The organism is Streptomyces sp. NPDC018029 (assembly GCF_044327655.1).
Lineage (GTDB): Bacteria > Actinomycetota > Actinomycetes > Streptomycetales > Streptomycetaceae > Streptomyces.
Window position 1 is genome coordinate 225,629 of the sequence record NZ_JBIRFV010000004.1, and the last position, 452,950, is coordinate 678,578.

Genomic DNA, 452,950 nt, shown 5'->3' on the forward strand with positions numbered 1-452,950 from the left:
CCCGCCCTTGGCCATGTTGACCAGGGCACGCGCGATGCCCATCGGGTCGACACCCTTGTCCTTCTCGAACGTCTTGTTCTCCGCCGACATGACGGCGAAGCGCATCTCCGCCGGGATGTCGTCGTAGTCGATGATCTGGCGGTTGCGCTCACCACCGGTCGCGACCATCTGCTTGCCGTCGGCCCAGTAGTACACGTTGTTCTGGGCCTTGGCCGCCTTGTCGACCTCCGGCACCTCCACCAGGGCGTACGCGATGCCTGCGACGGCCATCAAGCTGCCGAGGAAGCCGATGAACATGCCGGTGACCAGGCGCCACGACGGGACCCAGCGGCGGGCACCGCTCTTGCCCGCGCGCGGGTAGTCGATGAACCGCTTCTTGCGCGGAGGCTCGGCGCCACGGCCCCTGCCGCGGCCTGCCCCGCCCGGGCCACCGGCCCCGCCACCGCCACCGCCGCGACGGCCACCACCGGCACCGCGCCCACCCCCGTCGGGCGCCCTGCGACGGCTGCCACCCGTACCGACAGATCCGCTGCGCTGCGCGGCGCGCCGGGCCTCGGCACGGCCGCCGTACGGTCGGCCCCCCTCGTCAGGAGCCCCGGAACCGGACGCCCCATAAGAAGGACCGGACGCCCCATAAGAAGAAGAGGGCGATCCTGTATAGCCCCGCGGGGCCGCGCGGCGGCCCGACGGCGCTCCTGGGGCGCCTCGCCTGGCCGCGGCGCGTCCGCCGCCCTGCGGCTGCGGCGGTTTGCGACGGTGCTCGCTCATCGAACGATTACTCCTCGGGCAGGCGCAGCTGTCCACGCCTGGAAACGGCGGCTGGTTTCCGGTCCCCCCGAAATGCGGATGCGTCCGTTCCGGAACCCACCCGCACTACACCGGGGACGACGACGCTCTCATGCGTCACTTGGTTCCCGGCGGCATGCATGGCGCACAGACTACGCACCGTCAAAACCCTCGTAGAGCCGAAGTTCACCCCAAAACAGGCAAGTTACTTCCTACGAATCGGTGATGTGACGCCGTTCACCGTGCCCCCTCTTGTCTCAACCGGATCGCCGTTCTATCGTCTCGATGTATCGAGTCGATACATCAGCTCGGCATAAAGGCCGTACTGAGGGACCGTGGCAGACGGGAGGCGACGATGAGCAGGCGCTCCGGCATCCTGGAATTCGCCGTGCTCGGGCTGCTCAGAGAGTCCCCGATGCACGGCTATGAGCTGCGTAAACGCCTCAATACATCGCTGGGAGTGTTCCGCGCCTTCAGCTACGGGACGCTCTACCCCTGCCTCAAGACGCTGGTCGCCAACGGCTGGTTGATCGAGGAGTCGGGCGGCAGCTCCGAAGACGCCCTGGCGGCTCCGCTCGCGGGGCGTCGCGCCAAGATCGTCTATCGGTTGACGGCGGAAGGTAAGGAGCACTTCGAGGACCTGCTCTCGCAGACCGGCCCCGACGCGTACGAGGACGAGCACTTCGCCGCCCGCTTCGCCTTCTTCGGGCAGACCTCGCGAGATGTGCGGATGCGGGTGCTCGAGGGCCGCCGCAGCCGCCTCGAAGAGCGCTTGGAGAAGATGCGCGCCTCCCTGGCCCGTACCCGGGAGCGCCTGGACGACTACACGCTCGAACTTCAGCGGCACGGCATGGAGTCCGTGGAGCGCGAAGTGCGCTGGCTGAACGAGCTCATCGAGAGCGAGCGGGCGGGGCGGGACCAGCAACGGTCCGCCCCCGGAAGCTCCGCTCAGCAGAACAGCACATCTGGGGAGTCGACGGGCCTGCCCCGGCGGCGGGAGACCAACCCGCCGCCGGATCCGTCCGATGACCCCAATAAGTGAGACCCAGCGTTCCGCGGGGTTTCATCCCGAATACCGAGATCACACAGGGAGCAACCGGAATGGGTTCGGTTCGCGTAGCCATCGTCGGCGTGGGCAACTGCGCCGCCTCGCTGGTCCAGGGCGTCGAGTACTACAAGGACGCCGACCCGGACACGAAGGTCCCGGGCCTGATGCACGTCCAGTTCGGCGAGTATCACGTCGGTGACGTCGAGTTCGTCGCCGCCTTCGACGTCGACGCGAAGAAGGTCGGCCTCGACCTCTCGGACGCCATCGGTGCCAGCGAGAACAACACCATCAAGATCTGCGACGTGCCGAACAAGGGCGTCACGGTTCAGCGCGGCCACACCCTCGACGGCCTGGGCAAGTACTACCGCCAGACCATCGAGGAGTCCGACGAGGCCCCGGTCGACGTCGTCCAGATCCTCAAGGACCGCAAGGTCGACGTCCTCGTCTGCTACCTGCCCGTCGGTTCCGAGGACGCCGCGAAGTTCTACGCGCAGTGCGCCATCGACGCCAAGGTCGCGTTCGTCAACGCCCTGCCGGTCTTCATCGCCGGCACCAAGGAGTGGGCGGACAAGTTCACCGAGGCCGGCGTCCCGATCGTCGGCGACGACATCAAGTCGCAGGTCGGCGCCACCATCACGCACCGTGTGATGGCGAAGCTGTTCGAGGACCGCGGTGTCCGTCTCGAGCGCACCATGCAGCTGAACGTCGGCGGCAACATGGACTTCAAGAACATGTTGGAGCGCGACCGCCTCGAGTCGAAGAAGATCTCGAAGACGCAGGCCGTCACCTCGCAGATCCCCGACCGCGAGATGGGCGAGAAGAACGTCCACATCGGCCCGTCGGACTACGTCGCGTGGCTCGACGACCGCAAGTGGGCGTACGTCCGCCTCGAGGGCCGCGCCTTCGGTGACGTCCCGCTGAACCTGGAGTACAAGCTCGAGGTCTGGGACTCCCCGAACTCCGCGGGTGTCATCATCGACGCTCTGCGCGCCGCGAAGATCGCCAAGGACCGTGGTGTCGGCGGCCCGATCCTCTCCGCGTCGTCGTACTTCATGAAGTCCCCGCCGGTCCAGTACTTCGACGACGAGGCCTACGACAACGTCGAGAAGTTCATCAAGGGCGAGGTCGAGCGCTAAACAGCTCTCTCCTTGTCGCTCGTCGAGGGTCCCCGGGCATTCCGCCCGGGGACCCTCCTCGTATGTGAGGCTTGGCCCCATGGCTGTCGTCGGTGACCTGCGGATACTGCTGCGACTGCGGGACTTCCGACGGCTCCTCGCCGTACGGCTGATCTCCCAGGGGGCGGACGGCGTCTATCAGGTCGCGCTCGCCACCTACGTCGTCTTCTCCCCGGAGAAGCAGGCCTCGCCCGGAGCGATCGCTTCCGCCATGGCGGTGCTGCTCCTTCCCTACTCGCTGATCGGCCCGTTCGCAGGCGTCCTCCTCGACCGCTGGCAGCGCCGCCAGGTCTTCCTGTACGGCAATCTCCTGCGGGCCGCCCTGGCGTCCGTGACCGCCGTGCTGATGCTGAGCGATGTCGCCGACTGGCTCTTCTACGTCTCCGCCCTCTGCGTCACCGCCGTCAACCGCTTCGTCCTGGCCGGGCTCTCGGCCGCGCTGCCCCGGGTGGTCGACGCCGACCGCCTGGTCATCGCGAACTCCCTCTCCCCGACCGCGGGGACGCTCGCCGCGACCCTGGGCGGCGGGCTCGCCTTCGTCGTACGCCTGGTGGGGCCGGACTCGGACGCGGCGGTGGTGCTCCTCGGAGCCGTCCTGTACCTCTGCGCGGCCCTCGCCTCGCTGCGCATGGCCCGTGCGCTGCTCGGCCCGGACCCCGACCTGGTGCAGCCCCGGCTCGCGGCGGCTCTCGCGGGCACGGCGCGCGGGTTGCAGGCAGGAGTACGGCACTTGCTGCAGCGTCCCGCGGCCGCCCGCGCGCTGGCCGCGATGACGGTGATGCGGTTCTGCTACGGCGCGCTGACGGTCATGGTCCTGATGCTCTGCCGGTACGCCTGGTCGTCGACGGAGTCCGACGGGCTGGCGCTGCTCGGCCTGGCCGTGGGGTTCTCCGGCGCGGGGTTCTTCGTGGCGGCCCTGGTGACGCCCGCGGCGGTGGGGCGGCTGGGGGCGGGCGGCTGGATCGTGGCCTGTGCGGGAGCGGCAGCGGTCCTCGAACCGGCGCTCGGCCTCTCCTTCGCGCCCGTCCCGCTCCTCATCGCCGCCTTCGTCCTCGGCCTGACGAGCCAGGGTGCGAAGATCGCCACGGACACGGTGGTGCAGTCCGCCGTGGCCGACGGCTTCCGAGGCCGGATCTTCTCCCTCTACGACGTCCTCTTCAACGTCGCCTTTGTCGGCGCGGCGGGAGTGGCCGCGCTGGTGCTGCCGCCTGACGGACGGTCGGTCCCACTGGTCATCGGTGTGGCCCTGCTCTACGCAGCAATTGCTGGGGCTATGGCCCGTTTTGGCGCGCAATAAGTGTCACATCAATGCCACAGAGTCCCTCTGGGCTTCAGAGTTGCCACCTCACCCGGATAACTTACGGGCGTCGTATTCGCGCCATCGCGCTCTCGTTCGAGGGGGACCCCCAAAAGTGACCACTCCGCCGCCCCAGGGCCAGATTCCGTACCCGCCGCAGGGCCAGAACCCCTATGGCCAGCAGGCCCCGGCGGCGCCCTACCCGCCGCAGCAGGGTCAGCCCGGCGCGACGCAGCCGTACCCGCCGTACAACCAGGGTGGGCCCGTCCCCCCGGCGCCGGCTGCTCCCCGGGGGCGCGGCAAGAAGCTGCTCCTGCGCATCGGTGGCTTCATCCTGGTCGCGATCCTCATAGCCGTCGGTAAGTGGTACCTCGGCAAGAGCGACGCCGAGTCCACCTCGGTCGGCAGCTGCATGCACAACGAGGGCACTCAGATCTCGCCGGACCTCAAGGAAGTCGACTGCTCTTCGAGCGACGCCGAGTTCGAGGTCGTCGAGAAGTTCGACGGCACGAGCGACAGCAACAAGTGCAAGGCCGTCAAGACCTCCGAGATCGCCTACTACCAGCAGGGCAAGGGGCACAACGTCGTGCTCTGCCTGAAGGAGACCAAGTAGGAGAACGCCGAGGGGCGTTGTTTCACGGTTTCACGTGAAACAACGCCCCTCGGCGTATGCGAGGACGTGGGGGCGCGGATGTTTCACGTGAAACCGTGAGGCACCCGCGTGAGGCACCCGCCGCCCCGTCTCAGTCCTGCGCGGCCCACCACTCCTTGAGCGCCGCAGCCGCCGCTTCCCGCTCCATCGGCCCGTTCTCCAGGCGCAGCTCCAGCAGGAACTTGTAGGCCTTGCCGATCACCGGGCCCGGGCCCACGTCCAAGATCTCCATGATGGCGTTGCCGTCGAGGTCGGGGCGGATCGAGTCCAGCTCCTCCTGCTCCTGGAGGCGGGCGATGCGCTCCTCCAGGCCGTCGTACGCGCGCGACAGGGCGTTCGCCTTGCGCTTGTTGCGTGTCGTGCAGTCCGAGCGGGTCAGCTTGTGGAGGCGATCCAGGAGCGGGCCCGCGTCGCGTACGTAGCGGCGTACGGCCGAATCCGTCCACTCTCCTGTGCCGTAGCCGTGGAAGCGCAGGTGGAGCTCGACCAGGCGCGAGACGTCCTTCACGAGCTCGTTGGAGTACTTGAGCGCCGTCATCCGCTTCTTGACCATCTTGGCGCCGACCACCTCGTGGTGGTGGAAGGAGACGCGGCCGTCGCTCTCGAAGCGCCGTGTCCGCGGCTTGCCGATGTCGTGCAGCAGCGCCGCGAGCCGCAGCGTCAGGTCGGGGCCGTCCGTCTCCAGGGCCATCGCCTGCTCCAGGACGATCAGCGAGTGGTCGTACACGTCCTTGTGGCGGTGGTGCTCGTCCCGCTCCAGGCGCAGGGCCGGCAGCTCGGGCAGGATCCGCTCTGCGAGGCCCGTCTCCACGAGGAGGGCGAGGCCCTTGCGCGGGTGTGCGGAGAGGAGCAGTTTGTTCAATTCGTCCCGGACCCGCTCCGCCGAGACGATGTCGATGCGCTCGGCCATCGCCTTCATCGCGGCGACGACGTCCGGGGCCACCTCGAAGTCCAGCTGAGCGGCGAAGCGCGCGGCCCGCAGCATGCGCAGCGGGTCGTCGGAGAAGGACTCCTCGGGGGTGCCGGGGGTGCGCAGGACACGCTCCGCCAGGTCCTCGAGACCACCGTGCGGGTCGACGAACTCCTTCTCGGGGAGCGCCACGGCCATCGCGTTCACCGTGAAGTCACGGCGTACGAGGTCTTCCTCGATGGAGTCGCCGTAGGACACCTCGGGCTTGCGCGAGGTCCTGTCGTACGCCTCCGAGCGGTACGTCGTGACCTCGACCTGGAAGCTCAGGTCGGCGTCTCCGACGCGGGCGTCCTTCTGGCTGCCGACCGTGCCGAAGGCGATCCCGACCTCCCACACCGCGTCGGCCCACGGCCGGACGATCTTCAGTACGTCCTCGGGGCGGGCGTCGGTCGTGAAGTCCAGGTCGTTGCCGAGCCGGCCCAGAAGGGCGTCCCTGACCGAGCCGCCGACCAGGGCGAGGGAGAACCCGGCCTCCTGGAAACGGCGGGCGAGATCGTCCGCGACAGGGGACACACGGAGCAGTTCGCTGACCGCGCGGCGCTGCACCTGGCTCAGGGCGCTGGGGTTGTCTTCATTGGCGTTCGGCACAACAGAAAAGGGTACGTGCCCCGGGCGCCCGCGGCCGACCCGATTCCCGCCCGGGCTCGCAGGGCTCGCGCCGCCGCTTCCGTCCGTCTTCTGATCACGTGGAGCGATCCGCTTCCGATCCCGTGGAGCGAGCCGCTTGTGATCACGTGGAGCAGTCCGCGGCACTTCGCCACAGCGCGCATCGTTACCATGCGTGGACGCACAACCGACGACCACTGACGACGAGGGACGGGCGAACGCGTGGCCGAGGCGGCAGACTTCCCGGGGACGAGCCCCTCACCTGCCCGCCGGTGGCTGCGGCGCACCGCAGCACTGCTGGTGGGTACCCCCTTGCTGGCCGGCCTCCTGCAGGCCCCTGCAGGGCCCGTGGCGCAGGCCGCTGCGCCGAGCACTCAGGCCGGCACGGCCGTGGCGAGCGCGAAGGCCGACGCCACCGGCTCTCGCACCGTCGACGTGTCCCTGGACTCGCTCACCCCCACCGCTCCCGGCGAGGGTGACACCCTCACCGTTTCGGGCACGGTCACCAACAACGGCAAGCAGACGGTGACCGGGGCCCAGGTCGGACTGCGCGTCGGCACGCCTCTCAACAGCCGCAGCGCCATCGACAGCGCGGCGAAGCGCACGGGCTTCCAGCCGGGGGCCGAGGGCCGGGAGATCGGCGGGAAGTACGTCGAGAAGATCTCCAGGCTCGCACCGGGAGTGCGGCAGGACTTCAGCATCTCCGTACCGGTGAAGGCACTGTCCCTCGGCACCCACGGCGTGTACCAGCTGGGTGTCGCCCTCACCGGGCAGAGCGCCGCCCAGCCCTACCCCCAGGTGCTCGGCATCGAGCGCACCTTCCTGCCGTGGCAGCCCGACGCCGCCGGCACGAAGACGAAGACCACGTATCTGTGGCCGCTCACCACCTCCACCCACCTCACGGCGAAGACCGGGTCCGACGACCAGCAGACGCCCGTCTTCAAGAACGACGACCTGGCCGACGAGCTCGCCCCGGGCGGTCGCCTGGAGCAGCTCCTGTCCCTCGGCAGCCGCCATGACGTCACGTGGGTCATCGATCCGGACCTGCTCGCCTCGGTCGAGGCGATGACGAAGAGCTACCGGATCGAGAATCCCGACGGGAAGACGAGCAGGGCGGGCAAGCACCAGTCCGTCGCCAATCAGTGGCTCAACGACCTCCAGGCCGCCGTCAAGGGCAAGAAGGTCGTCGCGCTGCCCTTCGCCGACCCCGACCTCGCGTCCCTCGCCCACACCGGCAAGGCGGTCGGTGGCTCTCTCGGGCATCTCAAGGAAGCCACCGAGGTCGGCGCCAGCACGGTGAAGACGATCCTTCAGGTGAAGCCCACCACGGACTTCGCGTGGCCCGCCGACGGGGCGGTCGATCCGTCGATCGTCGACGTCGCCACCTCCGCGGGCGCCCATACGGTGATCGCCCGCAGCGACAGCCTCCGTGAGACCGGCGGCCTGTCGTACTCGCCGACCGCGGCCCGGCCCATCGGCGGCGGTACGACCGCAGTGGTGGCCGACTCCCGCCTCTCCACGGCTTTCCAGGGCGACATGTCGGAGGCGGGGAACTCCACGCTCGCCGTCCAGGAGTTCCTCGCCCAGAGCCTCATGATCAACCTGCAGGACCCGGACAACCAGCGGAGCATCGTCGTCGCGCCGCAGCGCATGCCCTCCGTCAGCCAGGCGCAGGCCATGGAGAAGGCACTGAGCGCCCTCTCCGACGGGAAGTGGTCGCAGCCCGAGAGCCTGACCGCCGCCGCAAAGGCCAAGCCGGACCCGCAGGCGACCACCCAGGTGCCGTCGGCCGGGTCGTACCCCGCCTCGCTGCGCAAGCAGGAGCTGCCGCGGAAGTCCTTCGTGACCATCCAGGCCACCCAGGACCAGCTCGAGAGCTTCCAGGTGATCCTCACCGAGAAGGACCGCGTGGTCACCCCCTTCGGGCGAGCCATAGACCGGGGGATGTCGACGTCCTGGCGCGGTCGCGCGGCGGAGGCGACGGCCTACCAGGACAGCGTCAAGAACTACCTGCGGAATCTCACCAAGCAGGTGGCCCTGATCCAGAGGTCGGACGCGAAGCTGTCCGGCCGCAGCGCCACCATCCCCGTGTCGGTGCAGAACAACCTCGTGCAGGGCGTCGACCATCTCGTCCTGCGGCTGTACTCGCAGAACCCCACGCGTCTGAAGATCGGCGACGGACAGTTCGAAGAGAAGCAGATCAAGATCGCGGGCGGCCACTCCCAGTCCGTGAAGTTCACGACCACCGCCAACGCCAACGGTCCCGTTCCGGTGTACGCGCGGCTCTACACGGAGGACGGCAAGCCCTACGGAGACGTCGTGCGCTTCGACGTCAACGTCACCGAGGTCACCCTCACCGTGATGCTCGTCATCGCGGGCGGCCTCCTGCTGCTCGTGCTCGCCGGATTCCGGATGTACACCCAGCGCAAGCGGGCGGCCCGCAAGCAGGCCCAGGAAGGCCCGGGCCAAGATCCCGGGCAGGACTCGGACGAGGGCCCGGCGGCGGGCTCCGACGGCGAGTCCGGCAGCGGGCCCGGGACGGACGACCCCGAGCAGCCGAGTGACCCGACACCGGACACCGCTCCCGAAAGCACCGACCCGTCGGACACGGGTGAGAGAGTGGACCGTTGAGCGATGTCGTGGCCGGTGGGCCCGGGGACGATGAGGTGGGGTAACCATGAACGCGCCGTACGACGGTGACCGTGGCCAGGGCGCGGGCGGCTCCGCCTCGCCCGGGGGCCCGCCGCCCGGCTCCCCCGAGCACGGGCAGGTGCCGCCGCAGCCGGCGCCGGACGTGTATCTCCAGGACGCCTACGACCAGGACCCCTACCGGGCGCAGGACCTCTCGGCCCAGGACCCGGTGACCGAGGCGCTCTACGACCGAGCGGCACATCCCCCGCCACCGCCCGGCACCTATCAGCAGCAGCCTCTCTACGCCCAGCCGCCCGCCCCGGAGCACGCCCCCGACCCGCGCGTGTGGGCCCAGCCCCCGGCCCCCGAGCCGGAGGGTCCGACCCGGCATCTCCCCTACGGAGACGATGCCCGCACGACGCAGTTCGTGGGCGTCGACGACCTGGTCACCCAGGCCGGCGAGGAGTACCACGAGCCGGACGCCTTCGCTCACCTCTTCCGCGACCAGCAGGCCGGTGGCTACCACGGCCAGCAGGGCGCCTACCAGCAGGGCAACGGCTACCAGCAGGACGAGTACCAGCAGGGCGGCTACCAACAAGGCCAGTACCCGCAGGGCCGGCACCCGCAGGGCGAGTACCAGCAGGGCAGCTACCCCCAGGGCACCGGCTACCCCCAGGGAAACGCCTACCAGCAGGGCCATGGCTATCAGCAGGGGGACGACTACCAGCAGGGCAACGGCTACCAGCAGCCCCCCGACGGCGGCTACCCGCCCGCCGCCGAGCAGCCGCTCGTACCGGGCCCTGCAGCCGCCCCGGCCCCCTCGCCCGCCCAAGCGGCCGCACCTGCGCCCGCACCCGCCGCCAAGTCCGGCGGCCGCGCGGCGAGCCTGCTGAAGTCGAGCGCGGTCATGGCGGCCGGCACGCTGGTCTCGCGTCTCACCGGCTTCATCCGCTCCGCCCTGATCGTCTCGGCGCTCGGCGTCGGTCTGCTCGGCGACACGTTCCAGGTCGTCTACCAGATCCCCACGATGATCTACATCCTCACCGTGGGCGGCGGTCTGAACTCGGTGTTCGTGCCGCAGCTGGTGCGCTCCATGAAGGAGGACGAGGACGGCGGCGAGGCGTACGCCAACCGCCTGCTGACCCTCGTCACGGTGGCGCTCGCCGCGCTCACCGTCCTCGGCATCGTGCTGGCCCCGCAACTCGTGCGGGTGATGTCGGTGCCCGTCGCCAACGACGCGGCGGCGACCGACGTCGGCACCACCCTGCTGCGTTACTTCCTGCCCTCGATCTTCTTCATGGGCATCCACGTGGTGATGGGCCAGATCCTCAACGTCCGCGGCAAATTCGGCGCGATGATGTGGACGCCGGTCCTCAACAACATCGTCATCATCGCCACGCTCGGCATGTTCATCTGGGTCTACGGGACGGCGGAGACGTCCGGCATGACCGTGAAGAGCATCCCGCCGGAGGCCGAGCGCCTCCTCGGCGTCGGTGTCCTGCTCGGTCTCGTCGTGCAGGCCCTGGCGATGATCCCGTACCTGCGCGAGACCGGTTTCAAGCTGCGTCCGCGCTTCGACTGGAAGGGCCACGGCCTGGGCAAGGCCGCCAAGCTCGCCAAGTGGACGATCCTGTTCGTGCTGGCGAACCAGGCGGGCGCCCTCGTCGTCACCCAGCTGGCCACCGCCGCCACGGTCGACCTGCCCTCGACGAGCGGCATCGGTTTCTCCGCCTACGCCAACGCCCAGCTCATCTGGGGGCTCCCCCAGGCCATCATCACGGTCTCCCTGATGGCAGCCCTGCTGCCGAGGCTGTCCCGCTCCGCGAACGACGGCGACACCGGCTCCGTCCGTGACGACATCTCCCAGGGACTGCGCACGACGGCCGTCGCGATCGTGCCGATCGCCTTCGGCTTCGTCGCGCTCGGCGTCCCGATGTGCACCCTGATCTTCGGTTCCTCGGGCAGCCCGCAGGCCACGAACATGGGCTTCATGCTGATGGCCTTCGGCCTCGGCCTGATCCCCTACTCCGTGCAGTACGTCGTGCTGCGTGCCTTCTACGCCTACGAGGACACGCGGACGCCGTTCTACAACACGGTCATCGTCGCCGCCGTGAACGCCGCCGCCTCCGCGGCCTGCTACTTCGTTCTGCCGACCCGCTGGGCCGTCACCGGCATGGCGGCCGTCTACGGCCTCGCGTACGCCATCGGCGTGGGCGTCGCCTGGCGGCGGCTGCGGAAGCGGCTCGGCGGCGACCTGGACGGCTCTCACGTCCTGCGTACGTACGCCAGGCTCGGTATCGCCTCGCTGCCCGCGGCACTCCTCGGCGGCGGCGCCGCTTACGCGGTCACGCAAGGGCTCGGACAGGGCGTGGTCGGTTCGCTGGCCGCACTGATCGCGGGCGGTGTCGTACTGCTCGGTGTCTACTTCATCGCCGCGAAGCGCATGCGTATCGAGGAGCTCAACTCCATGGTCGGCATGGTCCGCGGCCGTCTCGGTCGGTGAGATCAGCAGGCTCGCACAACCATCGTCGGCCACCGTGTGTCGTGCATAGCGCCGGACTGTGGGCACAATTGGCTTTGGCGTCTGACGAAGCGCAATGGATGGGGAGGCAGGAACGACGGTGGCAGAACGGAGCACGGCTGCCGTCGACGTGGCAGACAACAGCGGTGACGAGCCGCTGACCGCCAAGGCGGAGCAGCCCACGGCCGACGGGGAGGCCCAGACCCGGGAGCGGGACACGGCAGCAGACGAAGAGGCGGCGAAGACAGACAGGTCCACGAGCCCCAGGGCGTCCTCACCCCCAGAACTGCACAGCGGCCACAAGCTCGCCAGACGCTATCGGCTCGAAGAGTGCGTCACCCGTCTGGACGGTTTCAGCAGTTGGCGTGCGGTCGACGAGAAGCTGCGCCGGGCCGTCGGCGTGCACCTCCTGCCCGCCGACCATCCACGCGCCCGCTCGGTCCTCGCGGCGGCCCGCTCATCGGCGCTGCTCGGCGACCCGCGCTTCGTACAGGTACTGGACGCCGTCGAGGAGAACGAACTCGTCTACGTCGTCCACGAGTGGCTCCCGGACGCCACGGAGCTCACCACGGTCCTCGCCGCGAGCCCCCTCGAGGCACACGACGCCTACCAGCTCGTCAGCCAGGTCTCCCAGGCCATGGCCGCCGCGCACCGCGAGGGCCTCGCGCACCTGCGGCTCACCCCGAGCGCCGTGCTGCGCACCTCCACGGGCCAGTACCGCATCCGCGGCCTCGCCGTGAACGCCGCGCTGCGCGGCATCAGCTCCGAGACCCCGCAGCGCACGGACACGGAGGCGATCGGCGCTCTCCTGTACGCCGCCCTGACCCAGCGCTGGCCGTACGAGAACGACGCGTACGGCCTCTCCGGGCTGCCCAAGGGAGTCGGGCTCATCGCACCCGACCAGGTGCGCGCCGGCGTCCACCGGGGCCTGTCGGAGCTCGCCATGCGGGCGCTTGTCAACGACGGCGCCACCGCTTCCCGCCAGGACCCTCCGTGCACGACGCCGGAGGAGCTGGTGAAGGCCATCGGGGAGATGCCCCGCATCCGCCCGCCGGAGCCCGCGTTCACCGCGCCGCCCGAGTACCAGCGCACCACGTATCAGCAGGGCACGTACGGCCGCCCCGCGGCCCACCCCGGGGTCACTCAGCCCGTGCCCACCCCGCCGCCCCCGTTGCAGAGCCGTACCGGCAGGGTCCTCAAGTGGGGCGTCTCCGCGCTGCTTATCGCCGCGCTCGGCCTCGGCAGCTGGCAGTTGGCGGACGCCTTGGTGGAACGCGAGAACGCCAGTGACCCGGGCAAGACGAACACCAGGACGGGTGGCGACAAGGGGCAGCCCAAGCCCAAGAAGCCGATCACCATCAAGAACGGCCAAGAGCTCGTCCTTGAGGGCTATGCCCAAGACCCGGAGAACGTCCCCCACACCTTCGACAAGGACCGTGCCTCTCTCTGGCGCACGAAGACCTTCAAGGAGGGGCCGCCGCTCGCCCCGTACAAGCCAGGTGTCGGTATCGTCTACGACCTCGGCTCGGAGCAAGAGGTCTCCGAGGCGTCCGTATCCCTCCTGTACGGCGGCGACCGCACCACGGTCTCGCTGTACGCCACGGATTCGCTGTCGCCCTCCACGGACATCGCGTCCATGAAGAAGATCGGCAACGCCACCACGTCGAGCACCACCGCGAAGATCAAGGCCAAGAAGGCCGTGAAGTCGCAGTACGTGCTCCTCTGGGTGACCGAGGTCCCGAACTCCGGCGTCGACGGGTACATCGGGGCGGGGTACAAGCAAGCCATCAAGGACGTGCAGCTCAAGGGCTGAGGGATCGGCCCGCCACGGCTCACTGGGGGAGGGGGTTCGACGGTGGACAGCACCGCGCACGGTGACCTGAACGATCAGGACCTCCTCGCCGCTCATGTCGCCGGCGACAAGGACGCCTTCGGCGAGCTGGTGCGGCGCCACCGCGACCGCCTGTGGGCCGTCGCGCTGCGCACCCTCGGGGACCGCGAGGAGGCCGCTGACGCGGTGCAGGACGCCTTGGTCTCCGCCTACCGCGCGGCACACACGTTCCGGGGTCAGTCCGCCGTGACGACGTGGCTGCACCGCATCACCGTGAACGCCTGCCTCGACAGAGCGCGCAAGTCAGCCTCCCGCAAGACCTCGCCGATCGACGACACCGAACGCCTCGAGCAGCTCCTGGAGCCGGAGGAGTCGGCCGCGGCTCCCGTCGAGCGGGGCGACCTCCACCGGGAGCTCCTGGAGGCCCTCGGCACCCTTCCTCACGACCAGCGCGCCGCTCTCGTGCTGGTCGACATGCAGGGCTACCCCGTGGCCGAGGCCGCCCGCGTCCTCGACGTCCCCACGGGCACGGTCAAGAGCCGCTGCGCGCGCGGCAGAGCCAGACTGTTGCCGCTGCTCACTCATCTGCGTACGGGGCCGCCTCCGCGCGACGAGGACCGTGGTGCCGCAGACGGAAGCAAGAAGCCCGGCTCGGCGAGGAACCGGACGCAGGGGACATCCGTCCCACCGGCAGCAGGGCCACGGGACACAGGACCAAGCGATTCAGCTGCCGTGAAGGGCGGAGGTGGGCGAGCGTGACAACCGCGACCGACTCGGCGGGCGGGCACCCGGACGTCGCCGAGATCTCCGAGCTGACCGAAGGCCTGCTTCCCCCCTCACGCACGAGCGACGTGCGACGGCACTTGGACAGCTGCGAGCTCTGTGCCGATGTCTACGCCTCTCTGGAGGAGATCCGGAGCATGCTCGGCACGCTGCCGGGCCCTCCCCGCATGCCGGACGACATCGCTGGACGCATCGACGCGGCACTGGCCGCCGAAGCGCTGCTGGACTCCACCAGCCCCGAAGGCCTTCCTTCTGAGAACACGGCGTCCGAGCCGGTGGCTGTCGCTGCGCCTTCTGCTTCCGAGCCGGCGCCCGCCGCCGCGCGTGTTTCACGTGAAACAACGCCCGCCTCCACCCCGTCCGGCGCCGGAGACCGCCCCGCAGGACATTCCCGTGCGTCCACCGGTCCAGGACGTGGGAGCCGCCTACGTCCCACACGTCGACGCACCGCGGTGCTCGGCGCCGTCTTCACCGCGGCCGCCATCGGCCTCGGCACGCTGCTGATCCAGACCATGGGCGGCGACTCCGGAGGGACGGCCGGAACGCCTCCGGACCGGCGGGACACGGCGAACTCCTTCTCCGGAGAAAAGCTCGAGGGCCGCGTCGCGGATCTCCTCAAGAAGAACTCCGTCAAGGAGCCCGGGAAGATCGACACCCGCTCCAGCCCGCAGTCCCCCAAGAAGACCTCCCCGCTGCGAACGGTCCAGGTGCCGGACTGCATCCAGCGCGGTATCGGGACCAAAACGCCACTCGCCGCCGAAGAGGGCTCGTACGAGGGCAAGCGCGCCTACCTCGTCGTGGTGCCCCATGACTCGGACAGCACCAAGGTGTCCGCGTACATCGTCGACGCCGCCTGTGTGGGCAAGTCCTCGCCCACCGCGGGCAAGGTCCTCGCGACGCACGCCTACCCGCAGAGCTGACGGCCACGACCGTCCGTCTCGTGGCCCATGACACCCTCGTCCTGACACACGTCCGTGCGCTCGGACACGTCCGGGAATGCAAGCCCCGTAGGATCCGTTGGGTGGGGTGAGAGTCCTGAGACAGGCACCCGCCAGCAGTACGCAGCAGTCCCCAGAGACGAGGAATCAAGCCGTGACCGACGTCCGTAACGTGATCATCATCGGCTCCGGGCCCGCCGGCTACACGGCGGCGCTCTACACCGCGCGCGCGTCGCTGAAGCCGCTGGTGTTCGAGGGCGCCGTCACCGCCGGCGGTGCGCTGATGAACACCACCGAGGTGGAGAACTTCCCCGGCTTCCAGGACGGCGTCATGGGCCCCGAGCTCATGGACAACATGCGGGCCCAGGCCGAGCGCTTCGGTGCCGAGCTCGTTCCCGACGACATCGTCGCCGTTGACCTCACCGGTGAGATCAAGACCGTGACGGACACCGCCGGCACCGTGCACCACGCGAAGACCGTCATCGTCACCACCGGCTCCCAGCACCGCAAGCTCGGCCTGCCGAACGAGGACGCCCTCTCCGGACGCGGCGTCTCCTGGTGCGCGACCTGCGACGGGTTCTTCTTCAAGGACCAGGACATCGCCGTGATCGGCGGCGGTGACACCGCGATGGAGGAGGCCACCTTCCTCTCGCGCTTCGGCAAGTCTGTGACGATCGTGCACCGCCGCGACACCCTGCGCGCCTCCAAGGCGATGCAGGAGCGGGCCTTCGCCGACCCGAAGATCAAGTTCATCTGGGACAGCGAGATCGCCGAGATCAAGGGCGAGCAGAAGCTCTCCGGCCTGACGCTGCGCAACCTGAAGACGGGCGAGACGTCCGAGCTCCCGGTGACGGGCCTGTTCATCGCGATCGGCCACGACCCGCGCACCGAGCTCTTCAAGGGGCAGCTGGAGCTGGACGACGAGGGTTACCTGAAGGTCGACGCGCCCTCGACCCGGACGAACCTGACCGGTGTCTTCGGCGCCGGCGACGTCGTCGACCACACCTACCGTCAGGCGATCACGGCGGCCGGTACCGGCTGCTCCGCCGCTCTCGACGCGGAGCGTTTCCTCGCGGCGCTGTCCGACGCCGAGGCCCCCGAGCCCGAGAAGACGCCGACCGCCAGCGTCTGATCTTCACTCCACCCCGCACCACCCCGAGAAAAGAGGAGCCCGCAGTGGCCGGCAACCTGAAGAACGTGACGGACGCCTCCTTCGAGGAAGACGTCCTCAAGAGCGACAAGCCCGTGCTGGTGGACTTCTGGGCCGCCTGGTGCGGCCCGTGCCGTCAGATCGCCCCCTCGCTGGAAGCGATCGCGGCTGAGCACGGCGACAAGATCGAGGTCGTCAAGCTCAACATCGACGAGAACCCCGGCACGGCCGCCAAGTACGGCGTCATGTCGATCCCGACCCTGAACGTCTACCAGGGCGGCGAGGTCGCCAAGACCATCGTCGGCGCCAAGCCGAAGGCGGCCATCGAGAAGGACCTGGCGGACTTCATCGCCGAGTAGTCGGTGGCGATGTTTCACGTGAAACACGAATGGACCAGTCCCTGCGGGGGCTGGTCCATTCGCCTTTCAGCGGCCGGATCCTCGGCGATGGCACATCACGAGACGGCTGTTCCCTCCAGCTCGACCAGCTGGCCCGGGATCGCCAGCCGCGTCACCCCGAGCATCGTGGTGGTCGGTGCCACCGCGGCGGCTCCCAGTCGCGCCGCGAGCACGCCGTAGTGCTGGAAGAGCAGATCGACGTCGGTCGTGTAGACGTTGAGCCGGACGACGTTCGCGAGAGACATGCCGGCCTCCTCGAGCACCGCCTCCAAGTTGTCGACGCTCAGCGCCAACTGCGCCGCCATGTCGCCCTCATGCTGGGGCTTGCCTTCGCCGCTCATCGCGGTCTGCCCCGAGATGAACAGCGTCCGGGTGTGCCCGGAGACGACCTCCCCCTGGTTGAACCCCATCTCGACCGACCACGACACCGGGTTGATCGCCGTTCGTTCCATTGCCACGTCAGCTCCATCCGCATCACGGGAGTACGTACGGCCGTCGGCTCGTCAGCCATCGGCTTCGACGTCGTGCCACAGAGCCTCGCAACAATTCACGACATCCTTGGTCACGTATTTCGATAACGTTCCCGCATGCGCGCCGACCGGTTGGTCTCGCTGGTGTTGCTGCTGCGTCAGCGAGGACGGCTGACCGCGGACACGCTCGCCCGCGAGCTGGAGGTATCCACCCGCACCGTGCTGCGCGACATCGAGGCGTTGTCCACAGCTGGCGTACCGGTCTACGCCGAGCGCGGTCGGCACGGCGGTTTCGCGTTGGCGCCCGGCTTCCGGACCGAGCTCACCGGTCTCAACCACGACGAGGCCCTTGCCTTGCTGACGGCCGGTTCAGGGCGCGGCGAGCAGGTATTCGGCCTCGGCTCGGCGCTCGCCTCGGCCATGCGGAAGGTGGTCGACGCACTGCCCGAAAACCACCGGACCGCTGCGAGTGACGCGGCCCAGCGCTTCCTCGTGGACCCCGAGGTCGATCTGCTCTCCCGTCGGCTGGCCTCCGAGGATGTGGCCGACAGCACGATGATCGAGGTTCGGCGGGCCGTGCTCGCCGGGCGCAAGTTGCGTATCCAGTACACGGCCACCGGCCAGACGCCACAGTGGCGCACAGTGGACCCGATCGGCCTGGTCACCGTTCGCGACCGGGCCTACCTGCTGGCCACGAGATCCGGCGCGGACCGCACCTACCGGCTGTCGCGGATCTCGGCCGCCGAGGAGCTCTCCGAGCCCGCGCAGCGACCGGCGCGGGTCGACCTGGACCGGATCTGGCGGGACCGTTCCGCGCAGTTCCTCTCCGACAGCGACCACGTCACCGTGCTGCTACGGGTGAATCCTGCGCGGCACGACGAGCTGGTGGACACCGCACTGGCCGTCCGCGCGGAAGAACCCGAAGCGGACGGCTGGCTGCGGCTGAAGGTGACCTATCAGGACGCACGTCATGCCGAATGGGCGCTGTGGCAGGCCGGCACGGACGCGGAAGCCCTGTCCCCTGAGTCGTTGCGTACGACCTTGCGCGACCGGGCCGCCGCGATGGCCAAGCGCTACGGGACGCCTGCCTGACGTCCTCGGTTCACAGTGGCCGGAGCACGGGCTCCTTCTGCACCGCTCCCAGCAGCCGATCGAGCGCCAGCTCGACGTCTTCCTTCCAGGAGAGCGTCGTACGCAGTTCGAGCCTCAGCCGGGGATAGGAGGGGTGTGGGCGGACCGTCTTGAAGCCCACGGCCAGGAGGTGCTCCGCGGGCAGCACGCACGCCGGCTTCTCCCACCGCGCGTCCCCGAAGGCCTCGATGGCCTTGAACCCTCTGCGCAGCAGATCCTTGGCGACGGTCTGCACGATCACCCGGCCGAGTCCCTGCCCCTGGTAGCCGGGCATGATCCACGCTGTCATCAGCTGAACGGCATCCGGGGACACGGGGCTCGTGGGGAACGCCGTGGAGCGCGGGACGTAGGCCGGGGGTGCGTAGAGCACGAAGCCCACCGGTACGTCGTCCACGTAGACGACCCGGCCGCAGGAGCCCCACTCCAGGAGGACGGCGGAGATCCACGCCTCCTTCTCCAGGTCCGGAGTTCCTGCCTTTACCGCCGCTTCGCCACTGACCGGGTCCAGCTCCCAAAAGACGCAGGTCCTGCAACGCTTGGGAAGGTCCGGGAGGTTGTCCAGTGTGAGCGGTACGAGCCGACGCCCCATGAAGGCGGTTCCTCACTTCCATCGGCCGCCGCACTGCGGGCGGCTGTCAGCGCGCTGCGTTCCTTGAGCAGGCTGCCGACGAAGCCGCCGACCGCTCCCAGCCCGAGGCCCGCTGTCATCAGTCCGGTGCGGCTCATCGATCGCATGGCCCCCGCCTCCCCAATGAGGTGCCGTCAGGTGGATGCGCCATACCTGAACGCATCGTATCCACGATGAGATTGCATCGAAACCGCCAGAAAGCAAAGAGCGGGCCGTGTTCCGGTACAGACCGGACACGGCCCGCTTTCGCGGCGCTGCTGCCTCTGTGGGTCAGGCCTTGTCGCCCTCGGCGGCCTCGTCCGAATCGTCTTCGGCCAGCCCGTTCTTCAGGACCGGGCCCTCGCCCGGAGCCAGCGTGCTGAGGATGCGCTCCAGGTCCTCGAGAGAGGCGAAGTCAACGACGATCTTCCCCTTCTTCTGGCCCAGGTCCACCCTCACCCGGGTCTCGAACCGGTCGGAGAGCCGGGTGGCGAGGGTGCTCAGCGCCGGCGACAGTCGGGCACCGGCACGCGGTCCCTTCGCCTTCGGAGCGCGCTGCGGCCGCGACCCCATGAGGGTCACGATCTCCTCGACGGCACGCACCGAGAGCCCCTCGGCCACGATGCGGTGGGCGAGCCTGTCCTGCTCCTCCGAGTCCTCGACGGAGAGCAGCGCTCGGGCGTGCCCCGCGGAGAGGATCCCGGCCGCGACCCGGTTCTGCACCGTCGGCGAGAGCTTCAGCAGACGCAGGGTGTTGGAGACCTGCGGGCGGGACCGGCCGATGCGGTCCGCCAGCTGGTCGTGCGTGCAGTTGAAGTCCTTGAGCAGCTGGTCGTAGGCGGCGGCCTCTTCCAGCGGGTTCAGCTGGGCGCGGTGCAGGTTCTCCAGCAGCGCGTCCAGGAGGAGCTTCTCGTCATCGGTGGCCCGCACGATGGCGGGGATGCGCTCCAGGCCCGCCTCCCGGCAGGCCCGCCAGCGCCGCTCGCCCATGATGAGCTCGTAGCGTGCGGGGCCCAGCTGCCGTACAACGACCGGCTGGAGAAGGCCGACCTCCTTGATGGAGGTCACCAGCTCGGCGAGAGCGTCCTCGTCGAAGACCACTCGCGGCTGCTGCGGGTTGGGGGAGATGGAATCGAGCGGCAGCTCGGCGAAGTACGCGCCGGCCACTGACTGGCTCTCCGGCGTCTCCGCGGCTTGCTGCGGCGGCTCCACCGTTTCACGTGAAACAGGGCTCTGCGGGAGTGCCGTCACCTTCGCGGCCGCCACACCTCGCTCGGCGGTCAGCACCGGCACCGCCGAGGGAGACGTGGAGGCTCCGCTCGCACTCTGCGGGACCTGCTTCTCCGTCGGGGCTGCAGGGATCAAGGCACCGAGGCCTCGCCCCAGTCCTCTGCGTCGCTCACTCACTGCATCCCCTCCGTCATGCTGTGCTGGTCGTTCTGAGCGCCCGTGTGGGCGTGCTGGACGTCGTAGCGCACTCCGACTCCGCGCAGCGCGATCTCGCGTGCTGCTTCGAAGTACGAGAGGGCGCCGCTCGATCCTGGATCGTAGGTGAGCACCGTCTGGCCGTAGCTCGGGGCCTCGGAGATACGGACCGACCGCGGGATGCTCGTCCGCAGGACCTCGTCGCCGAAGTGGTTGCGCACCTCGTCCGCCACCTGGGAGGCCAGCCGGGTCCTGCCGTCGTACATGGTGAGCAGGATCGTCGACACATGCAGGTTCGGGTTGAGGTGACCCCGCACCAGGTCGACGTTGCGCAGGAGCTGGCCGAGCCCCTCCAGTGCGTAGTACTCGCACTGAATGGGGATCAGCACCTCCGCGCCCGCCACCATGGCGTTGACCGTCAGCAGGCCCAGCGACGGCGGGCAGTCGATGAGGATGTAGTCCAGCGGCTGCTCGTACGCCTGGATGGCCCGCTGCAGCCGGCTCTCCCGCGCCACCAGTGACACGAGCTCGATCTCCGCACCGGCGAGATCGATGGTGGCCGGGGCGCAGAAGAGACCCTCGACATCCGGCACCGGCTGAACGACCCCGGCGAGCGGCTTGCTCTCGACCAGCACGTCGTAGATGGACGGGACCTCGGCGTGGTGGTCGATACCGAGAGCTGTAGAGGCGTTGCCCTGCGGGTCGAGGTCGATCACCAGGACGCGTGCGCCGTGCAGGGCGAGCGAGGCGGCGAGATTGACGGTGGTCGTCGTCTTGCCCACCCCGCCCTTCTGGTTGGCGACCACCATGACGCGGGTCTGCTCGGGGCGGGGCAGGCCCTCGCCTGCGCGGCCGAGTGCTTCCACCGCCAGTTGGGCAGCACGACCGATGGGTGTGTCGTCCATCGGGGTCGGTGTTTCACGTGAAACATCCTCCCCCGCCGATTCGGTTCGGGGACCGGGGACCGGATCGGTCATCGGTCCCGCGATGTTGGCGTCGGACCGCAACGATTCACTCTCCTCGACATCAGGCTCGCAATGAACAGAGCCTCCCATGCTTTGAGGGTCGTGAACCAGCGAGGCCCGGTCTTCTGTGGATGAATCCACCTCTGTGGACAACTCCGTGCCCTTATCGAGGGAACCGAGTGGCCGACGGTCGCGAGGTTCCGCAGCGCGGCCGCGATTGATGATGCCATGCAGCAGTGAGCGACGTTTCACGTGAAACACGATGCACGGAAGCCGGGGTGCCGCTGGTGCGACACCCCGGTATGCGTACGTTTGACAGCTTTTGTGGAGTACGGCTCGTCGTCAGGACGGATCAATGACGGTTGACCGCAGAGGCTCAGCGGCGACGGCGCGTGCGTCCGGTGCGAGCGGCCTTGGCCCGCTTCGCCGCGAAGCGCACACCACCGGGGCTCTCGCCGACCTCGACCCGTACGACGGTGGACAGCGGGTCCACCACTCCCTCGCCGACATGCAGCACGGAGGTGTCCACGGCGCCGAGCTTGCTCAGGGCGGCGCCTGCCGCCTTGACCTCTTCCTCGGCGGTATCTCCCTTGAGGAGCAGCATCTCCCCGTACGGGCGCAGCAGCGGGACGCCCCAGGCCGCCAGGCGGTCCAGCGGAGCCACGGCCCGCGCGGTCACCACATGGACGGGAGGGAGCTTGCCGAGCACTTCCTCGGCCCGGCCCCGCACGACGGTCACATGGTCGAGACCGAGCAGTTCGACGACTTCGGTGAGGAAGTTCGTGCGCCGCAGCAACGGCTCAAGGAGCGTGATCTTCAAGTCCGGCCGGACGAGGGCCAGCGGGATGCCCGGCAGTCCGGCACCGGAGCCGACGTCGCACACCGTGACGCCCTCGGGCACGACCTCGGACAGCACGGCGCAGTTCAGCAGGTGTCGCTCCCACAGCCGCGGTACTTCGCGAGGACCGATCAGACCGCGCTGGACCCCCGCGTCGGCCAGCAGTTCCGCGTAGCGGACCGCGTCCGAGAAGCGATCACCGAATACCGTCCGGGCTTCTTCCGGCGCCGGGGGGAGCTCCGCTGCCTCCGTCACGGGGACCGTCCTTCCGTACCGCACTGGGGTTGCTGTCTGTCGGTGGCTGTCTATCAGGCTGACAAAGACCGGCCCCGCCTGCGAACAGACGGGGCCGGAAAACGCTGGGGCGCGATCAGGCGGGGAGTACGACGACGAAGCGCTGCGGCTCCTCGCCCTCGGACTCGCTGCGCAGGCCGGCGGCCTTGACCGCGTCGTGCACGACCTTGCGCTCGAACGGCGTCATCGGCTCGAGCCTGGCCGGTTCACCGCTGCTCTTCACCTCGGCCGCGGCCTTGGCACCCAGCTCCGAGAGTTCCTCGCGCTTCTTGGCGCGGTAGCCCCCGATGTCCAGCATCAGGCGGCTGCGGTCACCGGTCTCACGGTGCACGGCGAGACGCGTGAGCTCCTGGAGGGCCTCCAGAACCTCACCGTCACGGCCGACCAGCTTCTGCAGGTCACGGCTGTCGCTGTCGCTGATGATCGACACAGCGGCACGGTCGGCCTCGACATCCATGTCGATGTCACCGTCGAGGTCGGCGATGTCCAGCAGACCTTCGAGGTAGTCCGCCGCGATCTCCCCCTCCTGCTCAAGGCGGGTGAGGGTGTCGCCGGCCTCAGCTGCGGCGGAGGTGGTGGTGCCTTCCGTCACGGGATGGGCTCCTTCTACTTCTTGGAGGACGGGTGCTTGGGCCGCTGCTGGCCCTTGCGCTGCTGTCCCGACTTGGCACGGCTGCGCTGACCGGAGCCGGGCTTGTTGCCCTGCTTGTTGTTGCCACCGGCCTGCTTGGTCTGGGGGGAGGCGTCGGAGTCGCCCGCGGGCTCGGCCGTGGTCTTCTCCAGCGACGTCTTCGCGTCGGCGGATTCCTCCGCCTTGGTGGCGCCGCCCGCGGCCTGCGTGGGAGCGGCCTGACGCTTGGACTTGCTCTGGCGCTTGGGCTGCTGGCGCTTCGGGGCGCCGCCGACGGGAGTGCCGTCCTCGGTCTCGGTGACGACGGAGTTGTCGCTCTCCACCACGGTGCCGTCGGCCTGGGCCGCGAGACCCGCCTTGGTCAGACCGTTGATGAACTTCCGCTCGAACTCGTTGCGGTCCCGGCCCTTGGCGACGATCGCCTTGATCACGTTCGTGTTGCCGCGCCCGCGCACCTTCTTGTTGTGCGTGACCTGCTTCTGCAGGCGCTCCAGGAAGGCGGCCTGGGCCTTGGAGCCCGGGGTGGGGTTCCTGCGGATCACGAACATCTGTTGGCCCATGGTCCACACGTTGGTGGTCAGCCAGTAGACGAGGACACCGACGGGGAAGTTGATGCCGAAGATGGCGAACATGATCGGGAAGACGTACATCAGCATCTTCTGCTGCTGCATGAACGGCGTCTTGACCGTGGTGTCGACGTTCTTCGTCATCAGCTGGCGCTGGGTGAAGAACTGCGAGGCCGACATCAGGACGATCATGAGGGCGGTGATCACGCGGACGTCGGTCAGCGTGGCACCGAGCGAGGCGACCTTGTCGGCGCTGTCCATGAACTTCGCGGCCAGCGGGGCACCGAAGATGTGCGCCTTACGCGCGCTCTCCAGGAGATCGCCGTCGATGACGCCGATCTCCTTGCCCGTCGCGATGCCGTTGAGCACGTGGTACAGGGCGAAGAAGAACGGCGACTGCGCCAGGATGGGAAGGCACGAGGAGAGCGGGTTGGTGCCCGACTCCTTGTACAGCTTCATCATCTCTTCGGACTGGCGCTGCTTGTCGCTCTTGTAGCGCTCCTGGATCTTCTTCATCTCGGGCTGCAGCGTCTGCATCGCCCGAGTGGCCTTGATCTGCTTCACGAAGAGCGGGATCAGGCAGATCCGGATCAGGATCACCAGGGACACGATGGACAGGCCCCAGGCCCAGCCCGTGTCGGGGCCGAAGAGCTTCCCGTACACCGAGTGGAACTGGACGATGACCCACGAAACTGGTGTCGTGATAAAGCTGAAGAGACTGGCAATCGTGTCCACTAATCAGGCTCCTTGAGCATGGGACGGGGTCTCGGTCTCGGCGGCCGTCCCCGGGGAGATCTCCCCGGTCGGCGCGCCTGCGGCGGAGGGCCCGCCCTTGCGTTCGCGCCAGGCGGCGCGCAGCATCTCGTGCCACCGCGGACGCTTGCGCGGCGGAACATGGTCGACACCACCGAGCGACCACGGATTGCACCGCAGGATGCGCCAGCCGGTGAGCGCCGTGCCCTTGATCGCACCGTGCCGGTCGATGGCCAGGTAGCCGTAACGGGAACACGATGGGTAGTACTTGCACACCGGGCCCAGAAGCGGACTGATCGTCCACTGGTACAGCTTGATCAGAGCCAGCAGCGGGTACTTCATCGCGCGCCCCCTCCCAGCAGCCGCTGCAAGGCGGCGTCCAGGTCTCGGGCCAGCTGTGCATGGTCGGCGTCACCCGCTCCGGGCAGCGCTCGTACTACTACCAGGCTACCGGGGGGCACCAGGGCCAACCGGTCGCGCATGAGGTGACGGAGTCTGCGCTTCACGGTGTTGCGCACGACCGCTCCACCCACGGCCTTGCTCACGACGAAACCCGCACGTGTCGGGGGAAGGTTCTCCCCTGGCACGTGCGGGTCCGTTGCACCGCTACGTAGATGGACGACGAGAAGCGGGCGTCCGGCCCGGCGTCCTCGGCGTACCGCGGTCGCGAAGTCTTCGCGCCGCCTCAGCCGATGCTCGGTAGGCAGCACGACGTCATGACCTGATCGGGATCAGGCGGACAGGCGGGCGCGACCCTTGCCACGGCGGGACGCGAGAATCGCGCGGCCGGCACGGGTGCGCATGCGCAGCCGGAAGCCGTGGGTCTTGGCGCGACGACGGTTGTTCGGCTGGAAGGTGCGCTTGCTCACTCGGGGGCTCCAGAAATGATTCGTTGGTGGCGGGACATCGCCTGGCTGTCACCGTGCGCCCACGAGAAGCTCGCGAATACGCACCGAGTGCACCGCTTCACAATCACAGATCGTGATCTTTGCCCATCGGAGGCAGGCGGCAGCAGCCATCGACAACTCGACCTGGTCACGGTACGCGGGGCTACGCCATCCGGTCAAACCGGCCGTCGAGGGGAGACACTGTGCACAGCCTGTGGACAACAACTTGAACCGCAGCCGTCGCCCTGACTACCGTGACGGAACTCCGATTCGTTCCCTTCCCCCTCCCCATCCCGATTTCCGTCCCGCGAACCACACGTTCGTGGGACCCCGTGAGAGAGCGTGCCCTGTGGCTGACGTACCTGCCGATCTTGCCGCAGTGTGGCCACGAGTTCTGGAACATCTGCTGGGTGAGGGCCGCGGGCAGGGAGTCGAGGCGAAGGACGAGCGGTGGCTCCGGAGCTGCCAGCCCCTGGCCCTCGTCGCCGACACCGCCCTGCTCGCCGTCCCGAACGAATTCGCCAAAGGCGTACTGGAAGGCCGGCTGGCCCCGGTGGTCAGCGAGACGCTGAGCCGCGAATGTGGGCGTCCGATCCGCATCGCCATCACCGTCGACGACTCCGTCGGTGAACCCGCGGGCCCGCCGGCGCCGCCCATGCAGCACCAGCGCACACAGCAGCAACAGCAGCACAATCACCAGCAGCAGCGCTACGAAGAGCAGGAGCTGCCCCCTGCCTCCGGGCAGGGGCGTGAGACGTACGAGAACTACGGACGGCGCCCCGGGGACGAGCACCAGGGCGACTCCCGGTCGGACCAGCTGCCGACCGCGCGCCCGGCCTACCCGGAGTACCAGCGCCCGAGCCCCGGCGCCTGGCCGCAGCAGCAGCCGCAGGACGACTACGGCTGGCAGCAGCCGCGGCTCGGCTTCCCCGACCGTGATCCGTACGCGAACCCGGTCCAGCAGCCGCAGCACGACTACCGCTCGCAGCCCCCGCAGGACCGTTCGCCGTACGAGCAGCGACGTCCCGAGCCGCAGGACCGGCGCGAGCGTCACGACATGTCCGAGCCGCACGGCGGGCCGCGTGGCGGCGGCGTCCACCGGGGCGGGCCGGTCGGCCCCACCTCGTCGAGCGGCGCCCCCGGGCCGCTGGCCGCGCAGCCGGCGCCCGCGACGGGCCCCGGTGAGCCCACCGCGCGCCTCAACCCGAAGTACCTCTTCGACACCTTCGTCATCGGTGCGTCGAACCGTTTCGCGCACGCGGCCGCGGTGGCCGTCGCCGAGGCACCCGCGAAGGCGTACAACCCCCTCTTCATCTACGGAGAGTCGGGGCTCGGCAAAACGCATCTGCTGCACGCGATCGGGCACTACGCCCGCAGCCTGTATCCCGGCACGCGCGTGCGCTACGTGAGCTCGGAGGAGTTCACCAACGAGTTCATCAACTCCATCCGCGACGGCAAGGGCGACAGCTTCCGCAAGCGCTACCGCGAGATGGACATCCTGCTCGTCGACGACATCCAGTTCCTCGCGGACAAGGAGTCGACGCAGGAGGAGTTCTTCCACACCTTCAACACGCTCCACAACGCGAACAAGCAGATCGTGCTCTCCAGTGACCGGCCGCCCAAGCAACTGGTCACCCTCGAGGACCGGCTGCGCAACCGCTTCGAGTGGGGACTGATCACCGACGTCCAGCCACCGGAGCTGGAGACGCGTATCGCGATCCTCCGTAAGAAGGCGGTGCAGGAGCAGCTCAACGCCCCGCCGGAGGTCCTGGAGTTCATCGCGTCGCGCATCTCACGGAACATCCGTGAGCTGGAAGGCGCGCTGATCCGGGTCACCGCGTTCGCGTCGCTCAACCGGCAGCCCGTGGACCTGGGCCTCACCGAGATCGTCCTCAAGGACCTCATCCCGGGCGGTGAGGACGCGGCTCCGGAGATCACCGCGCCGGCCATCATGGCGGCGACGGCCGACTACTTCGGGCTGACGGTGGACGACCTGTGCGGATCCTCGCGCAGCCGCGTGCTGGTGACGGCGCGCCAGATCGCCATGTATCTGTGCCGGGAGCTGACCGACCTCTCGCTGCCGAAGATCGGCGCGCAGTTCGGCGGCCGCGACCACACGACGGTCATGCACGCGGACCGCAAGATCCGGGCACTGATGGCTGAGCGGCGCTCCATCTACAACCAGGTCACCGAGCTCACCAACCGCATCAAGAACGGCTGACAGCCTCCGTAGAACGCCACTGAAGGCGCTCCAGGACTTCTCCTGGGGCGCCTTTTTGATGTCGGCACGCGCGTGTGCGGGTCTTCGTACGGCCGCGTTCGGGGTTTCGCACGCGCACGTTCGGGTCTTCGCTGTTCGATTTCCCCTGCTCAGACGGCTGTTCTCCACAGATCTGCCGACTTTTTCCCTTCCACACCCTGGGGAGGGGGAAGTTGTCCAGACGCTGTCCACAGGGGACGCTGCTGAGAGATCATCAGGCCAGGTCAGGTGTCTGTGGATTCGTGGACGGAGACTCTCCACAGGCTGTGGAGAAAAATCTCGTCCACAGGCTGTGCATGAAGTTGTCCACCGGCGGCCCACAGGCTCGGGCTCGTTGTCCCCAGCTTTCCCCAGCTTCTCCACACGCCTGTCCACTGTTCGGCAACGCGACGCGCCTTCTCACCGGAGCGAGTGAAAGGCGTCACACCAAGGTGGTCGGTTGGCCTGTGGGGAAGCTGGGTAAAGCTGGGGACAGCGCTGGGGAGAAGTGGCCCCTGCCTGTGCACCGGGTGTGCAGAACTTTCGCCCGTCCACAGAAACACCTGGTTGTCCACCGGCACCGCCCACAGGCTCAGTGGATAAAAAACCGGGCCTGACCAGCGCTTTCACGGTTATCCACGGTTTCCACAGCCCCTACTACTACTCCCGACTAGAGAGACCGGGGAAATGGTTTCGAAGCTGGGGCTGTGCACAACTCTCGCTCCGGAGCTCCGACACCGCTCGGCACGACTTGACCCCGACAGGCACCGACTGTCAGTGCAGTGCGTCAGACTGGTCCCCGGTGTCCTTCCCACGGCATGGCTGAGAGACACCGAGTCAGACGACGAGGGCCACAGGCCCAGCGGGCGAGAGCAGCCAGCAACAGCAGGAGGGCGGCTTAGGTGAAGATCCGGGTTGAACGCGACGTACTCGCGGAGGCGGTGGCCTGGGCGGCGCGCAGCCTCCCGGCCCGGCCGCCTGCGCCCGTCCTCGCAGGCCTGCTGCTGAAGGCCGAGGAAGGCGCACTGAGCCTGTCGAGCTTCGACTACGAGGTCTCGGCACGCGTCTCGGTGGACGCCGAGATCGACGAGGAAGGCACCGTCCTCGTGTCGGGCCGCCTGCTCGCGGACATCTGCCGCGCCCTCCCCAACCGCCCGGTGGAGATCTCCACAGACGGTGTACGGGCGACGGTCGTCTGCGGCTCCTCGCGATTCACACTCCACACGCTTCCTGTGGAGGAGTACCCCGCGCTGCCGCAGATGCCGACCGCCACGGGCACCGTCCCCGGTGAGGTCTTCGCCTCCGCCGCCTCCCAGGTGGCCATCGCCGCCGGCCGCGACGACACGCTGCCGGTGCTGACCGGTGTGCGCATCGAGATCGAGGGCGACACGGTCACCCTGGCCTCCACCGACCGCTACCGCTTCGCGGTCCGTGAGTTCCTGTGGAAGCCGGAGAACCCCGAGGCGTCCGCGGTGGCCCTGGTGCCCGCCAAGACGCTCCTGGACACCGCCAAGGCCCTCACGAGCGGCGACACGGTCACCCTGGCCCTGTCGGGCTCCGGTGCCGGCGAGGGCCTCATCGGCTTCGAGGGCGCCGGTCGGCGTACGACCACGCGTCTCCTCGAGGGCGACCTGCCGAAGTACCGCACGCTGTTCCCCACCGAGTTCAACTCGGTCGCGGTCATCGAAACCGCCCCCTTCGTAGAGGCCGTCAAGCGTGTGGCCCTGGTGGCCGAGCGCAACACTCCGGTGCGGCTCAGCTTCGAGCAGGGCGTGCTGATCCTGGAGGCGGGCTCCAGCGACGACGCACAGGCTGTGGAAAGGGTCGACGCCCAGCTGGACGGCGACGACATCTCCATCGCCTTCAACCCGACGTTCCTGCTCGACGGCCTCAGCGCCATCGACTCGCCGGTCGCCCAGCTCTCCTTCACCACGTCGACGAAGCCCGCGCTGCTGAGCGGCAAGCCGGCCGTGGACGCCGAGGCGGACGAGGCCTACAAGTACCTGATCATGCCTGTACGTCTGAGCGGCTGAGCCCACAGGTGTGTGCGTGCGTCCGGGCGTAGGCTCGGACGCAGGTACGAAAGTGCCGTAACGCCACCTCGCTAGTGAAGGAACCTCTGATGGAGCTCGGTCTCGTCGGCCTCGGCAAGATGGGCGGCAACATGCGCGAGCGCATCCGCCGCGCAGGTCACACCGTCATCGGATACGACCGCAACCCGGACCTCGCGGATGTCCCCAGCCTCGAAGAGCTTGTGGGCAAACTCAAGGGCCCGCGGGTGGTGTGGGTGATGGTCCCGGCAGGGGCCGCGACCCAGTCCACCATCGACGAACTTTCCGAGCTGCTGCAGCCCGGCGACGTCGTCGTGGACGGCGGAAACTCCCGCTGGACCGACGACGAGAAGCACGCCGAGGAGCTGAAGGCCAAGGGCATCGGCTTCGTCGACTGCGGCGTCTCCGGCGGCGTCTGGGGCCTCAAGAACGGCTACGCCCTGATGTACGGCGGCGACGCGGACGACGTCGCCAAGGTGCAGCCCATCTTCGACGCCCTGAAGCCGGAGGGCGACTTCGGCTCCGTGCACGCGGGCAAGGTCGGCGCCGGCCACTTCGCGAAGATGGTCCACAACGGCATCGAGTACGCCATGATGCAGGCCTACGCCGAGGGCTGGGAGCTCCTGGAGAAGGTCGACTCGGTCACGGACGTCCGTGAGGTCTTCCGCTCCTGGCAGGAGGGCACCGTCATCCGTTCCTGGCTGCTCGACCTCGCGGTCAACGCCCTGGACGACGACGAGCACCTGGAGAAGCTGCGCGGCTTCGCGCAGGACTCCGGAGAGGGCCGGTGGACGGTGGAGGCCGCCATCGACAACGCCGTGCCGCTGCCCGCGATCACGGCCTCGCTCTTCGCCCGGTTCGCCTCGCGCCAGGACGACTCCCCGCAGATGAAGATGATCGCCGCGCTGCGCAACCAGTTCGGTGGCCACGCGGTGGAGTCCAAGAGCGAGCACTGATCCACAGCCTGTGCGCAACCGCAGCCGTTGTGCACAGGCCTCTCAGCAAGTGAAGTAGGCCGGGGGAGGTCGGCGCACACCATGCACGTCACGCATCTCTCGCTGGCCGACTTCCGCTCGTACGCCCGGGTCGAGGTCCCTCTCGACCCGGGCGTCACCGCGTTCGTGGGCCCGAACGGACAGGGCAAGACCAACCTCGTCGAGGCCGTCGGCTATCTCGCCACACTCGGCAGCCACCGGGTCTCCTCGGACGCCCCCCTCGTCCGCATGGGCGCGGAGCGGGCCGTCATCCGGGCCGCCGTCACCCAGGGCGAGCGGTCCCAGCTGATCGAACTCGAACTCAATCCCGGCCGCGCCAACCGCGCCCGTATCAACCGATCCTCGCAGGTCAGACCGCGCGACGTGCTGGGCATCGTCCGCACGGTGCTGTTCGCGCCCGAGGACCTCGCGCTGATCAAGGGCGACCCCGGTGAGCGCCGGCGCTTCCTCGACGAGCTGATCACCGCGCGCTCCCCGCGCATGGCCGGGGTCCGCTCCGACTACGACCGGGTCCTGAAGCAGCGCAACACCCTCCTGAAGTCCGCCGCGCTCGCCCGCCGGCACGGCGGCCGCTCCATGGACCTGTCCACGCTCGACGTCTGGGACCAGCACCTCGCGCGCGCGGGAGCCGAGCTGCTCGCCCAGCGGCTCGACCTGATCTCCGCGCTGCAACCGCTGGCCGACAAGGCGTACGAACAGCTGGCACCCGGCGGCGGCCCCGTCTCTCTGGAGTACAAGCCGTCGGCACCCGGCGACGGGCACACCCGTGAGGCGCTCTACGAGCAGCTGATCGCCGCCCTGGAAGAGGCCCGCAAGCAGGAGATCGAGCGGGGCGTCACGCTGATCGGCCCGCACCGCGACGACCTGCTGCTCAAGCTGGGCCAGCTTCCCGCGAAGGGGTACGCGAGCCACGGCGAGTCCTGGTCGTACGCCCTGTCGCTGCGCCTGGCCTCGTACGACCTGCTCAGGGCCGAGGGCAACGAGCCGGTGCTTGTTCTCGACGACGTCTTCGCGGAGCTGGACGCGCGTCGCAGGGAGCGGCTCGCGGAGCTGGTGGCCCCCGGCGAGCAGGTGCTGGTCACGGCCGCGGTCGACGACGACGTCCCGGGAGTGCTCACCGGCACGCGGTACACGGTGGCGGACGGCGCGGTGGACCGCGTATGAGCTCCGAAGAGCCTGCCGAGGGCGCCCCCAAGGACACCGCCGCGGGGACCCCGAAGAAACCCGAGCCCTCCGGCGTCGACCTCGCCAGGGTCGCCCTGCGTGCCGCCAAGGAGCAGGCACGCGCGCGTGGGGACGCCGCCCAGCAGAAGAAGCAGGCCCGGCGCGGCGGACTGCGGTCCGGCGCCCGCGCGGACGGGCGCGATCCGCTGCCGCTCGGTTCCGCGATCAACCGTCTGATCACCGAGCGCGGCTGGGAGACGCCGGCCGCGGTGGGCGGCGTGATGGGCCGCTGGCCGCAGATCGTCGGCGACGACCTGGCCAACCACTGCGTACCGCAGCGGTACGACGAGGACGAGCGTGTCCTGACCGTGCAGTGCGACTCCACGGCGTGGGCCACCCAGCTGCGTCTCATGGCCCCCCAGCTGGTCGCACGCCTCAACGAGGACCTGGGCCACGGCACCGTGCGCCTCATCAAGGTCCTCGGACCCGGAGGCCCCCCGCGCCGCTTCGGACCCTTGCGCGCACCCGGTAGCACGGGCCCCGGCGACACCTACGGCTGAGCCCGTCGGTGACGGTTGCTGGCGGTTGACGGCTCGAAGCGCTGAGTGCCGCTGTGAGCGTTCTGGAGCCCTGGGCCGCATATGGGGAGTCGGCCGAGCCCGGTTCAGGGCGGCACGTGAGGACTCAGGTACCGGCAAACCCCCATCACTGTCAGCGCTACCGGTAGACTGGAAGCTAATCCCGCCCCACTTGTGGGACGCACCGAGCAACGCTGACTATCGCTGAACGACGCAGCCGCTCCGGCCACCGCCGGGAGCTTGGCTTGTGCTGTGCCAGAAAGGGCGCTTCGTGGCCGATTCCGGCAACCCCAACGAGAACATCCCGTCCACCGCCGCCGGCGAGAACGTCGAGGCACCGCCCTCGTACGACGCCAGCGCGATCACCGTCCTCGAGGGTCTGGACGCGGTCCGCAAGCGACCCGGCATGTACATCGGTTCGACCGGTGAGCGCGGCCTGCACCACCTGGTGCAGGAAGTCGTGGACAACTCCGTGGACGAGGCCCTCGCCGGCCACGCGGACACGATCGACGTCACGATCCTCGCGGACGGCGGCGTGCGCGTGGTCGACAACGGCCGAGGCATCCCGGTCGACATGCACCCCGTGGAGAAGAAGCCCGCCGTCGAGGTCGTCCTGACCGTGCTGCACGCGGGCGGCAAGTTCGGCGGCGGTGGCTACGCCGTCTCCGGTGGTCTGCACGGCGTCGGCGTCTCCGTGGTGAACGCCCTCTCGACCAAGCTCGCCGTCGACATCAAGCGCGACGGCTACCGCTGGACCCAGGACTACAAGCTGGGTGTGCCGACGGCCCCGCTCGCCAAGCACGAGCGGGTCGAGGAGTCGGGCACCACGGTCACCTTCTGGGCCGACCCGGACGTCTTCGAGACGACCGAGTACTCCTTCGAGACGCTGGCACGGCGTTTCCAGGAGATGGCGTTCCTCAACAAGGGTTTGACGATCAAACTCACTGATGAGCGCGACTCGGCGAAGGCCACGGCGGGTGCCGACTCGGCCGAGGCGACCGACGACGAGGCCGCCGAGGCCCGCACGGTCACGTACCACTACGAAGGCGGCATCGTCGACTTCGTGAAGTACCTCAACTCCCGCAAGGGCGAGGTCGTCCACCCGACCGTCATCGACGTCGAGGCCGAGGACAAGGAGCGCTTGCTCTCGGTCGAGATCGCGATGCAGTGGAACTCGCAGTACACCGAGGGCGTGTACTCCTTCGCGAACACGATCCACACGCACGAGGGCGGTACGCACGAAGAGGGCTTCAGGGCTGCCCTGACGGGCCTGGTGAACCGCTACGCGCGCGAGAAGAAGCTCCTCCGTGAGAAGGACGACAACCTCACCGGTGAGGACATTCGCGAGGGTCTGACCGCGATCATCTCGGTCAAGCTCGGCGAGCCGCAGTTCGAGGGCCAGACGAAGACCAAGCTGGGCAACACGGAGGCGAAGACCTTCGTCCAGAAGGTCGTGCACGAGCACCTCACGGACTGGTTCGACCGGAACCCCAACGAGGCCGCGGACATCATCCGCAAGGGCATCCAGGCCGCCACCGCGCGCGTGGCCGCCCGCAAGGCGCGCGACCTGACCCGCCGCAAGGGCCTGCTGGAGACGGCGTCGCTGCCCGGCAAGCTCAGCGACTGCCAGTCGAACGACCCCACCAAGTGCGAGATCTTCATCGTCGAGGGTGACTCCGCCGGTGGCTCGGCCAAGTCCGGCCGCGACCCGATGTACCAGGCGATCCTGCCCATCCGGGGCAAGATCCTGAACGTCGAGAAGGCGCGCGTCGACAAGATCCTGCACAACCAGGAAGTCCAGGCCCTCATCTCGGCCTTCGGCACCGGTGTGCACGAGGACTTCGACATCGAGAAGCTCCGCTATCACAAGATCATCTTGATGGCGGACGCTGATGTCGACGGCCAGCACATCAACACGCTGCTCCTGACGTTCCTCTTCCGCTTCATGCGGCCGCTGGTCGAGCACGGGCACATCTACCTGTCGCGCCCGCCGCTCTACAAGATCAAGTGGTCGCGGGACGACTTCCAGTACGCGTACTCCGACCGAGAGCGCGATGCCCTGGTGGAGCTCGGCCGCCAGGCCGGCAAGCGCATCAGGGACGACTCGGTCCAGCGCTTCAAGGGTCTCGGCGAGATGAACGCCGAGGAGCTCCGCATCACCACGATGGACCAGGAGCACCGCGTGCTCGGCCAGGTGACCCTGGACGACGCGGCACAGGCCGACGACCTCTTCTCGGTGCTGATGGGAGAGGACGTCGAGGCACGGCGCTCGTTCATCCAGCGCAACGCCAAGGACGTCCGTTTCCTCGACATCTGAGTCGGCCCGTACAAGCCGCACCTCGAAAGGACTTTGACCAGCAATGGCCGACGAGAACACCCCTGTGACGCCCGAAGAGGAACCCGCCGTTCCTGGTGTGGGCATGCGTGTCGAGCCCGTCGGGCTCGAGACGGAGATGCAGCGCTCGTACCTCGATTACGCGATGTCCGTCATCGTGTCCCGCGCGCTGCCCGACGTACGCGACGGTCTGAAGCCCGTCCACCGCCGCGTCCTGTACGCGATGTACGACGGCGGCTACCGCCCCGAGAAGGGCTTCTACAAGTGCGCCCGCGTCGTCGGCGACGTCATGGGCACGTACCACCCGCACGGTGACTCCTCCATCTACGACGCCCTGGTGCGCCTCGCCCAGCCGTGGTCGATGCGGATGCCGCTGGTGGACTCCAACGGCAACTTCGGCTCCCCGGGCAACGACCCGGCGGCCGCCATGCGGTACACCGAGTGCAAGATGGCGCCGCTGGCCATGGAGATGGTCCGTGACATCGACGAGGAGACCGTCGACTTCACGGACAACTACGACGGCCGCAACCAGGAGCCGACGGTCCTGCCCGCGCGCTTCCCGAACCTGCTGATCAACGGTTCGGCGGGCATCGCGGTCGGCATGGCGACCAACATCCCGCCGCACAACCTCCGCGAGGTCGCGGCGGGCGCGCAGTGGGCCCTGGAGCACCCCGACGCCTCGCACGAGGAGCTGCTCGACGCCCTCATCGAGCGCATCAAGGGCCCCGACTTCCCGACCGGTGCCCTGGTAGTGGGCCGCAAGGGCATCGAGGAGGCGTACCGCACGGGCCGTGGCTCCATCACGATGCGCGCGGTCGTCGCGGTCGAGGAGATCCAGAACCGCCAGTGCCTGGTCGTCACCGAGCTGCCGTACCAGACCAACCCCGACAACCTCGCGCAGAAGATCGCCGACCTGGTCAAGGACGGCAAGGTCGGCGGCATCGCCGACGTCCGCGACGAGTCGTCCTCGCGCACCGGCCAGCGCCTCGTCATCGTCCTGAAGCGTGACGCGGTCGCCAAGGTCGTCCTGAACAACCTCTACAAGCACACCGACCTGCAGTCGAACTTCAGCGCCAACATGCTGGCCCTGGTCGACGGTGTGCCGCGCACCCTCTCGCTGGACGCGTTCATCCGCCACTGGGTGACGCACCAGGTCGAGGTCATCGTCCGGCGCACGAAGTTCCGGCTGCGCAAGGCCGAGGAGCGGGCGCACATCCTGCGCGGCCTCCTCAAGGCCCTGGACGCCATCGACGAGGTCATCGCGCTCATCCGCGGCAGCCAGACCGTCGACATCGCGCGCGAGGGCCTCATGGGCCTCCTCTCGATCGACGAGATCCAGGCCAACGCCATCCTCGAGATGCAGCTGCGCCGGCTCGCCGCCCTGGAGCGCCAGAAGATCGTCGCCGAGCACGACGAGCTCCAGGCGAAGATCAACGAGTACAACTCGATCCTGGCCTCCCCCCAGAAGCAGCGCCAGATCATCAGCGACGAGCTCGCGGCGATCGTCGACAAGTTCGGCGAGGACCGTCGCTCCGCCCTGGTGCCCTTCGACGGCGACATGTCCATGGAGGACCTGATCGCCGAAGAAGACATCGTCGTCACCATCACGCGCGGCGGCTACATCAAGCGCACCAAGACGGAGGACTACCGCTCGCAGAAGCGCGGCGGCAAGGGCGTGCGCGGCACGAAGCTGAAGCAGGACGACATCGTCGACCACTTCTTCGTCTCGACGACGCACCACTGGCTGCTGTTCTTCACGAACAAGGGCCGCGTCTACCGTGCGAAGGCGTACGAGCTGCCCGACGCCGGCCGCGAGGCCCGCGGCCAGCACGTCGCCAACCTCCTCGCCTTCCAGCCGGACGAGCAGATCGCCGAGATCCTCGCGATCCGTGACTACGAAGCGGTGCCCTACCTGGTGCTCGCCACCAAGGGCGGCCTGGTCAAGAAGACCTCTCTGAAGGACTACGACTCGCCGCGGTCGGGTGGCGTCATCGCCATCAACCTCCGTGAGACGGAGGACGGTTCGGACGACGAACTGATCGGTGCCGAGCTCGTATCGGCCGAGGACGACCTGCTGCTCATCAGCAAGAAGGCCCAGTCGATCCGGTTCACCGCAACGGACGACGCGCTGCGCCCGATGGGCCGCGCCACTTCGGGCGTCAAGGGAATGAGTTTCCGCGACGGCGACGAGCTGCTCTCGATGAATGTCGTTCGTCCAGGTACGTTCGTGTTCACCGCCACCGACGGTGGGTACGCGAAGCGGACCAACGTCGACGAGTACCGCGTCCAGGGTCGCGGTGGCCTCGGCATCAAGGCCGCCAAGATCGTGGAGGACCGCGGCTCGCTCGTCGGCGCCCTGGTGGTCGAGGAGACCGACGAGATCCTCGCCATCACGCTGTCCGGCGGTGTGATTCGTACGCGAGTCAACGAGATCAGGGAGACGGGCCGTGACACCATGGGCGTCCAACTGATCAACCTGGGCAAGCGCGATGCCGTGGTCGGTATCGCTCGTAACGCCGAGGCCGGGCGCGAGGCCGAAGAAGTCGACGGGGACATCGTCGTCGACGAATCGGACGGTGCCGAGCCGGCCGCCGGTACGGACGAGGGCATGGACTCCTCGGCCGAGTAGCGCGAGGAGTGAGTCATCGTGAGTGGAGCCACGGGCGCCGGGGCGAATCGGACCGGCACTACCGGCACGGAAGGTGCCCGTGGCTCCGCCACTGATGCACACGACTCAGACGAGTCTCATGGATCCCAGGGGGGGACTGTGACGGACACCCGAGGGCCAGAGACCGCTGGTCAGGCCGCTGACCAGTACGACGCCTCGTACACGGCGGGCAAGGGCAAGAACAAGAAGAAGGCGGGCGGGGCGCTGCCGGGGGAGCGACAGCCCCAGCAGCAGTCGTCCCAGCCGTACCATCCGCCGCAGGCGTATCAGCAGGGCGCTCAGGCCGGTGGTGCACGCCTGCCGCGCACCGGGGCGCGCACCACGCCGCGCACGCGCAAGGCGCGGCTCCGGGTGGCCAAGGCCGACCCCTGGTCGGTGATGAAGGTCAGCTTCCTGCTCTCCATCGCGCTCGGCATCTGCACGATCGTCGCGGCGGCCGTCCTGTGGATGGTCATGGACGCGATGGGCGTCTTCTCCACGGTCGGCGGCACGATCTCCGAGGCGACAGGATCGAACGAGTCCAACGGCTTCGACCTGCAGTCCTTCCTGTCGCTGCCGCGCGTCCTGATGTTCACGACGATCATCGCGGTCATCGACGTCGTCCTGGCGACGGCTCTGGCGACGCTGGGTGCCTTCATCTACAACCTCTCCGCGGGCTTCGTGGGCGGCGTCGAGCTGACCCTGGCCGAGGACGAGTAGCTCTCTCGTAGCTGTGCCTTCGTGGCCGCCCTCCCCGCGCGCGGGTATCGATTTTGGGACTGGCGCCCAGGTGCGCTAATCTTCAGAGGTCAGCGCGCGGGACATACACCGCAGCGCGGCGGGGCTATAGCTCAGTTGGTTAGAGCGCATCCCTGATAAGGATGAGGCCACAGGTTCAAATCCTGTTAGCCCCACCAGCACGGAACCCCCAACCGGTCACGGTTGGGGGTTCTGGCGTTTCCGGGGGGGGCTTCTGAGCTCCTCCTGTGCTCCTTCTGTCTGGGCTCTTCCTGTGCCTGCCCTCCCTCTGCTCTTCAGGGGAGCTGGCCGGGCTCCCCTTGTGGCTCTCGTCGGGGACAGGCGAGGCGGTAGCCAATGAAGCGATAGCCAATGAAGCGATAGCCAATGAAGCGGCAGCCAGTGAAGCGGCAGCTAATGAAGAAGACCCCCGGCCTGTGGCGGCCGGGGGTCTTCTGAGGTTTACGAGGGCGTGTGCCCTGGGCGCGGGGCCGGGGTTACGGCTCCGAGGCGAGGACCGGCTCATGCGCGGGGGACTCGGTCTCGGTGTCCGCGTCCATGTCCGTGGGCGGCAGGTGCCGGCAACTCGGGGACGAGCCGTGGGCCTCGGCGCGGATGCGCTGCTTCATCGTCGGGGGCAAGGACCGTTCGTACGCTGCCGCCCAGAGGGCCGTCATCGGCGCGGTCACGCACGCCGTGGCGTTGCGTGCGTTCGTGGTCTCCTGTACCGCCGTGGCCGCGGTGGCCGTCGTGGTGAGTCCCAGCGCGGCGAAGAGCGCGAGGAAGGCGGTGACGATCGTGGTCCACAGCTTCATGGCCTTGTTGCCGGTCATGGCCCCTCAATTCGGGTTGGGCGATTTGCGTACTTTCCTCATGATGTGTATGTGGGGCTGAGAGTGGTGGACCGACGCTCGTGGCGCGTGGATGTTCAGATGAACACCACCCGGATGGCCGCAAGAGCGCCGAGAAAGCCGAGAAAGGGGCAAAGCGGCGAAAGTCACAGTCGGGGCGGGGGCCCGGGCGGAGCGCCGAGGTCCGTTTCGACTGCGCCGCGCAGGGCGGGAGTTGGGGCGGATCCAGGTCACCGATCGATATCGCTCGGTGTGTATAGTCGGGCGCCAGAAGTCCCCTACGTCAAGGAAAGACGAGGTCGCGCGGTGAAGAAGCTTCTCCTGGTCGCACTGGCCGCCATCGGCGGGCTCCTCGTGTACCGCCAGATCCAGGCGGATCGCGCCGAGCAGGATCTGTGGACGGAGGCGACTGACTCCGTGCCCACGGGTTCGTGAGTACCGACAACAGTCACTTACAGGCCCCGGTCGCTTTTGCGGCCGGGGCTTTGTGCTGTTCGCGTTTGTTAATCGAGCGCTTGCCTATGCAAACGCTGGGGTGGCGCAGTTGCGTCGGTGGTGGGCTCGTGGTGGTGTCCGCGCGGCGGTCGGCGGGCAGGACGGTCGGGATGGGTGGGACGGCTGGGTTCGCGGCGAGGGGTGACGCGTGATGGGGCGGCGGAGGTGGAGGCTGCGCGGGGGCTCGGCTGCGGCTGTGGTCGCGGCGTTGTGCGTGGTGGCGGTGGGTTCCGGGCAGGCCGGGGCCATGCGGCAGGCCGGGGCCATCGGCCAGGCTGGGGACACGGGTCAGGGCGTGACTGCGGGGCCGTCACCCGGCCCGTACGCCTTTGCCGAGGGCGTCGAGACAGTCGAGGGCGCGACGAGCAATGTCGAAGGGCCTCGGCTCAGCCCCGGTAAGACGTACAAAAGCTCCCTCCCGCGCGTGGGGCAGCGTTTTTACCGCCTGCAGCTCAGGGCGGAGGACAGCGTGTACGTCTCGGTCACATCTGTCCCGAAGCTCGGTACGAGGGTCTCCTACGCCGACGGGGTCAAGGTGTCCGTACAGGATCCCGACGGCAACAACTGCAGCCCTCTGGAGGCGGAAGAGGCGCGGTTCGGCTCTTCGGAGAGCCCGCGCCCGATCACGGCCACGGCAGTGCGCAGGGTCGGCCCCGAGGAGAAGAGCTGTAGAGGCGCGGGTACGTATTACGTGCTTGTCGAGCGGGCCAGAGCCTCCAGTGCCGCTCTGGAGACCTGGGATCTGGAACTGCACGTGGCGTCAGAGCCCGCGCTGCGGACGGGAAGCGCGACCGCTCCGCCGGAGTCGTGGAACTCCGCGGCTCCTGTACTCCCGTCGGGAGAGCGGAAGCATCGCGGGGGCGGCACGGGCTTCAACACGGCCCGGGGGCTGGAGAAGGGGGTGTGGGGGGCCGACATCGCACCCGGGGAGACCCTCTTCTACCGCGTCCCGGTCGACTGGGGGCAGCAACTGTCGGTCGCAGCGGAGCTCGGCAGTTCGGGTGGAGTTGGTCGCGGGGCGGCTCGGGACGCGGGGTACGTCTCATCCGCGTTGGTCGTGTCACTGTCCAACCCGGTGCGTGCGCAGGTCGACGACGCTGACACGGCGTACGACGGCAGGCAGAAGTCGACGGTCCTGGACCCGCTGCCGCCGGTCGCGTACGAGAACCGCTTCGCCCTCACCGACGAAGTCGCCGCCATGCGCTTCGCCGGCTGGTACTACCTGGCGGTCCACCTCAGCCCGGACGTCGCGGAGAAGTTCGGCGCCGCCCCGCTGGAACTGACGCTACGGGTGGACATCGACGGGTCGCCGCGGCCCGGGCCCTCGTACGCGGGAACGCCCGAGCCCGCCGAGAATTTCGGCGTCACGGAGCGGGACACGGCGGCGGCGGAGCGCGGGGAGACGGCGACCGGGCCCGGTGCGAGTTCTGGTGGGGACGACGACGGGCTGATGGTGGTCATCGCCGCCGGGGGCATCGGGACCGGCGTGGTCCTGCTCGCGGCCCTCGGCTTGTGGACGCTGATCGCGCGGCGCAGGGCGTCGAGTGCATCCGAAGCGGAATCGGCATCGGCGGCAGCGTCGGCTCCCGTGGTCGCGCAGTCCGGGCAGTTCGGGCAGTTCGGGCCGCCGCGGGGCTGGTGAGGGTGGGGCGCCGGGCCTCGCCTCGCTCGTCAAAGCTGCGTGAGTGCCCAGACGCCGATCGTGAGGCAGGTCAGCGCTATGAGCAGCATCGGCACCGCTACCTTCGCGGGCGGCCCAGGGCGCCTCGGCAGAGTGGAGGAAGCCGCGGATTGGGGCTGGGGAATTGGGTGGTTCGGGGGCGGAACCTGGGCGGCGTGAGCGGTGTATGGATAAGTAGAGGCGTGAGCGTGAGCGCGCGGCGCCGAGGACGTGACGGTGAGATCGGGTGCAGGTGTCGGTGCCTGTAGGGGCATCGGAGTGGGGGGAGTGGACGGCAAGGGAGGTTGCAGCCGACCTGACGTTGGCTCGGGGGCCGAGGCGGGAGGCGGACCCGGAGCCGGAGTGGGGGTCGGAGTCGGAGTGGAGGTCGGAATCGGTGGCGGGGTCCGCGTCGGAGGCGCTGGTGCAGGTGCAGGCGGAGGCGGCGACGGCGGTGTCGAGGCCATGCCGGGTGACCGGTGCCCGGGCGTGGGGCGCGCATGGCGAGGTGCGGAGCCCGGGCGCGGTGTGGCAGCGAGAGGACCCTCGGGGCCGAAACCCGTGGGCAGAGGGGGGAGTTGATCGAAGACCTCGATGAGTTCGTCGTCCGGGCCCGGCTCGGGCAGCATCTCCGCGGCCGATGCCAGCGCCTTGCGCGCCCCCGTGGCGGTCCGGAAGCGCGCCTGGGGGTTCGGTTGGAGAAGGGTGGCGATGACCTGCCAGAGGGGCTCGGGCACGCCCTGCGGGGCCTGCGGCGTGCCGTGTTCGGCGAAGTACTCGATCAGTGCTTTGGCGTCCGGCTTGGCGCCTTCCAGGAGGTACAGGGCGACCAGGCCGACGGCGAAGAGGTCGGCGGTGAAGTCCGGTTCGGCGCCCAGCATCTGCTCGGGGGCGAAGTAGCCGGGCGTCCCCACCACGTAGTCGGTCTCGGTCAGCCGTGGCTCGCCCTTGCGCATCGAGATGCCGAAGTCGGACAGGCGCAGATGCGGGCGCCCGGCGCCGGTGGCTTCCAGCAGGATGTTGGCGGGCTTGATGTCGCGGTGGACGACGCCTTCGGCGTGGACGGCCGCGAGGCCGGAGAGGAGTTGGTCGAGGAGGGCGCAGACGAAGCGGGGCGGCAGTGGGCCGTAGTCCCCGATCACGTGCGCCAGTGAGCCGCCGCCGATCAGGTCCATGGTGAACAGGACCTTGTCGTCGTCGGCGGCCCAGCTGGCGGGCGCGAGCACATGCGGGTGGTCGATCCGCAAGGACTGCTCCCGTACGAATCTCAACAGGGAGTGTGCGTCGCTCTGTTGCAGGACCTTGGCGGCCACGTACCGGTGTCGCCGGTGGTCCCAGGCGCGCCAGACCGCTCCGACTCCCCCGCGTCCGATCGGGTCGACCAGTTCGTACCGGCCGGCGAAGACCTCACCCATGGTCGCGCTCCGCTCCCCTTCCGGGCCGCGCGCGGCGGCCCGGTCGACGGCTCAGCTCTGGTGCGCCTCGTAGTGGGCGACCGCGTCCGCGGTGCGCCCGGCGCCGTACACCCGGAGGAACTCTGCCAGCTCCGGGTGGGTCGGGGCGAGGGAGTCGGCGGCATCGATGATGTCGCCGGCCGCGGCGACGGAGCGCAGCAGTGACTGGATCTCGCGCACCACGCGCTTCACCGTGGGGGCACCCGAACTGGTCGCCGTCTGCGCGGTGTTGGTGAGGACGGAGCCGCCCTGGGACTTCTTGATCTCGTCCATGCGGTCGGTGGCCTCGGCGGCGCTGACGCTGCCGTCCGCGACCTGGCCCGCCAGTTCCTGGAGGAGCTGGACGCGCTGGACGACGGCGGGGTTGCCGATCTTGGCGCGCTGGCCGCTCATCAGCTGGGACAGCATGGGCGCGGACAGGCCGAGGACTCCGGCGAGGCGTGCCTGGTTCAGTCCCAGATCGTCGATGAGGCGGCGGAAGAGCGCTCCCAGCGGCTCCCCGTACCAGTTCCGCTGGAGCTCTCGTGCTCTCGCGGTGGTGTCCTGCTGTGCGGCGTCCATGTGCGTCTCCCCATCGCTTCCCCTAAGACCGCGGTTCGCTGCCGCGAACCACGTCGTGCATCTTACGGAGCGTGGTCGTGGACCGGGAGTCCCAATCCTTTTGCGAGATCGGGGGGGTGACCCGGTACTCTGGTCTGCGATGCACGCCGGGACGTGGTTCCTCCGGTTCGATGTATCTCTCGCGGGGCCTTAGCTCAGTTGGTAGAGCGCTGTCTTTGCATGGCAGATGTCAGGGGTTCGACTCCCCTAGGCTCCACAACCGTAAAGCCCCTCTGACCTGTGGAAACACAGGTCAGAGGGGCTTTTTGCGTACGGGGTGTGGGGCGGGGCCGGGGGCGTCAGGCCGGGTGGCCGGCGGTGATGTCGCTCGCGTCGTTCAGGGCGAACGGGGGCGGCAGCTGTTCGTCGGTGCCGGTCGTGGTGTGGGCGGCGATGGGGTCGAGCACGAAAGCTACGTGGTCGCCGCCGTCGAACCGGTCGTGGACGCGTCCGACGAACCAGGCGAGAGCATCGGAGAGGATCACGGTTCCGTCCGGCCCCTCGTGCCAGTCCAGGTCGGAGAACTTGTCCGTCCGGTCGCTGCAGAGGGACCCGAACCGCTCCGCGAGGTCGTGCCGGTGCCGGGGCAGCAGGTGGACCGCGAGGGTGCGTGCCGACCGGGCGAGACGGTAGGTGTGGTTGGCCTTGGAGAGCCACACGGCGAAACGGGCGGGCTGAAGGGAGCACTGGCTCGCGAAGCCGACCAGGCAGCCCGCGCGCTGCCCGTCCGCCACCGCGGTGACCACGTACATGGCAGGGTTCGTGAGCCCGGTGAACGCCGAGATGTCCTGGTCCGTGCCCATGGTCAGGCGGTGACGCGGACGGTGGTCAGCGAGCTGTCGGCGGCGTCCGGGAGGTTCATGCCCGCTCGTACGCCCGAGCGCAGGTAGTTCAGGACCGGTTCCGTCAGGCGCTCGCCGGGCAGGACCACGGGAATCCCGGGCGGGTACGGCGTGATCATCTCTGCGGCGATGCGTCCCGTCGCCTCCTCCACGGGCACGTCCTCGAGGTCGGCGAAGTATGCGTCGCGCGGCAGCGAGGCCTGCTTCATGCGCAGCTCGTCGGGGTCGGGGACTTCGACCCCCGGTGCGTCGGTCAGGTCGGGGGCGTGCCGGGAGAGGTCGCGCAGCGCGTCCAGGAGGCGCGCGACGGAGGACGCGTCATCGGCGTAGGTCAGCTGGGCGCTGATCCTGCGGTGGTCGAAGAGGTGCATGTCGATGTGGTGCCGGGTGCGCAGCCAGTCGGCGGCGCGGTAACCGGTGGTCCCCAGCGCGGAGAGGTCGATCACGATGGGCAGGGGGTCGAGATCGGCCGCCCGACCGGGACCGCAGTAGTCCTGGGCTCCGTCGACGTGCAGACCGTCGATGTCACTGATCGCTGCACGGGTGTCGGCAGCCAGGCGCAGGGCGTCGTCGAGAAGCTGCTTGCCCTGCTGGACCATCTGGCGGCGCCAGCCGTCGAGCCCCGCGTAGAGCAGGACGGAGGGGCTGGTGGTGCCCAGCAGGTCGGCCCGGGAGGCGAGGACTGCGGGGTCGATGAGGTCGCCCTGGAGGTGGAAGACCGAGCCCTGTTCCAGGCCGCTGCCCATCTTGTGGACGCTGGTGACGCAGATGTCCGCGCCCGCGTCCATCGCCCAGGTCGGCAGCTCGTCGTGGAAGGGCAGGTGGGCGCCCCAGGCCTCGTCGACGATGAGGGGCTTGCCGCGCCGGTGGCACACCTCGGCGATGCCGTTCAGGTCGGCGGTCGAGCCGTAGGGCGTGGGGCTGGTGACCAGTGCGCCGTCGGCGTCGGGATGGGCCTCGAAGGCTTCCTCGAACGACTCGGCTGTCGGCGGGTGGGCGAGGTGCCGCTCCGGGTCCCAGGCGGGGCTCACCCAGACGGGCTCGACGCCCGACAGGATCAGGCCCGCGATGACGGACTTGTGGGCGTCACGGCCGACCAGGAGACGGCGGTGCGGGGCAGTCACCGTCAGCATGGCCGCCTTGACCGACAAGGAGCTGCCGCACGTGGAGAAGTAGGTGTGCTCGGCGTGCACGGCGTCGGCCATCAACCGCTGGGCGCGTTCCAGGATCTGCTGGCGGCTCAGTCGGTCGTCGAGCCCGCCACTGGCGAGCACGTCGCCGAGGAACACCGCTTCTCCGAGCACCTTGGTGACCCGTGGGTCCGCGCCGCGGGCCTGCTTGTGGCCGGGCGGCGTGAAGGCGAGCTCGTCGGCTTCGTGGTACCGCTCCAGGGCCTCCAGTACGGGGGCCTCGTCGTGGTTCAAGCTTTCGTTCGCAGCCATGCCAGGTGCAGTTCCCGTTTCGGCGGGCACCAACCCGCGACTGCGCGGGTGGCGCGGGGCGGAGTGGGCCAGAGTGGGGCCCCGGGGCGTTGTTTCACGTGAAACACCGGTGGGGCGGGAGGCCTGACGGCCCCGCCCCACGGCGTCCTACCGCGTACGGGACCGCGGCGTCAGCTCCGCTTGTCGCCGTCCGTGCTGTCGGCCTCCGCCTCGGCCTGCTTGGCCTGCACCTCCGGGTCCAGGGCCGCCTGACCGCTGCCGTCGACGGAGGTCAGCGGCGTGCTGTCAGGGACCTCGGTGGCCGCGGGCGGCTCGACCAGCCAGTCCGGGTTGGCCTGCTTGTCCCACCACTTCCATGCGGCCACCGCGCCGCCCGCGAGGATGCCGACCACGGCGAGCCTCTTGGCGAGACGGCCCGCCTTGGCGCGGCGCTGGTGCTTGCGGGCCAGGCGCTGGATCTCCTTCGCCGAGACCTGCCCGCGCAGCGCGGCGAGTGCCGCCGTGCCACGGGACGCGGCCTCTTCGCGCACGGGCTGTGCGACGGCGACCGCCTGCTCGATACGGGGCCTGGAGTAGTCGGCGGCCTGACGGGCGGCCTTGCGGGTGCGGACGGCGGCTTCGTGCGCTGCGTGGTCGACCTTCGGCGGCACATGCGTACGGGCCTGCTCGACACGGGGTGCGACGTGGGCGCTGTACTGGACACGGGCTTGCTCGGCGGCCACACGGGCTTGCTCAGCGGCCTGCTGGGCGGCAAGCGACACCTTGGGTGCGAGCCGTACGCGCGCTTCGTGGGCGTAGTGGGTGGCCCGGTCCTTGGCCGTGTCGGCGTAAGGCGCCACCGCGTCCGCGGCGTGACGCACGCTGTCCTTGGCAGAGCCGGTGGCGGCGCGCACGCTGTCGATGCGGGTCACGGGATCCTCCTCCTCGGTGGCGTATAGGTATGTCACCTTTCCACCCTTTCAGCGATCATGCCTTCCGGATCGTTCCAAGGCATGCGAGGGCGGGCATCCGGGTCACGGGAGCTGACGCCGGCCAATCTCTGAAGCGGTTCCCATCCGGCTCCGATCCAGTCTCTGCACAGGGAAAGGATCTCTGTTCAGGTGATCAGTCGGCCCGTTCCGTTCAATTCGATCCAATTGGTGCAAGAAGAGCTCCCGGCCGACAATGCCATGGATCGCTTCGGCGCGCGCCCAGTCGGTGGCTACTCGTCCCAATCCGGTCCGTGCGAGGATCGGGGTGTCACAGAAGACAACGGAAGGCAGATCGTGGCTGAGCAGCTTTACGCCACCCTGAAGACCAACCAGGGCGACATCGAGGTCCGGCTTCTGCCGAATCACGCGCCCAAGACGGTCAAGAACTTTGTTGAGCTCGCTCAGGGCGAGCGCGAGTGGGTTCACCCGCAGACCGGCAAGAAGACGAAGGACCGTCTGTACGACGGCACGGTCTTCCACCGCGTGATCAGCGGCTTCATGATCCAGGGCGGTGACCCGCTGGGCAACGGCACGGGCGGTCCGGGCTACGAGTTCGAGGACGAGTTCCACCCCGACCTCGCCTTCGACAAGCCCTACCTGCTGGCGATGGCCAACGCCGGTCCCGGCACCAACGGCTCGCAGTTCTTCGTGACTGTCGCGCCGACGGCGTGGCTGACCCGCAAGCACACCATCTTCGGCGAGGTCGCCAACGACGCCGGCAAGAAGGTCGTGGACGCCATCGCGGCCACCCAGACCAACCCGCGCACCGACCGCCCGGTCAACGACGTGGTCATCGAGTCCGTGGTCATCGAGACCCGCGACGCCTGACCCACGACGCCTGACCCGCGCGTACGCGTATGCGCGAGGGAACCAAACCGCCCCGCCCATCCGTAAGGAAGGGCGGGGCGGCGCGTTGCCACGTGTGCCGTCACAGTGCCTTCGTACGGAGATTGAGGGGACCCCATGGACCAGGCGCCAGGCAGCCCGCAGGAGCCACAGGGCGCGTCGGGCCTCCCCGGCTGCTACCGGCATCCGGACCGTGAGACCGGTATCACCTGCACGCGCTGCGAGCGCCCCATCTGCCCCGAGTGCATGATCAGTGCCTCGGTCGGCTTCCAGTGCCCCGAGTGCGTCCGCACCGGCTCCGGCACCGGTCACGCGCCGACGGCCACCCAGCCGCGTACGGTCGCGGGCGGCGCCGTCACCGCCGACCCGCGCCTGGTCACCAAGGTTCTGGTCGGGCTGAATCTCGCCCTGTTCCTGGTGCAGTTCGTGGTCGGGGATCGCTTCACCGACCGGTTCGATCTGCTGGGACGGGCCTTCGTGCCGGAGTTCGGCACGGTCGAGGGTGTCGCCGAGGGGCAGTGGTACCGCCTGGTGACCGCGATGTTCCTGCACAGCAGCGTCATGCACATCGCCTTCAACATGCTCAGCCTGTGGTGGATCGGCGGCCCGCTCGAAGCCGCCCTCGGCCGCGTTCGCTACCTCGCGCTCTACGTGGTCTCGGGCCTCGCGGGCAGCGCGCTGACGTATCTCCTGGAAGAGCCGTTCCGCCCCTCGGTGGGGGCCTCCGGAGCGATCTTCGGCCTGTTCGGCGCGACCGCCATCCTGATGCGGCGCCTGAACTACGACATGCGGCCGGTCCTCGCCCTCCTTGCGATCAACATGGTGATCACCTTCTGGTGGCCCAACATCGCCTGGCAGGCCCACGTCGGCGGGCTCGTCGGCGGCGTCATCGTCGGGTACGCGATGGTCCACGCGCCCCGCGAGCGGCGGAACCTCATCCAGTACGGCAGCTGTGCGCTGGTGCTCGTCGCGACGGTGGTCATGGTCCTCGTTCGGACCGCGGAGCTCACCTGACGTACCGGGTTGTCCACAGCGTGTGCCGGATCTTGTGCATGCTGTGGGGAACAACCGTGCCCCTTGTCGCTGACCTGGGTTTTCCCAGGAAGGACAAGGGGCGGGCGAGGAGGGAGACCCGGTGGGTCAGTCACACCGGCGTCAACCGGCTGAGGGTTATCCACAGATCTTCAGCCTTTTTCCACTCATGTGGATAGCGCTGTGGATAACTCAGGGCAGGGCTTGCTTCTGGCGGGCTGCTTCCGCCGTCCGGCGGGCTGCTTTCACCGTCCGGCGAGCTACTTCCACTGAGTGGAGACGCCGAATCCGGCCGCGATGAAGCCGAAGCCGACCACGATGTTCCAGTTGCCCAGCGGGTCGATCGGCAGCTTGCCGTCCGTGACGTAGAAGACGACGATCCAGGCGAGCCCGATGAGGAACATCGCCAGCATCACCGGAGCCACCCAGCTGCGATTCGTCAGCTTGATGTTCGTCGCCTTCTTGGCCGGCGGCGGAGTGTAGTCGTCTGCCTTCTTGCGGATACGTGACTTCGGCACGAGGGTCTCTCCTGTCGATGCGCTGCGTGGCCGCGCAGGTAACTGTGGTCTGGCGCCTGGCGGGGCACTACTAAGGAGCTGAAGCCTCCCCCGGGCGTCCGTTAGCGTAGTGCTTCCAAGGCGCTGAAGGAGATAAGGGTACGTTGAGCAATTCTGCCGACCCTCACAAAGGTGCCGGTCGTCGCCCCCGATGGCGTCCGGTTCGGGTGCTTACGGGTGCTGTTTTCGCACTCGCCGGGCTGATCTTCTTCACCAGTTTCAACACGGCCAAGGGCACCAACATCCGTACCGACGCGTCCCTGCTGAAACTCTCCGACCTCATTCAGGAGCGCAGCCACAAGAACGGCAAGCTCGACGAGTCCAACGGCGCCCTCCGCGACGACGTCGAATCGCTCGCCGAGCGCGACGGCGGCGGCACCAAGGCGGACAGTGCCCGGCTCAAAGCGCTCGAGAAGAACGCCGGCACCAAGAAGCTCAGCGGCAAGGCGATCACCGTCACCCTCGCCGACGCCCCGCCCGACGCCACCGCGAAGCTCCCCGGTTACCCCGAGCCCCAGCCCAACGACCTGGTCATCCACCAGCAGGACCTCCAGGCCGTGGTCAACGCGCTCTGGCAGGGCGGCGCCGAGGGCATCAAGGTCATGGACCAGCGCCTGATCTCCACGAGCGCCGTGCGCTGCGTCGGCAACACCCTGATCCTCCAGGGCCGCGTCTACTCCCCGCCGTACAAGGTGACGGCTGTCGGAGACCCCGACAAGCTCAGGACCGCCCTCTCGGCGTCCCCCGAGATCCAGAACTACATGCTGTACGTCAACGCGTACGGACTCGGCTGGAAAGTGGACGACGACGGGGCGGTGACTCTTCCCGGCTACTCGGGCACAGTGGATCTCCACCACGCGAAGCCGGTGGAATGACCGCGGGATGACTGCGGATCGACCGTGGAGTAGCCGCCTCTGGGGGGTCCTGTGTCCGTGCGTGTGCTGGTCAGGACGTTCAGCGAACTGTGCATCACCGTCGGCACGTTGATCGTGCTCTTCGTCGCGTACGTCCTGTTCTGGACCGGCGTGAAGGCCGACAACGCCATGGACAGCCAGATCGACGAGCTGCAGGACCGATGGGCCCAGGGCGCGGTCTCCGCGGGGACGGACGAGAAGCCGACCGAGACCTCGCCGCAGCCGCCCGGCCCGTACAAGAACGGCAAGGCCTTCGCCGTCATGTACATCCCGCGCTTCGGTTTCACGTGGAACAAGCCCGTGCTCCACGGCACCGGCACCGACGTCCTCAAGAAGGGCCTCGGCCACTACGCCTCCACCGCCCGGCTCGGCCAGAAGGGCAACTTCGCCGTCGCGGGCCACCGCCGCACCTACGGCGACCCCTTCAAGGACTTCCCGAAGCTGCGCCCCGGTGACGCCGTCGTCCTGACCGACGGCGCGACCTGGTTCACGTACCGCATCGACAAGAAGCCCTACAAGACCCTCCCCGGCGACATCGACGTGATCGACCCCGTGCCGCGCAAGTCCGGCTACGACGGCCCGGGCCGTTACCTCACGCTTACGACCTGTGAACCAGAGTGGGGCCACAGCCACCGGCTGATCGCCTGGGCGCATCTGGACGCGACCCAGCCCGTGGAGGCAGGGAAACCGGAGGCACTGCGCCGTTAGTCTGGTGCGGTACGACGCGGGAGGCCGGGTCGTACGCGACGGAAGGGACGGCATGTACGGCTGGATCTGGCGGCATCTGCCGGGAAACGCATGGGTGAGAGCACTGATTTCCCTGGTGCTCGTCCTCGCGGTGGTCTATGTCCTGTTCCAGTACGTCTTCCCGTGGGCGGAGCCGCTGCTGCCCTTCAACGACGTCACCGTGGACGGCCAGTGAGCACCGCCGGCGGCGCCCGCAGCCGCAGCCGCATCCTCGTCGTCGACAACTACGACAGCTTCGTCTTCAACCTCGTCCAGTACCTCTACCAGCTGGGTGCCGAGTGCGAGGTGCTGCGCAACGACGAGGTCGAGCTGCGGCACGCGCAGGACGGCTTCGACGGCGTACTGCTGTCGCCGGGCCCCGGCACCCCGGAACAGGCGGGCGTCTGCGTCGAGATGGTGCGGCACTGCGCCGCCACCGGCGTGCCCGTCTTCGGGGTCTGCCTCGGCATGCAGTCCATGGCGGTGGCGTACGGCGGCGTGGTGGACCGTGCCCCGGAGCTCCTGCACGGCAAGACCTCGTCCGTCCGTCACGAGGGCAAGGGAGTCTTCGCGGGCCTGCCGTCCCCGTTCACGGCGACCCGCTACCACTCGCTGGCCGCCGAGCCCGCCACCGTACCGGCGGAGCTCGAGGTCACCGCGCGTACGGAGGACGGCATCATCATGGGGCTGCGCCACCGTGAACACGCCGTCGAGGGCGTGCAGTTCCACCCCGAGTCGGTCCTCACCGAGCACGGCCACCTCATGCTCGCCAACTGGCTGGCGGAGTGCGGCGACACCGGCGCCGTCGCCCGATCGAGCGGGCTCGCCCCGGTGGTGGGCAGGGCCACGGCGTGACGGCGCCGGGCCCCGAGCGCGGCTCCTCCGGAGGCTCGTATCAGCCCCCGGGGGAGCACCCCTCTCCGTGGTTCCGCAGCGCGCCGGCGGATCCCACGCCGCCCCCGTACGAGCCGGTCCGGGACGACGAGACGATCGGGCTGCGGACCGCCGACACGCGGCGAATAGTGGAACCACCGGGCCCCGGCCTCCCCGCAGAGGGCAGGGCCGCGCGCCGCAAGGCCGCCAAGAAGGGGGCCACGCGCCCCGTGGAGCCCCGCCCGGGCGTACCCCTCACGCGGGTCGAGGCCCGCCGTGCGGAGCGTGCCCGCAGGCCGTCGCCGGGAGCGGTGATCAGCCGGGGGCTCGGCGAGGTCTTCATCACCGTCGGCGTCCTGATGCTCCTGTTCGTCACGTACCAGCTGTGGTGGACGAACATCCGTGCCCAACAGCAGGCGGACGGCGCCAAGCACGACCTCCAGGAGAGCTGGGCCAAGGGCGAGGGCAAGCCCGGGGCCTTCGAGCCGGGGCAGGGTTTCGCGCTGCTGCACATTCCGCGTCTCGACGTCGTCGTGCCGGTCGCCGAGGGCATCGACAAGCAGAAGGTCCTCGACCGCGGCATGGTCGGGCACTACAACGAGGGCGCGACCAAGACCGCGATGCCGGACGCCAAGACCGGCAACTTCGCGGTCGCGGGTCACCGCAACACGCACGGTGAGCCGTTCCGCTACATCAACCGGCTGGAGCCGGGCGACCCCATCGTCGTGGAGACGCAGGACAAGTACTTCGTCTACAAGATGGCGAGCATCCTGCCGCAGACCATGCCCAGCAACACGAGCGTGATCGGGCCCGTCCCGCCGGGTTCGGGCTTCACCAAACCCGGCCGGTACATCACACTGACCACCTGTACCCCGGAATTCACGAGTAAGTATCGAATGATCGTCTGGGGCAAGATGGTCGAGGAACGACCGCGCGACAAGGGAAAACCGAGCGCGCTCGTGAACTAGAACGGTGAGAACGGGGCAGATCCAGTGGCAGCCACGACCGACGACGAGAAGCAGGCCGAGGCGCCGGCCTCCTCTCCCGCTCCCGCACCCCGGCGGCGCGGCCGCGGCCCGATCGCCACGGCGGTCAGCGTCTTCGGCGAACTCCTCATCACCGCGGGCCTCGTACTCGGCCTGTTCGTCGCCTACTCGCTCTGGTGGACGAACGTCATAGCGGACCGCGAGGCGCACCGGCAGGGCGACCAGGTACGCGACCACTGGGCGGAGGGTCGCGGCCCTGGCGGCCTCGACACCAAGGACGGCATCGGCTTCCTCCACGTACCCGCGATGGGCGACGGTGAGATCCTCGTCAAGGCGGGCACCAGCAGCGAGCTCCTCAACGACGGCATCGCGGGCTACTACAAGAAGCCGGTCAAGTCGGCCCTTCCCCAGGACAAGAAGGGCAACTTCTCGCTGGCCGCGCACCGCGACGGCCACGGCGCGAAGTTCCACAAGATCGACAAGATCAAGAAGGGCGACGCGATCGTCTTCGAGTCCAGGGACAAGTGGTACGTCTACAAGGTGTACGCGACGCTGCCCGAGACCTCGAAGTACAACGTGAAGGTCCTCGACCCGATCCCGAAGGAGTCGGGCGCGAAGAAGGCGGGCCGCTACATCACGCTGACGACCTGTACGCCCGTCTACACGTCGCGCCACCGGTACGTCGTGTGGGGCGAGTTGGAGCGGGTCGAGAAGGTCGACAGCAAGCGGACGCCGCCGGCGGAGTTGGACTGAAGTGATGGGCCTCGTGACCGGGGTCACATACTCACATCCTCGGCATGCCTGTCGTCCCCATGTTCAACGCTCTGATCGAGGCAGTAGGAGAACACCGGCGGCGTGTGATCGCCTTAAGCAGTGACAGTGTTTTGACGCTGTCGAGCGTCTCCGCTGCAGTTGAGGACACTGCCACGCAGTGTCCTCAACTGCAGCGGTGCTGTCTCGTTGATCACTTATCTGGCCCCTCTGATGGGTCGGTTCGGCTGCAGGCGTCGTGGAGACCTGACTCTGCAGCAGCTGACTTTCTGCGCCACCCGAACAACGCATCGGAACGTATGAAGATGCGTTGGTAGCTCACAAGTCATGCGTGACCAGCTGACATGTACGGGATCTCTGTCTGGTACCAGGCGGCCGCTCGTGCCGAGGGCGGCGTATTCCTTGTGGATCGGCAGGCCACGCTCGCGCAGGAGCTCGGTGAGCACGTGCCTAAACAAGACTGGATTCGGCGTCGACGAGGGTGCCGCGGCTGACCAGGCGTTCCTCCATCTGTGCTTCCGCTGGGTAGAGGTGGAAGGTGCCCTGTGGGTGGGTCGCGGTGGTAGGGCGGGTAAGGCTGCGGAGCACGACGTTGGTCATGGACCAGTGGTTCCAGGCCGTCGCGCTGGCCCCTAGTTTCGTAGTCAGGCACGAGGCATCTGTGCAGCATGAAGGTGCCGAGAGTCTGCTCGACCACCCACCCCTTTCGGCTGAGCCGATGCCGAGGCGAGCGCCATGCTTCACGACGGCCTCCTTGAACCTGGCGTCCGCGCACGTCTACGTCACTGTCGGCGCGGTCGCGGTGACCTTGTTGAGCAGGGCGATGCTGATGATGTTGTCGTGCAGGCTCGCCACGAGCACGTTACGGCGATGACCAGGCCGATTACATAGGTGGCGATACCTCTTCTCTGCCCAGGGCTCTTCTTGCCCGGATCCAGCTCGGTCGTCTCCTTCGGCGCTTCGTGGAGGCCCGCACGCCCTGCGAGTCCAGCACGACGACGGTAGGGTCCCTCACGCCATTTGCGTATCTCCCCGGGCCTACCAGCGCGGCAGACCGTGGTGGATGGTCTCGGCGGCACCGTCGTCGCGCCACACACCACGTATTACGCCGCGCTCTTGGGTGGTAGATAGCGTCACCGGCAGCTGGTCCGAGCCTGGTAAGCAGCGCATCCACGACCTCCCGCAACGCGTACTGGCCCCATGCCCCCTGCCCAAGAGATGCTTCGCTTTCCACGCGGTGGTCACCGGAGAGCCATGAGGGCAGCCGGCCGCACAGAAGACCCAGTCAGTTGGGAGATCCCCACCCAGTAACAGAGCTGGGAACGAAGCTGCCAGTACCCCCGGCGGCTTCGTTCCCACTCTATGCGGGGGCGTACGGCTTAGAGTTATGACCCCCGAGATTTTAGGGTCAGGCCTCTGCCTTTGCCCATTCCCCGCACGATCCCGCAAGTTCATGCCCGTTGTCGATTAGGCAAGCACGCACCAGTACCTCCGTGCCCTCAACTATACTTGCATATTGGGAACTCCAAGTTAGTTGTGATCCTCCAGTATTGTCAAAGTGATCGAGTGGCCTTGACGCGCCGACAATTTTAATGTATCCGCGCACGCCATATCCATCCTTAGAGTTATCTGTAACTCTGAGCCAATCGCCATCGTCGTCGAACCCTGCGAATCCGCTGCACCTTTCTCCCTTATATGTTGCAGTGCATTTGCCGTTTCCGTAACCGGCCCAAGCGGTTCCCGTGACGGGGATCGTCGCTAGAGTCGCCGCTACTCCCATTACTGCGATTCTTGCCCAGTTCTTGCGCAACGCCCTCTTCCTTTCCTTGGTTATGTTTCTGGCGCTGGGAATTTAATCGAACGTGTGCGCATAAGGCAACTGTTCCAATATGCTCACATGCACCTTATTGTGTGGTATGTCGTAGCCGCCTTCAGGGCGCAAGTGGCGGGGATCACACGAAGGCTTCTGGGGGAATGATCTATGCGCGCCCCGATCGCTACTGCCCGATTGGTGGCGCGCCTCGCCAGGGGGCATTGGGTTTTCTGTGGGTGGAACTATTGTAATTCTTGGGTGGAGTATTCGAGATATTCGTGAATCAGGTAAAGGATTGTTTGTGAGGTGCACGCGATGCTGCCCTGAGACCGCAAGGCGAAGTCTTGGGGCCCGTTCCGAAGGAATCGGGCGTGAAGAGGCCGGGCCGCCATGTCACGTCAATTACCCGTACGCCTATTTATGCCTCGAACTACCGCTACATTGTGTGGGGCGAGCCGAAGCGTATTGAAAAGGTCGACGACAATCGGGCGCCGCTGACGGAGTTGAACTAGCAGCCCGTGCCGCTCACACCTACGCGCACTAGGAAGCCCCGGTACCAGTCACCGGTACCGGGGCTCCCTCGTAGACTACTTTCTACGCCGTGGCTCAGTTCTCGTTGCGGTTGTCGCGGTGGGACAGGCCGCCGATGAAGCCGCCTCCTCCGTCTCCTCCGTCTCCTCCGCCGTTGTCGCTGTTGCCGCCGCCCGTCGTGGTCAGATTGACTGCGGTGTCGGGCTTCGCCTTCTCTCCGGCGCCCGGGGTGGACAGGACTACGAGGGCGCCGTCGTCCTGCGGGCCCGTGATGGTTCCGACCGTCAGGCCGGCGTCCTCGATGGCCTTGCGGGCGTCCTTGAGCTTCTGACCCGTGAGGGGCGGAACGGTGGACTCTTCGGCCTTCTTGGCGACCTGGACGGTGACGGTGGAGCCAGGGTCGGCCGAAGTGCCTGCCATAGGCGTGGTCTGAAGGACCTTGCCTTCCTCGATGTCCTCACTGGCCACGTCTTCACGCTTGGGGACCAGGTCGTTGGCCTCAATCTGCTGCTTGGCCTCTTCCCAGGTCTTGCCGACCACGCTGGGGACGACTGACTGCTCCTTCTTCTTGGCGACCTCAAGGGTGATCTTGCTGCCCTTTTGGACCTCGGTTCCGCTGGGCGGGTCCTGGTCAAGGACCTGGCCCGGAGCCTGGGTGGATTCCACGGGCTTAGTGTCGACGACGAACTGGTATTTGTCGTCCTCGAGCTTCGCCCTGGCGTCCTCGATGTCCGAACCGATGACATTCGGAACTCCGATCTTCGGCGTGCCCGTCGAGACGGTCACCGTGATGGTGTCGCCCTTCTTGACATCGGCGTTCACCCCCGGGTCCTGCGAGCAGACCTCACCCTTCGGGTACTTCGCGCACGCCTTGCGGTCGCCGACCTCCAGCTCGAGGCCGACGTTCTTCGCGGACCGCTTCGCCTCGGCCTCGGTCTCGCCGATGAGCTTCGGGGCCTTGATGGTCCCGTCGCCCCCGCCGTCCCCGCCGAACGTGTACTTGCCGATGAGGATCGCGCCGACCAGGACCAGGATGCCGGCGATGACGAGCAGCCACGTCGACGTGTTGCTCTTCTTCTGGCGGCGGCCGCGGCCCTCGTCGTAGCCGTAGCCCCCGTCGTCCGGGTTGACCGGCGGCATCATCGACGTCTGGCCGCCGCCGTTCTGCGGGCGGAGCATCGCGGTCTGCTGGTCGGCCCCATAGCCGTCGGCCCCGCCGTAGCCGACCGCGCCCATGGCGGCGGTGGCCGCGACGGGCTGGCCGTCGAGGCAGGCCTCGATGTCGGCGCGCATCTCGTCGGCCGACTGGTAGCGGTAGTCCGGGTCCTTCGTGAGCGCCTTGAGGACGATCGCGTCCATCTCGGGCGTGATCTCGTTGTCGAAGACGCTCGGGGCCTGCGGCTCTTCCCGCACGTGCTGATAGGCCACGGCGACCGGGGAGTCGCCCACGAAGGGCGGCCGGACCGTGAGCAGCTCGTAGAGGAGACAGCCGGTGGAGTAGAGGTCCGAGCGGGCGTCGACCTGCTCGCCCTTGGCCTGCTCCGGAGAGAGGTACTGCGCCGTGCCGATGACCGCGGCGGTCTGCGTCATCGTCATGCCGGACTCGCCCATGGCGCGGGCGATGCCGAAGTCCATGACCTTGACCTGGCCGTTGCGCGTCAGCATGACGTTCGCCGGCTTGATGTCGCGGTGCACGATGCCGTTGCGGTGCGAGTACTCCAGGGCCTGGAGGATGCCGATCGTCATCTCCATGGCACGCTCGGGCAGCAGCTTGCGGCCGGAGTGCAGGAGCTCGCGCAGGGTGGAACCGTCGACGTACTCCATCACGATGTACGGGATGGAGACCCCGTCCACGTAGTCCTCGCCGGTGTCGTAGACCGCGACGATCGCCGGGTGGTTGAGCGAGGCGGCAGACTGGGCCTCACGGCGGAACCGGGCCTGGAACGACGGGTCGCGGGCGAGGTCGACTCGCAGCGTCTTCACCGCCACGGTGCGACCGAGGCGGGTGTCGTGCGCGAGGTAGACCTCCGCCATCCCACCACGGCCGAGCACCTGGCCCAGCTCGTACCGGCCGCCGAGGCGACGCGGCTCTTCCATAGCTATTCCAGCCCTCTCCGTCGGTCCCGACCGCACCGTTGTGTGGTCCGGCGGTGTGCTGTCCGGGCATACGGTACCCGGCTCCACTTGCGTGACCCGGCCGCGACCGTCACCCGATACCGGACCGGTACCGCAACGTGCACCGATGTGGAGGGGCCGTGACGGGGGTCACTTCTTGCTTTCGATGACTGCCTTCATCACGTCCTTGGCGATGGGCGCCGCGAGGCCACCACCGGAGATGTCTCCGCGGTCGGCGTCGCTGTCCTCGACCACCACGGCGACGGCGACCGGCGAACCGGAGTCCGTCTTCGCGTACGAGATGAACCAGGCGTACGGGTTCTCGCTGTTCGCGACGCCGTGCTGCGCCGTACCCGTCTTGCCTCCGACGGTGACGCCGGGGATCTGCGCCTTGGTTCCGGTGCCCGTCTTGACGACCGTCTCCATCATTTCCTGGAGCTTCTGGGCGTTCTCCTTCGAGAGCGGCTCGCTCATCTCCTTGGGCGAGTGCTTCTCGATGACGTCGAGGTTGCGCGCCTGCAGCTCGCTGACCATGTACGGCTCCATGAGCGTGCCGTCGTTGGCGATCGCAGCGGTGACCATGGCCATCTGCAGGGGCGTCGTGGCGGTCTCGAACTGGCCGATGGAGGACAGCGCGGTCTGCGGCTTGTCCATCTCCTCGGGGAAGTTGGAGGCGTTCGAGCGGACGGGGACGAACTGCTGGGAGTTGAAGCCGAACTTCTTGGCCGTCTCCAGCATCTTGTCCTTGCCGAGATCGGAACCGATCTTGCCGAAGACGGTGTTGCAGGAGATGCGCAGCGCCTCACGCAGCGAGACGTTCTTGCAGGGGATGTTGTTCTCGTTCTTCAGCGGGGTCGTGGTGTTCGGCATGGTCCACGGCAGCGGCGAGTCCGTCTTCTCGTCGATGCTGTTGTACAGGCCGTGCTCCAGGGCGGCCGCCGCCGTGACCACCTTGAAGGTGGAGCCGGGCGGGTAGGTCTCGCGCAGCGCGCGGTTGACCAGCGGCTTGTCCTTGTCCTTGTCGAGGTCGATGAACTTCTGGGCCTCTTCGTTGGTGTTGCCCGCGAAGTCACCCGGGTCGTACGACGGCGTGGAGGCGAGGGCCAGGATCGCGCCCGTCGACGGGTCGATCGCGGCGACGGCGCCCTTGCCGCGGCCCTTCAGGCCGTCGTACGCGGCCTTCTGCGCGGCGGAGTTGAGGGTCGTGACGACATTGCCGCCCTCCTTCTTCTCGCCGGTCAGCATGTCGAGCGTGCGGCGGAAGAAGAGCCGGTCGTCGTTGCCGGTGAGGATGCCGTCGTCGATGCTCTCCAGCTGGCTGGCGCCGATGCGCTGCGAGGAGTAACCGGTGACGGGCGCCCACATGGGCCCGTCCTTCCAGGTGCGCTTGTACTTCAGGTCACTGTCGGGAGTGGCCTTGGAGCCGGTGATGGGCTTGCCGTCGACGATGATGTCGCCGCGCGGCTGGGAGTAGCGCTCGATGGTGACGCGGCGGTTCTTCTCGTGCTTGGCCAGCGAATCGGCCTGGACGTACTGGAGCCAGTTGTCCCGGGCGAGCAGGGCGAGGATGAGCAGCCCGCAGAAGATCGCGATCCGGCGCAGGGGCTTGTTCACGGTCGGACCACCTGGGTCATCTCGGCGTCGGGGTTCGGGGCGGGGGACGGGGCCGGGCGGCGCGCGGTGTCGCTGATCCGGATGAGGATGCCGATCAGGGCCCAGTTGGCGATCACGGACGAACCGCCGTTCGCGAGGAAGGGCATGGTCATACCGGTCAGCGGGATGAGACCCATGACACCGCCGGAGACGACGAAGACCTGGATGGCGAAGGCTCCGGAGAGGCCGATCGCGAGGAGCTTGCCGAACGGGTCGCGGGCGGCGAGCGCCGTGCGGACGCCGCGCTCCACGATCAGGCCGTAGACCAGCAGGATGGCCATGACGCCGGCCAGACCCAGCTCCTCGCCGAAGGTGGCGAGGATGAAGTCGGAGTTGGCGGCGAAGCCGATGAGGTCGGAGTTGCCCTGGCCGAGGCCGGTGCCGAGGACCCCACCGGAGCCGAACGCCATCAGGGACTGGGCGATCTGATCGGTCTGCGCCAGGGTCTCGGGGGCGAACGGGTTCAGCCAGGCGTCCACACGCTGCTGCACGTGCGGCTCGAAGGTGGCCACGCCGACCGCGCCGACCGCGGACATCAGCAGACCGAACACGATCCAGCTGGTGCGCTCCGTGGCGACGTAGAGCATCACGACGAACATGCCGAAGAACAGCAGCGACGTACCGAGGTCGGTCTCGAAGACCAGGATCAGGATGGACATCGCCCAGACGACGACGATCGGGCCGAGGTCGCGTCCGCGCGGCAGGTACAGGCCCATGAAGCGGCGGCTGGCCAGGGCGAGCGCGTCGCGCTTCACCATGAGATAGCCGGCGAAGAAGATGGCGATGACGATCTTCGCGAACTCACCGGGCTGAATGGAGAAGCCGGCGACGCTGATCCAGATCTTGGCGCCGAACACGTTCCGGCCGAGGCCGGGCACGAGCGGCAGGAGCAGCAGGAAGAGCGCGGCGACCATGGAGATGTACGTGTACCGCTGCAGGACGCGGTGGTCCTTGAGCAGCATCAGCACGCCCACGAAGAGCGCGATGCCGATGGCCGAGAACATCAGCTGCTTCGGCGCCGACGGGTTGAACGTGCCCGTGGCGAGCTTGGCCAGGCGCTGCAGCTTCTCGGACTGGTCCAGGCGCCAGATGACGACCAGGCCGAGGCCGTTGAGCAGCGTGCCGAGCGGCAGCAGCAGCGGGTCGGCGTAGGCCGCGAAACGGCGGACCACGATGTGGCCCACCGCGGCGAGGAGCCCGAGCCCGAGGCCGTAGCCGAGCATGCCGGACGGCAGCTTGCCGTCGAGCGCCAGGCCTACGTTGATGTAGGCGAACAGCGGGATGACGACCGCGAACGCGAGCAGCGCGAGCTCGGTGTTGCGCCTGCTCGGCGCTCCGATCGCGCCGATCGTCGACGTATGTGTAGTACTGCTCATGGCGTGCAGAGGCCCCCAACGGCTGCTTACTGCTTACCGCACAGCGGGACCAGCTTCTGCTCATCCTCGGAGAGGCTGGGGCCGGGTGTGGGAGTCGGTGCGGTCTTGGACTTGTTCTTTTCGGTGGTGCTGTTCTGGTCGTTCCGGTCGGTCTCGGTGGGCTGGCCGGGCGTGGTCGGGTCCGGGGTCGGCGCCTTGCGCAGCCCGGTCGTGCCACCGGCTTCACCTTCGCCGGTCTTGGCGTTGTTCTCGCGCTCGACCTCGCGGCGCTCGGCGTCCTTCTTGCAGGCGGAGGCCTGCACGCCGAGCTCCTCGATCTTGCTCTTGGCGGCGTCGAGGTTGTCCTCGGGGATCGTCCCCTCGACCTGCTTGCGCTGGTACGGCGGCAGGTACTTGAGTTCGATCTCGGGGTGGTCCTTCTCGACCTTCGACAGGCTGACCCAGGCCAGGTCCTGGTCGATGCCGCGGTACAGGGCGATGTGCTCGTCCTTCGTGCCCACGTAGTACTGGGTCTGCGTCCAGCGGTAGCCGCCGTACAGACCGCCGCCGATGACGGCGAGCGCAAGCACTCCGTAGAGGGATCTCTTGAGCCACTTGCGGCCGCCGCCGGGCTTCACGAAGTCATCGTCGTCGTACGCCCCGAAGCTGCCCTCGGGGACGTACCCCGTGGTGTCGCCGCTGCCGGGCGGGCCGAAGCCGCCGCCCTGCCCGTGGGGGGCCTGCGGCGGGACCGGGCGGCCGAGCCCGGAGGCCCGGCCCGCGGGGGTCTGCATGGCGCCGTCGTCCTGCGCCTGGAGCTGGTTCTCGGCGACCGCGCCGACGACCACGGGGGTGTCGGACAGCTGGCCCGCGAGGGTGTCACCGCTGTCGATGTCCAGGACGTCGGCGATGATCACGGTGATGTTGTCGGGGCCGCCGCCGCGCAGCGCGAGCTGGATGAGCTCCTGCACGGTCTCCTGCGGGCCCTGGTAGGACGCGAGGGTGTCCTCCATGGTCTGGTGCGAGACGACTCCGGAGAGACCGTCCGAGCAGATCAGATACCGGTCACCGGCGCGGACTTCCCGGATCGACAGGTCGGGCTCGACGTGGTCTCCGCTGCCCAGCGCGCGCATGAGGAGGGACCTCTGCGGGTGGGTGGTGGCCTCTTCCTCGGTGATGCGGCCCTCGTCGACGAGGCGCTGCACCCAGGTGTGGTCCTGGGTGATCTGCGTGAGGACGCCGTCCCGGAGGAGGTACGCGCGCGAGTCGCCGACGTGGACGAGGCCGAGGCGCTGGCCCGTCCACAGGAGGGCGGTCAGGGTGGTCCCCATGCCCTCGAGCTGGGGGTCCTCCTCGACCATCAGGCGCAGCTGGTCGTTGGCCCGCTGCACGGCGGTGCCCAGGGACGTCAGGATGTCCGAGCCCGGCACGTCGTCGTCGAGGGTGACGAGCGTCGAGATGACCTCGGAGCTCGCCACCTCGCCCGCGGCCTGGCCCCCCATGCCGTCGGCGATCGCGAGGAGACGCGGGCCGGCGTAACCGGAGTCCTCGTTCCCCTCCCGGATCATGCCCTTGTGCGATCCGGCGGCGAAGCGCAAAGACAGACTCATGCGCACCTCGCCCGTCGGCTCCGGGTACATCCGCACGGTGCCCACCCTCCGGTCGGGAGCGCGCCGGCGTCCAGTGCCTGGACAGCCGTTCCGGCTCGCTCGCTCCGCTCGCGCTCTGTCATGACGTAGTACTACTTCCGCAGCTCGATGACGGTCTTGCCGATGCGGATCGGCGCGCCCAGCGGAACGGGCGTCGGGGTGGTGAGTCGGGTCCGGTCGAGATACGTGCCGTTGGTGGACCCGAGATCCTCGACGATCCACTGGCCGTCACGGTCCGGGTAGATCCTGGCATGCCTGCTGGAGGCGTAGTCGTCGTCCAGGACGATGGTGGAGTCGTGCGCCCGGCCGAGCGTGATGGTCTGCCCCTGCAGCGCGACCGTCGTCCCGGCGAGGATGCCCTCGGAGACGACGAGCTTGCTGGGGGCGCCGCGCCGCTGGCGGCCTCCACCGCTCTGCTGCTGGCGCTGCTGAGGAGGTGCGGCCTGTTGCTGGCGGGCGGCCTGCTGGGGCCGCTCCCGCCGCGAACCGCGCTGTGTGACGCGCGTTCCGAACAGGTCGCTGCGGATGACCTGGACGGCCACGATCACGAACAGCCACAGAACAGCTAGAAAACCTAGCCGCATGACCGTCAGGGTCAGCTCTGACATTGCCCCCGCTTCACCCTTCGGCTTGCCGGTAAACGATGGTGGTTTGACCCACGACGATCCGCGAGCCGTCGCGGAGCGTAGCGCGGGTGGTGTGCTGCCCGTCTACCACGATGCCGTTGGTAGACCCGAGATCCTGGATCGTCGAGGGCGTTCCGGTCCGGATCTCACAGTGCCGACGGGATACGCCGGGGTCGTCGATCCGCACATCGGCGTCGGTGCTGCGTCCCAGCACCAGCGTCGGGCGGGAGATCTGATGGCGATTGCCGTTGATCTCGATCCAGCGCCGCACCTGGGCGCCCGGAAGTGGTCCGGCACCGGGGCCCGGGGGCCTGCTCGGAGCCGGGGACTGCCCACCGGGGCGGCCCGCGCCCGGCGGTGGGGCGGCAGGCATGGGAGGTGCGCCGCCGGGAGCTCCGGAGGGGGGCTGCGGGTAGCCGTAACCGCCGGCGCCGCCCGCGCCCACACCGCTGCCCGCGCCGCGGCCGGGAGCCGTCGGGCCACCGGGGCCCGCCGAGGCGGGCTCGGGCGCCTGGGAGCTGCTGGAGGCGAGGGTGCGGCTGCGCACGCGGTAGAGGCCGGTGTCGAGGTCCTCGGCCTTCTCCAGGTGGACCTTGATGGGGCCCATGAAGCTGTAGCGCTGCTGCTTCGCGTAGTCGCGGACCATGCCGGAGAGCTCGTCGCCGAGCTGGCCCGAGTACGGACTCAGCCGCTCGAAGTCGGGGGCGCTGAGCTCCACGATGAAGTCATTGGGGACGACGGTCCGCTCGCGGTTCCAGATCGTCGCGTTGTTGTCGCACTCCCGCTGGAGTGCGCCGGCGATCTCGACAGGCTGGACCTCGGACTTGAACACCTTGGCGAAGGTGCCGTTGACCAGACCTTCGAGTCGCTGCTCGAACTTCTTCAGGACTCCCATGGGGCACCTCCTCCGTCGTAGTCATCCTGGTACTGCTTACTGATCGTATCCACGCGCCGGGAAATCGGCTGGTTCCCCCTGTCCGCCCAGTCGACGAGTGTCGCCTCTCACAAGACATGCCCGCGCCGGCGTCCAAGGATCCTCGCAGGACCCCTGACGGGACCCTGATCTGTGGCCCCGGGAACCCCGTACGGGCGGCTGCTCGGGACGTCTGCTCGAGCCTCCTTTTACAACGGATCGTAGAGGGGGCCCAAAGCCAGTGTCCCGCACCTGGCTGTGGACCTCGGCGAGCGCGGCCGGGGCGGGTGAAGACGTGGCCTGGGTGCGGGGCGCGACTGATGCGGCCCGAGGGACGGGTGGGACCCGGCCGGGGCCGGGGGCGAAGCTTCTGAGGCCAGGTGCCCGCCCCGAACGGATGTGAATCCACCCGCTGCAGCGTGCTAATCTTCTGGATGTCGGCAGGCGCTCGCACCACACAGTGAGAGACCCAAAGACAACACCCATGCGCGGGTGGCGGAATAGGCAGACGCGCTGGATTCAGGTTCCAGTGCCCGCAAGGGCGTGGGGGTTCAACTCCCCCCTCGCGCACCACGAGGAAGCGGTCCTGCTCCGGACGAAAGTCCGGAGGAGGACCGCTTCTTTTTTGTGCTTTTGAGGCGTGTGTCGTCGGCGGGGCATGGTGCGGTGATGTATGTCACCGAAGTTATCCACAGGCCCTCACGGCGTTCGGCGAGCGGCGGTACGGTCGAGGCCGGATCTGGGACGGGCCGACAGCCGGCGGGGGCGATGGGCATGGTGGAGCTCGACGGGAAGGTTCCCGGGCAGCGGGAGCGACAGGGGCAGGGGCCTTCGGGGAAGCGCGGGCGGTCGGGGCAGGGGAGCGAGCGGCTGCCGCGGGTGGCGGGGTTCGCCGAGTGGCCCGCGCAGGGGTCGCCGAAGAGGGAAGGCAAGGCGCTCCGCCGGCAGGTGCCGCGCTCCGTGCACGCGGAGTTCGTGGTGGACAGCGGGCGGCCGGATCCCGTGGCGGCCGTGGAGGAGTCCAGCCGCAGCAGGCTCCCCGAGCTCATGCCGATCCGGGTCGGCAGGATGGCCGCCTCACCCTTCGCGTTCCTGCGGGGCTCCGCGGGACTCATGGCGTACGACCTCGCGCGCACCCCGCTGTCCGGTATCGGCGCGCAGATATGCGGCGACGCGCACGCGGCGAACTTCGGGCTCTACGGGGACGCGCGGGGCGGCCTCGTCATCGACCTGAACGACTTCGACGAGACGGTGCACGGCCCCTGGGAGTGGGACCTCAAGCGGCTGGCCGCCTCCCTGGTGCTCGCGGGGCGCGAAGCCGGCGCGGGCGAGGACGTCTGTGAGGAGGCGGCGCTGGACGCCGTCGGGGCCTACCGCCGCACGATGCGGCTCCTCGCCAAGCTCCCCGTCCTCGACGCGTGGAACGCCATCGCGGACGAGGAGCTGGTCTCGCACACGGACGCGCGTGATCTTCTCGGCACCTTGGACCGGGTCTCCGAGAAGGCACGGCAGAACACGAGCGCCCGCTTCGCGGCGAAGGCGACGGAGCCCGTCGAGGGCAGTGACGGTTCCGAGGGGCGGCGCTTCGTCGACGCTCCGCCCGTACTGCGGCGCGTGCCGGACACGGAGGCCGCCTCGGTGGCCGCCTCACTCGAGGAGTATCTGGGCACGCTGACCGAGGACAGGCTGCCGCTGCTCGCGCGGTATGCGATCCAGGACGTGGCGTTCCGCGTCGTCGGCACGGGCAGCGTCGGGCTCCGCTCGTACGTGGTGCTGCTGCTCGACCACCGGGGCGAGCCGCTGGTGCTGCAGGTCAAGGAGGCGAGGCCCTCCGCGCTGCTGCCGCATCTGCCGGTGGCCGGTTTCAAGACCCCGGAGACCCTGCACGAAGGGCACCGGGTGGTGCTCGGACAGAAGCGGATGCAAGTCGTCAGCGACTTCCTGCTCGGGTGGACGACGATCGGCGGACGGCCTTTCCAGGTACGGCAGTTCAGGAACCGCAAGGGCAGCGTGGACCCGGCCGCGCTGGCCGCCGACCAGCTGGACGACTACGGCCGCATGACCGGCGCCCTGCTGGCCCGCGCGCACGCGCACAGTGCGGACCCGCGCCTCATAGCGGGGTACTGCGGCAAGAACGACGAGCTGGACGAGGCGATGGCGCGGTTCGCGACGGCGTACGCGGACCGCACGGAGGCGGATCACGCGCTGCTGGTGCAGGCGGTCAAGGAGGGGCGGCTGGCGGCGGAGGCGGGGGTGTGAGGCGGGCGCGCTCAGGGCTGGGCGGTGCGGGCTTCATGGGCGGGGCGCGCCGTGGCCTACGCTGGACGAGTGACGATCCCGGAAGCCGAGCCGACGCAGCCCGAGACTCCTGATGCTCCCCGAGAGGGAGTGCGGCAGGCGGGCCCTGAAGGGCGGCTCAAGGACCAGCTGAAGGCGCGGCTCAAGGAGCGGGCCGACGCGGGTTCCCGGGAGGGGGCCGCCGGGGAGCAGTCCGCCGCCGGGGAGGGGGCTGCCGCTGAGGAGCGTCCTTCTGTGGAGCGTCCCGAGGAGCGGCTCGAGAGGGCCGTGCGCGCTGCCGAGCAGGCGTTGATCGAGTACGAGATCGCGCTGGAGACCTTCCGCGTGGAGGTGGAGAACTTCTCCCGCCTGCACCATCAGAAGCTCGGCCCCATGTACGCCCGCCTCGACGAGCTCGACGCGCAGATCGCCGAGGCCACCGCCGCCCGCACCGGCGACCCCGAGGACCGGCGCAAGGCGGAGGAGGCGCGGGCCCGGGTGATGCCGATGCCCGGCGTCGAGGAGCTGTTCCACGGCTGGATGGACGGCGAGGGGCTCTACCCCGAGGCCGCCGCGATGCTCACCGATCAGTCGGTGCGGCCGCCGCAGCGGGTGCGTCCCGGCGAGGAGGCCCGCAAGCTCTACCGCGAGCTGGCCCGCAAGGCGCATCCGGACCTGGCGCAGGAGGAGGGCGAGCGGCAGCGGCGCGAGGAGTTCATCACGCGCGTCAACGCCGCCTATGCCCGCGGTGACGAGGCGATGCTGCGGGAGCTGTCCGAGGAGTGGGCCGCGGGCCCGGTGCCCGAGGAGCAGCGGCTCACCCGCAGCGAGGAGCTGTACGCCAGGCTCGAATGGCTGGCCCAGCGCAAGGAACTCCTCTCGGTCCTCGCCAAGGAGCTGGAGGAGAGCGCGATCGGTGGGATGCTGCGGCTCGCTCCCGACGACCCGGACACCCTGCTCGACGAGATCGCCGAGCAGCTGCTCGCCCAGGTCGCCGAGCGTGAGGCGGAGCTGGCACGACTGCGCGACTGACGGCGCTGCCCGTCGGGTAGCGTCGGGGCATGGTTTTCGGATCTCAGGTGCCCACGGTCGGCATCGACGACCTCGCGAGTGATGACTTTCTGCTGGACGTCCGGGAGGACGAGGAATGGCAGGCAGGTCACGCCGCGGGCGCGCTGCACATTCCGATGAGTGAATTCGTGTCCCGATACGGCGAGTTGACCGAGGCGGCCCCGCAGGACGGCAGGGTCAACGTCATCTGCCGGTCGGGCGGGCGCTCCGCCCAGGTCACCATGTACCTCGGGCAGCAGGGCATCGACGCGGTGAACGTCGCGGGCGGCATGGAGGCGTGGGAGGCCGCCGGGCGGCCCGTCGTCGACGACAAGGGCCAGCCGGGCACCGTGATCTGAGGGGCTTCGAGGTACTCCGAAGTACTTCGAGGTACTTCGGAGGTACTTCGGCGAGCTGAGCCGAGTGGCACTAGATCGGCCCGAGTGGCAGCTCAACCGAGTGGTAGGCGGTCAGCCCAGTGCGTGGGTGGCCAGTAGGTCGCCGAGTGCCTCCTCGTGTGCCGCTGCCGGGCCGAGGGAGAGCTCCAGCTGCTTGGCCCAGGCGTGATAGCGGTGCAGGGGGTAGTCCGTGTCGGCGCCGAAGCCGCCGTGCAGGTGCTGGGCCGTCTGCACGACCCTTCGTACGCCTTCCGACGCCCAGACCTTGGCGACGGCCACGTCTCCCGCCGCGGGTAGTGCGCTGTCCGCGCCTGTGCTGACGCGCCAGGCGGCCTGCCAGAGGGTGACCTCCATCGCGCGCAGGTCGATGTAGCGGTCGGCGGCCTGCACGGCCACCGCCTGGAACGTGGCCACGGGATGGCCGAACTGCTCACGCTTGCTGGTGTACTCGCTGGTCATACGGAGGACGCCCTCACCGAGGCCGACGGCGAGCGCGCAGGTCCCGGTGGCGAGCAGATCACGCAGCCGGTCCCAGGCGCCGTCGGCTTCGATGACGTCGGAGGCGGCGACGCGGACGGCTTCCAGGTGGAGTTCGCCGAGGCGCTCGCCGCTGGTGGAGATCTGCTCCGCGACAGTCAGACCCTCGTGGCCGCGGGGGACGAGCGCGAGGACGGTGTGTCCCTCGGCTGTGCGGGCGGGGACGACGACGAGGTCGGCGTTCTGCATCCAGGGCACGCCTGTCTGGAGTCCCTCCAGGACCCAGCTGTCGCCGTCGCGCTGTGCGGTGACGGCCGACTCGGCCGGGTCGTGCCCGGTGCGGCCGTTGGCGGCGACCGTCAGGACGAGGTCACCACGGGCGGCCGCCGGAAGGACCTTTTTCCTCAACTCCGCCCCGCCATGGGCCTGTACGGCGGACGCGGCGGCGCTGCTCTCCAGGAGCGGGACGCGCGCGAGTACCTTCGCGGACTCGCGCAGGACCAGGCACAGGGCGATGGGGTCCAAGCCCACGCCGCCGTGCTCGGAGTCGATGAGCACGCCCAGGAGGTCGGCCTCGGCGAGCCGGGACCACAGGGCGCGGTCGAAGTCCTCCGCGACGGCGCCGGGCGTGAGGGCGGGGCTCGGCACTCCGTCCGGCACGACGTCGGCGAAGAGGGCCTTCGCCACTTCGACCACGGCCTGCTGTTCCTCGGTGAAGGTGAAGTCCACTGTCCGTCCTCCCGTGCCCGGCCGACCATGATGTAGCTGACGGGCCGTCAAGATAGAACAGGTTCTAGTGGAAGGGAACAGGCGCGGCATGGTGCTGCGCGGTACGGCACGGCGGTGTGCGGCACCGGGGGGCGGGCCGGGGCGGGTCGGCCCGGGCAGGGCGGGGCGGGTGCGGGGTCAGGTCAGCGGTCGAAGTCCAGCTCCACGGTGTCCGTCGCCGGACGGGACTGGCAGGCCAGTACATATCCGGCCTCCGTCTCTTCCGGCTCCAACGCGAAGTTGCGGTCCATCCGCACCTCGCCGGAGACACAGAACGCCCGGCACGTGCCGCAGACCCCGCCCTTGCAGGCATAGGGCGCGTCGGCGCGATTGCGCAGCACCGTTTCGAGGAGCGTCTCGCCCTCCAGAACGGGCCAGGTGCCCGAGCGGCCGTCGAGGGTCGCCGTCACTGTGCTGTGCGCGGGCGCCGGGGCCGAGGGCGTGGTGGGCACGCCCGTGTCGTCCACGTGGAAGATCTCTTCGTGTATGCGGCTGCGGGGGACGCCGAGGCCGCGTAGTGTCCGCCCCGCCCCCTGCACCAGCCCGAACGGCCCGCACAGGAACCATCCCTCGATGTCCGCCACCGGCAACAGTGCGGGAAGGAGCGCCGAGAGCCGCTCCTCGTCGAGCCGTCCGGAACCGAGACCTGCCTGCTGCTCCTCCCGGGAGAGCACGGTCACCAGCTGGAACCGGTCGGGCCAGCGGTCCTTCAGGTCGGCGACCTCTTCGAGGAACATCGTCGAGGCGGCGGTGCGGTCGCTGCGTATGAGGCAGAAGTCGGCCTTCGGCTCGCGCTCCAGGAGCGTCGTGACGATCGAGAGCACCGGGGTGATCCCGCTGCCGCCGACGACCGCCGCATAGCGTCCGGGGGCGGGGTCCAGCGTGAAGCGGCCGGCCGGAGTCATGACCTCCAACTCGTCACCTATGGCGACTTCTTTGAAGGCATACGTGGAGAAGGCGCCGTCCTCGACGAGACGCACTCCGACGCGCAGGGCAGCGGGGCCCTCCGGGGACTCGGGGGGCGGGGCGGCGGAGCAGATCGAGTACGTGCGCCGGATCTCCGTGCCGTCGACGAAGCGGCGGATGGCGAGGTGCTGGCCCGGGGCGAAGCGGTACTCCTCGCGGAGCGGCGGCGGCACGTCGAACGTCAGCGTCACGGAGTCGTCGGTGAGCCGGTCGACCGCCGCAACCCGGAGCGGGTGGAAGCGGGCCATCACAACTCCTTGAAGTGGTCGAAGGGTTCGCGGCAGGAGGCGCAGCGGCGCAGTGCCTTGCAGGCCGTGGAGGAGAAGCGGCTGAGCAGCTCGGTGTCGGTCGAGCCGCAGTGCGGGCAGCGGATCGACAGGCTCAGGGGGACGGGGCCGTCCGCCGCGTGGGAGCGCGGTGGCGCTATGCCGAACTCGGCGAGCTTGCGGCGGCCTTCTGCGCTGATGTCGTCCGTCGACCAGGCGGGGGAGAGCACCGTCCGTACCGCGACCTCGACCATGCCCCGGTCGCGCAACACCTGCTCGATGTCGGCGGACATGGCCTCTATCGCCGGGCAGCCCGTGTACGTCGGGGTCAGCTCGACGTCGACCTTGCCGGGGGCGAGGATCCGGACGCCGCGCACCACGCCGAGCTCGCCCAGCGTCAGCACGGGCAGCTCGGGGTCGGGCACCGAGCCCGCGAGGGCCAGGAGCTCCGCCTCCAGCGCGGTGGGCGCGGTCGTCACCATGACGCCCCCGGGTGGCTGCGGTGCAGGTGCTGCATCTCGGCGAGCATCCGGCCGAACGGCTCGGTGTGCAGACCCTGCCGGCCGGCGCCCGCCGTCCACGCGCCGGACTGGGGCCCCTCGGGCACGGTCAGGGTCGCCCGCTCGATGACCGCTGTCACCGAGGAGGTCCAGCGCTCCCGCATGTCCTGCCAGTCGGCGTCCAGGCCGGGGACCGGCTGGAACATCTCGCCGGTGAACCGCCACAGCGCGTCGAGACCACGCTGCATGCGCTCGTGGCTCTCCTGCGTGCCGTCGCCGAGCCGCAGGGTCCACTGCTCGGCGTGGTCCTGGTGGTAGGCCACCTCCTTGACGGCCTTCGCGGCCAAGGGGGCGAACTCGCCGTCCCCCACCGCCAACTGGCCGTACAGAAGGGTTTGGTAGGTGGAGAAGTAGAGCTGACGGGCGATGGTGTGCGCGAAGTCGCCGTTCGGCTGCTCGACCAGCTGGAGGTTGCGGAAGGCGCGCTCCTCGCGGAGGTACGCCAACTCGTCCTCGTCGCCGACCGTGGAGAGCAGGATGCGGGCCTGGCCGAGCAGGTCGAGGGCGATGTTCGCCAGGGCGACCTCCTCTTCGAGGACCGGGGCGTGGCCCGCCCACTCCCCCAGACGGTGGGAGAGCACCAGCGCGTCGTCGCCGAGGGCCAGGGCGGGAAGGGCCGCGGCGTCGGCTGCGGTGGGGGCGGGGGCCGGGGTGGCGGTCACAGGTGCTTCACCCCTTCCGGGATCTCGTAGAACGTCGGGTGGCGGTAGGGCTTGTCGCCGGCCGGCTCGAAGAAGGAGTCCTTCTCGTCCGGCGAGGAGGCGGTGATCTCGGTGGACGGCACGACCCAGATGGAGACGCCTTCGCTCCTGCGCGTGTAGAGGTCGCGGGCGTTGCGCAGGGCCATCTCGGCGTCCGGCGCGTGCAGGCTGCCCGCGTGGGTGTGGGAGAGACCGCGACGGGAGCGGACGAACACCTCCCAGAGCGGCCAGTCGGTCGAGCTGCTCATGCTGTCGCCTCTCCGTGCTGTGCGCGGTCGCCGGGGGTGCCGGGGGTGGGGTGGGGGCCCTGTGCGCCGGTCGCGGTGTGCGGCCGGGGCTTTCCGGCCGCTTGCTTGCCGGCCGTCTGCTTTCCGGCTGCCTGCTTTTCGGCGTACGCCGCGGCGGCTTCCCTGACCCAGGCGCCTTCTTCATGCGCGCAGCGGCGCTGGGTGATGCGCTGGTCGTTGCAGGGGCCGTTGCCCTTGAGGACGTCCCAGAACTCGGTCCAGTCGATGGGGCCGAAGTCGTAGTGCCCCCGGGATTCGTTCCACACGAGGTCCGGGTCGGGGAGTGTCAGGCCGAGCGATGCGGCCTGGGGGACGCAGATGTCCACGAAGCGCTGGCGCAGCTCGTCGTTCGAGTGGCGCTTGATCTTCCACGTCATGGACTGCTCGGAGTGCGAGGACTCGTCGTCGGGCGGGCCGAACATCATCAGGGAGGGCCACCACCAGCGGTTCACCGCGTCCTGCGCCATGTCGTGCTGGGCCTGGGTGCCGCGGCTGAGGGCGAGCAACGACTCGTAACCCTGGCGCTGGTGGAAGGACTCCTCCTTGCAGACGCGGACCATCGCGCGTGCATACGGGCCGTACGAACAGCGGCACAGGGGGACCTGGTTGGTGATCGCGGCGCCGTCCACGAGCCAGCCGATCGCGCCCACGTCCGCCCAGGTCAGCGTGGGGTAGTTGAAGATCGACGAGTACTTCTGGCGGCCGGAGTGCAGTTTGTCGAGCAGCTCGTCGCGGCTGGTGCCGAGGGTCTCGGCCGCGCTGTACAGATACAGGCCGTGGCCGGCCTCGTCCTGCACCTTGGCCATGAGGATCGCCTTGCGCCGCAGGGAGGGGGCGCGCGTGATCCAGTTGGCCTCCGGCTGCATGCCGATGATCTCGGAGTGCGCGTGCTGGGCGATCTGGCGGACCAGGGACGCGCGATAGGCGTCCGGCATCCAGTCGCGTGGCTCGATGCGCTCGTCGGCGGCGACCGCCGCGTCGAAGACGGCCTGGTGCTCTGCCGTGCGCGCGGCGTCCGCGGCGGGCGCGGCCTCGTGCGGCTCCGTCCCCGCCGCCTGGTGTGCGGCTGCTGTCACCATCTCTCGGCCCCCTCGACCCTGAGCGAACCGCCCGACCGATCGTTCGGTTCGTTGGATTCAATGGTGCGGTCCTCCGCCATAAGGTGTCAACCCTGTGGATAACTTCACGGACGCTGTGCGTGACGGTCGGGCCTGAGTACCGTTCCGGCGGCAGGGTTCGGTGCGGGAACGGGGAACGGGGCGGAATGGACGGGTACGACAAGGGTCCGGGCGGCAGGGCCGCCGGGCCTGGCGAGCCCGGGCCGATGGAACCGACGGAGCCGGTGGGGCCGGTGGGGCTGGTGGGGCCGGAGGAAGTAGCGGGGCCGGAGAAAGCGGCGGGGCCAGCGGGGGCGGTGGAGTCGGCCGGGGCCGGGGCAGCGCCGGAAACGGCCGAACCCGGGATCGCCGGACTCCGGCTCGGGTATCAGATCGCCGCCGCGTGTGCTCTGGTGATCGTCGCGGTGGCCGCCTGCGTCCACATAGGGATGCTCTTCCTCCACGTCGCACCGTCGAACACGCTGACCAAGCAGCACGGGGACGTGATCGACGAGTGGATCTACCCCGAGTTCGAGCAGAACTGGAAGCTGTTCGCGCCCAACCCGTTGCAGCAGAACGTCGCGGTGCAGGCCCGCGCGGAGCTCCGTACGGCCGAAGGGGGCGTACGGACCACGGACTGGTACGGACTCTCCGCCGAGGACGGCGCCGGCATCGACGGAAGCCTGCTGCCCAGTCACACGCAGCAGAACGAACTCCGCCGCGCCTGGGACTTCTACGTGGGCTCGCACGACTCGCAGAATCGTCCCGTCGGCCTGCGCGGCCAGCTCTCCGAGCGCTACATCCGCCGCATCGCGTACATGCGGCTCGACCGGGAAGAGCCGGGCGGCAAGGGTGACGAGATAGCGCGCGTGCAACTGCGCTCGAAGACCACCAACGTGCGACCGCCGAAGTGGAGCGACGAGAAGGTCTCCCTCAAACCGGCCTACCGGGTGCTTCCCTGGTGGTCGGTGAAGCCCGACGATCTGCCGCTCGCCGACGACCCGCCGCTCGCCGGTGAGCCGGACCGCGCGCGTGCGCATGCGGAGGGGATGAACCGGTGATCCGCTTCGAACGCCCGCCGACGCTGGGCCGCGGCAGGACGCAGGGCCACGTCAAGACGCTGGGCATCGACAAGGTGACAAGCTTCGCCCTCGGCCCGTACCAGACCGCGGTGATCCGCATCGGGTTCGCCGCCACCTGGCTGTTCTTCCTGCTGCGCGAACTCCCCCACCGTCACGAGCTGTATGGGCCCGACGGCCCATGGAACTGGGACATGGCGCAGCAGCTCATCGCGAGCAACGGCGCCTTCACCGCTCTGATGTGGTCGGACGGGCAGATCTGGTTCGAGATCGTCTACGCGCTGGCGATCGTCAGCAGCGCCCTGCTGCTGCTCGGCTGGCACACGCGCGCGATGTCCGTGCTCTTCATGGTCGGTGTCCTGTCGCTGCAGAACCGCAGCATCTTCATGGGGGACGGCGGCGACAACGTCATCCACCTGATGGCGACCTACTTGGTCTTCACCCGATGTGGCCAGGTCTGGTCGCTGGACGCGCGGCGTGCGGCACGCGTACGTGCACGCGCGCGCGTGGCGGCTACGGAGGATGCGACCGACGCGGAAGCCGAGGAGGCCGGGGAGGGCGTGCAGGCCGGGGAGGGCGTGGAAGCCTGGGAGGCCGTGGAAGCGACCGTGCCGGTCGACCGGGTGGGGGCCGCTCTGTGGTGGGTCCTCGGGCTCGGTCTGTCGACCGTGACGTTCATGGGGGAGCTCAGCGGCGGGTGGCTGCTGTTCTTCTGGGGACTGTGGCTGGTGCACGGCCTGTGGTGGGCCGTGGGGCGGCGGGCTCCGCGGAGCGAGCTGCACAAGCTCCTCGACGTCGTGGCGAATCTGGCCCACAACGCGGGGCTGCTGGTGATCATGGTCGAGGCCTGTCTGATCTACGCGACGGCCGGCTGGTACAAGATCCAGGGCAGCCGCTGGCAGGACGGCACGGCCGTCTACTACCCGCTCAACCTCGACTACTTCTCCCCGTGGCCCGCCCTCTCCGAACTGCTCTCCTCCAGCGGCACCATGGTGCTGCTGGTGACGTACGGAACGGTCGCCGTGCAGGTCGCCTTCCCCTTCACCCTCTTCAACCGCCGGGTCAAGAATGTCCTGCTGGCGGTCATGATCGTCGAGCACGCCGTGATCGCGGTCGTCCTGGGGCTGCCGTTCTTCTCGCTCGCGATGATCGCGGCCGACGCGGTGTTCCTGCCGACGTCGTTCCTGCGGCGGCTGGGCGGTTGGGCGGCACGCGCGCGTGGAGGGGTGGTTTCCCGTCTGCGGTCTGTCAGGTCAGTCGGATCTGCCAGCTCAGTCGGATCTGCAAGATCTGCAAAATCTGGCATGGGTGCCGTGCCGGATCCGCGTCTCCAGGGTGGGAAGCGGGGCGAGGAGCCCACCGAGCACGCGCGCGTAGGCTTCACTCCATGAACAGGACGGATGAGGCGGACCCCGACGGCGCCGTACGCGCCTGGCGCGGGCTCGCCGACACCTCCGTGCTGCTCGACGGTTTCCACGCGATCAAGCATGCGCTGCGCTTCGGTGCGCGAGTACCGGTCGCGCTGACCAGTGACCGGGCCGCTGTCCTGGCGCTCGCCGACGAGCTGGCGCCGGACGTGAAGGACGCGCTCGACGCGCTGCTCGCGCGGGTCCCGGACGAGCGGCTGCGCGCCCTCGTGCCGCGGCTGCATCCCACGGCGGTGGCCGCCCTGGCGGTGCGCCCCTCCCGGGCCGACAACCTCGAAGCACTGGGGCGCATGCCCAGGCCGGCGCCGGTCGTCGTGCTCGACGACCCTCGCAATCTGGGCAACGCGGGCGCCGTGATCCGGCTCGCCGCGGGGTTCGGGGCGACCGGTGTCGTCACGACCGGCACGCTCGACCCCTGGCACCCCACGGTCGTGCGGGGCGGTGCGGGGCTGCACTTCGCGACCGCCGTGGAGCGCGTGGACGTGGCCGAGCTGCCGCCGGGCCCGGTGTTCGCGCTCGACGCGGAGGGCGAGGACATCAGGGGGCTGAAGCTCCCGGACGACGCCGTGCTCGCCTTCGGGTCCGAGCGCAGCGGCCTGTCGTCCGCGCTGCGGGGGCGAGCGGATCACCTGGTGTCCCTGCCGATGCGCCCCCAGGTCTCCAGCTACAACCTGGCGACGAGCGTCGGCATGGCGCTCTTCCACTGGTCGGCGGGCAGGTCTCCTGGGCCGGAGGCCTGAACCCGCCGCGCGTCAGAGCTCACGCGTCACACAGCACGCGTCACACACAGCACGCGTCGCACGCGTCACGCGTCCTTGCGGATCTCCACCACCCGGAAGCGGTTGGCCACGAACGCGCCGTCGCACAGCGCGGCGTTCGCAGCGGGGTTGCCGCCCGAGCCGTGGAAGTCCGAGAACGCCGCTGTCTGGTTCACATAGACGCCGCCCGTGAGGTTCAGGGACAGCTGGGCGCACTCTTCGAGGCAGGTCTCTTCCACTGCGGCGGAGAACTCCTCCGACGTCGTGTACGCCCCGACGGTCATCGCTCCCTTGTCGCGCACCGTGCGGCGCAGCAGCTCCACCGCGTCCGTCGCGGAGTCGACGGCGACGGCGAAGGTGACCGGTCCGAAGCACTCGCTCAGGTAGGCCGCCTCGGCGTCCGGCTTGGCGCCGTCCAGCTTGACGATCACCGGGGTGCGGACGACGGCGTCCGGGAATTCGGGGTTGGCGATCTCCCGTGACGGGAGGGCGACCTCGCCGAGACCTGCGGCTGCTTCCAGGCGCGCCTTCACGTCAGGGTTGACCAGCGCGCCAAGGATGCCGTTCGCCCGGGCGTCGTCGCCGAGGAGGCCGCTCACCGAGGAGGCGAGGTCCGCCACCACGTCGTCGTACGACTTGGGGCCGGCGTCCGTCTCGATGCCGTCGCGCGGGATGAGCAGGTTCTGCGGGGTGGTGCACATCTGGCCGCTGTACAGAGACAGGGAGAAGGCGAGGTTGGCCAGCATTCCCTTGTAGTTGTCGGTCGACTCGACGACGACCGTGTTGACCCCGGCCTTTTCCGTGTAGACCTGCGCCTGGCGGGCGTTGGTCTCCAGCCAGTCGCCGAACGACGTCGATCCCGTGTAGTCGATGATCTTGATTTCGGGGCGCACGGCGAGCGTCTTGGCGATGCCCTCGTCGGGCCGCTCGGCGGCCAGGCAGACGAGGTTCGGGTCGAAGCCCGTCTCGGCGAGGACCTCGCGGGCGATCCGCACGGTGAGCGCCAGGGGCAGCACCGCGCGCGGGTGCGGCTTGACCAGGACGGGGTTGCCGGTGGCGAGCGAGGCGAAGAGGCCCGGATAGCCGTTCCACGTCGGGAAGGTGTTGCAGCCGATCATGAGCGAGATGCCGCGGGCGACGGGCGTGAACCGCTTGTTCAGCGCGATCGGGTCGCGCTTGCCCTGGGGCTTGGTCCACTCGGCGGCGTCGGGGGTGCGGGCCTGCTCCACGTACGCATAAGCGACTGCTTCCAGGCCGCGGTCCTGGGCGTGGGGGCCGCCCGCCTGGAAGGCCATCATGAAGGCCTGGCCGCTGGTGTGCATGACCGCGTGCGCGAACTCGTGCGTACGGGCGCTGATCCGCGACAGGATCTCCAGGCAGACCATCGCGCGCACTTCCGCGCCCGCGTCGCGCCAGGCGCGCATTCCGGCGCGCATGGCGGGGAGCAGGGTGTCGATGTCCGGGTGGGGATACGTGATCCCCAACTCGGGGCCGTACGGCGAGACTTCGCCGCCCACCCAATCGTCCGTGCCGGGCTGGTCGAGGTCGAAGCGGGTGCCCTGGAGGGCGTCGAAGGCGGCCTTTCCTTCGGGGAGGCTCAGGCTTCCGTCCCCGTACGCCTTCGGGTGCTCGGGGTGGGGGGACCAGTACGCGCGCGTGCGGATGGTCTCCAGCGCCTGGTCGAGGGTGGGCCGGTGCTTGGCGATCAGCTGGTGCGCGGTGAGTTCGGCGGCCATGACGGGACCAACTCCTCCTCGGGCAGCTCTTCATCGAGCTGGCGAGCTGGGCAGGGACGGTGGGCAGGAACGCTCTGACAGAGCTAGAGTAACCGAACGATCGGTCGGGACAAGGGGGTCCGCCGAACCTGTGGACAACTTCTTCGCGGCCACCCCCGAACCCTGCGGCCGACGGGCCGTGCGGGAGGATCGCGAGCATGACAGCACTCGAGCTCAGCAGCGCCGTTGCCGTGGTCGGTACCGGAACCATGGGGCAGGGCATCGCCCAGGTCGCCCTGGTCGCGGGCCACCCCGTGCGGCTGTACGACGCCGTGCCCGACCGCGCGCAGGCGGCCGCCGACGCGATCGGGGCGCGCCTGGACCGGCTCGTCGAGAAGGGCCGGCTCACGGCCGAGAGCCGCGCCGCGGCCGGTGCCAGGCTCGCCCCCGCCGAGAGCCTCGCGGAGCTCGCCGACTGCGGCCTCGTCGTCGAGGCGGTCCTGGAACAACTGGACGTCAAGCAGCGACTGTTCCAGGACCTCGAGGATGTCGTCGCCGAGGACTGTCTGCTGGCCACCAACACCTCGTCCCTCTCCGTGACCGCCATCGCGGGCGCCCTGCGCGCACCGGGCCGCTTCGTCGGCCTGCACTTCTTCAACCCGGCGCCCCTGCTCCCCCTCGTCGAGGTCGTCAGCGGCTTCGCGACGGACGAGTCGGCGGCCACGCGCGCGTACGAGACCGCGAAGGCCTGGGGCAAGACCCCGGTGCGCTGCGCGGACACCCCCGGCTTCATCGTCAACCGCATCGCGCGGCCCTTCTACGCCGAGGCGTTGCGCCTGTACGAGGAGCGGGTCGCCGACCCGGCCACGATCGACGCCGTCCTGCGCGAGTGCGGCGGCTTCAAGATGGGGCCCTTCGAGCTCACCGACCTCATCGGCCAGGACGTCAACGAAGCCGTCACGCGCTCCGTGTGGGAGGCCTTCTACCAGGACCCCAAGTTCACGCCCTCGCTGGCGCAGCGCCGCCTCGTCGAGTCGGGCCGTCTCGGGCGGAAGTCGGGACAGGGCTGGTACGCGTACGGAGACGACGCCCCGCGCGCGGAACCGCACACCGCGCCACCCGAGAAGGCCCCGGTGTCCGTCACCGTGCACGGTGATCTGTTTCCGGCGGACGCGCTGATCGACCTGATGGGGACGGCAGGCGTACGGGTCGACCGCGGGAAGGGGGTGCCGAGCTACCCAGGCTCCATTGAGCTCCCCGGTGGCGCGCGGCTCGCCCTCGCCGATGGTACGGCCGCCGACACCGCGGCGGAGCCCACGATCCACTTCGACCTCGCACTGGACTACCGCACCGCGACGAGGATCGCCCTCGCCCCGTCGAGCAGGGTGAGCGAGCGGTCCCTGAAGGAGGCGATCGGGCTCTTCCAGGCGCTCGGCAAGAAGGTCAGCGTCATCGGGCACACCCCGGGGATGATCGTGGCCCGCACAGTGTGGATGCTCGTCGACTTCGCCCTCGACGCCGTCGGGCGCGAGGTGGCGGACGCCGAGGACATCGACACCGCCATGCGCCTCGGCGTCAACTACCCGCTCGGGCCCGTCGAATGGGGCCGCCGTCTCACCACGTACCGCGTGGCCGAAGCGCTCGACGTCCTGCACGACGAGTACCCCACCGGGCGTTACGCGCCCTCCCAGGCACTGCGGCGCCAGGCCGTGCGAGAGGAGTACTCATGACCACCGTCCGGCGGGACACGTACACCCCGGAGACGCTGCTGAGCGTGGCCGTCCGGGTCTTCAACGAACGCGGCTACGACGGCACGTCCATGGAGCACCTCTCAAAGGCGGCCGGCATCTCCAAGTCGTCGATCTACCACCACGTGGCGGGCAAGGAGGAGCTGCTGCGCCGTGCGGTGAGCCGAGCCCTCGACGGGCTCTTCGGCATCCTCGCCGAGGAGCACGCGCGCGTGGGCAGTGCGGTGGAGCGCCTGGAGTACGTCACGCGCCGCACCGTGGAGGTGCTGGTCGCCGAGCTGCCCTATGTGACGCTGCTGCTGCGGGTGCGCGGCAACACGGACACCGAGCGGTGGGCCATGGAGCGGCGCAGGGAGTTCGACCAGCAGGTGGCCGAGCTGCTCAAGGAGGCCGCCGCGGACGGTGACCTGCGCTCCGACGGCGACCTGCGGCTGGCCACCAGGCTGCTCTTCGGAATGATCAACTCCATTGTGGAGTGGTACCGGCCGGAGAGCCGGGGCGCCGCCAACGGCGAGCAGATCGCCGACGCGGTGGTGCAGTTGGCGTTTGCGGGGCTGCGCACCGACCGCTGAGCCCCGACCGCTCCCGGGGTCAGCTGTCCGGCTCCATGTCGTCCTCCTCGAAGACCAGCAACGTACGGGTGCTGAGTACTTCGGGGATGGACTGCAGCCGGGTGAGCACCAGCTCCCGCAGCGCGCGGTTGTCCGGCGTGTGCACCAGGAGCAGAACGTCGAAGTCGCCGCTGACGAGCGCGATGTGGGAGGCGCCGGGGAGCGCGCGCAGATGTTCGCGCACCGTGCGCCAGGTGTTCTGCACGATCTTGAGCGTGATGTACGCGGACGCGCCCTGCCCGGCGCGCTCGTGGTTGATCCGCGCGCCGAAGCCCCGGATGACGCCGTCGTCGATGAGGCGGTTGATGCGCGCGTAGGCGTTGGCCCGGGACACGTGGACGCGCTCGGCCACGGAACGTATCGACGCGCGACCGTCCGTGTGCAGGATCTGCAAAATGTCGCGGTCTATGGCGTCCAGGGGGCGGGGGTCCGGGACCGCGGGCTCGGGGACGCGGGGCTCGGGGGCGCGCGTCCCGGAGGGGCGCTCGGAGGGGCGCGGTTCAGGAATCCGGGGCTCCGGGAGGTCGCCGTCGTGCCCGTCGGCCATTCGTTCAGATGCCATGTCCCCCCGCCTCCCTACCATGGACGTACTGCGTCCATCCCAGGCTGTGGAGAACCGTTTGTCCACAGCCTGGAGGTGCCTGTAGCCAAAATGTGCCGTCGACCGAACAATCGGTAGGTGAGGCGCATCACGTCGGCGCGCCTCGTTTACCCACTCCCACGAGGAGACCGCTTCCCCAGGAGGTGCCGTCATGACGGTCATGGAGCAGCGGGGTGCCTACCGGCCCGCCCCGCCCCCCGCTTGGCAGCCCAGGACCGACCCCGCGCCGCTGCTGCCGGACGCGGAGCCGTACCGAGTCCTCGGCACCCAGGCCGCCGAGAAGGCCGACCCGGGGCTGCTGCGCCGTCTCTACGCGGAACTGGTGCGCGGTCGTCGCTACAACACCCAGGCGACCGCCCTGACGAAGCAGGGCAGGCTGGCGGTCTATCCCTCAAGCACCGGTCAGGAGGCGTGCGAGGTCGCCGCGGCGCTCGTCCTGGAGGAGCGGGACTGGCTCTTCCCCAGTTACCGGGACACGCTCGCCGTCGTCGCCCGCGGCCTCGACCCCGCGGACGCGCTGACGCTGCTGCGCGGCGACTGGCACACCGGGTACGACCCGCGCGAGCACCGCATAGCGCCCCTGAGCACGCCTCTCGCGACGCAGCTCCCGCACGCCGTGGGTCTCGCGCACGCCGCCCGGCTCAAGGGCGACGACGTGGTGGCGCTCGCCATGGTCGGCGACGGCGGCACCAGCGAGGGCGACTTCCACGAGGCGCTGAACTTCGCGGCGGTGTGGCAGGCCCCCGTGGTCTTCCTCGTGCAGAACAACGGCTTCGCGATCTCCGTGCCGCTCGCCAAGCAGACCGCCGCCCCCTCCCTCGCCCACAAAGCGGTGGGGTACGGCATGCCGGGACGCCTGGTGGACGGCAACGACGCGGCGGCGATGCACGAAGTCCTGAGCGAAGCGGTCTCCCGCGCGCGGCGGGGCGGTGGTCCGACGCTCGTCGAGGCCGTCACGTACCGCATGGAAGCCCATACGAACGCCGACGACGCCACGCGATACCGCCAGGACACCGACGTCGACGCCTGGCGCGACCACGACCCGATCCTGCTCCTGGAGCGGGAGTTGACGGAGCGCGGACTCCTGGACGACGAGACGAAGCGGCAGACGCGCGACGAGGCCGAGGCCATGGCGGCCGACCTGCGCGACCGCATGAACCAGGACCCCACGCTCGACCCGATGGACCTCTTCACGCACGTGTACGCCGAGCAGACCACCCAACTGCGGGAGCAGGCGGCACAGTTGCGGGCTGAGCTGGAAGTGGCCTCGGAAGACGCCGAGGAGGAGACGCGATGACCACGGTCGCGGCGAAGCCCGCCGCCAAACCGGCCACCATGGCGCAGGCGCTCGGGCGCGCGCTGCGGGACTCCATGGCCGAGGACCCGTCCGTGCACGTCCTCGGAGAGGACGTGGGAGCGCTCGGCGGTGTCTTCAGGGTCACCGACGGGCTCGCCAAGGAGTTCGGCGAGGACCGCTGCACGGACACGCCGCTGGCCGAGGCGGGCATTCTCGGCACGGCGGTCGGCATGGCGATGTACGGCCTGCGGCCCGTCGTCGAAATGCAGTTCGACGCCTTCGCCTATCCCGCCTTCGAGCAGTTGATCTCGCACGTGGCGCGGATGCGGAACCGCACGCGCGGCGCGATGCCGCTGCCCATCACCGTCCGCGTGCCCTACGGAGGCGGCATCGGCGGCGTCGAGCACCACAGCGACTCCTCCGAGGCGTACTACATCGCGACGCCGGGCCTTCATGTCGTCACGCCGGCCACGGTCTCCGACGCCTACGGCCTGCTGCGCGCCTCCATCGCCTCCGACGACCCCGTCGTCTTCCTGGAGCCGAAGCGCCTGTACTGGTCCAAGGCCGACTGGAACCCGGAGGCACCGCAGAGCGTTGAACCGATAGGCCGCGCGGTCGTGCGGCGCACCGGGCGCAGCGCCACGCTCATCACGTACGGCCCGTCCGTGCCCGTCTGCCTGGAGGCGGCCGAGGCCGCCCGCGCCGAGGGCTGGGACCTCGAAGTGGTCGACCTGCGCTCCCTCGTGCCCTTCGACGACGAGACGGTCGCCGCGTCCGTGCGGCGCACGGGTCGGGCGGTCGTCGTGCACGAGTCGGGGGGCTTCGGCGGCCCCGGCGGTGAGATCGCGGCGCGGGTCACCGAGCGGTGCTTCCACCACCTGGAGGCGCCGGTCCTGCGGGTCGCGGGCTTCGACATCCCGTATCCGCCGCCCATGCTGGAGAAGCACCATCTGCCCGGTGTCGACCGGATCCTGGACGCGGTCGCGCGGCTCCAGTGGGAGGCGGAGAGCTGATGGCCCCTGCTCTTGATGTGAACAGTATGGAATTCAAACTGCCCGACCTCGGGGAGGGGCTGACGGAGGCGGAGATCGTCCGTTGGCTCGTCGAGGTCGGTGACGTCGTCGCCGTGGACCAGCCGGTCGTCGAGGTCGAGACGGCCAAGGCGATGGTCGAGGTGCCGTGTCCCTACGGAGGTGTGGTCACGGCCCGCTTCGGCGAGGAGGGCGCGGAACTGCCGGTGGGAGCACCTCTGTTGACGGTGGCGGTGGGTGCCCCGGCGGAGACGGCCGGTTCCCGGGCCCCTGAGGAGCCCGCCGAGCGGGCACTGCAGACGGCCGCCGAGGAGTCCTCGGGGAACGTGCTGGTCGGGTACGGCACGGGGGCGGCGCCGGCGCGCCGCAGGAGGGTGCGGCCCGTGCAGCCGGTGCAGTCGGTGCAGCCGATGCAGTCCGCTTCGCCGGAGCCGTCCCCGGTTTCCTCGGACGGGCCCGTTCCGGTGATCTCCCCTCTCGTACGGAAGTTGGCGCGGGAGAACGGGGTCGAGCTGCGGAGCCTGGTGGGTTCGGGGCCGGACGGGCTGATCACGCGGGCCGATGTCGAGTCGGCCATCGCCGCCGGCAGGCGCCCGATGATCAAGGCGGCGGTCCGCGCGGACGACGAGCAGATCCGCGCGGGGCGGGCCGAGGCGCGCCACCAGGTGGAGGCGGGCGAGGAGCCGCGGAAGGCGGGCCTCGAATCCCGGCACCCGCTGACCGGCATCCGGGGCCTGGTCGCGGACAAGATGGCCCGCAGCCGACGCGAGATACCGGAGGCGACCTGCTGGGTCGACGCCGACGCGACGGAGCTGCTGGCGGCCCGCAAGGCGATGAACGCGGCGATGACGGAGCGCGACGGCAGCCAGAAGGTGTCGCTGCTCGCGCTGCTCGCCCGTATCAGCGTCGCCGCTCTGACCCGGTTCCCCCAGCTCAACTCCTCCGTCGACATGGAGGCGCGGGAGGTGCGGCAGTTCGCCGACATCCACCTCGGCTTCGCCGCGCAGACCCAGCGGGGGCTGGTCGTCCCCGTGGTGCGGCACTCACAGTCACGGTCGACGGAATCGATCAACGCGGAGCTGATCCGGCTCACGGAGTGCGCGCGGGCGGGCACGCTGACCCCGGGCGAGCTCACCGGAGGGACCTTCACGCTCAACAACTACGGCGTGTTCGGGGTCGACGGTTCCACGCCGATCATCAACCACCCCGAGGCGGCCATGCTCGGTGTCGGCCGCATCGTGCCCAAGCCGTGGGTGCACCAAGGGGAGTTGGCGGTGCGGCACGTGGTGCAGCTGTCGCTCACCTTCGACCACCGGGTGTGCGACGGCGGTACGGCGGGCGGGTTCCTGCGCTATGTGGCGGACTGCGTCGAGCAGCCGGCGGTGTTGTTGCGGTCGGTGTGAGCAGGCCGCGCGCCTGAGTGACGCAAGAGCCTTTCCCCTAGGGCATTTTTCAGGGGTGTCAATGATCCTTCGGGCGCCCATACTCGGAGGGTGACCAGAAACGAGGCCGGACCGTACGCCGAGTCTGGGCCGTACGCCCAGGCCCGGCCGTACGACGCCGTCGTGCTCGCCGGGGGCGGCGCCGCGCGGCTCGGCGGTGCGGACAAGCCGGGGGTGCGGGTCGGGGGCCGGACGTTGATCGACCGTGTCCTGGCAGCCTGTTCCGGTGCCGGGACCACCGTCGTCGTCGCCGCGCCGAGGCCGACCGCGCGCCCCGTGGTGTGGGCGCGCGAGGAGCCCGCGGGTGGTGGCCCCTTGGCCGCGCTCGACGCGGGGCTCCGGCACGCCGTGGCGGAGCGCGTGGTGGTGCTCTCCGCCGACCTGCCGTTCCTGGGCGCGGAGACCGTACGAAGCCTCCTCGCCGCCCTCGACGAGAGTGGCGCGGACGGGGCGGTCCTCACCGACCCCGACGGCCGTGACCAGCCGCTCGTCGCGGCCTATCGGCGGGACGCCCTGCGGCGGGAGATCGCGGCGATCGCTCATGATGCCGCTGACGCCCGGGACGTCGCTGACCCTCGCGGGGTGGACGCTGACCCTCACAGGGAGAGCGCTGGCCCTCGCAGGGCGAGCACCGACCCTCACAGGGTGAGCACTGACCCTCACAGGGAAAGCGGGGCGCTCGCCGGGATGCCGTTGCGGCGGCTCACCGTGCGGCTCGACCTCACGCGGGTCGCCGACCCCGTCGCCGCTTTCGACTGCGACACCTGGGACGACATTGCCACCGCCCGGGCGCGTATCAGGGAGCATGGCAACGTGTTGGATGAATGGATTTCCGCAGTCAAGGACGAGCTGGGCATCGAACTGGACGTCGACACCGGCGCCCTCCTCGACCTCGCTCGCGACGCCGCGCACGGCGTGGCCAGGCCGGCGGCACCGCTGACCACGTTCCTCGTCGGGTACGCGGCGGCGCAGGCGGCCGCGCGGGCCTCCGCCACGGGTGGCACGGCCGGCGGTGCGGAGGCGGTGGCCGAGGCGACGCGCAAGGCCGCGGCGCTCGCGGCCCGCTGGGCGGACGAGGACCGGCAGGACGCGGAGCCCGACGCCTCCCGTACGCCTCCGGACGCCGGATGACCGGGCAGCCCGCGCCGGACGCCGAGCTCGAAGAGGCGCTTGCCCTCGTGAACGGGGCTCGCGCCGGCCACGCCGACGCCGCTTCCCGACCGTCCTACGCTTCCCGGCCGACCTCCGCATCGGCATCGGCATCCGCCTCCACATCGGCATCGGCCTCCGCATCGGCATCAGCAGCCTCGCCCTCGGGCCCGGGCCCGGGCTCCGAGCCCGCGTCAGGGCCACGGGCTGCGGCACCCACCCCCGCCACCACCCGGCCCGCCCCCGCCACCCGGTCCGGCGCCCCCGCCACCCCCGGCGACGACAAACACCGCGACATCACGCCGTGGCCCGCCGCACGCGCTCGTGCCGAGCGGGCCGCACCGCGCCCCGGGAGCGATCCCGTCACGGCCCCCCTGCACCGGGCCCTCGGCCTGATCCTCGCCGCGCCGCTCACCGCCCTGACGGACCTGCCGTCCTTCGACACCTCCGCCATGGACGGCTGGGTCGTCGCGGGCCCTGGCCCCTGGCACGTACGGGCCGACGGGCGCGCCGACGGCATCCTCGCCGGACATGGCCGCCCCGAGGCGCTCACCGACGGAGAGGCCGTACGCATCGCCACGGGCGCCCGCATCCCGCAGGACGCCACCGCGGTGCTGCGCAGCGAGCACGGCCGGATCGACGACAAGGGCAGGCTCCACGCCCTGCGCGAGGTCGTCCCCGGCCAGGACATCCGTCCGCGCGGCCAGGAGTGCCGCTCCGGAGACCGCCTTCTGCCGGTCGGCGCCCTGGTGACGCCCGCCGTGCTCGGCCTGGCCGCCGCCGCCGGGTACGACACGCTGCCGGTGGTCCGCAGGCCCCGCGCCGAAGTCCTCATCCTCGGCGACGAGTTGCTGACGGAGGGCCTCCCGCACGGCGGCCTCATCCGTGACGCGCTCGGCCCCATGCTGCCGCCCTGGCTGCACTCTCTCGGTGCCGAAGTGACCGCTGTCCGGCGCCTCGGGGACGACGCCGAGGCGCTCCACCGGGCGATCACCGAGTCCACCGCCGACCTGATCGTCACGACGGGCGGCACCGCGTCGGGACCCGTCGACCACGTGCACCCGACCCTGCGCCGGATCGGCGCCGACCTGCTCGTGGACGGGGTCGCGGTGCGGCCCGGGCACCCCATGCTGCTGGCCCGCACCCGGCAGGGACAGCACCTCGTCGGTCTGCCCGGCAACCCGCTCGCCGCCGTGTCCGGGCTGCTGACCCTCGCCGAGCCCCTGCTCCGCACGCTCTCCGGACGCCCGGCCGGCTGCGGCGGCCCCTCGACGTACACCGCGCCCGTGCGCGACGACGTCCAAGGGCACCCGTACGACACCCGCCTCGTCCCCGTCGCCCTGCGCGGTGACCTGGCCGTGCCGCTGCACTTCAACGGCCCGGCGATGCTGCGCGGCATCGCGGCGGCCGACGGGCTCGCGGTCGTGCCGCCCGGCGGGGCGCGCAGGGGACAGGAGTTGGAAGTCCTGGACCTGCCGTGGGCAGTGCCGGACGTGGGCGCGGGCGGGGACACCGATTTGTACGGTGGGCTGTTCGAAGTGGGCGGGCCCGGCACCCCAACAGGCACCACCACCGGACCCGAAGAAGCCGTAGACGACGGCAAGGAGCGTTTCACGTGAAACTGCCCGGGCATGACGCCATCGCGCGTCACCCCGACGAGCACCACGCGACATACCGGATCAAGCTGCCCCAGCGCGCGGTCGTGCGGCCGCTGCGGCAGGTCACCCGGCGTCTCGCGATGGCGCTGTTGGTGCTCGCCCTGACGACGTGCCTCGTCTGGATGGACCGCAGCGGGTACCACGACAACTCGGACCAGCACGTCGACTTCCTCGACTCCGCGTACTACGCGACGGTCACGCTCTCCACCACCGGTTACGGCGACATCGTCCCGTACAGCGACAGCGCCCGGCTCACCAACATCCTCCTGGTCACGCCGCTGCGCGTGCTCTTCCTGATCATCCTGGTCGGCACCACCCTCGAAGTGCTCACGGAACGGACGCGCGAGGAATGGCGTCTGTCCCGCTGGAGGTCCAACTTGCGTGAACACACTGTTGTCGTCGGCTTCGGTACGAAGGGTCGCTCCGCGATCCAGACCGTCTGCGCCACCGGCCTGAAGCCGGACCAGATCGTGGTCGTCGACCCCAGCGCGAAGGTCGTCGACGCGGCCACGGCGGAGGGGTACGCGGGCGTCATCGGCGACGCGACGCGCAGCGACGTGCTCCTCCGCGCCGAGGTGCAGCGGGCCCGCCAGATCATCATCGCGACACAGCGCGACGACACGGCGGTGCTGGTCGCCCTCACCGCCCGCCAGCTGAACCGCGGGGCGAAGATCGTGGCGGCGGTCCGCGAGGAGGAGAACGCGCCGCTGCTCCGCCAGTCCGGCGCGGACGCCGTGATCACCAGCGCCAGTGCGGCGGGCCGGCTGCTCGGGCTCTCCGTGCTCAGCCCGAGCGCGGGCATGGTCATGGAGGACCTGATCCAGCAGGGCAGCGGGCTCGATCTCGTCGAGCGGCCGGTGATAAAGGCCGAGGTGGGGCGCAGCGTGCGGGAGACGGACGACCTGGTGGTGAGCGTCGTACGTGGGCATCGTGTCCTTGGGTACGACGATCCGGCGGTCGGCAAGCTGCAGTTGACGGACCGTCTGATCACCATCGTCCGTGCCTCCCCCGGCACGACGGTCGCCCCGGACCTCAAGCCCCTGCCACCGAACTGACACGGCCTGACCCGGCCTGACCCGGCGTGACCCGGCGTGACACGTGCCTGACGCGACCACGCCGGTCGCCCCGAACCTGAAGCGCCTGCCAGGACCTGCCAGAACCCGCCACGACCTGCCGCCGCCTGCGCGCACCGGCGCAGGCGGGTGCGTGCCGGATGCGGGGTGGGACGACGCGAGTAGCCTCGGCCGTATGTATGCGATCACGATTCCCGAACCCGGTGGTCCTGAAGCGCTCGTGTGGGCCGACGTGTCCGACCCAGTGCCCGGTGAGGGCGAGGTGCTCGTCGACGTCGTGGCGAGCGCCGTGAACCGCGCCGATCTGCTGCAGCGGCAGGGGTTCTACAACCCGCCGCCCGGCGCCTCCCCGTATCCCGGCCTGGAGTGCTCGGGCCGGATCGCCGCGCTCGGCCCCGGTGTCTCCGGCTGGGCGGTCGGCGACGAGGTGTGCGCGCTGCTCTCGGGCGGCGGATACGCGGAGCGGGTCGTCGTGCCGGCCGGTCAGCTGATGCCCGTGCCCGACGGCGTCGACCTCGTCACGGCGGCCGCGCTGCCCGAGGTGACCTCGACGGTCTGGTCCAACGTCTTCATGATCGCCCACCTGCGGCCGGGCGAGACGCTGCTCGCGCACGGCGGTTCCAGCGGCATCGGCACCATGGCGATCCAGCTGGCCAAGGCCGTCGGAGCGAAGGTCGCCGTGACGGCGGGCAGCAAGGAGAAGCTCGCGTTCTGCGGTGACCTCGGGGCGGACGTCCTGATCAACTACCGTGAGCAGGACTTCGTCGAGGAGATCGAGCGGGCCACGGGCGGCGCGGGCGTGGACGTCATCCTCGACAACATGGGCGCGAAGTACCTGGACCGGAACGTCAAGGCCCTCGCCGTCAACGGCAGGCTCGCCATCATCGGCATGCAGGGCGGCGCCAAGGGTGAGCTGAACATCGGCGCGCTCCTCAACAAGCGGGGCGCCGTCACCGCGACCTCCCTGCGCGGTCGTCCGGCCGCAGAGAAGGCCTCCATCGTCGCGGCGGTGCGGGAGCACGTGTGGCCGCTGATCGGCGGGGGACACGTGCGGCCCATTGTCGACCGGACGGTGCCGATGAGCGACGCGGCGGCGGCACACCGGGTCCTGGAGGAGAGCAGCCACATCGGCAAGGTGCTCCTCACCCGGTAGCCCCTCGGCCGCAAGGTCGAGTGCCCCAGGCCGCCGGGCCGAGATGCCGGGTCGCCGGGCCGAGATGCCGGATTCGTAGCGCCCAGTTACCGGACTCGTAGCGCCGAGATGCCGGATCCGTAGCGCCATGTGACGCTTGATGCTGGTGCAGTGATCCTTCTTGATCTCGGCGGCCCGGCCTTGATCTCGGCGACCCGGCAGCGGGAGGGGGTCAGCTCGGTGCAGGCTTCCTGGGCGATCCGTCGCCCCGTCCTCCTCGTCGTGGCGCTGTGCGCGGTCCTGGCGGCGGCGTTTCCCGGCCTCGTCTCGTACGCGGCCGACGCCCCGCCCAGGCATCCCGTCACCAGCGTCGACGAGACGTCCCGCGCCGGGAGCCGTCCCGGCGAGGGCCGCGAGCGGCCCGGGCGGGCCCAGCCGCTGCCCCCCGACCTGCCGCCCCGGCCCTACAGCCCGCCCCGGATCCCCCCGCCCCCGCAGCAGCCGATGCCGACTCCGGCGGCGCACCGGGACTCCGCGTTCGAGCCCGCGGGGCAGCCGCCCGTCGGGCCCGTCCTGCCGAACCTCCGCGTCCTGCCCCTCGGCGCGGGCCTGGTCCTCATCGGCCTCGGCCTCGGCTTCCTCGGTCTGCGGCTGCGCCGCGGCTGAGGGTGGATCAGTCCCGTACGGGGGCACCACCGATGTGTGATGTACGCGTGCGAGAGAATGGCGGCATGGAGATGCCGAGGAACGAACGGTCGCCGGAGAGCCCCCAGGTCCTGGTCGTGGGCCAGGACGGAATGGCTCTCGGTGGTGGCGGAGACGACGAATCCCGCGAGGTCCCGGTGACGGAGATGGTCGAACAGCCGGCCAAGGTGATGCGCATCGGCAGCATGATCAAGCAGCTGCTCGAGGAGGTGCGGGCGGCTCCTCTCGACGAGGCGAGCCGGGTCCGCCTCAAGGAGATCCACGCGAGCTCGGTCAAGGAGCTCGAGGACGGCCTCGCCCCCGAGCTGGTCGAGGAGCTGGAGCGGCTTTCCCTGCCCTTCACCGAGGAGGCGACGCCGAGCGACGCGGAGCTGCGGATCGCGCAGGCGCAGCTGGTCGGCTGGCTGGAAGGCCTCTTCCACGGGATCCAGACGACGCTGTTCGCGCAGCAGATGGCGGCGCGGGCGCAGCTGGAGTCGATGCGCAGGGCGCTGCCGCCCGGCATGGGCGGCGGCGACGAGGAGGACGAGAGCGGCGGCATCGCGGGTCGTACGGGAGGCCCGTACCTGTAGTCGGCCCACACGGCCCACGCCACACGCCCACGCCCGCACCACGCCTGCCCGCACGCACGAACAGCTACGCCGAGGGGCTCGGTACGCATCCCGCGTACCGAGCCCCTCGGCGTAGAAGAGTGAGCGGAACCCGTTACGCGGGGTTGCCCGTCGAGACGTCGAACTGGATCTCCAGGCCCTTCGGGTCGACCTCCGTGCCTTCCTTCGGGGTCTGCCGCATGACCGTGTCCTCGCCGTAGGCGTTCTCATTGACCTTGCGCTTGTCGAAGCTCCAGCCGGCCGCCTGGAGGCACGAGAGGACGGACCTCCAGTCCTTGAACGTGAAGTCCGGGACCTTGATCTTTTCCTCGTCGTTGTAGCCCACGTCGGGCTCGGTGCACTCGTCGGTTTCCATCGTCATGTTCCGGTTGGGGCCCTTGTGTCCCGCAACCGGCTGCTTCGACTTGTCGTCGGAGGCTTCCTTGCCGCCGTCGTCACCGCCGCTGAGCGAGACGGCGGTGATCAGGCCGCCGATGGCGAGGAGCGCGACGACGATCGAGCCGACGATCACCGGCATGTTCTTGCGCTTGCCGCCGCCCCGGCCGCCCGAGGACGGTGACGTCGCCGTGGCCGGCTGCGGCGAGAGGTTGTACGGGGGCGGGGTGTGCGCGCCCTGCTGCGGGGCGTACGCGTTGGCGGGAGCCGGCGTCTGGTAGCCGCCCTGCTGCGGGTAGCCGTAACCGGGCGTCGGGGTGGGCGCGGGCGTCGACGGACCGTACTGCCCCGACTGCCCCTGCTGTCCCAGCTGACCCGGCTGGTACGGCGTCTGGACGCCACCGCTCTGCTGCGGCATCGAGGTGTCGACCGGCGGGAAGACCGCGGAACCGACGCCCGCGCCGCTCGACGTCTGCACACCCGGCACGATGCTGGGGGCCGCCGCCTGGAGGGACTGGGCGACGCGCAGGCACTCGTCGCGCATGGCCTCGGCGGTCGGGAAACGCTCATTCGGGTTCTTCTTGAGCGCGCGGGCGACGATCGCGTCCACCGCGGGCGGCAGGGCACGGTTGATCGAGGAGGGGGCGACCGGCTCCTCCTGGACGTGCGCGTACGCGATGGCCAGCGGCGAGTCCGCCTCGAACGGCAGCCGGCCGGTGGTCAGCTGGAACAGCATGATGCCGACGGAGTACAGGTCGGAGCGCGCGTCGACGCCGCGGCCGAGGGCCTGCTCCGGGGAGAGGTACTGCGGGGTGCCGACGACCATGCCGGTCTGCGTCATGGAGGTGACGCCGGACTGCATGGCGCGGGCGATGCCGAAGTCCATGACCTTCACGACGTTGCGCTTGGTCATCATGACGTTGCCCGGCTTGATGTCGCGGTGGACCAGGCCCATCTCGTGGCTGATCTCCAGCGCGGCGAGCACATCGGCGGTGATCTTCAGCGCCTGGTCGGTGGGCATCGCGCCGAACTGCGTGACGGACGCGTCGAGCACGGAGCCGAGCGGCTTGCCCTCGACGTACTCCATGACGATGTACGGCATGGTCGTGCCGTCGAGGTCGTCCTCGCCGGTGTCGAAGACCGACACGATGTTCGTGTGAGTGAGCTTCGCCACCGACTGGGCCTCGCGGCGGAAGCGCTCGCGGAAGGACTGTTCACGGCCGAGCTCGGTGTGCAGCGTCTTGATCGCGACCTGGCGGTCGAGCACGGTGTCGTAGGCGAGGTGCACCGACGCCATGCCGCCCTCGCCGAGCAGATCGCGCAGTTGGTAGCGGCCACCGGCCAGCGAACGCCCCGCGTACCGCCCCTGTGCGCCGTCCTGGCTGCTCATCTCGTGCGTCCCCCATTGGCGCGGCCGCCGGACGGCTCCGCGGCTGGTGATCGATAACCGCTATTCCAGGCCAAGTCTGCCCGAGGACGATGACGCGTCAAGCTCGGTGCCCGTTCCGTGACCGTACGCGCAAGAAGCGTCTCGGAAGCGTTACAAGTTTGCGCGCGGGACCCCCGGACGGCTTTGATGTCCGGTCCACCTCGAACCGGCGGGTGGCGCGAAGGCTGTAGCGTGGCCCGTCGGAGTACCCCGTACCGCGACGTACTCAGTACCAAGTACCACGACCAGAAACGACGGCGAGGACTGATGGCACAGACGCAGCGCGCTCAGGGCCCGTCCGACCCCGAGGCGACTGGCGGCGGTATGTCAGACGCGCCTGAATTGTGGGGCAACGGCGGGCTTGTGGGTGACGGCCGGTACCGGCTGACGCACAGACTCGGCCGGGGCGGCATGGCCGAGGTCTTCGCTGCCGAGGACGTACGTCTCGGGCGTACGGTCGCGGTCAAGCTGCTCCGCTCCGACCTCGCCGAGGACCCGGTCTCCAAGGCCCGTTTCACGCGTGAGGCGCAGTCCGTCGCCGGTCTGAACCACCACGCCGTGGTCGCGGTGTACGACTCCGGTGAAGACGTCGTCGGGCCGAGCGTCGTCCCGTACATCGTCATGGAGATCGTCGAGGGCCGGACGATCCGCGATCTGCTGCTGAATGCGGAGGCGCCGGGTCCGGAACAGGCCCTGATCATCGTGTCGGGCGTGCTCGAAGCGCTGGCGTATTCGCACCAGCACGGCATCGTGCACCGCGACATCAAGCCCGCGAACGTGATCATCACCAACACCGGCGCGGTGAAGGTGATGGACTTCGGCATCGCGCGCGCCCTGCACGGCGCGCAGTCGACGATGACGCAGACCGGCATGGTCATGGGCACGCCCCAGTACCTGTCGCCCGAGCAGGCGCTCGGCAAGGCCGTCGACCACCGGTCCGACCTGTACGCGACCGGCTGTCTCCTCTACGAGCTGCTCGCGCTGCGGCCCCCGTTCACCGGTGAGACGCCGCTCTCCGTGGTCTACCAGCACGTCCAGGACCAGGCCGTGCCGCCGTCCCAGGTCTCGGACGCGGCGCCTCCGGAGCTGGACGGGCTCGTCATGCGCTCCCTCGCGAAGGACCCGGACGACCGGTTCCAGACCGCCGAGGAGATGCGCGGCCTCGTCCAGTACGGGCTGCAGATGCTGAACGAGCAGGGCAGCCACACGGGCACCTGGAACACGGGACCCGTCGAGATGCACGAGGGCGGCCACACCTCCGCCATGGGCGTCGCGGGCACCACCGCGATGGCGCACCCGGACTCCGGGACCGCGCAGATCCCGAGCCCCATGCTGCGTCCGCCGGGCGACGACGGCGGCTTCGACGGCGGGCCGCGCGGCGGCAAGGGCGGCCGCGGCAAGATGTTGCTCTTCGCCGTGCTCGCGATCATCGCGATCGCGGTGGGTGTCGCCTTCGCGCTGAACGCGAGCGACAACAAGGAGAAGAAGGACCCGCCGAAGACTCCCGCGACGAAGCAGTCGCAGTCGAAGGAGCCGAGCAAGAGCGCGGACGAGAAGACGTCGGACGAGACGGAGGACCCGGGCACCGGCACCGGCGGCGAGACGGACTACGACCCGCCGACGAACCAGCCGACCAATCCGACAGGACCGACGGGCAACCCGTCCCGGCCGACCGACGACCCGACGACGCCCACTCAGGACCCGACGCAGCCCACCGAGGACCCGACGACGCCCACCCAGGACCCGACGCAGCCCTCCCAGGACCCGACGCCGCCGGAGGGCGACGACGAGGGTGCTGAGAACGGCGGGGGCGACAACGGGGGCGGCGGTCTCTGACCCCCTGAGGGGCAGACGATCCTGCGGCGGCCCGGGGTCTACAGCACGTGCTGAAGGTGCCGGTCCTCGCCCGCCCGCAGGGTGTGGACCGTGCAGAACTGCGGCTCGATGCGCAGGTACACCGGGTCGAAGAGTTCGCCGTCCACGAAGCGCGGCCCGGGGCCGAAGAGGTCCAGTTCCGCCGTGGTCGGCTCGACCGCCTCGCAGAGGCCGACGAGCTGCACGGTCCAGCGGAGGTCGCGCACGCTGGTCACGTTGAGGTTGTCCGCGCCGTACGCGACGACGCTGCCGGCGCAGGCCTGGTGGTAGCCGTATCCCCGGTGCATACGGAGCAGTACCTTCCGGTCCGCCACGATGTGCCGGGCGACCGCGAGGAAGGGCAGCGCGCGCATGCTGGTCGCCACTCGGCCGTAGTCGGTGCGGCCGAGCAGTTCGAGGGCCAGCTCGTCATCGGTGGGCATTTCCCCACCATGGTTCATGGGCGGGGCGCAGGAAAAGAGGACCCCGCCCTCATGAAGCGGGGACGTAAGTCCCTGGTCAAGCCGCCCGGCCCGGCGGATCACCTGCTCAGTGCTGCTTCTCCGCCTGCATGCGCGCCACATAGGCGGCCGCCTGGGAGCGTCGCTCCATGCCCAGCTTGGACAGCAGGCTGGAGACGTAATTCTTGATCGTCTTCTCGGCCAGGTGCAGCCGCTCGCCGATCACGCGGTTGGTCAGGCCCTCGCCGATCAGGTCGAGGATCTTCCGCTCCTGGTCGGTGAGGTTGGCGAGCCGGTCGTCGCCCTTGGCGTTGTTGCCGTCGCGCAGCCGCTCCAGGACCCGGGCCGTGGCGACGGGGTCGAGCAGGGACTTGCCCGCGGCGACGTCCCGCACGGCGGTGAGCAGTTCATTGCCGCGGATGGCCTTGAGGACATAGCCGGAGGCGCCGGCCATGATCGCGTCGAAGAGGGCCTCGTCGTCGGCGAACGAGGTGAGCATCAGGCACTTGATGTCCTCGTTCTGCGAACGGATCTCGCGGCACACCTCCACGCCGCTGCCGTCCGGCAGGCGCACGTCGAGCACGGCCACGTCGGGCCGGGTCGCGGGGATCCTGACCAGGGCGTCTGCCGCGGTGCCGGCCTCGCCGACGACCTCGATGTCGGACTCCACGGAGAGCAGCTCATGGACTCCACGCCGGACCACTTCATGGTCGTCGAGGAGAAAAACCGTAATTTTTCCGTCTTCGCGCACGGAGCCAGTCTCACACACGATCTCTTCGGGTGCCCGGGCGGAACCCTTCCAATGGCCGGGGTGGCCGGGATAACGTGCCGGTGTTCCGGCCCCCTGCCAGGCTGTGATCAGTGCTGTGACCAGTAAGTGTTACCCCTTTTCTCGATGTACTGGGAAATCCAAGCATTCAGATACTTGGATTTCCGAGTAAATTCGCAGGTCAGATGGGGTTTCACAGAAATGGGAAGCACTGGGTAACGTGCTTCGTGCAGGGCGTTCGCCGGGACACCTGTCACGCCTGTTTCCCGGCTGAGTCGCACCCACCCCGTGCGCGGGCACGGACCAGGCGAGCCGTACTGGCTTTCCCGGTAACCCCGGGGGCCGGACCGACGGAGGAGCACACGTGACCGTGGAGAGCACCGCCGCGCGCAAACCGCGCCGCAGCAGTACCAGCGGCGGCAAGCGCGCAAGCGCCAAGAAGCCCGCGCCGCAGAAAAGCACGGAGCCCGAGCTCGTACAACTGCTGACGCCCGAGGGCAAGCGGGTCCAGAACGCGAAGAACGCGGTGTACGACGCGTACGTCGCGGACATCACCGCCGAGGAGCTGCGCGGCCTCTACCGCGACATGGTCCTCACCCGCCGCTTCGACGCCGAGGCCACGGCCCTGCAGCGCCAGGGCGAGCTGGGCCTGTGGGCCTCGCTGCTCGGCCAGGAGGCCGCCCAGATCGGCTCGGGACGCGCCACCCGTGACGACGACTACGTGTTCCCCACGTACCGCGAGCACGGGGTCGCCTGGTGCCGCGGCGTCGACCCGACGAACCTGCTCGGCATGTTCCGCGGCGTGAACAACGGCGGCTGGGACCCGAACAGCAACAATTTCCACCTGTACACGATCGTCATCGGCTCGCAGACCCTGCACGCCACCGGCTACGCGATGGGCGTGGCCAAGGACGGCGCGGACTCGGCCGTGATCGCGTACTTCGGAGACGGCGCTTCCAGCCAGGGCGACGTGGCCGAATCGTTCACCTTCTCCGCGGTCTACAACGCCCCGGTCGTGTTCTTCTGCCAGAACAACCAGTGGGCGATCTCCGAGCCCACCGAGAAGCAGACCCGGGTGCCGCTCTACCAGCGCGCGCAGGGCTACGGCTTCCCCGGTGTGCGGGTCGACGGCAACGACGTGCTGGCCTGTCTCGCGGTCACCAAGTGGGCGCTGGAGCGGGCGCGCACGGGCGAGGGCCCGGCGCTGATCGAGGCGTTCACGTACCGCATGGGCGCGCACACCACGTCCGACGACCCGAGCAAGTACCGCAGCGACGACGAGCGGGTGGCCTGGGAGGCCAAGGACCCGATCCTGCGGCTGCGGGCCTACCTGGAGTCCGAAGGTCACGCGGATGAGGGATTTTTCGCGGAACTCGACGACGAGAGCGAAGCGTTGGGCAAGCGAGTGCGAGAGGTGGTGCGGGCGATGCCGGATCCGGATCTGATGGCGATCTTCGAGAATGTCTACGCGGACGGGCACGCGCTCGTCGACGAGGAGCGCGCCCAGTTCGCCGCCTATCAGGCGTCGTTCGCGGACGCCCCCGCGGGCGGGGAGGGCAAGTGACCATGGCTGTCCAGAAGCTTCCCATCGCCAAGGCGATCAACGAATCCCTGCGCACCGCGCTGGAGAACGACCCCAAGGTCCTCATCATGGGCGAGGACGTCGGCAAGCTCGGCGGCGTCTTCCGCGTCACCGACGGGCTGCAGAAGGACTTCGGCGAGGAGCGGGTCATCGACACCCCGCTCGCCGAGTCCGGCATCGTCGGCACGGCCATCGGCCTCGCCCTGCGCGGGTATCGCCCGGTGGTGGAGATCCAGTTCGACGGCTTCGTCTTCCCGGCGTACGACCAGATCGTCACGCAGCTCGCGAAGATGCACGCCCGCGCGCTCGGCAAGATCAAGATGCCGGTCGTCATCCGCATTCCGTACGGCGGCGGGATCGGCGCGGTCGAGCACCACAGCGAGTCCCCCGAGGCGCTCTTCGCGCACGTGGCGGGCTTGAAGGTGGTCTCTCCGTCGAACTCGGCGGATGCCTACTGGATGATGCAGCAGGCCATCCAGAGCGACGACCCGGTGATCTTCTTCGAGCCGAAGCGGCGGTATTGGGACAAGGGCGAGGTCGACAAGGACGCCTTCCCCGGGCCCCTGCACAAGGCCGTCGTCGCCCGCGAGGGCAGCGACCTCACGCTCGCCGCGTACGGCCCGATGGTCAAGGTCTGCCTGGAGGCGGCCGCGGCCGCCGAGGAGGAGGGCAAGTCCCTGGAGGTCCTGGACCTGCGCTCCATGTCGCCGATCGACTTCGACGCCGTGCAGGCCTCGGTCGAGAAGACGCGGCGGCTCGTCGTCGTGCACGAGGCCCCGGTCTTCCTGGGCACGGGCGCGGAGATCGCGGCGCGCATCACCGAGCGGTGCTTCTATCACCTGGAGGCGCCCGTGCTGAGGGTCGGCGGCTATCACGCGCCGTATCCGCCGGCGCGGCTCGAGGAGGAGTACCTGCCGGGCCTCGACCGGGTGCTCGACGCCGTCGACCGCTCGCTGGCGTACTGAGGGGGAGAGGGTCGTGACGACGATGACAGACACAGCTCTTGCCGAGTTCAAGATGCCCGACGTGGGCGAGGGACTCACCGAGGCGGAGATCCTCAAGTGGTACGTGGCGGTGGGCGACACCGTCACCGACGGCCAGGTGGTGTGCGAGGTCGAGACGGCCAAGGCCGCGGTCGAGCTCCCCATTCCGTTCAACGGTGTCGTACGCGAGCTCCGGTTCCCGGAGGGCACCACGGTCGACGTCGGCCAGGTGATCATCGCAGTCGACGTGTCGGGCGGAGCGGATGCCTCGGCGGCGCCCGAGCAGGTGGCGGTGCCCGAGCCGGTGCAGGAGACGGTGCAGGCCGCCGAGCCCGAGGCCGCCGCTCCGGAGGGCCGCAAGCCCGTCCTGGTCGGTTACGGGGTCGCCGAGGCCTCCACCAAGCGACGCGCCCGCAAGCCCGCCGCGACGGAGGCGCCCGCCGCGACGGAGGCGCCCGCCGCACCTGCGGCCGATCCGGCACCGGCCGTCCCGGCACCGCAGTCCCCGTCCTTGAACGGGCACGACGGCGACCGGCCGCTCGCCAAGCCCCCCGTCCGCAAGCTCGCCAAGGACCTCGGCGTGGACCTCGCGACGGTCACGCCGTCCGGGCCCGACGGGGTCATCACCCGCGAGGACGTGCACGCGGCGGTGGCACCGGCCCCGCAGCCGGTGGTGACGGAGGCTCCTGCGCCGACGTCCGCGCCGACGCCGGTGGCCGCTCCCGCTCCCGTGGTGAGCGGCGACGCCGCCCGCGAGACCCGTATCCCGGTCAAGGGCGTCCGCAAGGTCACCGCGCAGGCGATGGTCGAATCGGCGTTCACGGCGCCGCACGTCACGGAGTTCGTGACGGTCGACGTGACGCGGACCATGAAGCTGGTCGAGGAGTTGAAGCAGGACAAGGCCTTCGAGGGCCTGCGGGTCAATCCGCTGCTGCTCATCTCCAAGGCCCTGCTGGTCGCGATCAGGCGGAACCCGGACATCAACGCCGCCTGGGACGAGGCCAACCAGGAGATCGTCCAGAAGCACTATGTGAACCTCGGCATCGCCGCGGCCACCCCGCGCGGTCTGATCGTGCCGAACATCAAGGACGCGCACGCCAAGACCCTGCCCGAACTGGCCGAGGCCCTAGGCGAGTTGGTCGGCACGGCGCGGACGGGCAAGACCTCGCCCGCGGCCATGCAGGGCGGCACGGTGACGATCACGAACGTCGGCGTCTTCGGCGTCGACACGGGCACCCCGATCCTGAACCCGGGCGAGTCCGCGATCCTCGCGGTCGGCGCGATCAAGCTCCAGCCGTGGGTCCACAAGGGCAAGGTCAAGCCCCGCCAGGTGACGACGCTCGCGTTGTCCTTCGACCACCGTCTGGTGGACGGGGAGTTGGGCTCCAAGGTGCTCGCCGACGTGGCGGCGATCCTGGAGCAGCCGAAGCGGCTCATGACCTGGGCGTAAGGACGGATGTCGTAAGGACGGACGTCGTAAGGACGCATGAAAAGGGGCCTGCCGCGCGATCGCGGCAGGCCCCTTCACGTTCTTCGTGGTGTCACGCCACCTTGAAGCCGTAGTCCAGGAGCTTCTTCGCGTCCGCGGTGCGGTTGTTCAGCGAGGAAGAGGTCAGGACCGTGCCGACGACCGTCTTGCCGTTGCGGGTCGCCGCGAAGACGAGGCAGTACTTCGCCTCCGGGCCGGAGCCCGTCTTCACGCCGATGGTGCCGCGGTAGGAGCCGAGGAGGTTGTTCGTGTTCGACCACGACATGTTGCGGTAGCCACCGGACTTCGTGGTGACCTTCTGCGTGGTCGACTTCGTCTTCACGACCGTGCGGAACGTGGAGTACTTCATCGCGTTGCTCGCGAGCTTCGTCAGGTCGCGCGGCGTCGAGTAGTTCGCGCCGTGCCCGATGCCGTCGAACGAGTCGAAGTGCGTGTTGGACAGGCCGAGGGACCTGGCCGTCGAGTTCATCTGGCCGATGAAGTTCTTCACGCGCTTGGCACGGGTGGTGCCCTTGCCGAACTTGTCCGCCAGTGCGTACGCGGCGTCGCAGCCGGACGGCAGCATCAGCCCGTACAGGAGCTGGCGGACGGTGACCTTGTCGCCGACGATCAGGCGGGCCGACGAGGCGTAGTTGTTGCGGACGATGTAGTCGCTGTATTCCTTCTGGACCTTGACCTTGGAATCCAGGTTGAGGTTCCGCTGGCCGAGCACCACACGCGCCGTCATGATCTTCGTCGTCGATCCGGTGGAACGACGGGTGTCGGCGGCCTTGGTGTAGAGGGTCTTTCCGTTGCCGTTGTTCATCACATAGCCGCCCTTGGCGACGATGGACGGCTTCGGGGGTGCGGCCGCGTGGGCCGCCGGGGTGGTGAGGGCGCCGCCGGCCAGTACCGCGCTCGCGGTGACGAGGACGGCTGATGCGCGACGTACGCCCGTAATGCCGGTATTCAAGTTAAATACTCCAAATGCCCCTGGGCTGCGGCTGCATGAGGGTGCCGCTCACTCAGTAGACGAGTGAGAGGGCCGGATGGATGTGCCGAAACGCCCGCGAATTCCGTGACGGGTGCCCGCCATATGGACGGGGGATTCCGGCGTATACCTGTTGTATCTATGCTGTGCGCATGCCGGCCGCCGCGATCACCCCTCTGACCTCCGTCACCTCCATCAAGCCGCCGCCCGCCGCCGAGCGGGTCTACACGCACGTCAAGCAGGCCGTCCTCGAACGCCGTTACGAGGGCGGCACGCTCCTCACCGAGGGCGAGCTCGCCGAGGCCGTCGGGGTCTCCCGCACCCCGGTGCGCGAGGCGCTCCTGAAGCTGGAGGTGGAGGGACTGCTGCGGCTCTACCCGAAGAAGGGCGCACTCGTCCTGCCCGTCTCCGCCCAGGAGATCGCGGACGTCGTCGAGACGCGGCTGCTTGTCGAGACGCACTCGGTGCGCAAGGCGGTGCCTGCGCCCGCCGGACTGATCGACCGTCTTGAGGCACTTCTGGCCAAGCAGCGGAAGCAGGCCGCCGCCGGAGAGCTCGCAGAGGCCGCCGTCACCGACCGCTGCTTCCACGCGGAGATCGTCCGCAGCGGCGGCAATGACATCCTGTCGCGCCTCTACGACCAGCTGCGGGACCGGCAGCTGCGGATGGGCGTCGCCGTGATGCACTCGCACCCCGACCGGATCGCCAAGACCCTCGCCGAGCACGAGGAGATCCTCGACGCGCTGCGCCGCGGCGACGCGGACGCGGCGGTCGCCGTGGTCACCCGGCACGTCGGCTGGTTCCAGAACCTGGCGCGGGGTGAGGTCCGATGAGCTCCGCCGCCCACCCCGAGCGCCTTCCCGGCGACCCTCCCCCCAGCTCTGAAGGAGCCGGGGGAGACCCCGTCGGCGGCCGGAAAGCCGTCCTCGTCTGGTCCATCGGCGTCGCCGTCTACTTCGTCGCCGTCATCTTCCGGACCTCGCTCGGCGTCGCCGGGCTGGATGCCGCCGACCGGTTCCACGTCAACGCGTCGGCGCTGTCGACCTTCTCCATACTCCAGCTGCTGGTCTACGCGGGCATGCAGATACCCGTCGGCCTCATGGTCGACCGGCTCGGCACCAAGAAGGTGCTGACCATCGGCGTGGTCCTCTTCACGATCGGCCAGCTCGGCTTCGCGTTCTCCCCCTCGTACGCGATGGCGCTCGCGTCCCGCGCCCTGCTCGGCTGCGGCGATGCGCTGACCTTCATCAGCGTCCTGCGGCTCGGCACGCGCTGGTTCCCGGCCCGGCGCGGCCCGATGGTCGCCCAGCTCGCGGGCCTCGTCGGCATGGCGGGCAACCTCGTGTCGACCCTCGTCCTGGCCCGGCTGCTGCACTCCGTCGGCTGGACCGCGGCCTTCGCGGGCAGCGCGCTCTGCGGTGTCGTCGTCCTCGTCCTGCTCACGCTGTTCCTGAAGGACCACCCGGAGGGGCACGAACCGGAGCCGGCGCGGCACAGCGGCGCGGCCTTCGTGCGCAAGCAGATCGCCCTGTCCTGGCGGGAGCCCGGCACCCGGCTCGGCCTGTGGGTGCACTTCACCACGCAGTTCCCCGCGATGGTCTTCCTGCTGCTGTGGGGGCTGCCCTTCCTCGTCGAGGCACAGGGCCTGTCCCGGGCGGCGGCCGGTGAACTGCTCACGCTCGTCGTGCTGTCCAACATGGTCATCGGCCTGGTCTACGGCCAGATCGTGGCCCGGCACCACGCCGCGCGCCTCCCGCTGGCGCTCGGCACCATCGGCACGACGGCCACGGCCTGGGCGGCCACCCTCGCCTACCCCGGGGGCCACGCCCCGATGTGGCTGCTGATCGTGCTGTGCGCGGTTCTCGGCGCCTGCGGCCCCGCCTCCATGATCGGCTTCGACTTCGCGCGGCCCGCCAACCCGCCGGAGCGGCAGGGCACGGCGTCGGGCATCACCAACATGGGCGGCTTCGTCGCCTCGATGACGACGCTGCTCGCGATCGGCGTTCTGCTCGACGCGACCGGTGACAACTACCGGATCGCGTTCTCCGCGGTGTTCGTCCTTGAGGCGTTCGGGCTCTGTCAGATCCTGCGGCTCAAGTCGCGGGCGGTGCGCAGGGAGCGGGAGCAGCTCGTCGCCAGCAGGGTCGAGGCCGTGCACGTACCCGTGTGAGCCGCCTCGGGGGCTCTGCCCCCGGACCCCCGGTCCTCAAACGCCGGACGGGCTGAAAATCACGGCGTCACGGCGTCACCGCGAAGTTCCGCAGGACCGCCTCCGCCAGTTCGTGGTCGCCCTCGATCTTCACCCGGTCCGCGACCGCCGCGTACGTCACGCGGCCGCACGCGAGTCTGAAGTACGTCTCCCAGTCGAGGCCGAAGGTGGCGAGCGGGCCCAGCGAGGGGGCGCCGTCGACGGTGCCCTTGCCGTCGGCGTCCAGCCGGACCGTGCGCAGGAACTCGACGGGGCCGCTCACGTCGAAGACGACCGCCGAGTTCGCGGGCGCGCCCGCCTTCTCGGCGACGACCTTCGGGAGGCCCTGGAGGAGCAGGTCCCGGGTGACGTACGCCCCCGGGGAGTCGAGGTTGCCGGGCTTGCGCAGCGTCGTACGGAGGTCCTGCTCGTGCACCCACACGTCGAACGCCCGCAGCCGCATGGCCAGTTCGAGGGTCTGCTCGGTGCCGAGCGGGCCGCGGATCTTGGTGCTCGGGTCCCGCGACTCGTTCCGCAGCTGCCGCGTACGGCGGATGATCGTGTACTCCAGCTCGGAGGTCATCTCCGGCGCGGTGTGGTGGCGCCGCACGTCGACCTGCATCTCCATGTACCGCTGGCCCTCGGTCTTCACGTGGAACAGGTCCCGGGGCAGGGTGTGGATCGGGCGGGGGTCGCCCAGCATCTCGCAGTCGAGGCCGATGACATGGGAGACGATGTCGCGCACCGACCAGCCGGGGCAGGGGGTGGCCCAGTTCCACTCTCCCTCGGCGAGGGGCGACACCAGCTCGGATATCGCTTCCACGGAATGCGTCCAGGCATCGGCGTAGTTCTGCAGGCTGGGATGGAGACTCACGGGACCCCTTGCGGTTGTACGCGGGCGGTGGGTGTCTGAGACGCTAAGTTACGCTGCCCACAGGCACCCCGGCAGTGCTTTCGTGTGACGATCGTAGGCCCGTGTTGACGGCTCGAATGCCAGGACGGTGGTAGTGTGCGCGCCTCCCTCATCCAGATCGCCGTAGACGAGGACGAACCGGTCAATTCCCGTCGGTCGCGGGTCGCTTCGCTGGTACGTGAGGTGAGCGCCCGGGACGGCTCGGATCTGGTCGTTCTCCCGGAACTGTGGACCACGGGCGCCTTCGCCTACGAGTCCTTCGCGCGCGAGGCGGAGCCGCTGGAAGGCCCGACGTACGAAGCCATGTCGAAGGCCGCGAGCGACGCGGGCGTCTGGCTGCACGCGGGCTCGATCCCGGAGCGGGACCCTGACGGGCCGCTCTACAACACCTCGCTCGTCTTCTCCCCGGCCGGTGAGCTCGCCGCCGCCTACCGGAAGATCCACCGCTTCGGCTTCGACAAGGGGGAGGCCGTCATGATGGCGGCCGGCTCCGAGCTGGCGACCGTTCGCACGCCGGACACCACGCTGGGCCTCGCGACCTGCTACGACCTGCGCTTTCCCGAGCTCTTCCGGGGGCTGGTCGACGCGGGCGCCGAGATGTTCGTGGTGCCGGCGGGGTGGCCGGAGCGGCGGCGGGAGCACTGGCTGCTGTTCGCGCGGGCGCGGGCGGTCGAGGACCAGGTGTATGTCCTGGCGTGCGGTACGGGTGGGACGCATGCGGGGGTGCCGCAGGCCGGGCACAGTGTCGTCGTCGATCCGTGGGGTGAGGTGCTTGCGGAGGCGGGGGACGGTGAGGAGGTCCTTACCGTCGACCTCGACCCCGGGAGGGTCTTGGCGACGCGTGAGCAGTTCCCGGCGCTGAAGGATCGGCTTCTGGGGCAGGCGCCGCCGCCGCGTCCCTGAGTCGCGGATGCCCACGCGCCGCGGGGGCTGCCGTCTTCTTCGCGGCTGCGGGTGCGTGGTGGTTGCTCGCGCAGTTCCCCGCGCCCCTAGGACGCGGCTTCGCCGCGGTCCTGGGGTCACTCGTGGCCGCCCCGCTCCTTCTCCGCCAGGCGGATCACGCAGACCGCTACGGCCAGGAGCAGTGCGGGGTCGGCGTCGTCGCGGGTGATGTGGAGGCCATACGTGTCGCGGACGCGGAACCAGCGGCGTGAGATGTCGGCGAGGAGTTCACCGTCGTACTCGATGGCGAACTCGCGGTCGAGGATCTTGCCGCTGACGTCCAGCGCGGTGCCGTCGACCAGCTCGACGCGGTAGTGGTTGCGCAGCAGCGACAGGCGCTTGCGCTTCACCGTGGCGAGTGGCTCGCCCGCCCGCTCGATCACCATCGTGTCGCGCAGGGCGAGCATCTTGGCGTGGATGTCGATGAGGACTCTGCCCTGCGTGTCCTTCAGCTCGAAGGTGTCACGCAGGCGCATCGCCTTGCCGTCGACGAGGAAGACCTTGCGGCCCCGGTCGTCCTCGATCCAGTAGTCGTCGCCGATGCCGAACACACGGTCGCGCACGAGAAGTCTCATGGCGCCATGACTACCCCGAATCGCCGCAGAGCGGACATGTCAGTAGCCGCGGGACTGCTGGTCCGGGTCGACCACGGTGGTGGTGGGTGCGACCGGCGGGACGACCGCCCGCCTGCGTCGGGCGATGCTGGTGAAGACGGCGACGCCGATGAGCCCCACAGCCATCATGATGACTCCGGCGACGGTGAGGTTGACCCCCTCCATCTCCCAGTCGGTCGCGAACGTGAGGATGGCACCCGCGGCGATCAGAATGATGCATCCGCCCAGGCCCATGAGGACCGCCTCCCTGCTGTAGTGGCTACGAAGTCACCGTGTACCCGGGTGCGTTGCAGCCACACAGCCATTCGGAAGGTCAGCCTTCCAGGAACGCCACCAGCGCGTTGGCCAGCATGTGCGGGTCGTCCGCGCCGCACAGCTCGCGCACGCTGTGCATGGACAGGATCGCGACGCCGATGTCGACGGTCTTGATGCCGTGCCGGGCGGCCGTGATCGGGCCGATGGTGGTGCCGCACGGCATCGCGTTGTTGGAGACGAACGACTGGAAGGGGACGCCCGCCTTCTCGCACGCGGCGGCGAACACGGCGCGGCCCGAACCGTCCGTGGCGTAGCGGTTGTTGACGTTCACCTTGAGGATCGGGCCGCCGTTGGCGCGGGGGTGGTGCGTCGGGTCGTGCCGCTCCGCGTAGTTGGGGTGGACGGCGTGACCGGTGTCGGAGGAGAGGCAGACGGTCCCGGCGAAGGCCCGCGCCCGGTCCTCGTACGAACCGCCGCGCGCGAACACGGACCGCTCCAGGACGCTGCCGAGCAGCGGGCCGTCGGCGCCGGTGTCGGACTGCGAGCCGTTCTCCTCGTGGTCGAAGGCGGCGAGGACGGGGATGTACGGCAGCTCGTCCTGGCCGGCGACGGCGGTGAGGGCGGCCGTCGCGGAGTGCACGGACAGGAGGTTGTCCATGCGGGGGCCCGCGAGCAGTTCGCGGTCGCGGCCGAGGAAGGCGGGCGCCTCGACGGCGTACGTCATGAGGTCCCAGCCGGTGACGTCGCCCTCGCCGAGCCCGGTCTCGTCCTCCAGGAAGCGGATCAGGTCGCCCTCGTGGACGTCGTCGCCGAGCCCCCAGATGGGCTGCATGTGCTTCTGCTTGTCGAGCTTGAGCCCCTCGGTGTGCACGGACCGGTCCATGTGGATGGCCAGTTGGGGCACGCGGAGCAGCGGCCGGTCGATGTTCACGAGCCGCGTGGTGCCGTCGCGCAGCGAGAGGCGTCCGGCGAGGCCGAGGTCCCGGTCGAGCCAGGAGTTGAGGAGCGGGCCGCCGTAGATCTCCACGGCGACCTGGCGCCAGCCGTGGGCGCCGGCGTCGGGCTGCGGCTTCACGCGCAGGTTCGGGGAGTCGGTGTGGGCGCCGACGATCCGGAAGGGGGTGTGCGCGGCGGCGCTCTCCGGGACGTACCAGGCGATGATGGCGCCGCCTCGCAGCACGTACTTTCCGCCGGTCGTACCGTCCCAGGCTTCGGTCTCCTCGACCTGCCGGAAACCGGCCTTCTCCAGCCGCTCGGCGGCGCTCGCCACGGCGTGGTACGGCGTGGGGCTCGCCGCGAGGAAGGTCATGAGGTCTTCGGTGTGGCCACGGTCGAAGGGCCGGGAGGGTGTGCGCATGCCAGCCAGCCTAATGGCGTCGCCACTCGGGTGGCGGGGCGATCAGAGGCGGTCGATCTCGGTGAGGTCGATGTCGATGTCGTACGGGACGGACAGCTTGAGGCGGTCGTGATGAACGCCGGTGGAGAGGTACGCCCCGGTCACGGTGTCGTGCTGGTATGTGTAGACGGCGGGCAGATCGTCTTCGCCCTCCATCTCCACGCGCCAGAAGTGAGGAATGCCTGCTGCGGCGTATTTGTGCGGTTTGGTGTCGCGGTCGCGGTCTTCGGAGTCGGGGGAGACGACCTCAACGGCAAGGACCACGTCCGCTGCTGCGAAACGGGTCGACCGACGGCTCTTGACGGCCTCCGCCTTGACCAGGACGAGGTCAGGTTCAGGAGCGTTGCGTTTTCCCAGCACCACGGCCATCTCGCGGCGCGCCCGCAGATGTTCCGGGAGGCTGCGACGCAGGCCGTGCTCCAGCAGGTACATCACCAGCGTGTGGAAATCGCGCTGCGGACTCACGAAGACCAGGCTCCCGTCGATCAGCTCGGTGTGCGGCGGGAGGTCGTCAAGTGCGAAGAAGTCGTCCACGGTGTAGCCGTCCGGGGGCGGGACCGGCCATTTGGAACGGCTCGGCTGCCGACGGCTGGAACCTTCCGGCTGCCGGTGCTGCGAGTCGGGCAATGCCTCGGCGGTCATGGTTCCTCCCATGGACGGGATCCTCGGCCACTTACTCAGCGTACCCAGCCCATACGGCGATGCCGCCACCCGAAAGAAGCAGGTGGCGGCATCGCGCTGACGTGCGAAGGAAACCCGTGCTCGGGCGGAGTCCTTTAGAACGCCGCCTCGTCCAGCTCCATCAGGTCGAGCTCCACGCCCTCGGCGAGCTTCCGCTCGGTGGCGACGGTCGGCAGGACGTTCGCGGCGAAGAACTTCGCGGCCGCGATCTTGCCCTCGTAGAAGGCCTTGTCCTTCGCGGAGGCCGTGGCCAGCTTCTCGGCGGCCACTGCGGCGCCCCGGAGCAGCAGGTAGCCGACGACGACGTCGCCCGAGACCATCAGGAGACGGGTCGTGTTCAGGCCCACCTTGTAGATGGACTTCACGTCCTTCTCCGTGGCCGCGAGGTCGGTCAGCATGACGCCGACGATGGCCTCCAGCTCGACGGCGGCCTTGGCCAGCTCCTCGCGGGCGCCGGCCAGCGCCTCGCCGCCCGTGCCGACCGCGAGGAACTTCTTGATCTCCTCGGCGAGGCCGTTCAGCGCGGCGCCCTGGTTGCGGACGATCTTCCGGAAGAAGTAGTCCTGGCCCTGGATCGCCGTGGTGCCCTCGTAGAGGGTGTCGATCTTGGCGTCCCGGATGTACTGCTCGATCGGGTACTCCTGGAGGTACCCCGAGCCGCCGAACGTCTGGAGCGACTGGGCGAGCAGCTCGTACGACTTCTCGGAGCCGTAGCCCTTCACTATGGGCAGGAGCAGGTCGTTCAGGGCGATCAGCGAAGACGCGTCCTCGCCCGCCGCCTCCTTGACCTGGATCTCGTCCTGGACGGCCGCGGTGTGCAGGACCAGGGCGCGCATGCCTTCCGCGTACGCCTTCTGCGTCATCAGCGAGCGGCGGACGTCCGGGTGGTGCGTGATGGTGACCTTGGGGGCCGTCTTGTCCATGAACTGGGCCAGGTCGGGGCCCTGCACGCGCTCCTTGGCGTACTCCAGCGCGTTCAGGTAGCCCGTCGAGAGCGTCGCGATGGCCTTCGTGCCGACCATCATGCGGGCGAACTCGATGATCATGAACATCTGGCGGATGCCGTCGTGCTTGTCGCCGATCAGCCAGCCCTTGGCGGGGTGCTGGTCGCCGAACGTCATCTCGCAGGTGTTGGACGCCTTGAGGCCCATCTTGTGCTCGACGTTCGTGGCGTAGACGCCGTTGCGCTCGCCCAGCTCGCCGGTCTCCCAGTCGAACTCGTACTTCGGCACGAGGAAGAGGGAGAGGCCCTTGGTGCCGGGGCCGGCGCCCTCGGGGCGGGCGAGGACGTAGTGGAGGATGTTCTCCGACATGTCGTGCTCGCCGGACGTGATGAAGCGCTTCACGCCCTCGATGTGCCAGGAGCCGTCCTCCTGCTGCACGGCCTTGGTGCGGCCCGCGCCCACGTCCGAACCGGCGTCCGGCTCGGTCAGGACCATCGTCGAGCCCCACTGCTTCTCGACGGCGATCTGCGCGATCTTCTTCTGCGCCTCGTTGCCCTCGGCGTGCAGGATGCCGGCGAACGCGGGACCGGACGAATACATCCAGACCGCCGGGTTCGAGCCGAGCAGCAGCTCCGCGTACGCCCAGATCAGGGAGCGCGGGGAGGTCGTGCCGCCGATCTCCTCGGGCAGGCCGAGGCGCCAGTACTCGGAGTCCATGAAGGCCTGGTAGCTCTTCTTGAAGGACGCCGGGACGGGCGCGGTGTTGGTCGCGGGGTCGAAGACCGGCGGGTTGCGGTCGGCGTCCTCGAAGGACTCGGCCAGCTCGTTCTCCGCGAGGCGGCGGAGCTCGTCGAGGATGCTCTTGGCGGTGTCGACGTCCATCTCCGCGAACGGGCCGGTGCCGTACAGCTTGTCGCGGCCGAGCACCTCGAAGAGGTTGAACTCGATGTCGCGGAGATTCGACTTGTAGTGGCCCATGGCGAAGGCTCCGTAAGCAGGAAAGTGGATGAATACCAGCAAGTAGCTACGATGATGCTACCCGTCGGTAATAAGGCGCAACCCCTGAGCGGCCATCTGTGATGTCCGTGACTCAGTACGCTTACGCGCATGTACGGCTACGACCAGAATCCCGGCGCCCAGCAGCAGTACGCCCCGCCGGGCGCGCAGCCGCCGCCGCAGCAGATGCAGGGCATGCCCGGCGGTGGCTACGGCCAGCAGCCTCCGCTCTACCCCGAGCCCTCGCCGCCGTCCCTCGCGGACGCCGTGCGGGCCTTCACGACGGGGTCGATGTCCGCCGAGGACTTCCAGCAGATCTTCGCCACGTCGAAGGTCTACTGCCCGCGCGGTGACAACCCCGGCTTCCTCGCCCTGCACAACACCCAGCAGCCCGTGATCCCGATGTTCACCTCCCTCAAGGAGCTGCGCAGGTACGCGGGCAAGGACTCCAAGTACTTCGTCATCACCGGCGCGGAGGTCATCGACCTGCTCCCGACCGGATACGGCTTCGTCCTCGACATGGAGGGCGAGCACCGCATGGTCTTCGACGCGAAGGCCGTGGAGCAGATGGTCGACTTCGCGATGCGCCGTATGTACGGGTAGTCCGTAGATCGTTTCTTGCCAGCACCGGAGCCCGGAGGGAATGCCCTCCGGGCTCCGTTCGTTGTGAGTGGCAGAAAGTTCTACGTTCAACTAAAGTCAGTGAACGAGGAGGTACCGACCATGCCTGCAGTGACTGTCGAGAACCCGCTGACCCTGCCCCGAGTGGTGGCGCCGGCCGACGCGACGCCGCGCCCCGTGCTCGCCGTGACCACGGCGCCGAGCGGCTTCGAGGGCGAGGGGTTCCCGGTGCGCCGGGCCTTCGCGGGGATCAACTACAAGTACCTCGACCCGTTCATCATGATGGACCAGATGGGCGAGGTGGAGTACGAGGCGGGCGAGCCGAAGGGCACTCCCTGGCACCCGCACCGCGGCTTCGAGACGGTCACGTACCTGATCGACGGAACGTTTGTGCACCAGGACTCCAACGGTGGCGGCGGCACCATCCGCAACGGCGACACCCAGTGGATGACGGCCGGCAGCGGCCTCCTGCACATCGAGGCGCCGCCGGAGGAGCTCGTCATGTCCGGCGGTCTCTTCCACGGCCTCCAGCTGTGGGTGAACCTGCCCGCCAAGGACAAGATGATGGACCCCCGGTACCAGGACATCCGCGGCGGCCAGGTCCAGCTGCTCTCCACGCCCGACGGCGGCGCGCTGCTCCGCGTCATCGCCGGTGAGCTCGACGGGCACGAGGGCCCCGGCATCACGCACACGCCGATCACGATGATCCACGCGACCGTGCGGCCCGGCGCCGAGGTGACGCTGCCCTGGCGCGAGGGCTTCAACGGACTCGCGTACGTCCTCGCCGGTCGCGGGACGGTCGGTGCCGAGCGGCGCCCCGTCCACATGGGGCAGACCGCGGTCTTCGGCGCCGGGTCCTCGCTGACCGTCCGCGCGGACGAGAAGCAGGACGCGCACGCCCCCGACCTGGAGATCGTGCTGCTCGGCGGGCAGCCGATCCGGGAGCCGATGGCCCACTACGGCCCGTTCGTGATGAACAGTCAGGCCGAGCTGCAGCAGGCCTTCGAGGACTTCCAGAAGGGCCGGCTGGGCTCGGTCCCCGCGGTGCACGGCATGTAGGTCCGGTCTCGTAGGTCCGGTCCTGTAGGTCCGGTCCTGTAGGTCCCGTCCCTGGCCGTACATAACTCGCGCGGCCGGTGACGCCGTGTTCGGGTAGGAGGGGTGAGTACCCTCCTACCCGAGCCCGCGCGCCGCACCGCCGCCTGGTGCGTCGTCGTCCTCCTCGTCACCGGCGTGGCCGCCGTGGGGATCTGGCTCTGCGTCACGTTCAAGACAGCCGTGACACCCGTCCTCCTCGCGCTCCTCGGCACCGCGCTCCTCGGACCGCTCTACCGGCGCCTGCTCAGGATGAAGGTCCAGCGCTCCCTGGCCGCCGGGCTGACCTGCGCGGCCGTCGTCGCCGTCGTCGGCGGGGCCACCTACATCGTGGTCAAGGCGCTGATCGACAGCGGCGACCAGATCATCGCCTCGCTCAAGCAGGCCGCGACGGATCTGTCCAAGTACTTCGGGGCGGCGGGCACCTCGCTCGACGACATGGCGTCCAACGCCAAGGAACTCTTCGGGAAGTTCGGCGGGACCGCCGCGTCCGGGGTGATCAGCGGCATCAGCACGGTCGGCGAGATGATGGCGATGGCCGTCCTCGCCCTGCTGCTCGTCTTCTTCTTCCTGCGGGACTCCGACCGCGCGATGACCACGCTGCGCTCCCTCGCGCCCGGCAACACCGCAGGCATCATCGAAGCCATGGCCCGGCGTGCCTTCGAGGCCATCGAGGGCTTCATGCGCGGCACGACGATCATCGCGTTCATCGACGCCATCTGCATCACCGTCGGCCTGCTGATCCTCGGCGTCCCCGGCGCGTGGGGCCTCGGCGCGCTCGTCTTCGTCGGCGCCTACATCCCCTACCTCGGGGCGTTCCTCTCCGGCGCCGTCGCCATCCTGGTCGCCCTCGCCGACCGGGGCTTCGTGATCGCCCTGTGGGCCCTCGGCGTGGTCCTGGCCGTCCAGGTCCTCGAAGGCCACATCCTCCAGCCCATGATCCAGAGCCGCACGGTGCAGATGCACCCGGCGGTGGTAATGCTGACGATCACAGCCGGAGCCTCGGTGGCCGGCATCCTCGGCATGCTCCTGGCGGTCCCCCTGACGGCAGCAGCCTTCGGAATCCTTTCAGAGCTACGAGGCACCTACACGCCCACGCCATAGCACCCCGAGAGCGCCCCGCCAGGGTCGCGGGGAACGGCGCGAGCACCCGCAGCCGACGACGGCGCTATTAGGGGGCGCGGGGAACTGCGCGAGCACCCACAGCGACGCCGCAGTCAACAACGGTGCTGTTCAGGGGCGCGGGGAACTGCGCGAGCACCCACAGCGGCGCCGCAGCCGAGGACGGCGCTGTCTCTAAGGGGCGCGGGGAACTGCGCGAACAACCACAGCGCCGCCGCAGTCAACAACGGCGCTGTTCAGGGGCGCGGGGAACTGCGCGAACAACCACAACGGCGCCGCAGCCGACAACGGCGCCGTTCAGGGGCGCGGGGAACTGCGCGACCAACCACAACCGAACCCGCAGGCAACAACGACGCCGCTACCCCACCCCGCCCTCCCCATCCCCGTCCCCCTCATAAAGCTCGAACCAAATACTCTTCCCGTCCCCCCGCGGATCCACGCCCCACGCCCCCGCGAGCAGCTCCATCAGAACGAGCCCACGCCCAGAAGAGGCAAGCTCCCCCGGCCGCCGCTTGTGCGGCAGATCATCGCTGCCGTCCGCCACCTCGGCCCGCAACCGCCGAGCCCCCGGCTCCCCGGTGACCTCGGCGACCATCAGGGCATCCCCGTCCGTGTGCACGAGCACATTCGTGAGCATCTCCGAGACCATCAGGACCGCCGAGTCGACCTGGTCGTCGTCGGCCCAGTCGTGCAGCAGGTCCCGCAGATGCCTGCGGGCCCCGGCGATGCGCTCGGGCTCGGCCTGGGCGATGGTCAGGACCGTACGACGGGCATCCGTGCGCTGCTCGGGCCGGCTCGTACGGCTCAGCAGCAATATCGCTATGTCGTCCTCGCGGCGATCGGCGAGCGGCCCCGTCGTGTGGTGCGACGAAGGCCCGTGCACGGCCTGCACGAGCGAGTCGGCGAGCTGCTCGAGCCCGCCGGACTCGCCCTCGCCCGCGTCCTCGCCCGGGTACTCCTCCAGGATCGCCCTGATCCGCGACCAGCCGCTGTCCAGGTCATGGCCCCCGGTCTCGATGAGGCCGTCGGTGCAGATCAGCATGGTCTCGCCGGGCTCCAGGACGAGCCGGGTCGTCGGATAGTCGGCGTCCGGGTCGATGCCGAGCGGCAGCCCACCCGCGGTAGGCCGCTGCAGAACCGTTCCGTCACCCATGCGTATCGCGGGCTCGGGATGCCCGGCGCGGGCCATCTCCAGGACGCCGGTCGCCGGGTCGGCCTCCACGTACAGGCAGGTCGCGAAGCGCGGGTCGTACGCCGTGCCCCCATCAGCGCCCGTGCCGCTCGACCCGAAGGTGATGGACTCGGTGATCCCGGAGAGGAAGCGCGTCGCGCGCGAGAGGACGGCGTCCGGACGGTGCCCCTCCGACGCGTACGCGCGCAGGGCGATCCGCAACTGCCCCATCAGCCCCGCCGCGCGCACGTCGTGCCCCTGCACGTCTCCGATGACGAAGGCGATACGGCCGCTGGGCAGCGGAATCATGTCGTACCAGTCGCCGCCCACCTGAAGGCCGCCGCCGGTCGGCACATAGCGGGCCGCCACGCTCATCCCCGGGATCTGCGGGCCGAGCATCGGCAGCATCGAACGCTGGAGGCCCTCCGTGAGCTCCCGCTCGGACTCCGCGACACCGGCCCGCGACAGGGCCTGCGCCAGCATCCGCACCACCGTCGTCAGGACGGAGCGCTCGTCGGGCGTGAACGACACCGGATACGTGAACGCCGCCATCCACGCGCCCATCGTGCGGCCCGCGACGGTGAGCGGCAGGAACGCCCACGACTGCCGCTCGAAGCGGCTGGCCAGCGGCCAGGAGGCGGGGTAGCGCCTGCGGTAGTCCTCCGGCGTGGAGAGGTATACGGCCCGGCCGGTGCGCACCACCTCCGCGGCCGGATAGTCGGTGTCCAGCGGCATCGCCGAGAAGGGCCCGTCGTCGCCGGGCTGGTGCCCGTGGTGCCCGATGATCGTCAGCCGCTCGCCCTCCACCCCGAAGACCGCGAGCCCGTCCGGCGAGAACCCCGGCATGGAGAGCCCGGCGGCGACCCGCAGCACCTCTTCCGTGGAGCGCGCCTCGGCGAGCGCCCGCCCCGCGTCCAGCAGGAACGCCTCGCGGGAGCGGCGCCAGTCGCCGGTGACCGGGGTGCGGGCGGCGGTGCCCGGCGCGGGCTCCGTCACCTCTTGCAGGGTGCCGACCAGTTCGTACGCCTCGGTCGCCCCGTGCATGACGGGCTTGGAGCGGCTGCGCACGGTGCGCAGGACCCGGCGCCCCGTCTCGTCCATGATCCGCAGCCGGGCCTCGGCGAGGGTGCCCTCGGCGACGGCGAGCTGGACGGTTCCGTAGATCTCGTTCCAGTCGACGGGGTGGAAGCGGGAGCGTACGCCCGCCTCCGACAGGGTCTGGGCGCGTGCGGGCAGCCCGAGGAGCCGGGCCGCCTCGGCGTCGAGCGTGACGGTCCCGGATGCGTTGTCCCAGCGCCAAAGGCCGGTCGCGATGGCGGCCAGGACGTCCCGTACGGGTGGCAGGGAATCATCCCCCACCTGCAGAAGGGGATCGTCGGTGCGCATTGACCCACTTTAGGAAGATGTACAGGCAAGGCGCCACCGATCCCGGCGGCAACCTGCCCCCGGGCGGGTGGCCCCCGGAGATATCCGGAAACCGATCCTCGGCCGGACGGTAGCCTTGTGAGCGTCTGCTCTCTCCCCTATTCGCGAAGACTGGATGAACGACGATGCATCGGTACAGGTCCCACACCTGCGGCGAGCTCCGCGCCTCTGACGTCGGCACCGACGTCCGGCTGAGCGGCTGGCTGCACAATCGCCGAGACCTGGGCGGCATTCTCTTCATCGATCTCCGCGATCACTACGGCATCACGCAGCTGGTGGCCCGCCCGGGCACGCCCGCAGCCGAGACGCTCGACAAGCTCTCCAAGGAGACGGTCGTCCGCGTCGACGGCAAGGTCGTCTCGCGCGGCGCCGACAACGTGAACCCGGAGCTGCCCACCGGCGAGATCGAGATCGAGGCCGCCGAGGTCGAGGTGCTCGGCGCCGCGGGCCCGCTGCCCTTCACGATCAACGCCGAGGACGGCGTGAACGAGGAGCGGCGCCTGGAGTACCGCTTCCTGGACCTGCGCCGCGAGCGCATGCACCGCAACATCATGCTGCGGTCGGCCGTGATCGCCTCCATCCGCTCCAAGATGGTGGCCCTCGGCTTCAACGAGATGGCGACGCCGATCCTCACCGCGACCTCCCCCGAGGGCGCGCGCGACTTCGTCGTCCCCTCCCGCCTGAACCCGGGCAAGTTCTACGCGCTCCCCCAGGCCCCGCAGCAGTTCAAGCAGCTCCTGATGATCTCGGGCTTCGACCGCTACTTCCAGATCGCGCCCTGCTTCCGCGACGAGGACGCGCGCGCGGACCGCTCGCCCGGCGAGTTCTACCAGCTCGACGTCGAGATGAGCTTCGTGGAGCAGGAAGACGTCTTCCAGCCCATCGAGAAGCTGATGACGGAGCTGTTCACGGAGTTCGGCGGCGGCCGCGAGGTGACGTCCCCGTTCCCGCGCATCCCGTTCCGCGAGTCGATGCTGAAGTACGGCAACGACAAGCCGGACCTGCGCGCCAAGCTCGAACTGCACGACATCACGGACATCTTCGAGGGCTCGGACTTCAAGGCGTTCGCCGGCAAGCACGTGCGCGCCCTTCCGGTGCCGGACACGGCGTCGCAGTCCCGCAAGTTCTTCGACGGCCTCGGTGACTACGCCGTGGAGCAGGGCGCCAAGGGCCTGGCCTGGGTGCGCGTCGCCGAGGACGGCTCGCTGTCGGGCCCGATCGCCAAGTTCCTCACCGAGGAGAACGTGGCGGAGCTGACCAAGCGCCTCGGCCTGGAAGCCGGTCACGCGGTCTTCTTCGGCGCGGGCGAGTTCGACGAGGTCTCGAAGATCATGAGCGCGGTCCGCGTCGAGGCGGCCAAGCGCGCGGGTCACTTCGAAGAGGGCGTCTTCCGCTTCTGCTGGATCGTCGACTTCCCGATGTACGAGAAGGACGAGGAGACCGGCAAGATCGACTTCTCCCACAACCCCTTCTCGATGCCGCAGGGCGGCATGAAGGACCTGGAGGAGAAGGACCCGCTCGACATCCTCGCCTGGCAGTACGACATCGTCTGCAACGGCATCGAGCTCTCCTCCGGCGCCATCCGGAACCACGAGCCCGAGGTCATGCTCAAGGCCTTCGAGATCGCGGGCTACGACGCGGAGACCGTCGAGCACGAGTTCGCGGGCATGCTGCGCGCGTTCCGCCTCGGCGCGCCGCCGCACGGTGGCATCGCCCCGGGCGTCGACCGCATCGTGATGCTGCTCGCCGACGAGCCGAACATCCGCGAGACGATCGCCTTCCCGCTGAACGGCAACGCGCAGGATCTGATGATGGGGGCGCCGACAGAGCTGGATGAGTCCCGGCTGCGGGAGCTCAACATTTCTCTGCGGAAGCCTGCGGTGCCGAAGCCTGCGGCGCAGTAGCGGTTACGTAATTGGCCCCGGAACCTTTGGTTCCGGGGCCTTTTGCTTGCCGTTCGCGTGCGGGTGCGTTGTGGCTGGGCGCGCAGTTCCCCGCGCCCCTGGGGCTGCGCCCCTACGGGCGCGCCCCTACGGGGCTCGGCTCAAGCCGCGTGGGTCGGGGAGGAGTTGGCTTCTGCTTCTGCCCACTCCGTTACGAGCTGTTCGTACAGCGCGCGTTCGTCGGGACGGAGGCGTCCGCCCGCGCGCAGCCACAGCGCACGGATGTCCTCATTGACCTCGTCGGCGCTGCGCCGGCGGTCGGGGGAGGGAGTCGTGGCCATGTCGTGAAGCTTACGTAGGCGGGTGTGAAGGCGGCGTCAATTTAAGCCTCCTCTCCGCATGACTTAGCTCACCGTGAGACATACCCCTCGTTTCAGTGGGCAGTCGTACCGGGCCTGAACCGCGCCCCGTTGAGCGCGACGGCGCCTGTCACCCCTCTTTCGCCGTCTTCTTCGCCATCAGCTCCACGGCCCGCGAGAAGCTGTCCGCCCCGTGCCCGGCCTCCACGACACGGCGGAACACGTCGTGCACGGCGGCCGGGAACGCGGTGTCGACGCCCGCGTCGGCGGCGGTGTGGACGACGTGTTCCATGCTGGCCAGGCCCATGGAGGTGCGGTCCACGTCACCGGCGTGGTTGTCCGCGTCGATGCGGGGCGCGTAGAAGTCGATGAAGTGGCCCATGCCTGCGAAGTTCTCGGTGGCGTAGGGGGCGATGTCCGCGGCGGTGAGGCCGTGCGCTTTGGCCATGGCGACGGCCTGCCAGTAGGCGATCATTGATGGCCAGAAAATGACCATGTTCAGCTGGTACATGAGCGCGGCGAGCCCCTGATCCTCGCCCCGGTAGTCGGTTTTGCCGGTGATGACTTCGAGGGCGGCGCGGTGCTTGTCGTACGCCTCGCGGGGACCGCTGTAGAACGTCGACGCGTCGGCGGTGCCGATGAGGGGCGGCGGGACCAGGACGCCGCCGGTCAGGTGCGTCCCGCCGAGCTCGGTCACCCAGCGGGCGCCGGCCCGCGCCTTCTCCGGGGTGTCGGAGCTGAGATTCACGAGGGTGCGGCCCGCGATGGCCGTCTTGGCGGGCTCCAGGATCGCGTACATGGCGTCGAAGTCGGTGAGGCTGAGGATCACCAACTCGTTGGCGAGCAGGGCTTTCTCGGTGCTGTCGGCGAAGACCGCCCCGCGCTCCACCAAGGCGTCGGCGCGAGACCGGGTGCGGTTCCAGAGGGTGACGTCGTAACCCCGGTCGAGGTAGGCGGCGGCCATGGCCTGGCCCATGGGGCCGAGGCCGATGACAGTGACGGACTGCGATGCGGAGGGCATGCGTGACTCCAGTCGGTAACTAGAACGATCGCTCTATCTAGCGCGTGAGGAGAACGTAGCACGCCTCTAGAACGAACGCTCTAACTAATTGGAGATAGGGTGGGGGGCATGCCCGAGAAGAGCGCTCCCACCACCCGCGACCGGATCGTCGTCGTCGCCGCCCGCCTGATTCAGCGGCAGGGCTATGTGGGCACCGGTATCAAGCAGATCGCCAAGGAGGCGGAGGCCACGCTCGGCTCCGTCTACCACTTCTTCCCCGGCGGGAAGGAGGCCGTCGCGGTGGCCGCGATCGCCTACAGCGCCGAGGAGTTCGCGGAGCTGCTGCGGGCGGGGCTGGCCGGCGACGACGCCCCGGGCGCCGCGATCGAACGCTGCGCGGGTGAACTCGCCGTCGGGCTGCGGGAGTCGGGCTGGGTCGACGGTTGCCCGGTCACGGCGGCGGCACTGGAGACGCTGGGCACGGACTCGGAGATCCAGCGGGTGTGCGCGGAGGCGCTGCGCGGCTGGGAGCGGATCGTGGAGGAGCGGCTGCTCGGCGCGGGGTTCGCGGCACAGGACGCGCGCGAGGTGGCGACGACCGTGATCGGTGCGCTGGAGGGCGCCGAGGTGACGGCCCAGGTCTCGCGCAGCGAGGAGCCGTTGCGGGTGGTGGGGCGGCAGTTGGCGCGTCTGGTGGGGTCGTACGGCGGCTGACGCGACGCCACGCGGCGTGGCGGGGCGGGCTCTTGGGCGACGTGCATTGGTATGCACCAATGACGTAGGGTCCTCGGCGCCATGCGGTGCATAGCCACCGCATGGCGCTTTTTCATGTCAAGACCCTTAATCCATGCTCCAAAGCGGAAGAACCACGTGAAAAAACGAATACGTGCCACCGTGCGCACCGCCGCACTCGGTGCCGCGGCGACCGCCGTACTGCTCAGCTCTACCGGCCTCGCGGCAGCGGCACCGGTGACACCGGCGGCTCCCACCCCCACGGTGACCGCGTCCCCGGGAACCACCGTGCCTCCGGAGGCGACGAAGGCGCCTGAACCCACCCGGACCCCGCAAGCCCCCAAGTCCTCCGCCGGGGCGGCCGAGAAGGGCAGCGGGAGCGAAGACGGCAAGGACGGCAAGGACGGCGAAGAGGGCAGGGGCAGCGGGCAGAGCAAGGGCGACGAGGAGGGGGAGCGGCTCAAGGCCACCCCCGAGGAGATCGCCGAGGCTCGCGCCGCCGAGGCCTACTGGACGCCCGAGCGCATCGCGGACGCCGTGCCCGCCAACCCCGACAAGGGAGTTGCGGACGGCCCGCCGACCACAGCGGGCGACATGCTGCGTGCCCCCTCCAGCATCAACAACAACGGCGTCGCCACAGCCGGTGTCTTCCTCATCAGCCAGGATGACGACCCGCAGTCGGACCCGGGCAAGCGCGACCAGTTCTGCTCCGCCTCCTCCGTCGCCTCGCCGAACAAGTCGCTGGTGATCACGGCCGCTCACTGTCTCAATGACAACGACCGGTTCCGCAACCTCGCCTTCGCGCCCGGCTGGAAGGCCGATCCGCAGCACAAGGGCCGGGGCGTCGCCCCGTACGGCGTCTTCCCGATCAAGAAGGGGAAGATCTGGATCGACGGCCGCTATCTGTCCCTCGGCACGCAGAAGGCCGATGACCTCGACTTCGCCTTCCTGCGGACCGGCCCGAACTCCAAGGGCCAGTTCCTGGAGAACGCGACGGGTATGGGCAACGAGCTGACCACGCTCCCCGCCGCCGGCAACCTGAACCAGAAGAACGTCACCCTGATCGGCTTCCCCGGCAGCTCCAAGTCGCCGCGTGTGTGCCCCAAGACGTCGACGAAGGGATACGCGGGGCGCTTCCTGGAGATCGCGTGCGACGGGTTCGCGCCCGGTGTCTCCGGTGGGCCGTTCCTGCGCAACTTCGACGGCAAGCGGGGCGACGTCATCGGGGTCATCGGCGGTTACAAGACCGGTGGCAAGTACGACAACGTCTCCTACTCCTCGCAGTTCGACGCCGACGTCGTACGCCTCTACAACCAGGCGGTGAACGACTACACGCCGGACAAGCCGTCCCGGATCGAAGGCATGGGCGACGCGGGCCTGTGGCGGCACGCCACCGCCGCGGCCACCGGCCAGTTCCACACCTCGTCGCAGCGGACGAAGGACGGCGACCTCGTCGTGAAGTGGTCCGACGGGGAGGTGACGCTCTACCCCGGCGACCAGTCACAGGGCTTCTACACCGGCTGCGCCAAGGACCAGCCGTGCGAGACGCGCCTGGCGAAGCCGAACAAGATGTGGGCCGACTACGCCGAGGTCGTCACCGCCGGCGACTACACCGGTTCCAACGCGTACGACCTGATGGTGAAGTGGATCGACGGCGAGGTCACGATCTACAAGGACATCGACGAGCACACGCAGCTGCCCACCTCCACCTCCGAGCACCCGGCGAACGAGATCACGATCGCCAAGGCGGGCTCGACGTGGAAGTACGCGAAGGGCATCGCGACGGGCAAGTACGGCGGCAACAAGTGGGCCGACGACCTGGTGGTCCGCTGGGTGGACGGGGAGGTCACCAAGTACACGAACGTCGACGGCGGCGGCTTCCACGCCGAGCAGCAGCTCCTGGCCCCCAACGCCCTGTGGAAGGAGCACGCCTCCGTCATCGCGGGCGGCGACTTCGACGGGTCGACCAACTCCGACTTCGACCTGTTCGTACGCTGGTCGGACGGTGAACTCACCATCTACGAGGACATCGGCGCGCACGGCCTCGGCAAGGAGAACCAGCTCAAGGCCGCGAACGGCACGTGGAAGCACGCGCGCGTGATCGTGCCGGGCGAGTTCGGAGGCAACCTCTGGGAGGACGACGTCTTCGTGCGCTGGTCCGACGGCGAGGTGTCGGTGTACGGCAACACCCAGGCGGACGCGCTGGGCCGCGAGTACCAGCTCGTTCCTCCCGGATAGGTTCGTTTCATGCGCATACGTCACGCACGCCGTCACGTCCTCTCCGCGTCCGCCACGGCTCTGGCCGTTCTGATGCTCACGTCGGGCTGTGCGGGTGGGGGGAGCGGGGGTGGCGCCGACTCGAGCGCGCCGCCGAAGCCGAAGAAGACGTCCTCCGGCGAGCCTTCCCCCTCGTCCGGCGGTGCCAGGCCCTGGGAGCCGGACGACGCGCTGCAGCGCGCGGAACGGGCTCTGGACGCGGCCGCCGACGACGGCACGGAGGCGGAGTTCGTCGACTCCGGTACGGCGTACGTCGGCTCGGGCCTGGACAGGTCCTTCCCGGCGGGCGGCGCGGACCCCTACCGTTTCGAGATCACCTGCGACGCCGACGAGGCCGAGGAGCTCACCCTGACCCTGTCCCGGGCCGGGGAGGAGCAGGCCTACGGAGTGGAGTGCGGGGACAGTGAGGCGGACCAGTTCAACCTTCCGCCGGGCAAGCCGTTCAAGGCCCGGGTTGACCCCGAGAAGGCCGGCGCGGGAGTCATCGCCTGGCGTCTGAACACGATCGCCGAGGGCGATGTGAGCGGTTGCGACGACGACATCGACGGCTGCGAGGGCTGAGGGCGCCCGCCCGCGAGGGCTCTACGGGGCTGCCTCGCCAAACGTCCCCCTCGCCTTGACTACTCGGAGGAGCTGGGCGAGGGGGGCGGGGGTGGTGAGCAGCTCGGTGGCGGGGTCGTCGCTTTCGCGGAGGTGGATGACTCTGCTGGTGACGGCCAGTTCTACGCAGGTGTCGCCATCACTGCCGTCGGAGAAGGTGGACTTCTGCCAGCACAATTTCTGGGTCATTGAGTTCTCACAGTTCCTTCGACAGGCGGTGGATGAAGTCACGCGATTGCGTAGGGCTGAGCGCCGCCTTCTCTACCTTGACGAGAAGGGCCCGCAGCCTTTGCAGCTGTGCTTCGGCATCGATGGGGCCCTTGTTGATCGGTGCGTCGCGTAGCCCGGTGTCCAGCTTGGGCACCGGGCCACCGACGTACATCATCGAGACTCCGGCACCAGCGAAGTGATCCTGGTCGACGGGGATGATGCGCACGCCGACGCGGTTGTGTTCTGTCAGGTCCAGGATCTGCCGCAACTGAGCGTGTGCAACACGGCGGTCGGATACACGGATGCGCAGAGCGAATTCATGGACGATGGCTTCGTACGGAGTGGGGCTGTCACCTTCGATGACCGTGCGCCTCTGCATGCGATGCTCTACGCGGGGCTCCAGCTCGCTGGCTGGCATCCCGGGGTTCACGTAGGAGTACACCGCGCGGGCGTAGTCCGCAGTTTGGAACAGGCCAGGCACGTGGGTGACGACAACTTCGCGCAGGAACGTCGCGTGGTGCTCCAGCTCGGCCAGGTCCTGGAACACTTGCGGCAGGACCCCTCGGTAGGCATCCCACCAGCCGCGAGTCCGGCTTGTGGCCATAGCCACCAAGGCGTCAACCAACGCCTCGTCCGTGCACGCGTAATGAGACGCGAGGCGACGCAGCCGTACGGCGCTCACGCCTGACAGCCCGGACTCGATGTGTGTCATTTGTGCCGCGTTCACGCCGAGCAGCGCAGCAGTGTCCCGCGCGGTCATGCCTGCGGCCTCGCGCAGTCTGCGCAGTTCGGTACCCAGGCGCACTTGCCGAGCGGTGGGGTGAGACCGCAACGCCATGCACTAGCTCCTTTGGACAACTTGCCTGCCGGAGTGCCTCGTTCGGGTGCCAGAGTACGACAACGACTTGCAGCACCTAAATATTGAGGTCTACCTTCGGTGACGCGTGGCACACGCTGCGAGACCGGGAGCCCGGAAGCGCACCACCCCGTCATGCCATGACGGACGTGACACTGCCACCGCCCAGAGCCCGCTGCGTCCGGTAACTCCCCTCACGTAACAGGAGTTCTCGCATGCCCTCAAGCGAACCCTGGGAGTACACCCTGTACATCCCCCACGACCCCCGCGCCGTCACCATCTGCCGCCGCACTCTGCGCCTCATCCTCAGCCTGCACTGCTTGCCGCAACTCAGTGACATGGCCGAGCTGTTGGCCACCGAGCTGGTCAGTAACGCTGTCCGTCACACCAAGGGCCCCGCCGCCCTTCGCGTCCGTTACCGCGACGGTGTTCTCCGCGTGGGGGCCTGGGACGCCGACCCCACGCCGCCCGCCACGCCTCCGCGCGCCGCCGACGCGGGTGAAGAGCAGGGGCGCGGCCTCGATCTCGTGCGGGCCTGTGCGGACGGGTGGGGCTGGTATCCGGGGGACCCGAGGGCCACGGAACCCGGCAAGCACGTCTGGTGCGAACTAAGTGCGGCGTAGCTAGCCCACCCAGTTCGGGTTGCCGGGCTGGTCGACGCTGACGGTGCGGCCGCTCGTGCTGGGTCCGGACAGCGTGCCGGTCATCGCGGACGAGAAGGAGGTCGCGAGAGACGTCCCGCTCGCCGTGTTCTCGGCGATTACGCATGGAAAGGGCCCGGATACCGCCGCCATACTGGTGGCACTGGCCGCCGGCCTGAAAACCATCGACCCCGACAGCGCGGCGGTTTTCGCCCAGCTCACCGAGTCAGGCCTGGTCGACCCCCAGGCACAGAAGATCTGGAGGGACCTGATGACGACGACCAACTATTTCTTCCGTCACGAGGTCGCCGAGAAGGTGCGGGAAGAAGGTCGCGATGAGGCGCGAGCCGAGGAACGGGGGCAGGCCATTCTGCGCACGCTCGACTGGCGCGGTGTCGAGTTGTCGGAGGCGGATCGGGAGCGGGTGCGGTCCTGTGGTGACCTGGACCGCCTCGCGGTGTGGCTCGACCGTTCCTACGAGGTGACCGACGCGGCCGGCCTGTTCGACGGCGACGAAGTCTGACGCCCTCCGACGCGGGAAGTCCCGGCGCCGCCACCCGGATCAGGGGGGGGCGACGCCGGGACTTCCCGGCGAAACATCACGTATCGCTACGCGGCGGGCTTTTCCTCCAGGCGGGGGAACAGGACCGCGCCCTTCGTGACCGTCGCGCCCGCGGGGAGCGTGCCCCACGTGCCGGCGGCGCGGACGTCCTGGTCGGCGAGGGCGCCGAGGAGGGGCTCCGCGCCGAGGGAGTCCCAGAGCTTCTGGGAGGTCTCCGGCATGATCGGGTTGAGGAGGACCGCCACCGCGCGGAGGGACTCCGCCGCCGTGTAGAGGATCGTCGCCAGGCGGGCCTTGCCCTCCGGGCTGTCGTCCTTGGCGACCTTCCACGGCTCCTGCTCCGTGATGTAGCCGTTGACCTGCTTCACGAAGTCGAAGATCGCCAGGATGCCGCCCTGGAAGTCCAGCTCCTCGCCGATCGCGCGGTCCGCGGTCGCGACGGCCTTGGCGAGGCCGTCCTGGACCGCCTGCTCGGCCTCGCCGGCAGCCGTCGCCTCGGGCAGGGTGCCGCCGAAGTACTTGCCGACCATCGCCGCGACGCGCGAGGCGAGGTTGCCGTAGTCGTTCGCCAGCTCGCTGGTGTAGCGGGCCGTGAAGTCCTCCCACGAGAACGAGCCGTCGCTGCCGAACGCGATGGCGCGCAGGAAGTACCAGCGGTACGCGTCCACGCCGAAGTGGGACGTCAGGTCCTGGGGCTTGATGCCGGTCAGGTTCGACTTCGACATCTTCTCGCCGCCGACCATCAGCCAGCCGTTCGCGGCGACCTTGCCGGGCACGGGCAGGCCCTGCGCGAGCAGCATCGCGGGCCAGATCACCGCGTGGAAGCGGAGGATGTCCTTGCCGACGAGGTGGACGTTCGCGGGGAAGGTCGAGGCGAACTTCTGCTCGTCCGCGCCGTAGCCGACGGCCGTCGCGTAGTTCAGGAGGGCGTCGACCCAGACGTAGATGACGTGCTTGTCGTCCCAGGGAACCTTGACGCCCCAGTCGAACGTCGAGCGCGAGATGGAGAGGTCCTGGAGGCCCTGCTTGACGAAGTTCACGACTTCGTTGCGCGCGGACTCCGGCTGGATGAAGCCCGGGTTCGCCTCGTACAGGGCGAGGAGCCTGTCGCCGTACTCGCTCAGCTTGAAGAAGTAGTTCTCCTCCTTGAGGAGCTCCACCGGCTTCTTGTGGATCGGGCAGAGCTTCGTGCCGTCCTCGGCCTCGATGAGGTCGCCGGGGAGCTTGTACTCCTCGCAGCCCACGCAGTACGGGCCCTCATAGCCGCCCTTGTAGATCTCGCCCTTGTCGTAGAGATCCTGGACGAACTCCTGCACGCGGTCCGTGTGACGCTTCTCCGTCGTACGGATGAAGTCGTCGTTCGCGATGTTCAGGTGCTCCCAGAGGGGCTTCCAGGCCTCGGTGACGAGCTTGTCGCACCACTCCTGGGGGGTGACGTCGTTCGCCTCGGCCGTGCGCATGATCTTCTGACCGTGCTCGTCCGTGCCGGTGAGGTACCACACCTTCTCGCCGCGCTGACGGTGCCAGCGCGTGAGCACGTCCCCTGCAACGGTCGTGTAGGCGTGGCCCAGGTGAGGAGCGTCGTTGACGTAGTAAATGGGGGTCGTCACGTAGAACGCCTTCGCGTCTTCGCTCGTCCCCTGCTTCTCGGATCCAGTGGCCGCCATGGTCGAAATCCTAACGGCCCTGCGAAGATCCACTCACCTCGATTCCAGGGGGTGGACCGGTGGCTTCCGGTCCAGCCCCTGGGGTGGCGTACGACCGGTTACGGGCGCCAGGACGCCAGCAGGCCCTCGTACAGCTCCTTGTCCGTGAGCTCGCGCGGGGCCGGGCCCGCGTGGAAGAAGGCCGCGTTGTCGGCCTTCAGCTTGCGGAGGTAGTCGAAGCCCTTCGCGTCGTGCTCGCCGAACGCCACGAACTGGAAGAAGAGGGGGTGCTCGGCGGCGTCCTTCAGGGCCTGGGTCGCCGGGCCCTTCGCGTCGGGGGCGCCGTCCGTCTGGAAGATCACCAGGGCGGGGGTGCCGTTCTCCTTGTGCTCCGACTTCTCGTAGTGCGCCACGACCTCTTCGATCGCGCGGTGGTAGCTGGTGCGGCCCATGTGGCCCGCGGCGGCGTGCAGCTCGTCGATGCGGCCCTCGTGCTCGGGGAGCGTGAGGGTGCCGGTGCCGTCGATCTCCGTGGAGAAGAAGACGACGTGCACGGTGGCTTCGGGGTCCGTGTGGGCGGAGAGGGCGAGGACCTGTTCGCCGAGGCTCTGGGCCGAGCCGTCCTTGTAGTACGGGCGCATGGAGCCGGAGCGGTCGAGGACCAGGTAGACCTGGGCTCGGGTTCCTGTGAGGTTGTTCTTCTTCAGGGCGGCGGCTGCGGCTTTGTATGCGTTGGCTAGCCCCGGGGCTTTGGACCTCACCTTTGCCGCGGAGACGGCGGGCTTTCCCTTGGCCGGGGTGGGGTTGCCGCCCGCGTCCGGGGTTGCCTGAGCCTTCGGCTCGGGGTTGGCCTCGGGGGTGGCCTGAGCCTTCGGCTCGGGGTCGGCCTCAGGGGCGCCTTCGTTGTCGGTGCTCGGCACCGGGGGCTGTGCCCACCCGTCCCGCCCAGCGGGACGATTGCCCACAGCGGTAGCGGCTTCCGCCTCGGGCTCGTCCGCAGCGGGGGCAGGAGCGGGCTCGGCCTTGGCCTGGGGCTCGTCCGCAGAGGGAGCGGGCTCGGTCTCGGTCTTCGGCTCGTCCGCCGTGGGGGCGGTGGCGGCATCCGGCTCGGGGTCCGCCTGAGCCTTCGGCTCGGGGGCAGTGTCAGGAGCTACCTCGGCCTTCGGCTCGGGAGCCGCCTCAGCCTTCGGCTCGGGGGCAGCGTCAGGAGTTGCCTCGGCCTCCGGCTCGGGGGCCGTGTTCGGCGGCGCCGGCTGCTGGGGGACCGTTACGTTGTCGAATGCTGCTGCCACCAGGTCGTCCACCGTGGAGGGGGACGGTTCCGGGCTCGGGGAGGGGACCGAGGCCTTGGGGGGCGGGGTCGGCTCGGGGGACGGGGACGGGAGGGTCACCGGCTCCGAGGCTGCCGCATCCTGCTCCGGCGCAGTCGCACGCTCAGGCTCCCGTGCCTCCGGAACGCTCTCCTTGCGTGATCGTCCGAACGCGTTCCGCAGGCGGTTCAGAATGCCCATGTGCGCAACCCTTCGCGTGAGTTGATTCCCGAAAATCCCTGGCCAGGGCGGACACGTAAGGTTAGCCGCCGCTGTGGGCGATCTTGGGCAGGGTCATCGACCGGCACGGGACTCCTCCTCCGCCCACATCAGCCCACTGCCGGCCTGGCCTCAACTTCTTCCCGTGCGTCGCGGATTCACTCTCCGTTCACCCTCCGGCCGTCGTTATGCCGAATACCGCCCATAGCGTCACGGCGAAAACAGGCCATGCCAGACGACGGAGGACACGTGCGCAAGCTGCTGCCGATCATCACCTCGCATCAGGGGAGCGGCGGCCGTTCCGCCCTGACCTGCCGCTTCCGCTGCGGCGACGCCTGCTTCGGCGAGGTCCCGAACACCAGTGAGAACGAGTACGTCGGGGACGTCATCGCCGGTGCGCTCAGCCGCCGTTCGATGATGCGCGCCGCCGCCGTGGTGACCGTCGCCGCCGCCGCGGGCGGTGCGGTCATAGCGGACCCGGGCGCCCCGCAGGCAGCAGCCGCCGCGCCCACCGGCCGGCCCGGTGACAGGAAGAGCAAGGGGGCGCGCGGGCTGCGGTTCGCGCCCGTCGCGCCGAACACCGCCGACACCGTCACCATCCCCGCCGGCTACCAGCAGAGCGTCGTCATCCGCTGGGGCGAGCCCATCCTGCGCGGTGCCCCCGCCTTCGATGCGGCGAAGCAGACCGCCAAGGCGCAGGCCGGGCAGTTCGGGTACAACAATGACTTTCTGAGTCTGCTGCCCTTGCGGGGTGAGCACGGGCGCCAGGTTCTCGTCGCCAATCACGAGTACACGGACGAGCTGTTGATGTTCAAGGGGTACGACCCCGAGAACCCCACCCGTGAGCAGGTCGAGATCGCCTGGGCCGCCCACGGTCTGTCCGTCGTCGTGGTCGAGGGGGAGCGGAAGAGCGGGAAGCTGCGCGCCGTCAGCCGGCACCACCTCAACCGGCGCCTCACCGCCACCAGCCCCTTCCGGATCTCCGGCCCGGTGCGCGGCAGCGAGCTCGTCCGCACCAAGGCCGACCCGCGCGGCACCACCGTGCTCGGCACCCTCAACAACTGCTCGGGCGGCACCACCCCGTGGGGCACGACGCTGCACGGCGAGGAGAACTTCAACCAGTACTTCGCCAACGCGGAGAAGGTGACCGACCCGACGACCACCGCCCGCCTCAAGCGGTACGGCGTGACGGGCGCCGCCTCCGAGCGGAAGTGGGAGCGGTTCGACCGCCGCTTCGACCTCGCCCAGGAGCCCAACGAGGCCCACCGCTTCGGCTGGGTCGTCGAACTCGACCCGTACGACCCCGACTCGACCCCGCGCAAGCGCACCGCGCTCGGCCGCTTCAAGCACGAGGCCGCGCAGCCGCGCCTCACGGACGACGGCCGCCCGGTCGTCTACATGGGCGACGACGAGAAGTTCGACTACTTCTACAAGTTCGTCAGCAGCAAGCGCATGGCCAAGGGCACGTCCCGGGCCGCCCACGAGCACAACCTGACGCTCCTCGACGAGGGGACCCTGTACGTCGCCAAGCTGACCGGCGACTCGCCCGCGGCCGAGATCGACGGCAAGGGGACGCTCCCGGCGGACGGGGAGTTCGACGGCAGCGGCAAGTGGATCCCGCTCGCCACCGCGGGGCCCGGCGGCAAGGCCGTCTCGCACGTCGACGGCATGACCGCCGAGGAGGTGTACGTCTTCACGCGCCTCGCCGGTGACAAGGTGGGCGCCACGAAGATGGACCGCCCCGAGGACATCGAGCCGTCCCCGCACACCGGCAAGGTGTACGTGGCGCTCACCAACAACTCCGACCGCGGCAAGGCGGGCAAGGCCGGTGCCGACGAGGCCAACCCGCGCAACCTCAACAAGCACGGGCAGATCCTGGAGCTGACCGAGCGCCGCAACCGCGCGGACGCCACCACCTTCGGCTGGTCGCTCTTCCTCGTCGCCGGCGACCCGAACGACCCCTCGACGTACTTCGCGGGCTTCCCCAAGGAGCGGGTCTCCCCGATCTCCTGCCCCGACAACGTCGCCTTCGACCCGCACGGCAACCTGTGGATCTCCACCGACGGCAACCAGCTCGGCTCGCACGACGGCCTCTTCGGCGTCGCCACGCGCGGTGACCGGCGCGGCGAGCTCAAGCAGTTCCTGACCATGCCGACCGGCGCGGAGACCTGCGGCCCGATCGTGCAGGAGCGGCGCGTGCTCGTCTCCGTGCAGCACCCGGGCGAGGTCGACGGCGCGTCGGTGGAGAAGCCGGCGAGCGCCTGGCCCGACGGGCCCGGGAAGATCGTCCGCCCGTCGGTCGTCGCGGTGTGGCGCGAGGACGGCCGCGACATCGGCGTCTGATACGCCGGAGAGCGGGTGTGGGGGCGGGGGGCGTCAGCGGGTGGCCGGGATCAGTGTTCCGCCGGTCGTCCCGCGGGCGTCGCCGGCCCGCAGCAGCCACTCCGCGTAGGCGGGCGCCTGCCGGGCCGCCTCCCAGTAGGCGGCCTCCAGCTCGCCGTACACCGCGTCGAGCTCCTCCTCGGTGCGCGCCGTCAGGATGAGGCGTACGCCGAGGGGGTCGCCGTACAGGGGGCGTACGGCCATGTCGGTCCTGCCTCGTGAGGTCGGCTGGCAGAGGGTGACGACCTCGCCGGTGGCGACGAGGGAGGACGCGGTGAGGTAGTCGCCGTGCAGGACACGGGGGTTGAGGCCGGCCGCGGTCAGGACGCGGCGCAGGCCGTCCCACTCGCCGTCGACCGTCGGGTCCACCATCCAGCGGTCGTCCGCGAGGTCGGAGAGGCGTACGACGGGACGGTCCGCCGCCGGATGGTCGGCGGCGAGGGAGACGAACTGCGGCTCCCGGTCGAGGAGTATCCGTCTTCGCAGGCTCTCCGGCATCCGCAGCGGGCAGCCCTCCACCTCGTGCACGAAGGCGATGTCGAGCTGGCCGGTCTCCACCATGCGCAGCAGGGCATTCGCGGACACGTCCATCTGGAGGGACATCTCGGTCCCGGGCAGCCGTGCGCGCAGTCTGCGCAGCCAGCCCGGTATGGCACGGCTCGCCGTGGAGCCGATGCGCAGCTGCGGGCCCTCGGCGGTGCGGGTGGCGGCCGCCCTGGTCTCGGCGACCAGCGCCCGCATCTCCGTGACGAGGGGGCGGGCGCGGCTGAGGACGACCCGGCCGAGCTGGGTGGGGCGGCAGCCGGTGCGCTCGCGGGCGAAGAGCTGGCCGCCGAGCGCGTGCTCGATGCGCCGCAGCTGCGTCGTCAGCGACGGCTGGCTCATGCCGAGCTGCCGCGCGGCCTTGTGCAGGCTGCCGGTGTCGGCGATGGCGCACAGCGCGCGGAGGTGCCTGACCTCGAGCTCCATGGCCGTTGAGCGTAGAGGCGGTACGGCCGCCGCACCAGACGCTCAAACCCCATGAGAACCGGCCGATCTGGGCAGGCCGGGTCCCGGCGATAGCTCCGTGCTATCGCGAGTTGCCATCATCCCCACGCGTCACACGCTCCCCGACACTCACCGGTACCGAACCGTTCACCTTTCATCGACTGCCCCACGCGGTCGTGGAACGAGTAGGGAGCCCCCCACACATGAACAAGCGTTACCTGTCTGTCGCGGCCGTCCTCGGCCTCACCGTGGCCGGACTCGGCGCGACCTCGGTCTCGGCCTCCGCCGCGCCGGCCGGCCCTGTCGGCTCCGGCCAGTCCTCGTACGCCCGGTACGAGGGATCGGCCGCGGAGGCCAAGGCCAACAAGGCGTTCTTCGAAGCCGTCGTGAAGGCGGTCGCCGAGAAGCGCGCGGCCAACCCCGGAGCGAAGTCCGTGACCGTCACGTACGACGCGTCCGGCGCCCCGTCCTTCGCCCGGCAGATAGCCAGTTCCACGTCCATATGGAACAGCGCCGTCTCCAACGTCAAGCTCCAGGAGGGCAGTTCCGGCGCGAGCTTCGAGTACCGCGAGGGCAATGACCCGCGCGGCTCGTACGCGAGCACGGACGGCCACGGGAAGGGCTACATCTTCCTGGACCACGCGCAGAACCAGGAGTACGACTCGACGCGCGTCACCGCGCACGAGACCGGGCACGTGCTCGGGCTGCCCGACACGTACGACGGGCCGTGCAGCCAGCTCATGTCGGGCGGTGGGCCCGGGCCCTCCTGCACGAATGCGCAGCCCGATGCGGCGGAGCGCTCGAAGGTCGAGCAGCTTTGGGCGAATGGGTTCGCCAAGGCGCTGCACAAGGTTGGCGCCCGCTGAGCGCGGTGCTGTAAGGGATTTTCGGTTGTTGGGGAGCTGCGGGCCGGTTTGTGGCTGGTCGCGCAGTTCCCCGCGCCCCTTTTACCTACCCTTCGGTGAGGCCACCGCCCGTGCCGCGCCCACCTCCTGGCGTAGGGGCTCCAAGACGCTCTCCTTGGAGTTGTCCGTGAAGTTCGCGTGGCCCTTCTCCAGGATGACCGACTTGCGCAGGCGGTCCGCCAAGCCCTCCAGTTCGCGAGCGACTTCGGCCACCTCCTCCGGAGTCGGGGGTTTCGCGCCGTGCCGGATGCGGACCCTTGCCGCCGTCGTGGCGTCGAGGATGCGTTCCACGGCGACGACCAGCGGCCACCAGGCGGCTGCCCGCGTGCCGGTGGGCGGCGGCTCGGTCAGGGCGCGCTGGAACTCGGAGCGGATGACGGACAGGTCGCGGTAGAGGCCGCGGCGCATGCGGGCGCGCTCGGCGGGTTCCCCGTCGGTGCCGAACGCGCACTCCACGTACCGCGCGGTGTCCGCCACCGCGTCCGCGAGCCGGTCGCCGATCCGGGTGCCCCAGCTCTCCGGCCAGAGCAGATATCCGGCGACGAGCGTGATGCCGCAGCCGATCAGGCTGTCGACGAGGCGCGGCACGACGAGGCCGAGGCCCTGGTGGTTGAGGATGTCGGAGAGCAGCAGGATGACCGGGGTGATCGCCGCGGTCTGGTAGCCGTAGCCGCGGGTGGTGAGGGCCGGGATGAGCGGGGCCAGGAGCATCATCACGGGCACGTCCCACCAGCCGTGGGGGACCTCCGCGAGGACCGCCGCCGCGACCACCAGGCCGGCCGCCGTGCCGAGCGCGCGCAGGACGGCGCGCGAGAAGACCGAGCCGAAGTCGGGCTTGAGGACGAAGGTGACGGTGAGCGCCACCCAGTACGACCTGGGGACTTCGACGAGGGAGACCAGGGCCTGGGCGACGCCGATGCAGAGGGCCAGCCGCAGGCCGTAGCGCCATGAGGTGCTGGACAGGATGACGTTGCGGGCGGCGCGGCGGGCGCGGACGCGCAGGGCGGCGGGGCGGCCGAGGCGGTCGTCGGCCGCGATGACGCCGAGCGGGTCGGGGTCGGCGAGGGTCTCCGCCGCGTGCAGCACGGCGTGGTCGAGGGCGCGGGCGGCGTGGTCCTGGGGTTCCGGGATGCGGGCCGCGGCGCGGGTCGCAGGTGCGCTGACGGTGGCGTGCGCGGTCGCGCCTCGCTCCACCGCGTCCGCGAGCGCGCGGACGGCGTCCGGGACCTCGGGCGGCAGGCGTACGCAGGCGTGGCGGGCGGCCTGGTCGGCGGCGGGGGCGGCCTCGACGATCGGGATGAGGGCGTTCAACTGGGCGACGAGCCGGACCAGTTCGGGGTTGCGGCCGTGGTCGCGGGTGCGCCGGGCGAGGACGAGGTCGTAGCTCTGGTTCAGGGAGGCCGTCACGGCGGTGCGCGCATCGCCGTACGCGTCCGTGCCCGCCGCATCCAGCAGCGCCGCCACCAAGCGGTAGGAAGCGGCGACGGCGGAGCGTTCGGGGACGCCGGAGCGCAGCGGCCAGGCGAGCAGGGCGAGCGCGAGGACGAGGAGCCCGCCGCCGGTCATCAGGGCCGGGGCGAGCCACCACTCCCCCGGCATCGGCAGCCCGGCGCCGACCACGCAGTTGAGCAGCAGGAGCAGGCCCGACACGGAGGCGACGGCGCCGATCGTCGACATCATCCCGGAGACCAGCGCGACGAACGTGACCGCGCCGACCGCCACCCAGCCGTGCCCGAAGACGAGCGAGCCGAGGGTGACGCCGATGGCGCCGAAGAGCTGCGGCACGGCGATGTTGAAGATCCGCATGCGGTAGGCGTCGGCGGTGTCGCCGATGACCCCGGAGAGGGCACCCATGGAGGCGAGCGCGCCATAGGTGGGCTTGCCCGCGAGGATGCCGACGGCGAGGGGGAGCGCCATCGCCACGGAGGCGCGGGCCACGGCCGCCCAGGGGATGGGCGCGGACTGCGGCTTGAGGGACCTGACCAGCCAGTCGGGTGGGGTGAGCGGGCTCAGTGAGACCGGACGGGCGGTACGGGACTCTCGGGGCATGCGCCCATTATCGGTGCTTTACGTTACTTTCCCGGGCCGGGCGATCAAGGCCCGGCAGGGCACCCCGGTCAACGCTCCCTTTCGGCTTCGTACAGGGTCAGGGTGACGGCCAGGGCCCGGTGGTCGGTGTCGCCGATGTCCAGGAAGCGGGCGTCGCGGGCGGCGAAGTCCGGGGTGGCGAGGACGTGGTCGATCTGCGCGCCGAGCGGCGCGGGCGCGGCGGCGGGCCAGCTCGGGGTGCGCGAGGACCCGGCGAGGCGGGCCGCGTCGCGCAGCCCCTCGTCCAGGAGCGCACGGAACGCGGCGTGGTCCTGGGTGGCGTTGAAGTCCCCGGCGACGATGGTGGGCCGCCCGCCTCCCGCGGCCGCGTACTCCTGGAGCTTCCGCAGCTCGGAGCGCCACAGGCCGACCTCGCGGGGCAGCGGCGGCATGGGGTGCGCAAGCTGTACGCGTACGGGATGTCCGTCGACGTCGGCGACGGCGCCGGGCATGCCGAGGGTGGCCTTGACGCCGGCCGCGCTCTTGAGCGGGAACTTGGAGAGGATGACGGAGCCTTCGGCGCCGTACGCCTCGACGGCCTCGCGGTGCGGGTAGTCGGCGCGGGGCAGCTCCTTGCGGAGCAGGGCCGAGCAGGCCGGGTCGCACTCCTCCACGAACAGCAGATCGGGCCGCTCCTTGCGGACAGCCCGGACCAGGCCCGGGGTGCCCTGCCCGAACTCGACGTTCGACGTCAGCACGCGCAGCTCGGCGACGGCGGAGCCGCGGGGCGTGTCGGTGTTCCCGTACGGCTCCATGTACCAGGCGACGAGGCCGAGCGCGACGACGCCCCACAGCATGCCGGTCCGCCACCGCACGAGCACGGCCATCAGCAGCCCTGCCCCTGCGGGCGCGAGCAGCCAGGGCAGGAACGCGAGCAGCTGCGGCACGGGCGTGAAACCGTCCGAGTCGGCGACCCGGAAGCCGATGACGGCGCTCACCCCGGCTAGCAGCAGCCCGGCACCCCACGCGGCGGCGCGCCCCGCACGCCGTCGCGGCGCCGGTTCGTCCCGGCCCTCGTCGGCGGCCGTGCTGTTGACGTCGTTCACGCTGTCCACGCTGTTCACGCTGTCCAAGGGGACGGGCCTCTCGTCGTCGGTGGCTGTGGTGCCTGTCGCTCCCGCCGGGCGCATCCTCCCTCAGAGACGGGGTGGGACCTACGACGGTTGCCCATCGGGCGGGAACCGCAGGAAGGGGCGGTCGGCGGGGGCGACGGCGTCGGGCGGTCCCGTGGCCGCGAGGACGACGTCGAGGACGCGGTCCGGGTCGGCGGCGTAAATCGCGAACCAGGCCATGTTGGCCTCGACCACGGCCCACCGGCCGTCGGCCAGCACGCCGACGTCGAGGACGACGGCACGGGGAAGCCGCGGTCCCGCCCCCGCACAGTGCGCGAGGACCCGCCCGGCGAAGGCGCGGGCGCCGTCGCTGAGCGGCCCGGGGCCGAGCAGCCCGCGGACCGCGTACCGGCTGCCGGTGACGACCCGCCCGTCGAGCACGAAGCACCGGTACTCGGCGGCGAAGTCGACGACGTCACAGACGAGTACGGCGGCGTCGTCCGTGACGCGGGCCGCGGCGTCCGGAGGCGGCAGTCGCGAGCCGTCCGGGTACACGGCCGCCGGAAACGACTTCTCCGACGGCGGCTTCACAAAGGCGGCCCGCCGCAGCCGCCGCGCCTCACCGAGCGTCGTCGACTCCACGCGGCGGCACGTGAGGTCGTACGGCAGGGCAGCGAGCCAGCCGTCGGCCGGTTCGAGCAGCGCGATACCGGCGCGGCCGGCGACCCGGTCGGCGGCGAGGGGCCCGCCGTACCAGTGCACGGCCGGCCCCGGGCCCGGGGGCGCGACGGGCAGCCGCGCCGACACGCGCAGACCACGCCGGACGGCCGCCTCGGTGAGCAGCACGGCGGTAGAGCTGCGCGGGTGCGGGGCCAGCAGAACGGCAGGTCCGGGCGTACACATGCTCGGTGACGGTAATCGAACCGACCGGTCACCACCCGCGAGTTTCCGTGTACGCGGACCTACGCAGACCTATGACGGCGGTCGCTCAGGCGCGGTAGGAGCCACATCGCCAGAGCCACGACGAGTCCCGTCGCGATGATCACCCAGGCCGTCACCCGCAGCGTCTCCGTCAGCGCGTCGTACACCGCGCCCGCGGCGTCGCGTGAGATGTCCGGGGGGAGGTCGTCGAGGGTCAGGGCGCGGCCGGTCGCGACGGCGGCGGCCAGGACCGCGGCGGTGAGGGCCATGCCGAGCGCCGTGGCGGTGACGGCCCTGCGGCGGCGGGCGGCGAGCAGGACGCCCGCGACGGCGAGGACGGCCGCCGCCACCGCGGGCCAGACCCCCGCCACCTGCAACGTGTGGAAGCTCTTCCACAGCCGGCCGAGGTCCTCGGACTCCAGGACCGTGATCTCCGTGTGCTTCACCGGGATCTTCGACGCGAACGGCACGCCGTCGTCCTCCAGTTGCCGCTTGATCTGCTCGGTGATGGGCGCGAGGTCGATGGTGACCTCGCCGTTCGAGTCGTCGTTGAGGGCGGACTGCACGGCGTCGTGCGCCCCCCGGTTCGCCGCCTTCCAGGCTGTCCGGTACGCCCCGGTCTCGGTGAACGACCGCACCGCGTCCCGTACGAACGACTCGACCGCGCCCCGCAGCGGTCCCACGTCGATCTCCTTCATCACCGAGTCGGTGACGGCGTCCGCCACCGCCGCGCGCACCGCGGGGTCGGAGGCGAGCGGCGCCATCGTGGCGACGTAGCTGTCCCGGTCCCCGATCTCGTACTTCGCCCAGGCGGAGAGCGCCCCGAACGGCACCAGGAGGCAGGCGAGGACGAGGAGGACGGCGGACAGGGCGGGGCGGACGCTTTTCGGCACGCGTCCAAGGCAAGGCCCCGATCACGCGGGGCGCGACCGGGGCGACTGCATATGGGGCAACGAAGTCAGCCGCACAAGCGGCCAACACCCGCTACTTGCGGTTGTACAGACGCATCGTCACCGGCCCGAACACCGCCACCAGGAGCAGCGCCCAGCCGAACGTCCACGCCAGCTCCGTCGTCGGCGACGTGCCGTCCATCAGGGCGCGGACCGCCGAGGAGACGTGGGTGATGGGGTTGTTGTTGACGAAGGCCTGCAGCCAGCCCGGCATCGTCTCGGGCTTCACGAAGATGTCGCTGAGGAACGTCAGCGGGAAGATCACCATCATGCTGACGCCCATCACCGACTTCTCGGTGCGCAGCAGCAGCCCGAACATCGTCCAGATCCACGAGAAGGCGAAGGAGAAGACGAGCAGGACCGCGATGCCCGCCACGACGCCGACGAAGCCGCCGTCCGGGCGGTAGCCCATGATGAGGCCGACGGTCAGGATCACCACGGAGGCGATGGCGTAGCGCAGGGCGTCGCCGAGGAGGTAGCCGACCATCACCGAGGGCCGCCAGATCGGCAGCGTACGGAACCGGTCGAAGACGCCCTTCTCGATGTCGGTGTTGACCGAGACGCCCGTGTACATCGTGATCATGACGACGGACATCACGAGGATGCCGGGCAGCAGGTACTGGATGTACTCGCGCGGCGACCCGGCCAGCGCCCCTCCGAAGAGGTAGGTGTACATCAGCACCATCATGATCGGGAACGCCGTGACGTCGAAGAGCTGCTCCGGCACGTGCTTGATCTTGAGGATGGCGCGCCAGCCGAAGGTGAGGCAGGCGGAGAGCGCGGTCGGCCTTGCCGGGCGCTCGGTGGCGATGAGGAGCTCGGCGAGGGACTCGGCCCTGACGGGTGCGAGTTCCTGGGTCTCGGTGGGGGCGGGGGCGCTCATGCCGTGGCCTCTTCCTTCAGGTCCTGCACGTCTTCCGTCACGGGTGCCCGGTGGCCGGCGTCCGCGCCGGTCAGGGCGAGGAACACCTCGTCGAGGCTGGGCTGGCCGAGCGAGAAGTTGTCGACGGTGATGCCGGCGAGGGCCAGCTCGGCGAGCGCCCGGGACGCCTGCTCGGCCGCGCCGCCGCCGTTCCGCTCGCCGTGGGTGCCGACGCGGGCCGTCAGGGCCACCGGGTCGGGCTCCAGCTGCACCGGCGCGTCGAGCACCGCGCCGAGCAGCCGGGCCGCCTCCTCGCGCCGCGCGGCATCCCGCAGCCGTACATGCACCGAGCCCGCGCCGACCGACGCCTTGAGCTCGCCCTTGGTGCCCTCCGCGATGACCTTGCCCTTGTCGATGACGGCGATGCGGGCCGCCAACTGGTCGGCCTCGTCGAGATACTGGGTGGTGAGCAGGACCGTCGTGCCGTGGCCGACGACCGCGCGCACGATGTCCCAGACCTGGTTGCGGCTGCGGGGGTCGAGGCCCGTCGTCGGCTCGTCGAGGAAGAGCAGGTCCGGGGTGTTCAGGATGGACGCGGCGATGTCGATGCGGCGCCGCATGCCGCCCGAGTAGTTCTTCACCTGCCGGGCGGCCGCGTCCGTCAGGCCGAACGCTTCGAGGAGCTGCCCTGCCCGGTCCCGCGCCGCCTTCCTGGCGTGCCCGGTGAGGCGGCCGAGCAGGACGAGGTTCTCCATGCCGGTCAGGTCCTCGTCGACCGACGCGTACTGCCCGGTGAGGCTGACCCGGCTGCGTACGGCGTCCGCCTCGCGCACCACGTCGTGGCCGAAGACGTGCGCCTCGCCCCCGTCCGGGCGCAGCAGGGTGGCGAGCATCTTGACCGCCGTGGTCTTGCCCGCGCCGTTGGGCCCGAGCACGCCGTAGACCGTGCCGGCCGGGACGGTGAGGTCGATTCCGTCGACCGCGCGGTTGTCGCCGAAGGTCTTCACCAGACCCGCGGTCTCGATGGCCGTGCCGCTCATGTCCGCCCGCCTTCTCGCAAGGGGTTCCGCGAAGGAGTGTCGTAGGGGCAGACCGGGTCCGCCCCGGAAACTCATCGGTCTCCAGGCTAGAACCGTCTCCGGTGGAGCGCTGGGCCGAACGGGTGTTTCCTGGATGAGGGGATCAGGAGGCTGATCATGCGAATCGCTCTGGGCCTGGGGGCGGCCTGCGCGGCGGCCGTACTGACGGCAGGAACCGCCGCCACCGCCACAGCCACTACATCCGTAAGTCCCGCATCCGTAAGTCCCGCCCACAACGACGACGTCATCTGGGGCACCGTCGTGTCCGGCCCCGACCTGAAGGTCAGGGACGAACCGAGCACCCGCGGCACGGTCCTCGCGAAGCTGCCGTACGGCAGCGAGGACCGCGTCAAATGCGCCGTCAAGGGCACCACTGTGCACGGTGACCCGCACTGGTACTGGCTGGAGGGCGTCCGCGGCTGGGTGAGCGCGGCGTACATCGACACCGGCGGCCGGCACGTGCCGAGCTGCCCGTCGTCCCAGGACCCGTGCCCGCAGTGGCGCGACAAGGACCACCGGGACCACAGGGACTGCGACCACGACCACGACCCGTGTGCGTACCGCGATCACTGACGTACGCCCTGTGCGCGCACCGCGATCACTGACGTACGCGTACGCCCCGTGCAGAGAAGGGAACCGTCATGGCACATGCCGCGCCCACTCACGCTCACTACACGCCCCGCACCACGCCCGGCGCACGCGCCACCCCGACCTCCGCGGCCCGCTGGGCCGGTCTCGCCCTGCTCGCGGGGGTCGTCTACGGCCTCTGGGCCTGTGCGATCCGGCGCGACGGCGGGCCGATCACCACCGGGAACGTCCTGTTCGGTGTGGTGACCGGCCTGGTCTTCGCCGCCCTCATGTTCGCCCTGCACCGGGTGGCGCCCGCGCTCCCGCGGGAACTGCGCGCGCTGTCCTGGACGGCGTTCGCGGGGATCGCGTTCGGCTTCCTCTACAGTCTCGGCGGGGCGAGCGTGCTGCGGTCCACCGTGATGGCGCTGGTGGTCGCGGCGGGCGTCTTCGCGGTGACGTTCTACCGCTACTACACCACCGAGTGAGCTCGGTCCCGGTCTCGGTCCCGGTCCCGCTCCCGGCCCGCCCCGCGCCCCAGCCGGTGCGCGACGAGCAGTGAAGCGGCCAGCACCAGACCCGAGTTGACGGCCACCGCCACGCTCACCCCGGACAGGACGGCCTGCGGATCAGCGCCCGCACCCGTCCCTGTCCGGGCCGCCACGATCGCGCTCATCACCGGGATGCCGAGGGTGATGCCGACCTGCTGGGTCATGGTCGCCAGACCGGTCGCAAGGCCCTGCTCGGAGTCGGCGACGCCCGAGGTGGCGGTCACCATGAAGCCGACGATGAGCACCATGTTGCCGACGCCGCCGACGAACGTGGCGGCCAGCAGCAGATACAGCCAGCCCCCGGACGTCCCGAGGGCCACCAGGGACAGCGTGGCGGCGGCCTGCACCGCGCCTCCGCCGAGGATCGCCGCCCGGCCGCCGAACCGGCTCACCACCCGCCCGCCGAGCAGCCCCCCTGCCACCGTGCCGAGACCGAGGACGCCGAAGGCCAGACCGGTGGCGAGCGCCGAGTAGCCGAGGACCTCCTGGAGGTAGAGCGTCAGGAGGAAGACCAGTGAGGTCTCCGTGGCGAAGGCGATCAGCCCCGCCGTGTTGCCCCAGACGACCGTGCGGCGCCGCAGGATGCGGACGGGCACGAGCGGCGCGGGCGAGCGCCGCTCCACGAAGTGGAAGGCGACGAGCAGGGCGACGCCCGCGAGCAGCGCGGCGAGCGCGACGGGGTCGCCCCACCCGCTCTCGCCCGCCCGAGTGAGCCCGTGGACGAGCGCGAGAAGGCCGCCGGTGACGGTGACCGCGCCGGGCAGGTCGAGGCGGTGTCTGCAGACGATGCGCGACTCGGTGAGGAGGGCCGGGGCGAGGGCGACGACGGCCGCGGCGACCGGCACGTTGATGAGGAACGCCCAGCGCCAGGAGAGCAGTTCGGTGAGGAGCCCGCCGAGGACGGCGCCGGTGGTGAAGCCCGCCGACATCAGCGCTCCGTTGAGGCCGAGCGCCCGGTCCCGCAGCGGCCCCTCGCGAAAGGCCGTGGTGAGCAGGGCGAGCCCCGCCGGGGTGACCGCCGCGGTCGCCAGGCCTTGCAGCACCCGGGCGGTGAGCAGGACCTCCGGCGTGGTGGCGAGGCCGCCCAGGGCCGAGGAGAGCCCGAGGAGCGCCATGCCCCCGACGAACAGCCGCTTCCGCCCGAACAGGTCGGCGATCCGCCCGAGGAGGAGCGTGAAACCGGCCGCGGCGAGCGCGAAGGCCGTGGAGATCCACTGGAGGTGGGCGAGGGAGAAGCCGAGCCCCTCCCCGACGACGGGGAGGGTGACGTTCAGGATCGAGAAGTCCACGGCGACCATGAACTGCGAGCCGAGGAGGAGGGTCAGGACCAGCTTCTGGCGGCCGGTCATGCGCACGCGCACGCTGCCCGGGCCGGTGCCCGCCGAGATCTCGACGGCGCTCACAGCGCGTCCAGCTCGACCGCGCGGGCCATGGCCCGGTAGCCGGCGTCGTTCGGGTGCAGGTGGTCCCCGCTGTCGTACGCGGGCGCGATCCGCTCCGGGTCCTTCGGGTCGGCGAGGGCCTTGTCGAAGTCGACGTACGCGTCGTACTCGCCGGACGTCCGCACCCACCGGTTGAACTCGTCGCTCACGGCGGCCGCGTGCTCGCCGTAGTGGTCGGAGCCGCCGAGCGGGAGCAGGGTGGCGCCGACGATCCGGACCCCCTTGGCGCGGGCCTGGCGTATCAACTCCCGGTGGCCGTTGATGAGGTCGCGGGCGGAGACGACCGGCGCCGGCTTGTAGGTGGGCTTGTCGGTCTCGCTGAAACCGATGTCGTTGAGCCCTTCGAGGACGACGACCGTGCTGACGCCGGGCAGGTCGAGGGCGTCCCGCGCGAAGCGGTTGGTGCTCTTCTCGCCGTACCAGGCCGAATCGTTGAGGACCATGTTGCCGCCGATGCCGGCGTTGAGGACGGGCCTCGGCCGCCCCGCCTCGTCGAGGCGCTCGGCGAGGGCGTCGGACCAGCGGCGGTCGCGGTCGGTGGAGGAGGCGAAGCCGTCGGTGATGGAGTCGCCGAAGAGGACGACACCGTCGCGCCGCTGCCGGGCCTCGCCGTCCACGTCCACGCCCGCGAGGTAGTACCAGGACTCGGTCGACTCGCCGAAGGCGCGGCCCGCGGTGTCGGCGGAGTGGTCGCCGTCCGCGCGGTAGCTGGTCGCGAAGGACTGCGCGTGGAAGGTGGCGGGTCCCGTGGTCTGGGCGAGGTGCAGGGTGACGGTGACGGACTCGAACGGGTCGAGCTCCAACCCGACGGCATCGCTGGACAGTTGACCGTGGGCAGGGACGGTGACGAACCGCTTCCCGCCGAACGTGAGGTGTCTGACCGAGCCCTTCTCGACCGACGCCCCCTTCTTCGTACGGGCGATGGTGGCACCCGCGACCTTCAGCGGCGAGGTGCCGTACGCGTTGGAGAGCCGGATGCGGGCCCTGTCGCCGCCCTCCGTGACGCGGACGACCTGGCGCAGGGTCTGGCCGTCGAAGCCCGCCTCCGACCAGTTGGGCTTGAAGCCGGTGCTGGGGCGCTGGGGGGCGGCGGCCCAGGCGGCGGTCCAGGACGGGCCGGTGGCGGTGCGCTCGGGGGACGCCTCGGCACCGGTCACGGCGAGGGTCGTGGTCAGGGCGAGAGCGACGGCGCCGGCGGTGACGGCGAGGGACGTGCGGGCACGCGAAATCATCGGGATCTCCTGGCGGTTGAAGAGAGAGGGTGTCCGTCCGGCGGGTCGCCGTCCTGACTCCTCAAAGATCCGCCGGACGCGATCCCCCATCAACGGCGATCCGTGAAACGATCGACGCGCTCAGGCTTATCGATGCAGGTCACAGTGGGTATGACGGTGGGTACCGGGGGGTACGTGGTGGAGCGGCAAGAGCTGGAGACCTTCTTGACCCTGGCCGAGGAGCTGCATTTCGGCCGCACGGCCGAGCGGCTGCTGCTCTCCCAGGCCCGGGTCAGCCAGACGCTGAAGAAGCTGGAGCGCAGGATCGGCGCCCCGCTCTTCGAGCGCACCAGCCGCGTGGTGCGGATGTCCCCGCTGGGCCGTCAGCTGTACGAGGATCTGGCGCCCCTGCACGCCCGGATGGAGGCGGCCGTGGCCCGCGCCAAGGACACGGCGCGCGGCGTCGACGGCGAGCTGAACGTCGGCTTCCTCGGCTCGGGCGCGGGCACGCTGACCGCCCCGATCCTGGCGATGTTCCGGGAGCGCTGCCCGCACGTCGAGGTGCGCATGCGGGAGACCCAGTTCCAGGACCCGCTGGGCGCGCTGCGCGGCGGCGACGTCGACCTGCTCTTCACGTGCCTGCCGGTCGAGGAGCCGGACCTGACGGTCGGCCCGGTCGTCATCAACGAACCGCGCATGCTGGCGATGCCGCTCGGCCACCCGCTCGCCGGCCGCACGTCGGTCTCCCTGGAGGAGCTGGCGGGCGAGACGTTCTTCGGCGTCGTGAACGGCGCGCCCGCGTACTGGTGGGACTTCCACGTGCCGCCGCGCACGCCGAGCGGACGCGAGATCCACCGCGGCCGCGCCGTCGCGTCCTTCCAGGAGCTGATGACCCTCGTCGCGACGGGCCAGGGCATCTCACCGGTCGTCGCGTCAGTGGAGAAGTACTACGCGCGGCCCGACGTCACGTTCGTACCCCTGCGGGACGTGCCGTCCGCCGATGTGGCGCTGATCCACCGGACGGCGGGCGTCGGCGCCCGGGCGGAGGCGTTCATCCGTGCGGTGGAGGACGCGATCGCGGCGAACGGCGGTCCGGCGCCGTACTGAGCGCGAGCCACGTGGGGGCTTCTCAGGGGCCGGCGACGTCCGAGCGGTCGTTGCACAGCGCCCAGATGACGAAGACGCCGATCGCGATCGAGATGAGCGCCCAGATGGGGGTGTACGGCAGCCACAGGAACTGCGCCACGATGGCCAGCGCGGCCAGCGCGACGCCGCTGGCCTTCGCCCAGCTCGCACCCTTGAGGATGCCCCAGCCGACGACGGCCACGAGGATGCCGAGGACCAGGTGGATCCAGCCCCACGTGGTGAGGTTGAACTTGTAGACGTAGTCGCCGATCCGCTCGTAGACGTCGTCCTTGGCGATGCCCGCGACGCCCTCGAAGATGCCGAGGATGCCGTTCACCATCATCAGGACACCGGCGAACATGGTGCCGCCCGCGGCCCACCCGCTCTCCCGGGTCGGGTGCGGCTCGTGTGTTCCGTGGCCGGGCCGGTGCGGCGCGCTCGCGCTGCTCATGGCCACCACCCCCTCATCTCTCTGCTCGGGTCTCAGGTGGACTCACAGCCTGTGACGTCACGAGGGGCGGGGCGAGCGGTGCTGGGCCGAACGGGTGGGGCGGTGTTTCCGTTTCCCGCGAACGCTCAGGAGGCGGCGGCCACGACGCGGGTGATCTCCGCCGTCATCCGCCGGATGCCCGGCGACCGCACCGGGCACGGCCGTGACCTGGCCGTGGTCGGCGCCAGGCAGAAGTGCAGGAAGTCGTCGCCGCGGTGCATGGCCGTACGGCCGCTGCCCGGCTCCGTGCAGTACGCCGGGTGCCGCGTCTCGTACGCCGTGCACGGCAGCTTCTCGACCCACGTGTAACGGCCCGATGCCGGGCTGACCGTCCGCCCCGCGTCGGCGACGAGCCCGCCCGACGCCTTCGCCTGCGCCCGGTAGACGGCGTTGACGCGCCGCACGCGGTCGGGTGTCATCGCGTCGGGCCCCTGTAGGACCCACACGACACGGGTCCGGCCCGAACCGGCGGCGGCGTCGATCTGCGCGGCGAGCCGCCGCGCGTCGGCGGCGTACCGGTCGAAGTACTTCGCACGCTGTTTGTCGTACGTGATGCCGTCCATGCACGGCGTGTAGCCCCACGCGTTCCCCCAGAACTGGAGGACGACATAGTCCGGCCGCTCGGCCCGCACCAGCGCGGCCGCCTTGTCCTTGTCGGGTACGAGGGAGTCCTTGCCGGTCCCTTCGAGGTAGTCGCAGAGGGTGGTGCCGGAGTACGGGGCACTGCGGTAGCGGGCGCGGAGGCCGTCGCGGAGCTGCGCGCCGAGGACGTCCTGGTTCTCCATGGCGAGGGAGTCCCCGAGGTAGAGGACCTTCGGGGCATTCGGAGCCTCTGGGGCCTTCGGTGCCTCTGGGGCCTTCGACCGCGGCTTTTCCGCGGCACGCTGCCGCGTGGTGGAGGACGGCGAGGGCTCCCGGGGCGCCGCGGCCCCGGGTGGTGCCTCGGGCGCGTCGGCCGGTGCCGCGCCCCCGGAACCCGATCCGGGGTCGCCGCAGGCACCCAACAGCAGCACGCCGGCCAGCAACCCCGGCAGCACCCCCGCGCTCCACAGCTTCCGCATGCGGCAACTCCCGCCCCAGTCAGCCGAAACGGGCACCAGGCAAGCACACGCGGGAGGGGGAGGGAAGGCATCCGCATGCCAACTGCGCTCCTGAGGGCGGACGGTGGCGCTTCAGTAGCGGAGAGCCGTGGTGACGTCGGCCTTCACGTCGTCGCCGTCGAGTTTGTGCGTGCTGCGAGCCGTGGCGTCCTTGGACGTGCCTGCGGGGACGCCGGAAACCTTGGTCACGACCGTGTCCAGAAGCTTGCCGTCGGCATCCTTGAAGGTGACCTGGACGGCGAAGGACTTCGACGAGTCGGCGCGGTTCTCGGCCGTGACCTTCACGGTGGTGCGGCCGTCCTTGTCGGTCGACGGCTCGCCGAGCCGTACGTCGTCCTTGGCGTCGACGCCGCCCCTTGACCTCGTGGATCTTCCCGCCCGCCCGCGCGGTCGCGGAGGCCACCGCCGAAGCCGCCCGGCTGGCCGCGTCCGAGGCGGTGCCGCCGGCCATGCCGCCTCCGTGACTCGCTCCAACTGGTCCCCCCCCAGTGAAGATCAGCGAGGCGGAGGCCGCATGCCGGAAGGGTCCGAACCGCTCAGCGCGCGACGTACTGCGTCAGGATCGCCTGCACCTCGTAGATGTCGACGCCCTTCGTGAACGTCTTCTGCATCGGCGCCGGGTTGCCGGAGATCCAGATCTTCAGCTCCGCGTCGAGGTCGAAGTGCCCCGCCGTCTCCACCGCGAAGTGCGTGATGCTGCGGTACGGCACCGAGTGGTACTCGACCTTCTTGCCGGTGATCCCCTGCTTGTCGACCATGATCAGCCGACGGTCGGTGAACAGCATCGTGTCGCGTATCAGCGTGTACGCGGCGTGCACCTGCTCGCCGTGACCGAGCAGCCGCGCGTAATCACTCTGCGCCTTCGCCGGGTCGACGGTGTGCGCGTTTCCGAACAGTGCCATGTCAGGCCCCCCACTCACTCAACTTCGATGAACCGTCACTGTATAGGTGACGCGTTTCTGCCCAGGTGGTTCAGGTAGCTCGGGTGGTTCAGGCGTCCGTCAGTCAGGGGGCGGTGAAGCCCGTGCAGTCGATGCTGGAGTAGTCGTCGGGCGCCCGGACCACGTGGAACTCGACCGCCCAGTCGCCCGGGTCGTTGGCCGTCGGAATCGCCTTCTTCGTGCCCACCTGAGGAATCCGGGTCGCGAAGTCGTCCGGGTAGGTGGCGGTCTTCCAGTCGTCGGGTTCCTTGCCGCCGTACAGGTCGACGGGCTTGCTCGCGTATCCCATGGCCCGGTTCTCGGTGGGAAGACCGGCGACGGGGCGGCCGGTGTCGGGATCGATGTCGTGCGGGGGTTTGACGGTCACGGCGACGTAATACTTCTTGGCTTTTCCGGCCTTGTCGCGGGAGGAGCTGAAGGCGTACTTGTCGCGGAAAGCGATCTTCACGGTGCCGTCCCGTCCGGGCACGACGGAACGCTGGAAGCCGGACGGCCCGCGCACTTCGGAGGGCACGTTGCAGGCGTCGTCTTCGGAGTTCCAGAAGACGCGGCTTATGCGGTCGGCGTTGATGTGGGAGGGGCCGCCGCCCCTGGACGCCTGATCGCCCGCTCCGGATCCGGTCCCGGACCCGGATCCCGACTCCGGTTCCTTGTTCCCACGCTCGGTCCGGCCCCCGTCGTCCGGCAGCAGCTGGATGGCGACGAGTGTGAGTGCGACGGCCGAGGCCGCGGCGGCCGTCGTGATCGCGGCGAGCTTGAACCAGTACGGCTTCCGGCGCGGGGGCGGGGGCGGGCCCGCAGGCTGCGTAGGGAAGTGGGCGAACGCTTCGGGAGCGGGAGTGGGGGAGGGGGAGGGTGCGGCGGTGATCCCCGCGAGGGACGCATACGCCGGGTCGTCCACGAGTGCGGACCGCACGGCGCACCGCTCGATCACCTCGGCCGAAGTCGGCCGGTCACCGGGCGCCTTGGCGACGCACGCCTCGATCAGGGCCGCAAGACCCGGTTCGACGCCGGCCAGGTCGACCGGCTCGTGCACGGCCCGGTAGCTCACCCCGGCCGCCGCGCCCGCACCGAACGGCGGACGTCCCGTGGCCGTGTACGCCAGCGTCGCGCCCAGCGCGAACACATCGGCGGCCGGCCCGACTTCATTACGTATCAGCACTTCCGGCGCGGTGAACCCGGGCGTACCCGGAGCCAGACCGGTGTCGGTCAGCGCCGTGTGTCCGTCCCCGCGCGCGATGCCGAAGTCGATGAGCTGCGGGCCCTGGCCGCCGAGGATGACGTTCTGCGGTTTCAGGTCGCGGTGTGTGATGCCGTACGCGTGCACGGCGGCGAGCCCCTCGGCCAGCGCGGCGAACAGCTTGCGGCAGGTGTCGGCGGGGAACGGCCCGCGCTCGGCGACGGCGGAGCCGAGCGTCGGCCCCTTCACGTACTCGGTGGCGAGCCAGTAAGGGGCCGCGTCGAGCGACGCGTCGATCAACTGGGCGGTGTACGCGCTGCGGACGACCCGCACGGTCTCCACCTCGCGCCGGAACCGCGCGAGGGCCTCCGGATGATCGGTGATCTCATCCTTGATCACTTTGATGGCCACGAGCCGCCCACCGGGCGACCGCCCGAGATAGACCTGCCCCATGCCTCCCGCGCCGAGGCGCGCGACAAGGGTGTACCGACCGATCGACTGCGGGTCCTGAGGCCTGAGCGCATCCACGGCACAAGGGTGCCGCACGCGCCGGATGATCTCTACGGGGAGGCGGCCGGGCCCGAGTTGCCCGGGTCGACCGGCAACCGTGCCGGGCCGACCGGCAGCCGCGCCGGGTCGAGCTGGGCGCCGCGCGTGAAGGCGAGACCGAAGGCGTCCTCTCCCAGGGCAGCCCTCGCCGCGGCTGTGATCCGGTCGACGTCACCGCGTTCTGCGGGCGGGAGGGGCGCCCCCACGCTCCTGCGGGCCGCGTCCGCCGCGCCAAGGAGCAGGGCGGCGCGCTCCGGCGCACCGGAGACGGCCGCCGCACCCGCCAGGCCCTCCAGGGAGAGGGCGACGGCGCGTGGCTCGGCGAGCAGGCGGGCGGTGCGGAGGCCGCGGAGGTGGTGGGCCTCGGCGCCGGCCGTGTCACCGCGCAGCTCGGCGATGAAGCCGAGCTCGGCGTGGTGCAGGTGATCGCCGGCCAGGGAGGACACGTCGGCGTGGCGGTCGCGGATGCGCTGCAGGTACGTCTCGGCCGCGGCGAGGTCGCCGACGCGGCGCGCCCCGAGCGCGAGCCCCATCTCGGCGTGGATCTCCCCGTACCGGTAGCCGTACTCGGCGGCCAACCGCCGCGCCTCCTCATGGAGTTCGCGCGCCCGCTCCCAGTCGCGGGTGAGCAGGGCCAGCCGGCCGAGCCCGGAGAGCCGCGCGGCGACCTCGGCCTGAAGCCCGAGCTCACGGGCGATGGCCAGGCCTTCCTGCTGGCGGCGGGCGGCTTCGTCGTAGTCGCCCCGGATCTCGGCGAGGGTGGCGAGGGGCGTGGCGGCCTGCAACTCGCCCCACCGGTCGCCCAGTTCGGCGAACAGCCCGGCCGCGCGCCGCCCGTCGTCCCCGACGGTGTCGAGTTCCCCCCGAAGCAGGGCGTGCATCGCACGCAGGCCGAGCGCGGCGGCGGTGACCCACCGTTCGCCGACCGCTTCGGCGAGGGCAAGCACCCGAGCGTTGACCTCCTCGCTCGCGAGGGGCTCACCCGCACTGAAGAGGCCGTAGGCGTAGAGCCAGAGGATGCGGAGGTCGGTGTCGCGGAGGTCAACGGCAGAGGGAAGGTGAGCGGCGCGCCCCGCTGCTGCTCCGAGCCCGTGGCTGCCCCCTCTCTCGCCGGTCAGCAGGGCGAACGCATCCCTGAGAAGCCGGAGTTCACCCGCATCGGGCGCGACGTCGAGCACCGTGGAAAGCGAACGGCGGGCCTCGGCCAGCCGCCCGCGCAACAGCCACCACCAGCCGAGCGCGCCACCGAGTCGCAGGGCTTCTTCGGCGCGCCGGTCGGAACTCCGCCGCACCACTTCTCGGGCACCCTGGCCGGAGGCCCCCCGCACCGCTTCCTCCAGCGCCGCGCGCAGGTTCGCCGCCTCGGCGTCGAGGAGTTCGAGCCACACGCGCTGCTCACCCCCGCGAAGGTGCGGCTCGGCACGTTCGGCGAGGTCCAAGTAATAGCGAAGGTGGCGTTCGCGTACGCCACCGAGATCTTCCATCTCGCGCAGCCGCTCCATGGCGTACGCGGAGACGGACTCCAGGAGCCGGTAGCGCGGGCCCGTCCCGGCGGGCCCCGGCGCCATGACGACCAGGGAACGGTCGACGAGGCGGGTCACCAGGTCCAGAACCTCGTCCCGGGTCACACCGTCACCCGCGCACACCGCCTCCGCCGCGTCCAGCGTGCAGCCGTCGCGGTGCACGGCCAGGCGGCGCAACACGATGCGTTCGGGGGCGCTGAGCAGCTCCCAGCTCCAGTCGATCACCGCCCGCAGGGTCTGCTGGCGGGCCGGCGCACCGCGCTGCCCCGAGGTAAGCAGCCGGAAGCGGTCACCGAGCCGTTCGGACAACTCCCTTACCCCCAGGGCGCGTACACGCGTGGCCGCGAGTTCGAGGGCGAGCGGGATGCCGTCGAGACGACGGCAGATCTCCGCGACGGCCGCCTCCTCGGCGCCACCGGGGGTGACCGTGAAACCGGGCGCCGCGGCACGGGCACGGGCCACGAACAGGTTGACCGCGTCGGCGGCCGGCAGCGGCTCCACCAGGAACACGGCCTCACCGGTGAGGCCCAACGGCTCCTGACTGGTGACCAGCACGCGCAGCCCCGGCGCGGCTCGCAGCAGCGTGTCCGTGAGCTCGGCGGCCTCTTCGACGACCTGCTCGCAGTTGTCGAGAACGAGCAGCATCCGGCGGCCGCGCAGGGCGGCGGCGAGGCGTTCGGTGGGGGTGGGAGGCCTGACTGTGCCACCCCCGGCCGAGCCGGAGCCCGTCGGCCCGGGTGGACCGGAGTCCATCGGCCCGGGTGGGTCGGAGTCCATCGGCTCGGACCATCCGGAGCCGGAGCGGGAGCCCGAGCCCGAGCCGGAGCCCGGTGGCCCCGACGGTATGTCGTCCCGGAGGCCGAGGACACCGGCCACGGTCTGAGCGAGATCGGCGACGCCGCTCCCGCCCCGCAGCCCGGCGAACTCGACGAGCCAGACGCCGTCAGGGAAGGCGGCGCGCCCTTCGCTCCCACCCGCCTGCCGGCCCGCGACCTCCACAGCGAGCCGCGTCTTACCGACACCCCCGGACCCGGTGAGCGTCACAAGCCGCCCGGCGCCGAGAAGCTCTCCCGTCTCCGCCACGGCCCGCTCCCGCCCGACGAGCGCGGTGAGGGAAGCGGGGAGATTGGTGCGAACGCCGACGGACCCGACGGGAGGCTCGACTACGGGTGAGGGGGCCGGAGCGTTACCCAGGCTCGAACCGAGACCGGAAGCCGGGCCGGAACCGGGCCCGGGTTCGGGGCCGGAGCCCGATCCCGAACCGCGCCCGGAGCCGAGGTCCGAACCCAGCGCCTCACCGGCCCCCGCCCTCAACCACCCAGCACCGCCGTCGCCTCCAGCACCACCGCCACCGCCAACACCCCCACCCGCCCCCAACCCCGGCTCCTGGCGCAGTATCGCCTCATGCAGCGACACCAACTCCGGGCCGGGATCGAGGCCAAGTTCCTCCGACAGCTGCTGTCGTAGCGCCGCGTACGAGGCGAGGGCCTCACTCTGGCGGCCCGCCAGGTAGAGCGCGCGCATATGCACGCCCCGCAACCGTTCACGGAGCGGGTGCCGGGCAACCAGTTCTGCCAACTCACCCGTGAGCAACGCATGTTCGCCCGCCTCGAGGCGTGCCTCAGCCTGTTCCTCCACCACGGCGAGGCGCTGCTCGGCGAGCCGGTCGGCTGCCGCCCGTACGAACGACTCGTCGGCGAGATCGGCGTAAGCGGGCCCGCGCCACAACGCAAGCGCCCGCGTGAGCACATCAGCCCGCCCACGCGCATCCGCCACGCCACGCGCCTCCTCGACGAGAGAACGGAAACGATCCGCGTCCACCTCGTCACCGGCCGCCACATCAACACGCAACTGATAACCGGGCGCCTGGTACACCACGCGGTCACGGCCGAGGGCGCGGCGCAGCTGCGAGACCTTGGCCTGGAGGGCGTTGGCCGGATTGCGCGGCGGCGCGTCGCCCCACAGGTCGTCGATGAGCCGGTCGGCGGAGACCGGCCGCCCCTCGTGCACGAGCAGGTCGGCCAGGAGCGCCCTGACCTTCGCCTCGGGAACCTTGACCGGCTCCCCCTCGCCGTCCCACACCGCCAGTGGACCCAGCACCCCGAACCGCATGTGGATCACCGTACACACCGGTGACCGGCCCACAACGCCCCGTCAGCGGATCATCAGCGCCCCCGAAGCACCCGCGAGCACAGTCGTCACATGAGCGGCGCAGCGCCGCTGCAAGGCAGGAGAGGAAGGGGGCCACATGCCCAAGTACGCAGGCAGGAAAGCCGTGGTCATCGGCGGCGCCACAGGCCTCGGCCTGGCCATCGCGAAGCGGCTGGTCGAGGGCGGAGCCGAGGTCCTGGTGACCGGCGGCGGCCCCCACGCGGACCTCGCCGACACCGCCGCAGAGGTGGGCTCCTGCGCCCACGTCATCAGCGCCGCGCCGACATCCCCCTCGTCCTCGGTGTTCTCGGCGTTCTCCACCGCCCTCGCTTCCGCCATCCAGGAACGGCTGGGCGGCATCGACCTCCTCTTCATCCACGCCGACGACGGCCTCGCCGCACCGCCCGCGCCCGAACTGCTCGATCTCCTACGGGAAGGAGGCTCGGTCGTCCTCACCGGCGGCTCGACCGACGACCCGGCGGCCAACTCCCTGGCACCCCTGACCCGTTGTCGCGCCCCGGCCGACGAGACAGCAGGCATAGCACTCCACCTGGCAACGAAACCTCCGCCCCACACCCCCGGACCCCCACACCCACACGGCTGAGCCCGCCCCCGAACTCATCCGCGTACGCGCACCGAACCCCTACACGTACTGAAAGGCCCCACACCCACCATGCGCACAACAGAAGTAACTCCCACCCCCACCGCACCCACCCCAGCGCACCCCCAAGAGACGAATGAGCAAAGAGGTCTCCCCCTCCTGGCCCTCCTCGCCCTGGCCACCGCCGTCTTCATCACCAGCCTCACCGAGACGCTGCCCGCGGGCCTGCTGCCCGCGATGAGCACCGACCTCGGCGTCAGTGAATCGGCGACCGGCCAGACCGTCACCATCTACGCGATCGGCACCGCGCTCACCGCGATACCCCTGACCGCCGCCACCGCGGGCTGGCGCCGCAAGCGGCTGCTGCTGACCGCGATGGCGGGCTTCGCCGCCGCCAACACCGTCACCGCGCTCTCGACGAACTACCCCCTCACGATGACGGCCCGTTTCGTCGCCGGTGTCGCCGCGGGGCTCGCCTGGGCGCTGCTCGCCGGTTACGCCCGCCGCATGGCGCCGCCCCATCTCCAGGGCAAGGCGATCGCCATCGCCATGGCGGGCATCCCGGTCGCGTTGTCGCTGGGCGTGCCGGCCGGGACGTTCCTCGGCAAGGCGGTCAGCTGGCAGATCGCGTTCCTCGCCATGACCGCCCTGACCGTGGTCCTGCTGGCCTGGATAGCAGCACTCGTACCCGACTACCCGGGGCAGGGGCAGAAGGCGCAACTGAAGCAGCAGCGGGACGATCGCGACAGCACCAAGCCCTCAATGCTGCACACCCTGCGCGTCCCCGGTGTGACGCCGGTCCTCTTCGTCACCCTGGTCTTCGTCCTGGCGCACACGGTCCTCTACACGTACATCGCCGCGTTCCTCGACGAACTCGGCATGGCAGGTTCGACCGACGTCGTCCTTCTCGTCTTCGGCGCCGCGTCTCTGCTGAGCATCTGGATCGTGGGGTCCCTGATCCACCGCAGGCTGCGCGCGCTGACGCTCGCGAGCGTGCTCCTGGTCGGCGTGGCGGCGGCCGTACTGGCCGCCTTCTCCGACACCCCGGCACTCGTCTACGTCGCCGTGACGCTGTGGGGCCTGGGCTGGGGCGGCGCCCCCACTCTCCTGCAGACCGCCGCGGGCGACGCGGCCGGCGACGCGGCGGACGCGGCCCAGGCCATGCTCGTCACCCTCTGGAACATCGCCATGGCGGCCGGTGGCGTCTTCGGCGGCGTCCTGCTCGGCCTGGTCGGCACCTCGTCCTTCCCCTGGACGATCCTGCTGCTCCTGGCCCCGGTGCTCCTTGTGGTGGCGGCGGCCCGTAGGCACGGGTTCCCCGGAAGGGCCTGATTCCGGATCTGAGAAGATCACCCTCCGTACGGGGGTACGAGGGAGGGGAAAACCGATGATGATCGTGCTGCTCGGCATCGGTGTGCTGGTCGCTGCGGCGGGCCTGGGAGCGGTCGTCTGGGCGGCACGCGGTGGCCCGCGCTGGGTCCACGGCGTGGCGAAGGCGACGACGGTCTCCGCGGAACTGGTCACCTCAGCGGTACGGAAGAGCGGCCGGAGCAACAACAACTCGGCCGGTTCGTCCGACTAGAAGTACCCGGCGAGACGGGCTCGGTGGTGCACCTCTTCGGTGCGGGGGAAGGCACCGAAGAGGCGACGGTCCGCGCCCGCCTCGCCGGGAGATCGTAGGCCGCACGGGGGGCCGGACGACTCCCTCAGAAGTCGTCGGCGCCGTTGCGGAGTTCGTACGTCCAGAAGCCGGTCAGCGCCTTCGCCGGGTCGACGGCGATGCCACCGCTGCCCGGTGCCGTGACGGCGGCCATGCCGCCACCGCCCTGCAACGTCACGGAGAAGCCGGAGACGGGCTCGTTGCTCTCGTCGACACCGCCGTCCGACACCTTGACCAGCGCGTACGCGGGGGCGCCGGCCTTGAGGACCACGGGGGTGGCGGGCTTGCTCTTGGCGACGGCGGGCACGTTCTGCTTGTGGCTCTCCAGGAACTGGATCTCGGGGAAGCCGGTCATCTTGCAGCTGTGGCCCGAGGTGTTCTTCGCGGTCAGCACGATGTGGGTGTAGGGCGGACCACCGTGGCGCGCGGCGCTGATGCTGAGGTCCTTGGTGGTGCAACCGGGGACACCACCGGAACCCCCAGTACCACCACCGCTGACGCCGGCGGCCTGGGCACCGGCGCCACCCTTCGCGGACTGCCCCTCCGATCCGACGGAGTCGGCCTTCGCCCCACTCGACTTGGAGCCGCCGACGGAGACGGTGCTTTCGCTGCCCGTAGCCCCGGCGGACTTCGTGTCGGAGTCACCCCCGCCACAGGCGGTGAGGGAGAGAGCGAAGACGGCCGCACCGGCGGCGGCGAGAACGGTAGTGCTACGGAACGTACGCATGGGATGTCCCCCGAGATGAAACGCGAATGCTGGCACGACAACTGCCCGGCCGAGGAAACCCACCGCCTGACCTGCTGACATCCCCAACTCTGCCCGCCCCCGCTAACGTCCCACTGCCGCCCCACTGACGCCCGGCTGCCGCACACCCTCCCACCCCGGCCAGCCAGCCCCCGCCCTAACGGACGTACGCCAACCACGCCATCCCACCGGCCCACCGGAACCCTGCCCGGACCACCGGGCCAGCCCGAACCACCCGCCCCACGCCTGCCCGTTCAAGAGGCACCGTTCAAGAGGCACCGTTCAAGAACCCACCGTTCAAGAACCCACCGGCCCACGACCAGCACCCTCAGCGCCCCCACCCAGCAGGCCTCTACCCGGCAGGCCCCCACCGACTGCGGGCTTGACCACTTCGGGCCCGACCAACGCAGGATCGGCACGCCCCTCGACCACCTCGCGGGCCACCTCGCTCAGCACCCGCCGACGCGAACGGGCATGCGCACGCAACGCGTCAAAGGCGTCGTCCACGGAAAGCCCCCTGCGCACCGCGAGCACACCCTTCGCCTGCTCGATGACGACGCGGCTGGACAGAGCCCGCTCCAACTGGTCGACGAGCACCAGGCTGAGCTCGGCCTCGCGCGCACGGTGCAGAGTGACGGCGGTGAAGTCCGCCAGCGACTGCGCGAGCGAGACCGAACCAGGGGAGAAGGCATCCCCGTGCTCGGCGAACAGAACGAACACACCAAGGGCGCCGTCGGACACGCGAAGCGGCAGGGCGACCAGGTGGGTGTGACCGAGGGAGAGGGCCCGCGAGGCGTAACGCGGCCACGCCCGCACCGCAGGACCACGGTCGAGGGGAACCGGCCCCACGGTCAGCGCGGCGTCGCCATAGGGAACATGCCCCGGCCCCTCACGCCACCCCACGGCTTCCCGCTCCAAGCAAGTCACCCCGGGCTCGGAGCCACTGACCCGAGCCTCATCGCGCCCACCGGGGGCGTACACCACGGACGCGGCCCGCACACCGAGCAGAGACGGACTGCGCTCCGCCAGGACCGCGAGGGTACGAAAAACGTCCAGCGAGCCCTCCCCCGAGCCGCCGGCCAAGGCCACGAAGACATCGGCCAGCCGCTGCTGGGGCGTCATGCCACGCTCCTCAGAGAAGGGGACCTCGGCTCAAGCCCCACCGAACGACGACCGCGGCGACCAAACCCTGTGTATACGCCCACCCCACGCCACGAGCCCCCAAGCCGCCCACACCACACCGAGGACGTCATCTCCGCACCCCTGCGGCACTGCGGCTCCATACCGAAACCCTACGCCGCACCCCTCACCCAGAGGCGAAGCTTCCGCTTTCTCGCCCCCATGGGGTGAGGCACCCGCCACCCACCCGTTGAGAAAGAAGTTCCACCCGGAAACAGCAGGATCAAGTCGTCGCTCCGGTCCTGGTCCGGAGCAGGGATACCCGGAAAATATGTCTCGAGTGACCGCCGCCAGGAAGCGTCGAGCACTCATGTGCCTGTACGGGGAGCGTGCCGTGCATCACACCGGTTTAGATCTGGCCGAGGTCGATCTCCGCTGCGAAGGGAGCGGTGATCTTCAGGGCGCCGGCGAACACGTCCCCCTCGCGGTATGTCCTCGTCGCGGGATCGAGCAGGTACGTATACACCAGCGGTGTACCCGTCGCGGCCTGCTCGATCCGCCAGTAGAAGCCGATCCCGGCCTTGGCGTACTGGTCCACCTTCACGACCCGATCGGTGGTCTCCGAGCCCGGCGACACCACCTCGACCACGAGCAGTACGTGCTCCGGGCGGGTGGGTGTGATGTCGATCGTGTCCGCACGGTAGACGATGACGTCGGGGCGGCGATTGGTCAGCGGGACGTCCTGAAGCCGGACGTCGAAGTCCGTGTCGGCGTTCCAATCGGGGCCGGCTGCGGCGTCCAGGGCGTTCGCCAGGAGCCTGGCCAGCCGATTGTGCCGCTTGGAGGCGCTAGGGCTCACGACGACCATTCCGTCCACGATCTCGATGCCGGCGCACTGCTCCTCGGACCACGACTCGTACTCCTCCGCCGTGATCTGCTGGTGCATCCACGCCGGGGCCACCATCTCGGCAGTCATGACACGCCTCCCGGACACTGTGCGGCGGGCCCGATCCCGCTGCACTCAGCGTACTGACTTCCACGCGCCGGGGCGGTACGGAGAGCTCGGTCGTCTCGACGCTTTCCCCTTGCCGATTGGAAGAGCGGCGTGTTGTGCTCATGAGCATTGGGCTTGACCCAACACGCTATCGCTGCGGCGCCGGCTTGCGATTCGTTCAACGACTCTGCGTCGAGCGGTTCGCTGCAGCTTCCGTTCCGTGAGCTTGCTCATCGGAATCTCCTCATCTCGTCGCTGCTGCGAGCCGGCAGTCCGAGTTTCGTGTGGTGACGTGAAGAGACCTGCCGGTCGGGAGGGGAGGACGTTTCTCGTTCTACGCTGCTGGCCGACGAAGCGCCCGCTGCACCCGCTGCGGACGGTCCCGGGCACGGCGCGGCCAGGAGGGAGAGCGCGGGCGACGACACGGTCTCGGGAGGCACGGCTACCCTACGAGCAACTGCGCGCATTGGAGCAAGAAGCGCGGGAGGGCCCCGTCAACGAGCCGTCCGACGGCACTCACGCCGAGAGGTGCTCCAGGCACTCGCCAAGCCCTCATACGGGAGGAGAGCCGGCGACGAGCGGATCAACGGCTGGGTACCGACAAGGGACAAGGAACCGAAGGTCCCGAGCGACGGGATCAACGACGAAGTCCTGGTGCGGCCGTGGCGTTCCTGAGTGGGTGAAAGTGTCAACGAGCGCAATCGGCGCGACCTGCTTGAGCAGGCGCAGCCGGTGCGGGTCCTGCGCACGGTGCCTGCCCATCCCCGGCGGCCGGTCCGTGAGTTCATAGATCTGTTCACGCTGGAATGCACAAGGCGATCGGCGGCGGGGCGTGTCGCGATTGCCGTTGCTTCCCCTCAACGTCGAACGGCAGCACGACCGGTGGCTGGCTGAGGCGGTGAACGGCCTCGTCGCGCGGTCCGCCGGGCAGTCGGCCGCCGTATTCGCTGGCCTCATCGGTGAATTGTGGACCGGCAAGACGAGGGGCTGTGCTGGGAAGCGCTCAACCTGCTCCCTGCCTCGGGCACGAGATGCCCCTCCTGGGTGTTCTTATGGAAGCGTCGATCCGCCGCTACCTCTCCGCCGACCATGCAGAAAGGGTCCTTGCGATAGGCGATGTGCCCTGACGTGGAGTTCCTATATGCGCTCCACACATGCTGTGATCGGTTCATCCCGGGCCAGGCAATGGGGCAGGCGGCCTCGAACACTGCGGGTGCCGACCGTCAGGTGCGGCCCTGGCGAAGTTGCCCTCAGCTGAGCATCCCACGGTGGCCAACCAGCGACAATATGCCAGAACCTGGAGAGGAATTGCCAGACTCGAGCATTCCTGCTCTTCGCACGGATGTTCCGGATCATGCAGTGCGTAGATAACAAGGCGCGCATGATGCGTTTCGCTAATCGTTCCCGGGGGAGCTTAGGTGGACGTGGCAGTCACCTGAAGCCGACTGTAGCTCAGGCTTCCTTGGCTTTTCGGTATATTTGGTTTTCTGCTGCCGCGCTAACAGTATTTCGCACGAAATCCATGATGCCTAGCACTTCTAGATGGAGTTCTTCATAGGAGTCGGCATCGACGCTTAGGTACTGCCCGTGAGCTATCTCATTCCGAACCCTCAGGAGCTCGTAATCAATCAGTCTCGTTTTGGTTTGGATGGGAGAAGCGTCGAGCCCAAGAGATTCGAATAGATCGAAGCATCTGGCGCTATTCAAGTTGGACTGAGTATCCACACCTCTGCGCCAAGGAATTTGCGCCCGTGTAGCATCTCCCGATAGCAGTGCCTGAGCCCTTCGCACAATTCTGCGAGTTGCGGACAATCCCTCCTGAGAATCCAGTGCCGATTCGTGTCCAAGCGCGACAAATGCAGGATGGAGTTCACCGTAGGTCAGACGGCGACGTCCGACGTACTGGAGATACATAGACAGGCAGTGCTTCGCGTAGCCCTCCCAGTGCGCATAAAGAAGAGGCACGCCGGCCCGACAAAGGGCGCGTTGAGCTGGGCTTTCAGTTTTTGCCCTTCGAATTGAGCTTAGGTAGCTGTGAAGCTCGCTGCGACGCCAAGCGAAATCATCGTCCAGTGCATCTTGAAGCTCAGTCAGCGTCCGCACTCAATCTCCCAGAGAGAAAACCTTTTGACCAACCTCGAACATATATGGAATACGGAGGTCTGCGGACTTTCCGGCACCTGTTCGACTTTGGAATGTTGCGTCCTTCCAGACGGCCTGCACCCTCTGGCGAAGAATCTTTGGACGGACTCCGTCTTCTAGCTGTTTCCATTGCTCGTAGTTGAGACCCAAACCGGTTGTTACCGCCTCGAACGCGGAAACCGTGAACCGTCCGCTGTGCTTGGCCTTCACCAAGTCGTAGCGCTTAAAAGAGGATTCCCCGAGGGCTTTATTGAGCCAGGTGAAGATATCCGTGAAGCGCTCATATTCGAAATCTCGATCGAAATCCGAAGAGTCGATGAAGTCGCGCATGCGGGAAGTCAAGAATTCGCCCACGTCGGCAAGTCCGGAAAGGTCAGATCGCTGAGCAGTGACAATGGAGAGATAGCGGAGTGCGAGTTCCACGCCGTAAGCCTCCTCCTCCTGCCGCTCGCTGAGACTAACGGTTTGTGTAAACGCCGGAGCTTTCGCCAGTTGCTGGAGCCACCTAAAAAACGTTGGATCCAACATCACGGCAAGGCAGTTGCGCGCCTCTTGTTCGGAAAGGTGCGCCCCGCTATTCAACCGCTGAAACAAGTCGAACTTCGCCTGTTCATCGCTTGTATGTTCAACGATTTGAAAGTCAAGTCGAGCCCGCTTGAAAAAGCGTTGTTGGGCTTCTGAGAGGGCAGTGAAAGACTCTCCTTCGGAGGGGGCAACTGATTCACTCCATACCACACCCTCAAGACTCTTCAGGTAGTCTCCAGCTGTCAATGGTTCAGGGGTGTCAATATTGCCGTCATCTTCGCGCAATGCGCCCATGAATCGGAAAAGAGTCGACAATCGCTGAACGCCATCTACAACGTCCCATACCCCATCTTTTCGTGCCGCTACAAAGATAGGGGGAATCGGAATTCCGAGAAATACGCTCTCGATGAGTCGGGACTGCTGTTGGAGTCCCCATCGGAAGATTCGCTGGAATTCCGGGTGGATTTCGAGATCGGAGTTCTCGTACATTGATAGCGCTTCATTAATTGCCATGCTGTAACGGTCGGTGTGGATCTCCCGAGAGCGTTGGACGATTTCTTCCTGCAGTCCCACCTGTTCCTCCTTGAATGCTAGTTGCTTCGACACGTGGGTCCCCTCCCTTATCACCCTGTACTGCATCAGTATGGACTGCGTTGAAGCTGTTTGAGCCCCTGCTGGCTGAAGTCCTGCATCGAACTTCCAGGTTGGAGAAGCGTGGGGCCGACTGCCTAAGCCACGGCATACCTGATACGAGGCATGCGACTGGGCGCGCGGTACGCGGTGACACTCCGCCTCCCGCCCTGGACCACCGCTGAGCTGTTGACCGACGCCATCCGAGCAGGCGTGACCGCTGTCCGTGTGGACGACTCGGTCATCGAGGGACGCGCCCACGGCTTCACCTTCGGCCGTCAGCTTGACGTCCGCCCCATCCGGTCCGCCGACTTCGACGGCGGCTAGGAGCTGACCGAGTGAACTGTCGCCGCCTACATCGCCAAGTACGCCGACCAAGGGCGCCGAAACCGCCACGGGACCGCTGGATGCCCCCCTCAAGTTCCTCGCCGAACTCGTCCAGCTCGACATCAGCGAGCACGCCCGCCGCATGATCCGTACCGCGTGGGCCCTAGGTGCACGCGAGAAACTGGAAGAACTGCGGCTTCGGGCCTGGGCCCACCTGCTCGGCTTCCGCGGCCACTTCTCCACCAAGTCCCGCCGCTATTCCGTGACTCTTGGCGCACTCCGCGACGCCCGAGCCGAATGGCGCCGAGCCCAAGCCGTCACCGACGACCAGACCGCCTCGGAATCGACCCTCGTCCTCGCCCACTGGGTCTACGCCGGAACCGGCCTCACCGACACCGAAGCCTGGCTTGCCGAAACCCTCGAACCCGCCCCCGGAACCGAAGGGGAGCCCACCTTCGAGACGGCGGCGGACGCTGATGACTGGCTGGCCGAGAAACAGACGGAGATCCGGAGGGGCGATTGGCGGGATCCGGAGGCCGAGGCCGTCAACCTTCGCGCGTACGCCGACAAGCGGGTCGAGGAGCGCGAACTCGGCGTGCTCACGCGCGGCCTGTACTGGTATCTCCTGGACCGGCACATCCTTCCGACCTTCGGTGATGACGACCTCGACGAGATCACCGCGCCCCGCGTCCGCACCTGGCGCACCGAACGTCTTCGCACTGGCGCGAAGACGGCGACAGCTAAGGCGTACCGCCTCCTCAAGGCCATCATGGAGACCGCCGTCGATGACGACCTGATCCGCCGCAACCCGTGCCGGATCAAGGGCGCGGGAGCCGAGAAGGCACAGGAACGGCCTACGGCTACCGTCGCGCAGGTCGATGCCCTCGCCGAAGCGGTCGGTATGCGGTGGCGTCTCATGGTCTACCTCGGCGCCTACGGCCCGACTCGTCCCGAGGAACTGGCCGGGCTACGTCGCCGGGACGTCGACCTCGACGCGCTACGCATCACGGTGCGGACCGCCGAGCCGGAGAGGACGAACGGGCGACGCGCGCCCGGCGACACCAAGTCGGACGCCGGTACCCGCACGATCTACCTGCCCGCGTTCCTGGAGCGTGAGGTTCGCTGGCACATGGAGTCGTTCGCCGAGGAAGGACCGAACGGGCTCGTCTTCGTCGGTGATCGGGGAGCGCCCTTCCGCCGGAGCACCTTCGGCAAGTACTGGCGTAGGGTGCGCACGGTCGCCGGTCTGCCGGACAACTTCCGGTTCTACGATCTCCGCCACACCGGGCACACCCTGTCGACCCGATCCGGCGCGACCCTGAAGGACACGATGGTCCGCGCCGGCCAGTCGTCCGAGAAGGCGGCGATGATCTACCAGCACTCCGAGGAGGAGCGTCAGCAAGAGGTTGCGGGGATGCTCGATCGGAGTGTTCGGAAGGCCCGCCGGGCTGTGGCACGGAACCCGGATGATCAGGCATCTGGCACGGATGTGGCACGCGACGGCTGAGCGGAAGCGGACAGCAGAAAGGCCCGGGTCGATGACCTGGGCCTTCTTCGTGGAGCGGGTGACGAGAATCGAACTCGCACTCTCAGCTTGGGAAGCTGATGTTCTACCACTAAACTACACCCGCGAAAGACGCCGTCCCGAAGTTGCTTCGAAGCGGTGTCGTACCGTCGCACACTGTACCTCATCCCGGGCCCCCGGCGCTCTCGCCGTGGGGCCCGAGTGGTGTTCGGGAGGGGGGATGCGCCGTGCGGCGGGAGGGAGTTGGGGCGTACCGTGGAATGTGGTCGTGCCGCCTGGAGGGCCGTCCCTTTCATACCGTAATGTGGGCATTCGTCGTCGGCTCGGAGGCGAGCGAGAGACGAGTGAGTACGGGTACGTACGAGCTCACCTACGACTGGGGAAGGGACTCGAAGACTTGATGGAGCGCACCGTCGTCCGATGTGCCGAAGGGCACGTGTTCAGCACCGCTTCGTTCCCGATGCAGCAGGCGGACCGGCTCGGTCCCGGCCGGCTCATCCGGTGCCCGCGCTGCGCCCGGCTCCGGCACGCTGTGCCGGTCACCCTGCAGAAGCAGTAGTGGGGAGCAGGTAGCGGCCAGTGGGCGCTATGTCTGAAGTGGGTTAGTGGAGCGCGTGGGTCCCGTCCGATTGGGGAGGGCCCGCGCGCTCTGCGTATCCTCGGTGCGTGCTTCTCTCAGACAAGGACATCCGGGCCGAGATCGACTCCGGACGGGTACGGATCGACCCGTACGACGAATCCATGGTGCAGCCCTCGAGCATCGACGTGCGGCTGGACCGCTACTTCCGGGTGTTCGAGAATCACCGCTACCCCCACATCGACCCCTCCGTCGAGCAGGCCGACCTGACGCGGCTCGTGGAGCCCGAGGGCGACGAGCCGTTCATCCTGCACCCGGGTGAGTTCGTGCTCGCGTCGACGTACGAGGTCGTCAGCCTCCCTGATGATCTCGCCAGTCGTCTCGAGGGCAAGTCCAGCCTCGGGCGGCTCGGGCTGGTCACGCACTCCACCGCCGGGTTCATCGACCCGGGGTTCAGCGGGCATGTGACCCTGGAGCTGTCGAATCTGGCGACCTTGCCGATCAAGCTCTGGCCGGGGATGAAGATCGGGCAGCTCTGTCTTTTCCGGCTGACCTCGTCCGCCGAGGAGCCCTACGGCTCGGCGCGGTACGGGTCGCGTTACCAGGGGCAGCGCGGGCCCACCGCCTCCCGTTCCTTCCTCAACTTCCATCGGACCCAGGTGTGAGCAGCGGTATGAGTGACGTGCGCGAGAACCTTACGTACGACAAGTTCGGCGGCGCTGTGCGGGAGCTCGCGCAGACCATCGCCGACGACGGGTACCAGCCCGACATCATCATCTCCATCGCCCGCGGTGGCGTCTTCGTCGCGGGCGGGCTCGCGTACGCGCTCGACTGCAAGAACATCCACCTCGTGAACGTGGAGTTCTATACGGGCGTCGGGACGACCCTTGAGATGCCCGTCATGCTCGCGCCCGTCCCCAACGCCATCGACTTCACCGACAAGAAGGTGCTCATCGCCGATGACGTCGCCGACACCGGGAAGACGCTGAAGCTCGTCCACGACTTCTGCCTCGACCACGTCGCCGAGGTGCGGTCCGCCGTCATCTATGAGAAGTCGCACTCCCTCGTGAAGTGCGAGTACGTGTGGAAGCGGACCGACGAGTGGATCAACTTCCCCTGGAGCGTCGAGCCGCCCGTCGTGCAGCGGGCCGGGCAGGTTCTTGACGCCTGACCCGTCTGGCGTTACGGAGTTAGAAGGGCCCGGGGACTTGTCGTCCCCGGGCCCTTCTCGCATGCCTACGTCACGTACGTACTAGAACGTGCCCAGCTTGATGATCGACAGGATCGCCAGCAGCTGGATCGTGGACGCGCCCAGTGCCTTCGGCCACGGCAGGTCGTGGGACTTGCTGACCATCGTCGTGAGCAGTGCGCCCGCCGCGAGCCAGGTCGCCCAGCCGAGCAGCTGGACGAAGGGCTGGCCGCCGCCGAGGAACATCGCCACGATCACGCGCGGCGCGTCCGTCAGCGACATGATCAGCATGGAGAGGCCGACCGTCGGCTGCCAGGCGCCGTCGCCGCCGAGCTGGCGGGCGAGGGTGTGTGTGACCACGCCCAGGATGAAGGCGCTGATGGTAATCGCGATGCCGGTGGTGAGGACGAAGGGCACCGCGGACGACAGCGTGGCGTTGATCGCGTCGTCGCGGGCGTCGTCGAAGCCGAAGATCGCGAGCAGGCCGTAGAGGAACGTGACGACGAGGGCGGGGCCCCACATCGCGTAGTCCCGCATGTGGAGGAAGGTGGGGCCGGGGCGCAGCACGATGCCGCGCAGCAGCTCCTTCCAGTGCAGACGGGGGCCGAGGACCGGGGCGGGTGCCTGGCCGGCGCGGTAGGTGTCGCCCTGGGTGTAGGGGTCCTCGCCGATGGAGAAGGCCTGGGTGTGCCCGGGGTTGTTGGCCGCGTACGGGTCGTAGCCACCGGGCTGGGGGCCGTGGCCGCCGCCCTGAGGGGCGTAGCCGCCGTGGCCGGGCCCGTGGCTCCGGCCGTGGTCGTCGGGGCCGCCGAAGTACTCCGGCTCGCCGTGGTTGCCGCCGGCGGCCCCGGCCGGGGGCCACTGCTGGCCGCCACCGCCACCGCCGTACGGCCTGCCGCCCCCGCCGTACTGCTGCGGGGGTTGCGAGGGCTGCGGGCGCTGCGGGTTCGACGGCGCGGGTGGGTAGCCGTACGGCTGCTGGCCGCCCTGCGGGGCCTGCTGTCCGTACGGCTGCTGCCGCGGTTGTTGTTGCGGTCGCGCGGCGCGGTTGTCCCGGCCGCGTCCGATCCTGAATCCAGCCACGAATCGAACGTACCTGGTCTTCCGGGGTCGGGTCGTCCCTCCCCGGGAGGAGACGGGCTTTGCGGCCGACCTGTGACAACCCTTAGGGGAACCCTGAAGGGTCAGGGTTCCCCCGGGGCCTGGGTCAGGGTCGGTCAGCGGCCGAGCACCGCTCCGTACGCGTACGGGTGCGAAGACGCGGGCAGTCCGATGGAGTTGGGCGTGATGGCCCTGCTGCCCGTGGCGCCGCCGCCGGGCAGCTCCCAGACGCCGCCCGCGGAGGCGTTCTCGCCGGGGGCGGCCACGGACACGTCGGGGCGGCCGTCGCCGTCGTGGTCGGCGGCGGCGAGGTTCGCGCCGAAGGTGTCGCCCTTCTCTGCCGTGCCCGGGATGCCGGGGGTGTTCTGCTGGTACGCGACCGCGCCGGCCGCCGAGCCGTCAGCGTTCAGGATGCCCTTCGCGCCGCCCTTCAGGACGGTGACGCTGCCCGCGCGGGCGGCGCTGCCGATCGCCTCGCCGGGGGCGCCCGCGATCAGGTCGTCCTTGCCGTCGCCGTCGAGGTCCGTGGCGACGAGGGCGTTGCCGAAGTCGTCACCCGTTTCGGCGACGCCGGGGACGCCGGGGGTGTCCTGGTTGAGGGTCTGGCCCTCCCATACGAGGCCGGTGCCGTCCCCGTAGTGGATGTGGATGCCGCCGCCCTTGGCGATCTCCTCGGGGCCGCACGGGTCGTCGATGTTCTCGTCGGCGATCTCGCGGCAGTTGCCGAGGGCGAGGTCGTCGTGGCCGTCGCCGTTGAAGTCGCCGGTGGCGAGGGCGTTCGCGGCGCTGTTGTCGCTGCTCCACGTCAGGAAGAACGCGTACTCGTCCTTGCTGTAGTCGTACAGCTGGACGTGGGACTGGGTGTTGGGCTGGTTCTGCGTGTAGTACGCGACGGCCAGCTCGGGGCGGCCGTCGGAGTTGTAGTCGCCGGTCGTCATGACGGGGGCGCGGCCGCCCATGGGCCTGGCCATGAGGGGCTGGGTGCGGTCGACGAGCGGGTGGGCGTTGTAGACCACCTGGTCCTTGCCGCCGATCGCCAGGTCGACGTCCGTGTCGCCGGTGAAGTCGGCGGCCACCAGGGCGTTTCCGTAGGCGGCGCCGGTCTTGTCGCCGCGGGCGGCCGTGTTGGCCACGGAGAAGCCGTCGCCGGTGCCGTACAGGACGGTGACCGAGCCCGCGTCCGTCTTGGCGGCGATGTCCTCGCCCGGGGCGCCGATGACGAGGTCGGCGTACTTGTCGTCGTCTATGTACGCGGTGGTGACCGCGCCGCCGAAGCGGTCACCGGCCTCCGGGGTGCCGGGCACCTCGACGGTGGCCTGCGTGATGCGCCGCACGCCGTTCGTGCCCGGGCCGTCCTCACCGCCGAAGACGACGCTGACGTAGCCGGCCTTCGCCTTGCCGTCGACGCTGCCGCTGGGCACGCCGACGGCGAGGTCGGCGTATCCGTCGCCGTTGAAGTCGCCGGCGAGGGGGGTGGGTTCGGCGGGCACGGTGGGAGGTGCGGCGGGGGGTGCGGCGTGTGCGGCCGTCGTGAGGGGGAGGGTGAGGCCGGTCGCGGCGAGGGCGGTGGCCGCGGCCAGGGCCAGGGCGAGGGTGCGTGTGCGCAAGAGGGCTCCAACTGTTGGGTCGTCAGGGCGGCTTGACCGCTCTTGAGGGAGGGGCGTGGCCGGGCCCGCGGAGGGAGGTGGCGCGGGCCCGGCGAAGAGGAGATGGGCTGGGCCGTCAGTCGGCGAAGTTCGCGCCGAGGCGGGGCGTGCCCGTCGCCGAGATGCCGACCGTCGACGTGTAGACGCCCGCCGAGCCGGTGAGGGAGCCGTCGCTCTTGCTGGTCAGCGGGTAGAACGCGCCGTTCGCCCCGTTCTCGCCGTACGCGCCGACCATGACGTCGCCCCGTCCGTCGCCGTTCAGGTCGTCGACGTGGATGTCCGCGCCGAAGTAGTCCCTCTCCTCATTGGAGTTGGGGACGCCCGGCGTGTTCTGGTCGAGGAAGACCGCGCCGTCCGTGGAGAGGCCCGAGCCGTCCTTCTTGCCGTAGATGACGGTGGCCGAGCCCGCGTCCGCGACGCCATCGAGGTTCTCGCCCGGCGCTCCCACGACGAGGTCGAGGTGGCCGTCGCCGTTGATGTCGCCGAGGTCGAGCTCGCCGCCGAAGACGTCGCCCTTCTCGCCGGTGCCCGGCACGCCCGCGGTGTCCTGGGTGAAGATCTGCGTGTCGCCGTACGGGCCGTTGGCCGCCCCGTGCACCACGTACACCGAGCCGCCCTTGTGCGAGCCGGCGATCTCGTCGTCCCACTCCAGGCCGATGACGATGTCGCCGTAGCCGTCGCCGTCCGTGTCGCCGACGTCGGTGATGATGCCGCCGGGAAGCCGCTGCTGGTCGGTGGTCTTGAGGCCGTCGGCGGTGCCGGGCACCCACAGGTTGGCGTTGTAGCCGTCGCCGGTGGAGTAGCCGTCGACGATGAGGTCTTCCCGGTCGTCGCCGTTCACGTCGCCGGAGTGCAGGTTGAAGGGGCCCGCGCCCTCGCCGCTCTGGATGGCGGGCTTGACCGTGTAGCGGCTGGTACCGGTGCCGCTGCTGCGGGAGATCTTGCCGTTGAGGACGTCGATGGTGGCCGCGCCGGACCGGGCGCCGACGGCGAGGTCGGTGGCGCCGTCGCCGTCGAAGTCACCGGCCTCGATGGGCCCGCCGAAGTAGTCGTGACCGTCCGGGCGGGGGTCCTTCACCGTCGTACCGCCGGAGAGGCCGTTCGCGGAGCCCCACAGGATCTGCGCGGTGCCGCCGTCCTTGTCGCTGCCGACGTCCTCGCCGGGGGCGCCGACCGCGAGGTCGTCGTAGCCGTCGCGGTCGAAGTCGCCGTACGCGGTGTCGTAGCCGAAGGTGTCGCCCGTCTCGGCGGAGCCGGGGACGCCCGCGCTGTTCTGGCTGAAGGTCTTGTGGCGCAGCGTGCTGCCGCCGTACGTGACGGTGACCTGGCCCGCACTGTCCTTCCCGCCGACGTTGGCGCCGGGCGCGGAGGTGGCGAGGTCCGCGACGCCGTCACCGTTGAAGTCGGCCTCGTGCGAGGGCAGCGGGTCCGCGGGCGCGGCGGACGCGGTGGTGGCCGTGACGGCGAGCAGCCCGCCCGTCAGCGCGGCCGCGGTGGCCGTCGCCGCGGCGAGGCGCGTGCGTCTGGAGCGGACGGTGGTGGAGGTGCGCTTGTGCTTGGCCATGCGGTACTCCTGCGGCATGCGGGGATGCCTGGCGGGCATCCGCGGTCGATGGGGGCCGGGGCGGGCGTGTTCACCGGGCGTTGGCCCTGGCGTCATGCCGTGATCGGCTAAGGGGAGACCGGCGGTGGGGCACAAGGGTTGTACGGGGGGCGGGAGTTGGGGGTGTATGGGCGGGGTTCGGGGGTGTTGCGCCCAGGACGGGCTGGACCTCGGAGATCCAGCCCGTCCGTGCCCGGGTCACCGCCCGAGAACCATCCCGTACTCCCGCGCTCCCGTGAGCCCCAGCTTGCCCGGCGTCACCGACGTGACCGCCGGGTTCGGGCCGTCCTTGGGGGTCGCGGAGTACCAGACGCCGCCCTTCTGCCCGTCCTCGCCGGGCGCGCCGACCGCGACGTCCGGGTAGGAGTCGCCGTTGTAGTCGCCGGTCGCGACGGCCGCGCCGAGGTGGTCGTCGGCCTCCGCCGTGCCCGCCACGCCGGTCGAGTTCTGGCTGAAGGCGGGGCCGGTGAGGTCGCCGCCGGTGCCGGACGAGGCGAGGACCCAGTACGTACCCGCGTTCTGGGCGGTGCCGACGGCCTCGGCGTCGGCGCCGACGACCAGCTCGTCGATGCCGTCCCGGTCGAGGTTGCCGACCGCGAGCTGCGCGCCGAAGTTGTCGCCGGTCTCGGCGGTGCCGCCGACCTGCGGGCTGTTCTGGGAGGTGCAGGAGGAGCCGCCGTCGCCGAGCTTGCCGCCCTGCTTGCCGTAGATGACGGCGATGGCACCGCCGAGGATGTCCTCGCAGTAGGTGCCCTCGGCCTCGGGGTTCGGCCGCATGTTGCCGACGGCGAGGTCCGCGGTGCCGTCCCCGTCGAAGTCGCCGGTGGCGAGCGCGGTGTCGGAGCTGTCGGCCGTGTGCCAGGTCTGCTGCCACTCGCCGGAGGCGCGGCTCTGCACGGTCGTGCCGCTGACCTCCATGCCGTGGTACGAGATGGCGAGGTCGTCGCCGCCGTCGCCGTCGAAGTCACCGGCGGCCAGGGCGGACGGGCCCGCGAAGTGCCAGCCCGTGACCCGGGAGACCGCGGAGGGCGAGCCCGCGGTGAAGGGGCCCGGCCGGGTCACGACCGCGTCGGACTCGTCGAAGTGCGAGTTGAGGGCGATGTCCTTGTCGCCGTCCTTGTCGAAGTCACCGGTGGTGAGGATCGAGCCGTACCTGGCGCTGTCGGTGCCGCCGTTGGCGGCGGTGAAGCCGCCCTTGAAGCCGCTCGCGGAGCCCCAGACGACCGCGACGGTGCCGGCGGCCGTGCCGGCGGTGGTCGCCTCTCCGGGCGCGCCGACGACCAGGTCGCTGTAGCCGTCGCCGTTCATGTCGTTCGAGTCGACGGCGTAGCCGAACTTGTCGCCGGCCTCGGCGGTGCCGGGCACGCCGGTCGTGGCCTGACTGACGGTGGCCGAGCCGTGCTTGCCGAGGCCGGAGGCGCCGCCCCAGACGACGTTGACGTAGCCGGCCTTGGCGTGGCCGCCGACGGTCGCGCTCGGCACGCCGACGGCGAGGTCGACGTAGCCGTCGCCGTTGTAGTCGGCGCGGATCTTGGAGGGGGCGGAGGGCGCGGAGGGCGCGGCGGGGGCGGCCGCGAGGGCGTTGCCCGCGGTCAGGCCGGTGACGCCGAGGGCGGTGGCGGCGCAGAGGGCGCCTGCCGCGAGGAGCTTGTTGCGCGCGTTCTTGCGCGCGGTGTTTCGCACGTACGAGGACATGGAGAGGTCTCTCATCAGTTGAGGGTGTGCATGAGTGGAGGCCGGGCGGGAGCCCATGGGGCGGCCCGGCGGGGGGTGGGGTCAGCGCACGGTGCGGCCGAAGCCGGCTCCGGTGCCGCCGACCCCGACCCCGGCCCCGACTCCGACTCCGACTCCGAAGCCGGTGCCGATGTCCTCGCCGGTGGTGCCGGCCAGGCTTCTTACGCGCACGTGGGACTCCCGGAGCCTCTGGAAATCTTTGGGTACTGCTTGCGGGGGTGTGACTTCTGAGGCGTACGAAGGGTTGTGCGAAGGGAGTGGTGGGGTGGCTGTCGGATGAACTGCCGGCGGCTCGGCGACTTCGGTGGGCCGGTGTCGTTCGATACGCACCGGGGCCGCCCGGCTTTTTGCGGAGTGTGGCGGTTCCGGGCCGGCAGTAAAGGGCGCTCCCTGCGGTCGCGTCGGCTGCGCCGATTCCGCTCCGCTCCACCCTTGACTCCCGCCCCTCCACCGCACGTTGACCTTGACCCGGACGGCCAGGGGTGGGGCCGACGGGGACTGTCTGTGGGGTCATCCCCTTTCATCGCCGGGTGCGGACCGGCCCAACGTGCGCCGACGTCACCGTTGGGGCTCGGCCCCCGGCTTCGCCGTTCGGGCCATCAGCTCTCGCGGCCGGGTGCGGACCGGCCCATCGTGGGCGCGGGCCACGCTCGGGGTGCGGCCGCCCGGCACGGCCCGGCTGGCCGGGTCATCACCCTTCATTGCCGGGTGCGGGCCGGTCCATCGTGTGTGCCCGTCGCGGTGGGGGTGTTGCCGGGCATGCGGGCTGCCGGTCGGGCACCTACTTTGGAAAAGTTGTGAATGGGGATGCCGCGCGCCCCCCTGTCACGCTCTGCGCGCCGTCACGCAAGGCCGTTCATGGAGGGATTGTGGCGCGGTGAGCTCGGATGCTGGGGGGCGCATCGGCTACTCAGGGGGGGCGTGCGGCGGACGCATTCGCAACTTCGCGAAAGTAGGTCCCCGAGGGGCAGCCTCTCCCACCCCGGCCGGGACGGCGCATCGGTCGTGAAGTGGGGGCGCACGGCCTCCCCATTCGCAACTTGCCCAAAGTTGGTCCCCGAGCGGGACCTCTGCCTCCCGGCCGGGGCGGCGTATTGGTCGTGAAGAGGGGGCGCGGGGCTCCTCCATTCGCAACTTCGTGAAAGTTGGTCCCCGACAAGCGGCCTCCCCCTCCCGGCCGGGCGGCGCATTAGTTGTGGTGGGGGGCGCGCGGCCTCCTCGTTCACAACTTTTCCGAAGTAGGTGCCCGGGAGGGCGGGGCCCGGGCCTGCCCCGTGCCATGGACCGTGGCGGTCGCCCGCGATGGGCCGGTCCGCACCCGGCCGCGCGAGCCGATGACCCGAGCAGCGAAGCCGGGGCCTGGGCGTTTGTGACGGCGCACGGGGAGTGTCAGGGGGCGCGCGCCCTTCGGGTTCACAACTTTGCGAAAGTAGGTGCCCGACCGGCGGCCCGTATGCCCAGGAACGCTCCCCCTGCGATGGGCCCACCATGTCGGATCGGCCTGCACGCGGCGGCGAGAGCCGATGACCCGGCCGGGCAGGCCGCGCCGGTGATCTAGCTACGACTGTGACCCGCGCCCACGATGGGCCGGTCGGCATTTGCCCGCGAAAGCCGATGACCTGGCAAGCCAGGCCGCGCGGGTCGCCGAGGTCCGAACGTGACGTCGACACACGATGGGCCGGTCGGCACTCGGCCGCGAGAGGCGATGACCCGAGCGGCGAAGCCGGGGGCGGGGGGGCCGAGGCCCGAGCGTGCCCGCGCCCACGATGGGCCGGTCCGCAGTCGGCGGCGAGAGTCGATGCCCCGGCCAGCCGAGCCGCGCGGGGGGCTGAGCTCGGACCGTGGCCCGCGCTCACGATGGGCCGGTCCGCACCCGGCGATGAAGGGTGATGGCCCGGCCAGCCGGGCCGCGCGGACGGCGGAGGCGGGACCGTGACGGGCACGCACGATGGGCCGGTCCGCACCCGGCCGCGAGAGGCGATGACCCGAGCGGCGAAGCCGGGAGGCGGGAGGCCGAGGCCCGACCGTGACGGGCACGCACGATGGACCGGGCCGCACCCGGCGATGAAAGGGGGTGACCCCACAGACAGTCCCCGTCGGCCCCACCCCTGGCCGTCCGGGTCGAAGTCAACGTGCGGTGGAGGGGCGGGAGTCAAGGGTGGAGCGGAGCGGAATCGGCGTAGCCGACGCGACCGCAGGGAGCGCCCTTTACTGCCGGCCCGGAGCCGCCACACTCCGGAAAGTCCGGGCGGCCCCGGTCACCATCAAAGACGCAGGCCCACCGAAGGCGCCGCCCTTAGCCCTGCCCACCAGCACTCGGCTTCGTATTGAGAATCTCCCGCGCCTGCTCCGCCGCCCGGACAATGCTCTCGGAGACGAAGTCCACGAAACGGGCGACGTTTTCGAGGCGGGCGCCGGCCGGGGTGTCGGGGCCGAGGACGGTGACGCCCTGCCGCGCCGTCTCGACGAGCTGGGCGTGGGCCCGGGCGCTGGCGATCATCGACTGGTACCAGACGTCGTTGTCGACGACATAGCGCTCACGGCGACGTTCGTCCCGCTCCCGGCGGATGAGGCCTTGGCTGTCGAGGAACGCCACCGCCTTGGAAACCGACGCGGGGCTGACCTGAAGGTGCTGGACGAGTTCGGACGCGGTGAGGCTGCCCGCGTCGCTGACGGAGACGGCGACCAGGACCCGGGCGGTCATCTTCGGCAGGCCCGACTGCATGAAGACGGTGGCGAGCAACTCCTCGTACTCACGCACCGCCTCGCCATCGCGTCCATGGGCCTGCGGAGAGGCGTGCGCAGAGGACTGTGGAGAGGACTGTGGCCCTCGGGGGGTGGCCTGCCTGCGCCGGTGGGCGCGTTGTTCGGTGGCGCGGTGGGCCAGGTCGGCGCGGTAGCCGGTGGGGCCGCCATTGCGCATGACCTCGCGCGTGATCGTCGAGGTGGGGCGGTCGAGGCGCCTGGCGATCTCCGCGTAGGCGAGCTCGTCGGCCAGTCCCGACGCGATCTGCCGGCGTTCCTGCTGGGTGAGTCTGCCTCCCGGCATCGCGGTCTCCTCGCGGTCGTCTCTGGTGTTGCCAGCCTAGCGTTCGATTTCACCCCATTGCAACGAGGCTGCCCGCCCTCGTTGCTTTGAATTCATAGCCGTTGCAACGAAATGGTGGCAGTGAGCTGCGTAAACGTAAGTCGCGTGCAACAAGTGTGTTGCCCGATCTAGAAACGCAACGTAGCTTTTCCCTCACCGGAAACACCGCGCCCCACCAGCCAAACGGGGCCCAACCCCAGGAGCACACCATGCAGAAGTTCGCCACCCCCGCCCCCATCTCCGCCGTCCTCGATATCCCCGCCGGCCGCATCCAGTTCATCGCCGCCGACCGTTCCGACACCGCGGTCGAGGTCCGGCCCGCCGACGCCTCGAACGGCAAGGACGTCAAGGCGGCGGAGCGGATCGCGGTCGAGTACGGCGACGGCGTCCTGCGGATCGCGGCCGCCGAGCCGAAGAACCGCCTCCTCGGCAACGGCTCAGGAGCGGTCGAGATCACCGTCCAGCTGCCCGCCGGGTCCAAGGTCGAGGCCAAGGCGGCCGCCGGCGAGCTGCGCGGCGTCGGGCGGCTCGGTGACGTCGTCTTCGAGGCCGCACAGGGCTCGGTCAAGCTCGACGAGGCGGCCGACGCCGTCCTCTCCCTGATGGCCGGGGACGTCTCGGTCGGCCGTCTCACCGGGCCCGCGAAGGTCGACGTCCAGAAGGGCGCCATCCGCGTCGCCGAGGCCGTACGCGGCACCGTCGACCTCCGTACCGAGGCCGGGGACATCTCGGTCGGCGTCGCCCGCGGCGTCTCCGCCTCCCTGGACGCCGGCACCACCTACGGCCGGATCCACAACGCGCTCATGAACGCCGAGGGCCCCGACGCCGGCCTCTCCATCCGCGCGACCACCTCCTACGGCGACATCGCCGCCCGCAGCCTCTGAGCACCCCACGCGCCACCCACAGTCAGCGCCCACAGCCCATGAAGGAGCAGCCACCATGACGGACGACCTGGCCATCGCGGCGTACGGGTTGCGCAAGGCGTACGGGGACAAGACCGTCCTCGACGGCATCGACCTGACCGTGCCCACCGGCAGCGTCTTCTCCCTGCTCGGCCCCAACGGCGCCGGCAAGACCACCGCCGTCAAGATCCTCTCCACCCTCGTCCGCGCTGATGGCGGCCGGGTCAGGATCGCCGGCCACGACATCGACGCCGACCCGCAGGCCGTCCGCGCCACCATCGGCGTCACCGGCCAGTTCTCCGCCGTCGACGGCCTCATCACCGGCGAGGAGAACATGCTCCTCATGGCCGACCTGCACCACCTCCCCAAGCAGGAAGGACGGAGGACCGCCGCCGAACTGCTGGAGCGCTTCGGCCTCACCGAAGCCGCCAAGAAGCCTGCCGCCACCTACTCCGGCGGCATGAAGCGCCGCCTCGACATCGCCATGACCCTGGTCGGCAGCCCGCGCATCATCTTCCTCGACGAACCCACCACCGGCCTCGACCCGCGCTCCCGCCACACCATGTGGCAGATCATCCGCGGCCTCGTCGCCGACGGCGTCACCGTCTTCCTCACCACCCAATACCTCGAAGAAGCCGACCAGCTCGCCGACCGCATCGCCGTCCTGCACAACGGCACCATCGCCGCCCAAGGCAGCGCCGAGGAACTGAAGCGGCTCGTACCGGGCGGGCATGTGCGGCTGCGGTTCAGTGACCCGGACGCCCACCGATCCGCCGCCCACGCCCTGCACGACGCCACCCGCGACGACGAAGCACTCGCTCTGCACATCCCCAGCGACGGCAGCCAGCGCGCCCTGCGCGCCATCCTCGACCGGCTCGACACCGCCGGCATCGAAGCCGACGAACTGACCGTCCACACCCCCGACCTCGACGATGTCTTCTTCGCCCTCACCGGCCCGGCAGCCATCCACAACCAGCCCAAGGAGAACGCCCGATGAGCAGCAGCCTCTCCCTCGCCCTGCGCGACTCGTCCACGATGCTGCGCCGCAACCTCCTGCACGCCCGCCGCTACCCGTCCCTCACCCTGAACCTGCTGCTCACCCCGGTCATGCTGTTGCTGCTCTTCGTCTACATATTCGGCGACGCGATGAGCTCGGGCCTCGGTCAGGGCTTCGCGGAGAGCGCCGGCGGGCCCGACCGCTCCGCGTACATCGCGTACGTCGTTCCCGGCCTGCTCCTGATGACCATCGGCAGCACCGTGATCGGAACCGCGGTCTCCGTCTGCAACGACATGACCGAGGGCATCATCGCCCGCTTCCGCACGATGGCCATCCACCGCCCTTCGGTGCTCATCGGGCACGTCGTCGGCAGCGTGCTGCAGGCGATCGCGAGCGTGGTCCTCGTCGGGGCCATCGGTGTCGCCATCGGCTTCCGGTCCACCGACGCGTCCGCTCTCGAATGGCTGGCCGCGTTCGGGCTGATCGTGCTCTTCGCGACGGCGCTCACCTGGATCGCGGTCGGCATGGGCCTGGTCAGCCCGAACGCCGAGGCCGCCGGGAACAACGCGATGCCGCTGATCCTGCTGCCGCTCCTCTCCAGCGCCTTCACCCCGGTCGACTCGATGCCCGGCTGGTTCCAGCCGATCGCCGAGTACCAGCCGTTCACCCCCGCCATCGAGACCCTGCGCGGCCTGCTGCTCGGCAGCGGGATCGGCCACAACGGATGGCTCGCCGCCGGCTGGTGCCTGGGGCTCGCGGTGCTCGGCTACTTCTGGTCGACGTCGAAGTTCAACCGTGACCCGAAGTAGGTCGTACGCAACGCGAACAGGCGCTGACGCGAACAGGCCGGTCCCGCCCGAAGGCGGAACCGGCCTGAACCATTCTGCTGTCGCCGTTACTTCACCGGCTCGGGCTCCGGCTCGTCCACCGACTCGGCGTCGCCCGCCGGGTCGACCGGCGTCTTCACGGAGTCGAGCAGCAGCTGCGCGACGTCCACGACCTGGAGGGACTCCTTGGCCTGGCCGTCGTTCTTCTTGCCGTTCACGGAGTCCGTGAGCATGACGAGGCAGAAGGGGCAGGCGGTGGAGACAATGTCGGGGTTGAGCGACAGCGCCTCGTCGACCCGCTCCGTGTTGATGCGCTTGCCGATACGCTCCTCCATCCACATGCGCGCACCACCGGCGCCGCAGCAGAAGCCGCGCTCCTTGTGGCGGTGCATCTCCTGCTGACGCAGGCCCGGGACGGACGACATGATCTCGCGCGGGGGCGTGTAGACCTTGTTGTGGCGACCCAGGTAGCACGGGTCGTGGTACGTGATCAGACCCTCGACCGGCGTCACCGGGATCAGCTTGCCCTCGTCGATGAGGTGCTGGAGCAGCTGCGTGTGGTGGATGACCTCGTAGTCACCGCCGAGCTGCGGATACTCGTTGGCGATGGTGTTGAAGCAGTGCGGGCAGGTCGAGACGATCTTCTTGGCCGTCTTCGGCTTGCGCGACTCCTCGGTCACCTTGCCGTCGTCGTCGAACTCCTCGCCGAACGCCGCGTTCAGCGTCATGACGTTCTCCTGGCCGAGCTGCTGGAACAGCGGCTCGTTGCCCAGGCGCCGCGCCGAGTCACCGGTGCACTTCTCGTCGCCGCCCATGATGGCGAACTTGACGCCCGCGATGTGGAGCAGCTCCGCGAAGGCCTTCGTGGTCTTCTTCGCGCGGTCCTCCAGGGCGCCGGCACAGCCGACCCAGTAGAGGTACTCGACCTCGGTGAGGTCCTCGACGTCCTTGCCGACGACCGGCACCTCGAAGTCGACTTCCTTCGTCCACTCCAGGCGCTGCTTCTTGGCGAGGCCCCAGGGGTTGCCCTTCTTCTCCAGGTTCTTGAGCATCGTGCCCGCCTCGGACGGGAACGCGGACTCGATCATCACCTGGTAGCGGCGCATGTCGACGATGTGGTCGATGTGCTCGATGTCGACCGGGCACTGCTCGACGCAGGCGCCGCAGGTGGTGCAGGACCACAGGACGTCCGGGTCGATGACGCCGTTCTCTTCGTGGGTGCCGATGAGGGGGCGCTCGGCCTCCGCGAGGGCGGCGGCGGGCACGTCCTTCAGCTGCTCCTCGGTCGCCTTCTCCTCGCCCTCCATCGTCTTGCCGCCGCCCGCGAGCAGGTACGGGGCCTTGGCGTGCGCGTGGTCGCGCAGCGACATGATGAGGAGCTTGGGGGAGAGCGGCTTGCCGGTGTTCCAGGCGGGGCACTGCGACTGGCAGCGGCCGCACTCGGTGCAGGTGGAGAAGTCGAGGATGCCCTTCCAGCTGAACTGCTCGACCTGGGAGACACCGAAGACGGCGTCCTCGGCCGGGTCCTCCCAGTCGATCGGCTTGCCGCCGGACGTCATGGGCTGCAGCTCGCCGAGCGTCGTACCGCCGTTGGCCTCGCGCTTGAACCAGATGTTCGGGAAGGCGAGGAAGCGGTGCCAGGCCACACCCATGTTGGTGTTCAGGGAGACGACGATCATCCAGATGAAGGACGTCGCGATCTTCAGCCCGGCGAAGAAGTACGTGAGGTTCTGGAGGGTGGAGAGATCCATGCCCTCGAACCAGCTGACCACCGGGTACGAGATGAAGAACGACGCCTCGTAGCTGTCGACGTGGTGCTGGGCGCCTTCGAGGGCGTGCAGCGTGAAGATGCAGACGCCGACGATGAGGATGACGGACTCGACGAAGTACGCCTGGCCGGTCTTCGAGCCCGCGAAGCGGGACTTGCGGCCCGGCTTGCCGGGCTTGTTCAGCTGCCGGATGACGATCAGCGTGAGGATGCCGAGCACGGTCATCGTGCCGATGAACTCGACGAAGACGTTGTACGGCGCCCAGTCACCGATGATCGGCAGGATCCAGTCGGCCTGGAAGAGCTGGCCGAAGGCGTTGACGATCGTCAGCAGCAGCGAGAAGAAGCCCACCGCCACGAACCAGTGCGCGAAGCCGACGATGCCCCACCTGTTCATGCGCGTGTGGCCGAGGAACTCCTTGACCACGGTGAGGGTGCGCTGGACCGGGTTGTCGGTCCTGAGGCCGGCGGGCACGGGCTGACCGAGTCGTACGAACTTGTAGATCTGCACGATGGCACGGCCGAACAGCGCGACGCCGACCGCGATTAGGACCAGCGACACGATGATCGCGGCGAGTTGCATTGGGGGCTCCTCGGGCCTGCGAGGCGAACTATTACTAAGCGGTAACTTATGCAGTCCGTCTGAGACTACCCACTTACTCCGCCGCACTGTAGCCAGCAACCCGGTGATCTGCGTCGCTCAGGCAACCCTTTGCATGTCAGGTGCCGGGTGCTCCGTGTTTTCAGGGGCGCGGGGAACTGCGCGCCCAGCCACACACAACCCGCAGCCGAAAACCGAACCCCCGGAAGGCCCGCACCTGCGCGTAAGCACAGGATAAGAGTTGAGTGCCCCAGACTCACATCTGTTGACGCCAGCGCAGCGCTGATGCATGCTTGAGCCAGATCCACTCAAGAAGTACATCTGGAGGAACCGAAATGGCACGTGCGGTCGGCATCGACCTGGGCACGACTAACTCCGTCGTCAGCGTTCTCGAAGGCGGCGAGCCCACCGTCATCACCAACGCCGAGGGCGCCAGGACCACGCCGTCCGTCGTCGCCTTCGCGAAGAACGGCGAGGTGCTCGTCGGCGAGGTCGCCAAGCGCCAGGCGGTCACGAACGTCGACAGGACCATCCGGTCGGTCAAGCGCCACATGGGCACCGACTGGAAGGTGGACATCGACGACAAGGGGTTCAACCCCCAGCAGATCTCGGCGTTCATCCTGCAGAAGCTGAAGCGCGACGCCGAGTCGTACCTGGGTGAGAAGGTCGCCGACGCGGTCATCACCGTCCCGGCGTACTTCAACGACTCCGAGCGCCAGGCCACCAAGGAGGCCGGCGAGATCGCGGGCCTGAACGTCCTGCGCATCGTCAACGAGCCCACCGCCGCCGCCCTTGCCTACGGCCTCGACAAGGACGACCAGACCATTCTGGTCTTCGACCTCGGTGGCGGCACCTTCGACGTCTCGCTCCTCGAGATCGGCGACGGCGTCGTCGAGGTGAAGGCCACGAACGGCGACAACCACCTCGGTGGTGACGACTGGGACCAGCGCGTCGTCGACTACCTGGTCAAGCAGTTCAACAACGGCCACGGCGTGGACCTCTCCAAGGACAAGATGGCGCTCCAGCGCCTGCGCGAGGCGGCCGAGAAGGCCAAGATCGAGCTGTCCTCCTCTACGGAGACCACGATCAACCTGCCCTACATCACGGCCTCCGCCGAGGGCCCGCTGCACCTGGACGAGAAGCTCACGCGCGCCCAGTTCCAGCAGCTCACGTCCGACCTCCTGGAGCGCTGCAAGACGCCGTTCCACAACGTCATCAAGGACGCGGGCATCCAGCTGAGCGAGATCGACCACGTCGTTCTCGTCGGTGGCTCCACCCGCATGCCCGCCGTCGCCGAGCTCGTCAAGGAGCTCACCGGCGGCAAGGACGCCAACAAGGGTGTGAACCCGGACGAGGTCGTCGCCATCGGCGCCTCGCTCCAGGCCGGTGTTCTCAAGGGTGAGGTCAAGGACGTCCTGCTCCTCGACGTGACCCCGCTGTCCCTCGGCATCGAGACCAAGGGCGGCATCATGACGAAGCTCATCGAGCGGAACACGACCATCCCGACCAAGCGGTCGGAGATCTTCACGACGGCCGAGGACAACCAGCCGTCCGTGCAGATCCAGGTCTACCAGGGCGAGCGCGAGATCGCGGCGTACAACAAGAAGCTCGGCATGTTCGAGCTCACGGGCCTGCCGCCGGCCCCGCGCGGCGTCCCGCAGATCGAGGTCTCCTTCGACATCGACGCCAACGGCATCATGCACGTGACCGCGAAGGACCTCGGCACGGGCAAGGAGCAGAAGATGACCGTCACCGGTGGCTCCTCGCTGCCGAAGGACGAGGTCAACCGGATGCGCGAAGAGGCCGAGAAGTACGCGGACGAGGACCACGCCCGCCGCGAGGCCGCCGAGTCCCGCAACCAGGGCGAGCAGCTCGTCTACCAGACCGAGAAGTTCCTCAAGGACAACGAGGACAAGGTCCCCGGTGACGTGAAGACCGAGGTCGAGGAAGCCGTCAACGAGCTGAAGGAGAAGCTCAAGGGCGAGGACACGGCCGAGATCCGCACCGCCACCGAGAAGGTCGCCGCCGTCTCGCAGAAGCTGGGCCAGGCCATGTACGCCGACGCCCAGGGCGCGCAGGCCGCGGGCGGTCCCGAGGGCGCTGCCCCGGGTGCCGACCAGGCCAAGGAGGACGACGGAGTCGTCGACGCCGAGATCGTCGACGACGAGAAGCCCGGAGACGCGAAGGGTGGCGCCGCCTGATGACCGAGGAGACCCCGGGCTTCGGCGAGAACGAGAACGCCGAGAAGCCTGACGTCCCCTCCGGCGCCACCCCTGATGACGCGACGCCGAAGGCCGCCGAGCCCTCCACCAAGGAGGGTCCGGCGGCCCCGGCCGGGGACGCAGCAGCGAGCAAGACGTCCGCTCAGGACGTGAGCCTGACCGCCCAGCTGGACCAGGTCCGCACCGCGCTCGACGAGCGCACCGGCGACCTCCAGCGGCTGCAGGCCGAGTACCAGAACTACCGCCGTCGGGTGGAGCGGGACAAGGTGACGGTGAAGGAGATCGCCTCGGCGAACCTCCTCTCCGAGCTCCTCCCCACCCTCGACGACATCGGCCGCGCCCGTGAGCACGGCGAGCTGGTGGGCGGCTTCAAGTCGGTGGCCGAGTCCCTCGAGACCGTCGTCGCCAAGATGGGCCTTCAGCAGTTCGGCAAGGAGGGCGAGCCCTTCGACCCGACGATCCACGAAGCCCTGATGCACAGCTACGCACCGGACGTCACCGAGACGACCTGCGTCGCGATCCTGCAGCCGGGGTACCGGATCGGCGAGCGCACCATCCGCCCCGCGCGGGTGGCCGTCGCCGAGCCGCAGCCCGGCGCGCAGACGGTCAAGGGCGAGGAGCCCGACGGCTCCGCGAGCGCGGAGAAGGCGGACGAGAAGGAGACCGGTGGCCCGGACGAGGGCTGACGGCAACGACATGAGTGAGGAGGGACGTCGGGGATGAGCACCAAGGACTTCATCGAGAAGGACTACTACAAGGTCCTCGGCGTCCCCAAGGACGCCACCGAAGCCGAGATCAAGAAGGCGTACCGGAAGCTCGCCCGCGAGAACCACCCGGACGCCAACAAGGGCAACACCAAGGCGGAGGAGCGCTTCAAGGAGATCTCCGAGGCGAACGACGTCCTCGGGGACCCCAAGAAGCGCAAGGAGTACGACGAAGCGCGTGCTCTCTTCGGCAACGGTGGATTCCGGCAGGGCCCCGGAGCCGGCGGCGGCTCGTTCAACTTCGACCTGGGCGACCTCTTCGGAGGCGGCGGCCCGGGTGGCGGTGGAGCGGCCGGCGGCTTCGGCGGCGGTCTCGGTGACGTCTTCGGGGGCCTGTTCAACCGCGGCGGCGCGGGTGCCGGAGCCGGCACGCGTACGCAGCCGAGGCGCGGCCAGGACATCGAGTCCGAGGTCACGCTCAGTTTCACGGAGGCGGTGGACGGCGCGACCGTGCCGCTCCGCATGTCCTCCCAGGCCGCCTGCAAGGCGTGCTCCGGCACCGGCGACAAGAACGGCACACCGCGCGTGTGCCCGACCTGCGTCGGCACGGGCCAGGTCTCGCGGGGCGGTGGCGGAGGGTTCTCCCTCACCGACCCGTGCATGGACTGCAAGGGCCGTGGGCTGATCGCCCAGGACCCCTGCGAGGTCTGCGGCGGCAGCGGCCGTGCCAAGTCGTCGCGCACCATGCAGGTGCGGATCCCGGCCGGTGTCTCGGACGGGCAGCGCATCCGCCTGCGCGGCAAGGGCGCGCCCGGTGAGCGGGGCGGTCCGGCGGGCGATCTGTATGTGGTCGTGCACGTCGACAGCCACCCGGTCTTCGGCCGCAAGGGCGACAACCTCACGGTCACGGTTCCGGTGACGTACCCGGAGGCGACGCTGGGCGGCGAGGTGAAGGTGCCCACCCTGGGTGGGCCGCCCGTCACCCTGAAGCTCCCCGCCGGCACGCCGAACGGTCGTACGATGCGGGCCCGCGGAAAGGGCGCGGTCCGCAAGGACGGCACCCGGGGCGACCTGCTCGTGACGGTGGAGGTGTCGGTCCCGACATCCCTGTCGGACTCGGCGAAGGAAGCCCTGGAGTCCTACCGCAAGGCGACTGCGGGCGACGACCCGCGGGCAGAACTGTTCCAGGCCGCGAAGGGAGCGTGACCCCATGGATAGGGTCGGCCGTCGTCATAATCCGTACCAACTCACCGACGAGACACCCGTGTACGTCATCTCGGTGGCCGCCCAGCTGAGCGGTCTGCACCCGCAGACCCTGCGGCAGTACGACCGCCTGGGTCTGGTCTCCCCGGACCGCACGGCGGGCCGCGGCCGACGCTATTCCGCCCGCGACATCGAGCTGCTCCGCACGGTGCAGCAGCTGTCGCAGGAAGAGGGCATCAACCTCGCGGGCATCAAGCGCATCATCGAGCTGGAGAACCAGGTCGCGGCGCTCCAGTCGCGGGTCGCGGAGCTCTCCGCGGCCGTGGACGGCGCCGCCGCGGCCATGCAGCAGCGCGAAGCGGCGGTGCACGCCTCGTACCGCCGCGACCTCGTCCCCTACCAGGACGTGCAGCAGGCGAGCGCGCTGGTGGTGTGGCGGCCGAAGCGGACGACCGAGCAGTAGACCTCATGGTCTGAGGACGTCTGAGTACCCTGAAGCGGGGCCGGGAGGTGGTGACCTCCCGGCCCCGCTTCGGTGTGTACGGGTGCGGGGAGTTGAGCTGACGATGGCCATGGTGGGCCTGTTCTGGATCGCCGAGGGCGATGTGTACGTGGGGGCGAAGCCGGCCGGGCTCGCTCCCGGGGTGCGGCTGACGCCGGAGGGCGTACTGGCCCTCGGCGACAAGCAGTCCGGCATGTGGCCGTGGGAGGACGTGCGCGCGCTGACCGTCGACGACGTCCCGGTGAAGTCCCTGAAGCGGCAGGTGGGCGCGGTGGTCGACCTGGCGCTCACGGTCGGCCTCGGCGGCAGCGACGAGGCCCCGACGATGACGGTGCGTCTCACGGACGCCGACGGTGAGGAGACGGAGCTGACGGCGTACACGGCGGCGGCGGTCGGCTACTCCCGTACGGAGTACGACCTCTCGCGCGCCCTCCTCGCCCGCCTCACGGAAGGCGCGGGGACCCTCCTCACCACCCTGACGGCGATGTCCGACTGGGGCCGCCGCCATGAGGGCGGGTCGCCGCGGGCGGCACAGCGGGTGGAGCTGTTGCGCGAGTGGGGCAGCCCCCTGGCGTGACGTGAGAGCGCCCCGGTCGGCTACGGGGGAGCAGTCGGCCGGGGCGCTCGGGGGAAGCGGGAGGGGGCCTACCAGCTGCCCCCGCCGCTGCCCCCAGCTTGCAGGGCGGGGCGGGGTGGGCGGTAGCGCCATCTTGTTGCGGTGCAGTGAGCTGAGGAGGGAACAAGAAGGCACAAGGCACCCGCAACCGGACGAGTCATCCCCGGTCGAGGATCCCCGACCGGGCGATCAGGAAGCCGAGCTGGGCGCGGCTGTTGCTGCCGAGGGTGGCCGCCAGCTTGGCGATGTGGACGCGGGCGGTGCGGACGTTCATGCCGAGGCGCTCGGCGATCTCGGCGTCGGTGAGGCCCTCGACGAGGAGGCCGGCGATGGCGTGCTGGCGGGCGGTGATGCCGTTCTCGGACGGCTGGGGAGCCGCTTGCGGCCACATGGGGGTGGCCATGCGCCACAGCCGCCAGAAGGTGGTGGCGAAGTACTCGACGAGGGCGGGGTGGCGGAGTTCGAGGGCGACGCTGCGGTCCTTGCTCGCCGGGATGAACGCGACGGTCCGGTCGAAGACGAAGAGCCGGTCGGTGACCTCGTCGAGGGTGCGTGCCTCGGTGTCGCCGTCGAGCTGTTCGAAGTAGGCGAGCACGGGCAGAGAATGGCGCGTTGTGTGCTGGTAGAGGGTCCGCATCCGGCATCCCCGGGTGAGGATCGCCTGGTCCCGCGGGAAGACTTCGGCCAAGGTCTCGGGGGGCCGCATGCCGCCGGGCTGGACGGCCAGGAACTCCTCGGTGACCTCGTTCATGGCCCGGTCGATGGCCGAGTTGATGCGGTCGAGTCCGTCGAGCACGGTGACGGTGGTGCTGGTGGGGTGCAGCCACTGCAGGTCGTCGAGGCCGTGTTGCAGGAGGCCGAGGCGGACGAGGCACGGGGCCGGTTCGGCGGCGCTGTGGTGGAGCCGGCCTTCCCGCAGGGCGCGGGCGTAGACGGACAGCCCTGCTGCACACATTTCTTCGAGCGGGTGCGGTAAGTGCTTCGTGGCCATGCGAGCCCCCTCCTGCCTGGTTGAAGCGTCGCGATTCTATGCAGGCGGGGAGAGCCGGGGCCGGATGCCGCAGTTGAAGTGTCTGCTTCTGGACGGCTGTTTCCGGGTGTCCGGTTCTGGGCGTGCGGCTTTGCTGACACCGGTGTCACCGGTCGTGGTCAAGAATCCCTGACTGGCCGATGAGGTAGCCGAGTTGGGCGCGGCTGTTGCTGCCGAGGGTGGCGGCGAGTTTGGCGATGTGGACGCGGGCGGTGCGGATGTTCATGCCGAGGCGGGCGGCTATTTCGGCGTCGGTGAGGCCTTCTATGAGGAGGCCGGCGATGGCTTTCTGGCGGGGCGTGACGCCTTTCTCCGACGGCAGCCGTGACGTCTGCGGATACAGGGGGGCCGCGAACCGCCACAGGCGCTCGAAGGTCGTGACGAAGTAGTCGATGAGAGCGGTGTGCCGTATCTCCAACGCGGTGGTGTGGTCCTGGCTCGCCGGGATGAACGCGACGGTCCGGTCGAAGACGAAGAGCCGTTCGGTGCCCTCGTCCAGGGAGCGGGCTTCGACGTCACCGCGTAGCTGCTCGAAGTGGGCGAGTGCGGGCAGCGCATGCCGTGTCGTGTGCTGGTAGAGAGTACGGAGTCGGCCGCCTCGGTTCAGGATGGCTTGTTCGCGCGCTCGAGTACGGGCCGGTGATTCGGGGGGCCGGACGTCGCCGGGCTGAATGGTGAGCACTTCATGGCAGGCATGGGCGATGGCCTCGTCCATTGCCGCGTCGATGCGGGCCGGCCCCTGCAGGACTCTGATGGTCGAGGAGGCTCGTACCGGTGCGGACGGGACGTCGATGTCGAGGAACGCCTCGAATGCGGCGGTGAGTCTTTCCTCTCGGCGGCGGTGGTGGGCGACCCGGTCCTCGATGGTGCGCAGGAGGCGGGACAGGGCAACGGCGGGAGTCGTGGGGTGGAGCCACTGCATGTCGTTGAGGCTGGGGTGGAGGAGGCCGAAGTCGACGAGGCACGGGGCAGGCTCGGCGTCGCGGCTGTGGACCCGGCCTTCGCGCAGGGCCTGGGCGTAGACGGCTGATCCTGACGCGCAGAGATTCTCCACCCCATGCGGCTCGTGCTCCGCGGCCATGCGTTTCACCCTCCCGTTCGGTCGAAGGGGCGGTGATTCTATGGGCTGGGCTCAGCCACACCACGGAGAACACGCGAGGTTCCGCTCCGGTTCAGTTGTTGCGTTGTTCCAGGATCTTCGATTCACCGATCAGGAAGCCGAGTTGGGCCCGGCTTTCGCTTCCCAGAGTGGCGGCGAGTTTGGCGATGTGGACACGTGCCGTGCGGACGTTCATGCCGAGGCGGTCGGCGATCTCGGCGTCGGTGAGGCCCTCGACCAGGAGGCCGGCGACCGCGCGTTGGCGGGTGCTGATGCCCTTCGGGGCCGGCTGTGGGGCCGCCTGCGGGAACAAGGGGATGGCCATGTTCCATTGGCGCTTGAAGGCGGCGATGAGGAAGTCGATCAGGGCCGGGTGGCGGATCTCGAGCGCTACGTTGCGCTCCTTCGTCACTGGGATGTACGCCACGGATCTGTCGAGAATGAAGAGCCGTTCCGTGACTTCTTCGAGGGTCCGGACTTCGATGTCGCCGTCGAGTTGCTCGTAGTAGGCGAGAGCGGAGAAGGAGTAACGCGTGGTGTGCTGGTAAAGGGTCCGCATCCGTGCACCACGGGAGAGCATCCCCTGCGCGTCTGCCAGGGATTTGGCCAACGCCTCGGCCGGCCGGTGGCCGCCGGGCTGGATGACAAGCACCTCCTGGCACGTGCGTGCCATGGCCCGGCCTATCACGGCCTGGATCTCGGTAAGACCTTCCAGTACGGCGATGGCGGGCGGCCCTTCGGTGCGTACTGCCTTAGGGACAATGTCCAGCAGCGGCGCGAAGGCGTCGGCGAGTTGGACCTCGTGTCGGCGTTCCTGGAGCAGTTGTTGCTCGATGGTGTGGAGCAAGCGGGGCAGGGCCACTGACGGAGGTACGGGGAGCAGCCATCCGTCGTGCTCGGTGTCCACGCGCAGTAGCCCGAGGTCGATCAGGCATGGGGCGCCGTCGGTGTCGTGACGAGGGAGGCGGCCTTCGTGGAGGGCGCGGGCATAGAGTTCCGAGCCCGCTTCACATAATTCGCCGTCGTCGTGGGCGGCGTGCGGTGTGGCCGTCATGTCGGGCGGCCTTGTTCGAGGATGCCGGACTGGGCTATCAGGTAGCCGAGTTGGGCGCGGCTTCCGCTGCCGAGGGCGGCGGCTATTTTGGCTATGTGGGCGCGGCAGGTGCGGACGTTCATGCCGAGGCGGCGGGCGATGGCCTCGTCGACGTGGCCTTCGACGAGCAGTTTGGCTATGGAGCGTTGGACGCCGGTGATCCCTCCGGTGGGAGGGTCGTAGGGCGCTTCGTCGAGGAGAGGGGACGCACGTCGCCAGAGTTGCTCGAAGACCTTTGCCAGGTATCCGACGAGTCCGCTGTGGCGCAGTTCCAGGGCCACTTGGCGGTCGTCCTGGGCCGGTATGAAGGCGACCGTTCGGTCGAAGATCATCAGCCGCTCGATGAGCTCTTCCAGTGTGCGCACCTCGACCTTGCCCTGTTTCATGTACTCGGCGTAGGCAATGGTCCCTTGGCTGTGCCGGGCGGTGTGCTGGTAGAGCGTACGCATTGTGATGCCGCGCTCGATGATGCCTTGGCTCCGCTGTACGGCCTCGGTGAGGACGGCTTCGCTTCGTCCGCCGCCAGGCTGCACGGTGAGGATCTCGGACCGGCATTCAGCCGTGGCGACATCGATGGCCGCATTGATCCGAGTGGCGCCTTCCAGGACAGTGATGGCATGGTCGGCCGGCCGGTCCATCGCGCTGATGGCCATGAATGGCTCAAAGGCGTCGGTCAGTTCGATGGCAAGGGTCCTGCGCTGCAGGATTTCCCGCTCAATGGGGTGCAGACGCTGCGCCAGTACTGAGGTGGGCGGGGCCGGCCGCAGCCAGTCCGAGTCCTCCGGGTCGGGGTGGAGAAGGGCGAACTCCATCAGGCAGGGTGCGGCCTCCACTTCGCTGCGGTGGACGCGGCCCGAGCGCAGTGCACTGGCGTAAAGCCGCTTGCCGTCGGCGCATAGTTCAACCACGGAGTGCGGATGTGTCCCAATTGGGCTTTTTGTTGTCATGCCTCCACCCCCCAGGGTCCTGAACGTGCAGGAACATGATGCATCGGTCCTGTGGTGCTCGCATGGCTGAATGAGCCATCGTCTTGTCAGGCCGGGGGAGAGTCGCGATGGAAGTGAGGACGAAGCCCGCTATGCGCAAGGGAATGCTTCGCTCGGTACTTGTCGGTACCTTCTCCGTTGGGTTGGCCATCAGTGCGTTCAGCGGCCTTGATCTGGACTCGGGGGCCGGGAACACGAAAGCGGTCTCCGAGCCGGGGGTAGAGACGCAGGACATCGTCTGGACCTCCGGTCCGGCCGGAGACATTGTCTGGTCTTCGGCGTCGAAGGACGACATCGTCTGGGGCAACAAGTCGGCTGGAAGCGATACCGCGCCTTCTGCGGTTAAGGAGGTTGACGCATCGTGAGCACCCCTCCCGACGACCGCACCTTCCGCCGAGAAATGGCCACCGCCTACCGCTCCGGTTGGCACTTCATCGATCTGGTGACCGCGATCCCCCACCGCGGTGACTCGTTGATGGTGACCCTGCTCGGTGAGCCGATCGTCGTCACGCGTGACGACGAGGAGGAGATCCGGGCCTACCGGTGCCTGCGGCGGCCCAGAGGAGCGCCGCAGCCCGTGCGGTGCGCCATCCGGTACGGGATGGTGTTCGTCAATCTCGACCGGCGCGACCACCAGATGGTCGGGCAGCAGGAACAGCAGGGCCCGGACGCCATGGGCGTCTCGGACAACATCACAGCCACCCCCCGCAGTGCCTGACGCGATTCCCCCGTCGTTGTAAATCGCGCAGGCGCTTCCCCCAGCAGCGGCGCCACCGTGGACCTGAACACGGTGGCGCCGCTGTGGTGTGTGCCGAGACAGGAGAGGGGCGGCGTCAGGCCTTGCCCAGGGCTCGGGTCACCGTGATCTCGATCAGGACCCGGTCCGGGTTCGGGGACGGACGGCGTTCGTAGCGCTCCTCGTAGCGGTCCTCCGCTTCCGCTATCGCCGCCGGTTCCGTACGGATGGCCGCGTGGCCCTCCAGGGTCGCCCAGCGCCGGCCCGCGAACTGGCAGACCGCCACCCGGGCCCCGGGTCCTTCCACGCCCGTCGCCGCCAGGATGTGCGCGACCTTCCGGCTCGTCTTGCGGGCGAGGACCCGGGCGACGCCCGCCTGTGGGTCGTACGTCACGCCGACCGGCACCACGTGCGGGGTGCCGTCCGGGCGCAGCGTCGTCAGGGTGCACAGGTGCCGTTCACGCCAGAAGCTGAGGTAGGGCTCGGGCGGGTCGGACGGGTCGATGCGCGGGTTCGGGGCCATGACCAGGGAACATAGCCGCCCGGACTTCACGGGCTCTCCTTGAGTGGAATAGACTCAAGTTTGTGTAGGTTGAGTAAGTCAGTGTGGGAGGGGGACCCGTCTCGCAAGGGCCCCCACTCGTAGGACCCCGTAAGGAGGAGAAGCGCACGTGGACGCCGAGCTGACCAACAGGAGCCGGGACGCGATCAACGCGGCCAGCAGCCGCGCGGTCAAGGACGGTCACCCCGACCTGACGCCCGCGCACCTGCTGCTCGCGCTGCTGGAGGGCGAGGACAACGAGAACATCGTCGACCTGCTCGCCGCGGTCGACGCCGACCAGGCCGCCGTGCGCGCGGACACCGAGCGCGTCCTCGCGGGCCTGCCCAGCGTGACCGGGTCCACCGTCGCGCCGCCCCAGCCCGACCGTGACCTGCTGGCCGTCGTCTCGGACGCCGGACAGCGCGCGAAGGAGCTCGGGGACGACTATCTGTCCACCGAGCACCTGCTCATCGGCATCGCGGCCAAGGGCGGCAAGGCCGGGGACGTACTCACTCGGCACGGGGCCGGCAGCAAGAAGCTGCTGGACGCTTTCGAGAAGACAAGGGGAGGGCGCCGGGTGACCACACCCGACCCCGAGGGTCAGTACAAGGCACTGGAGAAGTTCGGCACCGACTTCACCGCGGCGGCCCGCGAAGGACGGCTCGACCCCGTCATCGGGCGGGACCAGGAGATCCGGCGCGTCGTGCAGGTCCTTTCACGGCGTACGAAGAACAATCCCGTCCTCATCGGCGAGCCCGGTGTCGGCAAGACCGCCGTCGTGGAAGGGCTCGCCCAGCGCATCGTGAAGGGCGACGTCCCCGAGTCGCTGAAGAACAAGCGGCTCGTCTCCCTGGACCTCGGCGCCATGGTCGCCGGCGCGAAGTACCGCGGTGAGTTCGAGGAGCGGCTCAAGACCGTCCTCTCCGAGATCAAGGAGAGCGACGGGCAGATCATCACCTTCATCGACGAGCTGCACACCGTCGTGGGCGCGGGCGCCGGCGGCGACTCCGCCATGGACGCGGGGAACATGCTCAAGCCCATGCTCGCCCGCGGTGAGCTGCGCATGGTGGGTGCGACGACGCTCGACGAGTACCGCGAGCGGATCGAGAAGGACCCCGCCCTGGAGCGCCGCTTCCAGCAGGTCCTCGTCGCCGAGCCGAGCGTCGAGGACTCCATCGCGATCCTGCGCGGACTCAAGGGGCGGTACGAGGCGCACCACAAGGTGCAGATCGCCGACAGCGCCCTGGTGGCCGCGGCCACGCTCTCCGACCGGTACATCACCTCCCGCTTCCTGCCCGACAAGGCCATCGACCTCGTCGACGAGGCCGCGTCCCGGCTCCGGATGGAGATCGACTCCTCGCCCGTCGAGATCGACGAGCTCCAGCGCGCCGTCGACCGGCTGAAGATGGAGGAGCTGGCGCTCAGCAAGGAGACCGACCCGGCGAGCAAGCAGCGCCTGGAGAAGCTGCGGCGCGACCTCGCCGACAAGGAGGAGGAGCTGCGCGGCCTCACCGCCCGCTGGGAGAAGGAGAAGCAGTCCCTCAACCGCGTCGGTGAGCTGAAGGAGAAGCTCGACGAACTGCGCGGCCAGGCCGAGCGCGCCCAGCGCGACGGCGACTTCGACACCGCGAGCAAGCTGCTCTACGGAGAGATCCCCGCCCTGGAGCGCGACCTCGAAGCCGCCTCCGAGGCCGAGGAGGAGGCCGCACAGTCCGCCGCCCGGTCCAAGGACACCATGGTGAAGGAGGAGGTCGGTCCCGACGACATCGCCGATGTGGTCGGCGCCTGGACCGGTATCCCCGCCGGACGGCTCCTCGAGGGCGAGACGCAGAAGCTGCTGCGCATGGAGGACGAGCTCGGCAAGCGGCTCATCGGGCAGGGCGCAGCGGTGCGGTCCGTCTCCGACGCGGTGCGGCGCACCCGCGCCGGGATCGCCGACCCCGACCGGCCCACCGGGTCCTTCCTCTTCCTAGGTCCGACCGGTGTCGGCAAGACCGAGCTCGCCAAGGCCCTCGCGGACTTCCTCTTCGACGACGAGCGGGCCATGGTCCGCATCGACATGAGCGAGTACGGCGAGAAGCACAGCGTCGCCCGGCTGGTGGGCGCGCCTCCCGGGTACGTGGGGTACGAGGAGGGCGGCCAGCTCACCGAGGCGGTGCGCCGCCGCCCGTACAGCGTCGTACTCCTCGACGAGGTCGAGAAGGCGCACCCCGAGGTCTTCGACGTCCTGCTCCAGGTGCTCGACGACGGGCGGCTCACCGACGGGCAGGGGCGGACGGTCGACTTCCGCAACACGATTCTGGTGCTCACGTCCAACCTCGGCAGCCAGTACCTGGTGGAGCCGCTGACGAGCGAGGAGGAGAAGAAGCAGCAGGTCCTCGAGGTGGTGCGGGCCTCCTTCAAGCCCGAGTTCCTCAACCGGCTCGACGACATCGTCGTCTTCTCGGCGCTCACCAAGGACGAGCTCGCGCACATCGCCGGGCTGCAGATCGACCGCCTCGCCAAGCGGCTCGCGGACCGGCAGCTCACGCTGGACGTCACGCCGGAGGCGCTGGCCTGGCTGGCGGACGAGGGCAACGATCCGGCGTACGGGGCGCGGCCCCTGCGGCGCCTCATCCAGACCTCCATCGGCGACCGCCTCGCCAAGGAGATCCTCGCGGGTGAGGTGAAGGACGGGGACGTGGTCCGCGTGGACCGCTTCGAGGACGGCCTGATTGTGGGCCCCGCGACGGGCTCCCCTACGGGGAAGTCTCTGTAGCGGCACCCCGTCTGCCCCGACCGGTTGACCGCCGGGTGCGGCGGCTTCGTGGTTGCTCGCGCAGTTCCCCGCGCCCCTGAAGGGGCGCGGGGAACTGCGCGAGGACGGACCACTGTCCGCAGACGGCGAACGGCGGAAACACGGCAGACGAGCAGCCGGGCTTGCCCCGGGGGGCCCACCCTGGGAGAGGATGGGCCCATCCATACGAAGGGACAAAGCACGTGAGCATCGACCCGTCCTCGATTCCGAATTTCGGGGGACAGCCCGACCCGCAGCAGGGCTCAGGACCGGCGGGCCCCGTCGTCCCCGACCAGGACCTGGTGAAGCAGCTCCTGGACCAGATGGAGCTCAAGCACGTCGTCGACGACGAGGGTGACCTCGCGGCGCCGTGGGAGGAGTTCCGTACGTACTTCATGTTCCGCGGCGAGGACGACCAGCAGGTCTTCTCGGTGCGGACGTTCTACGACCGGCCGCACCAGATCGAGGAGAAGCAGCAGCTTCTCGAGTCGATCGACGACTGGAACCGCCGCACGCTGTGGCCGAAGGTCTACAGCCACACGCACGACGACGGCACGGTCCGCCTCATCGGCGAGGCCCAGATGCTGATCGGCACCGGTGTCTCGCTGGAGCACTTCGTGTCGTCGACGGTCAGCTGGGTGCGTGCCGCGATCGAGTTCGACCGCTGGCTCGTGGAGCAGCTGGGCCTGGAGGCCGAGGTCGACTCCGCCGAGGGCGAAGAGAAGCCGGGCGACGAGCAGGCCTGAGGGCCGTAAGACCACTAAGTGAAGCCGTAAGCGCGTGAGAGCCCGGCGGGGTGATGCACACCCCGCCGGGCTCTCGGCGTACCGCAGGCCGCCGGCTCTCAGCCCGCCAGTGACTTGAGGCGCGTCACCGCCTCCTCCAGGACAGCCGTCCGCTTGCAGAAGGCGAAGCGGACGAAGGGCGCGCCCGCGTCCCTGTGGTCGTAGAAGACCGCGTTCGGGATGGCGACGACGCCCGCCCGCTCCGGGAGCGAGCGGCAGAAGGCGAAGCCGTCGGTCGTGCCGAGCGGGGTGATGTCGGTCGTGATGAAGTACGTGCCGGCCGGGCGGTAGACGTCGAAGCCCGCCGCCGTGAGGCCCTCGCCGAGGAGGTCCCGCTTGGCCAGCATGTCCGCGCGGAAGTCGTCGAAGTAGGACGACGGGAGGGCGAGCGCCTCCGCGATCGCGTACTGGAAGGGGCCGGAGGAGACGTACGTGAGGAACTGCTTCGCCGAGCGGACCGCCGCGACCAGCTCCGGCGACGCGGTGATCCAGCCGACCTTCCAGCCCGTGAACGAGAACGTCTTGCCCGCGGAGCCGATGCTGACCGTGCGCTCGCGCATGCCGGGGAAGGTGGCGAGCGGGAGGTGTTCGGCGTCGTCGAAGACCAGGTGTTCGTAGACCTCGTCGGTGACGACAAGGAGGTCGCGCTCGACCGCCAGCCTCGCGATCTCGGTGAGCTCGGCGCGGGTGAGGACGGTGCCGGTCGGGTTGTGCGGGGTGTTGAGGAGGATCAGCCGGGTGCGGTCGGTGACCGCGTCGCGCAGCTCGTCCAGGTCGAGGACGAAGCGGCCGTCGCGGGGGCGCAGGGTGACGGGGACGCGGGTGCCGCCCGCGAGGGCGATCGAGGCGGCGTACGAGTCGTAGTAGGGCTCGAGCGCGATGACCTCGTCGCCCGGCTCGACGAGGGCGAGCAGTGACGCGGCGATCGCCTCGGTGGCGCCCGCCGTCACGAGGACCTCGCGGTCGGGGTCGTACGAGAGCGCGTAGCGGGCGAGCTGGTGCTCGGCGATCGCCGTGCGGAGCTCGGGGACGCCGGGTCCCGGCGGGTACTGGTTGCCGCGGCCGTCGCGCAGCGCCCGCACCGCGGCCTCCCGCACGGCCTCGGGGCCGTCCGTGTCGGGGAAGCCCTGGCCCAGGTTGATCGCGCCCGTCCGGACCGCGAGGGCGGACATCTCTGCGAAGATCGTCGTGCCGAACTCGGCGAGGCGGCGGTTGAGCAGCGGGCGCCCGGAGGGGCCGGGCTCGCGCCCGGAGGGGCCGGAGGAGGACGTCATGGCCGCCATCCTGCGCCGAACCTCTGGAGTTCCTCAACTCTGCTTTGCGTCGGCTTGGACAAGGGCATCCCCCTGTCACGCGAGAAGCCGGCCCACGGGGGACCTGCTTCGGGGGAACGGAAGGAGCGTGGGGGCCATGTTCGTGGCTTTCGTCTTCGTTGCGGTGCTGATCTTCGCCTTGGTCGCGGCGATCGGTTACGGGGGGAACGGCCGGCGCCGCACCCGGTCGCGCTGGACCTCGGGCACGGCGTCGAGCTCGGCGGGCGGCGGCAGCTGGTGGGCCGGGGGCGACGGCGGGCACCACGACGGCGGCGGATCGTCGTGCGGCGGCGGTTCGTCGTGCGGCGGAGGCAGCTCCTCCTGCGGGGGCGGCGGGGGTGGATGCGGCGGAGGCAGCTGACACGGGGCAGCTGGTCCACCGAATCCACGAAGCGCCCGGCGGGGCCCGCAATTCCCGCCGGGCGCTTCGGTGTTGCGGCGTGGAGTCGGGCTTCGGCACCGCTTCGGCACCACGTCAGGGGCGTGTTCCGTGATGGCTGTACTGAACAGTTGAACTGCGTAGCCCTCATGGGGATGGAAACCACACGTACTTGGGTAAAAACGCAGTGGCAGCGTCGCCGACCATGATTCCCTCTGAAACGTCAGCACCGCCCTCGGACGTCTGGTCCAGGTTTCCTGGTCCAGGTTTCACAGACCGGGATCTGGATACCCGAAAGACGTTCTTGTGGGCACGAGCCGGCATTCCGACCTCCCGGAGTCCGTTCCGGGTGCGCCGGCCCCACCTCCATTGAGTGTTAGCGGAGCCGACCCATGCTCACGACCCTGAAGACCGTCTATACCGACACGCGCGCCGAGGACCTGGCTTGGGCCCTGGGGCGCGAGCCGTTGCCCGCGCTGGCCACCCTCGAATTGGAACTGGCGGACGCGAAAATGCAGTTGAGACTGCTCGGGGCCTCGCACCAGGTACTCCTGGAGGACGAACAGGGCGGTTGTTCGGAGACCGTGGCCTGCATCCCCGGCAGCAGTACGCCCCTTCCGCTCGGCGTTTCGAAACGCGTGGGTGAATGGGAGTACGAATTCGCGGCCCGGGTGGAAACACTGTCGCGGGGTCAGTTCGCGGGCCGTGCGCAGGAGTTGCTCGCACTTGTGGCCGAACACCCGCACGGATTGGCGGGTGTGTTCCCCGGCAGTCCGCATGCATTCACCGCAATGCTCGCACAGCGGCACGAAGGATCGCTGATGTGGCGTACGTGGCACGCGTATCCCCAGGAAGGCCAGCTCGTGGCGACGCGGACGAGGGTGGGTGCGCGCATGCCGCTGCCCGCGTCGCTCTGACGGGCGAGGCGATGAGCGAGGCGATGGGCAAGGGACGGGCGGGAGCACCGGCGGGGGATTTGCACCCATGTGGGGGACTCGGCGCGAGCCGGTGGTGACGTAGCGTTCCAGGGTGCTCCAGTCGTCGGTGCGGTTGCCGGTCTCGCCCCGTACAGGACGGTTCCTCGTCCTCGTGGGCGTCTTCGTCTGTGCCGCCTGCGGCCTCGTGTACGAACTGGAACTCGTCGCCCTCGCCGCGTACTTGATCGGTGACTCCGTCACCCAGGCCTCCGTCGTGCTCTCCGTGATGGTCTTCGCCATGGGCATCGGCTCGCTGCTCGCCAAGCGGCTGAGGCGCCGCGCCGCCGCCTGGTTCGGCCTCGTCGAGGCCGCGCTCGCGCTGGTCGGCGGGTGCAGCGCCATGGCGTTGTACGCGGCGTTCGCGTGGACCGGCGACAAGGGCGAGGTGTGGGCGAGCGGGTCGCGCGGCCTGCTGGTCGCGTTCTCCCTCGCCATCGGCATCCTCATCGGCGCCGAGGTGCCGCTCCTGATGGTGCTGATCCAGCGCATCCGGCGGCAGGACGCGGGCGGCGCCGTCGCCGACCTCTTCGCCGCCGACTACGTGGGCGCCCTGGTCGGCGGGCTCGCCTTCCCCTTTCTGCTGCTGCCGCAGTTCGGGCAGCTGACGGGCGCCCTGTTCACCGGCGCGGTCAACGCCGTCGCGGGCGGCGCGCTCGTCCTCGGCCTGTTCCGGCAGGACCTGAGCGTCCGCGCCCGCTGGGTGCTCCTCACCGCCAACGTGGTGGTGCTCTCCCTGCTCGCCGCCGCCGCGGTGCTCGTCGACGACTTCGAACGGGCCGCCCGGCGCGCGGTGTACGGCGGGGACATCCGGGTCGCCGTGCAGACCGACGTGCAGGAGGTCGTCCTCACCGGCGGCCGGCGCAGCTCCCTCGACCTCTTCCTCGACGGCCGCCTGCGGATCAGCGGACGCGACGAGCAGCGCTACCACCGGGGTCTCGTCGCACCCGCGATGCGCGGGCCGCACGCGCGCGTGCTCGTCCTCGGCGGCGGCGACGGCCTCGCAGCCCGCGAGATCCTGCGCCACCCGGACGTGCGCCGCGTCGACATCGTCGAGCTGGACGCGGGCGTCGTCGACCTCGCGCGGCACGACCCCGCCCTGAGCGAGCTCAACGGCCGGGCGTACCGCGACCCCCGGGTGCGGGTGGTGCACACCGACGCGTTCCGCTGGCTGCGCCAGACCCGCGCGAAGTACGACGTGATCGTCTCCGACCTGCCGGACCCGGGCATCACGGCCAGCACGAAGCTGTACTCCCGGGAGTTCTACGGCCTCGCCACCCGGGCCCTCGCCGACGGCGGCAGGCTCGCCGTGCACGCGGGACCGCTGACCGCGAGGCCGCGCGTCTTCTGGACGGTGGAGGCCTCGCTGCGCGCGGCGGGCCTGCGGACCGTGGCGTACCGGGTCGGCGGGCGGCTCTCGGGGTTCGCCGCCGGGCCCGACCGCACGGCGCAGGGGGCCGGGGCGCCCCGCGACTGGGGCTTCGTGCTCGCCTCGCGGACCCGGCCCGTGCTGCTCCGCGCGGCACGGTCGGAGGTGGTGCGGGCCGGTGCGCGGGCGGCCGAGCCGACCCGGCAGCGGGGACTGCCGCCCTCCACGCTGGTCCATCCGCGTTACGCGAACTGACGTACCCGGCGCGGCGAACTGTCGTACAAGTGGTGGCCGCGTGGGTAGGCTCCACTGCCATGGAGCATGAGGTGTTCGTTCCGGTATCGGCAGAGCGGCTCCGGCAGGTCCTGGCAGACCCCGAGCGGGTCGCCGGGGCGGTTCCCGGGCTTCAGCGCGACGCGGAGGAGACGGCGGGGCCGATCTCCGGCCGCCTCAAGGTGCGCGTCGGGGGACACACCATCACCTACCGCGGCTCGGCGCGGACGGCTGCCCGCGCCGACGGGACGTACACCGTCGAGGGCGAGGGCGCGGAAGTCCGCGGCTCCGGTGCCGTGCGGCTGACGCTGACCGTGCGCCTTGTGCCGGCCGCCGAGGGGGCGACCCTCGTGTTCGACGGCGGCGCGACCGCCGACGGCCGGATCACGGAAGGTTCTCCACAGGCTGTGGAATCCGCTGTCCGGCGGCTTCTGGACCGGTTCGCCGAGGGCCTCGGGGCGGCGGCGCCCCCGGACACGGCGCCGAGCGACGACATTGATGACGCCGACGACGCCGATGAGTTCGACGACATCGACGACGCCGACGACGGCATCAACCTCGACGACACCAACGTCCTCGACGAGGTGGACGGCATCGAAGACCTCGAGGACCTCGAAGAGCTCGAACGCCTCGAACACCTCGACAACGTGGACGACATCGGGGACATCGACGTGCCGCCCGCCGAGGCCGCGCACGCGCGCCGCACCATGATCGGCCGCAGCGCCGAGGAGGTCGACCACGCCCCGCCCCGCGGCCGGTACGCACCCACCCCCGCCCCCGAGTCCCTCACCGCCAACGCCACGCTCCGCTGGGCCGCGCCCGCCGCCGCGCTCGCGCTGGCGTCGGCCATCGTCGTCGGCCGGGCCCTGCGCCGCCGCCGCTGACCGCTCACGCGGTGCCGACCGCGCACGTCGTAGGGTCGGCCCTGTGAGTACCGAAGACGTGACCCTCACCGCGGGCGACGCGGAAGTGACGGTGCAGCCGGGCAACGGCTGCCGCATCGGAAGTCTGCGCATCGGCGGCGTCGAGCTGCTGCGCCAGGGGAAGAAGTACGGCTGCTTCCCGATGGTGCCGTGGTGCGGCCGGATCAGGGACGGCCGGTTCCGCGACGGCGCGGTGGTCCACCAGATGCCGCTGAACTCCCCGCCGCACGCCATCCACGGCTTCGCCCGCGACGCCGAATGGCGCACGGCACGGACCTCCAGGACCGAGGCCGTCTTCACGTACGACCTGACCGACCCCTGGCCCCACCCGGGCCGCGTCACCCAGATCGTGGAACTCGGCGAGGACGCGTTGACGCTCCGCCTCGGCATCGAGACGTACGGCGACTCCTTCCCCGCGCAGGCCGGCTGGCACCCGTGGTTCAACCGGGTCCTCGACGGCGGCGGCGAGCCCGTCCGCATCGGCTTCGACCCCGCCTGGCAGGAGGAGCGCGGCGACGACCACCTCCCCACCGGCCACCGCATCGACCGCAAGCCCGGCCCCTGGGACGACTGCTTCGGCATGCCGGACGGCGTCGACGTTACGCTGACCTGGCCCGAGCGGCTCGAAGTGAACGTCAAGAGCCGCGAGCAGTGGGTCGTCGTCTACGACGAGCAGGAGGCCGCGGTCTGCGTCGAACCGCAGACCGGCCCGCCCAACGGCCTCAACACCGACCCGCGCCTGGTCACCCCCATCGAGCCCCTGGAGACGGCGACGACGTGGACGTGGCGACGCCTTTAAGCTTCTGGACATGACTGACGTACGCGGCGAGCTGCTGCAGCAGATCAAGGACAAGGCCGTCGTGCACGGCAAGGTGACGCTCTCGTCCGGCCTGGAGGCCGACTACTACATCGACCTCCGCCGGATCACCCTCGACGGCGAGGCCGCCCCGCTGGTCGGCCAGGTCCTGCTCGACCTGACCGCCGACCTCGACTTCGACGCCGTGGGCGGCCTGACCATGGGCGCCGACCCCGTCGCGGGCGCGATGCTGCACGCGTCCGCCGCGCGCGGCAAGCGCCTCGACGCCTTCGTGGTCCGCAAGGCCGCCAAGGCGCACGGCATGCAGCGCCGCGTCGAGGGCCCCGACATCAAGGGCCGCCGCGTCCTGGTCGTCGAGGACACCTCCACCACCGGCGGCTCGCCGCTGACCGCCGTCGAGGCCGTCCGCGAGGCGGGCGCCGAGGTCGTCGGCGTCGCCACGATCGTGGACCGGGCCACCGGCGCAGGCGAGAAGATCACCGAGGGTGCGGGTGTGCCGTACCTCTTCGCGTACTCGAAGGACGACCTCGGCCTGGACTGACGGCCGCGTCCGCAAGGACCGTCGCGTCTGGAAAGATGGGGGCGACAATGTCGTCGCCCCCAGGTCAGGGTCCAGGCAGCACAGCACCCACCCGCACATCACAAGGAGCGGACACATGCCCATCGCAACTCCCGAGGTCTACGCCGAGATGCTCGACCGGGCGAAGGCAGGCAAGTTCGCCTACCCGGCGATCAACGTGACGTCCTCGCAGACGCTGCACGCGGCGCTGCGCGGCTTCGCCGAGGCCGAGAGCGACGGCATCATCCAGATCTCCACCGGTGGTGCGGAGTTCCTGGGCGGTCAGCACAGCAAGGACATGGTCACCGGCGCGGTCGCGCTCGCCGAGTTCGCGCACATCGTCGCCAAGAAGTACGGCATCACGGTCGCGCTGCACACCGACCACTGCCCCAAGGACAAGCTGGACGGCTATGTCCGCCCGCTCCTCGACATCTCCGCCGAGCGCGTCAAGGCCGGCCAGAACCCGCTGTTCCAGTCCCACATGTGGGACGGCTCCGCGGAGACCCTCGCCGACAACCTGGCCATCGGCCAGGAGCTGCTCGCGAAGGCCGCCGCCGCGAAGATCATCCTCGAGGTGGAGATCACCCCGACCGGTGGTGAGGAGGACGGCGTCAGCCACGAGATCAACGACGAGCTGTACACGACCGTCGACGACGCGCTGCGCACCGCCGAGGCCCTCGGCCTGGGCGAGAAGGGCCGCTACCTCCTCGCCGCCTCGTTCGGCAACGTGCACGGCGTCTACAAGCCGGGCAACGTCGTCCTGCGCCCCGAGCTCCTCAAGGACCTCCAGGAGGGTGTCGGTGCGAAGTACGGCAAGCAGTCGCCGTTCGACTTCGTCTTCCACGGCGGCTCCGGCTCGACCGCCGAGGAGATCGCGACCGCGCTGGAGAACGGCGTCGTGAAGATGAACCTCGACACCGACACGCAGTACGCCTTCACGCGGCCCGTCGCGGACCACATGTTCAAGAACTACGACGGCGTCCTGAAGGTCGACGGCGAGGTCGGCTCGAAGAAGACGTACGACCCGCGCACCTGGGGCAAGCTCGCCGAGGCCGGCATGGCGCAGCGCGTCACCGAGGCCTGCGCGAACCTGCGCTCCACGGGCACGAAGCTGAAGTAGTACCTCTCGTCTCGCGTGTGAAGGCCCCGGGTCGGTGACCCGGGGCCTTCGCCGTACCGGCATGCCGCAGACTTGGACCCATGGCCATTCACAAGGATCTGCTCGGGGGACCGCCCCCGACCCACCTGCCCGACGACCCGGAGCCGCGCGAGCTCCTCGCGAACGGCACGGCTCCCGCCGACGTCGCCGCGAAGTACCCCACGTCCTCGCTCGCCTGGGCCCGGCTCGCCGACGAGGCGTACGAGCGCGGCAGCGTCGTCGAGTCGTACGCGTACGCCCGTACGGGCTACCACCGCGGCCTGGACTCCCTGCGCCGCAGCGGCTGGAAGGGCCACGGCCCGGTGCCGTGGGAGCACGAGCCCAACCGCGGCTTCCTGCGCGCCCTGCACGCCCTCGCACGGGCGGCGCAGGCGATCGGCGAGCAGGAGGAGTACGAGCGCTGCGCGGGCTTCCTGCGGGACTCTTCCGAGACCGCGGCGAAGACGCTCGGCTGACGTGAGCGGGGTCCGGGGTTGCCGCCACGGGGGCGCTGCCCCCGGACCCCCAGCTTCGGGGGCGCTGCCCCCGGACCCCCTCATCGGCCTGAACGGCCTCGTCCTCAAACGCCGGACGGGCTGAAACTCCCTGGGCCCGGACGGGCTGACATTACGGCGCCGGGGGTGTTTTCAGGGGCGCGGGGAACTGCGCGACCAGCCACACCCGACCCGCACCCGAAAAATCAACGCAAGGACCCCAAGAGCCCTGCATCGAACGGCGCCGCCTCCCCCAGGCGGCCACTCATCGCCTTGTTCGCCCACTCCGCGTCGGCGATCAGCGCACGGCCCACCGCGATCACGTCGAACTCGTCCCGCTCCATGCGGTCGAGGAGCAGGTCGATACCCGTCGTGGCGGTCTCGTTCGTCCAGCCGGGGCTGAGGAACTCCTTGTCGAGGCCGACCGAGCCGACCGACAGCGTGGCCTTTCCGGTGAGCTTCTTGACCCAGCCCGCGAGGTTCAGGTCGTCGCCGTCGAACTCGGGGAGCCAGTAGCGGCGCGTGGAGGCGTGGAAGGCGTCGACGCCCGCGGCCGCCAAGGGGGCGAGCAGGGCGTCCAGTTCGGCGGGGTCGGCGGCGATCTTCGCGTCGTACGCGTCCGCCTTCCACTGCGAGAAGCGGAAGATCACGGGGAACGTCGGCGAGACCGCCGCGCGCACCGCCTCGACGATCTCGCGCGCGAAGCGGGTGCGGGACGCGAGGTCGCCGCCGTAGCCGTCGGTGCGGCGGTTGGTGTTGCCCCAGAGGAACTGGTCGATCAAGTAGCCGTGGGCGCCGTGCAGTTCGACGCCGTCGAAGCCGATCCGCTCGGCGGCGGCCGCGCTGTCGGCGAAGGCGCCGATGACCGCGTCGATGTCGGCGCCGGTCATCGCGTGGCCCTTGGCGGTGCCGTCGAGGGCGAGGCCGGAGGGGCCCGCCGGAGGTGCGGAGGGGACCGGGCCCTGGCCCTCGTCGCGGGTCGCGCCGACGTGCCACAGCTGCGGGACGATCTTGCCGCCCGCCGCGTGCACGGCCTCGGCGACCCGCTGCCAGCCCGCCAGGGCCGCCTCTCCATAGAAGCGCGGGACACGGTGGCTGCTGCCGGCCGACGGGTGGTCGACGTACGTGCCCTCGGTGACGATCAGGCCGACGCCGCCCGCGGCACGGCGCGCGTAGTACTCCGCCACGTCCTCGCCCGGCACGCCGTCCGGCGAGAACTCGCGGGTCATGGGGGCCATGGCGACGCGGTTGCGCAGGCTGAGGCCGTTGATGTCGAAGGGGCGGCCGAGGAGCCGGGCGGCTCGTGCGGCGGTCGTGTCCGTGGCGGCTGCGGCGTCTGTGGTGGCCGTGGTGTCCGTCGTGGCCGTGGTGGCCGCGGGGTCCGTGCTCTTCGTGCTTTCCATGACAGCACTGTACGCACTTTGCCCATGTCCAAAGCAAGGCGAGTACCGTGAACGTCATGAACTGGCCCGCGACCGAGCGCCTCAGCCTGACCCCCGCGCCCGGCGGCCTCGCCCTCGTTCAGGAGCTTCTGAACACCGCGTCCGCCGGCCACGCCGACCCCGTCGACCTGCTCGCCGACGGTGAGCTCGACCGTGCCCAGGAGTGGGCCGACCGGGCCGTACGCGCCTGGGCGGAGGAGACGGGCCGGAGTGACGTGCGCCTGGTCCTGACGGCCGAGGACCTGGTGAAGCTGCGCTGCCTGCGGGACCAGCTGCGGCGCGCACTGGCCTGTACCGACCGGGACGGGGGCGCGGTGCGCTTCACCTCCGCGCCGGTGGTGGTCGCCCTCTCGGGCGACGGCGCGCTGACCGTCGAGCCGGAGGGTGCGGGAGCCCGCTGGCTGGCGTCCGCCGTGCTCGCCGAGGCGCTGCTCGCCCAGGCCTCGAACCTCTGGCGGCGGCTGAAGATCTGCCGCAACGAACCCTGTTCCGCCGCGTTCTACGACCGCTCCCGCAACAACAGCGGCGTCTGGCACTCGGTGCGCGGCTGCGGGAACGCCGCCCATCTGCGGGCCTGCCGGGAGCGCCGCCGGGCACAGCCTGAAAGCAGCGTAAAGCTTTAGGGGCTGTCCTCTCCCAGGGTGTGCCTTGCCGATTGCGGGAAAGTTGCGGAAGATGCCGGTGGGGACCGGGGCCCCCGTGCCGGTAACGGCAGGGGCGGACCGCTACCCGGAGTACGTATCGAGGAGACAGCGATGTCCCCAGAGACGCATGAGGCATCCCCCGAGGAGCGCGCGGCGTCCACCGAGGTCCACGAGGCGGAGAGCCCGAACCTCGACTTCGCAGGCACCACCCCTTACGAGGACTACGTCCAGGCGGACGTCCTCACCCATCTGCAGCACCTGCGCTCGGACGACCCCGGCGAGATGGTCTTCCTGGTCACCACCCAGGTCATGGAGCTGTGGTTCACGGTGATCGTCCACGAGTGGGAGACCGCGGCGCACGCCCTGCGCCGCGACGACATCCCCACCGCGCAGAACGCGCTCAAGCGCAGCCTGCGCGAGCTGGAGGCCCTGAACGCCTCCTGGCGCCCGCTGGCCCAGCTCACGCCCGCCCAGTTCAACTCCTACCGCAGCTCGCTCGGTGAGGGCTCGGGATTCCAGTCCGCGATGTACCGCCGCATGGAGTTCCTGCTCGGCGACAAGTCCGCGTCCATGCTCGTCCCGCACCGGGGCGCGCCCCGCGTCCACGCGGAGCTGGAGAAGGCGCTGCACGAGCCGAGCCTCTACGACGAGGTGCTGAGCCTCCTCGCGCGGCGCGGGTACGCCGTCCCCGCGGCCGTCCTGGAGCGCGACCTCTCCAAGAAGTACGAGCCGTCGCCGGAGGTCGAGGCCGTCTGGACCGAGCTCTACTCCGGTGACGAGCACGCCGACCTGGCCCGCCTCGGCGAGACGCTGACGGACGTCGCCGAGCTGGTCTGGCGCTGGCGCAACGACCACCTGGTCGCCACCCGCCGCGCCATGGGCGCCAAGACGGGCACGGGCGGCTCGGCCGGCGTGGCCTGGCTGGAGAAGCGCGCGTCGAAGAACGTGTTCCCCGAGCTGTGGACTGCGAGGAGCTATGTCTGACCTGCGGAGCGAGGCCGAGGCGCTGGACTCCCGCGACGAACTCGCCGCCAAGCGCAAGGAGTTCGTCCTCGACGACACGGTGTACCTGGACGGCAACTCGCTGGGCGCCCTGCCCGCGCACGTGCCGGGACGGCTCGCCGAGGTCATGACCCACGAGTGGGGCACGCTCCGCATCCGCTCGTGGGAGGAGAGCGGCTGGTGGACCGCGCCCGAACGCATCGGTGACCGCATCGCCCCGCTGGTCGGCGCCGCGCCTGGCCAGATCGTCGTCGGCGACTCGACCAGCGTCAACGTCTTCAAGGCACTGGTGGCGGCCGTCCGCATCGCGCGGGGCGCCGAGGACGCAGGGAGCGGGGGCGAGGGGCGCGCCGAGATCGTCGTCGACGCCACGACCTTCCCCACCGACGGGTACATCGCCGAGTCGGCGGCCCGCCTCACCGGCTGCCGGCTCATCCCTGTGACCCCGGGCGACGTCCCCGGCGTGCTCGGCGAGCGCACCGCCGCCGTCCTGCTCAACCACGCCGACTACCGCACCGGACGCCTGCACGACCTGCCGGGCCTGACGGCGGCGGTCCACGCGGCGGGCGCCCTCGTCGTCTGGGACCTGTGCCACACGGCGGGCGCCCTGCCCGTCGGCCTGGACGCGCACGGCGTGGACCTCGCGGTGGGCTGCACCTACAAGTACCTGAACGGCGGCCCGGGTTCGCCCGCCTACCTCTACGTACGCGAGAGCCTGCAGTCCCGCTTCGACTCGCCGCTGCCCGGCTGGAACTCGCACGCCGAGCCCTTCGGGATGCGGCCCGCGTTCGAGGCGGCGGACGGGGCCCTGCGCGGCCGCGTCGGCACGCCCGACATCCTGTCGATGCTCGCCCTGGAAGCGGCGCTCGACGTCTGGGACGGCGTGTCCGTCGACGACGTGCGCGCCAAGTCCCTCGCCCTGACGGACTTCTTCCTGCGGTGCGTCGGCGCGTACGTGCCGCAGGGCAGGGTCGAGTCCCTCACCCCGGCCGCGCACGCCGAGCGCGGCAGCCAGGTCGCGCTGCGCTGCGAGGACGCGGGCGACGTGATGCGGCGCCTCGTCGAGCGGGGCGTCGTCGGTGACTTCCGCGCCCCTGACGTGCTGCGGTTCGGCTTCACACCGCTGTACGTGTCCTTCGCGGACGCCGAGCGGGCGGCTCGTGTCCTCGCGGAGACCCTGGGCTGATAACGTCCGGCGGATCTTGCTCCCGCCGCTCCGCGCCGCCGGAGGGGCGGGGGCGAGCCCGCCAGCCGTACCGCTGTTGAGAGGTTGCCGCATGCCGGACGACGCCGCCGTGGCCCGCGATGCCGCCGAGGCCGAAGCCGCCTTCTCGCATCCCGCCGTGGAGCCGGACGCCACCGCCGCGTACGGCGAACACCCCGACCAGATCGTCGACTTCTACGCGCCGAGGGGCGACGTGGGCCGTCCCGCGCCCCTCGTCGTCCTGCTGCACGGCGGCGCGTGGCGCGCGCCCTACGACCGGCGCCACGTCACGCCGTTCGCCGACTTCCTCGCCCGCCGGGGCTTCGCGGTGGCCAACGTCGAGTACCGCAGGGGCAGTCCGATCCCCGCCCAGGGCGGCACGCGCCCGGTGGCGGGACGCTGGCCCGAGACCTTCGACGACGTGGCCGCCCTCTTTGACGCGCTGCCCTCGCTGGTACGGGAGGCGCTGCCGTCGGCCGACCCGCGCCGCACCGTCGTGACCGGGCACTCGGCGGGCGGGCACCTCGCGCTGTGGGCCGCCGCCCGGCACGTCCTGCCCGCCGACGCGCCCTGGCGCACCGACCGCCCGGCCCCGCTGCGCGGCGTCGTCGCGCTCGCGCCGATCGCGGACTTCCGCGCCGCCGAGGAGCTGGGGGTCTGCGACGGTGCGCCGACCCAACTCCTGGGCGGCGGCGACCGGTTCGAGGAGCGGCTGCCGTATGCCGACCCGGCCGCGCTGCTCCCCACGGGCATCGCCACGACCGTGGTGCAGGGCCGCACCGACATCGTCGTGCCGCAGGCGGTGGCCGAGGCGTACGCCGACGCGGCCGCGAAGGCGGGCGAGGTCGTGGGCCTCACGCTCCTTGAGGACGTGGGCCACTTCCCGCTGATCGACCCGGCGGCGGACGCGTGCGCGGTGGTCGCGGAGGAGATCGCCCAGCTGGCGTTCTGACGCGCCTGCGGCTGGCGCTCTGGCGCGCCTGCGGCCGGTGCTCTGGCGCGCCTGCGGTCGACGTTCCGATCATCCCCCGGGATACCCGTAATACCTGAGAGCTACCCCGCCGCTGTATACCCCAGCGTGATGTGGGCGACAGCGCCCGATCCATAACTTCCTTTCCGTGAGAGCGAGTCGGAGCACCGGCCCGCACGGAAGCGGAAGGTATGGACGCGATGAGGATCCGGGCCGGGCGGCTGCGCCGCACCCTGTTGGCCTTCGGTGTCGCCGCCGCCGTGGTGGTCCCGGTGTCGGGCGCCGCCCGCCCGGAGATCCCGGCCCCGGCGCCCGCCGCGCTGGGCCGCGTCACGGCGGCGACCCTCCCCGAGGCGTACGCGGCGAACCGGGCGAACGCCACCGAGGCGGCCGCCCTCGCCGAGGGGTACGGCGCGGCGGATCGGGCCGCCGCACTGCGCGCCATGGCCTCGCCCGGCCGGCAGTTCCTCGCCTTCGACGGGCGGGGCGCCGGCCGCACCGCCGAGGTCGTCGGCGACCTGGCGGGCGCGGACCGCGTCGCCGTCCTCGTGCCGGGCTCCGACACGTCCCTCGACTCGTACGGCAGGCTGCGGTCCGGTGCCCTCGCCCTGCACGCGGAGCTCGGCCCGCGCACGGCCGTCGTGGCGTGGCTCGGGTACGAGACGCCGGGCACGGTAAGCCCGGCCGTCCTGACCACCGGCCGCGCGGACGACGCGGCGCCCGCGCTGCGCTCCTTCGTCGCAGGCCTGCACGGCATCAACGCCCACGCGCGCGTGTCCCTGCTCTGCCACTCGTACGGTTCGGTGGTGTGCGGCAGCGCCGCCTCGGGCCCGCGCGGCCTGGACGTCGCCGACATCGCGTTCTACGGAAGTCCCGGCACCGGCGTCGACGACGCGGCGGAGCTGCACACGCGGGCCCGGATCTGGGCGGGCCGGGGCGCCGGCGACTGGATCGCCGACGTGCCGCACACCAGCGCCGACGTCTTCGGCACGACCGTCGGCTTCGGCACCGACCCGGTCTCCGCAAGCTTCGGCGCCCGCGTCTTCGCGGCGGGCGACGGCGGCCACAGCGACTACCTGAAGCCGGGCTCGGTCGCGCTCGGCAACCTCGCACGGATCGTGCGCGGGGACGACCCGGAGGTCACTCATGCGTGAACTGTCCCGGCTCGCCAGGCGCATCGACGCCGCCACCCCGCCCGGCAGAGACCGTGCCGTCGACGCCCTGCGGGCCTTCGCCATCGTCGGGGTCGTGGGCGGCCACTGGCTGGTCACCGCCCTGGTGTCGGACGGCGGCACGCTCCGCGCCGCCAGCCCGCTGCAGCACATGCCGTGGCTCGCGCCGGTCTCCTGGGTCTTCCAGACGCTCGCCGTGTTCTTCCTGGTCGGCGGGCACATGGCGACGAAGAGCTACGCGACGGCGCGGGAGCGCGGCACCGGGTATCTCCCGTGGCTCGCGGCCCGCGTCGGCCGCCTCTTCCGGCCGGTCGCCGCGGTGCTCGCGCTGTGGACCGCCGTCGGCGCGGGCCTGGTCCTGTCGGGCGCGGCCCCGGACACGGTGCACACGCTGGTGAAGCTGGCCCTGTCGCCCCTGTGGTTCCTGCTGGCCTTCGCCGGTCTCACCGCGGCGACCCCGCTGGTGCGGCGGCTCAACCCGCTGTGGCCGCTGGCCGTCGTTCTCCACGTGGACCTCGTGCGGTTCGGTTTCGGCGGCCCCGCCTGGCTCGGCTGGGTCAACCTGGCGGCGGGCTGGCTCGTGCCGTACACGCTGGGCGCGGCCTGGACGCGCGGTGAGCTGACGCGGCACTCGGGCCGGGTGCTGCTGGTGTGCGGCGCGGCGGCCACCGCCGGCCTCGTCCTGTGGGGCGGCTATCCGGCCTCGATGGTCGGTGTCCCGGGCGAGCCGATGTCGAATCTGAACCCGCCCACGCTGGCGGCCGTCACCTTCGGCATCGCCCAGTGCGGCCTGGCCCTGCTGCTGCGGGAGCCGCTGGCACGGTGGCTGCGCCGGCCCGCGGCCTGGGCCGCGGTGGCCCTCGTGAACCTCTCCGCGATGACGATATTCCTCTGGCACCAGACGGCACTGATGGCGGTCACCGCGCTCGGCCTGCTCCCCGCGAGCCTCTTCGCCGGGGGCCCGCTGCCCGGCCTGCACACGGTGCCGGACGGGCCGGGCTGGGTGCTCGCCCGGCTCGCCTGGCTGCCGGTGTTCGGGCTGGGGCTCGTGGTGTGCCGGTCGGCGTTCCGGACGTACGAGCAGGGGGGCCGGGGGCGCCGAGGGGCCCGGGTGAAGCGGGGCCGGGCGCGTCGCGGGGCCGGGGGCAGGGGAGCGAAGGCGGTGCCGCGTGCCTAGAGTTGATCTTGTGGAGGGTGACGGCCGCAGGCGCGGCGACAGCGAGCGGTTCGACGGGGCCGTCACGGCCGGGCTGCGGGGCCTGCGCAAGGAGCTGTGGACGGTCGCGCCGATGCCCCTGCCGCCCCTCTGGCGGCCGCGTCTGATCCGCTGGCTGCCGCACGTCGTGATCGTGTGGATCGCCCTCGGCACGACGCTCGGCAACCTCGACCAGCTGTCGGCCCGCTACCGGCTCGGCTACACGGTCGGTTCGTTCCTGTCCCTGGGCCAGGCCGCGGCGCTCCTGCTCGTGCTGGTGCGGCCGGTCCCCGCGTGGTGGCTGTCGCTCGGGGCGAACATGACGGCCGCGGCCCTGACGATGATGCCGACCGACCAGGAGCGCGAGCCCTGGCCCTGGGGCCCGCCCTCGCTCGTCGCGCACGCCACGGTGCTGCTGCTCCTCACCCTGCGGGTGCCGCCCCGGGCCGCCTGGGCCGCGTGCGCCCTCAGTGTCGGCGTGCCCGGACTGCTGCAACAGACGATCAACCCCGGTGGGTACGACACCACGGTGCCGCTCTCGGCGGTCGTGTTCGGCGCCGTCACCCTCATCGGCACGCTGCTGCGCGGCCGCCGCGAGGCCCGCAGCAGGCTCGTCGAGCAGGAGACGCTCACCGCCGAGGAGCGGGCCCGCCGCACGCTCCTTGAGGAGCGCAGCCGCATCGCCCGCGAGCTGCACGACGTGGTCGCCCACCACATGTCCGTGATCTCCATCCAGGCGCAGGTCGCCCCGCACCTGGTGAAGGACCCGCCCGACGAGCTCAGGGAGAACCTCGCGGGCATCCGGGCGAACGCCCTGGAGGCCCTCACCGAACTGCGCCGCGTCCTCGGCGTCCTGCGCTCGGAGAACCCCGACGAGCCGGAGGCCGCGCCGCACGCCCCGCTGCCCACCCTGGAGCGCCTCGGCGGCCTCGTCGACAACGCGCGCGCGGCCGGACTGACCGTCCACCGCGAGAGCGCGGGCGAGCCGCGCCCGCTGCCGCCCGGCGTGGACCTGTCGGCGTACCGCATCGTGCAGGAGGCGCTCAGCAACGCGATCCGGCACGCGCCGGGCTCGACGGTACGGATCGGTCTCACGTACACGCGCGGCGGGCTGAGCGTCCGCGTCACGGACTCCGGCGCGCGTGGCGCGGCGCCGCCCTCGCCCGGTGCGGGCCACGGGCTGCTCGGCATGCGGGAGCGGGCGGCCATGCTGGGGGGCGACCTCGTCACCGGCCCCACCCCGGAGGGCGGCTACGAGGTCTCCGCCTTCCTGCCGACCGACGCCCCGCCCACCACTGCTCAGCCGACCCACGGAGAGACCACACCATGACGATCAAGGTCCTGATCGCCGACGACCAGATCATGGTCAGGCAGGGCTTCTCCGTCCTGCTGAACGCCGAGCCGGACATCGAGGTGATCGGCCAGGCCGTCGACGGCGCGGACGCGGTCGCCCAGGTCGCCGAGCTCGTGCCGGACGTGGTCCTCATGGACATCCGCATGCCCGAGCTGAGCGGCATCGAGGCGACCCGCCGCATCACGGCCGCCCGGTCCGAGGTGCGGGTCCTCGTCCTGACCACCTTCGACCTCGACGAGTACGTGTATGAGGCGCTGCGCGCGGGCGCCTCCGGGTTCCTGCTCAAGGACGCGTCGGCGGACCAGCTCGCCGAGGCGGTCCGCGTGGTGGCGGCGGGCGACGCGCTGCTCGCGCCGGGGATCACGCGGCGCCTCATCGCTGAGTTCTCCCGCATGGACGGCGGCCCGCGCGGCCCGCTCAGGTCCCGCGTCGGCGGCCTCACCGAGCGCGAGACGGAGGTCCTCGCGCTGATCGCACAGGGCCTGTCGAACGCGGAGATAGCGGCGCGGCTCGTCGTCGCCGAACAGACCGTGAAGACGCACGTCGGCCGCATCCTGGTGAAGCTGGGCCTGCGCGACCGCACACAGGCTGCGGTGTTCGCGTACGAGTCGGGGGTGGTCCGCCCCTCGGGTGGCCTCTGAGGTCTCTGAAACCCCCGATGAAACCCCCGAGTAGTACTTGCGACGGACCTTCCCGAACCCGTCCTGGTGCGGACGACCGCCCGGCCGCGCCCCCGTACCTTCGTAGACGTGACCGATACGACTGAGCAGCGCAAGGCCCGGGGCCGCACCAGCCCCGAGTACCACCTCCTGCTGGACCTCTTCGGGGGCATGCGCCAGGCGCTCTTCCACGACGCCTTCGCCTACCGGCCCCTGCCGCCCCGGGACACGTACGGGCCGCTGAGCAGCCGGCTGCCGGAACGGATACGCGGTTACGCGGTCTGGAGCCGGCACGCCCTGGTGGTGTCCGCCGCCCTGATCGCGATGCTCCTCGCCGCCGGCTCGGGCGGCATCGACAACGACATCGCGTACGTCCTGACCGGCTTCGTCCCCGCGGTCGCGATCCTGATGACACTGGCCAGGCCGGTCGGCGCCTATTGGTTCTCGCTGCTCTCCACCCCGGTCACCGGTGCGCTCGGGAACAGCTGGGACGGCTGGCCGTGGGGGCCCGCCGCGTTCTTCGGGCACATCGTGGTGATGGTCGTCGTGGCGGCCAGGACGGGGCCGCGCACCGCCCTGTGGATGTGGGTCGGCACGGGGGCGTACTCGGTGGCGGCCGAGGTGTTCCTCGGCGGCATCGGCACCAACGCTCCGCAGATGCTGTTCTTCTCGGCGCTGGCACTCCTGGTCACCACCGTGGTCCACGTGCGCCGCGAGGCGCAGCGCGAGGTCACCGTGCAGCGCACCGTCACCGCCATCGAGCGCGACAAGCGGACCCTCCTGGAGGAGCGCACCACCATCGCCCGCGAGCTGCACGATGTCGTCGCGCACCACATGTCGGTGGTCGCCATCCAGGCGGAGGCCGCGCCCTACCGCGTGGAGAACCCGCCGCCCGAGCTGGAGCAGGCCTTCGTGACGATCCGCGAGAACGCGGTGTCGGCGCTGACCGAGCTGCGCCGCGTCCTCGGTGTCGTACGGGCGGAGGACTACGAGGCGCCGGACGCCCCGCAGCCCACGCTCGCCGACCTCGACCGGCTCCTCGCCAACGTCCGCGACGCCGGCCTGACCGTCGACAAGGTCGTCACCGGAGCGGTCCGCGAGCTGCCGCAGGGCGTGGAGCTCTCGGCGTACCGCATCGTGCAGGAGGCGCTCAGCAACAGCCTGCGCCACGCGCCGGGCGCCCCGGCCCGTGTCGAGGTCGGCTACGTCCTCGGCGGCCTGGGCCTGCGCATCGTGAACGGCCCTGCGACCGGCCTGGTCAAGCCGTCCCCGGGGGCGGGCCACGGCATCACGGGGATGCGCGAGCGGGTCACCATGCTGAACGGCGAGATGACGGCGGAGCCGACGGCCGAGGGCGGCTACGAGGTGACGGTGTTCCTGCCGGTGCCGCTCGCGGACCGCCTCGACCCGGCGGGAGAAGACGCATGACGATCAAGGTGCTGATCGCCGACGACCAGATGATGGTGCGCGAGGGCTTCTCCGTCCTCCTGAACGCCATGCCCGACATCGAGGTGATCGGCGAGGCAGTGAACGGCAGGGAGGCGGTCACCAAGGTCGCCGAGCTCGCGCCCGACGTGGTCCTGATGGACATCCGCATGCCGGAGCTGAACGGCATCGAGGCGACCCGTGAGATCGTCGCGTCCGAGGGCGGTACGGACGGGTGCAAGGTGCTCGTCCTGACCACCTTCGACCTCGACGAGTACGTCTACCAGGCCCTGCGCGCCGGGGCCTCCGGCTTCCTGCTCAAGGACGCGTCGGCCCGCCAGCTGGCGGACGGCGTCCGCGTGGTGGCGTCCGGCGAGGCGCTGCTCGCGCCGACCGTCACCCGCCGCCTGATCACGGAGTTCTCGAAGCTGGCCGAGGCGCCGCGGCTCTCGGCGGCCGTCCAGGCGCAGCAGTACGGCGAGCTCACCGAGCGCGAGACGGAGGTGCTCGTCCTCATCGCGCAGGGCCTGTCGAACGCGGAGATCGCCTCCCGCCTCGTGGTCGCCGAGTCCACCATCAAGACGCACGTCAGCCGGGTGCTCGTGAAGCTGGGCCTGCGGGACCGCACGCAGGCCGCGGTGTTCGCGTACGAGGCGAGGCTGGTCACGCCGGGGTAGTGCCACGAAGGGGGGAGAGCACCTAGCGTCCCTCCATGGACGCAGCCGACGCACCCGACGTACTCGATGCAGCCGCCGCCCCCGACGCAGCCGATGCCCCCTTCGACCCTTCGTCACCCGGCTTCCTGGCCGACCCGTACCCGGCATACGCGGCCCTCCGGGAAAGCGGCCGGGTCCACCACTACGCCCCCACCGGCCAGTGGCTGGTCCCCCACCACGCGGACGTCGCCGCCCTCCTGCGCGACCGCCGCCTGGGCCGCACCCACCTGCACCGCTTCACGTACGAGGAGTTCGGGCGCGCGGCCCCGCCCCCGGAGCACGAGCCGTTCCACGTCCTCAACGACAACGGCATGCTCGACCTGGAGGCACCCGCCCACACCCGCATCCGCCGCCTGGTCTCCCAGGCGTTCACGCCCCGCACCGTCGAGCGACTGAGGCCGTACGTCCACGGGCTGGCGGACCGGCTGGCGCGCGATCTGGCGGCGGACGGCGGCGGGGACCTGGCGGCCCGCGTGGCCGAGCCGCTGCCCGTGGCGGTCATCGCACAGCTGCTGGGCATCCCGGAGAGCGACCGCCCCCTCCTCCGCCCCTGGTCCGGGGCGATCTGCGGCATGTACGAGCTGAACCCGTCCGAGGAGACGGCGGCGCGGGCGGTGCGCGCGTCCGTCGAATTCACCGCGTACCTCACGGAGCTGATCGCCGACCGCCGCCGGAAGCCGGGCGACGACCTGCTCTCCGCGCTGATCGCGGCCCACGACGAAGGGGACGCGCTCACCGAGCAGGAGATGATCTCGACCTGCGTGCTCCTGCTCAACGCGGGCCACGAGGCGACGGTGAACGCCACGGTCAACGGCTGGCACGCGCTGTTCCGCAACCCCGACCAGCTGGCGGCCCTGCGCGCGGACCCGGACGGGCTGATCCCCACGGCCGTCGAGGAGCTGCTGCGCCACGACACCCCCCTGCAACTCTTCGAGCGCTGGGTCCTCGACGACATCGAGATCGACGGAGTGACGATTCCGCGCGGCTCGGAGCTCGCCCTGCTCTTCGGCTCGGCCAACCACGACCCGGCGGTCTTCGACGCCCCCGCCACCCTCGACCTGGCCCGCCGCGACAACCCGCACATCTCCTTCAGCGCGGGCATCCACTACTGCATCGGCGCACCCCTGGCCCGCATGGAGCTGACGGCCTCCCTCGGCGCGCTGCTGCGCCGGGCCCCTGGCCTGCGCCTCGCCGCGGAGCCGGAACGCAGGCCGAACTTCGTGATCCGGGGGTTCAAGGAGCTCCTGGTCGAGATGTGAGCCGGACCCGGCAGCTCACCGCGGCAGCGTCAGCCGCCACGCCTTCGGATGGACCGTCCAGGTCCGCGTCCGCACCGGGCCCGCCACCACCGCGTCCGCCCGGTACCGGAAGTCCGCCCCCGACACCGTGACCGTCCTCGCCCGCACCCGCAGGGGCGCCGCCTCCGCACCCACCGAGGTCGGCCGGACCTCCACCTGGGCGAGGCCGCCGGGCCCCGCGGTGATGTGCACGGTCTCGACCGGCTGGTCCAGGTCGACCAGCGTGACCCCGTCCGCCTCGATCCGCAGCCGCGCCGGGGAGCGCCCGTCGGCCGCCGCGGGCCGCGAGGGGCGGGCGGCGAGGGTCCGTACGAAGGACTGGCAGGTCCGCAGCCAGGCGTGGCCCTCCGCGGGAGCCCCGGCCGGCACGCGGGCGGCGGCGCCGACAGCGGAACCCCGGGCGACGGCCGACGCCCCCACGGGCGGAATGCGCAGATCGCCGAGGACGACCCCGTCGCTGTCGTCGACGAGCAGATCGAGCCGCCGCTCGGCTCCCTCCAGCACGGCCCGCGCCGCGGCGACCGCACCGACCGGCACTCCAAGCCCCCGCGCGAGCGTCTGCGAGGCCCCCACCGGCACGACGGAAAGCACACATCCGGCGAGGTCCCGCTCCCGGTGGAGCACCCCCACCGCCCGCAGCAGCGCCCGGTCGTCCCCGATCACCACGAGACGCCGGGCACCCCGTCTGGCCAGGGCTTTCGCGAAGTCCTCGGGGCCGTCGGGCAGACAGAGACGGACCGCCGCACCCGCACCGAGTACGTCCTTCGCGATCCGTACCGACTCACCGTCCGTGCGCCGGGCGACCGGGTCGATGACGACTAGGAGCTGGTCGCGAGCCGACAACGTGCGCCCTTTCTTTTAGCCGTTCTTTGAGACCTCGGGTAGCATCTTTGTGCAAGAGCCCCTTGCGCTATTGCGCCAGGGGCTTCGTCTATTCCGGGGCAGCATCCAAGGCACACCCATACGGCGGCTACGGCCCCTGACCTTGGACATGCCCCGCCCGGAAGGGGTGTACGCCTGTGCCCGCACTTGTGCTGCTCGGTGCTCAGTGGGGTGACGAAGGCAAGGGAAAGGCCACTGACCTGCTCGGTGGCTCGGTGGACTATGTAGTGCGCTACCAGGGCGGCAACAACGCCGGCCACACGGTTGTCGTAGGCGACCAGAAGTACGCGCTGCACCTCCTCCCTTCCGGGATTCTGTCCCCGGACTGTGTGCCTGTCATCGGCAATGGAGTCGTCGTCGACCCGTCGGTCCTGCTCTCCGAGCTGAGCGGTCTGAACGAGCGCGGCGTCGACACGTCGAAGCTCCTGATCAGCGGAAACGCCCACATCATCACGCCGTACAACGTGACGGTCGACAAGGTGGGCGAGCGCTTCCTCGGCAAGCGGAAGATCGGCACGACCGGCCGCGGCATCGGCCCGACCTACGCCGACAAGATCAACCGCACCGGCATCCGCGTGCAGGACCTCTACGACGAGTCGATCCTGCAGCAGAAGGTCGAAGCGGCCCTGGAGCAGAAGAACCAGCTCCTGACCAAGGTGTTCAACCGCCGCGCGATCGAGGCGGAGCAGATCGTCGAGCAGCTTCTTGAGCACGGCGAGAACATCAAGCAGTACGTCGCCGACACCACGCTGATCCTGAACAACGCGCTCGACGACGACAAGGTCGTCCTGTTCGAGGGCGGCCAGGGCACGCTCCTGGACGTGGACCACGGCACGTACCCCTTCGTCACCTCGTCGAACCCGACCGCCGGCGGCGCCTGCACCGGCACCGGCGTCGGCCCGACGAAGATCAGCCGCGTCATCGGCATCCTGAAGGCGTACACGACCCGCGTCGGCGCGGGCCCGTTCCCGACGGAGCTGTTCGACGCGGACGGCGAGGCGCTGCGCACCATCGGCGGCGAGCGCGGTGTGACCACGGGCCGTGACCGCCGCTGCGGCTGGTTCGACGCCCCGATCGCCCGCTACGCGACCCGCGTGAACGGCCTGACGGACTTCTTCCTCACGAAGCTCGACGTCCTCACCGGCTGGGAGCAGATCCCGGTCTGTGTGGCGTACGAGATCGACGGCAAGCGGGTGGAGGAACTCCCCTACTCGCAGACCGACTTCCACCACGCGAAGCCGATCTACGAAATGCTGCCGGGCTGGTCCGAGGACATCACCAAGGCCCAGACCTTCTCCGACCTGCCGAAGAACGCGCAGGGTTACGTGAAGGCCCTGGAGGAGATGTCCGGCGCCCCGATCTCCGCGATCGGCGTGGGCCCGGGCCGCACGGAGACGATCGAGATCAACTCGTTCGTCTGATCGGCTCACCGGTCACACGAGTCGCATGAGGGGTGGGTCGCGCTGGACTGCGGCCCACCCCTTCGGCATGCCTCAGCCGGACGCGTCGTCGCCGCAGACGCGCAGGCCCTCCGGGGTGGCGCACGGCAGGTGGCCGTGGGTGCGGATGACGTCGAGGCCGGTGCCGCGGGCGTAGGCGAGGAAACCGGCGGCCAGGGAGTCGGCGGGCGGGAGGCCGTAGGTGTAGGCGTACTCGATCTCGCGGTAGGGGTAGCCGGTCTTCAGGAGCTGGTCGGTCGAGGGGGCGTGGCCCTCCAGGTTCAGTCGGTGCAGGCCCTTCAGGCCGGAGGCGGCGCGGAGTTCGCTGTAGCCGATGGCGCCGGGGATGCGGCCGACGGCGTCGAGGACCTGGTCGGTGGAGTCGAGTTCGCAGCGGGTGACGGGGACGGACCGGTCGTCCTTGCCGAGGCAGTCGTTGGAGGAGGCCTTGATCTCGAAGTTCCCGTCCAGGACGCGGCGTTGGAGCGTGTCGCGGGTGCCGGAGCTGGAGCCCCGGCTGACGAGGACGACGGGCAGGTCGGGGCCGCCGAGCTCCTTCCAGTTGCGTACGTCGCCGCGGTAGAGGCGGCGCACCTGCGGCAGGGTCAGATTCCGCAGCGGCACGCGGTCGTTGAGGACGAGCGTGAAGACGGAGACCGCCACACGCGTCTCGGCGAGCCGCGGGAAGCCGTCGGACTTGGGACCGTCGGAGAAGGCGAGGAGAGGCGGTGCCCCGTCGTCCTTCGCGCGGCCGGACTTCCGCCCCGCGTCGTCCAGTTCGCGTATGCCCGCCGCGCTGCCGTGCGCGCTGACCGTGATGTCGGAGCCCGGGCAGTCCTCCTCGTACTTGTTCGCGAGCTCCTCGGCGACGGGTGCGAACGCCGTCGAGCCGAGCACCGTCAGATCGCCCTTCGCGCACTCGATCGGCGGCGGGTCGGCGTCCCGCAGCACGATGATCGAGGCCAGTGTGATCACGGACAGGGTGAGGAGCACGGTCAGGAGCTGCGCGGGCCTGGACAGCAGCGGCGGCTTGCCGTCGAGGGTGGTGGAGCGGTTGGGCCGCACCTCACCGGCCTGGATGCCGCCGGAGAGGGTGACCTCGCCGCCGACCGGGCCGCCGGTGAGCAGGACCAGGAGCTTGTAGTGCTGGCCCCTGTTCAGCGGGACGCGCGGGATGTGCAGCGTGCTGCCCTCGTAGCGCAGGCCCGCGCCCGGCGTGAAGTGCTCCATCAGGTGGTCGTCGCCGGACGGCGCGGTGACGGCGAGCCCGCGGACGGTGCGGCCCGTGAAGACGGCGGTCAGCCCGTGCAGCGCGCGGCCGCTGTAGTCGGCGTCGGTCACGGCCTGCGAACCGTCGTTCTCGACGCGCAGCAGGACGAGCGTGGCGTCGGACATCTCGGGGGTCTCGTCGAAGAGCCCGAGGCGGGTGTTGGCGCCGCCCGTGCGGATGTTGTCGCCTATGGCCGTGTCCAGCTGGACGCGGTAGCCGATCCGCTTGCGGCGCGGCACCCGGCGCTCGTACCAGAGCGCGCCGACGGTGGCGACAAGGCCGAGGGCGGCCGTGAGCACGGCGATGGTGTTCTCGGCGCTCAACCAGTCCATGGGCGGTGACGGTAGGCGGCGCGGTGGCGCCCGGCGGCGGCTTCCCCGTCCCGTCGCCCGCTGTTCGCCACGGGTTCAGCCCATCGCGCCCGTACGCCGGTCAGTTGCCCCTGTCGTACGTCAACTCGCCGCTGCCGTCCGTGTTCGCGCGCCGCAGCTTGCCGTTGCCGAGGATCGTGATGACGCTCGGCTCGCCGGGCGTGCAGGACGACATGGGTTCGCCGACGGTGACCACGGTCGGGCCGATGCGCAGCCGGTCGCCGGAGGCGGACTCCAGCTTCCCCTGGAAGACACAGTGGTACGTCCCGCCGTCCTCGGTCGGCCCGTCCGCCGTCACCGAGAGCACCGTGTCGCCCACCTCGCCCTGCTGGAGGGTGAGTTCGCGGGTGCTGCGGCCGGTGTCGGTGGTCAGCCCGCCGCTCCAGCTGCCCAGGTACTTGTCGGGGATCGTGCCCTTCTCCGGCGCCGGGGTCGTGGGCCCCGGCGTGGTCGGGCCCGGCGTCGGCGAGGAGGGCCCCGGCGTCTTCGGCGAACTGCTCGCGCTGTTCTTGGCTTCGCCGCGCTTGTCCTCGGTGCTGTCACCGTTCATGACGGCGTAGACCGTGCCGCCCGCTCCTATGGCCACTATCAACGCCACGACGACCAGCGCCACGGTCGACCGGGCGCTGCGGCGCGGGGGCTCGGGCAGGGGGACGGGGCCGTACGGGGGTGTGGGGCCGTAACCCGGAGGCGGCTGCTGGGGGTAGCCGTACGGGGTGGACTGGGGGTGCGGCGGCTGGTGCGGGTAGCCGTACACCGGGGCGCCGGGCGGGGGCGTGGGCGGCGGGGTCTGGCCGGACACCATGGTGGGCAGGTGGTCGAGGGGCGCGGCACCGGGCGTGCCGGGGGGCGGGGGAGTGGCGTGCGCGCCGTTCACCGCGTCCGGTACGGCGGGCGGGGCTTGGGCGGGCGTCCTGTCCGGGCCCGAGGCCGGCTTCTCCGAGGCGGCAGGGGTGGCGGGGGCGGCAGGGGCGACGGGACCGGCCTTGTCCTCCGGGCTCTGCGTGCTCTGCGGGCTCTCAGGGCCCTCCGCGCTGTCAGAGCGCTCAGGGTTCTCCGGGTTCTCCGGGCTCTCCGGGTCCTCCGCGTCCAGCAGCTGCACCGCGTGCCGCCCGAGCTGGGCGACCAGCGCGGCCGGCAGCCACGGGTCGATGGTGCGGCCGTCACCGAGGGCCGCCGCCGCACCCGTGCGTTCCAGGACCTCGTCGAGGGAGGGCCGGGCCGCCGGGTCCTTCCGGAGGCATGCGGCGATCAGCTCGGAGAGGCTCTCGGGGAGCCCTTCCAGATCCGGTTCCTCCTGCGCGATGCGGAACATCAGCGCGTGCACACCGCTGTTGGCCGTGCCGAAGGGCAGCGCCCCCGACGCCGCGTAGGCGAGGACGGAGCCGAGGCAGAACACGTCGCACGCCGGGGTGATGCGGTCGCCGCGCACCTGCTCCGGTGCCATGAAGCCGGGCGAGCCGACCAGCGCGCCGGTCCGCGTGAGGCCGCCGTCGGTGACCGTCTCCAGCGCGCGGGCGATGCCGAAGTCGATGACGCGCGGGCCGTCGATGGTGACGAGGACGTTGGACGGCTTGAGGTCGCGGTGGATGATGCCGGCCGCGTGGATGTCCTTGAGCGCACCCGCGAGCCCGGCCGCGAGGATGGTCACGGACCGCTCGGGCAGCGGGCCGTGGTCGTGCGAGACGACGCTCTGCAGCGAGGGTCCCGCGACGTACCCGGTCGCGACCCACGGGATGGCCGCCTCCGTGTCCGCGTCCAGGACCGGCGCCGTCCACGCCCCGCCCACTTGCCGGGCGGCCTGTACTTCCTGCCGGAACCGGTTCCTGAACTCGTCCTGTTCGGCGAGTTCCTGGCGGACCAGTTTGACCGCGACCGTACGGCCCCGGTCGGACCGCGCGAGGTACACCTGCCCCATGCCGCCGGCGCCGAGCCGCGCCAGCAGGCGGTACGCGCCGATGCGCTGCGGATCTCCGGGTACGAGCTTCTCCATCGCCGCACCGACCTCCCCCATTGGTGTGCAACAGAGTGAGGATAGTGCGGCCGTGGGACGGGGTGGAGCGGGCTTGCCTCTACGGTTCCGTAACGGGTTCCGTTACGGGTTCCGCGAAAGGCCCCGAGCCGCCCGCGGAACCGGCTTCCGGAGCACCGGCGGCGACCGTGTCCAGCGCGGCGGACAACCGTTCCAACACCCCTACCGTCTCGGCGAATCCGTCCGTGCCGAGCGCCGCCGCGAGGCGCTCCGCCAGCTCCGCGTGGCCCGGGTCGATCTTCGCGACCGCGGTCAGGCCCGCGTCCGTGGGGCGCAGCAGTTTGGCGCGGCGGTGCGCCGGGTTCGGGGCGTATTCGGCGAGGCCCTTGCGTACCAGGAGGTCCGCCACGCGCTGCACGCTCTGCCGCGTGATGCCCATCGCGCGGGCGATCCCGGAGACGGGCAGCGGTTCGCGCAGGACGGCGCCGAGGACCTGCCAGTGCGCGGCGGTCAGGCCGGCGGGTCCGGCCAGCTCCTCGGAGACGGCGAGGAGCTGGCCGTTGAGCCGGAAGACGGTCAGCGCGGTGCGGCTGAGCAGGTCTTGCCGGGCGCGTGTCATCTGTCCGGGCTCGCTCATGAGTTGAGCGTCTCGTACGCGGCCGGGTCCGAGTGGTGGAAGAGGCGGTACCAGGCGTCGAGCTTCTCGTCGTCGAGTACGTCGCCGAGCCTGCCGAAGATCTCCCGGGCGAACGCGACCGGTTCGGTCGGCCCCGCCGTGATCAGGTCGCCGTCGGTGACGGCGTCCCTCTCGACGTATCGCTCGCCGCCCCGGTAGCCGGTGGCGGCCAGGTACATCGGCGCGGCGCTGGTGTGCCCGCGGTCGTCGAGGAGACCTTCGCGGGCGAGGCCCGCCGTGGCCCCGCAGATGGCGCCGACCGGCACCCCCGCGTCGAGGAACGCGCGGGCCGTGCGTGCGAACGGCGCGAGGTCGTCGCTCGTGTCCCACAGGTCGGCGCCCGGCAGGACCAGCAGCGAGCTGTCCTCGGGGCGCAGCTCACCGAGCGCCAGATCGGGCTGGACGCGCAGACCGCCGATGGAGGTGACCGGGGCGGTGGTCGGGCCGACGGTGCGGATCTCGTGACCGAAGCGGGCGAGCCAGGCCGTGGTGTGGCCGGTCTCCCAGTCGGCGAAGGTGTCGTAGACGGCGAGGTGTACGGGCTTGCGGGACATCAGGGCCTCCAGAAGCGAGCCGTATCGATTGACAGCATCCTGACAAAAAGACAGCATGCTGTCAATAGGGGGAGTGGCCCCGTGTGCGGCCCCACGCTTCCTTAACGTCCACAAGGGGCGCCCTTAACCCGCCCCTCCCTAGCGTCCTCGTCATGGACAGCACACTGACCCTCAGCGCCCACCTGGGCCTCGACCTGGCCGCCGTCGCCCTGCTGACCTTCGGGGTCTTCTATCCGCGGCACCACAGGCGTGAGCTCGTCCCCGCGTATCTGGCCCTGAACGTCGCGCTGTTCGCGGTGGTCGCCGGGCTCGGCACCGTCGGCGGCGACGGCGGGCTCGCCCTCGGCTTCGGCCTCTTCGGGGTGCTCTCGATCGTGCGGCTGCGCTCCGACGCCCTGCAGCACCAGGAAGTCGCGTACTACTTCATCACCCTGGTGCTCGGCCTGCTCTGCGGCCTGCCCGCGCTCAGTCTGCCGGTGGCGGCGCTGCTCTCCGGCGTCCTGCTCGTGGTGATGTACGGCGCCGACCACCCCCGCCTCTTCGCGGGGGACCGGCGCGCGATCGTCACGCTGGACGCCGTCTACCGCGAGGAGGGCCCGCTCAGGGCCGAGCTGGAACGGCGCCTCGGACGGCCGCTGGGCTGGACGGTCCAGGAGGTTGATTATGTACGCGACCTGATGGTGCTGGAAGTCCGTTTCCGTCAGCCGGAACCTTCCGAGCGGCGTGGGGAGTTGACCGTACGACGACGCACGACCCGGTCCCGCACGATCACCCCCGGCCACCAGAAGGAGACCGTGTGAACCCCGCCGTACGCGCCATCGGCCGCGCCGCTCTCGCCGCGCACCCCATCTCGCTCGACGAGGTGAACGCCAGGGCGGAGCTGCTCGCCCGCTTCGACAACAGTTATCTCGTGCCCGTGGAGATCTTCGAGGACCTCGCGGCCCTGCTGACCGACCCCCGGCGGCGGGGCGGGCCCTTCCGGGCGCTCAGCATCGGCGGAAAGCGCTGGTTCCGCTACCACTCGACGTACTACGACACCCCCGAGCTGCTCACCTTCCACGACCACCGGCAGGGCCGGCGGCTCCGCTACCGCATCCGGGAGCGGGTCTATCAGGACAGCGGAGAGCGGCAGTTCGAGATCAAGCTGAAGAGCGGGCGCGGCGAGACCGTCAAGCACCGGCAGCGCCTGGAGGGCGCCGACCACGTCCTGGACGCGGTCCGGCTCGGGTTCCTCGCCGGCGTGCTGCGCGGGTCGTACGGCATCGAGGCGCCCGGCGGCCTCACCCCCTCGCTCGTCACCGACTACCAGCGCGCGACCTTCGTCGCCGACGGGCAGCGCATCACGTGCGACGCGGGGCTCGTCGTGCGGGACACGGCGACCGGACGCAGCGCGGCCGCCGACAGCGGGCTCGTGCTGGTGGAGACCAAGACCAAGGGGCATCTGACGGACGCCGACCGGGTGCTGCACCGGTTCGGGGTGCGCGCCGCGGAGTTCACCAAGTACTGCGGAGGGTATGCCGCGGTCCGGCCCGAGCTGGGCATCAACAAGTGGGCCCGGGCGGTGCGGACGGCGTTCCCGCGGGCGGCGGCTCCTGAGGGAGCGGGCGCGGGAACGTGAGGGTGACCTCGGCGCCGTCGGCCGTGCTCACCGTCTCGAAGCGGCCGTCCGCCTCCTCGGCCGTGCGGCGCGCGATGTCCAGGCCGAGGCCCGTGGAGCCCGCGCCGCTCGTGCCCCGGCCGGGCGCGGTCCCGTCGGGGAAGCCCGGGCCCTCGTCGGCGACGGTGAGCTGTGCCTCGCCGCCGGGCAGGACGCGGACCGTCACGCGGTAGGCGGTGCCCTGCGGCGTGTGGTCCAGGACGTTGCCGATCAGGGCGTCGAGGGCGGCGGCGAGTTCGTCTGCGGGGACGGTGACAGGGACCGGCAGCGGCTCGTCCTCGCCGGGGGTGACCGTTTCCGCCCGCCGCCCCTGGTCCTCCGCCAACGGCGCCCAGAACGCCGCGCGTTCGCGGGCCACCGCCGCCAGGTCCGCGCTCGGCGCCTCGCGCAGCGGCCGCCGCGCCTTGCGGATGACGTCGTCGACGCTGCGCTCCAGCGCGGCGACGTCCGCCGCGATGCGGTGGGCCTCGTCCGGGTCGCGGAGGGTCTCGGCGTCCAGGCGCAGGGCGGCCACCGGGGTGCGCAGACGGTGGGCGAGGTCGGCGGCGTTCTCCCGTTCGGCGGTGAGGAGTTCGTCGATGCGGGCGGCCAGGCGGTTCAGCTCGCCCGCCACCAGGCGGAGCTCGGGCGGGCCCTCGGGGGTGGCCCGCGCCGTGAGGTCGCCCGCCGCGAGGCGGTCGGCGGTGCGGGCGAGACGGCGGGTGGCGCCGACGAGCCGGGCACCGAGGCGGTCGGCGAGGAGCAGGCCGAGGAGGACGAGCCCCACGCCGATGCCGGCCAGCACGAGCCAGGAGGCGAGCGTACCGGCGTACAACTGCTTCTCGGTCAGCGTGACTTGGACCACCGCCGTGCCGCCCTTCGCACCCTGCACGGGGACCAGGACGAGACGGCTGCCGGAGTCCGTCTCGTAGGTGAAGGCGCGGCCTGTGCGGGCGAGGCGTACCGGATCGGTGAGAGGGGAGCCGCTCTTCGCGCGCGGACCGATGACCGAGCCGTCCGCGAGGATGAGGGAAGTGGCGGGCAGCCCCTTGCCGTTGACGCTCTCGACCGTCTGCTCGGCGGTCTCGCGCTCGTCTGCGGTGGCCAGGGCGGGGCCCAGGGCGTGGGCCACCCACTGGGCGCGGGCGGTGGCCTCGGCGGTGGCGCGGTCGGCGGCGTGGGTGCGGGTCAGGAGGGTGAGGGGGACGAGGAGGGCGGTGAGGACCAGGGCGGTGGTGGCCGCGGTCAGCAGGAGGAGGCTGCGGCGCATGGGTCAGTCCGTGTCCATGTCCGGGTGCGGGTCCGTGGCGGTGGCGGGGCTCTCGGGGGCCGCGAGCTTCACGCCGACGGTGCGGACCGTGTGCAGGTACCGGGGCTGCTGCGCGGTCTCACCCAACTTCCGTCGCAGCCAAGACAAATGGACGTCGACGGTCTTGTCCGCGCCGCCCAGCGGCTGCTGCCAGACCTCGGCGAGGAGCTCGCGGCGCGAGACGACCTGACCGGGCCTGCGGGCCAGATAGGCGAGCAGGTCGAACTCGCGCGGGGTGAGGTCGAGGGCCGTGCCGTCGAGGGTGACCTCGCGGGCCGTCGGGTCGACGGAGAGGGCGCCCACACGGAGGGGTTCCTCCGTCTCCGCCACCCCGAGGCGGCGCAGCACCGCCTTGATCCTGGCGTCCAGCTGGGCCGCGCCGAAGGGTTTGACGATGTAGTCGTCGGCGCCGGCTTCGAGGACCGTGACCATCTCCGGCTCGTCGTCCCGGGCCGTCGCCACGATGACGGGAACATCGCTGACCGCACGCAGCATCCGCAGCACCTGGGCGCCGTCGACGTCCGGCAGCCCCAGATCGAGGACGACCAGGTCGGGCCCGCTGGTCACCGCCGCGTCCAGGCCCGCCATGCCGCTGGGCGCGGTCGCCACCGCGTGGCCCTTGTCGCGCAGGGCCCGCACCAGCGCGCCGCGGAGCTGGGGGTCGTCCTCGACGACGAGAAGATGCGCCATACAACCACCGTAGTGAGGGGCCGGGCCGGAGCTTGGGCAGGGTCCTTGTCGGGGTCTTAACCGGACGTTAGGAAACGATGCGGCACAGTGGCGGGATGAGGAAGTGGCGGAACGCCGTCGTCACGGCGGCGTGGGTGGCCGTGGGGACGGCGGCGGGGGCGCTGGGCGCGTGGCAGCTGGCGAGCGCGGACGGCGGGGGCGACGCGGCGCACAGTCGGCCGCTGGATGAGGGGGCGGTGCGGAGGGCGCTGGCCAAGGCCGCGGATGCTCCTCCGGTACGCCCGGCGACTCCCACGTCTCCGCCGACCTCGGCTCGCCCTTCCCCCTCCTCCTCCCCCTCTGGGGAACGGTCGACGGTCCGGTTCACCGGCGGCTCCGCCACAGTGGAGTGCCGTCCTGACGGCACGGTCCGGCTCATCTCCTGGAGCCCTGCGGACGGCTTCCACATAGACGACGACGTCGAGCGCGGCCCGGCCCCTGTCGTACGCCTGGAGGCCGAACCCGCCGACGACGACGAACAGGAGGACCTCCCGTACGAGGTCCGCTGCGCGGGGGCCACTCCGCGGGTGAAGGTCGCCCCCGACATGGACGACGACTGACCCTTGCGGGCCCGCTGCGGCCGGCCGCGCAGTTCCCCGCGCCCCTGAGGCATCCGACTCCTCGTCACCCGTCCCGCGGGCCAATGCGGGGGCGGCCACACCGGCTCCCCAGGGGCGCGGGGAACTGCGCGCTCAACCCCCACCGGCGGCAAGCCGCGAAAGAACCCCCGCCCGGCAGGGCAAGCCCCGGGTGGCAGGCCGGGGCGGGAGGCAGATGCCCGGCCCACCCAGGGGCGCGGGGAACTGCGCGCTCAACCCCCACCGGCGGTAAGCCGGGGCAAAACCCTCGCCCGGCAGGGCAAGCCCCGGGTGGCCCGGCCGAAGCGGGAGGCAGATGCCCGGCCCACCCAGGGGCGCGGGGAACTGCGCGGCCAGCCCCCACCCGCCCGCACCGGGGAAAGCAGAGCAAGCCCCCACCCCGGAGGGGAGCGAAGAGGTACGCCACCCGACACTCTGTCGGGTTCCTCCCCCCACGCCCGACAGGACGCCCATACCCTGTCCACTCCGTGGACATTTACCCTCGGCCCCATGACCCCTCAGCCGAATCCCCAGGTCGGCGCCGCCGTGAAGGCCGCGGACCGCGCACATGTCTTCCACTCCTGGTCCGCACAGGAGCTCATCGACCCGCCGGCGATCGCCGGCGCCGAGGGCTCGTACTTCTGGGACTACGACGGAAACCGCTACCTCGACTTCACCAGCGGCCTCGTCTACACCAACATCGGGTACCAGCACCCGAAGGTCGTCGCCGCGATACAGGAGCAGGCGGCGACGATGACGACCTTCGCGCCCGCCTTCGCCGTGGAGGCCCGCTCCGAGGCCGCACGCCTCATCGCGGAGCGCACCCCCGGCGACCTGGACAAGATCTTCTTCACGAACGGCGGCGCCGACGCCGTCGAGCACGCCACCCGCATGGCCCGCCTGCACACGGGCCGCCCCAAGGTGCTCACCGCGTACCGCTCGTACCACGGCGGCACCCAGCAGGCCATCAACCTCACCGGCGACCCGCGCCGCTGGGCCTCCGACAGCGGCACGGCGGGCGTCGTCCGCTTCTGGGCGCCGTTCCTCTACCGCTCCCGCTTCTACGCGGAGACGGAGGAGCAGGAGTGCGAGCGCGCCCTCCAGCACCTCGAGGACACCATCACCTTCGAGGGCCCGCAGACGATCGCGGCGATCGTCCTGGAGACCGTCCCCGGCACCGCGGGCATCATGCTCCCGCCGCCCGGCTACCTCGCGGGCGTGCGCGCGCTCTGCGACAAGTACGGCATCGTCTTCGTCCTCGACGAGGTCATGGCGGGCTTCGGCCGCACCGGCGAGTGGTTCGCCGCCGACCTCTACGACGTCACGCCGGACCTGATGACCTTCGCCAAGGGCGTGAACTCCGGCTACGTACCGCTCGGTGGCGTCGCCATCTCCGCCAAGGTCGCCGAGACCTTCGCCAAGCGGCCCTACCCGGGCGGCCTCACCTACTCCGGCCACCCCCTCGCCTGCGCCGCCGCCGTCGCCACGATCAACGTCATGGCGGAGGAGCGCGTCGTCGAGCAGGCGGCGACCCTCGGCGCCCAGGTCATCGAGCCGGGCCTGCGCGCGCTCGCCGAGCGCCACCCCTCGGTCGGCGAGGTGCGCGGCGTCGGCATGTTCTGGGCCCTGGAGCTGGTGAAGAACAGGGAGACCCGTGAGCCGCTCGTGCCCTACAACGCCACCGGCGAGGCGAACGCCCCCATGGCCGCGTTCGGCGCCGCCGCCAAGAAGCACGGCCTGTGGCCCTTCATCAACATGAACCGCACCCACGTCGTGCCCCCGTGCACCATCACGGAAGCGGAGGCGAAGGAGGGCCTCGCCGCCCTGGACGCGGCGCTCTCGGTGGCCGACGAACACACCGTGTAGCACCGCCTCACCTGGGGTGACGGTGCCGGGGCGGGGCCACCTTCGGGCCCCCGCCCCGAAACCCCGACCGCGTAGTCTGGCGTGCTCGTAAGGGAACACACACGCGACCACGCACCCAGACTCCGCGGGGGAAAACAGATGCCCGGCACCGACGGCCCCGCCGTCATCCGCAGCACTCTGCGCCAGCAGATCGCCGACGCCCTCCGCGACGAGGTCCTGGCCGGCAGGCTCGAGCCGGGCCAGGAGTTCACGGTCAAGGAGATCGCCGAGCAGTACGGCGTCTCCGCGACCCCCGTCCGCGAAGCCCTGGTCAACCTCACCGCGCAGGGCCTCCTCGATGCCGACCAGCACCGCGGCTTCCGCGTCCACGAGCACACCCTGGACGACTACCGCGGCATGCTGGAGGCCCGCGGCCTCGTCGCCGACGGCATCTTCCGCGACCTCACGGAGCACGGCGCCCGCCGCGACGTCGGCGACGCCCTCCTCTCCGTGCGCCGCCGCGGCGAGGAGGCGGCCCGCGCGGCCTGCGCCGGCGACCTCACCGTCCTGATCGGCTACGACCTGCGCTTCTGGCGCGAGCTCAGCGCCCTCTTCGGCAACCCCTACCTCTCCGAGTTCCTGCACCGCCTGCGCGTGAAGTCCTGGGTCTGCGCCGTCACCCACCTGCGGCGCTGGAGCGACCTCAACGGCGGCGACCTGCGCGGCCTGCTCTGGTCCCGGCACACCGAGCTCGTCGACGCGCTGGTGCACCACGACCCGGCGGCCGCCCACGGGATCGTCGTCGAGTACAACGCGCACTCCCTGTCCCTCATCGAGCGGCTGGCCGCTGCATGAGCGTGGACCTGACAGTCGTCGTTCCCGCGTACAACGAGGAGCGGCGCCTGGGCCCCACGCTGGCCGCGCTCCGCGACCACCTCGACCTGACGTGCCGGGGCGGGTGGGAGCTGATCGTCGTCGACGACGGCTCGACCGACCGCACCGCGGAGATCGCCGAGGCCGCGGCCGCCGACGACCCCCGCGTCCAGCTCGTCCGCGGCGACCGCAACCGCGGCAAGGGCCACGCACTGCGCCTCGGCGTCCTCGCCTCGTACGGCCGTCGCGTCCTGGTCACCGACGCCGACCTCGCCGCGCCCATCGAGGAGCTCGACCACCTCGACAAGGCGCTCGCCGACGGCAACGCGGCCGCGATCGGCTCCCGCGCCCGCCCCGGCGCGACCATCGGCGCCCACCAGCACCGGCTGCGCGAGCTCCTCGGCCGGACCGGCAACTTCCTCATACGCACGGTCGCCGTCCCCGGAATCCGCGACACCCAGTGCGGCTTCAAGCTCTTCGACGGCGACCGGGCCCGTGAGGCGTTCGCCGCGTCCAGGCTGCACGGCTGGGGCATCGACGTCGAGATACTGCAGTACTTCCGGCGGGCCGGCTGGCCCGTCGCCGAGGTGCCCGTGCGCTGGTCCCACCAGGAGGGCTCGAAGGTCCGGCCGCTCGACTACGTGAAGGTCCTCGCCGAGCTGACCCTCCTCAAGGCCCGCGCGGTCCGCCGGGCGGACGTCCTGATCCCCCTCCTCTTCCTGGCCCTGTCCTTCACCCTCTTCTCGGGACGCTGGACGGACCCGGCCCACCGCTACTTCCCCGACTCCATGCAGGACCAGAACCAGTGGGAGTGGTTCTTCGCGGTGACGGCGGACAACGTCCGCCACCTGAACAACCCCCTGTTCACCACCCTCCAGAACGTCCCGGACGGCGTGAACCTCATGGCCAACACGGTCATGCTCGGCCTCTCCGTCCCGCTCGCCCCCCTGACCTGGCTCCTCGGCCCTGCGGTCGCCCTGAACGTGGCGATGACCGGCGGCCTCGCCGCCACCGCCCTCACCTGGTATCGGCTGATCCGCAAGCGTCTCGTCCCGCACCGGGGCGCCGCCGCCACCGGCGCGGTCCTCGCCGCCTTCGCGCCCCCGATGGTCAGCCACGCCAACGCCCACCCGAACTTCATCGTCCTGTTCATGATCCCGCTGATCATCGAGCGGGCGCTGCGGCTCTGCGAGGGCACCCGGGTCGTACGCGACGGGGTCGTCCTCGGCCTCTTCACGACGTACCAGATCTTCCTCGGCGAGGAACCGCTCCTCCTCGCCGCGCTCGGCATGCTGCTCTTCGCCCTCGCGTACGCGGCCGTACGCAGAGACGTGGCGAGGGAGGCCTGGCGCCCGCTCGCGCGCGGCCTCGCGATCGCCCTCGCGGTGACGATCCCGCTGGTCGCCTTCCCCCTGTACTGGCAGTTCTTCGGGCCGCAGAGCTACAAGAGCGTGCTGCACGGCGACAACGCGGGCAACAGCCCGCTCGCGTTCCTCTCCTTCGCCGAGCGCTCCCTCGCGGGCAGCGACGCGACCGCCGACCACCTCGCCATGAACCCCACCGAGGAGAACGCCTTCTTCGGCTGGCCGCTCGCCGCGCTGGCCTTCGCGATCGTCGTACGCCTCTGGGAGCGCACGGTGGTCAAGGCGCTCGCGTTCACCGTGGTCGGCGCCGCGCTGCTCTCGCTCGGACCGAAGTTCCGCATTCCGCTGACGGACACCGTCCTGCCCGGCCCGTGGGCGGCACTCTCCGACCTGCCCCTCTTCGAGTCCGTCATCGAGTCGCGCGTGGCGATGGTGTGCGCCCCGGCGCTCGGCATGCTGCTCGCGCTGGCGCTCGCCGGCCTGCTGTCCGCCCCCCGGCGCATGCACCGGTACGCGGGTCTCGCGGCCGTCGCCGTCGCGCTGCTGCCGATCGTGCCCGCGCCGCTGAAGGCCGTGGACCGGACCGACGTGCCGCCGTTCATCGCGCAGGGCACCTGGCGCACGTACCTGGGCGACGGCGAGAGTCTCGTCCCGGTGCCGGTCCCCGACCCGGGCAACGCGGAGGGCCTGCACTGGCAGACCACCGCCGACCTGGGCTTCCGCATCCCGGGCGGCTACTTCAACGGCCCCTGGGGCCCCGACCGCGTCGGCATCTACGGCCCCACCCCCACGAACACGTCGAACCTGCTGGGACACGTCCGCTCCACGGGCCGCATCCCCAAGATCACGTCCGCCTGGCGCGAGGCGGTCCGCAGGGACCTGACGTTCTGGAACGCGGGCGTCCTGGTCCTGGCGCCGCAGGAGAACGACACGGAACTGCGCACGACCGTGGACGCGCTCGTCGGCCGTCACGGAAAGTGGGTGGGCGGCGTATGGATATGGGACCTGCACCAGGGCAGCTAGAGGACCAGAGGCCCGACTACGCTGCCTGCACGCGAAGCAGCGCTGCGCAACTGCCCGCACGAGAAGCAACACTCCGCACCTGCCTGCACGAGAAGCAACACTCCGCAAACGAAAGCTCACTCGTAAAGCTGCTGACTCGTAAAGCTCACTCGTACCGTCCGTCGCCCGACCTGACCCGAGGAGTCCTTCTTGGCCTGCGACCTGTGGCTGGTCCCGCTCGTCGACGTGCTGTGCCACAGCGCCGACAATCCCTTCGCGGAAGAGCTCGCCGTCTACGACAAGGCGCTGCACGAGGCGGGACTGCCGCCCGTCCCCGTCTTCGCCTACATGCCCGGCCTGTCGGGCGACGTGGCCCCGGTCGCGGGCTTCGACTACGACGCACTGCATTTCCTGCGCCGCGCGTACCTCCTCCAGATCTGCGGCCTGGAGGTCACGCCGGTGGACGCGCTCGGCGGTGACTACGAACAGCTCCTGGAGATGTTCGATGCCACGGCCCAGCAGTCGCACCTGGTCTGGCACTACGACCACGCGGGCGCGTACGTCCCCGTGGACTTCCCGGCCCCGCTCTCGAACGACGAGCTGCTCGCGGGCGGCGGCCCCCTCGGCTCCTCCCAGGCGCTCCTGCGCGAGCTGGAGTACGTGGCCCCCTCGATCGGCATAGACCCCGCCAACCCACCCTTGCCCCCGGCCCCGCCCGCGGCCCCGACCTCCCTGGAGGAACCGGCGGCTCCGCCACCACCGGACGCGAGCCCCTTCGCGCGGGAACGCCACGTCTGGCTGGGCCTGCACGCGGCGGCGACCCGCAGCCTGGCGCAGGGCTCAATGATCATCTACAGCTAGCGATGACTTTCCGCGTCTCGCCCGGTCTACCGATCTGACTGTCGTACACGACCGACTGCCAGAGGCAGCAACAGGAGGAGCCACGTGAGTCAGCCGAGTCAGCCGAGTCAGCCGAGTCAGCTACTGAAGGTGCAGAACTTCACTGTTTCGCAGGACGGGTTCGGTGCCGGTGAGGGCCAGAGCCTGGAGCGGCCCTTCGGCCACGCGGACCCCCGGGAGCTGATGACCTGGGCGGGCGCGACGGCGAGCTGGCCGAACCGCAAGGACGCGGGCGGGAGCCGCGGTCTCGACGACTACTTCACGCGGGACTTCTCCCACAACATCGGCGCCGAGATCATGGGCCGCAACAAGTTCGGGCCGCAGCGCGGGCCCTGGCAGGACCACGAGTGGCGCGGCTGGTGGGGCGAGGAGCCGCCGTTCCACACGCCGGTCTTCGTGATGACGCACCACGAGCGCCCGTCGTTCACGCTCTCCGACACCACGTTCCACTTCGTCGGCGGCGACCCCGCCGCGGTCCTGGAGCGGGCCCGGGAGGCGGCCGAGGGCAAGGACGTGCGGCTCGGCGGCGGCGCCACGGTCATCCGCCAGTTCCTGGCAGCCGGCCTGATCGACACGCTGCACGTGGTGGTCACCCCGATAAAGCTGGGCTCCGGCGTCCGCCTCTGGGACTCCCCCGACGACCTCCTCGACCGCTACCACCTGGACATCGTCCCAAGCCCAAGCGGCGTGACCCACCACGTGTTCTGGCGCAGGTGACCTGACCGCCGGACTGCTGCCGGACGTACTGCCCGGGCGCCCTGCTGGCGTCCTACCTGGACGTACCGACCGGCCGTCCTGCCCGGGCGTACGACCGCCGTCCTGCCAGCACGTACCGCCCACCGCCCTGCCCGGCGGCTCAGCGCGGCTCCGGTGGGCGTTGGCGGGGCATGTTCGGCCGGGCCCCGGGTGGCAGCGGGAACCGTCCGGGGTAGGCGGGGGCCTCCCGGGGCGGGCCGCCCGGGGTCATCGCCTGCATGGCCAGCGGCACGGGCCCGGCCCGGAACTCCACCATCCAGTCCGAGGTCTCCGCCCGCACCAGCTCCGTCACGTCGTCGGAGAACCTGCGCAGCACCCCGAGGCACCGCTCGGCCGCTTCCCCGGCGGTGCCCTCGGTGGGCCCGAGCACCTCCCGCACACTCTCCGACGCCCAGTCGAACTGCAGCACCTGCAACCGCCGCTGCACGGCCTGCGCGGTCGCCACGTCCCGCATCCACCCTGACGTGAGCCCGAAGAACCGGTCGCATCCCACGCACGCCACCCCGGCGAGCAGCGACACGAACCCCCAGGAGGCCTCGGGCCCGGCCACCGCGGCCAGATCGAGCAGCGGCAGCACGCCGGCGCCCACGGCGCCCAGCGCGGCGCCCATCCGCAGCAGCCGGGCCGCGCGGCGCTTGCGACCGCGGTCGGCGAGATACCACTCGGCGGTGTCGAGGGCACCGCGCTCCACCCACCGGTACAGCTCGTCGAGGTGCGCGGCGGGCTCACCCCAGTCGCCGAGGGGAAAGGCCCGCCCGGTCAGATCCCCGAACCGCGCACCCGCCCCCGCCCCCGGCCTCGCACCAGGCCCCGCCCCCGGTCCCGGAGAGGCGCCCGCCCCCGAACCCTGCCCATCGGGGGGCACCCCCTCAGGGGGCATCCCCTCGGGCTGCATCTCCGGCTGGCTCACCCGGCACTCCTCTACGAGATCGCGCGTATCGACACTAAGTCCTACCGCCCAATGGGTGGCCATGAGCCCGGATTCACGGCTTTTCCGCCCGGAAGAGGTGCTTGATCAGGTATAGGAAGACGGCTGATCTCACTCGAAAGAGTGCTGGAGCGACGCGCCCGCCGACCACGTAGGCTCGTTCCAGGCGGAAACCCCGCCAGATGGACCCGTACCCACGGACCGTACGAAACGGAGCTGATCGTGATCCCCGGTGGTGGCCAGCCCAACATGCAGCAGCTGCTCCAGCAGGCCCAGAAGATGCAGCAGGACCTCGCGGCGGCGCAGGAGGAACTGGCACGCACGGAGGTGGACGGCCAGGCGGGCGGCGGCCTCGTCAAGGCGACGGTGACCGGCTCCGGCGAGCTGCGCGGCCTGGTGATCGACCCGAAGGCGGTCGACCCCGAGGACACGGAGACCCTGGCGGACCTGGTCGTCGCGGCGGTCCAGGCGGCCAACGAGAACGCGCAGGCGCTGCAGCAGGAGAAGCTCGGCCCCCTGGCCCAGGGCCTGGGCGGCGGCGGCATCCCGGGCCTTCCCTTCTAAGAAACCCCCCGGCCAACTACCGTACGTAGAAGGCAGACACCCTCGGCAGCACTACAGGAAAGGCGTTCCGTGTACGAAGGCGTGGTTCAGGACCTCATCGACGAGTTGGGCAGGCTGCCCGGCGTCGGTCCCAAGAGCGCGCAGCGGATCGCCTTCCACATCCTCCAGACGGAGCCCACGGACGTGCGCCGCCTGGCGCACGCGCTCCTAGAGGTCAAGGACAAGGTCCGCTTCTGCGCGACCTGCGGGAACGTCGCGCAGGAAGAGCTCTGCAACATCTGCAGAGACCCCCGCCGGGACCCCTCCGTCATCTGCGTGGTCGAGGAGCCGAAGGACGTGGTCGCGATCGAGCGGACGCGGGAATTCCGTGGTCGCTACCACGTCCTGGGCGGCGCGATCAGCCCGATCGAGGGCGTGGGCCCGGACGACCTGCGCATACGAGAACTCCTCGCGCGCCTGGCCGACGGCACGGTCACGGAGCTGATCCTGGCGACGGACCCGAACCTGGAGGGCGAGGCGACGGCGACGTACCTCGCGCGCATGATCAAGCCCATGGGCCTGAAGGTCACCCGCCTGGCCAGCGGACTCCCTGTCGGGGGAGATCTGGAATACGCGGACGAGGTCACCCTGGGCCGCGCCTTCGAGGGGAGACGACTCCTAGATGTCTGACGCCACGCTGCACGCGACTGCCCAGAACCAGAACCCGGACGACTTCGCGGTTCAGATCTCCGACCAGATCGAGAGCTTCATCGTCTCGGTCCGCGAGGTGGCGAAGGGCGACGAGCCGGACTCGGCCGTGCCCTTCCTCCTCCTGGAGGTCTCCCAGCTCCTCCTGGCCGGCGGCCGCCTGGGCGCCCACGAGGACATCGTCCCCGAGGAGCGGTACGAGCCGGACCTCGGCCCGGAACAGGACGTCGACGACCTCCGCGAACGCCTGGCCCTCCTCTTGGACCCGATCGACGTCTACTCCGAGGTCTTCGACCCGTACGAGCCCCGCAAGGCCCCGGTCCCCTGCCGCATCTCGGACGACCTGGCCGACGTGGTCGCGGACCTCTCCCACGGCCTGGCCCACTACCGCGCGGGCCGCACCACGGAGGCCCTGTGGTGGTGGCAGTTCTCCTACTTCTCGAACTGGGGCTCCACAGCCTCCGGCGCCCTCCGAGCCCTCCAGTCCCTGGTCGCCCACGTCCGCCTGAACCAGCCCCTGGAAGACCTCGACGGCCTGGACACGGACGAGGACCTGGCAGCAGAAGGCCTGGAGGAGGAAGCGGGCAAGGTAATGGCAGAGGAGATCGCGGGACCACTGGGCCTCAGGACGGTGAAGTAACCCCCGCCCCTGCCCGGCCCTGGCTCCTGCGCTGGCGGAGCACGGCCCCTCTCTGGGGCGCCCGCTCGTCGACCGGCTCACGGTCTGCCGGACGCACAACCTCAAGGAACTGCGACCGGGTAGCTCGGGCCGGACGGAGGTCCGCATCCTCTTCGTCTTCGACCACGAGTACCTGGCGGCGCGGCACGGAGCAGGAAAGGGTGGAGGCGCCTGATGGGTGAGCACAGCAGCTGGGCAGAGGTGAAGCGCCGGATGCGCGAGAGCGCCCCCGACGTGTCCGACGCCGAGTGGGAGCGCCGCAAGCAGACGGCGCGCACCGCCACCCAGGCGTACGTCCTCGGACACCACCTGCGGGAGATCCGCGAGGAACAGAACCTGACCCAGGCGGACGTCGCCAAGGCGGTCGGAATCTCCCAGGCGCGGGTTTCGCAGGTCGAGCGGGGCGAGATCCACAACCTGGAAACCATGCGGACGTACGCGGCGGCGCTCGGCGCGAGGATCACGGTGTCGATCGAGTACAGGGATCGGACGGTCGGCGCCGCGTAAGGTGCTCAACTTCGTCTACTGCAGGGCGTTTTGGTGTGCTCTGGCGATACGCTGCCCCACGTCGGGATCTCTGGACGGGAGGGGGCCGCTCCATGGCGGACGAAGCGTGGGTGGGGCTGGCCGAGGCGATCGGGGCGGTGCGGGCCGAGTTGGGGCGGGCGGCCGAGGAGGGGCGGGGGCAGGGCCTCCAATTCCGTACGGGGCACGTCGAGTTGGAGTTCACCGTCGACGTGCGCAAGGACGGCGAGGCCCGAGCGAAGGTTCTCGTCCTCCCCTTCGGGGCCGAAGCGAAGGCGGCGCGGTCCAAGGGCACGGTGAACCGGCTCAAGGTGACGTTGCAGCCGGTCGACGCGGAGACGGGGGAGGACGCGCGGGTCGGCGACGACGTGGGGGAGCGGCCCCGGTAGGGCGGCCACGTCATGGACGTACGACGGGTCGTGGAAATCTGGAACCCGGGCGAAGGCAGGGTGGGCACGGGTTATCTGGTCGCGGACCGGATCGTCCTCACGGCGCTGCACAACGTCCGGGGTGCCGGGGGACTGGAGGTCCGCCGACTCGACCCGGACGGGCACGAGCAGTGGACCGAAGCCGAACTGCTCTGGCCTGAGCCCGCGCCGGACCCGCAGCCGGACGCGGCACTGATCCGCGTGACGGGCGCGTCCTGGGCGCCGCTGCCGTCCGGTGCCGCCCCCCTGCGGTGGGGCCGCATCGATGCGGCCGTCACCGAGAGCCGACTCGGCTGCCTGGCCGTCGGCTTCCCGCGTTCCGAAGTGCGGGACGGCGTCCGGGACACGAAGGAGATCCGGGGCCACGTCGAGACCCTGACCGGCCTGAAGTCGGGCGGCGACGTGATCACCGCGCACGTCGACCGGGTCGCCACCCCCAGCAAGCCGGAACCGGACGAGAAGTCGCGCTGGTCGGGAGCCTCCGGCGCGGCACTGTTCGCACGCGGCCGGCTCATCGGCGTCGTCACGACCGACCGCGCACGGGACTACGAGGGGGACCAGCTCACGGCGGTCTCCGTGGCATCGCTCGCCGCGCGGCCCGGCTTCGCGATGGTCGTGAAGGCGGCGGGCGGTGACCTGGTCCTGGAGGACGTCACGGCGACGGACGCCGACGCGGACGTGCCGCGCACGGCGTACGACATCGAGGTGCTCCGGGGGATGCACAACCTTCCCGACCTGCCGTCACGGTTCTTCGTCGGCCGCGAAGAGGCACTCGCCACGCTCGGCCGCGCCCTGTCCGAGGGCTCCCAGACGATCACCCAGACCCTGCACGGCCTCGGCGGCGTCGGAAAGACGACGCTGGCGCTGCACTACGCCCACGCCAACCGGCACGCGTACCGGCTGGTGTGGTGGCTCCGCGCGGACACGCCCGACCTGATCGACGCGAGCCTGGCGGCGCTCGCCACACGTCTCCGGGGTGACCGCGCCCCCACCCTCGCCACGGCGCAGGCAGCTTCCTGGGCCATCGGATGGCTGCAGACCCACCCGGGCTGGCTCCTGGTCTTCGACAACGCGGAGAGGCCGGAGGACGTCCGGGCGGTTACGGGACAGCTCCGGGGCTCCGGCCGTCAGTTGATCACCAGTCGTTGCAAGGGAGGCTGGCCGGGTGAGCCGATTCCACTCGCTGTTTTGGACGCCGAAGCCTCATTGAACCTGCTCGCACGTCTGACAGATGGTGGCGACGAGGTGGAGGCCCGTGCCTTGGCCGAAGAGCTCGGTCATCTCCCCCTTGCCTTGGAGCAAGCGGGAGCTTTTATCGCGCAGACGACGATCACGATCGCGGACTACCGAGCGATGTTCCGCGAGTACACGCGGAACACCACAGACGCCGCGCCACAGGGTTCGGACCCGACGCGGACGATGGCCCGTATCTGGCGAATTACGCTGGACGCTCTCCATGAGCGTGACCCACGCGCCGTCGCCCTCCTGCGCGTGGCGGCTTGGTATGCCCCGACGAGCATTCCCCGATACCTGTTCGCCCCACTCGCCGAAAACCTCGTCGACCTGGCCGGACTCCTGTCCCTTCTGGCCAACTACAGCATGATCACCCTCGACAGCTCGACGCTCGGCGTCCACCGCCTCGTCCAGACAGTGGCCCGCACGCCATCGGAGGACGACCCTCACCGCACCGAACTTCTGATCACGGAGGCTCGTGATCGTGCTGCGGCTTGGCTGTGCGACGTACTCCCGGACGATCCTGTGGACAATGTGGCTGGATGGCCGACGTGGAGGAACCTCTTGCCGCACGCCGAGGCCCTGTTGGAGGCAGGGGATCCCGCTGATGACACAGCGGACACTGCCTTTGTCCTCAACGAGGTCGGGTTGTACCTCAAAGGGCAAGGCGGAGTTCTCAAGGCCATCGAGTTTCACCACCGCGCCGTCGCAGCAACGCTGCGGGTTCTGGGCGCGAATCATCCGTCAACGCTGATTTCACGGAATAACCTGGCAGGTGCATATGACTCGGCAGGCGATCTGGGGCGTGCTGTCCCCTTGTACGAACAGGTGTTGGCAGATCGATTGTTGGCGCTGGGAGCGGACCACCCGAATACGCTGACATCGCGCGACAACCTAGCTCATTGCCATCGAGAGTTGGGGGATGTGGTGCGCGCGATCACCTTGTTTGAAGAGGTGTTGACTCTTCGGCTACGAGTGTTGGGTCCAGATCACTCGCACACCTTGGCGACGCGGAACAACCTGGCGGGCGCGTATCAGTCGGCGGGCGACGTGGGGCGTGCGATTTCGTTGTATGTGGAGACGGTGGATACGCAGTCACGGGTGTTGGGTGTGGATCACCCGCACACCTTGGTGACGCGGAACAACCTGGCGGGCGCGTACAAGGCATCGGGCCAGGTGCGCCGTTCGATGGAGATGCTTGAGGAAACGTTGGCGGGCTGTCACCGGATGCTGGGGGCGGAGCACCCAACGACCAAGGCTGTTGCTGGAAACTTGAATGCTCTACGGGCGAGGAACTGGAAGTTCAGGAAGCCGACGGACTGACCAGGTCCAGGACTGCCAGTAGGTGAGCCGGGGCCACGTACGGCGCTGTCGGTGTCGGCTCCGAGTACCAGAGCAGGGGCCAGGTGTTGCCGGCCAGTGCCGGGACGCCGATGTACGTCACCGTGCGCGGGGTGCCGAAGCGTTGTACGCCGAGCGGCCAGGTGTGGTCCTTGGCGGTGCCCGGGGCCACCAGGAAGTACATCCACCGGAACCCCGTCGCCTCGCAGATGACGGGGCCGGCGTCCCCGTCCGCCTCGGCTACCAGTCGTGCGGCGACCTGTTCCCCTCGTACGCCCTGAATCCGGAGCGTGTCGAAGTGCACGCCCGACACCCGGAGTTGGTGGCCCGCCACCGGGACCCACTCGGGCCAGTGAATTGCGTTCGTCATGGTCACAGGGTGCGTAGTGCGGGGCTACGCTCGGTAGTGACTCAGGGGATACACGCCCGGCTGTATCCGTCGGAGGTGGTCACTGTGTCCGTTCAGTACAACCCGACGTGGCGGTACAGCGGGAACCAGCTGAAGCGGTGGCGGATGAAGGCGAACGTCACGCGGGAGGAGTTGGGCGCCGCCGCGAATTACGCGCCGGACACCATCAAGGCGATGGAGCAGGGTGTTCGTATGCCGACCGCCCGGGTATTGGATGTGGCCGATGGGATGTGTGGGGCGGACGGGCTGTTGCGCGCGGCCAAGGACTACGTGAAGGCGGAGAAGTTCCCGCCGCGAGCCCAGGACTTCATGGAGTACGAGCAGCGAGCAGTGAGCTTGTGGTGGTACGAGGTGGTACTGATCCCCGGGCTGTTGCAGACCGAGGCGTACGCCCGGAGGCTCATCAGCTCCTTCGTGCCACCGTTGGACGACGAGACCATCGAGGAGCGGGTCGCGGGCCGGTTGGAGCGCACGGAACTTCTGCACCGGAAGCCGATGACGGCGTTCAGCTTCGCTCTGTACGAGCCGGCGCTGCGCGGACCACACGTGGACAAGGACCAGCTGCTGCACCTGCTGGAAGTGGGGCGCCGCAACAACGTCTCCATTCAGGTCCTGCCCTATGCGCGGGCTGTGTCCTCCGCGCTCATGGGGCAGATGGTTCTGCTCGAAACCCAGGACCGCGAGCGCTTCGCCTACGCGGATGGCTCATCCGTGAGCCAGCTCACTTCTGACGTCGAGGTGGTGAGTTCGTACACAGAGCGGCTTAGCGTGATCCGCGCGGAGTCCCTCGGCACTGAGGGGTCGGTGCGCTTCATCGAGCAGATGGTGGACGAGCTGTGAGCGACGAGCTGGAATGGTTCAAGTCGAGCTACAGCGGCCCCGAAGGGGACGCCTGCCTTGAAGTCGCCCTGAGCACGAGCACGCCCGTGGCCGTCCACGTCCGGGACTCAAAAAGCCCCGCCAGCCGTGAGCTGACCCTCTCCGCCCCCGCCTGGACGGCCCTTATCGCCGCAGTTCAGCCCGGGGCTTGAGCCCCGGGACCCGAGCTCTTTCCTGGGTCTGGTTCACCGATGAAATGAACCCAACCAACCGGGCCAAAAGGGGAGTTGAGGGTTCCGTCACCCTCAAGAGTGACGTTCCGTAGTCGGCTTGCGCCGGAGCGTGAAGGCGATCTAGGTTCGCGGCAAAAGGACGGCCTCGGCCGGTGCGCCAACACCGGGTCCGAGGCCTAGCTCGACGTGTCGAGTGCCTTCGATTCCTAAGCCCTACTCTCGAAAGCAGCCGATCGTGGCTACCACTCACCTTAATCCGGTCCTCCCCTCCCCGTCCCACCCGATGGCCAAATCGGGGTACGGGAAACGCCTCGCGGGTGACGCGGAACCGGACACCGAGCCCGACTTCGCACACTTGGGCCCCCGCGACGCGGAATTCGCGGTGTTCGTCGATCACCTGCCCGACGGGGCGGCGATGGGGCACAAGGTCATCGCCGCCGAACACCCCCGCTACGGCCAGCAGGCCACCCGTACCTCCCTCAGGCGCCTCACCGAGGCCGGCCATCTGCGCTGGGTCAAGGAACACATCACCGTCGAGGACAACTCGATGCGGTGGGTGACCAGGACGTACTGGTCACGGGAGCCCAAGTCCCGTAAGTGGTGGGCCGAGTTCGTGCGCACCCGGCACGGGCGGGACGTCACCGACGCCTACCAGCCGGGCCTGGCAAGGGTGTCCGAGCCGGAGCCGGAGCCGGAGCCGGAGGTGGCCACGAATCCCACCCCCGCGCCCAGCGCAGCGCACCGTACCCTCGCCCAACTCCGGGCCGCCGACCGCCGCATGGCCCTCTCCGAGGCGGAATGCACGCAGCTCGCGCCCCGCGCGGTCGAGTGGCTGGAACGAGGCGCGACCCCGTCCGACATCACACGCGCCCTCACCGAAGGGCTGCCGCCCACCGTCACCAACCCGGGCGGTCTTGCCCGCAACCGACTGGAGAACAAGATGCCCCCCAAGCGTCAGGCCCCCGCCAAGGCACGCGCCCGCGTCACCCGCGCTGTCATGATCTGCCCGTTCTGCGAGGAGCCCGAGACCTCTGTCGAGCTGGTCGACGGGATCTGCACGGACTGCTGCCCCCAGGAGGAACGGTCCGGGTACATCCCGGACACGTTCCTCGCACGGCCGTCGAGCCCGTCGAGCCCGTCGATCCCGTCGAGCGCGCCGCGCCCGCCGCGCCCGCGCCCGGCGGGATACGACGACGTGGTGGACGTGACCGAGCGGGTCGCGGAGCTGCGTCGCGCCGCCGGGCTGCCGTCGCCCCGGGGCGACGTATGAGCGTGCAGGACGTGCCGGTCCGGGCACCATGGAGTCAAGGAGGCGACGCCATGACCCCCAGGACCACCGACCGGCCCCAGATGTCCGTCGAGGACTTCGAGGAGCTGGCCAGCCGTGCGCCCGAGACGGTGCGGCTGGAGTTCATCAATGGAAAGGTCCAGGTCAAGCCGGTGCCGGATGGTTCCCACGGCCAGATCGTCATGTGGCTGATCAAGCACTGCATGCAGCAGCGGCCCGAGCTTTCCCTCTTCCCCGAGCAGGGCCTCAAGGTCGAGGGCTACCGGAGGGGCCGGGCCCGCCCGGACGGCGTGCTCGCGCCGGACGAGAACTTCGTGGGCCAGGGACAGTGGGCCGAGCCGGCCGGCGTGCTGATGACCGTGGAGGTCACTTCCTACGACCAGGACGCCGACCGGCGCGACCGCGTCGAGAAGCCCGACGGGTATGCCGCCTCCGGCATCCCGGTGTATCTCCTCGTCGACCGCGACGCGGGTGAGGTCCGGGTGTACGCGGATCCGGAGGCCGGGAGGTACCGCTCCCTCGTCCGGCGGGCGTTCGGCGACGCCGTCGAGCTCCCCGAACCCGTCGGTATCACCCTGGACACGGCCAAGCTCAAGGAGTACGCCGACTGAGGCCCCCCGGCCAGGCTCTGCCAGACCCTGTGACGCGCCCCACTTTCCGGAGTGCAGTGCTCCGAACCGGGCATGTGCCAAGCCGAGCGGTCGGAACGTACGCCCCGAAGAGCGGGAACGTACGCCTGCGGTGATCAACTTGTGAGCGGGACATCTCACGATGTGATATCAGCGAGGCTAATTTCGGCCGCTCGTTAGACTGAGCCGACCGCAGTAGTGCGGTGACAGACGGACTGAGCGAGGAGCGCACGTGGGCCTTGTCGTGCAGAAGTACGGAGGCTCCTCCGTAGCCGATGCCGAGGGCATCAAGCGGGTCGCCAAGAGAATTGTCGACGCCAAGAAGAACGGCCACCAGGTCGTTGTCGTGGTGTCGGCGATGGGCGACACGACGGATGAGTTGATCGATCTCGCCGGACAGGTATCCCCGATCCCTGCCGGACGCGAATTCGACATGCTGCTGACCGCCGGTGAGCGGATCTCCATGGCCCTGCTGGCCATGGCGATCAAAAACCTGGGCCACGAGGCCCAGTCGTTCACGGGCAGCCAGGCCGGCGTCATCACCGACTCCGTCCACAACAAAGCGCGGATCATCGATGTGACCCCGGGCCGCATCCGGACCTCGATCGACGAGGGCAACATCGCCATCGTCGCCGGGTTCCAGGGCGTCAGCCAGGAGGGGAAGAACATCACGACCCTCGGGCGCGGCGGGTCGGACACGACCGCGGTCGCCCTCGCCGCCGCCCTCGACGCCGAGGTGTGCGAGATCTACACGGACGTGGACGGCGTCTTCACCGCCGACCCGCGTGTGGTCAAGAAGGCGCGGAAGATCGACTGGATCTCGTTCGAGGACATGCTGGAGCTCGCGAGCTCCGGGTCCAAGGTGCTCCTCCACCGGTGTGTGGAGTACGCACGTCGTTACAACATCCCGATCCATGTGCGCTCGTCCTTCAGCGGGCTTCAGGGCACGTGGGTCAGCAACGAACCGCAAGGGGACCGCAAGGTGGAGCAGGCCATCATCTCCGGTGTCGCGCACGACACCTCCGAGGCCAAGATCACGGTCGTCGGCGTGCCCGACAAGCCGGGCGAGGCCGCCTCGATCTTCCGCGCCATCGCGGACGCCGAGGTCAACATCGACATGGTCGTGCAGAACGTGTCGGCCGCCTCGACGGGCCTGACCGACATCTCCTTCACCCTTCCCAAGGCCGAGGGCCGCAAGGCCATCGACGCCCTGGAGAAGACCCGGTCGGCCATCGGCTTCGACTCCCTCCGCTACGACGACCAGATCGCGAAGATCTCGCTCGTCGGCGCCGGGATGAAGACCAACCCGGGCGTCACCGCGACCTTCTTCGAGGCGCTCAGCGACGCCGGCGTGAACATCGAGCTCATCTCGACCTCCGAGATCCGCATCTCGGTCGTCACCCGCGCCGACGACGTGAACGAAGCCGTGCGTGCCGTGCACACCGCCTTCGGGCTCGACTCCGACACGGACGAGGCCGTCGTCTATGGAGGCACCGGCCGATGAGCCGTAAGCCGACGCTCGCGGTCGTCGGAGCGACCGGGGCCGTCGGCACCGTCATGCTCCAGATCCTGTCGCAGCACGCCGACATCTGGGGCGAGATCAGACTCGTCGCCTCCCCGCGCTCGGCCGGCCGCAAGCTGGCCGTGCGCGGGGCGGAGACCGAGGTCCTTGCCCTGTCCGAGGACGTCTTCGACGGGGTCGACGTCGCGATGTTCGACGTTCCCGACGAGGTGTCCGCGCAGTGGGCGCCCGTCGCCGCAGCCAAGGGCGTCGTCGTGGTCGACAACTCCGCCGCCTTCCGGATGGACCCGGACGTTCCGCTGGTCGTCCCTGAGGTCAACCCGCACGCCGCGCGCGTGCGGCCGCGCGGCATCGTCGCCAACCCGAACTGCACGACGCTCTCGATGATCGTCGCCGTCGGCGCGCTGCACGCCGAGTTCGGCCTGCGCGAGCTGATCGTCTCCTCGTACCAGGCGGTCAGCGGGGCGGGACGCGACGGCATCGATACGTTGCGTCGGCAGCTGAACCTCGTCGCGGGCAGCGAACTGGGCACCAGCCCCGGTGACGTACGCCGTGCCGTGGGAGACGACACCGGCCCCTTCCCGGAGCCCGTGGCGCTGAACGTCGTGCCGTGGGCCGGCTCCCTGAAGGACGACGGCTGGTCGTCCGAGGAGATGAAGGTCCGGGACGAGTCGCGGAAGATCCTCGGTCTGCCCGGGCTCCGCGTCGCCGCCACCTGCGTGCGCGTGCCCGTGGTCACCACCCACTCCCTGACCGTCCACGCGCGCTTCGAGGACGAGGTCACCGTCGACCGGGCACGCGAGATCCTCGCCACCGCGCCCGGCGTCGTGCTGTTCGACAATCCGGCCGCCGGGGAGTTCCCCACACCGGCCGACGTGGTCGGGACCGATCCGACCTGGGTGGGGCGGGTGCGGCGCGCCCTGGACGACCCCACCGCGCTGGAGCTCTTCGTCTGCGGGGACAACCTGCGCAAGGGCGCCGCGCTGAACACCGCGCAGATCGCCGAGCTGGTGGCCGGGGAGTTCACGGCCGGCTGAGTCGAGCGACCGCCCAGGGCGTGCGGATTGGTACATACCACCCCACGGGCGAGCCCTTTGTGGGATCTGTGTAAGTTCTGTGTCCAACTCAGTGACCGTGGACGCTTGAACTGGATCATCTCCGCGTTCGAAGATTCGCGTCTGATCACTGCAACCGGCGGCGGGGCGGGGGGCGTCTTTAGCGGTCGCCCTCAGGGGCGGCCCGAGCGCCGGGAAAAAATGGGGCATAGGGGAAGAGCTGGTACGCATGGGGGCTTTTGATGCATCGTCACAAGCGGTGCCCGCGCGACATGCCGCAAACGCGATGCCGGATGCGTACAACCCTGATGGGGGGAAGCGTGTCCAACAAGCGTGGCAGAGGTACTCGACTTCACAGCGGTACAGGCGAGAGGCGCGGCAGCGCTGCGTCCTACTCGTCGTCCCCGCACGGCCGGCGGCATGCCGGTGATCGCACCCATGCCCGCGGCGCGGCCCGCCCGTATGCCGGCGCAGCGCGAAGGCGCTGACGACGCCATGACCATGACCGCGGGCACCACAGTCGACCACCTCACCGAGACCTATCGCGCCCACTACCGGTCGCTGCTCGGCCTCGCCGCGCTGCTTCTCGACGACACGGCGTCCTGCGAGGACGTGGTGCAGGAGGCGTTCATCCGGGTGCACTCGGCCCGCAAGCGGGTGCGTGACCCGGAGAAGACGCTCGCCTATCTGCGTCAGACCGTGGTCAACCTGTCGCGGTCCGCGCTGCGCCGGCGCATCCTCGGGCTCAAGTTGCTCTCCAAGCCGATGCCCGACATGGCGAGCGCGGAGGAGGGGGCGTACGACCAGCTGGAGCGCGACGAGCTGATCAAGGCGATGCGCGGCCTCCAGCGGCGCCAGCGCGAGGTCCTCGTGCTGCGCTACTTCGCCGACATGACCGAGGCGCAGGTCGCCGAGACCCTGGGCATATCCCTGGGTTCGGTGAAGGCGTACGGCTCGCGTGGCATCGCGGCCCTGCGGGTCGCCATGGAGGCGCCGGCATGAGTGAGCGCAAGCGTGATGAGCAGGGCGGATTTGAGCACCATGGCAGGAACGGAAACGTGAACCACGGTCCCGACGACGGCCCCGGGCCGGACAGCGGACCCGAAGGGTCCGGTGCTGAAGACGAACTCGGCTCGGAGGGCGGGCGCGGCTCGACGGACGAGCCCGGCTCGGCGGATGGGCCCGGCTCGGAGAGCGGGCGCGGCTCGGCGGATGGGCCCGGCTCGGAGAGCGGGAACCGCCCGGTGGGCGGTCTTCGGGCCGTCGGTGGGCTCGGCTCCGAGGACGAGTCCGGCCCCAAGGACACGCTCGGCGCCGACGAGCTCGCACTGCGGCGGATGATGCGGCAGGCCGTGCAGGAGATCGAGCCGGGTGAGCGCGCCCTCGACCACCTGCGGCAGGCGGTCCCCGCCCGCCGGGCCCGCAAGCGCCAGGCCGTCGTCGGCATCGCGGCCGCCGCGCTCTTCATCGGCACCGCGGTCCCCGCCCTCGTGCACGTCACCAACTCCAAGGGCGACTCGGACGACCGCCCCTCGATCGCGGGCAACAGCCAGGACGCGCAGGGCGGTTCGACCCAGGGCAAGGACCCGGAGCGGGACGCGAAGGGGTCCGAGAAGAAGCCCGACAAGTCCAAGAGCAAGGACAAGAAAGACAAGAAGGACAAGAAGGACGGCAAGGCGAAGGGCGGCACGGGCGGCGGCGGTACGGGATCGCCCGACCCTTCCACCTCCGAGGCCGCCAGCTCGCCGGCCTGCGACGCGGCCCAGCTCGGCGCCACGGGCAGCACGAACCCCGCGGATGCCAGTGGCTCGGTCTACGGCTCCTTCCGCGTCTCGAACGTCTCCGACAGCAGTTGTACGGTCGAGGCCGCGGGCGCCGTCAGCGCGGTGGCGCAGGGCGCGGCCGACCCCACGAAGATCGTCGTGGTCGACCACACGGCGGGGGACGCGGCGCTCGGTCTGCCCGACCCCTCCCAGGAGGCCAGCCCGCTCGTGCTGCAGCCCGGCGCGGCGTACGAGGTGCGGTTCGCCTGGCTGCCGTCGGAGAAGTGTCCCTCGGACGGCGGCGAGCCCACGCCCAACCCGTCGCCCTCGGAGGGCGGCGGCAGCGGGACCCCGGGCGGCGGAACGCCCGAGGGCATGGAGACCCAGCTGGGCCGCACGGACGGCGGCGTGGCCGACGGCAGCGTCGTGGTCTCCCTGACCGCCGAGACGGGGGCCCCGTCGGCGGCCGCCACGATCACGAACGCGTGCGCGGGGACGGTGTACCGGACCGGGGTGCTGCCCGCTTCCTAGGCCTGCGGCCCGGCGGTCTGGGGTTCCGAGGCCGGGGGTTCCGAGGTCCGGGGTTCGGAGGGCTGGGGTTCCGAGGCCTGAGGGTCCGCGTGCAGGCCCAGCCGGGCGTCGCGCGCGAACTCCGCCTCGCGGCGGAACAGCCGGAACCACATGAAGACGACGAACCCGGCGAAGACGAACCACTCACCGGTGTAGCCGAGGTTCTGGAAGGCCTTCAGGTCGAGGCCCGTGTTGCTGGGCGCGGTCGCCGGGACCGCCTTCATCCCGGAGTCCCCCTTGTCGAGGGTGATCCACGCGTCGTACACGTCGTCGCGTACGAGGTTGACCAGTGACGCCGAGCTGATCGCGCCCAGCTGGCCCTTGGGCAGGCCGCCCGCGGCGCTGACGCCGTTCGATCCCGGGCTCTCCGACGCCTGCAGCGCCCCGGTCACCGTGACCTCGCCCTTGGGGGCGGCGGGGGCCTTGGCGGCGCTCGCGTCGCCGGGGAGCCAGCCGCGGACCACGGGCAGTGACTTGCCCTCGTCCGTGCGGAGCAGGGTCAGGACGTAGAAGCCGCGCTTCTCGTCGAGCTCCCGGTCAGGGACGAGGAGCTGTGTGCCGTAGCGGCCGGTGGCCGTGGCCTGCTCGCCGGACGTTTCCTTGTCGACGGGCAGCAGGGAGGCGAGGGGACGCCCCTCGGCGTCACCGCGGGCATCCGCCGCCTGGTCCGCGACCTGCTCCTTGGCGGACTCGTGATCCTGTACGCGGTCCTCGAAGCGGCCGAGCTGCCAGGACCCCATGAAGATGCAGAAGGGGATGGCCAGCACGACGAATATGTTGATCCCCCACCAGCGGGGCGTCAGCAGAAACCGGTACACACCCCCAAGGTACGGTGCCGCCGCCCCCCGCCGACCCGTGGGGTCCACCCGCCTCACTCCCGGACGCACTCGGCACAGTCGCGGGACATACCGGTCAGGCCCCCAAGTGCCGCCCCGCGAAGTCCAGCTCCAGGGCCACCTGCTTGATGCGTTCGTCCACGACCAGGGAGCCGTGGCCCGCGTCGTAGCGGTACACCTCGTGGGTGGCGCCACGGGCGGCGAGGCGGTCCACGTAGTTGTCGATCTGGCGGATGGGGCAGCGGGGGTCGTTGACGCCCGCCGAGATGTAGACGGGGGCCTTGACGTCGTCGACGTACGTCAGGGGGGACGACGCGGCGAAGCGCTCGGGGACCTCCTCCGGCGTGCCGCCGAGCAGCGTGCGGTCCATCGCCTTCAGGGCCTCCATCTCGTCGTGGTACGCCGTCACGTAGTCCGCGATGGGGACCGCCGCGAGGCCGACCGCCCAGGAGTCGGGCTGGGTGCCGAGGCCGAGGAGGGTGAGGTAACCGCCCCAGGAACCGCCCGACAGGACCAGCCGGTCGGGGTCGGCGAGCCCCGACGACACCGCCCACTCCCGCACCGCCGCGATGTCCTCCAGCTCGATGAGGCCGACGCGGTGCTTGAGGGCGTCCGTCCACTCTCTGCCGTAGCCCGTGGAGCCGCGGTAGTTGACGCGCACGACCGCGTACCCGTGGTCGACCCAGGCCGCCGGGCCGGCCGCGAAGGAGTCGCTGTCGTGCCAGGTGGGGCCGCCGTGCACCTCGAAGACGGTGGGGAGCGGGCCCGAGGAGCCCGCGGGCCGCTGCACCAGCGCGTGGATGCGGCCGCCAGGACCGTCCACCCACACGTCCTCCACCGGGACGGACTTCGGTGCCTTCATGCCGGGCGGGTCAAGGACCACGCCGCCCGCCGTGGAGCGGACCACCGGCGGCTCGGCGGCCGACGACCACATGTACTCCACGCTGCCGTCGGGGCGTGCCGTCGCGCCCGACACGGAGCCCGCGGGCGTCTCGATGCGCACCAGCTCGCCGGAGGCGAAGTCGTAGCGGAAGAGCTCGCCGCGTGCCTCGAAGCCGTGCGCGATGAGGAGCGCGGAGCCGTCCGGATACCACTCGGTGCTCACGTCGCCCGGCAGGCCGAGCGCGAGGTCGTTCTCCTCGCCGGAGGCGACGTCCCACACCATCGGCTCCCAGCGCCCGCGCCGCTGGTGCCCGACGAGGAGGCGCGTGTCACCGTCGACCGGCGCGAAGCCGAGGACCTCCAGGCCGAGCTCGACCGTGCCGCCCTTGGTGTCGTCGAGCTCGGCGACCGTCGCACCGTCCGGCCGGATCACGCGCAGCGCGGAGTGCATCGCGTCGCCGTGCTCCGTGTGCTCCACGGCGATCAGCGAGCCGTCGTACGACAGGTCGCCGACGCCTGCCGACTCCCGGTGGCGGTACACCTCGACCGGGCCGGCGTCACCCGGGCGTACGACATGGATCGTCGAACCGTCCTCGTCCGTGGAACGGCCGACGACCACCGTCCCGCCGTCCCTGCCGAGGGCGAGACCCGCGGGATACGAGGCGGCCAAGCCCGGGACCGCCGGCTCGTCGGCGCCGCCGCCGAAGGGCTGGCGCAGCCAGACGCCGAACTCGTCGCCGTCCTTGTCGTCGAACCACCAGATCCACTCGCCGTCGGGCGACAGCGCGCCGTCCGTCGTGCCGTTCGGCCGGTCGGTCACCTGGCGCTGGGTGCCGGTCGCCCTGTCCCAGGCGTACAACTCGTACGTCCCCGTGGCGTTCGACACGAACAGGGAGCGCTCGGGGGCGTCCTCCGCCCAGTCGGGCAGGGAGACGCGCGGCGCCCTGAACCGCTTCTCCCAGTCCGGCATGGCATCCGCACCCGAGGACCCCGCACCCGAGGAACCCGTACCCGTCTCACTCGTCGCACCCGTCTCGCTCATGCCCTCCATACTGCCTGGCCCCGCCGACAATCCGCTGGCGAGAGTCCCCAGCCTGTGGATAACTTTCCGGCCATGTACTCCCCGACGCCCGCCGACTGGCGCGAGACCAACCGGAAACGCTGGGACGAGCGCGTTCCCCTCCACCTCGCCAGCGACTACTACGACCTCGACGCCTTCCGCGCCGGCAAGGACCCCCTGCGCGACCACGAACTCGCGGAAGTGGGCGACGTACGAGGAAAGTCCCTGCTGCACCTCCAGTGCCACATCGGCCTGGACACCCTGTCCTGGGCGCGCCACGGAGCGTCCCGCGTGGTCGGCCTCGACTTCTCCGAGCCCGCCGTCGAGGCGGCCCGGGAACTCGCCGCCGAGCTCGGCCTCACTCCGGAGCAGGCCACCTTCGTCACCGCCGACGTGTACGACGCGGCCGAGGCGGTGCCCGACTCCTCGTACGACATCGTCTACACCGGAGTGGGCGCGCTCGGCTGGCTCCCCGACATCCGGCGCTGGGCCGAGACCGCCGCCTCGCTGGTCGCCCCCGGCGGCTTCCTCTACCTCAACGAATTCCATCCGCTCACCGACGTCCTGGACGACGCCACGGGCTCCCGCGTCGAGCACGACTACTTCGCACGCGACGCCTGGGTCGACGAGACGCCCGGCGGTTACGCGGACACCGTCACCCCCACCGTCCACAACCGCACCGTCGAATGGCAGCACCCGATCGGCGACGTGGTCTCGGCGCTCGCCGCCGCGGGACTGCGCGTCGAGTTCCTGCGCGAGCGCGACCAGACCCTCTTCGCGCGGTTCGGCGCGCTGGAACTCCGCGACGGCACCTACCGGTTCCCCGCGGACCGGCCCCGCATCCCGCTCATGTACTCCCTGCGGGCGAGCCGCGCCCGGGACGAGTGAACGTCAGGGGAGGGGAGAGGGCGGCCGCAGCCAGCCTTCCTGGTCGGGCGCGAACTCGCCCAGTTTCGTCCAGTCCCACGCCTGCAGCACCTCACGCCCCCGGTCGTCGTCCGGCTTCAGGACGGCGACGACGACATCGGACGTGTGCCGGGTGAGGAGCAGCGTCCGAAGGCGGGAGGCGAGGTCCGAGCCGCGCTCGGCGGGCGCGACCATCAGCTCGCTCAGCAGGAACACCCGCCCCGAAGCGGTCTGTTCCACGACCGCCGGGGGCAGGACGCCGCTGAACCTCTCCCACCACGCGCCGCTGCGCTCGGCGCGGTATCCGTAGAGACAGCCGACCAGGCCCGCCGAGTCGGCCACGACCATGTCGAAGTCCGTCTGCTGCACGTCCTGCTCGAAGCGGTGCAGAAACTCACGCCGGTCCCCGAACTCGGCGCCGGCCATGCCGCGACAGGACTCCACGTAGAGGTCGGCCAAGGCCTCACGCTGCATCTCCGCCTGCCAACGGCTCAGTCGCCGCAAGAACACCTCTGGCATGTACGCCTCCCGCCCCGGCCCGCTGAGGGCAACTCCCCCTACACCCTGGACTCCGCATCGTGTCAGCACGGACGGGCGAGGGGAACGGGGCGACGGGCAGGATCAACATGCTTAACCGGCAGATCACTGGGCAGGTGGTCTGGTGACGTGCCCCCGCCGCCCCCCACGAGCGAAGGTGAACCAGTGAGGACCCCCACACAGTTGTCCGCAGCACCCACGCTCGAGGAAGCGCGCGCCGCGGCTCCCTGGGAAGAGACGCCCAGCAGCGAACTGCCGTGGGTCGAGGACGCGGGGAGTGTCGCGCCCAAGGACGCGCGGGCCCTTTCGAAGATCTTCTTCGACCGGCTCCAGCACCTCGAAGAGGGCACGCACGAGTACCAGTACGCACGCAACACCCTGATCGAGATGAACCTGTCGCTGGTGCAGTTCGCCGCCTCCCGCTTCCGCGGCGGCAGCACCGACATCGACGACATCGTGCAGGTCGGCACCATCGGCCTGATCAAGGCCATCGACCGCTTCGAGCTGTCCCGTGAGGTCGCGTTCAGCACCTTCGCGCTGCCGTACATCACCGGTGAGATCAAGCGGTTCTTCCGCGACACCACCTGGGCGGTCCACGTGCCGCGCCGCCTCCAGGAGCTCCGCGTCGACCTCGTGAAGGCCAAGGAGGCGCTCGGCGCCGAGCTGGACCGCGAGCCCACCGTCCGGGAACTGGCCGACCACCTCGGCCTCACCGAGAGCGAGGTCAACGACGGCCTCGTCGCCTCCAACGGCTACACCGCGGGGTCCATCGACGTCCCCCTCAGCCAGGACGACGGCTCGAAGGGCCGTGACTACGCAGACGTCCTCGGCGAGGAGGACCCCGCGCTCGACCTCTTCGAGGACCTGCACGCCCTGGCGCCCCTCGTCGAGCAACTGGACGAGCGCGAGCGGCACATCATCGAGATGCGCTTCGGCCAGGAGATGACGCAGGGACAGATCGGAGAGGTGCTCGGGGTCTCCCAGATGCACGTCTCGCGACTGCTGACCCGCACCCTCGCGAAGCTGCGCTCCGGACTGCTCACCGAAAGCTGAGCCGACGGTCCCTCAGCGCAGGCGACGGGACTTGTGCGACTGCACCCTCAGGCGTACGTCGGCGGTCAGCGTGCGGGGTGCCGTCGCCGCCCGCGCCTCCGCCACCGTGTGCCGGGCGAGCATCTGGAGGACCGTCTCCGGAGAGCTGTCCGGCAGCAGGACCACGGTGATGCGGGCCCGCAGCCGCCGTGAGTTCCCCCGTAGGCGTACGCGCGCGTCGGCCACGCCCTCGATGGCGCGTGCCCGCTCGGCCATCGCGGCCGCCAGCGCGGCCCCGGAGAGCGTCACATCGGGCTGCCCCAGGGGCAGTTCACGCACGCGCCCGCTGCGCAGCTGCGCCACGGCCCACCCCAGGAACAGGAGTACGCCGACGGAGAGAGCGGCGATCACCAGCGGCGTCCACCAGCCCTGATCGCGCCACCTGCCGAGGTCCCGCCCGTCGAGCCACACCCGGTCGGCGCCCAGCCGCGGCCAGCCCGCCGGCAGCCGCTCGCGGACGCCGTCGGTCGCGGACGCAAGGGCGGCTCCGGCGCCGAGGAGCGCCACGGCCGCACAGAGCAGCGCCGTGCGGTTCGCGCCGCTGCGGAGTCGGCTCATCGGACACCGCTCTCCGGAGTCGAGTCACCGTCCGCCGCGGGTACCGCCACCGGCCCCGGCGCGGGAGCGCGCCAGGCGGGCTCGGGGCGCAGCCGGACGCGGAGCCGCGGCGGCCGGGCCACCCCACAGGACGTCAGGGCCCGCACCGCCGCCTCCGTCACCACCCGGCGCGCGTCCTCCTCCCGGCCGAAGGCGAGCCCGGCACGCACGCGTGCCCTACGGCGGCCGACATCGACCCGCACCCGGGTGATGCCGGGACAGTCCGACACGGCGTCCCGCACCAGCGACGCCATCGCACGCCGGTCGAGGACCGCGTGGACGCCCGGCAGCGGCGGCCGCATGGGGAGCCGCCCGCGACGGCCCGGCGTGACGGCGAGGACCAGCAGCCACACACCGAGGCAGAACACGGCGAACGCCACCGCCGCACCCGGCCAGACGCCGCTGTCAGGCCCGTGCGTGGTGAGCCACTCCATCAGGTCGGCCCGCCACCGGGCGGGCCGACGGTCGGCCGTGCGGACGGCCACCACGTCGTACAGGAAGACGCCGCACACCACGGCGGCGGCGCACGCCGACACGGCGACGGGCACCCGCCGCGAGGACCACGGCCGCCGGGCCCGACCCCCGACACGCGCCTCCACCGAAGCGCTCTCCTCCACCGGAGCGCCGACCCCGCCCTCCTCCCGTAGAGACAGCTCCCGGACCCGCACCCGCGCCGCGGGCACGGCAAGCCCGGTGAGCCGCGCCGTGCGGTCGGCGACATGGGCCCTGACGCGTTCGCCCGCGTCGTCGAGCACCGCGGGATAGGGCAGCGTCACGGTGACGTCGACCCGGGCCCGACGGCCGCGTACGGACGCCGTGCTCCGGGTCGTCCGCACCTCGCCGGGCGCGAGCGCCTCCGTGGCGGCCTGCCCTGCGATGCGGCGCACCGCCCGGTCCGCGACGGTCGTCGACCCGCGGTCCGCCGCCGGAGTGCTCATCGCCGCCCCCGGTCACGGCCGCTGAGGAAACCCCGTATGTCCGTGCCGTCGTCGACGAGACGCCCCGCGACGAAGCCCACCGCGCCGAGCGCGGCGACCAGGAGGAAGGCACCGAAGCCGCCGAACCACCCGGCGAACCCCAGCGCCATCCCGGCGATCAGGCCTACCAGAGCTGCGCTCACCACTCACCTACTCCACGCGCGTCTCGCCGGCGGAGTCCGAACCGTCGTCGTCGGGCAGTCGTACGTCGTTGACCGCGACGTTGACCTCGACGACCTCGAGACCGGTGATGCGCTCCACGGCCGCGATGACGTTCTCGCGCACGTCGTGCGCGACGTCGGTGATGGGCACGCCGTACTCGACGACGATGTCCAGGTCGATCGCCGTCTGCCGCTCGCCCACCTCGACCTTCACCCCGCGCCCGACGTTGGGCCGGCCGCCGGGGACGCGGTCGCGGACGGCGCCGATGGTGCGGGAGAGCCCGCCGCCCATGTCGTACACACCGGGGATCTCACGCGCGGCCGTACCCGCGATCTTCACCACCACCACGTCGGCGATGGAGGTCTTCCCGCGGGTCGCGGCCGGCTCGGTGGCCCCCGTCCTGCCCGCCACGGTGGTGCTGCCCGGCACCGCCTGGTGCGGGGCGCCGGTGAGGCCCTGCTCGCCGCCACCGGAGGCGGCGGTCTTCGAAGTGATCTCCTGAGTCGCCATGGAGCCATCTCCTCGTCGTCAGTGACTGCGGACCGAGTGCCCGGCCCGGCGCATGTCTGACACCGGGGCAGAGGATTCGTTACGCGTCCCGGTGGAATTTCTTCTCCCGGCGGCCCCCGCACCCGCGTCGCGTAACGCGGGCGCTCGCCGAGTGTCGTAGGAGTACGACCTGAGTGAGAGGAGCCGCGTGTGCCGGGCGACCCGGACAGAGCGCCGGCCGAAGCGGACGACTCCCCGCGGTCCGACGACGGATTGCTGGCGGTACGGGCCGCGGAGGGCGACGAAGAGGCCTTCGAGGTACTGGTGCGCCGCCACGCGCCGGGCCTGCTGCGGCTCGCGACACGGCTGCTCGGCAGCCGCACGGAGGCCGAGGACGCGGTGCAGGATTCCTTTGTGAGCGCCTGGCGCAAGGTGCCGGAGTTCCGCAGGGACGCGCAGTTCGGCACGTGGATGCACCGCATCGTCACGAACCGGTGCCTGAACGTCCTGCGCGCCCGCCGCCCCGCCGTCGACCTGGGCGACGTGCCCGAGCCGCAGGCACCCGAGCACGAGGCCTCCCCGGCGCGGGTCGCCGAGGCGCACGCCGCCGTGGCGGAGCTCGGCCGGGCGATGGAGGGGCTCTCTCCGGAACAGCGCGTGTGCTGGGTGCTGCGCGAGCTCAACGGCCTCGCCTACGAAACCATCGCCGAGACGGTCGGCATCAGTCCGGAGGCGGTACGGGGCCGCGTCTTCCGGGCTCGGCGCTATCTCACGGAGGCGATGGCCGCATGGCGTTGAACGAGGAGAACGAACTGCTGCCCTGCGGCCGAGACGTGTGGAGCGTGTGGGAGCGCGCGGAGAACGGCGAGGCCGACCCGCACGCCGCCGCCTGCCCGCACTGCGCCGACGCGCGGAACACGCTGCGGCACCTGGAGGACGTCGTCGCCGCGGCCCGCGACGCGGACCCGCGGGAGCCCGAGCCCGACACCTCCGCGCTGGTGGGGCGCGTCATGGACGTGGTGCGCCTCGAACTGCGCCCCGGCCGCACGCTGCCGCTGGGCGAGGAGGACGAGGACGCGTGGATCGTGGAGGCCGCGGCCGCAAGGACCGTCCGGGCCGCCGCCGAGTCCCTGCCGGGCGTACGGGCGGGCAGCTGCCGCATCGAGGCGCTCCCGGAGGAGGGCCGCGCCGACGCGGCGGGCCGGCATCCGCGCGGGCCCGTGCGGATCCGCACGGAGGTCGCGGTGACCCTCACCTGGCATCTCCCGGAGGTCGCCGAGCTGGTCCGCCGACGGGTCCTTCAGGCGGTGGACGCCGAGCTCGGCATGCGGGTCGCGACCGTCGACGTGACGGTCGCCGACATCATCGACGACGCTGAAGGCGCTGACGACGACAGCGCGGAGAGGCGGCACCCGTGACGGACCGACGTACTGCCGGTGAGCTGGCCGAGGCCGTCCAGGAAGCGGTGCTCGGCACGGCCGGCGTCGCCTTCCTGCGCCCCGGCATCGCCGAACTCCTGCGCGTCACCACCCCGCTGACCAGGCGCTCTTCGGCGGTCCGCGTCACCCGGGACAAGGGCGCCGCGGCCTGGCACGCCGAGATCCACGTCGTCCTGCGCCGCGGGTACCGCTCTGTGGACGTCACTCGGGAAGTGCGCGCCGCCGTGACCGGGGCGCTGCTGCGGATGACCGGTGAGCCGGAACCCCCACGGGTCACGGTGACGGTGACCGGACGCGTATGAGAGGACTCCCGTGACCACCCGCGGGTTCACGGGGTCAGCGGGACCCGCGCGACGATGCGCTTCCCGCCGCCGGGGAGGTGCGTCACGCTGACGTCGTCGGACAGGCGGCACACCGTGGGCCAGCCGTGTCCGCCGCTCACGAGGAGGGCCGTGCGGGGGCGGGTGGCCGGGACCGCGTCGCTGCCGTCCTCGACGACGATCTCGACGGAGTCGGACCTTACGCGGCACTGGAATCCGCGCAGACCGCCGCCGTGCCTGAGCGCGTTGGTGACCAGTTCCGATGTGACCAGAACCGCGTCCGCGACCGCCATCTCGCCGATGTGCCGATGCCCCTGGCGCAACGCTGCGCGCACGGCCTCCCGGGCGGCTGCCGGGCTGCGGGGGCGGGTGAGGATGCGGGCTTCCTGAGTGCTGTCGGTTGTCACAGCGCATCACTCCCACCGATGTTGTGGGGACTGTTCCTCTTCGGCTGCCCCGTGAGTCCGGCCCCACACACGGTGTTCGGGTGGTTCGCCCGGTCGGCACCGAAATGCCCGGTGGCCGCACGCGGGGGTCCGTGTGCGGCCACCGGGCATGGTGTCCGGGGGGTCAGAACAGGAAGTCCAGGCCCAGTCCGGCGTGCCAGTGGTGGTGGTGCCCGTGCCCGTGGCCGTGGCCGTGCCCGTGCCCGTGGTGACCGTGGTGCCAGTCGTCCCCGTCCCGGCCGTCGGCCTGCTGCGCGGCCGGGACGGCGGCGGAGGCGGGAGCCGCGAGCGCGACGCCGGCCGGGACGGCCAGCGCGGCGGTGACGGCGGCGACGGACAGGGCGCGGGATATGCGCTTCATACTCAGACCCTTCGGTGAATGCGTGTGCACGCGCCGGTGCGGCGTGCACGGACGCTCACCACGCTGAAGGGTCGTACGGGGGCCTGCTCGCCGAGCGCCGCTGGCGGAGTGACGCCGTCCGGGGGCGGGGGGAAGGCGCCGTCAGCGATGTGCGGGCCTTCCCCGGCAGCGCCCCCGGGGGGAGCGGAGTCCCTGGATCAGTGGTTGGCGGTGCCGTTGCCCGAGAGCAGCGGGATGTCCTCCAGGATGTGCGACAGCGGCTCGTCACCCTTGGCCTGCGTCGAGTTCTCGACACACTGCTGCATCTGCGGCGCCGAGAGGATCGGGATGTCCTGAACGCCGACGTTGACGAGGGCGACGATGTTCTGGATGTTGGCCTTGACCGGGAGGCCGACACAGAGCTTGTTCAGCGAGCCCTGGACCAGGGTCATCTGCGGGCTCATGTCGCCCTTGGTCCCGGAGTTGCCGAACGCCTGCCCGGCGCCGTTGCCGCTGACGGACTGGGTGCCCGTGTCATCGCCGATGGCCATGGCCTGCGGAGCCGCGGTGACGGCCATGCCGGCTGCGGTCAGGGTCATGGCGGTCGTTGCGAGCAGCTTCTTCATGGTGAGGAGTTCCCTTCGAGTGAGGCTCCACTCCGGAGCCGCGTGGTGATCAACTGAGCGACAGAGCGGGAGTTGCGGCGATTCGGCCATTCGATGGATAAATGTGCTGAACGTCAGCTTTCGTCTCAACGGCACCGTTTCGTCGCGCACTTCGAAAGGAACGACAGGAACGACGGAAACGAAGACGGAGACGCCCCACTCTTGACGAGGAAATATGGCTGACCGCACAGGACCATGGCAGCGGCTAGGTGTCATTCCGACGAGCAGGCAGTCCCCGGAGTGCCGCACCGACCCCATCTACGATTCCTTGCTCAGGAGTTGGTACGCGCAGGGGAAAACCGTCCCGGGACGGCCCGACCCCGAGTGGCGAAGACTGGTCGAGCGCGACCCCTGGCCCCGGCAGTGAACGAATGCGGCGGGCCGCCGAGGAGAAAGATGGCGGCCCGCCGGGAGGCGTTCGGTGTCAGCGGTTGGCGGTGCCGTTGCCGGACAGGATCGGCAGGTCCTCCAGGATGTGCGAGAGCGGCTCGTCGCCCTTCGCCTGCGTCGAGTTCTCGGTGCACTGCTGGGTCTGCGGCGCGGAGAGGATCGGGATGTCCTGGATGCCGATGTTGACCAGGCCGACGATGTTCTGAATGTTGGCCTTGGCGGGCAGGGCGATGCAGGGCTTGTTGAACGAGCCCTGGATGAGCGCCATCTGCGGGCTCATGTTGCCGTGCGTCGCCGAGTTGCCGAACGACTGCATGGCGTTGTTGCCGCTCATCGTCTCGGTGCCGCCGTCGTTGCCGATGGCGAGGGCCGTGGGTGCGGCGGACGCCGACATGCCGACGACGGAAGCCGTGACCGCAGCTGCGGTCATAACCTTCTTGATCACAGGTGTTCCTCTCTGAGTTAGCCCCGTCCTCGGAGCACCCTGAGCAACTGCCCGGAACGGGAGGGGTTGCTGAAATTCACTCCGATGGCCCAATAAGCGGCCACCCGCGGGTATGAGTGATTCCGTCGTCGTGCCGATCGCCGACGATCCGATGGAGTGAATGCGCGGAACTAAACGTGGAGTGGGGAGTTGAGCAGGCCGCAGTAACGTGAGCGTCTGCCCCAGAAAAGGAACCACAAATGCTTAAGAAGGCAATGGCAATGGCAGCGGCTGCGGTGGCCGTAGCCGGTATCGCTTCCCCCGCGATGGCCGTCGGCGACGACACCGGCACCCAGTCGATGAGCGGCAACGGTGCCCAGCAGTCGTTCGGTAACTCCGCCACCAAGGGCGACATGAGCCCGCAGCTCTCCCTGGTCCAGGGCACGCTGAACAAGCCTTGCATCGGCCTCCCGGTCAAGGCCAACATCCAGAACATCGTTGCCCTCGTCAACGTCGGCATCCAGGACATCCCGATCCTCTCCGCGCCGCAGACCCAGCAGTGCACCGAGAACTCGACGCAGGCGAAGGGCGACGAGCCGCTGTCGCACATCCTCAGCGACATCCCGGTGCTGTCCGCCAACGGCGAGCACAACGGCTGAACTGCCGCGCTGTAGAGACTGCTCGGGCCACCCGCCCTTTTCCTCCTCGGGTGGCCCGGGCTTTCTCATGTCACGGGACAACTCCCTTATCGTCGCGGCCGGTTCCCTGGCGAGCCGCATTCGAGTGAACTTCCGAAGTGTGTCAACCCGGCGGTTTCTTGGGATCCGGCCGCTCGTTAAGCAGGGCTCAGGTCGCGGTGCGGGAACAGGGATTGCCCGCCCGGCTCCGGCCGCCGTTTAGGCGTGGCCCGAAAGAAGGGAAAAGCTGTGAAGCTCAAGAAGAGCGCAACGATCATCGCTGGTGCGGTCATGGCGCTGGGCATGGGTGCCCCGGCCTTCGCCGACGCCGGTGCCTCGGGTGCGGCCTCCAATTCCCCGGGTGTCATCTCCGGCAACGTCATCCAGGTTCCCGTCCACGTGCCGGTCAACGTGTGCGGCAACAGCATCAACGTCGTCGGTCTCCTGAACCCGGCGTTCGGCAACACCTGCGTCAACGACTGACGTAACGGCTCAGCTGTTCCTGCTGTGTCCCAGCCGGCCCTGGCGGCCCTCCCGGCGCCAGGGCCGGCTTCCCATCGTTCAGAGAAAGACCACTAGATTGCGACAGGCCCTCAGCAAAGGAATGCTCTCCGCCGCGGCCGCCACGAGCATCCTGTCCCTGTCCGGCACCCACGCGTTCGCCGCTTCCGGAGCGAACGGGCAGGCGCTGGACTCGCCCGGCTTCTTGTCGGGCAACAACGTGCAGGCCCCCGTGGAAGTGCCGGTGAACGTGTGCGGCAACTCGGCGAACGCCGCCGCGGCAGGCAACCCGGCCTTCGGCAACACCTGCGGCTCCTCCTCCCACTCCTCTCACTCCTCTCACTCCTCTCAGTCCTCCCACTCCGGCTCCCACTCCGCGCCCCGCTCCGCGCCCCCACGCTCGGCGGAGAGCGCTCCGAAGGCGGCGCCGCGCGGCAACTCCGAAAGCGCCAACAGCCCTGCCACGCCCTCCCGTTCCAGCCGTTCGGACACCCCGGCCCGCTCGGCCTCCGGCTCCGCGGCCCAGGGCGACACCACCCGGTCGCCCGGCGTGGGCGCGGGCAACAACGCGAAGGCCCCGGTCGACGCGCCGGTGAAGGCCTGCGGCAACACCGTGGGCATCGTCGCCGCCCTCTCGCCCGTCACCGGCAACCGCTGCGGCGCCGGCCACCACTCCCACCGGGACCCGCACCCCGCCGAGCCCCCGGCCGCAGGAAAGCCGCCTGTCACCCCACCGGGCACCCCTGTCCCGCGGCCCCGGGCGGCTACCCCCGAGGACCCCGCGCGCCCCGGCGGCCCCGCGGATCCGCGTTCCCCCGAGGTGTCGTCGGCCACCGATCCGCACCACGTGCCGCAGGGCAGGCACGCCCGGCGCCCGGTCGCCATGGAGACACCCCACGACCTGCTGGCCGCCACGGGAACGGACGCCGCGCTGCTTGGTGCGGCGGGCGCGAGCGCGGGGCTGCTGCTCGGCGGGGCGATCCTGTACCGGAGGGGGCGCGCATCGTCCCGGCGCTGAGTCCGGACATGGCAGTACGCCGGCAGGGAAGCGGAGACGGAATCGCTTCCCTGCCGGCGTTCAGGGAGGTAGAGACCTGACCTGCCCATCGGGGGGCGTCGCTCACCCACGGCATGGGAGCCGACGGCTGGCGGGAAGCGACCCGGCCTGTCCCAGTGAAGCCCGTTCAGTGCATCACCGGACGGCCCGCGCGGGAAGCGGAGTTCACCCGTTCGCCCGCTGTGTCACTCATAAGAGAGCCGCCGGAATCAGCACGTCGTACGTACCGCTCGACGCCCCGCACCAGGCGTTCGGCGGTGAACGCAGCCCCGTACACGAAGCGCATGGCGGGCCCGAAGCTCGACGCGGTCGTCAGGCCGGCCAGGAAGAGCCCGGGGAGCGAGGACTCGAAGCGGTCGCTGACGTAGGGGGTGCCGTCCACGAGGGAGCGCAGGCGACCGCGGACGTCCGGGGGCAGGACGCCGATGCGGTGGGTCGTCGCACGGAAACCCGTGGCCGCGATGATGTGGTCCGTCTCGAAGCGCAGGCCGCCGCCGGACCGCACGCGGACGCGGCCATCGGCGAGTTCGGCCGTCTCGACCCGGTGGCCGGTGTGGATCTCGACGCCGGCCTCGACGCGGTCCCTGACCCACCACGCGCCGGCCGGGCCGAGCGCGCCCGCCGCGACGCGGGCCCGGGTCGGCTCCGGAAGCAGCCGGAAGAGCCCGGGCGCCGACGCGTAGAACGTGTTGCGCCAGCCGCAGCCGAGGCCGGTGTGCGGGGCGCGCACGGACTCCCGCCACGGACGCTGCCGGGGCGGCGGCATGGTGTTCCAGCGCACGCGCGGCGACCGGGCGAGGATCCGCACGCGGGTGCCCTGTTCGGCCAGCAGGGCGGCGGTCTCCAGGGCTGCCTGCCCCGCGCCGAGCACGGTCACGTCCTGGCCGCGGAAGCGCAGCAGGTCGGCGTGGTGGCTGCTGTGCGAGACGTGGGCGTCGCCCAGGCCGCGTACGGACCGGGGGATCTCGGTGAACGGCAGGACGCCCACCGCGAGGGCCACGGCACGCGCGTGGTGGACCTCGCCGTCCTCGGTCCGCGCCTCGTGGCCGCCCGGGACGGGCCGGACGGCGGCGACGAGGCGCTCGTCGACCGGCGGGGTCGCCCGCTCGGCGAACCAGCGGCCGTAGGAGGCGAAGTGCTCGACGGGCAGCGGGCGGCCGTGCTCGGCGGGCAGGCCCTCGCGGGCGCAGTACGCGGCCAGGCCGTACCGGCCCGCGGGGTCGGAGAGGTCGGACGCCCACGGCTCCGACTTGAGCAGCATGCCGCGCGGCATGTGGTCCCGCCAGGAGGCCATGGTCCTGCCGAAGACGCGTACGTCCAGGCCGGCCGCCGCGGCGTGCGAGGCGATCGAGAGGCCGTACGGGCCCGCTCCTACGACCAGCAGGTCATGCATCGGTGACGGCTCGCTCTCGGTTCGCCTGGGCGGGGAGGACGGCGGGCGGGTGCTCCACCGGCCCGGCCGACAGGGACGTCAGGGCGCGGCGCGACCGGTGGCCCATGCCGTCGCGCAGCCTGCGCACCACATGGCGGCGCCACATGAGGCGCATGGCGGCCCCGGGGGCGGGATCGTCGGCGGCGTGCCAGGCGAGTTCCCCGTACGGCGAGGAGACGGTCAGCGAGCGCAGCGCCGCCAGCGGGGCGTAGTTCTCGACCACGAACGTGCGGCCCGGCAGGGGCTGCGGGTCGGGCACCGGCCGGTGGGTCAGATCGAGGTGCAGGGCGCGCACCACGTCCGTGCCCGTGCCGTCGGCGAAGAGGCGGAACTGGGCGCCGGGGCGCGGGTTGAAGTCGATGAGGTGGAAGTCGCCGGTCGTGGCGTCCCTGCGGAAGTCGAGGTCGAAGATCCCGCGGTACTCCAGGGCCGAGACGACCTGCGCGGCGGCGGACCAGAGCGCGGGGTTCGCGGTCCAGTCGCCGCTCACCGTCAGGCCCGCGGAGCGCGGCCACGACAGGTGCTTGCGGCCCGTGCCACCGCCGCGTACGACACCGTCACGGCCCGCGCAGCCGTGCACGAACCAGTCGGCGTCGCGGGTCCCGGGCACGAAGGCCTGGAGGAGGAGGCGGCTGCCGGCCTCGGTACGCCGCTCGAAGAGGGCGGCGGCCTCGTGCGGGGAGCCGAGCACGGTGGTGCTGCGCAGGCCGGTGCCGCGGGGCAGCAGCCAGGGGCGGCTCCACTTCGCCACGGCGGGGGTCCCGAGGCGGTGCACGGCGTCGGCCGCCTCGGCGGCGGACTCCGGCGCCAGGGTCGTGGGGTGCGCCACGCCCGCCTGGGCGCAGACCCGGGCGAGAGCCGCCTTGTCCGCCACGCGCTCGGCCACGTCGCCGGGCACGCGGGGCACCAGGAAGCGGTCGGTGAGCTGGTCGTACAGGGTGCCGACCGCGAGGGCGCCGGCGTCGTCGAGGGGGATCAGCACGGCTGGTCCGGTGAGCCGGTGCGCGACCCGGCGCAGCACGGCGGCCACTTCGGCGAGCGACGCTCCCGGGGCGGGCGGCGCGTGCATCCGGTGCAGATAACGGGACCGCTGTACGGGGCTCCCGAAGTCGTCGGCCACCAGATGGACCTCGATTCCGGCGCGGCCCAGTGAGCGCACGGCACCCAGCGTCCCGTGATGGAAGGGATTCCTGTCGATCCGCAACAGGACCGCAGGAATGCGTGTATCCAGAGGCTGCAACGTCACCCTCGCTTGTCGATCGCCCATGCGGGCGATGTGGCGGAATACGGGATTAGAAACACGATTGGCGCAATAGAAATACATATGACGGGGTGTCAGTGAAGTGAGGTCGGAAACGAGGAGCAGGTATGGGCGCACACGCCCCACAAAGCCTTCGAGGCGGCAAACGTCTTCGACGCAGTCAACGTCTTCGAGGCCGTAAACGTCTCGCCTTCATCGTCGCCGGAATCGTCTCTTCGACGGCCCTGGCCTCCGTACCGGGACACACCGTGGATGTCGTACGCGACGGTGAACCGCCGGCCGCCGTTTCCCCGGCCCCCGCCTTCGGCGCGTACCTCGACTACGGCCCGCGCGGGGTCGAGCGCATCGGTGAGCTCAGCGAGTGGCTCGGCGGCGCCGAGCTGCGGGTCGGGCACACGTACCTTCCGGGCGATCTCTGGAGCAACATCGAGGGCGCCCCGAACTTCCTGGAGAGCTGGGCGGCGTGGCGCAAGGAGAAGGACGACAGGCTCTTCGTCCTCAACGTCCCGATGCTCGAACGCAACGAGGAGGGCGTCGACGACCGCGAGGTGGCCCGACTGCTGGAGCGGGGCGCCGCGGGCGACTTCGACGGCCACTACAGAGTGCTCGCCGAGCGCCTGGTCGACCTGGGCGTGCCCGACACGGTGGTCGTGCTCGGCTGGGAGATGAACGGCACGACGTACACCCATCGCTGTGGTCCGGACCCGGAGTCCTGGAAGAAGTACTGGAACAGGATCGTCACCACGATGCGATCCGTTCCGGGGCAGAAATTCACGTTCGACTTCACCCCCAGCAGAGGGCGGGACGCCGTTCCCTGGACGGAGTGCTATCCCGGTGACGGCGTCGTCGACATCATCGGAATGGACTCGTACGACCAGCCGCGCGGAATGTCGTTCGACGAGCAGATCGCTGAGCCCTATGGGCTCCAGCAGCACGTGGACTTCGCGGCGGAGCACAAGAAGCCCATCTCGTACCCGGAATGGGGGCTTTTCCGCAACGGCGACAACGAGGAATACATGCGCCGCATGCTGAAATGGATGGACGAGAAGAAGCCGCTGTACAACACGGTCACCGATTACTGCCCGCACGGTGTCTGGCAGTGCAAGGACAACCCCGCCGCGGCGCGGGTCTACCGCGAGCTGCTCTCCGGCCGCGCCGGGGACCCGACGGGACCGACCAGGCCGGCCGAGCCCGGGAAGCTCCCGGCCTGCTCGCCGGTGGAGCTCGGCGACTGGGTCGAGTACTGGCTGGGCGGCAGGCTGTGTCTGCGCTTCGACTGGTTGAAGGACGAGAAGGCGCAGAAGCAGCCCTGACGCCCCACCGGGCCCTGGTGGCGTGAGCCGTCACGACGAGGCTCCGCCGCCGGAGCGCGTGTCTCCGCCCCCGCGGCGCGCGTCCCCCTCGCGCTCGCGCAGCCGCCGCTTCGCCCACTGGCGGCCCGCCGCACCCCAGGCCACCGCGTGCACCAGGGGGGCGGTGCGCCTGCGGGCCAGCAGGAAGCGCCGGTTGGTGACCGGCTCGGGCCGCCAGTGGTGCTTGTACGGTTCGTTGCCGCGCAGCAGGCTCAGCGCGCGGGGGTGCTCGCCGCCGGTGTGCCGGGTGGACGCCTCCAGGAGCATCGTCGCCACATCCACCTTGCGCTCCCTGAGCCGCGGATGGGCGCCGTACAGATAGCCGCCGGCCAGCGTGCCCGACAGCAGCGTCAGGTCCGCGGCCAGCACCTCGCCGTCCAGGCTGAATTCGGTCAGCACGGCCTCGCCCGCCGCGACCATCGGGCGCATGGAGCGGAGCAGGTGCTCGTGGAACCGCGGCTGGAGGTGCTCGGGGGTCACCTTGCGTCCCTGCCACTGCAGTTGGTGCAGGCGCAGCAGCGTCCGCACCGAGGATTCCACCTCCTCGACGGGCACGACCCGGCTCTCCACGCCGATCGCCGCCAGCTTGCGGATCTTGGCGCGGGCGCGCTGGGCCCGCGGGGCCGGCAGCCGCTTGAGCAGCCCGTCCAGCGGCAGTCCGGGAAGTTCCAGGCAGTCGGAGGCGGCCAGCGTGCGCCGCGGCCCCGGCCAGCGTTCGTAGAGGCTCTCCACGCACGCGCCCGGCCTGACCTCCCCGAAGTCGATCAGCGCGGTCCGGGCCAGCGCGTACAGGCCGGAGAGGAGCGCCTCCGTCCCCTCCTCACGGCACGAGCCGTCCAGCAGCACGTCGGTGAAGTCGGAGATCGCGCCGCCCAGCGGCTTCAGCGCCGGGAGCGGCCGGTCCACCCGCATCAGCGGTGCCGCGGCGATCAGCCGGCCGCCGCTGTGGACGAGCAGCACCCGCAGCCGGCCGGGGCTGCCGTACGACCGCCACCAGGACGACAGCCACGCGTGGCTCTGGAACGGCGTGGCCGCCGCGCACGCCCGGTACAGCCGCCCCCACGGTTCGGCCAGCGCCTCGAACTCGTCCTCGTCCACGCAGAGTTGGGCCGTGGGGAGGCTGCTCGGTGCCGTGCTCGCCGGTGCCGTGCTCATGGGGCGCTCCGGACCAGGCCGGACGCGGGCCCGGGGACGGAGGCGCCCGCCGCCGCCTCCTCCGTACGCGCGCGGGGGCGGACCAGGAGCGCGAGGCCGCCGAGCAGCCCGCCGGCGCTCGCGCCGACCAGGGCCGTCACCCCGGTGGAGAGCGACGAGGGCGCGTCCGGCGCCAGGGCGCGGGAGAACGGCAGCAGCTTGACCTGGGTGCTGCCCTTGGAGTGGTTGGCGCTCGTGGCGAGCGACCGCGCCACCGCGTCGGCGGCGGTCACGGCGGAGTCCGGCTGCTCCGTGGTCGCCGAGACCGCGATCATCGGCGCGTCGGGGGACGTGGCGACCCGCACCCTGTCCCGCAGCTCCGTGGCCGACATGCCCGCCGCCACCTGCGCGTCGCCCAGCACGGCGAGCTGCGTCGCCACCCGGCCGTACGCCTGGGCGAAACCGAGCGCCGTGGCCGGGTCCGCCTTCGCCTGCGGGACGGCGACGACGTAACTCGTGGCCGTGTACTCCGGGGTCTGCAGGGCGCCGTATCCGGTGCCGATGAGGGCGCCGAGGACCGCGCAGGCGGGCAGGGCCGACCAGCGGGGCAGCCGGGCGAGGCGGGCTCGCAGGGGTCCGGTGCGCGAGTGCGCGTGCGCGGAGTCGCTCATCGAGGGGTCACCTCCAGGGTCGGGCCGGGGACAACTGACGCGTAGACGTCCATCAGTTGGTCGGCGCTTCGGGTGATGCTGTAGTGGCGCACCGCCGCCGGTGCCTCGCGGTGCGGCGGCACGTCACCGCGCAGGCCGTGCAGGGCCCGCGCGAAGGAGTCCGGGTCGCTCGGGCAGTAGGCGGCGCCGGTCCGTTCGCCGGCGCCGAGGCCTTCGACGGCGGGGCAGGACGCGTAGAGCACGGGGAGCCCCGCGGCCAGGCCCTCGACGAGCGCCAGGCCGAAGGCCTCCTCGGGGGAGGGGGAGGCCAGGACGTCCATGGCGGAGAGCAGCGCGGGCAGGCCGCCCGCGTCGTGGGTGGACTCACCGGTGAACCACACCCGCCCGGTGAGGCCGAGCCGGTGCGCGAGCCGCCGCAGCCCCTCCTCCTGCGGGCCGCTCCCCACCAGGACGACGACGACGTCCTCGGGCAGCCGGGCGGCGGCCTCCAGGAGGACGTCGAAGCGTTTGCCGGTGGCCAGCCGCCCCACGCCGCCGACGACGAACGCGTTCTCCGGCAGCCGCAGCCGGGCGCGCGTGCGGGCGCGGGCCGCCGGGTCGAACCGGAAGCGCTCGACCTCGATGCCGTTCGGCACCACCCGGATGCGCTGCCGCGGCACGCCCCACCGGTGCAGCCGCGCCCCGACCGCGGGCGAGACCGCGACCGTCACCCGGCCGAGCCGCTCCCCGGCCAGATACAGCGCGCGCACCCCAGGCGTCAGCGGCCTGCCCTCCATCTGCGAGTCGCCCAGGGAGTGTTCGGTGGCCACCACCGCGCGCACTCCCGCCATCCGGGCCGCGACCCGCCCGTACAGGCAGGCGCGGTAGAGGTGGGTGTGCACCAGGTCGTACCGGCCCACGCGGATCAGCCGGGTCAGCCGCGGCAGCGCCGCCACGTCGCGGTTGCCGGCCATGCCCAGGTCGGTCACGCGGGTGCCGTCGGCCTCGATGCCCTGCGCCACGGTGCCCGCGTTGGTCAGCGTGACCACGTCGCTGGACGTCGGCAAGTGGCGGAGCAGGAGGCGCAGTTGCTGCTCGGCGCCGCCCACCCCGAGCCCGGTGATGACGTGCAGGACCCTCATTCCGCCACCGCCGAGCCGTCCAGCGCGCGGCGCCTGAGCCGGTTCGTGCGCAGCTTCAGCCGCAGGCGCCAGGCCGTGTCGCCCTGGCCGACGTGGACGCGGGGCAGGGCGTACGTCCCGGCGAGCGCTCCCGGCGCGATCGCGCACCCGTAGCCGTATCCGGCCTCCCGCACCGCCGCGACGACGCGCTCGTCGACGTGGCCGTAGGGGTAGCAGAAGCCCCGCACCTCGCCGTCCGTCAGGTCGCGCAGGGCGGCACGGCTGTCGCTCACCTCGCGGCGCAGCAGCGCGTCGTCGGCGGCGGTCAGGTCGACGTGGGTCAGCCCGTGCGAGCCGATCTCCATGCCGCTCTCGGCCGCGTGCCGGATGCCCTCGGCGCCGAGGAGCGGTTTGCGCGGGCCGAGCGGGTCCCAGGCGTTGTCGCCGTCGAGGCGGCCCGGCAGGACGAACAGGGTCGCGGTGCATTCGTACCGCCGCAGCAACGGCAGCGCCTCCTCGACGAAGTCGCGGTAGCCGTCGTCGAAGGTGAGGCCCACGAGGTTGTGCTCCAGGCCCCGCGCGCACGCCTCCAGCAGGTGCGTCATCGACACGCCGCGCAGCCCCTGGCGCCGCATCCACCGCAGCTGCTCGGCCAGCCGGTCCGGCGCGACGGTGATCTCGTACGGGTCGTCGGACGGATCCGCGACGGAGTGGTACATCGCCACCCACGCCGGGTTGCGCGGCGGCCGCAGCCGAAGGAAGGGCTCCGTACCGGACGGCGCGGGCGGAGTGAGGTCAACGGACATGACACAGCTTTCTGCCGACGGAGCGAAGGACGGTGGTCCAGGGCCGCACCCCCAGGAGCAGGCCGAGGACCACGAAGGAGACGGTCACCGCGGTGAAGCTCGCGAGGACGGCCGGGGCGGGCTGCGCCACGGCCCGCGCGGCCACCGCGCCGAGCAGCGCGGCGCCCCCGGCGGCGAGCGCCAGCCGGCCGAGCTGCCCGAGCACGGCCCGCGTCCTGACCGGCACGGTGTGCGGGCCAAGGCCGCGCAGCAGGAGCAGGGCGGAGACGCAGATGCCCGTCGCGTTGGCCCCGGCGATCCCGTGTACGCCCCACGTGCCGACGGTCAGGAAGCCGATCCCCGCGGTGGTGACGACGCCGATGAACATGGCGAAGAGGGGGATCCAGGTGGTCCTGGCCACGGAGAAGTGCGCCCGGGCCAGCGCCCCCACCAGCGTGTGGCCGAGCAGGCCCAGCGCGTAGACCCGCATGACCGAGGCGGTGGTGGCCGTGTCCCGGGCGGTGAAGGCGCCGCGCTGGAAGAGCAGTTCGATGAGCGGCGGCGCGGCGGCGATGACGGCTGCCGCGCCCACCAGGACCACGCACCCGGCGAGGACGACATCACGCTCGACGCGGTCGCGGGCACGTTCCGTCTCGCCCATGGCCAGGGCCCGGGCGACCACGGGGAAGGTGACCGTGCAGATCATGAGGGACAGGGCCATCGGCATCTGCGCGACCTTCTGCGCGTAGTTCAGGTGCGAGATGGCCCCGGCGGGCAGCGACGAGGCCAGGAACCGCTCGATGAGGACCTGCGACTGACGGCACAGGGCGAACAGCAGGACCGTCCAGATGATGGCGGTCTGAAGGGCCTTGGCGGGCTCGGGACCGCTCGCGGTCGTGGTCGCAGACGCAGACGCAGACGCAGACTCGGACTCGGGACGGTACGGGCGTCGCAACTGCCGCCACAGCGAGGGCGCCTGTACGACGACCATGAGGACGCCCCCCACGGCCACGCCCGCCGCCGCGGCCCGCACCCCCAGCGGCACCGCGAGGGCGAACAGGGCGGCGATGATGGCCGCGTTGTAGGCGACGTAGACCGTCGCGGGCGCGACGAACCGCTGGTGCGCCCGCAGCGCCGCGCTGCAGTAGCCGGTGAGCCCGAAGGTCAGGGCGCAGGTGGCGGTCAGCCGGGTGCAGTCGACGGCCAGTTGCGGGTCGGGCAGTCCGGGGGCCAGCACGGCGACCAGGTAGGGGGCCGCCGCGATGAGGAGCGCGGCGGTCCCCGTGAACCACAGGATCATCCGCGGCAGCGACGCCCGGACGAGCTCCCGGACCGGGTCGGCGGCCGGGCCGTCCGCGCGGCGCGCGAGGGCCAGGCTGAACGCGGGCACGAGGAAGAAGGCGAGGCCGTCCTCGATGAGCAGCGTCGCGGCCACCTCGGGGACCGTCCACGCCACCAGGAAGGCGTCGGTGTCGGTACCGGCGCCGAAGAAGTGCGCCAGCGCCTGGTCGCGTACGAGCCCGAGGAGCGAACCGGCGACGGACAGCACGACCGTGACGAGCGCGGCCTTGGCGAGGAACGAGCCGCCGGTCTTCCCGCCCGTCTCCTGGCCGCCTTCGGCGAGCCCTGCCCCGGGGGCCGGGTCCGGGCCCGGGCCCGGGTCCGTGTCCGGCGTCGGGTCCGGGCCTGCGGCGACCGGCGAAGGCACGGCCGTCATCGCACACCCCCCGTTCCGGCCCGCCCGTGGGAGCCGACCGCCCACCAGCCCGCGAGGCCGAACGCGACGCCGGTCAGGACGGTGGAGGGGCCGCCGATGTCGGCGTACACGAAGTCGGTCAGCTGCCAGCTCAGCAGCCCGCAGGCCACCAGCGCACAGTCGAGCTCCGGGCCGCCGGGACCGTTCGGTCCGCTGCGCTGCCGCCGCCACCGGTGCACCGCGCACACCACGAGCGCCGCCCAGCCGCCGGCCAGCGTGGTGAGGCCGAGCAGTCCCTGTTCGCCGAGCACCAGCAGATACATGTTGTGCGGGGACAGCAGGGGCTGGCGGACGAAGCCGCTGCCTGCCCCCGCGGTGTCGCTGCCGGCGGACAGGGCCAGCGAGGCGTGGCTGTCGCGGTGGTCGGGGAACCCCTTCAGGCCGACTCCGGTCACCGGCCGCTCCCGCCACATGTCGACCGAGGCGGCCCACATCGTGTAGCGGTCGGTGACCGACTGGTCGGGTGTGCCGGTGACTTGGGTGATGCTGCTGAGGCGCTCCTGGAGCATCGCGGAGCCGACTCCGAGGCCCGCCACCAGGACCACGGCGGCGGCACCGGCGGCCAGCAGGACCCGTCCCGCCCGGCGCACCCCGGCGAGCAGCAGCACCCCGGCGCACGCCACCGCGGCGGCGATCCACGCGCCGCGGCTGAAGGACAGGGCGAGCGGCACGGTGAGCAGGGCGGCGCAGACCACCGCCGCGGAGCGCTGGCGCGGCGAGTGGGGACGGAAGGCCAGCGCGAGCGCGCAGACGAGTCCGTACGAGACGACGGTGGCCATTCCCATGACGTCCGTGGAGCCGAACGTGCCCACCGCGCGAATGTCCTCGCCCATGTACGAGGCGCCGGTGCCGGTCAGGTTCTGGTGTACGCCGATGACGCCCTGCCACAGCCCGAGCGCCACGAACGACCAGGCGAGCAGGCGGAAGTGGTGGGCGTCGCGGATCAGCAGCAGCACGGCGGCCGGCACCAGGACGAAGACCTGGAGGTAGCGCGTGGCCCCGGCGACACCGGTCGCGGCGGACGAGGCGCCGAAGGCGGCCACGGTGATGCCGACGACCGGCAGCCCGAGGACCACCGCGGCGGTACGGGTCAGCGGGCGCCGCCCGGCCCGCACGGCGCGTACGACGCAGAAGCCGACGACGAGGGCGGACGCCGCGTCGGCGAGGGTGCCGGTGCCGCCTCCGCCACCGGAAGAGGCACCCCCGGCGGGCACCGGCAGCGCGAGCAGGGCGACCAGGAGCACCACCGGCAGGACCGGAGCGCTCCGCCGCAGCGCGGGCAGCACCGCGCCGGGCAGGCGGGAGCCGCACGGCAGGGCGGTCGTCAGGTGGTTCACGCGCTCAGCTCCCCGTGCGGCGTACGAGGCAGCCGACGGTCCGCAGGAGGATGCACAGGTCCTGCCAGAACGACCAGCTGTCGATGTAGGCGTTGTCGAAGCGGCACCGGTCCTCGATGGAGGTGTCGCCGCGCAGGCCGTGGATCTGGGCCAGTCCCGTGATGCCGGTCGGCATGCGGTGCCGGTGGGCGTAGTCGGGGTAGGTCTGGCTGAACTGCGCGACGAAGAAGGGCCGTTCGGGCCGCGGTCCGACGAGGCTCATGTCGCCCCGGAGCACGTTCCACAGCTGGGGCAGCTCGTCCAGCGAGGTGCCCCGCAGGAACCGGCAGAACGCGCTCATGCGGTGCTCGTCGGCGACGCTCCACCGGGTCGCCGCCTCCTGCTGGTCGGCGGGCCGGTGGGTGCGGAACTTCAACAGGGTGAACAGCTGCCCGTCCTTGCCGACGCGCTCCTGCCGGAAGATCACGCCGGGGCCCTCGACGGCCCGCAGCACCAGGGCGCAGACCGCGAGGACCGGCGCGGCCGCGAGCAGCAGGACGCCCGACACCGCGATGTCCAGGAGCCGCTTGCCGACGCCGGGCCGCGGGGGCGCGGCGGATGTCAGGGGGCGGCAGGCGAACCCGGCCACGTACTGCCGGGGTCCGTCAGGTCCGTGCCCGGCCCCCGAGCAGCGCGGGTCGAGCTCCCACAGGTCGCAGCCCAGCTGGTGCAGCGTCGGCAGCAGGCCGGTGAGCCCGGGGCCCTGGCCGGCGAGGAGGAACACGGCCCGGACGTCGTTCTGGATCACCGCCCGGTGGAGTTCGTCCTCCGTGCAGAGCACCGGAAGGCCGGGCCCGGGATCCGCCGCCGTATCGGCACCGCCGTCGTCGTCCTGCGGGGCCGGGTCCGCAGGCTCGCTCACGATGCCGACGGGCCGCACGCCGCAGCCGGGGCGCCGCAGCAGCGCAGCGGCCACACCGCGCGCCTGGTCGCCGGGCCCGAGCACCAGGACCGGGCTCGGCCTGCGCAGGGTGGCGGTCCGCCGGTGCCGGTGGACGAGCGCGCGCCCGCAGCAGCTCAGCAGGGCCTGCACCGCCGCCATGCCGAGCAGCGTGCGGAGCGGGAGCGGCTGCGACCAGGGCAGCGCGGGGGCGAGGACCGCGGTGAGGGACCACGCGAGGGCGATCCGCCCGGTGAGCGACGGCACCTGGCCGAGCGTGTCGGGGAGTGGGGCGTACTCGTACAAGCGCCCGCGCGCGTTCAGGAGCAGCACGCCTGCCACGAGCAGGGGTGCCAGTACGGCCTGTTGCCGTGGGTCGTCGAGCAGCAGCAGGCCGAGGAGGGCCGCCACGCAGTCGGCGGCCACCGGTGCCGCGGCCGGGTGCCGCGTGCGGGCCGGCCGCCGTGCCGACGCCCCGGCGCGGCGGGCCGTCGCCTCGCGTGGTGCGACGACGAAGGTTCCGGGCGGGGCCTGGGTGTCCTGCCGTGGCTGAGCCGATGAGGAGGCAACGGTCCGTTCGGCACTCACGTGGTGGTGCACTCCCTGCGTTCGGTGGGCGCCGTGCCCAGAAGCTCGCCGTACACCGCGTCGATCGCGGCCGCGGCACGCCGTGCGTCGTGGTGGTCCAGTACGTGCAGGCGGCCCCGCCGCCCCAGCGCGTCCCGCAGTGCGCCGTCCCGCAGCAGCGCGATGAGCGCCCGTGCCAGTGCCTCGGGGTCCTCCGGCGGTACGAGGGCGTGCGGGCGGTGGTCCCGCGGCAGGCTCTCCCTGGCCCCGTCGACGTCGGTGACCACGACGGGACGGCCGCAGGCCATGGCTTCGAGGGGGGCCAGCGCCATGCCTTCCCAGCGGGACGGCAGGACGACGACATCGGCCGCCCGGTACCAAGGGGCGGCGTCGGCCGCCGCCCCGACGAACGCCACCCGCGGCCCGGCCCGCTCCCGCAGCCGCGCCGCGTCCGGCCCGTCCCCGACCAGGACGAGGCGTGCCTCGGGCACCCGCGCGGCCACCGCGGGCCAGGCGCGCAGCAGCACGTCCTGCCCCTTCTGCCGGCAGAGCCGCCCCACGCACACCACGAGGGGGACGCGCGCGGGCCCGTGTCCCTCGGGCGCGAACCGGGCGGTGTCCACGCCGTTGGGGACCACCGAGCAGGGGCCGGTGACGCCGGCCCGGCGGCCGGTGGCCAGCTCGGCCTCGCTGACGCAGACGGTGCGGGTCGTCCAGCGGGCCGCGTGGCGTTCCCAGAGGCGGGCCAGGAGCCCGGTGGGGCCGCCGACCGCCTCGAAGGACCAGGCGTGCGGCTGGAACACCGTGGGGATGCTGCCGCGCAGCGCGAGCCGCGCGGCGAGTCCGGCCTTGGCGCTGTGCGCGTGGACGAGCGCGGGTGCCGCCGCGTCGATGACGCGCTTGAGGTCCCTCGTCTCGGCGCGGAGGCGGGGGCCGGGGGAGCGGGTCGCCTCCCAGGGGTGGACGCGGATGCCGGCGGCGGCCAACGCCCGGGGCAGGAAGCCCTCCCGGGGACAGGCCACGTGGACGTCCGTCCCGGCCGCGGCCTGTGCCGTGGCCAGGTCGACGACGACCCGCGCCACGCCGCCGTCCACCGGCTGGCTGATGTGCAGGACCGTTGCGGCTGCCCTCAGCACTCCTGAGTGACGCATGACGGCGTTGGCCTTCCGAGTGTGAGAACTCTGAACCACAGCGGACATGGGGTGATGCGCAGTGAATGTACGAATCTGAACGCGTATGGGTGGAATGCCCTAAACGGAAGCGCAACTGTAGCCGCTGAAGTGAGCCGCTCCGTCAACCTCGGTACGTGTGTCGGATTCGTGAAGAGAGGCGCGGGCGCAATGAATCCCGCCGCGTATCACCCGTCTGGGCGCACAACTCGGCGTCGAGGTCGGCAGTTGATCCCTCTAGACGGGCATCCCGCCCGTACGTCGCATCATCACCAAGGAGCAGCACCCCATGTCGCGTACCACCAAGGCATTCGCCCTGTCCGCCGTCGCCGCCGCAGCCGTGGCCGGATCCGCGGGTGTCGCTGCCGCCGACAGCGGCGCGCAGGGCGCCGCCACCAACTCCCCCGGTGTCATCTCCGGCAACACCGCGCAGGTGCCGGTCCACATTCCCGTCAACGTCTGCGGCAACAGCATCAACGTCATCGGTCTGCTGAACCCGGCGTTCGGCAACCAGTGCGCCAACGACTGACGCACCGTCTGATCTGAGCGGCCGTCCCCACGGAAGCGGGGGCGGCCGTTCCGCATGTCCGGCCGGGTTTCGCCGCCCGCCGCGGTGGTGACGGCCGTGCCCCGAATGGAGTGTGCGCCCGCCCGTCGCCGACCGGCCGTCACCTCCGCCCCCCACCTGCGGGGATGCCCGCGCGCATCAGGAAAGGCCAGGGCGTCGCGCGGCCGCTCGGTTGCGGGCGGCGTGCGCCGCTCCCACGGTGATCACAAGATCCGACGCATCACCGGAAGGGAAAAACTTATGCGCGCTCTGCCCGTACGGCGCCTCGCGACCACCACCCTGTGCGTGACGCTGCTTCTCGGCACGGCCGGCCCGGCCTTCGCCTCCCAGGGCGATGTCACCCGCGACGAAGCCCGGACCGCCCCGCGCGCTGCCACCCCCGAGGAGATCGAGAAGCGCACCGAAGCCGTGCGTCAGGCGATCGAGGCCGTCGCCGAGACACCAGGCGAGGCATCGGACCCCACGGCGGAAGCCGTGGCCGAGCTGCGGAAGGCCGTCGACGGTCTGGTGCGGGCCACCTCGGCCGAGGACCCCCCGAAGGACGTGCTCGGAGGGCTCCCGCAGATCCTCACCGGCCTGATCGGCACCCTCACCTCCCTGCTGGGCGGCACCCAGCCCAAGGCGCCCACTGAGACCCTCCCGCAGACCCCGTCGCTGACGCAGAACCCGTCGCTCCCGGCGACCCCGGCGCTCCCGGCGGTCTGAGCGGTCCTTTCTTTCCGGCGTTTCCGTACCGGCCCGCGCTCGTTAGCCCTGGCGAAAAGAGACGACAGGCAAAACGATGCCTGAACGGTGCTCGCCGAAGGCGACACGCGTCGCCAAAGAAAGGAACATGATGAAGGCCCTGAAGGCTGCCGCTGTCCTTGCCGGTTCGCTCGCCGTCGCCGGTTCCGCCGCGCCCGCGGTCGCCGACAGCCTGACGCCCACCAGCCTGAACGGCGGGCTCGAAGCCATCACCAGCCAGAACCTGCTCGACACCAAGCCGGTGGGCACGAACATCCTCGACACCGAGAACAAGGGCTCCGTCATCAACACCGTCAAGGACACCGCGGAGGGCCTGAACTCCGCCGGTGGCCCCGCGGAACTCCTCGGCGGACTTCCCCTCGGCAAGTAAGAGCCCGTAATTACCGCGCCGGGCAGCGGAATTGGCTCCACAGAGTGAAGTAATTCCCCCGGGCGGCACGATCGCCGTCCGAGGTCGCGCAAGGGCCGGTCACCTCTTCCACGGACCGGCCCTTCGGCGCGTCACCGCAGCCGACCGAGTGACCCCATCGTGTGATGGCGGGCCCCGGTTGGGCCACACGGGTGACAACCGGACCGGGCGCGTCCGTCCGCGTCTATACGGTTCCCCTCATGACCTCAACATCCAGCGAACAGCGCCCCTTTCAAGAGACTGACCTGGGAACCCTGGCTGTTCTCGCCTGGAGCGGCGAGCACCCCGAGGAAGAGAAGGACATGCCCTTCCTGCTGGCCTACTCCCTCGGTGACACGGAGGGCGGCCCGGAGGCCACCGCCGAAGCGATGCGCACCGTCCTCGACGAGGCGGGCCTGCCCATCGGGGGTCCCCTCCTCGACGGGGCGCGCAACCCCTCCCTGCCGGTGAGCCTGCTCGTCGAGGGCGACCAGGCCGTCGTCAACATGCCCCACCTGAACGCGCAGTGCGCGGTGCCGCCGGAGTGGCTCGCCGCCGTCAAGCAGCGTGGACACGCCTACTTCCTCGCCACCACGCGCGCGTGGCCGGAGGCCAAGCCGGGCGAGCCCGTCCCGGAGGACCGCCTCCGCGAGTTCGCCGGTGCCGAGGAGACCCTGCTCAACGCCACCCACTGTCTGCTGCCCGCGCGCAGCCTGCGCTGATGCGCGGCGCCACCGAACTGCCGCACCGGGTACCGCCGCAGGCCGTCGGCCGACCCGGCGCGGGCCCCACCACCACGCCCGCACCGGACGGCGCCCCCGAGCAGCGGGGCGGCCGGCGGCTCGGCCTGCTCCTGGTGGTCACCGGCGCGGCGGGGCTGCTCGCGGCGTGGGTCATCACCCTCGACAAGCTCAGGCTCCTGGCGGACCCGGACTTCGTCCCCGGGTGCAGCCTCAACCCCGTGGTCGCCTGCGGAAACATCATGAAGAGCGAGCAGGCGGCGGCCTTCGGCTTCCCCAACCCGCTGCTCGGCCTCGTCGCGTACGCCGTCGTGATCTGTGTCGGCGCCGGCCTGATCGGCGGCGCCCGCCACCCCCGCTGGTACTGGCTGACCTTCCACGCGGGCACCGCGTTCGGTGTCGCGTTCTGCGGCTGGCTGCAATTCCAGTCGCTCTATCGCATCAATTCCCTCTGCCTGTGGTGCTGCCTCGCCTGGGCCGCCACCATCGTCATGTTCTGGTACGTGACAGCGCACAACGTACGGTCCGGATTCCTCCCCGCACCGCGCGCTCTGCGCGCCTTTCCGTGGGAATTCACGTGGGTCCTTCCCGCCGTGCACATGGGCGTCGTCGGGATGCTGATCCTGACGCGCTGGTGGGATTTCTGGACCAGCTGAAAACCGGGGGAACCGCACGGCGAAAGGACGGATCGAGCCCGATGGAGAAGAACCTGGCCGACCGGGTGACCCGCCGTCACCTCATCGGGGCCGCGGCCGCGGCGCTCCTCGGCGCCGCCGGCGTCGTCCGCGCCCTGCCGGACCGGCCCGCCCCCGACCCGCCCGCACCGGGACCGGCGGCCGCGCCCGCGGACCCGCCGTTCGACGAGACGTACCAGGGCCGCCGCATCCAGGGGGAACCGATGGCCCAGCAGGCCGGGCACGACTCCGCGGGCTGGCGCGTCACCGTCGACGGGCGGCGGCTCGCGCTGATGCGCCGCGCGGACGGCAGCTATCTGAGCATGGTGGACCACTACGGTTCGTACGCGACGCCGCTGGCCGCCGCCCGAGGAGCCGTCGACGAACTCGGCCCCCTCCAGGCCCTGAGCGGCCGCGGCCACTGAGCCGGCCACATGGCCCCCGAACGCGGAAGGGACGGGCATGGCCCCCACGCGCAGGAACCAGCGGAGCCTCAGCCGCCCGGAGCGGCGCCGCTTCGTCGACGCGGTGCTGAAGCTCAAACGCCGGGGCGAGTACGACGAATTCGTCCGCACGCACATCGACTTCTATGTGTCGGACGGGGAGCAGCGACTCCGCGTCGCCCATATGACCCCCTCGTTCTTCCCCTGGCACCGCCGCTTCCTGCTCGACTTCGAGCGGGCCCTCCAGCGCGTCGACCCCGGCGTCACCGTCCCCTACTGGGACTGGACGAAGGACCGCGGTCCGGCCGCGTCGCTGTGGGGCGAGGACCTGATGGGCGGGAACGGACGGCGGGGCGACCGGCAGGTCATGACCGGCCCGTTCGCGTACCGGCACGGGCGCTGGAAGATCAAGGAGGGGGTCACCGACGGGGACTTCCTCACCCGAGACCTCGGGCGCCCCAAGGACCCGATCGACCTGCCCACGGCGCGGGACGTGGCGCGCGCCCTGGCCGATCCCCGCTACGACGTGCCGCCGTGGAACTCCACGTCACCGGAGGGCTTCCGCAACAGGCTGGAGGGCTGGACGTCCGCGAGCGGCACCGAGCGGTGGCAGAACCACAACCGTGTCCACCGCTGGGTCGGCGGCCACATGCTGGGCGGGGCGTCGGTCAACGACCCGGTCTTCTGGCTCAACCACGCCTTCGTGGACCTGCTCTGGGACCGGTGGCGGCGCCGGCACCCCGAGTCCGCCCCCTATCTGCCGGAGCGGCCGCCGGGCCCCGGCTCGTCCCAGCACGGGCGCATCGTCGCCCGCGACGAGCCGATGCCGCCCTGGGACGTCACCCCGGGCGAACTGCTCGGGCACAAGGGGCTTTACAAGTACGCCTGACGGAGCCTGAAGGAGCATGAGGAAGCCCCCGGCGGAACGCGCGGCGGGGGCTTCGTCGGGGTGGGGTCAGCCGCCGTAGCCGGAGTGGCCGCCGCCGTTGTGACCGCCACCGTGGTGACCGCCGCCGTTGTGGTGACCGCCCTTGTGGCCGCCGTTGTTCACGCACGGGTTGCCGAAGGCGGGGTTCAGCAGGCCGATGACGTCGACGGTGTTGCCGCAGACGTTCAGCGGGACGTGGATCGGGACCTGCAGCAGGTTGCCCGAGAGCACACCGGGGGAACCGACCGCGGAACCCGACGCACCGGCATCCGCCAGGGCCATACCGGCGCCGCCGATGACGACCGCTCCGGTGGTGAGGGTGACAGCGGCTGCCTTCGCGATGCGAGACATCACTTTCTCCTTTGATTCGGATAGAGCGGCTGCCCACACGCAACCGCCTATTGTCCAACTGCTTTCGCCGAGGCGAGGTCACGGTGCGGGCGTACGGCATGACCATGCTGGATGAATGCATCGTTTTCGCGAAATGCCGTGGCGATAAGTGGGACAACTGGCCCGAACGGGTGGCGGCGGTCCGCGGCCGGGCGCGCCCCGCGTACAGAGGGCCGCGAATGCGCTTCCTGAGTGAGGCCTCGGCCGGACCCGTGACTTTCGGGAGCCCCGGCCGGTTCTGAAAACATGACTTCAGCACGACGACTCATCACCGCCGTCTCGCTGGCCGCCGGCGCGGTGGCTCTGGCCACGCCGGCCGCCCAGGCGTCCGCCCCCACCCAGGACACGGGAAGGATGGAGGTGCTCGACACCATCGACGGCCTCGGCACGACCGGCATGCCCGCGGACCAGGCGGCCCGGATGCCGCACCTCAAGGACCAGCTGGTCGGCCTCAACAACCTGAACGAGCTGAACCAGCTGCGCCAGATCACCGACCTGGTGGCCCCCCTCACGAACCTCGTGCCCGGCATCCAGTAGGCCGGCGCCCGACGGTCAGATGAGCTGCACTCCGCGCTCGGCCAGGTAACTCACCGGGTCGATGTCCGAACCGTATTCACGCCGGGCCCGTATCTCCAGGTGGAGGTGCGGGCCCGTGGCACGCCCGGTGGCCCCGCTCCTGCCGAGGAGGAAACCGGCCTCGACGGCCTGGTCCTCGCGGACCGCGATGCTCGACAGATGGGCGACGAGGGCGTAGTGGCCGTCCGGCATCCGCACCGTCACGGCGTTGCCGTACGCGCCGGACCACCGGGCGACGAGGACCGTGCCCGCACCCACGGCGTACACCGGCGTCCCCTCCGGCACGGCGAGGTCGATGCCCGTGTGGTGGCCGGCGAGCCAGTTGCCGCGTATGCCGTAGGGCGCGGAGACCCGGAATCCGACGCGCAGCGGCATCGCGTACTGCTCCGGCGGGGCTTCCGGGACCCTGCGCGTCTCATCCAGGCCGAGCCGGTCGTCCGCCTCGGCCAGGGCGGCTTCGAACTCGGCGTCGTAGGCACCCGTACAGACGTGGTCCGAAGAGGAGTGGTCCGACGGGGAGTGGCCTGGCGGGGAGGGGTCTGACGGGGAGTGGTCTGCCCGGGCGGCGGCGCGGGACGCTGTCAGCGGCAGCGCGCCGCCGGCCAGCAGCGCCGCGGCGGCCCCCAGAGCGCGACGCCGCGTGGTGACCCCTTTTGCCGCACTGGCTATGTCCTGTTCCATGTCCGACAGCTCATCGGTGCCGCGCCCGCCTCGCATCTCGGGTGAGCCGCCCGGCGTATGCCGCCCTCGCTAGGCCGTCGGAGGGAAGACCTCTTCGTCCGCGCCGAGCTCCGCGGGCGGCGGCCAGTGGGGGCGGGCGTGCTCCGGGAGGGAGCGCAGGGCCTGGCCGACCGAGGTGTGTGACGAGAACAGGGCGGTGCTCCCGCTGTGTTCGAGCAGTGTGGCAAGGCGGCGGCCCACGCCCGCCAGCATCAGGTCACCGGACCGCCGCCGCAGGAGCCAGTGCAGGGCGAGCAGGCAGTTCAGGCCGCGGGAGTCGCAGAACGTCAGCGCCGTCACGTCGAGGACGATGTGGCGCCGGCCCGCGTCGACCGCACCGGCCAGGGTGTCCATGAAGAACTTCTCGGACGCCTGGTCGAGTTCGCCGCTGAGCCGCAGCACGGCGCAGAGGTCGGAGTGGGCGAGGCCCGCGATGGACAAACGGTGGGACTGCATGCCCATCACACCTCCGGTTTCGTCGACGATCCAGGATCGACGTATACAGGATCGACAGGGAGACGTCAGCCCACGGGGCCAAGTCACAGCTGTCACCAGGCACCGGAAGCCGACCGGGCCGGCGCCGAAAGCCGACCACCCGAATCGGACAATTCACCCGTCCGTCCGGCGCTGGGACCCGCCCTGGACGTACAGCCGCCGCTTACGTTGGTGCCCCTCGGCCCCTCTCCGGACGACTCCAGGCCGACGACATCAGGAGCGCGCGTGAAGATCGATTGCGTCGGTGGCGGACCTGCCTCCCTGTACCTGGCCGTCCTCGCCAAGCTCCAGGACCCGTCCCACGAGATCACGGTCCACGAGCGGCACGCGGCCGACGCCTGTTTCGGCTGGGGCGTCACGTACTGGCCGGACCTCCTGGCGGACCTGTACGCCCACGACCCCGAGTCCGCCCGGCTCATCGAGGAGCAGTCCGTGCGCTGGCAGGGCGGATTCGCCCATGTGGGCGACCGGACCACGGCCCACGACGGCGACCCCGGGCACGCCATCGCCCGCCACCGGCTGCGGACCGTCCTCGCCGACCGGGCCCGGTCCCTGGGCGTACGCCTGGAGTTCGGCCGTGAGATCGGCGGCCGCGCGGACCTCCCCGACGCGGACCTCGTCGTCGCCGGCGACGGGGCGCGCAGCAGGCTCCGCGCCGAACACGCGGACCGGTTCGGCACGCGGGTGACCACCGGCGCCAACCGCTTCATCTGGCTCGGCACCACCCGCGTCTTCACCGCGTTCACCTTCGCCTTCGTCGAGACCGACCACGGCTGGATCTGGTGTTACGCCTACGGATTCAGCGCCGGGCACAGCACCTGCGTCGTCGAGTGCTCCGCCACGACCTGGGCGGCGCTCGGCTTCGACCGGCTCGGCCACGGCGATGCGCTGCGCCTGCTGGAGAAGCTCTTCGCCGACCTGCTCGATGGCCATGAACTGCTCGGCCGCAGGGACATCGAGAGCCCCGCCCAGTGGCAGGCCTTCCCCACCGTCACCAACGCGTCCTGGTCGTACGACGGCCTCGTGCTGATCGGCGACGCCGCCCACACGACGCACTACTCCATCGGGGCAGGCACGACCCTCGCGCTCCGCGACGCGATGGGCCTCGCCCGCGCCCTGCGGACCGCCACCGCACCGGCGGAGCTCCCCGCCGCCCTCGCCGCGTACGAAAGGGAACGCAAGCAGGCCCTGCTCTCGGTGCAGAGCGCCGCGCGGCACAGCGCCCAGTGGTACGAGAACCTGCCCCGCTACATGGGTCTGGAGCCGCACCAGATGTTCGCGCTGCTCGGCCAGCGGCACTCGCCGCTCCTGCCCCATGTGCCGCCGCAGCTCTACTTCCACTTGGACCAGGCCGTCGGCCGCCTCCAGGCCCTGCGCTGGCTCAAGCAGCGCCTGGGTCCGCGTCTCGCCCGTACGCTGCAGAGCCGCCGCGGCCGGGCGGGGAGCGGCGTCTAGGAGGCGTGCTGCCTGCGGGCCAGCCGGGTGAGCGTACGGACCAGGCCGCCCGGGCCGCTCTCGCGCGCGGGGAGGGGTTCTCCGTCGCAGGAGACGGCGCCGACGACCGCGTCGCCCCCGTGCACGACCAGCTCGCTGGGCAGACCGAGACCGCGCGCCCGGTGGACGACCGCGGCCGCGTCCCCGGGAAGGCAGGCGCTGAGGTCGATGACCAGCACGTCCGGGAGCAGCACCCGGGCCCGGGCGAGGGCCAGCGTGCTGTCATCGGTGTGGGACAGGACGCACACGTCGGGGATGCTCTCGATCCGGGCGATCAGATCCTTCTCGTTCTCCCGCCCGACCAGCACCAGCACGGTAAGCACGTCCCCATCCTCCTCCGGACGCCCGCCGGTGTCCTGAGCGGGCCGCCGAAGGAGGGCGGGTCGGTGTGCGCGGGTGCGGGTTCCCGGGTGCGGTCAGCGTCCGGTGGTGGCGGCCTGCGTGCTCGTCCGCACGGACTTCAGCCCGGTGTCGACCACGGACAGGGCGATCTTGCCCGCGTCCATCACCTGCTGGCCCTTCTCGATGGGGTCCATCAGGGTCTCGCCGACGGCCCGGCCCACATTGCCCTGTCCCTCTTCGGGCGAGGCCGCGGCGGCGGCGTGAGCGGGGGCGGTCGCGGCGACGGCGGCGGCGGCCAGGGTCAGAGCGGTGAGCATGCGCTTCGAGTTGTTCATGGTCTTTCAAACGGCGAAGAGCGCAGGAAGGTGCGCCGACACCGCCGGTAACCCGGGCAATTCCACCGTCCGAGCGATGAGGACAGAGCGGCGCGGGGAGCTGAGCACAGAGCAGCGCACGCGTCAGAAGTGCAGCATCGACATGAGCTCGGGGCTGCGCAGGCCCGTCGACATCTCCGGGAGGCGTTGGCCAGGCCGTATCCAGCCCGCGCGCTCGGCGGCGGTGACGGCGGCCGCCTCCGCCCGGTCCGCCGCGGCGTTCAGCGCCTCGTCCGCGCCGAGGGCGTCCCGGCCCGCCGCGGCCGCTGCCGCCTGCGACGCCTCGAGCGCGGCGCGGTACGCGGCGTCGACGGGCCCGCTCTCACCGTCGTGCAGCTGTCCCAGCTGGGCGGCCTGCGCGGCGGCGGCCGCGGCGTTGCGCGCGCAGCGGGAGTCCGCCGCCGGGTCGGGGGCGGACTCGGAGAGCACGGCGAGGGCCTGGGCGCAGACGCGGGCCGCGTGGGCGGCCTTCCAGGAGGTGTTCTGCTCGGCGCCGTGCCGCTCGATGTGGTGGCGGACCGCCGCGGCGCGGAAGGCGGCGCTCTTGGCGCGGGCGGCGTGACCTGCCCGGAGAGCCGCGTCGGGGTCCGGCTCGGGGCGTGCCTCAGGGGTCGCTTTCTCGTCGGGGGCGCGGTCGCTCATGGTCGTCTCCTCGTCCGCGGGACGTGCCGGGTGCCGGTGTGCCGGTGTGCCGGTGACGGTGCCGAATGTCCGGCAGGGTGACAGCTGCGGCTTCAACAGGCCAGGGGGTCAGACAGGTCAGACAGGTCAGACAAGGATTCCCAGGGCCGCGTCCAGCGACCACGTCTGCCAGCTCCACGTGAAGAAGGCGACCAGAGAGGCCAGCGCCATCATGAGGTTCTGGCCCTGCTCGGCCCAGTCGTGGATCATCAGGACGAGGTAGATCAGGTTGAGGACGAGGCCGCCGACGAGGGCGACCGGGGTGAGGAATCCGAAGATCAGGCCGAGCCCGAGGGCCAGTTCGGCGTAGGCGACGACGTACGCCATCACGCGCGGCCGGGGCTTCACCACGACGTCGAATCCCCGGCGCACGGCAGGCCAGCGGTGTTTCTCGGCGATGCCCGCGGCCCAGTCGATGCCGCCGCCGCCGAACCACTGCTTCTTGTCCTTGTGGCGCCAGCTCTCCAGCCACCACAGGCCGATGCCGATCCGGAGTACGGCCACCCATTCGGCTCCACCGAGCCAGATCGTCTGCATCGCGCGTCCTCCCCAACCAACCTGACGGGGCGTCAGTTCAGCGGATCGGGCCGTGACGCGCAAGGGGTCGAGTTGCGGGCGGGCGCTTGCCGTCGCCCGGGGGAGGCCATAACCTCGATCCGATGGAATCTGATGGAGCGTCAGATTTAGGTCGGTGAAACCGGCAGGCGGCGGCAGCGGTAGGGGGCACAACAGTGGTCAGCAGCGAGGTCGGAACCAACGAACTCCCCCGGGTCATCAGCGTGGACGACCACGTGATCGAGCCCGCGCACCTCTTCGAGAAGTGGCTCCCGGCCAAGTACCGCGACCGGGGCCCGAAGCCCTTCACCGCGGGCATCGGCGAACTGGAGTACATCGGCGGCAAGTACAGGTTCACGACGGACCCGGCGGGCCAGATCACCGACTGGTGGGAGTACGAGGGCAACATCTTCCCGTACAAGCGCATCATCGCCGCCGTCGGCTTCTCGCGCGACGAGATGACGCTCGACGGCATCACCCGCGAGCAGATGCGCCGCGGCTGCTGGGACCCGCAGGCCCGCCTCGCCGACATGGACGTCAACCACGTCGAGGCGTCCCTCTGCTTCCCGACCTTCCCCCGCTTCTGCGGGCAGACCTTCTCGGAGGCCAAGGACAAGGAGGTCGGCCTCGCCTGCGTCCGGGCGTACAACGACTGGATGGTGGAGGAGTGGTGCGGCGACAGCGGCGGCCGGCTGATCCCGCTCTGCCTGATCCCGCTCTGGGACGTGGACCTCGCCGTCGCCGAGATCCGGCGCAACGCCGCCCGCGGGGTGCGGGCCGTCACCTTCAGCGAGATCCCGACGTATCTGGGGCTGCCGTCGATCCACTCCGGGTACTGGGACCCGTTCTTCGCGGCGTGCGAGGAGACGGGAACCGTCGTCAACATGCACATCGGCTCGTCGTCACAGATGCCGGCCGCGTCCCCGGACGCGCCGCCCGCGGTGCAGGCGTCGCTCTCCTTCAACAACGCGATGGCGTCGATGATGGACTTTCTCTTCAGCGGGGTCCTGGTGAAGTTCCCGCGGCTGAAACTCGCCTACAGCGAAGGGCAGATGGGCTGGATTCCGTACGCCCTGGAGCGTGCCGACGACGTGTGGGAGGAGCACCGGGCCTGGGGCGGCGTGAAGGACCTGATCCCGGAGCCGCCCTCCACGTACTACTACCGGCAGATCTTCTGCTGCTTCTTCCGCGACAAGCACGGCATCGAGGCGATCGAGACCGTCGGCGTCGACAACGCCACCTTCGAGACCGACTACCCGCACGTCGACTCGACCTGGCCGCACACCAAGGAAGTCGCGGCCGACCACGTCGGCCACCTGCCGGCGGAGATCCAGTACAAGCTGCTGCGCGGGAACGCGATCCGCATGCTGGACCTGCCGTTCGACCGGACCGGCCGGTAGGGGGCCGACGACCGGCCGATACGGTTCATCCGACCCCCCGACGGAGAGGCGATCGGATGAGCATCCCCCGGATCAGCACCCCCGGGATCAGCACTCCCGGGATCAGCACTCCCCTTTCGGAGACGCTGGTCACGCTCGGCCGGCGGTACGTGCGTGACGCCCCCGGCACCCTCGGCAAGGCGGCGCTGGCCGCCCGCTTCCTGAATCCGCGCCTCCGGGAGAGCCCGCGCCGCCGTGTCGTCGCCGACCGGTACGGACATCGGTTCGCCGTCGACACCCAGGACCTCATCCAGCGCTACGTGTACCTCTTCGGGGCCTGGGAGCCGCACATGACGCGGTGGCTGCGCGGGCGCCTCGGCGCCGGGGACGTGTTCGTCGACGTCGGGGCGAATGTGGGGTACTTCGCCGTCCTCGGCTCGGGGCTCGTCGGACCCGAGGGGCGGGTCGTGGCGATCGAGGCGTCGCCCGAGTTCCACCGGCGCGTCCTGCGGAACGCCGAACTGAACGGATGCTCCAACATCCGCGCGGTCAACGCGGCCGTGTCGGACGAGCACAAGCGGCTCACGTTCATCCTCGCCAGCTCGAACAACATGGGCGCGAACAGCATCGTCCCGTACGACGGGCCCGCCGAGTCCACCTTCGACGCGGACGCCGTGCCGCTGCCCGAGCTCCTGGAGCCCGACGAGCTCGCCCGCGCGCGGGTCATCAAGATCGATGTGGAAGGGGCGGAAGGCGGCGTCATCAGGGGCCTCGCCCCGGCCCTCGGCCGCCTCCGGCCCGACGTGGAGATCGCCGTGGAGGTGACCCCCGACCGCATGACGCAACTGGGGGACAGCGTCGACGAATTGCTGGACACCCTGCGGAAGGCGGGGTTCCACCCCTATCGGCTGGTCAACGAGTACGCGGCCGAGAGCTACCCCGGCGCGATCCGGCGCCCCGCGCCGCCGGTGCGGTGGCGGCAGCCGGTGGTCGGCGAGACCGAGCTGGTCTTCTCACGGGTCGACGCGGAGACACTGGAGTGAGCAGGGAGGGTGGTCGGAACTCTCAGTCGGTGCCGGGCCGGAAGTGCCACCCGAGGTCCGCGAGCGCCCTGGCCCTGGCCTCCACCACCGCCATCCGCGCGGCCCGCTCACCCGTGTCGACGTGCGCGCTCTGGCCGGTCGCCTGGCCCTCCCACTTGCGGTAGAGAAGACCCACCTCCGACGAGAACCAGCCCCGCGCCACCGAGTCGAGCGCCAGCAGGAGCCCCGTGTCCTCGGAGGCGGGCAGCGCCATCCAGCCGCCCAGGGCGACGAGCAGCTCGCGGCGGACGAAGAGCGTCGCCGGGTGGACCGGCGCGCGGTAGTCGTGGCGCGCCCAGTGGTCGAGAACCGTCCCGCGTTCGACGGGCCCGTGCTCCGGATCGCCGGGGAACCCGGCCGTGGAGCCGTCGGGCAGCAGGTCGAGCGCCCGGGACGTGGCCCATCCGATGGTCCTGTCGCCTTCGAGCGCCGCGAGGTCGCGGGCCAGCGCACCGGGAGTGAGCTGGTCGTCGGCGTCCAGGATCTTCACGTACTCGCCGTCGGCGCGCGCGAGCGCCATGGTGCGCGCGACCCCCGGACCGCCGGGCCGCCCCTGGCGGAACGACACCCGCTCGTCGTCCGGGACGTGCGGCGCGACCCGGTCGCTCGTGCCGTCCTCCTGGATGAGCCAGCGCCACTCCCAGCCCGGCGGAAGCACCTGCCGGCGGAGCGACTCGTATGCGTCCGCGAGGAAGGGCGCCGAGGGCGCGTGGACAGCTGTGACGACGATGATCCGCCTGCGCACGGCACTCACCACCTTTCCTGGGCCCACACCCTATGACTCCGAAAGAGGAGTTGACGAGAACACCAGGAAGTTTCGGTACGAAACGATCTCGCGGCTAAAAACCTGAACGGGCGACGGCGCATCGCCCGAGGCGCTGAATAGCGCCGGACAATGGAAGGGCCCGACCGCTGGCGACGGGGGATGCACCAGCGATCGGGCTCTGCTTACAACAGTAACAAGGCTTAATGCGCGACGGGAGTCAACTCTGCCTTTTGACCATGGAGTTGTGATCGGGATCACGTGGCAGTGGCGGTCCGTTACTCCTCGCACGGCGGGTCGTACGAGAGGCGGGGAAGATACTCATCCCATTTATCCCGCGTCAGAACACCCCGCGTGGTCGAGCAAATACGGCTGACGGCTTCCTCGGTGTCCAGGTCCCACAGCCGGACCGTGTCCGTACCGCTCGACACCCCGAGCATGTGGCTCTGCGGGCTGAACGCCAGGAAAGTGCCGGTCTTGGCGTTGGGGCTCATCGACTGGCCGATGGGGGAGACGTCCGCCGGATCGCCGACGTCCCAGAGCCGGACCGTGTTGTCGTTGCTGCCGGTCGCCAGGGTGTGGCCGTCCTCGCTGAACGTCAGCGACACGATCGCGTCGGTGTGTCCCGTCAGGGTCGCGTCGAGGCGAGGCTTCGCGCGGCGGTCCGCGACGTTCCAGAGCCGGACCGTCCCGTCGTCGCTGCCGGCGGCCAGCGTGCGGCCGTCCGGGCTGTACGCGATCTCGTTGACCGGCCCCAGATGTCCCTTGAGGGGCGCGCCGAGCCGCTTCACGTGGCGCGGGTCGGTCACGTTCCAGAGCCGGACCGTGGCGTCCGCGCTGCCGCTGACCAGCGTGCGGCCGTCGTTGCTGAAGTCGAGGGAGTTGACGTACCCCTGATGGCCGGTGAGCGGCGGCCCGAGCCTGCGCAGCCGGTCCGGCGAGCTGACGTCCCACAGCTGGATGGTGCGGTCCGTGTCCGCGGTCGCGAGGACGCGCCCGTCCGGGCTGAAGGCGAGCGCGGCGGCGAACCGGGTGCGCAGCTTGACGGGCGGGCCGTAGGCGACGGCCTTCCCGGGGTCGGAGACGTTCCACAGCTGCACCGCGCGATTGCCCGTGAGCACCGCGAGCGTGCGCCCGTCGGGCGAGAACATCGGCGAACGGACGAGCCCCTCCCCGGGCCGGAACGGCTTGCCGAGCGCCACCGGCCGCTCGGGACGCCGCACGTTCCACAGCCGGACCTTCTCGTCCCCCGCCGCCGTCGCGAGCACCTGCCCGTCGGGCCGGAACGCCCCGATGCGTCCCAGCATGTCCGCCGTCGAGATCGACCAGAGGCGCACCTTGTTGTCGCCCGTGCCGGTGGCGAGGGTCCGTCCGTCGGGGCTGAAGCCGAGGGCGTACATCTCCCCGCTGCTGCCCGCGAGGGGCTCACCGACCTGCGACGGATGCGCCGGATCGCGGACGTTCCACAGGCTCGCCGTGCTGTCCGCGCTGGCCGCCGCGAGCATCGTGCCCGCCGGGTTGAACGCCACGGACCACAGCGGGCCGGTGTGGCCGGTCAGCGGCGTGCCGAGCGGCTTGCCGCGGCGGGGGTTCCGGACGTCCCAGAGGCGGATCGTGTTGTCCGAGCCGCCGCTGGCGAGCGTGGCGCCGTCGGGGCTGAAGGCGACGGAGTGCGTCGTGCTCGTGTGCCCGCGCAGGACCTTGCCGATCGGCTCGGGGCGGCGCCGGTCGGCCGTGTCCCACAGCCTGATCGGGCCGTTGTCGCCACCGGCCGCCAGCGTCCGCCCGTCGGGGCTGAACGCCACGGACCGCACGGCCGCGGTGTGACCGGTCAGCTTGGCGAGCGCCTTCGGCCTGGCCGGCGCCGCCACATCCCACAGGCGTACGGCATGGTCCTCGTTGGCGGAGGCCAGCGTGCGCCCGTCCGGGCTGAAGGCGAGCAGATAGATCGTGCCGCCGTGCCCGGTCACCGGCGCGCCCAGCGGCCGCGGCCGGCTCGGGTCCCGCACGTCCCACAGCCTGATCGTGCCGTCGTCCGAAGCGCTGGCGAGGGTCTTGCCGTCCGGACTGAAGACCGCGGTGCTCACCCAGCTCTTGTGACCGGTCAGGGGCTTGCCCAGCGGTTCGGCGTGCGCCGGGTCCGACACGTCCCACAGGCGGACGGTCCGGTCGTAGCTGGCGGTGGCCAGAACGCGCCCGTTCGGGCTGAACGAGGTGAGGTACACGGCACCCTTGTGACCCAGGAGCGGTGTGGCCAGCGGCGCGTTCACGATCGAGATAAGCCGGTTCCGTACGCCCTCGTCGCCGGGCCGCAGGCGGTGCGCCACCAGGTCGAGCTGCGCGGACAGCGACGGATCCGTGTGCTGGGCCCGGTCGGCCTCGGCGACGACCTGCTGGAACACCGCGTCGTCCCGCTGCTGCCGCGCGACCACTGCGGATACGACGGCCACCATCGCCAGCACGACGAGGACCGCCACCGCGCCCCGGCTCAGCCAGACGAATCGCCTGCGCAGCCGGCCCGAAGCGGCCAGGAACTCCACCGCGCCCCGGGTCAGATACGTGTCGCCCGCGCTCTTCGCCCAGGCGCTCGCCTGTTCGAGCCGGGAGCCCCGGTAGAGCAGCGACGAGTCGCGCCCGGAGTCCTCCCAGGCCTTCCCGTCCTCCTCCAGGCGCTGGCGCAGCAGATGGTCGCTGCGGTCCTCGTCGATCCAGTCGCGCAGCCGCGGCCAGGCGTGCAGCAGCGCCTCGTGCGTGATCTCCACGGTCTCCGCGTCGAGGGTCACGAGCCGGGCACGGACCAGCGCCTCCAGCGACTCCTCCGTCTTGTGGGGATCCGTCGACTCCTCCGCCAACTGGCGGCGCGTGCCCCGTCTCCGGGTCGCCTGGGTGTCCTCGCCGAGCCGGACGAGGCGGAGCAGCAGCAGCCGCGCGGCCGTACGGGCGGCCGGGTCGAGGCCGGACCAGGCCCGCTCGGCGGTCGCCGCCACCGCGCCCTGGATGCCGCCCGCCGCGCGGTAGCCGGCCAGGGTGAGGCGCCCCGTCTTCCGCCGCTGCCAGGTGGCGAGCAGCGCGTGGGAGAGCAGCGGCAGCACTCCCGCGTCGTGCGCCCCGCGCGGCCCGTCCGTGCTCACCTCCCGGACGATCAGCTCCGCGAGCCCCGGTTCGAGTTCGAGCCCGACGGCCTTGGCCGGCCCGGTCACCGCCTTGCGCAGCTCACCGGTGGTCAGCGGCCCGAGCACCATGTGCCGGTGCTGGAGGGCGTCGGCAAGCTCGGGGTAGCCGAGGCACTCTTCGTAGAAGTCGGCGCGTATGCCGAGGACTACGAGGGCGGGGGTGGGGGCGGGAGCAGGGTTGGAGCCGGGGTCGGGGCCGGGGGCGGGGGCGCCTGTGCCGTCCTTGGCCGGGCTGCAGGCGGCATGGAGCAGCTGGATGAACGCGCGCCGCTCGGCCTCGTCCGGGCAGAGAGTGAAGGTCTCCTCGAACTGGTCGACGATGATGACGGGGCGGGTGGGGGGAGTGCGGGTACGGGTGCTTGGTGTGGGTGCGGGGGCTGGGGCGTCTGGAGCCGCCTCCCTGTCGGGGGCCGTGCGTTCTGCGCCCGTGCGTTCCCCGGCCGTGCGCTCCGCCCAGGCGGCGATGGACTCACGTACAGACCGGGCGTATTCGGGTGTAATGGGCTCGTCGGCCGTGCCCTCCTCCGGGACGACGTGCGGGACGGCACGCGCGAGCTCGGGTATCTGGCGGAGCAGCTCGGCGAGCGGCTCCCCGCCCGGTACGAGCTGCAGGACGGGCCCGGTGGCCCGGCCGCCCTCCTCGTCCAGGGCGCCGTTGCGCAGGGTGGGCACCAAGCCGGCGTTCAAGAGGGAGGACTTCCCCGCGCCGGACGCGCCCACGAGCATGACCAGACCGCCCGTCGCCTCCGCCGCGCGGAGCTGGGAGACGAGGGCCTCCGTGCTCCGCTCGCGACCGAAGAACCACTGGGCGTCCTGCTGACGGTACGAAGCGAGTCCCCGATACGGGCAGACGCTGGGGGCGGCGGGATCCTCGGCGGCGCCCGGCGAATCGGCGCCCTCCTCGGTCCCGGGGGCCCGGTCGCCGACAGGGTCGGCCACCGCGCGCTCCCACAGGCGGTGCCACTGAGCCATGTCGTACAGACCGGCGGAGACGGGCGCGGGCCGTTCACGCCGCGCCTCGGGGATCAGGACGTGCAGTACGGCCGCGAGTGCGGCGAACTGGGCCGGCACGTTCTTCGCCCGCCGCCAGTCGCTGATCCGCTGGGCGGACACCCGTACGGGCCGCCCCCGCTCGTCGACCCGCTGGAGCCTGACGACCGCTTCGGCCACACGCTTGAGGGGCGGGTTACCGGCTTCCTTGTACAGCAGCGCGAGACGTTCCGCGAAGCTTGTGCGTGCCCCTGAGTCGGAACTCAAGGCCTCCACCCCTTACTTCCGCCGCGCCTGGACATCCGGACCGGAAAACTCACTTTATACGGCTGACCTGCGCGGAAGGTGTCCGGACGAGGGTGCGCCCTCCTCCCGGAGACCGGTAACTGGCAGGATTTCGTCGCAGTAGCGAACCAACCACGCAGCGTCCTGGCAGGTCACCGGCGCAGTGCTCACGGAGGCGGCTCACGCCACCGATGGTTCTGAGCCTGGCTTGCGTCACAGTGACGACGGGCTCGTCGCGTGGCTCGAGAGATCAGTGCAGTCGGTCAAATACGGACCGCGTTCACATCGAAGGCGTTTCCGGACTTTCCCTGATCCGCGCCGATACGAAGTTCCATCACGGGTCGGCGTTGTACGCGTCGATCGGTGCCGGTCCCCACGAGGGGAGGGACCGGCGCCGGTCCGACGCGCTGCTGCTCATCAGACTCCGCAGAGCGAAGCCCGTCATGCCGCCCACGGCGTGACGGGCTTACACGTGCTGGCTACGACGGCACCCGCCCCGCCCACACCCCCCACAAACCCCACCCCCTGGAACCTCCCCACCCCACACTCAAAAATCTATGCCAGCCGGAGTAGACATTGGGTGCTGGTGTGGTTATGGTTTCTCTCGTACCCCAGAGAGACCGCAGGGCCTGGCAGAGACGAACTGCCAGGGAGCAGTACCCGCAGTAGCAGTACGCAGGACGGTGCGGTGGTGGAGTTTCGAAGCCAGGGTTGTATGCAGGACGGCGACGGGACTGACCACCGGACCGGGTGGCCCGCAGTGATCAGGGGCCGCCATGAGCAGAACAGCAGTACCGCAGTAGCAGTACCCGCAAGAAGAAGTACAAGCAGTAATTGATCACCGAGGAAATACGGAGGAACAAGACGCCATCAGGATCGCCCAGGCGGAAGTCTGAGTCTGGGTACCGCAGGACATCGATAGTGAGGTGGTCTCCGGTCAAGCAACCGCGATCCCCGCACCCCCGACAGCATTCAGGTCGGGCCTGCGGACGCAAAAGGCCGACGCGGTATCAAGGTCGGCAGATGGTGTAGCAATTCCTTCGGGGCCCTGGTGCCACATGGCACCAGGGCCCCTCCATGTTTTCCATGGCTGGCTGCCGGCACGGGTCGAGGCGCCCAGGGGCCCCAAGTGACCGACACCTTCAGCTTGTACGGCTCGCCCTCGTGGCGCCGAGGTACTGAATCTCGCACACCGGTTCCTGCCCCGCGTCGCCCATCTTGTCGGGTCGGACCCAAATGGAGCCGTCCTCATGGACCGGGCGGTCGCCGAAATGGGGGGGCATCTTCACCTCACCGGTGCCGCGGGTGCCCGGATCCAGGTGCAGGCGACGGGCATCGTCGTGGGCACCGCGTACAAACGCGTGCCGGGGAGGTCGGTGTGGACCGATACGTGCTTGAAGGTGGCCTTGTCCAGCCAGCCCCAAAGAGGGCAGGTTCACCGTCGCTCTGCCTTTGGGCCTCAGCGCGATCTCGGAGCGTTGACGAGCCTGCCCTTGCCAGCCGCGACCGCGTCCTACAGCTGCGCCGTCGAGAACGCCGGTTCGTACCAGCACGCCGGGCGCTTCCAACTAAGGTCCACAGACTTGAGCTCACCCAGAGCCGTCCGGCTGCCGGCGTAAGTAACTTTGATCCTCGAGTCGGACACAGCCGCCATCAGGTGCCTGCCTGACGCGTCGCCCTTCACTGAGTCATGGGCTCCCATACCTCCGGGGACTCCTGTCGCCATTACCGACGGAACGCCAGAGCGGCCTCACCGGTCGCACCCCCCCTTCGGCGGCCTCCACGGTTGAGGCCTGCCAGACACCTTGAGCGTGCGGTCCAGCCGCAAGGCGCTGCCCGCTGTTCGCGGAGCGGTCGCAGTCTCCGTCACTCGAGCGATTCCCGGCTGCTCGACCCCCGGCTCCTGTGGGTGGGTCACGCGACGAGCGATCGAGATTGCGCCCCGAGCTCTCCAGAGCAAGCCGCCAGGAGCCCTTTACGGCCATTGAGTCATGTGCAATATGGGCACGAGATGGCCGGAATCATTCAGTGACGTGAGTGCGCCAAAGGAGGAAACATGAAACTTCATCAGGTCGGGCGAAAATGGCGTTCGATCATGCCAGACTCTCTTCCGTCGAAGGTGGAACAGTAATTCGGTGCGCCAGACCGTGACGAAAGGCGGAGGAATGGACGTGCCATTACGTTTTGGGGCGGAGTTGCGTCGGCTGCGGGAGCGCGCCGGCATGACTCTTCAGCAACTGGCCGAGGAGACGAACTACAGCAGAGGGCACCTCTCGAAGATCGAGCGGGGAGATAATCCTCCCAGCCTGAGCCTGGTGCAGCGCTGTGACGTGTACTTCCGTACGGGTGGGCGGCTGCGCAGGGCATATGTCGCCGAGGTGGAGTCCGCCGGGGCCAAGCCCCGGCCGGCGCGTCGCCAGGTGGTGGCTACAGGGGTGAGTTCGCTGCTCGTCACCAGCCTGACAGATGACGGGCGTGGCGGGGAACTGCCACCGGGGGAGTTGTTCCTGGAGCAGCTTGCTCAGATGCAACGGCTGGGCCAGAACCTGGCGCCTGGCGCGATGTTGCCCGTCCTACGTGCTCAGGTTACGAATGTGATCGCATTGGCTTCCCGGAGCAGTGGGTCCTTGCGAGCCGACCTGATGGTCACGGCGTCCCGGTTCGCCGAGTACATCGGATGGATGGCCCAGGAGGACGGCAATACGAGCATGGCGCTGAGCGCCACAGCCGACGCGGTCGAACTGGCTCGGGCCGGCGGCGACGAGCACCTCGCGGATTACGCGCTGGTCCGTCGCGCACTTGTCGCGTACTACGACGGAGACGCGTCCCGGACGATCGCGCTGGCCCAACAGGCGCAGCGCAGCGCCGCACCGCCTCGGATCAGGGGCCTTGCAGCGCAGCGTGAGGCCCAGGGGCACGCACTCCATGGTGATGAACGGTCCTGTGGGCAAGCTCTGGAACGAGCTCGAGAGCTGCTCGGAAAGGCAGGGGACCTCTCCGACGGGCCGGTGCTGGGCACGAAGCAGATCCTCGACCCCGTCTCCATGGTGAGCGGCTGGTGCCTGTATGACCTGGGGCGCCCGCGCGAGGCGGCAGAGAAGCTGGAACGCGAGTGTCGGCGCATTGCTCCTCATGCCCTGAACAGCCGTATGCGGTACGGCATGCGACACGCCTTGTCGCTTGCCGCGGCAGGCGAGATCGAGAGCTCCTGCGAAACTGCTCGCGAACTGCTCTCCTTCATGGCCGTCGTACCGTCCGCCACTGTGCGAACCGATGTACGGAGGCTCGACCGCGAATGGTCACGGTCACGTGGAAACGCAGCGGTACGGAGTCTGCGGCCTGCGCTCGCCAATGTGCTGGATTCCGGGCAGTAGCCATGTAGGGGATTCGACCGCACCCGTCAGGCGTGAACTGCAGTTACCGCCTGTTCGCCTGTATCGTCAATTTGGATTTCCGGCGGGCACTCCCATGCCCTTATACGCGGCAAGATCGCCATCTCTTCACTTCAGGCACATTCATTCAGAGCGGAGGCTCGTATGCCCCAAATTTTTCTGAACTATCGAACCGACGACGAGGAAGCAACCGCCACACTCGTGGACAGGGAACTTTCTCGTGTTTTCGGAAATGAGAACGTCTTTCGGGCGAGCAAGTCGATCGGGCCGGGCAGCCGGTTTCCCCAGGAACTGCTCACCGCAGTCCGCCGCAGTCATGTGCTGCTGGCCGTGATCGGTCCTCGTTGGCTGACGGCAGGGGGGTCCGGGGGCCGAAGTCCGCTGGAGGACGAGAGCGACTGGACGCGACGAGAAATCCGGGAAGCGTTCGAGACCGGAGCTGTCGTCATCCCTCTCCTGGTCGGCGGAGTGAAGCGGCTGGCCGTAGAGGACCTTCCGGCGGAGATCAAGGACCTCGCCGACTGCCAGTACCGTCGGCTCAACCACCGGAACGCCGAAGCCGATCTCACGAGGCTCGCCGACGACCTCGTGAAACTCTCGCCCGAACTCGCGGCCTCCGCTGAGAGCAACGGTTACCGATCGCCCGCGACCGCTTCGGACGACGAGCAGGGGGAGGAGGCAGGCGCTTCCGGTGGCGCCAGGGTGCGGGCCAAGGTGATAAAGCACCGTCAGCGCGGCGGCATCGGAAACCTCAACGGCGACTTCTCCGGGTCCTTCGTCAGCGAACCCCAGGGTCCCGTCCATACAGGCAGTGGACATCTCTACCAGGCCCCTGAGCAGCGGTTTGGTCCGTACACCTCGAGCGAGAACGGTGGGCCGAGCCCTGTGACGGATCCGCACGGGGACGAGGACGAACAGCGTTGACCGGCCCAAGCGGTACGTCGGTCAACAATCCGCAGGGGCCTCTGCACAGCGGAGCGGGGAACCAGTACAACTACCACTGGTTCATGGGCCGAGGCGAGGCGCTGGCCAGAGTCGGCACTGACCGGCTGGAGATAGTACGGGATTACCAACTCCGGCTGGCCCAGTGCTTCGTCCGCCCACGCGGCTACGGCCGGGTGGCTGAACTGCTGGCGCGGCCGGGCGCGGTGGTCGTTTTGCAGGGTGCACCGGGGACGGGGCGACGCGCGGCGGCGACGATGTTGCTCGGAGAGCAGTCCGCAGACGGCAGCCGGATCGAGGAGTTGCAGGCGGATGTGAAGGAAGACGTCTTCGATCCGTCGACCGCCGACCGCTACCTGTTGGATCTCTCTCGCGTGGCCGAGGATGAGTACGCGGCCGCCCAGCGCACACTGATGAGATACCGCTCGCTCGTGGAGAAGCACGGCGGTCGCATGGTCGTCGTCTTCCCGGCGGGCCTGGAGTGGATGCTGGACGCGGAGCTCACGCAGCTTGCGGTGACCCTCGAACGGCCCGCCGGTCGAGCGGTTCTCAGCAGGCATTTGCGTGTACGCCGGGTGCGGTTCGAGTACGAGCAGTTGAGCACGGACGAGCTGCGCCATATGTTCGACACCGCGCCCATGCGAGAGCTGGACCGCCTGGCGGAGCTGGTTCTGCAAGCGCGTAACGGAGCGCGTCACGGCACGAACTTCGCGCATTGGCGGGACGAAGCCATGGCCGCCGCGACGAACTGGTCCCAGCAGGTGGCACAACAGTTGCGGGAGCATCGGAGCGGCTCGGAGCGGGCGTTGCTGCTGGCAGCCGCGATGATGAGTGGCGCGGCAGCGGACACGATCATGGGGGCCGCGAGCCGGCTTCTCGAACTTGTGGAACACCCAAAGGACGAGACACCGAAACTTGCTCAGGAGGGGTTGGGGGAGCAGTTCGAGAAGTTGTCCCTCGTCCGCGAATCCGATGGGCGCGTTCGTTTCGGAGGGCTTGCCTACGACGCTGCGGTCCGCCGGCACTTCTGGGAGAACTTCCCGGAGCTCCGCGAGGGTTTCCGGGACTGGGTCGGGTACTGCGCAGAAGTCGCGGAACTGGGTCCGGAGGACCGTGCTCGCCTCGTCGGCCGATTCGCAGAACAAGCGCTCTCCACCGGCCGGCCCGAGGACTTGTGCGTACTCATCGAAAGGTGGACTCAGTCTTCAGTCGGCGACAGGCTGAGCGCTACGGCAGCGACGACCCTGGAACTGGGCCTCAGTCATGAACAGTACGGCGCTCACTTCCGTTTACGTGTCTACCAGTGGGCCACGGCAAGGAGCCTGAGGCCCGATCTCGCACGTGTGCTGATCGGTATCTGTCGGCACGTCATCGCTGTGACCCACCCGGAACAAGCCGTGGTGAGGCTCCGCCACCTCGCCCTGCGCCGGGACGTGACAGGGGAGCTCGGGCAAGAGGCACGTGCGGCACTGCTGCGACTCGCCGGCAGGAATCGGCGCATGTACGCGCGCGTGGTCATGCCGTTGTTGCCGAGGACCCGAGCGCAGGGCGAAAACCTGGATCTCCTCCTTGCCCTCCTGGATCCCGTACATCTGGCGGTTGAACCTCCAGGACAGCCGTTCGCGCTGGCATGGCGGGCAGTCATGGGAGTTAAGCCGGTTGCCGTCTGGCGACCCCTCGTAGAGCGCTGGCTCTGCCTGCTAGCGCGTCGGAGAGCGAGCGACCGGGTGCTCGGCGCTCTGCTATTGGCGGCCTCGGGCGACCGGAACTTGCTCAACCAGCTCTACGTAACCACCTACGACTGGGCCGACTCATCGGCCGAGGCCGATGACGGCGTCGGACACGCTCGCGGTGAGGAAAGAGCGCGGATCGCAGAGGTGTTCTGTCGGCAAATCGATCGCGCACAAGGAGTCGGAGCCGTCTCCCCCACTCCTGGTGCGGAAAGTACGGGGGAAACATGAAAACCCATCACGTAACGCGCTTCCTGTCGGTCGGCCTTTTGATCGCCGTGCTGGCAGCAGCAGCCGTACACGGCTGGCCGATCTGGGTGTGGTTCCTGCTTCCGGCGATCTGTGCCGGTGCGCTCCTGATCGACATGCGGGTGCCGCGCTCCGAGAGAGAGTCCCGTGCCTCGGCTTCCGCTCCGGACGAGGTAGTTCCGGAGCGTCCTGCCGAGAGCCCCTACCGGGAGACATCGGTGGTTTCGGTGCCAGTGGAAAGTTCCGTTGCGGACTGCCCGTTCCTGTTCTCGGCCACTGTCTGGTGGCGACCGGCCGTTCATAACGACCCCTTGTCGCACGGCAATCCTGGTGCCTTGGCCTCGGCGTCCGTTCTGGAGCGGGTCCAGCGACTGACGTCCACGGAGCACCCCAACCAGTGCATGTTCCTGGAGCACTCCATGGAGAGCGAGCTTGGCCAACCCGTTCTCGAAGCCGGAGGCCTGGTGATCACCTTCGCCACGGACATCCGGCTCACTCTGCGGGCGAAGGACCGGGAGCACCTCGACGAACTGGAGGGGTTGCGTAAGGCCGTCGGCACGTGGGAGAGCCGCCAGCAGCACGAACGCAATGTTCGTGAGTACCTCGGCGGCGACGTCCTGCAGAGCCCAGGCAGCGCGGTCGTCTGGTGGATGGCCCGCCACGACGATCAGATTGAACGCGCGGTGGAGATGATCGGCCCTCTGACGGTCCTGTCGGCGACTGCCAACGACGAGGAGATACCTGAGGACTACCGCGCCATGACACAGCCTCATGCTGGGTCGCCGGGGGGAGGCCCGATGGACGGCCTTGCCCATCCGGAACCGACCGGCGAGGAGACCGGGGAGGTCGGCCCGTCCCATCGTTCAGCGGCCGATTACCAGAGCTCCATGGATGATCCGCTGACCAGCCTGCTGGCGAGCATAGGGATCGATGAAGGGTCCGTCGAAGGCGCGGTGTTCCTGCGTCGCCTCATGGAGATGTCGGAGGCTGCTGGCCGGCCGGAAGCTGCGGAGAACATCCGTAGGCGAATGCATGCGGTGAGACAGGAAGAGGCGCCGTCCCGCGGCTACGGAGAGCCGGGAGACCACGATCCAGAAGAAGCCGGTCCACCTCCTCGCGCCGCTGATTGGCAGGTCGCTCCGGATGGCGCGGTGTCCGAAGCGGACGAGACGGACTGGTGGGACCGCACAGCATCAGGGCCCGATGGCCTCGACCCGACTCCTGAAAGGGGCGGTCGTTGAGCAGGCTCACGACACAGGACGTCTTCGACCGGATCTGTCGATCTGTAGAGGAGCGGTACGCCGAATCGGCGCCGCTGTGCGGATGCGCGAGCCGATCTCCTGCGACATTCTGCGACGGAGCGGAGCGCACCCTGAACGATCTGGTGATCCGCGCGACCCACAGTGAGCGTGGGTGCCTCGACCGAACCACCGCGTGGCTGCACGTCGCCGGCCACCTGCGGGAAGAAGCAACGGCCGGGCAGGGACACGACTGGACGATGATCGCGGTGTGGCTGCTCACTCCCCGCCTGCGACGAGCGTCGTATGTGCTCTCCCGCCGTACGGGTGCAGAGCGCGCCGATGTCTGCTCCGGTCTACTCAAGGGGGTGCTGGAGGCTGCCCGGACCGTTGAAGAAGCGGATGCAGCCGAGATCGAAGAGCACTTGGTCGACGCGGCGTTCTCCGCCGGATGGCGGACCGGCCGACGTAACTCCAAGGAGACGCTGGTTACAGGAGTGGTCGAATGGTCCGCGGAACCGGATGCGGCCGTACTCGATTCGCTGACCTTCGCTCTGGGCGACGTCGTGCATGTCCGTGCGATGTCCGGTGCACTCGCCCAGCAGGCACAGGGCGAACGACTGGGTGCGCTCGCGTATCGCATGGGCCTGTTGGCGCACATGCGTACTATCCGCCAGCAGCGCCGACAAGGCCGACTGCGTGGCGAATTCCGTCACAAGCGGACGGATCCGAGCCAGCAGCCCTGCCTGTTCGAGCTGAGGAGGCCGGACGATGAAGCATTGGAGTGACGAGTCCGTGTCCTTCTCGGCGATGTTCGGACTCCCGGCTGAGGTCGGATTACGCATCGCTGCGGAAGCTCTGAACCTGAGTCTGGGCACTGCCTACCGGCGTGTGAGAAACGGTGACTTTCCATGCCGGGTGCGCAGGAGGGGGCGACGGTACGTGGTGCGGCTTCCGGACTTGATGCGCGCACTCGGTATCCAGGACGTCCGGGTGCGCTACGACGACGTTGAAGCGGGAGCACGGTTCGCCTCCGGGGAGAGCGACGTCTGAGAAGAACGTCCCACGACGAGAGACTGGCGGAGCATAGGCACTCATCCCGCGTCGCGTGATCACCGCTACCGCACTGGTGACCCTAGGGGCAGGGCTGAGGGTTTCTCTTTCCAGGCCGGATCGCGGTGGCGGCATGGGGCGGCTTTCCGCGTGACGTGGGTCGAAGGTCTTCGGGAGCAGGGACCGTCGCCGTGGACGGCATCCTGGGCACGCCCTCGCCTCCGAAACGGGAGACACGCACACAAAACAGGTGAGGCACCGACTCTTAAGAGTAGGTGCCTCACCTGCTGTTTCAGCTGTCGGGGTGGCGGGATTTGAACCCACGACCTCTTCGTCCCGAACGAAGCGCGCTGCCAAGCTGCGCTACACCCCGATGTCGTTGGCCCACTGCCTGTGGTGCAGGTCGTGGCGACATCGATTACTTTAGCGGACCGGCGGCCGGAGACGAAATCCGGTTTCCTCGGGGTGGGGCTGGGCGGGGCTAGCCAGGGCTTGCGGGGCGGCCTCAGTCTCGCGGTGCCAGCGTCAGCAGCGTCGCCTCCGGAGGGCAAGCGAAGCGCATCGGGGTGTAGCGGCTCGCGCCGCAGCCCGCGGAGACGTGCAGGTAGGACTTCCTGCCCTCCGCCTCGTGGCGGGAGAGGCCCTTCACGCGGTCCGTGTCCAGGTCGCAGTTGGTGACCAGGGCGCCGTAGAAGGGGATGCAGAGCTGGCCGCCGTGGGTGTGGCCGGCGAGGATCAGGGGGTAGCCGTCCGCCGTGAACGCGTCCAGGGAGCGCAGGTACGGGGCGTGCACGATGCCCATCGAGAAGTCCGCGCCGGAGTCGGGGCCGCCCGCCACGTGCGCGTACCGGTCGCGCTTGATGTGCGGGTCGTCCAGGCCGGTGAGGCCGATCTCGTAGCCCTCGATCTTCAGCGAGCCGCGGGTGTTCGTGAGGTTCACCCAGCCCGCCTCGTCGAAGCCGTCGCGCAGGCCCTCCCACGGGTTGTGGATGACGCCGACCGCGGGGGCGTTGCCGTTCAGGCCGTGCTTGCCCTGTGCCTTTTCGAGCAGGTAGCGGGCGGGGTTGCGCAGCCTCGGGCCGTAGTAGTCGTTCGAGCCGAAGACGTACGCCCCGGGGAACTCCATCAGCGGGCCCAGCGCGTCCAGCGTCTCGGGGACGCCCTCCGGGTCGGACAGGTTGTCGCCCGTGTTGATCACGAAGTCGGGCCGCAGCCCCGCCAGCGAGCGCAGCCACCGCTGCTTCTTGCGCTGTCCCGAGACCATGTGGATGTCGGAGACCTGGAGGACCCGCAGGGGACGCATCCCCGACGGCAGTACGGGCACCGTGACCCGCCTCAACCGGAAAGAACGGGGCTCGATGCCGAACGAGTAGGCGAGACCGGCCGCGGCCGTCGCCGTGATGCCCAGAGGTACTGCGTATCGCGCGCGCATCCCCCCATCGTGTCAGACCCCCGCCGGCCCTCGATCCGGAGGGCGTTCAGGGTCAACCCCCGCCCCGTTCAGGGCCGATGCCCGCCCCCGGCACGCCGACCGAGCGGAAATCGAGGGGCAGACAACTCTCCGCACCTGCCACAATCAACCCATGACCACCCTCAAGGCGAAGCTGCACGAAGACCTCACCGCCGCGATCCGGGGGCGCGACGAGCTGCGCTCCTCGACGCTCCGGCTGACCCTCACCGCGATCACGAAGGAGGAGGTCGCGGGCAAGGAAGCGCGCGAGCTCTCCGATGACGAGGTGCAGAAGGTGATCGCCCGCGAGGCGAAGAAGCGCCGCGAGGCCGCCGAGGCCTTCGCCGAGGGCGGCCGCGCCGAGCAGGCCGCGAAGGAGAAGGCGGAGGGCGAGATCCTCGCCGAGTACCTCCCGAAGCAGCTCTCCGACGACGAGCTCCAGGAGATCGTCGCCCAGGCCGTGGCGGAGGCCAAGGCCGCCGGTGCGGAGGGGCCGCGTGCCATGGGTCAGGTCATGAAGATCGTGAATCCGAAGGTCGCGGGTCTGGCCGAGGGCGGCCGCGTCGCCGCCACGGTCAAGAAGCTTCTCGCGGGCTGAGAGCCGATCCCTCGCCTTTCATGGAGGGAAGGGTCCGTACGGCGATGAGGGCGCCCCCTGCCTCAGGGGGCGCCCTCATCCACGTATCAGCCGATGCAGCGAGCCGGGACTACCGCGGCCAGCCCCCGCCGATCCCGCCCCCGATGCCGTTCCCGCCGCCACCGTGACCGCCACCGTTCCCGTTCCCGCCGAGCACGTCCGGCGGGATCGAGAAGCCGGGCCAGGGCTCGCCGCCGCCCCCACCGCCGATCCCGCCACCGTCACTGCCACCGCCGCCGTTGCCGCCGGGACCACCGGCACCGCCGCCACCGTTCCCGCTGCCGCCGTCACCGCCCGGCTTCCCGTCGTCGTGGCCGCCGCCGTGGTCCCGGTCCTTGCTCTTGCCGCCGGGGATGTGGACGGTGTTGAAGCCCGGCGCCGGCTTGCCCGCGAGGGCGCCGCTCATCGCGTCGCGCCAGATCGGGCCCGGCACCTCGCCACCGAACACCTTGTCGTACGGGACGCCGCCGATGGTGATGTCGACCATCTGCCGCTTGTGCATCGGGTCGCCGACCCAGACCGCGCCCGACATGTTCGGGGTGTAGCCCACGAACCAGGCGGCGTAGCGGTAGTCGGTCGTACCCGTCTTGCCCGCGCTCGGGCGGGAGCCGAGCCCCGCCTTCTTGCCCGTGCCGTCCTCGACCACGCCCTGGAGCAGCGTGTTGATGGTGTCGGCCGTCTTCTCCGACATGGCACGCGAGCACGTCGACTTCGGCACCGGCAGCGACTTGCCGCCGAGCGTCGTGATCGTCTCGATGGCGATCGGCGTGCAGTACGTGCCGCGCGAGGCGAAGGTCGCGTACGCGCCCGCCATCGTCAGCGGTGACATCTCCTGGGTGCCGAGGGCGATCGACGGCGCCTGCACGAGCTCCTTGCCGTCGGCCCGCTTCACGCCCATCTTGTCGGCCAGCTTCGTCACCGGGCAGATGCCGATGTCGCCGATGAGCTGCACGTAGTAGGTGTTGACCGACTTCGCGGTCGCTTCCTCCATGCCGTAAGGACCGACCTCGGACTCGTTCTCGTTGGTCAGCTTCGCGCCGCCCGAGTTCCGCCACTCCTTGCCGTCACAGGTCGCCACCCGCTCCGGATACGGCATCTCGTACGGGGACGAGTAGCTCTGACCCGCCGACTTGCCGCCCTCCAGGGCCGCCGCCGCGACGATCGGCTTGAACGTCGAACCGGGCTGATAGCCCGCGCCGCCGCCCATGGAGTCGTCCACGGAGAGGTTGATCGTGGTCTCGTCCTTCTTGAAGCCGTACGGACGGGACTGGCCCATGCCGAGGATCTTGCCCGTGCCCGGCTCGACGATGGTGGCGGCGGTCGCCACGTCGTCGGTCTTGTTCACATGATCCTTTATCGAGGCCTGCACCGAGTCCTGGGCCTGCGGATCCAGCGTGGTGCGGACCTTCAGGCCGCCCCGGTTCCAGACCTTGGCCCGCTCTTCCTTCGTCTTGCCGAAGACCGGGTCGTTGAGGAACACCTCGCGCACGTAGTCACAGAAGAAGCCGGCGCCGCTGACCGAGGTGATGCAGCCGTTCTTAGGGCGGCTCACCTTCAGGCCGAGGTCGGTCTTCTTCGCTTCGTCGGCCTCCGCCTGCGAGATGTCGTGCGTGTCGGCCATCCGCTGCAGCACCACGTTGCGCCGCTTGGTGGCCTCGGCCGCGTCGTTGACCGGGTCGTACCTGCTGGGGGACTGCACGATGCCGGCGAGGAGCGCGGCCTCCTGCACCTTCAGGTCCTTGGCGTGCTTGGAGAAGTACCGCTGGGCCGCGGCCTCGATGCCGTACGCCTGCTGACCGAAGTACGTGATGTTCAGGTAGTTCTTGAGGATGCGCTTCTTGCCGAGCTTGTCCTCGACCTGGATCGCGTACTTCAGCTCGCGGATCTTGCGGCCCAGCGTCTGCTGCGTGGCCTCGGCGACCTTCGTCGGGTCGTCGCCGGCCTCCTCCACGAAGACGTTCTTCACGTACTGCTGCGTGAGCGTGGACGCGCCCTGCGAGACGCCGCCGCTCTGCGCGTTCTGGTTGAGGGCGCGCAGGATGCCCTTGAGGTCGACCGCGCCGTGCTCGTAGAAGCGGGCGTCCTCGATCGCGACGATCGCCTTCTGCATGTACGGCGAGATGTCCTTGAGCGGCACGACCGTGCGGTCACGTGAGTAGACCGTCGCGATCTGCCCGCCCTTGTTGTCCAGGATCGTGGTGCGCTGACTGAGCGGCGGCTGTTTGAGGTTGGCGGGGATCTCGTCGAACGACTCGACCGAGCCCTTGGCCGCCAGGCCCAGTGCCCCGGCCGCGGGCAGGGCGATCCCGGCCAGCACCGCACCTGCCAGGACGCTGACTCCTAGGAACTTCGCGGCCTGCTGAGTTGGTGACAGACCACCGCCCGAGCGCTTCTTTCCCATGAGGGCAGCCTACGTTCTGATTCGCCGGACAGGCCTTAATGCCTTGGCCTAAGCTGCTCCCAACTGTCACAGCGGTGCGGTTCGGCAACAAGCCCTGCATCGCTTCCGGATCCGACGAATTCCTGTCCGAATTCGCCTCATGTGGCGCCCGTCGTCCGTTGTGACTCAACTGAACTGTCCCGGAATGCCGGGTTCCTCACGGATGTCGCCCGCTCACTCCGTCGGGTGATCTGCCGCTTACGCATAGTCCGTTCGGGCCATCCAAGATTGGGCCCGAAGGGGGTGTTGCGCTGTGCCCACCTTCCGTAACGTCCTCAACTGGCGGCGGTGCATATGCCGCTGCCGCCGTGGGGGAGCCTCGATTCGGGAGAGGACGGCGCCGGTATGGGCTGGGTAACCGACTGGAGTGCGCAGGCGGCCTGCCGCACTACCGATCCGGATGAACTGTTCGTTCAAGGAGCAGCGCAGAACAGGGCCAAGGCGGTGTGCACCGGATGTCCGGTGCGGACCGAGTGCCTTGCCGACGCGCTGGACAATCGCGTCGAGTTCGGCGTGTGGGGTGGCATGACGGAGCGGGAGCGTCGCGCTTTGCTGCGCAGGCGTCCCACCGTCACCTCATGGCGCAGGCTCCTGGAGACAGCGCGCTCCGAGTACGAGCGCGGCGCGGGCCTGCTGCCCGTGGACTTGGAGGACGAGGAGACGTACGAGAGCTACGCGGCGGTGGGGTAGGCCGTCAGGGCGATGAAACCTGATCCGGGGTGTCCGGGCCGGTGAACCCCACGTTCCGTCAGCCCGCCAGCCGGTCCCCTACGGCCCGGAGCCCCGCAAGGTCATGCACATCCCCGGGCAGTGCGGCCACTTCGGCGACCGCCACCTCGGGGTGGCGCGCGGTGAAGCGATCGCGCGTGCGCTGCTCCCGTGTGAGCAGCTGCATGCGCTCCGCGTGCAGCCGCAGCAGAGCCGCGGTCAACTGCTCGACGGACGGGTCGGGTGCCGCAGGGGTCTTCGTGGCGGCCGTGACGGCAGGGTTCTCAGTGACGGCAGGGTTCTCCGTGACCGCGGGGGGCTCGCTGGTCGCGGAGTCTGCGGTGGTCGCTGCGGTGGTCGCGGGGTCCTCGGACGGTGCGGGGTCCTCGGACGGCGCGGGAGCCTCGGTGGGCCCGGGGTCTTCTGGAGTCGCGGGTTCCTCTGAAGTCGCCTGATTATCGTGGGAGTTACGAACTCCTACCTTCCCCTCCCCCTGATCCACAATGCCGCTCTCCTCAAGATTTTCCGCGGCGGCGAGTGCCCGCTCGGCCGACAGCTGAGCGGCGCCGCTGCCATGCACCCGGTTCAGTACGAGACCGGCGAGCGGCATGTCGTCCGCGGCGAGGCGCTCCACGAAGTACGCGGCCTCCCGCAGCGCGTCCCGCTCCGGCGAAGCCACCACCAGGAACGCCGTTCCTGGCGCCTGCAGCAGCCGGTACGTCGCGTCCGCCCGCGTACGGAAACCGCCGAACATGCTGTCCATGGCCGTCACGAACATCTGTACGTCACGCAGCAGCTGCCCGCCGAGCAGCTTGCCGAGGGCCCCCGTCATCATCGACATGCCGACGTTCAGGAACTTCATCCCGGCCCGGCCGCCCACCTTCGCCGGCGCCATGAGCAGCCGGATCAACTTCCCGTCCAGGAAGGACCCGAGGCGCTTCGGGGCGTCGAGGAAGTCCAGCGCCGAGCGCGAGGGCGGCGTGTCCACGACGATCAGGTCCCACTCGTCCCGGGACCGCAGCTGCCCCAGCTTCTCCATCGCCATGTACTCCTGCGTGCCCGCGAAGCCCGCCGAAAGCGACTGGTAGAAGGGGTTGTCGAGGATCGCCCTCGCGCGCTCCTTGTCCGTGTGCGCCTCGACGATCTCGTCGAAGGTGCGCTTCATGTCGAGCATCATGGCGTGCAGCTCACCGGTGCCGTCGATCGCCTTGACCTGCCGCGGGACGTTGTCGAGGGAGTCGATGCCCATGGACTGGGCGAGCCTGCGCGCCGGGTCGATGGTGAGCACGACGACCTTGCGGCCCCGCTCCGCCGCGCGCAGCCCGATGGCGGCCGCCGTGGTCGTCTTGCCGACGCCGCCGGATCCGCAGCACACCACGATGCGGGTCTTCGGGTCGTCGATCAGGGAGTCCACGTCCAGCACGCGGCCGGGGGCCAGCGTCCGTGCCGCTTCCTGGCTGCTCGTCATGCGATCCCTTGCTTCCGCAGTTCCGTGGCGAGTTCGTAGAGGCCCGCCAGGTCCATCCCGCCGGTGAGCAGCGGGAGTTCGTGCAGAGGCTGACCGAATCCGGTCAGCTGGGCGCGCTGGTCGCGCTCCAGGGCGTACCGCTCGGCGTACTCCGCGGCCTGCTCCAGGAGCGGATCGACCAGCCGCTCGGCGCCGCCGCCGCGGCGCGCACCGCCGAGCCCGGCGGCCGACAGCGACTTGGCGATGGCCGTACGAGGCGTCCGGTCGAGGCCGCGCTCCAGCGAGGCGTCGCCCAGCAGGGCCGGACGCACCATGTTGACGATGACCCGGCCCACGGGCAGCTGCGCGGCCCGCAGCTCGGCGATCCCGTCGGCGGTCTCCTGGACCGGCATCTCCTCCAGGAGGGTCACCAGGTGCACGGCCGTCTCGGGGGACTTCAGGACCCGCATCACGGCCTGTGCCTGATTGTGTATCGGGCCGATCTTCGCGAGCCCGGCGACCTCGTCGTTCACGTTCAGGAAGCGGGTGATGCGGCCGGTCGGCGGGGCGTCCATCACCACGCAGTCGTACGCGTACCGCCCGCTCTTGTCCTTGCGGCGCACGGCTTCGCAGGCCTTGCCGGTCAGCAGCACGTCACGGAGGCCCGGCGCGATGGTGGTGGCGAAGTCGATGGCGCCGAGCTTCTTCAGGGCCCGGCCCGCGCCCCCCAGTTTGTAGAACATCTGGAGGTAGTCGAGCAGCGCGAGCTCGGGATCGATGGCGAGGGCATACACCTCCCCGCCCCCGGGAGCGACGGCGATCTTCCGCTCCTCATAGGGCAGCGCTTCGGTTTCGAAGAGCTGCGCGATGCCCTGCCTGCCCTCGACCTCGACGAGGAGGGTGCGTTTGCCCTCCGTCGCCAGGGCGAGCGCGAGGGCCGCGGCCACCGTGGTCTTGCCGGTACCGCCCTTGCCACTGACGACCTGGAGCCTGCTCACCCTTCCGAGCCTAACCAGTCGCCGCCCGGACCATGCAGGAGCCCACCCTGAGCAGCCCCCGACACCGACTACAGTCGGCCACATGACCAAGTGGGAATACGCAACCGTGCCTCTGCTCGTCCACGCCACGAAGCAGATTCTGGACACCTGGGGCGAGGACGGCTGGGAGCTGGTCCAGGTCGTGCCCGGGCCGAACAACCCCGAGCAGCTCGTCGCCTACCTGAAGCGGGAGAAGCAGGCATGAGCGGCGCAGTCGAGGCCCGCCTCGCCGAGCTCGGCCTGACGCTGCCGGAGGTCGTGCCGCCGCTGGCCTCGTACCAGCCGGCCGTCCAGTCCGGCGTGTACGTCTACACCGCGGGCCAGCTCCCGATGGTGGACGGCAAGCTCGCCGTGACCGGCAAGGTCGGCGGCGAGGTCACCCCGGAGGAGGCCAAGGACCTGGCCCGCACCTGCGCGCTGAACGCGCTGGCCGCGGTCAAGTCGGTCGCCGGTGACCTGGACCGCGTCGCGCGTGTCGTGAAGGTCGTCGGCTTCGTCGCCTCGGCCCCGGACTTCACCGGGCAGCCCGGCGTGATCAACGGCGCCAGCGAACTCCTCGGCGAGGTCTTCGGCGACAAGGGCGTGCACGCCCGCAGCGCCGTGGGTGTCGCCGTGCTGCCGCTGGACGCCCCGGTGGAGGTCGAGTTCCAGGTGGAGCTCACAGAGGCGTAAAACGGTCGCTCCGGAGAACAGTCCCTCCGGAGAAACCGTCCCTCCGGAGTGGCCGTTCACACCGAGCGGCGCTCCGTAGGGCCCGATTGTTGCCTCTCGAACATCAGCCCACTAGGGGATAGCCTCCGCCCATGGCAAATGGGCAGTGGTACCCCCCGGAGTGGCCCGACCGCATCCGCGCCCTCGCGAGCGGCGAGCTGACTCCGGCCACCCCGCGCCGCGCCGCGACCGTCATGCTGCTCAGGGACGGCACGGAGGGCGCTGAAGTACACATGCTGCGCAGACGCGCCTCCATGGCCTTCGCCGGAGGCGCGTACGCGTATCCGGGCGGCGGCGTCGACCCGCGCGACGACGACCATCTGGTGCGCTGGGCAGGGCCCCCGCGCGCGTCTTGGGCGGCCCGGCTCGGCGTCGAGGACGAGGCCGCCGCCCAGGCGATCGTCTGCGCCGCGGTCCGCGAGACGTACGAAGAGGCGGGCGTCCTGCTCGCGGGGCCGACTCCGGAGACGGTGGTCGGCGACACCACGGGCGACGACTGGGAGGCCGACCGCGAGGCCCTGGTGGCCCGTGACCTGTCCTTCGCGGAGTTCCTGGACCGCCGCGGCCTCCACCTGCGCAGCGACCTCCTCGCCGCGTGGGCCCGCTGGATCACCCCCGAGTTTGAGCCCAGGCGTTACGACACGTTCTTCTTCGTGGCCGCGCTTCCCGAGGGCCAGCGCACCCGCAACGCCTCCACGGAGGCCGACCGCACGGTCTGGATCCGCCCCGCGGAGGCGGCCGCCGGCTACGACGAGGGCGAGCTCCTGATGATGCCGCCCACCATCGCGACCCTGCGCGCCCTGAGCGCCCACCCGACGCCCCAGGCGGCCCTCGCCGCCGCCCCCTCCCAGGACATGGCACCGGTCCTCGCACAAGCTCACCTGGAGAACGGCGCATTGGTCCTCTCCTGGCCGGGCCACGACGAGTTCACCAAGCACATCGCCGCGGGCAGCGAGCGGTGACCTCACCCTGCCACCCCCGCCCAGACAGGACAGGAGTCACCCCCGCATGACCGATGCCGCCGCCCTCCCCGGCCAGCCCCGCGGCGGAGTCCTCACCGGCCCCGCCACCGCCCGCGCGGTCAACGTCCTCGCGCCCAACCCCTCCGCGATGACCCTGGACGGCACGAACACCTGGATCGTCTCCGAGCCGGACTCCCCGCTGGCGGTGGTCATAGACCCGGGGCCGCTGGACGACGCCCACCTGAGCCGCGTCGTCGAGACGGCCGAGAAGATGGGCAAGCGCGTCGCCCTGACCCTGCTCACCCACGGCCACCCCGACCACGCGGAGGGCGCCTCCCGCTTCGCGGAGCTGACGCGCACCCACGTACGCGCCCTGGACCCCGCCCTGCGCCTCGGCGACGAGGGCCTGGCGGCCGGCGACGTCATCACCACGGGAGGCCTGGAGCTGCGCGTCGTCGCCACCCCCGGCCACACGGCGGACTCGCTCTGCTTCCACCTCCCCGCCGACCGCGCGGTCCTGACGGGCGACACGATCCTCGGACGCGGCACGACGGTCGTGGCGCACCCCGACGGCCGCCTCGGCGACTATCTGGACTCCCTGCGCCGGCTGCGCTCCCTGACGGTCGACGACGGCGTCCACACGGTCCTGCCGGGGCACGGGCCGGTCCTCGAGGACGCCCAGGGGGCCGTCGAGTTCTATCTGGCGCACCGCGCCCACCGGCTGGCGCAGGTCGAGACGGCCGTGGAGAACGGCCACACGGAGGCCGCGGACGTCGTCGCACACGTGTACGCCGACGTGGACCGCTCCCTGTGGCCGGCCGCGGAGCTCTCGGTCCGGGCGCAGTTGGACTACCTGCGGGAACACGGGCTGATCTGACGGCCGGAAAACGCGATGGGTCCCGCCTCCGAAGAGGCGGGACCCATCCACGTACAGAACGCGTCGGAACGTGTCAGACCGCGTACAGAAAAAGCGTCAGCGCGACCGCTTGGCCAGGCGCTCGACGTCCAGCAGGATCACGGCGCGGGCCTCGAGCCGCAGCCAGCCGCGACCGGCGAAGTCGGCGAGCGCCTTGTTGACCGTCTCGCGGGAGGCGCCGACCAGCTGGGCGAGCTCTTCCTGCGTGAGGTCGTGCACGACGTGGATGCCCTCTTCGGACTGCACGCCGAAGCGGCGCGACAGGTCGAGGAGCGCGCGGGCCACGCGGCCGGGCACGTCGGAGAAGACGAGGTCGGACATCTGGTCGTTGGTCTTGCGCAGGCGCCGGGCGACGGCGCGCAGCAGCGCGGCGGCCACCTCGGGCCGGGCGTTCAGCCAGGGCTGGAGGTCGCCGTGGCCGAGGCCGAGCAACTTCACCTCGGTGAGGGCGGAGGCCGTGGCGGTCCGCGGGCCGGGGTCGAAGAGCGAGAGCTCACCGATCAGCTCGCCGGGGCCGAGCACCGCGAGCATGTTCTCGCGGCCGTCGGGCGAGGTGCGGTGGAGCTTCACCTTGCCCTCGGTGACCACGTACAGCCGGTCTCCGGGGTCGCCCTCATGGAAGAGAGCATCCCCGCGCGCGAGCGTCACCTCACTCATGGAGGCGCGGAGCTCCGCGGCCTGCTCGTCATCGAGCGCCGCGAAGAGCGGGGCGCGCCGCAGAACGTCGTCCACGAGTTCTCTCCTTGTCGACCTGCTCAGGGGATCTTGGTTCCCCGCATATCAGGGGTCCGTGTTCCCCATTTTGCCGGACGGTCCAAACAGTGTGATCAGTCACAAGTCTGCCGCACCGGCGCCGCGAGCTGTGCGGGAGGGGGCCAATTGGGGGCCGATCCATGGGGTCAGGGACGGATGTCAGTGTCGGGCTCTAGGCTGGCCGGGTGTCCAAAAAGCCGGTGAGAGCACAGGCCGAGGGGGCTGAGCCGGTGGCCGCCCTCCAGGATTCCGCTGTGGGCGAACACGCGTCCAATGCTTCCAATAAAGCGACAAAACGGACAGCTTTTCTGATGTCCCCGGCGAAGAGGTCGGCCCTGTGAGCGCGAAGAAGACGACGCCCGAGAAGAAGGCGATTCCGGAGAAGAAGGCGGCGCCCGCGAAGAAGAAGGCGGCGCCCGCGAAGAAGAAGGCGGCGCCCGGGAAGGTGACCCGCGAGAAGGCGACGCCCGAGAAGCCGTCGACCGCCCTCGTCCGCCGCGCCCGGCGGATCAACCGCGAGCTCGCGGACGTGTATCCGTACGCCCACCCGGAGCTGGACTTCGAGAACCCCTTCGAGCTCCTGGTCGCCACGGTCCTCTCCGCCCAGACGACCGACCTGCGGGTGAATCAGACGACCCCGCGCCTCTTCGCCAAGTACCCGACTCCGGAGGACCTGGCCGCGGCCGTCCCCGAAGAGGTCGAGGAGCTGATCAGGCCCACCGGCTTCTTCCGGGCCAAGACCAAGTCGATCATGGGCCTGGCGAAGGCCCTGCGGGACGACTTCGGCGGTGAGGTCCCCGGCCGCGTGGACGACCTCGTCAAGCTGCCCGGAGTGGGCCGCAAGACCGCGTTCGTCGTCCTCGGCAATGCGTTCGGTGTCCCCGGCATCACCGTGGACACCCACTTCGGCCGCCTTGTCCGCCGCTGGAAGTGGACCGAGGAGACCGACCCGGAGAAGGTCGAGGCGGCCGTCGCCGCGCTCTTCCCGAAGAGCGAGTGGACGATGCTCTCGCACCGGGTGATCTTCCACGGCCGCCGCATCTGCCACTCCCGCAAGCCCGCCTGCGGCGCCTGCCCCATCGCCCCGCTCTGTCCGGCGTACGGGGAAGGGGAGACGGACCCGGAGAAGGCACAGAAGCTGCTGAAGTACGAGAAGGGCGGCTTCCCGGGCCAGCGCCTCAAGCCGCCGCCGGACTACCCGGGCAAGCCCGCACCGCCGCTCGCCGCGGGGTGAGGCGCCACGGACGAGTACCGACAGCACCGGGTGGAACGAACCACAGGGCCAAGAGCGTTGTCCAGAGACGGACGGGGGTGCCGATGACGCACGCGAGCGACATGACGGACAGCACGACCAGCAATACCCACCTGAGCAACACCCACCCGAGCAACACCCATGCGGGCACGAGTGACGGCAGCCCCCTGCTCAGCACCGCGGGCCTGCCCACGTGGCTGGACCCGGTCGTCCACGCCGCGCGGACCGTCGAGCCGCTCCAGCTGAGCCGCTTCCTGCCCCCGGAGAGCGGCGCCGGACGCCAGTCCGCCGTACTCGTCCTCTTCGGAGAGGGCGAAAAGGGTCCCGAGCTGCTCCTGATGGAGCGCGCGGGCTCCCTCCGTTCGCACGCGGGCCAGCCCTCCTTCCCCGGCGGCGCCCTCGACCCCGCGGACGGCGACCCGCAGGGTGAAGGGCCGCTGCGCGCCGCCCTGCGCGAGGCCGAGGAGGAGACGGGGCTCGACCCCAGGGGCGTCCAGCTCTTCGCCGTGCTGCCCCGCCTCTTCATCCCGGTGAGCGACTTCGTCGTGACCCCCGTGCTCGGCTGGTGGCGCACCCCGACACCGGTGGGCGTCGTCGATCCGAACGAGACAGCGCGGGTCTTCACGGTCCCCGTGTCCGATCTCACGGACCCGGCGAACCGGGCGACGGCGGTCCACCCCCGCGGCCACGACGGCCCGGCGTTCCTCGTCGAGTCCGCTCTGGTCTGGGGTTTCACCGCGGGCGTGATCGATAGAATCCTGCACTTCGCGGGCTGGGAGCGCCCCTGGGACCGCGGCAGGCGGGTCCCGCTCGACTGGCACGCATGACAAGGTTGCGTGGAATGGGCGACCGCGATGCGAGGCGAGGATTGAATCGGTGAACGTGCTGGACGTCCTGCTGCTGCTCGCCGCCGTGTGGTTCGCGGTCGTGGGGTACCGCCAGGGCTTCGTGGTCGGCATCCTCTCGGTGATCGGATTCCTGGGCGGCGGCCTCGTCGCCGTCTATCTGCTGCCGATCATCTGGGACGCCGTCAAGGACGACGACGCGGCCACGGTGAGTACGACCGCGGCGGTGGTGGCCGTCGTCATCGTGATCGTCTGCGCCTCGATCGGCCAGGCCTTCACCACCCACCTCGGCAACAAGCTCCGCAGATACATCACTTGGCAGCCCGCCCGCGCCCTGGACGCGACGGGCGGCGCCCTGGTGAACGTCGTGGCGATGCTCCTCGTCGCCTGGCTGATCGGCTCCGCCCTCGCGGGCACGACGCTGCCGACGCTCGGCAAGGAGGTGCGCAGCTCCAAGGTCCTCCTCGGGGTCTCCCGCGCGCTGCCGGGCCAGGCCGACACGTGGTTCAACGACTTCTCGTCGGTCCTCGCGCAGAACGGCTTCCCGCAGGTCTTCAGCCCGTTCTCGAACGAGCCCATCAAGGACGTGAGGCCCCCGGACCCCAAGCTCGCCAAGAGCAAGGTCGCGACGGAGGCCAAGCGCTCCATCGTGAAGGTCCGCGGTGAGGCCCGCAGCTGCGGCAAGGTCCTGGAAGGCACCGGATTCGTCTTCGCCGACCGCCGCGTCATGACCAACGCGCACGTGGTCGGCGGCGTGGACGAGCCGACGGTCCAGATAGGCGATCAGAACCAGGTGTACGACGCGAAGGTCGTGCTCTACGACTGGGAGCGGGACATCGCCGTACTGGACGTGCCCACGCTGAAGGCGCCCGCGCTGCGGTTCACGTCGCAGGACGCGCCCAGCGGCGCCGGCGCCATCGTCGCGGGCTTCCCCGAGGACGGGCCTTACGACGTCCGCCCCGCGCGCGTGCGCGGCCGCATCCAGGCCAAGGGCCCGGACATCTACCACCGCGGCACCGTGCGCCGTGATGTGTACTCGCTCTACGCGACGGTCCGCCAGGGCAACTCCGGCGGCCCGCTGCTCACGCCCGACGGCAAGGTCTACGGCGTGGTCTTCGCGAAGTCCCTCGACGACCCGGACACCGGGTACGTACTGACGACGGACGAGGTGCGCGAGGACATCGAGCGCGGCCGCACCGCCAACCAAGAGGTCGACAGCCAGGGTTGCGCGCTCTAGAGCGGTGGCGGGAGGGCCCGGCCGGCCGGGTCAGTCGCGCGTGTGCCGAAGCCGCGCGGAGACCCAGCGGGCCCTCCTGCGGAGGATGCGGGGAATGCCCATCGCCTGAGTGGGGCCGTGGTGGCCCGGGTCCTGCTGCGGCCCGCCCCTCTCGTGGCTGTTCAGCGCTGCGGCCGAGCGGCGATTGCGTGCTACGTCACTGTAGTCGTGCGTCCAGCCCATACCCCGACGTGTGCCCGCGCCCCAAGGTCGGTAACCGCGCGCAGGCGCCCCAATTGGCCTATGCGCCGGGCAATTGGCGTTCGTAGGACAAGTGTTCGCCGCGAACACCCGCACTGTTTCACCGATCGGGCTCGGGATCCTTCAACCAGTTCACCAGCTCCGTGGAGAACGCCCCGGGATCCTCCTCGTGCGGGAAGTGTCCGAGGCCGTCGAACAGGCGCCAGCGGTACGGGGCTTCGACGTATTCGCCGGAGCCTGCCGCGCTTCTCGTTCGCATCACGGGGTCGAGCGAACCGTGCAGATGCAGCGTCGGCACCCGCACCGGGCGCTTCATGCGCCGGTTGAACTGGATTCCGTCCGGCCGCGCCATCGACCGCACCATCCAGCGGTACGGCTCGATCGAGCAGTGCGCCGTCGAGGGGATGCACACGGCGCGCCGGTACGTCTCGATCGCGTCGTCGTCCGGCAGCCGCGGCCCCGACCAGTCCCGCACCAGACGGCCCACCAGGGCCCCGTCGTCGGCGACGAGCTGACGCTCCGGCACCCACGGCCGCTGGAAACCCCACACGTACGAGGCGGCGGCGGTCTGCTTGCGGTCCGACAGCATCGCCGAACGCCAGCGCCGCGGATGCGGCATCGAGGAGACGGCGAGGCGGCGCACCAGCTTGGGCCGCATCACGGCCGCCGTCCACGCCAGATACCCGCCGAGGTCGTGCCCGACGAGCGCCGCGTCCGGCTCGCCGAGGGAGCGCACGACGCCGGTGATGTCGAGCGCGAGGTTCGCCGGGTCGTAGCCGCGGGGCGTGCGGTCGCTGCCGCCCACCCCCCGCAGGTCCATCGCGACGGCCCGGAAGCCCGCGTCGGCGAGCGCCACCATCTGGTGCCGCCACGTCCACCAGAACTGCGGAAAGCCGTGCAGCAGCAGGACCAGCGGCCCGTCGCCCAGCTCGGCGATGTGGAAGCGCGCGCCGTTGGCGGCCACGTCCCGGTGGGACCAGGGGCCCTCGATGCGTACGACCGAGGCGGAGGATTGGGCCGATGGGGTGGCAGGGTCCGTCATGAGGACGAGCGTGCCACAGTGGCCCCCGTCTCACCGACTCGGACGTCGACCGTACCCGCGGGGCTCACCGCACGGGGGTGCGGCTTGACGTTCCCCAGTACGGCAGCCGTCTCTTTGGCCGAAGCGGCGACCTTCTGCGGGCCCTTGCCCTTCTTGGCCTTCTTCGCGAAGACGACGCCGATCAGCGCGAGCAGCCCGGCCACCAGCACATTGGCGGCGAAGGACAGCAGGAAGCAGACGGCGAGGTTCCAGCCGCTCCAGGTACGGATGCCGTACGCGAGCGCGAAGCTCAGCATCGGCAGCGAGAAGATGAGGACCGTGCCGGCCGCGGCGAACGCGCCGCCGCCGATCGCGCCGCGCTTGACGTCCTGACGCAGCTGGGCCTTGGCCAGTGCGATCTCGTCGTGCACCAGCGCGGACATCTCACCGGTCGCCGTGGCGACCAGCTGGCCGAGGCTGCGCTCGGCGCCGACAGGACCGTCGGGTGAGCTCATCGCGTTCTCCCCTTTTTCTCTTCTGATCTCTTCTGAGATATGTCTGCTCAGATCATGCCGGACCGTTGCCATCCTCGCGTTCCCCACCCGAGACTTCGGCAAGCCTTCGATGCTCCGCGGCCTTCTTCTCGTAGATGGCGGCCATCCGGAGGTGGTACTCCGGATCGTCCATCTCGTAGATGTCGGGGACACCGCTGAGGTCCTCGTCGCGCTCCTCGTCCTCCCACAGCTTGCGGTACTTGGCGTTGCGGACCTTCAGGAGGATCCCGGAGAGCACGGCCGCGATGAGGGAGCCGCTCAGGACGGCCGCCTTGATCTCGTCGGTGAGCAGCGGGTCCGCGGTGAAGGCGAGTTCGCCGATCAGCAGCGAGACGGTGAAGCCGATGCCTGCCAGCGAGGCGACCGCGAAGACGTCGGGCCAGGCCAGGTCGTCGTTCAGCTCGGCCTTGGTGAAGCGTGCCGCGAGCCACGTGCCGCCGAAGATGCCGACCGCCTTGCCGATCACCAGGCCGAGCACCACACCGAGCGTCTCCGGCTTGGTGAACACATCGCCGAGCGCGCCGCCCGAGACGACCACCCCGGCGCTGAACAGGGCGAACAGCGGCACGGCCAGGCCCGCGGAGAGGGGACGTACGAGATGTTCGATGTGCTCGCCGGGGGAGTGCTCCTCGCTCGCGTCCTCCTTGTGGCAGCGCAGCATGAGGCCCATGGCGACGCCCGCGATGGTGGCGTGGATGCCGCTGTTGTACATCAGGCCCCAGATGGCGAGCGCCAGCGGAACGTAGATGTACCAGCCGCGCACCCGCTTCCTGAGCAGCAGCCAGAAGACGGCGAGGCCGAGGACGGCGCCGCCGAGCGCCGCGAAGTTGAGGTCGCTGGTGAAGAAGACCGCGATGATCAGGATCGCGAAGAGGTCGTCGACGACGGCGAGGGTGAGCAGGAAGGCGCGCAGCGCGGACGGCAGCGAGGTGCCGATGACCGCGAGGACCGCGAGCGCGAAGGCGATGTCGGTCGCCGTCGGGACGGCCCAGCCGTCCAGGGAACCGCCGCCGACGGTGTTGGTGAGGACGTAGACGAGCGCGGGCACGGCCATGCCGCAGAGCGCCGCGACGACGGGCAGCGCCGCCGCCCTCGGGTCGCGCAGGTCGCCCGCGACCAGCTCGCGCTTGAGTTCGATGCCGGCCACGAAGAAGAAGACGGCGAGCAGGCCGTCGGCCGCCCAGTGCTGGATGGAGAGGTCGAGCCCGAGCGAGGCGGGGCCGAGGTGGAAGCCGCGTACCGAGTCGTAGGAGCCGCCGGCCGTGTTGGCCCAGATCAGGGCGGTGACGGCCGCGACGAGCAGGAGCACGCCACCGACGGTCTCGGCGCGCAGCGCGTTCGCGACGAAGTTCCGCTCAGGGAGCGAGAGGCGTCCGAGGACCTTGCGCTGGCTGTCGGTGTTGCGTATGGGCGCGGACACGTGAGTCGACCTCCGGTCGGGTAGGCAGGGCTGAGCACATGCCGACCAGACTTCCCGGCGCACCTTGGTACTTCTCGTCGCGTCATCTTGTCGCGATGTTGACGCGATCCTTAGCTTACCTAACGTACGCCCGGACGAATCCAGTGATCTTCACCCTAAGTGCAAAAGGGGCACCCGGCGCGCCTGGCGCCGGGTGCCCTTCTCGTCGTACGGCTACGGCCTAGTCCTCGCTGGGCGCGGCCGGCAGCTTCGTCTGGATCAGGTCCATCACGGACGAGTCGGTGAGCGTCGTGACGTCACCGAGCTCGCGGTTCTCCGCGACGTCCCGAAGGAGACGGCGCATGATCTTGCCGGACCGGGTCTTCGGCAGCTCGGCCACCGGGAGGACCCGCTTCGGCTTGGCGATCGGGCCGAGCGTGGCGCCCACGTGGTTGCGCAGGTCCGCCACGAGCCCCTCGTCCTCGGCGCTCGCCGTGCCCCGCAGGATCACGAACGCCACGATGGCCTGGCCCGTCGTCTCGTCCGCCGCGCCCACGACCGCCGCCTCGGCGACCGCCGGGTGCGAGACGAGCGCCGACTCGACCTCGGTGGTGGAGATGTTGTGCCCGGAGACGAGCATCACGTCGTCCACCCGGCCGAGCAGCCAGATGTCGCCGTCGTCGTCCTTCTTCGCGCCGTCACCGGCGAAGTACCTGCCCTCGAAACGCGACCAGTACGTGTCGATGAACCGCTGGTCGTCGCCCCAGATGGTGCGCAGCATCGACGGCCACGGCTCGGTCAGGACGAGATAGCCACCGCCGCCGTCCGGCACCTCATTCGCCTCGTCGTCGACGACGGTGGCGGAGATGCCCGGCAGGGCGCGCTGGGCGCTGCCCGGCTTGGTCTCGGTCACGCCCGGCAGCGGCGAGATCATCATCGCGCCGGTCTCGGTCTGCCACCAGGTGTCCACGATGGGGCACTTGTCGGCGCCGATGTTCTTTCGGTACCACATCCACGCCTCGGGGTTGATCGGCTCGCCGACCGACCCGAGCACCCGCAGGCTGCTGAGGTCGAACTTCGCGGGGATGTCGTCGCCCCACTTCATGAACGTGCGGATCGCCGTGGGCGCCGTGTACAGGATGGTGACCTTGTACTTCTGGACGATCTCCCAGAAGCGGCCCTGGTGCGGGGTGTCGGGGGTGCCCTCGTACATCACCTGGGTCGCGCCGTTCGCCAGCGGGCCGTACGTGATGTACGAGTGGCCGGTGACCCAGCCGATGTCGGCCGTGCACCAGTAGACGTCGGTCTCCGGCTTGAGGTCGAAGACGGCGTGGTGGGTGTAGGCCGCCTGCGTGAGATAGCCGCCGGAGGTGTGCAGGATGCCCTTCGGCTTCCCGGTGGTGCCCGAGGTGTAGAGGATGAAGAGCGGGTGCTCCGCGTCGAAGGCCTCGGGGGTGTGCTCGGTGGACTGCCGCTCCGTGATCTCGTGCCACCACACGTCGCGGCCCTCGGTCCAGGTGCTGCCCGCCTCTTCGAGGGACTGGCCGGTGCGGCGCACCACCAGGACGTGGCGCACGCCGTCGACGCGGCTGACGGCCTCGTCCACGGCGGGCTTGAGCGCCGAGGGCTTGCCCCGGCGGTACCCGCCGTCGGCGGTGATGACGACCTTCGCGTCGGCGTCCTCGATGCGCTTGGCGATCGCGTCGGAGGAGAAGCCGCCGAAGACCACCGAGTGGGCGGCGCCGATGCGGGCGCAGGCCAGCATCGCGACGACCGCCTCGGGGATCATCGGCAGATAGACGGCGACGCGGTCGCCCTTCTGGACGCCCAGCTCGGTCAGGGCGTTGGCCGCGCGGCTGACCTCGTCCTTGAGCTCGGCGTAGGTGATGGCCCGGCTGTCGCCGGGCTCACCCTCGAAGTGGATCGCGACACGGTCGCCGTTTCCCGCCTCGACGTGGCGGTCCACGCAGTTGTACGCGACGTTGAGCTTTCCGTCGGCGAACCACTTGGCGAACGGGGGGTTCGACCAGTCGAGCGTCTCGGTCGGCTCCGTGGCCCAGGTCAGCCGGCGGGCCTGCTCGGCCCAGAAGCCGAGCCGGTCAGCCTTGGCCTGCTCGTACGCATCCGCCGTGACGTTCGCGGAGGCTGCCAGCTCCGCCGGCGGCGCGAAGCGACGCTCCTCCTTCAAGAGGTTGGCCAGGCTTTCATTGCTCACGACATCTCCCTTGCGCTGCTTTGCCGGGGGCGACCGTTGTGTCCGAAGCCACAGCTCATCAGACACATCCCGTGGTGACAAGGGTCTGCCGAAAATTGGTTTAGACCTTTACCTGGTTTACTCGATCTGACCTCCGGCTACCCGGAAGGGGTCCGCTCGGCTTCGTCCTGCGCCGTGGGGGACACCTGATCGAAGACCTCGTCGGGGAGCGGCTCCAGACCGGTGCCCTCCGTCAGCAGATAGGCCTGCGCCTCACCGACGTGGAAGTACATACCGTGCAGCTCAAGATCACCTTCGGCAAGTCGGCGCGCCACCGACTCATGCGCCTTCAAGTGCTCCAACTGCTGCACCACATTGGTGAGACAGAGCTGCTCCACCGCGTCGGCGGGCGCTCTTCCGGCGAGGCGCGCCCACGCCCTGTCCTGCGCACCCATCCGCTCCACGCTCGGCAGGCCGTGCCGCAGCCACCGCTTCAGCGGCGTCTGGGCGCCCCCGGGCGGGGCGCTGAGCAGCGCCTGCATGGCACCGCAACCCGAGTGGCCGCACACGGTGATGGACCGGACCTGGAGCACGTCGACCGCGTACTCGATGGCGGCGCCCACCGAGTCGTCCCCACTCTCGGCACCCGGCAACGGCACCAGGTTGCCCACATTGCGGACGACGAAGAGGTCGCCGGGGCCGCTCGACGTGATCATCGAGGTGACGACCCGGGAGTCCGCGCAGGTCAGGAAGAGCTGTGCGGGCTGCTGGCCCTCGCGCGCGAGCCTGGCGAGCTCGCCGCGCACATGAGGCGCGGTGTTCCGCTGGAAGGCGCTGATGCCGCTGGCCAGTTGGTGCCCGCTGGGCCGCCGCACCGTCCGCCCGTCCTTCCGCTCCTCCTGCGGCCGGTCGCAGTGGTGGTTGCGCCACGGGGCCCAGGGCCTGCAGCAGGAGTGGGAGGAGGAGCTGGCGGGCTCGGCGATGCGGGCCCCGGAGCGGCCGGTGATCTCGACGCTGCCGCCGTGCGCGGTGTGCGAGTCCTGCCAGCACTGGAGCGATTCGTACGCGGCGTGGTCCATGAAGGAGCCGTCCAGCTCCACGATGACGTCCGACCCCTGCGGCACGAGGTGCAGCGCCTTGCTGAGCCGCGGCACCGCGAGGAACGTCAACTGGCCGCGCACCCGCAGGCGGTGGACGCCGGTCTCGTCCTCGCAGTGGGTGATGCGGGTGCGGGCGAGCCGGTGCAGCGAGACGGCCACGGCGACGGCGACGCCGAGTGCCACGCCTTCGAGGACGCCGAGGAAGACCACGCCGAGGGTGGTGACGGCATAGACGACGATTTCGCGGTGGCGGGTGATGGTCCGGATGTGGTTCAGGCTGACCATCTGGATGCCGACGGCCATGACGAGGGCGGCGAGGGCGGCGAGGGGGATCAGCTCCAGGACGGGAACCAGGAGGAGCGAGGCCACCACTACCCAAATGCCGTGCAGCATCGTGGAGTTCCTGCTGACGGCGCCCGCGCGCACATTGGCCATGCTGCGCACCGCGACTCCGGCGACGGGGAGGCCGCCGAGCGCTCCGGACACGATGTTCGCCGAGCCCTGGCCGAGCAGTTCGCGGTCGAGGTCGGAGCGGCGCACGCCCGGGTGCAGCTCGGACTGGCTCGCGACGACCTTGTCGACGGCGACGGCGCCGAGCAGTGACTGCACGCTGCACACCAGCGTGATGGTGAGCACGGCGGCGACGAGCCCCAGCGCGGGCCCTTCCGGCAGCCCGACGAGCGCGTGACTGCGCCAGGACGGCAGCTCCACCTTGTCGACGCGGAGCCCGGCGAGCGAGGAGACGGCGGTCGCGGCGGCGACGGCGACGAGGGCCGCGGGCAGGACGCGGGCGATGCGGCCGGCCCGTCCGGGGATCCGTGGCCAGAGCAGCAGGATCGCCAGCGTCAGGACGCTGATCGTCAGGGCGGCCGGATGCAGGTCGGCGAGCTGGGCGGGCAGCGCCCGGAGGTTGTCGAGGACGACGCTCTGCGGGGTGCCGCCGAGCACGATGTGCAGCTGGGCGACGGCGATGGTGACGCCGATGCCGGCCAGCATGCCGTGGACGACGGCGGGGCTGACGGCGAGGGCCGTGCGGGCCACGCGCAGGCAGCCGAGGCCGAGTTGGCAGAGGCCGGCGAGGACGGTGATGGCGCAGGTGGTGCGCCAGCCGTACTGGTGGATGAGGTCGGCGGTGACCACGGTGAGTCCGGCGGCGGGGCCGCTGACCTGGAGCGGTGAGCCGCCGAGCGCTCCGACGAAGATGCCGCCGACGGCCGCGGCGACGAGGCCGGCCTGGAGCGGTGCCCCGGTGGCGAGGGCGATGCCGAGGGACAGCGGCAGCGCGATCAGGAAGACGGCGATCGACGCGGAGAGGTCGGCCCCCGCGATGCGGAATCTCTTGTGGGGCGGCGGGGCGTGGGGCTCGTGGTCGCGGGGCGTGTGAGCCGAGTCGGTGGTGCGAGTGGGGACGCAGGCAGACATGTTTCCCGTCTCCTCCGGGGCAGCGCGGTCGCGGACAAGGGGTCCTCCGGAGGTCTCCGGAGGGCAGATCGCGGCCGTGGGTCACGGCGTAACAGCGGCGGGATTTCTCAACTCTCGGTAAACGAACCGTAATCCAGAGTAAAGGATCTGGGAGGACTTTCGTGGCAAATGGGGCAATTAGTCACCCTGATGAGTGAATAAAAAATGTAATCGGCTTGTCGAATGATCGCTTATCGAACTCCGTGCGAACTTCGGTGTGATATGTCCCGACTTGTACGGAAAGTAGGTGGGCGGAACATGGCCACCACCCGGAGGATCACCGCGAGCCTCACCGCCCTGGTGGCGTGTGGAGCCGCACTGGCCGGCTGTGCCGACGGAAGCACCGGCTCGAAGGAGGGCGCTCACGGCGCGAAGAAGGCGGCCGGTGCTCCGGCGCCCAAGAGCGCCGTCCGCATGATCGGTGACGGGTCGACCGCGTTCACCGGCAAACAGCCGAACCTGCCGAGACCCACCCGCCTCAAGCCGGGCCAGAAGCCACCGCAGTTCGTGGTCTTCTCGTGGGACGGGGCGGGCGAGGACAGCCAGAAGCTGTTCTCCCACTTCCGCAAGGTGGCCAAGCGGAACAACGCGACGATGACCTACTTCCTCAGCGGCGTGTACATGCTCCCCGAGGAGAAGCGCAGGCTCTACAAACCGCCGCAGCACATGGCCGGCAGTTCGGACATCGGCTTCAATGACCGCGCCGGGATCAAGGACACCGTGGAGCAGCTCCGCGGCGCCTGGCTCGAGGGCAACGAGATCGGCACGCACTTCAACGGCCACTTCTGCGGCAGCGGACGCGGGGTGGGCGAGTGGTCCGTCGCGGACTGGAAGAGCGAGATCAGGCAGGCCAAGTCCTTCGTGAAGGCCTGGAAGACCAACACGGGCATCAAGAAGGCGCCGCCCCTGCCCTTCGACTACGACAAGGAGCTGATCGGCGCCCGCACCCCCTGCCTCGAAGGCCGCAAGAACTTCATGCGGGCCGCCGGGGAGCTGGGGTTCCGCTATGACACGAGCGGTGTGAACGACCAGGTCTGGCCCAAGAAGAAGGAGGGGCTGTGGGACCTGTCGATGCAGCTCGTCCCGGTCCCGGGCCGCAAGTTCGAGACGCTCACCATGGACTACAACTTCATGGTGAACCAGTCCGGTTCGACGTCACAGGGGGACCCGGACAAGCACGAGTACTGGGGCGACCAGATGCGTGACGGCCTGCTCCAGGGCTTCGACCGCGCCTACCGCGGCAACCGCGCGCCCCTGATCATCGGCAACCACTTCGAGTCCTGGAACGGCGGCACGTACATGCGCGCCATCGAGGAGACCATCGAGGCGGTCTGCACCAAGCGCGACGTGCGCTGTGTCTCCTTCCGCCAGCTCGCGGACTGGCTCGACGCGCAGGACCCGAAGACGCTGAAGAGGCTGGCCGGGCTGCGGGTCGGCAAGGAGCCGAAGGAAGGCTGGGCGGCGTTCCTCTCCGCCCAGCCCGCGCCGGCGCCGAAGGGGGTACCGGGCGCTCCGGCGATCAAGCGGTAGGCCCCGCCGGCCCGGTCGGGTCCCGTCGACTCGGTCGGGCCGTGCCGACTCGATCAGGCTGTGCCGACTCGATCAGGCTGTGCCGATTCAACCAGGCCGTGGCGACGCGGTCAGGCCGTGGCGACGGGATCAGCTGTGGCGGTCATGCGCTCACGCAGCACGAAGTCGGGGTCGACCTGGGCAGCCAGGTCGGCCCCCGTGCGCTCGTTGCCCCAACTCTGCGCGTTCTTCAGGTGGAAGTGGACCATCTGGCGGGTGTACCGCTCCCAGTCGCGCCGGTCGTACGAGGCGTCGACGGCGCCCTGGAGCGCCTGCAGGGAACGGCGGTTCTCCTCCTCCAGGAGCTCGAAGCGCGGCGGGTGACCCTTCTCCATGGCGCGCACCCAGTCCGAGTGCCCGACGGTCACCAGGAGGTCGTCACCGACCTGCTCGCGCAGGAAGTCGACGTCGTCCTGGCCCTGCACCTTGTTGCCGACGACGGCGAGGCTGACGCCGAAGTCCCGTGCGTACTCCTTGTACTGGCGATAGACGGAGACTCCCTTCCTCGTCGGCTCCGCCACCAGGAACGTCATGTCGAAGCGCGTGAACATGCCGGAGGCGAAGGAGTCCGAGCCTGCGGTCATGTCCACGACCGCGTACTCGTCGCGGCCGTCCACCAGGTGGTTCAGGCAGAGCTCCACCGCTCCCGTCTTGGAGTGGTAGCAGGCGACACCGAGATCGGCTTCGGTGAACGGCCCGGTGACCATCAAACGCACGGTGGCGTCGTCCAGTTCCACGGGCCGCGCGCACGCGTCGTAGACGGGGTTGTCCTCGCGCACCCGGAGGAGCCGGGAGCCCTCACCGGGAGGCGTCGTCTTGATCATGGTGTCCGCCGAGGTGATCCGCGGGTTGGAGCCCCGCAGATAGTCCTTGATCAGGGGCAGGCGCGCGCCCAGGGCGGGCAGCTCGGCGGCGACCGTCTCGTCGAGACCCAGTGCGGGGCCCAGGTGCTGGTTGATGTCGGCGTCCACCGCGATGACGGGCGCGCCGGTGCCGGCGAGGTGGCGGATGAAGAGCGAGGACAGCGTGGTCTTTCCGCTGCCGCCCTTCCCTACGAAAGCGATTTTCATAACCACGTAGCGTAGCGGCTCGCGCACTGGGGGTGCTCGATCCGCGTGAAGAAGACCACTCCTTCGTGGCGGGGGGCCCGGAAGTACGTAGTGTCGTACTCATGAGTACGACAGCCGATCCGATCGCGGCCCTGGGCGCACTGCCCGGCGTGGCCGACTCCGTGGACTCCGTGCGCAAGGCCGTGGACCGGGTCTACGGGCACCGGATCATGCGGCGCCGCAGCAACGAGATCACCTCCGAGGCGGCACTGCGCGGCGCCCGCGGCTCCGCCGCGCTCGCCGGCGCCGAGTGGGCGCTCGAAGAAGTCCGGCGGCGTACCGACTTCAGCGGCGACGGCGAGGCGCGGACGGTGGGCGCGGCCCTGCGGCTGACCGCCGAGGCCGGTCAACTCCTGTCCATCTGGCGGCAGTCGCCGCTGCGGGTCCTGGCACGTCTGCACCTGGTCGCCGCCGCGGACTCCACCGAGGGCGCGGGTCGGCCGAGGCTGGCGGGCGAGCCCGTCGACGAACCGCTGGTCGAGCTGCCCCTGCCGGACGCGGACGAGGTGGCGGGCCGCCTAGAAGGGCTCTCCCAGCTGATCATCGCGGGCAGCGCGGCGCCGGCTCTCGTGACGGCTGCTGTGGTCCACGGGGAACTTCTCAGCCTGCGTCCCTTCGGCTCGCACAACGGCTTGGTGGCGCGGGCCGCCGAACGCATCGTCCTGGTGGGCAGCGGCCTCGACCCGAAGGCGATCTGCCCGGCCGAGGCAGGGGGCGCGGAATTGGGCAGGGCGGCCTATTTGGCGGCCCTCGACGGCTACGCGTCCGGTACGCCGGAGGGCATGGCGGCCTGGATCGCCCACTGCGGCAAGGCGGTCGAACTCGGCGTCAGGGAGTCGGCGGCGGTGTGCGAGGCGCTGCAGCGCGGCGCCGCATAGGAGCGGCGCGGCACAAAGGGTTGCGGCGGTACGGAATCCATACCGCCGCTGGCATGTCCACCGGGTTACCAAGCGTCCTCGAAGTGTTGCCCATCAGGTCGGGAACATTGCCCGTCACCTGGTGCGGCTGGCCCGTAATCGACGGGTCGACGTCGCGTGGGTGCCCGGTGTTCATGCTTCGGTCCGTGGGGCCTTTACTGCGTTAAAAGGTGATCCTCTCGGATGTCCTTGGTCTCGCGGGCCGTTGACTCCTTTGTACTCCTGTCCTGGGGTAAGCGGAAGTGGTGGCCGCACTTCTTTACTTTTAGGTTCAAACAGGAGTGAAACAGGCATATGCATTCGACCTGTTTGCGCGGCGTTCGGCTTGCGTGGCCCGGCGTCCAGCCTGTCCGGTCCGGCGTTCAGCTCGCGGCCGGGCGGCGTCGGCTTGCGAGCCAGACGAGGCCCGCCGTGGCCGCGGCGGCACCGACCGCCGCCGCTGCGACGAGGGCGGGGCGCGGCGGCGCGGGCAGGCGCTGCTTCAGGCGGACGGGCCGGTGGAAGTCGAGAATCGGCCACGCGCGCGTGAGGGCCTCCCGGCGCAGTGCGCGGTCCGGATTGACCGCGAAGGGATGCCCGACGGCCTGCAGCATCGGCAGATCGGTCGCCGAGTCGCTGTAGGCGTAGCAGCGGTCGAGGTCGTACCCCTCCGACTGCGCGAGCTCCTTGATGGCCTCCGCCTTGGTGGGGCCGTACGCGTAGTACTCCACCTCACCCGTGAAGCAGCCGTCGTCCCCGACCACCATGCGGGTCGCCACCACCCGGTCCGCGCCCAGGAGCTCGCCGATCGGCTCGACGACCTCCGCGCCGGACGTGGAGACGATGACGACGTCGCGGCCCGCGGCGTGGTGCTCCTCGATGAGGGACGCGGCCTCGTCGTAGATGATCGGGTCGATCAGGTCGTGCAGGGTCTCGGCGACGATCTCCTTGACCTGCTGCACGTTCCAACCGCGGCACAGCGCGGACAGGTATTCGCGCATCCGCTCCATCTGGTCGTGGTCGGCGCCGCCGGCCAGGAAGACGAACTGCGCGTACGCGGTGCGCAGCACCGCTCTGCGGTTGATCAGGCCGCCTTGGTAGAAGGACTTGCTGAACGTGAGCGTGCTCGACTTCGCAATGACCGTCTTGTCCAGGTCAAAGAACGCGGCGGTGCGAGGCAAGGAGTGGTTTTCCACGAGGCCGAGCATAGGCGCCCACCATTCGGCGTAAGCTGAGGCGCGTGGGTTTGCCTGAGAAGGCTCTCGGGTACACCATGGAAGTCACGGATCGTTCGCGACCGTGCTAACCCGGTCTGGCTCCTCCCCCCCCGAGTCGGACCGTGGGGACGACCCCCGCTCTCCCCCCCGGCGGGGGTCGTCGCATGTCCGGATGGGTTTTTGAACCCTCCGTTGATCCTCTTTCGGCCCTTGAGCCGTCCTCTTCGCCGCCTCGACCGGCTTTCGCGACGCACAAGATCCGTCACTGACGGTAGTCGTAGCGCTGCGCTGCGGAAGTCTTGTGAAGGCGGTGTGATGTCACTGGTATGGGTGACCGGGATATTCACAGCCATCGCCTTGTCCACAGTTATTGACCAAGATCCACACCATTTCCCGCCGGGCCGCACGCTGATTCCGCTCGTTCCGCTCGCGAAGTTCATGGCCGGATTGCCTGCCCGGTTCTTCGCGCTCGCGGGGCGCTGCATTCACAGGCTTGCGGCGAAGGGGGATGGGGATCGTGGGTGGAGTCAGTGCGCGTGACGGATCCGCGCCGGCCGACGGACGGCAGGGCGGGCCACTGATCGTCACGGAGGACGTGGAGCTGCTGGACGACCTGCTGCGGCTGTGCGCCGCGGCGGGAGCGCTGCCAGAGGTGCATCACGGCGGCCCCGGGTGCGGGGAGGGCTGGGACGCGGCCCCGCTCGTCCTGGTCGGGGACGACGCCGCGGACCGGATGCGGGGAGCCGTGCGACGGCGGGGCGTGGTGCTGGTCGGGCGGGACCAGGACGACCCGGACGTCTGGCGGCGGGCGGTGGAGATCGGCGCCGACCGGGTGCTGATGCTGCCCGACGGAGAGCAGTGGCTCGTGGACCGCATCGCCGACGTGGCCGAGGGCGTGGGGCGGTCCGCGCTGACCATCGGAGTCATCGGCGGCCGCGGTGGCGCCGGGGCGTCCACACTGGCCTGCGCCCTCGCGGTCACGGCGGCGCGTGCGGGGCGGCGCACGATGCTCGTCGACGCGGACCCACTGGGCGGCGGACTCGACGTGCTCCTCGGCGGTGAGGGCGCCGAAGGACTGCGGTGGCCGGCCTTCGCCGCCTCGCGGGGCAGGGTCGGCGGCGGCGCGCTGGAGGAGTCGCTTCCGGAGCTGCATGCGCTGCGGGTCCTGAGCTGGGACCGGGGCGAGGCGGTCACGATCGCCCCGGAGGCCGTGCGAGCGGTCGTCGCGGCCTCCCGCAGGCGCGGCGGCACGGTGGTCGTGGACCTGCCCCGCAGAGTCGACGAGACGGCCGCGGAGGCGCTGGCGCAGGTGGATCTCGGGCTCCTGGTGGTGCCGCCCGAACTGCGCGCGGTGGCGGGGGCGCGCCGGGTGGCGTCGGCCGCGGGAGCGGTGCTGCGGGATCTGCGGGTGGTGGTCGCACCGGGTGCGGGCCTCGGAGTGGCCGGTGGGCTCGACTCTGAGGAGGTCGCGCGGCTGCTCGGACTGCCACTGGCCGGGGAAGTGCCCTGGGAGGCCGGGCTCGCGGCGTCGCTGGCAGCCGGGAAGCCGCCCGGGGGAGCCGCGCGCGGGCCGCTGGCGCGGTTCTGCACGGCCTTGTGGGAGCAGCTGCCGGTCGACGCCGCGGGAGGGGGCGTATGAGCGCGGTGGTCGGGGCCCGGATGCTGGACGGGGTGCGGCAGTGGCTCGCGGAGAGCGGCACCGAGCCGACCCCTGCGAGGGTCGCCGAAGCGCTGCGGGCCCAGGGCAGGGTCCTCGGTGACACGGAAATCCTCGGCGCCGCGGAGCAGTTGCGGTCGGAGCTGGTCGGGGCCGGCCCCCTGGAGCCGCTGCTCGCGGACGCCTCGGTGACCGATGTGCTGGTCTCCGCGCCCGACCGGGTCTGGGTGGACCGGGGCGGCGGCCTGGAGCTCACGGGAGTCACGTTCCGGGACGCGGCCGCAGTGCGGCGGCTCGCCCAGCGCCTCGCGGCCGTGGCGGGGCGACGCCTCGACGACGCGCGGCCCTGGGTGGACGCCCGTCTGCCGGACGGCACCCGGCTGCACGCCGTCCTGCCACCGGTGGCGGTCGGCTCGACCTGCCTCTCCCTGCGGGTCGTGCGCCCCAAGGCCTTCACCCTCACGGAACTGGTCACCGCGGGCACGGTCCCGCCCGGCGGCGACCGCATCCTGCGGGCCCTGCTCGACGCCCGGCTGTCCTTCCTGATCAGCGGGGGCACGGGCAGCGGCAAGACGACCCTGCTGAGCGCGCTGCTCGGCCTGGTGGGCGCCAAGGAGCGGATCGTGCTCGCGGAGGACTCGGCCGAGTTGAAGCCCGAGCATCCCCACGTGGTCCGCCTGGAGTCCAGGCCGGCGAACCAGGAAGGAGCGGGCCTCGTCGGCCTCGACGACCTGGTGCGTCAGGCGCTGCGCATGCGCCCGGACCGGCTGGTCGTCGGCGAGGTGCGTGGCCCGGAGGTGGTGCACCTGCTGGCCGCGCTGAACACGGGACACGAGGGCGGCTGCGGCACGGTCCACGCCAACGCCGCCTCGGACGTCCCCGCCCGCCTGGAGGCCCTGGGGACGGCGGCGGGACTCGACAGAGCAGCCCTGCACAGCCAGTTGGCGGCCGCGCTGTCGGTGGTGATCCATCTCGTACGGGACCGGGCAGGCCGCCGCCGGATCGCCGAGGTGCATGTGCTGGAGCGGGCGGACTCCGGCCTGGTGGAAACCGTGCCGGCACTGCGCTGGAGCGAGACGGCCTTCACCCGCGAGCGGGGCTGGCAGCGACTGAACACCCTGCTCACTACCACGACTTGGGACGAAGCCCGATGAACGCCTCGATGTGGGCATCCGCCCTCTGCGCGGGAGGCGCGGCCTGGCTGATCGGCTGGCGGAACCACGAGACCCGACGCTCACGAGCGATGTTCGCGAGCGAGGCGTCACACCCTCCCCCGGCCCGGCCCTGGCGTCGCATGGTCGCGGCAGGGCGCGGCCGAATGGGTCACGAGTGGTGGTGTCTGGTGGCCGGGGCGGTGGTCTCGCTGCTGGGGGAGTCCGTGCTGCCGCTGATCGTGGGCGCGGCAGGGGTTCCGGTCGCGGCACGCGTGCGGCGCGCCCGGGACACGGGCCGCGCGCGGGAACGCCGGGCCGAGGCAGTGATCGCGCTGTGCGGAGAAATCGCGGGCGAGGTGCGGGCCGGACGGCAGCCAGGGGAGTCCCTGCGACTGGCCCTGGACGAATCCGACGCAGGCGTGGGATCCGACGCAGGCGTGGGATCCGGCGCAGGCGTGGGATCCGGTGCCGCCCGGAGCGCGGTGCTGGCCGCGGCGCGGTTCGGCGGAGATGTGCCGGGGGCCTTGCGGCAGGCGGCCCAAGAACCGGGCGCCGAGGGGCTCCTGGGGCTCGCGGCGTGCTGGCGGGTGGCGGTGGACCGCGGCGCGGGCCTCGCCGCCGGACTGGAGCGGCTGGAGGGCGCACTGCGCGCCGAGCGGGACCAACGATCCGATCTGCGAGCCCAGTTGGCGGGCGCCCGATCGACAGCCGTGATGCTCGCCGGTCTGCCGGTGCTGGGCCTGCTGATGGGCAGCGCACTCGGGGCGGAGCCGCTGCGGGTGCTGCTCCACACGGGGCCGGGGCTGGCGTGTCTGGCGGCGGGCGGAGCGCTGGAGTGCGCCGGGGTCTGGTGGGCGCTGCGCATCGTACGAGGGGCGGAGGGCCGATGAACGTTTTCCACAGGCTGGGGGTGACCGTGTGGGAAATCGCGGCCGTGCTCTGGCTCGCGCTGACAGCACTGGCCGCGCGACGCGAGAGAACACATCGGCGCCGAGCGGCAAAGGCCTTGAACATACAGAAACCACCTGCACCGCGCCGAACGCCACGATCACCCCGGAGCCGGGAGTTGCTCCTCCTGGCAGGCACGGCGAGCGCTGCCTACGCCCTGGTGGGCGGATGGCCGGGCCTGCTGGCCGGAGCAGCCGTCGCCTACGCCGTCCGGCGACACACCCAACGGAAACGAGCATCCACACAAACGCCGGACGGCACACCCTCGCCGCCACCGGAATCAGCACGACAACTCCCCCTGGCAGCCGACCTCCTGGCGGCCTGCGTCGCGGCGGGAGCAAGCCCGGTATCGGCCGCCCAGGCGGTGGGGGAATCCCTCCAGGGCCCGGTCGGCGCGCGACTGGCACGCGGCGCGGCGGAAGTGAGGCTGGGCGGCGAACCAGCGGATGCCTGGCGGCACTTGGGTGCCATACCCGGCGCCGCTCCACTGGCCCGACTCCTGGAGCGGGCGGGCGAGTCCGGGGCGCCGGCAGCGGACCCGGTGGCCCGCCTGGCCGCGGACGTCAGGGCGGAGCGGGCCCGGCTGGCGACGGCCGGAGCGCGACGAGCAGCGGTCCTGATGACGGCCCCGGTGGGCCTGTGCTTCTTGCCGGCCTTTGTGGCGATCGGAGTGCTGCCGGTGGTGATCGGACTGGCGGAGGGGCTGCTGGGCGCGGGCTGAGGGCTTGGGGCGAGGCGCACGACGGCTGACGCCGGGTGCCGACCTGCTGACAACAAAACGATTACCGCCCACTGAGAACAAACAACTGATGGCCGACAACTGGCGCGATAGGTGAGGAGCTTGGTGATGCTGGGACGACTGAGGCAAGGGCGGACATCGACAAACCGGCGGGGTGGACGTGGACGACGGCTGGGCACGGACGCAGGGATGGTCACGTCCGAGTACGCGATGGGGCTGATCGCGGCGGTGGGCTTCGCCGGTTTGCTCTATAAGGTGGTGACGAGCGGGCAGGTCAAAGCGGCGCTGCAGGCGGTCGTGGAGAAGGCGCTCGATGTTCCGTTCTGATGCCGGGAAGGCCAGGCGGGGCGTGCGCTTCGTCGGGGGCCAAGGGCGCTTCAGGGACCAGGGATTCGTGACGGCGGAGGCGGCAGTGGTGCTGCCGACGCTGGTGCTGTTCACCATGGCGCTGATCTGGACTCTGCTGGCCGCGTCCGCGCACATCCAGTGCGTGGACGCCGCCCGGGCCGGAGCCCGCGCCGCCGCCCGACAGGACCCTGACGGCGCCGTCACCGCGGCGGCACGGCAGGCGGCGCCGCGCGGGGCGAGCGTGTCCGTGCGACGCGAGGGCGACCTGGTGCGGGTCGAGGTGGTGGCGGACGCGCCGGGCCCGCAGGTGCTGGGTCTGGGCCTGCGTCTGCGCTCCGAGGCGGCGGCGTTGGCGGAGGAGACAGTGGGGGTGGGCGCATGAAGTCCGGGAGGTGGCGCGGAGCGGGCCGGGACCGAGGGGCCGCCACCGTGTGGGTGGTCGTCGTGATGGCCGTACTCGGCGTGATCTGCGGCGCCGTGCTCGCCATGGCGCAGGTCGTGGCGGTCCGGCACCGGGCGGGTGGCGCGGCGGACCTGGCGGCGCTCGCTGCGGCGGACCGGTGGGCGGCGGGCTCCGCCGGGGCGTGCGCGGGGGCCGTCCGGGTGGCTGAGGCGCAGGGGGCGCGGGTTGTGCGGTGCGTGGTGCGGGGTGAGATCTCCGAGGTCACGGCGTCCTCTTCGGCGGGTCCCTTCTCCGCGACGGTCAGGTCCCGGGCGGGCCCGGCCTCAACGCCCCCTCCGCCGTACTTCCACGGGTCCGGCCCCGCCCCGTCGGGGTAGGAGCACCGAGACCGCCGCTTCGCGGCGGATGTTTCCCACCCACCCACCCGTTTGCCCCGCGACGCAGCTGCCAGGTAGGAGCAAGGGCGGTGATCCCCCGCCCCAACAAGGCGCACCGCCCTAGCCCTCCCCCGCATCCCGCAACAAAACCGAAAGCAACCGCACCGCGCCCCGCTTGTGTAGAGGGTCGTTGCCGTTGCCGCACTTGGGGGACTGGATGCACGAAGGGCAGCCCGCCTCGCACTCGCAGGAGGCGATCGCCTGCCGCGTGGCCGTCAGCCACTCCCGCGCCGTGTGGAAGGCCCGCTCGGCGAAGCCCGCCCCGCCGGGGTGGCCGTCGTACACGAACACCGTGGGAAGGAGCGTGTCCGGGTGCAGCGGGACGGAGACGCCACCGATGTCCCATCGGTCACACGTGGCGAACAGCGGCAGCATGCCGATGGACGCGTGCTCGGCGGCGTGCAGGGCGCCGCCGAGGATCTCGGGATTGATGCGGGCGGCGTCCAGTTGGTCCTCGGTGACGGTCCACCAGACCGCCCGCGTACGGAGCGTACGAGGAGGGAGTTCCAGTTTGGTCTCGCCGAGCACCTCGCCGGTGAGGACTCTGCGACGCAGGAAGGAGACGACTTGGTTGGTGACTTCGACGGAGCCGTAGCAGAGCCGCCCGGCACCCCAGGGAACCTCGGTGTCCGTCTCCAGGATGGAGATCGCCGTCGTGTCGCGAGCGGTCGTGGAGTAGGGCGGCGAGGCCTCCTCGACCAGGGCCACCGAGTCCTCCAGGTCGAGGTGGCGGACGAGATACGTACGCCCTTGGTGGAGGTGGACGGCACCCTCGTGCACGGTGGTGTGCGAGGCGGACGCGTCGACGGTGCCGAGGAGCCGGCCCGTGCCCTCTTCGACGATCTGGACGGGCTTGCCGCCCTCGCCGCGGATGTCGGTGAGGTCGGCGGCCCGCTCGCGGCGGGTCCAGTGCCAGGCCTTGGTCCGGCGCCGGAGCAGCTTCGCGGCTTCGAGCTGTGGGAGGAGTTCCTCGGCGGTGGGGCCGAAGAGCGCCAGGTCGTCGTCGACCAGCGGGAGTTCGGAGGCGGCGGCGCAGAGGTGGGGCGCGAGGACGTACGGGTTGTCGGGGTCGAGGACCGTGGACTCCACGGGCTGCTGGAACAACGCCTCGGGGTGGTGGACGAGATACGTGTCCAGCGGGTCGTCCCGGGCGACGAGCACGGCCAGCGCGCCCTGCCCCGACCGTCCGGCGCGCCCGGCCTGCTGCCAGAGGGAGGCCCGGGTGCCCGGATAGCCGGCGATGACGACGGCGTCCAGGCCGGAGACGTCGACGCCGAGTTCGAGCGCGGTGGTGGCGGCGAGGCCGAGGAGTTCGCCGGAGTGCAGGGCGCGCTCCAGGGCGCGGCGCTCCTCGGGGAGGTAACCGCCGCGATAGGCGGCCACGCGGCGGACGAGGGAGCGGTCGACCTCGGCGAGGCGTTCCTGGGCGATGACCGAGATGAGTTCGGCGCCGCGCCGGGAGCGTACGAAGGCGACGGAGCGGACGCCCTGGACGGTGAGGTCGGTGAGCAGGTCCGCTGTCTCGGCGGTGGCGGTGCGGCGCACCGGGGCGCCCTTCTCGCCGTGCAGATCGGTGAGTGGCGGTTCCCAGAGGGCGAAGACGAGGTCGCCGCGGGGTGAGGCGTCGTCGGCGACCTCCCGCACCGGCACGCCGGTGAGGCGCTCCGCGGACGCCGCGGGGTCGGCGGAGGTGGCGGAGGCGAGGAGGAAGACGGGCTCGGAGCCGTAGCGGGCGCAGAGGCGGCGGAGGCGGCGCAGGACCTGGGCGACGTGCGAGCCGAAGACGCCGCGGTAGGTGTGGCACTCGTCGATGACGACGTAGCGCAGGGAGCGCAGGAAGGAGGACCAGCGGGGGTGGGAGGGGAGGATCCCGCGGTGCAGCATGTCGGGGTTGGTCAGGACGTAATTGGCGTACTGACGTACCCATTCGCGTTCTTCGAAGGGGGTGTCGCCGTCGTACACGGCGGGGCGCACCGCGTTGCCGAGCGGGGCGGCCAGCTCGCGGACGGCCCGGCGCTGGTCGGCGGCGAGCGCCTTGGTGGGGGCCAGGTACAGGGCGGTGGTGCCGCGGCCGTTGGGCGCTTCGGAGCCGTCGAGGAGGGCGGAGAGGACGGGTGTGAGGTAGGCCAGGGACTTGCCGGACGCGGTGCCGGTGGCGACGACCACGGACTCGCCGTCCAGGGCGTGCTCGGCGGCCTGTGCCTGGTGGGCCCAGGGGTGCTCGATGCCCGCGGCCTGGACCGCGGATATGACCTCGGGCCGGATGCGGTCGGGCCAGACTGCATACCGGGCCGCACGTGGGGGCAGGTGCTCCGTATGAGTGACGCGCGATGCACGGCTCGGCCCCGCGGTGAGCCGGTCCAGAACGGTCCGCGGGGACGTGCGTGCCGGGGCGCCCGCAGCGGGTCCTCCGGGAGGAGAAATTTTGGCCATCGGCATCGAGTGTGTCACTGGCGGGATGGACAATGGTCCGAAGGCGTCGTGCATGCGTGCCTGTAAGTGATTGAATGCCATCGCGGCTGGCGATCCGTCCTGGGGGCTCTGCCGAGGTGTCCCGAGGGATGACCGCTCGATAGCAAGGTGCTGGAGGATCCGTGGACCTGTCCCTGTCGACCCGTACCGTCGGCGATCGTACGGTCGTCGAGGTCGGTGGCGAAATCGATGTATATACCGCGCCCAAGCTGCGCGAGCAGCTGGTCGAGCTGGTGAACGACGGCAGTTTCCATCTTGTCGTCGACATGGAGGGCGTGGACTTCCTCGACTCCACCGGTCTCGGCGTGCTGGTCGGCGGCCTGAAGCGGGTGCGTGCCCATGAGGGCTCGCTGCGCCTGGTCTGCAACCAGGAGCGCATTTTGAAGATCTTCCGCATCACCGGCCTGACCAAGGTGTTCCCGATTCACACCTCGGTCGAGGAAGCGGTCCAGGCCACCGACTGAGTGGTGGCCTCGGCCGAGTGGCTTCGGCCGACCGGAAGTGAGACGTCCCGGGCCCTTGGGTCCGGGACGGCAGTACAGCAGGGGACCGGGCCTGCGGGCCCGGCCCTCTGACAGCACGCGCGTCTGTCGAGGGGGATGCATGGCCACCGTTGAACTCCGCTTCAGCGCGCTGCCCGAACACGTCAGGACCGCCCGCCTCGTGGCGGCCGCGGTGGCGCGCAGGGCCGGGGTGGACGAGGCCGTCCTCGACGAGGTCAGGCTCGCGGTCGGCGAGGCCTGCACGCGTGCCGTCGGGCTCCATCAGAGCAGCGGGGTGGACGCGCCGGTGCGGGTGGCGCTGATCGAGGACGAGAAGCAGTTCTCCATCGAGGTCGGGGACGAGGCGCCGCGTGCGGCGCCCGGCGGCCGGGCGCCCGGTGCGGGGCTCGGCGACGGCGACGACACGGAGCCCGAGGGCGAGGACGAGATGGGCCTCGCGGTCATCAGCGGCCTCGTGGACGACGTGGAGGTCACGTCCGGCGAGTCCGGCGGCCTCATCCGCATGAGGTGGCCCACGGCGCTGCCGACGATCCTGCCCTGACGCGCCCGCCGCCCAGCGGACCTTGTAGGCCCTGTCACCACCACGGTGAACAGGGCCTTTTATTTTGATCATTTAATGGCGCAAGATCTAATTTCACAAGATCGGCGCTCCGCATCTCCCGAGTCAACGGTTTTGAGGCATTACCGCTTTCGGGGCCAATCTTCGAGCCCGATCATTTGCTGAGAAGCAATCTCAGGTCAATTCCGTTTGTGGCGCTCTGTTTTGATCAGGTTCCGCTCCCTACAATCCGTCCACATCTTGAGCTCAGCCCAAGCGTCAAGGAGGACGAATGGCGGGGCTTTCTACCCCTCATCAGTTTGACCACCCCTCAACCTTCGCAGCCGCAGTCCTGACCGACGACAACCGCCTCATCGTGATGGTCATCGCGGCCGTCGCGGTCGCGGCTCTCGTCGTCGCGGGTGTGCTCGTACGACAAGTACTCGCGGCCGGCGAGGGCACCGACAGCATGAAGAAGATCGCGAAGGCGATCCAGGTGGGCGCGAATGCCTATCTGGGACGCCAGCTGCGCACTCTCGGCGTATTCGCCGTCGTGGTGTTCTTCCTGCTCATGCTGCTGCCCGCGGACGACTGGAATCAGCGCGCCGGCCGATCGATCTTCTTCTTGGTCGGAGCGGCGTTCTCGGCGACCACCGGCTATATCGGTATGTGGCTCGCCGTGCGCAGCAATGTTCGTGTGGCAGCCGCCGCCCGAGAGGCCACTCCGGCAGAAGGCGAGCCTGAAAAGGATCTCACCGCCGTATCGCACAAGGCCATGAAGATCGCTTTCCGCACGGGCGGCGTAGTCGGCATGTTCACGGTGGGGCTCGGTCTGCTGGGCGCCTCCTGTGTGGTGCTCGTCTACGCGGCCGACGCGCCGAAGGTGCTCGAAGGTTTCGGCCTCGGCGCCGCCCTGATCGCGATGTTCATGCGCGTCGGCGGCGGCATCTTCACCAAGGCCGCCGACGTCGGCGCCGACCTGGTCGGCAAGGTCGAGCAAGGCATTCCGGAGGACGATCCGCGCAATGCCGCGACCATCGCCGACAACGTGGGCGACAACGTCGGCGACTGCGCCGGTATGGCCGCCGACCTCTTCGAGTCCTACGCCGTGACGCTCGTCGCCGCGCTGATCCTCGGCAAGGTGGCGTTCGGCGACTCCGGCCTCGCCTTCCCGCTGCTCGTCCCGGCCATCGGTGTCGTGACGGCGATGATCGGCATCTTCGCGGTGGCGCCCCGGCGCTCCGACCGCAGCGGAATGACCGCCATCAACCGCGGCTTCTTCATCTCCGCCGTCATCTCGCTCGTGCTCGTGGCCGCGGCGGTCTTCGTCTACCTGCCGTCCACCTACGCGGACCTCGACGGCGTCACGGACGCGGCCATCAAGGGCCACGACGGCGATCCACGCGTCCTCGCGCTCGTCGCCGTCGCCATCGGCATCGTGATGGCCGCACTGATCCAGCAGCTCACCGGCTACTTCACCGAGACCAGCCGGCGGCCCGTGCAGGACATCGGCAAGACCTCGCTCACCGGTCCTGCCACCGTCGTCCTCGCCGGTATCTCCATCGGTCTGGAATCGGCCGTCTACACCGCGCTGCTGATCGGGCTCGGCGTGTACGGGGCGTTCCTGCTCGGCGGTACGTCGATCATGCTCGCCCTCTTCGCGGTCGCGCTCGCCGGTACGGGACTGCTCACCACGGTCGGCGTCATCGTCGCCATGGACACCTTCGGTCCCGTCTCCGACAACGCGCAGGGCATCGCCGAGATGTCCGGCGACGTCGAGGGCGCGGGCGCGCAGGTCCTCACCGACCTGGACGCCGTCGGCAACACCACCAAGGCCATCACCAAGGGCATCGCCATCGCGACCGCGGTCCTCGCGGCCTCGGCGCTCTTCGGCTCCTACCGCGACGCCATCGCGGAAGCGGCCAAGGACGTCGGCGAGAAACTCGGCGACGGCGCCCCGATGAACCTCGTGATGGACATCTCACAGCCCAACAACCTGGTGGGCCTGATCCTCGGCGCCGCGGTCGTCTTCCTCTTCTCGGGGCTCGCGATCAACGCGGTGTCGCGGTCGGCGGGAGCCGTGGTCTACGAGGTGCGGCGGCAGTTCCGCGAGCACCCCGGGATCATGGACTACACCGAGGAACCCGAATACGGGCGCGTCGTCGACATCTGCACCAAGGACGCGCTGCGCGAGCTGGCCACGCCGGGTCTGCTCGCCGTGCTCACCCCGATCGCGGTCGGCTTCTCGCTCGGTGTCGGCGCGCTCGGCTCGTTCCTCGCGGGCGCGATCGGCACGGGCACCCTGATGGCGGTCTTCCTCGCCAACTCCGGTGGTGCCTGGGACAACGCCAAGAAGCTCGTCGAGGACGGCCATCACGGCGGCAAGGGCAGCGAGGCCCACGCCGCGGTCGTCATCGGCGACACCGTGGGCGACCCGTTCAAGGACACCGCGGGCCCGGCGATCAACCCCCTGCTGAAGGTGATGAACCTCGTGGCGCTGCTCATCGCGCCGGCGGTCGTCAAGTTCAGCTACGGGGACGACGCCAGCGTCGGGATGCGGGTGCTGATCGCGGCGCTCTCCATCGTGGTCATCATCGGCGCGGTCTACGTCTCCAAGCGGCGCGGTATCGCCGTCGGGGACGAGGGCAACTCGGGACGCGTGGCCAAGTCGGCCGACCCGGCCGTGGTCTCGTAACCCACTCGGCAACACGCGGGCGGGCGGCGCTTTCTGATGCGCCGTCCGCCCGTCGGCGTGTGCGGGGCGACCCACGAGACCCGTGAGACCCGTGAGTCTTCTCTCGCGGCCCTCCGTACCGTTCCCCCGCTTGGTGCAAATGGCTGCAATAGCGGTGAGGCCGGGCCCCCGACATGCGGATGTCGCCCAGTTGGCGTGTAAGTTCCGGGGCCGAGAGCCACGGAAGGGACCAATCCGGTGAACAAGAAGCTTGCAGCCGCACTGTCCGGCGGTGCGGTACTGGTACTCGCTTTGTCAGGGTGCAGCAGCGACGACGGCAACAAGGAGCTGGACGACTGGGCCAAGAAGGTCTGCGACTCCGTGCAGCCGGAGTCGAAGAAGATCGCGGACGCCAACGCCGCGATCCAGAAGGAGACCTCCGACAACAGCTCGCCGGCCGACGTCCAGAAGACCGACTCCAAGGCCTTCAAGGACATGTCCGACGCCTACAAGTCGATGGGCAGCGCCGTGAAGGACGCGGGCGCGCCGCCGGTCGACGACGGCAAGAAGAAGACGGACGACGCCGTCAAGGAGCTCAACGCCATCTCCAAGTCGTACGGAGACCTCAAGAAGCAGGTCGACGGCTTGGACACCAAGAACCAGGCGGACTTCGCGGACGGCCTCAAGGACGTCGCAGGAGAGCTGGACAAGCTGAGCAAGAGCGGCAACGAAGCGCTGGAGAAGCTGCAGGAGGGGGAGGTCGGCAAGGCGATGGGCAAGCAGGACAGCTGCAAGAGCGCGTCCGCCACGCCCTCCGCCAAGAACTGACCCCTTCCGGCCCACCTTCCCGATGCCCTCGACGCCCAGGCGGCGCCGGGGGCGTCGGCGCACCCGGCGGGCCACAATGGAGGGGTGAGTAACGCCAGCCGCAACGCCAGCCGCAATGCCGGCCTCCCCCTGCCCGCGTCCGACCGTGCCGACGCAGCCGCCGCCCTGCGGGACGCGCTGCTCGCCGCCGACTTCACCGCCGACGGGCTGCTCGAACTGCTCGGCGCCCCCGCCTACACGGCGCTCGCCCGCAGCGAGACCGTGCCGGCGCTGCGGGCCACGCGAGGAGACGGTGCGCTCGCGGCGCTCGTACGTCTCTTCCTGCTCCAGGAATCCGTGCCCCACGCGCGCGTGGCGGACGTTCTCCCCGTCGGCGTACTCCTGGAGAGCGACTGGCTGACCGAGCGGGACGGCGAGCTGTGGGCGACGGTGGACGTGCGGCCGTACGGCGGGCCGGGCGGTGAGGACTGGTTCATCGTCTCCGACCTGGGCTGCGCCGTCGGCGGCGCCGGCGGCATCGGCAGCCACGACGAGGGCGTCGTCCTCGGGGTCGGCGGCGCGTCCACCACCCTGGCCGGCATCACGGTGCGTACGCCCGTCGCGAGCGCCCTCGACCTCGGCACCGGCTCCGGCATCCAGGCGCTGCACGCCGCCCAGCACGCCACGCGCGTGACGGCCACCGACCTGAACCCCAGGGCGCTGCGCTTCACCCGGCTCACGCTGGCCCTCTCCGGGGCCCCCGAGGCGGACCTGCGCGAGGGCTCGCTCTTCGAGCCGGTGGGCGACGAGACGTACGACCTGATCGTGTCGAATCCGCCCTTCGTGATCTCGCCGGGGGCGCGGCTCACCTACCGGGACGGCGGGATGGGCGGGGACGATCTGTGCCGGTCGCTCGTTCAGGAGGCGGGGGAGCGGTTGAACGAAGGGGGGTACGCGCACTTCCTGGCCAACTGGCAGCACGTCGAGGGCGAGGAGTGGCAGGACCGGCTGCGCTCCTGGGTGCCGCGCGGCTGCGACGCCTGGATCGTGCAGCGCGAGGTGCAGGACATCACGCAGTACGCCGAGCTGTGGCTGCGCGACGCGGGGGACCACCGCACGGACCCCGGGCAGTACGCGGCGCGGTACGACGCGTGGCTGGACGAGTTCGAGGCGCGGGGCACGCGCGCCGTCGGGTTCGGCTGGATCACGCTCAGGAAGTCCGGATCCGATGAGCCGTCCATCACTCTCGAGGAGTGGCCGCACCCCGTCGAGCAGCCGCTCGGCGACACGGTCCGGGAGTTCTTCGAGCGGCAGGAGTACCTGCGTACGCACGACGACGCCGCGCTGCTCGCCGCGCACTTCAAGCTCGCCGACGAGGTCGTGCAGGAACAGGTCGGGCTGCCGGGCGCCGAGGACCCCGAGCACGTCGTGCTGCGCCAGAACCGCGGGATGCGGCGGGCCACCAAGGTGGACACCGTCGGCGCAGGGTTCGCGGGCGTCTGCGACGGTTCGCTGAGCGCCGGGCGGATCCTGGACGCCATCGCCCAACTGGTGGGGGAGGATCCGGTGTTGCTGCGGGACCGGACGCCCGCGCAGATCAGGCTCCTGGTGGAGCAGGGCTTCCTGCTGCCGGTCGGGGCGTAGCGCCTGCGCGTACCGCCCCGCGCGGTGGGAGGAAACCGGCCAACATCCCGCTCGTACGGGGCATTTCGGAGCTCCTACGGAACGTTTCGAAGCTCGTACGGGGCATTTCGGGTGGGGTGTACGGCCGGGCCGCTCGCCGTTCACCCCGATTTAGTCCTCCCGATTCCCGTGCGTGCCAGCCTCCCGGCAGGGGAAATCGGCACGGGGAGGCACGACCATGGAGAGCGGACCAGCGATCTTCGCCGGGACGGTGTTCGCACTGTTCGGAGCCGGACTGATGCTGTGGACCGGTGCGCGTGTCGCGCACCGCGCTCCCGTCGCCCAGGGTGTGAACCCCGTCGCATCGGCGACCTTCGCCATGCTCGCGGGAACGGGCGCGCTGCTGCTCGGAGTGTGGTGCTTCACGCGGCTGTGACGTGGTGCCGACGACACGGCGGATCCTCTCCTTCCCGTCGTCGTACGGGCTCCGGCCGCACGGGGCGCCGGAACAGTGGTGGCTACGCCGGGCGGCAGGAATGGCGGTAGTCGGGTTACCGTTCGAGTGGCCGTTGCGGGCTTTTCCCGTTTGACACGGGGGCGGGATGTACCGTCACACTCCGCAGCGACAGCGCAACGCAAGCCATGCGGGCACTGCCACCGCACTGACCAGAGCCCTGCCACCGCGCAGCGCCACCGGGCGGTGCGGCCGAGCGGTGCCGCCGCGCACTGCCACCGAGCGTCGACCGGAGAGAAGAGCGAAGTTGTCCCCGACCAGCGAGACCGCACAGGGCGGCCGCCGACTCGTCATCGTCGAGTCGCCTGCCAAGGCGAAGACGATCAAGAGCTACCTCGGCCCCGGCTACGTAGTCGAGGCCAGCGTCGGGCACATCCGCGACCTCCCCAACGGCGCCGCGGAGGTGCCCGAGAAGTACACCGGCGAGGTGCGCCGCCTCGGCGTGGACGTCGAGCACGACTTCCAGCCCATCTATGTCGTCAACGCCGACAAGAAGGCGCAGGTCAAGAAGCTCAAGGACCTCCTGAAGGACTCCGACGAGCTCTTCCTCGCCACCGATGAGGACCGCGAGGGCGAAGCCATCGCGTGGCACCTCCTCGAGGTCCTGAAGCCCAAGGTCCCCGTCCACCGGATGGTCTTCCACGAGATCACCAAGGACGCGATCCGCAGCGCCGTCGCCAACCCGCGCGAGCTCAACAAGCGCATGGTCGACGCCCAGGAGACCCGCCGCATCCTCGACCGCCTCTACGGCTACGAGGTCTCGCCGGTCCTCTGGAAGAAGGTCATGCCGCGCCTGTCGGCGGGCCGCGTCCAGTCCGTGGCCACCCGCCTCGTCGTCGAACGGGAGCGCGAGCGCATCGCCTTCCGCTCCGCCGAGTACTGGGACCTGACCGGCACCTTCGGCACGGGCCGCGCCGGTGACGCCTCCGACCCGTCGCAGCTGGTCGCCCGCCTCACCACGGTCGACGGCAAGCGCGTCGCGCAGGGCCGCGACTTCAACTCCGTCGGGCAGCTCAAGGCGGGCAGCGCGGGCACCCTGCACCTGGACGAGGCGAACGCCCGGGCGCTGGCCGCCGCCCTCCAGGACACGAACTTCGCCGTACGCTCCGTCGAGTCCAAGCCGTACCGCCGCTCGCCGTACGCGCCCTTCCGTACGACGACGCTGCAGCAGGAGGCGAGCCGCAAGCTCGGCTTCGGCGCCAAGGCGACCATGCAGGTGGCCCAGAAGCTGTACGAGAACGGCTTCATCACCTACATGCGTACGGACTCCACGACGCTCTCCGACACGGCCGTCACCGCCGCCCGCGCGCAGGTCACGCAGCTCTACGGCAGCGACTACCTGCCGGACAAGCCGCGCACGTACGCCGGGAAGGTCAAGAACGCGCAGGAGGCGCACGAGGCGATCCGCCCCTCGGGTGATCGTTTCCGCACGCCCGCCGAGACCGGCCTGTCCGGCGATCAGTTCCGGCTCTACGAACTGATCTGGAAGCGGACCGTCGCCTCCCAGATGAAGGACGCGACCGGCAACTCCGTCACGGTGAAGATCGGCGGCCGCGCCTCCGACGGCCGCGACGCCGAGTTCAGCGCGTCCGGCAAGACCATCACCTTCCACGGCTTCCTCAAGGCCTACGTAGAGGGCGCCGACGACCCGAACGCCGAGCTGGACGACCGCGAGCGCAGGCTCCCGCAGGTCAGCGAGGGCGACGCGCTCTCCGCCGACGAGATCTCGGTCGACGGCCACGCGACGAAGCCCCCGGCCCGCTACACCGAGGCCTCGCTGGTCAAGGAGCTCGAAGAGCGCGAGATCGGCCGCCCGTCGACGTACGCGTCGATCATCGGCACGATCCTCGACCGCGGCTACGTCTTCAAGAAGGGCACGGCGCTCGTGCCGTCCTTCCTGAGCTTCGCCGTGGTCAACCTCCTGGAGAAGCACTTCGGCCGGCTCGTCGACTACAGCTTCACCGCCAAGATGGAGGACGACCTCGACCGCATCGCCCGCGGTGAGGCGCAGGCCGTGCCGTGGCTGCGGCGCTTCTACTTCGGCGAGGGCGAGGCCGCGGGCGGCGCGGCCGACGCCGGCAACGGCGACGGCGACCACCTCGGCGGCCTCAAGGAACTCGTCACCGACCTCGGCGCCATCGACGCCCGCGAGGTGTCGTCCTTCCCCGTCGGCAACGACATCATGCTGCGCGTCGGCCGCTACGGCCCCTACGTAGAGCGCGGCGAGCGCGACGCCGAGAACCACCAGCGCGCGGACGTACCCGACGACCTGGCGCCCGACGAGCTGACCGTCGAGTACGCGGAGGAGCTGCTCGCCAAGCCGAGCGGCGACTTCGAGCTGGGCGCCGACCCGGTCTCCGGCAACCAGATCGTCGCCAAGGACGGCCGCTACGGCCCGTACGTGACGGAGATCCTCCCCGAGGGCACCCCGAAGACCGGCAAGAACGCGGTCAAGCCGCGCACGGCCTCCCTCTTCAAGTCCATGTCGCTCGACACGGTCACCCTCGAGGACGCCCTCAAGCTGATGTCCCTGCCCCGCGTGGTCGGTGTCGACGCCGAGGGCGTCGAGATCACCGCGCAGAACGGCCGGTACGGCCCGTATCTGAAGAAGGGCACGGACTCGCGGTCCATCGAGACCGAGGAGCAGCTCTTCACCATCACGCTGGAAGAGGCCCTGGAGATCTACTCCAAGCCGAAGCAGCGTGGCCGCGCCGCCGCGAAGCCGCCGCTGAAGGAGCTCGGCGAGGACCCGGTCAGCGGGAAGCCGGTCGTCGTCAAGGACGGCCGCTTCGGGGCGTACGTCACGGACGGCGAGACGAACGCGACGCTGCGGGCGGCGGACTCCGTGGAGGACATCACTCCGGAGCGGGGCTACGAGCTCCTCGCGGAGAAGCGGGCGAAGGGCCCCGCCAAGAAGACGGCGAAGAAGGCCGTCAAGAAGACCGCGGCCAAGAAGGCACCCGCAAAGAAGACCGCGGCCAAGAAGACGGCGGCGAAGAAGACCACCGCGGCGAAGAAGACCACGGCCAAGAAGACGGCGGCCTCCAGCAAGGCCGCTGCTTCGGAGGACTGACGTCCTCGGAGGGCTCCCGCTTTGGAGGGCTGACGTCCTCGGAGGACTGACCTCCTCGGAGGACTGACCTCCTCGGAGGGCTGACGCCCGACGTCTTCTCCACGTCTTCTTCACTGGACGCCACCCGAACCAGACGGTCGTTTGTTCGGGTGGCTCGTCGGGGAGTCGGTCCGTCCAGATAGGCTGGACGGATGACGCGTGCCGAGCAGCCAACGGCCGGAATCCCGGCCCCCGACGACGCCCTGGTCGCAGATTCCCGAGAGCGCGCCGTTCGCGCCTTGCTGCGCGTACCGCAGCTGAAGCGGTTGTGGAGCGCCCATCTCGTCGACAGTGTCGGCGACGCGCTCGCGCTGCTCGTCCTGGTGATCCTCGCGCTCCAGTCGTCCATCGCCGAAGGTGCCTTCGGAGGCGGCTATCGGGGAGCGGCCTTCGCCGTGACCGCTGTCTTCGGAGCGCGCGTTCTCTCGACGCTGCTCTTCGGAGCGGTGCTTCTCGGGCCGCTCACCTCGCTCACCTCTCCGGACGGCCCGCTCGACCGCCGCTGGACCATGATCGGCGCCGACGGTGTGCGGGCCGCCCTGCTGGTCGTCGCGCCGCTGTGGATCGACTGGACCCCGGATGACGCCCTCGCGGTGATCCTGGTGACGTCCTTCGTCGTCGGTGTCGCCGAGCGCTTCTGGACGGTCGCCAAGGAGAGCGCGGCGCCCGCGCTGCTGCCCGCGCCGCCCCTGGAGGGCGCGACGATACGGCCACTGCCGGACCACATGGACGCCCTGCGGCGCCTGTCGCTGCGTACGGGATTCCTGGCGCTGCCCGTCGCCGCCGCGATCCTCGTCGCCATCACCCTCATCGGGAACGTCCTCGGCGCCGGCATCGACTGGTTCGACCTGCACCAGGCGGGGCTCGCCTCCTTCGTGGCGGCCGGCCTCTTCGCCGGATCGCTCTCGATCCTCTACTTCCTCGAACTTCCCGGTACGCAGACGCCACGCGCGCGTAGCCCGCTGGAGGGACTGCGCAGGCCGCGCGCGGGCACCGGTCCCGACAAGGGCCGCACCGGCGCGATCCCGCTCTTCGTGGCGGCCTGCGCCGCCGTCGCCGGAGCCGTCGCCGCGGCCGTCGCCGTCGCCGTGCTGCACGCCAAGGACCTGGGCGGCGGGCCCGTCACGTACGGCCTGATCGTCCTCGCCCTGACCGGCGGCACCGCCGTCGGCATCCGCGTCGCGCCGTCCCTGCTGCCCTCGCTCTCCCGCCGCAGGCTGCTCGCGCTCGCCATCGCCCTCACCGGCGTCGCGCTGCTCGCCGCGGGCCTCGTGCCGGACACCACGACCGTGCTGCTGCTCCTCGCCCTCACGGGCGTCTGCGCGGGAGTCGCCGCGAACATCGGGCACGCGCTGCTCGACCAGGAGGTCGAGGACTACCGCAGGGCCCGCACCACGGAGCACCTCCACGCGGTCGTACGCCTCGTCCTCGCGCTCGGCGCGCTGGTGGCCCCCGTGGTCGCCGCCGCGATCGGGCCGCACCGCATGGTCAACGGAAAGTTCGTCTTCGACCACGGCGGCGCCGCCTTCACGCTGATGCTGGTCGGCGCGCTGCTGCTGCCGGTGGCCGCGCTGGTCCTCGCCAAGGCCGACGACCGCCAGGGCATACCGCTCCGGCGCGACCTCCTGGACGCGCTGCGCGGCGGCGACGACCCGGCACAGGTGCCGTGCGGCACCGGCTTCTTCATCGCCCTGGAGGGCGGCGACGGCGCGGGCAAGTCGACGCAGGCCGAGGCGCTCGCCGAGTGGATCCGCGCCAAGGGCCACGAGGTCGTCGTCACCCGCGAGCCGGGGGCGACGCCCGTCGGCAAACGGCTGCGGTCGATCCTCCTCGACGTGTCGTCGGCCGGTCTCTCGCACCGCTCCGAAGCGCTCCTGTACGCCGCCGACCGCGCGGAGCACGTCGACACCGTCGTACGACCCGCCCTCGAACGCGGCGCCGTGGTCATCTCCGACCGCTACATCGACTCGTCCGTCGCCTACCAGGGCGCCGGGCGCGACCTGTCGCCCACCGAGGTCGCCCGCATCAACCGCTGGGCGACCGGTGGCCTCGTACCGAACCTGACGTGCCTGCTCGACGTGTCGCCCGAAGCCGCCCGCGAGCGGTTCACGGAGGCGCCCGACCGCCTCGAGTCGGAGCCCGCCGAGTTCCACGCGCGCGTGCGCTCCGGTTTCCTCACGCTCGCCGCCGCCGACCCGGGGCGGTACCTGATCGTCGACGCGTCCCAGGAGCCGGAGGCGGTCACAACCGTCATCCGGCACCGGCTCGACCTGGTGCTCCCGCTCTCCGAGGCCGAGGTGAAGGCACGCGAGGAAGCCCGCAGGGCCGCCGAGGAGGAGGCCCGGCGCAAGGCCGAGGAAGAGGCCGCGCGCAAGGCCGAGGAGGAGCGGCTCGAACGCGAGCGCCAGGAGCAGCTCGCCAAGCTCCGCGCCGAGGAGGAGGAGCGCAAGCGGCGCGAGCTGGAGGAGGCCCAGCGCCGCGAGGCGGAGCGGCAGGCCGAGGAGGCCAGGAAGCGCGCCGAGGAGGCCCGCCGCAAGGCCGAGGAGGAGCAGGCCAGGCTCCTCGCCGAGGAGAAGGCGCGGGCGGCCGAGGAGGAGCGGCGCCGCAAGGAGGCCGAGGAAGAGGCGCGGCTGCGCGCCGAGGCGGAGGAGCGGCGCCTGGAGAAGCAGCGGAAGGCGGAGGCCGCGCTGCTTCGGGCGGAGGAGGCGCGGCGGCTTGCTGCGGCTTCGGCGGCCGCGGCTACGGCTGCTGCTGCGGCGGCTCCGGCTCCCAAGGCTGCGGCTCCGAAGGCTTCGGCTCCGAAGAGTCAGGCTCCGGCCGGGCAGTCCGGGCAGTCCGGGCAGTCCGGGCAGTCCGGGAAGCCCGAGCAGTCCGGGCAGTCTGAGCAGTCCGCGTCGTCCGTGCCGCACACCGGGACCGCCGTGCCCGACAACGAGACCACCGTGCCCACGCCCGTGGTGCAGCCGCCCTCCGGGGCCGCCGACGAGACGGCCGTCCTGCCGGCGATCGGCGCCGAGGGTCCCGGCACGGAGGGCCCCGGTGCGGAGGACACCGCGGTGCTGCCGCAGCCGCCCGTCCCCGAGGGGGCCGCCGACGAGACGGCGGTGCTGCCTGCCGTCCGGGAGGACAAGGTTCCGCCGGGGTACTTCCGGGACGAGCGGCCCGCGAGCGCGCCTTCGAGCGCGCCCTCGCCCGACGGGTCCGACGACCGGACCCGTGAGCTGCCCCAGATCGAGGTCGACGAGCAGGGCGTGCCCCGGCGGCCGTCCTCCGAGTGGGCCGAGGAGACCCCGCTGGACGACCTGCCGTCGCTGGCGGACGAACTGCTCGGGTCGCACGAGGACGAGCACCCGGACGCGGCGGACGACGACGGCGACGGGCGGCCGCGGCGCGGCCGACGAGGCCGCTGAACACCGCGGCCGGGCCGGATTGTCAGAGGCGTCCTCCACAATGGGCAGTCCGGGCAGGCGATGGGCGGTCCGGGCAGGAGCAGAGCGCAGCGTAAGGCGGTGACCCCATGAGCGTGTGGGACGACCTGGTGGGGCAGGAGCGGGTGAGCGAGCAGCTGGGCGCCGCCGCCCGGGACGCCGACGCGCTGGTGACGGCGGCCGCCACGGACACCCCGCCGCCGGAGTCGTCGAAGATGACGCACGCCTGGCTGTTCACGGGCCCGCCCGGCTCCGGCCGCGCCACCGCCGCGCGCGCCTTCGCCGCCGCCCTGCAGTGCACGAGCCCGGACCGGGCGCTCGGCGGCGCCCCCGGCTGCGGCTTCTGCGACGGCTGCCACACCAGCCTCATCGGCACCCACGCCGACGTGGAAGTGGTGCGCACGGACCTGCTCTCCATCGGTGTGAAGGAGACCCGCGACCTCGTCCGCCGGGCACAGCTCTCGCCCGCCGTCGGACGCTGGCAGGTCATCGTCCTGGAGGACGCCGACCGCCTCACCGAGGGTGCGGGAAATGTCCTCCTGAAGGCCGTCGAGGAGCCCGCCCCCCGCACGGTGTGGCTGCTCTGCGCGCCCTCTCTGGAGGACGTGCTGCCGACCATCCGCTCCCGCTGCCGCCACCTGACGCTGAGCACCCCGAGCGTGGATGCGGTCGCCGACGTGCTCGTACGGAGAGACGGCATCGAGCCGGACGTCGCCGCGGCCGTGGCGCGCGCCACGCAGGGCCACATCGGCCGCGCCCGGCGGCTCGCGACCGACCCGCGCGCGCGTGAGCGCAGGGCCGCCGTCCTGAAGCTGCCGATGCGGGTGTCGGAGATCGGCGGCTGCCTCAAGGCCGCGCAGGAGCTGATCGACACGGCGACCGAGGACGCCAAGCAGGTCGCCGAGGAGGTCGACGGCAAGGAGACCGAGGACCTGAAGGCGGCGCTCGGCGGGGGGCAGGGCGGCCGGATGCCGCGCGGCACGGCCGGCGTGATGAAGGAGCTGGAGGACAGACAGAAGCGGCGCAAGACGCGCACGCAGCGCGACAGCCTCGACCTCGCGCTCACCGAGCTGACCGGGGTCTACAGGGACGTGCTCGCCCTGCAGCTGGGCTCGCGGGTGGCCATCGCCAACACCGAGGTGCAGGACATGCTGGAGCGCCTGGCCCTGGGGACCTCGCCCGAGTCCACGCTGCGCCGCATCGAGGCCATCGGCGCCTGCCGCACCGCCCTCGACCGGAACGTGGCACCGCTGCTCGCGGTCGAAGCCATGACGATGGCGCTGCGGGCGGGCTGAACACCCCCGTTCGGGGCGTGGGTTGGCCGGTCTCACGGATTCACTCGTACGAGCGCGTTGAGTGACCGTGCATGCGCGGAGAGTTACTCTCGCGTGATGGACCTCAGCCGTCACGGCCGTCGCAGCCGTCAACTCCCCTTCCGTACGTGCGGCACTCTGTTCGTGACCGCCGGCCTGCTCATGTCCGGCTGTTCGTCGGGAAGTTCGACTGCGGACGCTTCGATGGCGTCGCTGTCCCGCTCGACGCCCGCGGAGCTCGCGCCGTACTACGGACAGAAGCTGAGCTGGCACGAGTGCGGCGCACCCGGGTTCGAGTGCGCCTCCATGAAGGCCCCGCTGGACTACGCCGAGCCCGCGGCCGGCGACATCGAGCTGGCGGTCGCCCGCAAACAGGCCACGAAGAAGAAGGGCCGCCTCGGCTCGCTCCTGGTCAATCCGGGCGGCCCCGGCGGCTCGGCGATCGGCTACCTCCAGTCGTACGCGGCACTCGGCTACCCCGCGGAGGTCCGGGCCCGCTACGACATGGTCGCCGTCGACCCGCGCGGGGTGGCCCGCAGCGAGCCCGTCACCTGCCTCGACGGCAAGCGCATGGACGCGTACACGCAGACCGACGTCACCCCCGACGACCAGCGCGAGACGGACGGCCTGCGCGCCGCCTTCGAGACGTTCGCGGACGGCTGCGAGGCGCGGTCGGCCAAGATCCTTCCGCACGTCTCCACAGTCGAGGCGGCCCGCGACATGGACGTCCTGCGGGCGGCGCTCGGCGACGAGAAGCTGACGTACGTCGGCGCCTCGTACGGGACCTTCCTCGGCGCGACGTACGCGGAGCTCTTCCCGCGCCGCGTGGGCCGCCTGGTCCTGGACGGCGCGATGGACCCGTCGCTGCCCGCGCGGCGTATGAATCGCGACCAGACAGCCGGCTTCGAGACGGCGTTCCGGTCCTTCGCGAAGGACTGCGTGGCGCGCGGCGCGGAGTGTCCGCTGGGCGCCGAGAGCCCCGAGGACGCGGGCAGGCGCCTCAAGGCCTTCTTCCGCGGCCTCGACCGTGAGCCGTTGACCGTGAAGGGGGACGGCGGCATCGGCCGCGGTCAGGTCGGTGAGATCGGCGGCAGGAAGCTCGGCGAGGCGCTCGCCACGACGGGCGTGATCGCCGCGATGTACGACGAGGCGGGCTGGCCCCAGCTGCGCGACGCGCTGACCTCGGCGATGAAGGACAAGGACGGGGCGGGCCTGCTCGCCCTCTCCGACGGCTACTACGAGCGGGACGGCGAAGGAAGGTACGCGAACCTGATGTTCGCCAACGCCGCCGTGAACTGCCTGGACCTGCCGCCGTCCTTCGGCTCCCCGGACGAGGTCCGCAAGGCGCTGCCCTCCTTCCGCAAGGCGTCCCCGGTCTTCGGCGAAGGCCTCGCCTGGTCCTCGCTGAACTGCGCGTACTGGCCGGTGCGGGCGACGGGCGAGGCGCACCGCATCGATGCGAAGGGCGCGGCCCCGATCCTCGTCGCCGGCACGACCCGCGACCCGGCCACCCCCTACCGCTGGGCGAAGGCCCTCGCCTCCCAGCTCTCCTCCGGCCACCTCCTCACCTACGAGGGCGACGGCCACACGGCGTACGGCCGCGGCAGCGAGTGCGTCGACTCGACGGTCAACGCCTACCTCCTGAAGGGAACCGTCCCCAAGGACGGAAAGCGCTGCTCATAGCCGTCAGGAGGGGGTGTGCGGAGCGCTCTGAAAACTGTGTAGACTTGGCCGCGTTGCTGATCGCACGATGGTGCGGACAGCGCGCCGCCTTAGCTCAGATGGCCAGAGCAACGCACTCGTAATGCGTAGGTCTCGGGTTCGAATCCCGAAGGCGGCTCTGTGGAAGCCCCAGGACTCACTCGCCGTGACCTGGGGCTTTTGCTTTTGTCGCGGTCCTTCGCGTCCTTCGCGTCCCTCCGGGTGTGACTACTGGGCGGAGAGGGTGGGTTCCGGGACCGCGGTCGTCTGGGGGGTGGCGGTCGGGGTCAGGGGCGGGGTCGGGCGGGTGAAGGCGTGGCGGCAGTGGTGGACCAGTTGGCGTAGGGCCGGGTTTTCTGTTGTGGTCCAGGCCAGGGAGAGGACCGGTTCCGTGTGGATGTCCTCGATCCGGCGGGTCGTCAGGCGGGGGCGGTGCTGGGCGACCAGGGACTCGGAGAGGATTGCGACGCCCAGGCCGCGGATTGCCAGGTCGGCGATCGCGCTGGGGGCGCCGGCCTGGAACGCGATCTCCATGTTGACGCCCGCCGCCGCGCACGCGTCGTCGAAGACCTTGCGCACCCCGGCCCCCGTGGGCAGGCTCACCACTGAGTAGTGGGCCAGGTCCTCCAGGGTCACCTGGGGCTTCTCGCAGAGCGGGTGGCCGACCGGCATGGCGGCGACCAGGGGCTCGCGGATGATCTCGTACGCCTCCAGGCCCGGCGGGGTGGAGCCGGAGGTGCTGACCAGAGCCAGGTCGGCGCTGCCCGCGCGCAGCCGCTCGATGAGCCGGTCGGAAGTGTCCTCCAGGAGGACGATCTCCACACCGGGGTGCCTGTGGTGGAAGGCGGACAGGGCGTCGAAGAGCGGCGTGACCGTGCACGCGGTGACCATGCCGACGACGAGCCTGCCGCGGATGAGGCCGTTCACCTCGTCCACCGCCTGCCGGACGGCGTCGACGGCGGCCAGCGCGGAGCGGGCGTGCCGCAGGGCGGCCACTCCGGCGGGGGTGAGTCTGACGCTGCGGCCCGAGCGGTCGAACAGGGACGTGCCGAGGTCGTGCTCCAACTGTCTGATCTGGGCGCTCACTCCGGACTGGCTGATGTGCACGCGCTCGGCGGCCCGAGTGAAGTTCTCCTCCTCGGCCACCGCGACGAAGTATTCGAGCTGCCTGAGTTCCATGCCTCGGGATTCTAGTAATGGGCGATGGCATATGTAGGACTTCTGGTCAATTCTTGCTTGAGTCTTGGTCGAGAAAGGCGGCCTTTAGGGTTTGGGGGTTGTGTGTGTCAAGCTTTCTGCGAAGTTTGACGGGAAATCGCGCACGCGGGCCGAGCGTGACACCTGGCGCGGTGGCCCGTGGGGGTACGTTGGCGGTAATTTAAGTTAACAACTATTTCACGCTTGCGCGAACTCTGACAGGGGGCGACGGGTTCATGCACACGAGCAAGTCGGCAGAAGTTGCGGAACACGAGACAGTCGGAGATGGAATATACGGGGAAAGAGGACGGTCCAATGAACAGCGGCCATGGGAAATAAGGCCGCATTCCCTGCCCATTGAACGTATTGCCGTGGATCAGCTCTGGTCGGCCGATTCACCACGCCTCGTCGGCGAGAACGTCGACCACATCCGGGTCCTCGCCGAGTCCGGCGCGGACCTGCCGCCCATCCTCGTCCACCGGTCCACGATGCGGGTCATCGACGGGATGCACCGGCTGCGGGCGACGGTGCTGCGCGGTGAGCGGGAGATCGCCGTCCGCTTCCTCGACGGGCACGAGTCGGACGTCTTCATCGTCGCCGTTCAAGCCAACACCACGCACGGACTGCCGCTGAGCCGGGCCGACCGCAACGCCGCCGCGACGCGGATCATCCACTCGCACCCGCAGTGGTCGGACCGCATGATCGCCTCGTTCGCCGGGCTCTCGCCCAAGACGGTCGGAAGCATCCGGCGCCGCCTCGGCGACGACCTGCCGGCCGCGCCGGTGCGGATCGGGCGCGACGGCCGGACGCGGCCGGTCGACAGCAGCGGGGTGCGGGCCGTCACGGGCGAGTTCATCCGGACCCATCCCGACGCGACGCTGCGGCAGATCGCCGGTGCCGCCGGGGTCTCCCGCGCCACCGCCCGCGATGTGCGCAGGAGGCTGGAGGAGGACGAGGTGGTCTTCCCGAAGCCGCGGGCGCTTCATGAAGGGGCGCCCGATCTGCACGGTGTGCCTGGGCTGCCCGGTGTGCCTGGGCCGGCCGATGTGCCTGGGCCGGCCGTTGTGGCCGGCGGTACGGCGGGGGTCGGCACGGTTACGGCTGCGCCGGCGCGGGTCGCGCCCGCCCGGGTCGCCGCCGACCCCGGCGCCGTATCGGCCGTATCGGCACGAGTGGCACCTGCCGAGACCGCGGAGGCCGCCGCCGCGCCGGCACCGGTGGTGTCGGGTGTCTCCGTGCCGCCGGCGGCCGCCGAGCTGATTCCGATCCTGAAGCGCGATCCCTCGATCCGCTTCACCGACTCCGGGCGCCTGCTGCTGCGGCTGCTGGACGCGGCCACCCTCCCGCCGGACGAGTGGAGCCGGCTCATCGAGAGCGTCCCCGCCCACTGCGTCGACATGGTGGCGAGCGTGGCGCGGGCCTGCGGCGAGGTCTGGTTCAACGTCGCGCAGGAAGTGGACAGCCGCGCCTCGGCGCAGTGAAGCGCGGCTTGCTGCCATCAGGGCGTACGTGAGGGGCGTACGTCAGTCTCGTACGACCGTCTTCGTGCGCATCAGGAAGTCGGAGAGGTAGCCGTCGTGCGGCAGCCCGGGCCGCATCCAGTGGGTCGGGTGGTCGCCGACGTACAGGTTGGCGATGGTCGGTTCGGCCAGGAGCCGGTCGAGCAGCTCTTCCTGCCGCGTCAGCGCGGTGAGCACCAGGCTGTCGCGCAGCGGGGCGATCCCGTCCGTGGGGCGCCACGGTGCCACCCATACGCAGGGGAAGGGCAGTTCGGCACCGAGATGAGGGGCGTCGGCGCGGTCGACCTGGTGGACGGCCGGCCGCAGGACCGCGCTGCCGTCGCCCAGTTCGTCGGCGACCGTGTCGGCGCCGAGCCAGGGCCTGGCGTCACCGGCGCGGCGCCCCACGTACTCGGCGAGCGCCCGCGCGCCCGCCGCCGGCTGCACCGGAAGGACGGCCTTCGGATGGTCCGGCGGGAGGCTGGGCAGCGCCGAGAACCGCTCGGCGAGGGCCTCGCACAACGGCGTCGGATCGCCCTCCACCAGCACGGCCGTCGCGTTGACGCAGCCCGTGCCGCCGCGCCCGGCGATCGAGTCGACAATGGTGTCGAGGTGGTCGTGCCAGTCGACGTCGGCCGTCAGGAGGATCTTCGAGCGGCCGGGGCCCTGGAGCAGGACCGTGGGGTCGGCGCCGTACTTGCGGACGACGTCCTCGCCGCCGTAGACCATGCCGAGGTCGGCGCCGCGCAGCACGCCGTCCGCGCCGGTGTGGTCGGTGGGCAGCAGCGTGACCTCGTCGTTCCCGAAGCCCGCGAGGCGCAGCGCGGTGACGAGCCGGTGCGGGGTGAACGGCTCGCGCCGGGAGGGCCGGACCGCGACGCGGTAGCCAAGCGCGAGCGCCTCGGGCCACAGGCTGTGGGTGCCGGGGTGGTTGCCGGCCGCGTGGACGGCGAACACGTGGCCGCGCCGGGTGTGGGCGGCCCGGCCGGACCTGGCCAAGGGGTCGCGCCAGTCGGTGACGGCACCGGCGGGCCGCGCCTGCGCGATGCCGGTGCCGATGTCGCGGAGCCGTTCGGCGATGCGGTCGACCGCCGAGGTGACCTCCGTGATCGGGACCCCGCCGACGCGGCTGACCAGGAGGCAGTACTCCGCCACGCTCTGGCCCGCGACCGTCCCGGTGGCGAAGAGGTCGGCGGCGGCCGCGATGCGCCGTACCCGCTCGTCGGCCGGCGCGGGCTCGGCGCGGCGCAGCGCCGACAGGGTGCGGCTGATGAACGGCGGTGGGACGAGGCTCAGTTCGGCGGCGGGGCGGCCGGTGACGTCGGTGACCAGCTGACGGTTCCTGGCGCGGAACTCGCCGCGCGGGCCGAGCGCGTCCAGGAGGACCGGTTCGGGTGCGTCCAGCAAGGCCGGTTCGGGAGCGTCCGGCAAGGCCGGATCGGGTGCGTCCAGCAGGGCCGGTTCGGGAGCATCCAGGGGGGCTGGTTCGGGTGCGTCCAGGGGGGCCGGTTCGGGTGCCATCAGTACACCCCCTCGACCACGTCCTCGTTCTCGAACCTGCTGACGGGCGCGATGTCGGCAACCGAGTCGCCGGGGCCCCCGTCGAGCGGCTCGACGCGGGTCGCGATGTCGCGTTCGAGGTTGTTGGGCAGCAGGAACGACTTGCTGACGTGGCTGGCCACGACCCGGCCGCGCGCCCCGTACGGGACCGGCCGGAGCGTCTCCGGGTCGACGACCGAGAAGGTGACGTACGGGCTCAGGGTGTCGAAGACACAGGGGTCGTCGTCGCCGAGCCCCGGCCGCTCCCCGGCGAAGCCGAGAATCATCGTGCTGCCGTAGTTCCCGGAGAAGACGGTGTCGGGGAAGATTTCCGTCCGGTACACCTGGCGGGAATCCGGGTCGAGTTGCGTGCCGCCCCAACGGATCGCCCGCACCTTCTCGTTGATCAGTTCCACGAGTTCGTCACGGCGGGCGATGCGGTCCAGGATCGGCGGGGTGACGGTGAGGACGCCGATGTTCTGGGAGCGCAGGACCTCCGCGGCCTGGTCGACGACGTGCTCGGCGTAGTCGTCGGCCTCGCTGCCGCGGCCCGTGGAGATCAGCCGCTTCACCCAGCGCGGGTCGAGGTCGAGCGTGAATCCGTGGGTGCCGTGCGTGGTTGCCGAACCCCGGAAGAACTCGCCGACGATGTGCGGGCCGCTGGGAACGATTCCCAGCCAGTTTGCGCCCCGGGGGAAACCGTGGGCGTCGAGTTGCTCGGCGGTCCAGTGGAGCAGCCGCTTCCGCCAGTCCCCGAGGAGGACGACCCGCTTGGGAGCGCCCGTGGTGCCGCCGCTCTCGAACACACCCCGTACGTCGGGGTGGTCGCCGTAACCGCGCGGGATCAGGTCCTCGGCGGGGACGGTACGCAGCTCGGAGGCGACGTTGGGGAAGCGGACGAGGTCGGCCACCGAGGAGATGTCGGTGCGCGGGTCGAAGTCCAGGGACTTCGCGCGCTCCAGCCAGTAGGGAGAGCCGGTTTCGGGGCCGAAGTGCCACTCCATCGCGGCTCTGATGTATTCGTCCGGGTCGGGGCGTTCGCCGGGAGGCAGGTCGAGTATGTCCCAGGTTTTCGACGCCATGTTGTCGTTATCCTCCCGGCCTTGTCGTCCGTCTGTTGCCTGGATTGCTGCTCGAATGGTTACCCGACGATTTTTCCCGTGAAAGAACCAGGGCATTGGAACCGGGGCTATTCAGGAATGTCAACACCGTTCCACCTCCAGGTTCTTACCCGTGAAAGCGGGGCCGAGGGCCTGGAGCGTGGCCAGTTCGTACAGGCCCTCCACGGTGCCCTCCGCCTCGAAGGTGGCGCGGACGTCCGGTGGCCGGCCGATCAGCGCGAGGGCGGCGTTCGGCGGCATCTCGTCGAGCGGGGGCCGCTCGTTCTCCCAGAGCATCATCGCGCCCCACCGGTTCTGCTCGCGGTCCGCGAAGTAGATCTTGAGCCGCAGGCCGGGCACCTTGGTCCACCGGTCCAGCGTGTTCTCGCGCAGGTGTTCGCGCATGGTCTCGATGGTCTGGGGCGTCCCGTCGAGGTGCCACCAGGCGACGTCGACCCTCATCGGGAATCTCGCACGGCGTGATGGAGCATGCGCAGGGTGTGACTGGTCATGGGTGCCTCCGTCTTCGGCGGGAGGGGATGTGACCTCAGTGGGGATCCTCAGTGGGGATGTGAAGCCAGTGAGCGTACGACTCACTCGGCGCGGGCGCGGGGGTGGCGACTGAGGAATTCCTCAGTCGCCCGGTCGCTCGCCGGTCGCTCACCGGTCGCTAGCGGGCCGCCCGCCGGTCGCGCGGTCGCGAACCAGATCCATTGCTTCTGGCTGCCAGAAGTAAGGGGAGTTGGACGCGCCAGTTCCGCGCGGCCAAGCTTGTCGGTGCTGGAAATCAGCTCTGAACGAGAGGCCCCCCTGTGTCCGAATATGAGAAGGCCTACAAGCCGGAAGACATCACGCGTCTGTTCGTCGAGCGCGCCAACAAGGGCGATGCGGCCGGCGTCGCGGAGCTCTACGCGGAGGACGCGGTCGTCGCCTTCCCGCCCGGGCAGATCACCCAGGGGCGTGAGGCCATCCGCAAGCTGTGGGAGATGGCGATGACGCGGAACCCGAAGTTCGAGCCGGAGGAGCCCCTTCCGACTCTGATCAACGGTGACATCGCGCTCACGTCCACCCCGCCGAAGGACGGCACGGGCGCCCGCGCCCAGGTGGTGCGCCGCCAGCCCGACGGCTCGTGGCTGCGGATCCTCGACCAGCCCGAGTTCATCCAGCCCAAGTAAGCAGTCGGCGACGGCCGGCGGTCGGTCCGGCCGACGCGTATACGCCATAAGAAGTGTGGGGGAGAACAGTCATGGCCAAGCGATGGTGGACGTTGGTGGTCGTCTCCGCGTCGACCTTCATGATCCTGCTGGACGCCACCATCGTCACCGTCGTGCTGCCGCAGATCCAGAGCGGACTCGACACCAGCTTCGCCGACGCGCAATGGGTGGTCGACGCCTACTCGTTGACCCTCGCCGCGATGCTGCTGGTCGGCGGCTCGCTGGCGGACCGCTTCGGCTACCGCAAGCTGTTCCTGGTGGGGCTCGGCGTCTTCACCGTCAGCTCGCTGCTCTGCGGCATCTCCTCCACACCTCTCATGCTGATCCTGTCGCGCGCAGCGCAGGGCATCGGCGGCTCCGTCATGTACGCCACGTCGCTTGCGCTGCTCGCCCGGAACTTCACCGGGAAGGAGCGGGGCGTCGCGTTCGGCATCTGGGGCGCGGTGACGGGCATCGCCACCGGACTCGGGCCCGTCTTCGGCGGGTTGATCGCCAGCAACATCAGCTGGCGCGGCATCTTCCTCGTCAACGTGCCCATCGGTCTCCTCGCCATCGCGGTGACGCTGTGGCAGGTCGACGAGTCGCCGATGCGGCGCAAGCTGCGGCTCGACTGGCCGGGCTTCGTCCTCTTCACCAGCGGCCTGGTCGCGCTGATCTACGGTCTGATCCGGGCCGGCGAGACCGAGTGGGGCAACACCGACGTCGTGCTGTGGCTCGGCGCGGCGGCCGTCCTGCTCGTCACCTTCCTGATCGTGGAACTCCGCTCCGAGCAGCCGCTATTCGACCTTTCGCTGTTCCGTACGCCGACGTTCGTCGGTGGCTCGATCGCCGCGTTCACCATGAACGGCTCGCTGTTCGCGATGCTCCTCTACCTGGTGCTCTACCTGCAGAACGGGCTCGGCTACTCCGTCCTGGAGTCCAGCGTGCGGCTGCTCGTGATCAGCGTGTGCGCCCTGGTCGCGTCGACCATCGCGGGCCGGCTGAGCGCGAAGGTGCCGGTGAAGTGGCTCATCGGCCCCGGCCTCTTCCTCGTCGGCGCCGGCCTGCTCCTCATGTCGGGCAACGACGCGTCGAGCAGCTGGACGCACCTCATCCCGGGCTTCGTCATCGCCGGTATCGGCAGCGGCGTCGTCAATCCGCCGCTCGCTTCGACCGCCGTCGGCGTCGTCACGCCGGACCGGTCGGGCACGGCCTCGGGCATCAACATCACGTTCCGCCAGGTCGGCATGGCCGCCAGCATCCCGGTGCTCGGCTCCATCTTCACGGCGTCGCTGCACGACGACGTCATGCGGAACCTGTCGGGCATCCCCGAACTCGCGGGCAGCGCCCCGGGCATCGCCGCGGCCGTCGAACACGGTGACGTGTCCGGCCTCGCCGAGAAGGTGCCGGCGCCGCTGCGGGACCAGGTGGCCACCGCCCTCCACTCCGGCTACGCCGAGGCGCTGAACGACCTGCTGATCATCACCGGTGTCCTGGCCCTGGTCGGAGCGGTCTTCTCCTTCTTCCTGATCCGGGCCAAGGACTTCCTGGCCGCCAAGCCGCCGCCGCAGGAGACCGGGGTCGAAGCCGGTGAGCCGCAGCCGGTGAAGTGAGACCGGACGGAGCGGGACGCTCGTCAGACCGAGCCGTCCCGCTCCTGGATGCGGTCGAGCGCATGCTGGATGACCGCCTGCGCCGCCGGGTCGATCGTCCGGTCGTCCGGCCACGCCAGGTACAGCCGCCCGTGCATGTCCGGGTCGCGGAACGGGACAAGGCGGAGGTCGTCACCGGCTGACCGGACCGCCCCGCGCGGCAGGATCGCCACACCGAAGCCGCGGGCCGCCATGTCCACCAGGACCTGGGGGTCGCTGGCCGAGAAGGCGATGGGCGCGTCGATCCCGGCCGTGGCCAGGGAGATGTCGAGCTGCCGGCGGGTGCCGCTGTCGCCGGGCAGCGAGATCAGCTGCCGGGACGCGAGCTCCTTGAGCAGCACGGAATCCCGGTCCGCGTACTCGTCGTCCGCGCGCAGCACCGCGACGAGCGGGTCGGCGAGGACGACCTCGGTCCGCAGGAAGGCCGGGGGTTCGACGCCCATGCCGAGGAAGGCCATGTCGAGTTCGCCGTCCTTGAGCGCGTCGACGAGGTCGTCGGTGCTGCCCTGGCGCAGCGCGATCTCCACGGTCGGATGGCTCGCCTGGAACTCCGCGAGCATGCCGGGCACGTCCAGCGACGCCACCACCGTCACCATGCCCACGCTCACCCGGCCCCGCAGCAGCCCGGCCACCTGGTCGACGGCGAGTCTGGCGTTGCGCACCGCCGCCAGTGCGGCCTTGGCGTAGGGGAGCAGGGCCTCGCCCACGGCGGTGGGGCGGACCGTGCGCCCGGACCGGTCGAGCAGTTCGTACCCGAGTTCCCGTTCGAGGCGGCGGATCTGCGCGCTCACTCCCGGCTGGGTCACATGGACCCGGGCCGCGGCCCTGGTGAAGTTGCCGTCCTCCACGACAGCGACGAAGTACTCGAGTTGGCGTATCTCCATAACTGACCGATCTAGGCTTCAGTACGAACAGATATTGGACGCCCGGTAAACGCCGGGACAATACTGACGGGGTCGCTCGGAAAGTAAGGAAAGAGCGGCCATTCAACGGCCAGTCAGCGGCCTTTTTCACGGGGATACTCGGAATTTTCTGAGTAATGCATGCCGAATGCGCGTGCCAAAATTTTCTGAGGAACTTTACAGCAGCGCGGTCGGGCTGTGAAGAGTTCATCCGCGGCGAGCGGGCCACCGTACGTCCACTGAGGGGAGTCATCCATGGGAACCACGGGAATTGGAGGCGCCGATTCCGGCGGCGCGGTCATCTGGGTGACCGGGCTTGCCGAGGCCGGCAAGACGACGGTCGCTCGTGAGCTGGTCCGTCAGCTGGTCCAGCGCGGCAAGCAGCCGATCCTCCTTGACGGCAACGAGGTGCGGACGGCCCTGGGCATGATGACCCATGGTTTCGACCGGGAAAGCCGCATAAAGACGTCCATGACCTATGCGCGGCTTTCCCAGCTCCTCGCCGAACAGGGGCATCTCGTCGTGGTCGCGACCATCTCGCTGTTCCACGAGGTGCAGCGGCACAATCGCGAGAACCAGCCCGACTACTTCGAGGTGCTGCTCGACGTGCCCGTCGAAGAACTCAAGCGGCGGGACAGCAAGGGCGTCTACAGCGGGAACGACGCCAAGGACGTGGTCGGCATCGGGCAGTCCGCCGAGTTCCCCACCCACCCCGACCTGGTCGTCACCAACTACGGCGACGTCGACCCGAAGGCCGCGGCCACCATGATTCGACTCGCGCACGAGGAGCGTGTGCCTTCGTCGGCGGTGGCGTGACCCGCGCCTATTTCATGAGCGCGTATTTCATAAAAGCCGTAAGCCCCGCAAGCCCCGTAAACCCGGTAAACCCCGTAATCCCGTAAGTCCCGGGAACCTCGCCTTTTCCGGGCGTTCTCGTTTTCACGTAGATATTAAGGAGCTGTGCCTCGCATGACGACGTCGACCAAGCTCAAGCACGGAGATTTCACCGACCTGGCGAAGGACTACTCGAAGTACCGTGAGGGTTACGCGACCTCGGTGCGGGACGCGCTGATCGGCCTGGTGGGCCGGCCGGCCGCCGAGCTCGACGCCGTCGACGTCGGCGCCGGCACGGGCCTGTGGACCCGCATCGTGGCGGACGGCGGATTCCGCTCGGTCACCGCCGTCGAGCCGAACGACAACATGCGCGCCGAGGGCATCTCCGACTCGGAGGGCTACTCGATCACCTGGCGCGCAGGCAAGGGCGAGGAGACCGGGCTCCCGGACGAGTCGGCCGACCTCATCAGCATGGCGTCCTCGTTCCACTGGGTGGACTTCGAGGTGGGCACCGCCGAGTTCTGCCGGGTCCTGCGGCCGGGCGGCTGGTTCGTCGCGCTCTACAACCCGCGGCTGATCGAGGTCAACCCGGTGCTCGTGGACATCGAGAACGAGCTCAAGCGCCTGATGGGCGAGCGCAAGCGGATCACCTCGGCGCACCCGCAGATGATCAAGGAGCTGTCGGACAAGTTCAACGCCAGCCCGCGCTTCGACGACGTCGTCGTGCTGGAGGGCCGGCACTCCGTCGAGCAGACCATCGACCACTACATCGGCCTGTGGCAGTCCGTGAACGACGTGCGGGTCCAGCTCGGCGACGCCAAGTTCGAGCAGTTCCTCGACTACATCCGCGAGCGCCTCGCGGACGCGGAGAAGCTCGAGGTCACCTACCTGACCAGGGCGGTCGCGGCGCGCGCCAAGAAGTAAGCCGAGAGACAGGGCCGCTGACCCGCCCTGAGCCGACAGACAGGATTTCTGACATGACCGAGGACTCCGTCCGGGAACTGCGTCCCGACGAACTGGCCCGCCGCAGCGCGCGCCTGCTGGGCGAGAACGACATCGTCGTGGCCGGCGACCCCGGGTCCGGCCAGGCGCTCGTGGCCAACATCGTGTTCGAGCTGGGCTTCGACTACCTCGACCCGTACGTCGAGTCGCCCGACGAGGCGGACGGCGCGGCCCAGTCGGTGGAGAGCCGTCTCGACTACTACCGGCAGCGCCTCGCGGCCACCTCCGAGAAGAGCCAGGCCGCGCTGGACAGGGCGGCGAGCGGGGCCGTGCCCAAGAGGTTCATCAAGACCCACTTCTACCCCGAGGTGTTCGCCGAGTCCGCGGTGAACAGCGCGATCCTGGTGGTGCGCGACCCGCGCGACACCATCTACTCGTCGTACAAGTGGTTCTCCTCCTTCGGCGGCTCCTGGATCCCGGACGCCGCGGACATGATCGGGAAGCTGACGTACCCGGACTTCCTGGACCGCGTCAGGCTCGGGGACGGAGAGCCCTCGATCCCCGGCTGGGCCCGCTTCTACCGGAGCTGGCTGGAGGCGGCGCCGGAGTTCTCCAAGTTCGCGGTCGTGCGGTTCGAGGACCTCAAGTCGCACCCCGTGGGCGCCATCACCGCGATGCTCGCGGCGCTGGGGCTCGCGGTGCCGCCGGAGGTCGTCGAGCAGGCGGCCGAGCGCAGCTCCTTCAAGGCGATGCGTGCCCGCGAGGACGCGGCGTCCGCCGGTGAGGACGACACCACGAAGAACGCCCGCATCATGCGGCGCGGGCAGGTGGGCGAGTGGCGCGAGTGGATCGGCGAGGGCGACCTGGCCGAACGCTTCGCCCACCCGGGCCTGGTCGCGACGGCGGCCCGTTTCGGGTACGACGCGACGCCGACGCAGTAGGTCTCGTCCCCCCCCCGGGTCTGGGGTCTCCGGAGGGCCCAGCACCGTGGAAAGCCAGGTCACGTGACCCGTGACCTGGCTTTCCCCGTCTGCGGGTCACCTCGCCCAGCGCTGTGACGCCTTGCCGGACTGGCACGTCGACGCGGCCACGCCGCCCCCGTACGCCAGGTCGAGGCAGCCGCCGTTGCTCGTGCTCTTCAGGGTGCCGCCCGAGCCCCAGCGCCAGAGGCGCGCGCTGCCCTGCGTGCAGTCGCCGACGAAGACGGCCTGGCCGAGCATGTTCGCGACCAGGCAGGACCCGGACTGCTTGTTGACCACCTTGAAGCTGTTGTTCTCCGCGCTCACGGTCTTCCAGGAGGCGCTCGGGTCGCCGCAGCTTCCGTCGTCGGCGGCGCCGTAGACCTGGGTGAGGCACGCGTCGTTGTCGGCGTTCTTCAGCCGGAAGGGGCCGGAGGAACCAGAGGAACCCGAGGAAGGGGACGAGGGCGAGCCTCCGGAGCCTGTGCCGGCCGAGTCCGAACCGGAGGAGCCGGAACCGGAGCCGGAGCCCGACGAGCTGCCGTTCGACGAGTCCGAGCCGGACGAGCCGCTGTCCGTGTCCCTATCCCTTTTCCTGTCCCCGGCGTCCCGCGAGCCGGAAGAGTCACCGCCCTTGCCGTCGGATCCGCCCTTGCCTCCAGAGCCCGCAGACTCGCTGTCGGCCACGTCCCGCTCCCGGGACGGCTCGCCCTTCGGCTTCTTCGCCGCGGGCTTCGACGCGTCGTCGGACGGCTGCCCCGGTTCGGCGGGTGCCGTGACAGGGGCGGACGGCGTCGAGCCCGACGCGCGGTCCGGCCCGGTGACGTACGGCAGGTTCTGCAGGGCGAGGGTGGTCCCCGCGGCGACCACCACGACGGGGACGGCGGCCATCACGATGCGCGTACGACGCCGCTCGCGCCGGGGCGTCCGGGTGCGGGCGTCGGCCTCGGCGTCGGGGGTGGTGTCCGATACGGGTACCGGGACGGGCGCGGGGGCCGCGGTGGGTGTGGGGACCGGCTCCGGGGCCGGCGGCTCGGGCGGGGCCGCCGGTACTCGCGCGGCGAAAGCGGCCCGCTCGGTCAGCAGCTCGAGGACGGGGCCGGGCCAGACGGGGGAGGCCGGGTCCGACGGGCCGCGCCGCTCGGCGAGTTCCACCAGTTCGGGGGCGGTCGGGCGGCCCTCCGGGTCCTTGTCCAGGCAGGCCGCGACGTGCTCCGCCAGCTCGGCGTCGAGCGCGCGCAGCGGCGCGAGGTCGGGCTCGTCGTGCACGATGCGGTAGAGCGGGCTGCCCTCGCCCGCGTCGGTGAACGGCCAGCGGCCGCTCGCCGCGTACCCGACGAGGAGTCCGAGCGCGAAGATGTCGGACGCGCTCGTCAACCGGCGCTTTCCCGAGGCCTGTTCGGGAGACATGTACGCGGGTGTGCCGACGACGAGCCCCGTCTGCGTCAGCTGGCTCTGCTCGGCGGCACGGGCGATGCCGAAGTCGATGAGGGTGACACCGTCGAGGGTCAGCATGACGTTCGACGGCTTGAGGTCCCGGTGCACCATGTCGAGGCCGTGCACCGCCGTCAGCCCCGCCGCGACCTCCCGCAGCAGCAGCCACAGCGCGTCGCCCGGCAGGGAACCGCCGTGCTGCTCGACGGCCTCGGACAGGGTGATGCCGGGGACGTACGCCGTGGCGAACCAGGGTGGTTCGGCGGTGCGGTCGCTGGCGAGGAGGGGCGCGGTGGCGTCGGCGGGCAGCCGCCCGAGGTTGTCCATCTCCTGGCCGAAGCGGCGCAGGAACCCCCGGTCCTCGGCGACGACGGACGCCAGCATCTGCTTGACGGCGGCGAACTGCCCGTCGACGACACCGAGATACACCCGGCCCATGCCGCCGGCCCCCAGCCGGCCCACGAGCGGGATCGTCCCGATCCGTCGCGGGTCCTGCGCGCGCAGCGGTTCGGCGCCGCTGCCCGTCAGATCGAACCCGTCGCCCCCTTGCGCCTCGCCGGTCCCGCCCGTGCCGCCTGTCCCGCCTGTTCCGCCTGCCCCGTTCACACTCTCCCCGTTCACCGGCCTCCCCGCGGCCGGACCCGCCGCACAGTCTGGCCCATCCATCGGCCGGAGTGGAAGATCTTTCTAGAATCGCGTTCTGGAATCATGTTCCACTTCGTGGGGCTTTACGCTGGTCGGCACGATGAGTCCCAAGCAACAACGCGGCGCGGAAACCGCCGACCGTCTCCTGACCGCGGCCCTGCAGGTGTACGCGGAGTCCGGCGAACAGGGCGTCACCGTCAGCGCGCTCAACAAGGCCAGCGGGGTCAGCCTCGGCAGCCTCTACCACCACTTCGGCAGCGTCGACGGCCTCATGAACGCCCTGCTGCTGCGCTGGCTCGGCCGGCTGCTCGGCGAACTGACCACGGCCGTGGAGCGTTCCCGTACCGCCCGCGGCGGCGTCCGGGCCCTCGTGCGGACCTATCTGACCTTCATCCAGGAGCATCCGGACGCGGCCCGGCTCCTGCACTCCTCCTACGCCGACCGGCTCGGAATGGCGCAGGCCAGACAGCTCCGCGACGCGCAGGAGGCGCGGCTGTCGCCGCTCACCGACTGGGTGCGCCTGCACGTCGCGTCGGGTGAACTCGCCCCGCTCTCCGTGCCCATGGTCGAGGCACTGGTCATGGGGCCCGTCGTGGCGACCGCGCGCCGGTGGCTCTCCGGCATCGACGACGTCGACCTCGACGACGCCGCCCGCGTCCTGCCGGACCGCATCTGGCGCTCGCTCGGCCCGTGAGGCGAGCGAGTCACGAGGTGAGCCGTGAGATGGGTCGTGAGGCGACCGGAGTGACGTACTCCGCGGTTATGACACGTCCGGGCCGGGGAGCGATCGACCATGGTCGAGACTGGCGAGACTGCTGACGAAGTGGCCGAACGGCACGGGCTGCGCCCGCTGCCGGTCGAGGGCGGACTGTTCCGGCGGATCTGGGCGGGTCCGCCCGACGCGGACGGCCGCCCCGCGGGTTCGGCGATCGTCGCGCTGCTGACCACGGCCGCAGGTGACTTCTCCGCGCTGCACCGCCTGCCCATCGACGAGGTCTGGCACTTCTACGAGGGTGACGCGCTGGAACTCCTCCTCCTCGCGCCCGACGGCACGGACCGGACGGCCGTGCTGGGCACCGGGGGCGAGGTGCAGCTGGTGGTCCCCGCCGGGACGTGGATGGGGGCGCGCGTCAGGGCCGGCGGCTGCCACGGGTGGGCGCTCTTCGGGACGACGATGGCACCCGGGTTCGTACCCGAGGATTACGAGGGCGGGGACGCCGAGGAGCTGAGTGCCCGTTATCCGAGGCGCGCCGGACTCATCCGGGAGCTGTGCCGGCCCGGGGAGCCGCTGCGGATGCGGGGAGAGGACGGCGGGGATGCGTGAGGGGACTTCGGCGGGTGACGCGGTGATGCGTGAGGGGACTTCGGCGGGTGACGCGGTGATGCGTGACGAGAGCCTGCCCGGGCTGGCCGGGCGCGTCGCCCTGGTGACCGGGGCGAGCGGGGGCATCGGCGCCGGGGTCGCCCTCCGGTTCGCGCAGGCGGGGGCCGCGGTCGTGGTCCACTACCGGCGCGGCGGGGAGCGCGCCGAGGAACTGGTCCGGCGGATCGTGGCGGCGGGCGGTGACGCCCTCGCCGTACCGGCGGACCTCACGCGGGAGGAGGAGTGCCACCGGCTTGTCGCGGAGGCGCACGCCTGGCGCGGGCGCCTGGACGCGCTGGTCAACAGCGCCGGAATCCAGCCGGTGCGGGAACTGGCGGGCATGACGGCCGACGAGTGGCGGCAGCTGTCCGAGGCGAACGTGACGAGCGCGTTCTGCTGCACGCAGGCGGCCGCCGAGATCATGGCCGGACAGGACGGCGGCGGCACGGTGACACACATCGCGTCCATCGAGGGATCGAACCCGGCCCCCGGTCACGCGCACTACAGCGCGTCCAAGGCGGCCCTGATCATGTTCGCCCGCTCGGCGGCCCTGGAGTACGGGCCGCGCGGCATCCGCGTCAACAGCGTCTCGCCCGGCCTCATCGACCGGCCGGGGCTCGCCGACGACTGGCCCGACGGCGTGGCGCGGTGGGGCAGGGCGGCGCCGCTCGGGCGGCTCGGGCGGCCCGAGGACGTCGGCAGCGCCTGCGTGTTCCTGGCCTCGGACGCGGCGTCCTGGATCACGGGGACGGACCTGGTGGTGGACGGCGGGGTGGGGGCGCGGCCGACCTGGTAGGTGCGTCGCCTCGGGCGGCGCGCGCCTTGGCCGGTGTCAGCGGTTCGGGTCCAGGCGGTCCAGGTGGTCCAGGTGGTCCAGGTGGTTCGGGTCCAGGTCCAGATAGGTGAGTACCGCGAGGACGCGGCGGTTGTCGGTGTCCGAGGGAGGCAGGCCCAGCTTCGGGAAGATGTTGCCGATGTGCTTGGCGACGGCCTTCTCGGAGATGAACAGGGCCTCGGCGATTCCCGCGTTGGACCGCCCCTGCGCCAGGCACTCCAGGACCTCGCGCTCGCGTGCGGTGAGCGTCGACATCGCGGTGTCGCGGGCCTTGCGGCCCAGGAGCTGGGAGACCACCTGCGGGTCCATCGCGGTGCCGCCCGCGGCGACGCGCTCGATCGTGGCGATGAACGCGGCGCCGTTGGAGACCCGGTCCTTCAGTACGTATCCGACCCCCTCGGAGCCGGTGGCCAGCAACTCCTGCGCGTACAGCGGCTCCACGTACTGGGAGAGCAGCAGGACCGGCAGACCCGGCACCCGCTCGCGGGCCGTCACGGCGGCGCGTAGGCCCTCGTCGCTGAAGCCGGGCGGGAGCCGGACGTCGACGACGGCGACGTCCGGCCGCGAATCGGTGAGCGAGGCGAGGAGGTCGGGGCCGTTGTCGACGGCCGCCACGACGTCGTGCCCGAAGGCGGTGAGGAGCCTGCTGAGGCCGTCCCTCAGCAGGAAGTGGTCTTCGGCGAGGACAACGCGCACGGCACCTCCAGCGTCACCATGGTCGGTCCGCCGGGCGGGCTGCTCACGGCGAGGACGCCGTCGAAGGTCGCCAGGCGCTGTTCGATGCCACGCAGCCCGGAGCCGCGGGACGCGTCGGCGCCGCCGTGGCCGTCGTCGGTGACGGTGATGCGGAGGGTGCCGCGGCCGCTGCTGCCGCCCGTGTCCTCGCCGCCGTCCGGGGCGGTCGCGCTCTCGTGGCGGACGTCGATCCAGGCCCGTTCCGCCCCGGAGTGCTTCGCGGCGTTGGCCATGATCTCCGAGACCGCGAAGTAGGCGGCCGACTCCACCGGCGGCTCGGGGCGGCCGGGCAGCTCGGCGACGACCTCGGTGGTGAGGGGGCTGATCATCGCCAAGGACCGTACGGCGTCCACGAGTCCGCGGTCCGCGAGGACGGGCGGATGGATGCCGCGGACCAGGTCGCGCAGTTCCTGGAGGGCCTTGGTGGAGTTCTCGCGGGCCTCGACGAGCAGGGCGCGCACGGCCTCCGGGTTGGACTCCAGGAGGTGTTCGGCGGCGTCGAGCGTCATGCCCATCGCCACCAGGCGAGCCTGCGCGCCGTCGTGCAGGTCGCGCTCGATGCGGCGGATCTCCGCCATCTGCGTGTCGACGGCGGCGGTACGGGTGGTGGTGAGGTGGTCGATGCGGTGCGCCATCTCGGACATCTCCGCGCGCAGCGCGCTCTCGCTCGGGCCGAGCACGGTGCGCAGGAAGCGCTCGTGCAGCCGGACGGCGCGGGGTGCGGCCCAGAAGAAGGCGAGGGGGAACTGCAGGGCGCCGAGCACCCCCGCGAGGACGGCCGTCGGCCAGTCCTGCACCGGCACGAACAGATACCAGATGCTGTCCCACTCCTCGGAGAGCCGCACCCCGAACACCGCCGTGACCAGGCCCCACACCCCGCTGAGCACCAGGGCGAGCGGGCCGAGGGCGATCAGGCCGCCGACGCACGCGTCGAGACCGACCCAGCGCCGGTCACGCCACACCTGCCCCTCCTTGCCCGCGAGTTGGGCGCGGAGGGCCAGCCCCTGGTTCTTCTCCGGCAGGTCCCGGTACGGCGCGGGGAAGTCCCGGCCCGACCACTCCTCGGCCAGCCCGCGCTGCCGGTCCGCGAGCCTTCGTACGCTCCGCATGGCGGCCGGAAGCAGCCGGGCGCCGGCCGGACCACCGCCGAGGAGCTGTACGTGGGCCACCCACAGGGAGATCCAGAACGCCTTCAGGGACAGCACCCAGAGGAGAAGGGAGCGTGTGAAGGCGCCACCGGGACTGCTCCCCGTGGGCGTGCGTGGTGGTGTGGTCATGACTTCCCCCTAGCGCCGTGAACTGCGGTTTTCTGACGCGGCGGCCGTCCGCGGGTTCATTATGGGACGGGGGTGGGGCGGACGTCGGTGGTGAAAACTCCCCTCTTCGGGCCAAGAGTTGCTCACTCTGGATGGATGGATGTACGGGCGGACGTGCGGGCGTGCGGGCCTGGCGGATTCTCAGGAGATGCGGGCCAGCCACGCGCGGACGGCCGCGTTGAACTCGTCGGGGCGTTCCAGGTTCGGCATGTGGGCCGCCGACTCGATGACGTGCAGGGCCGAGTCGGGCAGCGCGGCGTGCATCGCCTCGGCGTCGGAGACCGGCGTGAACGCGTCGTCGCGGCCCACGACGACGAGGGACGGGACGTCGACGCGGGTCAACAGGTCGCGGTAGTCGGGGCGTTCGGCCCGGCCGCGCAGGGCGGCGGCCGCACCCTCGGGCGGGGCGGCGAGCATCATGCGGTGGACGTACGCGGACGCCTCCGTGTTGTACGGGGCCACCATCTTGTCCCGCACCTCATCCGCGTACCCCTTCATTCCCTCGGCGAGGAGACGGTCGGCGGAGGAGTTGCGGGCGACCTTGCCGTCCGGGGACTCGGCGGCGGGGAAGGTGTCCGCGAGGAGGAGCCCGGTGATGCGCTCCGGGAAGAGGCGGTAGCACTCCATCACGATCTGACCGCCCATGGAGAGCCCGCCGAGTGCGAACTCCCGTATGCCCAGGTGGTCCATGAGGGCGGCGATGTCCTCGGCGAAGGTGGCGAAGCCGGTCGTGCCGGGGACGACGGTGGACTCGCCGTAGCCGCGGAGGTCCGGGGTGATCACGCGGTGGGTCGCGGCGAGTTCGGTGCGCTGCGGGGCCCACATGGAGCGGTCGAAGGGGTGACCGTGGACGAGTACGAGGGGGTGGGGGCGGGTGTTCGGGGGGTTCGGGGTGTTCGGGGTTCCCGTCTCGCCGTGGGTGTCGTCGTAGCCGATGGTGATCCCGTTGAGCTGTGCGGTTGCCATGCGGGGAGGCTAGGCGGGGGGATGGGGCGGTGCAATGAATTACGGGGGGGATGGGGCAGGGGCGGGCCCATGGGTGCCCCGAGAGGGGCGGAGGCACGCCCATGGGTGTCCCGAGGGTGTCCCGAGGGTGTGCCGAGGGTGTCCCGAGAGGGGCGCTTCCGTGGCCGCACCAGTCTGGCGGTCACTTATGAGGATCCTGTCAGGCCGCTGTCCTGATCCCGTTTGGCCGGCCTGATCCGGCCGGGGCATGCCTATCCTCAACGCCATGTGCGCTTTTGTCCTGGTCGCGGAGGACGACGAGAAACAGGCCGAGCTGGTCCGCCGCTACCTGGAGCGCGAGGGTCACTCGGTCGCCGTCGTCCACGACGGTTCCGCCGCCCTCGCCGAGGTGCGGCACCGGCTACCGGACCTGCTGATCCTCGACGTGATGATGCCGGGCGCCGACGGCCTGGAGGTCACCCGTCTCCTGCGGGACGGGAGCGGGCCGCCCGAGCTCGCGCGGCTGCCGATCCTGATGCTGACCGCCCGCACCACGGAGGACGACCTGCTCGCGGGCCTCGACACGGGCGCCGACGACTACCTCACGAAGCCGTACAGCCCGCGCGAGCTGATGGCCCGGGTACGGACGCTGCTGCGCCGCGCGGGCGGCATCCAGCCGCCGCTGCCCGACGCCGACCGGCGGATCCTGCGCGTCGGCGGCCTCGTCGTCGACCCGCTGCGGCACGAGGTGACGGTCGACGGGCGGCACGTGGACTGCACTCCGGGGGAGTTCGACCTGCTCTCCGCGCTCGCGGAGGAGCCGGACCGGGTCTTCACCCGGCCCCAGCTCCTCGACCGCATCCACGGCTCGTCCGGTTACATATCCGCCCGCACGGTCGACGTGCACGTCCTCAACCTCCGCAAGAAAATCGAATCCGACCCGCGCCGCCCCGATCGCCTGGTGACGGTCTTCGGGGTGGGATACAAGCTGGCGGGTGGGGGTGCCGGTGGGGGTGCGGGTGCGGGGACCGGTGCTGGTGCCGGTGCCGGGGCGGGCGCGGGAGCGGTAACGGGACTGGGGCTGGGAGCAGGTGCGGGACCGGCCGGGGGCGGTTCGGGCTCCGGCGGTGCGGTCGCCCGTGGGGTGGTTGCCGGAGGCGTGGGCATCGGCGGGCCGGGCACCGACGGTATGGTCGCCGGTGGGCCGTGCACTGGCGGGGTGGTCGGCGGTGGGCTGGGCGCCGACGGGGTGGTCGGCGGTGGGCCGGGCACCGGCGGGGTGGGCGCCGGCGAGCCGGGCGTCGACGGTGTGGTCGCCGATGAGCCGGGCGTTGACGGTGTGGGCGCCGGCGGACCGGGTGTCGACGGTGTGGCGGCGCAGCGTCGTGCGTGATGTTCCGCTTCGTAAGAGCCTGCTGGCGCGCCTCCTCGCCGTGTCCGTCCTGGTCTCCATCGGTTCCATCGCCGCCACCGCGTGGCTCGCGGCGCAGACCACCTCCGGCGCGCTGCGCCAGGAGCAGGGCCAGGTCCTCGCCGACGACGCCCGCATCTACGACAGGCTCCTCGGCGTCGGCGCGAGCGCACCCCAGTGGCGGGGCGCCGACAAGGCCGTACGCGAACTGTCCCGCAACACCGGCCGCCGTATCGCCCTCACCACCCAGGACCACAAGGTCATCGCGGACTCGGCGCCCCGCCGCACCGCCCTGCCCCCGACCGCATCCGCCGTGCTCGACCCCCTCTCCGTGGACGCGACGCTGGCGCCGGGCCGCGCGGACGAGGACACGGCGGTCGACCGCATCGACCCGCGCGCGGTCGGCCCCTACCGCCTCCCCGGGCAGGAGCGCAGGGCCCTCAAGGAGGCCGCCGCCCGGAGCGCGGCCTGCCTGACGGAGCTCGGGATGAGCCCCGAAGTCGTCTTCGGGACCGGCGGCCGGCCCTTCGTGCGACTCGACTACCACTCCGGCGAGTTCATGGACTCGCGCTGCCGCATGAGCCTGCTCGACGTGCCCACCGCACACGAACAGAAGGCCCTCGACAAGCTCAACTCCCTCGCCGACGCCTGCATGAAGCGGCGCGGGCTCGCCCCCGTCCCGATCAGCCTCGACCTGACCGCGCGGTCCGGACCGAAACCGATCGGCGCCGCCCCGACGTCGGTGCCCGTGGCGCCCCGCGAGACCCCGCCCGTCGACTCACCGGCCGCCCCCGGCCCCGACCCCGCCTTCACCCCGACCTACCCGGACCCGACCGCGAGCGAGCCGGCGGCGGACAGGCTGGCCACGGACGAGCAGGCCGCGCGGAGGCAGGCCGCCGCGGCCAAGCCGGCCGTGGGTGAGCCGACCGACGCCGCCATCAGGTCCTGTGTCGACACCGCGCGCCGCGAGCAACTCGGCCCGTACGTCTCCTCGCCCGCGCTGCTCTTCATCACCAGCTCCGACGGCACTCGCAGCACCCCCGCCTTCAGCCTCTCCCGGGCCAACACCGCCCGCCTGGCCGGGCTCGCCGCCGCCGTCCTCGCCGTCACGGTCGCCGTCACCGCCCTCGCCGCGACCCGGCTCACCCGGCCGCTGCGCGCGCTCACCACCGCGACGCGGCGCATGAAGGCGGGCGAGCCGAGCGAGCCGGTGCCCGAACGGGTCACCCGCTCGGCGGGCGAGATCAGCCAACTGGCCGCCGCGTTCAACGACATGGCGGCCCACCGCAAGGCCCTGGAGGAACAGCGCAAGGCCATGGTGAGCGACGTGGCGCACGAACTGCGCACCCCGCTGTCCAACATCCGCGGCTGGCTGGAGGCGGCGGAGGACGGCGTCGTCGACACCGACCCCGAACTGGTCACCTCGCTCCTCGAAGAGGCCCTGCTGCTCCAGCACATCGTCGACGACCTCCAGGACCTGGCGGCCGCCGACGCGGGCACGCTCCGGCTGCACCGCGAGCCGGTGCGCGCCGCCGAGATCGCCGACCAGGTGGCGGCGGCGCACCAGGCGCGCGCGGACACGGCCGGGGTGAAGCTCAGGGCCACCGCGTTCGGTGACCCGTGGGTGACGGCCGACCCGCTGCGGCTGCGCCAGGCGGTCGGCAACCTCGTCTCCAACGCCGTCCGCCACACCCCCGAGGGCGGCAGCGTCCGCATCAGCTGCCGCACGACGTCCGACGCGGTGCTCATCGAAGTCGCCGACACGGGCACCGGCATCGCGCCCGCCGACCTGCCGCATGTCTTCGACCGGTTCTGGCGCGCCGACAAGTCGCGGACCCGCGCGACGGGCGGCAGTGGTCTTGGCCTGTCGATCGTGCGGAAGCTGGTGGAGGCGCACGACGGGACGGTGTCGGCGGAGAGCGTGCCGGGGAAGGGCTCGCTGTTCACGGTGCGGCTGCCGGGGGAGCAGCGGCCGCCGGGAGAGTAACGGCTTCCGGAGGGGGAGGAGGTGGGGGAGGGGGCGGCAGGGCGAAAGCCCCGGTCGGTCACCTCCGCCGACCGGGGCTTTCTCTGCCCCCGGATCCGGCCGCGGCGGCGACACTCCCCCGAGCTACGCGCTGTGCGCGAGTACCGGCGGGCCAGATCCGATGCAGTGATCAGATCAGGCCACGCCAACAGATCGCTAACATGTGGCCCGACGGCTCTCTGAGCACATCGGATCAGCTCCGGATCAGCTCCGGATCGGCTCCGGAACAGACACGCAGCCGGTACCCGCAGCCGGTGCACACAGCGGGACATGGCGATACGAGTACGGCACGGGGGAACGGTGTGAGTGATCGATGCGGGCTGCGGTTCGGTCTGCTCGGGGCACCTGCCGTGTACGACGACGAGGGCGAGCCGCACCCCGTACGCAGTGCGAAGGGCCGCGCCCTGCTGGCCGCGCTCCTGCTCGAACCCGACCGGGTCGTCTCCCTCGGCGCCCTCAAGGACGCCCTGTGGGGCGACTTTCCGCCAGCTTCGGCACAGGCGTCCCTGCAGAACCACGTGACGCGGCTGCGGCGCCTCCTCGACGATCCGCGGCGGCTGCGCGCGGTGCCGCCCGGATACCGGCTCCGCGTCGGCGAGGGCGAGTTGGACGTCCGGGTCTTCGAACACCTGGTGGCGCAGGCGCGGGCCGCGCACGCGGCGGGGGACTGGGCGCGGACCGCCGCCCGCGCGACGGACGCGCTCTCGCTGTGGCGCGGCACGCCGTTGAGCGGCCTCCCGGACTCGCTGGACGGCCACCCCCTCATACCGCGCCTCGAAGAGGCACGTCTCCTCGCCCTTGAATGGCGGTACGACGCCGAACTGGAACTCGGCACCGGCGGCCTGGCGGCGCTCGCCCCCGAACTCGCCGCACTGGTCGCGGAGCATCCGCTCCGCGAGGCCTTCCACCGCCAGCTGATGCTCGTCCTGCACCGTACGGGCCGCCAGGCCGAGGCCCTCGCCGTCCACCGTGAACTGCGCCGCAGACTCATCGAGGAACTCGGCGTGGAACCGGGCACGGCGGTGCGTGACGCGCACCGGGAGGTGCTGGGGGCGGCCCCGGGCGGCGAGACGGCGGATCTGGGCGGGGAACCGGCGGATCTGGGTGCGGGGGAGTCCACAGACGTGCCGCCACCCGTTCCCGCGGAAGCGTCCCGGCCCGAATGCGCGGATGGGGCGGGACGCGCCGGGGCGGCCCGTCCCGCGCAACTGCCGCCTGCGCCAGCTCACTTCACCGGCCGGGACGGCACCGTCCGCTCGCTCCAACTCGCCCTGGCCGGAGGATCGCGCGTCGCCGTCGTCTCCGGCATGGCCGGGGTCGGCAAGAGCGCGCTCGCCGTGCATGTGGCGCACGCGCTGCGGGAGGAGTTCCCCGACGGCCAGCTCTACGTCAACCTGCGCGGCGCGACACCCGGCATGACCCCACTCACCCCGTGCCAGGCCCTCGCCGCCCTCCTCCGCGACCTCGGCGCCGAACCCCCACAGGCTTCCGGCAGCCGCGTGTGCGGAGAGGACGTCGGCAGCCCCGAGGACCGGCCGTCGCCGGATGCCGCGAGTGTGGGATGTGCATCGCCGGGTGGCACAAGCGTGAGCCGTGAGGCGCCGGGCACGCAGGGTGCGGCGGATGTGCCGGCTGCGCCGGGTGCGGCGGCAGGGGTGGGGTGCGCGGTGCCGGATGCCGTCGGCGCGCGTCGTGAATCGCCGGATGCGGCGAGCGCGTTGCTGCGGTCCCTGCTCGCGCCCACCCGCACGCTCATGGTCCTGGACGACGCGGCGACGGCGGCGCAAGTGCGGCCCCTGCTGCCCGCAGGCTCCGGCTGCGCGGTGATCGTCACCAGCCGCTCGCCGCTGACGGCCCTCGACGGCGCCGCCCGCTTCCCGCTTGCGCCCCTCTCCGACAGGGACAGCGCCGCACTGCTGCGCGCCGTCTCCGGCCGCGCGGGGCTCGACGCCGGGCACCCGCTGATCGAACTCGCGGGCCGCCTCCCCCTAGCCCTGCGCATCGTCGCCGCCCGTCTGGCTGCCCGCCGCGCCCTCACCCCGGACGCCCTCGCCGAACTCCTCACCGTCAGCGGCGGCCGCCTGCACCACCTGGAGTACGACGACCTGAGCGTGCGCCGCTCCCTCGCCGTCGCCCTCGACGCCCTGCGCACCTCGGACCGCGAGGCCGACCGCGACGCCGCCCGCGCCCTCACCCGGATCGGCGCGCTCGACCTGCCGACGTACGGAGTGCCGCTCCTGGCCCGCCTGTTGGGCACCGACGAACTGCGCGCAGGCGCGGCCCTCGACCGCCTCGTCGACGTCGCGCTCCTCGAAGAGACGTCCTACGGCCGGTACGCCCCGCACGATCTCGTACGCGACTTCGCCCGGGAGACGGCCACCAGGGGCCAGGGCGGAGCCGCCGCGTGCGCCGGCGTCGTCGAGGAGGCCTTCCGTTGGTACGCGGAGTCCGCCCGCCGCACCCTGCTGGCGATCCTCCCCGAGGGCCTGGACCGCTCCGACCGCCTACGCGGCGTCGGGCCCCGCCTCGTACGCGCCGAGCGCGGCGAGGCGGAAGTGCCCCCGTCAACGGGGGAGCCCGTGGGACGCCCGGCCCAGCCTATGGACGTCCCCACCCCACCCGCGGCGGGAACAAGCCCGTCCGCGGCGGCGACGGGCACACCCCCGGAGACGGGCGCACCCCCGGAGACAGGCACACCCCCGGCACACGCACCCATGTCCGCAGAGGACGCCTTCGCCTGGGGAGACGCCGAGCTCGCCAATGTGCTCGCCCTCGCCGAGAGGCACCGCGACCCCCTCGGCCTGCTTCCCGTCCTGGTCCGCTGTCTCTTCCCGTACCTCCAACGCCGCGGCTGCCTCACTGAGTTGGCGGTGCTCGGGGCCCTCGCCCTGGACGGCGCCCGCCGGCAGGGCGACGCCGCCGCCGAGGCCCAAGCCCTCACCGATCTCGCGGGGCTGCACTTCATGTCAGGCCGGAGCCGGGAGGCCCTCGCCCTGAACGACGAGGCGCTCGCCCTCTGGCGGGCACTCGGCATCGTGTCCTGCGTACGGCGCGGCCTCAACAACCGCGGGCTCCTCCTCGAAGGCCTCGGCCGCCACGCCGAATCCGCCGAGGCGCTCCACCAGAGCCTCGACCTCGCGCAGGACCTCGCGGACCCGCTCAGCGAGGCGATCACCCTCAGCCACCTCGGCAACCTCTACGAGCACACCGACGCCCGCGCCGCCATCGCCCACCACGAACGCAGCCTCGCGATCGGCGAGACCATCGGGCACGCCGTCGTCCGCCAGTCCGCCCACTGCAACATCGGCTACGCCCACCTCACCCTCGGCGAACCGGCCGCCGCCCTCGGCCACTTCGAGGAGAGCCTGCGTCTGCACGGCGAGTACGAGGACTGGCACGGAGCCTCCCAGGCCCGCCTCGGACTGGTCCGCGCCCTGCGCGGACTCTCCCGTTCCGTGGAGGCGACGCGTGAGTGCGCCGCCCTCCTCGACCGTGCCGAACAACGCGGCGACACCCACATGACGGGCCTCGCCCGGCACCAGCGCGGGCTCCTGCTCCGGGCGGCGGGACGTGACGAAGAGGCGTACGACCAGTGGAGGGCCGCGCTGCGCGCGCTGGACGGGACGGACAGCAAGGTGTCGGACGAGCTGCGGGAGCTGCTGGCGGCGGCGTAGCACCACTCCCCTCTCCCGCCTCTTCGTCGTACTTCCGTCTTCTTCCGTCTTCTTCCTACTTCGCGTCCGCGTAGCACTCCACCACAGCCGTGGTGAACGGGAACCGGACCGGCGTCTCCCCGAACGCGATCCGGCCCGCGAGATCCCCCGCCTCGCGCACCGCGCGCACCACCGTGTCCGCCTCCTCGGCAGGGCAGTGCAGGATGACCTCGTCGTGCTGGAAGAACACGAGCCGGGCCCGCAGGCCGCCCTCCGCGATCGACCGCCGCAAGGCGGCCAGCATCAGCAGCGCCCAGTCCGCCGCGCTGCCCTGCACCACGAAGTTGCGGGTGAAGCGGCCGCGGGCGCGGGCGTCGGACGAGGCGTAGCCCGGAGTGAACTCGCCCTCGGAGGGCGGCCCCCCGTCACCGCCGGCCGGTACGGCCACGGAGCCCGTCAGGCCCGTTCGGCCCGTCGGGTCCTCTTGGGGGATGCCCGCCTCGTCGTCCTCCCCGGCACCCGCCGCGGGCGGACTCGTCCGCCCCAGCCACGTCCGTACGAGCCGGCCCTCCTCGCCCGCCTTCGCCGCGTCGTCGACGTACGCGACGGCCAGCGGGAAGCGGCGGCGCAGCGCCGCCAGGTTCTTCAGGCCGTCGCCCGACGTCTGTCCGTACACCGCGCCGAGCAGAGCGATCTTCGCGTGCTCGCGGTCGCCGGAGAACGCACGGTCCGAGAGGCGGGTGTACAGGTCCTCCTCGCTGCCCGCCACCTCCATCAGGCCCCGGTCGCGCGAGATCGCGGCGAGGACCCTCGGCTCCATCTGATCGGCGTCGGCGACGACGAGCCGCCAACCGGGGTCGGCGACGACGGCCCTGCGGATCACCTTCGGGATCTGGAGCGCGCCGCCGCCGTTGGTCGTCCAGCGGCCGCTGACCGAGCCGCCCGGGGTGTACTCCGGACGGAAACGGCCGTCGTGCACCCAGTCCTGGAGCCAGCTCCAGCCGTGGGCGGTCCAGATCCGGTACAGCTTCTTGTACTCGATGAGGGGCTTCACTGCGGGGTGGTCGATCCCCTCGAGCTCCCAGCGCCGCGTCGACTTCACCCTGATGCCCGCCTGCGCGAAGGCCTTGACGACGTCCGCGGCCAGATCGGGGCGGACGCGGCGGCCGAACGCGGTGGACACCTCGTCGGCGAGCTCGGCGAGACGGCGGGGCTCGCCGCGCCCCGCGTACCGCTCGCCGAGCAGTTCGGTCAGGAGCGCGCGGTGGACGTCGGCGCGCCAGGGCAGGCCCGCGTCGTTCATCTCGGCGGCCACGAGCATGCCGGCGGACTCGGACGCGGTGAGCAGGCGCATGCGGCCGGGGTGGGCGGTCGCGTCGTGTCTTCGCTGCTGCTCGGCGTGCACCTCCACGAGCTCCGCGAGGGACAGGTCGGTGCCGCCGGGGCGGGGCTCGAAGAGGGAGTCCTGGGTGCCGGGCTCGGCGGCGCGGGGCGGGGGGTCGGGGGGCACGGGGGTGTTGCGGATGCGGGCGAGGGCCGCGGCGGCGGAGCGGGGCTCGCCGAGGCGGCCCTCGTGGCCTAGGAGGAGGAGCTCGGCGGCCTCGATGTCGTAGCAGCGGGGGACGCGGAGGCCGGCTGCGAGGAGGCGGGGGTAGACGGCGGCGGTGGACCGCCAGACCCAGCGGTCCACGTCGGGGCGCTTGCGGACGGCTTCGGCGAGGTCGGGCTCGTGGATCTCGGCCCCTGCGGGCAGGCCGTCGTCCCCGAGCCGGACGAGCTCCGCGGCTCCTCCCTCGACAACACGAACAACCCACCTCTCACCCACACCCCCACCATCGCACCCGGCACTGACATTGCCCTCTGCTTCCTGTGCGCGGGCCGCGCCTTGTGCCGTCGGTGGGGCGGGGCGGGTTCTGGCGGGGGCGCCTTGGGCGGGGTTCGCCTTTGCTTCGTCTGTGGGCGGGGCGGGTTCTGGCGTCGTTCCCTTGGGGGGGCGCCTTCTGCTCGTCTGTGGGGCGGGGCCGCGGGGGTATGTGCGTACTCGCCATCCCTGCGCCGCGCCTCAAGTCCAAAGGCGCCAGAGTGTGCTCGGTGCTCCGTTCGCACATACCCCCACGTCCCCTCGGGCGCGCGTGCGCCTGCGCCCCGGTGGGGGTTCCTCGGGCGTACCTCGTCCTCGGCTTTGCTCCCTTGCGCGGCATCTGCGCGGCGGGGCGATCCCCACCCACCTGCCCTGCTCCCGCAGGGCGCCGTGGGGCGATCCCCCACTCACCCGCCCTTACTCCCGCTGGACGGCGCAGGGCAGCCCCCACCCGCCCGTCCCCACCCGCCCTAGGGCGTCGCGGGGAACACCCGCCCACCCGCCCCTACTCCCGCGGGACGTCGCGGGGCAAACGGGTGGGTGGGTGGGAAGCATCCGCCGCGGAGCGGCGGGCTCGGTGCTCCTACCCCCGCTGGACGGCGCAGGACAGGCCATACCCCCCCGCCCCCCCCGGAGGGTATGGCCTGCCCTACCCCCGGGACGCCCTCCAGGGGGCGTGTTCCGGGGAGGGCGCGCCGGTTGGGTGGAGGCATGAGTGAAACCGTTGTGCGCCTCGCCGGAGTCCGCCGACTCCACGGCGAAGTAACCGCCCTCGACGGCGTCGACCTCGACGTCCGCACCGGCACCTTCGTCGCCGTGATGGGCCCCTCCGGCTCCGGCAAGTCCACGCTGCTGCAGTGCGCCGCCGGACTCGACCGCCCGACGTCCGGGCTTGTCGAGGTGGGCGGGACCGTGCTGACGGGACTGAGCGAGCGCCGGCTGACGCTGCTGCGCCGGCAGCGGATCGGCTTCGTCTTCCAGGCCTACAACCTGCTGCCCGCCCTGAGCGCCGCCCAGAACGTCGCGCTCCCGCTGCGCCTCGCGGGCCGCAGGGTCTCGCGTACGGAGATCCGTGACGCGCTCGGGCGCGTGGGCCTCGCCGACCGTGCCGGGCACCGGCCCGGTGAGCTGTCGGGCGGGCAGCAGCAGCGGGTGGCGCTCGCGCGGGCGCTGGTCACCCGGCCCGCGGTGCTCTTCGGCGACGAGCCGACGGGAGCGCTCGACACGGGCACGAGTCGTCAAGTGCTCGCGCTGTTGCGCGGGTTGGTGGACGAGGAGGGGCAGACCGTCGTGATGGTCACCCACGACCCGGTGGCGGCCTCGTACGCGGACCGGGTGGTGTTCCTCGTCGACGGGCGGGTGGCGAGCGAGCTGCGGGCGCCGGACGCCGGTGAGGTGGCGGCGGCGATGGCGGGCCTCGAAGCGGTCGCAATGGCGGAGGTGCGCGCGTGATGATCTTCCTCGCCTCGCTCCGGGCCCGGTGGAGCAGCCTCGTGGGAGCCTTCGTGGCCGTCGCCCTGGGCGTCGGGCTCACCGCCGCCATGGCGCTGGGGCTGGCCGCGAGCCTTTCGGCGCCCGAGCGGGCCCCGGAGCGGTTCGCCGGGTGGCCCGTCGTCGTCATGGGGCAGGACACACTGACGGTTCCGGTTCGGCGCGGCCCGGACGTCACCCACGTAACGAAGCCGCTCGTTCATCCACAGCCTGTGGATATCGAACTGCTGCGCGAGCTTCGGCGGCTCGGGCCCGTACGGTTCGACGGGGACAAACGGGACGCCGTCGGCGTCGACGCCCCCGCCCCTGCCGTACGCGAGGTCGTCGGCGGACGGGCCCGCGTCCTCACCGGCGACGATCGCCGTCACGCGGACCCCGGCACCGCGCGGGACGCCGAGGCGCTGGTGGCCGTCAACTCCTTCCTCGGCACGGCGGGTGGCGTGGCCGCCTTCGTGTCGGTGTTCGTCACGGCGTCGACGTTCGCCTTCGTGGTCGCGCTGCGGCGGCGGGAGTTCGGGCTGCTGCGGATGGCGGGAGCCACGCCGGGGCAGGTGCGCAGACAACTCCTGGGCGAGGCCCTCGCGGTGGGCGTGTTGGCGTCCGCCGCCGGGTGCGCGCTCGGGGCGTGGGGCGCGCGGCCGCAGGCCGAGGCGCTGGTGCGGGCGGGGATCGCGCCGGACTGGTTCGCGGTGGGAGGCGAGGAGATCGGCTGGTTCTCCTGGCCCCTCCAACTCGCGTTCTGGACGGGCCTGTTCGTTTCCTTCTCCGGGTCCTGGGCCGCGTCGCGGCGGGCCGGGCGCGTCGGCCCGGTCGAGGCGCTGCGCGACGCGTCCGTGGACAGCGGTGTCATGCCGTGGAGCCGGCGCATCGTGGGGGCGCTGCTGCTCGCCTGCGGGCTCGGGCTGCTCGTACGGACCCTGGGCACGGACCCGTCCGCGCTCCTGAAGCGCAAGACGTACACGACCCAGCCGATGATCCTGATCACCGCGGCCGCCGCGCTCGCGCCCCTTCTCGTACGTCCCGTCGTCCGCGTCTTCCGGCTGCCCGGCGCCGTCGGACTCCTCGTCCGCGAGAACTCCACCGCCGCCGTGCGCCGCACCGCCGCCATCGCAGCACCGGTCCTGGTCAGCGTCGCCCTCGCGGGCAGCCTGCTCGGCTCGGCGCAGACCGTGAGCGCGGCGAAGGCGACGGAGGCGGAGCGGCGGACGTCGGCCCACCTGGTGGCCACCGGGGATTCGTTGAGGCCGATCCGCCCTCAGGACGTACCAGGCGCCTCCGCCGTCTCCCCCTCCGCCGCCACCGGCGTGTTCGTACGCGAGGAAGGCAGCGCCCTCGTCCGGACGGACGCGCGCGCGGTGGGCGACCCGGCGGCGCTGGCGGCGACCTCGCGGCTGCCGGTGATCGCCGGTGACGTACGCGATTTGGACGACCGCTCGATCGTCGTCAACGAGGAGTGGGAGAAGCACCGGGTCGGCGACCGCGTCGCCGTGTGGCTCGGCGACGGACGGCCCGCGCGGCTGCGGATCGTGGCGGTCCTCGCACGCGGGACCGGGGACAACGGCGCGTACGTCACCAGGGCGAACGCGCCGTCCGCCCCGGTCGACCGGATCGACGTCCGGCTGGCGGCGGGCGCGGACCGCAGCGCCGCGGCCACCGCGCTGCGGGCCCGCAGCGGGGGTGAGGTGCGCACGGCCGAGGAGTGGCTGGCCGCGACGCACCCGCGGACCAAGGCCCAGACGCGCCTCGGCCTCCTCATGCTCCTCGGCATCTCCCTCGTCTACACGGGCATCTCGCTGGCGAGCACCCTGCTGATGGCCACCTCCGTGCGCCGCGCGGAACTGCGCTCGCTGCGCCTCGCGGGCGCCACGCACGGCCAGGTGCGGCTGGTCGTCGCCGGAGAGGCGCTGGTGGCCGTGGCGGCGGGCACGCTCCTCGGCCTGGCCGTCACCGCGGTCAACCTGACCGGCCTGTCCGCCAGCCTCGCCCTCCTCTCCGTGCCGGCGGGAGTGGCGGTGCCGTGGGGCGAGCTCGGGGTGAGCGTGGGGGTGTGCGCGGTGGTGGCGGTGTCGGCGGCGGTGATGGGTGCGCGGAGAAGACCCGGAGGATCACCCTGAACACATCCCGGAGCAGCCCACGGGCTCCGGCAGCTCCTCAGCTGTCGCCGCCCTCGTCGATGAGGCGCCGCACCTCGCGGTCGACCAGGCCGAGCCGCGCCTCGGCGACGAGCGGCACGGCGCGGCGCTGCCGGCGCGCCTCGTGCACGTCGATGTCGACGGTCACCAGCCCCGGCTCCCACTTCGGCGCCTGCGCGACGACCGTGCCGCGCGGGTCGACGACGCGTGAACCGCCCCAGAACGAGGCGCCGTTCTCATTGCCGACCCGGTTCACGAAGACGACCCAGCACTGCAGCATGCGGGCGGTGTACGACAGCAGCGTGTCCCAGTACAGGCCGGTGTCCATGGCCTCCGGGTCCAGGCTGGCCGCGCTGTTCGTCGGTACGAAGATGACCTCGGCGCCGTCCTGCACGGCGAGCCAGGGGAGCGCGGGCTGCCACGCGTCGTTGCAGATGAGGGTGGCGGCGCGGCCCTGCCCGTGCGGCAGGTCGTACGCGCGCAGGTGCTGGCCCGGACTCACGTGCTTGCGCTCCTCCCACGCCAGGTAGTTCGGGAGGTACAGCTTCCGGTGTACGTGCAGGAGCCGGCCCTCCGAGACGTACGCCGCCGTGTTGTACGCGCGGAGGCTCGTGTGCTCGTGGAGGCCGACCAGGACGTCGGGGCCGCCGGGTTCCGTCAGGCCGAGCAGCCCCGGGTCGTCCGTCGTGATCGACGTGTCCCTCTTGAGCCCGCCCAGGTGATAGCCGTGCAGGCTCAGCTCGGGGAAGACGACGAGGTCGGCGCCCTGGGCCGCGGCCTGGGCCGCCTGGTCCCGCGCGGTCTCCAGGTTCTGCTCGACCTCACCCAGCGCGCAGTCCGTCTGTGCCAGCGCGACTCGCATGCGCCGAGCCTTCCAGCCCCGCCCGCCTCCCGCACCCGGGAGCCCCCCGGACGGGCCCCCGGGCCCGCGGCGCCCCCGGTCCACCCGCGCCGCCCCGCCGACCCACAACCACCAAGCCCGCCGCTCCGCGGCGGATGTTTCCCACCCACCCACCCGTTTGCCCCGCGCCGTCATGCGGGAGTAGGGGCAAGGCCCCCCACCGGGCCGCAGGCGCGCACGCGCCCGAGGGGACGTGGGGGTATGTGCGAACGGAGCACCGAGCACACTCTGGCGCCTTTGGACTTGAGGCGCGGCGCAGGGATGGCGAGTACGCACATACCCCCGCGGCCCCGCCCCACGGGCGGACAGAAGGCGCAAACCCCCACAAGGCGAACGACGCCACAACCCGCCCGCCCCACAGACGGGCAGAAGGCGCAAACCCGCACAAGGCGCCCCCGCCAGAACCCGCCCCATACCCTTGCCCCATGGACTCGGTGATCGACAGGGCGTTCGCGGCGGCGCTGTACGGCGACGGTGACGAAGGCCTGGACGCCGGGGCGTCACTCCTCGCGGCCGCCCCCGAGGCGGACGCCGACCTGCGCCGCCGCGGCGAGGAGTACCTGCACCGCGCCTGGCAGCGAGGCTGGCAGCCCGCCGACATCATCCGCCTCGTCCGCCGCGACCTGGACGACCCCCACGTACGCCTGACCGCCACCCTGATCCGCGCCGAGACCAGCCGATACGCCCACCTGCCGCCCCGCTGGGCAGCCCAGCTGGCGGACCTCGGGCCGGCCGACGCGGACGGGCCCGCCCAGGACCGTTTCACCCGGGCCACCACCCACCTCCAGCTCTACCGCCTCCTCCTCCGCCTCCCCCCACTCGAACCGGCAGGACCACCACCCGGTGACACCCTCCCCGGCCCGGTCCAGGGCGAGCCCCGCACACTCACCCGTATCCGCGCCCTGCTCGCCAAGGCCGAGGCGACCGGCTTCCCGGAGGAGGCCGAGGCGCTGACCGCCAAGGCGCAGGAGCTGATGGCCCGGCACTCGCTCGACGAGGCGCTGCTCGCGGCCCGTACGCACGCGAAGGACGCCCCTGGCGCGTGCCGCGTCGGCGTGGACGCCCCGTACGAGACGGCGAAGGCGATCCTGCTCGACGCCGTCGCCGCCGCGAACCACTGCAAGGCGGTGTGGAACGAGGCGTACGGCTTCTCGACCGTGGTCGGCTTCGAGCCCGACCTGGAGTCGGTCGAGCTCCTCTACACCTCCCTGCTGGTGCAGGGCACCACGGCGATGACCAAGGCGGAGGCCGGTCAGCGTGCGGCGGGCCGCAAGCGCACGAAGACGTTCCGGCAGGCCTTCCTGATGGCGTACGCGCACCGCATAGGCGGCCGCCTGGCCGCGGCGGGCGAACACGCGGTGACGGAAGCGGCACGGGAGGCCGCCGGACCCACCGGCTCGGGCGGGGGCGCGGAAACCGACCCGGCCGCCCTGCTCCCCGTACTGGCCGCACGCGACGTCGCCGTCACCGAACACACCGAGCGGATGTTCCCCGAGACGACCACGACGCGGGTGCGGGGCGTGACGGACGCCGAGGGCTGGAACCACGGAACGGCGGCAGCGGACCGCGCCCATGTCGCGCACCGTGGCCGCAGCCACGGTCAGGGCCAGGGCAGGGGCCAGGGCCCGGCGCTGCCGTGAGCGGACGCCGAGCAACACCCCCACACAACACGGCAGTTCGCCCTACCCTGGACACCACTCCGCACTGACTGTTCGGAACCTCGGGGGCACCGGATGGATCCGTATCTGCTCACTCTGGCCGGCACCGCCGGCACGTCAGTCGTCACCCTCCTGGTGACGGACGGCTGGCAGCAGGCCAAGGACGGCGTGGTGGCGTTCTGGCGCCGCTTCCAGCCCGAGGCGGCCGACGACGTGGAGCGGGAACTCGAAGCGTCGCGCCGCACGGCGCTGGACGCGACGGAAAACGCCACCACCCCCGCCACGGGCCGCCTGGAGGGCCACTGGTGCGCCAGGGCGGTCACGCTGCTGAGCGAACACCCGGAGGCGGCCCCCGAGTTGGAGGCCCTGATCGACCGCCTCGCGCGCGGAGCCGACGGTCAGGAAGTCACCGGCGGCATCCACATGGAGGCTCACGCAGAGGGCAACGGCCGCGTCTACCAAGCGGGACGCGACCAGCACATCACCGAGCACGCCGAGCACGCCGAACGCACCGGATACATCGAGCGCGCCGAGCACACCGAACGCTGACGCCCCGAGGCGAGCGGCGACCCCGCCACCCAGCCCCCCACCTACTTCAAAAAGTCCGAGCAGACATACGGCCCCAACGCGGCCCCCTCCGCCGGATGCACGGACACCCGCACATCGTCAGGCCGCGTCCGCCCCCGCTTGTCGAGGACGGCCCGCGCCCGCGCCAGGCTGCACACCAGCTGCCCGGTGAGATTGCGGTCGCCGACGGAGGTCGGGTCGAGAGTGGCGGCGGGCACCCGGACCGAGAGCCGGTCGCCGTCGCCGGTGACCTCGAACGACCCGCTGTCGACCAACGAGGTCAGCCCCGACCGCTGCTCCGCCTCCGTGGGGCCGGACATCAACAGCTTGATGACGGCGGCCGGTTCACGGATGGGCGTGGTCCGTGTCACCCCTTCGAGCCGTCCCGTCTCGGAGACGAAGTAGATCCGCAGCCCCTTCGTGAGCCCGCCCGCCGCCTCGCCCGCGTCCACCACACCGGTGGGCCGCACCCCGCACCCCGTGAGGGTGAGCGCGACCACGACCACGGCCACCGCCATGACCGCGACCGACGAGGCTCCCTTCACCCCCCTGGCAGCACGTCCACACCCCCACACGACATCGCGTACGAGACTCACCGCGCGCCACCCTCTTCACCCCGCCGCCACGGCAGCCGCAGCGTGAACACCGCCCCGCCGTCCGGCCTGTTGGCCACGTCGATCGTCCCTCCGTGCAGCCGTGCGTTCTCCAGTGCGATGGCCGTGCCGAGCCCGCTGCCTTCCGAACGCGTCCGCGCGCTGTCGGCCTTGTAGAAGCGGTCGAAGACGTGGGGGAGGACCTCGGGGGCGATGCCCGGCCCGCGGTCGGCGACCTCGACCGTCACCCAGTCGCCCGCGGCGCGCAGGGTGAGGGTCACCGGCTCGGCACCGTGCCGCAGGGCGTTGCCGACGAGGTTGGCGACGACGACATCGAGGCGCCGCGGATCGGCGACGACCCGCACCCCACCCGGGAGCCCGTCCCGTCCCCCTTCCCCCACTTCCACACCCACCTCCACCCCCGCCTCCGCCGCCATCTCCATCTCCACCTCCACTTCGACCCGGACCCGCGTCGTCCAGCCCCGCAGCGCCAGCGTGTTCCGCACGGTCTCGGCGAGGTCGAGCTCGCCGAGGTTTAGACGCGCGGCGCCCGAGTCGAAGCGGGACATCTCCATCAGGTCGTCGACGAGCCGCGCGAGGCGCGCCGTCTCCGCGCTGACCGTGCGTGCGGCGCGCGCCGCGTCCGGCGGCAGCTGTCCGGCGTCCTCGTCGAGGACGGTGGCGACCATCGTCATCGCGGCGAGCGGCGTACGCAGCTCGTGCGAGACGTCGGCCACGAACCGCCGCGCCTTCGCCTCCTGCTCGCGCAGCTCGGCGACGGATGTTTCGAGGGCCGCCGCGGTTCGGTTGAAGTCCCGGGCCAGGTCGGCGAGTTCGTCGCGCCCCTTCGGCACCACGACCCGCGACGTGAGGTCACCGGCCGCGTGCCGGCGCGTGGCCCGCCCCAGCTCCCGTACGGGCCGCAGCACCGTACGGGCGGCGAGCAGCGCGAGCACGACGGTGAGCAGCAGGACGGGCACCAGGCCGTCCCGCACGGCGGCGAGTATGGCCTCCGTGTCGTCCTGCTCGGCGCGCAGCGAGCTGACGGCGAAGACGTCGAGCCCGGACGGCGACCCGGAGTCGAAGGTGACGGGCGTGCCCACGACCAGGTAGGGGCTGCCGTCCCGGTCGACACGCTGGAGGCTCATCCGGTTCCGGGTGCGTACGGCGTCGCGCAGGGAGGCGGAGATCAGCGACCGGTCGGCGGACGCCTCGGCGGAGGCGTCGGAGGATGCCGTCAGGGACCGGTACTCGGCGACGACCACGGTGTCCCCGAGCCCGTCGGCGACCCCGGCCGCGAATCGCGTGAGGGACACCTCGTCGGGCGGCATGGCGAGGTCGGCGGACGCCTGGTCGACGCGGTTCTTGAAGTCGGTGCGCACCGCGTCCTGCTTGCGGTCCAGGACGGCGTTGCGGGACTCGCCGTAGGCGAGCCCGGTGGCGGTGACCGCGCTGACGAGCGCGACGAGCACGAAGGCGACGACGAGGCGCGTGCGCAGCCCGCCCCACACCTTCCACCGCGTCCGTTCCCGCGGTGCATCGCGGCGGCCGGCCCCCATCCCGCGCCGCACTTCCCGCACCTCCCGAACCTCTTGCACTTCCCGAACCTCTTGCACCCCCCGGGCCTCCCGAACCTCTTGCACCTCCCGAGCCTCTTGCGCCTCCCGAACCCTCCGCACCTCCCGCACCTCCCGCCCCGCCCCACCCTCCACCGCGGCCACCCCGCGCCGGCCCCGTGCTCCCCGGCCCCTCACACCGGCCCGAACCGGTACCCGAACCCCCGCACCGTCTGCACGAACACCGGCTTGGCGGGCACGTCCTCGATCTTGGCCCGCAGCCGCCCGACCGCCGCGTCCACGAGCCGCGAGTCCCCGAGGAAGTCGTGCTCCCAGACCGACCGCAGCAGCTGCTCGCGGCTGAACACCTGCCCCGGCGACGCGGAGAGCTCCAGCAGGACCCGCAGCTCGGTCGGCGGCAGGGCGATGGGTGTGCCGCACTTGGTGACGGTGAGCCCGGCGCGGTCGATGACGAGACCGGCGTACGTGTCCTCGCCGGGCCGCCGCCGCACCGGTTCGGCCCGCCGCAGCGCCGCCCGGATGCGGGCCTCGAGGACCGGCGCGGTCACGGGTTTGACCACGTAGTCGTCGGCGCCCGCCTCCAGGCCGCGCACGATGTCGCTGTCGTCGCCGCGCGCGGTGAGCATGACGACGGGGATCGTCGACCCGGTGGCACGGATCCTCCGGCAGACCTCGAAGCCGTCCATGCCGGGCAGCATCAGGTCGAGAACGGCGAGTTCGACGTCGTGCCCGGCGGGCCTCGCGAGGAGGGCGAGGGCGTCCTCACCGGTGGCGGCGGTGTCGACGGCGTACCCGTGGCGCCGCAGCACGAGCTCCATGCCGTCGCGCACGGACGCGTCGTCCTCGATCAGCAGCACGTGGGGTACTCGGGCCATGCGGACGATTATGGGCGAGGGTTTGCCCAGTTCAGGGGCTGTCGGGGCAGTGACTCCGGCTCCGCAGGGCATTGTTACGTGCTCATCATGTGGCGTTACGCGTTCATCATGCGGTCGTGGAACGACCACCATGTGGCGGCGGCAGATTGCCGCCATGAGCATCCACACCACACCCGGAGCGACCGCCCGGCGCCGCCTCGCCGGCCTCCTCGCCCTGCCCGTCCTGGTGATCACGGCGGCCTGCGGGGCCGACGGGGACGGCGACGCCGGGGCGAAGGACGCGGGCGTAGCCTCCGCCCCTGAGGCGGCCGACGGCAACAGCAAGGGCGCAGCCAGGGACACGGGAAAACAGGGATCTGAGGGGTCCGACGGGTCCGACGGGTCCGACGGGTCCGAGGGATCCGATGGATCCAAGGGAACCGGCGCGAACAAGGCCAGAAGCGCCTTCTACGACGCCCAGCTGAAGTACGTCCAGTGCATGCGCGGCAAGGCCGGCGTCAAGGACTTCCCCGATCCGAAGCTGAGCGGCTACCTCGACTGGGCGAAGATCGACGAGGTCGTCGACCCGAAGGGGAACGGCGAGGAGTACAAGGGCGGCAAGGACGGCGTCTGCGTCCCCGAACTGAGGGCCGCCATGAACCTGGAGCCCGAGCGCGACGCACAGAAGGACTACGAGTCGATGCTCGCGCACGCCAAGTGCATGCGGGAGAACGGCCTGTCGAAGTTCACCAACCCCACGATGTCGGGCGGCAACGTCATGCCCGGCGGCGAGCCGAACCCGACGGATCCGACGATGGACCGCGACTCGCCCGCGTACAAGGAAGCCCGCGAGGCCTGCAAGGGAAAGCTGCTCGAGGGCCTGGACGGCATGCAGTGACGAGACGCCGCCGTACGAGGCTTCTGACAGGCAGGAGCGGAGCCGTGTCGGCCGCCGCAGTGGTCACGGCCATCACGGCCATCACGACAGGCGTCCTCGTCCTCTCCGGCCCGGGAGACGACACGGGCGCCGCGAGCGGCGAGGGCGAGCTGCCCCCGGCCACCGCCACCGTCACCCGCACCGATCTCGTGAAGTCCGAGACCGTCGACGGGAAGATCGACTTCGCGGGGCGCCGAGCGGTGAAGTCGCCCGTCGACGGCACGGTCACGGTCGCCGCGCGGGAGGGGGCCACCGTGACGCGCGGACAGGCCCTCTATGAGCGGGACGACAAGCCGGTGACGCTCCTGTACGGCCCGGTGCCCGCCTTCCGCGAGATGAGGGCGGGGAGCCGCGGCAGTGACGTGCTCCAGCTGGAACGCAACCTCGTCGCCCTCGGCTATGGCGCGGACCTCTACGTGGACCCGCGCTTCGACCGGGCGACCGAGGCGGCCGTCGAACGGTGGCAGAAGTCCCTCAACCGCACGCCGACGGGCCGGGTCGGCAAAGGGGACGTGGTCTTCCAGCCCGAGCAGGTCAAGGTCGTCTCGGCGGACGCGGCACTCGCCGATTCCGTCGGACCGGACCAGGCGGTCCTCACCGTCGCCTCGACGAAGCCCGTCGTCCGGGCCGAACTCGACCAGTCCGACGCGTCGCTGACCGCGCGCGGCACGAAGGTCGAGGTCACCCTGCCCAGCGGCAGGACGGAACCGGGCCGGGTCACCGGCACGGTGCGGCCGGAGGACCCGGCGGCGTCCGAAGGCGGCGGCTCCGGACCCGCAGGCGACGGCATCACGGTCGAAGTGACCCTGGACGGCGGCAGGTCGGCGGCGTCGGGCGAGGACACCAGGGCCACGGCGAGCGTGAAGTTCGTCAGCGAGTCCCGCGAGAACGTCCTCACGGTCCCCGTCGAGGCGGTCGTCGCCCTGCGCGGTGAGAACGGCGGCTACGGCCTCCAGACGGTCCGGGGCCGTACGTCGCGCATGGTGCGGGTCAGGACGGGCATGACGGCCGACGGCAGAATCGAGGTGAGCGCCCCCGGACTGGAGGAGGGCACGAAGGTAGGCGTGGCAGCCCCATGAAACCCACACCCACACCCACGCCCGCCGCCACCTCCACCCCGTCACCCACCTGCACCCCGTCGCCCACCCCCGCCCCCATCCCAACCCCCGCCCCCGAACCCGTCATCGAACTACGCGACGTCACCAAGTCGTACGCCGGCGGCGTGCACGCCCTGCGCGGCGTCTCCCTCACCGTCCGCGCCGGGGAGCTCCTCGCGATCGTCGGTCCTTCGGGCTCAGGCAAGTCGACGATGCTGAACGTCATCGGCACGCTCGACAAGCCCACCTCGGGCACGGTCCGCGTCGCGGGCCACGACGTGAGCGCACTCGGCGACGCCCGCCTGTCGGCCCTCCGCGCCCGCCACATCGGCTTCGTCTTCCAGCACTTCCACCTCGCGGCCGGCCGTGACGCGGTCGACAACGTCGCGGACGGACTGCTGTACGCCGGCGTGCGCAGCAAGGAGCGCCGCGCCCGTGCCCGCACCGCCCTGGAACGCGTCCGCCTTGGCCACCGCCTGGACCACCGGCCCAGCGAGCTCTCCGGCGGCGAGAAGCAGCGCGTGGCGATCGCCCGTGCGCTCGTGGGCGACCCGTCCCTCCTCCTCGCGGATGAGCCGACGGGAGCCCTGGACACGGCGTCGGGTCAGGTCGTCATGGAACTGCTCCGCGAGCTCAACGAGACGGGCACGACGATCTGCGTGATCACCCATGACGAGGAGATAGCCGACTCCCTGCCCCGCAGAGTCCGCTTCCGGGACGGCACCATCACGTCCGACTCCGACTCCGGCTCCGTATCTGCATCCGTATCCGACGTATCCGTATCCGAGGTATCCGTATCCGAGGTATCCGTATCCGACTCCGTACCCGGGGGGAGTTGAGATGCTCCTGACCGACATCCTCAGAGTCGGCGCCGTCGGCCTGCGCACCCGCCGCGCTCGGGTCGTTCTCTCCGCGCTGGGCATCGCGATCGGCATCGCCACGATGGTCGCGGTCGTCGGCCTCTCCCAGTCCAGCAAGTCGGACCTGATGGCGAAGCTCGACCGGCTCGGTACGAACCTCCTCACCGCGGAGGCGGGCAAGGACGCCATGGGCAACGACGTGCCGCTCCCCAAGTCGGCGGTGGCGATGGTGGAACGCATCGGTCCGGTCCAGCACGCCACGGCGACCGGCGACGTCGATGCCCGGATCCGCCGTAGCGACGTCGTCCCCGAGGAGCAGACGGCGGGCGTGACGGCACAGGCCGCCCGCCCGGACCTCCTGGAGGCCCTCAACGCCCAGGTGCGGGAGGGCAGATGGCTGGACGAGGTGAGCGAGAAGCTCCCCGTCACCGTCCTCGGCTCGGTGGCGGCGGGCCGGCTCGGCGTCACGTCCCCCGGCGAGAAGATCATGATGGGCGACGAGTACGTGGTCGTCATCGGCGTCCTGGCACCCGTGGAGCTGGTCCCGAACCTGGACCGCGTGGCGATGGTCGGCTTTCCCGCGGCCGAGAAGTACTTCCGCTTCGACGGCCACCCGTCCATGGTCTTCGAGCGTTCGCCCGATCACACGGTCGAGGACGTACGAGAGGTACTCGCCCGCACGGTCAGCCCGGGCGACGAGGGCTCGGTGAAGGTCTCCCGGCCGTCCGACGCGCTGGCCGCGAAGGCGGCGACGGACGAGGGCCTGACGACGCTCATGCTGGGCCTCGGCGCGGTGGCGCTCCTGGTCGGCGGGGTCGGAGTCGCCAACACGATGGTGATCTCGGTCCTGGAACGCCGCGCGGAGATCGGCCTGCGCCGCGCGCTGGGCGCCACGAAGGGTGCGATACGTCTCCAGTTCCTGGCGGAGTCCCTGCTCCTTTCGGCGCTGGGCGGGGCGACAGGGGCGCTCCTGGGCGCGACGGCGACGTACGCCTTCGCCCTGAGCCAGCACTGGACCCCGGTCGTCCCGCCCTGGTCCCTGACGGCAGGCTTCACCGCCACCCTGCTCATCGGCATGGCGGCAGGCCTCTACCCCGCCGTCCGGGCAGCCCGCCTGGACCCGACGGCAGCACTGAACGCGACGTGACCGTGCTGCTCCCGGCCCCCTCGCCCCATCTCCGTCCAATATGCCCCGTATCATCACAGAGTGACCTGGCTCCGCGCGCTGAAAGAGACAGCTCGCTCGGGTCTGACCGTCGAGCGCAAACGCCTTGAGCCGCTGGTCGCCCTGCGTGGCGCGGCCGGCCTGGCGATCATCATCGGCGTCAGCCTCACGCTGTTCGGTCCCGCGGTGGCCGCGAGCTCCGCGTTCGGGGCGTTCCAGGCGGCCATCGCCACGTTCCAGCGCAGCTGGCGCCCCCGGCCGGAGCTCGCCCTCGCCTCCGGGACCAGCCTCGCCGTCTCGACCTTCCTCGGCTATCTCACCGGCTCCCACCTGCTCCTCTTCCTCGGGCTCCTCTGCCTGTGGACCTTCCTGGCCGGGCTGAGCTGGGCGGCGGGCCCCACGGTCGGCATCATCGCGTCGTCCAACGTCGCGATCATGCTGGTGACGGTCACGATCCCCACCTCGGTCGCCGCGGCGGCGGGCCACGCGGCGATGATGATCGTCGGCGGCTGTGTGCAGGCGGCGCTGGTGATCCTCTTTCCGGTACGCAGATGGGGCGCCCACAGGGACGCGCTGGCGGACGCGCTGGCCGCCGAGGCGGACTACGCGCGGAGGCTCCGCCACGACCCGGTGGCCGCGTTCGACCCGGAACCCCTGATGGCGGCGCGCGACGCGGCGACGATCACTCCGCGCCAGGCGCGCACCCGGCCCGCGGAGCTGCACGGCGCGCGAGGCGTCGCCGAACGCATCCGCCCGGTCCTGGCCTCCCTCGCGGACCCGGCGGTCGGCGTACCGCCGGAGGGCAAGGAGCGGGACAGGGTCCGCGAACTCCTCGGCGCGGCGGGCGCGGTCCTTGACGCGGCGGCCCGGGCGATCCGCCACGGCGCCCCGGTCCAGATCCCCCCGGCGGCCCTGGCCGCCCTCAAGACCCCCGACACCGGCGCGATCCTCACAGGCCCGGCGTACCGAGCGGCAACCCGCCTGGGCGCGCTCCTAAAAGACGTCCTGGAAACAGCAGGCACCCCCCAACCCCCACCAACCACCCCCACCACCCCCGAATCCCCACCTACCCCGGCCACACCCACCGCCCCGACCGCCCCGACCGCCCCCACCGGTCCGGCCGAGCGTGCGCCCTCCGCGCCCCCGACCGGGTCGCCCACGCCTGCCGCTCCGGACGGCACCCCCACCGCCCCTACAACCTCCATCACCCCGGCTGGGCCGGACGCTCCGCCTGCCCCAGACGCTCCCACCACCTCGGGCGCCCCGCCCAGGTCGGACGCGCCCACCGACCCGGGCGCCCCCGCCGACCCCACCCCCCAAGCCGAGCCCCATCCCCACCCCCGCCCCAACAAATCTCGCCCCAACAACCCCCACCCCGCCCCCCTCCTCCGCCCCAGTCTCCTAGCCCTCGTGCCTGCTGCCGTCCGGGCCGTTCGGGCCGACTTCAGGCACGATTCGCCGGTGACGCGGCATGCGGTGCGGGTCACGGCGGTGGCTGCTGCGGGGTATCTGCTCGGGCACTGGCTGCCCCTCGGGCACGGGTACTGGGCCCCCATGGCGTCCGTCATGGTGATGCGACCGGACTTCTCCCAGACGTACTCCCGCGCCGTGGCCCGCTTCGGCGGCACCCTCGTCGGGGTCGCCCTCGCCACGGGCCTCGTCCAGCTGGCCCACCCCGGCACGGGGCTGTCCGCCGTGCTCGCCGTGCTCTGCGCCGGGCTGATGTACCTGCTGATGCGCACCGGCCAGGTGGCGGCGCAGGCCTGCGTGGCCGCGTACGTCGTGTTCCTGCTCGGCATGGGCGGCCAGCAGTGGACGCAGACCGTCCCGGAGCGCGTGGTCCTGACGCTCCTCGGCGGCGTCCTCGCGATGATCGCGTACGCGGTCTACCCCGCCTGGGAGACCCCGCGCCTGCGCACCCGCCTCGCCGACTGGCTGATCGCGGACGGCCGGTACGCCGCCGCGGTCGTCGACCACTACGCCCACCCGGCGGGCAAGGCCTGCCCGGACGTGCGTGAGGCCCTGCTCGCGGCCCGCGACGCCCGCGTCGCCTGGCAGGAGGCCGTCAACCGGGCCAAGAACGAGCCCGTACGCCACCGCGGCCTGTCCCGCGCCGCGGCCGCCGACGCGGAGGAGACGCTCGCCCAACTGGGCCGCGTGGCCATGCTGATGGAGGCCCACCTGCCGGAACGCGGCGACACCCCCGTGCCCGCGGCGGCCCGCCTGGCCGACGCCTTGCGCAAGTCGACGGAGCAGGGCGCGAAGGCGGTGCGCGAACGCCGTGTACCGAAGTGGGACGCGGTCCGTACGGCTCTGGAGGAGTGGGACGGCGAGGGCGTCCCCGACCGGGTGGTCCGCAAGGGGGCGGGCCTGCTCCTGGAGACCCTGGACGAGCTCTCCGACGCCCTGGACACGGCGCCCCCGCCGATGCTGGTGGACGGCTCCACCACCCCTGACCCCCCTCCGGGGTCCACGGCCCGTTGAGAGCCCCCTAATCGCCTGCCCCCCCCGGAGGGGGAGAGGCCTCAGGGCTGGGGTGCGCCCGCCGTGGGCAAGCCCTCCGGCAGCTTGCCGCCCCGCGTCTTCAGGAACTCGTCCCTGCCCGCGCCTTCCCAGGCGACCTTCATGGACGTGCCGTCCACGGACTCGATACGTCCCGTCGTGCGGTCCGCGTTCCCCTTCGGGCACTTGAGGCGGATCACCTGCGCTCCCGCGCGGCCACCCGCGGTGCCGTTGCACAGCACGTCCTCGCCGAGCAGCGTCGCCGTCTTCCCGGTGACGGCGAGGGCGAGCGGCGTCCCACCGGCCGCGGCGACCCACGTACCTTCCAGGCTGCCGCCGCCCTCGGCCCCCGAACCGCCGCCCGAATCACCCGAGCCCCCGGACCCGCCGGAAGCGCTCGAACCGGACGACGACCCGCGATCCTTCTTCCCACCGGACCCGGACCCGGACCCGTCACCGCCCCCGTCGCCGCCCCCGTCCCCGCCGCTCCCGCACCCCGTCAGCACGAGCGCGGCGGCCAGACCGGCACCGGCCAAGACGGCACCTGCACGGACCCTACGGACGTACACGCGCATTTGAAGTCCCCCTGAAGAACCGGTCCGGCCACGACGCGCGTCAAGCTACCAGGGCGCCTACCAGGAGGACTTGCGCACGCCGGGGAGATATCCGGCGTGCGCCTGCTCCCGCAGCTTCACCCTCGAAAGGCCGAACGCCCCCACGTATCCGCGCGGGCGCCCGTCGACGCTGTCCCGGTTGCGTACCCGCGTGGCGCTGGCGTCGCGCGGCTGGCGCGCCAACTCCCGTTGCGCGGCCAGCCGTTCGGCGTCGCTCGTGCCGGGGCGGCGGATGATCTCCTTCAGCTCGGCCCGGCGCGCGGCGTACCGTGCGACGATCTCGCGCCGCTGCTCGTTCTTCGCGATCTTGCTCTTCTTGGCCATCAGATCCTCACTCCCCGCGCACGGATCCGGGCGACGGCCGCCTCGATCCCGATGCTGTCGACTGTCTTGATCCCCTTCGTGCTGAGCCGCAGCCGCACGTACCGTCCCTCGCTCGGCAGCCAGTACCGCTTGCGCTGGACGTTGGGGTCGAAGCGGCGGGACGTCCGCCGGTGGGAGTGGGAGATGTTGTTGCCGAAGCGGGGTTCCGCGCCGGTCAGCTGGCAGTGGGCGGACAAGGTGACGCACCTCTCGGTAGATGGGCTGGGGCTCCTGCCGAGCCCCCGGGGCCCCTGCTGAGCCCCCGGGACTCCTCCTGAGCCCCCGGGGCCCCTGTCGAGACCCCGTCGAACCCCCAGTTGAAAACGGGAGTCATTTTCATATACTAGCCACATGGCCCGCACCGAACACCGCCCCGTCATCAAACTCCGCTCCACGGCGGGAACCGGCTACACCTACGTGACCCGCAAGAACCGCCGAAACGACCCCGACCGCCTCACACTGCGCAAGTACGACCCGATGGCAGGACGCCACGTCGACTTCCGAGAGGAGCGCTGACCGCCATGCGCAAGGACATCCACCCGCCCTACGGCCCCGTCGTCTTCCGCGACAAGGCCGCCGGCTTCGCCTTCCTGACCCGTTCGACCACGACCAGCGCGAAGACGGTCGAGTGGGAGGACGGCCGTACGTACCCCGTCATCGACGTCGAGGTCTCGTCCGCGAGCCACCCCTTCTACACGGGCACCGCCCGCGTGATGGACACGGCCGGCCGCGTCGAGCGTTTCGAACGCCGCTTCGGCAAGCGCTGATGCCGGGCCCGGACCGGCCCGCGCGAGCCGAGGGAGAGACACCCCGGATGGAACCGGAACCGCCCCGTATGGACGTCGTGATCGTCGCCGGCCTCCACGCGGCCGCCCGCAAGGCGGCCGTCGACGATCTGCTCGCCGCCGTCCCCGGCAGCGTGGCCCTGCACCACGACCTGTCGACCGCCGTGACGGGCACCGTCGTCCGCACGGTCCGCGACGCCACCGGTGTGCTCTCCACCGGTGACGCCCCGCTGGTCAACGACTGCGCGTGCTGCGCGCTCCGCGAGGACCTCGTGCCCGAGCTCGACCGCCTCGCGGACGCGGGGCTCACCCGGCTCGCGGTCGTCGAGCTGTGGGACTCGGTCGAGCCCAAGGCGATGGCCGAGGTCGTCGCCGCGCACGGCGGCGAGGGCCTCGCGCTCAGCGGCGTGGTCACGGCGGTCGACCCCGCCCTGCTCCTGCCCTGTCTCGGCAACGGAGACGACCTCATGGAGGCCGGGCTCGCCGCGGCCCCCACCGACCAGCGCACCGTCGCCGACACCTGGGCGCGTCAGCTGGAGTACGCGCCCGTGCTCGCCGTCGCCGACTCCCCGGAGGCCGACGACGAGGACCGCGCCCTGCTCGCCCAGCTCCACCCGACCGCCCGCCAGGTGCTCATCGGCGAGGGCGGCCTGGCCCGCGCCGCGCTCGCCGGATTCGACGTCGAGGCCGCCGCCGCGGCGCAGCACCCGGCCTGCGCGCTGTTGCCGATCGAGGCCGACGCGTGCGGGGTCTCCACCCTCGTATGGCATCGGGAGCGGCCGTTCCACCCGGAGCGGCTCTACAACGCGCTGGAGGACCTGACCTGCGCGGCCGCCCGCAGCCGGGGCCGCTTCTGGCTGGCCGACCACCCCGACACGCTGCTCGGGTGGGACGCGGCGGGCGGCGCGCTCTGCGTCGAGAGCGCCGGGCCGTGGCTGGCCTCGCTGCCGGACGCCGCGTGGGAGATGGTGCCGCCGGTGCGCCGCGCGGCCGCCGCCCTCGACTGGCACCCGGAGCACGGCGACTGCTGCAACCACCTGGTGTTCACCTCGCCGGGCCTGGACCGCGACGGGCTCGAAGAGGTCCTGGAGTCCTGCCTCCTGACCGACGAGGAGTACGCCGCGGGGCGCGACGCCTGGAAACACCTGCCCCCTGCCTTCGACACCCTCCTGGAGGTCTGACCCATGTCCCCGCGCAAGCCCCCGCGCCCGCTGAAGCCGAAGCCCAACCCCCTGGACCAGGCCGGGATCACGTACGTCGACTACAAGGACACCGACCTGCTCCGGAAGTTCATCTCGGACCGGGGCAAGATCCGCAGCCGCCGGGTGACGCGTGTGACGGCCCAGCAGCAGCGGCAGATCGCCGCGGCGATCAAGAACGCCCGCGAGATGGCGCTGCTGCCGTACGGAGCGCCTCGCTGATCGCACCCCGCTCTCCCCGGCCACCCGCCACCCGCCACCCGTCCCCGGCCCCCTGTCGGCACCCCGAGGTGCCCGCAGGGGGCCGGTCTCGTTTCCGAGGGAACAGGATGGGCACGGTACGCGTCTCTCCCTAGTACGAGGTGCCCACAGGGCTGTAATCAGGGGAACACCCCGCGTGCACGTGCATCTGCCCATGCATCGGCATGTGAACACAGCTATGATCCGGGACAGTTGACCACTGCATCTAGAGCCACTCACGGCACCGCACCACCCGGGGAGCGACCTGTGCACCACGCGTTTAACGGCATGGCGGCCACGGAGCTTCACGGGGTCGTCTGGCAGAAGAGCAGGCACAGCAACTCGCAGGGCTCGTGCGTCGAGTTCGCGAAGCTGCCGGGCGGCGACGTCGCCGTGCGCAACTCGCGCTTCCCGGACGGCCCGGCGCTCGTCTATACGCGCGCCGAGATAGAGGCGATGCTGCTGGGGATGAAGGACGGGGAGTTCGACCACCTGATAGGTGGCTGACCCACACTCCCCGTAAGCACTCCCCGTAAGCACTCCCCGTAAGTCGGGTCTCAGCCCAGGCGGAACAGCGCCCAGACCACCTTGCCGCGCAGCGCGCCGGCGAGCGGGTGCCAGCCCCAGCTGTCGCTGAACGAGTCCACGAGGAACAGGCCGCGGCCCGACTCCGCCGAGAAGTCGTCGTCGGTGTCGCGCGTGACCGGACTGTCGTCACTGGGGTCGCGCACCGCGCACACGAGACGGGTCGCCCAGTGCATCAGGTGCAGCCGCACGGGCGGCTCCTGTTGGTCGCGCGGGGTGTCCGCGGGCAGCGCGTGCCGCAGCGCGTTGGTGACGAGTTCGGAGACCACGAGCGCGATGTCGTCGAACCTCTCGTCGAGGTCCCACTGGCCGAGCGTCTTCCGGGTGAACTGCCGTGCGCTGCCCACCGCTTCGTAACGGGCGGGGAGGGCGACGGAGGCCGCGTCGGAGACCGCGGAGGGGTCGATCGGAGGTAGCCCCTGCCTTAACGGCTCGAGCATGGTCGATCCATTCGTCCCCATGCGAGGCACTCCCCGGTTTCGCGGTACGTAGCGATGGAGCGGTGGCGCGGTCGGTCGCCGATGGTGCGGTGGTACGCGGTCGGTACAGCAGTGGCGCGCGGACCATGGTTCCGAATGCGCACAGCAGATGCAAGGGCAGATGCACGTGCACGCGCCGGACTTGGTCGAACCCGTGCCACTTCTTGCCCATTTCTTCCCACGGATTCTTCTGAGGACCTTTCGGACCCTTTCCGTTTCTGTAACCGGACGTGTACGGCCCGGAGCGTTTAATGGCAGACTGCTGGCTTCCAGTCGATCGGGAGGATTGAGCGAAGTGACCGCAGGGGAGTCGAGCGGCTCGGTGGTACGGCGCATCCTGCTGGGCTCGCAGCTGAGGCGGCTCAGAGAGTCCCGCGGCATCACCCGTGAAGCGGCCGGATACTCGATCCGCGCCTCCGAATCGAAGATCAGCCGCATGGAGTTGGGACGGGTGAGCTTCAAGTCCAGGGACGTCGAGGATCTTCTGACGCTCTACGGCGTCACCGACGAGGCGGAGCGCGGCGCGCTCCTCTCGCTCGCCAAGGAGGCCAACCTCACGGGCTGGTGGCACAGTTACTCGGACGTCCTGCCCGGCTGGTTCCAGACATATATCGGCCTGGAGGGCGCGGCCTCGCTCATCCGCGTCTATGAAGTCCAGTTCGTCAACGGCCTGTTGCAGACCGAGGCGTACGCCCACGCCGTCGTCGCGCGCGGCATGAAGGGCGCGAGCAAGGCCGAGATCGAGCGGCGCGTCGCGCTGCGCCTGGAGCGCCAGAAGCTCCTCGCCTCCGAGCACGCGCCCCGCTTCCATTGCGTACTGGACGAGGCCGCGCTCCGACGCCCGTACGGCGACCGGGAGGTGATGAGGGGTCAGATCCAGCACCTCATCGAGATCTCCGAGCGCCCGAACGTCACCCTCCAGGTGATGCCGTTCAGCTTCGGCGGGCACGCGGGCGAGAGCGGTGCCTTCACGATGCTGAGCTTCCCGGAGTCCGATCTCTCCGACGTCGTGTACGTGGAGCAGCTCACCGGCGCGCTCTATCTCGACAAGGCGGAGGAAGTGGCGCAGTACGAAAGGGTCGTGGCCCAGCTGCAGAAGGACAGCCCCGATCCGGTGGGCAGCCGGGATCTTCTCCGCGGGCTGCTTCAACTCACCTGAAACATAAGTACTATGACGTGAGATCAGGTGTCTGCTTCCGTTTGCGGCCGTCAGCTGCCGCGGCAAGGGGTCCGTCTCATGTCCTTCTTCACCGACCTGGCTCATCAGTACATCGACGGGGAGTGGAAGGCCGGGTCGGGCTCCTGGGACATCATCGACTTCAATCCGTACGACGGGGAGAAGCTGGCGTCCATCACGGTCGCCACGGCCGACGAGGTCGACCAGGCCTACCGCGCCGCCGAGCGCGCCCAGCGGGAGTGGGCCGAGACCAACCCCTACACCAGGCGTGCCGTGTTCGAGCGCGCCCTGCGCATCGTCGAGGACCGCGAGGAAGAGATCACCGAGGCGATCATCGCCGAGCTGGGCGGCACCCGGCTCAAGGCGGCCTTCGAGATCCACCTCACCAAGGAGTTCCTGCGCGAGTCGGTCCACCTGGCGCTGCGCGCCGAGGGCCGCGTCCTGCCCTCCCCGGACGACGGCAAGGAGAACCGCCTCTACCGCGTCCCGGTCGGCGTGGTCGGGGTGATCAGCCCCTTCAACTTCCCGTTCCTGCTGTCGATCAAGTCCGTCGCCCCGGCCCTCGCCCTCGGCAACGCGGTCGTCCTCAAGCCGCACCAGAACGCGCCGGTGCTCGGCGGCGCCCTCGTGGCCAAGGTGTTCGAGGACGCCGGACTGCCGGCCGGCCTGCTCAATGTGGTCATCACGGACATAGCCGAGATAGGCGACGCCCTGATCGAGCACCCGGTGCCGAGCATCATCTCCTTCACCGGCTCGGACCGCGTGGGGCGGCACGTCGCCACGGTCTGCGCCGCGAACTTCAAGCGCTCGATCCTGGAGCTGGGCGGCAACAGCGCGCTGATCGTCCTGGACGACGCCGACATCGACTACGCCGTGGACGCGGCGGTCTTCAGCCGCTTCGTGCACCAGGGCCAGGTCTGCATGGCCGCCAACCGCATCCTCGTCGACCGGTCCGTGGCGGACGAGTTCACCGAGAAGTTCGTCGCCAAGGTCGCGAGCCTGAAGGTCGGCGACCCGGCCGACCCGGGCACCCACATCGGCCCGCTCATCAACTCCTCGCAGGCGGACGCCGTCACGGCCGTCGTCGACCAGGCCGTCGCCGCCGGCGCCAAGGCCCTGCTGCACGGGCGGACCGAGGGCAACCTCGTCGCCCCCTCGGTCCTCACGGACCTGCCGGCCGGCTCCCCGGTCCTGAGCCAGGAGATCTTCGGCCCGGTCGCCCTGCTGCTGCCCTTCGACGGCGAGGACGAGGCCGTCCGCATCGCCAACGACACTCCGTACGGCCTGAGCGGCGCGGTGCACACCGCCGACATCGAGCGCGGCGTGCGCGTCGCGAAGCGAGTCAGGACCGGCATGATCCACGTGAACGACGGCACGGTGCACGACGAGCCGATCGTGCCCTTCGGCGGCGAGAAGAACTCCGGCGTCGGACGGCTGAACGGCGAGTCGACGGTCGACGCCTTCACCACACAGAAGTGGATCTCGGTGCAGCACGGCAGGTCGCGCTTCCCGTTCTGACCTTTCCTCGGCATTTTCCCGGAGCCTTGCGGACAGCACCTGACCGCAAGGCTCCGTAGCGTCTGTGGTGTCGGAAAGTCCGGCGGAACAGCCCAGCGGAACACCTGCGCAGAGCAGGCCCGGAGAAGAGGCGGACACCATGGTCACTCACGTCAGCGCGGAAGCCAGGGGCGACGAGCGCGGCGCCCTCATCGCCTTCGTGGAGGCCCAGCGCGGCGGCGTCCGCCGCTCGGTGCTCGGCCTGACCGACGAGCAGGCGGAGGCCCGCCCGAGCGCCAGCGAACTCACCCTCGGCGGCCTCGTGAAGCACGTCGCGGAGACGGAGCTGAACTGGCTGCGCATGGCCCAGCAGAAGCCCAACGAGAAGGCGCGCACGGAAGCGACCTGGGGCGACAGCTTCCGCCTTGTGGAGGGCGAGACGCTCGCCGAAACGCTGGCCTTCTGGGACGAGGTCGCCCGCGAGATCGAGGACTTCATCCGCGCGGTGCCGAGCCTCGACGACACGTTCCCGCTGCCCGAGGCGCCGTGGTTCCCGAAGGACGGCGCCGTGTCGATGCGCTGGCTGATGCTGCACCTGGTCGAGGAGATCGGCCGGCACGCGGGCCACGCCGACATCGTCCGCGAGTCCCTCGACGGAAAGACGGCCTTCGAACTGGTGGCGCTGGAGCAGGGATACCCTAGTCAAAATTGATGACCGGGGGGCTGAGCGGAAGGGCGCGGTACATGTCAGCGATCCGGCTACTGGTTCTTGGAGCCGTCCGGCAGCACGGCCGCGCCCACGGCTATCAGGTCCGCAACGACCTGGAGTTCTGGGGCGCCCACGAGTGGTCCAACGCCAAGCCCGGCTCGATCTACCACGCCCTGAAGCAGCTGGCGAAGCAGGGCTTCCTGATCGCGCACGAGGTCGCGCCCTCCACGGCCGGCGGCCCGCCGCGCACCGAGTACGAAGTCACGGAGAAGGGCACGGAGGAGTACTACTCCCTGCTCCGTGACTCCCTGACCACGTACGACCAGCGGCCCGACGTCCTCACGACGGGGATCGGTTTCATCGTGGACCTGCCGCGCGAGGAAGCCGTGGCCCTGCTCAAGGAACGGGTCCGCCGCATCGAGGAGTGGCGCGCCTCCGTCACGGAGTACTACACGCCGCAGGACGGCCCCGAACAGCTCGGCCACATCGGCGAGATCATGAACTACTGGGTGCACTCGGCCGACACGGGCGCGGAGTGGACCAAGGGCCTGATCACTCGCATCGAGGCCGGCGCCTACACCTTCTCGGGCGAGGGCGATCCCTTCGTGGGCGTGCTCGCCGAGGACCAGGAGAACCCGTACGCGGCGGGGAACGGGTCCGCGGAGGGCGACCGCTAATCAAGTTTGACGAATGCCGGGACTCGGGCTAGCTTCCCCTCGTAGTCAACTTTGACTAGATGATCAGCGAGGGGAGCCGGATGACGGACGCGATCGTCGTTGAGGGCGCACACAAGGCGTACGGGACGAAGAAGGCGCTGAACGGCCTCGACCTGCGGGTCGAGCGCGGCACCGTGCACGGGGTGCTCGGGCCGAACGGCGCGGGCAAGACCACGGCGGTGCGGATGCTCGCCACCCTCCTGCGGCCCGACGAGGGGCGCGTGGAGGTCGCCGGGCACGACGTGCGGCGCAGGCCCGACGAGGTGCGCAGGCGCATCGGGCTGCTCGGCCAGCACGCCGCGGTGGACGAGGAGCTGAGCGGCCGGCAGAACCTGGACATGTTTGGGCGGCTCCACCACCTGGGCGCCCGCCACGCGCGCGTGCGGGCCGACGAGCTCCTGGAGCGGTTCGGCCTCGCGGACACGGGCCGCAAGGCGGTCAAGCAGTACAGCGGCGGCATGCGGCGCCGCCTGGACCTCGCGGCCTCCCTCATCACGGACCCCGAGGTGCTCTTCCTGGACGAGCCGACCACGGGCCTGGACCCGCGCGGCCGCGCCGAGGTGTGGAACTCGGTGCGCTCGCTGGTCGGCGGCGGCACCACCGTGCTCCTGACCACGCAGTACCTCGAAGAGGCGGACCAGTTGGCCGACCGCATGTCGGTGATCGACGAGGGCCGCGTCATCGCGGACGGCACGGCGGACGACCTCAAGGCGAAGCTGGGCGGCGACCGGATCGACGTGGTGGTGCGGGACGCCGCCCAACTGGCTCGTACGGCCGCCCTGCTGCCGCCGGGCGCCACGGTGGACGCGGACCGCCGCCTGGCGTCCGCACCCGTCACGGACCGCATGGAGGCCCTCACGGGCGTCGTGCGGGCCCTGCGGGACGCCGGCATCGACGCGGAGGACGTGGCGCTGCGCAGGCCCACCCTGGACGAGGTCTTCCTGAGCCTGACGGAGCGTACGAAGGAGGGCGTGTGAGTACGTCGATGAGTGCGCCGACGACGACGCCTCGGGGCACGTCGGCCAGCTGGGTCCTGGCCGACTCCTGGACCATGACGCGGCGCGAACTCGCCCACTGGGCACGGCAGCCGGTGCAGGTCCTGGTCGGCCTCGTCTTCCCGGTGATGATGCTGCTGATGTTCACCTATCTGATCGGCGGCGGGAAGGGCATCGCGGGGGAGTACGCCGAGTTCCTCGTGCCCGGCATGTTCGCGCTGACGATGGTCTTCGGCCTGGACGCGACGATGGTCGCGGTCACCCAGGACCTCAACAAGGGTGTGATCGACCGGTTCCGCTCCATGCCGATGGCGAGCGGCGCGGTCCTGGTGGGGCGGTCCGTCGCCGACATGCTCCAGTCCTTCGTGTCGCTCCTGGTCATGATGGGGGTGGGGCTCGCGATCGGCTGGCGCTCGCACGGGTCGTTCGGGGCGGTGGTCGGGGCCGTCGGGCTGCTGATGATGCTGCGGTTCGCGATGCTGTGGCTCGGCATCCATCTGGCGATGGTCGCGGGCAGGCCGGAGCTGGTGATGACCGTGCAGATCCTGGTCTGGCCGGTCGGCTTCCTCTCCAACGCCTTCACGGTGCCGCAGAACATGCCGGACTGGCTGGGCGCCGCGGTCGAGTGGAACCCGATGTCGGCGACGGCCACCGCCGTCCGTGACCTCTTCGGCAACGACCCGGGGGTGACCGGCACCTCTTGGGCGGCCGAGAACGCGGGGCTCCTGGCGGTGCTGTGGCCGATGGTGCTCGTGGGGGTGTTCCTGCCGTTGGCGGTACGGAGGTTCGGGGCGCTCAGCAAGTAGGGGCGCTCGGCCGGCAGCCGGGCTTGCACCTCACGTGGCGTGAGGACGCAGGCTGTTCCGCGTACCGAGAGAAGGAGGGCGGAAGCCATGACGTACTCCGTGGGACAGGTCGCCGGTTTCACCGGAGTGACGGTGCGCACGCTGCACCACTACGACGAGATCGGCCTGCTCGTGCCCGGCGGGCGCAGCCACGCGGGACACCGGCGCTACAGCGACGCGGACCTCGACCGGCTGCAGCAGATCCTGTTCTACCGAGAGCTCGGCTTCCCCCTCGACGAGGTGGCGGCCCTCCTGGACGACCCGGACACGGACCCGTGGGTCCACCTGCGCCGCCAGCACGAGCTGCTGACCGCGCGGATCCACAAGCTCCAGGAGATGGCCGCCGCCGTCGAGACCGCCATGGAGGCGAAGAAGATGGGCATCAACCTCACGCCCGAGGAGAAGTTCGAGGTCTTCGGAGACCACGATCCCGAGCAGTACGCGGAGGAGGTCGAGGAGCGCTGGGGCGACACGGAGGCCTACCGGGAATCGCAGCGCAGGTCCGCCTCGTACACGAAGGACGACTGGAAGCGGATCAACGACGAGCTGAACGCGGTCCACGCGCGCGTGGGCGACCTGCTCGCCCGGGGCGTCCCCGCGGACTCCCCGGAGGCCATGGACGCCGCGGAGGCGCACCGCCGCTTCATCACGGCGAACCACTACGCGTGCTCGCACGAGATGCACACCTGTCTCGGTGAGATGTACGTCGCCGACGAGCGGTTCACGGCCTTCTACGAGGCGATCCGGCCCGGCCTCGCCGTCTACCTGCGGGACGCGATCCTGGCGAACGCGGCACGCGACGGCAGGTGACGGGCGCGCGGCGTGGTTGCAGTTTCCGCACAGTGCGGGCCGAGAAGGGGAGTGGAACCCGGCCGGGCCGCCTGGCGTTGATAACTTTGGGCGGCTGCACCCGCCGCCGCACCGCCCCCTCACCCTCAGGAGCCCGGAACCGTGACGACGCTTGCGCTCGGACCAAGCTGGTTGGATCCGGATTACCTGCTCAACCAGTTCGGCCTCTGGGGCCTGCTGGTGATCGTTTTCGCCGAGTCGGGCCTGCTGATCGGCTTCTTCCTGCCCGGTGACTCCCTGCTGTTCACCACGGGCCTGCTGATCACCACGCACAAGCTGGACACCCCGCTGTGGCTGGCCTGCCTGCTGATCTGCCTCGCGGCGATCCTGGGCGACCAGGCGGGCTACCTCTTCGGCAAGAAGGTCGGCCCCGCGCTCTTCAACCGCCCGGACTCCAAGCTCTTCAAGCAGGAGAACGTGGTCAAGGCCCACGACTTCTTCGAGAAGTACGGCCCGAAGTCCCTGGTCCTGGCCCGCTTCGTGCCGATCGTGCGGACGTTCACGCCGATCATCGCCGGCGTCTCCGGCATGCGGTACCGCTCGTTCATCACGTTCAACATCATCGGCGGCGTCCTGTGGGGCGCGGGCGTCACCCTGCTCGGCGCCTGGCTCGGCAACATCGAGTTCGTGCACAAGAACATCGAGGCGATCCTCATCCTGATCGTTCTCATCTCGGTGGTGCCGATCGCCATCGAGTTCCTGCGGGCCCGCAGCAAGTCCAAGAAGACCGCGGCGGCCGAGGGCACGACGCCGCCGTCCCAGCGCGGCCGCCACGCAAAGCGGTAACAGCGGGGCAAGACAGCCCCGGCCCCGCCGACCCGCAGGGTCAGAAGCCCCTCGTCCGCTTGGCCGCACGGCGATTCGCCGCCGACGCGGCACCGGGCACCTTGAGGATGAGCCGGGAGACCTCGCTCCCCAGGTTCACGCCGATCGCGATGGCCAACGCCGTCGCGACGGCCCTGGTGAGCGAGTTCATGCCCGTGTTGAGGTCGTTCTGCGCCAGGGCGAGCAGCCCGAAGTACGTCGCGCTACCGGGCAGCAGCGGGCCGATCGCGGCCGTCACATAGGGCAGTGACGACGCGAACCGATAGCGCGAGAAGAGCTGCCCGAAGAGCCCGACCAGACCGGCCGCGATCGCCGTCGCCGCGACGGGCGAGAGCTCCAGCGGGGTCTGCGCCAGAGCGCCGAACATCACCCAGGCGACGCCGCCGTTCAGGGTCACCATCAGCACGGTGTTACGTTCCTGCTGAAGCAGTATCGCGAAGGCGAGACTCAGCGCCATCGACGCCAGGATCTGGATGACTGGCCGCGACGATGTCACGCCGAACTTCGTCTCCGGAGTCAGGTTCGTCGCGTCGAGCATCACGCCGAGCGACAGCACGAGCAGCACGCCGCAGACGATGCCCACGATCAGGTACATGACCTCCAGAAGGCGCGCGGCAGCGGTGATGTAGTAACCGGTCAGACCGTCCTGCACGCCCGCCACCAGGGCCCGCCCCGGGATCAGCGCGAAGAGCCCACCGGTGATCACCGCCGAGGCCATCGACGCCTCGGTGTGCACGAAGCTGAGCGCCACACCCATCCCGGCGGGTGGCATCGCGGCGCCCACGAACTGGTAGAACTCCGGCAGCCCCCGTCCCGCGCACAGCCACGCCAGCCGGTCGCCGAGCATCGCGCCGACAGCGGCCACCACGAAGACGAGAGCGCCACCGCCGACCAGCACGGACGCGGAGCCCGCGAGCAGGCCGCTGGCCGCCGTGAGCGCCCACCCGGGGTAGGGGTGACGGTTACGCCGAATGCCCGCGAGACGGCGGTAGGCCTCCTCCAGGGAGACCTCGATCTCGGGGTCGCTGATGTCGTCCACCAGGTGGAAGACCGCCGCCAGACGCGTGTAGTCCGTGCCCCGGCGGCGCACCGTCCTGGAGGCCGTGACAGGGTCGTCCACCAGCGAGGGCTGGTGCGAGATCGACAGGAGCGTGAACGTCACGTTCGGTTCGCAGCGGTCCAGGCCGTACGAGCGGCAGACGGCGAACATCGCCGCCTCCACGTCCTCGGCGCCCTCTCCGCCGGCCAGCAGCAGCTCGCCGATACGGAGCGTCAGGTCGAGCACGCGCGGCACGGCGGGCCCGGCCTCGTCCTCCTGCTTCTGCGCGGCCTCCGTGGCGGGCCGCTCGGTGACCGGCATGCGCAGCATCGTGCGCATCTGGTCCTGCCAGGGGACGTCCTTGGTGAGCTTCACCAGGGGTATGCCCTGCGCGGGCGTGAAGGCCTGCGGGGCGTTCCGCGCGCTGTAGGTGTGCGGCGGCGTGAACGCCGACTTGTCGGTCTCCTGGGTCGTCGTGGACGGCGTCGCGAGGCCCGTGGGGATGGCGAACTCGGATGTCGTCTGGGACTCGTCCTCAGGGGCCTGTGGTTGCGGCATCACCCCGCTGGGCTGCGCGAACGCGCTGCGGGCCTCGTCCGACTGAGGCTTTCGGTCCTCGGCCTCCTGTTCGGCCACTGATGCCCTCACTTCTCATACGACTCGTACGCACCCTCCGTATGGCCAGTATGGGCACAGATACACGAACGGGCCGCGTGACCCCTTGGGTCCCGCGGCCCGCCCGGAACGACTGGCTCAGTGGCCGCCCTCGTCCTTGAAGCGCTTGTAGGAACGCTCGATCTCGGCCTCGGCGTCCGTGCGGCCGACCCAGTCGGCGCCCTCGACGGACTTGCCGGGCTCCAGGTCCTTGTAGACCTCGAAGAAGTGCTGGATCTCCAGGCGGTCGAACTCGGAGACGTGGTGGATGTCCCGCAGGTGCTCCACGCGCGGGTCCGAGGCCGGGACGCAGAGCAGCTTGTCGTCGCCGCCCGCCTCGTCGGTCATCCGGAACATGCCGATCGCGCGGCACTTGATGAGGCAGCCGGGGAAGGTCGGCTCGTCCAGGATGACCAGGGCGTCCAGCGGGTCACCGTCCTCGCCGAGGGTGTTCTCGACGAAGCCGTAGTCCGCGGGGTAGCTGGTCGACGTGAAGAGGCGACGGTCCAGACGGATCCGGCCGGTCTCGTGGTCCACCTCGTACTTGTTCCGCGAACCCTTCGGAATCTCGATGGTGACGTCGAACTCCACGGGTGGCTCCTCCATGATCAGCACATACTTCGGGTGATTAAGTGTCCCTCACGCAGATGTGTGATCGCGAAAGGGGCTGGTCGTCGTGCCGGAGCTCAAGCCTTGGCAGCGGCCTCGACAGCTTTTGAGACAGCTGTCCAAGCCTTCCGCCGACAAGCTCGCCGGGTTCTCCGGCAAGCTCACGACCTTGCAGCTCACGGCTGGTGCCGCCACCTTCGGCCTGGTCATCGCGGCCGGGGCGGTGGCCGCGGCCGGCCCTTGGGACTCCTCCGGTCAGCGTACGGCGGAGCGGGACCGGGCTGCTTCCCAGGACGCCTGGGGTGGCGCAGATCACGCCGGTGGGGCGCCGGGACGCGCGCCGGAAGCCGCGCCGAGCGCCCCTTCCGTGCTCGCCGGTCTCGGCGCGCCCGCGGGCACGGCGCCCAGGCCGACGGACCGCGCCCTCGCCGAGGTGCTCGACCCGCTCCTGAAGGACCCGGCGCTCGGCCCGAAGCGGTCGGCCGTCGTCCTCGACGCGGCCTCCGGCAAGCGGGTGTACGGCAAGAACGCGGGCGACGGCCTGACACCCGCGTCGACGATCAAGATCGCGACGGCGGTGGCGGCGCTGTCGGCGGTGGGCCCGGACCACCGGATCGCCACGAGAACGGTGCTGGAGCCCGACTCCTCCGACGTGGTCCTCGTCGGCGGCGGCGACCCCACGCTGACGGCCCGCAAGGACGGCCGCTACACCGACACGGCGGCGAGCCTGCGCAGGCTCGCCGAGGACACGGCACGCTCCCTCAAGAGCCGCGACATCGACGAGATCAAACTCTCGTACGACACGTCGCTGTACTCCGGCCCTCCGCAGCACGTCATCGGCCCCAACGAGAACATCACGCCCGTCAGCGCGCTGATGGCCGACGAGGGCCGCCTGGACGACTCCTCCAGCGGTCCCGCCCCGCGCGCGGGTGACCCGGCGGCGGAGGCGACGAAGAAGTTCGCCGGCTTCCTGAAGGACCACGGCATCACGACCAAGCCCGCCCCCGACGCCGCTCCCACACCCTCCAAGGCATCGGACCGGGCCGAGTCCCTCGCGAAGGTCGAGTCGCCGCCGCTGTCCTCGCTGGTCGAGCGGATGCTGACACACAGCGACAACGACATCGCGGAGGCGCTGGCCCGCCAGACGGCCGTCGCGGCGAAGGAGCCGGCGAGCTTCGACGGCGCGGGCAGGGCCGTGCGGGCCCGCCTGGAGAAGCTGGGCCTCCCCCTGTCCGGGGCGACGTTCGCCGACGGCAGCGGACTGGACCGCGCCGACCGCGTCTCCGCCGAACTCCTGGCGGCCCTCCTGGACCACGCCGCCGACCCGGGCCGCCCCGAACTGCGCTCCGTGGTGACGGGCCTGCCGGTGGCCGGCTTCACCGGCACGCTGGTCGACCGCTACCCGAAGGACTCCCCCGGCACGGGCCTGGTCCGCGCCAAGACCGGCACCCTGACCGGCGTGAACAGCCTCGCGGGCACAGTCGTCGACGCCGACGGCCGCCTCCTCCTCTTCGCCTTCATGACCACAGGCACAACGGACCCCCAAGCAGCCCAATCGGCCCTGGACCACATGGCCTCCACAGTGGCGAACTGCGGCTGCCGCTGAGACCACAGCCGCCCACTGCCGACGCCCAACGGGGCAAAGACAGCGCCCAGGAACGCGGGCAACTGGACACAGGCACGGCCCAGGGACGCGGGCACGGGGCGAAGGCGCCGCCCAGGGGCGCGTGCAACGGGACACAGGCGCCGCCCAGGGGCGCGGGGAACTGCGCGCCCAGCCACATCCGACCGACAGACGCCCGAAGAGCAGCACCCCGCGGCACCCAGCGGCACCCAGCGGCGCCCCGCGCCGACCACCCGGGGCCGCTGGGCACCCCGGCCGCCCCGGGCCCCCGGGCCACCCGGGAACAGCGAGCCCACCCCGCACCACGGGGACCCTAGGGGCGAGCTCCGGGTCAATGTCAGGGGTGCAAGCCCCTCCACCAGAGGGAGCCAGCACGTACCGTTGAGCCCATGACGAGCATCCGTGGTGCGGAGATGGTCGACTGGAACCTCGCGGTGGCGACCGCGACCCGCCTCGTGAGGCCGGGCCCAGAAGTGAGCCGGGACGAGGCGCGAGCCGCCGTCGCCGAGCTCCGCCGGCACGCCAAGTCCTCGGAGGAGCACGTCCGTTCCTTCACGAGGATGGGCTCGGAGGACACCCACGACACCCCGGTCCTCGTGGTGGACAGAGCGGGCTGGGTCCGGGCCAATGTGGCGGGCTTCCGGGAGATCCTCAAGCCCCTCCTCGACAAGATGCAGGACAAGCGCGGCAGCAGCCCGGGCGGCGCCGTGCTCGGCGCGGTGGGCGGCAAGGTGACGGGCGTGGAGCTGGGCATGCTCCTGTCCTTCCTCGCCTCCCGCGTCCTCGGGCAGTACGAGACCTTCGCCCCACCCACCCGCGACCTCCCCGCAGGCGCGGACGGCGGCGGCCGCCTCCTCCTCGTCGCGCCGAACATCGTGCACGTCGAGCGCGAGCTTGACGTGGACCCGCACGACTTCCGCCTCTGGGTCTGCCTGCACGAGGAGACGCACCGCACGCAGTTCACCGCCGTGCCCTGGCTGCGCGACCACCTCGAAGGCGAGATCCAGTCGTTCCTGGGCGAGACCGAGGTCGACCCGATGACGGTCCTTGAGCGCGTCAGGGAGGCCGCCCAGTCGCTCGCGGGCGGCCGCACCGACGCGGAGGGCGAGGAGGACGAGGGAGGCCGTTCCCTCGTCGAGCTGGTGCAGACCCCCGCCCAGCGCGAGATCCTCGCCCGCCTGACGGCGGTGATGTCCCTCCTGGAGGGCCACGCGGACTTCGTGATGGACGGCGTCGGCCCGGACGTCGTGCCGTCCGTGGCCGAGATCCGCGAGAAGTTCCAGCAGCGGCGGGCACGCGGCGCGAGCCGCCTCGACCAGGCCCTGCGCAAGCTCCTCGGCCTCGACGCGAAACTGCGCCAGTACCGGGACGGCGAGCGGTTCGTGCGCGCGGTCGTGGAGCAGGTCGGCATGGACGGCTTCAACCGCGTCTGGACCTCGCCGAACACACTTCCCACCAAGGCGGAGATCGCCAAACCGGCGGACTGGGTCGCGAGGGTGCACCGTAAGGGAGACTGAGGAACCGGTTGCGGCCGATGGCAGGAGAACGCCCCCGCAATCACCCGTCCGAGGGACCGTGGGCGATGGGTAGGCGTGCAATGCTCGGGTAACGGCTCGGCTCTGTCACCATCGACACACTCTGAGTGACCGAACGCAAGAGAGAGAAGGCCCCGTGAGGGGCCGGATCTCCCTGGTGGGTCCTGAGTGACTGGTCCGAGCTCACCCCCCGAACTTCACGAAGGGAACCGGACATGGGTCCCCATCCTGCGGTCGCGGCGATACGCCTGGCGGTCCGCCGCGTACTCCACGACGTACTGACCGATGTGCAGCGCAGCACCGAAACCGACCCTCCACACCTCCCGCACTCCCCGCACGAGCAGGCCCCGCCACCGACCGTGCTCGTCGCCTGCTCCGGCGGCGCCGACTCCATGGCGCTCGCCTCCGCGCTCGCCTTCGAAGCCCCCAAGCTCGGCATCCGCGCGGGCGGCGTCACCGTCGACCACGGCCTGCAGCCCGGGTCCGACCTGCGCGCCGCAGAGGTCGTCGTGCGCCTCACCGCCCTCGGCCTGACCCCGGTCGAGTCCGTCGCCGTGGACGTCGGGCGCGAAGGCGGCCCGGAGGCCGCCGCCCGCGACGCGCGGTACGCGGCCCTGGACGCCGCCGCCGAGCGGCACGCGGCAGCCGCCGTCCTGCTCGGACACACCCGCGACGACCAGGCGGAGACCGTGCTGCTCGGCCTCGCCCGCGGCTCCGGGATCCGCTCCCTGTCCGGAATGGCCGCGACTTCGGGGGTCGCGGGCCGTTACCGCCGCCCCTTCCTGCACATCGACCGGCAGACCGCCCGCAAGGCCTGCATGGTGCAGTCGCTCCCCGTCTGGGACGACCCGCACAACGCCGACCCGGCGTACACCCGCTCCCGGCTGCGCCACGAGGGCCTGCCCGCCCTGGAGAAGGCCCTCGGCAAGGGCGTCGTCGAGGCCCTCGCCCGGACGGCCCAGCTGTCCCGCGACGACGCCGACGCGCTCGACGCGTGGGCCGCCCAGGCCGAGGCGACCGTCCGTGACGCCGCCGGCCGCCTGGAGTGCGCGAAGCTCTACGCCCTGCCGCCCGCCGTGCGCCGCCGCATCGTGCGCCGGGCCGCCATCGAGGCGGGGGCACCCGCGGGTTCCCTGTTCGCCCGGCACATCGAAGAGGTCGACCGGCTGATCACCGGCTGGCGAGGCCAGGGAGTCATCAATCTCCCGGGCAAAGTCGTGGCTCAGCGCCAGGGTGGCAGACTGGTGATCCGGCAAGGCTGACGAGAGCCCCGTGTTCGTTGGGGATCCTGTCGGCCGGTGGGACGACCGAAAGTGATGCGGGTGGACGCGAAAGACATGGGCACCGACCTCAAGTCGGTGCTCATCACCAAGGAAGAGATCGACGCGAAGCTGGCCGAGCTGGCCGCGAAGATCGACGCGGAGTACGCGGGCAAGGACCTGCTGATCGTCGGAGTCCTCAAGGGCGCGGTGATGGTCATGGCGGACCTGGCGCGCGCGCTGTCCACCCCCGTCACGATGGACTGGATGGCCGTGTCGTCGTACGGCGCGGGGACCCAGTCGTCCGGCGTCGTGCGGATCCTCAAGGACCTGGACACCGACATCAAGGGCAAGCACGTCCTGATCGTCGAGGACATCATCGACTCCGGTCTGACGCTGTCCTGGCTCCTGTCGAACCTCGGCTCGCGCGAGCCCGCCTCCCTGGAGGTGTGCACGCTCCTGCGCAAGCCCGAGGCGGCGAAGGTCGCGATCGACGTGAAGTGGATCGGCTTCGACATCCCGAACGAGTTCGTCGTGGGCTACGGCCTCGACTTCGCGGAGAAGTACCGCAACCTCCCGTTCGTCGGCACGCTCGCCCCGCACGTCTACGGCGGCTGACGTCCCGCGGAACCACTCCGCGGGCTTGCGTACGACGTCGGGGAACCCTCACCCGTTTCCCGGCGTTGAAGCATGCGAAGGCGGGATTGCCAGCCGTCCCCGGCGGCTTCGGGTCACAATGCTGGGGTACCGTCCGAAGAACAGTCTTTATCAAACTCACTATGGCAGGAGGGACGGGGCGTCATCGCTCCGTATGGATGGACGTGAAGCGATACTTCCGTGGGCCAGTCATGTGGATCGTGCTGGCCGTCCTTGCCGTGGTCGTGTTGATGCAGGTCGTCGGCTCGTCCGGTGGCTACAAGACGGTGGACACCGGCGAGGTCGTCCAGGCGATCGAGAAGAACCGGGTCGAATCCGCGAAGCTCACCACCGGTGACGAGCAGATCATCAAGGTCGAGCTCAAGGACGGCCAGAAGGTCAAGGACAGCAGCAAGATCCAGGCGAGCTACATCGGCGACCAGGGCGTCGACCTCGCCAAGACCCTGCAGGCCAAGTACCAGAGCAAGGACATCCCGGACGGTTACACCGTCTCTCCGTCGAAGCAGAATCCCTTCGTCGGCATCCTGCTCTCCCTGCTCCCCTTCGTCCTCATCGTCGTCGTCTTCCTGTTCCTGATGAACCAGATGCAGGGCGGCGGCTCCCGAGTCATGAACTTCGGGAAGTCCAAGGCCAAGCTCATCACCAAGGACACCCCGAAGACGACCTTCTCCGACGTGGCGGGGTCCGACGAGGCGGTCGAGGAGCTCCACGAGATCAAGGAGTTCCTCCAGGAGCCGGCGAAGTTCCAGGCCGTCGGCGCCAAGATCCCCAAGGGCGTTCTCCTCTACGGCCCGCCCGGCACCGGCAAGACGCTGCTCGCGCGTGCCGTCGCCGGTGAGGCCGGAGTTCCGTTCTACTCGATCTCCGGTTCCGACTTCGTCGAGATGTTCGTCGGTGTTGGTGCCTCCCGTGTCCGTGACCTCTTCGAGCAGGCCAAGGCGAACGCCCCGGCGATCGTCTTCGTCGACGAGATCGACGCGGTCGGCCGGCACCGCGGCGCCGGCCTCGGCGGCGGCCACGACGAGCGCGAGCAGACGCTGAACCAGCTGCTCGTCGAGATGGACGGCTTCGACGTGAAGGGCGGCGTCATCCTGATCGCCGCGACGAACCGGCCCGACATCCTCGACCCGGCGCTCCTGCGCCCCGGCCGTTTCGACCGGCAGATCGCCGTCGACCGCCCGGACATGCAGGGCCGTCTGGAGATCCTCAAGGTTCACCAGAAGGGCAAGCCGGTCGCCCCGGACGTCGACCTGTCGGCGGTCGCGCGCCGCACGCCGGGCTTCACCGGCGCCGACCTGAGCAACGTCCTCAACGAGGCCGCGCTGCTCACCGCCCGCAGCGACAAGAAGCTGATCGACAACCACTCGCTGGACGAGGCGATCGACCGCGTCGTGGCGGGCCCGCAGAAGCGGACCCGGATCATGTCCGACAAGGAAAAGAAGATCACCGCGTACCACGAGGGCGGACACGCCCTGGTCGCGGCGGCCTCCCCGAACTCGGACCCGGTCCACAAGATCACGATCCTGTCCCGCGGCCGGGCCCTGGGCTACACCATGGTCCTGCCCGAAGAGGACAAGTACTCGACCACGCGCAACGAAATGCTCGACCAGCTCGCGTACATGCTGGGCGGGCGCGCGGCCGAGGAGCTCGTCTTCCACGACCCGACGACGGGCGCGGCGAACGACATCGAGAAGGCCACGGCCACCGCACGCGCGATGGTCACGCAGTACGGCATGACCGAGCGGCTCGGCGCGATCAAGTTCGGCGGGGACAACACCGAGCCGTTCCTCGGGCGCGAGATGGCGCACCAGCGGGACTACTCGGAAGAGGTCGCCGCGCTGGTCGACGAAGAGGTCAAGAAGCTCATCGAGACCGCGCACAACGAGGCCTGGGAGATCCTCGTCGAGAACCGCGACATCCTCGACAACCTGGTCCTCCAGCTCCTCGAGAAGGAGACGCTCAACAAGGAGCAGATCGCCGAGATCTTCGCCGGTATCGTGAAGCGCCCGGCCCGCCCGGCGTGGACCGGTTCCTCACGGCGCACGCCCTCGACCCGCCCGCCGGTGCTCTCCCCCCGGGAGCTGTCCCTGACGAACGGTGCGAACGGCGCGACCCCCGCGGTGACGTCGGGCACGGAGAAGTCCCTCGAGGTGGCCCCGGAGGACCGCCCCGAGAGCTGACCCGCGCGCCTCAGCAGGCCCGGAATGGATGCCGCGCCCCCCTGGTTCTAGCCTGGGGGGCGCGGCTGATTTCGTACGCCCGCGCGAGACGCACAGGAACGAGGCACAACATGACCGACCCGGTGACGCTTGACGGCGAGGGCTCGATCGGCGAGTTCGACGAGAAGCGGGCCGAGAACGCCGTGCGTGAGCTGCTGATCGCCGTGGGCGAGGACCCCGACCGCGAGGGCCTCCGGGAGACCCCGGGCCGCGTGGCGCGGGCGTACCGGGAGATATTCGCCGGGCTGTGGCAGAAGCCGGAGGACGTCCTGACGACGACGTTCGACCTGGGCCACGACGAGATGGTCCTGGTGAAGGACATCGAGGTCACTTCCTGCTGTGAGCACCATCTGGTCCCGTTCAGGGGGGTGGCGCACGTGGGCTACATTCCGGCCACCAGCGGCAAGATCACCGGCCTGTCGAAGCTCGCCCGCCTCGTGGACGTCTATGCCCGCCGCCCGCAGGTGCAGGAGCGTATGACGACGCAGATAGCGGACTCGCTGATGGAGATCCTGGAGCCGCGTGGCGTCATCGTCGTCGTGGAGTGCGAGCACATGTGCATGTCCATGCGCGGTATCCGCAAGCCCGGAGCGAAGACCATCACGTCCGCGGTGCGCGGCCAGCTGCGGGATCCGGCCACGCGCAATGAGGCGATGAGCCTGATCATGGCCCGCTGAGCCGGGCCGGATTCGGCCGATCCTCCCAACCCGCCCCGCGTGGGCGGGTGTTGTGGATCAAAGTGATGGCGGGCGCGGGCAGCGGCCGAAAGACTGGGCGCATGACTGAGACAAGCAACCGGTCCCTGCCCGTCCGCAAGCTCGGCGGCCTGGAGGTCTCCGCCCTCGGCTACGGCGCGATGGTGCTGTCCCCGGGCGTGTACGGCGAGATCGACGACGAGCGCGCCGAGCGGGCGCTCCTCGCGGCGGTCGACGCGGGCGCCACGATCATCGACACCTCCGACGGGTACGGGGCCGACGGACACAATGAGCGGCTCATCGGCAGGGCCCTGAGAGGGCGCCGCGATCAGGTCGCGATAGCCACCAAGTTCGGCTTCAGGCTGCCGGAGGGCGTGGAGCCGCACCCCTTCCCCATCGGGTACGCCTTCGGGGAGCTGGCGGTCAACGCCGACCCCAAGCACGTACGCGGCTATGCCGAGGCGAGCCTGCGGGGGCTGGAGACGGACTACATCGACCTCTACTACCCGCACTTCCCGGACCCGCAGGTGCCCCTGGAGGACACCGTCGGGGCGGTTGCCGAGCTGGTCCGTGAGGGGCTCGTGCGGCACCTGGGGCTCTCGAACGTGACGGCCGGCCAGCTGCGGGCGGCGCACGCCGTGCACCCCGTGGCGGCGGTGCAGATCGAGTGGTCGATGTGGAAGCCTGCCGAGCCGGAACTGCTCGCGACGGCACGTGAGCTGGGCGTCGGGCTCGTGCCGTGGTCGCCGCTGGGCGCCGGGTTCCTCACCGGCACGGTCGGCCGGGTCGCGGAGGGCGACTTCCGGCAGAACGCGCCGCGTTTCGACGCGGCGAACCTGAAGGCGAACAACGACCGCTTCGCGCCCGTGCGGGGCGTCGCGGAGGAGCTCGGCATCACTCCGGCGCAGCTGGCGCTGGCCTGGCTGCTGCACCAGGACCCGAACGTGGTGCCGATCCCCGGCAGCCGCACGCCGAAGCACATCGAGGAGAACCTCGCGGCGGCGCACGTGCGGCTGGACGCCGACGTCCTCGCGCGTCTGGGCCGCATCCTGGAGGAGACGGAGGTCGAGGGCGGCACGCTGCTGTAGCGGCCGTCCTATGGGGCCGGGGCCTATGCGGCCGGGGCCGCCTCTCCGTTCTCGTCGTCGTCATCGGGGAGCTTGCAGACGCGCTCCATGAAGAAGGCGGCCGCTATCACCGCGATGCCCATGAGGACGGAGAGCCCGGCGTACACCGCCTGGTCGCGGCGGGGCGGGATGTCGAGGAACTCCAGCAGGAACACGCCCGTCCCGCCGTACATCCCGGCGACGAGGGCCGCGACCAGGGCGCTGGCCTGGCCGAAGACCACGGCACGGGCCGCCATCATCGGATCGACGCCCTTCGCGCCGGGACGGCGCTCGCGCTGGGCACGCAGGCGTGAACGCAGCGAGAGCGCCGTCGCCAGCAGGACGACGGCGATGACCGCGAGCACGATGGGCGCGGCCAGCGGGACGCGCGGCAGCGTGCCGACGGAGTCCCACAGGCGGGCGCCCGACCAGGACAGCACTCCGGCCGCGAGAAAGAGGCCGGCCAGCGTCCTGATGCGCAGTTGCTTCACGGATGACCCTTCATCGGCTTGATTGCCTCGACCGCTTGATTGCCTCGACCGCCTTCCAACGTCTACTCGGGCAGTCGGAGTTCCAGGTCGGCGCGGGGCGCGACGCCCTCGCGGGTGACCGCGGCCAGCAGCTGCGCCACCGGGCCGCGGCCCGTCAGCTGGGCCTCGGGCTCCACGTCGTGCCAGGGGGCGAGGACGAAGGCACGCTCGTGCGCGCGCGGGTGGGGCAGCGTGAGCGCCGGGTCGTCGGAGACCACGTCGGCGTACGCCACGATGTCCACGTCGATCGTGCGCGGGCCCCAGCGCTCGTCCCGGACGCGGTGGAAGGCCTCCTCGACGGCCTGCGCGCGCTCCAGGAGCGAGGCGGGCGGCAGGGTCGTCTTCACCACGACGACCGCGTTGAAGTACGAGGGCTGGCTGCCGGGGTCGACGCCCCAGGGCTCGGTCTCGTACACCGGGGAGACCGCCTTGACCCGCAGGCCGGGGGTGTCCTCCAGGGCGTCGACGGCGCCCTGGAGCGTCTCCAGGCGGTTGCCGAGGTTGCTGCCGAGGGAGATCACGGCGCGCTTGGGGTTGGACAGGGTGGTGTCCGCCGCATCGACCTGTTCGACCACGGAGGTGGGCACCGGCTGGACGGTGGGGTCGCTCTGACCCGCTTTGAAGGGCGCAGTCATACTCGGCTCCGGGTGATGGTGACGGTCACGTCGTCGAACGGGACGGTGATCGGGGCGTCCGGCTTGTGCACGCACACCTCGACCTCCAGAACTCCGTCGTGCTTCAGACACGCCTGGGCGATGCGCTCGGCGAGCGTCTCGATGAGGTCGACGGGGTCGCCCTCGACGACCGCCACGACCTCCTCGGCCACGATTCCGTAGTGCACGGTCTTCGCCAGGTCGTCGTCGGCCGCGGCCGCTCGCGTGTCCAGGCCGAGCACCAGGTCCACGATGAAGGTCTGGCCCTCTTCGCGCTCCCGCGGGTAGACACCGTGGTGCCCGCGGGCCTTGAGGCCGCGCAGCGCGACACGATCCACGCGAATCACTCCTGCAATCGTCGGTATCGGCAGGCCTGCACCGAGTGCGGTCGGCACACCAGCCTCGTTCGAATCTACCTGCGAGCACTGACAGTGTTCGCCCGAGGGGCCCGTGGGCCGCCGCGTCGCACGTCTGTCGAACCGCGCCTACCCACTCAGGACGGGGTCTCGTCGTCCTCTTCGTCGTCGGTTTCGGCCAGTACCGGGGACGCGTGGTGCGACCACAGCTTCCAGCCGTCGGGTGTGCGGCGGAACACGTTCGTGGCGACCACGAGCTGGCCGACGAGCGGACCGAGCTCGCCGCCGCCCTCCGGGGGCGGGCCGCCGCTGAGGATGTTCTCGGTGCACGTCACCAGGGCGGTGTCGCCCGCCACGCCGACCTTCAAGTCGGTGAGGAAGAACTGGATGTACTCCGTGTTCGCCATGATCAGGGCGTACGACCTGAGGACCTCGCCGCGGCCCGTGAGGACCGGCCAGCCGGGGTGGACGCAGGAGACGGCGTCGCCCGCCGCGTCCTCTGTGTCCTCTCCGTCGTCCGGGCCGTCGGTGCCGTCCGCGTGTCCTGTGGTGTCCCCGGAGTCCAGCCACAGGTCGGACACCTCGTCGAAGTCGCCGCGTTCCAGCGCTTCGTAGAAGGCGGTGTTGGCGCGCTCGACCTGCTCGATGTCGGTGCCGGCCGCGGTCACCGGTGGCCGCCCGCGGCGCCTGTGACGGCGCGGGCGACACGGACCGCGTCGGCCGTCGCCCGCACCTCGTGCACGCGGACCGCCCAGGCGCCCTGGTGGGCGGCGATGGCGGAGACCGCGGCGGTGGCGGCGTCGCGCTCGCGCGCGGGCGGCGGGGCGCCCTCCGGGCCCGCGAGGACCCGGCCGAGGAAACGCTTGCGGGAGGCGGCGACCAGGATCGGGTGGCCGAGCTCGCGCAGCCGGTCGAGGCGGGCCAGGAGCGCCAGGTCGTGCTCGGCCTCCTTGGAGAAGCCGAGGCCCGGGTCGACGACGATGCGCTCGGGGGCGATGCCGCCCTCGATGGCGGCCGCCACGCGTGCGTGGAGCTCGTCGACGACTTCGGAGACCACGTTCTCGTAGACCGGCTTGGCGTGGATGTCGGTGAGGAAGCCGCGCCAGTGCATGACCACGAAGGGCGCTCCGGCGGCGGCGACGGCGGGGACCATGCGCGGGTCGGCGAGACCGCCGCTGACGTCGTTGACGAGGACGGCGCCCGCGGCGAGTGCCTGCTCGGCGACGGTGGCCCGCATGGTGTCCACGGAGACCGTGACGCCCTCGGCGGCCAGGCCCCGCACGACGGGGACGACGCGCTTGAGCTCCTCGTCCTCGTCGACGCGGGTGGCGCCGGGCCGGGTGGACTCGCCGCCGACGTCGACGAGGTCGGCGCCCTGCTCGACCAGGTCGATGCCGTGCTTGACGGCGGCCGTCGTGTCGAACCAGCGGCCGCCGTCGGAGAAGGAGTCCGGCGTCACGTTCACCACGCCCATGACCGCACAGCGGTCCCACTCCGGCAGCCCCTGGACCGATCCCCGCCCGCGCAACGTACTCATACCTCCAGCCTAGGCCCGGACGGGGACGTGTTACGCCGCCTGCATCTCACGTTCCGCGCTCTGGTGCGGGCAGGGGCGGCGCTGCGGGGTGCCCCTGCGCAGGAAGCGGGGGAGCGCCAGCGTGACGAAGCCCTCGGCCTGCATGGCGGCGAAGCCGATGCGGGGGAGGTCCTTGCTGGAGCGGTAGACGACGAAGCGGGGCTCCCAGCGGGGGCGGAACTTCGCGTTGAACTTGTACAGGGACTCGATCTGGAACCAGCGGGAGAGGAAGACCAGCAGGCCGCGCCAGGCGCGCAGGACCGGGCCCGCGCCGATCTTCTCGCCGCGGGCGAGGGCCGCGCGGAACATCGCGAAGTTGAGGGACACGCGCGCGATGCCGAGCTTCGGGGCGGCCTGCAGGGCGGCGACGATGAGCAGCTCGTTCATGCCGGGGTCGGCGGCGCGGTCGCGGCGCATGAGGTCGAGGGAGACGCCGTCCTTGCCCCACGGGACGAAGTGGAGGACAGCCTTCAGGTCGCCGTAGGGGCCCGGCTCCTCGTCGGCCTTGTGGGCGGTGGCGATCAGACAGTCGCCGTCGTCCGGGTCTCCGATGCGGCCGAGCGCCATGGAGAAGCCGCGCTCGGTGTCGGTGCCGCGCCAGTCGTCGGAGGCGCGCTGGATCTTGGCGAGTTCCTGTTCGCCCAGGTCACGGATGCGCCGTACGCGCGTCTCGTAGCCATTGCGCTCGATCCGCTTGACCATCTGGCGTACGTTGCGCATCGCACGCCCGGACAGGGAGAAATCCGCGACGTCCACCACCGCCTCGTCACCCAGTTCGAGGGCGTCGAGGCCGGTCTCGCGGGTCCAGACCTCGCCGCCGGTCTCGGAGCAGCCCATGACGGCGGGCGTCCAGGAGTGGGCCTTCGCCTCGTCCATGAAGCGCTCGATCGCGCCGGGCCAGGCCTCGACGTCGCCGATCGGGTCGCCGCTGGCGAGCATCACTCCGGAGACGACGCGGTAGGTGACGGCGGCCTTGCCGCTGGGGGAGAAGACGACGCCCTTGTCGCGGCGGAGCGCGAAGTGGCCGAGGGAGTCGCGGCCGCCGTGCTTGTCGAGCAGCGCGCGCAGCTTCGTCTCGTCGTCCTCGGTGAGCCGGGCGGCCGGGTGCTCGGGGCGGAAGGCCAGGTAGATGGTGGTGAGGGCGGTGAGCATGCCGAGGGCGCCGAGGGAGAAACCGACCGTCCAGGACGTGCGTCCGTAGTAGTCGACGGGTCCTTCGAAGCCGAAGAGTCCGTAGAGGACGTGCTCCAGGCGCTCCGTGATGCTCGGGTCCCCGATGACCTTCCCGGGATGCACGCTGACGATCACGAGACCGAGCAGAATCGATCCGGCACCGAGGAGGACGAAGTTGGCCAGGGCCCGCCAGCGGCTGCGGGGGTCGGGGAGGGCGGTGAACTCACTCCGATGGCGCAACAGAAGCGCGAGCAGCGCGAGTGAGATCACGACGCCGACGACCGAGTGCCGGTACCCGAACTGCGCCACGGCACCCGCGGGCAGCAGCACCACGGCGGCCCGCCAGGCGCGCCGCTTGTGGCGCCGCAGGCCGTGCGCGAGCAGGAGCAGCAGGATGCCTGAGCTCAGCGCGAGGGCGGCGGCGAAGGGGCCGAGAGCGCCGGGCAGCACCTCGGCGATGGCGTGCATGCGGCTGTACCGGAAGCGGGGGAAGACACCTGCCGCGACGTTCAGCAGGCCGACGAGGGCGCAGGCTCTCGCGACGAGGGCCGGCACGGCCTCGGGGCGCGGACCCCGCAGTATCCGGCGGAGCCGGCTGTCACGGTGGCGCACCTCACTGCTCGGAACCCCGCCCGACATTTCCCCATCTATCCTGACAGACATCGCATCCCGTAGTTCTGCGAGAGAGCTTTAACCCGGTGCCAAAGAGGCATCCGGCAACATTGCCCCCTCTAGGACGGTCCTTCGGGTAGACGGGTTCATTCCCGACCGGAAACCGCTGGAAAAGCTCTGGCAAGGCCCCCGGCTCGCGTCGGCAGGCCCGGTCCCGGGTCCGGTCAAGCCGAGGCATGTGCCCGGCAAAGGTAGAAAGCGCAGGCAGAACACCCCATGGGTCTCACGAGCAACACGGTACTCGCCCTTGCGGTCTTGCTGGCCGTACTGCTCTTCATCGGCACGATCTGGCTCTGGCCGCGGCTCGCCCGCCGCAGCTGGAAGGCGGTCACCGGCCGCGTCGGGCTGCTCCTCGCCACCCAGGTCGCGGTCTTCGCGTCGGTGGGCCTCGCGGCCAACCAGGCCTTCGGCTTCTACGCCACGTGGGCCGACCTCTTCGGCCAGGAGACGGCGCCCGGACTGGTGGTCGACCACGATCCGGCCAAAGGAGCAGGGCCCGTCAAGGTCGTCGACACCCAGACCGTGAACGTGCCGGGCGGCAGCAGGACCGTGACCGGCGGCCAGATCCAGAAGATCGAGGTCAGCGGCCAGCAGTCGAAGATAGCCAGCCCCGCCTACGTCTACCTGCCGCCGGAGTACTTCCAGCCCCAGTACAAGGACCGGAAGTTCCCCGCGGCCGTGGCGCTCACCGGCTACCCGGGCACCGCGGAGGCGCTCATCAAAGGGCTCCACTACCCGCAGACCGCCCACCGGCTGTCCGCCGAGGGCAAGATGCAGCCGATGATCCTGGTCATGATGCGGCCGACGGTGGCGCCGCCGCGTGACACGGAGTGCGTGGACGTCCCCGGCGGGCCGCAGACCGAGACGTTCTTCGCCAAGGACCTGCCGGCGGCGATATCGGACCACTACAGGGTGGGCGCCAAAGGGCAGAACTGGGGCGTCATCGGTGACTCGACGGGCGGCTACTGCGCCCTGAAGCTCGCCATGCACCACCCCGACGCGTACGGCGCGGGGGCGGGCCTGTCCGCGTACTACAAGGCGCCCATCGACGTCACCACCGGCGATCTCTTCCACGGCGACAAGGAGCTGGAGCGGCGCGCCGACCTGATGTGGTACCTCGACCACATGCCGGCGCCCAAGACGTCCCTCCTGGTGACCAGCAGCAAGAAGGGCGAGGACAACTACCGCGACACCCTGAAGTTCATCGACAAGGTGAAGGCGCCTACGCGCGTCTCGTCGATCACCCTCGAAAGCGGTGGGCACAACTTCAACACGTGGCGCAGGGAGATCCCCGCGACGCTGCAGTGGATGAGCGGGCGGCTGAGCGGCGGCTGAGTGCCACTTGAGCTTCAGCTGAGCGCCGCTTGAGCGTCGGCCGGCACCGCTCGACCGTCGGCCGAGCGGCACTTGAGGGATCAGTCCGTGCCGATGGCCGCCACCGTCTCCAGTTCGACCTCCGCGCGCGCGATGTCGCGCGCGTCCGCCGCCGTCGAGCGGCGCAGCGCCTCGTGCAGCCGGGCCGGGGTGAGTACGCCCAGGAAGCGCCCCTCGCTGTCCTTGTCGATGACGGCGATCCAGCCCGCGTCGTGCTGCAGCATCGTCGCGAACGCCTGCTTCAGGCTCGCGCCGACCGGGAGCCACGCCTCCATGCGGCGGGCGTGCTCGCGGACCGTGCCGCTCCCCACGCGCGCGTGCTCCGCCGACAGCCAGCCGTGCAGGTTGTTCTCGCCGTCCAGGACGACGGCCCAGCGGGCGTCGAGCTCCTTGGGCAGCGGGTCGTCGAGGTGCACCACGGGGGGCTGTTCCAGGTCGCCCTCCTCGATCGGCGTCACGGAGAGCCGCTTCAGGCCGCGGTCCGCGCCGACGAAGTCCGCCACGTAGTCGTTCGCGGGGGCGCCGAGCACGGTGGAGGGCGTGTCGAACTGCTCGATGCTGCCCTGTCCGTAGACGGCGATGCGGTCGCCGAGCCGGACCGCCTCCTCGATGTCGTGCGTGACGAAGAGCACGGTCTTGCGCACGGCCTGCTGGAGGCGGAGGAATTCGTTCTGCAGGTGCTCGCGGACGACCGGGTCGACCGCGCCGAAGGGCTCGTCCATCAGGAGGACCGGCGGGTCGGCCGCCAGGGCGCGTGCCACGCCGACGCGTTGGCGCTGCCCGCCGGAGAGCTGTTCGGGGTAGCGGTCGCCGAAGACGGCGGGGTCGAGGCCGACCAGGTCGAGGAGTTCGGCGGCGCGCTCACGGGCCTTGCCGCGCTTCACGCCCAGGAGATGCGGGACCGTCGCCGTGTTGTCCAGCACGGTCTTGTGCGGGAAGAGACCCACCTGCTGGATCACGTAGCCGATGCGGCGCCGCAGTTGGACGGGGTCGATGCCGGATATGTCGTCGCCGTCGACGAAGATCCGGCCCTCGCTCGGCTCGATGAGCCGGTTCACCATCTTCATCGTCGTCGTCTTGCCGCAGCCCGACGGGCCGACGAGCGTGACCAGTTCACCCTCCGCGACCTCGAAGGACAGATCGTCGACGGCCGTGGTGCCGTCCGCGTAGCGCTTGGTGACGTGTTCGAACCGGATCATGGTTCCCCATTGTGGACGGCGGTGGCGGGCTCTGCGTGACGGCCGTGTTGCGGCAGTACGACGAGTCTCTGCGATTGTCGGTGCCGCGCGTTAGGGTCGCCAGACACGGGGGGACGTGTGTGCGGCATACGTCCGGGGATTCGGGGGAGGTGGGGCGCGTGGCCGAGCAGAACTGTCTGGTGAGGAACGACTGGATCTGCGGGGAGTATCTCCGTACCCGCAGCCAGGAGTTGACCGACGCGACCCTTCAGCACGTGGGGATCACCGCCGCCGCCGTGGCGATCGGCGTCGCCGTGGCCCTGCCGCTCGCGCTCCTCGCGCGACGCTGGCGGTTCCTGTCGGGACCGATCCTCGGCGTGACGACCGTGCTGTACTCGATCCCCTCGCTGGCGATGTTCTCGCTGCTCCTGCCCTTCTTCGGGCTCTCCGTCTCCCTGGTCGTCACGGGCCTCGTGCTGTACAGCCTCACGGTCCTCGTGCGGAACATCCTGGCCGGTCTCCAGGCCGTCCCCGACGAGGCGCGGGACGCCGCGAAGGGCATGGGGTACGGCCCGTTGAGGCTGCTCTGGGAGGTCGAGCTGCCGCTCGCGCTGCCCGCCCTGCTGGCCGGCGTCCGCATCACCACGGTCTCGACGGTCGCCCTGACCACCGTCGGCGCCATCGTGGACTACGGAGGCCTCGGCACCCTCATCCTCGACGGCCTCGACACGACCTTCAAGGCCCAGGTGCTCACGGCGTCGGTGCTCTGCGTCCTCCTCGCCGTCACCGCCGACCTGCTGCTGCTCGGGCTCCAGCGGTGGCTGACCCCGTGGACGAGACCCCGTCGACATCGAATACGGACGAGCAGGGCGGCACGCGAGGCCGCCGTGGCCAAGGTGGCTGAGCCGGTATGAACGCGATCTCCGGTGCGTACGACTGGCTGACCACGGGCGCCAACTGGCAGGGCGAGAAAGGCGTGTGGCACCGCCTCGCCGAGCACCTCTACTTCAGCGGGGTCTGCCTCGCCGTCGCCTGCCTCATCGCGCTGCCCCTCGCGCTGTACCTCGGCCACATCGGCAAGGGCGGTGCCCTCGCGGTCAACATCTCGAACGTGGGCCGCGCGGTGCCCACGCTCGCCCTGCTGATCCTGCTCACGTTGACCCCGCTCGGCGAGCACGGCGACGCGCCGACGCTGATCGCGCTGGTGCTCTTCGCCGTGCCGCCGCTGCTGACCAACGCCTATCTCGGGATGCGCGAGGTGGACCGGTCCGTGGTGGAGGCCGCGCGCGGCATGGGCATGAGTGGGGGTCAGCTGTTCGCGCGGGTCGAGCTGCCGCTCGCGTATCCGCTGATCATGACCGGCATCCGCTCCGCCGGCGTGCAGGTCGTCGCGACGGCCACGCTCGCCGCGATGGCGGGCGAGGGGGGCCTCGGCCGGATCATCACGGCCGGGTTCAACCTGCAGAACACTCCGCAAGTGGTCGCGGGCGCCTTCCTCGTGGCGCTGCTCGCGCTCCTCGTGGAAGGGGTCCTGGTGATCGCCGGGCGCCTCTTCGACCCGATGCGGCGGTAGCGCGGCGGGGCCCGCGGTGGAGCGGGCGCCGATGCCTGCCGTCCTCACCTTCCTTCCTTCCTTCCTTTCGCTTTCGAAATGGTGGTTCACCGATGAACAGCACAACGCGTCGCGCGCGACGGATGGCAGGGACGGCCGCGGCCGTCGTGGCGCTGACCGCGGGGCTCGCCGCGTGCGGCGGGGACAGCCTGGAGGACGACGGCAAGGGGGCGGACAAGGCGGGCGGTGACAAGAAGGGCTCGCTCGTGGTGGGTTCGGCGCGGTTCACCGAGCAGAAGGTGCTCGCCGAGCTCTATGTGGGCGTGCTGGCGGACGCCGGTTATGACGCGCAGGTCAAGACCGTGCAGAACCGCGAGATCTACAAGCCCGAACTGAAGAAGGGCACGATCGACATCGCGCCCGAATACGCGGCGACCCTCGCGGAATTCCTCAACCTGGAGAAGAACGGCCCGAAGGCGAAGAGCGTCGCCTCCAGTGATCTCGACGCCACGGTGAGCGCGCTGGAGAAGCTCGCGCAGCCGCAGGGGCTGAAGGTGCTCCCGGCCGGTGAGGCGGTCGACCAGAACGCGTTCGCGGTCTCCAAGGAATACGCGAAGAAGCACAAGCTCAAGACCCTCTCGGATCTCGGCAGGTCGGGCGAGAAGGTCAGGATCGCGGCGGGTGACGAATGCGAGTCCCGCCCGTTCTGCGCACCGGGGCTGAAGAAGAAGTACGGCATCGACGTCGCCGGAATCGACCCCAAGGGCGTCGGCACCACACAGTCCAAGCAGGCCGTGAAGAACGGCACGGACCAGTTGGTGCTCACCACGACGACCGACGGGACGCTGAAGAACTACGACCTCGTCATCCTCGAGGACGACAAGAAGCTCCAGAACGCGGACAACATCCTTCCCGTGGTGAACGCCAAGGAGGCCGGCGACAAGGACATAGCCGCCGCGCTCGGGAAGCTGACCAAGACGCTCACGACGGAAGACCTCATCGAACTCAACCGGAAGGTCGACGAGGAGCGTCAGAAGGAAGCGGATGTCGCCAAGGAGTATCTGGAGTCGAAGGGCCTGATCTGAAGTTGATCAAGAAGAGGGGTGGGGAACCAGGGGCGAGTTATGGATACGATGCCTGCTTTTTGCCGGGCGCGGCGGCATACTTCGCCTACGCGCGGTAAGTTTCTGGCCATGCCACGTGGACGTCACCGCCATTCCCCACCCCTGCACAGGCTGCTTCCCCCCTCGGCGGTCGCAGGCGTATCGATTCTCAGCGCCGGCGGCGCCTGGATGTTCGCGGAACCGGTCGTGCTCCGCGGGCTCGTCGCGGCAGCGGCCGCGGCCGCCGTCGTCGGCTCGGTCGTCATGCGCCGCTGGGACCAGGCGGCCGGCAAGCGCGTCGCCGAGCTCGGCCGGGCCCGCGCGAGCGACGAGTGGCGTTACGAGGAACGGATAGCCGAGGCCGAGGCCGACCTCGAGGAGTCCCGCGAACTGCGCGGCAAGCTGGAGACGAAGCTGCGCGCCAAGCGCGCCGAACTGGCCGCCCTGCGCAACGAACACGCCGCGCTCCTGCGGCGGTACGCCACCGCGGAGACGGAGCGGGCCAGCGCCCTGGAGGGCAGGCGGCTGCTCGCCATAGAGGCGACGTCCCCGACATCCCCGACGCCCGCGCTGCCGGCGGCCGGGGCGGCTGCCGGTTCGGCTGCCGGTGTGGACAACGGCTCGGCATCGGGCGCCGGTTCCAGCGCCGAGGACCTCGTGCCCGCGGTGCGGGCGGGGGCGCCGGTGCCGACATCGCGTACGGAGACTCCTGCTCCGCGTACGGAGGCTCCTGCCCCGCGTACGGAGGCTCCTGCCGCGACCCCCACCCCCTCGCTGTTCCAGCTGGCCAACGCCGCGCTCGACCGCATGACCCCGCGCGCGGCGACCCGGGCGGAACCGGAAGCGACACCAGGGGCCGCGCCGGAGGCGGAGGAAGAGTCGCGGGGGAAGCCCGGGGCGGCCGATGGATACGCCGGGCACGAGCGCGCGGTCGCCGTCGCGCCGCCCGTGCAGGCCCGACGCCAGGTGCCCCAGGGCGACTTCGACTTCTTCGGTACGAAGAGCGTGGCGCCGGCGGCGCTGGAGTCCGTGCAGAACGAGGACCTCGCCGACGTGGTGGGCGAGGAGGCCCTCGCGGTCCACAAGGCGGAGTCCGAGGGCGAGTTCAAGGACGCCCCCGAAGGGGACGCCGCGCGGGGCGTCGGCCAGGTCATCGACCTGACGGCCCACGACGAGACGGAACAGATCGACGTGGCGGAGCTGCGGACGGCCCTTCGGGCATGACGCTCCGCTGTGGTTGAGCGGTCAGCCCCCCGGTCGGGCTCACGCCATCCAGCGGTCCGGGACTGCCTCCCTGCGGCCCGTGCGGGAGCGGTCCGCCTGGGACTGGAGGAGAGCCGACGCCTCCTCGGCGGGGCGCAGACGCGCCGTCACCGTCTTGTCGGCGCCGGTGTCCACCCGTACGTCCGCCACGTCCTTGTAGCGCTCCCAGGGCCCCTGGGAGAGCCGCACGCTCTGCACCTTGGCGTGCGGCACGAGCGAGAGACGGCGCTTGAGCAGGCCGTGGCGGGCCGCGAAGACCTCGTCGGTGACCGACAGGCCGTAACCCTTCCACCAGAACGGCACGCACCACGCCGCGCGCGCGGGCGGCCGCACGAGGTCCGCCGCGTCCGGCACGCGCACGCCCGGCAGGACCCGCCCGATGACCGCCTCGGCATGCTCGCGCGGCGCGACCGGCACCAGGACGCTGTTCGACGAGCCCGCCACGTCCAGCTCGACGCGCACCCAGCCCATCCGCCGCCACAGCAGCGGCTGCACGACGTGGACGGTCTGCACCCGGCCGGGCGGCACGGTCTCGTGGGCCTTGTCGAGCAGCCCGTGGTCGATGCGGATGCCGTCAGGGGACTCGCCCACCGTCCAGTCGTACTCCTTGATGAAGCGGCCGCCGCTGCTCGCGAAGGCGCCGCCCAGCATGGGGAGCGCGGTCGCGAGGACCGTCCATACGTTGTGCGTGGCGAACCAGAGGAAGGCGGGCACCACGGTCGCGGCGAGGAGCATCGCCCAGGGTGCGCCGGTCAGCAGCAGGGAGAGGGCGAGCACGCGCGGCTGGACGTGCAGCAGGCCCCGCACGGGCGCCTCACCGACCTCGCGGGCCTCCTCGGGGGCGAAACCGGCTGCCCGCGCGAGGAGTTCGGCCCGCAGCTCGGTGGCGTCCCGCTCGCCGAGATAGGCCAGCTCGTCCTTCTTCTCCGCCCCGACGACGTCCAGCTTGAGCTTGGCGACTCCCGCGATGCGGGCGAGCAGCGGCCTGGTCACGTCGACCGCCTGGAGCCGGTCGAGGCGGATGTGGGCGGTGCGCCGGAAGAACAGGCCGGTGCGGATGCGCAACTCGGTGTCGGTGACCGCGAAGTGGGTGAACCACCAGCTCAGGAAGCCGTAGAGGGCACCGCCGACGACCACCGCGAGGCTGCCGAGGAGCAGGGTGGTGGCGGTCAGTTCGGAGAGGCGCTGCTGTGTGCCGTTCGGGTCGTGGACCGCCCAGCCCACGAGGATCGCGAAGGGCGCCCACGCGCGGCGCAGTGGCGTGACAGGGTGCAGCCGCCGCTCGGAGACCTCCTGCGGGACGCGGTCCGGCACCTCCTGCGGGACGGTGCTGCCCGGCGCCTCCTGCGGTGCGGTGCTGTCCGGCACCTCCTGCGGCCCGCTCACAGCCCCGCCGATCGGGCCTCGCCGAGCTCGGTCAGGCGGTCCCGCAGCCGCTCGGCCTCTTCGGGGAGCAGTCCGGGGATGCGCGCGTCGGTGGCGGCCGCGGCGGTGTGCAGCTGGACGCTCGCGAGCCCGAAGCGCCGCTCCACGGGGCCCGAGGTCACCTCGACGAGTTGCATCCTGCCGTACGGCACGACGGTCTCCTCGCGCCAGAGCACGCCCCGGCTGATGAGCAGGTCGTCGGCGCGCTCCGCGTAGCGCCACGAGCGCCAGTTCCGGCCGAGCACCGGCCAGCCCCAGGCCAGCACGGCGAGCGGCAGCAGCGCGAACGCGGCCCAGGCCGGGCCCGCGACCAGGCCGAGCAGCACGCCGACGGCCGCCGCGAGCGGCACCAGCCAGACCACCAGCAGGAGCCGCCGCAGCTTCAGCAGCCCTCGCGGCAGCCCGGTCCACACCGGCTCCGTCCCCTGTCCCGCCGGTCCTGCGGGCCCCGCCGTCCCCGTTTCCATGCCCCAAGCGTACGTACGTCCGGTGACAGCGGCGTGGGCCGGGAACAGGCGGCCGCGGACGGCGGCGGGTGCGAGAGACTGTGGCCATGAGTCCCACGACGGAGACCACCACGGAGACCACGCTCGGCATCGGCGGCGCGGCGGAGAGCACCGACATGGTGCTCAACATCGGCCCCCAGCACCCGTCCACGCACGGTGTGCTCCGCCTCCGCCTGGTCCTGGACGGCGAGCGCATCCAGCACGCGGAGCCGGTCATCGGCTACATGCACCGCGGTGCGGAGAAGCTCTTCGAGGCGCGGGACTACCGGCAGATCGTGATGCTGGCCAACCGGCACGACTGGCTCTCGGCGTTCTCGAACGAGCTGGGCGTCGTCCTCGGCGTGGAGCGGATGCTCGGCATGGAGGTCCCGGAGCGCGCCGTGTGGATGCGCACGCTGCTCGCCGAGCTGAACCGCGTCCTCAACCACCTGATGTTCCTCGGGTCGTACCCCCTCGAACTGGGCGGCATCACCCCGGTGTTCTACGCGTTCCGTGAGCGCGAGGAGCTCCAGAACGTGATGGAGGAGATCTCCGGCGGCCGTATGCACTACATGTTCAACCGTGTCGGCGGCCTCAAGGAGGATCTGCCCGCCGGCTGGCCGACACGCGCGCGTGCGGCGGTCGCTTCGGTGCGTTCGCGGATGGACGTGTACGACAACCTGGTGCTCGGCAACGAAATCTTCCGGGGCCGTACGCGCGGCGTCGGCGTCCTCACGCCGGAGGCGGTGCATGCCTACGGAGTGAGCGGTCCCATCGCCCGCGCCTCCGGAGTCGACTTCGACCTGCGCAGGGACGAGCCGTACCTCGCGTACGCCGAACTGCAGGACACCCTGAAGGTCGTCACGCGCGAGGAGGGCGACTGCCTGGCCCGCTTCGAGTGCCTCCTGGAGCAGACCCACAACGCCCTCGACCTCGCCGACGCCTGCCTGGACCGGCTCGCCGACCTCCCGCAGGGGCCGATCAACCAGCGCCTCCCGAAGGTCCTCAAGGCCCCCGAGGGCCACACGTACGCGTGGACCGAGAACCCTCTCGGCATCAACGGCTACTACCTCGTCAGCAAGGGCGAGAAGACCCCGTACCGCCTGAAGCTGCGCTCGGCCTCATACAACAACATCCAGGCGCTGACCGAGCTGCTTCCGGGGCAGCTGGTCGCGGACATGGTGGCGATCCTGGGATCACTGTTCTTCGTGGTGGGCGACATCGACAAGTAGGGCGTCCGGAGCGGCGAGCAGGGCGTCCAGAGCAGCGCCGGTGGGGCCGGCGCCGACGGGCTGCAGCAGCCATCCGAAGTCGCCGAGGCCGCTGGGCGCGGTGAGCTCGGCGGCCTCTCCCGCGCGCGTGAGGGCGCGTACGTACGCCGCCGGGTCCTCGGAGGCGAGTGCGAGCGGCGGGCGGGCGCCGCTCACCCCGAGCCCGCCGAGGGCCGCCCGCTGGGTGAGCAGGGCGGCTCCCTCCGACGCGCAGGCGTCGAGCGCCACGTGGGCCGTGATGTCGCAGCTGCCGTCGGGGACGGGAGCCGTCTCGCGGCCCTCTCTGAAGCCCGTCAGCGTCCCGAAGGGCGGGCGGGCGTCCCGGGTGTGGGCGTAGTCCACGGCGACCGCCAGGCCGCGCGTCAGCGTCGCCACGGCCGCCGCCCACGCCTCGTCCCGGGGGCGCCCGATCTCCGCCCGCAGGCCCGGCTCGGCGTCCAGTGGCCACCAGCGCGCCAGCCAGTCGGCGTCGGGGCCCTCGACGGGGCCGCCCAGGGACTCGGTGCCGTCGTCGCTCACGAGGACGCGGCGCGGGGTTCCGTCGGCGGCGACCTCGGCGATGTCCAGGGGGACGTTGTCCAGCCACTCGTTGGCGAAGAGCAGGCCCGTGACGCCGGCCGGGGGAGCGGTCCGCCACTCGACGCGCCCGTCGAGGTCCGCGGGACGCTCCGCGAGCTCCACCGCGTACGCGCGCACGCGTGCCGCCACATCGGGGGGCAGCGCGGCCAGGACGGCCGCGGTCAGTTCGCCGCGGCCCGCGCCCATGTCCACGAAGGCCACCTCGTCCGGGTGACCGAGCGCGGCGTCCAGACGGGTCAGCAGGCGTGCCACGGCGCCCGCGTAAAGGGGCGAGGCGTGCACGGAGGTGCGGAAGTGCCCGGCCGGTCCTTCAGGGCGGCGGTAGAAGCCGCCGGGGCCGTACAGGGCGGCCTCCATGGCCCGGCGCCAGGCGCGCGGGGCCGGTGCGCGCGCCGCGCCGTTGTCGTTCGTCACAGACCGCAGGCTAAGGGGGCCTCCACCTTGGGGAGTACATGTAGTCGGTACGGATCGGACCTCCGGTTGACCCGGGGGCGCCGCCGGGCTGCCTACGCTGGGTTACGTGCAGCGTCTCTATGACTTCCTCCGCAGACACCCGACATGGGTCGACGGCTTCTGGGCCTTCGTCCTGCTCGGGATCTCCGGGATCGGTCTGATCTCGATGTCGGAGGCGGAGGGCCGCGACCCGGGAGTGGCGGCGATCCCCTGCGCCCTCGGTCTTTTCCTGGTGGTCATGCTGCGCCGACGGGCCACCGAGAAGATGCTGGTGCTCGCCGCGGTCGTCGGTTTCCTCCAGCTCGTCCTCGACGTGGAACCGATGCCCGCGAACTTCGCGATGCTGGTGATCGTCTACACCGCCGCGGCCGACGGGGAGAGGTGGGCCTCCCGCTTCGCGCTGGTCGCCGGTCTGTGCGCGGCGCCGCTTTCGATGATGCGCTGGCCCGAGGAGAACACCGGCGTCTTCGGACTGACCCTCTTCACGATGTTCCAGATCGTGCCCTTCGCGCTCGCCTGGGTCCTCGGCGACTCCATCCGCACCCGCCGGGCCTACCTCGCCCAGCTGGAGGAGCGCGCCGCCCGCCTGGAGCGGGAGCGCGAGGCGCAGTCGAAGGTCGCGGTGGCGGCCGAGCGGGCCCGCATCGCACGCGAACTGCACGACGTCGTCGCGCACAACGTGTCCGTGATGGTCGTCCAGGCCGACGGCGCCGCCTACGTCCTGGACGCCGCGCCCGACCAGGCCAGGAAGGCCCTGGAGACCATCTCGGGCACCGGCAGGCAGGCGCTGGCCGAGATGCGCAGGCTGCTCGGCGTGCTGCGCACCGGCGAACCCGAGGAGAGCGGCGAGTACGTCCCGCAGCCCGACGTCGAACAGCTCGACGAGCTCATCGAGCAGGTGCGCACGGCCGGCCTGCCCGTCGACTACAAGGTGGAGGGCACGCCGCGCCCGCTGCCCAGCGGCGTGGAGCTCACCGCGTACCGCATCGTCCAGGAGGCGCTCACCAACACCCGCAAGCACGGCGGCGAGAACGCCGGGGCGAGTGTGCGGCTCGTCTACTTCGACGACGGCCTCGGGCTGCTGGTCGAGGACGACGGCAAGGGCGCCCCGCACGAGCTGTACGAGGACGGCGGCGCCGACGGTTGCGGGCACGGGCTGATCGGCATGCGGGAGCGCGTCGGCATGGTCGGCGGCACGCTGGACGCGGGACCGCGCCCCGGCGGCGGGTTCCGGATCAGCGCACTGCTGCCTCTCAAGCCCGCACACTGACGGCTGCCCCCCGAGCCCGCACACTGAGACCTGCCAACGAACCTTCCGAAGGGATCCCCCTTGATGTCCATCCGCGTGATGCTCGTCGACGACCAGGTGCTGCTGCGCACCGGGTTCCGGATGGTGCTCGCCGCCCAGCCGGACATGGAGGTCGTCGCGGAGGCGGGCGACGGCGTCGAGGCTCTGGAGGTGCTGCGCGCCACCAAGGTCGACGTGGTCCTGATGGACGTCCGCATGCCGAAGCTGGACGGCGTGGAGACGACCCGCCGCGTCTGCCAGGGGGCGAACCCTCCGAAGGTGCTGATCCTGACCACCTTCGACCTCGACGAGTACGCCTTCTCGGGGCTGAAGGCGGGCGCGTCCGGCTTCATGCTCAAGGACGTGCCCCCGGGGGAGCTGCTCGCCGCCATCCGCTCCGTGCACAGCGGCGACGCCGTCGTCGCGCCGTCCACCACGCGGCGGCTCCTCGACCGCTTCGCGCCGATGCTGCCGACCACCGGCGGCCAGCCGCAGCTCAAGCAGCTGGAGCGGCTCACGGACCGGGAGCGCGAGGTGATGATCCTGGTCGCGCAGGGCCTGTCGAACGGCGAGATCGCGGCGCGGCTCGTCCTCTCCGAGGCGACGGTGAAGACGCACGTCGGCCGCATCCTGACGAAGCTGGGCCTGCGGGACCGGGTGCAGGTGGTGGTCCTGGCGTACGAGACGGGGCTGGTGCGGGCCGGAGGCGCTTCGTAGCCCGGGCGGGGCGGCCAGGACTGTGCCCTAGCGCAGTACGCCCTCGATGAAGTCGCTGCCCAGGCGCGACACGACGCTGATGTCCAGCTGGTGCTGGACATAGCGGCCGCGGCGGCGCGTGGTGATCAGCTCCGCCTTCTTCAGGACGCTCAGGTGCCGGGATATCTCCGGTGCCGTCATGCCGTGCGCGTCGGCCAGCTCGCTCGTCGTGTACGCGCCGCGCGCGAGGTGGCGGCACAGGCGCATCCGCACCGGGTGGGCGAGCGCGGACATGCGGCGGGTCAGCTGCTCCACGGTGGGCGGGTGGGTCAGGCCGGGGGCGCTGATCGGATACGTGATCGACGCCTGCCAGCCCCTGCGGTGCAGCACCCACAGATGCGGCCAGCCGAGGCTGGTCGGGACGATCACCAGGCCTCCCGAGCCAGTGGTGGTGCGGCCCACGGAGATCTTGTCGACGGTGATGAGCTGCGCCTCCTCGTCCAGGGACACCGCTCCGGAGATGGCCTTCAAGGCCTCCGCCAGCCCCTTGTGGCGCAGCAGCTCGGTCTTGTGCCGGGCGTCCGCGGCCAGTTGATGGGACACCCGGGCCCAGGTGTCGGCGAAGAACGCCTCGTCGCAGTCCTCCAGGAGCGTGCGGAACCACGCGCGGACGACCGGCGGGTCGTCGAGCAGCCGCTTGGTGAAGCGGACCTGGTGCGGGCCGCGGGCGGCGGCGAGGTCGAGGGCGCGCCGCTGCACCGCGGGGTCGGAGAGGAGCTTGCGGTCCGGCTCCGCGTACGTCGACTGGCAGGTGAACTCCAGGGCCGCGTCCACGAACTGTTCGTCGGTCAGCTTGTCCAGCTGGTCGAGCTCCTCGGCGAGCGTGGCCCCCGGGAGGGCGCTCTGCCCGGGGAGACCGGCGAACGGCGCGAAGACGTCGGAGAACGTCGTGCGCCACAGGAAGTCGGCCTCGCACATGCGGTCGGCGAGGCGCGGGTCCAGGCGCGTGGAGACGGCCGTCGCCCAGCCCTGGAGGCCCGGGTGGTGGCCCGGCTCGGACAGTGCGTGCAGCGCCATGCCGAGCTCGGACAGGGGCGAGGGCGCGACATGGATCCGCTCCTGGGACAGCCCGCTGATGTCGATGCTCACGCTCATGGCCCCATGGTGCACCTCGCCACTGACAGCGCGGCCGTCGATTGACGAGCGCTGTCAATCGACGCGACGCGGGCGGGGTGGCGGGAGCAGGCTGTAGTCATCGCCGAAGCCGCTGAAGCCTTCGGCCCTTCCCTCACCCCTCGCTCCCACCCCCTGCTCCGTTCCCGCGACCATGCGCTGTCCGATAAGTACTATTCATCCAGAAAGGTGAACCGTCATGAGCGTCACCCAGCAGTACCTCCTCGACGCCTACCGCGCCGCCCAGCACGGCCGGCCGACGCCGCCCGCGCCCGGCGCGCACGACTGGCAGGCCGTCCGTGAGGTCCGCGACTACGGCAGGTTCCGCGCCGTCGTGGCGGGACGCCCCGCACGCGGCAGGGTCCGCGCCACCCTGGCCCGGCTCGCCCGCGGCGGCCGGCTCAGCGGGGGATCCGTCGCACGAACTCCGCGACCGCTGCCCTGACGTCGTCGGCCGTCCACTTCAGGCCCGCCTCGGTCACGGTGACCTCCGTGACCGAGAGGCCCGGCGGCCCGTCCGGGAACCAGCGCCCGAAGAGCAGGGTGCCGGTCTCCTCGGCCTGCTCGAGGCCGGCCTGGCTCAGGACGTCCGGCGCGTACGGCAGCCACACCTGGAACTGATGGGTGTGCGGGCGCTCGGGGTGCACGCGCGACCAGGGCACCCCGGCGGCCGTGAACCCGTCCCGCAGCGCCTCGGCGACCACGCGCGCGTGGGCGACGTACTCGGGCAGCCGGGGCAGTGTGTTCCGCAGGCCGAGAAGGGCCGACACCGCGGTCGGGAACTGCTGGAACAGCTGGCCTCCGTAGCGGTGGCGCCACACCCTCGCCTCCTCGACGAGCGTGCGCGGACCGGCCAGCGCGGCGCCGCTCAGCCCTTCGAGCGACTTGTAGAACGACACGTACACGGAGTCGGCGAGCCCGGCGATCTCCGCGAGGCCGCGCCCGAAGTGCGGCGTGCACTCCCACAGGCGGGCGCCGTCGAAGTGCACGACGGCGTCCCTCTCGCGTGCCGCCGCCACGACCTCCGCCAGCTCCTCCCACTCCGGCAGGACGAAACCCGCGTCCCGGAGCGGCAGTTCGAGCATCAGCGTCCCGAAGGGCTCCTCGAAGTCCCGCACCTCGTCCGCGGTCGGCAGCCGCGGCTCGCCCGTCGGATGTACGGTGCGCAGCCCGCTGACCGCAGAGAAGGCGCCCCCTTCGTGAAGCTCGGGGTGCGCCTTCGGATGGAGCGCCACCGTCGCGTTGCCCGTACGGCCCGCCCAGCAGCGCAGTGCGACCTGTTGCGCCATGGTCCCGGTCGGGAAGAACGCGGCGTCCTCCTTGCCGAGCAGGCGCGCGACCTCGCTCTCCAGGGTGGCGACGACACCGTCGCCGTAGATGTCGGTGGGATCGTCGGGGCCGACCACCTCGGGAGCGGCGGCCGCCAGGGCCGACAGCCGCTCGGTGAGCGGGATGTGCAGGACGGGACGGTGCAGGGTGTGGGTCGCGCCCCGCGACGCGGCACGGCGGCGGGCCGCCTGCTGCTCTTCGGCTGTGTTGTGGGAGGGCATTCTCCGAGCATGGCCCGTCCGCCGCCACCGGTCATATGAATAACCACAGCCTGTGGACAGCGGAAGACGCGGCGCCGACCAATCGCGTTAGCATGACGAGAAATCGTCCGGTACCCCGAGCGGACTGGAACGGAAGGCGCCGCCGCGTGAACGCATCGCATCAGCCAGACCCGCGGGACCGCCCCGCGAGGCTCACCGTGGGAGTCGTGGGAGCGGGCCGTGTCGGCCCCGCGCTCGCCGCGTCGCTGGAGCTCGCCGGGCACCGCCCGGTGGCCGCGTCCGGCGTCTCCGACTCGTCGGTGCGACGAGCCGCCGCGCTGCTGCCCGACGTCCCCCTCGTCCCGCCCGCCGAGGTCCTCGAGCGGGCCGACCTGGTGCTCCTGACCGTCCCCGACGACGCCCTGCCCGGCCTCGTCGAGGGCCTCGCGGAGACCGGGGCCGTGCGCCCGGGCCAGCTGCTCGTCCACACCTCCGGGCGGTACGGCACCAAGGTCCTCGAGCCCGCCCTGCGCGCCGGCGCCCTGCCGCTGGCGTTGCACCCCGCCATGACGTTCACCGGCACCCCCGTCGACGTGCAGCGCCTGGCCGGCTGCTCCTTCGGCGTGACCGCCCCCGAGGAGCTGCGGCTCGCCGCCGAGGCCCTGGTCATCGAGATGGGCGGCGAGCCCGAGTGGATCGCCGAGGAGAACCGCCCGCTGTACCACGCGGCCCTCGCCCTGGGCGCGAACCACCTGGTCACCCTGGTCGCCGAGTCCATGGACCTGCTGCGGGACGCGGGCGTCGAGCAGCCCGACCGGATGCTCGGCCCGCTGCTCGGCGCCGCCCTGGACAACGCGCTGCGTTCGGGCGACGCGGCGCTCACCGGCCCCGTCGCGCGCGGGGACGCGGGCACCGTCGCCGCCCATGTCGCCGAGCTTCGCAAGCACGCCCCGCAGACCGTCGCCGGCTATCTCGCGATGGCCCGCGCCACCGCCGACCGCGCCCTCGCCCACGGCCTGCTCAAGCCGGAGCTCGCCGAGGACCTCCTCGGCGTCCTCGCCAACGGCGCGGACGGCGGCACCACGCCCGAAGGAGGGCCCCGATGACCGGCCCGACCAGCACGAACCCCACCCTCCTGCACACCGCCGAGGCCCTGCGCGCGCGCACGCGTGCGGGCCGCCGCGCCGTCGTCATGACCATGGGCGCCCTGCACGACGGGCACGCCTCGCTGATCCGCGCCGCCCGCCGCGTCGCGGGCCCTGAGGGCGAGGTCGTCGTCACGGTCTTCGTGAACCCGCTGCAGTTCGGTGCGGGCGAGGACCTGGACCGCTATCCCCGCACTCTCGACGCCGACGTCAAGATCGCCGCACAGGCGGGCGCGGACATCGTGTTCGCCCCCGGTGTGGACGAGGTCTATCCGGGAGGCGAGCCGCAGGTCCGGGTCAGCGCGGGCCCCATGGGCACCGTCCTCGAAGGAGCCACGCGCCCCGGCCACTTCGACGGCATGCTCACCGTCGTCGCCAAGCTGCTGCACCTCACCGGTCCCGACGTGGCGCTGTTCGGGCAGAAGGACGCCCAGCAGCTCGCCCTGATCCGCCGCATGGTGCGCGACCTCAACTTCCCCGTGGAGATCGTCGGCGTCCCCACCGTCCGCGAGGACGACGGCCTGGCCCTCTCCAGCCGCAACCGCTACCTCGCACCGGTGGAGCGGCGCACCGCCCTCGCCCTCTCCCAGGCCCTGTTCGCGGGCCGCGACCGGCACGCCGCGCAGGAGGCCCTCCGCGCGCGGGCCGCCAGCGCACCCGCCTCACGCGCGCGTGCCGACGCCCTGAACGCCATGGGGGAGTCCCGCGCGGCCGCCGACGCCCACGCCGTGGCGGAGTCCACGGACCCCGCCGCGCCCGGAGGCGGCCCCGCCGCCGTCGTCGCGGCGGCCCGGCTCGTCCTCGACGACGCGGCGCGCCTGAACCCCCCGCTGGAGCTGGACTACGTAGCGCTGGTGGACCCGGCCGACTTCACCCCGGTCCGCCCCGGACACACCGGCGAGGCCGTCCTGGCCGTCGCGGCCAAGGTCGGCTCGACGCGGCTGATCGACAACATCCCGCTGACCTTCGGAGCCGACGTATGAGTGCCACCGGAATACGGCTGCATGCCCCCGCCCCCGGCTGGTCCCTCGACGCCGACGTCGTGGTCGTCGGCTCCGGAGTGGCCGGACTGACCGCCGCCCTGCGCTGCGCGGCCGCCGGAGTGAAGACCGTCGTGGTGACCAAGGCCCGTCTTGACGACGGCTCCACCCGCTGGGCCCAGGGCGGCGTCGCCGCGGCGCTCGGCGAGGGCGACACACCCGAACAGCACTTGGACGACACGCTCGTGGCCGGCGTCGGCCTGTGCGACGAGGAGGCCGTCCGCATCCTCGTCACCGAGGGCCCCGACGCCGTGCGCCGCCTCATCGAGACCGGCGCCCACTTCGACACCGGCCCCGAAGGCGCCATCGAGCTGACCCGCGAGGGCGGCCACCACCGCCGCCGCATCGTGCACGCGGGCGGCGACGCCACCGGCGCGGAGATCTCCCGCGCCCTCGTCGAGGCCGTCCGCGCCCGCGGCATACCGACGGTGGAGAACGCGCTGGTGCTCGACCTCCTGACGGACGCCGACGGCCGCACCGCCGGTGTCTCCCTGCACGTCATGGGAGAGGGCCAGCACGACGGCGTGGGAGCCGTCCACGCCCCCGCGGTGGTCCTCGCGACCGGCGGCATGGGCCAGGTCTTCTCCGCCACCACGAACCCGTCCGTCTCCACGGGCGACGGCGTCGCGCTCGCCTTGCGCGCGGGCGCCGAGGTCTCCGACCTCGAATTCGTGCAGTTCCACCCCACGGTGCTCTTCCTCGGGGCGGACGCGGAGGGCCAGCAGCCGCTGGTCTCCGAAGCCGTCCGGGGCGAGGGCGCGCACCTCGTGGACGCCGACGGCGTGCGCTTCATGGCCGGACAGCACGAGCTCGCCGAGCTGGCTCCCCGCGACGTCGTCGCCAAGGGCATCACGCGCCGCATGCAGGAACAGGGCGCCGAGCACATGTACCTCGACGCCCGGCACTTCGGCGCCGACATGTGGGAGAACCGCTTCCCGACGATCCTCGCCGCCTGCCGCACCCACGGCATCGACCCGGTCACCGCGCCCATCCCGGTCGCCCCCGCCGCGCACTACGCCTCCGGAGGCGTCCGCACCGACCGGCACGGCCGCACCACCGTCCCGGGGCTTTACGCCTGCGGGGAGGTCGCCTGCACCGGCGTCCACGGCGCCAACCGCCTGGCCTCCAACTCCCTCCTCGAAGGCCTCGTCTACGCCGAGCGCATCGCCGCCGACATCACGGCCCGCCACGCGGAGAACGCCCTCCACGCGCGCGTGCCCGTCCCCGTCACCCCGCCCGAGACGCCGACGCACCCCCTGCTGCCGGCCGAGGCCCGCTTCGCCATCCAGCGCGTCATGACCGAGGGCGCCGGAGTCCTGCGCTCCGCCGCGTCCCTCACCGAGGCCGCGGCACGCCTCGCCCGCATCCACGCCGACGCCGCGGGGGCGCTCGCCGAGCACGGCAAGACGGCCGAGCCCGGCGTCGACACCTGGGAGACCACCAACCTCCTGTGCGTCGCCCGCGTCCTGGTGGCCGCCGCCCAGCGCCGCGAGGAGACCCGCGGCTGCCACTGGCGCGAGGACCACGCCGACCGCGATGACGCGGCCTGGCGCCGCCACATCGTCGTACGCCTGAATCCCGACAGGACCCTGGCGGCGCACACCACAGAGACCCCCGACTTCCCTCCGACCCGTCCCAGTCCCCAGGAGAAGTGACCGTGAGCACCCCCGACGACCTCCCCCTCGCCGCCCCCACAGCCGCCGGTGGCTGCGGCGATGCCTGCGGCTGCGGCGGGGACGACGCGTTCGACCCCCTCGAGTGCGGCCTCGACCCCGCTCTCGCACGGCTCCTCGCCGAGGCGGGCCTCGACCCCCTCCAGATCGAGGACATCGCGCACATGGCCATCGAGGAGGACCTGGCCGGCGGCGTGGACGTCACCACGGCCGCCACCATCCCCGAGGACGCCGTCGCCACCGCCGACTTCGCCGCGCGCGAGGCGGGCACCGTCGCGGGCCTGCGTGTCGCCGAAGCGGTCATGTCGGTGGTGTGCGAAGAGGAGTTCGAGGTCGAGCGGCACGTCGAGGACGGCGACCGCGTGGCGGCGGGCGACGTCCTGCTGAGCGTCACCACCCGCACCCGCGACCTGCTCACCGCCGAGCGCAGCGCGCTGAACATCCTGTGCCGCCTCTCCGGCATCGCGACCGCCACGCGCGCGTGGGCGGACGCGCTCGACGGCACCAAGGCGAAGGTCCGCGACACCCGCAAGACGACGCCCGGCTACCGCGCCCTGGAGAAGTACGCGGTACGCATGGGCGGCGGCGTCAACCACCGCATGTCGCTCTCCGACGCGGCCCTGGTCAAGGACAACCACGTGGTCGCCGCCGGCGGCGTCGCACAGGCCTTCAAGGCCGTGCGCGAGCAGTTCCCCGACGTGCCCATCGAGGTCGAGGTCGACACGCTCCACCAGCTGCGCGAGGTCGTCGACGCGGGCGCCGACCTGATCCTCCTGGACAACTTCACGCCGGGCGAGACGGCGGAGGCCGTCGCGATCGTGGCCGGCCGCGCCTTCCTCGAGTCCTCGGGCCGCCTCACCCTGGAGAACGCCCGCGCGTACGCCGAGACGGGCGTCGACTACCTCGCGGTGGGCGCCCTCACGCACTCCTCGCCGATCCTCGACATCGGCCTCGACCTGCGGGAAGCGGTGCGGGACTGATGCTCCTCACGATCGACGTGGGCAACACCCACACCGTCCTCGGCCTCTTCGACGGCGAGGACATCGTCGAGCACTGGCGCATCTCCACCGACGCGCGGCGCACCGCCGACGAACTGGCCGTCCTGCTCCACGGCCTGATGGGCATGCACCCCCTGCTCGGCGACGAGCTCGGCGACGGCATCGACGGCATCGCGATCTGCTCCACGGTCCCCTCGGTCCTGCACGAACTGCGCGAGGTCACCCGCCGCTACTACGGAGACGTCCCCGCCGTCCTCGTCGAACCCGGCATCAAGACCGGCGTCCCGATCCTCATGGACAACCCCAAGGAGGTCGGCGCCGACCGCATCATCAACGCGGTGGCGGCGGTGGAGCTGTACGGAGGCCCCGCCATCGTCGTCGACTTCGGCACCGCCACGACGTTCGACGCGGTCTCCGCGCGCGGGGAGTACGCCGGTGGTGTCATCGCCCCCGGCATCGAGATCTCCGTGGAGGCCCTCGGGGTACGCGGCGCACAGCTCCGCAAGATCGAGCTGGCCCGCCCGCGCAGCGTCATCGGCAAGAACACCGTGGAGGCCATGCAGGCGGGCATCCTGTACGGCTTCGCGGGCCAGGTCGACGGCGTGGTGAACCGCATGGCACGCGAGCTCGCGGGCGCGGGGGGCGACCCCGACGACGTCACGGTGATCGCCACGGGTGGCCTGGCTCCGATGGTCCTCGGTGAGGCCTCGGTCATCGACGAGCACGAACCGTGGCTGACGCTGATCGGGCTTCGGCTCGTCTACGAGCGGAACATCTCCCGGGCCTGACCGATAGCCGACGCTTCGTGTGCACAACCCGTCCCCTTCTGCGAGAGTCTGCGCTGGGACGGGGGCTTGGGCGGTGTGGGGCGGACTGGGGCGGATGAGGCGCAGGAGACGGCTGAGGGCTGCGGTGGTTGCGGCGGCGCTGGTGGTGGTGGCCGGTGGGCCGGCGACGGCGGCCCGGGCGGTTCCGCCTTCGCCCGCCCTGGCCGGGGCGGGGGCGGGGGCGGGGGTTCTGCCCTGGCTCGCGGTGGCGGCGGTGGCAGGCCTTGGCATAGGCGCGGTCGCCTACGCCCTGGCCCGCCGCCGCCCGGACTGACCCCGGGGCGGGCCTGTGCATCTCCCCGGGTGGGGTCTGCCCTGCGCCGTCCCGCCGGGGTAGGGACCCCAAGCCCGCCGCTTCGCGGCGGATGTTCCCCACCCACCCACCCGTTTGCCCCGCGACGTCCAGTGAGAGTAGGGGCGGGTGGGCGGGTGTTCCCCCGCGACGCCCTGTGGGGGTAGGGGCGGGTGGGCCGGTGTTCCCCGCGACGCCCTAGGGCGGGTGGGGATTGCCCCGCGACGGCCCGCAGGAGAAGGCGCAAGGCCCCCCACCGGGCCGCTGCCGCAAGCGCTCGCGAGGGGACGTGGGGGTATGTGCGAACGGAGCACCGAGCGCGCTGTGGCGTCTTTGGGCTTGAGGCGTGGCGCAGGGATGGCGAGTACGCACATACCCCCGCGGCCCCGCCCCACAGACGGGCGGAAGGCGAACCCCGCCCAAGGCGCCCCGCCAGAACCCGCCCCGGCCCACAGACGAAGCAAAGGCGACCCCCGCCCAAGGCGCCCCCGCCAGCGAGTGGCGTTAAGCCGATTTTGTCCGGTTGGCGCGTATCGTCAGTCCATGCCCACGCCATACGGAACCCGGGGCGGCATGGCCTTCGGTGCGGAGGAGCTGCGTGTGCTCCGTCGCGCCCTGGCGCTCGCCCTGCACCCCAGCCCCGTCCGCGACCGCGACCCCGCCCGCGACGAGGACGTCCAGGACTGTCTCCGGCTCGCCGAATCGGTCGACGAAGCGATGCGCGAGGGCGCCAGGCTGCGCGCCTTCCTGGTGGCCGACCTCGCCCGCTACCGGGCCGCCCTGCCCGGCACCGCCTCCGGCTACCTCGCCCTGCTGGACGACGTCCTCGCCGCCGGCTACCAGCCGGGCGCCGACGACCTCGCCGCACTGCGCGCCCTGCGCGGCAACCCCACCGCGGCCGCCCTCCTCGACCGCTGCCGCGCCCTCGCCGAGCGCGCCGTCCGCGCCCGTCTCGTGCGCCGCGCCGTCCCAGACCCCGTCGCCACCGTCTCCATTCCCGCGCCCGCCTCCCGCGCCCGCCTCCACGCCCTCCCCGGAGGGCTGAGCGACAGGGACGGAGCGCAGTCGCCCTCCGAACGGCCCGCCACCCCGGAGCCGCCCCGCCCGGTGCCCACCCCGGCCGAGGTCTTCCCGCCGAAGCGCCGCCCCGAGGCTCCCGCGCAGACGCCCCCGCAGACTCCCACGCCGACACCCGCGGACCCGCCGCACCAGCTCGTCGCGGGCTAGCTACTCTGGGAGGCATGGACTACGTTTCCGCGCTCGTGCCCCCCGTAGTGATGGCCGTGTTCTTCACCGGGCTCATCGTGACGATCGTGAAGACCCAGGGCGGCGCCAACAAGGCCAAGGAGGACGCGGCCGTGGACGCCGCGATCTCCCGCGCCGAGGCCGCCGGCCAGACCCCGAAGGCCACCGGCAGCGCCTGAGCGGCACCAAGCACCGCTACACCGCTTCACCGCCGCACGCCCCCGCCCGGCCCCGGGCCCCCGGCGTACGACTCGACGTGTCATTCGAGTCGTACGCCCTTTTTGTTGCGGAAATTAGTGGTACGCCACGTCCCTCACGCATCACGCCAATAGTGACGTCTCCCACTATTGTTCTGCTGTGCCTCGCCCATTGGGAGAACTCGAAGACTCAGTCATGACGCGGGTGTGGAAGTGGAACCGCCCCGTGACCGTTCGAGAAGTCCTGGAAGACCTTCAGCAGGAACGGTCCATCGCGTACACCACCGTGATGACCGTTTTGGACAATCTCCATCAGAAGGGCTGGGTGCGCCGCGAAGCGGAAGGCCGCGCCTATCGATATGAGGCGGTCTCCACTCGCGCCGCCTACGCAGCCGCACTGATGAACGAAGCCTGGTCGCAGAGCGACAACCCGGCCGCCGCACTGGTCGCCTTCTTCGGCATGATGTCGGAGGAACAGCGGGAAGCGCTGAGCGACGCGATGCGTATCGTCCAAGGCCCGGAGAACGCCGTGAACCCTGGGAACAACCCCGCGAACCCGGGGAACAACCCCGCGAACCCCGGCGGCGCCGAGCGCGAAGCAGAGCGATAGCGTCCGCTCATGCCAGCAGAGGTCCCCGAACGACCCGAACGACCCGAACGAACCGAACGACCCGAACGAACCGAACGACCTGAACGATCCGAACGACCTGAGCGATCCGAACGCAGCGAACTCAGCACAAAAGCGGTCTCCGTCCGCAGGGCGCGAACCTCCGATGTGCCGGCCGTGCGCCGCCTCCTCGACTCCTACGTCCGCGAGCGCATCCTCCTGGACAAAGCGACGGTGACGCTTTACGAGGACATCCAGGAGTTCTGGGTCGCGGAACGTGACGACAACGCCGAGTTGGTCGGCTGCGGCGCTCTGCACGTGATGTGGGAAGACCTCGCGGAAGTGCGTACCCTCGCGGTGAACCCCGAGGTCAAGGGTGCCGGAGTGGGGCATCAGCTGTTGGGCAAGTTGCTGCAGACCGCCCGCTGGCTCGGCGTCCGCAAGGTTTTCTGTCTCACCTTCGAAGTCGACTTCTTCGCGAAGCACGGCTTCGTGGAGATCGGCGAGACTCCGGTCGACGGAGATGTCTACAGCGAGCTCCTGCGTTCCTATGACGAGGGCGTCGCGGAGTTCCTTGGCCTCGAACGAGTGAAACCGAACACCTTGGGCAACAGCCGGATGCTTCTGCATCTGTGATCGGGTGATCACCCCGGCGGTATTCCGGACCGCCCCTGCCCTGGTGGGCTATGTCCGAAACGCGCATGTTTCCAGGCTTCCAGGGGTCCCCTGTCTCTCCCAGGGGTTTGTGTTTTTCCGGCAAAAGCGGTTTGCTTTCCGACGTACTGCAGTACTGCATATAACAGGGGCCGGTGAATCGGCGGCGTGCGTCGCGCGGTCCGGCCTCACAGTTATCGATGAAAGGAAATCCGGTGGCACAGAAGGTTCAGGTCCTTCTTGTCGATGACCTCGACGGTGGCGAGGCGGACGAGACCGTGACGTTTGCGCTGGACGGCAAGTCCTACGAGATCGACCTCACCACGGCCAACGCGGACAAGCTCCGTGGCGCCCTTGAGGACTTCGTCAAGGCAGGTCGGCGCACCGGGGGCCGTTCGAGCGGCCGCGGCAAGACGCGCACCGCCGCGGCGAGCGGTGGCCAGGACACGGCCGCGATCCGCGCCTGGGCGAAGGAGAACGGTTTCGAGGTCAATGACCGCGGCCGCGTTCCCGCGTCCATTCGTGAGGCCTACGAGAAGGCCAACGGCTGACGGCTGCGACGCCGCAGCCGGACCCGGTGGCAGTGCGTCGCCGCCGTGTCCACCAGTCGCACGAGACCGGAGCCCACGGCGGGGTCGCTGTGGAGCGCTGTCCCGCCTCCCCCCACCTCGGACAGGGGCCCCACCCCTGGCAGGGACGGCAGCGCAGGCAGTGTCGGCTCCACCTCACAGCCGGGCTCCGGGGGTCGCAGCCAGACGGCGGCCCCCCGTGAGCCGGACCATCCCGGGGGAGTGGGCGCGTCGATACGCCCGCCCGCCCCGACCGCGGTGAGGCCGAGGGGGATGTGTCCCCACTCCAGCCAGTCGAGCAGCCCCGGCAGCTCCTCCGCGCTGCCCGCGCTCACCAGGAGGCGCATCGTTTCCCCGCGCAGCGCCACCGGGGCCTTCGGCCCGAGGTGGCGCAGCGCCGCGAAGCCCGCCTCCGCCGGCAGTTCCAGGACGTCGAAGCGCAGGCCGGTCAGGAGCCGCACCGGGCCGGGCCCGGGGGCGGTCGCCCAGCCGAGCTCGTTCTCGTACCACTGCCGCACCGGGCCGCTCTGCTCGAAAGGCGCTCGGCTCTGCTCGAAAGGCGCTCGGGGCTGAGGAACTGTGGGGGCCATGTCCGGGCAACAGCCGGAAGGGCGCCCGGGTTACGCGGTGTGGCGACGTAGATGCGGTGCGTATCCGTCAGGGGGGCGTGAAGGCGTGCTCGGCGGCGCAAGAGTGTTCGCCCGTAGCGGAGGGATCCGGGGCACGCCGCATGGACTGTCAGTCGTTACGGGTAAGACATCCCTAGTGGGAGGGGGCGACACGCGGTCCTGGACATGTCACGTTCGCCATCGGCGTAGTGATGGTGGGGGTAACTGCCTGGCCTGCGGGAACATCGTCTCGCACCATCGGGTTGGAGCAGTTGTCGGCGTTCGGGGTCAGGAGATCCTCCGAGTTGGGGTCCGGGTGTCGGCAGTTGGAATGAGCGGTCCCCGCTTGCGGGACTAAGCTGCGGAAGGACAGGGAGGGGACCGACCCCTTTACTGCCTGACCGCTCTGAGGAGCGATTAACGATGTTCGAGAGGTTCACCGACCGCGCGCGGCGGGTTGTCGTCCTGGCTCAGGAAGAAGCCCGGATGCTCAACCACAACTACATCGGCACCGAGCACATCCTCCTGGGCTTGATCCACGAGGGCGAGGGTGTCGCCGCTAAGGCCCTGGAGAGCCTCGGGATTTCGCTCGAGGCGGTCCGCCAGCAGGTGGAGGAGATCATCGGGCAGGGCCAGCAGGCTCCGTCCGGGCACATTCCCTTCACCCCCCGTGCCAAGAAGGTCCTGGAGCTTTCGCTCCGCGAGGCCCTTCAGCTGGGCCACAACTACATCGGCACGGAGCACATCCTGCTCGGCCTGATCCGTGAGGGCGAGGGCGTCGCCGCCCAGGTCCTGGTCAAGCTGGGCGCCGATCTCAACCGGGTGCGGCAGCAGGTCATCCAGCTGCTCTCCGGTTACCAGGGCAAGGAGACCGCCACCGCCGGCGGTCCTGCGGAGGGCACGCCCTCCACGTCCCTGGTGCTCGACCAGTTCGGCCGGAACCTCACCCAGGCCGCTCGTGAGTCCAAGCTCGACCCGGTCATCGGGCGCGAGAAGGAGATCGAGCGGGTCATGCAGGTGCTGTCCCGCCGCACGAAGAACAACCCGGTCCTGATCGGTGAGCCCGGTGTCGGCAAGACCGCCGTCGTCGAGGGCCTCGCCCAGGCCATCGTCAAGGGCGAGGTGCCCGAGACCCTCAAGGACAAGCACCTCTACACCCTGGACCTCGGCGCCCTGGTCGCAGGATCGCGCTACCGCGGTGACTTCGAGGAGCGCCTGAAGAAGGTCCTCAAGGAGATCCGCACCCGCGGCGACATCATCCTGTTCATCGACGAGCTCCACACCCTGGTGGGTGCGGGCGCCGCCGAGGGCGCGATCGACGCCGCGAGCATCCTCAAGCCGATGCTGGCCCGCGGTGAGCTGCAGACCATCGGTGCGACCACGCTCGACGAGTACCGCAAGCACCTGGAGAAGGACGCCGCGCTGGAGCGCCGCTTCCAGCCCATCCAGGTCGCGGAGCCGTCGCTGCCGCACACCATCGAGATCCTCAAGGGCCTCCGCGACCGTTACGAGGCGCACCACCGCGTCTCCATCACGGACGAGGCGCTGGTGCAGGCCGCCACCCTGGCCGACCGGTACATCTCGGACCGCTTCCTGCCCGACAAGGCGATCGACCTGATCGACGAGGCCGGCTCCCGGATGCGCATCCGCCGGATGACCGCGCCGCCGGACCTCCGCGAGTTCGACGAGAAGATCGCGGGCGTCCGTCGCGACAAGGAGTCGGCCATCGACTCCCAGGACTTCGAGAAGGCGGCCTCTCTCCGCGACAAGGAGAAGCAGCTGCTCGCCGCGAAGGCCAAGCGCGAGAAGGAGTGGAAGGCCGGCGACATGGACGTCGTCGCCGAGGTCGACGGCGAGCTGATCGCCGAGGTCCTGGCCACGGCGACCGGCATTCCGGTCTTCAAGCTCACGGAGGAGGAGTCCTCCCGCCTGCTGCGCATGGAGGACGAGCTCCACAAGCGCGTCATCGGCCAGAAGGACGCCGTCAAGGCGCTCTCGAAGGCGATCCGGCGTACGCGTGCGGGTCTGAAGGACCCGAAGCGTCCCGGTGGCTCGTTCATCTTCGCGGGCCCGTCCGGTGTCGGTAAGACCGAGCTGTCCAAGGCGCTCGCCGAATTCCTCTTCGGTGACGAGGACGCGCTGATCTCCCTCGACATGTCGGAGTTCAGCGAGAAGCACACGGTCTCGCGTCTCTTCGGTTCGCCCCCCGGTTACGTGGGTTACGAAGAGGGCGGCCAGCTGACGGAGAAGGTCCGCCGCAAGCCGTTCTCGGTCGTCCTTTTCGACGAGGTCGAGAAGGCCCACCCGGACATCTTCAACTCGCTCCTGCAGATCCTGGAGGACGGTCGCCTGACCGACTCCCAGGGCCGGGTCGTCGACTTCAAGAACACGGTCATCATCATGACGACCAACCTCGGCACCCGTGACATCTCGAAGGGCTTCAACCTCGGCTTCGCGGCCCAGGGCGACACGAAGTCCAACTACGAGCGGATGAAGAACAAGGTCAGCGACGAGCTGAAGCAGCACTTCCGCCCGGAGTTCCTGAACCGCGTGGACGACGTCGTCGTCTTCCCGCAGCTCAGCCAGGACGACATCCTCCAGATCGTCGACCTGATGATCACCAAGGTGGACGAGCGCCTCAAGGACCGGGACATGGGCATCGAGCTCTCCCAGTCCGCGAAGGAGCTGCTCGCGAAGAAGGGTTACGACCCGGTGCTCGGCGCGCGTCCGCTGCGGCGCACGATCCAGCGCGAGGTCGAGGACACCCTCTCCGAGAAGATCCTCTTCGGTGAGCTCCGTCCCGGCCACATCGTGGTCGTCGACACGGAGGGCGAGGGCGAGACCGCCACGTTCACCTTCCGTGGCGAGGAGAAGGCGGCACTGCCCGACGTGCCGCCGATCGAGTCGGCCGCCGGTGGCGGCGCCGGCCCGAACCTGAGCAAGGAGGCGTAGCCCGCACAGGGCGCGCCACAGGGGCTGCCCCGGAACCGTTTCGTACGGCTCCGGGGCAGCCCCTTTTTCGTACGCCCGTACGGGACTGGGCCGCCGTCAGGCGGTGATCGAGACGCCCTCCGGTACGTTCCGCACGCGTGGCAGGCGCGGGTTGACGCGCAGGACGCGCAGGGCGGGGAAGCGGACCAGCCACGACATGTCCGGGTCGGGCAGCTCCGCGTTGAGCCACAGGTGGGTGAGCCGGTCGGGGACCAGGCCCGCGATGAGCTCGTCGGTGCGCATGACGCCGGCCACCTGGATGCGGGGCCGCCCGCCGAGGCCGCGCAGGGCCGTGAGCTCGGCGGCGTCGGAGACGGGGAAGTACAGGCCCTCGGGGGAGAGGTGCGCGATGATCTCGCGGGCGTACCGCTCGGTGTCGAAGTGCCGCCAGGGGCGGGCCAGCTCGGTGCGGATGGCGAGCGAGGTGCGGGTGCGCAGCCGGGCGAGGTAGTCGATGGCCGCGTCGTCCTGGACGCGGGTCGCGGTGATGGCGAGGAGCAGCGCCTGCTGGTCGCCGGGGACCTGCTCGGGGTCCGGCAGCTGCTCCAGGACGATGGGGCCGACCCAGCCGAGGCTGCGGGCGCCCTGTTCGGTGGTGGGGCGCAGGAGGTTCTTCGTGCGCCGGTGGACGAGCTCCTGGATGGCCGGGTCCAGCTCGCTGACGTGTTCGAGGCAGGCGGCGGCCATCAGGCGCCGGTGGTTGACGTGCGGCCTGCGCAGGCCGGGGGCGGCGGCGAGGAGACGCTCCAGGAAGCGGGCGCACTCGTCGGGGCGGGCGTGGGCGGCGGCCATGCGGATGACCTCCTCCCACTCCGGCTGGTGGGCGTGTTCGACGAGGGTGTCGAGGTCGCCGCGGGCCACGATTTCCTTGGCCGCCAGGTAGTCCTGGAAGGTGCGGTGGAT

At 70.7% G+C, this 452,950-nt stretch carries 416 protein-coding genes, 6 tRNA genes and 2 pseudogenes (2 of these 424 cut by a window edge); 250 read left to right on the forward strand and 174 right to left on the reverse strand.

From position 1 onward, the window contains the following. Nucleotides 1–768: the start of a transglycosylase domain-containing protein gene (locus ACH4D5_RS13905; RefSeq protein ID WP_398301816.1), read on the reverse strand. Its footprint begins 2,025 nt before the window's first position; the window shows 768 of its 2,793 coding nt (coding positions 1–768); its start codon is at nt 766–768; its stop codon lies beyond the left edge, outside the window. A gap of 373 nt (nt 769–1,141) precedes the next feature. Between ACH4D5_RS13905 and ACH4D5_RS13910 the strand changes: the two genes are divergently transcribed. From ACH4D5_RS13910 to ACH4D5_RS13925, 4 genes are all read left to right on the forward strand, one after another. Then, nucleotides 1,142–1,828 (forward strand): helix-turn-helix transcriptional regulator, encoded by a 687-nt coding sequence (locus ACH4D5_RS13910; RefSeq protein WP_398301818.1) that lies wholly within the window; start codon nt 1,142–1,144, stop codon nt 1,826–1,828. A gap of 59 nt (nt 1,829–1,887) precedes the next feature. Beyond that, a complete protein-coding gene (locus ACH4D5_RS13915) occupies nt 1,888–2,970 on the forward strand; it encodes an inositol-3-phosphate synthase (RefSeq protein ID WP_398301820.1) in 1,083 nt (360 codons plus the stop codon). A gap of 79 nt (nt 2,971–3,049) precedes the next feature. Continuing rightward, on the forward strand, nt 3,050–4,306 hold the full coding sequence (locus tag ACH4D5_RS13920; RefSeq protein WP_398301822.1) for an MFS transporter: 1,257 nt from the start codon (nt 3,050–3,052) through the stop codon (nt 4,304–4,306). A gap of 115 nt (nt 4,307–4,421) precedes the next feature. Next, nucleotides 4,422–4,919 (forward strand): hypothetical protein, encoded by a 498-nt coding sequence (locus ACH4D5_RS13925; protein ID WP_398301824.1) that lies wholly within the window; start codon nt 4,422–4,424, stop codon nt 4,917–4,919. A gap of 130 nt (nt 4,920–5,049) precedes the next feature. On the opposite strand, the gene ACH4D5_RS13930 is transcribed toward ACH4D5_RS13925, so the two are convergent. Next, the gene (locus ACH4D5_RS13930) at nt 5,050–6,516 is read right to left on the reverse strand and encodes a CCA tRNA nucleotidyltransferase (RefSeq protein ID WP_398301826.1); all 1,467 of its coding nucleotides are present in this window, start codon (nt 6,514–6,516) and stop codon (nt 5,050–5,052) included. Nucleotides 6,517–6,756: 240 nt separating this feature from the next. On the opposite strand from ACH4D5_RS13930, the gene ACH4D5_RS13935 reads away from it, so the two are divergent. From ACH4D5_RS13935 to trxA, 7 genes are all read left to right on the forward strand, one after another. Further along, nucleotides 6,757–9,165 (forward strand): DUF6049 family protein, encoded by a 2,409-nt coding sequence (locus ACH4D5_RS13935; RefSeq protein WP_398301828.1) that lies wholly within the window; start codon nt 6,757–6,759, stop codon nt 9,163–9,165. A 46-nt stretch (nt 9,166–9,211) separates the two neighbouring features. Continuing rightward, nucleotides 9,212–11,668: a murein biosynthesis integral membrane protein MurJ gene (gene murJ / locus ACH4D5_RS13940; RefSeq protein ID WP_398301830.1), complete on the forward strand. Its 2,457-nt coding sequence runs from the start codon at nt 9,212–9,214 to the stop codon at nt 11,666–11,668. Between the two features lie 118 nt (nt 11,669–11,786). Next, nucleotides 11,787–13,499: a protein kinase family protein gene (locus tag ACH4D5_RS13945; protein WP_398301832.1), complete on the forward strand. Its 1,713-nt coding sequence runs from the start codon at nt 11,787–11,789 to the stop codon at nt 13,497–13,499. A gap of 42 nt (nt 13,500–13,541) precedes the next feature. Then, nucleotides 13,542–14,276, forward strand: coding sequence for an RNA polymerase sigma factor SigM (sigM, locus tag ACH4D5_RS13950; protein ID WP_398301834.1), 735 nt, complete (start codon nt 13,542–13,544; stop codon nt 14,274–14,276). Beyond that, nucleotides 14,273–15,220: an anti-sigma factor family protein gene (locus ACH4D5_RS13955; protein ID WP_398301836.1), complete on the forward strand. Its 948-nt coding sequence runs from the start codon at nt 14,273–14,275 to the stop codon at nt 15,218–15,220. The genes sigM and ACH4D5_RS13955 overlap by 4 nt, the downstream gene beginning before the upstream one ends. Nucleotides 15,221–15,392: 172 nt before the next feature. Beyond that, complete coding sequence (gene trxB / locus ACH4D5_RS13960) at nt 15,393–16,370, forward strand: thioredoxin-disulfide reductase (protein ID WP_398301838.1); 978 nt, start codon at nt 15,393–15,395, stop codon at nt 16,368–16,370. Nucleotides 16,371–16,414: 44 nt separating this feature from the next. Continuing rightward, nucleotides 16,415–16,747, forward strand: a complete 333-nt coding sequence (gene trxA / locus ACH4D5_RS13965) for a thioredoxin (RefSeq protein WP_398301840.1) — start codon at nt 16,415–16,417, stop codon at nt 16,745–16,747. A gap of 95 nt (nt 16,748–16,842) precedes the next feature. Here trxA and ACH4D5_RS13970 read toward each other — a convergent pair whose 3' ends face one another. Further along, the gene (locus ACH4D5_RS13970) at nt 16,843–17,238 is read right to left on the reverse strand and encodes a RidA family protein (RefSeq protein ID WP_398302604.1); all 396 of its coding nucleotides are present in this window, start codon (nt 17,236–17,238) and stop codon (nt 16,843–16,845) included. A 135-nt stretch (nt 17,239–17,373) separates the two neighbouring features. Between ACH4D5_RS13970 and ACH4D5_RS13975 the strand changes: the two genes are divergently transcribed. Further along, the gene (locus ACH4D5_RS13975) at nt 17,374–18,348 is read left to right on the forward strand and encodes a helix-turn-helix transcriptional regulator (RefSeq protein WP_398301842.1); all 975 of its coding nucleotides are present in this window, start codon (nt 17,374–17,376) and stop codon (nt 18,346–18,348) included. 10 nt (nt 18,349–18,358) lie between these two features. Here the strand turns inward: ACH4D5_RS13975 and ACH4D5_RS13980 are convergent, their stop codons facing one another. The 9 genes from ACH4D5_RS13980 to rpmH all read right to left on the reverse strand — a co-directional run bounded on the left by ACH4D5_RS13980 (nt 18,359) and on the right by rpmH (nt 25,335). Continuing rightward, complete coding sequence (locus ACH4D5_RS13980; protein ID WP_398301844.1) at nt 18,359–18,976, reverse strand: GNAT family N-acetyltransferase; 618 nt, start codon at nt 18,974–18,976, stop codon at nt 18,359–18,361. A 309-nt stretch (nt 18,977–19,285) separates the two neighbouring features. Next, on the reverse strand, nt 19,286–20,401 hold the full coding sequence (locus ACH4D5_RS13985; RefSeq protein WP_398301846.1) for a ParB/RepB/Spo0J family partition protein: 1,116 nt from the start codon (nt 20,399–20,401) through the stop codon (nt 19,286–19,288). Continuing rightward, on the reverse strand, nt 20,398–21,474 hold the full coding sequence (locus tag ACH4D5_RS13990; RefSeq protein ID WP_398301848.1) for a ParA family protein: 1,077 nt from the start codon (nt 21,472–21,474) through the stop codon (nt 20,398–20,400). The genes ACH4D5_RS13985 and ACH4D5_RS13990 overlap by 4 nt, the downstream gene beginning before the upstream one ends. 286 nt (nt 21,475–21,760) lie before the next feature. Next, nucleotides 21,761–22,477 carry a 16S rRNA (guanine(527)-N(7))-methyltransferase RsmG gene (rsmG, locus tag ACH4D5_RS13995; RefSeq protein ID WP_362988243.1) on the reverse strand — a complete coding sequence of 239 codons (717 nt, stop codon included), beginning with the start codon at nt 22,475–22,477 and terminating at the stop codon, nt 21,761–21,763. 115 nt (nt 22,478–22,592) lie between these two features. Then, nucleotides 22,593–23,108, reverse strand: a complete 516-nt coding sequence (locus ACH4D5_RS14000) for a protein jag (protein WP_398301850.1) — start codon at nt 23,106–23,108, stop codon at nt 22,593–22,595. A 14-nt stretch (nt 23,109–23,122) separates the two neighbouring features. Continuing rightward, nucleotides 23,123–24,448, reverse strand: a complete 1,326-nt coding sequence (yidC, locus tag ACH4D5_RS14005) for a membrane protein insertase YidC (protein ID WP_398301852.1) — start codon at nt 24,446–24,448, stop codon at nt 23,123–23,125. A gap of 3 nt (nt 24,449–24,451) precedes the next feature. After that, a complete protein-coding gene (gene yidD, locus ACH4D5_RS14010) occupies nt 24,452–24,808 on the reverse strand; it encodes a membrane protein insertion efficiency factor YidD (RefSeq protein WP_398301854.1) in 357 nt (118 codons plus the stop codon). After that, complete coding sequence (gene rnpA / locus ACH4D5_RS14015) at nt 24,805–25,176, reverse strand: ribonuclease P protein component (RefSeq protein ID WP_362988235.1); 372 nt, start codon at nt 25,174–25,176, stop codon at nt 24,805–24,807. Before rnpA ends, yidD begins: the two co-directional genes overlap by 4 nt. Before the next feature lie 21 nt (nt 25,177–25,197). Further along, nucleotides 25,198–25,335, reverse strand: a complete 138-nt coding sequence (gene rpmH / locus ACH4D5_RS14020) for a 50S ribosomal protein L34 (RefSeq protein ID WP_003949374.1) — start codon at nt 25,333–25,335, stop codon at nt 25,198–25,200. A gap of 367 nt (nt 25,336–25,702) precedes the next feature. Between rpmH and dnaA the strand changes: the two genes are divergently transcribed. The 9 genes from dnaA (at nt 25,703) to ACH4D5_RS14065 (ending at nt 38,279) form a co-directional block, all read left to right on the forward strand. Beyond that, nucleotides 25,703–27,574 carry a chromosomal replication initiator protein DnaA gene (gene dnaA, locus ACH4D5_RS14025; protein WP_398301857.1) on the forward strand — a complete coding sequence of 624 codons (1,872 nt, stop codon included), beginning with the start codon at nt 25,703–25,705 and terminating at the stop codon, nt 27,572–27,574. Between the two features lie 920 nt (nt 27,575–28,494). Next, a complete protein-coding gene (gene dnaN, locus ACH4D5_RS14030) occupies nt 28,495–29,625 on the forward strand; it encodes a DNA polymerase III subunit beta (protein WP_150169944.1) in 1,131 nt (376 codons plus the stop codon). An 89-nt stretch (nt 29,626–29,714) separates the two neighbouring features. After that, on the forward strand, nt 29,715–30,599 hold the full coding sequence (gnd, locus tag ACH4D5_RS14035) for a phosphogluconate dehydrogenase (NAD(+)-dependent, decarboxylating) (RefSeq protein ID WP_398301859.1): 885 nt from the start codon (nt 29,715–29,717) through the stop codon (nt 30,597–30,599). An 81-nt stretch (nt 30,600–30,680) separates the two neighbouring features. Further along, nucleotides 30,681–31,802, forward strand: a complete 1,122-nt coding sequence (gene recF / locus ACH4D5_RS14040) for a DNA replication/repair protein RecF (RefSeq protein ID WP_398301861.1) — start codon at nt 30,681–30,683, stop codon at nt 31,800–31,802. Next, nucleotides 31,799–32,362 carry a DUF721 domain-containing protein gene (locus ACH4D5_RS14045; RefSeq protein WP_398301863.1) on the forward strand — a complete coding sequence of 188 codons (564 nt, stop codon included), beginning with the start codon at nt 31,799–31,801 and terminating at the stop codon, nt 32,360–32,362. The genes recF and ACH4D5_RS14045 overlap by 4 nt, the downstream gene beginning before the upstream one ends. A 265-nt stretch (nt 32,363–32,627) precedes the next feature. After that, nucleotides 32,628–34,697 carry a DNA topoisomerase (ATP-hydrolyzing) subunit B gene (gyrB, locus tag ACH4D5_RS14050; RefSeq protein WP_398301865.1) on the forward strand — a complete coding sequence of 690 codons (2,070 nt, stop codon included), beginning with the start codon at nt 32,628–32,630 and terminating at the stop codon, nt 34,695–34,697. A 43-nt stretch (nt 34,698–34,740) separates the two neighbouring features. Continuing rightward, entirely contained in the window at nt 34,741–37,344 is a 2,604-nt protein-coding gene (gene gyrA, locus ACH4D5_RS14055) for a DNA gyrase subunit A (protein WP_398301867.1), read from the forward strand. Nucleotides 37,345–37,362: 18 nt separating this feature from the next. Continuing rightward, nucleotides 37,363–38,082 carry a DUF3566 domain-containing protein gene (locus tag ACH4D5_RS14060; protein WP_398301869.1) on the forward strand — a complete coding sequence of 240 codons (720 nt, stop codon included), beginning with the start codon at nt 37,363–37,365 and terminating at the stop codon, nt 38,080–38,082. Nucleotides 38,083–38,202: 120 nt separating this feature from the next. Next, nucleotides 38,203–38,279 (forward strand) — tRNA-Ile (locus tag ACH4D5_RS14065). 318 nt (nt 38,280–38,597) lie between these two features. On the opposite strand, the gene ACH4D5_RS14070 is transcribed toward ACH4D5_RS14065, so the two are convergent. Continuing rightward, entirely contained in the window at nt 38,598–38,933 is a 336-nt protein-coding gene (locus ACH4D5_RS14070; RefSeq protein WP_398301871.1) for a DUF6344 domain-containing protein, read from the reverse strand. Nucleotides 38,934–39,257: 324 nt separating this feature from the next. On the opposite strand from ACH4D5_RS14070, the gene ACH4D5_RS14075 reads away from it, so the two are divergent. Together ACH4D5_RS14075 and ACH4D5_RS14080 are read left to right on the forward strand one after the other, a co-directional pair. After that, the gene (locus tag ACH4D5_RS14075) at nt 39,258–39,386 is read left to right on the forward strand and encodes a DLW-39 family protein (RefSeq protein ID WP_003999697.1); all 129 of its coding nucleotides are present in this window, start codon (nt 39,258–39,260) and stop codon (nt 39,384–39,386) included. 484 nt (nt 39,387–39,870) lie between these two features. Continuing rightward, nucleotides 39,871–41,088, forward strand: a complete 1,218-nt coding sequence (locus ACH4D5_RS14080) for a hypothetical protein (RefSeq protein WP_398301873.1) — start codon at nt 39,871–39,873, stop codon at nt 41,086–41,088. A 29-nt stretch (nt 41,089–41,117) separates the two neighbouring features. Here ACH4D5_RS14080 and ACH4D5_RS14085 read toward each other — a convergent pair whose 3' ends face one another. Beyond that, nucleotides 41,118–42,521, reverse strand: a complete 1,404-nt coding sequence (locus ACH4D5_RS14085; RefSeq protein ID WP_398301875.1) for a serine/threonine-protein kinase — start codon at nt 42,519–42,521, stop codon at nt 41,118–41,120. A 51-nt stretch (nt 42,522–42,572) separates the two neighbouring features. Beyond that, nucleotides 42,573–43,121: a hypothetical protein gene (locus ACH4D5_RS14090; protein WP_055527494.1), complete on the reverse strand. Its 549-nt coding sequence runs from the start codon at nt 43,119–43,121 to the stop codon at nt 42,573–42,575. Nucleotides 43,122–43,304: 183 nt separating this feature from the next. Between ACH4D5_RS14090 and ACH4D5_RS14095 the strand changes: the two genes are divergently transcribed. Next, a tRNA-Ala gene (locus tag ACH4D5_RS14095) sits at nt 43,305–43,377 on the forward strand. Nucleotides 43,378–43,459: 82 nt separating this feature from the next. On the opposite strand, the gene ACH4D5_RS14100 is transcribed toward ACH4D5_RS14095, so the two are convergent. The 3 genes from ACH4D5_RS14100 to ACH4D5_RS14110 all read right to left on the reverse strand — a co-directional run bounded on the left by ACH4D5_RS14100 (nt 43,460) and on the right by ACH4D5_RS14110 (nt 46,355). Beyond that, the gene (locus ACH4D5_RS14100; protein WP_398301877.1) at nt 43,460–43,963 is read right to left on the reverse strand and encodes a flavin reductase family protein; all 504 of its coding nucleotides are present in this window, start codon (nt 43,961–43,963) and stop codon (nt 43,460–43,462) included. A 2-nt stretch (nt 43,964–43,965) separates the two neighbouring features. Continuing rightward, nucleotides 43,966–45,444: an aminotransferase class I/II-fold pyridoxal phosphate-dependent enzyme gene (locus ACH4D5_RS14105; RefSeq protein ID WP_398301879.1), complete on the reverse strand. Its 1,479-nt coding sequence runs from the start codon at nt 45,442–45,444 to the stop codon at nt 43,966–43,968. A 170-nt stretch (nt 45,445–45,614) separates the two neighbouring features. Further along, nucleotides 45,615–46,355: a DUF5324 family protein gene (locus ACH4D5_RS14110; protein ID WP_398302606.1), complete on the reverse strand. Its 741-nt coding sequence runs from the start codon at nt 46,353–46,355 to the stop codon at nt 45,615–45,617. 354 nt (nt 46,356–46,709) lie between these two features. Here ACH4D5_RS14110 and ACH4D5_RS14115 point away from each other — a divergent pair, with 354 nt between their 5' ends. Beyond that, complete coding sequence (locus ACH4D5_RS14115; protein WP_398301881.1) at nt 46,710–47,243, forward strand: peptidylprolyl isomerase; 534 nt, start codon at nt 46,710–46,712, stop codon at nt 47,241–47,243. Nucleotides 47,244–47,378: 135 nt separating this feature from the next. Continuing rightward, nucleotides 47,379–48,275, forward strand: a complete 897-nt coding sequence (locus tag ACH4D5_RS14120) for a rhomboid family intramembrane serine protease (protein ID WP_398301883.1) — start codon at nt 47,379–47,381, stop codon at nt 48,273–48,275. A 278-nt stretch (nt 48,276–48,553) separates the two neighbouring features. On the opposite strand, the gene crgA is transcribed toward ACH4D5_RS14120, so the two are convergent. After that, entirely contained in the window at nt 48,554–48,811 is a 258-nt protein-coding gene (crgA, locus tag ACH4D5_RS14125; RefSeq protein WP_055563960.1) for a cell division protein CrgA, read from the reverse strand. A 143-nt stretch (nt 48,812–48,954) separates the two neighbouring features. Here crgA and ACH4D5_RS14130 point away from each other — a divergent pair, with 143 nt between their 5' ends. The 5 genes from ACH4D5_RS14130 (at nt 48,955) to ACH4D5_RS14150 (ending at nt 53,102) form a co-directional block, all read left to right on the forward strand. After that, complete coding sequence (locus tag ACH4D5_RS14130; protein WP_398301885.1) at nt 48,955–49,725, forward strand: DUF881 domain-containing protein; 771 nt, start codon at nt 48,955–48,957, stop codon at nt 49,723–49,725. 57 nt (nt 49,726–49,782) lie between these two features. Next, entirely contained in the window at nt 49,783–50,472 is a 690-nt protein-coding gene (locus ACH4D5_RS14135) for a class E sortase (RefSeq protein ID WP_398302608.1), read from the forward strand. A gap of 210 nt (nt 50,473–50,682) precedes the next feature. Next, nucleotides 50,683–51,345 (forward strand): aminodeoxychorismate/anthranilate synthase component II, encoded by a 663-nt coding sequence (locus ACH4D5_RS14140; protein WP_398301887.1) that lies wholly within the window; start codon nt 50,683–50,685, stop codon nt 51,343–51,345. Continuing rightward, the gene (locus ACH4D5_RS14145) at nt 51,342–52,331 is read left to right on the forward strand and encodes a class E sortase (RefSeq protein WP_398301889.1); all 990 of its coding nucleotides are present in this window, start codon (nt 51,342–51,344) and stop codon (nt 52,329–52,331) included. Before ACH4D5_RS14140 ends, ACH4D5_RS14145 begins: the two co-directional genes overlap by 4 nt. Before the next feature lie 24 nt (nt 52,332–52,355). Continuing rightward, entirely contained in the window at nt 52,356–53,102 is a 747-nt protein-coding gene (locus ACH4D5_RS14150) for a class E sortase (RefSeq protein WP_398301890.1), read from the forward strand. A gap of 468 nt (nt 53,103–53,570) precedes the next feature. On the opposite strand, the gene ACH4D5_RS14155 is transcribed toward ACH4D5_RS14150, so the two are convergent. Continuing rightward, nucleotides 53,571–53,720: a hypothetical protein gene (locus ACH4D5_RS14155; protein ID WP_398301891.1), complete on the reverse strand. Its 150-nt coding sequence runs from the start codon at nt 53,718–53,720 to the stop codon at nt 53,571–53,573. Nucleotides 53,721–55,271: 1,551 nt separating this feature from the next. Here ACH4D5_RS14155 and ACH4D5_RS14160 point away from each other — a divergent pair. Beyond that, nucleotides 55,272–55,445: pseudogene (locus ACH4D5_RS14160) on the forward strand (class E sortase); the annotation flags it as partial. A 94-nt stretch (nt 55,446–55,539) separates the two neighbouring features. Here ACH4D5_RS14160 and pknB read toward each other — a convergent pair. The 6 genes from pknB to ACH4D5_RS14190 form a co-directional block, all read right to left on the reverse strand. Then, entirely contained in the window at nt 55,540–57,561 is a 2,022-nt protein-coding gene (gene pknB / locus ACH4D5_RS14165; protein WP_398301892.1) for a Stk1 family PASTA domain-containing Ser/Thr kinase, read from the reverse strand. Nucleotides 57,562–57,729: 168 nt separating this feature from the next. Beyond that, on the reverse strand, nt 57,730–59,193 hold the full coding sequence (locus ACH4D5_RS14170; RefSeq protein WP_398301893.1) for a peptidoglycan D,D-transpeptidase FtsI family protein: 1,464 nt from the start codon (nt 59,191–59,193) through the stop codon (nt 57,730–57,732). Further along, complete coding sequence (locus tag ACH4D5_RS14175) at nt 59,190–60,608, reverse strand: FtsW/RodA/SpoVE family cell cycle protein (RefSeq protein ID WP_398301895.1); 1,419 nt, start codon at nt 60,606–60,608, stop codon at nt 59,190–59,192. The genes ACH4D5_RS14170 and ACH4D5_RS14175 overlap by 4 nt, the downstream gene beginning before the upstream one ends. A gap of 26 nt (nt 60,609–60,634) precedes the next feature. Further along, nucleotides 60,635–62,197: a Stp1/IreP family PP2C-type Ser/Thr phosphatase gene (locus tag ACH4D5_RS14180; RefSeq protein ID WP_398301897.1), complete on the reverse strand. Its 1,563-nt coding sequence runs from the start codon at nt 62,195–62,197 to the stop codon at nt 60,635–60,637. Between the two features lie 131 nt (nt 62,198–62,328). Then, on the reverse strand, nt 62,329–62,844 hold the full coding sequence (locus ACH4D5_RS14185; RefSeq protein ID WP_362988186.1) for an FHA domain-containing protein: 516 nt from the start codon (nt 62,842–62,844) through the stop codon (nt 62,329–62,331). Between the two features lie 10 nt (nt 62,845–62,854). Then, nucleotides 62,855–63,757, reverse strand: a complete 903-nt coding sequence (locus ACH4D5_RS14190) for an FhaA domain-containing protein (RefSeq protein WP_398301900.1) — start codon at nt 63,755–63,757, stop codon at nt 62,855–62,857. A gap of 504 nt (nt 63,758–64,261) precedes the next feature. On the opposite strand from ACH4D5_RS14190, the gene ACH4D5_RS14195 reads away from it, so the two are divergent. The 4 genes from ACH4D5_RS14195 (at nt 64,262) to ACH4D5_RS14210 (ending at nt 67,461) form a co-directional block, all read left to right on the forward strand. After that, nucleotides 64,262–64,348: transfer RNA gene (locus tag ACH4D5_RS14195), tRNA-Leu, on the forward strand. Nucleotides 64,349–64,549: 201 nt separating this feature from the next. Further along, a complete protein-coding gene (locus ACH4D5_RS14200) occupies nt 64,550–66,034 on the forward strand; it encodes a DUF2252 domain-containing protein (RefSeq protein ID WP_398301902.1) in 1,485 nt (494 codons plus the stop codon). A 69-nt stretch (nt 66,035–66,103) separates the two neighbouring features. Next, nucleotides 66,104–67,084, forward strand: coding sequence for a hypothetical protein (locus tag ACH4D5_RS14205; RefSeq protein ID WP_398301904.1), 981 nt, complete (start codon nt 66,104–66,106; stop codon nt 67,082–67,084). 29 nt (nt 67,085–67,113) lie between these two features. Beyond that, nucleotides 67,114–67,461 (forward strand): rhodanese-like domain-containing protein, encoded by a 348-nt coding sequence (locus tag ACH4D5_RS14210; protein ID WP_398301906.1) that lies wholly within the window; start codon nt 67,114–67,116, stop codon nt 67,459–67,461. A gap of 111 nt (nt 67,462–67,572) precedes the next feature. On the opposite strand, the gene ACH4D5_RS14215 is transcribed toward ACH4D5_RS14210, so the two are convergent. The 6 genes from ACH4D5_RS14215 to paaA form a co-directional block, all read right to left on the reverse strand. Next, nucleotides 67,573–68,706, reverse strand: a complete 1,134-nt coding sequence (locus tag ACH4D5_RS14215; RefSeq protein ID WP_398301908.1) for an acyl-CoA dehydrogenase family protein — start codon at nt 68,704–68,706, stop codon at nt 67,573–67,575. A gap of 182 nt (nt 68,707–68,888) precedes the next feature. Beyond that, entirely contained in the window at nt 68,889–69,959 is a 1,071-nt protein-coding gene (locus ACH4D5_RS14220) for a 2Fe-2S iron-sulfur cluster-binding protein (RefSeq protein ID WP_398301910.1), read from the reverse strand. After that, nucleotides 69,959–70,459, reverse strand: coding sequence for a 1,2-phenylacetyl-CoA epoxidase subunit PaaD (gene paaD, locus ACH4D5_RS14225; RefSeq protein WP_398301912.1), 501 nt, complete (start codon nt 70,457–70,459; stop codon nt 69,959–69,961). Before paaD ends, ACH4D5_RS14220 begins: the two co-directional genes overlap by 1 nt. Then, nucleotides 70,453–71,199, reverse strand: coding sequence for a 1,2-phenylacetyl-CoA epoxidase subunit PaaC (gene paaC, locus ACH4D5_RS14230; protein ID WP_398301914.1), 747 nt, complete (start codon nt 71,197–71,199; stop codon nt 70,453–70,455). Before paaC ends, paaD begins: the two co-directional genes overlap by 7 nt. Next, nucleotides 71,196–71,486: a 1,2-phenylacetyl-CoA epoxidase subunit PaaB gene (gene paaB / locus ACH4D5_RS14235; protein WP_030972485.1), complete on the reverse strand. Its 291-nt coding sequence runs from the start codon at nt 71,484–71,486 to the stop codon at nt 71,196–71,198. Before paaB ends, paaC begins: the two co-directional genes overlap by 4 nt. Next, a complete protein-coding gene (paaA, locus tag ACH4D5_RS14240; RefSeq protein ID WP_398301917.1) occupies nt 71,483–72,604 on the reverse strand; it encodes a 1,2-phenylacetyl-CoA epoxidase subunit PaaA in 1,122 nt (373 codons plus the stop codon). The genes paaB and paaA overlap by 4 nt, the downstream gene beginning before the upstream one ends. Before the next feature lie 185 nt (nt 72,605–72,789). Between paaA and ACH4D5_RS14245 the strand changes: the two genes are divergently transcribed. From ACH4D5_RS14245 to ACH4D5_RS14255, 3 genes are read left to right on the forward strand one after another with little or no spacing between them, the layout of a single operon-like run. Further along, nucleotides 72,790–73,683: a DUF5819 family protein gene (locus ACH4D5_RS14245; protein ID WP_398301919.1), complete on the forward strand. Its 894-nt coding sequence runs from the start codon at nt 72,790–72,792 to the stop codon at nt 73,681–73,683. A 23-nt stretch (nt 73,684–73,706) separates the two neighbouring features. Continuing rightward, a complete protein-coding gene (locus ACH4D5_RS14250) occupies nt 73,707–75,092 on the forward strand; it encodes an HTTM domain-containing protein (RefSeq protein WP_398302610.1) in 1,386 nt (461 codons plus the stop codon). Then, nucleotides 75,089–75,868, forward strand: a complete 780-nt coding sequence (locus tag ACH4D5_RS14255) for a TrmH family RNA methyltransferase (RefSeq protein WP_398301921.1) — start codon at nt 75,089–75,091, stop codon at nt 75,866–75,868. The genes ACH4D5_RS14250 and ACH4D5_RS14255 overlap by 4 nt, the downstream gene beginning before the upstream one ends. A 65-nt stretch (nt 75,869–75,933) precedes the next feature. Here ACH4D5_RS14255 and paaN read toward each other — a convergent pair whose 3' ends face one another. After that, nucleotides 75,934–77,622: a phenylacetic acid degradation protein PaaN gene (gene paaN / locus ACH4D5_RS14260; RefSeq protein ID WP_398301923.1), complete on the reverse strand. Its 1,689-nt coding sequence runs from the start codon at nt 77,620–77,622 to the stop codon at nt 75,934–75,936. A 197-nt stretch (nt 77,623–77,819) separates the two neighbouring features. On the opposite strand from paaN, the gene ACH4D5_RS14265 reads away from it, so the two are divergent. Then, nucleotides 77,820–79,331, forward strand: a complete 1,512-nt coding sequence (locus ACH4D5_RS14265) for a 3-hydroxyacyl-CoA dehydrogenase (RefSeq protein ID WP_398301925.1) — start codon at nt 77,820–77,822, stop codon at nt 79,329–79,331. Then, nucleotides 79,328–79,921 carry a TetR/AcrR family transcriptional regulator gene (locus ACH4D5_RS14270; RefSeq protein WP_398301927.1) on the forward strand — a complete coding sequence of 198 codons (594 nt, stop codon included), beginning with the start codon at nt 79,328–79,330 and terminating at the stop codon, nt 79,919–79,921. Before ACH4D5_RS14265 ends, ACH4D5_RS14270 begins: the two co-directional genes overlap by 4 nt. A gap of 19 nt (nt 79,922–79,940) precedes the next feature. Here the strand turns inward: ACH4D5_RS14270 and ACH4D5_RS14275 are convergent, their stop codons facing one another. After that, a complete protein-coding gene (locus tag ACH4D5_RS14275; protein ID WP_398301929.1) occupies nt 79,941–80,522 on the reverse strand; it encodes an Lrp/AsnC family transcriptional regulator in 582 nt (193 codons plus the stop codon). Between the two features lie 190 nt (nt 80,523–80,712). On the opposite strand from ACH4D5_RS14275, the gene pdhA (ACH4D5_RS14280) reads away from it, so the two are divergent. The 9 genes from pdhA (ACH4D5_RS14280) (at nt 80,713) to ACH4D5_RS14320 (ending at nt 90,620) form a co-directional block, all read left to right on the forward strand. Further along, the gene (pdhA, locus tag ACH4D5_RS14280; RefSeq protein WP_398301931.1) at nt 80,713–81,858 is read left to right on the forward strand and encodes a pyruvate dehydrogenase (acetyl-transferring) E1 component subunit alpha; all 1,146 of its coding nucleotides are present in this window, start codon (nt 80,713–80,715) and stop codon (nt 81,856–81,858) included. Beyond that, nucleotides 81,855–82,871 carry an alpha-ketoacid dehydrogenase subunit beta gene (locus tag ACH4D5_RS14285; RefSeq protein ID WP_398301933.1) on the forward strand — a complete coding sequence of 339 codons (1,017 nt, stop codon included), beginning with the start codon at nt 81,855–81,857 and terminating at the stop codon, nt 82,869–82,871. The genes pdhA (ACH4D5_RS14280) and ACH4D5_RS14285 overlap by 4 nt, the downstream gene beginning before the upstream one ends. A gap of 26 nt (nt 82,872–82,897) precedes the next feature. Further along, the gene (locus ACH4D5_RS14290) at nt 82,898–84,292 is read left to right on the forward strand and encodes a dihydrolipoamide acetyltransferase family protein (protein WP_398301935.1); all 1,395 of its coding nucleotides are present in this window, start codon (nt 82,898–82,900) and stop codon (nt 84,290–84,292) included. 90 nt (nt 84,293–84,382) lie between these two features. Beyond that, complete coding sequence (locus tag ACH4D5_RS14295; protein WP_398301936.1) at nt 84,383–85,462, forward strand: NTP transferase domain-containing protein; 1,080 nt, start codon at nt 84,383–84,385, stop codon at nt 85,460–85,462. After that, nucleotides 85,459–87,099, forward strand: a complete 1,641-nt coding sequence (locus ACH4D5_RS14300) for a molybdopterin molybdotransferase MoeA (RefSeq protein ID WP_398301938.1) — start codon at nt 85,459–85,461, stop codon at nt 87,097–87,099. The genes ACH4D5_RS14295 and ACH4D5_RS14300 overlap by 4 nt, the downstream gene beginning before the upstream one ends. Then, nucleotides 87,096–88,193, forward strand: coding sequence for a potassium channel family protein (locus ACH4D5_RS14305; RefSeq protein ID WP_398301940.1), 1,098 nt, complete (start codon nt 87,096–87,098; stop codon nt 88,191–88,193). Before ACH4D5_RS14300 ends, ACH4D5_RS14305 begins: the two co-directional genes overlap by 4 nt. Before the next feature lie 193 nt (nt 88,194–88,386). Then, entirely contained in the window at nt 88,387–89,364 is a 978-nt protein-coding gene (locus ACH4D5_RS14310) for an NAD(P)H-quinone oxidoreductase (RefSeq protein ID WP_398301941.1), read from the forward strand. 150 nt (nt 89,365–89,514) lie between these two features. Continuing rightward, nucleotides 89,515–90,009, forward strand: a complete 495-nt coding sequence (locus ACH4D5_RS14315; RefSeq protein WP_398301943.1) for a hypothetical protein — start codon at nt 89,515–89,517, stop codon at nt 90,007–90,009. Nucleotides 90,010–90,074: 65 nt separating this feature from the next. Further along, nucleotides 90,075–90,620, forward strand: coding sequence for a bacterial proteasome activator family protein (locus ACH4D5_RS14320; protein WP_398301945.1), 546 nt, complete (start codon nt 90,075–90,077; stop codon nt 90,618–90,620). A gap of 133 nt (nt 90,621–90,753) precedes the next feature. Here ACH4D5_RS14320 and ACH4D5_RS14325 read toward each other — a convergent pair whose 3' ends face one another. Next, nucleotides 90,754–92,424, reverse strand: coding sequence for a protein kinase (locus ACH4D5_RS14325; protein ID WP_398301946.1), 1,671 nt, complete (start codon nt 92,422–92,424; stop codon nt 90,754–90,756). A gap of 306 nt (nt 92,425–92,730) precedes the next feature. Here ACH4D5_RS14325 and ACH4D5_RS14330 point away from each other — a divergent pair, with 306 nt between their 5' ends. Then, nucleotides 92,731–94,299 carry a protein kinase gene (locus tag ACH4D5_RS14330; protein WP_398301948.1) on the forward strand — a complete coding sequence of 523 codons (1,569 nt, stop codon included), beginning with the start codon at nt 92,731–92,733 and terminating at the stop codon, nt 94,297–94,299. Nucleotides 94,300–94,337: 38 nt separating this feature from the next. Here the strand turns inward: ACH4D5_RS14330 and ACH4D5_RS14335 are convergent, their stop codons facing one another. Both ACH4D5_RS14335 and ACH4D5_RS14340 read right to left on the reverse strand, forming a co-directional pair. Then, nucleotides 94,338–94,760 carry a pyridoxamine 5'-phosphate oxidase family protein gene (locus tag ACH4D5_RS14335; protein WP_398301950.1) on the reverse strand — a complete coding sequence of 141 codons (423 nt, stop codon included), beginning with the start codon at nt 94,758–94,760 and terminating at the stop codon, nt 94,338–94,340. Nucleotides 94,761–94,866: 106 nt separating this feature from the next. After that, complete coding sequence (locus ACH4D5_RS14340) at nt 94,867–95,529, reverse strand: response regulator (protein WP_398301952.1); 663 nt, start codon at nt 95,527–95,529, stop codon at nt 94,867–94,869. Between the two features lie 382 nt (nt 95,530–95,911). Here ACH4D5_RS14340 and pdhA (ACH4D5_RS14345) point away from each other — a divergent pair, with 382 nt between their 5' ends. The 3 genes from pdhA (ACH4D5_RS14345) to ACH4D5_RS14355 are packed head-to-tail and all read left to right on the forward strand — an operon-like array spanning nt 95,912 to nt 99,562. After that, entirely contained in the window at nt 95,912–97,111 is a 1,200-nt protein-coding gene (gene pdhA / locus ACH4D5_RS14345; RefSeq protein WP_398301954.1) for a pyruvate dehydrogenase (acetyl-transferring) E1 component subunit alpha, read from the forward strand. A 2-nt stretch (nt 97,112–97,113) separates the two neighbouring features. After that, a complete protein-coding gene (locus ACH4D5_RS14350; RefSeq protein ID WP_398301956.1) occupies nt 97,114–98,094 on the forward strand; it encodes an alpha-ketoacid dehydrogenase subunit beta in 981 nt (326 codons plus the stop codon). Between the two features lie 13 nt (nt 98,095–98,107). Continuing rightward, nucleotides 98,108–99,562, forward strand: a complete 1,455-nt coding sequence (locus ACH4D5_RS14355) for a dihydrolipoamide acetyltransferase family protein (protein WP_398301958.1) — start codon at nt 98,108–98,110, stop codon at nt 99,560–99,562. Nucleotides 99,563–99,653: 91 nt separating this feature from the next. On the opposite strand, the gene ACH4D5_RS14360 is transcribed toward ACH4D5_RS14355, so the two are convergent. After that, nucleotides 99,654–100,553 carry a D-alanyl-D-alanine carboxypeptidase family protein gene (locus tag ACH4D5_RS14360; protein ID WP_398301960.1) on the reverse strand — a complete coding sequence of 300 codons (900 nt, stop codon included), beginning with the start codon at nt 100,551–100,553 and terminating at the stop codon, nt 99,654–99,656. A gap of 170 nt (nt 100,554–100,723) precedes the next feature. Between ACH4D5_RS14360 and ACH4D5_RS14365 the strand changes: the two genes are divergently transcribed. Together ACH4D5_RS14365 and ACH4D5_RS14370 are read left to right on the forward strand one after the other, a co-directional pair. After that, on the forward strand, nt 100,724–101,404 hold the full coding sequence (locus ACH4D5_RS14365) for a GntR family transcriptional regulator (RefSeq protein WP_398301962.1): 681 nt from the start codon (nt 100,724–100,726) through the stop codon (nt 101,402–101,404). Continuing rightward, a complete protein-coding gene (locus ACH4D5_RS14370) occupies nt 101,401–102,741 on the forward strand; it encodes a nitrate/nitrite transporter (RefSeq protein ID WP_398301964.1) in 1,341 nt (446 codons plus the stop codon). Before ACH4D5_RS14365 ends, ACH4D5_RS14370 begins: the two co-directional genes overlap by 4 nt. Nucleotides 102,742–102,808: 67 nt before the next feature. On the opposite strand, the gene ACH4D5_RS14375 is transcribed toward ACH4D5_RS14370, so the two are convergent. Continuing rightward, the gene (locus ACH4D5_RS14375) at nt 102,809–103,633 is read right to left on the reverse strand and encodes a maleylpyruvate isomerase family mycothiol-dependent enzyme (RefSeq protein WP_398301966.1); all 825 of its coding nucleotides are present in this window, start codon (nt 103,631–103,633) and stop codon (nt 102,809–102,811) included. A 135-nt stretch (nt 103,634–103,768) separates the two neighbouring features. On the opposite strand from ACH4D5_RS14375, the gene ACH4D5_RS14380 reads away from it, so the two are divergent. Then, entirely contained in the window at nt 103,769–104,575 is an 807-nt protein-coding gene (locus ACH4D5_RS14380) for a carbon-nitrogen family hydrolase (RefSeq protein WP_398301968.1), read from the forward strand. A gap of 116 nt (nt 104,576–104,691) precedes the next feature. On the opposite strand, the gene ACH4D5_RS14385 is transcribed toward ACH4D5_RS14380, so the two are convergent. The 5 genes from ACH4D5_RS14385 to ACH4D5_RS14405 all read right to left on the reverse strand — a co-directional run bounded on the left by ACH4D5_RS14385 (nt 104,692) and on the right by ACH4D5_RS14405 (nt 109,482). After that, on the reverse strand, nt 104,692–105,189 hold the full coding sequence (locus tag ACH4D5_RS14385; protein ID WP_398301969.1) for an LURP-one-related/scramblase family protein: 498 nt from the start codon (nt 105,187–105,189) through the stop codon (nt 104,692–104,694). A gap of 39 nt (nt 105,190–105,228) precedes the next feature. Next, nucleotides 105,229–105,462 (reverse strand): DUF6458 family protein, encoded by a 234-nt coding sequence (locus ACH4D5_RS14390; protein ID WP_398301971.1) that lies wholly within the window; start codon nt 105,460–105,462, stop codon nt 105,229–105,231. Between the two features lie 79 nt (nt 105,463–105,541). Then, nucleotides 105,542–106,840: a M18 family aminopeptidase gene (locus tag ACH4D5_RS14395; protein WP_398301973.1), complete on the reverse strand. Its 1,299-nt coding sequence runs from the start codon at nt 106,838–106,840 to the stop codon at nt 105,542–105,544. 42 nt (nt 106,841–106,882) lie between these two features. Further along, complete coding sequence (locus ACH4D5_RS14400; RefSeq protein WP_398301974.1) at nt 106,883–107,533, reverse strand: Uma2 family endonuclease; 651 nt, start codon at nt 107,531–107,533, stop codon at nt 106,883–106,885. A 122-nt stretch (nt 107,534–107,655) separates the two neighbouring features. Beyond that, nucleotides 107,656–109,482, reverse strand: a complete 1,827-nt coding sequence (locus ACH4D5_RS14405) for an acyl-CoA dehydrogenase (RefSeq protein ID WP_398302612.1) — start codon at nt 109,480–109,482, stop codon at nt 107,656–107,658. A gap of 129 nt (nt 109,483–109,611) precedes the next feature. On the opposite strand from ACH4D5_RS14405, the gene ACH4D5_RS14410 reads away from it, so the two are divergent. The 3 genes from ACH4D5_RS14410 (at nt 109,612) to ACH4D5_RS14420 (ending at nt 112,320) form a co-directional block, all read left to right on the forward strand. Then, nucleotides 109,612–110,103 (forward strand): SseB family protein, encoded by a 492-nt coding sequence (locus ACH4D5_RS14410; protein WP_127913024.1) that lies wholly within the window; start codon nt 109,612–109,614, stop codon nt 110,101–110,103. Nucleotides 110,104–110,223: 120 nt separating this feature from the next. Beyond that, on the forward strand, nt 110,224–111,180 hold the full coding sequence (locus ACH4D5_RS14415; RefSeq protein WP_398301976.1) for a pirin family protein: 957 nt from the start codon (nt 110,224–110,226) through the stop codon (nt 111,178–111,180). 102 nt (nt 111,181–111,282) lie between these two features. Further along, complete coding sequence (locus ACH4D5_RS14420) at nt 111,283–112,320, forward strand: AI-2E family transporter (RefSeq protein WP_398301978.1); 1,038 nt, start codon at nt 111,283–111,285, stop codon at nt 112,318–112,320. Between the two features lie 376 nt (nt 112,321–112,696). Here ACH4D5_RS14420 and ACH4D5_RS14425 read toward each other — a convergent pair whose 3' ends face one another. Then, a complete protein-coding gene (locus ACH4D5_RS14425; RefSeq protein ID WP_398301980.1) occupies nt 112,697–114,895 on the reverse strand; it encodes a SpoIIE family protein phosphatase in 2,199 nt (732 codons plus the stop codon). A gap of 164 nt (nt 114,896–115,059) precedes the next feature. On the opposite strand from ACH4D5_RS14425, the gene aspS reads away from it, so the two are divergent. Continuing rightward, nucleotides 115,060–116,838, forward strand: coding sequence for an aspartate--tRNA ligase (gene aspS, locus ACH4D5_RS14430; protein WP_398301982.1), 1,779 nt, complete (start codon nt 115,060–115,062; stop codon nt 116,836–116,838). A 140-nt stretch (nt 116,839–116,978) separates the two neighbouring features. Here the strand turns inward: aspS and ACH4D5_RS14435 are convergent, their stop codons facing one another. Together ACH4D5_RS14435 and ACH4D5_RS14440 are read right to left on the reverse strand one after the other, a co-directional pair. Beyond that, a complete protein-coding gene (locus ACH4D5_RS14435) occupies nt 116,979–117,158 on the reverse strand; it encodes a hypothetical protein (RefSeq protein ID WP_398301984.1) in 180 nt (59 codons plus the stop codon). A 148-nt stretch (nt 117,159–117,306) separates the two neighbouring features. Continuing rightward, nucleotides 117,307–118,197, reverse strand: a complete 891-nt coding sequence (locus tag ACH4D5_RS14440; protein WP_398301986.1) for an NAD(P)-dependent oxidoreductase — start codon at nt 118,195–118,197, stop codon at nt 117,307–117,309. A gap of 108 nt (nt 118,198–118,305) precedes the next feature. Here ACH4D5_RS14440 and ACH4D5_RS14445 point away from each other — a divergent pair, with 108 nt between their 5' ends. The 3 genes from ACH4D5_RS14445 (at nt 118,306) to ACH4D5_RS14455 (ending at nt 121,746) form a co-directional block, all read left to right on the forward strand. Further along, on the forward strand, nt 118,306–118,890 hold the full coding sequence (locus ACH4D5_RS14445) for a TetR/AcrR family transcriptional regulator (protein ID WP_398301988.1): 585 nt from the start codon (nt 118,306–118,308) through the stop codon (nt 118,888–118,890). 180 nt (nt 118,891–119,070) lie between these two features. Further along, nucleotides 119,071–121,146, forward strand: a complete 2,076-nt coding sequence (locus ACH4D5_RS14450) for a trypsin-like serine peptidase (RefSeq protein WP_398301990.1) — start codon at nt 119,071–119,073, stop codon at nt 121,144–121,146. 9 nt (nt 121,147–121,155) lie between these two features. Beyond that, on the forward strand, nt 121,156–121,746 hold the full coding sequence (locus ACH4D5_RS14455) for a hypothetical protein (protein ID WP_398301992.1): 591 nt from the start codon (nt 121,156–121,158) through the stop codon (nt 121,744–121,746). Between the two features lie 21 nt (nt 121,747–121,767). Here ACH4D5_RS14455 and ACH4D5_RS14460 read toward each other — a convergent pair whose 3' ends face one another. Both ACH4D5_RS14460 and ACH4D5_RS14465 read right to left on the reverse strand, forming a co-directional pair. After that, nucleotides 121,768–121,974, reverse strand: coding sequence for a DUF397 domain-containing protein (locus ACH4D5_RS14460; protein ID WP_398301994.1), 207 nt, complete (start codon nt 121,972–121,974; stop codon nt 121,768–121,770). A 7-nt stretch (nt 121,975–121,981) separates the two neighbouring features. After that, entirely contained in the window at nt 121,982–122,833 is an 852-nt protein-coding gene (locus ACH4D5_RS14465) for a helix-turn-helix domain-containing protein (RefSeq protein WP_398301996.1), read from the reverse strand. Nucleotides 122,834–123,066: 233 nt separating this feature from the next. Here ACH4D5_RS14465 and ACH4D5_RS14470 point away from each other — a divergent pair, with 233 nt between their 5' ends. Next, nucleotides 123,067–123,474 (forward strand): ATP-binding protein, encoded by a 408-nt coding sequence (locus ACH4D5_RS14470; RefSeq protein ID WP_398301998.1) that lies wholly within the window; start codon nt 123,067–123,069, stop codon nt 123,472–123,474. A gap of 19 nt (nt 123,475–123,493) precedes the next feature. Next, nucleotides 123,494–124,015, forward strand: coding sequence for a hypothetical protein (locus tag ACH4D5_RS14475; protein ID WP_398302000.1), 522 nt, complete (start codon nt 123,494–123,496; stop codon nt 124,013–124,015). An 86-nt stretch (nt 124,016–124,101) separates the two neighbouring features. Here the strand turns inward: ACH4D5_RS14475 and metG are convergent, their stop codons facing one another. After that, complete coding sequence (gene metG / locus ACH4D5_RS14480; protein WP_398302002.1) at nt 124,102–125,721, reverse strand: methionine--tRNA ligase; 1,620 nt, start codon at nt 125,719–125,721, stop codon at nt 124,102–124,104. A gap of 98 nt (nt 125,722–125,819) precedes the next feature. Continuing rightward, complete coding sequence (locus tag ACH4D5_RS14485; RefSeq protein WP_398302004.1) at nt 125,820–127,091, reverse strand: VWA domain-containing protein; 1,272 nt, start codon at nt 127,089–127,091, stop codon at nt 125,820–125,822. A gap of 387 nt (nt 127,092–127,478) precedes the next feature. On the opposite strand from ACH4D5_RS14485, the gene ACH4D5_RS14490 reads away from it, so the two are divergent. Continuing rightward, complete coding sequence (locus ACH4D5_RS14490; RefSeq protein WP_398302006.1) at nt 127,479–129,572, forward strand: PhoX family protein; 2,094 nt, start codon at nt 127,479–127,481, stop codon at nt 129,570–129,572. A gap of 33 nt (nt 129,573–129,605) precedes the next feature. Here ACH4D5_RS14490 and ACH4D5_RS14495 read toward each other — a convergent pair whose 3' ends face one another. Continuing rightward, complete coding sequence (locus ACH4D5_RS14495) at nt 129,606–130,580, reverse strand: LysR family transcriptional regulator (protein ID WP_398302009.1); 975 nt, start codon at nt 130,578–130,580, stop codon at nt 129,606–129,608. Nucleotides 130,581–130,801: 221 nt separating this feature from the next. Between ACH4D5_RS14495 and snpA the strand changes: the two genes are divergently transcribed. Beyond that, nucleotides 130,802–131,464, forward strand: coding sequence for a snapalysin (gene snpA / locus ACH4D5_RS14500; protein ID WP_398302011.1), 663 nt, complete (start codon nt 130,802–130,804; stop codon nt 131,462–131,464). An 81-nt stretch (nt 131,465–131,545) separates the two neighbouring features. On the opposite strand, the gene ACH4D5_RS14505 is transcribed toward snpA, so the two are convergent. The 6 genes from ACH4D5_RS14505 to ACH4D5_RS14530 form a co-directional block, all read right to left on the reverse strand. Further along, on the reverse strand, nt 131,546–133,552 hold the full coding sequence (locus ACH4D5_RS14505; protein WP_398302013.1) for an FUSC family protein: 2,007 nt from the start codon (nt 133,550–133,552) through the stop codon (nt 131,546–131,548). A 68-nt stretch (nt 133,553–133,620) separates the two neighbouring features. Then, on the reverse strand, nt 133,621–134,646 hold the full coding sequence (locus ACH4D5_RS14510) for an endonuclease/exonuclease/phosphatase family protein (protein ID WP_398302015.1): 1,026 nt from the start codon (nt 134,644–134,646) through the stop codon (nt 133,621–133,623). Between the two features lie 99 nt (nt 134,647–134,745). Continuing rightward, on the reverse strand, nt 134,746–135,546 hold the full coding sequence (locus ACH4D5_RS14515) for an ATP-grasp domain-containing protein (RefSeq protein WP_398302017.1): 801 nt from the start codon (nt 135,544–135,546) through the stop codon (nt 134,746–134,748). Between the two features lie 59 nt (nt 135,547–135,605). Beyond that, entirely contained in the window at nt 135,606–136,457 is an 852-nt protein-coding gene (locus tag ACH4D5_RS14520; RefSeq protein WP_398302019.1) for a hypothetical protein, read from the reverse strand. Between the two features lie 91 nt (nt 136,458–136,548). Beyond that, the gene (locus ACH4D5_RS14525; RefSeq protein WP_398302021.1) at nt 136,549–137,397 is read right to left on the reverse strand and encodes an ABC transporter permease; all 849 of its coding nucleotides are present in this window, start codon (nt 137,395–137,397) and stop codon (nt 136,549–136,551) included. Next, complete coding sequence (locus ACH4D5_RS14530) at nt 137,394–138,416, reverse strand: ATP-binding cassette domain-containing protein (protein WP_398302023.1); 1,023 nt, start codon at nt 138,414–138,416, stop codon at nt 137,394–137,396. The genes ACH4D5_RS14525 and ACH4D5_RS14530 overlap by 4 nt, the downstream gene beginning before the upstream one ends. Before the next feature lie 156 nt (nt 138,417–138,572). On the opposite strand from ACH4D5_RS14530, the gene ACH4D5_RS14535 reads away from it, so the two are divergent. Both ACH4D5_RS14535 and ACH4D5_RS14540 read left to right on the forward strand, forming a co-directional pair. After that, nucleotides 138,573–139,028 (forward strand): SH3 domain-containing protein, encoded by a 456-nt coding sequence (locus ACH4D5_RS14535; protein WP_398302025.1) that lies wholly within the window; start codon nt 138,573–138,575, stop codon nt 139,026–139,028. A gap of 68 nt (nt 139,029–139,096) precedes the next feature. After that, nucleotides 139,097–139,510, forward strand: a complete 414-nt coding sequence (locus ACH4D5_RS14540; RefSeq protein WP_398302028.1) for a hypothetical protein — start codon at nt 139,097–139,099, stop codon at nt 139,508–139,510. Here the strand turns inward: ACH4D5_RS14540 and ACH4D5_RS14545 are convergent. Continuing rightward, nucleotides 139,495–140,922, reverse strand: coding sequence for an MFS transporter (locus ACH4D5_RS14545; protein WP_398302614.1), 1,428 nt, complete (start codon nt 140,920–140,922; stop codon nt 139,495–139,497). The genes ACH4D5_RS14540 and ACH4D5_RS14545 overlap by 16 nt on opposite strands. Before the next feature lie 50 nt (nt 140,923–140,972). Continuing rightward, entirely contained in the window at nt 140,973–142,247 is a 1,275-nt protein-coding gene (locus ACH4D5_RS14550) for an SGNH/GDSL hydrolase family protein (protein WP_398302030.1), read from the reverse strand. Nucleotides 142,248–142,397: 150 nt separating this feature from the next. Between ACH4D5_RS14550 and ACH4D5_RS14555 the strand changes: the two genes are divergently transcribed. Beyond that, entirely contained in the window at nt 142,398–143,333 is a 936-nt protein-coding gene (locus ACH4D5_RS14555; RefSeq protein ID WP_398302032.1) for a LysR family transcriptional regulator, read from the forward strand. Nucleotides 143,334–143,355: 22 nt separating this feature from the next. On the opposite strand, the gene ACH4D5_RS14560 is transcribed toward ACH4D5_RS14555, so the two are convergent. The 6 genes from ACH4D5_RS14560 to ACH4D5_RS14585 form a co-directional block, all read right to left on the reverse strand. Then, nucleotides 143,356–143,802 (reverse strand): hypothetical protein, encoded by a 447-nt coding sequence (locus ACH4D5_RS14560; protein ID WP_398302034.1) that lies wholly within the window; start codon nt 143,800–143,802, stop codon nt 143,356–143,358. 125 nt (nt 143,803–143,927) lie between these two features. Next, nucleotides 143,928–144,902, reverse strand: a complete 975-nt coding sequence (locus ACH4D5_RS14565) for an SGNH/GDSL hydrolase family protein (protein ID WP_398302036.1) — start codon at nt 144,900–144,902, stop codon at nt 143,928–143,930. Between the two features lie 111 nt (nt 144,903–145,013). Next, nucleotides 145,014–145,226 (reverse strand): FxLYD domain-containing protein, encoded by a 213-nt coding sequence (locus tag ACH4D5_RS14570; protein ID WP_398302038.1) that lies wholly within the window; start codon nt 145,224–145,226, stop codon nt 145,014–145,016. A gap of 251 nt (nt 145,227–145,477) precedes the next feature. Then, a complete protein-coding gene (locus ACH4D5_RS14575) occupies nt 145,478–145,843 on the reverse strand; it encodes a PH domain-containing protein (protein WP_398302040.1) in 366 nt (121 codons plus the stop codon). A 103-nt stretch (nt 145,844–145,946) separates the two neighbouring features. Then, nucleotides 145,947–147,590 (reverse strand): serine/threonine-protein kinase, encoded by a 1,644-nt coding sequence (locus tag ACH4D5_RS14580; RefSeq protein WP_398302042.1) that lies wholly within the window; start codon nt 147,588–147,590, stop codon nt 145,947–145,949. A 32-nt stretch (nt 147,591–147,622) separates the two neighbouring features. Continuing rightward, nucleotides 147,623–151,246 (reverse strand): AfsR/SARP family transcriptional regulator, encoded by a 3,624-nt coding sequence (locus tag ACH4D5_RS14585; protein WP_398302044.1) that lies wholly within the window; start codon nt 151,244–151,246, stop codon nt 147,623–147,625. 136 nt (nt 151,247–151,382) lie between these two features. Here ACH4D5_RS14585 and ACH4D5_RS14590 point away from each other — a divergent pair, with 136 nt between their 5' ends. The 3 genes from ACH4D5_RS14590 (at nt 151,383) to ACH4D5_RS14600 (ending at nt 153,468) form a co-directional block, all read left to right on the forward strand. Then, nucleotides 151,383–151,889: an SDR family NAD(P)-dependent oxidoreductase gene (locus tag ACH4D5_RS14590; protein ID WP_398302046.1), complete on the forward strand. Its 507-nt coding sequence runs from the start codon at nt 151,383–151,385 to the stop codon at nt 151,887–151,889. A 69-nt stretch (nt 151,890–151,958) separates the two neighbouring features. Continuing rightward, complete coding sequence (locus ACH4D5_RS14595) at nt 151,959–153,218, forward strand: MFS transporter (RefSeq protein WP_398302048.1); 1,260 nt, start codon at nt 151,959–151,961, stop codon at nt 153,216–153,218. Between the two features lie 55 nt (nt 153,219–153,273). Then, nucleotides 153,274–153,468 carry a hypothetical protein gene (locus ACH4D5_RS14600; protein WP_398302050.1) on the forward strand — a complete coding sequence of 65 codons (195 nt, stop codon included), beginning with the start codon at nt 153,274–153,276 and terminating at the stop codon, nt 153,466–153,468. 124 nt (nt 153,469–153,592) lie between these two features. Here ACH4D5_RS14600 and ACH4D5_RS14605 read toward each other — a convergent pair whose 3' ends face one another. The 5 genes from ACH4D5_RS14605 to ACH4D5_RS14625 all read right to left on the reverse strand — a co-directional run bounded on the left by ACH4D5_RS14605 (nt 153,593) and on the right by ACH4D5_RS14625 (nt 159,644). Then, complete coding sequence (locus ACH4D5_RS14605; protein WP_398302052.1) at nt 153,593–154,273, reverse strand: DUF4232 domain-containing protein; 681 nt, start codon at nt 154,271–154,273, stop codon at nt 153,593–153,595. Nucleotides 154,274–154,588: 315 nt separating this feature from the next. Next, nucleotides 154,589–155,413 carry a GAF and ANTAR domain-containing protein gene (locus ACH4D5_RS14610; RefSeq protein ID WP_398302054.1) on the reverse strand — a complete coding sequence of 275 codons (825 nt, stop codon included), beginning with the start codon at nt 155,411–155,413 and terminating at the stop codon, nt 154,589–154,591. A 406-nt stretch (nt 155,414–155,819) separates the two neighbouring features. After that, complete coding sequence (locus tag ACH4D5_RS14615; RefSeq protein ID WP_398302056.1) at nt 155,820–156,386, reverse strand: Uma2 family endonuclease; 567 nt, start codon at nt 156,384–156,386, stop codon at nt 155,820–155,822. Nucleotides 156,387–157,856: 1,470 nt separating this feature from the next. Then, nucleotides 157,857–158,507, reverse strand: coding sequence for an MAE_28990/MAE_18760 family HEPN-like nuclease (locus ACH4D5_RS14620; protein WP_398302058.1), 651 nt, complete (start codon nt 158,505–158,507; stop codon nt 157,857–157,859). Further along, on the reverse strand, nt 158,508–159,644 hold the full coding sequence (locus ACH4D5_RS14625) for a DUF262 domain-containing protein (protein ID WP_398302060.1): 1,137 nt from the start codon (nt 159,642–159,644) through the stop codon (nt 158,508–158,510). A 183-nt stretch (nt 159,645–159,827) separates the two neighbouring features. Here ACH4D5_RS14625 and ACH4D5_RS14630 point away from each other — a divergent pair, with 183 nt between their 5' ends. Together ACH4D5_RS14630 and ACH4D5_RS14635 are read left to right on the forward strand one after the other, a co-directional pair. Beyond that, nucleotides 159,828–160,028: a hypothetical protein gene (locus ACH4D5_RS14630; RefSeq protein ID WP_398302062.1), complete on the forward strand. Its 201-nt coding sequence runs from the start codon at nt 159,828–159,830 to the stop codon at nt 160,026–160,028. A 76-nt stretch (nt 160,029–160,104) separates the two neighbouring features. After that, on the forward strand, nt 160,105–161,535 hold the full coding sequence (locus ACH4D5_RS14635; RefSeq protein ID WP_398302616.1) for a replication initiator: 1,431 nt from the start codon (nt 160,105–160,107) through the stop codon (nt 161,533–161,535). Nucleotides 161,536–161,585: 50 nt separating this feature from the next. On the opposite strand, the gene ACH4D5_RS14640 is transcribed toward ACH4D5_RS14635, so the two are convergent. Then, nucleotides 161,586–161,659, reverse strand: a tRNA-Gly gene (locus ACH4D5_RS14640). A gap of 560 nt (nt 161,660–162,219) precedes the next feature. Here ACH4D5_RS14640 and dcd point away from each other — a divergent pair. After that, nucleotides 162,220–162,795, forward strand: coding sequence for a dCTP deaminase (gene dcd, locus ACH4D5_RS14645; RefSeq protein ID WP_030788950.1), 576 nt, complete (start codon nt 162,220–162,222; stop codon nt 162,793–162,795). A gap of 8 nt (nt 162,796–162,803) precedes the next feature. Beyond that, nucleotides 162,804–163,301 carry a phosphoribosyltransferase gene (locus ACH4D5_RS14650; RefSeq protein ID WP_398302064.1) on the forward strand — a complete coding sequence of 166 codons (498 nt, stop codon included), beginning with the start codon at nt 162,804–162,806 and terminating at the stop codon, nt 163,299–163,301. Between the two features lie 81 nt (nt 163,302–163,382). Here the strand turns inward: ACH4D5_RS14650 and ACH4D5_RS14655 are convergent, their stop codons facing one another. The 6 genes from ACH4D5_RS14655 to ACH4D5_RS14680 form a co-directional block, all read right to left on the reverse strand. Beyond that, nucleotides 163,383–164,402 (reverse strand): Yip1 family protein, encoded by a 1,020-nt coding sequence (locus tag ACH4D5_RS14655; protein ID WP_398302066.1) that lies wholly within the window; start codon nt 164,400–164,402, stop codon nt 163,383–163,385. A gap of 134 nt (nt 164,403–164,536) precedes the next feature. Then, entirely contained in the window at nt 164,537–166,027 is a 1,491-nt protein-coding gene (locus ACH4D5_RS14660) for an FG-GAP-like repeat-containing protein (RefSeq protein WP_398302068.1), read from the reverse strand. A 115-nt stretch (nt 166,028–166,142) separates the two neighbouring features. Then, complete coding sequence (locus tag ACH4D5_RS14665; RefSeq protein ID WP_398302070.1) at nt 166,143–167,630, reverse strand: VCBS repeat-containing protein; 1,488 nt, start codon at nt 167,628–167,630, stop codon at nt 166,143–166,145. Between the two features lie 237 nt (nt 167,631–167,867). Next, nucleotides 167,868–169,379, reverse strand: coding sequence for an FG-GAP repeat protein (locus ACH4D5_RS14670; protein WP_398302072.1), 1,512 nt, complete (start codon nt 169,377–169,379; stop codon nt 167,868–167,870). A 66-nt stretch (nt 169,380–169,445) separates the two neighbouring features. Next, entirely contained in the window at nt 169,446–169,574 is a 129-nt protein-coding gene (locus tag ACH4D5_RS14675) for a hypothetical protein (RefSeq protein ID WP_398302074.1), read from the reverse strand. Nucleotides 169,575–171,699: 2,125 nt separating this feature from the next. Then, nucleotides 171,700–172,452 (reverse strand): helix-turn-helix domain-containing protein, encoded by a 753-nt coding sequence (locus ACH4D5_RS14680; RefSeq protein ID WP_398302076.1) that lies wholly within the window; start codon nt 172,450–172,452, stop codon nt 171,700–171,702. A 155-nt stretch (nt 172,453–172,607) separates the two neighbouring features. On the opposite strand from ACH4D5_RS14680, the gene ACH4D5_RS14685 reads away from it, so the two are divergent. The 3 genes from ACH4D5_RS14685 to ACH4D5_RS14695 are packed head-to-tail and all read left to right on the forward strand — an operon-like array spanning nt 172,608 to nt 175,199. Next, nucleotides 172,608–173,375 (forward strand): DUF4097 family beta strand repeat-containing protein, encoded by a 768-nt coding sequence (locus ACH4D5_RS14685; protein WP_398302079.1) that lies wholly within the window; start codon nt 172,608–172,610, stop codon nt 173,373–173,375. A gap of 55 nt (nt 173,376–173,430) precedes the next feature. After that, on the forward strand, nt 173,431–174,390 hold the full coding sequence (locus ACH4D5_RS14690) for an ATP-binding cassette domain-containing protein (protein WP_398302081.1): 960 nt from the start codon (nt 173,431–173,433) through the stop codon (nt 174,388–174,390). Next, on the forward strand, nt 174,387–175,199 hold the full coding sequence (locus ACH4D5_RS14695; protein ID WP_398302082.1) for an ABC transporter permease: 813 nt from the start codon (nt 174,387–174,389) through the stop codon (nt 175,197–175,199). Before ACH4D5_RS14690 ends, ACH4D5_RS14695 begins: the two co-directional genes overlap by 4 nt. 86 nt (nt 175,200–175,285) lie before the next feature. Here ACH4D5_RS14695 and ACH4D5_RS14700 read toward each other — a convergent pair whose 3' ends face one another. Then, the gene (locus ACH4D5_RS14700; RefSeq protein WP_398302084.1) at nt 175,286–177,568 is read right to left on the reverse strand and encodes a (Fe-S)-binding protein; all 2,283 of its coding nucleotides are present in this window, start codon (nt 177,566–177,568) and stop codon (nt 175,286–175,288) included. A 353-nt stretch (nt 177,569–177,921) separates the two neighbouring features. Here ACH4D5_RS14700 and dnaK point away from each other — a divergent pair, with 353 nt between their 5' ends. The 5 genes from dnaK to ACH4D5_RS14725 all read left to right on the forward strand — a co-directional run bounded on the left by dnaK (nt 177,922) and on the right by ACH4D5_RS14725 (nt 182,794). Beyond that, on the forward strand, nt 177,922–179,787 hold the full coding sequence (gene dnaK, locus ACH4D5_RS14705; RefSeq protein WP_398302086.1) for a molecular chaperone DnaK: 1,866 nt from the start codon (nt 177,922–177,924) through the stop codon (nt 179,785–179,787). Next, nucleotides 179,787–180,494 (forward strand): nucleotide exchange factor GrpE, encoded by a 708-nt coding sequence (gene grpE, locus ACH4D5_RS14710; RefSeq protein WP_398302088.1) that lies wholly within the window; start codon nt 179,787–179,789, stop codon nt 180,492–180,494. Before dnaK ends, grpE begins: the two co-directional genes overlap by 1 nt. 33 nt (nt 180,495–180,527) lie before the next feature. Further along, nucleotides 180,528–181,718 carry a molecular chaperone DnaJ gene (gene dnaJ, locus ACH4D5_RS14715; protein WP_398302090.1) on the forward strand — a complete coding sequence of 397 codons (1,191 nt, stop codon included), beginning with the start codon at nt 180,528–180,530 and terminating at the stop codon, nt 181,716–181,718. Nucleotides 181,719–181,722: 4 nt separating this feature from the next. Beyond that, entirely contained in the window at nt 181,723–182,178 is a 456-nt protein-coding gene (locus ACH4D5_RS14720; RefSeq protein ID WP_362988010.1) for a heat shock protein transcriptional repressor HspR, read from the forward strand. A 103-nt stretch (nt 182,179–182,281) separates the two neighbouring features. After that, entirely contained in the window at nt 182,282–182,794 is a 513-nt protein-coding gene (locus tag ACH4D5_RS14725) for a hypothetical protein (RefSeq protein ID WP_398302092.1), read from the forward strand. A 196-nt stretch (nt 182,795–182,990) separates the two neighbouring features. Here ACH4D5_RS14725 and ACH4D5_RS14730 read toward each other — a convergent pair whose 3' ends face one another. From ACH4D5_RS14730 to ACH4D5_RS14745, 4 genes are all read right to left on the reverse strand, one after another. Beyond that, nucleotides 182,991–183,824 (reverse strand): LuxR C-terminal-related transcriptional regulator, encoded by an 834-nt coding sequence (locus ACH4D5_RS14730; RefSeq protein ID WP_398302094.1) that lies wholly within the window; start codon nt 183,822–183,824, stop codon nt 182,991–182,993. A gap of 145 nt (nt 183,825–183,969) precedes the next feature. Further along, on the reverse strand, nt 183,970–184,944 hold the full coding sequence (locus ACH4D5_RS14735) for a LuxR C-terminal-related transcriptional regulator (protein ID WP_398302096.1): 975 nt from the start codon (nt 184,942–184,944) through the stop codon (nt 183,970–183,972). A 91-nt stretch (nt 184,945–185,035) separates the two neighbouring features. Next, nucleotides 185,036–186,016 (reverse strand): LuxR C-terminal-related transcriptional regulator, encoded by a 981-nt coding sequence (locus ACH4D5_RS14740; RefSeq protein ID WP_398302098.1) that lies wholly within the window; start codon nt 186,014–186,016, stop codon nt 185,036–185,038. Further along, nucleotides 186,013–187,002 (reverse strand): helix-turn-helix transcriptional regulator, encoded by a 990-nt coding sequence (locus ACH4D5_RS14745; RefSeq protein ID WP_398302099.1) that lies wholly within the window; start codon nt 187,000–187,002, stop codon nt 186,013–186,015. The genes ACH4D5_RS14740 and ACH4D5_RS14745 overlap by 4 nt, the downstream gene beginning before the upstream one ends. Before the next feature lie 107 nt (nt 187,003–187,109). Between ACH4D5_RS14745 and ACH4D5_RS14750 the strand changes: the two genes are divergently transcribed. Together ACH4D5_RS14750 and ACH4D5_RS14755 are read left to right on the forward strand one after the other, a co-directional pair. Continuing rightward, a complete protein-coding gene (locus ACH4D5_RS14750) occupies nt 187,110–187,406 on the forward strand; it encodes a hypothetical protein (RefSeq protein ID WP_398302101.1) in 297 nt (98 codons plus the stop codon). Continuing rightward, nucleotides 187,403–187,759, forward strand: coding sequence for a hypothetical protein (locus tag ACH4D5_RS14755; protein WP_362987996.1), 357 nt, complete (start codon nt 187,403–187,405; stop codon nt 187,757–187,759). Before ACH4D5_RS14750 ends, ACH4D5_RS14755 begins: the two co-directional genes overlap by 4 nt. Before the next feature lie 115 nt (nt 187,760–187,874). Here the strand turns inward: ACH4D5_RS14755 and ACH4D5_RS14760 are convergent, their stop codons facing one another. Further along, nucleotides 187,875–188,300, reverse strand: a complete 426-nt coding sequence (locus ACH4D5_RS14760) for a pyridoxamine 5'-phosphate oxidase family protein (protein WP_398302618.1) — start codon at nt 188,298–188,300, stop codon at nt 187,875–187,877. Nucleotides 188,301–188,448: 148 nt separating this feature from the next. On the opposite strand from ACH4D5_RS14760, the gene clpB reads away from it, so the two are divergent. After that, nucleotides 188,449–191,076, forward strand: a complete 2,628-nt coding sequence (gene clpB, locus ACH4D5_RS14765) for an ATP-dependent chaperone ClpB (RefSeq protein ID WP_398302103.1) — start codon at nt 188,449–188,451, stop codon at nt 191,074–191,076. 221 nt (nt 191,077–191,297) lie between these two features. After that, nucleotides 191,298–191,840, forward strand: a complete 543-nt coding sequence (locus ACH4D5_RS14770; protein ID WP_398302105.1) for a YbjN domain-containing protein — start codon at nt 191,298–191,300, stop codon at nt 191,838–191,840. A 98-nt stretch (nt 191,841–191,938) separates the two neighbouring features. On the opposite strand, the gene ACH4D5_RS14775 is transcribed toward ACH4D5_RS14770, so the two are convergent. Next, nucleotides 191,939–193,162: a pyridoxal phosphate-dependent aminotransferase gene (locus ACH4D5_RS14775; protein WP_398302107.1), complete on the reverse strand. Its 1,224-nt coding sequence runs from the start codon at nt 193,160–193,162 to the stop codon at nt 191,939–191,941. A 127-nt stretch (nt 193,163–193,289) separates the two neighbouring features. Here ACH4D5_RS14775 and ACH4D5_RS14780 point away from each other — a divergent pair, with 127 nt between their 5' ends. The 8 genes from ACH4D5_RS14780 (at nt 193,290) to ACH4D5_RS14815 (ending at nt 200,100) form a co-directional block, all read left to right on the forward strand. Next, the gene (locus tag ACH4D5_RS14780; protein ID WP_398302109.1) at nt 193,290–193,553 is read left to right on the forward strand and encodes a hypothetical protein; all 264 of its coding nucleotides are present in this window, start codon (nt 193,290–193,292) and stop codon (nt 193,551–193,553) included. Between the two features lie 410 nt (nt 193,554–193,963). Next, nucleotides 193,964–194,488, forward strand: coding sequence for a DUF2617 family protein (locus tag ACH4D5_RS14785; RefSeq protein ID WP_398302111.1), 525 nt, complete (start codon nt 193,964–193,966; stop codon nt 194,486–194,488). 112 nt (nt 194,489–194,600) lie between these two features. After that, nucleotides 194,601–196,169, forward strand: coding sequence for a polyamine aminopropyltransferase (locus ACH4D5_RS14790; RefSeq protein ID WP_398302113.1), 1,569 nt, complete (start codon nt 194,601–194,603; stop codon nt 196,167–196,169). Between the two features lie 59 nt (nt 196,170–196,228). Then, nucleotides 196,229–197,071 (forward strand): SRPBCC family protein, encoded by an 843-nt coding sequence (locus tag ACH4D5_RS14795; protein WP_398302115.1) that lies wholly within the window; start codon nt 196,229–196,231, stop codon nt 197,069–197,071. A gap of 43 nt (nt 197,072–197,114) precedes the next feature. Beyond that, complete coding sequence (locus ACH4D5_RS14800; protein ID WP_398302117.1) at nt 197,115–197,909, forward strand: aldose 1-epimerase; 795 nt, start codon at nt 197,115–197,117, stop codon at nt 197,907–197,909. 10 nt (nt 197,910–197,919) lie between these two features. Next, nucleotides 197,920–198,468, forward strand: coding sequence for an orotate phosphoribosyltransferase (gene pyrE / locus ACH4D5_RS14805; RefSeq protein ID WP_062774598.1), 549 nt, complete (start codon nt 197,920–197,922; stop codon nt 198,466–198,468). A gap of 115 nt (nt 198,469–198,583) precedes the next feature. Beyond that, nucleotides 198,584–199,606 carry a class II fructose-bisphosphate aldolase gene (gene fbaA / locus ACH4D5_RS14810; protein ID WP_398302119.1) on the forward strand — a complete coding sequence of 341 codons (1,023 nt, stop codon included), beginning with the start codon at nt 198,584–198,586 and terminating at the stop codon, nt 199,604–199,606. A gap of 80 nt (nt 199,607–199,686) precedes the next feature. Beyond that, nucleotides 199,687–200,100, forward strand: a complete 414-nt coding sequence (locus tag ACH4D5_RS14815; protein WP_398302121.1) for a DUF3151 domain-containing protein — start codon at nt 199,687–199,689, stop codon at nt 200,098–200,100. A 224-nt stretch (nt 200,101–200,324) separates the two neighbouring features. On the opposite strand, the gene ACH4D5_RS14820 is transcribed toward ACH4D5_RS14815, so the two are convergent. Then, nucleotides 200,325–201,521, reverse strand: a complete 1,197-nt coding sequence (locus tag ACH4D5_RS14820; protein WP_398302123.1) for an NADH:flavin oxidoreductase — start codon at nt 201,519–201,521, stop codon at nt 200,325–200,327. Nucleotides 201,522–201,577: 56 nt separating this feature from the next. On the opposite strand from ACH4D5_RS14820, the gene ACH4D5_RS14825 reads away from it, so the two are divergent. The 11 genes from ACH4D5_RS14825 (at nt 201,578) to ACH4D5_RS14875 (ending at nt 213,160) form a co-directional block, all read left to right on the forward strand. Next, a complete protein-coding gene (locus ACH4D5_RS14825; RefSeq protein ID WP_398302125.1) occupies nt 201,578–202,183 on the forward strand; it encodes a CGNR zinc finger domain-containing protein in 606 nt (201 codons plus the stop codon). A 132-nt stretch (nt 202,184–202,315) separates the two neighbouring features. Further along, entirely contained in the window at nt 202,316–203,188 is an 873-nt protein-coding gene (locus ACH4D5_RS14830) for a tryptophan 2,3-dioxygenase family protein (RefSeq protein ID WP_398302127.1), read from the forward strand. Next, the gene (gene kynU / locus ACH4D5_RS14835; RefSeq protein WP_398302129.1) at nt 203,181–204,392 is read left to right on the forward strand and encodes a kynureninase; all 1,212 of its coding nucleotides are present in this window, start codon (nt 203,181–203,183) and stop codon (nt 204,390–204,392) included. The genes ACH4D5_RS14830 and kynU overlap by 8 nt, the downstream gene beginning before the upstream one ends. 91 nt (nt 204,393–204,483) lie before the next feature. After that, nucleotides 204,484–205,362 (forward strand): alpha/beta hydrolase, encoded by an 879-nt coding sequence (locus tag ACH4D5_RS14840; protein ID WP_398302131.1) that lies wholly within the window; start codon nt 204,484–204,486, stop codon nt 205,360–205,362. A gap of 218 nt (nt 205,363–205,580) precedes the next feature. Then, nucleotides 205,581–206,534 (forward strand): alpha/beta hydrolase, encoded by a 954-nt coding sequence (locus ACH4D5_RS14845; protein ID WP_398302620.1) that lies wholly within the window; start codon nt 205,581–205,583, stop codon nt 206,532–206,534. Next, on the forward strand, nt 206,527–207,729 hold the full coding sequence (locus ACH4D5_RS14850; RefSeq protein ID WP_398302133.1) for an acyltransferase: 1,203 nt from the start codon (nt 206,527–206,529) through the stop codon (nt 207,727–207,729). Before ACH4D5_RS14845 ends, ACH4D5_RS14850 begins: the two co-directional genes overlap by 8 nt. A gap of 10 nt (nt 207,730–207,739) precedes the next feature. Then, a complete protein-coding gene (locus ACH4D5_RS14855; protein WP_398302135.1) occupies nt 207,740–209,077 on the forward strand; it encodes a sensor histidine kinase in 1,338 nt (445 codons plus the stop codon). Next, nucleotides 209,074–209,742, forward strand: a complete 669-nt coding sequence (locus tag ACH4D5_RS14860; RefSeq protein WP_398302137.1) for a response regulator — start codon at nt 209,074–209,076, stop codon at nt 209,740–209,742. Before ACH4D5_RS14855 ends, ACH4D5_RS14860 begins: the two co-directional genes overlap by 4 nt. A gap of 108 nt (nt 209,743–209,850) precedes the next feature. Beyond that, nucleotides 209,851–211,188 carry a sensor histidine kinase gene (locus tag ACH4D5_RS14865; RefSeq protein WP_398302139.1) on the forward strand — a complete coding sequence of 446 codons (1,338 nt, stop codon included), beginning with the start codon at nt 209,851–209,853 and terminating at the stop codon, nt 211,186–211,188. Beyond that, on the forward strand, nt 211,185–211,862 hold the full coding sequence (locus ACH4D5_RS14870; protein ID WP_398302141.1) for a response regulator: 678 nt from the start codon (nt 211,185–211,187) through the stop codon (nt 211,860–211,862). Before ACH4D5_RS14865 ends, ACH4D5_RS14870 begins: the two co-directional genes overlap by 4 nt. 35 nt (nt 211,863–211,897) lie before the next feature. Next, entirely contained in the window at nt 211,898–213,160 is a 1,263-nt protein-coding gene (locus ACH4D5_RS14875; protein ID WP_398302143.1) for a cytochrome P450, read from the forward strand. 15 nt (nt 213,161–213,175) lie between these two features. On the opposite strand, the gene ACH4D5_RS14880 is transcribed toward ACH4D5_RS14875, so the two are convergent. Next, entirely contained in the window at nt 213,176–214,042 is an 867-nt protein-coding gene (locus ACH4D5_RS14880) for a diacylglycerol kinase family protein (RefSeq protein ID WP_398302146.1), read from the reverse strand. A 176-nt stretch (nt 214,043–214,218) separates the two neighbouring features. Between ACH4D5_RS14880 and ACH4D5_RS14885 the strand changes: the two genes are divergently transcribed. Beyond that, entirely contained in the window at nt 214,219–215,502 is a 1,284-nt protein-coding gene (locus ACH4D5_RS14885; RefSeq protein ID WP_362987947.1) for an adenylosuccinate synthase, read from the forward strand. 72 nt (nt 215,503–215,574) lie between these two features. On the opposite strand, the gene ACH4D5_RS14890 is transcribed toward ACH4D5_RS14885, so the two are convergent. From ACH4D5_RS14890 to ACH4D5_RS14905, 4 genes are all read right to left on the reverse strand, one after another. Continuing rightward, nucleotides 215,575–217,122, reverse strand: a complete 1,548-nt coding sequence (locus ACH4D5_RS14890) for a substrate-binding domain-containing protein (protein ID WP_398302148.1) — start codon at nt 217,120–217,122, stop codon at nt 215,575–215,577. Nucleotides 217,123–217,222: 100 nt separating this feature from the next. Next, complete coding sequence (locus ACH4D5_RS14895; protein ID WP_398302150.1) at nt 217,223–219,154, reverse strand: serine/threonine-protein kinase; 1,932 nt, start codon at nt 219,152–219,154, stop codon at nt 217,223–217,225. Between the two features lie 79 nt (nt 219,155–219,233). Next, nucleotides 219,234–219,752, reverse strand: coding sequence for a MarR family winged helix-turn-helix transcriptional regulator (locus tag ACH4D5_RS14900; RefSeq protein ID WP_398302622.1), 519 nt, complete (start codon nt 219,750–219,752; stop codon nt 219,234–219,236). 14 nt (nt 219,753–219,766) lie between these two features. Then, nucleotides 219,767–220,363, reverse strand: a complete 597-nt coding sequence (locus tag ACH4D5_RS14905) for a type 1 glutamine amidotransferase family protein (protein ID WP_398302152.1) — start codon at nt 220,361–220,363, stop codon at nt 219,767–219,769. A 152-nt stretch (nt 220,364–220,515) separates the two neighbouring features. On the opposite strand from ACH4D5_RS14905, the gene ACH4D5_RS14910 reads away from it, so the two are divergent. Continuing rightward, complete coding sequence (locus tag ACH4D5_RS14910) at nt 220,516–221,163, forward strand: DUF4956 domain-containing protein (RefSeq protein ID WP_398302154.1); 648 nt, start codon at nt 220,516–220,518, stop codon at nt 221,161–221,163. Further along, nucleotides 221,160–221,981, forward strand: a complete 822-nt coding sequence (locus ACH4D5_RS14915) for a VTC domain-containing protein (protein WP_398302157.1) — start codon at nt 221,160–221,162, stop codon at nt 221,979–221,981. Before ACH4D5_RS14910 ends, ACH4D5_RS14915 begins: the two co-directional genes overlap by 4 nt. On the opposite strand, the gene ACH4D5_RS14920 is transcribed toward ACH4D5_RS14915, so the two are convergent. Then, nucleotides 221,905–223,269 (reverse strand): sensor histidine kinase, encoded by a 1,365-nt coding sequence (locus tag ACH4D5_RS14920; RefSeq protein WP_398302159.1) that lies wholly within the window; start codon nt 223,267–223,269, stop codon nt 221,905–221,907. The genes ACH4D5_RS14915 and ACH4D5_RS14920 overlap by 77 nt on opposite strands. A gap of 3 nt (nt 223,270–223,272) precedes the next feature. After that, on the reverse strand, nt 223,273–223,998 hold the full coding sequence (locus ACH4D5_RS14925) for a response regulator transcription factor (RefSeq protein ID WP_398302161.1): 726 nt from the start codon (nt 223,996–223,998) through the stop codon (nt 223,273–223,275). A gap of 95 nt (nt 223,999–224,093) precedes the next feature. Here ACH4D5_RS14925 and ACH4D5_RS14930 point away from each other — a divergent pair, with 95 nt between their 5' ends. From ACH4D5_RS14930 to ACH4D5_RS14955, 6 genes are all read left to right on the forward strand, one after another. Then, nucleotides 224,094–224,597, forward strand: coding sequence for a hypothetical protein (locus tag ACH4D5_RS14930; protein WP_398302163.1), 504 nt, complete (start codon nt 224,094–224,096; stop codon nt 224,595–224,597). 528 nt (nt 224,598–225,125) lie between these two features. After that, nucleotides 225,126–226,481 (forward strand): aspartate aminotransferase family protein, encoded by a 1,356-nt coding sequence (locus ACH4D5_RS14935; protein WP_398302165.1) that lies wholly within the window; start codon nt 225,126–225,128, stop codon nt 226,479–226,481. 138 nt (nt 226,482–226,619) lie between these two features. After that, the gene (locus ACH4D5_RS14940) at nt 226,620–227,315 is read left to right on the forward strand and encodes a GntR family transcriptional regulator (RefSeq protein ID WP_398302167.1); all 696 of its coding nucleotides are present in this window, start codon (nt 226,620–226,622) and stop codon (nt 227,313–227,315) included. Further along, nucleotides 227,312–229,720 carry a dolichyl-phosphate beta-glucosyltransferase gene (locus ACH4D5_RS14945; RefSeq protein WP_398302169.1) on the forward strand — a complete coding sequence of 803 codons (2,409 nt, stop codon included), beginning with the start codon at nt 227,312–227,314 and terminating at the stop codon, nt 229,718–229,720. The genes ACH4D5_RS14940 and ACH4D5_RS14945 overlap by 4 nt, the downstream gene beginning before the upstream one ends. Nucleotides 229,721–229,909: 189 nt before the next feature. Further along, complete coding sequence (locus ACH4D5_RS14950; protein ID WP_398302172.1) at nt 229,910–230,560, forward strand: hypothetical protein; 651 nt, start codon at nt 229,910–229,912, stop codon at nt 230,558–230,560. Between the two features lie 84 nt (nt 230,561–230,644). Beyond that, nucleotides 230,645–231,316: a dihydrofolate reductase family protein gene (locus tag ACH4D5_RS14955; protein WP_398302174.1), complete on the forward strand. Its 672-nt coding sequence runs from the start codon at nt 230,645–230,647 to the stop codon at nt 231,314–231,316. Between the two features lie 139 nt (nt 231,317–231,455). Here the strand turns inward: ACH4D5_RS14955 and ACH4D5_RS14960 are convergent, their stop codons facing one another. Further along, on the reverse strand, nt 231,456–232,265 hold the full coding sequence (locus ACH4D5_RS14960; RefSeq protein WP_398302175.1) for an SLATT domain-containing protein: 810 nt from the start codon (nt 232,263–232,265) through the stop codon (nt 231,456–231,458). A gap of 240 nt (nt 232,266–232,505) precedes the next feature. On the opposite strand from ACH4D5_RS14960, the gene ACH4D5_RS14965 reads away from it, so the two are divergent. The 7 genes from ACH4D5_RS14965 to ACH4D5_RS14995 all read left to right on the forward strand — a co-directional run bounded on the left by ACH4D5_RS14965 (nt 232,506) and on the right by ACH4D5_RS14995 (nt 237,722). Further along, complete coding sequence (locus ACH4D5_RS14965; RefSeq protein WP_398302177.1) at nt 232,506–232,847, forward strand: YbaB/EbfC family nucleoid-associated protein; 342 nt, start codon at nt 232,506–232,508, stop codon at nt 232,845–232,847. A gap of 69 nt (nt 232,848–232,916) precedes the next feature. Further along, the gene (gene recR / locus ACH4D5_RS14970) at nt 232,917–233,516 is read left to right on the forward strand and encodes a recombination mediator RecR (protein WP_164322503.1); all 600 of its coding nucleotides are present in this window, start codon (nt 232,917–232,919) and stop codon (nt 233,514–233,516) included. Then, entirely contained in the window at nt 233,509–234,174 is a 666-nt protein-coding gene (locus tag ACH4D5_RS14975) for a DUF5063 domain-containing protein (RefSeq protein ID WP_398302180.1), read from the forward strand. The genes recR and ACH4D5_RS14975 overlap by 8 nt, the downstream gene beginning before the upstream one ends. A gap of 52 nt (nt 234,175–234,226) precedes the next feature. Then, nucleotides 234,227–234,388, forward strand: a complete 162-nt coding sequence (locus tag ACH4D5_RS14980; RefSeq protein ID WP_398302624.1) for a hypothetical protein — start codon at nt 234,227–234,229, stop codon at nt 234,386–234,388. After that, complete coding sequence (locus ACH4D5_RS14985) at nt 234,388–234,720, forward strand: helix-turn-helix domain-containing protein (protein ID WP_398302183.1); 333 nt, start codon at nt 234,388–234,390, stop codon at nt 234,718–234,720. The genes ACH4D5_RS14980 and ACH4D5_RS14985 overlap by 1 nt, the downstream gene beginning before the upstream one ends. Before the next feature lie 92 nt (nt 234,721–234,812). Beyond that, nucleotides 234,813–235,127: a trypco2 family protein gene (locus ACH4D5_RS14990; RefSeq protein ID WP_398302185.1), complete on the forward strand. Its 315-nt coding sequence runs from the start codon at nt 234,813–234,815 to the stop codon at nt 235,125–235,127. 12 nt (nt 235,128–235,139) lie between these two features. Next, nucleotides 235,140–237,722 (forward strand): tetratricopeptide repeat protein, encoded by a 2,583-nt coding sequence (locus ACH4D5_RS14995; protein WP_398302186.1) that lies wholly within the window; start codon nt 235,140–235,142, stop codon nt 237,720–237,722. Here the strand turns inward: ACH4D5_RS14995 and ACH4D5_RS15000 are convergent. Further along, nucleotides 237,703–238,110: a hypothetical protein gene (locus tag ACH4D5_RS15000; RefSeq protein WP_398302188.1), complete on the reverse strand. Its 408-nt coding sequence runs from the start codon at nt 238,108–238,110 to the stop codon at nt 237,703–237,705. The genes ACH4D5_RS14995 and ACH4D5_RS15000 overlap by 20 nt on opposite strands. A gap of 84 nt (nt 238,111–238,194) precedes the next feature. On the opposite strand from ACH4D5_RS15000, the gene ACH4D5_RS15005 reads away from it, so the two are divergent. The 8 genes from ACH4D5_RS15005 (at nt 238,195) to ACH4D5_RS15040 (ending at nt 245,989) form a co-directional block, all read left to right on the forward strand. Then, nucleotides 238,195–238,989 carry a helix-turn-helix domain-containing protein gene (locus ACH4D5_RS15005; RefSeq protein ID WP_398302190.1) on the forward strand — a complete coding sequence of 265 codons (795 nt, stop codon included), beginning with the start codon at nt 238,195–238,197 and terminating at the stop codon, nt 238,987–238,989. After that, nucleotides 238,986–239,180, forward strand: coding sequence for a DUF397 domain-containing protein (locus tag ACH4D5_RS15010; RefSeq protein ID WP_398302192.1), 195 nt, complete (start codon nt 238,986–238,988; stop codon nt 239,178–239,180). The genes ACH4D5_RS15005 and ACH4D5_RS15010 overlap by 4 nt, the downstream gene beginning before the upstream one ends. A 304-nt stretch (nt 239,181–239,484) precedes the next feature. Next, nucleotides 239,485–240,471 (forward strand): hypothetical protein, encoded by a 987-nt coding sequence (locus ACH4D5_RS15015; RefSeq protein ID WP_398302194.1) that lies wholly within the window; start codon nt 239,485–239,487, stop codon nt 240,469–240,471. Between the two features lie 50 nt (nt 240,472–240,521). Further along, nucleotides 240,522–241,100, forward strand: a complete 579-nt coding sequence (locus ACH4D5_RS15020; protein WP_398302195.1) for a Uma2 family endonuclease — start codon at nt 240,522–240,524, stop codon at nt 241,098–241,100. 250 nt (nt 241,101–241,350) lie between these two features. Beyond that, nucleotides 241,351–242,622, forward strand: coding sequence for an aspartate kinase (locus ACH4D5_RS15025; protein ID WP_362987897.1), 1,272 nt, complete (start codon nt 241,351–241,353; stop codon nt 242,620–242,622). Continuing rightward, nucleotides 242,619–243,677: an aspartate-semialdehyde dehydrogenase gene (locus ACH4D5_RS15030; RefSeq protein WP_398302198.1), complete on the forward strand. Its 1,059-nt coding sequence runs from the start codon at nt 242,619–242,621 to the stop codon at nt 243,675–243,677. Before ACH4D5_RS15025 ends, ACH4D5_RS15030 begins: the two co-directional genes overlap by 4 nt. 351 nt (nt 243,678–244,028) lie before the next feature. After that, nucleotides 244,029–244,697, forward strand: coding sequence for a SigE family RNA polymerase sigma factor (locus ACH4D5_RS15035; protein WP_398302200.1), 669 nt, complete (start codon nt 244,029–244,031; stop codon nt 244,695–244,697). Nucleotides 244,698–244,753: 56 nt separating this feature from the next. Next, nucleotides 244,754–245,989, forward strand: a complete 1,236-nt coding sequence (locus ACH4D5_RS15040; RefSeq protein WP_398302202.1) for a hypothetical protein — start codon at nt 244,754–244,756, stop codon at nt 245,987–245,989. Here ACH4D5_RS15040 and ACH4D5_RS15045 read toward each other — a convergent pair. Continuing rightward, complete coding sequence (locus ACH4D5_RS15045; RefSeq protein ID WP_398302204.1) at nt 245,986–246,846, reverse strand: SURF1 family protein; 861 nt, start codon at nt 246,844–246,846, stop codon at nt 245,986–245,988. The genes ACH4D5_RS15040 and ACH4D5_RS15045 overlap by 4 nt on opposite strands. 94 nt (nt 246,847–246,940) lie before the next feature. Then, nucleotides 246,941–248,797, reverse strand: a complete 1,857-nt coding sequence (locus ACH4D5_RS15050) for a prolyl oligopeptidase family serine peptidase (protein WP_398302205.1) — start codon at nt 248,795–248,797, stop codon at nt 246,941–246,943. Between the two features lie 63 nt (nt 248,798–248,860). Between ACH4D5_RS15050 and ACH4D5_RS15055 the strand changes: the two genes are divergently transcribed. Continuing rightward, entirely contained in the window at nt 248,861–249,694 is an 834-nt protein-coding gene (locus ACH4D5_RS15055) for a class I SAM-dependent methyltransferase (protein WP_398302207.1), read from the forward strand. A 3-nt stretch (nt 249,695–249,697) separates the two neighbouring features. Here ACH4D5_RS15055 and ACH4D5_RS15060 read toward each other — a convergent pair whose 3' ends face one another. Further along, complete coding sequence (locus ACH4D5_RS15060; RefSeq protein WP_398302209.1) at nt 249,698–250,231, reverse strand: hypothetical protein; 534 nt, start codon at nt 250,229–250,231, stop codon at nt 249,698–249,700. A 270-nt stretch (nt 250,232–250,501) separates the two neighbouring features. On the opposite strand from ACH4D5_RS15060, the gene ACH4D5_RS15065 reads away from it, so the two are divergent. Next, nucleotides 250,502–251,302, forward strand: a complete 801-nt coding sequence (locus ACH4D5_RS15065) for an RNA polymerase sigma factor SigF (protein WP_398302626.1) — start codon at nt 250,502–250,504, stop codon at nt 251,300–251,302. A gap of 12 nt (nt 251,303–251,314) precedes the next feature. Here the strand turns inward: ACH4D5_RS15065 and ACH4D5_RS15070 are convergent, their stop codons facing one another. The 4 genes from ACH4D5_RS15070 to ACH4D5_RS15085 are packed head-to-tail and all read right to left on the reverse strand — an operon-like array spanning nt 251,315 to nt 253,587. Continuing rightward, nucleotides 251,315–251,899, reverse strand: coding sequence for a hypothetical protein (locus ACH4D5_RS15070; RefSeq protein ID WP_398302211.1), 585 nt, complete (start codon nt 251,897–251,899; stop codon nt 251,315–251,317). After that, nucleotides 251,896–252,876 (reverse strand): DUF6286 domain-containing Asp23/Gls24 family envelope stress response protein, encoded by a 981-nt coding sequence (locus ACH4D5_RS15075; protein WP_398302213.1) that lies wholly within the window; start codon nt 252,874–252,876, stop codon nt 251,896–251,898. Before ACH4D5_RS15075 ends, ACH4D5_RS15070 begins: the two co-directional genes overlap by 4 nt. Continuing rightward, the gene (locus ACH4D5_RS15080; RefSeq protein WP_398302215.1) at nt 252,873–253,058 is read right to left on the reverse strand and encodes a hypothetical protein; all 186 of its coding nucleotides are present in this window, start codon (nt 253,056–253,058) and stop codon (nt 252,873–252,875) included. Before ACH4D5_RS15080 ends, ACH4D5_RS15075 begins: the two co-directional genes overlap by 4 nt. 7 nt (nt 253,059–253,065) lie before the next feature. Then, entirely contained in the window at nt 253,066–253,587 is a 522-nt protein-coding gene (locus ACH4D5_RS15085; RefSeq protein WP_398302217.1) for an Asp23/Gls24 family envelope stress response protein, read from the reverse strand. A gap of 189 nt (nt 253,588–253,776) precedes the next feature. Here ACH4D5_RS15085 and ACH4D5_RS15090 point away from each other — a divergent pair, with 189 nt between their 5' ends. Genes ACH4D5_RS15090 through ACH4D5_RS15100 form a run of 3 tightly spaced genes read left to right on the forward strand, consistent with a single transcriptional unit; the run spans nt 253,777 to nt 255,307 of the window. Next, a complete protein-coding gene (locus ACH4D5_RS15090) occupies nt 253,777–254,364 on the forward strand; it encodes an RNA polymerase sigma factor (RefSeq protein WP_398302219.1) in 588 nt (195 codons plus the stop codon). Continuing rightward, nucleotides 254,355–254,984: a hypothetical protein gene (locus tag ACH4D5_RS15095; RefSeq protein ID WP_398302221.1), complete on the forward strand. Its 630-nt coding sequence runs from the start codon at nt 254,355–254,357 to the stop codon at nt 254,982–254,984. The genes ACH4D5_RS15090 and ACH4D5_RS15095 overlap by 10 nt, the downstream gene beginning before the upstream one ends. Further along, on the forward strand, nt 254,981–255,307 hold the full coding sequence (locus tag ACH4D5_RS15100; protein WP_398302223.1) for a hypothetical protein: 327 nt from the start codon (nt 254,981–254,983) through the stop codon (nt 255,305–255,307). Before ACH4D5_RS15095 ends, ACH4D5_RS15100 begins: the two co-directional genes overlap by 4 nt. A gap of 26 nt (nt 255,308–255,333) precedes the next feature. Here ACH4D5_RS15100 and ACH4D5_RS15105 read toward each other — a convergent pair whose 3' ends face one another. From ACH4D5_RS15105 to ACH4D5_RS15120, 4 genes are all read right to left on the reverse strand, one after another. Then, the gene (locus tag ACH4D5_RS15105; protein ID WP_398302225.1) at nt 255,334–255,732 is read right to left on the reverse strand and encodes an ATP-binding protein; all 399 of its coding nucleotides are present in this window, start codon (nt 255,730–255,732) and stop codon (nt 255,334–255,336) included. 163 nt (nt 255,733–255,895) lie between these two features. After that, entirely contained in the window at nt 255,896–256,132 is a 237-nt protein-coding gene (locus ACH4D5_RS15110) for a hypothetical protein (protein WP_398302227.1), read from the reverse strand. A gap of 197 nt (nt 256,133–256,329) precedes the next feature. Next, entirely contained in the window at nt 256,330–256,737 is a 408-nt protein-coding gene (locus ACH4D5_RS15115; protein ID WP_398302229.1) for a rodlin, read from the reverse strand. A 463-nt stretch (nt 256,738–257,200) separates the two neighbouring features. After that, nucleotides 257,201–257,611, reverse strand: a complete 411-nt coding sequence (locus tag ACH4D5_RS15120) for a rodlin (protein ID WP_398302231.1) — start codon at nt 257,609–257,611, stop codon at nt 257,201–257,203. A gap of 239 nt (nt 257,612–257,850) precedes the next feature. Here ACH4D5_RS15120 and ACH4D5_RS15125 point away from each other — a divergent pair, with 239 nt between their 5' ends. The 3 genes from ACH4D5_RS15125 (at nt 257,851) to ACH4D5_RS15135 (ending at nt 259,786) form a co-directional block, all read left to right on the forward strand. Beyond that, nucleotides 257,851–258,249, forward strand: a complete 399-nt coding sequence (locus ACH4D5_RS15125; protein ID WP_398302232.1) for a rodlin — start codon at nt 257,851–257,853, stop codon at nt 258,247–258,249. Between the two features lie 309 nt (nt 258,250–258,558). Then, nucleotides 258,559–258,750: a chaplin gene (locus tag ACH4D5_RS15130; protein WP_398302628.1), complete on the forward strand. Its 192-nt coding sequence runs from the start codon at nt 258,559–258,561 to the stop codon at nt 258,748–258,750. 121 nt (nt 258,751–258,871) lie between these two features. Further along, complete coding sequence (locus ACH4D5_RS15135; protein ID WP_398302234.1) at nt 258,872–259,786, forward strand: chaplin; 915 nt, start codon at nt 258,872–258,874, stop codon at nt 259,784–259,786. Between the two features lie 166 nt (nt 259,787–259,952). On the opposite strand, the gene ACH4D5_RS15140 is transcribed toward ACH4D5_RS15135, so the two are convergent. Together ACH4D5_RS15140 and ACH4D5_RS15145 are read right to left on the reverse strand one after the other, a co-directional pair. Continuing rightward, nucleotides 259,953–261,218, reverse strand: a complete 1,266-nt coding sequence (locus ACH4D5_RS15140) for an FAD-dependent oxidoreductase (RefSeq protein ID WP_398302236.1) — start codon at nt 261,216–261,218, stop codon at nt 259,953–259,955. Next, nucleotides 261,211–262,497 (reverse strand): ATP-grasp domain-containing protein, encoded by a 1,287-nt coding sequence (locus tag ACH4D5_RS15145; protein WP_398302238.1) that lies wholly within the window; start codon nt 262,495–262,497, stop codon nt 261,211–261,213. Before ACH4D5_RS15145 ends, ACH4D5_RS15140 begins: the two co-directional genes overlap by 8 nt. Nucleotides 262,498–262,625: 128 nt before the next feature. Here ACH4D5_RS15145 and ACH4D5_RS15150 point away from each other — a divergent pair, with 128 nt between their 5' ends. Beyond that, entirely contained in the window at nt 262,626–263,831 is a 1,206-nt protein-coding gene (locus ACH4D5_RS15150) for a glycoside hydrolase family 26 protein (protein ID WP_398302240.1), read from the forward strand. 30 nt (nt 263,832–263,861) lie between these two features. On the opposite strand, the gene ACH4D5_RS15155 is transcribed toward ACH4D5_RS15150, so the two are convergent. The 8 genes from ACH4D5_RS15155 to ACH4D5_RS15190 are packed head-to-tail and all read right to left on the reverse strand — an operon-like array spanning nt 263,862 to nt 273,290. Further along, nucleotides 263,862–265,025: a GNAT family N-acetyltransferase gene (locus tag ACH4D5_RS15155; RefSeq protein WP_398302242.1), complete on the reverse strand. Its 1,164-nt coding sequence runs from the start codon at nt 265,023–265,025 to the stop codon at nt 263,862–263,864. Then, nucleotides 265,022–265,675: a lipopolysaccharide biosynthesis protein gene (locus ACH4D5_RS15160; RefSeq protein ID WP_398302244.1), complete on the reverse strand. Its 654-nt coding sequence runs from the start codon at nt 265,673–265,675 to the stop codon at nt 265,022–265,024. The genes ACH4D5_RS15155 and ACH4D5_RS15160 overlap by 4 nt, the downstream gene beginning before the upstream one ends. Further along, nucleotides 265,672–266,796, reverse strand: a complete 1,125-nt coding sequence (locus tag ACH4D5_RS15165; protein WP_398302246.1) for a glycosyltransferase — start codon at nt 266,794–266,796, stop codon at nt 265,672–265,674. Before ACH4D5_RS15165 ends, ACH4D5_RS15160 begins: the two co-directional genes overlap by 4 nt. Further along, the gene (locus ACH4D5_RS15170) at nt 266,793–267,581 is read right to left on the reverse strand and encodes a polysaccharide deacetylase family protein (protein ID WP_398302248.1); all 789 of its coding nucleotides are present in this window, start codon (nt 267,579–267,581) and stop codon (nt 266,793–266,795) included. Before ACH4D5_RS15170 ends, ACH4D5_RS15165 begins: the two co-directional genes overlap by 4 nt. After that, nucleotides 267,571–269,277: a lipid II flippase MurJ gene (locus ACH4D5_RS15175; RefSeq protein ID WP_398302250.1), complete on the reverse strand. Its 1,707-nt coding sequence runs from the start codon at nt 269,275–269,277 to the stop codon at nt 267,571–267,573. Before ACH4D5_RS15175 ends, ACH4D5_RS15170 begins: the two co-directional genes overlap by 11 nt. Beyond that, nucleotides 269,274–270,644 (reverse strand): O-antigen ligase family protein, encoded by a 1,371-nt coding sequence (locus ACH4D5_RS15180; RefSeq protein WP_398302630.1) that lies wholly within the window; start codon nt 270,642–270,644, stop codon nt 269,274–269,276. Before ACH4D5_RS15180 ends, ACH4D5_RS15175 begins: the two co-directional genes overlap by 4 nt. 13 nt (nt 270,645–270,657) lie before the next feature. Further along, complete coding sequence (locus ACH4D5_RS15185; protein ID WP_398302252.1) at nt 270,658–272,160, reverse strand: exopolysaccharide biosynthesis polyprenyl glycosylphosphotransferase; 1,503 nt, start codon at nt 272,158–272,160, stop codon at nt 270,658–270,660. After that, the gene (locus tag ACH4D5_RS15190) at nt 272,157–273,290 is read right to left on the reverse strand and encodes a glycosyltransferase (RefSeq protein WP_398302254.1); all 1,134 of its coding nucleotides are present in this window, start codon (nt 273,288–273,290) and stop codon (nt 272,157–272,159) included. Before ACH4D5_RS15190 ends, ACH4D5_RS15185 begins: the two co-directional genes overlap by 4 nt. Before the next feature lie 307 nt (nt 273,291–273,597). Here ACH4D5_RS15190 and ACH4D5_RS15195 point away from each other — a divergent pair, with 307 nt between their 5' ends. From ACH4D5_RS15195 to ACH4D5_RS15225, 7 genes are all read left to right on the forward strand, one after another. Next, nucleotides 273,598–273,837 carry a chaplin gene (locus ACH4D5_RS15195; RefSeq protein ID WP_398302256.1) on the forward strand — a complete coding sequence of 80 codons (240 nt, stop codon included), beginning with the start codon at nt 273,598–273,600 and terminating at the stop codon, nt 273,835–273,837. Nucleotides 273,838–274,116: 279 nt separating this feature from the next. Beyond that, entirely contained in the window at nt 274,117–274,581 is a 465-nt protein-coding gene (locus ACH4D5_RS15200) for a hypothetical protein (protein WP_398302258.1), read from the forward strand. Between the two features lie 130 nt (nt 274,582–274,711). Beyond that, nucleotides 274,712–274,990: a hypothetical protein gene (locus ACH4D5_RS15205; protein WP_398302632.1), complete on the forward strand. Its 279-nt coding sequence runs from the start codon at nt 274,712–274,714 to the stop codon at nt 274,988–274,990. Nucleotides 274,991–275,229: 239 nt separating this feature from the next. Next, the gene (locus tag ACH4D5_RS15210; RefSeq protein WP_398302260.1) at nt 275,230–275,730 is read left to right on the forward strand and encodes a DUF5949 family protein; all 501 of its coding nucleotides are present in this window, start codon (nt 275,230–275,232) and stop codon (nt 275,728–275,730) included. Beyond that, entirely contained in the window at nt 275,730–276,404 is a 675-nt protein-coding gene (locus ACH4D5_RS15215; RefSeq protein ID WP_398302262.1) for a vitamin K epoxide reductase family protein, read from the forward strand. The genes ACH4D5_RS15210 and ACH4D5_RS15215 overlap by 1 nt, the downstream gene beginning before the upstream one ends. Nucleotides 276,405–276,445: 41 nt before the next feature. Then, on the forward strand, nt 276,446–276,847 hold the full coding sequence (locus tag ACH4D5_RS15220) for a tyrosinase cofactor (protein ID WP_398302264.1): 402 nt from the start codon (nt 276,446–276,448) through the stop codon (nt 276,845–276,847). Nucleotides 276,848–276,884: 37 nt separating this feature from the next. Then, a complete protein-coding gene (locus ACH4D5_RS15225; RefSeq protein ID WP_398302267.1) occupies nt 276,885–277,754 on the forward strand; it encodes a tyrosinase family protein in 870 nt (289 codons plus the stop codon). Between the two features lie 66 nt (nt 277,755–277,820). Here the strand turns inward: ACH4D5_RS15225 and ACH4D5_RS15230 are convergent, their stop codons facing one another. Then, nucleotides 277,821–278,144, reverse strand: coding sequence for a chaplin (locus ACH4D5_RS15230; protein ID WP_398302269.1), 324 nt, complete (start codon nt 278,142–278,144; stop codon nt 277,821–277,823). Between the two features lie 285 nt (nt 278,145–278,429). Here ACH4D5_RS15230 and ACH4D5_RS15235 point away from each other — a divergent pair, with 285 nt between their 5' ends. Continuing rightward, a complete protein-coding gene (locus ACH4D5_RS15235) occupies nt 278,430–278,720 on the forward strand; it encodes a hypothetical protein (RefSeq protein WP_398302271.1) in 291 nt (96 codons plus the stop codon). Nucleotides 278,721–278,735: 15 nt separating this feature from the next. On the opposite strand, the gene ACH4D5_RS15240 is transcribed toward ACH4D5_RS15235, so the two are convergent. After that, nucleotides 278,736–279,440 carry a M23 family metallopeptidase gene (locus tag ACH4D5_RS15240; protein ID WP_398302273.1) on the reverse strand — a complete coding sequence of 235 codons (705 nt, stop codon included), beginning with the start codon at nt 279,438–279,440 and terminating at the stop codon, nt 278,736–278,738. Nucleotides 279,441–279,509: 69 nt separating this feature from the next. Further along, a complete protein-coding gene (locus ACH4D5_RS15245; protein WP_398302275.1) occupies nt 279,510–279,935 on the reverse strand; it encodes an STAS domain-containing protein in 426 nt (141 codons plus the stop codon). A 264-nt stretch (nt 279,936–280,199) separates the two neighbouring features. Between ACH4D5_RS15245 and ACH4D5_RS15250 the strand changes: the two genes are divergently transcribed. After that, nucleotides 280,200–281,429, forward strand: a complete 1,230-nt coding sequence (locus ACH4D5_RS15250; RefSeq protein ID WP_398302277.1) for an FAD-dependent monooxygenase — start codon at nt 280,200–280,202, stop codon at nt 281,427–281,429. Here the strand turns inward: ACH4D5_RS15250 and ACH4D5_RS15255 are convergent. From ACH4D5_RS15255 to ACH4D5_RS15270, 4 genes are all read right to left on the reverse strand, one after another. After that, nucleotides 281,426–281,791 (reverse strand): hypothetical protein, encoded by a 366-nt coding sequence (locus ACH4D5_RS15255; protein ID WP_398302279.1) that lies wholly within the window; start codon nt 281,789–281,791, stop codon nt 281,426–281,428. The genes ACH4D5_RS15250 and ACH4D5_RS15255 overlap by 4 nt on opposite strands. A 93-nt stretch (nt 281,792–281,884) precedes the next feature. Continuing rightward, nucleotides 281,885–282,145, reverse strand: coding sequence for a hypothetical protein (locus ACH4D5_RS15260; protein WP_398302281.1), 261 nt, complete (start codon nt 282,143–282,145; stop codon nt 281,885–281,887). Between the two features lie 123 nt (nt 282,146–282,268). After that, nucleotides 282,269–282,826: a hypothetical protein gene (locus tag ACH4D5_RS15265; protein ID WP_398302283.1), complete on the reverse strand. Its 558-nt coding sequence runs from the start codon at nt 282,824–282,826 to the stop codon at nt 282,269–282,271. A gap of 126 nt (nt 282,827–282,952) precedes the next feature. Continuing rightward, entirely contained in the window at nt 282,953–283,402 is a 450-nt protein-coding gene (locus ACH4D5_RS15270; protein ID WP_398302285.1) for a DoxX family membrane protein, read from the reverse strand. A 194-nt stretch (nt 283,403–283,596) separates the two neighbouring features. Between ACH4D5_RS15270 and ACH4D5_RS15275 the strand changes: the two genes are divergently transcribed. Together ACH4D5_RS15275 and ACH4D5_RS15280 are read left to right on the forward strand one after the other, a co-directional pair. Continuing rightward, nucleotides 283,597–284,820: an amidohydrolase family protein gene (locus ACH4D5_RS15275; RefSeq protein WP_398302287.1), complete on the forward strand. Its 1,224-nt coding sequence runs from the start codon at nt 283,597–283,599 to the stop codon at nt 284,818–284,820. 56 nt (nt 284,821–284,876) lie between these two features. Beyond that, on the forward strand, nt 284,877–285,842 hold the full coding sequence (locus ACH4D5_RS15280) for an FkbM family methyltransferase (protein WP_398302289.1): 966 nt from the start codon (nt 284,877–284,879) through the stop codon (nt 285,840–285,842). 22 nt (nt 285,843–285,864) lie between these two features. Here ACH4D5_RS15280 and ACH4D5_RS15285 read toward each other — a convergent pair whose 3' ends face one another. Together ACH4D5_RS15285 and ACH4D5_RS15290 are read right to left on the reverse strand one after the other, a co-directional pair. Continuing rightward, nucleotides 285,865–286,626, reverse strand: a complete 762-nt coding sequence (locus ACH4D5_RS15285) for a glycosyltransferase family 2 protein (protein WP_398302290.1) — start codon at nt 286,624–286,626, stop codon at nt 285,865–285,867. Between the two features lie 296 nt (nt 286,627–286,922). Continuing rightward, the gene (locus ACH4D5_RS15290) at nt 286,923–291,083 is read right to left on the reverse strand and encodes a hypothetical protein (RefSeq protein WP_398302292.1); all 4,161 of its coding nucleotides are present in this window, start codon (nt 291,081–291,083) and stop codon (nt 286,923–286,925) included. Between the two features lie 2,144 nt (nt 291,084–293,227). On the opposite strand from ACH4D5_RS15290, the gene ACH4D5_RS15295 reads away from it, so the two are divergent. From ACH4D5_RS15295 to ACH4D5_RS15320, 6 genes are all read left to right on the forward strand, one after another. Beyond that, nucleotides 293,228–294,466 carry a helix-turn-helix domain-containing protein gene (locus ACH4D5_RS15295; RefSeq protein WP_398302294.1) on the forward strand — a complete coding sequence of 413 codons (1,239 nt, stop codon included), beginning with the start codon at nt 293,228–293,230 and terminating at the stop codon, nt 294,464–294,466. Between the two features lie 162 nt (nt 294,467–294,628). Then, nucleotides 294,629–295,408 carry a toll/interleukin-1 receptor domain-containing protein gene (locus tag ACH4D5_RS15300; protein WP_398302296.1) on the forward strand — a complete coding sequence of 260 codons (780 nt, stop codon included), beginning with the start codon at nt 294,629–294,631 and terminating at the stop codon, nt 295,406–295,408. Then, complete coding sequence (locus tag ACH4D5_RS15305; protein ID WP_398302298.1) at nt 295,405–297,387, forward strand: hypothetical protein; 1,983 nt, start codon at nt 295,405–295,407, stop codon at nt 297,385–297,387. Before ACH4D5_RS15300 ends, ACH4D5_RS15305 begins: the two co-directional genes overlap by 4 nt. After that, entirely contained in the window at nt 297,384–298,646 is a 1,263-nt protein-coding gene (locus ACH4D5_RS15310; protein ID WP_398302300.1) for a hypothetical protein, read from the forward strand. The genes ACH4D5_RS15305 and ACH4D5_RS15310 overlap by 4 nt, the downstream gene beginning before the upstream one ends. Next, nucleotides 298,643–299,431: a hypothetical protein gene (locus tag ACH4D5_RS15315; RefSeq protein WP_398302302.1), complete on the forward strand. Its 789-nt coding sequence runs from the start codon at nt 298,643–298,645 to the stop codon at nt 299,429–299,431. The genes ACH4D5_RS15310 and ACH4D5_RS15315 overlap by 4 nt, the downstream gene beginning before the upstream one ends. A gap of 22 nt (nt 299,432–299,453) precedes the next feature. Continuing rightward, entirely contained in the window at nt 299,454–299,696 is a 243-nt protein-coding gene (locus ACH4D5_RS15320) for a helix-turn-helix domain-containing protein (RefSeq protein ID WP_398302634.1), read from the forward strand. Nucleotides 299,697–299,995: 299 nt separating this feature from the next. Here the strand turns inward: ACH4D5_RS15320 and ACH4D5_RS15325 are convergent. Then, nucleotides 299,996–300,069 (reverse strand) — tRNA-Pro (locus ACH4D5_RS15325). 132 nt (nt 300,070–300,201) lie between these two features. Beyond that, on the reverse strand, nt 300,202–301,128 hold the full coding sequence (locus tag ACH4D5_RS15330) for a metallophosphoesterase (RefSeq protein ID WP_398302304.1): 927 nt from the start codon (nt 301,126–301,128) through the stop codon (nt 300,202–300,204). Nucleotides 301,129–301,279: 151 nt separating this feature from the next. Between ACH4D5_RS15330 and ACH4D5_RS15335 the strand changes: the two genes are divergently transcribed. After that, entirely contained in the window at nt 301,280–301,744 is a 465-nt protein-coding gene (locus ACH4D5_RS15335) for a GatB/YqeY domain-containing protein (RefSeq protein ID WP_398302306.1), read from the forward strand. 109 nt (nt 301,745–301,853) lie between these two features. On the opposite strand, the gene ACH4D5_RS15340 is transcribed toward ACH4D5_RS15335, so the two are convergent. Further along, on the reverse strand, nt 301,854–304,184 hold the full coding sequence (locus ACH4D5_RS15340; protein WP_398302308.1) for a transglycosylase domain-containing protein: 2,331 nt from the start codon (nt 304,182–304,184) through the stop codon (nt 301,854–301,856). Nucleotides 304,185–304,568: 384 nt separating this feature from the next. Here ACH4D5_RS15340 and ACH4D5_RS15345 point away from each other — a divergent pair, with 384 nt between their 5' ends. Continuing rightward, nucleotides 304,569–304,913, forward strand: a complete 345-nt coding sequence (locus ACH4D5_RS15345) for a WhiB family transcriptional regulator (RefSeq protein WP_030782081.1) — start codon at nt 304,569–304,571, stop codon at nt 304,911–304,913. Nucleotides 304,914–304,971: 58 nt separating this feature from the next. Here ACH4D5_RS15345 and ACH4D5_RS15350 read toward each other — a convergent pair whose 3' ends face one another. After that, on the reverse strand, nt 304,972–306,399 hold the full coding sequence (locus tag ACH4D5_RS15350) for an ArsA-related P-loop ATPase (RefSeq protein ID WP_398302310.1): 1,428 nt from the start codon (nt 306,397–306,399) through the stop codon (nt 304,972–304,974). Next, nucleotides 306,396–307,376 carry an ArsA-related P-loop ATPase gene (locus ACH4D5_RS15355; RefSeq protein ID WP_398302312.1) on the reverse strand — a complete coding sequence of 327 codons (981 nt, stop codon included), beginning with the start codon at nt 307,374–307,376 and terminating at the stop codon, nt 306,396–306,398. Before ACH4D5_RS15355 ends, ACH4D5_RS15350 begins: the two co-directional genes overlap by 4 nt. Before the next feature lie 82 nt (nt 307,377–307,458). Between ACH4D5_RS15355 and ACH4D5_RS15360 the strand changes: the two genes are divergently transcribed. The 4 genes from ACH4D5_RS15360 (at nt 307,459) to ACH4D5_RS15375 (ending at nt 309,965) form a co-directional block, all read left to right on the forward strand. Beyond that, nucleotides 307,459–307,620, forward strand: a complete 162-nt coding sequence (locus ACH4D5_RS15360; RefSeq protein ID WP_003975360.1) for a DUF4177 domain-containing protein — start codon at nt 307,459–307,461, stop codon at nt 307,618–307,620. Beyond that, nucleotides 307,617–308,087 carry a RidA family protein gene (locus ACH4D5_RS15365; RefSeq protein WP_362987746.1) on the forward strand — a complete coding sequence of 157 codons (471 nt, stop codon included), beginning with the start codon at nt 307,617–307,619 and terminating at the stop codon, nt 308,085–308,087. Before ACH4D5_RS15360 ends, ACH4D5_RS15365 begins: the two co-directional genes overlap by 4 nt. 131 nt (nt 308,088–308,218) lie before the next feature. Next, entirely contained in the window at nt 308,219–309,088 is an 870-nt protein-coding gene (locus ACH4D5_RS15370) for an NUDIX hydrolase (RefSeq protein ID WP_398302313.1), read from the forward strand. Between the two features lie 46 nt (nt 309,089–309,134). Continuing rightward, nucleotides 309,135–309,965 carry an MBL fold metallo-hydrolase gene (locus ACH4D5_RS15375; protein WP_398302314.1) on the forward strand — a complete coding sequence of 277 codons (831 nt, stop codon included), beginning with the start codon at nt 309,135–309,137 and terminating at the stop codon, nt 309,963–309,965. A gap of 96 nt (nt 309,966–310,061) precedes the next feature. Here the strand turns inward: ACH4D5_RS15375 and ACH4D5_RS15380 are convergent, their stop codons facing one another. Then, a complete protein-coding gene (locus tag ACH4D5_RS15380) occupies nt 310,062–310,736 on the reverse strand; it encodes a Crp/Fnr family transcriptional regulator (protein WP_016642758.1) in 675 nt (224 codons plus the stop codon). A gap of 358 nt (nt 310,737–311,094) precedes the next feature. On the opposite strand from ACH4D5_RS15380, the gene nth reads away from it, so the two are divergent. The 3 genes from nth to ACH4D5_RS15395 all read left to right on the forward strand — a co-directional run bounded on the left by nth (nt 311,095) and on the right by ACH4D5_RS15395 (nt 314,091). After that, the gene (nth, locus tag ACH4D5_RS15385) at nt 311,095–311,991 is read left to right on the forward strand and encodes an endonuclease III (RefSeq protein ID WP_398302315.1); all 897 of its coding nucleotides are present in this window, start codon (nt 311,095–311,097) and stop codon (nt 311,989–311,991) included. Between the two features lie 83 nt (nt 311,992–312,074). After that, a complete protein-coding gene (locus ACH4D5_RS15390) occupies nt 312,075–312,836 on the forward strand; it encodes an NUDIX hydrolase (RefSeq protein ID WP_398302317.1) in 762 nt (253 codons plus the stop codon). A 49-nt stretch (nt 312,837–312,885) separates the two neighbouring features. Beyond that, a complete protein-coding gene (locus ACH4D5_RS15395) occupies nt 312,886–314,091 on the forward strand; it encodes a MarP family serine protease (protein ID WP_398302319.1) in 1,206 nt (401 codons plus the stop codon). A gap of 30 nt (nt 314,092–314,121) precedes the next feature. Here ACH4D5_RS15395 and ACH4D5_RS15400 read toward each other — a convergent pair whose 3' ends face one another. The 6 genes from ACH4D5_RS15400 to ACH4D5_RS15425 form a co-directional block, all read right to left on the reverse strand. Continuing rightward, complete coding sequence (locus ACH4D5_RS15400) at nt 314,122–314,313, reverse strand: hypothetical protein (protein ID WP_398302321.1); 192 nt, start codon at nt 314,311–314,313, stop codon at nt 314,122–314,124. A 118-nt stretch (nt 314,314–314,431) separates the two neighbouring features. Beyond that, nucleotides 314,432–315,373: an alpha/beta fold hydrolase gene (locus tag ACH4D5_RS15405; protein WP_398302323.1), complete on the reverse strand. Its 942-nt coding sequence runs from the start codon at nt 315,371–315,373 to the stop codon at nt 314,432–314,434. Next, nucleotides 315,370–315,867: a phage holin family protein gene (locus ACH4D5_RS15410; RefSeq protein ID WP_398302325.1), complete on the reverse strand. Its 498-nt coding sequence runs from the start codon at nt 315,865–315,867 to the stop codon at nt 315,370–315,372. The genes ACH4D5_RS15405 and ACH4D5_RS15410 overlap by 4 nt, the downstream gene beginning before the upstream one ends. A 52-nt stretch (nt 315,868–315,919) precedes the next feature. Beyond that, a complete protein-coding gene (gene nhaA / locus ACH4D5_RS15415) occupies nt 315,920–317,326 on the reverse strand; it encodes a Na+/H+ antiporter NhaA (RefSeq protein ID WP_398302327.1) in 1,407 nt (468 codons plus the stop codon). A 220-nt stretch (nt 317,327–317,546) separates the two neighbouring features. Next, nucleotides 317,547–319,520 carry an acetate--CoA ligase gene (acs, locus tag ACH4D5_RS15420; RefSeq protein WP_398302329.1) on the reverse strand — a complete coding sequence of 658 codons (1,974 nt, stop codon included), beginning with the start codon at nt 319,518–319,520 and terminating at the stop codon, nt 317,547–317,549. A 137-nt stretch (nt 319,521–319,657) separates the two neighbouring features. After that, nucleotides 319,658–322,021, reverse strand: a complete 2,364-nt coding sequence (locus tag ACH4D5_RS15425; protein WP_398302331.1) for a bifunctional SulP family inorganic anion transporter/carbonic anhydrase — start codon at nt 322,019–322,021, stop codon at nt 319,658–319,660. Nucleotides 322,022–322,318: 297 nt separating this feature from the next. Here ACH4D5_RS15425 and ACH4D5_RS15430 point away from each other — a divergent pair, with 297 nt between their 5' ends. Further along, on the forward strand, nt 322,319–323,590 hold the full coding sequence (locus ACH4D5_RS15430; protein ID WP_398302333.1) for a hypothetical protein: 1,272 nt from the start codon (nt 322,319–322,321) through the stop codon (nt 323,588–323,590). Between the two features lie 110 nt (nt 323,591–323,700). Here the strand turns inward: ACH4D5_RS15430 and ACH4D5_RS15435 are convergent, their stop codons facing one another. Beyond that, nucleotides 323,701–324,699: an ATP-binding protein gene (locus tag ACH4D5_RS15435; RefSeq protein WP_398302336.1), complete on the reverse strand. Its 999-nt coding sequence runs from the start codon at nt 324,697–324,699 to the stop codon at nt 323,701–323,703. Between the two features lie 101 nt (nt 324,700–324,800). On the opposite strand from ACH4D5_RS15435, the gene ACH4D5_RS15440 reads away from it, so the two are divergent. Continuing rightward, nucleotides 324,801–325,616, forward strand: coding sequence for an oxidoreductase (locus tag ACH4D5_RS15440; protein ID WP_398302338.1), 816 nt, complete (start codon nt 324,801–324,803; stop codon nt 325,614–325,616). Between the two features lie 401 nt (nt 325,617–326,017). Here the strand turns inward: ACH4D5_RS15440 and ACH4D5_RS15445 are convergent, their stop codons facing one another. Next, nucleotides 326,018–326,842, reverse strand: coding sequence for an HAD family hydrolase (locus ACH4D5_RS15445; RefSeq protein ID WP_398302340.1), 825 nt, complete (start codon nt 326,840–326,842; stop codon nt 326,018–326,020). A gap of 517 nt (nt 326,843–327,359) precedes the next feature. Between ACH4D5_RS15445 and ssd the strand changes: the two genes are divergently transcribed. From ssd to ACH4D5_RS15480, 7 genes are all read left to right on the forward strand, one after another. Next, nucleotides 327,360–328,490 carry a septum site-determining protein Ssd gene (ssd, locus tag ACH4D5_RS15450; RefSeq protein ID WP_398302342.1) on the forward strand — a complete coding sequence of 377 codons (1,131 nt, stop codon included), beginning with the start codon at nt 327,360–327,362 and terminating at the stop codon, nt 328,488–328,490. Next, nucleotides 328,487–329,662 (forward strand): TadA family conjugal transfer-associated ATPase, encoded by a 1,176-nt coding sequence (locus tag ACH4D5_RS15455; RefSeq protein ID WP_398302344.1) that lies wholly within the window; start codon nt 328,487–328,489, stop codon nt 329,660–329,662. Before ssd ends, ACH4D5_RS15455 begins: the two co-directional genes overlap by 4 nt. Before the next feature lie 8 nt (nt 329,663–329,670). Further along, the gene (locus tag ACH4D5_RS15460; RefSeq protein WP_398302636.1) at nt 329,671–330,552 is read left to right on the forward strand and encodes a type II secretion system F family protein; all 882 of its coding nucleotides are present in this window, start codon (nt 329,671–329,673) and stop codon (nt 330,550–330,552) included. Next, nucleotides 330,549–331,331, forward strand: coding sequence for a type II secretion system F family protein (locus ACH4D5_RS15465; RefSeq protein WP_398302346.1), 783 nt, complete (start codon nt 330,549–330,551; stop codon nt 331,329–331,331). Before ACH4D5_RS15460 ends, ACH4D5_RS15465 begins: the two co-directional genes overlap by 4 nt. A gap of 207 nt (nt 331,332–331,538) precedes the next feature. Continuing rightward, the gene (locus ACH4D5_RS15470; RefSeq protein WP_355810965.1) at nt 331,539–331,676 is read left to right on the forward strand and encodes a DUF4244 domain-containing protein; all 138 of its coding nucleotides are present in this window, start codon (nt 331,539–331,541) and stop codon (nt 331,674–331,676) included. After that, complete coding sequence (locus ACH4D5_RS15475) at nt 331,663–332,079, forward strand: TadE family type IV pilus minor pilin (RefSeq protein WP_398302348.1); 417 nt, start codon at nt 331,663–331,665, stop codon at nt 332,077–332,079. Before ACH4D5_RS15470 ends, ACH4D5_RS15475 begins: the two co-directional genes overlap by 14 nt. Beyond that, complete coding sequence (locus ACH4D5_RS15480) at nt 332,076–332,477, forward strand: Rv3654c family TadE-like protein (RefSeq protein WP_398302350.1); 402 nt, start codon at nt 332,076–332,078, stop codon at nt 332,475–332,477. The genes ACH4D5_RS15475 and ACH4D5_RS15480 overlap by 4 nt, the downstream gene beginning before the upstream one ends. Before the next feature lie 120 nt (nt 332,478–332,597). Here ACH4D5_RS15480 and ACH4D5_RS15485 read toward each other — a convergent pair whose 3' ends face one another. After that, entirely contained in the window at nt 332,598–335,051 is a 2,454-nt protein-coding gene (locus ACH4D5_RS15485) for a DEAD/DEAH box helicase (protein WP_398302352.1), read from the reverse strand. 80 nt (nt 335,052–335,131) lie between these two features. On the opposite strand from ACH4D5_RS15485, the gene bldG reads away from it, so the two are divergent. The 11 genes from bldG (at nt 335,132) to ACH4D5_RS15540 (ending at nt 351,361) form a co-directional block, all read left to right on the forward strand. Beyond that, the gene (gene bldG / locus ACH4D5_RS15490) at nt 335,132–335,473 is read left to right on the forward strand and encodes an anti-sigma factor antagonist BldG (protein ID WP_362999272.1); all 342 of its coding nucleotides are present in this window, start codon (nt 335,132–335,134) and stop codon (nt 335,471–335,473) included. Between the two features lie 139 nt (nt 335,474–335,612). After that, nucleotides 335,613–336,053 (forward strand): ATP-binding protein, encoded by a 441-nt coding sequence (locus ACH4D5_RS15495; RefSeq protein ID WP_398302354.1) that lies wholly within the window; start codon nt 335,613–335,615, stop codon nt 336,051–336,053. 289 nt (nt 336,054–336,342) lie between these two features. Then, complete coding sequence (locus ACH4D5_RS15500) at nt 336,343–338,745, forward strand: sodium-translocating pyrophosphatase (protein WP_398302356.1); 2,403 nt, start codon at nt 336,343–336,345, stop codon at nt 338,743–338,745. A 237-nt stretch (nt 338,746–338,982) separates the two neighbouring features. Then, nucleotides 338,983–339,552 (forward strand): small secreted protein, encoded by a 570-nt coding sequence (locus tag ACH4D5_RS15505; protein ID WP_398302358.1) that lies wholly within the window; start codon nt 338,983–338,985, stop codon nt 339,550–339,552. Between the two features lie 84 nt (nt 339,553–339,636). After that, on the forward strand, nt 339,637–341,175 hold the full coding sequence (locus tag ACH4D5_RS15510; protein ID WP_398302360.1) for a methyltransferase: 1,539 nt from the start codon (nt 339,637–339,639) through the stop codon (nt 341,173–341,175). Nucleotides 341,176–341,392: 217 nt separating this feature from the next. Next, nucleotides 341,393–341,590 carry a hypothetical protein gene (locus tag ACH4D5_RS15515; protein WP_398302362.1) on the forward strand — a complete coding sequence of 66 codons (198 nt, stop codon included), beginning with the start codon at nt 341,393–341,395 and terminating at the stop codon, nt 341,588–341,590. A 325-nt stretch (nt 341,591–341,915) separates the two neighbouring features. Further along, on the forward strand, nt 341,916–344,741 hold the full coding sequence (topA, locus tag ACH4D5_RS15520) for a type I DNA topoisomerase (RefSeq protein ID WP_398302364.1): 2,826 nt from the start codon (nt 341,916–341,918) through the stop codon (nt 344,739–344,741). A 191-nt stretch (nt 344,742–344,932) separates the two neighbouring features. Then, nucleotides 344,933–348,190, forward strand: coding sequence for a dTMP kinase (gene tmk, locus ACH4D5_RS15525; RefSeq protein ID WP_398302366.1), 3,258 nt, complete (start codon nt 344,933–344,935; stop codon nt 348,188–348,190). Between the two features lie 107 nt (nt 348,191–348,297). Beyond that, nucleotides 348,298–349,503 (forward strand): DNA polymerase III subunit delta', encoded by a 1,206-nt coding sequence (locus tag ACH4D5_RS15530; RefSeq protein ID WP_398302368.1) that lies wholly within the window; start codon nt 348,298–348,300, stop codon nt 349,501–349,503. A gap of 96 nt (nt 349,504–349,599) precedes the next feature. Beyond that, nucleotides 349,600–351,204, forward strand: coding sequence for an alpha/beta hydrolase (locus ACH4D5_RS15535; protein WP_398302370.1), 1,605 nt, complete (start codon nt 349,600–349,602; stop codon nt 351,202–351,204). Between the two features lie 83 nt (nt 351,205–351,287). After that, nucleotides 351,288–351,361, forward strand: a tRNA-Thr gene (locus ACH4D5_RS15540). 89 nt (nt 351,362–351,450) lie between these two features. On the opposite strand, the gene ACH4D5_RS15545 is transcribed toward ACH4D5_RS15540, so the two are convergent. Next, nucleotides 351,451–352,401, reverse strand: a complete 951-nt coding sequence (locus ACH4D5_RS15545; protein ID WP_398302372.1) for a LysR family transcriptional regulator — start codon at nt 352,399–352,401, stop codon at nt 351,451–351,453. A gap of 389 nt (nt 352,402–352,790) precedes the next feature. Between ACH4D5_RS15545 and ACH4D5_RS15550 the strand changes: the two genes are divergently transcribed. Further along, the gene (locus ACH4D5_RS15550) at nt 352,791–353,900 is read left to right on the forward strand and encodes a ParB/RepB/Spo0J family partition protein (protein ID WP_398302374.1); all 1,110 of its coding nucleotides are present in this window, start codon (nt 352,791–352,793) and stop codon (nt 353,898–353,900) included. 42 nt (nt 353,901–353,942) lie between these two features. Here the strand turns inward: ACH4D5_RS15550 and ACH4D5_RS15555 are convergent, their stop codons facing one another. The 3 genes from ACH4D5_RS15555 to ACH4D5_RS15565 all read right to left on the reverse strand — a co-directional run bounded on the left by ACH4D5_RS15555 (nt 353,943) and on the right by ACH4D5_RS15565 (nt 357,019). After that, nucleotides 353,943–355,439, reverse strand: a complete 1,497-nt coding sequence (locus ACH4D5_RS15555) for an aldehyde dehydrogenase family protein (RefSeq protein WP_398302376.1) — start codon at nt 355,437–355,439, stop codon at nt 353,943–353,945. After that, nucleotides 355,439–356,539 carry a phenazine antibiotic biosynthesis protein gene (locus tag ACH4D5_RS15560; protein ID WP_398302378.1) on the reverse strand — a complete coding sequence of 367 codons (1,101 nt, stop codon included), beginning with the start codon at nt 356,537–356,539 and terminating at the stop codon, nt 355,439–355,441. Before ACH4D5_RS15560 ends, ACH4D5_RS15555 begins: the two co-directional genes overlap by 1 nt. 120 nt (nt 356,540–356,659) lie before the next feature. Continuing rightward, the gene (locus ACH4D5_RS15565) at nt 356,660–357,019 is read right to left on the reverse strand and encodes a hypothetical protein (RefSeq protein ID WP_398302380.1); all 360 of its coding nucleotides are present in this window, start codon (nt 357,017–357,019) and stop codon (nt 356,660–356,662) included. A gap of 350 nt (nt 357,020–357,369) precedes the next feature. Between ACH4D5_RS15565 and ACH4D5_RS15570 the strand changes: the two genes are divergently transcribed. Both ACH4D5_RS15570 and ACH4D5_RS15575 read left to right on the forward strand, forming a co-directional pair. Then, nucleotides 357,370–357,732, forward strand: a complete 363-nt coding sequence (locus ACH4D5_RS15570; protein ID WP_398302381.1) for a YybH family protein — start codon at nt 357,370–357,372, stop codon at nt 357,730–357,732. 71 nt (nt 357,733–357,803) lie between these two features. Continuing rightward, complete coding sequence (locus ACH4D5_RS15575) at nt 357,804–359,363, forward strand: MFS transporter (protein WP_398302383.1); 1,560 nt, start codon at nt 357,804–357,806, stop codon at nt 359,361–359,363. Between the two features lie 23 nt (nt 359,364–359,386). Here ACH4D5_RS15575 and ACH4D5_RS15580 read toward each other — a convergent pair whose 3' ends face one another. Next, entirely contained in the window at nt 359,387–360,286 is a 900-nt protein-coding gene (locus ACH4D5_RS15580) for a LysR family transcriptional regulator (RefSeq protein WP_398302385.1), read from the reverse strand. 273 nt (nt 360,287–360,559) lie between these two features. On the opposite strand from ACH4D5_RS15580, the gene ACH4D5_RS15585 reads away from it, so the two are divergent. The 3 genes from ACH4D5_RS15585 (at nt 360,560) to ACH4D5_RS15595 (ending at nt 363,021) form a co-directional block, all read left to right on the forward strand. Beyond that, a complete protein-coding gene (locus tag ACH4D5_RS15585) occupies nt 360,560–361,120 on the forward strand; it encodes an adenylyl-sulfate kinase (RefSeq protein ID WP_398302387.1) in 561 nt (186 codons plus the stop codon). Between the two features lie 153 nt (nt 361,121–361,273). Next, the gene (locus tag ACH4D5_RS15590; protein ID WP_398302389.1) at nt 361,274–362,062 is read left to right on the forward strand and encodes a class I SAM-dependent methyltransferase; all 789 of its coding nucleotides are present in this window, start codon (nt 361,274–361,276) and stop codon (nt 362,060–362,062) included. 53 nt (nt 362,063–362,115) lie between these two features. Beyond that, a complete protein-coding gene (locus tag ACH4D5_RS15595) occupies nt 362,116–363,021 on the forward strand; it encodes a sulfotransferase domain-containing protein (protein WP_398302391.1) in 906 nt (301 codons plus the stop codon). A gap of 96 nt (nt 363,022–363,117) precedes the next feature. On the opposite strand, the gene ACH4D5_RS15600 is transcribed toward ACH4D5_RS15595, so the two are convergent. Next, nucleotides 363,118–365,094, reverse strand: coding sequence for a protein kinase (locus ACH4D5_RS15600; RefSeq protein ID WP_398302393.1), 1,977 nt, complete (start codon nt 365,092–365,094; stop codon nt 363,118–363,120). Nucleotides 365,095–365,218: 124 nt separating this feature from the next. Between ACH4D5_RS15600 and ACH4D5_RS15605 the strand changes: the two genes are divergently transcribed. The 3 genes from ACH4D5_RS15605 (at nt 365,219) to ACH4D5_RS15615 (ending at nt 367,277) form a co-directional block, all read left to right on the forward strand. Beyond that, entirely contained in the window at nt 365,219–365,812 is a 594-nt protein-coding gene (locus ACH4D5_RS15605) for a TetR/AcrR family transcriptional regulator (RefSeq protein ID WP_398302395.1), read from the forward strand. Nucleotides 365,813–365,911: 99 nt separating this feature from the next. Next, entirely contained in the window at nt 365,912–366,442 is a 531-nt protein-coding gene (locus ACH4D5_RS15610) for a cupin domain-containing protein (protein ID WP_398302397.1), read from the forward strand. A 58-nt stretch (nt 366,443–366,500) separates the two neighbouring features. Further along, the gene (locus ACH4D5_RS15615) at nt 366,501–367,277 is read left to right on the forward strand and encodes an SDR family NAD(P)-dependent oxidoreductase (RefSeq protein ID WP_398302638.1); all 777 of its coding nucleotides are present in this window, start codon (nt 366,501–366,503) and stop codon (nt 367,275–367,277) included. 36 nt (nt 367,278–367,313) lie between these two features. Here the strand turns inward: ACH4D5_RS15615 and ACH4D5_RS15620 are convergent, their stop codons facing one another. The 3 genes from ACH4D5_RS15620 to ACH4D5_RS15630 all read right to left on the reverse strand — a co-directional run bounded on the left by ACH4D5_RS15620 (nt 367,314) and on the right by ACH4D5_RS15630 (nt 370,333). Continuing rightward, entirely contained in the window at nt 367,314–368,012 is a 699-nt protein-coding gene (locus ACH4D5_RS15620) for a LuxR C-terminal-related transcriptional regulator (RefSeq protein ID WP_398302399.1), read from the reverse strand. Continuing rightward, nucleotides 367,976–369,328, reverse strand: coding sequence for a sensor histidine kinase (locus ACH4D5_RS15625; RefSeq protein ID WP_398302401.1), 1,353 nt, complete (start codon nt 369,326–369,328; stop codon nt 367,976–367,978). The genes ACH4D5_RS15620 and ACH4D5_RS15625 overlap by 37 nt, the downstream gene beginning before the upstream one ends. A 180-nt stretch (nt 369,329–369,508) precedes the next feature. Beyond that, nucleotides 369,509–370,333, reverse strand: coding sequence for an alpha/beta fold hydrolase (locus ACH4D5_RS15630; protein ID WP_398302403.1), 825 nt, complete (start codon nt 370,331–370,333; stop codon nt 369,509–369,511). 265 nt (nt 370,334–370,598) lie between these two features. Between ACH4D5_RS15630 and ACH4D5_RS15635 the strand changes: the two are divergent. The 3 genes and pseudogenes from ACH4D5_RS15635 to ACH4D5_RS15645 all read left to right on the forward strand — a co-directional run. After that, nucleotides 370,599–371,303 (forward strand): annotated as a pseudogene (locus ACH4D5_RS15635) (response regulator transcription factor); the annotation flags it as partial. Nucleotides 371,304–371,631: 328 nt separating this feature from the next. Further along, entirely contained in the window at nt 371,632–373,710 is a 2,079-nt protein-coding gene (locus ACH4D5_RS15640) for a sensor histidine kinase (protein WP_398302405.1), read from the forward strand. Nucleotides 373,711–374,051: 341 nt separating this feature from the next. Further along, entirely contained in the window at nt 374,052–377,423 is a 3,372-nt protein-coding gene (locus ACH4D5_RS15645; RefSeq protein ID WP_398302407.1) for a BTAD domain-containing putative transcriptional regulator, read from the forward strand. 55 nt (nt 377,424–377,478) lie between these two features. Here ACH4D5_RS15645 and ACH4D5_RS15650 read toward each other — a convergent pair whose 3' ends face one another. Beyond that, the gene (locus tag ACH4D5_RS15650) at nt 377,479–379,227 is read right to left on the reverse strand and encodes a bifunctional 3'-5' exonuclease/DNA polymerase (RefSeq protein ID WP_398302409.1); all 1,749 of its coding nucleotides are present in this window, start codon (nt 379,225–379,227) and stop codon (nt 377,479–377,481) included. A gap of 747 nt (nt 379,228–379,974) precedes the next feature. Between ACH4D5_RS15650 and ACH4D5_RS15655 the strand changes: the two genes are divergently transcribed. Further along, the gene (locus ACH4D5_RS15655; RefSeq protein ID WP_398302411.1) at nt 379,975–380,715 is read left to right on the forward strand and encodes an ABC transporter ATP-binding protein; all 741 of its coding nucleotides are present in this window, start codon (nt 379,975–379,977) and stop codon (nt 380,713–380,715) included. Next, nucleotides 380,715–382,868: an FtsX-like permease family protein gene (locus tag ACH4D5_RS15660; protein ID WP_398302640.1), complete on the forward strand. Its 2,154-nt coding sequence runs from the start codon at nt 380,715–380,717 to the stop codon at nt 382,866–382,868. Before ACH4D5_RS15655 ends, ACH4D5_RS15660 begins: the two co-directional genes overlap by 1 nt. 37 nt (nt 382,869–382,905) lie before the next feature. Here ACH4D5_RS15660 and ACH4D5_RS15665 read toward each other — a convergent pair whose 3' ends face one another. Then, on the reverse strand, nt 382,906–383,748 hold the full coding sequence (locus tag ACH4D5_RS15665) for a nitrilase-related carbon-nitrogen hydrolase (protein ID WP_398302413.1): 843 nt from the start codon (nt 383,746–383,748) through the stop codon (nt 382,906–382,908). 464 nt (nt 383,749–384,212) lie between these two features. On the opposite strand from ACH4D5_RS15665, the gene ACH4D5_RS15670 reads away from it, so the two are divergent. Both ACH4D5_RS15670 and ACH4D5_RS15675 read left to right on the forward strand, forming a co-directional pair. Further along, on the forward strand, nt 384,213–385,427 hold the full coding sequence (locus ACH4D5_RS15670; RefSeq protein WP_398302415.1) for a DUF2786 domain-containing protein: 1,215 nt from the start codon (nt 384,213–384,215) through the stop codon (nt 385,425–385,427). A 93-nt stretch (nt 385,428–385,520) separates the two neighbouring features. Next, nucleotides 385,521–385,994: a hypothetical protein gene (locus ACH4D5_RS15675; protein WP_398302417.1), complete on the forward strand. Its 474-nt coding sequence runs from the start codon at nt 385,521–385,523 to the stop codon at nt 385,992–385,994. Between the two features lie 41 nt (nt 385,995–386,035). On the opposite strand, the gene ACH4D5_RS15680 is transcribed toward ACH4D5_RS15675, so the two are convergent. From ACH4D5_RS15680 to ACH4D5_RS15690, 3 genes are all read right to left on the reverse strand, one after another. Continuing rightward, nucleotides 386,036–386,530: a hypothetical protein gene (locus tag ACH4D5_RS15680; RefSeq protein WP_398302419.1), complete on the reverse strand. Its 495-nt coding sequence runs from the start codon at nt 386,528–386,530 to the stop codon at nt 386,036–386,038. A gap of 74 nt (nt 386,531–386,604) precedes the next feature. Then, on the reverse strand, nt 386,605–388,164 hold the full coding sequence (locus ACH4D5_RS15685) for an ATP-binding protein (protein ID WP_398302642.1): 1,560 nt from the start codon (nt 388,162–388,164) through the stop codon (nt 386,605–386,607). Between the two features lie 191 nt (nt 388,165–388,355). Next, nucleotides 388,356–389,057 (reverse strand): response regulator transcription factor, encoded by a 702-nt coding sequence (locus tag ACH4D5_RS15690; protein ID WP_398302420.1) that lies wholly within the window; start codon nt 389,055–389,057, stop codon nt 388,356–388,358. A 154-nt stretch (nt 389,058–389,211) separates the two neighbouring features. Here ACH4D5_RS15690 and ACH4D5_RS15695 point away from each other — a divergent pair, with 154 nt between their 5' ends. From ACH4D5_RS15695 to ACH4D5_RS15715, 5 genes are read left to right on the forward strand one after another with little or no spacing between them, the layout of a single operon-like run. Further along, nucleotides 389,212–389,934: a hypothetical protein gene (locus ACH4D5_RS15695; protein ID WP_398302422.1), complete on the forward strand. Its 723-nt coding sequence runs from the start codon at nt 389,212–389,214 to the stop codon at nt 389,932–389,934. A 44-nt stretch (nt 389,935–389,978) separates the two neighbouring features. Continuing rightward, nucleotides 389,979–391,052 carry an efflux RND transporter periplasmic adaptor subunit gene (locus tag ACH4D5_RS15700; protein ID WP_398302424.1) on the forward strand — a complete coding sequence of 358 codons (1,074 nt, stop codon included), beginning with the start codon at nt 389,979–389,981 and terminating at the stop codon, nt 391,050–391,052. After that, nucleotides 391,049–391,909 (forward strand): ABC transporter ATP-binding protein, encoded by an 861-nt coding sequence (locus ACH4D5_RS15705; RefSeq protein ID WP_398302426.1) that lies wholly within the window; start codon nt 391,049–391,051, stop codon nt 391,907–391,909. Before ACH4D5_RS15700 ends, ACH4D5_RS15705 begins: the two co-directional genes overlap by 4 nt. A 1-nt stretch (nt 391,910) precedes the next feature. After that, on the forward strand, nt 391,911–393,077 hold the full coding sequence (locus ACH4D5_RS15710) for an ABC transporter permease (RefSeq protein WP_398302428.1): 1,167 nt from the start codon (nt 391,911–391,913) through the stop codon (nt 393,075–393,077). Nucleotides 393,078–393,137: 60 nt separating this feature from the next. Next, nucleotides 393,138–395,579: an FUSC family protein gene (locus tag ACH4D5_RS15715; RefSeq protein WP_398302430.1), complete on the forward strand. Its 2,442-nt coding sequence runs from the start codon at nt 393,138–393,140 to the stop codon at nt 395,577–395,579. 41 nt (nt 395,580–395,620) lie between these two features. Here the strand turns inward: ACH4D5_RS15715 and ACH4D5_RS15720 are convergent, their stop codons facing one another. The 3 genes from ACH4D5_RS15720 to rpmB all read right to left on the reverse strand — a co-directional run bounded on the left by ACH4D5_RS15720 (nt 395,621) and on the right by rpmB (nt 396,771). Next, on the reverse strand, nt 395,621–396,133 hold the full coding sequence (locus ACH4D5_RS15720) for a hypothetical protein (RefSeq protein ID WP_398302432.1): 513 nt from the start codon (nt 396,131–396,133) through the stop codon (nt 395,621–395,623). A gap of 96 nt (nt 396,134–396,229) precedes the next feature. After that, a complete protein-coding gene (gene rpsN / locus ACH4D5_RS15725; RefSeq protein ID WP_398302434.1) occupies nt 396,230–396,535 on the reverse strand; it encodes a 30S ribosomal protein S14 in 306 nt (101 codons plus the stop codon). Continuing rightward, entirely contained in the window at nt 396,535–396,771 is a 237-nt protein-coding gene (gene rpmB / locus ACH4D5_RS15730; RefSeq protein ID WP_055568530.1) for a 50S ribosomal protein L28, read from the reverse strand. The genes rpsN and rpmB overlap by 1 nt, the downstream gene beginning before the upstream one ends. 154 nt (nt 396,772–396,925) lie before the next feature. Here rpmB and rpmG point away from each other — a divergent pair, with 154 nt between their 5' ends. The 5 genes from rpmG to ACH4D5_RS15755 all read left to right on the forward strand — a co-directional run bounded on the left by rpmG (nt 396,926) and on the right by ACH4D5_RS15755 (nt 399,305). Beyond that, nucleotides 396,926–397,090, forward strand: a complete 165-nt coding sequence (gene rpmG / locus ACH4D5_RS15735; RefSeq protein WP_362997281.1) for a 50S ribosomal protein L33 — start codon at nt 396,926–396,928, stop codon at nt 397,088–397,090. A gap of 5 nt (nt 397,091–397,095) precedes the next feature. Further along, a complete protein-coding gene (locus ACH4D5_RS15740; RefSeq protein WP_398302437.1) occupies nt 397,096–397,341 on the forward strand; it encodes a type B 50S ribosomal protein L31 in 246 nt (81 codons plus the stop codon). A gap of 47 nt (nt 397,342–397,388) precedes the next feature. Beyond that, the gene (locus ACH4D5_RS15745) at nt 397,389–398,540 is read left to right on the forward strand and encodes a CobW family GTP-binding protein (protein WP_398302439.1); all 1,152 of its coding nucleotides are present in this window, start codon (nt 397,389–397,391) and stop codon (nt 398,538–398,540) included. A 3-nt stretch (nt 398,541–398,543) separates the two neighbouring features. After that, nucleotides 398,544–398,780 carry a 30S ribosomal protein S18 gene (rpsR, locus tag ACH4D5_RS15750; RefSeq protein WP_398302441.1) on the forward strand — a complete coding sequence of 79 codons (237 nt, stop codon included), beginning with the start codon at nt 398,544–398,546 and terminating at the stop codon, nt 398,778–398,780. Between the two features lie 285 nt (nt 398,781–399,065). Beyond that, entirely contained in the window at nt 399,066–399,305 is a 240-nt protein-coding gene (locus tag ACH4D5_RS15755) for a DUF397 domain-containing protein (RefSeq protein WP_223775964.1), read from the forward strand. Nucleotides 399,306–399,355: 50 nt separating this feature from the next. On the opposite strand, the gene ACH4D5_RS15760 is transcribed toward ACH4D5_RS15755, so the two are convergent. Then, on the reverse strand, nt 399,356–399,844 hold the full coding sequence (locus ACH4D5_RS15760) for an ATP-binding protein (RefSeq protein ID WP_398302443.1): 489 nt from the start codon (nt 399,842–399,844) through the stop codon (nt 399,356–399,358). Nucleotides 399,845–400,157: 313 nt separating this feature from the next. Here ACH4D5_RS15760 and ACH4D5_RS15765 point away from each other — a divergent pair, with 313 nt between their 5' ends. From ACH4D5_RS15765 to ACH4D5_RS15800, 8 genes are all read left to right on the forward strand, one after another. After that, nucleotides 400,158–401,021, forward strand: coding sequence for a helix-turn-helix transcriptional regulator (locus ACH4D5_RS15765; protein WP_362997269.1), 864 nt, complete (start codon nt 400,158–400,160; stop codon nt 401,019–401,021). 78 nt (nt 401,022–401,099) lie between these two features. After that, on the forward strand, nt 401,100–402,557 hold the full coding sequence (locus ACH4D5_RS15770) for an aldehyde dehydrogenase family protein (protein ID WP_398302445.1): 1,458 nt from the start codon (nt 401,100–401,102) through the stop codon (nt 402,555–402,557). 139 nt (nt 402,558–402,696) lie between these two features. Next, a complete protein-coding gene (locus ACH4D5_RS15775; RefSeq protein WP_398302447.1) occupies nt 402,697–403,248 on the forward strand; it encodes a DinB family protein in 552 nt (183 codons plus the stop codon). A 32-nt stretch (nt 403,249–403,280) separates the two neighbouring features. Continuing rightward, on the forward strand, nt 403,281–403,922 hold the full coding sequence (locus ACH4D5_RS15780; RefSeq protein ID WP_398302449.1) for a PadR family transcriptional regulator: 642 nt from the start codon (nt 403,281–403,283) through the stop codon (nt 403,920–403,922). 80 nt (nt 403,923–404,002) lie between these two features. Beyond that, nucleotides 404,003–404,938, forward strand: coding sequence for an ATP-binding cassette domain-containing protein (locus ACH4D5_RS15785; RefSeq protein ID WP_398302451.1), 936 nt, complete (start codon nt 404,003–404,005; stop codon nt 404,936–404,938). An 8-nt stretch (nt 404,939–404,946) separates the two neighbouring features. Then, nucleotides 404,947–405,762: an ABC transporter permease gene (locus ACH4D5_RS15790; RefSeq protein ID WP_398302644.1), complete on the forward strand. Its 816-nt coding sequence runs from the start codon at nt 404,947–404,949 to the stop codon at nt 405,760–405,762. 87 nt (nt 405,763–405,849) lie between these two features. Further along, on the forward strand, nt 405,850–406,611 hold the full coding sequence (locus tag ACH4D5_RS15795; protein WP_398302453.1) for a MerR family transcriptional regulator: 762 nt from the start codon (nt 405,850–405,852) through the stop codon (nt 406,609–406,611). Between the two features lie 141 nt (nt 406,612–406,752). Beyond that, nucleotides 406,753–407,436 (forward strand): DedA family protein, encoded by a 684-nt coding sequence (locus ACH4D5_RS15800; protein WP_398302455.1) that lies wholly within the window; start codon nt 406,753–406,755, stop codon nt 407,434–407,436. Between the two features lie 40 nt (nt 407,437–407,476). Here the strand turns inward: ACH4D5_RS15800 and ACH4D5_RS15805 are convergent, their stop codons facing one another. Both ACH4D5_RS15805 and ACH4D5_RS15810 read right to left on the reverse strand, forming a co-directional pair. Further along, nucleotides 407,477–409,150 carry a threonine/serine exporter ThrE family protein gene (locus tag ACH4D5_RS15805; RefSeq protein WP_398302457.1) on the reverse strand — a complete coding sequence of 558 codons (1,674 nt, stop codon included), beginning with the start codon at nt 409,148–409,150 and terminating at the stop codon, nt 407,477–407,479. Between the two features lie 117 nt (nt 409,151–409,267). Next, on the reverse strand, nt 409,268–409,759 hold the full coding sequence (locus ACH4D5_RS15810) for an inorganic diphosphatase (RefSeq protein WP_055568469.1): 492 nt from the start codon (nt 409,757–409,759) through the stop codon (nt 409,268–409,270). An 85-nt stretch (nt 409,760–409,844) separates the two neighbouring features. Between ACH4D5_RS15810 and dacB the strand changes: the two genes are divergently transcribed. The 7 genes from dacB (at nt 409,845) to ACH4D5_RS15845 (ending at nt 418,854) form a co-directional block, all read left to right on the forward strand. Then, a complete protein-coding gene (dacB, locus tag ACH4D5_RS15815) occupies nt 409,845–411,383 on the forward strand; it encodes a D-alanyl-D-alanine carboxypeptidase/D-alanyl-D-alanine-endopeptidase (RefSeq protein ID WP_398302459.1) in 1,539 nt (512 codons plus the stop codon). Between the two features lie 407 nt (nt 411,384–411,790). Continuing rightward, on the forward strand, nt 411,791–412,918 hold the full coding sequence (locus ACH4D5_RS15820; RefSeq protein WP_398302461.1) for a zinc-dependent metalloprotease: 1,128 nt from the start codon (nt 411,791–411,793) through the stop codon (nt 412,916–412,918). Between the two features lie 233 nt (nt 412,919–413,151). Beyond that, the gene (tilS, locus tag ACH4D5_RS15825) at nt 413,152–414,198 is read left to right on the forward strand and encodes a tRNA lysidine(34) synthetase TilS (RefSeq protein ID WP_398302463.1); all 1,047 of its coding nucleotides are present in this window, start codon (nt 413,152–413,154) and stop codon (nt 414,196–414,198) included. A gap of 54 nt (nt 414,199–414,252) precedes the next feature. Continuing rightward, nucleotides 414,253–414,813, forward strand: a complete 561-nt coding sequence (hpt, locus tag ACH4D5_RS15830) for a hypoxanthine phosphoribosyltransferase (protein ID WP_030785774.1) — start codon at nt 414,253–414,255, stop codon at nt 414,811–414,813. A 197-nt stretch (nt 414,814–415,010) separates the two neighbouring features. After that, complete coding sequence (gene ftsH, locus ACH4D5_RS15835; protein WP_398302465.1) at nt 415,011–417,032, forward strand: ATP-dependent zinc metalloprotease FtsH; 2,022 nt, start codon at nt 415,011–415,013, stop codon at nt 417,030–417,032. 110 nt (nt 417,033–417,142) lie between these two features. Continuing rightward, nucleotides 417,143–417,748: a GTP cyclohydrolase I FolE gene (gene folE / locus ACH4D5_RS15840; protein WP_398302467.1), complete on the forward strand. Its 606-nt coding sequence runs from the start codon at nt 417,143–417,145 to the stop codon at nt 417,746–417,748. Between the two features lie 101 nt (nt 417,749–417,849). After that, complete coding sequence (locus ACH4D5_RS15845) at nt 417,850–418,854, forward strand: aldo/keto reductase (RefSeq protein ID WP_398302469.1); 1,005 nt, start codon at nt 417,850–417,852, stop codon at nt 418,852–418,854. A 23-nt stretch (nt 418,855–418,877) separates the two neighbouring features. On the opposite strand, the gene ACH4D5_RS15850 is transcribed toward ACH4D5_RS15845, so the two are convergent. From ACH4D5_RS15850 to ACH4D5_RS15875, 6 genes are all read right to left on the reverse strand, one after another. Continuing rightward, complete coding sequence (locus ACH4D5_RS15850; protein ID WP_398302471.1) at nt 418,878–419,363, reverse strand: DUF3180 domain-containing protein; 486 nt, start codon at nt 419,361–419,363, stop codon at nt 418,878–418,880. Nucleotides 419,364–419,425: 62 nt separating this feature from the next. Then, nucleotides 419,426–420,037, reverse strand: coding sequence for a 2-amino-4-hydroxy-6-hydroxymethyldihydropteridine diphosphokinase (folK, locus tag ACH4D5_RS15855; protein WP_398302473.1), 612 nt, complete (start codon nt 420,035–420,037; stop codon nt 419,426–419,428). Beyond that, nucleotides 420,034–420,393 carry a dihydroneopterin aldolase gene (gene folB, locus ACH4D5_RS15860; protein ID WP_062771561.1) on the reverse strand — a complete coding sequence of 120 codons (360 nt, stop codon included), beginning with the start codon at nt 420,391–420,393 and terminating at the stop codon, nt 420,034–420,036. The genes folK and folB overlap by 4 nt, the downstream gene beginning before the upstream one ends. A 155-nt stretch (nt 420,394–420,548) precedes the next feature. Then, nucleotides 420,549–421,079, reverse strand: coding sequence for a nuclear transport factor 2 family protein (locus ACH4D5_RS15865; RefSeq protein ID WP_398302475.1), 531 nt, complete (start codon nt 421,077–421,079; stop codon nt 420,549–420,551). Then, on the reverse strand, nt 421,076–421,948 hold the full coding sequence (gene folP / locus ACH4D5_RS15870; RefSeq protein WP_398302477.1) for a dihydropteroate synthase: 873 nt from the start codon (nt 421,946–421,948) through the stop codon (nt 421,076–421,078). The genes ACH4D5_RS15865 and folP overlap by 4 nt, the downstream gene beginning before the upstream one ends. 30 nt (nt 421,949–421,978) lie before the next feature. Continuing rightward, complete coding sequence (locus ACH4D5_RS15875) at nt 421,979–423,799, reverse strand: phosphatidylglycerol lysyltransferase domain-containing protein (protein WP_398302479.1); 1,821 nt, start codon at nt 423,797–423,799, stop codon at nt 421,979–421,981. Between the two features lie 249 nt (nt 423,800–424,048). On the opposite strand from ACH4D5_RS15875, the gene ACH4D5_RS15880 reads away from it, so the two are divergent. Continuing rightward, nucleotides 424,049–425,167 (forward strand): alpha/beta hydrolase, encoded by a 1,119-nt coding sequence (locus ACH4D5_RS15880; RefSeq protein ID WP_398302481.1) that lies wholly within the window; start codon nt 424,049–424,051, stop codon nt 425,165–425,167. Nucleotides 425,168–425,247: 80 nt separating this feature from the next. Here ACH4D5_RS15880 and ACH4D5_RS15885 read toward each other — a convergent pair whose 3' ends face one another. Then, nucleotides 425,248–426,405, reverse strand: a complete 1,158-nt coding sequence (locus tag ACH4D5_RS15885) for an ABC transporter ATP-binding protein (RefSeq protein ID WP_398302483.1) — start codon at nt 426,403–426,405, stop codon at nt 425,248–425,250. Nucleotides 426,406–426,563: 158 nt separating this feature from the next. On the opposite strand from ACH4D5_RS15885, the gene ACH4D5_RS15890 reads away from it, so the two are divergent. From ACH4D5_RS15890 to ACH4D5_RS15905, 4 genes are all read left to right on the forward strand, one after another. Beyond that, the gene (locus tag ACH4D5_RS15890) at nt 426,564–427,298 is read left to right on the forward strand and encodes an ABC transporter permease (RefSeq protein WP_398302485.1); all 735 of its coding nucleotides are present in this window, start codon (nt 426,564–426,566) and stop codon (nt 427,296–427,298) included. Beyond that, nucleotides 427,295–427,957 (forward strand): ABC transporter permease, encoded by a 663-nt coding sequence (locus ACH4D5_RS15895; RefSeq protein ID WP_398302487.1) that lies wholly within the window; start codon nt 427,295–427,297, stop codon nt 427,955–427,957. Before ACH4D5_RS15890 ends, ACH4D5_RS15895 begins: the two co-directional genes overlap by 4 nt. A gap of 92 nt (nt 427,958–428,049) precedes the next feature. Further along, nucleotides 428,050–429,021: an ABC transporter substrate-binding protein gene (locus ACH4D5_RS15900; RefSeq protein ID WP_398302489.1), complete on the forward strand. Its 972-nt coding sequence runs from the start codon at nt 428,050–428,052 to the stop codon at nt 429,019–429,021. A 108-nt stretch (nt 429,022–429,129) separates the two neighbouring features. Next, the gene (locus ACH4D5_RS15905; protein WP_398302491.1) at nt 429,130–430,263 is read left to right on the forward strand and encodes a hypothetical protein; all 1,134 of its coding nucleotides are present in this window, start codon (nt 429,130–429,132) and stop codon (nt 430,261–430,263) included. Nucleotides 430,264–430,302: 39 nt separating this feature from the next. Here the strand turns inward: ACH4D5_RS15905 and ACH4D5_RS15910 are convergent, their stop codons facing one another. Further along, entirely contained in the window at nt 430,303–431,616 is a 1,314-nt protein-coding gene (locus ACH4D5_RS15910) for a PH domain-containing protein (RefSeq protein ID WP_398302646.1), read from the reverse strand. Nucleotides 431,617–431,684: 68 nt separating this feature from the next. Continuing rightward, entirely contained in the window at nt 431,685–432,194 is a 510-nt protein-coding gene (locus ACH4D5_RS15915; protein WP_398302493.1) for a PH domain-containing protein, read from the reverse strand. A gap of 86 nt (nt 432,195–432,280) precedes the next feature. Between ACH4D5_RS15915 and ACH4D5_RS15920 the strand changes: the two genes are divergently transcribed. Further along, nucleotides 432,281–433,444: an NADH-quinone oxidoreductase subunit D gene (locus ACH4D5_RS15920; protein ID WP_398302495.1), complete on the forward strand. Its 1,164-nt coding sequence runs from the start codon at nt 432,281–432,283 to the stop codon at nt 433,442–433,444. On the opposite strand, the gene ACH4D5_RS15925 is transcribed toward ACH4D5_RS15920, so the two are convergent. After that, the gene (locus ACH4D5_RS15925) at nt 433,409–434,419 is read right to left on the reverse strand and encodes an SAM-dependent methyltransferase (protein WP_398302648.1); all 1,011 of its coding nucleotides are present in this window, start codon (nt 434,417–434,419) and stop codon (nt 433,409–433,411) included. The genes ACH4D5_RS15920 and ACH4D5_RS15925 overlap by 36 nt on opposite strands. A gap of 163 nt (nt 434,420–434,582) precedes the next feature. On the opposite strand from ACH4D5_RS15925, the gene ACH4D5_RS15930 reads away from it, so the two are divergent. After that, the gene (locus ACH4D5_RS15930) at nt 434,583–435,785 is read left to right on the forward strand and encodes a sensor histidine kinase (protein WP_398302497.1); all 1,203 of its coding nucleotides are present in this window, start codon (nt 434,583–434,585) and stop codon (nt 435,783–435,785) included. A gap of 63 nt (nt 435,786–435,848) precedes the next feature. Next, entirely contained in the window at nt 435,849–436,520 is a 672-nt protein-coding gene (locus tag ACH4D5_RS15935; RefSeq protein WP_398302499.1) for a response regulator, read from the forward strand. A gap of 27 nt (nt 436,521–436,547) precedes the next feature. Here the strand turns inward: ACH4D5_RS15935 and ACH4D5_RS15940 are convergent, their stop codons facing one another. After that, the gene (locus ACH4D5_RS15940; RefSeq protein ID WP_398302501.1) at nt 436,548–437,654 is read right to left on the reverse strand and encodes a DUF5937 family protein; all 1,107 of its coding nucleotides are present in this window, start codon (nt 437,652–437,654) and stop codon (nt 436,548–436,550) included. Nucleotides 437,655–437,871: 217 nt separating this feature from the next. Here ACH4D5_RS15940 and ACH4D5_RS15945 point away from each other — a divergent pair, with 217 nt between their 5' ends. Beyond that, nucleotides 437,872–438,117 carry a hypothetical protein gene (locus ACH4D5_RS15945; protein ID WP_398302502.1) on the forward strand — a complete coding sequence of 82 codons (246 nt, stop codon included), beginning with the start codon at nt 437,872–437,874 and terminating at the stop codon, nt 438,115–438,117. On the opposite strand, the gene ACH4D5_RS15950 is transcribed toward ACH4D5_RS15945, so the two are convergent. Further along, entirely contained in the window at nt 438,074–439,222 is a 1,149-nt protein-coding gene (locus ACH4D5_RS15950) for a threonine aldolase family protein (protein WP_398302504.1), read from the reverse strand. The two genes, ACH4D5_RS15945 and ACH4D5_RS15950, sit on opposite strands and share 44 nt — an antisense overlap. A 146-nt stretch (nt 439,223–439,368) precedes the next feature. Between ACH4D5_RS15950 and ACH4D5_RS15955 the strand changes: the two genes are divergently transcribed. From ACH4D5_RS15955 to ACH4D5_RS16005, 11 genes are all read left to right on the forward strand, one after another. Then, nucleotides 439,369–440,307, forward strand: a complete 939-nt coding sequence (locus ACH4D5_RS15955; RefSeq protein WP_398302506.1) for a Rossmann-like and DUF2520 domain-containing protein — start codon at nt 439,369–439,371, stop codon at nt 440,305–440,307. Beyond that, entirely contained in the window at nt 440,304–441,329 is a 1,026-nt protein-coding gene (gene panC, locus ACH4D5_RS15960) for a pantoate--beta-alanine ligase (protein WP_398302508.1), read from the forward strand. The genes ACH4D5_RS15955 and panC overlap by 4 nt, the downstream gene beginning before the upstream one ends. Continuing rightward, complete coding sequence (locus ACH4D5_RS15965; protein ID WP_398302510.1) at nt 441,326–443,041, forward strand: L-aspartate oxidase; 1,716 nt, start codon at nt 441,326–441,328, stop codon at nt 443,039–443,041. Before panC ends, ACH4D5_RS15965 begins: the two co-directional genes overlap by 4 nt. Nucleotides 443,042–443,043: 2 nt before the next feature. Next, nucleotides 443,044–444,039 carry a carboxylating nicotinate-nucleotide diphosphorylase gene (gene nadC, locus ACH4D5_RS15970; RefSeq protein ID WP_398302512.1) on the forward strand — a complete coding sequence of 332 codons (996 nt, stop codon included), beginning with the start codon at nt 443,044–443,046 and terminating at the stop codon, nt 444,037–444,039. Then, nucleotides 444,039–444,845, forward strand: a complete 807-nt coding sequence (locus tag ACH4D5_RS15975; protein ID WP_365359611.1) for a type III pantothenate kinase — start codon at nt 444,039–444,041, stop codon at nt 444,843–444,845. The genes nadC and ACH4D5_RS15975 overlap by 1 nt, the downstream gene beginning before the upstream one ends. A 94-nt stretch (nt 444,846–444,939) precedes the next feature. Beyond that, nucleotides 444,940–445,158, forward strand: coding sequence for a hypothetical protein (locus ACH4D5_RS15980; RefSeq protein WP_398302515.1), 219 nt, complete (start codon nt 444,940–444,942; stop codon nt 445,156–445,158). A 591-nt stretch (nt 445,159–445,749) separates the two neighbouring features. Beyond that, nucleotides 445,750–446,403 (forward strand): hypothetical protein, encoded by a 654-nt coding sequence (locus tag ACH4D5_RS15985; protein ID WP_398302650.1) that lies wholly within the window; start codon nt 445,750–445,752, stop codon nt 446,401–446,403. A gap of 14 nt (nt 446,404–446,417) precedes the next feature. Beyond that, nucleotides 446,418–446,600, forward strand: coding sequence for a hypothetical protein (locus ACH4D5_RS15990; protein WP_398302517.1), 183 nt, complete (start codon nt 446,418–446,420; stop codon nt 446,598–446,600). A 178-nt stretch (nt 446,601–446,778) separates the two neighbouring features. After that, nucleotides 446,779–447,228 (forward strand): BlaI/MecI/CopY family transcriptional regulator, encoded by a 450-nt coding sequence (locus tag ACH4D5_RS15995; RefSeq protein WP_398302519.1) that lies wholly within the window; start codon nt 446,779–446,781, stop codon nt 447,226–447,228. A gap of 9 nt (nt 447,229–447,237) precedes the next feature. Beyond that, complete coding sequence (locus ACH4D5_RS16000) at nt 447,238–447,861, forward strand: amino-acid N-acetyltransferase (RefSeq protein WP_398302521.1); 624 nt, start codon at nt 447,238–447,240, stop codon at nt 447,859–447,861. A 233-nt stretch (nt 447,862–448,094) separates the two neighbouring features. Further along, nucleotides 448,095–448,430 (forward strand): Lsr2 family protein, encoded by a 336-nt coding sequence (locus tag ACH4D5_RS16005; protein WP_398302523.1) that lies wholly within the window; start codon nt 448,095–448,097, stop codon nt 448,428–448,430. On the opposite strand, the gene ACH4D5_RS16010 is transcribed toward ACH4D5_RS16005, so the two are convergent. Then, complete coding sequence (locus ACH4D5_RS16010; protein ID WP_398302525.1) at nt 448,409–449,038, reverse strand: SCO3374 family protein; 630 nt, start codon at nt 449,036–449,038, stop codon at nt 448,409–448,411. The genes ACH4D5_RS16005 and ACH4D5_RS16010 overlap by 22 nt on opposite strands. A 441-nt stretch (nt 449,039–449,479) precedes the next feature. On the opposite strand from ACH4D5_RS16010, the gene ACH4D5_RS16015 reads away from it, so the two are divergent. Next, the gene (locus ACH4D5_RS16015; protein WP_363248329.1) at nt 449,480–452,008 is read left to right on the forward strand and encodes an ATP-dependent Clp protease ATP-binding subunit; all 2,529 of its coding nucleotides are present in this window, start codon (nt 449,480–449,482) and stop codon (nt 452,006–452,008) included. 96 nt (nt 452,009–452,104) lie between these two features. Here ACH4D5_RS16015 and ACH4D5_RS16020 read toward each other — a convergent pair whose 3' ends face one another. Continuing rightward, nucleotides 452,105–452,950, reverse strand: partial view of an NACHT domain-containing protein gene (locus ACH4D5_RS16020; protein WP_398302527.1) — the 3' portion only. The gene runs 1,716 nt beyond the window's last position; the window shows 846 of its 2,562 coding nt (coding positions 1,717–2,562); its start codon lies off the right edge, out of view; it ends in the stop codon at nt 452,105–452,107.

Excerpts from the sequence above, each read along its gene's own strand:
- ACH4D5_RS13910 (WP_398301818.1), top strand. The coding sequence starts at position 1,142 with ATGAGCAGGCGCTCCGGCATCCTGGAATTCGCCGTGCTCGGGCTGCTC.
- ACH4D5_RS13915 (WP_398301820.1), top strand. The coding sequence starts at position 1,888 with ATGGGTTCGGTTCGCGTAGCCATCGTCGGCGTGGGCAACTGCGCCGCC.
- ACH4D5_RS13920 (WP_398301822.1), top strand. The coding sequence starts at position 3,050 with ATGGCTGTCGTCGGTGACCTGCGGATACTGCTGCGACTGCGGGACTTC.
- murJ (WP_398301830.1), top strand. The coding sequence starts at position 9,212 with ATGAACGCGCCGTACGACGGTGACCGTGGCCAGGGCGCGGGCGGCTCC.
- ACH4D5_RS13970 (WP_398302604.1), bottom strand. The coding sequence starts at position 17,238 with ATGGAACGAACGGCGATCAACCCGGTGTCGTGGTCGGTCGAGATGGGG.
- ACH4D5_RS13975 (WP_398301842.1), top strand. The coding sequence starts at position 17,374 with ATGCGCGCCGACCGGTTGGTCTCGCTGGTGTTGCTGCTGCGTCAGCGA.
- ACH4D5_RS13980 (WP_398301844.1), bottom strand. The coding sequence starts at position 18,976 with ATGGGGCGTCGGCTCGTACCGCTCACACTGGACAACCTCCCGGACCTT.
- ACH4D5_RS13990 (WP_398301848.1), bottom strand. The coding sequence starts at position 21,474 with ATGGGAGGCTCTGTTCATTGCGAGCCTGATGTCGAGGAGAGTGAATCG.
- yidD (WP_398301854.1), bottom strand. The coding sequence starts at position 24,808 with ATGAAGTACCCGCTGCTGGCTCTGATCAAGCTGTACCAGTGGACGATC.
- gnd (WP_398301859.1), top strand. The coding sequence starts at position 29,715 with ATGGAGCTCGGTCTCGTCGGCCTCGGCAAGATGGGCGGCAACATGCGC.
- recF (WP_398301861.1), top strand. The coding sequence starts at position 30,681 with ATGCACGTCACGCATCTCTCGCTGGCCGACTTCCGCTCGTACGCCCGG.
- ACH4D5_RS14045 (WP_398301863.1), top strand. The coding sequence starts at position 31,799 with ATGAGCTCCGAAGAGCCTGCCGAGGGCGCCCCCAAGGACACCGCCGCG.
- gyrA (WP_398301867.1), top strand. The coding sequence starts at position 34,741 with ATGGCCGACGAGAACACCCCTGTGACGCCCGAAGAGGAACCCGCCGTT.
- ACH4D5_RS14070 (WP_398301871.1), bottom strand. The coding sequence starts at position 38,933 with ATGACCGGCAACAAGGCCATGAAGCTGTGGACCACGATCGTCACCGCC.
- ACH4D5_RS14085 (WP_398301875.1), bottom strand. The coding sequence starts at position 42,521 with ATGGGTGAGGTCTTCGCCGGCCGGTACGAACTGGTCGACCCGATCGGA.
- ACH4D5_RS14090 (WP_055527494.1), bottom strand. The coding sequence starts at position 43,121 with ATGGACGCCGCACAGCAGGACACCACCGCGAGAGCACGAGAGCTCCAG.
- ACH4D5_RS14100 (WP_398301877.1), bottom strand. The coding sequence starts at position 43,963 with ATGGGCACGGACCAGGACATCTCGGCGTTCACCGGGCTCACGAACCCT.
- ACH4D5_RS14105 (WP_398301879.1), bottom strand. The coding sequence starts at position 45,444 with ATGGCTGCGAACGAAAGCTTGAACCACGACGAGGCCCCCGTACTGGAG.
- ACH4D5_RS14120 (WP_398301883.1), top strand. The coding sequence starts at position 47,379 with ATGGACCAGGCGCCAGGCAGCCCGCAGGAGCCACAGGGCGCGTCGGGC.
- ACH4D5_RS14155 (WP_398301891.1), bottom strand. The coding sequence starts at position 53,720 with ATGACCAACGTCGTGCTCCGCAGCCTTACCCGCCCTACCACCGCGACC.
- pknB (WP_398301892.1), bottom strand. The coding sequence starts at position 57,561 with ATGGAAGAGCCGCGTCGCCTCGGCGGCCGGTACGAGCTGGGCCAGGTG.
- ACH4D5_RS14175 (WP_398301895.1), bottom strand. The coding sequence starts at position 60,608 with ATGAGCAGTACTACACATACGTCGACGATCGGCGCGATCGGAGCGCCG.
- ACH4D5_RS14180 (WP_398301897.1), bottom strand. The coding sequence starts at position 62,197 with ATGAGTCTGTCTTTGCGCTTCGCCGCCGGATCGCACAAGGGCATGATC.
- ACH4D5_RS14185 (WP_362988186.1), bottom strand. The coding sequence starts at position 62,844 with ATGTCAGAGCTGACCCTGACGGTCATGCGGCTAGGTTTTCTAGCTGTT.
- ACH4D5_RS14190 (WP_398301900.1), bottom strand. The coding sequence starts at position 63,757 with ATGGGAGTCCTGAAGAAGTTCGAGCAGCGACTCGAAGGTCTGGTCAAC.
- ACH4D5_RS14200 (WP_398301902.1), top strand. The coding sequence starts at position 64,550 with ATGGTGGAGCTCGACGGGAAGGTTCCCGGGCAGCGGGAGCGACAGGGG.
- ACH4D5_RS14210 (WP_398301906.1), top strand. The coding sequence starts at position 67,114 with ATGGTTTTCGGATCTCAGGTGCCCACGGTCGGCATCGACGACCTCGCG.
- ACH4D5_RS14220 (WP_398301910.1), bottom strand. The coding sequence starts at position 69,959 with ATGGCCCGCTTCCACCCGCTCCGGGTTGCGGCGGTCGACCGGCTCACC.
- paaD (WP_398301912.1), bottom strand. The coding sequence starts at position 70,459 with ATGGTGACGACCGCGCCCACCGCGCTGGAGGCGGAGCTCCTGGCCCTC.
- paaB (WP_030972485.1), bottom strand. The coding sequence starts at position 71,486 with ATGAGCAGCTCGACCGACTGGCCGCTCTGGGAGGTGTTCGTCCGCTCC.
- paaA (WP_398301917.1), bottom strand. The coding sequence starts at position 72,604 with ATGGTGACAGCAGCCGCACACCAGGCGGCGGGGACGGAGCCGCACGAG.
- ACH4D5_RS14245 (WP_398301919.1), top strand. The coding sequence starts at position 72,790 with ATGGACGGGTACGACAAGGGTCCGGGCGGCAGGGCCGCCGGGCCTGGC.
- ACH4D5_RS14255 (WP_398301921.1), top strand. The coding sequence starts at position 75,089 with ATGAACAGGACGGATGAGGCGGACCCCGACGGCGCCGTACGCGCCTGG.
- paaN (WP_398301923.1), bottom strand. The coding sequence starts at position 77,622 with ATGGCCGCCGAACTCACCGCGCACCAGCTGATCGCCAAGCACCGGCCC.
- ACH4D5_RS14265 (WP_398301925.1), top strand. The coding sequence starts at position 77,820 with ATGACAGCACTCGAGCTCAGCAGCGCCGTTGCCGTGGTCGGTACCGGA.
- ACH4D5_RS14270 (WP_398301927.1), top strand. The coding sequence starts at position 79,328 with ATGACCACCGTCCGGCGGGACACGTACACCCCGGAGACGCTGCTGAGC.
- ACH4D5_RS14275 (WP_398301929.1), bottom strand. The coding sequence starts at position 80,522 with ATGGCATCTGAACGAATGGCCGACGGGCACGACGGCGACCTCCCGGAG.
- pdhA (WP_398301931.1), top strand. The coding sequence starts at position 80,713 with ATGACGGTCATGGAGCAGCGGGGTGCCTACCGGCCCGCCCCGCCCCCC.
- ACH4D5_RS14285 (WP_398301933.1), top strand. The coding sequence starts at position 81,855 with ATGACCACGGTCGCGGCGAAGCCCGCCGCCAAACCGGCCACCATGGCG.
- ACH4D5_RS14290 (WP_398301935.1), top strand. The coding sequence starts at position 82,898 with ATGGAATTCAAACTGCCCGACCTCGGGGAGGGGCTGACGGAGGCGGAG.
- ACH4D5_RS14300 (WP_398301938.1), top strand. The coding sequence starts at position 85,459 with ATGACCGGGCAGCCCGCGCCGGACGCCGAGCTCGAAGAGGCGCTTGCC.
- ACH4D5_RS14310 (WP_398301941.1), top strand. The coding sequence starts at position 88,387 with ATGTATGCGATCACGATTCCCGAACCCGGTGGTCCTGAAGCGCTCGTG.
- ACH4D5_RS14320 (WP_398301945.1), top strand. The coding sequence starts at position 90,075 with ATGGAGATGCCGAGGAACGAACGGTCGCCGGAGAGCCCCCAGGTCCTG.
- ACH4D5_RS14325 (WP_398301946.1), bottom strand. The coding sequence starts at position 92,424 with ATGAGCAGCCAGGACGGCGCACAGGGGCGGTACGCGGGGCGTTCGCTG.
- ACH4D5_RS14330 (WP_398301948.1), top strand. The coding sequence starts at position 92,731 with ATGGCACAGACGCAGCGCGCTCAGGGCCCGTCCGACCCCGAGGCGACT.
- ACH4D5_RS14335 (WP_398301950.1), bottom strand. The coding sequence starts at position 94,760 with ATGCCCACCGATGACGAGCTGGCCCTCGAACTGCTCGGCCGCACCGAC.
- ACH4D5_RS14350 (WP_398301956.1), top strand. The coding sequence starts at position 97,114 with ATGGCTGTCCAGAAGCTTCCCATCGCCAAGGCGATCAACGAATCCCTG.
- ACH4D5_RS14365 (WP_398301962.1), top strand. The coding sequence starts at position 100,724 with ATGCCGGCCGCCGCGATCACCCCTCTGACCTCCGTCACCTCCATCAAG.
- ACH4D5_RS14370 (WP_398301964.1), top strand. The coding sequence starts at position 101,401 with ATGAGCTCCGCCGCCCACCCCGAGCGCCTTCCCGGCGACCCTCCCCCC.
- ACH4D5_RS14385 (WP_398301969.1), bottom strand. The coding sequence starts at position 105,189 with ATGAGACTTCTCGTGCGCGACCGTGTGTTCGGCATCGGCGACGACTAC.
- ACH4D5_RS14390 (WP_398301971.1), bottom strand. The coding sequence starts at position 105,462 with ATGGGCCTGGGCGGATGCATCATTCTGATCGCCGCGGGTGCCATCCTC.
- ACH4D5_RS14395 (WP_398301973.1), bottom strand. The coding sequence starts at position 106,840 with ATGCGCACACCCTCCCGGCCCTTCGACCGTGGCCACACCGAAGACCTC.
- ACH4D5_RS14400 (WP_398301974.1), bottom strand. The coding sequence starts at position 107,533 with ATGGGAGGAACCATGACCGCCGAGGCATTGCCCGACTCGCAGCACCGG.
- ACH4D5_RS14405 (WP_398302612.1), bottom strand. The coding sequence starts at position 109,482 with ATGGGCCACTACAAGTCGAATCTCCGCGACATCGAGTTCAACCTCTTC.
- ACH4D5_RS14410 (WP_127913024.1), top strand. The coding sequence starts at position 109,612 with ATGTACGGCTACGACCAGAATCCCGGCGCCCAGCAGCAGTACGCCCCG.
- ACH4D5_RS14415 (WP_398301976.1), top strand. The coding sequence starts at position 110,224 with ATGCCTGCAGTGACTGTCGAGAACCCGCTGACCCTGCCCCGAGTGGTG.
- ACH4D5_RS14425 (WP_398301980.1), bottom strand. The coding sequence starts at position 114,895 with ATGCGCACCGACGATCCCCTTCTGCAGGTGGGGGATGATTCCCTGCCA.
- aspS (WP_398301982.1), top strand. The coding sequence starts at position 115,060 with ATGCATCGGTACAGGTCCCACACCTGCGGCGAGCTCCGCGCCTCTGAC.
- ACH4D5_RS14435 (WP_398301984.1), bottom strand. The coding sequence starts at position 117,158 with ATGGCCACGACTCCCTCCCCCGACCGCCGGCGCAGCGCCGACGAGGTC.
- ACH4D5_RS14440 (WP_398301986.1), bottom strand. The coding sequence starts at position 118,197 with ATGCCCTCCGCATCGCAGTCCGTCACTGTCATCGGCCTCGGCCCCATG.
- ACH4D5_RS14445 (WP_398301988.1), top strand. The coding sequence starts at position 118,306 with ATGCCCGAGAAGAGCGCTCCCACCACCCGCGACCGGATCGTCGTCGTC.
- ACH4D5_RS14455 (WP_398301992.1), top strand. The coding sequence starts at position 121,156 with ATGCGCATACGTCACGCACGCCGTCACGTCCTCTCCGCGTCCGCCACG.
- ACH4D5_RS14460 (WP_398301994.1), bottom strand. The coding sequence starts at position 121,974 with ATGACCCAGAAATTGTGCTGGCAGAAGTCCACCTTCTCCGACGGCAGT.
- ACH4D5_RS14465 (WP_398301996.1), bottom strand. The coding sequence starts at position 122,833 with ATGGCGTTGCGGTCTCACCCCACCGCTCGGCAAGTGCGCCTGGGTACC.
- ACH4D5_RS14470 (WP_398301998.1), top strand. The coding sequence starts at position 123,067 with ATGCCCTCAAGCGAACCCTGGGAGTACACCCTGTACATCCCCCACGAC.
- metG (WP_398302002.1), bottom strand. The coding sequence starts at position 125,721 with ATGGCGGCCACTGGATCCGAGAAGCAGGGGACGAGCGAAGACGCGAAG.
- ACH4D5_RS14495 (WP_398302009.1), bottom strand. The coding sequence starts at position 130,580 with ATGGAGCTCGAGGTCAGGCACCTCCGCGCGCTGTGCGCCATCGCCGAC.
- snpA (WP_398302011.1), top strand. The coding sequence starts at position 130,802 with ATGAACAAGCGTTACCTGTCTGTCGCGGCCGTCCTCGGCCTCACCGTG.
- ACH4D5_RS14505 (WP_398302013.1), bottom strand. The coding sequence starts at position 133,552 with ATGCCCCGAGAGTCCCGTACCGCCCGTCCGGTCTCACTGAGCCCGCTC.
- ACH4D5_RS14515 (WP_398302017.1), bottom strand. The coding sequence starts at position 135,546 with ATGTGTACGCCCGGACCTGCCGTTCTGCTGGCCCCGCACCCGCGCAGC.
- ACH4D5_RS14525 (WP_398302021.1), bottom strand. The coding sequence starts at position 137,397 with ATGAGCGCCCCCGCCCCCACCGAGACCCAGGAACTCGCACCCGTCAGG.
- ACH4D5_RS14530 (WP_398302023.1), bottom strand. The coding sequence starts at position 138,416 with ATGAGCGGCACGGCCATCGAGACCGCGGGTCTGGTGAAGACCTTCGGC.
- ACH4D5_RS14535 (WP_398302025.1), top strand. The coding sequence starts at position 138,573 with ATGCGAATCGCTCTGGGCCTGGGGGCGGCCTGCGCGGCGGCCGTACTG.
- ACH4D5_RS14540 (WP_398302028.1), top strand. The coding sequence starts at position 139,097 with ATGGCACATGCCGCGCCCACTCACGCTCACTACACGCCCCGCACCACG.
- ACH4D5_RS14545 (WP_398302614.1), bottom strand. The coding sequence starts at position 140,922 with ATGACCGGCCGCCAGAAGCTGGTCCTGACCCTCCTCCTCGGCTCGCAG.
- ACH4D5_RS14550 (WP_398302030.1), bottom strand. The coding sequence starts at position 142,247 with ATGATTTCGCGTGCCCGCACGTCCCTCGCCGTCACCGCCGGCGCCGTC.
- ACH4D5_RS14555 (WP_398302032.1), top strand. The coding sequence starts at position 142,398 with ATGACGGTGGGTACCGGGGGGTACGTGGTGGAGCGGCAAGAGCTGGAG.
- ACH4D5_RS14560 (WP_398302034.1), bottom strand. The coding sequence starts at position 143,802 with ATGAGCAGCGCGAGCGCGCCGCACCGGCCCGGCCACGGAACACACGAG.
- ACH4D5_RS14565 (WP_398302036.1), bottom strand. The coding sequence starts at position 144,902 with ATGCGGAAGCTGTGGAGCGCGGGGGTGCTGCCGGGGTTGCTGGCCGGC.
- ACH4D5_RS14575 (WP_398302040.1), bottom strand. The coding sequence starts at position 145,843 with ATGGCACTGTTCGGAAACGCGCACACCGTCGACCCGGCGAAGGCGCAG.
- ACH4D5_RS14585 (WP_398302044.1), bottom strand. The coding sequence starts at position 151,246 with ATGCGGTTCGGGGTGCTGGGTCCACTGGCGGTGTGGGACGGCGAGGGG.
- ACH4D5_RS14590 (WP_398302046.1), top strand. The coding sequence starts at position 151,383 with ATGCCCAAGTACGCAGGCAGGAAAGCCGTGGTCATCGGCGGCGCCACA.
- ACH4D5_RS14595 (WP_398302048.1), top strand. The coding sequence starts at position 151,959 with ATGCGCACAACAGAAGTAACTCCCACCCCCACCGCACCCACCCCAGCG.
- ACH4D5_RS14600 (WP_398302050.1), top strand. The coding sequence starts at position 153,274 with ATGATGATCGTGCTGCTCGGCATCGGTGTGCTGGTCGCTGCGGCGGGC.
- ACH4D5_RS14605 (WP_398302052.1), bottom strand. The coding sequence starts at position 154,273 with ATGCGTACGTTCCGTAGCACTACCGTTCTCGCCGCCGCCGGTGCGGCC.
- ACH4D5_RS14610 (WP_398302054.1), bottom strand. The coding sequence starts at position 155,413 with ATGACGCCCCAGCAGCGGCTGGCCGATGTCTTCGTGGCCTTGGCCGGC.
- ACH4D5_RS14615 (WP_398302056.1), bottom strand. The coding sequence starts at position 156,386 with ATGACTGCCGAGATGGTGGCCCCGGCGTGGATGCACCAGCAGATCACG.
- ACH4D5_RS14630 (WP_398302062.1), top strand. The coding sequence starts at position 159,828 with ATGCGACTGGGCGCGCGGTACGCGGTGACACTCCGCCTCCCGCCCTGG.
- ACH4D5_RS14650 (WP_398302064.1), top strand. The coding sequence starts at position 162,804 with ATGAGTGACGTGCGCGAGAACCTTACGTACGACAAGTTCGGCGGCGCT.
- ACH4D5_RS14665 (WP_398302070.1), bottom strand. The coding sequence starts at position 167,630 with ATGGCCAAGCACAAGCGCACCTCCACCACCGTCCGCTCCAGACGCACG.
- ACH4D5_RS14670 (WP_398302072.1), bottom strand. The coding sequence starts at position 169,379 with ATGAGAGACCTCTCCATGTCCTCGTACGTGCGAAACACCGCGCGCAAG.
- ACH4D5_RS14680 (WP_398302076.1), bottom strand. The coding sequence starts at position 172,452 with ATGCCGGGAGGCAGACTCACCCAGCAGGAACGCCGGCAGATCGCGTCG.
- ACH4D5_RS14690 (WP_398302081.1), top strand. The coding sequence starts at position 173,431 with ATGACGGACGACCTGGCCATCGCGGCGTACGGGTTGCGCAAGGCGTAC.
- ACH4D5_RS14695 (WP_398302082.1), top strand. The coding sequence starts at position 174,387 with ATGAGCAGCAGCCTCTCCCTCGCCCTGCGCGACTCGTCCACGATGCTG.
- ACH4D5_RS14700 (WP_398302084.1), bottom strand. The coding sequence starts at position 177,568 with ATGCAACTCGCCGCGATCATCGTGTCGCTGGTCCTAATCGCGGTCGGC.
- dnaK (WP_398302086.1), top strand. The coding sequence starts at position 177,922 with ATGGCACGTGCGGTCGGCATCGACCTGGGCACGACTAACTCCGTCGTC.
- grpE (WP_398302088.1), top strand. The coding sequence starts at position 179,787 with ATGACCGAGGAGACCCCGGGCTTCGGCGAGAACGAGAACGCCGAGAAG.
- dnaJ (WP_398302090.1), top strand. The coding sequence starts at position 180,528 with ATGAGCACCAAGGACTTCATCGAGAAGGACTACTACAAGGTCCTCGGC.
- ACH4D5_RS14720 (WP_362988010.1), top strand. The coding sequence starts at position 181,723 with ATGGATAGGGTCGGCCGTCGTCATAATCCGTACCAACTCACCGACGAG.
- ACH4D5_RS14725 (WP_398302092.1), top strand. The coding sequence starts at position 182,282 with ATGGCCATGGTGGGCCTGTTCTGGATCGCCGAGGGCGATGTGTACGTG.
- ACH4D5_RS14730 (WP_398302094.1), bottom strand. The coding sequence starts at position 183,824 with ATGGCCACGAAGCACTTACCGCACCCGCTCGAAGAAATGTGTGCAGCA.
- ACH4D5_RS14735 (WP_398302096.1), bottom strand. The coding sequence starts at position 184,944 with ATGGCCGCGGAGCACGAGCCGCATGGGGTGGAGAATCTCTGCGCGTCA.
- ACH4D5_RS14740 (WP_398302098.1), bottom strand. The coding sequence starts at position 186,016 with ATGACGGCCACACCGCACGCCGCCCACGACGACGGCGAATTATGTGAA.
- ACH4D5_RS14745 (WP_398302099.1), bottom strand. The coding sequence starts at position 187,002 with ATGACAACAAAAAGCCCAATTGGGACACATCCGCACTCCGTGGTTGAA.
- ACH4D5_RS14750 (WP_398302101.1), top strand. The coding sequence starts at position 187,110 with ATGGAAGTGAGGACGAAGCCCGCTATGCGCAAGGGAATGCTTCGCTCG.
- ACH4D5_RS14760 (WP_398302618.1), bottom strand. The coding sequence starts at position 188,300 with ATGGCCCCGAACCCGCGCATCGACCCGTCCGACCCGCCCGAGCCCTAC.
- ACH4D5_RS14775 (WP_398302107.1), bottom strand. The coding sequence starts at position 193,162 with ATGGCGGCCATGACGTCCTCCTCCGGCCCCTCCGGGCGCGAGCCCGGC.
- ACH4D5_RS14780 (WP_398302109.1), top strand. The coding sequence starts at position 193,290 with ATGTTCGTGGCTTTCGTCTTCGTTGCGGTGCTGATCTTCGCCTTGGTC.
- ACH4D5_RS14785 (WP_398302111.1), top strand. The coding sequence starts at position 193,964 with ATGCTCACGACCCTGAAGACCGTCTATACCGACACGCGCGCCGAGGAC.
- ACH4D5_RS14795 (WP_398302115.1), top strand. The coding sequence starts at position 196,229 with ATGGAGCATGAGGTGTTCGTTCCGGTATCGGCAGAGCGGCTCCGGCAG.
- pyrE (WP_062774598.1), top strand. The coding sequence starts at position 197,920 with ATGACTGACGTACGCGGCGAGCTGCTGCAGCAGATCAAGGACAAGGCC.
- fbaA (WP_398302119.1), top strand. The coding sequence starts at position 198,584 with ATGCCCATCGCAACTCCCGAGGTCTACGCCGAGATGCTCGACCGGGCG.
- ACH4D5_RS14815 (WP_398302121.1), top strand. The coding sequence starts at position 199,687 with ATGGCCATTCACAAGGATCTGCTCGGGGGACCGCCCCCGACCCACCTG.
- ACH4D5_RS14820 (WP_398302123.1), bottom strand. The coding sequence starts at position 201,521 with ATGGAAAGCACGAAGAGCACGGACCCCGCGGCCACCACGGCCACGACG.
- ACH4D5_RS14825 (WP_398302125.1), top strand. The coding sequence starts at position 201,578 with ATGAACTGGCCCGCGACCGAGCGCCTCAGCCTGACCCCCGCGCCCGGC.
- ACH4D5_RS14830 (WP_398302127.1), top strand. The coding sequence starts at position 202,316 with ATGTCCCCAGAGACGCATGAGGCATCCCCCGAGGAGCGCGCGGCGTCC.
- kynU (WP_398302129.1), top strand. The coding sequence starts at position 203,181 with ATGTCTGACCTGCGGAGCGAGGCCGAGGCGCTGGACTCCCGCGACGAA.
- ACH4D5_RS14840 (WP_398302131.1), top strand. The coding sequence starts at position 204,484 with ATGCCGGACGACGCCGCCGTGGCCCGCGATGCCGCCGAGGCCGAAGCC.
- ACH4D5_RS14845 (WP_398302620.1), top strand. The coding sequence starts at position 205,581 with ATGAGGATCCGGGCCGGGCGGCTGCGCCGCACCCTGTTGGCCTTCGGT.
- ACH4D5_RS14850 (WP_398302133.1), top strand. The coding sequence starts at position 206,527 with ATGCGTGAACTGTCCCGGCTCGCCAGGCGCATCGACGCCGCCACCCCG.
- ACH4D5_RS14860 (WP_398302137.1), top strand. The coding sequence starts at position 209,074 with ATGACGATCAAGGTCCTGATCGCCGACGACCAGATCATGGTCAGGCAG.
- ACH4D5_RS14870 (WP_398302141.1), top strand. The coding sequence starts at position 211,185 with ATGACGATCAAGGTGCTGATCGCCGACGACCAGATGATGGTGCGCGAG.
- ACH4D5_RS14875 (WP_398302143.1), top strand. The coding sequence starts at position 211,898 with ATGGACGCAGCCGACGCACCCGACGTACTCGATGCAGCCGCCGCCCCC.
- ACH4D5_RS14890 (WP_398302148.1), bottom strand. The coding sequence starts at position 217,122 with ATGGACTGGTTGAGCGCCGAGAACACCATCGCCGTGCTCACGGCCGCC.
- ACH4D5_RS14895 (WP_398302150.1), bottom strand. The coding sequence starts at position 219,154 with ATGGAGAAGCTCGTACCCGGAGATCCGCAGCGCATCGGCGCGTACCGC.
- ACH4D5_RS14900 (WP_398302622.1), bottom strand. The coding sequence starts at position 219,752 with ATGACACGCGCCCGGCAAGACCTGCTCAGCCGCACCGCGCTGACCGTC.
- ACH4D5_RS14905 (WP_398302152.1), bottom strand. The coding sequence starts at position 220,363 with ATGTCCCGCAAGCCCGTACACCTCGCCGTCTACGACACCTTCGCCGAC.
- ACH4D5_RS14910 (WP_398302154.1), top strand. The coding sequence starts at position 220,516 with ATGGACAGCACACTGACCCTCAGCGCCCACCTGGGCCTCGACCTGGCC.
- ACH4D5_RS14920 (WP_398302159.1), bottom strand. The coding sequence starts at position 223,269 with ATGCGCCGCAGCCTCCTCCTGCTGACCGCGGCCACCACCGCCCTGGTC.
- ACH4D5_RS14925 (WP_398302161.1), bottom strand. The coding sequence starts at position 223,998 with ATGGCGCATCTTCTCGTCGTCGAGGACGACCCCCAGCTCCGCGGCGCG.
- ACH4D5_RS14930 (WP_398302163.1), top strand. The coding sequence starts at position 224,094 with ATGAGGAAGTGGCGGAACGCCGTCGTCACGGCGGCGTGGGTGGCCGTG.
- ACH4D5_RS14935 (WP_398302165.1), top strand. The coding sequence starts at position 225,126 with ATGACCCCTCAGCCGAATCCCCAGGTCGGCGCCGCCGTGAAGGCCGCG.
- ACH4D5_RS14940 (WP_398302167.1), top strand. The coding sequence starts at position 226,620 with ATGCCCGGCACCGACGGCCCCGCCGTCATCCGCAGCACTCTGCGCCAG.
- ACH4D5_RS14945 (WP_398302169.1), top strand. The coding sequence starts at position 227,312 with ATGAGCGTGGACCTGACAGTCGTCGTTCCCGCGTACAACGAGGAGCGG.
- ACH4D5_RS14975 (WP_398302180.1), top strand. The coding sequence starts at position 233,509 with ATGTCTGACGCCACGCTGCACGCGACTGCCCAGAACCAGAACCCGGAC.
- ACH4D5_RS14985 (WP_398302183.1), top strand. The coding sequence starts at position 234,388 with ATGGGTGAGCACAGCAGCTGGGCAGAGGTGAAGCGCCGGATGCGCGAG.
- ACH4D5_RS14990 (WP_398302185.1), top strand. The coding sequence starts at position 234,813 with ATGGCGGACGAAGCGTGGGTGGGGCTGGCCGAGGCGATCGGGGCGGTG.
- ACH4D5_RS14995 (WP_398302186.1), top strand. The coding sequence starts at position 235,140 with ATGGACGTACGACGGGTCGTGGAAATCTGGAACCCGGGCGAAGGCAGG.
- ACH4D5_RS15000 (WP_398302188.1), bottom strand. The coding sequence starts at position 238,110 with ATGACGAACGCAATTCACTGGCCCGAGTGGGTCCCGGTGGCGGGCCAC.
- ACH4D5_RS15015 (WP_398302194.1), top strand. The coding sequence starts at position 239,485 with ATGGCCAAATCGGGGTACGGGAAACGCCTCGCGGGTGACGCGGAACCG.
- ACH4D5_RS15020 (WP_398302195.1), top strand. The coding sequence starts at position 240,522 with ATGACCCCCAGGACCACCGACCGGCCCCAGATGTCCGTCGAGGACTTC.
- ACH4D5_RS15030 (WP_398302198.1), top strand. The coding sequence starts at position 242,619 with ATGAGCCGTAAGCCGACGCTCGCGGTCGTCGGAGCGACCGGGGCCGTC.
- ACH4D5_RS15050 (WP_398302205.1), bottom strand. The coding sequence starts at position 248,797 with ATGGAGGGCATGAGCGAGACGGGTGCGACGAGTGAGACGGGTACGGGT.
- ACH4D5_RS15055 (WP_398302207.1), top strand. The coding sequence starts at position 248,861 with ATGTACTCCCCGACGCCCGCCGACTGGCGCGAGACCAACCGGAAACGC.
- ACH4D5_RS15060 (WP_398302209.1), bottom strand. The coding sequence starts at position 250,231 with ATGCCAGAGGTGTTCTTGCGGCGACTGAGCCGTTGGCAGGCGGAGATG.
- ACH4D5_RS15070 (WP_398302211.1), bottom strand. The coding sequence starts at position 251,899 with ATGAGCCGACTCCGCAGCGGCGCGAACCGCACGGCGCTGCTCTGTGCG.
- ACH4D5_RS15075 (WP_398302213.1), bottom strand. The coding sequence starts at position 252,876 with ATGAGCACTCCGGCGGCGGACCGCGGGTCGACGACCGTCGCGGACCGG.
- ACH4D5_RS15085 (WP_398302217.1), bottom strand. The coding sequence starts at position 253,587 with ATGGCGACTCAGGAGATCACTTCGAAGACCGCCGCCTCCGGTGGCGGC.
- ACH4D5_RS15095 (WP_398302221.1), top strand. The coding sequence starts at position 254,355 with ATGGCGTTGAACGAGGAGAACGAACTGCTGCCCTGCGGCCGAGACGTG.
- ACH4D5_RS15110 (WP_398302227.1), bottom strand. The coding sequence starts at position 256,132 with ATGAAGCGCATATCCCGCGCCCTGTCCGTCGCCGCCGTCACCGCCGCG.
- ACH4D5_RS15115 (WP_398302229.1), bottom strand. The coding sequence starts at position 256,737 with ATGAAGAAGCTGCTCGCAACGACCGCCATGACCCTGACCGCAGCCGGC.
- ACH4D5_RS15125 (WP_398302232.1), top strand. The coding sequence starts at position 257,851 with ATGCTTAAGAAGGCAATGGCAATGGCAGCGGCTGCGGTGGCCGTAGCC.
- ACH4D5_RS15130 (WP_398302628.1), top strand. The coding sequence starts at position 258,559 with ATGGCGCTGGGCATGGGTGCCCCGGCCTTCGCCGACGCCGGTGCCTCG.
- ACH4D5_RS15135 (WP_398302234.1), top strand. The coding sequence starts at position 258,872 with ATGCTCTCCGCCGCGGCCGCCACGAGCATCCTGTCCCTGTCCGGCACC.
- ACH4D5_RS15140 (WP_398302236.1), bottom strand. The coding sequence starts at position 261,218 with ATGCATGACCTGCTGGTCGTAGGAGCGGGCCCGTACGGCCTCTCGATC.
- ACH4D5_RS15150 (WP_398302240.1), top strand. The coding sequence starts at position 262,626 with ATGGGCGCACACGCCCCACAAAGCCTTCGAGGCGGCAAACGTCTTCGA.
- ACH4D5_RS15155 (WP_398302242.1), bottom strand. The coding sequence starts at position 265,025 with ATGAGCACGGCACCGGCGAGCACGGCACCGAGCAGCCTCCCCACGGCC.
- ACH4D5_RS15160 (WP_398302244.1), bottom strand. The coding sequence starts at position 265,675 with ATGAGCGACTCCGCGCACGCGCACTCGCGCACCGGACCCCTGCGAGCC.
- ACH4D5_RS15165 (WP_398302246.1), bottom strand. The coding sequence starts at position 266,796 with ATGAGGGTCCTGCACGTCATCACCGGGCTCGGGGTGGGCGGCGCCGAG.
- ACH4D5_RS15170 (WP_398302248.1), bottom strand. The coding sequence starts at position 267,581 with ATGTCCGTTGACCTCACTCCGCCCGCGCCGTCCGGTACGGAGCCCTTC.
- ACH4D5_RS15175 (WP_398302250.1), bottom strand. The coding sequence starts at position 269,277 with ATGACGGCCGTGCCTTCGCCGGTCGCCGCAGGCCCGGACCCGACGCCG.
- ACH4D5_RS15190 (WP_398302254.1), bottom strand. The coding sequence starts at position 273,290 with ATGCGTCACTCAGGAGTGCTGAGGGCAGCCGCAACGGTCCTGCACATC.
- ACH4D5_RS15195 (WP_398302256.1), top strand. The coding sequence starts at position 273,598 with ATGTCGCGTACCACCAAGGCATTCGCCCTGTCCGCCGTCGCCGCCGCA.
- ACH4D5_RS15200 (WP_398302258.1), top strand. The coding sequence starts at position 274,117 with ATGCGCGCTCTGCCCGTACGGCGCCTCGCGACCACCACCCTGTGCGTG.
- ACH4D5_RS15205 (WP_398302632.1), top strand. The coding sequence starts at position 274,712 with ATGAAGGCCCTGAAGGCTGCCGCTGTCCTTGCCGGTTCGCTCGCCGTC.
- ACH4D5_RS15210 (WP_398302260.1), top strand. The coding sequence starts at position 275,230 with ATGACCTCAACATCCAGCGAACAGCGCCCCTTTCAAGAGACTGACCTG.
- ACH4D5_RS15215 (WP_398302262.1), top strand. The coding sequence starts at position 275,730 with ATGCGCGGCGCCACCGAACTGCCGCACCGGGTACCGCCGCAGGCCGTC.
- ACH4D5_RS15220 (WP_398302264.1), top strand. The coding sequence starts at position 276,446 with ATGGAGAAGAACCTGGCCGACCGGGTGACCCGCCGTCACCTCATCGGG.
- ACH4D5_RS15225 (WP_398302267.1), top strand. The coding sequence starts at position 276,885 with ATGGCCCCCACGCGCAGGAACCAGCGGAGCCTCAGCCGCCCGGAGCGG.
- ACH4D5_RS15230 (WP_398302269.1), bottom strand. The coding sequence starts at position 278,144 with ATGTCTCGCATCGCGAAGGCAGCCGCTGTCACCCTCACCACCGGAGCG.
- ACH4D5_RS15235 (WP_398302271.1), top strand. The coding sequence starts at position 278,430 with ATGACTTCAGCACGACGACTCATCACCGCCGTCTCGCTGGCCGCCGGC.
- ACH4D5_RS15240 (WP_398302273.1), bottom strand. The coding sequence starts at position 279,440 with ATGGAACAGGACATAGCCAGTGCGGCAAAAGGGGTCACCACGCGGCGT.
- ACH4D5_RS15245 (WP_398302275.1), bottom strand. The coding sequence starts at position 279,935 with ATGCAGTCCCACCGTTTGTCCATCGCGGGCCTCGCCCACTCCGACCTC.
- ACH4D5_RS15260 (WP_398302281.1), bottom strand. The coding sequence starts at position 282,145 with ATGAACAACTCGAAGCGCATGCTCACCGCTCTGACCCTGGCCGCCGCC.
- ACH4D5_RS15265 (WP_398302283.1), bottom strand. The coding sequence starts at position 282,826 with ATGAGCGACCGCGCCCCCGACGAGAAAGCGACCCCTGAGGCACGCCCC.
- ACH4D5_RS15270 (WP_398302285.1), bottom strand. The coding sequence starts at position 283,402 with ATGCAGACGATCTGGCTCGGTGGAGCCGAATGGGTGGCCGTACTCCGG.
- ACH4D5_RS15280 (WP_398302289.1), top strand. The coding sequence starts at position 284,877 with ATGAGCATCCCCCGGATCAGCACCCCCGGGATCAGCACTCCCGGGATC.
- ACH4D5_RS15300 (WP_398302296.1), top strand. The coding sequence starts at position 294,629 with ATGCCCCAAATTTTTCTGAACTATCGAACCGACGACGAGGAAGCAACC.
- ACH4D5_RS15310 (WP_398302300.1), top strand. The coding sequence starts at position 297,384 with ATGAAAACCCATCACGTAACGCGCTTCCTGTCGGTCGGCCTTTTGATC.
- ACH4D5_RS15320 (WP_398302634.1), top strand. The coding sequence starts at position 299,454 with ATGTTCGGACTCCCGGCTGAGGTCGGATTACGCATCGCTGCGGAAGCT.
- ACH4D5_RS15330 (WP_398302304.1), bottom strand. The coding sequence starts at position 301,128 with ATGCGCGCGCGATACGCAGTACCTCTGGGCATCACGGCGACGGCCGCG.
- ACH4D5_RS15335 (WP_398302306.1), top strand. The coding sequence starts at position 301,280 with ATGACCACCCTCAAGGCGAAGCTGCACGAAGACCTCACCGCCGCGATC.
- ACH4D5_RS15340 (WP_398302308.1), bottom strand. The coding sequence starts at position 304,184 with ATGGGAAAGAAGCGCTCGGGCGGTGGTCTGTCACCAACTCAGCAGGCC.
- ACH4D5_RS15345 (WP_030782081.1), top strand. The coding sequence starts at position 304,569 with ATGGGCTGGGTAACCGACTGGAGTGCGCAGGCGGCCTGCCGCACTACC.
- ACH4D5_RS15350 (WP_398302310.1), bottom strand. The coding sequence starts at position 306,399 with ATGACGAGCAGCCAGGAAGCGGCACGGACGCTGGCCCCCGGCCGCGTG.
- ACH4D5_RS15360 (WP_003975360.1), top strand. The coding sequence starts at position 307,459 with ATGACCAAGTGGGAATACGCAACCGTGCCTCTGCTCGTCCACGCCACG.
- ACH4D5_RS15365 (WP_362987746.1), top strand. The coding sequence starts at position 307,617 with ATGAGCGGCGCAGTCGAGGCCCGCCTCGCCGAGCTCGGCCTGACGCTG.
- ACH4D5_RS15370 (WP_398302313.1), top strand. The coding sequence starts at position 308,219 with ATGGCAAATGGGCAGTGGTACCCCCCGGAGTGGCCCGACCGCATCCGC.
- ACH4D5_RS15375 (WP_398302314.1), top strand. The coding sequence starts at position 309,135 with ATGACCGATGCCGCCGCCCTCCCCGGCCAGCCCCGCGGCGGAGTCCTC.
- ACH4D5_RS15390 (WP_398302317.1), top strand. The coding sequence starts at position 312,075 with ATGACGCACGCGAGCGACATGACGGACAGCACGACCAGCAATACCCAC.
- ACH4D5_RS15400 (WP_398302321.1), bottom strand. The coding sequence starts at position 314,313 with ATGGGCTGGACGCACGACTACAGTGACGTAGCACGCAATCGCCGCTCG.
- ACH4D5_RS15405 (WP_398302323.1), bottom strand. The coding sequence starts at position 315,373 with ATGACGGACCCTGCCACCCCATCGGCCCAATCCTCCGCCTCGGTCGTA.
- ACH4D5_RS15410 (WP_398302325.1), bottom strand. The coding sequence starts at position 315,867 with ATGAGCTCACCCGACGGTCCTGTCGGCGCCGAGCGCAGCCTCGGCCAG.
- ACH4D5_RS15425 (WP_398302331.1), bottom strand. The coding sequence starts at position 322,021 with ATGTCTGCCTGCGTCCCCACTCGCACCACCGACTCGGCTCACACGCCC.
- ACH4D5_RS15430 (WP_398302333.1), top strand. The coding sequence starts at position 322,319 with ATGGCCACCACCCGGAGGATCACCGCGAGCCTCACCGCCCTGGTGGCG.
- ACH4D5_RS15435 (WP_398302336.1), bottom strand. The coding sequence starts at position 324,699 with ATGAAAATCGCTTTCGTAGGGAAGGGCGGCAGCGGAAAGACCACGCTG.
- ACH4D5_RS15440 (WP_398302338.1), top strand. The coding sequence starts at position 324,801 with ATGAGTACGACAGCCGATCCGATCGCGGCCCTGGGCGCACTGCCCGGC.
- ACH4D5_RS15445 (WP_398302340.1), bottom strand. The coding sequence starts at position 326,842 with ATGCTCGGCCTCGTGGAAAACCACTCCTTGCCTCGCACCGCCGCGTTC.
- ssd (WP_398302342.1), top strand. The coding sequence starts at position 327,360 with ATGGGGATCGTGGGTGGAGTCAGTGCGCGTGACGGATCCGCGCCGGCC.
- ACH4D5_RS15455 (WP_398302344.1), top strand. The coding sequence starts at position 328,487 with ATGAGCGCGGTGGTCGGGGCCCGGATGCTGGACGGGGTGCGGCAGTGG.
- ACH4D5_RS15460 (WP_398302636.1), top strand. The coding sequence starts at position 329,671 with ATGTGGGCATCCGCCCTCTGCGCGGGAGGCGCGGCCTGGCTGATCGGC.
- ACH4D5_RS15465 (WP_398302346.1), top strand. The coding sequence starts at position 330,549 with ATGAACGTTTTCCACAGGCTGGGGGTGACCGTGTGGGAAATCGCGGCC.
- ACH4D5_RS15470 (WP_355810965.1), top strand. The coding sequence starts at position 331,539 with ATGGTCACGTCCGAGTACGCGATGGGGCTGATCGCGGCGGTGGGCTTC.
- ACH4D5_RS15475 (WP_398302348.1), top strand. The coding sequence starts at position 331,663 with ATGTTCCGTTCTGATGCCGGGAAGGCCAGGCGGGGCGTGCGCTTCGTC.
- ACH4D5_RS15480 (WP_398302350.1), top strand. The coding sequence starts at position 332,076 with ATGAAGTCCGGGAGGTGGCGCGGAGCGGGCCGGGACCGAGGGGCCGCC.
- ACH4D5_RS15485 (WP_398302352.1), bottom strand. The coding sequence starts at position 335,051 with ATGGCATTCAATCACTTACAGGCACGCATGCACGACGCCTTCGGACCA.
- ACH4D5_RS15495 (WP_398302354.1), top strand. The coding sequence starts at position 335,613 with ATGGCCACCGTTGAACTCCGCTTCAGCGCGCTGCCCGAACACGTCAGG.
- ACH4D5_RS15500 (WP_398302356.1), top strand. The coding sequence starts at position 336,343 with ATGGCGGGGCTTTCTACCCCTCATCAGTTTGACCACCCCTCAACCTTC.
- ACH4D5_RS15515 (WP_398302362.1), top strand. The coding sequence starts at position 341,393 with ATGGAGAGCGGACCAGCGATCTTCGCCGGGACGGTGTTCGCACTGTTC.
- tmk (WP_398302366.1), top strand. The coding sequence starts at position 344,933 with ATGACGCGTGCCGAGCAGCCAACGGCCGGAATCCCGGCCCCCGACGAC.
- ACH4D5_RS15530 (WP_398302368.1), top strand. The coding sequence starts at position 348,298 with ATGAGCGTGTGGGACGACCTGGTGGGGCAGGAGCGGGTGAGCGAGCAG.
- ACH4D5_RS15535 (WP_398302370.1), top strand. The coding sequence starts at position 349,600 with ATGGACCTCAGCCGTCACGGCCGTCGCAGCCGTCAACTCCCCTTCCGT.
- ACH4D5_RS15545 (WP_398302372.1), bottom strand. The coding sequence starts at position 352,401 with ATGGAACTCAGGCAGCTCGAATACTTCGTCGCGGTGGCCGAGGAGGAG.
- ACH4D5_RS15555 (WP_398302376.1), bottom strand. The coding sequence starts at position 355,439 with ATGGCACCCGAACCGGCCCCCCTGGACGCACCCGAACCAGCCCCCCTG.
- ACH4D5_RS15560 (WP_398302378.1), bottom strand. The coding sequence starts at position 356,539 with ATGGCGTCGAAAACCTGGGACATACTCGACCTGCCTCCCGGCGAACGC.
- ACH4D5_RS15565 (WP_398302380.1), bottom strand. The coding sequence starts at position 357,019 with ATGAGGGTCGACGTCGCCTGGTGGCACCTCGACGGGACGCCCCAGACC.
- ACH4D5_RS15575 (WP_398302383.1), top strand. The coding sequence starts at position 357,804 with ATGGCCAAGCGATGGTGGACGTTGGTGGTCGTCTCCGCGTCGACCTTC.
- ACH4D5_RS15580 (WP_398302385.1), bottom strand. The coding sequence starts at position 360,286 with ATGGAGATACGCCAACTCGAGTACTTCGTCGCTGTCGTGGAGGACGGC.
- ACH4D5_RS15585 (WP_398302387.1), top strand. The coding sequence starts at position 360,560 with ATGGGAACCACGGGAATTGGAGGCGCCGATTCCGGCGGCGCGGTCATC.
- ACH4D5_RS15590 (WP_398302389.1), top strand. The coding sequence starts at position 361,274 with ATGACGACGTCGACCAAGCTCAAGCACGGAGATTTCACCGACCTGGCG.
- ACH4D5_RS15595 (WP_398302391.1), top strand. The coding sequence starts at position 362,116 with ATGACCGAGGACTCCGTCCGGGAACTGCGTCCCGACGAACTGGCCCGC.
- ACH4D5_RS15605 (WP_398302395.1), top strand. The coding sequence starts at position 365,219 with ATGAGTCCCAAGCAACAACGCGGCGCGGAAACCGCCGACCGTCTCCTG.
- ACH4D5_RS15610 (WP_398302397.1), top strand. The coding sequence starts at position 365,912 with ATGGTCGAGACTGGCGAGACTGCTGACGAAGTGGCCGAACGGCACGGG.
- ACH4D5_RS15615 (WP_398302638.1), top strand. The coding sequence starts at position 366,501 with ATGCGTGACGAGAGCCTGCCCGGGCTGGCCGGGCGCGTCGCCCTGGTG.
- ACH4D5_RS15625 (WP_398302401.1), bottom strand. The coding sequence starts at position 369,328 with ATGACCACACCACCACGCACGCCCACGGGGAGCAGTCCCGGTGGCGCC.
- ACH4D5_RS15630 (WP_398302403.1), bottom strand. The coding sequence starts at position 370,333 with ATGGCAACCGCACAGCTCAACGGGATCACCATCGGCTACGACGACACC.
- ACH4D5_RS15640 (WP_398302405.1), top strand. The coding sequence starts at position 371,632 with ATGAGCCGGGCGTTGACGGTGTGGGCGCCGGCGGACCGGGTGTCGACG.
- ACH4D5_RS15655 (WP_398302411.1), top strand. The coding sequence starts at position 379,975 with ATGAGTGAAACCGTTGTGCGCCTCGCCGGAGTCCGCCGACTCCACGGC.
- ACH4D5_RS15660 (WP_398302640.1), top strand. The coding sequence starts at position 380,715 with ATGATCTTCCTCGCCTCGCTCCGGGCCCGGTGGAGCAGCCTCGTGGGA.
- ACH4D5_RS15665 (WP_398302413.1), bottom strand. The coding sequence starts at position 383,748 with ATGCGAGTCGCGCTGGCACAGACGGACTGCGCGCTGGGTGAGGTCGAG.
- ACH4D5_RS15670 (WP_398302415.1), top strand. The coding sequence starts at position 384,213 with ATGGACTCGGTGATCGACAGGGCGTTCGCGGCGGCGCTGTACGGCGAC.
- ACH4D5_RS15675 (WP_398302417.1), top strand. The coding sequence starts at position 385,521 with ATGGATCCGTATCTGCTCACTCTGGCCGGCACCGCCGGCACGTCAGTC.
- ACH4D5_RS15680 (WP_398302419.1), bottom strand. The coding sequence starts at position 386,530 with ATGGCGGTGGCCGTGGTCGTGGTCGCGCTCACCCTCACGGGGTGCGGG.
- ACH4D5_RS15685 (WP_398302642.1), bottom strand. The coding sequence starts at position 388,164 with ATGGGGGCCGGCCGCCGCGATGCACCGCGGGAACGGACGCGGTGGAAG.
- ACH4D5_RS15690 (WP_398302420.1), bottom strand. The coding sequence starts at position 389,057 with ATGGCCCGAGTACCCCACGTGCTGCTGATCGAGGACGACGCGTCCGTG.
- ACH4D5_RS15695 (WP_398302422.1), top strand. The coding sequence starts at position 389,212 with ATGAGCATCCACACCACACCCGGAGCGACCGCCCGGCGCCGCCTCGCC.
- ACH4D5_RS15705 (WP_398302426.1), top strand. The coding sequence starts at position 391,049 with ATGAAACCCACACCCACACCCACGCCCGCCGCCACCTCCACCCCGTCA.
- ACH4D5_RS15710 (WP_398302428.1), top strand. The coding sequence starts at position 391,911 with ATGCTCCTGACCGACATCCTCAGAGTCGGCGCCGTCGGCCTGCGCACC.
- rpsN (WP_398302434.1), bottom strand. The coding sequence starts at position 396,535 with ATGGCCAAGAAGAGCAAGATCGCGAAGAACGAGCAGCGGCGCGAGATC.
- rpmG (WP_362997281.1), top strand. The coding sequence starts at position 396,926 with ATGGCCCGCACCGAACACCGCCCCGTCATCAAACTCCGCTCCACGGCG.
- ACH4D5_RS15740 (WP_398302437.1), top strand. The coding sequence starts at position 397,096 with ATGCGCAAGGACATCCACCCGCCCTACGGCCCCGTCGTCTTCCGCGAC.
- ACH4D5_RS15745 (WP_398302439.1), top strand. The coding sequence starts at position 397,389 with ATGGAACCGGAACCGCCCCGTATGGACGTCGTGATCGTCGCCGGCCTC.
- rpsR (WP_398302441.1), top strand. The coding sequence starts at position 398,544 with ATGTCCCCGCGCAAGCCCCCGCGCCCGCTGAAGCCGAAGCCCAACCCC.
- ACH4D5_RS15760 (WP_398302443.1), bottom strand. The coding sequence starts at position 399,844 with ATGGGGACGAATGGATCGACCATGCTCGAGCCGTTAAGGCAGGGGCTA.
- ACH4D5_RS15770 (WP_398302445.1), top strand. The coding sequence starts at position 401,100 with ATGTCCTTCTTCACCGACCTGGCTCATCAGTACATCGACGGGGAGTGG.
- ACH4D5_RS15775 (WP_398302447.1), top strand. The coding sequence starts at position 402,697 with ATGGTCACTCACGTCAGCGCGGAAGCCAGGGGCGACGAGCGCGGCGCC.
- ACH4D5_RS15780 (WP_398302449.1), top strand. The coding sequence starts at position 403,281 with ATGTCAGCGATCCGGCTACTGGTTCTTGGAGCCGTCCGGCAGCACGGC.
- ACH4D5_RS15785 (WP_398302451.1), top strand. The coding sequence starts at position 404,003 with ATGACGGACGCGATCGTCGTTGAGGGCGCACACAAGGCGTACGGGACG.
- ACH4D5_RS15790 (WP_398302644.1), top strand. The coding sequence starts at position 404,947 with ATGAGTGCGCCGACGACGACGCCTCGGGGCACGTCGGCCAGCTGGGTC.
- ACH4D5_RS15795 (WP_398302453.1), top strand. The coding sequence starts at position 405,850 with ATGACGTACTCCGTGGGACAGGTCGCCGGTTTCACCGGAGTGACGGTG.
- ACH4D5_RS15820 (WP_398302461.1), top strand. The coding sequence starts at position 411,791 with ATGACGAGCATCCGTGGTGCGGAGATGGTCGACTGGAACCTCGCGGTG.
- tilS (WP_398302463.1), top strand. The coding sequence starts at position 413,152 with ATGGGTCCCCATCCTGCGGTCGCGGCGATACGCCTGGCGGTCCGCCGC.
- hpt (WP_030785774.1), top strand. The coding sequence starts at position 414,253 with ATGCGGGTGGACGCGAAAGACATGGGCACCGACCTCAAGTCGGTGCTC.
- ftsH (WP_398302465.1), top strand. The coding sequence starts at position 415,011 with ATGGACGTGAAGCGATACTTCCGTGGGCCAGTCATGTGGATCGTGCTG.
- folE (WP_398302467.1), top strand. The coding sequence starts at position 417,143 with ATGACCGACCCGGTGACGCTTGACGGCGAGGGCTCGATCGGCGAGTTC.
- ACH4D5_RS15845 (WP_398302469.1), top strand. The coding sequence starts at position 417,850 with ATGACTGAGACAAGCAACCGGTCCCTGCCCGTCCGCAAGCTCGGCGGC.
- folK (WP_398302473.1), bottom strand. The coding sequence starts at position 420,037 with ATGACTGCGCCCTTCAAAGCGGGTCAGAGCGACCCCACCGTCCAGCCG.
- folP (WP_398302477.1), bottom strand. The coding sequence starts at position 421,948 with ATGAGTACGTTGCGCGGGCGGGGATCGGTCCAGGGGCTGCCGGAGTGG.
- ACH4D5_RS15875 (WP_398302479.1), bottom strand. The coding sequence starts at position 423,799 with ATGTCGGGCGGGGTTCCGAGCAGTGAGGTGCGCCACCGTGACAGCCGG.
- ACH4D5_RS15880 (WP_398302481.1), top strand. The coding sequence starts at position 424,049 with ATGGGTCTCACGAGCAACACGGTACTCGCCCTTGCGGTCTTGCTGGCC.
- ACH4D5_RS15885 (WP_398302483.1), bottom strand. The coding sequence starts at position 426,405 with ATGATCCGGTTCGAACACGTCACCAAGCGCTACGCGGACGGCACCACG.
- ACH4D5_RS15895 (WP_398302487.1), top strand. The coding sequence starts at position 427,295 with ATGAACGCGATCTCCGGTGCGTACGACTGGCTGACCACGGGCGCCAAC.
- ACH4D5_RS15900 (WP_398302489.1), top strand. The coding sequence starts at position 428,050 with ATGAACAGCACAACGCGTCGCGCGCGACGGATGGCAGGGACGGCCGCG.
- ACH4D5_RS15905 (WP_398302491.1), top strand. The coding sequence starts at position 429,130 with ATGCCACGTGGACGTCACCGCCATTCCCCACCCCTGCACAGGCTGCTT.
- ACH4D5_RS15915 (WP_398302493.1), bottom strand. The coding sequence starts at position 432,194 with ATGGAAACGGGGACGGCGGGGCCCGCAGGACCGGCGGGACAGGGGACG.
- ACH4D5_RS15920 (WP_398302495.1), top strand. The coding sequence starts at position 432,281 with ATGAGTCCCACGACGGAGACCACCACGGAGACCACGCTCGGCATCGGC.
- ACH4D5_RS15925 (WP_398302648.1), bottom strand. The coding sequence starts at position 434,419 with ATGGAGGCCGCCCTGTACGGCCCCGGCGGCTTCTACCGCCGCCCTGAA.
- ACH4D5_RS15935 (WP_398302499.1), top strand. The coding sequence starts at position 435,849 with ATGTCCATCCGCGTGATGCTCGTCGACGACCAGGTGCTGCTGCGCACC.
- ACH4D5_RS15940 (WP_398302501.1), bottom strand. The coding sequence starts at position 437,654 with ATGAGCGTGAGCATCGACATCAGCGGGCTGTCCCAGGAGCGGATCCAT.
- ACH4D5_RS15945 (WP_398302502.1), top strand. The coding sequence starts at position 437,872 with ATGAGCGTCACCCAGCAGTACCTCCTCGACGCCTACCGCGCCGCCCAG.
- ACH4D5_RS15950 (WP_398302504.1), bottom strand. The coding sequence starts at position 439,222 with ATGCCCTCCCACAACACAGCCGAAGAGCAGCAGGCGGCCCGCCGCCGT.
- panC (WP_398302508.1), top strand. The coding sequence starts at position 440,304 with ATGACCGGCCCGACCAGCACGAACCCCACCCTCCTGCACACCGCCGAG.
- ACH4D5_RS15965 (WP_398302510.1), top strand. The coding sequence starts at position 441,326 with ATGAGTGCCACCGGAATACGGCTGCATGCCCCCGCCCCCGGCTGGTCC.
- ACH4D5_RS15975 (WP_365359611.1), top strand. The coding sequence starts at position 444,039 with ATGCTCCTCACGATCGACGTGGGCAACACCCACACCGTCCTCGGCCTC.
- ACH4D5_RS15980 (WP_398302515.1), top strand. The coding sequence starts at position 444,940 with ATGAGGCGCAGGAGACGGCTGAGGGCTGCGGTGGTTGCGGCGGCGCTG.
- ACH4D5_RS15985 (WP_398302650.1), top strand. The coding sequence starts at position 445,750 with ATGGCCTTCGGTGCGGAGGAGCTGCGTGTGCTCCGTCGCGCCCTGGCG.
- ACH4D5_RS15990 (WP_398302517.1), top strand. The coding sequence starts at position 446,418 with ATGGACTACGTTTCCGCGCTCGTGCCCCCCGTAGTGATGGCCGTGTTC.
- ACH4D5_RS16000 (WP_398302521.1), top strand. The coding sequence starts at position 447,238 with ATGCCAGCAGAGGTCCCCGAACGACCCGAACGACCCGAACGAACCGAA.
- ACH4D5_RS16010 (WP_398302525.1), bottom strand. The coding sequence starts at position 449,038 with ATGGCCCCCACAGTTCCTCAGCCCCGAGCGCCTTTCGAGCAGAGCCGA.
- ACH4D5_RS16015 (WP_363248329.1), top strand. The coding sequence starts at position 449,480 with ATGTTCGAGAGGTTCACCGACCGCGCGCGGCGGGTTGTCGTCCTGGCT.